The organism is Mariprofundus aestuarium, from assembly GCF_002795805.1.
Lineage (GTDB): Bacteria > Pseudomonadota > Zetaproteobacteria > Mariprofundales > Mariprofundaceae > Mariprofundus > Mariprofundus aestuarium.
Map to the genome: position 1 here is coordinate 365,001 of NZ_CP018799.1, position 461,373 is coordinate 826,373.

The window sequence follows — 461,373 nt, forward strand, 5'->3', positions numbered from 1 at the left end:
ACCAAACCTAACCAAACTCCGAATACCGAGGAGTGCAATCATGGGAGACAGACAGCGAATGCTAACGTCCGTTGTCAAGAGGGATACAACCCAGACCGTCAGCTAAGGTCCCCAAGTGTATGTTAAGTGGAAAACGAAGTGGAAAGGCAAAAACAGCCAGGAGGTTAGCTTAGAAGCAGCTATCCTTTAAAGAAAGCGTAATAGCTCACTGGTCGAGTCGGTCTGCGCGGAAGATATAACGGGGCTAAACATACCACCGAAGCTACGGGTGCAGATTTATCTGCGCGGTAGGAGAGCGTTCTGTAAGCCTGCGAAGCCATACTGTAAGGAGTGGTGGAGGTATCAGAAGTGAGAATGTTGGCATAAGTAGCGATAAAACGGGTGAAAAACCCGTTCACCGAAAACCCAAGGATTCCTGCACCATGCTAATCAGGGCAGGGTTAGTCGGCCCCTAAGGCGAGGCAGAAATGCGTAGTCGATGGGAAACAGGTTAATATTCCTGTACCGACTTTAGATGCGATGGGGGGACGGAGAAAGGTAGCTGATCCGGGCGTTTGGTTGTCCCGGTACAAGCATGTAGGCGGAGAGTTTTGGCAAATCCGGACTCTCTTTAACGCTGAGGTGTTATGTCGTGCTCTTACTTCGGTTTGAGCGAAGTCAGTGATCCTATGCTTCCAAGAAAATCCTCTAAGCTTCAGTCTAAAGTTGACCGTACCGTAAACCGACACAGGTGGGTGAGGCGAGAAGCCTAAGGTGCTTGAGATAACTCTGGTTAAGGAACTCGGCAAATTGGCCCCGTAACTTCGGGAGAAGGGGTGCCCTTTGTATGTGTAGCGATTCGCTCGTGAAGCAGAAGAGGGTTGCAGTGACCAGGGGGTAGCGACTGTTTACTAAAAACACAGCACTCTGCTAAGCCGTAAGGCGATGTATAGGGTGTGACGCCTGCCCGGTGCTGGAAGGTTAAGAGGTGGGGTTAGCCGCAAGGCGAAGCTCTGAATCGAAGCCCCAGTAAACGGCGGCCGTAACTATAACGGTCCTAAGGTAGCGAAATTCCTTGTCGGGTAAGTTCCGACCTGCACGAATGGCGTAACGACTTCCCCACTGTCTCAACCAGAGACTCAGCGAAATTGAATTTGCTGTGAAGATGCAGCATTCCCGCGGCTAGACGGAAAGACCCCGTGCACCTTTACTATAGCTTGACATTGGATCTAGGTATATTTTGTGCAGAATAGGTGGGAGGCTTTGAACCTGCGACGCCAGTCGTAGGGGAGCCATCTTTGAGATACCACCCTGAATATGCTTGGGTTCTAACCAAGGCCCGTTATCCGGGTCTGGGACATTGTCTGGTGGGTAGTTTGACTGGGGCGGTCGCCTCCTAAAGAGTAACGGAGGCGCGCGAAGTTACACTCAGGCTGGTCGGAAATCAGCCATTGAGCGCAAGAGTATAAGTGTGACTGACTGCGAGACTGACAAGTCGAGCAGGGTCGAAAGACGGTTCTAGTGATCCGGTGGTTTCGAGTGGAAGAGCCATCGCTCAACGGATAAAAGGTACGCCGGGGATAACAGGCTGATTCCCCCCAAGAGTTCATATCGACGGGGGAGTTTGGCACCTCGATGTCGGCTCATCACATCCTGGGGCTGGAGCAGGTCCCAAGGGTTCGGCTGTTCGCCGATTAAAGTGGTACGTGAGCTGGGTTTAGAACGTCGTGAGACAGTTCGGTCCCTATCTACCGTGGGCGTTGGAGAATTGAGAGGATCTGTCCTTAGTACGAGAGGACCGGGATGGACAAACCTCTGGTGTTCCTGTTGTTCTGCCAAGAGCATTGCAGGGTAGCTACGTTTGGAATGGATAACCGCTGAAGGCATCTAAGCGGGAAGCCAGCCTCGAGATAAATTCTCCCGGAGCTTTAAGCTCCCTAAAGGGCCGTGGAAGACTACCACGTTGATAGGCAGGGTGTGGAAGAGTGGCAACACTTGGAGCTGACCTGTACTAATTGCCCGTGTGGCTTGACCATGCAACGTTAAGACATTGGAATATTACAGATTATCACAAAGTACTTGTTATAGATTGGATCTTAACCGATTCAATCCACCAGTTTCCTGGTGTTTATAGCGAGGAGGAAACGCCTGATCCCATCCCGAACTCAGAAGCTAAGCTCCTTTGCGCCGATGGTACTGCAGCGTTCGTTGTGGGAGAGTAGGTCGATGCCAGGAATTTAATACAAAGCCCCACCGTTGAGCCAAAAGCTCCGGTGGGGCTTTTTTTGTTTGTCCTTAAATTTTTCTGTTTAACTTCTAAGTTGCTTTAACGGTTTTAGCCACTGGCTTAGACGGATCAGGGGTAGCCCTATCAGTGCTGTAGGATCATCCCCTTCCATGCGCTCAAACAGAGAAATACCCAGCCCTTCAGATTTGAAACTGCCAGCACAGTCGACTGGGTTTTCCAGCTCAACATAGGTTCTGATTTCATCACGGCTAAACTCCCTGAAATAGACACGAAAAGAGATGATTTCACTGCGCTTCTCCCTTTGGCTGAATAGGGCAAGCCCGGTCAGGAATGTCACGCTTTTACCTGAGAGCATGGCAAGCTGCTCGCACGCTTTTTCAGCAGAACCAGGTTTTCCCAGCACCATATCCTGACAAACAGCAAGCTGATCGGATGCAATTACTGTGGCTTGGGGGTATCGCGCCAGCACATTATCGGCCTTTCCTTTCGTGTTATGCAGAACCAGCTCAGCAGGAGGCATATAACCGGGTTCTGCTTCAATGAACTGGGGATCCACCTGCTGAAAAGGAAGGTGAAGTCGCTGGAGCAATACTCTTCGATAAGGAGATGTTGATGCAAGAATCAACTCTGCCATGTTATGAGTGAGCCATTGAAATAATGATGATCCAGCCGAAGATGGAGAGTGCTGCTATCGTGTCGCGAACACAGGCCACAGTGAGCCACCATGCATCTCCATTCAGCCAGAGCCTCAGCCCTGAACGGATCGCATGCAGGCTGAACATGGTTGCAAGAAGGTAGGAGCCAAGTTCCGAACGCAGAGCAAGTGAAACAGCCATGCTGGTTGCCAGTATCCATATGGCGGCAAAGAGCGGCCATTTTGAATCGACGGGCTGGTGATAGAGAATTGTGTCGGCAGTGACGGCGCAGAGTAGCAGAGCGCTGGCAGTGATCAGCCAGTCAGTCTCAAAAGCAAGCGAATGGGCACCATCATTCAGGCCTTGAAGTGGCCAGACAAGTACGGGAAGAAGAAGCGCAACGCTTATTGCTGAATAGCTTAATAGCGGTGGGATGAGCCGGGTGTCCGAATCAGCCATAACCCTCAGGTTCATCCGGAATTAGCGCGGGATCTCCCGCGATTCGGTAATCACCCGTAGCCCAGCGTCCGAGATCAATTATACGGCAGCGGTCACAGCAGAAGGGGAAGTTTTCGCTATCACGAGAGACTGCCTTTTTGCAGTTCGGGCAGCGAAAAGAAGGGGTTGATGCACTTTCCACAGTCTTCAGCCTCCAATGGGGATCAGCATCATCGCATAGGGCTGATCCTCTTTATAATCTTTCGTTGGCTCACCAGGTAACCACTGCTGAAAACGAATCCTGATTGCCAGTCGGTTGCCAGAGATGTCCGGGATAATGCCACTTGCTACAGCCTCTTCAGGAAGTGAAACGACTAGCAGGCCATAGGCGACTTTTCTGTCAGGGGTGATATGCCCACTGCCGCCAACAGCAACCTCCTGTTTCCAGGCAACAAAATCGTTGAGCATGCTATCAAGAAAACTCACGGCCTCGTGGAGCGGGGTCAGGGCATGGTGCAGCGGCATGGTCCGTAGATCTGAATGCTTCCAGATTGCCTTTAAGCTCTGTTGCAGGCAGAGCTTATGGCCCAGCCAGTCATGTTTTTTCTGTGCATTGAGGTAGGCAGAAAGCAGTGCGTCACCACTGAGGATTCGCGCAGCATCTGGCACACCCGTTGCCAGTTGATGCATGTGATGTTCGATTTCAAAGCAGGCCTTTTGAATATGCTCCTGGTAGTGCGGGGCATCCTTGCAAAGATCTTCCAGATAGGTCTCTACATCCTGAAGCAGGCCAATAACTTCCGGGACAACTGGCTTGCGTCCATGGTCACCCAGCAGTGATGTGCTAAGATCACAGGCGGCATGAAGCCATGCCGGACCATTATGTGAGAGATGGGCGGATTCAAGGCAGGCGAGGGCATCCCGCAGTTCGATAAATGAACGCATGCGAGAACTTAACGAGAAAGAGAATTGAACCATGTTACTCATACCTGCCCTCCCTGTGCGGCAGATCCTCTGCAGCGGTAACCCGCCAGGATTGCGTAGCTACCGGTTGCCAATCATGCCAGCGATTACAGGCAACGACTACGGTTGTACTGGATCGATGCACCCACGCTGCAATATCATCGCGAAGGGCGATTGCATCAGGTTCAGGCAGGGCATCCGTAGGGTTATCAAGAAGCGCGACTGAAGGCCTGGCCAGTGCCATGGAAGCAAGGTTTAAGCGAGCCGTCTGAAGCCGGTTGAGTGATGTTAATTCGCAGCCAGGGTCAAGTGTACTCAAGCGCCAGTCGGCAAGCAGTTCAGATAACCTTTCCGGGTCAGGTCTATCTTTCAGGCCGAATGATAACTCTTCGACCACGCTCTGGCCGAGCCAGAGCGGAGGTTGCTGGTCAAACAGCATCCTTACTGTGCCGATCACTTTGCCTGGCTCTTGTCCATTGATGCTGGCCGAAGTATGGGATGGTAACGCAACCAGCCCTGCCAGCCGTTTCAACCACAGGCTTTTGCCGCTTCCAACCTCACCGGTAAGCAGAATGATTTCTCCGGGTGCGGCTTTAACTGCTTGCTCGGCATCGCTAAGGATCAGGGTGGGATTCTCGGGTAATGGGGTGGATTTCATGCTTGTGCGCAGATTGTCATAAAAGATGGAGCGGGTGAAGGGAATCGAACCCTCGTATGCAGCTTGGGAAGCTGCCGTTCTACCATTGAACTACACCCGCAGTCGTGTTGTGTGAAACTTTAATCAGGCCAGTTCCGGATGATGCCAGATGGTCTGTCCGTCGCTCTCCTTGTGGATGCGTTTCATCATCGAAATGTGCGCTTCATGCTCATGGTCGGCAATAGGCAGTGAATTGCGTTTCATGATATTCGCTGTTTCAGCCTTCTCATCGCGGCCTCTGGACTGTTCAGGGAGCTGTACAAAACTTGAAGCGGGCAGGCTCGGAATATCCATGCCGAGCGAGAACTGGCGACCACCAGTCATGCCAAGATAGACCTCGGCCAGTAGCTCCGAGTCGAGCAGTGCGCCGTGCAGATCGCGATGTCCGCGTTCTATGTTGTAACGGTCACAAAGGGCATCAAGATTATTTCGCTGATTCGGGTGTTTCTTGCGAGCAAAAGCCAGCGTATCGATCACCAGGGTGTTTTCAATGTTATGAAATCCATTCAGGCGCAATTCGTTCATAATGAAGCCAAGGTCAAACGAGGCATTATGGATAACCAGCGTGGCCCCTTCGATGAAATCGAGGAAGTCCTGTGCAATCTCTTTGAAGGTAGGCTTGTTTTTCACCTTGGCATTGTCGATGCCGTGAATGCGTACTACCTCAGCAGGGATATTACGCTCTGGATTGATGTAGTGATGAAAAACGTGCTTATCGCCGGAAAGAACTTTGCGATTGAGTACTTCGATTGCACCGATCTCGACCATGCGGTCGCCATTGAGAGGCGATAGCCCCGTGGTTTCGGTGTCGAGCATGATCAATCGCATGGCGGCAGTATAGCCCTCTTTCTATTTCTGCCAATGCGTAACTGCAGCTGTGCTGAAAGAAGGGCAAACCTCAGGCGTTAGGTGTTAATCCACGCTCCCAACCTCATCATTTACATCTTCGATCAGGCAGCGGATCTCTTCAATAGCACCGGTGTTCCCTGATTCAATCAGGCCGATGATGAAGTTCTCGATGGTGCGCGGCAGCAGGGTGGGCTCATCCACCGGACCTCGGGAGTAGAGGATGAAGCCGTTGAGGAATCCTTCAAACTGCTCATCAGTGAGCTTTTCGAAGTTCTTGTTTTGAGACCCGGCCATGAAAGCCTTGATCTGGCTGCTGCTGAATTCAAAGTCGCCCAGCTCAAAAATCTCTTTGATCTCGAAATGCTTAAGATTGTTGGCGATTGCTATTTTTTTAAGAATATTGTTTTTGGTCATGGGCGTAGCGTAACCACCTACCTTCCAGTAAGGCCAGCAATATTATGAAAAGAAGTTCAGCGACACGATTACTCGTGCAATCATTGTAGGTGCCTCATGCTGAGCTTAATTCTTTGAAAGCATCTGGTTCATTATCTGGCTTAACCCTTCAAAAGAATAGGGTTTGGTCAGAATTTCACAGTTCGCAATAACTGCGTTGCCCGATGTGACAAGTTCCCTGTCATAGCCGGTTGCAAGAATAATCGGAACATTGCTTCCCATCTTGCGAATCTCTTTGGCCAAGTCTACACCTCCGATTCCAGGCATGACAATATCGGACAGAATCAGATCAATCTGATCCTGATGCTGCAAAAAGAGGGATAGTGCCTGCTCTCCATCACTGGCCTCGATAACCTGGTAACCAAGACCCTGCAATACCTCTGATGTGGTTAAGCGCAAACTCTCTTCATCATCGGCCAGTAGGATCGTTTCCTGATTGCCCTGAACGGATGAATCATCAGCAATTGTCGCATCAATGATAGGGGCCTCGACAAGGGGAAGGTAGATGTGAAATGCAGTGCCTTCTCCAGGTTGGCTTTCCACTTCGAGAATACCACCGTGGCGCTCTATAGAGCCGAAGACCATGGCAAGCCCCAGCCCAGTGCCTTTACCCGTCTCCTTGGTGGTGAAGAAAGGGTCGAAGATTGCATTCAGGTGGACACTCTTAATGCCACAGCCATTATCCTTCACTGAAATTCTGGCAAACTCACCTGTCTCTGCCTCTGGGTGTTCTTTCTTGAATGAATCAGAGGCCTGATATTTCTGCACGCTCCATTCGATCTTGGGGTGGTCGGTGCCATCAAGGGCATCCCGTGCATTGTTCGACAGGTTGATCAGTACCTGCTGAAGCTGGGTGATATCGGCATTTACCCTCAGCGGTTCATCGCAGATCTCCAGGTGACGGTCGATGTTTTCCGGAATTGTACTTCGGGCAAGTTTGAAGGCGTCGCTTATCAGAGTGTTCAGGTCAAGCGGCTCAATATCTACAATATCCTTTTTGGCAAAGGTGAGCAGCTGTTTTACGACGCCGCTGGCATTGGTTGCCAGTTTATGGATGGTTTGCAGTTTAATCTTGACCGTTTCCGGTTCTTTAAGATTCCTGATGGCTAGGAATACATTGCCCTGAAGCGCTGCCAGCATGTTGTTGAAGTCGTGCGCAATACCGCCGACCAGAGTGCCCATTGACTCCATCTTCTGAGCTTGCAGCAGTTGATTCTCCATCCTTTTCTGCTCGGTGACATCCTTCATGATGGAGACATAGTGCGTGATTGTACCATCGCCATCCAAGATGGGGGCAATGGAGAGGAGAGCTGGAAAGAAGCTTCCATCCTTGCGTCGTTCTATGAGGCTTCCCTCCCATATATTGCCACTGGAGATAGTTTGCCAAAGGTCTCGATACACCTCCGGGTCCTGTGCTTCGCTCTTGAGCAGCGAGGTATTATGGCCAATGATATCTTCAGCAGTGTAACCGGTGATGCCTGTAAAAGAACGGTTTATGTATTCAATACTCGCATCGCGGGAGGTGATCATAATTCCTTCGCCTGCCTGCTGCAGGGCCAGTGAAAGCTTCGAGAGCTCTTTCTGCTGCTTTGCTATCTCCTGCTGAGCAAGCCTTCTCTCGCTGATGTCGACAGCGAAAACCATGAATGTGCCGCCATTGAAGGGATAGAATGTGGTGACAATCTCTACTGGCCAGATCTCACCACTCTTGGTTCGGTGCCATGTCTCAAAGCGGTCATGCCCTTCGCGGATTATTTTCTCAATATGGGCTCTGGTCTCTTCGGTTGTTTCAGATGCTTCGATGTCAGGGATACGCATGCTCAGAAGTTCTTCGCGGCTGTAGCCGGAGCGTTTCGCATAGGCTTCATTGACCTCGATGATGTGCCCCTGCGAGTCAGACACCCAGAAACCATCCGCAGATGTTTCTACGAGAGCATTGTACTTGCGCTCCTTCTCCTTCAACTCAACATACAAACGCTTGCGTTCAGAGATGTCGCGAACGAACCCTAGCCACTTGCCATCATCAATGATTCTGGCGCTGATCTCAACGGAAATAGGGCTCCCATCCTTCTTTTTCAAGGTCCATTCGGAGACCTCGGATTCACCCTTCAGAAGGTATTTTTTATGAGAAGGGAGGCGGTCAAGATCCTTCGGAGCAAGAAGGTCGATAATGCTTTTTCCGATAAGTTCATCGCGCTCGTAGCCCAGCATTTTACAGCCGGTGCTGTTCACATCTTTATAGCACCCTTCAAGGTCGGCAATGAAGATGCCTTCTGAAGCGTGCTGGAAGAGAGACTGCCACTGCTGCTCTTTTTCCAGGATCAAGTTCTCACTCTGCTTTCGTTCGGAGATGTCGCGCACTATGGCAAAGATATATGTTTCACCACCAACATTTAGAAAACGTGCATTAAGCTCAACGGGCATAATGGAGCCATCTTTGCGGCAGTGGGCTGTTTCAAACACGGCGGAACCATGTTCAAGGATTTGCTGAATGCGAGCGGGAACCTTGGCTGCAAATTCAGGGGTGTCGAGTTCGACCACGGATTTTTCCACCACTTCATCTTTGGCATAGCCAAGTCGGCGATGGAAGGAGGGATTGCAGTCAAAAATCTTTCCCTGATGGTTGACGATCAATACACCGTCATCCATCACATCAAACAGAAGGGTGTTAAATTCGGAAATTGAATCAAGTTCTACATGGCTTCTATGTTCTTGCATCCCTTCTCTCCGCGAGTCCATTCAGTTTAGTTTGGGAAATAGTCAACCCTGTATGGCTAGCAATATTGGTGCCGCATGAATAGCCCCTTTATGGCTGTCCTCATATATTTCATGGTATCTTAACGTAGTTAAAGGCATTCTTCGCGATCGGTAATTTCCGCAGGTATATAATTAATGACTACAAATGAAAACATTCAGCCTACCTTTAGTGAGCTGAACCTACACCCAGACGTGCTTAAAGGCGTTCAAGATGTGGGTTATGAAACACCATCCCCAATTCAGGCACAGACGATTCCACTGTTATTAGAGGGCAGGGATCTCGTGGGCCAGGCGCAGACAGGTACGGGTAAAACCGGAGCCTTTGCTCTGCCGCTGCTCTCCCATATTGATTTGAACAAAAGCTCACCGCAGCTGCTGGTGCTGGCACCAACGCGCGAACTGGCTATTCAGGTTGCTGAGGCATTCCAGATCTATGCGAAGCATATGCGGGGCTTCCATGTGCTGCCGATCTACGGCGGCCAGAGCTATGAAATTCAGTTGCGCGCCCTTAAACGTGGCGTGCATGTTGTGGTAGGGACTCCGGGTCGTGTAATGGACCACATGCGCCGTGGCACACTCAAGCTCGACGGCCTTCGCGCACTTGTACTGGATGAAGCTGACGAAATGCTACGTATGGGCTTTATCGACGATGTGAAGTGGGTGCTTGAGCAGACCCCTTCTAAGCGTCAGATTGCACTCTTCTCGGCGACCATGCCGCCAGTCATCCGCAAGATTGCAGAGGAGCACCTCAATAATCCTGCGCATATTACAGTGAAGGTGAAGACCTCTACTGCCGAAACTATCCGCCAGCGTTTTCTGATGGTCAGTGGTCGCGAAAAGCTGGAAGCGCTGACCCGCATTCTTGAGGCAGAAACGTTCGATGGCATGATCGTCTTTGTGCGCACCAAATCGGCGACCGAAGAGATCGCAACCAAACTGGAGGCGCGCGGATTTTCCGCAGCAGCCCTGAACGGTGATATCACCCAGAAAATGCGTGAGTCGACGGTTAACCGCCTGAAGAGTGGCACGATTGATATCGTTGTAGCTACTGATGTGGCAGCACGCGGGCTGGATGTAGACCGAATTTCGCATGTGATCAACTACGACATTCCTAACGATACTGAACCCTATGTTCACCGCATCGGCCGCACCGGCAGGGCGGGACGTAAAGGTGATGCTATTCTCTTTGTAGCACCACGCGAGAAACGCATGCTTTACAGTATTGAGCAAGCGACGAAGCAGAGGATCGAGCAGTATGAAATGCCGACCACTGAAAGCATTAACAATAAACGCATTGGCGAGTTCAAGCAGCGCATTTCTGATACGCTGGCATCAGATGAAGACATGACGCTGTTTGCCCAGATTGTTGAGCAGTACCGGGTCGAACATGATGTTTCTGATGCTCAGATCGCTGCAGCACTGGCCCGCATGGCTCAGGGTGATAAATCACTTCTGCTTAAGGATCAGCCACGACGTACGCGCCCTGAGTCTCGTGATGGTTCAGATCGCAATCCACGATTCGAAGCTGATGATAAACGCAGGAGCATGAGCAGAAGCCGCAGCGAGACATCGGATTCATCTGATCGCGCACCTCGCAGAGAGAGGTCTGCAGCTACGTTTAGCGGCCCCAGGCCTGAGAGGGGCATGGCGCGCTACCGTATTGAGGTCGGTGAAACGCACGATGTGAAACCGGGCAATATCGTTGGGGCTATTGCCAACGAGATGGGTCTGGATTCCGAATTTATCGGTAATATCCAGATTATGGATGATCACAGCACTGTCGACCTGCCGGAAGGCATGCCCAATGAGCTGTTCAAGCAGTTTCGTGAAATTCGGGTTGCCGGGCGTACGCTTGATGCCACCTGCCTGAGTGACTCCGGGGATTCCAGGCCTGCGCCTACGAAAAAACGGAGTGTTGGACCGGCCGGACCAAGGGGTGGCAAGCGTCCACCGCGTCAGGGCAATGGACCAAGAGGCGGGAGCAAGCCACCCCGCAGGAAGTAAATCGACCTGCTCACCGGTAAAAGACAAAAGCCGCTCCTCCTTGGGGCGGCTTTTTTTTATGCATGAGCCAAAATAATCGACCTCCTCAATAGATGAAACGTGTTGTTTTCCAAAGTGATTGTCAGCTAGTCTAAGTCGCTGGGATAGGAGCTTTGCATATGGGATTTCTAAATAACTTAAAAATTCGCGAAAAATTACTGCTTGGATTTGCAGTGGTCGTTTTGCTTTTCGCGCTCTCTTCGGCATTTACTTTGATCCAGGTCTCCGAGATTAACAAGGTCACTCGTTCTATGGCTGAAAGGGACGCGCCGGCCTGGGATGCGATTATGGAAGCTAAGGTCGAAGTGCTACAGGGACACCTCTGGCTTGAAGAGACCTCCTTAGGAAAGAGAGCGGAAGAGAAAGAGAAGATTTTTGCTCACTTTGAAGAGGCTCGCTGGCTCGGGGGCGCACTTCTTAATGGCGGTGAAAATAGCGAAGTAAAGGTTATCGCAATCGAGGACTCTGTTGTGCGAGCTTCAGTAAGCAAGTTCATGAATGACTTGTCGGCTTTTGTGGCTCTGGCTGAACAGCGCTATGGAGATGTTGGAGAAAGCGCCGCCGACATGGTGTCTGATAAACGCCTGGATTCGGTGTTTAATGAGAAATTTGCAGTTCTTCTGGATGATTTGAGTAAAGCTGAGGATGAACTCGCAAAAACCATCGCTGCAAATAATAAGGTGTCACAGGATTTGATCGAGCAGGAGATCCGCTCCATTATTATTGAACTTATTATCTTGTTGATTGTCAGTATCTTCATCGCCGTATTTATCAGCCAGCGTGTTGTGGCCCAGCCACTGAAGCAGATCTCTGACATGGTTCAGCGTGTTGCTGATGGAGACCTGACTGCGGTCTCTAGCATTAATACCAAGGATGAACTTGGCTTACTCTCTGAAGCGGTAAACACGATGGTCAGCAAGCTCTCCATGCTGGTATCCCGGGTGCAGAAGTCCGGGATACAGGTGGCCAGCTCCGTGACTGAAATTGCTGCATCCACCAAAGAGCAGGAGGCGACCGCCACTGAACATGCAGCAACCACCAGTCAGGTCGCTGCCTCAGTCAATGAAATTTCGGCCACATCCAAGCAGCTGGGGCAAGCGACCGAAGAGGTGACCCACCTCGCACTGGGGACAGCAGAATCGGCCAGTGAAGGGCAGGAGATCCTGGCTAGCCTGGATGCCACCATGAATCACATGGCCAAGGCTTCCGGTTCAATTGCAGACAAGCTGGCGGACCTGAATGAGAAGGCGAGCAATATTGGCAACATGGTTCTGACGATTAACAAGGTGGCAGATCAAACCAACCTTCTCTCTCTTAATGCGGCAATCGAAGCTGAAAAAGCGGGTGAATATGGAAGAGGTTTCGCTGTCGTGGCCACTGAAATCAGGCGCCTTGCGGATCAGACGGCTGTGGCCACCTATGACATAGAACAGATGGTTGGCGAGGTGCGCTCAGCTATTTCTGCGGGTGTTATGAGCATGGATAAGTTTGCAGAAGAGATTCATAGCAGTGTGAGCGAAGCAAAAAATGCAGGCGTGCAGTTGGAGAAGATTATCGATCAGGCACAGGCTCTGGCACCACATATTGAATCTGTGAACGAAGGTCTGCAGGCGCAGGTTGAAGGGGCTGAGCAGATTAGTGAGGCCATGAGTGCCCTGAGAGAGGCAGCACAGCAAACCGCAGAGTTTGTCCGCCATTCGAATGACGCGATTGGTGAGCTCAATGAGGCCGCCCGCGGTATGCAGGAGGGCGCGGCGATATTCAAGGTGAAAGCGTGAAGCTCCGGTCAGGCAACGGATAATACGAAAATCATGCTTCTACTCTGCTTCTCTATGGATGATGAACGTTATGCGCTGGAGGTATCAAAGGTGCACAAGGTCATTCCCCGGGTCAGTATGAAAAAAATACCCAAGGCACCTGATTGGGTTGCCGGGGTGATGCATTACCAGGGCAGCAGTGTGCCAGTTATCGACCTGTGTGCCTTGAGCCTGGCAAGGAAGTGCCGGCAGAGGCTGAGTAGCCGAATTATTCTGGTGAATTACAGAGCCGGTAACAATGAGGAGCATCTGCTTGGACTTCTGGCCGAGCAGGTTAACGAAACCATGCGGCGGCAAGAGGAAGATTTCAGCGCTACAGGTCTGGACTCTCCAAAAGCCCCCTATCTGGGTGGTGTTGCCCGCGAGCAGGATGGTTTGATTCAATGGATTGAAATAGACAAGCTCCTACCCGGTAAAGTGCAGGAGCTTCTTTTTCAAAGTCATTTGGGAGAAGAGCATTGAGCGCGGATAGAATCGCATCGATGTTACAGGAGGCGATGGGGCTGGATCAGGCCAGTGTCGGCTCCGGGGTCATCCTCAATGCTATCCGTAAGCGAATGCGTGAAACAGGTGTGAGCGATGAAAAGCGGTTTCTGGCCCTGTTGAATGATTCACCAGATGAGATGAAAGCCATGATTGAGGAAGTCGTTGTACCGGAAACATGGTTCTTTCGTAACGATGCTGCCTTTCAGCTTATGGTGAAACACCTCTCTGGAAAGTGGAAACGTGCACACCCAAGCAGAACCCCCCGCCTGCTTAGCATACCCTGCTCCACTGGAGAGGAGCCCTATTCGATGGCCATGGCACTGCTTGATGCCGGTTATAAAACCGATGAATTTCACATCGATGCGATAGATATCAGTAGCCAAAACCTGAATAAAGCCCAGAAGGCCGTGTACGGAAAGGGTTCATTCCGTGGAGAACATCTGGATTTCCGCCAGCACCATTTCAATAAGATAAAAACAGGTTATGCGCTTGAATCTCAGGTTCGCCGGGCAGTCAACTTCCACCAGGCCAATATCCTGGATCATAGCCAGGTCAACAGATTCGGTTCCTACGATATTATTTTTTGCCGCAATCTTTTAATTTACTTTAATCAGCCTGACCGTGATAGGACCGCCAGAATTCTGTCTGCCATGCTAAATCAAGATGGGTTTCTGTTTGTCGGTCATGCTGAAACAGGCCTTATGTGGAAAGAGCGCTTCGCTGCTGTCCCTCACTCTATGGCCTTTGCTTATCGCCCTCTGGGTAGTGACGAGGCTGCTCGCACCTCCCGCCCTAAATTGCGAGCCCTGTCCCGGGTGCCCGTAATTCCCAAACCTAAGAAGCCTGATTCACTCCACAGGCCCGCAAAGAAAAAACCAACCCGGCCTTTGTCTGCTGTTTCAGACCGGAAAATCGAAAGCATGAAAGTAAAGCAAGAAAAGGGAGCCATGCTTGAAGAGGCCTCCAGGCTGGCGGATAAGGGGTTGCTTGAGGAGGCGCTCCAGCAATGCGAAGACTTTCTTAAGGAGAAGGGCAACTCGGCCCAGGCATGGTTTCTTATGGGCCTTATTCTCGATACGCAGGGGGATAAAGAGCGGGCCAAGGAGGGGTTTCGTAAAGCTTTATACCTGGACCCGAATCATTATGAGGCGCTTGTACACCTTGCACTGTTACTCGATCAGCTTGGTGAGCTCAAGGCTGCGCAGCAGTTGCGCAGCCGAATTCAACGTCTGCAAGGCCACCTGAGGTCTAACCCATGACCTCGCCAAAAATCAAACCTGAGTTTGAAATAGACGATTGCTGGAAAAGGATCGGGGTATGGGGAGACAAACAGTGTCCCGAACTGATCAGCTGCCACCACTGCCGTAATTGTGAGGTCTACTCCCGAGCCGGCCGTCAGCTGCTGGATAGAAGGCCTCCTGCAGGTTATATGCAGGCTTGGACAAAACAGCTAGCAGAGCCGCAGCAAGAGTCGATGCCAGGGCAGGTTTCGCTATTTATCTTCCGTATAGGACCGGAGTGGTTTGCCATTCCCACCCGGCAGCTGGCCGAGGTGCTGGAATTACGCAATGTGCACAGTATTCCCCATCGCAGTAATCCAATCCTTCTGGGGCTGGTTAATGTTCGTGGAGAGATGCAGTTATGCGTCTCAGTTGGAAAATTACTCGGCGTAGATAAAGATTTTACAAAAGAAGAATCGGATGACAGCAAGGCAATTGGTCGCTTGCTTCTCATTTCCTTGGAGGGGGAGAGGTTGGCCTTTTATGTGAGTGAAGCGTGTGGTATTCACTCCTACCATCCAAGTGAACTGCGAGAGTTGCCTTCAACACTGCCTGAGGAGACAAGCGTCAACAGCAAGGGGCTGTTACGCTGGAATGGGCACCATGTCGCAGTGCTGGATGAGAAAATCCTGTTTGAGAAGCTGCTGAGGAGTATTCAGTGAACGATGATCTGAGCGGCTTCTCCATGATGGAGCTCTTCCGTGTTGAAACGGAGAACCAGGCTGCAGTACTGAGTGAAGGACTGCTGGAGCTGGAGCGTGATCCACTGGCAGCAGATACCCTCGAAGCTCTGATGCGAGCAGCCCACTCCATCAAGGGGGCAGCACGAATCATCAGTCTTGATGGTGCGGTACGCATTGCGCATCAGATGGAGGACTGTTTTGTTGCTGCCCAGGGAGGCCTGATCGTACTTGGCGCAACAGCCGTTGATGTCCTGCTCTCTGGCGTGGACATGCTTTCGCAGATATCAAACCTGCAGGAGAGCGAAGCAAATTCATGGTTCGAAGGCCATGATGTGGAGATCAATGCGCTTGTTGCGGGCATGGCTGCGATTCTGGATGCGGAACCGGAAGAAGCTGAAGAGCAGGGCTCTAATAGCAAACGAGTGCAACAGAGCACTGCAGAAAATGATGTGGATTCAGCTGCTAAAGTTAAAACGCCAGTTGTAGAGGATAGGCCGGAAGATGTTGGCCGGGATGAATCCAAGGATCGGGTGCTGCGCCTGAGCTCAGAACATCTTGATCGCATGCTTGCCCTGGCAAGTGAGATGCAGGTGGAGTGGCAGTGGCTCAGGCCATTCTCCGACTCCATGTTGCAGCTTAAACGCCGCCTCTCTGAACTGGAGAAAATGTTGAGTGGCCTGGAGCCCTCTGTCTCTGAGGTGGATTCATCTACAGGTAGTGCCAGATTGAAAAGTGTCCAACGCAAAGCAGAGCAGTGCCGGCTATTGCTTGCAGAGCAGCAGGAGGACCTTGAAATGCATAGCCGCTATGTCTCCAGCCTGTCGCATCGTCTCTATCATCAGACGGTTGCCAGTCGTATGCGCCCTTTTGGTGATGGCGTGCCTGGATTCAGGCGGATGGTGCGGGATCTGGCAAGAGACCTGGGTAAAAAGGTGCGTTTGGAGATCACAGGGCTCGAGACTTCAGTAGATCGGGACATTCTTGAGAAAATTGAATCGCCACTGAATCACCTGATTCGCAATGCCATTGATCACGGGCTCGAAATACCCGAAGAACGCCGAAGTCAGGGTAAACCCGAAGAGGGGGTGATTCAGCTCGAAGCGATACATCAATCTGGTATGTTGCGTATTTCAGTAAGTGATGATGGGCGAGGAGTGGATCTCGATGCATTAAGGGAGAAAGTGATCCGTAATGGTCATGCGACCAAAGAGATGGTGGATCGAATGACTGAATCCGAGTTGATGTCATTCCTATTTCTTCCCAAATTCACCATGAAGGAGAAGGTGACTGAAATTTCCGGTCGTGGCGTGGGCCTGGATATTGTTGCCAGTATGATCCGGGATGTGCGCGGCACATTGCATAGCAGCGCCCGAAATGGGGCGGGCATGCGCTTTGAACTGCTGCTGCCCATCACGCTTTCGGTTGTTCGCGCATTGTTGGTGGATATTGGCGGGGAGCCATACGCCTTCCCTCTCGTCCATATCAATCGGACACTGAAGTGCAGGATTGATGAGATTGAGCGCATTGAAGGACGCCAGTATATCACTCTGGGATCTCAGCAGATTGGACTTGTTTCGGCCAGAGAAGTTCTGGGGCTGCCGCCGGAGGCAGGCAGCAGCGACAGCTATTCAATTGTTGTTGTAGGCACAATGGAGTCACTCTATGGCCTGATTGTAGACGATTTTCTCGGCGAGAGAGATCTGGTCGAGAAGGTGCTGAACCCTAGGTTGGGTAAGGTGAAGGATATCAGTGCCGCTGCAGTGACGGCTGATGGATCCCCAATCCTGATCTTTGATGTTAATGACCTGCTTCGCTCGATCGCCAAGCTTATTGGCGATGGGAAGCTTGGTCGCGTCAGTCAGGGTGGTGGTTCCAGCGGCAAGGCTGTTGCCAAGCGTATTCTGGTGGTTGACGACTCGCTTACCGTTCGGGAGGTGGAGCGCAAGCTTCTGGTTTCTCGTGGATATGAAGTTGAAGTCGCAGTGGACGGTATGGATGGACTGAACACGGTTCGCTCAGGTGGATTTGATCTGGTGATCAGTGATGTGGACATGCCACGTATGGATGGCATCGAATTCGTCAGCCTGATTAAGAGTGATGTCAGGCTCAGGGATACGCCGGTGATTATTGTCTCCTACAAGGAGAGTGATGAGGATCGTATGCGTGGTCTTGATGCGGGCGCTGACTCCTACCTGACAAAAAGCAGTTTTCATGATGAAACCCTGCTGGAGACAGTGGTGGATCTGATTGGCAAGGCAAGCTAGGAAAGGCGATGTTTTGCAGGATTAAATGCCTGAAGCGTGAGGGAAGCCTATGAGAATTGGCATCGTAAATGATATGCCCATGGCCTTGGAGCTGTTACGGCGAATCATATCCAAAATGCCCGAGCATGAGGTTGCCTGGTTCGCTTTGGACGGCGAAGCGGCGATATTGAAATGCAGCAAGGACAGGCCGGACCTGATATTGATGGATTTGATCATGCCCGGCATCAACGGCGTGGAAACAACGCGTCGAATCATGCAGGAAACCCCATGTGCAATCATGGTGGTCACAGCATCGGTTGAAGCTAACCAGGCGCTGGCCTTTGAGGCGCTCTCTGCAGGTGCTATTGATGTGGTCAAAACGCCGGTAGCCTCTATAGAGGAGGAGTTCGCTCCTTTTCAGAAAAAAATATACAACATCAGTCGAATTGTTGGTAATGGTGAGACGGCTGCTGAGAGCAATATTAACAGTAGAGAATCGGCTGTCAGCAACAAGGCTGAAGAGGTATCGGAGGCGCTATTAATTGGTATCGGTGCCTCAACGGGGGGGCCGGCTGCCGTGGTTGAAGTGCTCAAGTCTTTGCCGGCATCATTTCCGGCGGCTCTGGTTGTCGTCGTTCATGTGGATGAAGAGTTTGCTCCCGGCATGGCTGAATGGATGAATAGTCAGATCAACCTGCCAGTCCATCTGGTGCGGGAAGGGGAGCGTCCCAAGGCTGGGGAGGTCTTGTTTGCTGCGACCAATGAGCACCTAGTGTTGAATCATTATCAAAAGTTGCACTACACTCCTGAGCCAGTGAGCTGCCACTATCGGCCATCTGTGGATGCCTTCTTTTCCAGCCTTACCCGGAACTGGAGGGGCGGTGCGATAGGCGTTTTGTTGACCGGTATGGGGCGCGATGGGGCGCAAGGCTTGAAAAGTATGCGTGAGAATGGCTGGCAGACCATTGCTCAGGATGAGGGAAGTTCCGCTATTTATGGCATGCCCAAGGCTGCCGCTATGATTGGTGCAGCCAGCAAAATTCTCTCATTAGAGAATATTGGCCCTGAGCTGATTCGCATGACCAAGAAGCTATGAACAGGAAGTTGCGCGGCTATGGCTGCATATTTGGAGAGAGCTATGACCTACAGTAATATCGAAAAAACTGGAGCTGATAGAACGTTTGCGCCGCACTCTATTATGGTGTTGCTGGTTGATGATCAACCAATGATTGCCGAGACCATTCGTCGCATGCTTGATGGTGAGGATGATATCGATTTTCATTACTGTTTAGATGCCGAAGAGGCGTTGAATATGGTTGCCGCAATTCATCCGACGCTAATTCTTCAGGATTTGATCATGCCGCAGGTGGATGGGCTTGATTTGGTGAGCCAGTACCGCAGTCATCCTGAATGCAAAGAGATCCCAATTGTTGTGCTTTCTGCCAGAGAGGACCCCAATGTCAAAGCAGAGGCTTTTGCTCGGGGCGCTAATGATTATGTGGTTAAGCTTCCGGATAGAGTTGAGCTGCTCGCCCGGATTCGCTATCACTCACAATGGTATATTCACAAACGCCAGCGGGATGAGGCATACCGCTCTCTTCAGGAAAGCCAGAGGCAGATGGAGAGCATGAACCTGAAGCTGATGCATCTCTCCACACATGACAGCCTGACCAATATTCCCAATCGCTATCATTTTGATCAGATGTTCAGTGGTGAATGGAGTCGCTCTGGGCGCGACAAAACACCTGTTTCCATTATCATGATAGATATTGACGAGTTCAAAAAATATAACGATGCGCTGGGTCATCCAGCTGGAGATAAGTGCCTTGCGGCAGTGGCAAATGTGTTGTCTAATATTTTGAAGCGACCTGCCGATCTTGTTGCCCGCTACGGGGGAGAGGAGTTTGTGGTTCTTCTGCCGGGCACGGGTGCCGAAGGGGCAAAAAGCATTGCTGAGAAGATGGCGTCCGAGGTGGAGGCGTTGAGGGTGCCGCATCCCGGTTCATCTGTATCAGACCATATCACCATCAGCCTTGGGGTTGCCACCTCTGTCGCAGACAAGTCAGGGCGACCGGATCGTCTGTTACATGACGCAGATGAGGCGCTGTATGTTGCCAAGAAAGGTGGCCGCAATCAGATCAGGATGGCGAAATAGTGGCAGACCAGAAGATAAATGCGGGTATAGGTGTGCCAGCCAAGGCACCTTTCCGGGTGCTGCTGGTGGATGATCAGGCCATTATATTTGAAGCCGTACGTCGCATGCTCTCAGCTGCCAATGATATTGAGTTGCACTATTGTGGAGAAGGTGCAAAAGCCTTGCAGATGGCGAGTGAGGTCAAACCTGATGTCATCCTGCAGGATCTAATCATGCCTGATGTGGATGGCCTGATGCTTGTGAAATTCTACCGTGCCAATGCGGCGACAACCGAGATTCCGGTTGTCGTGCTCTCCTCCAAGGAGGAGGCCAAAACCAAAGCTGAAGCCTTTCATTGTGGCGCCAACGATTATCTGGTTAAGCTGCCGGACCAGATCGAAATGCTGGCCCGCCTGCGTTACCATGCCAAAACCCATAAAACGCTGTTGGAACGAAATGCTGCTGTAGAGGAGTTAAAGCGAATCTCGCTTACTGATGGGCTCACTAAGATTAACAACCGCCGCCATTTCGACATGACGCTGCTCGGAGAATTCAAGCGTGCCAGGCGTGAAAAGTCGTCACTCGCAGTGGTGATGCTGGATGTGGATCACTTTAAGCAGTTTAACGATAATTACGGCCATCAGGCTGGCGATGAGTGCCTGGTACAGGTGGCTGAGGCTCTGCAGTCTTCAATCAGTCGGCCTGCAGATATGGTTGCCCGATATGGCGGTGAAGAGTTTGTCGCGATCCTGCCGGATACCAGTCGCGAAGGTATGCTTCATGTTGCTGAAAAAATCCGCCAAGCTGTCTTTAATCTGCAGATACCGCATGAGTATTCATCTGTGGAGAGTGTCGTTACGGTAAGTCTTGGTGTTGCCCAGATGATGCCGGCTCCTGAAGCAGAAGATTCGCAGGTGGAATTACTGATCAAGCTCGCCGATCAGGGGCTTTATGAGGCCAAAGAGTCAGGTCGCAACCGTATAGCTGGGGTGAATTAAGGGGGGGGGTGGCTTGGCAATGACTATGGTGACCGTGGAGTAAACAATCTGGAGTGAAGGCTTGGCCCGCATGTGTTGTAATGGCTTTCTAATCACTCCATGTTAGCTGTCACAGCAGGGGTGATCGTCGTCAACCAGTGCAATCAGTGTGTCGACCACGAGTTCATCGTAAAGCAGGTTTTTGTTCTGTTTTAGCTCTTCAAGCGCCTTTTCCACGCCTTTAGCGGGCCTGTATGGGCGATGGGATGACATCGCCTCAAAAACATCGGCGACGGAAATTATTTTTGCTTCCAGGCTGATCTGGCTCGCTATCAATCCATCCGGATAGCCCGAACCGTCCATGCGCTCATGATGGTGGTGGATGATATCCAGAATTGTCTCCGGCACCTTCGACTTGCTCAATATCTCGTAGCCCACCTGGGAGTGGCACTGGATCAGGGCAAACTCCTGTTCAGTGAGCCTGGTGGGTTTGTTGAGTATCTCTGCTGGCGTCTGGATTTTTCCAATGTCGTGAATCATTGCTCCAAGCCGGATATTCCTGATCTGCTCATCTTCCAGCCCCATGGATTCAGCGATGGCGACACTGATGTCGGCTACCCGGCGCTGGTGGCCTGCCGTATAGGGGTCGCGGGCCTCCACGGCTTTAGAGATCGCCACGACTGTGTCTTCGAGAAGCACTGCCTGTTTGACAAGCGAATCCTCAAGCTGCTTCTGCTTGCGGTCCCGGTCTTGTATGCCATAGAGGATCGGTGCTGTGTGATCGGCAATGCTCTGTAGCATTTCAATGTGGCTTTCCCGGTAGTCGCCCTCTTTGTTGGCGACCTGTATCAGACCGATCACCTTCTCCTGGTAGACAATCGGCATGGTGGCGTGTCGGCTGATGGGGAACACCCCTTCCGCCTCTTTGCTGGAGGGGTTGTTGCTGAAGCTCTCCTTCTTCTCCCTGATGGCGGCTGCCCAGGCGTGATTACGCCACTCCTCTTTTGGGAATACGTGGGTGTTGCCGCGCAGTTGATATCCCACCCAGAGTCCGTGAGTCATGCTGGGGACGACAAGATCCCCAGCTTCGTCGATATAACCGAATGCGCCAGATTTACTGTTCATCATACGCAGGATAACAACCAGTACCTTGTCGTAGATGTCTGCACCACGGTATTTCAGGAATGCCTCGGTGATCTCTTTGTTGGCCCTAAGTAGCTGCTCCTGCCTTTTTTTCTCGGTGATATCCGAGAAGGTAATAACCGATCCGGTCAGTCGCTTCTCCCTGCTGTAGATCGGGGTGCTGGTGTAGCGAACAGGGAACCCTGTACTGTCATGTCTCCAGAAATAGTCCTCGCCCCGATGAGGTCGCGCACTCTGCTGGCCCTGATAGAACGGGCAGTCACGTTCATCATAGTGGGAGCCATCCGGATGTGAGTGGTGCCAGGTGATATGGCTATCGCGGCCGATCAGTTCGTCACCAGAGTAGCCGAGCATTTCCGTTGCAGCAGGATTTACAAAGGTGTGCCTGCCTTTGAGGTCGATGCCGAATACCCCTTCAGCGGTAGAGTTGAGGATCAACTCTTCGCGATGGTTGCGCCACTGTTTGACGCCCATCGCCCGCCTCAGTCGGGCGATGGTGCGCTGGCCGTAGTAGGCGAATATGCCGATTAGGAAGAGCGTGGAGAGGCGCATGAGCAGGCTGTCGAGATCTGAGGGGAGGAGTGCTTCCTGCCACGTATCCTGTTGAATATATCGGTGAATGAGGGTTTCGGCTCCCCAGTAAGCCGAGGTGACGATGACAATGGCTTTGTAGAAACCCAGTCGGTCTAATGTTCGAAATGGCCTCATTATTCTCCTCTGTTCCTGAGCTCTGCTCACGCATTTGCAGCAAAGCATGGCAGCATCTGGGCGGAGTGCCGTATCGTTATTATAGCAGGTTAAACTTATGACCGTGCTGCCAGCAAAAGAGAGCTATAGTTGTCCGGTCTGTTGAGAGGGAATGAATGGAAAAAGGGCGATATCAAGCCATCAAAAAAGTGAAGGATGAGGTATAAGGTGTGCATCGGTGTCTGCACTGTCCTGCTCCTCTGTTCAGGACCAGAGGAGCAGGTTTTACCGTTTTGCAGGGCCTCTTCTTTGATGGCGTCGAGGGCTTGAGGGCGATTTTCTCCCGTGGCCCGGCCTGCCCATTGATGAGTCAGGAATCAGTTGATCCGGGCCGTTGCCGATCAGGTCGCTGCGGCCCATCTTCTTAAGAGTGTCGCGAAGCAGCGGCCAGTTGACCGGGTCGTGATACCTGAGGAATGCCTTATGTAGGTCGCGCTGTTTTTTCCGCCTGGGGCTGAATACCCGTTCTGATCCCCTGCCGATCTTACGCAGCGGGTTACGGCCGGAATGATACATTGCACTTGCCGTAGACATTGGCGATGGCAGGAAGGCCTGTACCTGGTCGGGCCTGAAGCTGTTGCGCTTCAGCCATAGAGCCAGGTTGAGCATGTCCTCATCGGTTGTTCCGGGATGGGCTGCAATAAAGTAGGGGATGAGGAACTGCTTTTTGCCCGCCTTCTTCGAGTAGCGCTCAAATAATTTTTGGAAGCGATCAAAGCTACCGATACCGGGTTTCATCATTTTATTTAGAGGGCCATCTTCGGTGTGCTCGGGCGCGATTTTTAGATAGCCGCCGACATGGTGGGTTACCAGTTCCTCGATATATTCCGGTGACTCCACCGCCAGGTCATAGCGCAGTCCTGAAGCGATAAAGATGCGTTTGATGCCGTGAAGCGAGCGCGCCTTGCGATACAGCTTAATCAATGGCGCATGGTCGGTGTTCAGGTTTTTACAGATGCCGGGAAATACGCACGATGGTTTGCGGCAGGCAGCTTCAATCTCGCGAGAGCTGCAGGCCAGTCTGTACATGTTCGCAGTAGGTCCTCCGAGGTCGGATATCGTGCCTGCAAATCCCGGTGTTTTATCGCGGATATTTTCGATCTCTCTGAGAATTGAGCCCTCCGAGCGACTCTGGATGATACGACCTTCATGTTCGGTAATGGAGCAGAAGGTGCAGCCGCCAAAACAGCCACGCATGATGTTCACCGAGTACTTGATCATCTCATTGGCCGGGATATGTGCATTACCGTAAGATGGGTGTGGCAGGCGTGAATAGGGAAGGTCGAATACGGAGTCGATCTCATCTGTTGCCAGCGGGATGGGAGGAGGATTGATCCAGACATCGCGCTCGCCATGCCGCTGTACCAGTGCCCTTGCATTGCCGGGGTTGGTCTCCAGGTGCATCAGGCGTGAAGCGTGGGCATAGAGGACGGGATCGCCTTTTACCGCCTCATAGGAGGGGAGTCGAATGACAGTTTTCGCTCTGTTCAATCTGATATGGGAAAGGGGGATGGTGGTTTCAGTCTTCTTCTCGCCCGCTGTTGTCGCACACGTCGATGTGTCCTGAGCGCCTTTCATTGCATATGGGTCAGGGTGTTCGATCAGAGCGCCCGGGGTATCCACTTCGGTTGAGTCAAGCTCCGTCCAGCCTGATGGGATTTCGCGGCACATAGTTGCCGTTCCGCGGATGTCGGAGAGTTCCCTGATTGACTCACCAGCAGCCACTCTGTGGGCGATCTCAATAATCTGGCGCTCTCCATTACCGTAAACCAGCAGGTCAGCTTTGGAGTCGGGAAGTACCGAACGGCGTACTGTATCGGACCAGTAGTCGTAGTGGGCAATACGCCGCAGTGATGCTTCGATGCTACCGATAATTACCGGTACCCCTTTAAATGCCTCGCGACATCGTTGTGCATAAACCGTAACTGCGCGGTCCGGGCGTTTGCCTGCAATGCCGCCTGGCGTATAGGCATCATCGGATCGGATGCGCCGTTCGGAGGTGTAGTGGTTGACCATCGAGTCCATATTTCCTGCGGTAACACCAAAAAAGAGATTGGGTTTTCCGAGGGTTCGGAAAGCGTCCGCAGACTTCCAGTCGGGTTGTGAGATAATGCCAACCCGGAATCCCTGCGCTTCGAGCACGCGGCCAATGACAGCCATGCCGAAGCTGGGGTGGTCGATATAGGCGTCACCAGTAACAATAATGATATCGCAGCTATCCCAGCCAAGCTGTTCCAACTCAGCCATTGTCATTGGCAGATGCGAGGGGGGAGATAGATCAGGGCGGCATTTCGGCCAGCTGCTCAGGGGGCGAGGTTTGGGGGCGGTGAGGTGTACCATGGGCGCAGCCTAACAGCCAAACGGGATTGATGCTTATATCGGAAATGTGAGGGTATGGCAGAAGTGTGTCGTTAAGGTCTGCCGCAGCAGCGCTTGGTTTTCACTCCGCTGCCGCAGGGGCAGGAGCTATTGCGGCCGGCTTCGCTGACATCACAATCCCCGTCGAGGTAACGCCAGTTGCCGTCAACCTGTTCGAAACGGCTGGTTTCGTGCAGCACCATGACCTTCGAGTCTTCGCGGAACCCGGCGATGAACTCAACAGTGCTGGAGGTGGTTTTAACGATAGTAAGCCCCAGCCAGTCGGTGCTGGTTGGTGAAACGCGCGATGGACGTGTCTTTGGATGCCAGCTCTCATGCAGGTAGTCCCAGTAGCCCAGCACATAGGCCGAGTAGCGCGAGCGCATCAATGCTTCGGGGGTCACTGCAACTGCCCCTAGAATGGTCGGCTCGCAGCAGCTGGCGAACGACCTTCCGCTGCCGCAGGGGCAGGTTTTATCTGTCCCCATCAGTGTCATCCGGATCGATAATGTGGCGCACAATATCTTCCTCAGTGAAGTTTTCGCCGTTTACAGTTTTCTTCTGCAGTGAAATTCCAGCCTTGTGTACGGAGTCCTTGCTGTCTGAAATCAGGGGGTGCCAGTCGAATAGCGGTTTACCTTCATGAAGCCGGCGATAGGCACAGCTCTCAGGCAACCATGCATACTGTGCGTCTGAGAGTTTGCGGATATCCATGCAGTCGGGGACGATAGCTGTGCGTTGCGGGTAGTCAGTGCAGCGACAGGTTGCATCATTAAACAGGTGGCAGCGGATGTCGGTGTAGAGGATTTCTCCGCTATCTTCATCCTCAAATTTCCACACACAGCAGCGGCCACAGCCGTCGCAGAGACTTTCCCACTCATCATCAGACATCTCTGCCAGTGCTTTTTCTTTCCAGAACATCACGCTTCCACCTTTTGGTGCCAACACTACCCACATTCTCCCACTGATAAACACTCCTTATGTTCATTGGGGAAACAGCAGTGATGGCTGTGCCGCAATGATTCACTGTCCATTCATTCTGCTTTGGAGGGGGTTGACAAGGGTGGAATGGTGGCCAAGATTGGCATTTGGTGGGGATTTGTGGGTAAAGGTTGATTTCAAGGGTAAGGGCGAGGAACGAAACGTATGTTTCAGGGCGAGTTCAGCAACAATATGGACGACAAAGGGCGCGTAAGCATCCCTGCCGCTTTCCGTGATGCGCTGAAGAGCTGTCATGCCGAAGAGTCGATTATCATTACCCGTACGCCGCACTCACGCTGCCTGGTCGCATATCCGATACGTGAGTGGAAGCGACTTCAGACCCGTATCAACGCCACTCCTTCTAGCGAAGCACTGCGCGCCTATAAGCGCATCGTAATCAGTTCCGCACAGGAGTTTTCTCCAGACCGTCAGGGGCGCGTGCTTCTTTCTGCGGCCCTGCGTGAATATGCCTCTCTTGACCGTGCTGTTCAGTTTGCGGGTGCGGGTGAGACTTTCGAAATTTGGGACAAGGGCAGCTGGGACAGACAGCTTGAAGCTGATTTGGCGCTCGCCCAGAATTTCGAGCTCGGCCTCTGATGTGGGCGGCGATAAAAGCTATGCCGAACACATTCCTGTCCTGCGCGACGCCTTCATTGATGCGCTGTTCACCGACCCCGACGGGTATTATGTGGACTGCACCTTCGGGCGCGGAGGGCACAGTCGCGAGTTGCTTGCGAAGCTTTCCGAAAATGGGCGGCTGCTTGCCATCGATCGCGACCCTGAAGCTATTGCCGAGGGGGAGAGACTTGCTGAAGAAGATGGCCGCTTCTCAATTGTGCACGCAGATTTTGCCCGCCTTGGCGAAGCCCTTGACGAAAAGGGGTGGCATCAGGTGACAGGCGTTGGCTTCGATCTCGGCGTCTCATCGCCGCAGGTGGACAATGCTGAGCGCGGGTTTTCATTTCAAAAGAATGGTCCGCTGGATATGCGCATGGATTCATCCTCAGGACAGCCATTGTCGCAAATGCTGGAGCGTGTTTCCGAACGCGAACTGGCCGACATCATTTATCGTTTCGGTGATGAGCGTTACTCCCGCCGCATTGCCAAATCCATCCTTAATGCAAAACATGAGGGGAAGTTGAATTCAACCTCCGATCTGGAGAATGCCTGCTTCCACGCCACGCCAAAACAGGCGCGTCATGGCGGCGCACACCCTGCTACGCGCACCTTTCAGGCGCTGCGCATCTGGGTGAATGAAGAGATGGATCAGATCGATGTCGGCGTAAACGCGGCCATGGAGCACCTGAAGCCCGGCGGAAGACTGGCAGTGATCTCATTTCACTCCGGCGAAGACCGCCGCATTCGCGACCTGATTGAGGCGCAGGTACACCCGTGCAAATGTCCGCCACAGATGCCTATGTGCGTATGTGGCAAGATCCCTTCCATGCGCTGGTTGCAGAAGAAGCCTGTTCGTCCCAGTGATGCGGAGGTTGCCATTAACCCGCGCAGCCGCTCATCGCTGATGCGTATTGCCGAGCGCATATCCGAGGCCGAAGGTAGAAAGCTGGCAGGCTACAGTGGAGGTTCCCTCTAATGGCCTCCTTTCTGAAACCGTGGTTGCTGGTGCCGGTCCTGGCTGGGCTACTGGCCGCTGGCCAGATATGGCTCTCCCATCTGCGTTATGAATTGTCGCTGGAGACGCAGGCGTTGAGTGCCGAGAAGCAGATTGTACAGGGCGAGTCCAGCAAGCTCAGGCTTGAACTTGCCAGCATGACCCGTCCTGAGCGCTTGCGTAAGCTGGCGCAACAGAAGCTGGGCATGGCGCCGCCCCGCCCTGAACAGGTGGTGCATCCGTGAGCGACAAGCAACAGGTGTTCGTTCGCCGCCGCATCGAAGCGGTTGCAGGCCTGCTGGCTCTGGGGCTGGTGATGCTGCTGGTTCGTGCTGTCGATCTGCAGTGGCTGCAGGCTGATTACCTGACCTCTCTGGCAGAGAAGCAGCGTTATCGCCAGTTCACGGCTGTTGCACCGCGTGGGCCGATCTTGGATAGCAAAGGGCGCACGCTTGCCGAGAGTGTTGAGATTCCATCTATTGCGGCCATGGCCGATGAGGTGCCGGCAGGGCGCGTAAATGAGCTGGCCAGAGCACTGGGTCTTCCTTCTGAGAAAGTAGACCGTAAGCTGAACAAACGTCATGGATTTGTCTGGTTGGCGCGCCAGGTTCCACCCTCTATCGCCAGGAAGGTTATGGCACTGAATATCCCTGGCGTGCGTATGGAGACGGAGTGGCGGCGTTATCATCCGATGGGTCCGGAGACCGGCCATCTGCTCGGTTTTGTCGGCATTGATGGCAAAGGTCTGGAGGGCGTTGAGCGCAGCTGGAATGCAGCGCTGACAGGCGAGGCCGGCATTCGCCAGGTGCGCCGCGATGCGCGTGGCCACTCGCTGCCGGATGGTGTCTGGTTGCGTGAGGCAACAGCGGGAAAATCGATCAAGCTGACTACCGATGCTTCGATTCAGAGTATTGCCTATGCAGCACTGGCTGAAGGGGTGCGCAGCCAGAAGGCAAAGGGTGGGTCCGTCGTTGTGATGAGACCCAAAGACGGGGCGATTCTGGCGATGGTCAACTGGCCAGGTTATAACCCGAACAATTACCGTCAATATAAACCTGGGCAGTGGCGTAACCGTGCGGTTACTGATGTCTTTGAACCGGGCTCGACAATGAAACCATTTTCAGTGGCGGCAGCACTGGCTTCAGGAAAATGGCAGCCCGACTCGATTGTTTACTGCGAGAAAGGGGCGATGCAGGTTGCTGACTACACCATTCACGACGACCATCCCGAGGGGTGGCTGGATGTTACCGGCATCTTGGTCAAATCAAGTAATATCGGAGTGGCCAAAATGGCGCTCGATATAGGCGCTGATCCACTCCACGATATGTTAACAAAAGCGGGATTTGGGCAGCGAAGTCATATGGGGCTGGGCGGGGAATCGCCTGGCATTGTGCTCTCCCCAGATCGGTGGGGGCCTGTTGAAACGGCCAACATCGCCTTTGGACAAGGTATCGCTGTCACGCCGTTGCAACTTGCAGCGGCCTTTTCCGTTTTAGCGAATGAGGGTCTGTATGTCGCGCCAATGCTGGTTGAAGGCGGCATAGATGCACCTCAAAACGCAGGCCGCAGGGTGATGGATGCATCGATTGCCCGCCAGGTCATGAGCATGCTGGAATATGCGACCAGTGAAGATGGTACAGGCTCTAAAGCAGTGCCGGTAGGTTATCGCGTGGCTGGTAAAACAGGCACGGCACAGAAGCCGGACGCCAGAGGGCGCTACAGCAAGGGGAAATATACGGCTGTGTTTGCAGGTGTGGCACCAGTGGACGACCCGCAGCTGGTGATTGTTGTGGTGATCGATGAGCCGCAGAAGAGCATGTACGGTGGGCAGGTTGCTGCACCTGTATTCCGCCATATTGCAGAGAGCGCACTGCCTTATCTCGGCGTTCCTGCGCAGATTACAAATCAGGGGCAGTGGCAGGCGATGGAGATTGCCACCGAGGCGCCTGTCTTTGCTGCCGATAGCACTTACGGCATGTCGATGCGTGAGGTGCGCCGCTTTGCTGCATCACGCGGACTTCGCCTGCATGTGCGTGGCTCAGGCTGGGTGACCCGCCAGAAGCCAGCGAACGTGGCTTCCCTGAATAGCGGTGAGGAGCTTGAGGTGTGGCTGAATGAGTAGCCACCTGCAAGCGCATGCCGCCGAACTGGCGCACGGATTCTCTCTTTGCGAGCTTGCCGAGGGGCTTGGTCACCTTGATATGGATGGGGCCGATGATGTGCTCATCATGGGCATCTGTGACGACTCGCGCCATGCCAAGCCGGGTTATGCCATGCTCTGCCTGCCGCGTGCGGAGGGCCGGGCCAGCGAATTTGCAGAGAGTGCGAGAGAGCTCGGGGCGACTGCGATCATCAGTGTTGGCATACCAGTCGACACACAACTTCCTAGCCTTCATCTCGACTCCATGGGTCAGGCGGGAACATTGCTTCGCCGTATGTTCAAAACCGAGCAGGCAGGCGCACACCTTTATGGCATCACCGGAACCGATGGTAAAACCAGCGTGACCTGGATGCTGCGTGAGGCACTTTCCCGCTATCAGCAGCAGCCGGTGTGGAGCACAGGCACGCTGGGCCTGATGCGCAGTTCCGATGATATTCGTGACATCGGCAATACCACGCCATCGCTATTGACGATGCATGCAATGCTCGCTGAAGCCTGTCGGGAACATGTGCATTCAGTTGTGAGTGAAATCTCATCCCACGGCATCGCACAGTCACGTATTGCAGGTCTCGATTTCAGGACCGCAATCTGGACCAGCATGGGGCACGACCACCTGCAGGATCACGGTGGTTATGGACCCTATCTGGCAATCAAGGCTGGATTTGTTTGTGACTGTGGCAGCCATGGCGGTAATGTGATTGCCAATGCCGACCATGCCGATATCCGTGAAAGGGCCCCTGCCTCTTCACGTTGGTATGGGCATGGACTCTCCCGTGATGATGTGGATATGGGCTGGGAACAGGAGTTGCCAGGCATGCTGCGGTTGCGCAGTCGTGGAGAAGAGGTGGTGATCGAAGACATCCCGCTCGGTGATTTCCATGCTGAGAATGTTGCTTGCGTTGCACTGATATTGATGGTGTCACAGGACATCGGACTGCAAGAGCTGCCTGAACTTCTCTCAGGCATAACCGCACCTCCAGGACGCATGCAGGATGTGCTGGCCGGTTATGGCCAGGTGTTTATCGATTATGCTCATACCCCTGAGGCACTGGAGCGCTGTCTGAGGGCGGCCCGTAAGCTGGCCCGCAATCGGCTGATTGTCGCATTCGGATGCGGCGGTGAACGCGACCGCGAAAAGCGACCGCAAATGGGTGAGATCGCAGTCGAGTTTGCCGATGCGGTGTGGATTACATCCGACAATCCGCGCGGAGAGCTGCCTGCCGTTATCGCATCGGAGATCGAGTTTGGCATGCAGAAGCCCTATCGGGCTGAGGTGCACCTGCAGCTGGACCGCGACAAGGCGATTGGCGAGGCGGTCGCTGCGCTTGCGGAAGGAGATATCCTGGTGATTGCCGGTAAAGGGCATGAGGCCTACATGGAGGTGTGCGGCAGGCGCATGCCATGGAGCGATGCCGAGGCAGCCGAGAAATATCTGCGCAGAAAAAACAGTGGAACGGGCTTGGTTTCCGAAGGTGAAGATATATGCGCATGAGCGGAGCCGATATCATGAATGCTACCGGTGGCAGCTGGCACGGTGCTACTCCCGAAGTTATTACCGCCATCGCAACGGATACGCGCGACTTCAAGACGGGTCAGGTATTCCTTGCCCTGCGCGGCCCGAATTTCGATGGCCACACCTTTGCTGCACCAGTGGCTGACCGGGCGCTGGCGTTGATCGGCGACCGGGAAGGGGTGTCGCTCTGGTCCGGCATTGATACCAGCAAGCTTGAGGTGGATGATACCCTGCAGGCGCTCGGTGATATCGCGCACGCCTGGCGGATGCGCCTTGAGCATACAACAGTCATCGCAATCACCGGTTCATATGGTAAAACCAGCCTGCGTACAATTCTGGAAACAGGTTTCGCCGCTTTGGGACTTAATGTCTCTGCGACTCGTGCCAACCTGAACAACCTGATCGGTGTACCCCAGACATTACTGGCCGTGCCTGAGGATGCTGAGATTGCCGTGATTGAATGTGGTATCAGCGAGACAGGAGAGATGGCACGTCTGGCTGCCATGGTGCAGCCGGATATAGCTATCCTTACAGGTATGACTGCCGCGCACGCGGAAGGGCTCGGCGGCCTGGCCGGGGTGGTCAGGGAGAAGGCACTGCTTCTCGAGCATCTGAGCGGAAATGGCTGGAGCGGGCTGGGCGAAGGCGTAGCGGATCTTTTGCGTGCAAATCATATTTCTCTGCCTGAGCAGGCACTAACTCTCGATGCTGATGAAGAGAAGGATTCGGTCAGCTGGCAACTCGTAGGGCGAGAGTTGCTGATGCGGTGGAGAGAAGAGGAAGCCTCAATGGCGCTGGCGCTGCCTGCCGCTCACTGGGCTGCCAACATCGCCTTTGCCGCATCGATTATACTGCGTTATCTCAATGGTCGTGACAGGAAGGCAGGTCTTACTGAAGTAGTGGCTGCCATCTCCAGTTGGCAGCCGCCAGCGGGGCGGATGCAGCAGTGTGAAGGTTTGAATGGCTGCCTTGTACTGGACGATTGCTACAACGCCAATCCTGTTTCAATGCAGGCTGCAATCGATACGCTGCGCGCACTTGATGGCGGCAGGATTGCGATTCTGGGTGACATGGGCGAACTGGGTGAAGGCTCCGAGAAGGCGCATGGCAGCATCGACATTCAGGGGCTTGATCGCGTTTACCTGATTGGCAAGCGCATGCAGGCGCTGGCGGCAAGATATCCTGAGGTTCGCTGGTTCGCTTCGACGGATGAGGCAGTTGCCGGATTATCGGATGAGTCGTTTGAAGCCGGTGATACCGTGCTGGTCAAGGCATCACGCTCAATGGCACTGGAATCGATTGTACGCCTGCTCTGCAGAGAGGAGATGGCCCATGCTTTATAATCTGCTCTACCCATTGGCCGATCAGGTATCCCTGTTCAACCTCTTCCAGTATATCACCTTCCGGACTGTCTACGCGCTGGTGACCTCGCTGGTGCTCTGCTGGATTATCGGGCCGTGGTTTATCAATCGACTGAGGGTGAAGCAGGGTCAGGGGCAGCCGATTCGCAGTGATGGACCGCAGACTCATCTGGTTAAGCAGGGGACGCCGACCATGGGCGGCCTTCTCATCCTTCTGGTTATGACGATTGCCACTCTGTTGTGGGCTGACCTTACCAATGGCTTCATCTGGCTGGCGCTGCTGGTGACACTCGGTTATGGACTGATTGGCTGGCTGGATGACTATCTGAAGATTATGCGCCGCAACCCGAAAGGACTTGCCGGGCGCTGGAAGCTGTTGCTGCAGTGTCTGTTCGGCGGCATCGCAGCTGGCGGCTTGATGATCATGACCGACCCTATTGTCGATATCCCCTTCTTTAACATGCAGTGGGATATGGGCTGGTTCTATGTTATTTTTGTACTGTTCGTGCTCGTAGGCACCTCCAATGCGGTGAATCTCACTGATGGGCTGGATGGGCTAGCTGTGGCGCCGACCTTTATGGTGGCTAGTTCCCTGGCTGTTGTGGTCTATCTGGCTGGTCATGCCAAGTTTGCTGCCTACCTGATGATCCCCTTTGTTCCGGGCTCCGGTGAGTTGGCGGTATTCTGCGGTGCCCTGGTCGGGGCATGCCTCGGATTCCTCTGGTTCAACACCTACCCTGCACAGGTGTTTATGGGTGACGTTGGAGCGCTTGCACTGGGCGGTGCGCTCGGCTTTGTGGCTTGTGCGGTGCACCAGCAGTTTTTGCTGGCGATTGCGGGTGGGCTGTTCGTCTTGGAGGCAGTATCAGTAATGGTACAGGTGGCCAGCTTCAAGTTGACTGGGAAACGTGTCTTCCGAATGGCGCCGATCCACCATCACTATGAGCTGAAAGGCTGGCCTGAACCCAAGGTGATTGTCCGCTTCTGGATTATTTCGATTCTATTGGCACTGGTGGCGCTATCCACCTTGAAGATCCGATGAGTACAACGGAACCACATATGAGCGAACAGCTGACAGCGATTATCGGCATGGGTAAGACCGGACAGGCGGCAGCTAGGTTCTTGCTACGCGAGGGAATGGCATGCGAAGCATTCGATGAGAAGAAGGTTGTGTTGCCAGAGGCAATCGATGTGCCACTGCATATCGGTAAGCTGAAAGCAGCCAGCCTGAAGCGCTTCTCACGAATTATTGTCAGCCCAGGCATTAACTGGGATCACCCTGCTCTGGTTGAGGTGCGTGCCAGCGGCATTCCGACTTACGGGGACCTTGAGCTGTTCGGTGAGCACTACCATGGAGACACCATCGCGATTACCGGCACTAACGGCAAAACAACGACTGTGTCACTGATCAGTACAATGCTGGATACGTTGCCTGGAGGTATTGAAGCGGGCGGCAATATAGGCACTCCGATGCTCGACCTGCTGGGCGATGAGCAGCCATCCCGCATCGTGCTTGAGCTCTCCAGCTTCCAGTTGGAGCGCGCCAGCCAGATACGTCCACGCTGGGCGGCACTGTTGAATATTCAGCCGGATCATGCAGACATGCATGCCGATGCAGCCGCATACAGGGCTGCAAAGTTGCGCCTGTTTGCTAAGCAGGGTGAAGGCGATAAGGCGATGCTGCCAGCAGATAGCGAGTGGAATGCGCTGGCCGATGAATTGAGGGGGCGTGGTGTATATGTGCGCCGCTTCGGCATCGGAGCCGCAGAGGAGTTGGATTCCGGTGTGCAGCTGTTGCCGGATGGATCGTGGCAGCTTTTCTGGCATCACTTCCATATTCCTGAGTTTATCTCCTCCGACGATTTGCCATCCAAAGGAATACACCAGCATCAGAATCTTGCAGTGGCGGCTCAGGCAGCTACTGACTACGGCGTGTCGGCCAGTGTGGTGCATCAGGCACTGACCTCATTCCGAGGGCTGCCTCATCGACTGCAATCACTGGGTTTTGTGGCTGGGCGTGAGTGGTACAACGATTCCAAGGCGACCAATCCGGATGCTGCAATTGCAGCCCTGAAGTCCTTTCATCAGGTGATCTGGATCTGTGGAGGCCTACGCAAGGGGCTGGATGTCTCGGTGATGAAGGAGGCCGTGGCCAGCCATGTCGAGCATGTCTACATCATCGGCAAGGATCCTGGGGAATTTGTAAAATTGGCGGATGCAGCAGGTGTGCCATCAAGCTTTGTTAAAAATATGGATCAGGCGGTCAGGCAGGCATCGATGTCTCAGGATGGATTGCCGGTGCTGCTCTCGCCTGCTGCCGCCAGTCAGGATCAGTTTTCCGATTATGCCGAACGTGGGCGCGTCTTTGTCGATGCGGTTAAAGCGCTGGAGAAGAAATCATGAGCGCGAAAGCTGCAAAGCAGCTGATGCCGGCTGATCCGATCCTGACAGGCTGCGTACTGGCACTGCTCAGTTTCAGCGTGTTGATGGTCTACAGCACCAGCATCAGCGTGGCAGAGGTTCGCTATAACGATCCATTTCGTATTATTGGCCACTGGCTGGTCTACATTCCTGTTGGCCTGATGATCATGTGGTTACTATCACGTGTTGAGGCTATCTGGTGGCGCGCCATTGCGCTGCCGATTCTAGCGGTTGCCGTAGTGTTAATGATCGCCGTACTGGTGCCGGGGGTTGGCCGCGAGATCAACGGAGCACAGCGTTGGATTTCGCTATTCGGTTTGACATTGCAGCCGGTCGAACTGCTCAAGCCAGCCGTGATCATCTACATGGCCTATTATATGGGCACATTTCCGGATCGCCTGCACAACTTTGCCAGCGGACTGGCACCCATGTTGGTGGTGTTGATGGTGTCGCTGGCGCTACTGTTGCTTCAACCCGATTTTGGCAGTGCAGCACTACTCGCCTCTGTCTGTTTTGCCATGTGGTTTGTCGGAGGTGTGCCGATCCGGCACTTACTGAGCATGCTGGCGGGATTCATCCCTTTGGCCATTATCGTGCTGGTCGCGGCTCCATACCGCGTACAGCGTCTGCTTAGCTTCCTTGATCCATGGGACGACCGCTTTGGTACCGACTATCAGCTGATCCAGTCAATGCTAGCCTTTGGAAGTGGCGGTATTGCCGGTACCGGCGTAGGTCAGGGTGTTCAGAAGCTCTTTTATCTGCCAGAGGTCTTTACGGACTTTATATCTGCCAGTATTGGCGAAGAGCTCGGGCTGGTCGGCATTGTGGCGCTGATTCTGCTGTTCGCCCTGCTGCTCGGTCGCGGCATCTGGTTGGCCATCCATTGCGAAGATATGTTCTCCCGCCTACTGACTATGGGCTGCATTATGATCCTCGGCGTTGCCTTCATTATTAATATGGGAGCAGCTATGGGGATACTTCCAACCAAGGGCATGCCAATGCCATTCGTATCCTACGGAGGCAGTGCCTTGATCGGCGAATGTGTGCTGGTTGGATTGATCCTCTCCATTCAGCGCCACAGGCCAGGCAACTTGCGTCTGGCAAAACGTGCAGCTGGTGGAAATAAATCAGCAATAAAGGGTAAAGCCCGGAAAACCAACGCAATGGAGGGAGTGGTGTGAGTAGTGTGCCACTTCTCTGTGTCGCCGGCGGTGGAACCGGGGGGCATGTTATGCCTGCACTGGCACTGGCTGATGCTGCCCGTGAGCGCTGGCCGGAGTTGCGCGTGAACTTTATCGGCGCTGAACGTGGGCTGGAGGCGAAGCTTCTGCCGGAGCGCGGTGAGAACGTGTTGCTGCTGACCATGCATGGCGTGAAGGGTGCGGGTATTGTGCAGCGTTTGCGCGTTCTGCTCTGGGAGCTTCCCAAGGCGGTGGTGCAGATTCGGAAATCGTGGGAAAAGCAGAAGCCCGACCTACTGGTTGGCGTAGGTGGATACGCGAGTGTCTCCGGTGTCATCGCGGCCCTGATGAGCCGGGTTCCGGTTGTGCTCTACGAACAGAATGCGATGCCGGGCCTGGTAAATAGAACGCTGGCCCGCCTCTGTAGTCGAATCATGCTGGGGTTTGCCGAAGCATCACACCACTTGGGTGCAAGCGTGAACCGTGCATTCACCGGAAACATTGTCCGCGATGTGATTGCAGGGGTTCAGTGGAGCACGCATACACCTCCACGCCTGCTTGTGTTGGGTGGGTCTCAGGGAGCACTGGTGCTTAACCGTACCGTACCCCAGGCGTGCGCCCAGCTGGCTAGGGAAGGGCGCGAATTCAGCGTATGCCATGTGGCGGGAAAGGATGAAACAGCGCGCATGCAGGTAGAGAGCATCTATGCGGGTGCGGGAATTAAGGCCGAGGTGCTGGGCTTTTGTGACGACATGGCCGGCTTCTATGCCAAAGGTGACCTGATGATTGCACGTGCCGGTGCAATGACGGTAACCGAGGCTGCCATATGTGGTATGCCAAGCCTGTTTGTACCGTTGCCGCATGCGGCTGACGATCACCAGCGCTTTAATGCGGAGAGCGTCGCCGTTGCTGCTGGTGCGCGCGTACTGGACCAGAAAACGATGACGCAGGAGACACTGGCTGCAGAGCTGGACGGGTTGATGTTCGACAACGGGAAACTTAGCCGGATGTCCGAGGCAGCCAGAGCATGGGCGCCATTTGAAGCCAGAGAAAGGCAACTTGATGTGTTGGCAGAGTTTTTACCGGTAAGCGGAGTGAAACAATGAAGATGCGCGTGCAGCATATCCATCTGATCGGCATCGGCGGCATCGGCATGAGCGGCATTGCCGAACTGCTGTTCAATCAGGGGTTCAGTGTTCAGGGCAGCGATGTTGCCGAGAGTAATAATGTTAAACGCATGCGCAGCCTTGGCATCCATGTCGCGATTGGACATGCGGCGGAGAATCTGGGTAAAGCCCAGGTGGTTGTGGTCTCATCAGCCATCGATAAAACCAACCCGGAAATCGCGGCTGCACAGCTGCAGGGAATTCCGGTGATTCCGCGGGCAGAGATGCTGGCTGAGTTGATGCGCATGAAGCAGGGGGTGGCCGTAGCAGGAAGCCACGGTAAAACCACTATGACCTCGCTGATTGCGCACGGTATGGAGGCTGCGGGCCTGGACCCGACCTACATCATTGGCGGTCGCCTTACGGCAACCGGCAGTAACGCACGCTTGGGAGCAAGTCCATGGCTGATAGCTGAGGCCGATGAGAGCGATGGCTCATTCCTGCGCCTCTCCCCGACAATTGCCGTGGTTAGTAATATTGACCCTGAACACCTCGATCACTATGGCGATTTTGAGACACTGATGGAGGCTTTCCGCACCTTCGTTTCACTGGTTCCATTTTACGGCCGTGTTGTGCTGCACCATGAACACCCGAATGTTGCTGCCCTGCGTGAGAACCTGCATAAGCCAGTCACCACCTACGGCAGCAGTCCACAGGCCGACCTTCATCTGCTGGAGAGTCGGGCAGATAGCGAAGGGCAGATTTTCCGGGCGGCCAGTCGCGAACTGGGCGAGTTGGGCGAGTTCAGGCTGCCGATGCCTGGGCGCCACAATGCCGAGAATGCGCTGGCAGCGATTGCAGTACAGCTCCATCTCGGTATCGACATTGAGACCATTCGCACATCCATTGCCTCATTTGAGGGTATTCAGCGCCGTTTCCAGCGCACTCAGGTCGGTGAAGGCGTTCTGGTCGACGATTATGCACATCACCCGAAAGAGGTGATGGCAACACTGTCAGCTGCCCGCGACTGCTGGCCTGAACGGCACATGACCGTGGTCTTCCAGCCGCACCGGTTTAGCCGTACCCGTGATTTGATGGATGATTTTATGGGTGCATTTGATGCCGCTAACGAGGTCGCACTGTTGCCGATCTATGCTGCCAGTGAGACAGAGATCGAGGGAATCAGCAGCGACTGCATGGCTGAAGGCATGATGGTTCGTGGTCATCGTGGCGTATCTCTGGTGGCCGGGCTTGAGGATGCACACAAGCTGGTCCGCTCTGCGCTTGAAAGGGGTGATGTCGTACTGTTGATGGGAGCTGGCTCGATCGGATCTCTGGCACAGCAGATACGTGAGGAGGTCGCTGCATGAACGGTTCTCTGATGAATGCCGACATCCTACCCGGAACAGAGTCCGATATGGATCAGGGTGCCAATGACGAAACATGGTTTATCCCTCTGGCAGGGCTTGGCTCTTTGCGTGAAAACGAGCCGATGGCGAGGCACACGACACTCGGCGTCGGAGGTCCGGCACGCTGGTTTTTCCGACCCGAAGATCGAGCAGCTCTTGCAAGTGCGGTGGCTCTCTGCCCTGAAAGTATTTCGATTCTGCCGCTGGGGCGTGGCAGTAATATGCTGGTTCCAGATATCGGCATCTATGCATTGGTCATTGATCTTAGTGAGCTTAATGCCTTCCATATTGAGGGCTGCCTGGTGCACGCGGAGGCTGGTGTTCGCATGAGTCGCTTTGCCCGCCAGTGTGCCGAGCACGGCCTCTCAGGCTGTGAGTTTATGGCAACCGTACCCGGAGATGTTGGTGGAGGTGTAGCGATGAATGCGGGCTGCTTCTCTCAGCAGGTCTCCGATTCACTCAGCCATATCGAGGTGATGTTGCGCAGTGGTGAGGTGGTTGAGATCGACGCCAAATCACTTGAAATGAGCTATCGCCATACAGAGCTGCCGGAACAGGGGGTAGTGGTCAGTGCCTGTTTTGAGTTGCGTCCTGATCATCCTGACCAGATTCGTGAGCGTATGCGCACCATGCGCAGCCGTCGCAGTTCAACGCAGCCGTTAAGCCAGCCTAATTGCGGGTCGGTATTCAAGAATCCGGAGAATGACCATGCAGCGCGTTTGATTGAGGCGGCCGGGCTGAAAGGTTACTCCATCGGAGGTGCCCGCATCTCCGATCAGCATGCCAATTTCATCGTCAACGAGGGTGAGGCGAGCAGCGCCGACATTGTTGAGCTGATTCAACGGGCACAGCGGGTTGTGAAGGAAAAATTTGAAATCGAACTGGAGCCGGAAGTGCGCATGGTGGGAGAGTGGATGTGAATAAGTCTCGATTCGGTCGCGTCGGCGTGCTGATGGGCGGCACCTCTGCAGAACGCGAAATCTCTCTTCGTTCGGGCAGTGCTGTATTGAAGGCGCTACAGAACTCCGGTGTCGATGCTGTGGCGGTTGAGCTCAATAACGACTGGAGCGGCCAGATTGCTAAAGCCGGCATCCAAAGCGCATTCAATGTTTTGCATGGCACGCTCGGTGAAGATGGCTGCGTACAGGGAATGCTAGAGGTGATGGGGATTCCCTATACCGGTTCGGGCGTAATGGCCTCAGCGCTCTGCATGAACAAAAAGCTCTGCAAACAGATTCTTACCCATGCTGGTTTGAAGGTTCCTTTGGATATCACGATTGCTGCAGATGGCCCGATTCGCTATCCGGTGTTCATAAAACCGGTATCAGAAGGATCCAGTATTGGCCTGCATCATCTCACCTCAAAGGCGGAGTGGCAGGCACTGGCGATCCACAATTCAGAAAACTGGATGGCTGAAATGCCGGTGAAGGGAGTTGAAATTGCCGTGGCAGTACTGGATGGCAAGGCGCTGCCGCCGGTCGAGGTGGTGCCAAAATCGGGCGTCTATGACTTCGCCTCCAAATATACTAGTGGTGCTACCGAATACTTCTGCCCGGCGCGGCTGCCTGCCGAAACATTGCGTTACTGCATGCAACGGGCGGAAGCGGCCGTGGCTGCGCTGCACTGCAGTGGAGCACCGCGCGTGGATATGATCGTGGATAGTGGTGGTGAGCCGCTTGTGCTGGAGATCAATACCTTGCCGGGCATGACCGAGACCAGCCTTTTGCCCAAGTCAGCTGCCACAGCAGGCATCAGTTTTGAGGAGCTCTGCCTCTCAATCCTGGCGACAGCTTCACTGGAGAATGGCGAGATGATGCAATCTGGGGGTGCATTATGAGCAATCAGCGCCGCATCGACCCGGAAGTGGTAAAGGCCAGCCGCATGCGACTGCTGGCAAGGATCGGCAAGGCATTCATGCTGGCAGGCATGATTGGAGGCACGTTGTTCACAGGCTGGTGGCTGAACGGGGTGATGACGGTTGAAAACTGGAAGATAGAGGGCGACACCCAACTGAAGCAGGCAATTGCAGAACAACTCGAAGCGATGGATAAACGGGACTTTATAAGTACGCGCCCCGATCTACTCAGAGAAGAGTGGATGAAGAGGCAGCCGGACTTGGCTTCGGTGCAGATCACGCGCGTATTGCCAGACAGCCTGCATATCCGTGCCGTGGCGCGGGTGCCTGCAGCACTCTGGCAGGATGAGGAAAACGAACTGCAGCTCTTTGATGACAAGGGCAATGCTTATCGCACCCTGCGTCGTGGCGAATCGCCTGATCTGCCACTGTTGCGCGTCTCCAGAGAGCAGCTTAAGCCTGCGCACCAGCTGCTGGAGCTTTTGCGCAGCCAGAATTCGGATGCCATTCCGGCCTTGAGCGAGATCAGGGCGGGAAACCGTTATTGGCAGATCTATTTTTCGAAGGGTGTGACATGGAAGCTGCCATTCGGCGATGAGCGGGAATCCATTGCACAGCTTTCAACTTTAATAAAACAACCGCGTTGGTCTAATCGCAACTGGAAAATCGATGCGCGCCAGCAGGCACGCTGGTTTATCCGACCGGCCAAGTATGGGGGAGTGATCTAATGTTGAAGCACGATCAGCTACTGGTAGGCCTCGATATCGGCACAAGCAAGATTGCCTGTATCGTGGCAGAGGCATCACCGGATGGAAAAGTCGATGTTATCGGTATCGGTACACACCCGTCCCGCGGATTGAAAAAGGGTGTTGTTGTTAATATCGAAAGCACGGTTGAGTCGATCAGGCTGGCAGTAGAAGAGGCAGAGCTGATGGCTGGCGTTGATATTCAGTCAGTTTTTACCGGTATCGCCGGAAGTCACATCCGCGGTTACAACAGCCACGGCGTGGTGGCGACGAAAAATGGCGAGGTGACACAGGAGGATGTGGATCGCGTGGTGGATGCTGCGCGAGCGATGAATATCCCTGCCGATCAGAAGGTTCTGCATATCCTGCCGCAGGAATACATCATCGACTCTCAGGATGGAATCCGCGAACCGATAGGCATGAGTGGCGTGCGACTGGAGGCGAAGGTGCATGTGGTGACCGGTGCGGTCTCATCGGCTCAGAATATCGTTAAATGCTGTAATCGCTGCGATCTGGATGTCTCCGACATGGTTCTGGAGCAGGTGGCCTCAGCTGAGGCGGTGCTGATGCAGGATGAGAAGGATATCGGCGTGGTGCTGGTTGATATCGGCGGCGGAACCACCGATATCGCGATCTTCCTGAATGGGTCAATTCGTCATACGCATGTGATTCCGATCGGTGGTGATCATCTGACCAACGATCTGGTGATCGGGCTGCGTACCTCGGCACGCGAGGCCGATCAGCTTAAACGGAAGTACGGCGCCTGCATGACCACCATCGTGCCGCCGGAAGATCAGATTGAGATACCAAGCGTTGGCGGGCGCGCACCGCGCCCGATGCCAAGGCAGGTGATGGCACAAATTCTCGAACCGCGTGTTGAAGAGCTGTTCGAGATGATCAGAGATGAGCTGCAGCGCTCCGGTTTTCAGGAACTGGTCGCCGCAGGCATGGTGCTGACGGGCGGTTCTTCCTTGCTCGAAGGCATGGTGGAGCTGGCAGAAGATGTGTTCGATATCCCCGTGCGGTTGGGACGGCCGCAGGGAGTCGGGGGGCTGGTGGATGTGGTTTCCAGTCCGATGTACGCCACAGGTGTTGGATTGATCCTGTACGGGCATCGCTATCGTCAGGGTTCACAGAAAGTCAGATCGACTGACAGGAATATGTTCGCACGCGTATGGAGACACATGCGAAGCTGGTTTGGTGATACGGCGTAACAACAGGGAAAAAGAAATAAAAAAAGAGATAAACAAACACAAACGGGAAAATAAAAAAAGGGAACGTGAGGAGGACCAGAAACATGGCAACTTTATTTACATTTGAGGATACAGCGGCCCAATCGGCCAAGATCAAGGTGATTGGCGTCGGTGGTGGCGGCGGCAACGCATTGAATAATATGATCACCCAGAAATTGCGCGGCGTGGAATTCATCGTCGCAAATACCGATGCGCAGGCCATCGAGCGCAACGACGCTGAGGTCAAGCTTCAGCTTGGTGCGGATATCACCCGTGGACTTGGTGCGGGCGCTAACCCGCAGATTGGTCGCGAAGCAGCTTCAGCGGAAAAGGATCGACTGCGTGAGTTCATGCAGGGCACCGATATGGTGTTCATTACTGCAGGCATGGGTGGCGGCACCGGTACCGGTGCGGCACCTGTCATTGCAGAGGTTGCCAAAGAGATGGGTGTGCTGACTGTGGCGGTAGTCACCAAGCCGTTCAACTTTGAGGGCAAGCGCCGTATGCGTCAGGCCGATGCGGGCATCGCAGAACTGCGCAAGTATGTTGATACATTGATCACCATTCCAAACCAGAAGCTGATCGGCGCGGTGGGTAAAAACACCAGTATGCTGGAAGCCTTCCGCAAGGCGGACGATGTGTTGCTGCAGGCAGTGCGTGGTATTGCTGAACTGATCACACACACCGGCTACATGAATGTCGACTTTGCTGATGTGAAAGCCGTGATGAGTGAAACCCGCGGCGTAGCGATGATGGGCTCTGGATCTGCAACTGGCGAAAGCCGTGCCATTGAGGCTGCAGAGCGCGCGATCTCTTCACCACTGCTTGAGGATATCGATATTCACGGTGCACAGGGTATTCTGGTCAATGTAACCGGTAACGAAGATATGACGCTGGCCGAGTACGATGAAGCGGTCTCCATTATCCACAACATGGCCGATGAGGATGCCAATATCATTTGCGGCATGGTTTACGACCAGGATGCAGGTGAAGAGGTTCGTGTTACTGTGGTGGCAACAGGTCTTTCCGGTGATGTCTCTGTTAACCTCTCCTCCTTTGAAGGCAAGCCTGAGGTGGTGGTGCTTCCGCGTATTCCAACAGCCCAGATCGGCGCTGTTCAGGGTGCTCCGGTCGCTGCTGCTAACGTTAGTCCGCAGGCGCCTCAAGTGGGTCAGGGACCGCAGGTGCAGCCAAAACCATTCGGCAATCTCGACTTCAACGATGATGAGTTTGCGGTGCCAACCTTCCTGCGCAGGCAGGCCGACTGATCGCCGGAGAGGGTAGAATATTTGGCTTTTACGGTTTTTATGGCAGGGTTGTGCGTTTGATAATGGGGTCAAAGTTTGCGGATGCTGGATTTGTGGGATAAATCACATTGAATTTCAGCGCTTTACGTAGAGTTGCCCCGATGATGTTCGTACCATTGGCGTCATGCAAATGCTATGCCCTATACGAAAGGAGGCATAAATGATTGTTCAGAGAACACTGGATCATACGATTCGCTGTAGTGGAATCGGCCTGCATTCAGGGCGCAAAATTCAACTGGTTTTGCATCCGGCAGCCGAGAACACCGGCATTACGTTCGTTCGTTCCGATCTCGGTGTTGAGATTCCGGCCAAGGCCGAATTTGTTACTGATACCCGTCTCTGCACAACCATTGGCCATGACGGTGCTCATATTTCTACTATTGAGCATCTGCTTTCCGCCTTTGCAGGCCTGGGCGTGGATAACGCCCGCATTGAAGTCAGTGGTCCAGAAGTCCCCATTATGGATGGATCATCCGCCCCGTTTGTGTTTCTGATTCAATGTGCCGGTATTCGCGAACAGTCCAAGGCAAAGAAGGTCCTTCGTGTTCTTAAGCGTGTAGAAGTTCAGGAGGGTGACAAACGTTGCGCTCTCTACCCTGCAGGTGGATTCAGGATCAGCTATCTGCTCGACTACGATCATCCGCTGCTGCGGAAACGCAAGGTGGCCATTAACTTCGCCCATCAGGCGTATACCCGTGAAATTTCCCGCGCCCGCACCTTTGGCTTCCTGCATGAAGTTGAAGCGCTGCAAAAGGCGGGACTTGCTCTCGGTGGTTCGCTGGAAAATGCCATCGTACTCGATACGCACCGTGTCGTGAACGAGGGTGGTCTGCGTTATGAAGATGAATGTGTTCGTCACAAGATTCTTGATACGCTGGGCGATCTGTTTCTTTCAGGGTATCCGATTGTCGGTGCCTTTGAGGGTGAACTGACAGGTCACGACATGAACCACAAACTTGTTACCACGCTGCTTGCAGATCCTTCGAGCTACCGTATCGAAGAGTTGATGGCAGAAGAGGTAGCAGTCGAAGAGGGTGAAGGCGCAGCACAACACGCTTAACTCTCCCAACGTTCCATTTTATTTTCTCTTTTTGACAGGCCGGGCTTCCCTCCCGGCCTGTTTTTTTGCCCGCCGCACGTAACAGCCAAGCAGGACGTCTGCTATACTCTGAGTGTATGGATCTTCTTACGCGACAGGACCGGTTCTTTGTGGCCAAGATAATGGGCGCCATAATCAGTATGGCCAGCGTCATTGTTCTGCTGGGTTGGATGTCTGAAATTTTTAATATCTACCTGTATGGGGGCATTTTGCCGCAAAGAATAGGCATGAAGTTTACTTCGGCGCTGTCGTTTCTTTTAAGTGGCCTGTTGCTTCTCTCTATTGCCAATGCCTATGAGAAAAATTCAACTTCATCCGGCACTCTCCACCAGGTCGCAAGCATGGTGATTATGTTGATCGTGATTATCATGTTGATCTCCAGCCTGGAGGGTACAAAGGCGGGAATTGAACACTGGTTTGTTGGGGGTGCAGCCTATGCAATCAAAGGAGATATGGCAGGCTCAATATCTTTCGGAACCATGGTCGCCTTTGTCGTTATTTCCCTCGTCGGCATATTCACCATGATCAATCCTCCAAAAGCTTCCCTGCTTCTTCTGGCCGGAATCATAGAGTGCGCTGTTGGTGGACTCTCATTTTCCGGGCACCTGCTGAACATTCCAATTCTCTACTTCGGTATTGAGGGGGCTACTGCTGGTGTTGGACTGCCTGCAGCGGTCTTGATTTTTATGATGGGAATGGGGTTGCTTGTACTCGGGACGACCAAGGGGAATCCGAACGGATAAGTAATCAGACGACATTCGAATATTAAGAAAATGCGCCGCCCGAGCCGGACAGATCCGCAACGCGCCTCGTCCTGCTGCCGCTGCTTCCTTCCGGACCTGACGGGGTTCACAGGGGTCCGCCGTGCGGGGCCCGACCCGGGCGACACCTGGGTTCCACGGGTGTGGAAATCGGTATCGAGACAGGGTCTCGTAAATTCGATTTAGAGAGCATATTCCGAGAGGGATTATGTCTGGCATCCATGCCGGCCACCCTTCGGGCCGCTGCTTTGCAGCGTTCGGATTTGCTATCCTGCAAATCCGTCGAACCCACGAGGGTTCTCAGCACTCTATCTCGAATTTATTTTATTGGATGGCGGAAGCCATCCATTAAAATAAACTGGCGGAGAGAGAGGGATTCGAACCCTCGGTACGCTTACACGTACACACGCTTTCCAGGCGTGCTCCTTCAACCACTCAGACATCTCTCCAGCTTTCCCATGCGATTGTCAGATATGACCCATCACAAGGGCGGCGGATATTAGGGATTTAGGCCGGCATCCGCAAGGTCTTAGGTGAGTAGGTTTCAGCGGTGAGTTTTAAGATTGTCAGTCAGCTGAAAAGGTGCTGGTGATCCACTTGCCGATATGCCTGATCTCTTCAGCGCAAACACTGTGCTGCATTGGGTAGCTGTGCCATTCGACAGGACAGCCTGCATCGACAAGTTTTCTCCGAGTCTTGTCACCGAGCGCATAGGGCACAACTGGATCATTGATGCCATGAGCCATGAATATCGGCGTGTTAAGTGCGGCCGGTTTGAACTGGGCCATCTGATCGGGCAGCAACAGGTAGCCTGAGAGGCTCATAATGCCCGCAAGCGCACTCTCCTGACGCAAACCGATGTGTAGGCTCATGGCCGCTCCCTGCGAGAAGCCAGCAAGAATGATGCGGTTGGCTTTGATGCCACGCATCTGCTCCTTCTCGATCAGTAACTGGATGTCACTGGCTGAGGCCTTAATGCCGCTTTTATCGTGCTCAATGCCGAGATCGGTCTGTTTGATGTCGTACCAGGCGGGCATGATGTACCCGCCATTCAGTGTCACAGGCATGGATGGGGCGTGGGGGAAGATAAAGCGGACTGCGAGGTCGGCTGGCAGTCCAAGCTGCGGCACGATCGGTTCGAAGTCATGACCGTCAGCACCAAGCCCGTGCAGCCAGATGATGGTAGCTGTTGGCTTGGGACCAGTTTCGACCGTGATATGTGGCAAGGTATGCAGAATCATGCGGCAATCATGGACGATTTTAATTTAAATGTCTTTTTGATTTAACTTGTTGGGCTACATCCCTATGATTCAATTCCTATGACAAGCAGACACATTCATATTCTAGGCGTATGCGGCACGGCAATGGCTGCGATTGCAGCGCTGGCCAAATCCGGTGGCTACCGGGTGACGGGCTCCGATGCCGGCGTCTATCCACCAATGTCCGATTATCTGGCCGAACTGGGGGTTGATATTGCGCCGTTTTCTGCGGCAAACCTGGACCCTGTTCCCGACCTCTGTGTGATCGGCAATGCGATGGGGCGAGGTAATGTCGAGGTGGAGTTGATCCTGAATCGTGGACTGGCCTACTGTTCAGGGCCCGAGTTTGTCGGCAACCATATCCTGCCTGGTCGCCATGCTGTGGTCGTGGCAGGGACCCATGGTAAGACGACTACGGCATCTATTATGGCGCATGTGCTGGAAGTGGCGGGAAAACAGCCGGGGTTTCTCATTGGTGGCGTGCCGGAGAACTTTGGTGGTGGGGCAAGACGTGGAGAGGGTGAACCCTTTGTTCTGGAAGGGGATGAGTACGACACAGCCTTTTTCGATAAGCGCAGCAAGTTCCTGCATTACCATGCGCGTACGCTGATTCTGAATAATCTTGAATATGATCATGCTGATATCTTTCCGAACCTTGAGGCAATCAAAATACAGTTCCACCATCTGGTGCGCACAGTGCCTGCCTGTGGCACGATCATCGCTAACGCTGATGAGGAGCATGTCGCGGACGTGCTGGAGCGTGGTTGCTGGACGCCGGTGACTACCTTTGCTCGTTACCCGCACCCCTCAGCCCAGTGGCAGTGGGAGCCGTTAAGTGAGGATGGTGCACTGTTTCGCATCTACCGAAATGGCAAACTATGGCTCGAGTCCGAATGGGAGATGATTGGTGTGCACAATGCGGCCAATGCCTGTGCAGTGGCTGCCGCGGCATCTTCAATGGGTGTTGAGTGTGCCGATATCGCCAGGGCATTTGAGAGCTTTTCCGGAATTCGCCGCCGCATGACGCTGGTCGGTGAAGCAGGGGGGGTGAAGGTGTTCGATGATTTTGCCCATCACCCTACCGCAATTACCAATATGGTTACGGCAGCCAAGGCTGCGATGAGGCGTGGCGGCAGTGGGGGACGGCTATGGGTCATTGTAGAGCCGCGCTCCAACACCATGCGTACCAAGGTGCACCAGGATAGGTTGCCGCTCTGCTTTGATGCGGCTGATTTCGTGGTCTTTGCAGAGCCCTCCGAGCGCAACCTGAAACAGGGAGAGGTGCTCGATGCCACGGCGATCTGCAGGGCGATCGGGAAGCACGCATCCATGATTGCTACTGTGGAGGCTATTGTTTCCCATGTTGGAAAAAAAGCTGAGTCCGGTGACCATCTTCTGGTTCTCTCTAATGGTGGTTTCGAGGGGATTCACGGAAAGCTGCTCAAGACGCTCGCCTGATATCACTGCTGCTTTGGGGTTTTGTAATTGTACCTTTGTTTGGATAGTATGAGCGCGCTTTATATCTATGCAGCCCTGTTTTCAGGGAGGCTTTAAAGCCTAGATCGGGAGGGGATATGCCAACGACAATGAACAATATTGCCAAACAGGGAGCCAATGGCTCTGCGATGATGCCGATTATTCAGGGTGTCGGACGTGCTGCGATTGAAATTGCAGCGGTTCTTCGCGGCGCTGTTTTCCGGGGCGCACTGGGCGGTGCCGGCAGCGAGAATGTACAGGGTGAGCAGCAGCAGGTGCTGGATGTGCTCTCCGATGAGATTTTTCTCGATGAGATGCGCTCCACAGGTTTTGTATGTGCGGTAGGCTCCGAAGAGCAGGAAGAGCTGCTGGTGATTGAAGAGTATAGCCACGCCGATTACCTGGTGCTGGTAGATCCGCTGGATGGTTCATCCAACCTTGATGTCGATGGGCCTGTCGGCACCATCTTCTCGGTTGTGAAGCGTAAAACGTCTAACGCTGAGCGTCCGCACGTATCTGATACGCTGCAGTCCGGTCAGGAGGTGATTGCAGCAGGTTATGTGCTCTACGGCCCATCCCTGATGCTGGTCTGTTCTGTGGGTGATGGCGTAAACGGTTACACCTTTAATCCGAACAATGCGCGCTTCGAACTTAGCCATGGAGATATCCGTATCCCTGAAACCGGTGGTTACTACTCTGTGAATGAGTCCAACAAGGACAAATGGCTGGACGGCATGGGCGCTAAGCTCGATAACATGAAATCCGAAACGGGGCTTGGCATGCGTTATGTTGGCGCCATGGTTGCCGATATGCACCGCACCCTGCTTAAAGGCGGCGTATTCCTCTATCCTGCTGATGACAAGAACACGACCGGTAAGCTGCGTCTTCTCTATGAAGCAATCCCTATGGGGTTTGTGATGGAGCAGGCTGGTGGTAAAGCGATGAGTTGCGGCATAAAGGTTCTCGATATTGAGCCTGAAGCACTGCATCAGCGTGTACCTGTCTATCTTGGTTCAAACACCAACGTCGACGCTTTACTCGGCTGATTTTAAGGGGTTTTCCGGCTTTGCCTGAAAACGAGAAGTTTCTAACAACGTATTTGAGGGAAATCGGTGTGCAGACACCGGTTTCCCTTTTTGCATCCGGGCCGGCGATTTCGGCACCGGAGGTGGCTGTTGAAGAAAAGACGGCTCTACCAGCGACTGAGGTTCACGCGCCTGCTGTAGATTCTTCAGTTATAGAAATATCTTCGGTTGAGGTTTCTACATCCGGAGGCTTATCTTCTTTGGAGGCAAAGGCGGCTACGTGTCGTCTTTGTTCGCTGGCTGAAACGCGTACGCAGGTGGTGTTTGGGACAGGCAATCCGAGTGCTGATATTGTCTTTATTGGTGAGGCGCCAGGGCGTGATGAGGATCTGAAGGGCGAGCCATTTGTCGGTCGTGCGGGTCAGTTGCTTGATCGCATGCTCTCGGCAATCGGGATGGACCGGAATCAGGTCTATATTATGAATACAATCAAATGCAGGCCGCCGAACAATCGCGATCCAAAGATTGATGAGGTGCAGGCCTGTAATCTCTGGTTTGAACAGCAGCTTGCGTTGCTGCAGCCAAAGGTGATTTGCCTGCTGGGGCGTGTGGCTGCGCAGACCGTGCTGGAAACCGATGCGCCTCTGGGTTCATTGCGCGGGCACTGGCACAACTATCAGGGGATGCCGGTCTGGGTGACCTATCATCCTGCTTACCTGTTGCGTTCGCCGACGCAGAAACAGAAGAGCTGGCAGGACCTGCAGCAGCTTGTTTCGCGCTATCGGGAAATAAAAGGCTGAAGCAGCCTTAAAGGTTTGCGGCTCTATATCAGGATGCTGCCAATATAAAAGCCAGTCAGCGTAATCAGTGAAATGGTAATATCGAACTCTAACATGGTAACCCCTCCCAGAGTATTGATGCGGAGAAGTATCTGTCGAATCGAGGATGTGACAGTGTTATGTGTCACACAAGTTGCCGAACCTCTTTAGATGGAAGCGGCAACGAAAAAGCAGGCCAGTGTCAGCGCAGTGTATGCGATGTCGATCTTGATCATTTTCTACTCCTTTATACAGTGGGGCGCGGCACCCTCTGCGGAAAAAGCAGTGTGGATGTGACCTGGATCACAACAGTGAGAGGGGTTTAAGGTTTAGGAGTCTTGCTGGGTGAATCGGAGGCCATGCCTCTGGATTGCCTAGGGCGGCGGTCATGTGCATGCTGTGGCTTATTGTTCGAGGAGTTCTGTCTATATGAAGCTATTTATAAAGAGCCTTATGGTTGCGGCCCTGCTTGCATTTTCAGCAGGCCTTGCAAGTGCCGAGGATATCAAGCGCCATGTCGAAATTCAGACTACAAAGGGCAACATTGAAATCGAGCTATATGCGGACAGAGCACCTGAAACCGTGAAAAACTTTATCAGGTATGTGCTGGCATCTGCATATGACGGCACCATTTTTCACAGGGTGATTCCCGGTTTTATGATTCAGGGTGGAGGCTTCGAAGCCAGCTTCAGGGAGAGGCCTACTGCCGCTCCCATCAGGAACGAAGCTGAGAATAGCCTGAAAAACCTTCGCGGCACCCTGGCCATGGCGCGCACTGGCGACCCACATTCGGCCACTTCGCAGTTTTTTATCAACCTGAAAGATAACGGTTTTCTTGATTTTCGTTCCCGCAACTCTGGTGGTTGGGGGTATGCCGTGTTCGGCAAGGTGACTGCAGGTATGGATGTGGTTGATGCGATTGCTATGGTGCAGACCACTTCAGTTAGGCAATACGATAATGTTCCTGTCGTGCCTGTGATCATTAAAAGCGTTATCGTTCGATAGCGGTTTCCGGAAAGCTGGAGCCGATGAGCGGATTCGAACCGCTGGCCTGCTCATTACGAATGAGCTGCTCTACCAACTGAGCTACATCGGCCTGTAGTGGCGCCTCATATTTTAACCGGCTGTGCCAAAATTAGAATGTATTAATTAACTGTCGATCAGCGATTGAATGGCGGCAAGGAGTGCCGGAGCAGCGGTTTCGGTGCGCATAATGCGTGGGCCGAAAGTAAGATTCTTAAATCCCTGGGCTGTGAGTGTTTCGATGTCTTGATGGCTCCATCCACCTTCAGGGCCAACGGTCAGGGTGATATCACTGGCAGAAAGGAGTCTCAACTTTTCACCGGCCCAGCTGGTGGCGGCCTCCGGATGAAGGGTGTAGCAGAGCCCCTCTGCATGGATATTGGTGAGTCTGTCTTGCCATGAAAGCGTGGGCAGGGCTGTCCGTTCACTCTGTTCGGCCGCTTCAATGATGATTTTCTGCCAGCGCTCCATGCGTTTGTTTAATCGTGCCCCGTCCAGTTTCAGTGATGAGCGTTCGCTGCGTACGATATGGAAGCTTGCAGCCCCCAGTTCGGTACCCTTCTGTAGGATGGAGTCGATTTTTTCACTGCGGCAAGCCGCTTGCACAATATGCACCCGGCACGCCATTTCACGGTTAATATCAGAAAATGACTCCACATGGATGCTGGAGCTCTGCTTGGTGAGAGTGTCGATGCAGCCGTAGTATTCGCCGCCTGAACCATTAAACAGGATTACCGGATCGCCCAGTGCATGGCGCATGACGCTGCGCAGGTAATACCCTTGATCTGCAGGCAGTTCAATGCTGTGGCCGGGGCATAAGTCGTGTTCGATATAGAGGCGACATGTCATGGGTGGAATTCGGCCTGATTTATCCGGTAAGCGCAAGTCATGTGCTTGGAGTTGTTTTGTGTGATTCATCTTGACCCGGTGGCTGCTTGCCACAGGATGCGGACATGTTCTTCGGTCCCCTTGAAACACAAAACTGGCAGTCAGTGCGCTACTGGAAGGCGGATGAATCAGGTCTCGGCCGCGATGCGGCCGCAGTGCTGACCACAGCTGGTTCCCTGACCCGTTTCCTTGAGCGCCATTTTGGCATTAAGCTGGAGGTGCGCCTACACGATCAGTTTGTTGATATAGCTCACCCTGAAGAGGCGGCTTTGCTCCGTTGTGATGACGGTGCCGCATCACTGCGGCGTCAGGTTTCGCTGATGCATCGGGGTTCAGTGTTGTTCGATGCTGAGTCTGTACTGCCGCTTGCAGATCTTCCCGCCGATCTGATGAATGATCTTGAGGAGGGTAAGCGCCCGCTGGGTAACCTGCTTCTGGATCGCGGACTGTCGCTCTCCCGTTCAGATCTCAGTGTTACGCAGATTTCGAGTGGTGCTGCTATTAACGGCTGCTGGGCGCGCCGTTCAGTGCTGCGTTCCCCATCGGGAACCCGCGCGCTGGTGGTCGAGGTCTTTCATTCTGAGATGTGGAAGCGACTGGAGTCCTCTGCTCGCCGTTACAACGTCCGCGAGAGTTGATTGTGCAATTCACGCCTGTTGGTTCGGTTTCTGACTGGTACAGGCTGCTGCGTATTGATCGACCGGTCGGTTACTGGCTGCTGCTCTGGCCAACCATGTGGGGTCTGTTTGCTGCAGCCAATGGTCTGCCATCCCTGAAAAATATGACTGTTTTCGTTGCCGGTGTGTTCCTTATGCGCTCGGCTGGTTGTGTCATTAACGATTTTGCGGACCGCGATTTTGATCCACATGTTGAGCGCACCAAGTTGCGGCCGATTGCCGCTGGGAAGGTTGCGCCCGGAGCTGCATTTGTCGGATTTGTATTGATGATGCTGGGGGCGTTGTTGCTGGTAGTAATGACATCACCCTATGTGATTGCGCTTGCCGTGGTGGGTGCTGTGCTGGCGGGGCTCTACCCGTTTTTGAAGCGTTACACCCATTTTCCACAGGCGTGGCTTGGCATGGCTTTCGGTTGGGGGGCGGTGATGGCGTGGGCTGCTGAAACAGGTTCGGTGTTCGATTCACCGGTGCCATGGTTACTTTTTTGTGCCAATGTCTGCTGGTCGCTCTCTTATGACACAGCTTACGCATTCGGGGACCGGGCCGATGACCTGAAGGTTGGCGTAAAATCAACGGCAATCTGGTTTGGCGATCGAGCCGTGGTGGCCGTGGTTGCACTGGGGCTGGCAACGATGCTGTTGCTGGTTGTAGCGGCATCAATGGTTGGAGGTTTCTGGGTGGCGGCAGGCTGGGGCGCGGCCATGGCGCTGCAGGTTATGCTTTGTGCGCGATTGATGCGCGAGGGCGAGGCCTGGGGGTTTTCCTTTTTCCTTAAGTCTCACTGGGTCGGCGCACTGTTTACGCTTGGCCTGATGCAACAAGGGTTGTTCGGCTGACGTTGTCGGCATAAGATTGGCCATTCGCACGGGGGCGACTTGGTATCGACGGAGATACTGAACCTTGTGGGGCATGTCGGGATGGCACTCTCGTTAAAAAGGCTACTTGCAATAATTGCAAACGACGACGTAGAACTAGCTTACGCTGCGTAAGTTACCCCGCTCTTGAGGTGTCCATCCATTGGGAATCCGGGGTCATTTAGATGGAATCGCCACTGCAGAACGGAGACTCGTGGTCTGTAGGGTTAAATAGCTACGAATCGACCCTTTGGGCATTTTGTCCGTTTGGTTCTCAAGGGGTGCTGTTCGAACGGACTAAACATGTAGAACCACAGGCTGATGGTTTTCGGACGCGGGTTCGAGTCCCGCCGCCTCCACCATTAAATAAAAAGGGCGCCCAAAAGGGCGCCCTTTTTATTTAATGTGAGCGCATCAGATGAGTGCTCTTGGTTCGACAGCCTGCTACGACAGGCAGGTTGGACGCGTAAAACGCGCCCGAAGGGTGAGGGACAGGATGCCCCGGATCACAAAAAGGCAGGATGGCTAATTGAAGCGGCCTCAGGCCGATCCGAAAGGTGAGGGCCATGGATGCCCCGAGTCAGTCCCGCCTCCACACAGGAGTAAAGCCTCCACCTTATAACTCAGTTAGTGTGCAGCCATGAAGCACCATACCTATCTGGCCAGAGCGATGCGAATATTCGAGATCACGCGCCGTGCCCGATTCCGCAAGAGCGATCTGATTGAATTGATGGAGGGCGACCGCGATTACTCCGGTATGGATGCAATTATCGAGCAATACGGAATAAAGCCTCCGGCCAGCCAATACAGTAGAAAGGCAATAAAAAGAGCCTATGATCGGGCGTTACTGCGTGCGGGAGAGGCCGGACTTATAGATTCTTCTGCAGGGGAGTAGTTGGTGGCTGATTGCGCATGGCGGATGGTCTGAGAGTTTTCTGTGCGCAGCAATGTTTCAGCGGTTGCTGGTGAAAATTCCAAGTAGGGATATGGAGCTGCATGGGTGGTCTTGCGGTGAGGGTGTTTGCGTTTCAATCGCCTGTGTTTCCAAGGAAAAACGCGCATGTCTGTCATTTTTTTTCGCTTGTTTCTCCGTAGTTTTCATAAGGTTAAGTTCCGTTAATAAACTTGACCAGATGCCAGACGGATGGTAGCAAGCACACCCTGCTTTCGAGGGTAGAAGCAGGGGCTCAGTTTAGAGAGGAGGGGGTTCCATGGGCGCGGCTTATCTCGCGAACGAATACGCACCAATCTTTATCTTTATTATCATTGCTTTTGCCATGGGTGCAGCTCCGCTTGTGCTTACCCTGTTTCTGGCAGAGCAGAAGCCTAATGCCGAAAAGCTTTCGGCATATGAGTGTGGCTTCGAAGCATTTGAGGATGCGCGACTTCAGTTTGATGTCCGATTCTATCTGCTAGCAATTCTTTTTGTTGTCTTCGACCTTGAAAGTGCATTCCTGTTTCCGTGGGCGATCGTACTGGATCAGATCGGCCTGTTTGGTTTCGTTGAAATGGTGCTGTTCCTCCTGATTCTTCTGGTCGGGTACATTTATGCGTGGAAGAAAGGAGCCTTGCAATGGGAATAGAAGGTATTCTTGAAAAGGGCTTTATCACCACGACGGCTGATAAGCTCATTAATGGTGCCCGCTGCGGTTCTCTGTGGCCTATGACTTTTGGCCTGGCCTGCTGTGCGGTTGAGATGATGCATGCCGGTGCCTCCCGTTACGATCTTGACCGCTTTGGTATCGTGTTCCGTCCGTCTCCACGTCAGTCTGACGTGATGGTGGTGGCGGGTACGCTCTGTAATAAAATGGCACCTGCACTGCGCAAGGTTTATGATCAGATGTCTGAGCCGCGCTGGGTGATCTCCATGGGAAGCTGTGCCAATGGTGGCGGTTACTATCATTACTCCTACTCGGTAACACGCGGTTGTGACCGTATTGTGCCGGTGGATATTTATGTGCCGGGCTGTCCTCCGACGGCTGAGGCGCTTCTCTACGGCTTTATCCAGTTGCAAGAGAAGATCAAACGTACCAACACGATTGCGCGGTAGGTTAAGATGACAGACGAGAAATTACAGGATGATATCGGGGTGGCTGTGACCACTGATGTTTCGCCAGAGGTTAAAGGTCTGCGCGATAAGTTTGGCGATCAGCTTCTAAGTGTTGTAATGGGCCTTGATTGCGAAGTGGTGACGCTGGCGCGCGAGTCAATTGCCGATGCTTGTCACTTCCTGAAGAATGAGCAGGGATATGAGCAGATGATGGATCTCTGCGGCGTGGATAACAGTGAGCTTCCGGGCTGGAGTGATGCAAGCCCTCGATTTGAGGTGGTTTATAACCTGCTCTCTATTTCCCGCAACAAGCGCATCCGCATCAAAGTAGGTGCGAACGAGCGTGACCTGGTGGACTCGGTAACTGAAGTGTGGCCGACTGCCAACTGGTTTGAGCGCGAAGCGTTTGATATGTACGGCATTATCTTTAACAACCATCCGGATCTGCGTCGACTACTGACCGACTACGGTTTCGAGGGGTATCCGCTGCGTAAAGATTTCCCAATGATGGGTCGTGTTGAGATGTTCTTTGACGAGGCGCAGTGGCGTTGTGTTTATCGCCCGAACAAGCTTGAGGAACGCATTCTGATTGAGCGGACGTGGCCGGGGGTCGATCGTGGCTGAGATTAAAAACTATACCCTTAACTTTGGTCCCCAGCATCCTGCTGCGCATGGTGTGCTGCGTCTGGTTCTTGAGCTTGATGGTGAGGTTGTCGAGAAGGCCGATCCGCATATTGGCCTTCTGCATCGTGGTACCGAGAAGCTGTTCGAGTACAAAACCTACTTGCAGAATGTTCCCTATTTCGACCGTTTTGATTATGTCTCAATGATGGCCAACGAGCATGCTTATGCACTGGCTGTTGAGAAGATGCTTGGCATCGAGGCGCCTGAGCGCGCTCAGTATATCCGTGTGATGTATGCCGAGATTACCCGTATTCTTAACCACTGCATGTGGCTGGGCGCTGTTGCACTGGATATCGGTGCGATGACCGTATTTCTCTACTGCTTCCGTGAGCGCGAAGACCTTTTTGATTATTACGAAGAGGTGAGTGGCGCACGTATGCATGCGGCCTACTTCCGTCCCGGCGGCGTTTCCAAAGACCTTCCTGATGGGCTACTGGAGAAGATTAAAGGCTTCACCGAGCGCTTTCCAACCTATGTCGACGAGTATGAGACACTGCTGACTGAAAACCGTATCTGGAAGCAGCGTAACGTTGATATTGCAGTTGTTGATAAAGATACCGCTCTGGATATGGGTTTCTCCGGCCCGATGATTCGCGGTTCCGGCATTGAATGGGATCTGCGCAAGACCCAGCCGTATGATGCTTACGATAAGGTTGAATTCGATATTCCGGTGGGCGCTACCGGCGACTGTTATGATCGTTATCTGGTGCGTGTCGAGGAGATGCGCGAGTCCAACCGTATCATGGCTCAGTGTGTTGAATGGCTGGCTAACAATCCGGGCCCTGTAAAGGTCGAGGATTATAAGCTGACCAATCCGAAGCGTGCTGAGATGAAAAGCGATATGGAAGCGCTGATCCATCACTTTAAATATTTCCAGGAAGGTTTCCATGTGCCTGCCGGTGATGTCTATCAGGCCGTTGAGCATCCAAAGGGTGAGTTCGGTGTTTATATCGTCTCTGATGGCTCCAATAAGCCGTACAGGATGAAGGTTCGTGCGCCGGGCTTTGCCCATCTTGAAGCGCTGGATTACATGTGTCGAGGCCACATGATTGCCGATGTCGTGGCGATCCTTGGAACACAGGATATTGTATTTGGGGAGGTTGACCGATGAGTGCGGATACAGTTCGCTTCAGTGACGATCGTCTGGCCGAAATCGCCGAGTTGGTGAAACGTTACCCGGGCCCGCAGTCTGCCCTGATGCCTGTGCTGTATATGGCGCAGGAAGATTTCGGTTATATCTCCATGGACGCGCAGAAGATGATCGCGGATGTACTGGGCCTGCGCCTGATGCAGGTGCGTGAAGTGGTGACCTTTTATACCATGTTCAAAGAGCAGCCTACCGGTAAATACCTGCTTGAGGTATGCACCAATGCCGGCTGCATGCTTAATGGTGCATATGAGTTGGCTGATCACATGTGTGAAAGTCTCGGTATTAAAATGGGTGGGACTACAGCAGACGGGCTGTTCACTATCGCGGAGGTAGAGTGTGCCGGAGCTTGTGGCGGTGCCCCTGTAGTGCAGGTGAACAACATCTATCATGAGAAGGCAACAGCTGAATCGATGGACGCACTGATTACCCAGATACGTGCAGATGGGGGTGAGGCATGACCATCTCCTCCGACCCTAAACAGGTCACGCAGATCTGCTTTGACCGCATTAATATCCCGAACCAGAACAAACTTTCAGTAGCGCGTGAAAATGGCGCTTATGAGCTCCTGCCAACCGTGCTTGAAGAGTTCGATTCGGCAAAAATCATTGGTGAAGTAAAAACCTCAGGCCTGCGTGGTCGTGGTGGTGCTGGCTTCCCAACCGGGCTGAAGTGGTCGTTTGTGCCGCGCAACACCGGCAAGCCAACCTACCTGTTGTGCAATGCTGATGAGGGCGAACCTGGCACCTTTAAAGATCGCGATATTATGCGCTTTGATCCACACCTGCTTATTGAGGGCATGATCATGGCTGGCTTTGCACTCGATGTGCGCGATGCCTATATTTATATCCGTGGCGAATTCCTGCATGAGGCAAACGTGCTGAATGAAGCGATTGCCGAGGCGTATGCCGCTAACCTGCTGGGTGAGAACATCCTCGGAAGCGGTTACAGCATGAATCTGACCGTGCATCGCGGTGCGGGCGCTTATGTTTGTGGTGAAGAGACTGCGTTGATTGAGTCGCTCGAAGGGAAACCAGGCCGTCCGCGCTTTAAACCACCTTTCCCCGCTGTTGAGGGTTTCTACCGCTGCCCGACCGTGGTTAATAATGTTGAAACACTGGCAACGATTCCTGCCATCCTGAAGTTTGGCGGTGAGTGGCACGCATCAATCGGTATTCCTAATAATACCGGATGCAAGATCTTTTCGGTCTCCGGCCATGTAAATAAGCCTGGCAACTATGAGGTGCCTATGGGCACCTCGCTGAAGACGCTGATTGAAGAGTATTGTGGTGGTCTGCAGCACGGTAGCGTGCCTAAGGTGATTATTCCGGGCGGTTCATCCACGCCGTGGCTGACTGGTGAGCATTACGACACCCCGTTGACCTATGATGACCTGATGAAGGCTGGTTCCTTCCTGGGTTCCGGAGCAATTATTGTCATGGATGAGACAGCTGATCTTGTTGCGCTGACACACCGGCTGACCCATTTCTATGCGCACGAATCCTGCGGTCAGTGCACACCGTGCCGTGAAGGTACAGGCTGGCTTGAGCGTGTGATGGGCCGTGTAGAGAATGGTAAGGGCTGTGCAGCTGATGTGACTGTGCTGAAGGATGCTTCCGAGCATATGGCTGGCAGAACCATCTGTGCACTGGCAGAAGGTGCTGCTGCACCTGTTCTCTCCCTGCTCAAATACTTCCCTGAAGATGTGCAAACCCGTCTGGCGGAGAATGCAGAATGACCTCGCTATTTATTAACGACCAAGAAGTCGAAGTAACCCCGGGAACCAGTATTCTGGAGGCCTGCCGCCAGAATGAGGTTGATGTTCCATACTTCTGTTACCATCCGGAGCTTTCTGTGGCTGCGAACTGCCGCATGTGTCTGGTTGAGGTTGAGGGTTGGGGTAAGCCTGCCGCATCCTGCTGTACACCTGTTTCCGAAGGCATGAAGGTGAAAACCCAGACTGAAACGCTGGCTAAAGACCGTGAGATGATGATGGAGTATCTGTTGATTCACCATCCGCTTGATTGTCCTGTCTGTGATCAGGGTGGTAGCTGTAAACTTCAGGACTATACCGTTGAACATGGCGCTTCCAAGGGGCGTTACTCCGAGCCTAAGCGCGCAGTGATCAATTATGAGCTGGGCCCGTTCGTGAATACATGCATGACCCGTTGCATTCACTGCACCCGCTGTGTTCGTTTTGCCGATGAAGTCGCTGGTACGGGTGATATTGGCATTTTGAACCGCTCGGACCACATGACCATTGCCGGGATTGTTGAAGAGGCACTCTCATCTGAGCTCTCCGGTAACCTTCCGGACATCTGTCCTGTTGGCGCACTGCTCGATAAACCATCGCATGATGTTTCCCGCCCATGGGAGATGAACCGCCACGACAGCACCTGTACAGAATGCCCGAATGGTTGCGCTATCTCGATTGAGTCGCGTGGCGATGAGGTGATGCGTATACTTCCAGTGGATGGCAGTCCTGAACCATGGATCTGTGATCGCGGTCGTTATGTGTATGATGCATTCCGCTCTGATAGTCGTATTCTCGAACCAAAGGTCCGCACTGATGGCGAGTTGCAGTCAGCTGATTGGGGTGATGCGTTTGATCGCACCATCGACCTGTTAAAAGATAAGAAGGTGGGGATCGTTTTCTCATCGCAGTGGAGTGTTGAGGGGCAATTGGCGATTAGCCTGATGCGCGATGCACTTTTCCCTGATGCCAAGGTCGCTTTTGACCTGCATCGTCGTGATATGCGTCCATTTGCATTCGAAGAGGGCCTAGCCATGACAACCAGCCAGATCGAAGCTGCTGATCAGGTTGTAATCCTTGGATCAGATCTGCGTCAACGGCTGCCACTGCTGATGCAGCGACTGCGCAAACGTGGTCGTGCCGGTAAACCTGTATCCCGTATTGGTGCCATGAACTACCGCACCAATATGGAGATCAGTAGCGAAGCACTGATTCGCCCACGTGACTGGGCCGCTGTGATTGCACGTGCCATGGAGCAGGTCTCCGAGTTGGGTAAAACAGCAGCTGGATTTGATGCATGGCTAGGGTCTGTTTCCGAACGTCATGAAGCAGGCAAAATTCTTGCTGATGCGCTGATCTCGGATAGTTGTGCACTGCTTGTTGGTGAAGAGATTCGTTCGCATGAAGATGCTGCCGCCCTGATTCATGGGCTTGACCTTCTGATGCGTGCCTGTGGTCATGCCGAAGCTGGTAATGATGGTCGTAACCTTATTCCTGAGGGAATGAATGCTCAGGCATTGTCTGCTGTGTTTGCCGATGGACGTGTCAGTGCCGGTGAGATTTTTGCTGCAGCAACTGCGGGTGAACTGGATGCATTGATTCTGGTCGGTAGTGATCCGATTGGTGATGGCCTGTTTCCGTCGGCCGCCAAGGAAGCTTTGCAGAAGGTGCCTCTGGTTCAGATCGGTTCGATCTCAGGTGAGATGGGCGAATATGCAGAAGTTCAGCTTCCGGCAGCTGCTTATTCCGAAATTGAAGGTACGTTTGTAAATATGGAAGGCCGCGTTCGTGTGGCAACCAACCCAATTAAGTCACTTGGTCAGGAGCGTCCACTCTGGAAGGTGATGATGCGCCTTATTCAGGTGATGGGTGGTGAGGTTCCTGTTGTGAGTCTGGATGAGTTGCGCAGTGAGGTTTGTAAGCGCATGTCATCACTCTCTGATGCATGGTGCGCCACTGGCCAGGAAAGTGCCTTGATTGCTCCAGTGCGTAATCGTGACGCAGCAGCACTACCTAAAGCCAGGACAGACAGTTTTGAGCTGGACGTAGTGAGTCGCTACTCCATGTATCGTGAAGGTATGTGGGCGCGTGCTTCTGCACTGCTGTCAGAAGCGGGAAGGATCAATGCACTGGATGATGTGCTGGTTCACCCGGAAACATTGGCTGCCAAGGGGTTGAGTGCTGGCGAACTTCAAGTCACCTCATTCCTTGGTAAACAGAGTTATAACATCGGCGTGCGTGAGGATGTGGCTCCAGGTGTACTATTCGTCGCTAAACGTGGCGTAGCCGGTGATCTCTCCGATGTTGCTGCGGCTACTGTCGATGGAGGTGCGGTATGACAATTTTGCAGGATGGCAAAATTGCACGCGCAAACGCGCGCCTGCAAGGTACTGCGCATGGAGGTGCAGTATGACACCTATTGATATGGCTATTCAGGCCGGTATCTGGGCGTTGGAAATTCTGGCAATTGCTGCTCCTGTGGCGCTCTCTGTTGCCTATATTACCTATTTCGAACGCCGTATTATCGGTTGGGTACAGGTTCGTCAGGGCTGTAACCGTGTTGGTCCTGCAGGTCTTCTGCAGCCGCTTGCTGATGGTCTGAAGCTGTTCCTGAAAGAGACCATTATTCCTGCTCGTGCCAATAAGCTGCTGTTTGTCGGCGCGCCGCTTATGTCACTGGTTCCAGCTCTGATTGCGTTTGCTGTTGTTCCATTTGGTGAAACTTCATTGTTTGGTATCTGGGACACCCCTCATGTGATGGCGATTTCCAATCTAAACATGGGCCTGCTCTATGTGATGGCGATCTCTTCACTCTCGATCTACGGCGTGCTGATGGCAGGCTGGGCATCGAACTCAAAATATCCGATTATCGGATCGATCCGTTCTACCTGTCAGATGATCTCTTATGAGATATCCATGGGCTTTGGCCTTGTAACTGTGATGATGCTGGCCGGTTCACTTAATCTTTCCGATATCGTGCATGCTCAGGCTGGGGGCATTCTGCACTGGTACATGATCCCACTGTTTCCAATGCTGATTGTTTACTTTATCTCCGGTTGTGCGGAAGTAGGGCGTACCCCCTTCGATCTGACTGAAACTGAAGAGTTGGTATCAGGTTATCACACTGAGTATTCGGGCATGTGGTTTGCCACCTTCTCGTTGGCTGAGTATGGCGCCATGATCCTGATCAGTCTGATGACCTCGATTATGTTTCTGGGTGGCTGGTATGCGCCAATTCCTGCTCTGGACGTTATCCCGGGCACCTTCTGGTTGCTGGGTAAAACCGCATTCCTGATCTTTGTATTCATCTGGTTCCGGGCCACGTTCCCGCGTTACCGTTACGATCAGATGATGAGGCTGGGTTGGAAGATCTTCCTGCCGTGGACACTGGGCTGGATTTTTGTAATGGGTCTGTGCATCTATACACCGGGTCTGGATAACATTATCGACTTCTGGCTGGCGTGGAGGTAATGGCATGCTGAAACGAGCGTTTAAAACCTGGTTTCTGTGGGAGCTGCTGATTGGTTTGTCAGTGACTGGCCGCTACCTGTTCAAGAAGAAGATCACGATTCAGTATCCTGAAGAGAGGACGCCGCTTTCACCGCGTTTCCGTGGTCTGCATGCGTTGCGTCGATACGAGTCAGGTGAAGAGCGTTGCATCGCATGTAAGCTTTGCGAAGTGGTCTGCCCTGCAACGGCAATTTGGATTGAGTCAGAAGAGCGAGAGGACGGTTCGCGCCGCACCACCCGCTATGACATTGATTTTTCCAAGTGCATTTACTGTGGCTTCTGCCAGGAGGCATGCCCGGTTGATGCCATCGTTGAGACGCAGGAGTTTGAGTATTCATGCGAAACGCGTGATGGCCTCTACTACAACAAAGAGATGCTACTGGCCAACGGTGACCGTAATGAGAAACAGATCGCAGCGAACCTCGCTGCTGATGCGCGCTACAGTTAAGCGCGGAAATTAGGAGGGAAGATGCTCGAAACCGCGTTTTTTTACATGTTCGGAGGCCTCGCTGTACTCTCCGGCATGGGTGTGGTGCTGGCGCGCAATACCATGCACTCGGTGATGTTTCTTATTTTCTGTTTCTTCAATGCATCAGGCCTGTTCTTCCTGCTTGATGCGGAGTTCCTCGGTATCATCCTGATTCTGATCTATGTCGGTGCTGTCATGGTGCTGTTCATGTTTGTGATCATGATGCTGGAAGTGAATGTGGCGAAACTGCGTGAAGGGTTTCTACAGTATCTGCCGCTGGGCGGCATGATTGCCGCGATTCTGATGATTGAGTTTATTGCTGCAGCCAGCTCTGGTGTGTTTGCCGAGGGTGCGATGGCGACTGCCGCGCATATTGGCCAAGAAGTGAACAACACCAAGGAGATAGGCAAGGTGCTCTATACCAAGTATCTGCTCGGCTTCGAGATTGCTGCAATTATCCTGCTGGTTGCACTGATTGGTGCGGTTGTGCTGACCATTCGTGAGCGAAAGGATGCCAAATACCAGAATATGTCTGCGCAGGTGAAAGTGCGCAGGGAAGATCGTGTTCGCAAGGTGAGTATGTGATGGTTGGACTCTCTCAATATCTAATCGTCGGTGCAGCCCTGTTTTCGCTGGGGATCATCGGCCTGTTTTTGAATCGTAAAAACGTGATAACAATTTTGATGTGCATCGAGCTGATGTTGTTGGCTGTGAATATCAACTTTGTCGCATTTTCACACTATTTGAATGACCTGTCCGGTCAGATATTTGTCTTTTTCGTATTGACGGTAGCCGCATGTGAAGTTGCGGTGGGCCTTGCGATTCTTGTTTCATTCTATCGACTGCGTCGATCGATCGATATCGAAGATATCAATACGTTGCAGGGATAAGGGGGAGTTCCAGTGCAAGAGACCGCATTAACACTGAGTATGACCGAACTGCTCGCCATTCCCGCGCTGCCGTTGATTGGCGCGTTGGTTGTCGGCCTGTTCGGCTGGGCCATGAAAGAGAGAGTCGCCCACACGATCACCTCCGCTTGTGTGATTCTCGCTGCACTGCTGTCGATTCATGTGTTTACACAGGTGCTGGCAGGGGCTTCATTTCACGGCAACCTCTGGACCTGGATGATTGCTGGTGATTTCGTTGTGCCGGTGGGGCTGCTGATTGACCGACTGACCACCATCATGATGATCACGGTGACTATCGTTTCAGCCTGTGTGCATATCTATACCATTGGATATATGCATGGTGATCCGGGTTATCCGCGTTTCTTTGCATACATCTCAGCATTTACCTTCTCGATGCTGGTGCTGGTGATGGGTAACAATTTCTTCACCCTCTTCTTCGGTTGGGAGGCTGTAGGTCTCTTCTCCTACCTGCTGATCGGCTTCTGGTTCAAGCGTGAGAGTGCCAATTATGCTTCGATGAAGGCATTTATTGTGAACCGTATCGGCGATTTTGGTTTTGCAGTAGGTATCCTGGCGGTTTGGTACTTCTACGGTTCGGTTGAATACAAGACAGTTTTTGCCATGACACCTGATTTCGTGGCACAGAATATCACCCTCGGTTTCATGGGCTGGGAAATTGCGGCAATCACCTTTATCTGTCTGGCACTGTTTGTCGGTGCGATGGGTAAATCCGGTCAGGTTCCGCTGCATGTATGGCTGCCTGACTCCATGGAAGGCCCAACTCCGATCTCCGCACTGATCCATGCTGCAACGATGGTAACAGCGGGTGTGTTCATGGTGGCGCGTCTCTCGCCGATGTTTGAGTTCTCAGAAACTGCGCTGGTTGTAGTGACACTGGTCGGTGCGATAACCGCCTGGATGTGCGCCACCATCGGTCTGGTGCAGAACGATATTAAACGCGTTATTGCATACTCCACCTGTTCACAGCTTGGTTACATGTTTGTCGGCCTGGGTGTCTCTGCCTACTCGGCCAGTATCTTCCACCTGATGACACACGCTTACTTTAAGGCGCTCCTATTCTTGGCAGCCGGCTCTGTTATTCATGCTGTGATGGCTGAGCAGGATATTCGCAAGATGGGGCAGCTGCGCAAGTATATGCCGGTTACCTACATCACCATGTTCCTCGCTGCACTTGCACTGGCTGGTGTGCCGCCATTTGCAGGTTTCTTCTCCAAGGACCTGATCATTGAAGCGACGATGATACGCGAATTCACCGAATATGGGTGGGTTGGCAGCTTCGCAACCTTTGCGGTGCTGACAGGCGTATTTATGACCGCCTTCTACACCTTCCGTATGTTCTTCCTCACCTTCCATAACTCGGATCGTGTTGATTCACATACCAAGTCACATCTGCACGAGTCACCTAAGGTGATCACCATTCCACTGATGATTCTTGCCGTTGGCGCAGTTGGATCCGGTCTCTGGGGTGTGTCAGTTCTGGACATTGCCAATCCTGAAGTCATCAATGGTTACTTCGGTGACGCCATCTTTGTACTTGATGCGCATAATCCGCTGATGGCCTTGGCTGCAGAGGGAGGCGCTCACGGTGCTTTGGGTATGATGCTGCATGCACCATTCACTCTTCCATTCTGGCTGGCACTGGGCGGAATCGGACTTGCCTACTTCATGTATTTCAAAGAGACCAAGATGCCAGCGAAGATTGCTGCAGCATCCGGCCCTGTTTACACCTTCCTGCTTAACAAATGGTACTGGGACGAGCTCTACGAGAAGATTTTTATTACTCCGGCTCGTGCGCTCGGTACCTTCCTGTGGCAGAAGGGTGACCTTGACATGATCGACAAGGGTGCGATCCACAAGGGTATTATTGATAATATCATAGCCGGTGCTGCGCGTATGCGTGCGATGCAAACCGGTTTTGTATACCACTATGCATTTGCGATGGTGACGGGTGTCTTCGGATTCCTTACCTATCTACTGCTGAAGGCTTAAGGGGAGAGAAATGGAGTTGCATAACGTTCTGGACTTTCCGATTCTCTCGCTGAGCATCTTCCTGCCGCTGGCAGGTGCTCTAGTGATCTGGCTGTTCGTTAAAGGTGATGATGCAGTACGCTGGGCTAGCCTTGCTGTGTCTGTCGCCGCATTTATCGTCACACTGCCGCTGGCGTTGATGTTTGATAAGACAACGGCGCATATGCAGTTTGAAGAGTTCGCGCCGTGGATATCTACATTTAACATTAATTATCAGCTCGGTGTTGACGGTATCTCGATGCCGTTCATCATATTAACCAGCTTCCTGACTGTGGTCTGTATAGTTTCGGCCTGGCGCTGCATTCAGAATCGTGTCAAAGAGTACATGATCGCATTTCTCGTGCTTGAAACCACGCTGATTGGCGTGTTCAGTTCACTCGATGCAGTACTGTTCTACTTCTTCTGGGAAGCGCTACTGATTCCAATGTATCTGATTATCGGTATATGGGGTGGTAAGAACCGTGTGTATGCCACACTGAAATTCTTCCTCTATACACTGGCTGGTTCTGTGTTGATGCTGATTGCGCTGCTGGCCATGTATTTCGAGGCAGGTAAGACATTCAGCATGCTGGCCTTCATGGATTACCCGTTTAATCTTGAGTGGCAGATCTGGATCTTTATCGCCTTCTTCATTGCCTTTGCTGTGAAGGTGCCGATGTGGCCAGTACATACCTGGCTTCCTGATGCGCATACAGAGGCTCCGACTGCAGGCTCTGTTATCCTGGCCGGTATCCTGCTGAAGATGGGCGCCTATGGCTTCCTGCGCTTCTCTCTGCCGATGGTGCCAGACGCTTCCCAGTATTTTGTTCCATTCATGGTTGCGCTCTCACTGGTGGCTATCGTTTACATCTCATTTGTGGCGATGATGCAGACGGATATGAAGCGTCTAATCGCCTACTCATCAATTGCCCACATGGGCTTTGTAACACTGGGTACATTCATGTTTACTCAGGCTGCTGTTGAGGGTGCGGTCATCGGTATGATTTCGCATGGCTTTGTCGCTGCTGCGCTCTTCCTCTGTGTTGGTGTGATGTACGATCGCCTGCATACACGAGAGATTGGTGATTACGGCGGGGTTGTGAATGTGATGCCGGTCTTTGCAGCTGTGATGCTCTTCTTCTGTATGGCCAATATCGCTCTTCCAGGTGCCTCGGCATTCGTGGGCGAGATCATGGTTCTGATTGGTACTTTTGAAGCCAACCCAGTATACATGGATGTTTCGACCAAGTGGGTTGCAATTGCAGCGACCTCCAGCGTGGTACTTTCAGCCTGTTATACACTCTGGATGTACAAGCGGGTGGTGATGGGTGATCTGGTTAAGGATTCGGTTAAATCGATGAAGGATATGACAGCACGTGAGTTCGGCTTCTTTGTGCCGCTGATGCTGCTGACCCTGTGGATGGGGTTCTATCCTTTGCCATTCCTGGATATTTTACATGTGTCAGTTGAGCATCTGATTGCTCAGGCCACAACAAGCAAGCTGGATGCAGCTGCAGTACTGGTTCAGGCGATGCCTGTACTTGATGCTGTGCATCATTGAGGAATATAAAACATGGCTAATGTGACTTTCCCATTCCCGTTCCCTGATCACCTGATCACGCTGCTGCCTGAGATGATCGTTGCGATCATGGCAATGGCACTGCTGCTCATCGATGTGTTTATCACCAAGGGCAGCAAGGTGACTGCTTACCTGGCAATCCTGACAACGATTGTCGCTGGCTTTGCTACATATGCACTGCAGGGGCCAGAGCCTCTGGTGGCTTTCTACGGTTTCTTCGTATTCGATGCGTTTGCAGTCTTTAGCAAGATACTCATCTTTGCTGCAACCGGCATGGCGATGATACTGTCGCTGGAGTATATGAAGGATGAGAAACATATCGGCGAATATTATGTGCTGATGCTGTTTGCTATGCTCGGTATGATGCTGATGGTTTCATCCAACAACTTTATCACCATGTACTTGGGTCTGGAGTTGATGGCGCTTTCTGTCTACGTATTGGTTGCCTACCAGCGTGATGTTCTGCGTTCCAATGAGGCGGCACTGAAGTATTTCATTCTTGGAGCCCTCTCTTCCGGCATGCTTCTTTACGGTATCACTTTCCTTTACGGCGTCTCCGGCAGCTTTGAATTCGCAGTGATGGGTGAAAAGCTTGCACATGCAGAGGGCAATGCAGCTACTGCCGTAATGCTTGGTCTTGTTTTCCTGATCGCTGGTCTTGGATTCAAGGTTTCAATGGCTCCGTTCCATATGTGGACCCCGGATGCCTATGAAGGTGCACCAACTCCGATTACCGCCTTCATGTCAGTGGCTCCCAAGGTGGCTGGATTTGTGATCTTCATGCGTATCATTGTTGATCTTCTGCCATCGCTGCAGCACGAATATCAGACGATCCTGACAGGCATTGCGGTTCTGACGATCGCTATCGGTAACCTGGCTGCAATCGCCCAGCGTAACATCAAACGTATGCTGGCTTATTCTACTGTCGGCCATGTCGGTTTTATCATGATGGGCCTTCTTGCAGGGACCCCGGAAGGCTTCTCAGGTATTCTCGTATATCTGTCGATCTACCTGGTGATGACCATGGGTGTGTTTGCTGTCATTATCCTGATGCGTCGCGAAGGTATTCAGGGCGAGCTTCTGGATGATTTTGCTGGACTTTCAAAGGTGCGTCCCGGTTATGCTCTGGCGATGGGGCTGTTCATGTTCTCTATGGCCGGCATTCCTTTTCTTGGTGGATTCTGGGCCAAGTATGTTGTCTTTATGGCCGCTGTAGAGGCGGGTCACCTTTATCTGGTTCTCTATGCTCTTTTGTTCTCCGCCGTGGGTGCGTTCTACTACCTGCGCGTCGTCAAATATATTTACTTTGATGAAGAGCGCGTGGCATTCAACTTTATTGAAAGCAAGCCTATGCAGGCGACTGTATTTGTGACGGCTGTAACGATCGTGTTCCTGGGGTTGTTCCCGGAAGCACTATTTGAGGTCTGCAGGCAGGCACTTGGTGGATTGGTTTAAGTAATTATAGTGCTGCAGTAGCAGGTTATGTTTACTCTCCATTGCTATGGTCGGATTAAGCTTCATAACTATGCTTGTGCAGGATTATTTGCTTGATCAGGTGGGGCTGTTTAGCTACAATGCGCCACCGCACGAATCGAGGGAGAGGGTTTGCACTGTCTCTATAGCTCGGCTGATCAAATGAGGCGTAAATGTCTTTGTTAAAAGAATCTGCAGTTGGCCTGATGGTGCGCTTGCAGATACTGGTCGGAGCAGTTGGTTTTATCGGCTTGATGCTGTATGATCAATCCAACGCTGCGTTGTCACTGCTGTATGGTGTAACCATGATGGTTGTGAATTCACTCTGGCTTTCCAGGCGACTGGATAAGACTCGAGGGATGGATGTTAGCGGCAGTAAGCGCTCGCTCTATGTTGGGGCCGTGCTTAGGTTTGTGGCGCTGATTGCCGGCTTGATGCTGGCGCATCTGGCGGGGCTTCACTTGCTGGTGGTGGCTGCTGGAGTTTTTGTTGCGCAGGCTGTAGTTTTTGTGTCTGCGCTGATAGGTTTTAGAAAAGAGTACAAAGGAGGGGGACTTGGCTGATCAGAGTCACGGTGACGGCGGAATTGCCGGCCATCTGCAGTATTGGACGCTAAAGATTGATGAATCCAATCCGTTCATGCAGATCCATTTAGATACTATGCTTGTTTCACTTGTAGTTGCCGGACTTATGTTTGGTTTTGCACTGTGGTTGAAAGGCAGGCTTGTGAGTGGTGCGCCAAGTGGTGCCCAGAATGCTGTTGAGTCTGTTGTCGGGTTTGTTGACCAGACCGTGAGAGACAACTTCCCTGTACATAACCCGTTAATTGCGCCTCTGGCATTTACCGTTTTTGTGTTTATTGCACTGATTAATACAATCGATATCCTGCCGGCGTTCCTGCTTGGAAATGTTGCTCATCTGTTCGGTGTAGAGCACTTCCGTCCTGTTCCAACCAATGACCTTAACCTTCCTGCTGCAATGGCTGTCTCTGTCTTCGTGCTGGTTCTGTACTACGAATTCAAGCTCAAGCCTGTGCATTTCTGCAAAGAACTGCTTATGGAGCCGTTCACTAACTTGGTTCCTGGATTCCTGAAGCCAGTTGTGATGCCGATTAATCTTATTTTGAAACTCGTTGAAGAGGTGGCTAAGCCATTGTCACTCTCCTTCCGACTCTTTGGTAACATGTTTGCCGGAGAGGTTATCTTCCTGCTGATCGCATTCCTGCTGCTGGGTGGCGGCACTGTCGGCATGGCTGCGGGTTTCTTTGTTGGTCTGGGATGGACGATATTCCATCTGTTTATCGGTCTTCTTCAGGCATTTATCTTCATGATTCTTACGGTGGTGTATCTGTCAATTGCGCACCAACCGGTAGAGCACTAATTATTTATAACGATAGGAGTATATAAATATGGACGCAACAACAATCATTACAGCTGCAACCGCAATTTCGGTCGGCATTATCTTGGCTGCTGCAGGCATGGGTTCTGCAATTGGCTGGGGTCTTATCTGCTCGAAGGCTCTCGAAGGTATCTCTCGTCAGCCAGAAATGCGCCCACAGTTGATGTTTAACATGTTCATCTTTGCAGGTTTGATGGAGTCTTTCCCATTCATCGTCATGGCTTTCGCTCTGTGGTTCCTGTTCGCAAACCCATTCCTGGGTTAATAGAAAGAACATTGGAATTTAAAGAGGAGGTCGTATGAGTTTAGACCTGACATTTATCGGTCAGATCGTAATTTTCCTGACGCTGGTAATCCTGATGAGGAAATACCTGTATGGACCAATGATCGATCTGATGGAAGCTCGCTCCCAGAAGATTGCTGACGGTCTTGCTGCAGCGGATGCTGGCAATGAAGCCAAGGCTCTGGCTGAAGCGGAAATTGCAGATCAGTTGAAAGAGGCTCGCAACAAGGCTGTTGAGATCATTGCCTCTGCTGAGAAGCGTTCAGCAGAGATCAATGAGGAAGCTGTTGTTAAGGCTCGTGACGAGGCTCAGTTGATCGTTGATGCTGCTCGTGATGAGGTTAACGCCGAGTTGAGTCGTGCCCGACAGACGCTGCGTGCTGAGGTTGCTGGTATTGCGATGCTGGCAGCTGAGCGTGTTGTTGAATCCGAGCTGGATGCAAGTCGCCACGCCAAGTTGGTTGAGGGTATTGTTAGCACTGGGTTTGGTAACGCATGAGCACGTCACAGATATCCCGTCGATACGCACGCGCTCTGTTCGACCTGATTCAGGAAGGCACAGATTTACGTGAAGACCTGGCATCAGTTGCATCAGCTGCTTCTGAAGCCCAGGTGGCTGCGCTTTTAGACTCTCCGGAATATCCGGCAGCTCTGAAACAGACTGTAATCATTAAGTCTGCCGGCGGTGAGATATCTGCAGAAGTAGTCCGACTGGTTGGCATGCTTGCTGAGCGTAACAAAGCTGTGCTGCTTCCTGAGATTGCGACGCTGGTTGAAGAGATGATTCACGAGGCAGAGAGCGAGCTGGAAGCAGAGGTTACAGTCGCAGCACCAATTGATGAAGCCATGCAGGGCAAGCTGTCCAAGGCACTGGAGACATCAACTGGCAAAAAGGTGCGTCTATCCATATCAGAGGATAAAACAATCCTTGGTGGCATGGTGGTTCGCATTGGCGACCGCAAAATTGATTATTCGTTGCGTACGAAGTTGACCGGCCTGGGCCGTGCTCTGGCTTCTTAAGCAAACAGATTGAGTATTAGAGGAATATACGTATGAAGCTCGATACCGCAGAAATTAGTTCGATTATTAAAGAACAGATCAAAGGTTTTGAAGCAGCCGCTGCTGATGCCAATGTTGGTCAGATTATCTCCGTTGGTGATGGTGTTGCACTGATTCATGGTCTCTCCGGAGCCATGGCTGGTGAAATGCTGGAATTCCCGGGTGGAATCATGGGCATGGTACTCAACCTTGAAGAGGCTAGCGTCGGTGCTGTGATCTTCGGTGAGTTCACTACCCTTGGTGAAGGCGACGAAGTCAAATGTACTGGTAAGATCTTTGAGGTTCCGGTTGGTCCTGAGCTGAAGGGTCGCGTTGTTAACGCACTTGGCCAGCCTATTGACGGTAAAGGCCCGATCAATCCAACTGGCTATGATGCCGTTGAGAAGATCGCACCTGGCGTTATCGAACGTAAATCTGTGGATCAGCCGCTCCAGACCGGTATCAAAGCAATTGACTCCATGGTTCCTGTAGGTCGCGGCCAGCGTGAGCTGATCATTGGTGACCGCCAGACTGGTAAGACTGCTATCGCAATTGACACCATCATCAATCAGAAAGACGCTGGTGTTACATGTGTGTACGTAGCAATTGGCCAGAAAGCCTCTACAGTAGCTTCGGTTGTTCGTACTCTTAAAGAGCATGGCGCTCTAGATAATACCATCATTGTTGCAGCATCGGCTTCCGAGTCTGCTGCACTTCAGTTTATTGCTCCTTACTCTGGCTGCACCATGGGCGAGTACTTCCGTGATCGCGGTGAAGATGCACTGATCGTATATGATGATCTGACCAAGCAAGCTTGGGCGTACCGTCAGGTTTCACTGATTCTTCGTCGTCCTCCAGGTCGTGAAGCATATCCTGGTGATGTATTCTACCTGCACTCTCGTCTGTTGGAGCGTGCATCCCGTGTTGATGCAACATACGTTGAGAAATTCACCAACGGTGAAGTGACTGGCAAGACTGGTTCGTTGACTGCACTGCCAATCATCGAAACTCAGGAAGGCGATGTGTCCGCATTCATTCCTACCAACGTAATCTCTATTACTGACGGTCAGATCTTCCTTGAAACCAGCCTGTTTAATGCGGGTCAGCGTCCGGCGATCAACGCAGGTCTCTCTGTATCACGTGTTGGTGGTGCTGCTCAGACTAAGGCGATGAAGAAGGTTGGTGGCGGTCTGCGTCTGGATCTGGCTCAGTATCGTGAGCTGGCTGCATTCGCTCAGTTCGCATCTGATCTTGACGAAGCTACACGTATGCAGATCGAACGTGGTAAGCGTGGCATGGAGATCCTCAAGCAGGATGAAAATAACCCACAATCCGTAGCAGAAATGACTGCAGTATTGTATGCGCTTAACAATGGCGATCTGGACGATGTTGAAGTAACCAAGGTTGTTGCATTCCAGAAAGCATACCTGGCTCACTTGAACTCTCAGTGCACATCTCTGGTCGAAGGACTGAATGAGACACCTGCACTGAATGAACAGGTTGAAGAGGGACTACAGAAAGCTGTCGCTGACTTTAAGTCAACCGGCACATACTGATAGGAGACGACTGTGGCTTCAGCTAAGGAAATTCGGACTCAGATTGGTGCAATCCAGAACACTGGTAAAATCACCAAGGCTATGGAGATGGTTGCCGCATCCAAGATGCGCAAGGCACAGGATCGCGTAGTTGCTGCTCGTTCTTACGCTGAAGGCATCAAGCGTGTTGTTGGTAACATGATGCACGCGCATGCTGAATACCAGCATCCATTTCTTGTCGAACGTGAACAGATCAAGAAGGTTGGTGTCATTGTTGTCACTACCGATAAGGGTCTCTGTGGCGGTCTTAATACCAACGCATTGAAAGCTGCCCTTGGCCTGATGAAGGCGCAGGAAGCTGAGGTTGAGGTGTTTACTATCGGTAAACGCGCTGGCCTGTTTATGAAGCGTATTGGCGTCAAGATTAATGGTGTTGCTGAAAACATTTCAGATACGCCTGAACTCTCGGACATTCTTGGTGTAGTTACACTTGCTATGGATAAGTATATCTCTGGTGAGCTTGATGAGGTTCATCTGGTATTCAGTGAGTTCGTTAACACAATGACTCAGAGCCCGATTACAATGCGTCTGATGCCGTGCCCTGTGCCGGAATCAGAATCAACAGGTTACTGGGACTACCTTTATGAACCTGAGGCTAAAGATGTTCTCGAGGGCGTTCTGCGTCGCTACGTAGAATCTCTGGTTTATCACGCAGTACTGGAAAACAAAGCATGTGAACAGTCTGCACGAATGGTGGCAATGAAAGCTGCAACAGATAATTCAAAAGACATTGTTAGTGATCTTAAAATCACATACAACAAGGCCCGTCAGGCCGCCATTACGCAGGAACTGGCAGAGATTTGTGCTGGTGCGGCTGCGGCTGGTTAACAGTTTAGATTTTTAGGAGAGGTCAGAAAATGAGTACAGGAACTATTGTCCAGGTGATCGGTCCGGTAGTGGACATCCGCTTTAACGCTGGTGAGCTACCAAAAATTTATAACGCTCTGAAGATGTCAGATCCAAAACTGACACTGGAAGTTCAGCAGCATCTCGGTGATAACACCGTACGTACCATTGCTCTGGGAACTACAGATGGCCTTAAACGCGGCATGACTGCAGATGACACCGGCGCAGCGATTAAGGTTCCTGTTGGTAAGGCAACTCTCGGTCGTATCATGAACGTGCTCGGCGAAGGCATCGACTTTGAAGGCGAAGAGGTTAATTCCGAAGATCGCTGGGAAATCCATCGCGCTGCTCCTACATTTGAAGAACTCTCCCCGGCTCAGGAAATTCTTGAAACCGGCATTAAGGTAATTGACCTGATGGCTCCTATCGCCAAGGGCGGTAAGGTTGGCCTGTTCGGCGGTGCCGGCGTTGGTAAGACCGTTAACATGATGGAGCTGATCAATAACATCGCGAAAGCACACGGTGGTTTCTCCGTATTCGCAGGTGTTGGTGAGCGTACTCGTGAAGGAAACGACTTCTACTACGAGATGAAAGAGTCCAACGTTCTTGACAAGGTTGCACTTGTTTATGGTCAGATGAATGAGCCTCCAGGTAACCGTCTTCGCGTTGCACTGACTGGCCTGACTATGGCTGAGTACTTCCGTGACCAGGGTCTCGACGTACTGATCTTCATCGACAACATCTACCGTTACTCACTGGCTGGTGTTGAGGTTTCTGCACTGCTCGGTCGTATGCCGTCTGCTGTGGGTTATCAGCCTAACCTGGCTGAAGAGATGGGTCGTCTGCAGGAGCGTATTGCTTCTACCAAGACTGGTTCTATCACATCTGTTCAGGCCGTTTACGTACCTGCGGATGACTTGACCGATCCGGCACCTGCTACCACCTTTGCGCATCTGGACTCTACAATCGTACTGTCCCGTCAGATCGCTGAGCTCGGTATCTACCCTGCTGTTGATCCACTTGACTCTACTTCCCGTCAGCTTGATCCTAAGATTATTGGTATCGAACACTATGACGTGGCCCAGGGCGTTCAGAAGACCCTGCAGCGTTATAAAGAGCTTCAGGACATCATCGCGATTCTGGGTATGGATGAGCTTTCAGACGAAGATAAGATGGCAGTTAACCGCGCACGTAAGATTCAGCGTTTCCTCTCTCAGCCATTCCATGTTGCTGAAGTATTTACTGGTTCTCCAGGTGTATACGCCAAGAAAGATGAGGCTATCAAAGGCTTCAAGGGCATCCTGGCTGGTGAGTATGATCACCTTCCAGAGCAGGCTTTCTACATGGTTGGTGGCATCGAAGAGGCTGTTGCTAAAGCTGAGAAGATGGCGGCTAAAGGCTAATGGCTTCTACCATGCAAGTGCTGGTCGCTACTGCTGAACGCGAGGTTTATCGCGGCGAAGCTGAGTTCCTGGTTGCACCTGGTGCGGCTGGTGAACTCGGTATTATGCCGAAGCATACCCCTCTGCTCAGTGCACTGACCACCGGTGAACTCCGCATTACCAATGGCGAAACTGTTGATGAGGTGTTCGTTTCAGGCGGCTACATGGAAGTGCAGCCTGATATGATTACTATTCTCTCTGACTCTGCAGAGCGTGCTGCTGATATTGATGAAGCCTCTGCTATTGAAGCAGAACGCAAAGCTAAAGAGGTCCTTGATTCGAAACATGAGGATATCGATTATGCTGCAGCTGAAGCTGAACTCTCCATGATGACTGCGCGTCTGATCTGGCTGAGAAAGAAGAAAAGGTAATAATAGAATCGTTTGGTTTAAAAGGGCTGCACTCTGTGCGGCCCTTTTTTTGTCAAAGTCACTGCATTCCAATTATTTTGATCTATAATAGCTGCTGTTCTATCTTAACGCCCACTATTCCATCGGAGGAAATCTATGAGCAAACTCCATTATCCGGATTTGCAGGTTTGTGTATTAGCTGCAGGCAAAGGCAAACGGATGTGTTCCAATCTCCCCAAGGTTCTGCACAAGGTGCTTGGCAGGGCTATGATTGATCATGTTCTTCATACAGTAGAAGCCCTGCGGCCGAAATCCATTGCTCTGGTGACTGGCCACGCCTCTGAGATGGTTCGCGAGCATGTAGGGCAACCAGCCAACCTTGATTGGGTAATTCAGGATAAACAGCTGGGGACCGGCCATGCTGTTCAGCAGTGTGAAAGGGTGATTCGTGATGTTCGTGATGTTCTGATTGTTTGTGGTGATACACCTCTACTAACTGTTGATACATTGGCTCACCTGGTTGATGAACACAGGCGTGCAGGGACAGATGTCACAGTGTTAACTGCCAAACCAGTGAATCCATTCGGTTACGGCAGAATTGTTCGTGATGAGTCAGGGAATGTTACCAGCATTGTAGAGCAGAAGGATGCTACCGATGAACAGCGTCTGATTGGTGAGGTCAGCAGTGGTATCTACTGTGTACGGCATGAGGTTCTGTTTGACCTGCTGCATCTTATTGAAAACCGGAATGCCCAGGAGGAGTATTACCTTCCCGATATCGTGCCGCTGGCACTAAAGGCAGGCCAGTCTGTTGCAGCAGTCGCAATGAACGACTCTGATGAGATGGTTGGGGTGAATGACCGTGTAGATCTCGCTCATGTCGAAGGTCTCATGCAGAAGCATATTATTCAGGACTGGCAGCGCAGAGGCGTTACTATTGAAAAGCCGGACACTGTACGAATTGAGGCCGGGGTTAAGATTGGAATTGATACGGTCATTCAGGCTGGCTGCTATCTCATCGGCACCACCAATGTCGGTGATGAGTGTCGTGTTGGCCCCAATGCAGTGCTGGTAAATGCATGGCTTGATGATCGGGTGAATGTTTATGCGTTCAGCCATATCCATGGTGCAAGTGTTGGTTCCGATACGCTTGTTGGTCCATACGCCCGTCTTCGTCCTGGTGCACAACTGGATGAGGAAGTACATATAGGCAATTTCGTAGAGGTTAAAAAGTCAGTTGTTGGACGGGGAAGCAAGATTAATCACCTCTCCTATATCGGCGACGCTGTAATTGGCAGCTCATGTAATATCGGGGCGGGCACGATTACCTGCAACTACGATGGCGCTAATAAGTTTGTTACTGAAATCGGCGACAATGTGTTTGTTGGCTCTGATACGCAACTGGTGGCACCGGTGAAAGTCGGCAGTGATTCCACCATTGGTGCGGGCAGCACAATCACCCGTAACGTTACTGAGGGTGGCCTGACGCTCTCTGAGCGCAATGCTGAGCGTTATATTTCTGGCTGGAAACGACCGCAGAAGGACAACGGCTGATGTGCGGCATAGTTGGTGCGATAGCTGACAGAAATGTCCTTCCCATCCTCTTGGAGGGGCTGCAGAGGTTGGAGTATCGCGGTTATGACTCTGCCGGTGTGGCCGTCAGGGATGCGAAAGGGGGGCTGAAGAGATTCAGGGCACTCGGCAAGGTTGCTGTTCTTAAAGAGCTAGTTGATCAATCAGATGTCACAGGTGATCTCGGCATTGCTCACACCCGTTGGGCAACACATGGTGCTCCTGCAGAACGCAATGCTCACCCACATATGAGCGGCGTCAAGGTGGCTGTGGTCCATAACGGTATTATTGAAAACCACAATGAGTTGCGTGATCGTCTTACAGGTCACGGGTACGTTTTCACCTCCGAAACGGACACTGAGGTGATTGCTCACTTGATGGCTGATAAGTTGGAGGCGGGTAAAAGCCTACTTGCAGCTGTTGTTGATGTGGCTGCAGAGTTGGAAGGCGCCTATGCACTCGCAGCATCCAGTCCAGAAGATCACGATCGTATTGTAGTGACACGTGAAGGCAGCCCACTGGTGATCGGGCTGGGTGAAGGTGAGAACTTCATAGCATCCGACGTTATGGCCCTGCTGTCGGTCACGCGCAGGTTTATCTTTCTTGAAGAGGGTGATGTTGCCGAAGTTCGGCGTGATGGAGTCACCATCTATAATGCAGCTGGTGAAGAGGTTACGCGTGAGATCAAAGAGTCTGCGCTCTCCAATGCCAATATCGATAAAGGGCCATATGCGCATTATATGCTCAAGGAGATCTATGAGCAGCCGGGCGTGATATCGGAAACGCTGGAGGGGCGCATTCACAAGGGGCGTCTGCTCGAGGCAAGTTTTGGCCATGAGACAACAGCACTGTTGGACAAGACCAAGCATGTACAGATTGTCGCTTGTGGCACCAGCTATCACGCAGGACTTGTTGCGAAATACTGGCTTGAAGAGGTCGGTGTTGGCTGCAGTGTCGAGGTGGCGAGCGAGTATCGCTACCGTAAGGTGGTTGTTCCCGAAGGTTCCCTGCTAATCACAATCTCCCAGTCAGGTGAAACGGCCGATACGCTTGCGGCCCTGCGTGACAGTTGTTCAAAGGGGTACATTGGCAGTCTTACCGTCTGCAATGTTCCTGAAAGCTCCCTGGTACGCGAGTCGGATGTCTGCTTCATGACCCGTGCCGGTACTGAGATCGGTGTTGCTTCCACTAAAGCGTTTACCACTCAGCTGGTGGCACTGCGTCTGTTGATGATCGCTCTCGCACGGCGAAAGGGGCTAACCCCCGAAGAAGAAGAGACGATGGTCAACGAGCTTCATTCGCTTCCGCGTCAGGTTGAGGTCGTGCTGGAACTGGCTGATAAGATTCAGATCATGGCTGAGGACTTTTCGGACAAGCACAATGCGCTGTTTCTTGGTCGTGGTGCCTTCTACCCGGTGGCTATGGAAGGTGCTCTCAAGCTCAAGGAGATCTCCTACATTCATGCCGAGGCTTATCCTGCTGGCGAGTTGAAACACGGCCCCTTGGCGCTGGTAGATGAAACCATGCCTGTGGTCTGTGCACTGCCTGATGATCCACTGCTCGAGAAGGTGCTCTCAAATCTTCAGGAGGTTCGTGCCCGTGGTGGAGAGCTTTTCCTGTTTTCTGACCATAAGGTCAATATCGGTCTCGATCGATACCAGAGCCTGACATTGGCGGATATCTACCCGGGTACTGCGCCAATCGTCTACAGCATTCCGCTGCAGCTATTGGCCTATCATGTTGCCCTGCTCAAAGGTACCGATGTTGATCAGCCACGCAATCTCGCCAAGTCGGTGACGGTTGAATAACTTATAACGAAGCTGGTATTATGATTCATCTTCTAGATTGGGTTGTGGCCACAGTAACTATAGGAAAGGGCGGTTCATTGAGCCGCCCTTTCTTTCTATTGGGTCATCGGGTTTTATAGAAAGGCGGATGTTTTTCCCTCTTTTAGCTCCCTGACCTCTTTTTGCAGCTGAACTACGCTCTCTTCAAGGCGGGCAATACGCTCGAGGGTTTCACCTGAAAGTGATGGTGCTGCTGGAGCGGCAGTTCTTACAGGTTGGGTTTTAATGTCCGGGGTGCCGCAGAGCAGGTGGCTGTAGCGATCCTCGCGCTGGCCGTGGGCTCTGGGGATCTGGATTACCAGCGGTTCATCCCTGTCGGTTAAATCCTGAAGTATCTTTTGAATCTCATCATTATCAGCGAACTCGACCATGCGACTGGTATTTACCTTGATCTCATTCAAGGTGTGCGAGCCACGCAATAACATCACGCAGATAATGGCACGCTCTTTCGCTGAGAGGTGCAACTTGCGCGCAAGAAACTGCTCAAAACGGTCAGCACGGGCGAGGGTGTTGGCGGTGACCAGCCCTTCATGGCGGAGTTCGCTGATCACACTGGCAACCTGCTGTGGAGTCAGGTTCATCACCGGGTTGCGGCTCGACTTCTGGTTGCAGGCGGCAACGAGCGCATTGAGGGTGAGCGGATAGTAATCGGGCGTGGTCATCTGTTTTTCCATCAGGCTACCAAGCACCCGTGCCTGCAACTGACTCAACATCGCTTCTGTGCTCTCCTCAAATTCACTCATGTCTTCACTCCTGCTTCCCTGGCATCAGGCTAGCGAATCGGAAGAGGCAGCGAAATATGTTTCATTTTCACGGAATAGATATATAACCTTGCATAATGAACATGTGATTTAAGCAAGAGAGTGATCAGGATGATTTCTATGGGTGGCATGAAGCCGTGAATGCAGACATGAAACTTGACCGTAGCACTGCTGATTCTCAGGAGATGCTACTCTCCGAGCGGGTGAGGATTGCCTACGGGAGCATGGCTAGTTCGCTTGCCGGAAATATCATTAACAGCTCTATTCTGGTCGCCCTTCTCTGGTCTGTTGCTGACCAAGCTATACTTGTCGGTTGGTGGTTATATATTTTCACCATCAGTGTATGGCGTGGATTTGACGGCTGGCGGTTCAAAAAAAGAGGTGATGGCTCCCGAGGTGTTTCCTACTGGGCCAGACGATTCTCCATTGCTGCTTACCTTGGCGCCATGGGCTGGTCAGCAGCCGTACTCCTGCTTTTTCAGTCGGATTCTGTAACCTATCAGGCACTGCTGGCTTTCGTTGTTGCAGGCATGACAGCGGGCGCAACCGTGGTGCTTTCCACCTTCTGGCTACCCGGGCTGGCCTACCTTCTGTTGCCTCTTGTTCCTCTGGCTGTTCAGTTTTTCCGACTTGATGGTGAGATCGCATTAGGTATGGGTGTGATGATCTCCCTCTACCTGGTCGTTATGGTTTCTGTAGCTCGAAAAATCCATGATAATACAATACAGAATATTCGCCTGCGGATCGAAAGTGGCCTGCATGAAGAGGAGTTAAGCAAGTCTGAAGAGAAGTTTCGTCTTCTTTTTGAGTCGGTTGATGATGCCATCTTCATTTCGAACGCAAAGGGGCAGTTCATTGATGTGAATCCCGTGGCTCACCAGCGGCTCGGTTATACAAAAGATGAGATGCTCAACATGTATGCCTCCGATCTCAACTCCCCGAAACATGAAGCCACTGTTCCCGTGCGAATGGAGAAGCTCAAAAAATATGGCAGGGCCCGTTTTGAGGTCGGGCATCTCCACAAGGACGGAACGACAATGCCTGTGGAGGTCAATTGCCGTATTGTCGATTTTCAGGGGGAGCGGGTGCAGTTCAGTGTGGTTCGTGATTTAACCGAGCGCATACAGGCCGAGCAGGAGCTGAAGCAGAGTGAGGAGCGCTTCCGTGATATCTCGATGAGCATGGCTGACTGGATATGGGAGGTGAATAGCGACGGGGTCTACACCTTTGTTTCCGGCAAGGTGAAGGAGCTGCTTGGTTACGAGCCAGATGAAGTACTTGGCAAAACGCCACTCGATCTGATGAGCAAGGATGAAGCGAGCCGCGTAGGTCGCATATTTCAGGATGTTGCGGCTAACAAGCAGGCAATTGTTGACCTTGAAAACTGGCTCCTGACCAAGGATGGCCAGAGTGTTTGCATGCTCACCAGCGGTGTTCCGATTCTGGGTGGGCAGGGCGAACTTTTGGGTTATCGCGGGGTGGATCAGGATATTACTGAGCGCCGACGGGTAGAGGATGAGCTGCGCAAGCTTTCAAGGGCAGTTGAGTATGCCGGCGAATCTATTGTGATTACCGCTGCGGATGGCGTTATCGAATACATCAACCCCGCTTTTACCCGCCTGACAGGTTTTAGCGCAGAGGATGCCGTCGGGAAAACCCCCGCCATTTTGAAAAGTGGTGAGCAGGATGATGCTTTCTACCGTGCGTTCTGGAGCACCATCTCCAGTGGTAAGGTATGGCAGGGGCCGTTGGTGGATCGCCGTAAAGATGGTTCTGTGTACAGTGCGATGATGACAGTTGCTCCGATTACCGATGATCATGGCGAGATCACTCACTATGTGGCCATGCAGATGGATATGAGCGAATACGAAGAGCTTGAAGCGCGTTTCCAGCAGGCACAGAAAATGGAGGCAATCGGTACGCTGGTTGGGGGCATTGCCCATGATTTCAATAACATGCTGGCAGCGCTGCTCGGCAACGTTTATCTGGCTAAGAGTTCAGCGAAAGATAATCCAGCGATGGTCGAGCGGCTGGATCGCATTGAAACGGTCAGCCAGAGGGCGGCCGATATGATAGGGCAGCTCTTGACCTTTGCGCGCAAGGGGACTGTGGCGATGCGTCCCTTGTCATTGGCACCATTTCTTAAGGAGATATTCAAGCTGGCCCGACCGTCCATTCCTGAAAGTATTGAAATGAAATTACAAATCTCTGATAAAGATCTGATTTCGACAGGTGATGTGACCCAGTTGCAGCAGGTTCTGCTTAACCTGATTACCAATGCCTCTCATGCACTGGAGGGGGTGAATGATCCTGAGATTGTTGTCGGACTGAAACGTTTTGAACCGGACAGTCGCTTTTATCAGATACATGAGGAAATCAAGGCCGATCAGATGGCGTTGCTCTATGTGCGCGATAATGGTTGTGGTATTGAGGATAATGATCTAGATAAGGTGTTTGAACCCTTTTTTACCACCAAAGAGGCAGGTAAAGGTTCAGGGCTGGGTCTTTCGATGGTGCATGGGGCAATCAAAACCCATCACGGCGCAGTTGAGATATTCTCGGAGCCGGATGCTGGAACCTCGGTGCACCTCTATCTTCCTCTTGAGGGAGACGGTGAATCATTACCTGAAAAAGCCGGCAAGCTGGAGGCTGAAAAGGGGGGCGGTGAAGGAATTTTACTGATTGATGACGAAGTGCTGGTGCGTGAAGTGAATGCCGAGGTTCTGGAGAATCTGGGCTATCGGGTGTTTGTAGCAGAAAATGGAGTGCATGCTCAGGCGGTGTACCTGAGACATGCGGCGGAGATCGGGCTGGCCTTGGTCGACATGGTGATGCCAAAGATGGGTGGTCTGGAATTTGTGTCATGGCTGCGCGACAAGAGTGCAACGCTGCCGGTAATTATGATGACTGGATATGATCGGGATCATGCGCTGGCTGCGCAGGAGATGCCGGAGCACAGCGTTCTATTGAACAAGCCAATAGAGGTGCCGGAGCTCAGCAGTATGGTACGTGTTATGATTGAAAGAGAGCGGGATAAATAAGCTGCCTGTTGCGCGATAATCTGACCTTTATGGTGCTCTCTTTGTTTACCATTGAAGGTTGAATTTACTTTTGAAAAGGAAATCCTCTCCTGTTAACGGGTCGGTGAAGGCAAGCTTCCTGGCAAGCAGTTGCAGTGGATTGTCGTAGCTGGGTGGGTCAGAAGGTGGCTGGAAGTCGGGGTAGAGGCGATCACCTACGATAATAGAGCCGATGAGCCCAAGGTGCAGGCGCAGTTGGTGGGTTTTACCGGTGATCGGTTCCAGCTTAAAACGTGCAAGCCCATCACGTGTTTCAAGCAGGTGGATGTGTGAACGGGCGTTGATCTCACCCTCCACATTCCTGAATCGCACCCATGGCTCGCCGCGTTCAATGCGACTTTCGACCAGCCATTTCCCCTGTTCCGGCTGATCCGGAATGGTCGCAATAGCCTCGTAAAACTTCTTGATGCCTCCATGTCGGAAAAGATCGAAATAGGGGGCGCGATGCTTCTCCCCGACGGTAAAGAGAACGAGACCTGCTGTTTCACGATCCAGTCTGTGCACAGGAACCAGGTGTTCAAGACCGGTGCTTCGCTTGAGGCGGTGAAGCAGGCATTCGTTGACGTATGATCCTCCCGGGGTGACCGGCAGGAAGTGCGGCTTGTCAGCTATCAGGAAGTTGTTATTGCAAAACAGTACAGACTCTCGGAACGGAATCGGATGTTCATGCGTCACTTCGCGGAAATAGCTTAGCCGTGCATTGACCCGGTAAGGTGTGCTTTCGTTAATGATTTTCCCCTTCTCGTTGCTGATTTTTCCGCTCTGCAGTCGGTGCAGCCAGACCTCGCGTCCCACATGGGGGAATCGGTGGTCAAAAAAATCGAGCAGAGATGGGTAAGGGGGGGGTGTGTTTGGCAGCGTGATAAACGACGGGCTGGGCGCGGTGCTCTGTGGGTCGATAGCTGTCATAATCCCGAAGCATGCTAAATCACTGTAGTATTCACCAGAAGAAAGGTTCCCTTTGACACTTTCCTTCACTGTTTCTAAGCTGACGGAGCATGGAAATCAACGGATCGACAAAGCTTTACGGCATCATTGGCTGGCCAGTGAAACACTCACTTTCACCTGTTTTTCAGGCATCTTTCCTGGAGCAGCTTCAGATCAATGCGGCCTATCTCCCCTTTGCAGTGGCACCTGATCTGCTTAATCAGGCCCTGGAGGGGTTGTTTGCTCTTGGTGTCGAAGGATTTAATGTGACTGTTCCACATAAGGAATCGGTGTTTCAGCGGGTGTCGGCGGATGATGATGCCCGGCTAATTGGTGCGGTAAACACTGTTCGCCGTGGAGTGAATGGATGGGACGCGACCAATACAGACTGGCGTGGATTCAAAGCGGTGGTTGAAGGGCTTGAGACCCCTGTGCGGGGGAAGAGGGCGCTGTTGTTCGGAGCCGGTGGCACTGCACGCGCTGTGCTGCATGCGCTGGCTGCACTTGGTCTCGATACCGTTTATATCTGCAATCGCAATTCTGAACGATTGGCTGGCTTTGTTGAATTCGCCCACACCAATTATCCACAACTTGTTTGTGAGCCCGTTAGTTGGGAGCAGAAGAGTGTCACAGCTGCCTGTGCAGATGCTGTTCTGTTGGTGAATACCACGACGATTGGTCTGGCACCTGAGCAACAATTTCCATTTGCACTCTCTGGAGCAGGAGCGGCTATTGATGCTGTTTACAAGCCCGATGGTGATACGGCCTTTTGCCGGGCAGCGGAAGGGTCAAGGAGTGCTGTCGACGGACTGCCTATGCTGATCGCACAGGGAGCGGAGTCTTTTGCATGGTGGCACGGGTGCACTCGCCCGAATTGCATCAGCGCGTTGAGCAGTATCGAGAAACATCTTGGCAGAACTCCCGTGAAGCTGCCGGGTTGGCAGGCTAACTGATGAGTCGATCTCGTTTGGGAGATATTCTGCTACGGCAGCAGCGCATTACGCGTGAGCAACTTGATCAGGTTGTGCGTGAGTCTAAACTCAATGGCGATACGCTTACTTCGCAGCTGGTGAAGCAGGATATCTTTACCGAAGAGCAGCTGGTTGCTTTTGTTGCCCGTTCGTTCGGCTGTCCCGTGGTCGATCTGGACAAGGTTGAGGTAGATCCTGAGGCCTCCAAGGTTCCTTTTGATATCCTGCGAAAGAATGTGATCCTGCCACTCCGGCAGGAAGGAAACATGCTTAAGCTGGCTGTTGCCGACCCCTACGATATCAATGCCCTGGATGAGATCGCCTTTATCAGCGGCAAACAGATTGACCTTGTGATTGCAGCTGAAAGCGACCTGATTAAAAAGCTCGATGCCTTGAGCGGAACCGAGTCGCACCTGCAGGATGTGATGGCCGATCTCGGGGCGATGGATGTTCATGTTGTTGAGGAGATTGAAGAGGACGTCGATGAGCTCTCACTCTCCGCCAAGACTGAGGCAGCACCCGTTGTCCGGCTGATTAACCTGATACTGCTTGATGCAATCAAGCGTGGTGCATCCGATATTCATCTGGAACCCTATGAGAAGGTGCTGCGTGTGCGTTACCGCATTGACGGGGTGCTGCATGAGATTATGCGTCCGCGTATGAACATGCGCGATGCGATGATTTCACGTCTAAAAATTCTTGCTCGACTCGATATTTCAGAGCGCCGCATTCCACAGGATGGGCGCATCAAGTTGAGGCTTTCGCGGGCTAAAACGGTGGATTTTCGTGTCTCGGTGTTACCGACCCTGTTTGGTGAGAAGGTGGTGTTGCGCTTGCTCGATCCATCCAGTCTGCAACTGGATATGACCAAGCTGGGTTATTCGCCACAGGCACTGGGCTGGCTGAAGGAGACTATCAGCCGCCCCTACGGCATGGTACTTGTGACCGGGCCGACAGGTTCGGGTAAAACCGTGAGCCTCTATTCAGCTGTTGCCGAGTTGAACCAGCCAGGCGTGAATATCTGCACGGCTGAGGATCCTGTAGAGTTTAACTTTATGGGTATCAATCAGGTTAATGTGAAGCCCGATATCGGCCTCGACTTCCCTGCCTCCCTGCGTTCATTCTTGCGTCAGGATCCCGATATTATCCTTATCGGTGAGATCCGCGATTACGACACAGCCGCCATCGGTATCAAGGCTGCACTGACAGGCCATCTGGTGCTGGCTACGCTGCATACCAACGATGCTCCATCCACGATGACACGCCTGGTCAATATGGGGGTTGAGTCATTTCTGGTGGGCTCTGCCGTGAATCTGGTCTCCGCCCAGCGTCTGGCCCGTCGCATTTGTGCTGATTGTAAAACGGAGATGGAAATTCCAGCTTCAGCCTTGCTGGAGGCGGGTGTTCCCGAGGGTGAAGTTGCATCCTATCGTCCAATGCATGGAACAGGCTGCCCTACCTGCAGTGGTACAGGCTATAAGGGGCGGACCGGCATCTATCAGGTCATGCCCGTTTTTGATGAAATTCGCGAGGCGGTATATACAGGTGAAAATTCAGACAGGATTAACGAAATCGCAGTGCGCATGGGCGTAAAGACGTTGCGCATGGAGGCTCTGGAGAAAGTGAAGGCTGGTGAGATAACCCTGGAAGAGTGCCTCAGAGTGACGGTGGCAGGCTGATGGCAATATTTGTTTGGCAGGGAAAAAATAGGCAGGGCGGCCCCCAGAGCGGAGAAATGGAGGCGAAGAATCGTGAAATCGTATTGGCCACCCTTCGCCGCCAGGGATTGACCGAAACCAAGGTTAAGAAAAAGCCGATCGAGATTCATCTCTTCCCGGAAAAGGTTGATGAAAAGGATATCTCCGTTTTCTTTCGCCAGCTCTCAACCATGATTAATGCCGGACTGCCGCTGGTGCAGTGTTTTGAGATGGCAGAGAGGGGATCGGAGAAAAAAGCATTGAACAAATTGCTTAAAGATGTGCGCCAGAGCCTTGAGAGCGGCAACCCGCTGGGTGAAACGATGCGCAAATTCCCCAAGGAGTTCGACAGGTTGACCTGTGCGCTGGTCGAGGCGGGCGAGCAGGGCGGCATTCTCGACTCGATCCTGCTCAGGCTCTGCACCTACAAGGAAAAGGCGCTCAGCCTGAAGCGAAAAATCAAATCGGCGATGGTTTATCCTGCAGCTATTCTGGCGGTCTCCTTTATTGTGACAGCGATTCTGATGATCTTTGTGATTCCGATATTCGGTGAGATGTTTGCCGACTTCGGGGCCGACCTTCCTGCGCCGACCCAAATTACGATGATGGTTTCGGATCTCTTTGTCGAGTACTGGTACTTAGTGGTCGGTGCGCCGATCGCGCTGGTGTTTGCCATCAAGTCGATCTATAAAACGCCCAAGGGACGCTACCAGCTCGATAAACTGTTATTGGCGCTGCCTGTTATGGGCGAGGTGCTGCGTAAAGCATCCGTAGCCCGTTTCTGCCGCACATTCTCGACGCTGGCGGCAGCGGGTGTGCCGATTCTCGAGGCGCTGGATACGGTGGCCGAGACTGCAGGTAATGTGGTGATTGAAGAGGTGATTCTCTCATCCAAGGTTTCAATCGCGCAGGGCCAGACGCTTAGCGCGCCACTTGAAGAGAGTGGAATATTTCCAGTCATGGTGACGCAGATGATTTCGATCGGGGAACAGACAGGAAGCCTTGAAGAGATGCTCTCCAAGATCGCCGATTTTTATGAGGAGGAGGTCGATGTCGCGGTGGATAATATGCAGCAGCTGATGGAGCCTCTGATTATGGCCTTTCTCGGTGTGGTGATTGGTGGACTGGTGATCTCTATGTATCTGCCGATCTTCCAGATGGCTTCGATCGTCTGATCTTCCAAACCAACATTGGCACAATCAACCCATTCTTACAGAGCTTTCTGCGCATGAAAGCCGGTCATTAAGCAGCAGATGTCAATAATCTACTACAGAGCGATGGCTGGCGGTGTCATATCCCTGATTATCGCGACCTGGTTTTATAATGCTGCCGGAGGTTTTCAGCCGCTGCTGATTCTGGCTGGGCTGCTGTTTCTTTCCCTGCTGGTGCTTGAGTTCATTCTTTCCTACAGCGAGGTAAGCCTGCGTAACCAGTACCTGATTGGCTATGGTGGCGATGCATTGATTGCAGGGCTGCTGATCTTTGCAACCGGTGGCGTAGCCAGTCCATTCTCATTTCTTTCGGGGCTGATCATTGTTGCCTCGGGCCTGCATGCCATGCGGATGCTGCCGCAGCTGGTGGCGATCATTGCCTGTTTCGGGTATCTGGCGGCGGCATACGGGGATGAATGGATAGCTTATCATGCACCGCTTGATTTTCAGCAGGCACTCAACGCCCTGCTGCAGGTATCCGCCCTGCTGCTGGTAGGCGGCGTGATGGCATATATTTCAAACCGGCATGCTACGCTGAGTGCTAGCAGCGACCGTATGGTTCGCAAACATCGCCAGCTCAAGGATCTCTACGATCGGGTGATGCAGTCGATGCATGAGGGCATGGTTGTACTGGATGAGAGCCTGCAACTTTCCGATATGAATGATGCGGCTGGCAAACTTCTCGGTTCACTGCAGTTGGAGGTGCTGCTCTCCAGTCCTGCATTGAAGAGATACCTTGAGCAGCCGCAATCAGTCTCATTTCAGTGTGATTACGAGCATGAGGGTAAGATGTTGCTGGTGCGGGTGACACGTCTGTCGGCGGGGCATGATGCGACCTGGTTATTAACACTGGTTGATATCAGTGAGGTCAGGAAGCTGGAGCGGGAGCTCATCCAGCAGGAGAAAATGGCTGCACTTGGTCAAATGGCGGCCATGCTGGCGCATGAGATTCGCAATCCGATTCAGACCATGACGCAGGGGCTGGAGTTTGTCGGTGTTGATGCTAGTCGGGATGTGAGCATCAAACATATCATGCACGATGAGATGATGCGTCTGAACAGGTTAGCCTCAACGATGCTGGATTACGCGAAGCCATTGAACCCTTCTCCGGTTCCTGTTGCGGTTCCTGAACTGATCATATCCGCAGTTGCCCAGTTTGAGATGAGCGGGGCAGGCCATGTACACTGGGAGTGCGATGTGAGCCGATTGCAGCTGGATCCCGACCACTTTCGACTGGTGCTGGATAACCTGCTTTCCAACGCATTGGCTAACAGGAGTGGCGATGGTGAGGTTCGGATAGAGATGCATGCAGTCGGTGAAACATGGAGTTTTTCGGTCTGTAATCCGGGCCAGGTTCCGGATGATTTGAAAAACAGGATATTTGAACCGTTTGTCAGCGGTCGTTCCCGAGGAGTCGGACTTGGGCTGGCGACTGTTCAGCAGGTTTGCCGTGCCAACGGCTGGCAAGTCGACCTGATGAGTAAAGAGGCATCCACCTGCTTTACAGTGACCGGTGCAATCAATACGGAAAGCAGTGAAGATAGAACGCGAGAAACAGTGGAGGGAAATCATGGCTGATATTCTGCTCGTTGAAGATGAAGCGAATGCCAGACAGATTTTGTCTCTGGGGCTGAACATGCAGGGGCATCAGGTCAGGGGCTGTGAATCAGCGGCAGAGGCGGAAAAGCTGATGCGCGCCTACGATTTTGATGTCGTGCTGACCGACCTGCGCATGGATGGGCGCGATGCAGGATTGGATGTAATTCGTGCAGGGAAAAACCTGCAACCCGGCGCCAGAATCCTTCTTCTTACCGCCTATGCCAGTGCTGAAACTGCTGTGGCAGCGATGAAAGAGGGTGCATTTGATTACCTGACCAAGCCGGTATCAGCAGAGGAGCTAGCTGCTGCTGTAGAGCGGGCGCTTGCGGATAGTGCCACGGCTGATGCGGCTCACGGCGATCATGCTGGTGAAGATTCCGCCGCGAAAAATGAGATGCTGATCGGAGAGTCTGAGCCAATGAGGCGGGTGCGATCCCGCCTTCAACGCGCAGCGCAATCAGATTTCACGGTACTCATCAGCGGGGAGTCAGGGACAGGCAAGGAGCTTGCCGCCATATCTGTGCACGCCGCATCAAACCGCGCCAAAGGACCGTTCGTGCCAGTTCATTGTGGTGCTATTCCCGAGGGGCTGTTTGAATCGGAGCTGTTCGGCCACCGTAAGGGGGCGTTTACCGGTGCTGATTACAATCGAGCAGGTCTGATTGAATCTGCGAATGGCGGAACGCTATTCTTGGACGAGATTGGCGAGATGCCTATTGCCGTTCAGGTCAAGCTGCTGCGTGCCCTTCAGGAGCGGCGCATCCGCCGTGTTGGTGATGACAGGGAACATGATGTCGATGTGCGTATCATTGCAGCTACGAACCGGGATCTGGAAGCTGAGGTGCGCAAAGGCACATTCCGAGAGGATCTTTTCTTCCGTTTGAATGTAGTGCCGGTGCATATGCCGCCGCTTCGCCAGCGGCGGGAGGATATTCCTGAGCTGGCAAAGGCGCTTGTCCAGCAGTGGAATGATGGGCGAGCCAGACTGAATGATGACTGTCTGGCGCGCCTGTCTGAGCTTCCTTTTATGGGCAATGTGCGTGAACTGGAAAACCTGTTGCAACGGATGCTGGCCCTATCTGAGGGTGGAGATCTTGATCTTGCCCTGCTCAATGAACTCTATTCCGTGTCGCAACCGGAGCCCGAGGTGTCGCTGTCTCACCTGCAGAAGCAGGAGCAGGATCTGGACAGCTGGCTGGAGAAAATCGAGCGGCAACTGATTGATGAAGCCCTAGCTAAAACCGGAGGTAATATCACGCGTGCCGCGGAGGAGCTGGGTGTCAGTTTCCGCTCGTTACGCTATCGACTGAAAAAGCTGGGCGTCGCCGGGGAGGATGAGTGAGTCTGTTCATTCTTGCAGCAGGTTTGCTGGGACTTCTCTTCGGCAGCTTTGCCAATGTATGTGTACACAGGATTCCGCGCCGGGAGTCGATAGCCTTTCCGGCCAGTCATTGCCCTGCCTGCCATCATCCGATTGCCATAAGTGATAATATCCCGCTCATCTCATGGCTATTGCTGAAAGGGCGCTGCCGGCACTGCTCTGCCCCGATATCATGGCGTTATCCGTTTCTGGAAGTGGTCATGGGTCTGAGCTTTGCTGGCCTGACATGGTTCTATGGGCCCAGCCCGATACTGTTGGTCGCAATCGTACTTTTTTTCCTGCTCTGGATACTGACGCTGATCGACCTTGAAACAGGCCTGCTGCCTAATGCCCTGACCTTCCCCGGCATTGCGCTGGGGTTGGCATTCTCATGGTGGTTTGGTTACTGGCAGGATGCGCTGATCGGTGCAATCGCGGGTTACTGGATCTTCTGGCTGGTGGCACGACTGTTCCTGTTGATCACCGGTCGAGAAGGGATGGGGTACGGAGATTTCAAGCTTCTGGCTATGCTGGGGGCTTTTATGGGTTGGCAGGCACTGCCGTTTATTATTCTAACCTCATCGGTAACCGGTGTTGTAATCGGCACGATCTTCCTGCTGCTTTCACGGCGTGGTATCCGGGCGGAGATCCCCTTTGGTCCTTACCTGGCGCTGGCGGGCATGATCTGGTTTGTCACAGGCAGTGATATTCTTAACTGGTATACGGGCCTGCTCGGAGTGAGCGGGTGAATGCTCCGCTTCGAATAGGACTTACCGGCGGCATTGGGAGTGGAAAAAGTGCAGTGGCCTCCATGTTTGAACAACAGGCTGTTCCAGTGCTTGATCTTGACAAGAAGGGGCATGAGATCGTTTCTCCCGGTTCGTCTGGGCTGATAAAACTTGTCGAAGTCTTTGGTGATTCATTCCTCAATAGTGATGATTCACTGAATCGCGCAGCGCTGGCTACCCACTGCTTTAGTGATGCCGATGAAACGGCCAAATTAAATGCCATCATGCACCCGATGATCTGGCAAGCTGAGGAGCAGTGGCTGCAGTCGCAGCAGGCACCCTATGTGGTTATCGAGGCCTCGGTGCTCCTTGAATCCGGTGGTGCAGGCCGTATGGATGCGGTGATTGCAGTGCTGGCGAACGAGGAGCGTCGTCTGAAGCGGGTGCTCGCTCGCGGTGATCGTGATGAAAAGAGCTTTCGTGCGATTGTGGCCCGCCAATGCAGTGATGATCTGCGCAGATCCAAGGCGACCTATCTCATAGAGAATAACGGCTCCCTGCAGGAGCTTCAGGAGCAGGTGAATACAATTCATCGGCAGATTATAGAGAGAATTAGCCCTATTTCTGTTGAATAGGGCTGTTGTTGGCCGTGGCGATGAGGTAGGTTCTCAGGGTTGACATGGGGAGCACGCACAACAACAATGCATCCGTTGCCGGTTCTCTCCGGCGTTCCGGTTATCCGCAAGTACTCTGGTTATCCGAAATTATTTGTCACCAATCTTAGTAATTCAATGAAGACGCATCAGGCTTTATCTACACGACCCGTCTTTCCATTTGGAGAATTCAATGTCTAACGAAATCGAAGCACCGCAGGAAGTGAAGACTTCTGAGGTAAAACCTTCTGAAGAGGCACCGCGCCGTCGAGGCCGGCCGCGTAAAGTTGTGGTTGATGATGCTGCTGAGACGAAAGCTACTGAATCCAAGCCTGTAAAACCTAAGGCTAAGCGAACCAAGGCTGAAGTGACACCTGCTAAAGTCGAACCTAAGACAGCCAAAGCAGAAGCTGCCCCTGCTGAGGCAGAGTCAGGTGCTGAAGAGAAACCACGTCGCCGTGGCCGGCCGAGCAAGGGTGAAGTGAAGGCCGAAGAGGTTGAAGTGAAGGCGGAGACTAAGCCAGCCAACGTTGAGGCTAAGATTGAGCAAGAGCCATCCAGTAACAACGAAGAGATGAACGCGGCAGATAACCAGGAGCAGGGTAAGCGCAGCCGCTGGCGCAATAAACCCGAGCGCAACAACGGCCCTGATCGCAATAATAGTAATAGGCCCGATCGCGGTAATAAACCCGAACGCGGCAACAAGCCTGATCGCAACCCTAAACGTGCTCGCCGGGATGATTCTGAAGAGAAGATTTCCGATGAGATGGAAGGAGTCACGCTGAATCTGAAAGAGATTTCGGCCAAATCACCAACTGAGCTGCTGGAGCTGGCCGATCAGTATGATATTGATAACGCCGCTGGCATGCGCAAACAGGAGCAGGTTTCTGCGATTCTGCGCGCTCATGGTCTGCGTAGTGGAACCATCTACAGTGAGGGTGTTCTGGAGATCCTGCCGGACGGATTCGGTTTCCTACGCTCCCCTGATGCCAACTACCTTTCGGGTCCGGACGATGTGTATGTTTCAACCCATCAGATTCGCCGCTATTTCCTGCGAAAGGGTGATACCGTAGCCGGTGAAATTCGTTCCCCTCGCCGTGGCGAGAAATATTTTGCCCTGAAAACAGTCGATACCACCAATGGTCAGTCGCCTGAGCAGGCACGAACCAAGGTTCTCTTTGATAACCTTACCCCTCTTTACCCGGATGAACGCCTTCATATGGAGATCGAGGATCCGACGAACAAGGATATTACCGGTCGTATTATCGATATAGTATCTCCGATCGGTAAAGGGCAGCGCGCCCTGCTGGTAGCACCGCCACGTACCGGTAAAACAGTGATGATGCAGTCGATTGCTCACTCTATTGCCGCTAATCATCCGGAAGTTGAACTGATCGTCCTGCTGATTGATGAGCGTCCTGAAGAGGTGACCGATATGAAGCGCTCGGTGAAGGGTGAGGTTGTATCCTCCACCTTCGATGAGCCGGCTCAGCGTCATGTTCAGGTTTCCGAGATGGTCATTGAGAAGGCCAAACGTCTGGTTGAAACAGGCAAGGATGTGGTGATCCTGCTCGATTCTATTACCCGTCTGGCGCGTGCTTATAACACGGTGGTTCCCTCCTCAGGTAAGATTCTTACCGGTGGTGTGGATGCCAATGCACTGCACAGGCCAAAACGTTTCTTTGGCGCTGCCCGAAATATTGAGGGTGGCGGTTCCCTGACCATTATTGCCACTGCCCTGGTTGAGACCGGCTCCAAGATGGATGAGGTGATCTTTGAGGAGTTCAAAGGCACCGGCAACATGGAGATCAAGCTGGAACGTAAATTGACCGATAAGCGCATTTTCCCATCGATTGATATTGCACCATCAGGCACCCGTAAAGAGGAGCTTCTTACACCTCGCGAAGATCTTCAGAAGGTTTGGATTCTGCGCAAGATCCTCTCCCCTATGGGGTCAATTGATGCGATGGAGTTCCTGCTGGATAAACTCGGCACAACCAAGAGCAATGCTGAGTTCTTCAGTCGAATGAATCAGTAGAAATAATTCGTAGTAGTAATAAAAAAAGGCCGGGTTAAACCCCGGCCTTTTTTATCGCTTCAGTGCTTCCGGAAGTTGATGGAAGCGGGGGATATGATAGTCCCAGTAACCCTCATCTTCATGGGTAATCCAGACGGTTTTACAGCCCAGCTCGCGGGCGACCTTGAGGTTGTCCGCCATATCATCAACCACCAGCGTTCGCTCCGGCGTGCAGCCTTCAGCTTTAATCAGCATGGATAGCGTCTCTTTGTTTGGCTTGGGAATATAATTGTTAAAGCGGATATCATAGATCGCATCGAAGTGGTGGGCGATACCAAGGGCTGCCAGAATGCGCTCTGCATGTTCACGGATGCCGTTGGTGTGGATCACCTTGCGTCCAGTCAGTCTGGACAGCGCAGCATCCAGTTCATCATCGGGTTTGAGTATTTCATGGGCATCAATATCGTGAACATCGTGCAGAAAGGCCTCAGCCTCCATGCCGTGGTGCAGCATCATGCCGCGCAGGGTGGTGCCGTACTCTTTCCAGTATTTCACCCGCAACCGGTCGGCCTCTTCTGGGTCCACATCCAACTCTTTGGCGACAAATGCAGTCATGCGCTTGTCCATGCGCGCAAACACCCCCGAATCGGCGGCGTACAATGTGTTGTCGAGATCAATAACTGCTAAATCAAATGGCATGTCAGGGCACTATCCGTTACGAGGTTTATTTATCTGACAGAAATCAGGATTCGGGGTCCTGGTTTTCGTCTTTCTGCGCTGCGTAGGGATTAATCATTCTGAGGGCTGGCCTGGCCAAGATCTCTATGTAGAACGATTCCAGCTGCTGTGCTTCGGCGGCATCAATCTGTTTGCCGATCTCAGCCATGTGAACATTCTCGGCAGTTTCAGCAGTAGGGCCGAACTTGCAGTCGAAATCCCAGAAATCGGCACCTTCCGGCAGCTCTCTCCTGCGTTCCCTCTGGATGTATTTTTTGACATCACGCCTTACTGAATCCACCAGTCTGGCATATTTCTTTTTCGGGTGGGTCAATTTAAATACTTTTTTCATGCTTCCTCGCGATGACTGTAAAACAAATGCTTTTCTAGTCTGCAATCCTGACTGTTAATAGTACTGGGTGGGAAGTTAATTCTTAAGCGGCTGTAAGCCTGCCGGTCAGGGATGTCGTGAACACATCCAGCGTCCTGCTTTTAAACAGTGCGACAAGCAGCCATAGCATGGCAAGGGGTAGCAGCAGAACCTGCACAACGAAAATGGCCAGATAGGCGGTCATCAGGTTCAGTAGTGAGCTGATGATATTTTCGGCGTTCTCTACCATGTTCAGAAATGCTGCTCTTGTTTTCGCCACTTTGTTGGTCGCACCCGCTGTCATGGAGGAGAAAAAACCTTCGTTCTCTTCCGAGGTCATATTGCTCATTGCATCATAGCTGTTCGAAACGATCGTGAGTTTCTCTACGGAGTCTTCAATGCCTGGCTGCAACCAGTTGCTGTAAAGCGAATCGCTGATCAGTGCAGAAGTGGGTAGCATGAAGCGCAACAGCAGCAGAATCAGGCAGAGTTTGATGGCCGGGTGAAGCAGGGTGGTGAGCGTCGGGGAATTCAGCCAGATCAGCGGAATGGCCAGCAATAGTATAACGGCAATGGCTTTGAATGAGACCGCTTCACCGATCTCAAAGCCGAGTTTCTGGATGCCGATTGAGGCGATGGCTGCCACCAGTATCGAAGAGAGTCGCTCGGTCATGTCATCAATCGGATCTAGAATCTGCCCTGCGGCTATGGTCACGCCGACCCCTGCAGGGGCGAGCTCCAGGTGCGACTCCTTAGCCACGGAGACCACAGCATTCACGCCACGGGTGGTGGCATAAGCGATGGAGGCCGCTTTGATTGATTCACTGAAATAGTCATCGGCAAGCCGGTCAACGCCCGGAAGCTTCACGAAGGAAGCGCCGTAAAAAAGTGCGCTGAGCAGAAGCAACAGCAGGACAGATCTCAGCCTATGGCTTGAATCGCTCATGCTGTGGAGCCCCGAAGGCCAAAGGTCGAAATGATTACCCCTTCTGGTTTGTGGCGACGAGCCAGACAGCGTGCAGGACACCAGGCAGGAAGCCAAGCAGGGTCAGTACGATATTGATGAAGAAATGCTTGCTAGCTCCAACCTGAAGGAAGGCCCCGATTGGTGGCAGAATAATGGCAAGAATCAGATTTAATATATTCATGTTTCAGCCTCGGTTTGAAGAGTTGATAGGGGCACACTATCTTTGTTGCTACGGAGCTGTCGACACTGGTTGTTACCGGTGAAGCAGCTTGCCTCTTTCAGCTCTTCTTTTCGATAGCTGCCCGTGTCCGCATCACTTCCTGTCGGGTCTGCTGGTAAAGCGCGCTGTTGCCATCGAGCCGGACAGCCTGCTCGACTGCCTGCATGGCTTCATCGAAATGCCCCTGTTCCATTTGAACCTGGGCCAGGTTATTAAGCGGCTCTGCAGCACTGGTGTGTGCTTCGGCAGCACGAACAAAGGCCTCGGCAGCACCATTCAGATCAGCCAGTGCATAGCGGATATTACCTAAACCCATCCATGCCGAAAGACTTTCCGGCCACCGGGTTACTGCGGCTTCATAGGATTTAAGCGCTGCTTCAGTGAAGCCTGCCTGTTCGAGATTTACAGCTGCGCGCAGGTAGGAGCTCTCTTCTGCACCTGCCGGAAAGCTGCCCGCAGGTTGTACGACCATGGCCCAGGAACCGGCTCTTACCCATGTGTGCTCAAATGTGGAGAGGGGTATCCGGTAGTCCGGGGTGTCGCCGGAGTGAAGGGTGATACTCTCCTCTGCAAGATCGAAACCTGTTACGACAGCATAGTGCCACTGCGGCGCAAGACTCAGGCCGAGGTTCTGGAATACGATTACCGGATGTCCGGCCTCGATCTCACGCAGAATGTCGCTCAGGTGTGGTGCCAGTAGATAGGCCAGTTGTCCGTATCCTCGCGGTAATGCCATCATCTCCACCTGCAGGCTTCCCTGCTTACCGGGGATAAACAGTTTGCCTCTCAGTTCATCAGGCGAAACGCTGGTTCCAGCGTGAGAGAGGGCCATGGCAAGGGATGCCGGGCCACACTGGTAGTCCAGCTGCGGAAAAAACGGGACATCACTCACGCTGGCTGAAGTGCTTATACCTGCTGGTTTCTCGTGCATCAGTGCAGCACTCTGTTTGGCTGCGCAGCCGCTGAAAAGCAGGGTGATAAGGCAAATGCCCGCCAGTAGGCGGGCATTTGCCACTATTTTAGTGACCATGATGATGTACAAACGGGTAGACGTCGGTAAGTCCGAGCACATCGGTAATCAGCAGTACTAGAAAGATGAACACGGCGGCACCGATGACTTCGCCGATCAAACCACCGGCAGGCAGCGCATCAATCTTTCCGGCCAGCATCTGAACCTCTGCATCACTGAGTTGGGCTACGCGCATCTTAGCCGCTTCGGATGAGACGCCCTGTTGCTGCAACTCCTGCTGTACCTCGGCGCGATTAAGGAACGCAACGACCTTTTCACGTTCCTGATCCATCTGCTGCTGCGTAATCATCTGTTCTGTTGGGACCATGGCTGCATGAGCGAGCGGTACCTGCACGTTCAGCCCGAGCATTACGAGGATGAGTAGCGATACCATTCCCTTTTTGATAAATCTGTTCATGTGGTTACTCCTATATGCCCTAATTCGCGTTATGCTGCGGCAGGCAAGGCTGAACACTAGAGTGGTGTAGCAACCTGATTATGTGATCTGGTCGACATTTTTTCGCAGGCTTGGCAGAAAACGGAAAAATGGATCCTCCCGGTTTCCGTTCCCTCTGCTTTGGGGCTATACTCTTTATATGACATCCAATAAGCCTCGTGAAGAGATAGAGTCGATTTCACCTCAAGGGGAGACCTCTATCTGGAAAGGTTTTGTCTTTAATATCAGTGCTGTCATCCTGCTCTTTATTCTTGGGATATTTCTCGGTGTACAGTTGAATAATGAAACACTGATCAATAATGAACTTCTCACTAGGGCCAAGTCAGACTTTGAAAATATTATTGCAACTCGAAAGTGGAATACGCAGCACAGTGGGGTATATGTAGAAAAAGTTTCTGGCGTGGAATCAAATCCCTACCTGACAGATCCAGATATCACAGCAACCAATGGCAAAGTCTACACGAAAAAGAACCCAGCCCTGATGACTAGAGAAATATCAGAACTGCTAAGCGAGAGCCTTGGTCATTCGTTCCGTATTACTAGCTTGAACCCTCTCAATCCAAGCAACAGGCCTGACGAGTTTGAAGCCGATGCATTGCGCTCATTTGAGAAGGGCGAGAAAGAACTTGTTACGGTTGAACAAAGTGATGGTAAGTCATTATATCGTTATATGGCTCCGCTTTTTGTCGAGAATTCCTGCCTTTCATGCCATGCCAAGCAAGGCTATAGGGTCGGAGATGTGCGCGGTGGTATAAGCGTTCAATTTGATATCAGTGATGTTGTAAAGCGGCTGAAGAGGAACAGGTACACTGTATGGGCACTATCACTGGCAATCTCGATTCTACTGATCGTGATTATATATACATTTGTCCGAAGGATTAGGCGGTCACTTGAAGCAGCAAATGCCACGATTAGGAAGTTGGCGATAACCGATGAACTTACAATGTTGAATAACCGCCGTTACTTTATGAAACGGCTCGGTGAGGAGTTTTCAAGGGCTAAACGCTACGGGCGTCCAATATCCTGTATAATGCTCGATATTGATTTTTTCAAACAGGTCAATGATGAACATGGCCATTTGGAGGGTGACCATGTGCTCCGATCTATTGCCCGCCTGATGGAGGCTCAGGAGCGAAACACCGACGTGGTGGCTCGTTACGGAGGTGAGGAGTTTGTATTTATGCTTCCCGAGACTGAATTAAATGAGGCCCTTCAGGTTGCTGAAAGACTGCGAAAGAGCATTGAGGCTTCCTCAGTTTCCTTGTCCGATGGCACAGTGCTGAATCTTACTGTTAGTTTAGGTGTCTGTAGCTGGGGTAGTGAACAGATGGCTGCCACTGATGATTTCCACGCTTTGATAAAAGAGGCTGACGAAGCCCTCTACCGCGCCAAGGAGAACGGACGCAACCGGGTAGAGGCAACCGGGGCTGCGTGACTCAGTCGATTGATAGCTTACTGATTTTCGGTTGCGGTTACGTCGGTGAAAGGCTGGCCAAGGCATGCATTGCTGAGGGCATCCGGGGAGTTGCAACAACGCGCAGCGAAAATCGTGCAAATGAGCTTGAGGCTCTCGGTGTCGAAGCGGTGGTGGTTTCTTCTCCTGCCGATCTATCTGATCGACTGCTGGCATCTGTACATGCTGTTCTGGATTCAATTCCATTAACCCGCAGCGAACAGGGTATGCACGCTTCACAGGTTGAGTGGCTGCCATTGATAGCCGCGAAGATGAGAAGCCTGAAATGGGCTGGTTATCTCTCTACAACCGGTGTTTACGGCGATGCGAATGGTGCATGGGTGGATGAGGCGTATGCCTGTCACCCGTCAAGTGCACGGGGTACGGAGCGGCTGATTGCTGAAACGAGCTGGCTGGAGTCCGGTATGCCTTCTGAGGTGTTCAGGCTTGCCGGCATCTACGGGCCAGAGCGCAATATTCTCGCACGTTTGCAGGCCGGTGGTTACAAGGCTGTGCAGTGGCAGCCGCCGCACTGGTCCAATCGTATCCATGTTGATGATATCGTGGCGGCAGTAATGTCAGCGATGCAAAACCCCAGCCCTGGCCGCATTGTAAACCTGGCGGATGATGAGCCGCTGCCGCATGCCGATTATGTGACTGAGCTTGCCCGGCTGGCTGGTGCGCCTGAACCCGTGTTGTTAAGTGAACAGGCGGGAGAAAAAGAGCTTTCACCCATGGCACTGGAATTCTTTCGCGATAACAAGCGCATATCGAACCGCCTTCTGCATCACGAACTTCTGGCTGAGCTGAAGTACCCATCATTCAGGGATGCTGTTGCTGACCTGAAAGGGTCAGAGGCATGAAGAAAGGAAGCAGGCCTAGGGAGCTTCCACACTATCCTGAGTCCGCAGGTGTGACGGCTGACCCTGCAACACCTGCGTGGCCGGTTTTCTGCTAGGATAACTGTATGGATGCGCAACTGTTTCAAAGCACTGCCGAACGTTTGCTCGATGAGCTGCCTCTCAGGTTTCGCAAGGTTCTGGAGAATGTGGTGATTGTGATCGAGGATTTTGCTTCTGAAGAGGTTCTTGTGTCGATGCGGGCAACCTCACCGTATGAGCTTCTCGGTCTTTATGAGGGGTGGCCGATCACTGAGCGGGAGGCAGTTGATTCCGGCAATTTACCTGACATGATCCATCTCTACCGCAAGCCGATACTGGCAATGTGGCAGGCATCGGGCGAAAGCATCGAATCCTGCATTCAGGATGTCCTAATTCATGAAATCGGCCACCATTTTGGCTTCTCCGATGCCCAGATGGATGCGATTGAAGTCGAATATGATAGGGAGGCGCTAACGTGAACAACGATCATGAAAAGATAACGACTCTTCACCACCAGTTATCTTCAGTGCTGGCCGGAAAGGAGGGGGCCATCCGGCAACTGCTGGTCACATTGCTCTCAGGCGGCCACCTGTTGATTGAAGATGTGCCCGGGGTAGGTAAAACCACGCTGGCCCATGCACTGGCCAACAGTCTCGACAGTGATTTCGGCCGTATCCAGTTCACTGCTGACCTTCTGCCTGCCGACATCGTCGGTGTGGAGATATTCGACCCAGCCAAGCAGCGTTTTGATTTTCACCCCGGGGCTGTGTTTAACCACATCGTGCTGGCCGATGAGATCAATCGTGCCACGCCCAAAGCGCAATCCGCACTACTGGAGGCGATGGCCGAAGGGCAGGTGACGATCGAGCGTAAAACCCGTCAGCTGCCGCAACCCTTTTTCGTGATTGCCACGCAGAATCCCAATGAGCATATGGGTACATTCCCGTTGCCGGAGTCACAGCTTGACCGCTTCTTCATGCGCACCTCCATTGGCTATCCCGATAGGGAAGCCGAGCGCAAGGTGTTGCTTGGTGAAGCGGGGCAGGTAAGGTTACCCGAGCTGCAACCTGTTGCCGGCTGGAGCGATATTCTGGCGGCGCGTCATGCCATTACCACGCTCAATGTTTCTGATCTGCTGCTCGACTATCTATTGAAACTGCTGCAGGAGAGTCGTAACGGTGAATGGCTAAAGCAGGGGATCAGTCCACGGGCGGGACGCGACCTGATTAATGCGGCCCGTGCAGAGGCGTGGCTGGCGGGGCAGTCCTATGTTACGGCTGCCGATGTGCAGACGGTATGGCTACCGTGCCTTGCTCACCGCGTGCTGGCAGGTGGTGATAGTGAAGCAGCACTGACAGCACTTCTTGAAAGTGTTCCTGTCCCTGCCTGAATGAACTGAGCGGGAAATTCCGTGGCATACGATCCGGCTGACCTGAAACTTCCGCGCTGGCTGCTACGTTCACTTGATACCCTGGTTGCCATTCACATACCGCTCGGTTTTGGCTGGCGGGTCGGGTTTACAAGGCCGGGGTTTATCTTTTTTGCTGCCCTTCTCGGTGTTTGGGCGGCAGCCTTCTATTCGGGTAATAACCTGCTCTATCTCTGCGGTGCGATGATGACTGCCATGACCGCGGCTGCAATCACTCAGGCGACGCGTCTGTTGAATCGTTTTCCTGATATGGGGCCATTGCTGCCTCTGCTGCAGGCAAACAGCGTAACGGTGCTGCGAAAATATACCGGCCTGCAGGAGCCCGCCTCGGCTGTCGTGGGTGTTGAGTGGCACTGTATTGAAGGGTGTTTCTCCCTGCTTGGGCGCTGTGAAGGTGACAGGGTGCGGCTTGAGGGGAAGATGAAACCACAGAGTCGGGGAGTCTACCGCTGCAATAAGCTCCTCCTGTCGAGCGATGCTCCACTCGGGCTGTTCCTGCTTTCTCTGGAGCGTAGAGGCAGTGGGGATGTGGTTGTTATGCCGGAGCCAGTGGCATGGCAACCTGACGGGCACAACGGCAATACCCTTTCCGGGGGGCAGCTGAACGGTGGTGATGAGTGGCTTGATCTGCGCGGTTATGTGCCGGGGGATCCACTTTCAAGGGTGCACTGGCGCAAGGCATCAGGTGATATCAGGGAGTGGAAGGTGAAGCGCTTTGCATCTGAGATAGAGCGCTCGCACGAGAAGTTACTGCGTGTGGATCTGCGTATGCCTGCCGGGGCAAGCGAAGCGGCATTCGAACGGTTGCTGGCTCGTGTCTGGTTCTGGGTTCTGGAGCAGGGAAGTTCCGGACAATTGATTCTCGGGCAGGACTCCTTTGATCTTGGAGACAGTGCGCAATCAGCTGCTCTGCAGAGGGCAGTAGCGGCCGCTCATCCTGAATCACTACCGGCTTCCGGGGAGGGGGGCTTGCAGCTGACGGTGTCTGATGACTCCTAGTCTTCTACGAGCTGAGCGTATGACGCTGGCCGTGCTGATGTGCGGGGTGGCTGCACTTGCACTTTCTGACTTCGTAAGCCCTTTTTACTGGCTGCTGTCGACAGTGGCGACACTATTTCGCCTCTGGCGGGGGCCATCGCTGCAGTTGAGTGAAATGCAGGCCAGCTTGGTCGGCTGGTTCGGATTCGTATGGGTGATTTTCGAACTGTTCCTCGGCAGGGCCCTGGTTGTCGCCTTTACCGATTTCCTGCTGATTCTGGCCTTTGCCATCGTGGTTGAAGCTGCCACACCCCGTAACCACCTGCACCGAATGCTGGTTGGCCTGTTTCTACTGCTGGCCGGAGCCGTGCTGACCGATTCGGTTCTCTATGCCGTGCCACTGTTTGCGATGATGTGGTTTTTGTGGCGGGCGGCTGCATGCCTCTATGGGATGAATTTGTCCGGTGGTGATCTTCCCGCCATGCCGCTGCGACATGAGGTACGCTGGATGTTTTTGATGCTGGTGAGCACTGCTGTGTTGTTTGTAGCCCTGCCGCGTTTTGAGTTTCATTCGCTGCTCAAGCCAGCTCAACCACGCATGGAAACCAGTGGTTTTTCCGATCTGGTGCAGCTGGGTGATTTCGCCCGTTCTCTTGATGCTCGCGTGGCAATGCGGGTAGAGCCGCTGAATCTGACAGCTGCGGAGATCAATAACTTTCGTAAATGGACGCAGGGGCGTTACTGGCGTGGAGCGGTACTCTCCCGGTTTACCGGCAGCGGTTGGCAGAAGGTGGCAGCACCCCGACAGTTTCATCTGGGTGCAGGCGAAGACCTGATGTTTGCAGATGGGGAGGCTATGGCCGTAGCGCTCTACCGTGAAGCAAGCGATCACAGCTATATCCAGATTCCACAGGGGATTCTTCGCATTCGTGATCTGCCGCAGGGTATTCAGACTGATGAAACAGCAACCGTTCAGTTTACCCGTGCTCCATCACGTAGGTTGCGCCTGCTGATGGATGTTGCATGGGCCAACACGCCTGAAGCTGTGCAGGGGCCGCAACGATGGGAGCTTGAGCAGGCGCATATCCCCGATGCACTGCGTAATTGGGTGAAGCCGTATGCGATGAATAGCGCTGATCAGGTTCAGGTCCTTGCCAGTATTGCTGCTGAATTACGGGGCTGGACGTATGACCTGAATGCACCGATTGATAGCGAAAGTCCCATCAGCTCCTTTTTGAAGCTGCAACGCGGCCACTGTGAACTATATGCCACAACGATGGCACTGGCGGCGCGCACATTGGGCATTCCCTCAAGGGTTGTGAATGGATACCTCGGCGGTGACTGGAATGAGGTCGGTGACTTCCTGCAGATAAGGCACCTGCATGCTCATAGCTGGGTGGAGGTGTGGGTAAATGGGAGATGGCAGCGCATGGATGCAACGCCGGCTACGCGCAGCGGACTGCTGAATCTCAGGTTCCCGAGGTTTGATCAGCTTTGGGAGTCGGCGAAGCTCGGCTGGTATCGCTATGTGCTGGAGTTCCAGAATTCCGATCGTGTCAACGTGATCAAGGCGCTCTGGCAGAGTATAAGGGTATACGGAGAGTGGCTTCTTTCGGCACTTATGGCCACAGCTGTTGTTATGTTGTTATGGCGTTATGGTAGGGTGATACTACGTCATTTTACCCGCTATGACAAAACGCTGTGGTCTGTTCTTGATCGCTGGTTGAGCAGACGAGGCGTCGTTAGGGCGCAGTATCAGCCGTTAAGGGATACGGCTATTCCCGAAGGGGTCTCACATGAAGCTTGGGAAAGATTTGTATGCAAATGGGAGGCACAGAGCTATGGAGAGGAATCTCTGTGGAAGAAACGCGATTTGAAGCGCCATTTGCGTGCGCTTTTGAAAACAACTGATACTATTTCGGCCAATGTTTTGAGATAAGGAGTCATGCGTGGGTATTCTTGAAGGTAAAAAAGGGCTGATTCTTGGCGTTGCAAACAACAAATCGATTGCATGGGGCGTAGCTCAGGCAGCTAAGCGCGAAGGGGCTATCCTGGGATTTAACTATCTTGGCGAAATGATGGAGAAGCGCGTACGTCCATTGGCAGAGAGTCTTGATGCCGAAATTATTGCACCGATGAACGTTTCCGAAGAAGCCAGTATCGACGCCTTTTTCGCTCAGGTGAAAGAGCAGTGGGGCGAGATCGATTTTATTGTGCATTCGATTGCTTTTGCCAATAAGGATGCGCTGCAGAACGGCTTCTCACAAACCTCGCGTGAGGACTTTCATCTTGCACTGGATGTTTCTGCATACTCGTTTGTTGCCTGCGCGCAGCGCGCTGCACCGATGATGAAAGAGGGCGGCAGCATGGTTACTATGTCCTACCTGGGCGCTGAGCGTGCTGTTCCAGGTTATGGAGTGATGGGTGTTGCCAAGGCGGCACTTGAGGCATCAACACGTTATCTTGCACAGGATCTGGGTGAGAGTGGCATTCGAGTTAACTCGGTTTCTGCAGGCCCTATTCGCACACTGGCAGCATCGGCAGTTGGAGATTTCCGTAAGCTAATGGAAAAGAGTGCCCGCGGTGCCATGCTCAAGCGTAATGTAACGCAGGATGAGGTGGGTAATACCACGGTTTACCTGCTTTCCGATTTGGCATCAGGTGTGACTGGGGAACTGCATTATGTCGATGCCGGATTCCATATCGGTGCCGGTGATACAGGCGCGGAATAAAAAGTGTCAGGCTCTTCCACCGGCCAGATATTCCGGGTTACTACTGCAGGTGAATCACATGGGGCGGCACTGGTTGCCATTGTCGAGGGGTGCCCGGCAGGCATTGGCCTCTCCGAGGCCGATATCCAGCCCGATCTTGACCGTCGCAAGCCGGGGCAGTCCAAATACACAACCCAGCGTCGTGAAGACGATGAGGTAGAGATTCTCTCTGGCGTGTTTGAAGGCAAAACCACAGGTTGTCCGATTGCTCTGCTGATTCGTAATACTGACCAGCGCAGCAAGGATTACTCGGAGATCATGGATAAATTCCGTCCGGGTCACGCTGATTTCACCTATTTTGAAAAATATGGAAGGCGCGACTATCGCGGTGGCGGCCGTTCCTCCGCACGCGAGACCGCGGTACGCGTAGCAGCCGGTGCAGTTGCCAAGAAGCTGCTGGCTGAATCAGGCATTTCGGTTCTCGGCTGGGTTGATCAGATAGGCCCAGTGAAAGCGGATGCTGCAAAGTTTGATCGTGATGAGATCATCAACAACCCCTTTTTCTGCCCAGATGCTGAAGCTGCGGAGAAGATGGCTGCCTTTATGGATGCGCTGCGCAAGGAGGGCGACTCCATTGGCGCAGGTGTTACTGTTGAGGCGCATGGGATGATCCCAGGGCTTGGTGAGCCGGTATTCGACAGGCTTGACGCTGATATTGCCAAGGCGCTGATGAATATCCCGGCCGTGAAAGCTGTCGAGATTGGTGATGGCTTAAGCTGTATCGAAGCGAAAGGCTCCGAATTCGGTGATGCGATTCGCATGAGTGGATTCCAGAGTAACCATGCCGGAGGCGTTCTCGGTGGTATCTCCAATGGTGATACGGTGCGGGCGCGCATGGCACTCAAGCCGACCTCATCGATCCTTAAATCACGTCCGACGATCGACATTCATGGCAATGAAACAGATATTGTTACCAAGGGTCGTCATGACCCATGTGTGGGAATCCGTGCCGTACCTGTTGCCGAAGCGATGCTTGCGCTGGTGCTGGCTGATCATCTACTGCGTCATCGTGCCAGCAGGATCTGATTCTTATTAGGGTTTAACGGGCTCCAACCAGGCGCCAGAAAGCCCTGACCTGGCCTTCATCTCAGCCAGCGTTCTGTTTGCATCCACTCCGCCGACAGAGTCGCTGATGTAGAGGCGCTGCCAGATTGCATCATTTACTGTCACTTCTTTGATGCTGGTTCTGATGTTCGCTGTTGAAAGTTGCTCTTGTGCCGCGATTGCATTCGCCTCTGTTTCGAATGATGCGAGATTGATGATAAACGCCTGATCGCCAGGAGTTCTGCTGGCAGTTTTAGTGCCGGACCTGCCTGCAGGCGCTGCTGCGGATTCATCTAACTCGGCTGCAGGTGAGGCAGGCGTATCGTCTTGCATATCGGGTGCTGGCTCCGGCTCTTTATCGAACTCATCTTCTTCAAAGCCGTTCTCCTCGCTCCCCCAGTTATCCTCTTCCCAGCCATCACCACTGCTTTTTTCAGGTTTGGGGGGGGTGCCATCATAGATCAGGTACTGCCTGTTTTGACGCCACGCTTCTCGCGTGAAAACGTAAGGGTCGAGTGCCAGCTCATCGCGCATATCAGAGGCTTCCAGCAATTGCGCCCGCTGGTCCACATATTTCAGCACAGCCACCGGAATGGTGACCGCAGGTGCGAGGGTGAATGAGAGCCAGAAGAGTGGGTCGGTGGCAGTTGCGGTGATAAAATCGGGTGTGTTGCGCACCGAGTTTGGCCCCAGTAGCGGGTAAACAATATAGGCGCCCTGGCCGGAGCCCCACACTGCCAGCGTTTGACCGAAATCTTCGTCGTGTCGCTCAAGCCCCATGGATGAGGCGACATCCACGAGGCCGCCGGCACCGAGCGTGGTGTTAATCAGGAAGCGGAACAGGTCACTGAATCCCTGCTTGCCTTTGCCCTGCAGGAAATCGTTCAACACGGTGTTGAGGTAGGTGGCGTTGTCATAGAAGTTGGATACGGCTGTACGCATGGGCTTGGGAACGGCAGCCGTATAACCACGGGCCACCGGCTTGAGTGTTACCCGGTCAATGCCGTCATTCACCTTATCGGTTACCCGGTTGACCGGTTCGATGGGGTCGTGGTTGTTTTCAGTGGTGGCACATGCGGAGAGCAGAACTGCCAGCAGCAGCGTAAGGATCAGGTTGAAGGGGCGCCGATTCATGGGGATGGAATTATGCCGTCAGTCGCAGTAAATGCACGAAAATGGAGATGGCACGGTGAGGGGTTGCATTGGCATCACGGGCAGGGATTCGGGTATTGAAGAAAAACTGATTCAATGTCGGCAATACATTCATCGGAAAGGGTCACCTCATGGCTTTCAATGTTCTCGGACAGCTGCTGCATGGTTGTCGCTCCTATGATTGTAGCAGAAACAAACGGTTGTTGCCGAATAAATGCCAAAGCCATCTGCGCAGGTTTCAGGTGATGTTTTTCGGCTACCCCGACGTAAGCAGCTGTGGCCATCTTTCCAAACTCATTGGAGTAGCGGGTATAGTGACCGAACATGCTCAGACGCCCCTGCTGTGTGGGGTGATCGTTGTTCAGGTATTTTCCAGAGAGAACACCGAAGGCGAGCGGTGAATAAGCAAGCAGCCCCGTCTTTTCCCGACAGGCTATCTCGGCAAGACCTATTTCGAAGGCGCGGTTGAGCAGGTTGTACGGGTTCTGGATCGATACGATGCGTGAAAGCCCCATGGATTCGGCACAGTGCAGGTACTGCATGGCGCCCCACGGCGTTTCATTGGAAATCCCGATGTGGCGCACCTTGCCTGCTTTCACAAGCCCTGAGAGCGCCTCCAGCGTTTCGGCAATCGGGGTGAACGACTCCTCTTCGTTATGGTTGTAGTTCAGCTTTCCAAAATAGTTGGTGCTGCGCTCAGGCCAGTGGGTCTGGTAGAGATCAATATGATCGGTCTGCAGGCGGCGCAGCGAAGCCTCGCATGCTGCAACAATATTGTTGTGATCAAGTTTCGCTTCTCCACCCCTGATGTGCGGACACAAGGCTGTCGGCCCGCACACCTTGGAGGCGAGAACCACCTCATTGCGCCGGCCGGTTTTGTGAAGCCATTCACCGATGATTGATTCTGTAGCGCCGTAGGTTTCGGCCTTGGGTGGAATGGCATATAGCTCGGCAGTATCGAAAAAATTGATGCTGTAATCGCGGGCATAATCCATCTGGGCAAAGGCATCGCTTTTACTATTCTGTTCGCCCCATGTCATGGTGCCGAGGCAGATCTCACTGATCTGAATATCTGTCTGTCCGAGCCTGTTCAGCTTCATGTCTTCATCTCCAGCATGTCGCCCAGTGTCTGTTCGAGGTGTTCAACGGAGTAGGGTTTATTGATTACTGCAATCCCCTGCAGGCCACTGTCACGCTCAATTTCTTGACGTTTATCGTAGCCGGTTGCAAAAACGATCGGAATTCCGGGGTTCAGTACGCGAACCGTCCTGGCCAGTTCAACCCCGCCCATTTTCGGCATCACAACATCTGTAAGGATCAGGTCGATAGCGTTACTGTTATACAACTCCAGCGCCTGCTCTCCGTTTTCAGCCGTTAATACCCGGTAGCCGATGTTTTCCAGTACTTCAGCGATAATGGCAAGGACCCCTGTCTCGTCATCAACGAACAGAATGGTTTCACCGTTTGCCGCTCTTGAGGCAGCCTGTGTCTCTTCTTTGTTTTCCAATTCCGTGGTGATAAGGGGCAGGTAAATGTGGAAGGTGGTGCCTTTGCCAACCTTGCTTCTCACATCGATGATGCCGTTATGGGATTGAACCGCTCCAAATACCATCGACAGCCCCAGACCAGTTCCTTTGCCGACCGATTTGGTGGTAAAGAAGGGTTCGAAGATGTTGTCCAGATCCTCTTCGGGGATGCCGTACCCGTTATCCTTGATGGTGAGGTGGGCATAGGGAGCGTTTTTTGCCGATTCATGGCTGGATAGAAAACCGGGGTCGGGCTGGAATTTCTCCAGACGAATGCGGATAACGGGCTGCTTCACATCCTCGACGGCATCGCGTGCATTGTTCAAAAGGTTGAGCAGAACCTGTTGAAGCTGTGTGATGTCGGCTGATACCTTCATGTTGGCCTCGATTTCGAGGCTGAAGTCGATATCCTCTGGGACGGATACCCTGTGAAGTTTGAATGTCTCTTTAATAAAAGGGGTAAGGAGAATTGTTCGTTTCTCGACAACGTCTTTTTTGGCGAAGGTGAGAAGCTGCTTGATCATATCGGCAGCCCTGTTGCTGAGGCCCTGGATGTTTTCGAGTTTCGTGGTGATCTTTGGCTGGCCTTCCGCAAGTCGCTTGGCCAGATAGATGTTGCCTGTGATGCCGGCCAGCATGTTGTTGAAGTCATGGGCGATGCCGCCAACCAGCGTACCGATGGACTCCATTTTTTGCGCCTGATAAAACTGTTCCTCCAGTTTCTGAATCTTGGAGATGTCCTCATGTACCCCGACAAAGTGGGTGATGGTTCCATCGTCACTGCGAATAGGTGAAATCGTAAGCATGGCGGGATAGGTGGAGCCATCCTTTCTCTTTTCGATAATTTTCCCCTGCCATGTATTACCCAGCCGAATGACTTCTCGCATCTCAATCGCCAGTTTCTGGTACTCGTCTGATCGGAACAGTTGCGGTGTTTTGCCCATCGCCTCGTCACTGCTGAAGCCGGTTATTCGCGTAAATGCTGGGTTCACATATTCGATCTCACCATTGCTGTTGGTGATGGTTACCACTTCACTGGCCTGTTCAACGGCGCTGGAGAGTTTCTGCATTTTCTCGATATAGAGGCTGCGTTCAATGGCGATAGCTGAAAGCTTAGCGGCATTGGTGATCTCGGCGATTTCCTCGTTATCGGGGAGTGCCGGATGGTCGTAATACATGGCAAAGGTGCCGAGAACATGACCGTCGGAATCCAGAATCGGTTCGGACCAGCAGGCTTGCAGCCCCAGTAGAAGCGCAAGCTCTTTGTAGGGGGACCAGCGCTCATCGGTGGAGATATCCTCGACGATCACGCGCTTCCTGCTATAGGCAGCAGTACCACACGAGCCGACCATTGGACCAATCTCAATGCCTTCGAGCGCACGGTTATATTCATCGGGAAGATTGGGGGCGGCCCCCTTATAAAGTCTTCCTTCCTTTAACAGCAGAATGGATGCCTTCATCTCCGGATGGCGCTTCTCGTGGACCCGTACGATCTCTTCAAGGATATGGGGCAGGTTCCTATCACTGGCGATCATCTCCAGAATCATGGAGGTGGACTTCACCTGGGATTCGGTTTGTTTCTGCTCCGAAATATCAAAAATATTACCTTCTAGACAGACCACCTTTTCGGCCGCATCAAAAACAGCCTGTCCTCTCTCATGCACCCAGCGGACCTGACCATTACGACAGATGAGGCGATACTCAAGGGTATATGGCTCCTTGTGCTTAACAGCTTTTATCATATCCTTGATGATCTGCTTTGTGTCATCCGGATGAATAATGCTGGCAAAAGAACGAATCTGGTTCGCGTAAAAGTCGGATGCGGGATAACCGCTGACCGTCTCCACTGCATCGCTGATGTAATCCATAGTCCGATTTTCATCGTAAGCACAGCGGTAGGTAATACCGGGGACGTTGTCGACAAGCTTGTGGAACCGCGCCTCACTTGTTTCAAGCTCTGCGGTACGGTTTTTAACCATACGACGCAGCAACAGGGTTTGCAGGGCGAAGATGGCTAGCAGTGAGAGTAGCCCGAATACCAGCAGTTGCCACAGGTATTGGCCAAGTATCTCTTCCAGCTCCAGAGCTGGTTCGTAAACCAGCCCGTTGACCTCGAAGTCGGCGGAAATCAGGTCGATATCCTGATAGGTCTGCGCAATCTTTTGCCAGCGGGCCAGACTCATGTATCCGGGGTTCACTACATTTTTAAGAATCATCTCGCCTGTTTTTACGGCTTCGAAATAGAGCTGACTTTTGGACAGGTGCTGGCTGTTATATTGTTTCTGGATCAGTTCGACGGTCTCATCCAGGTTGTCCAAGGCATATTGCCACCCCTTCATGCTCGCTCTGATCATGGCGTTGGCCCGCTCTGGATGGTTAGCCACTTCATCATCGGATGTGATCAGAAGGTCTCCGTAGAAGTCGATACCGTAGTCATTGGGATGGAGGATGTGATAGGGGATGCCGAGATCTTCCAACTGGTGTGGCTGGTCGGTGGTGTAGATGCTGAAGGCATCGGTTTTCCTGTTGATCAGATCATCAAGGTTGAAGCTGGTATTCTGGCGTATGAAGTCACCCTGATTCAGGCCAGATTTTTTCATTGCGGCGAGAATGACAGCATCCATATGGCCGGACTGCATCATCGCCTTTCTGCCTTTCAGGTCGCTAAATTTGCGGATGCCTGAATCAGCTCGCACCGCCAGCGCCAGAGGTGAGTGCTGGAAGATCGCTGCCAGTGTTTTTACCGGCTTGCCGTCGGCGCGCGCCAGAATTACACCGGTATCGGTGATGCCGTAACGCCCCTCCTCCATCAGGATATATTCGATAGGGTTTTTGCTGGGGCCACCCTCAATCAGTTTAACATTCAGCCCTTCATCCCTGTAGTACCCTTTTTCGACAGCCATGTAAAAGCCGGCAAACTGGAATGCATGCTTCCACTTCAGTTGCAGGGAGATGGCATCGTCAGCACCTGCCAGAACCGGATTGAACAGCAGAAGCAGCGCAAGCAGCGCCGTGCTACATGGGGCGGTTATCTTAAGCAGTGATTGCTTTACCAGATCCATTTCATCATCCCCTGCACAACACTGCTGTTCAGGTTGCGATTATGATGATAATCCCACTCAATGCCGACTAACAGGTTGTCAAAGTCCTGATCGGCCAGATTACCAAGATTAAGCAGCAGCTGTGGCTGCGTGCTTATTTCCGTGCCGTTATTATCAGAGCCATATATGTCGATGAAACCTTCAAACGATAACCATGTGCCCAGAGGAACGCTCCATACACCGGTGGTCTGCCAGGTCTGGCTGTTAAAGTTATCCTTGCGCAGGTAAAGATTGATGCTGAGCAGGTTAAAGCCGGGAATGGTGAGGTCGGCACCCAGGCCGATCAGTTCGGCATGGAAGCCCTCTCCATCACGATTAAGCTGCCCTGCGAGAAAGAGATCCTTGAATATACCGGCGGATAGATTCTGGCCAGAAAGTGCAGAAAAACTCAGGCGGGGAGCCCATTCGGAATAGATGCGTGACCGGCTGCCGGTAGGGGCTCCGGCAAAATCGAGGAAGTTTCCTGAGAGAAAGTCGACAAAGAAATAGTTGTCACCATAAGACCAGGTGCTGAAATGCTCCAGCGTGAGGGTGGTCATTTTCCCATTAGAGGTGTTGTTGCCGTAATAGTTGTCATGAAAGTTGGTGCCGTAGAGCAGCTGTAGATTCGTGGTGGAGAAGTTTTCCGCATGTGATGTGGCCGGAGCGAAAGAGAGCAGCGTAAAGCAGAGCAGTAGCGTGCTGAGCGGGTGCTTAAGATTGGCGGGCATTATAGATTTTCCTGTTAAGCTCTGCATAACTCTTAAGTACGGCAGCGGCTTCATCTCGACAGATATCGGCTTCAACCGTAATGCCACGCTCATTAAGCGCCTCCTTCCAGTCAGGGAGCTTAGGTCCCTCGTCAAAGCCGATAGCACGTGCATCCTCATCGCGTGCGCCGCAACTCAGGTGGCGGATACCGGACCATGGGATGGCCCCGAAACACATCGCACACGGTTCGGTGCTGGTGACCAGTTCAAAGTGGGGTAGCCCCTCTGCACCCAGATCAAAGGTGCCCAGCTTCTTCTGGGCAATAGAGATGGCGATCATCTCGGCATGTGCCATGGAGCAGTTTGAAGGGACGACAAGATTGATGCCTGCGGCAAGCAAGGTATGGCAATCCATGTCGAAGATTGCCGCGCCGAATGGCCCGCCACTGCCATGTTCTATATTCAGGCGGGCAAGATGGATGGCAAGCTGCATGCGCGACTCGCTGTCCGCATATACCCTGTCATCCCCTGCCATGAACTCGGAGAGCCACTGCGGCAGCTGGATGGTGATGTTGGAAACGAACGCAGTCATGCAAAGAAAATAGCAGGAACAGCAGTAACTATCAAAAAATAGTTCTCAGCGTATTTCCATACATTTTCCTGATTTCTTCAGTGTACCAGTAGGAGTTCAACCTCGAAAATCAGGGTTTCTCTCGGGCCGATGGCATCGCCCGCACCGCGAGCGCCGTAGGCCAGTTGCTCGGGGATAAAGAGCTGCCATTTTGCGCCCACCTTCATCAGTTGCAGTGCTTCGGTCCAACCGGGGATCACCTTGTTGGTCTGAAAGATCATCGGTTTGCCACGAGCATAAGAGCTGTCGAACTCGCGCCCTTCGATTGTAGTGCCGCGGTAGTCCACGGTAACGTAATCTTTCAGTGCAGGTGATTTACCCGTTCCTGCTCGCAGAATCTTGTACTGCAGGCCACTGGCCAGAGCTACAACGCCTTCCTGTGTAGCATTGTGCTGCAGAAATGCGGCTCCTTTTGCGGCGTTGTCAGCAGCAAGCTGGTGGTTGTAGGCCTTCGGCGGTTCCGACGAGCAGCCAATAAGAAGCAGGGTCAATAATAGTGCGAATAACTTTTTCATGTTTAATCCTAGTTTAATCCCGGACAACAGCCACCGGAGCCACAGGCGGGAGCCGGTGAGCAGGGGGCAGTTCCGCAGGCTGTATCGGGCGAGCCTTTGGTGACGGAGTGGGCCGAGATCAGCTTTTTTAAGTTTGTGCTGCTGCAGTGTTTGCAGGTCACGGTTTCGGAGCTGTTGCGTACCAGTGTTTCAAATTGCAGCTGACAATCACCACATCGAAATTCGTAAATAGGCATGGGTCTCTCCTTGGGGGGTAATCCTACATGCTTGAAGGAATGAGTGAAGCGTATACCCGCAAGAGAGTATGCCGCTTGTGTTGCAGTTGCTTGCTGGAGTGCTGAAAGGAGGCTAGAAAGCAGAGATGAACGTTGTGATGGAGAGAGGGGGTTTGTCGATATTTGATGATCGACGAAAAGTCCTGGCATTAGTACATCTGGTAACCGGCTGCACGCTGGTGTTCTTCATCGCCGTTCATCTCTTCGAACAGTGCTGTTATAGCCTCTCTCTGGTTCAAGCAGGGGCGGCTATACTGATGCTGGTTAACTGGGTCCGGATTCGCAATGATGCAGATCTCTCCGTCATCGAAAATAGTCTGATGCTTGGCGCTCTAATTGTTTTCTCCGCCCTGTTTGCCTTTGAGAGCCTTGAGGATACGGGCATCTACTGGGTCGCGGGTTACCCGTTTGTCGCCTACTTCGTGCATCCGGCAACAAAAGCCAGGTACTGGGTTGGCGCTTATGTGGCTGTGCTGATTGCTGTTGATGGGCTTGTGGCTGCAGGACTGTTTGAGCTGTCATATTCAACCACCCAGATTCTCTGCCTTATCTCCGTAGTGTTTGTTTTCGGGGCGCTGGCCCATATCTACAAATCGCAGCTCGAACTTCGCCAGCAACAGCTGGCTGAGGCCAACATACGACTGGAGCAGCAACAGAAGCATATGCAGACAATTCTCGATCATTCACCGGTCGGTATCTGGATGGTGGACTCCAATCGCCGGTTCCTGTTCGTAAACAGGGTCTGGTCTGAATGGTTTGGCTTTTCGGAGAAGCAGGCCCGGCAGGTGGAAGACTACACCCTGCTAATCCCCGAAGCGTTGGCAGCGAAATGGCAGGCATCTGATCAGGCGTGTTTGGCTTCGGATGAGCCCTATCTTCTCAGGGATGAGGTCTCCTGTACTGACGGCGTGGTAAGAACCTTTGATGCGATCAAAGTAAAGGTATCGGGAAGCAGTGGCGAGGTACTTGGCATTGTCGGCTTTGCTATCGATGTCAGTGATAAATTAAGAGCAGAAGAGGAGCAGCGGGATCTGGAGAGGCAAGTGCAGCATTCGCAGCGACTGGAGTCGCTTGGCGTGATGGCCGGTGGCGTGGCGCATGATTTCAATAATCTGCTGACGGCCATTCAGGGCAGTCTCGAACTGGCAAAGCTGGAGGAGGGTGTAAGCGAATCGATGCAGGAGTCACTTTCATGTATTGATTCAGCGGCGCATGCAGCTACCGAACTTTGCCGTCAGATGCTTACCTACTCCGGTAAGGGGGTGTTGAAAACTGAGCCCATCAATCTCCGAGACCTGATTGAGGATATGCACTCACTGTTCGAAATCTCAGTCGGTAAGCAGATCACTCTGGATTATAATTTTGATCAGACTCCCAGTGTGGTTCAAGGTGATAGAAGCCAGATCAGCCAGGTGCTGCTGAACCTAGTGATCAATGCCGCTGAAGCCATAGGTAGTGATGAAAAGCAGGGTAAGATATCGATGTCGCTCACCCATCGTGACCTGGATGCGGGAAATCAGAAACTTGCGTCAGGTTTTGAACTTCAATCCGGCTGTTATGTTGTGATGACAGTAGAAGATAATGGTGCCGGCATGGATGGTGACATCATCGAACATATGTTCGATCCTTTCTTTACAACCAAGTTTACAGGACGTGGGCTGGGTTTAAGTGCCATCATGGGAATATTACGTACGCATCAAGCTGGAATCGAGGTGCAGAGCACGCCCGGTGTTGGCACCTCGATGACTATCTGGATTCCCTGCCATCGCGATGAAACGCTTGTTTCTGAGGATGAGAAGGCGCCCAAGGGTGCGCCGGTGAAGGGTGCCAAGGTTCTGGTAGTCGACGATGAAGTGGCTGTGGCGGCAGTAGCTAAAAGAATGCTGGAGAAGTTGGGCCAGCAAGTTGTCTTGGCCTCAAATGGCCGCGAGGCAGTAGAGATCTTTTCGCATGAGGAAGATTTCGACTGGGTATTGCTGGATGTGACCATGCCTGAGATGGATGGAGTGGAGTGCCTGAAGGCCTTGCGTAAAGTTGATCCCGCTGTCTATGTCACGATGTCATCCGGTTACGATGCGGAAAATGCATTGAATGGATCCGGTGATTGCCATCCGAATGGTTTCCTTAGTAAACCCTACAGCTTTGCTGCCTTGCGAGCAGTGGTTGAAAATGCAGAGGCAGCTCGAAGCGATTAATCGCTGCTAAAACCAACTGCAGCATGGCTGCCATCGCAGTAGGGTTTGTTTTTCGAGGAACCACATCTGCACAGCGCACTTTTTCCGCACACCCTTGCCGTGTTCCCTCCTGCATCACAAATCGCATGCGGGCCGACCAGGTAGAGCGGTCCATCCTTTAGTGTTTTGATATCCAGAGTGCCTGACTCCGGATTCTCATCCGGATTAAATGGTTGCACATGACCAGCATCGCTGAACCCTCCATCGGTATGAGAGCCGTCACACCAGGGCTTGGTTTTGGATGCGCCGCATCTGCACAGGGTGGCGCGCGGGGAGGCCTGCGCTTCGCCGTTGATTGTAAAATCGGCATGGACGGATAACGGGCCATCGGCCTCAGCAGTTACCCTGTTCACAGCAGGAACCGTTTCGTTAGCTCCAAGTTTCTTTTCATAACGAAGGGCGCCGGAAGGGCAGGTCTCGATCAGGCTGGCCAGAGTATCGGCATTGCATGCATCAGGGTTGATCCACGGCCCCTTTATATTCGCCCTGAAGACGTCGGGCAGGCCGTGCACACATTTTCCTGAGTGAATACAGCGAATTGCATCAAAATAGACAGTTATTTCCTTGCCTTCGTATTTCTGAACGTTATTACTCATGTCAAACTCCTTAAGTCTAGTCGACAAATGGGCCGTGCTGGTGGATCGGCTCACGGTGCGCTCTGCCAAAGCACCACATCAGTCTTGCACCCTGTTCACTCTTCAATTCAAGCCGTTGCTCATCCTCTGCAAATGCAGCCTGGCCGGTTACAAGCTGGGTGTTATTTGCTGTGAGCTTGCCTGCCACAGCATAGATGAAGCCGCGCAAATCGGAAGGGATGTTATGCCTGAGCAGGCTTCCCGGCTGCAGCTGGATATCGAGATACTCCATCTCGGTGTGTAGATGTAACGGTGATCCCTCTCCAACGATGGTGCGCACCTTGACGCCATCTATGCAGCGTTCGTGAATCTCCTTGCCCTGCAACTGCTGGTAGCCTGGATCAATTGACTTCAGCTGCCTGGGAAGGTTGATCCATAATTGGATGCCGTGGGCGCGACCATCCGGAAATTCGGAGTGCACCAGCCCGCGCCCGGCAGTGAATCGTTGGGCCCCACCACCATGAATGGTGCCGCTGTTTCCTAGGTTGTCGGTATGTTTCATGCCGCCGTCAAAGAGGTAGGTGATCGCCTCGAAACCGCGATGCGGGTGGTCGGGAAAACCGCCGCCGCTGATATCGAAGTGGTCCCAGAGCACGAAAGGATCAAAGTTACGCAGCCCCGCCAGTGGCATCAGCCTTTTGACGGTAACGCCATCACCTTCAGGTACGCTGGTGGATTGAACAATGGTTATGCTCATGATGAAAACCTCGCTCTGTCATGTGGGAGACCGAAATCAAGCGCTGGCCCTTTGGGAACAATGCGGGTTGGGTTAATGCTTTCGTGACTGTAGTAGTAGTGCTCTTTGATGTGTTCGAAATCCACTGTCTCAGCGATGCCCGGCTGCTGGTAGAGATCGCGCAGGTAACCCGTGAGATTGGGCATGTCGGCGATACGGTTGCGATTGCATTTGAAATGGCCGACATAGACGGCATCAAAGCGAATCAGCGTGGTGAAGAGTCGCCAGTCAGCTTCGGTGATGCGGTTTCCCACTAGATAGCGCTGCTCTGAAAGCATCCCTTCGACCTTGTCGAGTGCAGCGAAGAGGTTGTCGAATGCCTCCTCATACGCCTGCTGTAGCGTGGCGAAGCCGCATTTATAGACGCCATTGTTGATGCCGGGATATACAAAGGCATTGATCAGATCAATCTCTGAATGCAGTGCTTCAGGGTAGTAGTCATCGCTATTGCCGGTCAGCCCATTAAAGGCGGAGTTGAAGATGCGGATAATCTCTGCTGACTCATTACAGACGATGCGCTCCTCTTTTTTGTCCCAGAGAATCGGCACGGTCACACGCCCTGTATAATGAGGGTCGGCTTTGCCATAGAGCTGATGGGCATGGGTAAAACCGTAGAGCGGTTCTGGTTCTGAAAACTGCCAGCCCTGATCCAGCATATGTGGTTGTACGACAGTGACCGGAATGATCTCCTCCAAGCCTTTGAGTTTACGGAATATAAGCGCTCTATGCGCCCACGGGCAGGCCAGTGAGACATAGAGGTGATATCGGTCTGCCTCTACCTTTAGTTCATATTTGCCAGTTTCATTGGAGGTTGAGGGGCAGTGAAATTTCGAAGGTGCACGATGAAACTTACCATCCTTTGCTGCCCATTTGCCGTCATCAGTTTCCCAGACGCCATGAATCATCATGCCCATCAGGTGATCTCTAACATTGGATAATCGGTGTAGCCGTGCTCATCTCCTCCGTAAAAGGTGGACTGATCCGCTTGATTCAGAGGTGCACTGCGACGAAATCGTTCAGGCAGGTCCGGGTTGGCCAGGAAGGGGATGCCGAAGGCTACCAAATCAGCAGCTCCGGAGGTGACCTTCTGTTCAGCACGGGCGTGGTCATAACCGCCATTGGCAATATAGATGCCATCATAGCGCTCGCGTAGTTGGCCGGTGTCGAAGTCAGAGCTGGCTTCACCTGTCATGCTTACCTCTACAACATGCAGAAAGGCTAGTCCTAAACTGCTGAGTTTTGCGCTTACGTAATTGAAGGTGGCCTGAGGATCTGAATCTGACATATCGTTGAACGCATTAATTGGAGAGATGCGAACACCAACCCTGTGATGGCCAATTTCGTTGCCAACGGCTGCCACAACCTCCAGTAGTAGTCGGGCACGGTTTTCCAGTGAACCTCCGTAACGATCCGTGCGCTGGTTGCTGCCATCGCGGATGAACTGATCGATCAGGTAGCCGTTTGCGGCATGGATCTCAACACCATCAAACCCGGCTTCTTTGGCGCAGGCCGCAGCATGGCGATAACTCTCGACGATGTCGGGAATCTCGGAGGTCTCCAGAGCCCGTGGCTCGACAAAGGCTTTCATGCCTTCATAGGTGATTGCCTCACCCGCAGGCCTGATAGCCGAGGGGGCAACAGGCAACTCACCACCATGGAAATCGGGATGGGAGATGCGGCCGCAGTGCCAGAGCTGCACGAAGATGTGGCCGCCTTTGGCATGTACGGCTTCGGTAACCTGCTTCCAGCCGGTGACCTGCTCAGCGTTAAAGATGCCCGGTGTGGCCGGGTAACCCACTGCCTGTTCGGAAATTTGCGCGCCCTCAGTGACAATCAGCCCGGCTCCGGCGCGTTGGGCGTAATATTCGGCCATCATGGTATTGGCTACGGTGTCTGGAGCTCTGTTTCGGGTCATAGGCGCCATCACCATGCGGTTGCTCAGTCTCTGGCCACCCAGTTCTATGCTGGAAAATAGTTCGTTGCTCATTCTTTCTCCTTTATGTCTACCAAGATTCATTCCACGAGGTGAATGCAATCTCAGGGCATAGGTTTTCTTTTACGATCCGCTGTTTCAAAGGCGTGGGGGCTCCAGTGCCCGGAGATAATGGCATGAATATCCGTCTCAATGTTAGCTCGATATTGACTCATGGAATCTCCTGAAAACTGGATGTATAATGACCGCTTGCACGCCGGGAGGAGAGGGGATCAAGGAGTTCTCCCGGCGTGCATTCTTTGGTCGCTTTACTGGCGAACACCTTCAATAGAAAAGAACAGCTCTACGTTTTCAGCAACCGGGCCGAGCATGCCGGCTTTGGTCATGTTGTAGTCGGAGAGGTGCAGCGTGGTGGTGCCTTCAAAGCCGCGACGGAAACCGCCCCATGGGTCTTTACCGGCACCGATCTGTTTCACATCAAATGCGATCGCTTTGGTGATGCCGCGCAGGGTGAAGTTGCCTTTCAATACAGCTGTGCCGTTTCCTTTGTTTTCAAAGCTTGTGCTGGTGAAGCTGGCTTTCGGGAATTTGGCGACATCAAAAAAGTCAGCACTGCGCAGATGTTTATCACGCTCAGCGTGGTTGGAATCGATACTTGCCACGTCGATATCGACCGTGACGCTGTTATTGGCCGGTTTAGCCTCATCATAGCTGTATGAGCCGTTGAATGTGTTGAAGTTGCCGATCAGCCAGCTGTAACCCAGATGTTTAACCTTAAACTGGATAAAGGCGTGCTGTCCTTTGATATCAAAGGCGTAGTTTTCAGTGGCCTGTGCAGAGGTGGTAATACCAAGTGCCAGAATCAGTGATGTTAACAGGTGTTTCATTTTCATTAGTTATTCTCCTTTTAGTTTTTCTTGTTGATGCCAAGCATGCGTAACAGGGTGTTATCTTTGTCAATAAAGTGGTGTTTCAGGGCAGCGCCTGCATGGGCTGCAGCGAGTCCAATTACAGCCCAGGTGATGTACAGGTGAATCAGACCGATCAGATCAGCCTGCTCTTTGGTGAACGAGAAGCTGGCTGGCACAGTGAACCATCCGAATACGCTAATGCCTACACCTTCTGCAGTAGGGATCAGGTAGCCGGTGATGGTGATGGCAAACAGCAGCAGATAGTGGCTACGGTGTACCAGCAGAGCTACGAACCGCTCCCATGCTTCACCCATCAGATTCGGACGTTTGTTGCTTAATCGCCAGATGAATCGGAAGATGAGCAGGAAGAGTAGCAGCATGCCCACTGCTTTGTGGATATAGGGTGCATCGTGATACCAGCTGTCATAATAGTTCAGCTCCACCATCCACAGTCCGAGTCCGAACATGGCGAAGATGGCAATAGCCATAGACCAGTGCATAAGGATGGCAATTAGGCCGTATGATGTGGATGAGTTGCGTAACACGGTTTATTGACCTCCTTCGTTGTTTTGACAGGGGGAATTATTGCGAGCCACATGATTTAAAAAAAGCATAATAAATTGATAGACTTGATTGTATTATCGAATCATTATGCCAGTATGACACTGGATCAGTTGCGCGCCTTGTGCGCTGTCGTGGAGAAGGGGGGCTTTCATGCCGCCTCTCAATCACTCTTTCGTAGCCAGTCGGCGATCAGTATTGCCATCAAGAATCTGGAGCAGGAGCTCGGCATCTCTCTGTTTGACCGCAAAGATTATCGACCTGCATTGACCCCGGAAGGGCAGGTTCTCTACGGTAAAGCCAAAAGCATACTCTCCCGAAGTGAAGAGCTCTCCAGCATCGCCAAGCATTTTGCCCAAGGTGAGGAGACAGAGGTTTCTATTGCCCTTGGTGCCATCGCGCCTGTTGAGGAGGTGTTATCTGTGATTCGACAGGTTTCTGAATCAGCTCCTGCCACGCGCATGAGCTTGCAGATCGAGAATATGGGTGGCACGCTGGAGCGGCTGTTGGAGAAAGATGTGGATTTCGCTATTGCTGAACGCTTTATGCCGGTTCCGCACACCGAAGAGGTGCGCCTGACCTCGACGGAGATGGTTAGTGTCATCGGTGCCGATTTCCCTTTGGCGACTCACTGTCCTGCCATTACCGTTGCCGACTTGGAGCAGTGTGTTCAGGTGGTGGTTCGCGATACCAGTCGCAATCAGCCTAAGCAGACGGCAGGTGTACTGGAAGGTGCCAACCAGTGGCTGGTCAATGATTTCGATATGAAGAAGCGCATGATTCTCTCCGGTGCAGGCTGGGGGCGCATGCCACGCCACCGCGTTTTCGAAGAGTTGGCTGACGGTCGCCTGCTTGCTCTAGCCGGCAAAGGGCTCGACCCGCTACGGATTGATATCTACCTCTTTCGTCGTGCTAATGAGCCGATGGGCCCCATCGGCGAACGCCTCTGGCAGCTACTCCAGAAGTGTGAATATTAACCTCGCTGCTGAATGGCAGTTTTCGGTTATTCGCGGGTACGTAATCAAACAAGGCGCTTTCATTAATGTACGCGAGATCGCAGGTCGTCGGTTCTTTGCATCATGGATGAAGCAATTCCCTTTGCCTGTTCGGAAGCAGCCTCGGTTTCACCTGATAATCGCGACATATCGGATACGACGGCCTGCATGTTCTGCATGCATGAGTTTGCCTGCTGAGCACTCACAGAAATCTCACGTGTAGCACAGGCCTGCTCATCCATAGCTCCTGCCACTTGCTGGCTATGTTCATTCATTTTAGTGATGATTTGGCTAATGCTCACAATGGCTTGAGCAGCGTTTTCACTGTCGGACTGTATGGCCTTTATCTGCTCACTGATCTCATCCGTGGCACTGTGAGTCTGATGGGCCAATTCCTTTACTTCATTAGCAACTACTGCGAAACCTCGACCGGCTTCTCCTGCCCTAGATGCCTCGATCGTAGCATTCAGTGCCAGAAGATTGGTCTGTCGGGCAATTGTATTAATGGTATCAACCACCGAGCTGATATCTGTGATAGCTGTGGCCAGCTTTCCCACTAGGGCATTGGAGCTGTCTGCTTCTTTTACAGCTTGTTCGGAGACTCTCAGCGTTGCTTCGGTTTGGACAGACACTTCCTTAATAGATGCGTTCATCTCTTCTATCGCTGCTGCTGTGCTCTGAACATGTTCCGTGCCTTCATTGACACCGCTGGATATATTCTGCGTCGCCTCCGTCAGGCTGTGAGCCACACTCATCAGGCTTTCAGAAGAGTCATTCATCTCCACTGACTCTCTGGAGATATTATCAACCAATCCGCCGACCTCAAAGGCCTCAAACTGAAGGCGCGACTGGAGCGTTTTGATGCGATCCATGATGAGGCCAAGCTCATCATCCCGCTCTTTAGTCACATTCATATCGTAGTTACTTTCAATGATACCGAGTAATCCTTCATCAATACGTCGTAAGGCAGTTGCACTCGAGCGCACAGTGAATATAGACGCCAGGATTGCCGTTATTAACAGCCCCGCTGTTGCTCCCTGTACCCATGCATACTCGGCAAAAGGCAAGCCGAGCAAGGCAAGAAAACAGGCGCCACCTATAAATGACTGCCGATGGGTCAATTTAATGCGTTTGCGCCAGGGGAAGTGCAATGAGGAAGGGAGGGTTACCTCGCCCTTCCATACTTTCTTGTAAATATCGCCAAGGGTCTCGATCTCACTCCGGGTTGGTTCCGTCCGGATCGAGATATAACCGGAAATTTCACCATCCTTGTATTCCGGTGAGGCATCGGCCTTTACCCAGTAATAGTCTCCATTTTTAGCCCTGTTCTTCACAAAACCTGTCCATGGCCTTCCTGCTTGGATTGTCTCCCAGAGGTCGGCAAACGCAGATGGAGGCATATCCGGGTGGCGCACCAGATTGTGCGCTTGACCGATCAGCTCTTCGCGGGAGTAACCACTGATATCAACAAAGGCCTGATTTACATATGTGATCCGGCCCTTGAGATCAGTCTTGGATGCCACAATCCTGCTATCCAATGAGATTTCATGGTCCGTAACCGGCAGGTTCTTTTTCATCGAGACTCACTCCTTGTTGAGTTAAAACCTCTGGGTCTGCCTGTAGGTCAATGCACAAGCAGGGATGTTACAATGGGTGGCGGTATTATGGAGATCTTATACGTGATTCTCACGGCACTCTGGTGCCGTAAATATCAGGACAATTCCTTTGCTCTGAATCCATATCAAGAGACAGATCAACGACCATCATCCATGGTCTCCTTTACAAGCAACCGTATTTATTCATCATCAGAGTCCCTCTTCCCCAGAGATAGCCTATTTATCGGCGAGATATATAAATACTTTAACGAAAATAATGACGATTTATGGGTGTCCGGAAAAATAACTTTAACAGCCCAATTTCTAGGCGTTACTGAAGGCTGTTTTATTCATAGAGAACCTCCTTTAAACACTCTGGTAGACGCCTGAGTGGTGGTCTTACAGTTTGCGCTATCCTTGATCCTGCAAGCTCAAGACCTCGCCAAGAATATTGTGCAGGAATCAGAATCTGTGCCGTTACCGCTTCGAAGCGATTTGTGTTAAACTATGAGTGAGGAATAGATATGCCCAAGCTGAAACATGAAGAGCAGCATCACGGCCATCAGTGGGGGTTACGGGTGGGCACGGAGATTGTCGCTTCGACGATGATCGGACTCGGTATTGGTTTCTTTTTAGATCGCTGGCTTGATACACGCCCGGTATTCCTTATTGTGTTTGCTATCTTTGGTTTGGCCGCAGGCTTCCTCAATCTCTACCAATTGATGGTCGTTGATCTGCAGAAGAAAAAAGAGCCTGACAAATCATGAGTTTGGATATGAGCGGGCCACTGGAGCATTTCAAGGTGATCATCTATCACGATCTTCACCTTGGCCCTCTTGATGTCTCAATCTCCAATACCGCCCTGTTTATGTGGCTTGCCGTTATCCTGATTATTGTGGCGCTGCATCTGATGCTGCTGCGCCCGAAAATTGTGCCTGGAGTGGGGCAGTTACTGGTTGAGATGCTTTACGGGTTTGTTGCCCGACAGACGCGGTTGAATATCCACGGAGAGGGTGAGAAATATGTTCCGCTGATGTTTACCCTTTTCACTTTTATTCTCAGCTGCAACCTTGTTGGACTTATTCCCGGGGCATTTACCCCAACCTCACAACTGGCGGTTACCGGGACACTTGCTGTCGGTATCTTCCTGTTTGCTGTTGGGCTTCGTTTTTACAGGCATGGCTGGGGGTTCTTCCATGCCTTTGCACCTCAAGGTGTGCCGAAAATCATGTTGCCGTTGATGGTTCCGATTGAACTTCTCTCATTTCTTGCCCGGCCTGTCACGCTGGCTCTGCGACTGTTTGCAAACATGACGGCTGGGCATATGGCACTTGGTGTACTTGCCGTTTTAGGGCTTGCCGCCCCCTGGTTTTTACAATGGCTTCCATTGGGTTTTACTGTGGTGCAAATTGCACTGGAGATGATTATTGCCTTTATTCAGGCCTATATTTTTGTAGTGTTATCATGTGTTTATATTGATGATGCTTTAGTCGATCACTAAGGAGAGACGTATGGATGCAGCAGCAATGATTCCAATTGGTATGGGTTTAGCAGCACTCGGCATGGCGGGTGCTGCAGTTGGTATCGGCATGATCTTCAGTAAAATGATTGAGGCGGTTGCTCGGCAGCCTGAGGCTGAGCCGACACTCGCCAAGTATGCATGGATCGGTTTTGCACTGGTTGAGACGATTGCGCTCTATGCTCTTGTCATCGCATTCATTATCATGGGGCAAGGATAGGAACTTAGGAGAAGGACACCTTCATGCCACAATTTGATACTACATTTTTCTCATCACAGATATTCTGGACGATTATTTCATTTGTCCTGCTGTATGTTGTGCTTGGTCGCTGGCTTTTGCCACGTATTGCCACGATTCTGCAGCAGCGTACAAACCTGATTAAAGCAGAGATCGAAGAGGCGCGTCAGCAGCGTGAAGAGGTTGAGGAGATTAAGCTCGATTATGCAGAGAAGCTCTCCAATATCGACAGTGAGGCGAAAAAACTGTTCGATGAGTCAGAGAAGCGGATTGTTGAGCGCCGTAGCCAGCTGATGGGTGAATGGAAGGATGAAATGGAGCGCAAAAAACAGGATTTTCGAGAAGAGGCCGAGGTGGCGCGCCAGCAGGCGATTCGTGATATCCGCGCCCAGTCATCCGATCTGATTGTGGCGGCTGCCGAAAAGGTTATTCACCAGCGGCTCGACAAGTCTCAGGCTCAGCAGGTTCTGGAAGAGGCCATTGAGGACCTTGAGAAGCACCCTATAAAAAAGGATTAACCCTCCAGATACATCGATTTACCATCCAAAAGAGACAGCCAGCCTTTGGCTATACGGTAGATGACCCACACGGCAGTGCCCATGAGAATGAAGTAGCCCACCCCTAGGATAAAGGTGATGACGCCAATGAAGCACCAGAGCAGGCCAAACCAGAAGGTTCTGATCTGCCAGCGGAAGTGTGATGCCACCCATGTGCCCGCGACATCATCTTTTTTGACATAATTAACGATTACAGCAGCGATAAATGTAACAGCCAGAAGGAATGATGCGGCCTGCAGGGCGTAGACAATGGTGGCGGCTTTCTTTGCCGATTCGATTGATGGATCCGGCACGAGTTCAGGCTGATTATCCATCCTGCTTCTCCTCCTCATCCATCTGCTGCACTTCCAGCACCAGTTTTCCGCTCATTCCTCCGGCTTCAATTCTGCGATGTGCCTCAGCGGCTTGCTCAAGCGGCAGGATATCTGATACGAATATGGAGAGCTTCTGCTGGTCAAAAAACTGCCCACACTGCTCGAGAATATCGCCATGATGTTCTGCCGCCTCATCCATGCCGAGCAACATCGGTGTGAGCATCAACTCCTGTGAGATACGGATATTGCGCAGGCGTATGTTTTTCCAGTCAGCATCGGTTGGGACCTGAAGGATTGTGACGATATCGCCGTAGACCTTGGTGGCTGCTACGAGTTGATTGAAGGCATCGCCGCCAACGGTATCAAATGCTGTATCCACTCCTTGATTGTCACTCCACTCAAGCAGGGCTTCTGTGACATTCTGGGTGCGGTAGTTGATTACCAGGTCTGCTCCCAGTTGTTTAACCAGATCAGCCTTCTCATCGGAGCTGACACTGGTTGCGACCTCGCAACCGGCAAGCTTGGCTAGCTGGATGGCTACATGGCCAACGCCACCTGCACCGGCGTGGATGAATACCTTGTTTCCTGATCCGGTTCGGGCGCGGTCGAAAAGTGCCTCCCACGCGGTGATCAGTACCAACGGGGCTGCTGCCGCATCAATGAAATCGAGGCAGTCGGGTTTCATCGCCGCATAGGCTTCGGGAACGGCAATATATTCTGCGTAGTTGCCGGCCTTCTGGCCAAGGCCTCCATAGCAGTAGTAGACCGGATCCCCCGGTTCAAAGCGTGTGATATCTGCACCAACTGCCTCGACAATGCCTGCACCGTCGCAGCCGAGAATGGCGGGAAAGCCATCGGCAATAAAGAGGCCATTCGCACGCACTTTGGTATCGACCGGATTAATGCCAGCTGCAACCACCTGAACCAGAATTTCACCGGCTCCACATGCCGGTTTGTCCGCTTCCCCGATACTCAATAGATCAGGATTTCCTGGTTGTTGCATCAAAACTGCCCGCATGACTTTTCTCCTGCTATTCATAAATATCGAAGGGCAGATTTCAGCACAGTTCGATGATCATTGAAAGCCACTGACATTTGATCACTCTAGGTCTAAAATTGCGTGTCCCTCCATTGAAGGTAAAGGCTCTACTCATGAAAGCTTCTCAGCAGGTTGAACTTTTCGACACCACACTCCGCGACGGTGCCCAGACAGCGGGTATCTCATTTTCTATTGAAGATAAGATGCGCATTGCAAATCGCCTTGCCGATTTCGGTATCGATTGGATTGAAGGTGGTTGGCCGGGAGCAAGCCCCAAGGACGATCTTTTCTTTGAACAGGTGCGGCATCGCCAGTGGCCGAACAGCAGCCTTGTGGCGTTTGGTTCGACTGCTCGACCCGGTCATGCGGTGGAGAAGGATCGCGGCCTCAATAATCTTGCCGAATCGGGCGCTGACGCGGCCTGTATCTTCGGAAAAAGCTGGGATATCCATGTCACCAAGGCGCTGGGTATTACACTGGATGAGAACCTGGAATTGGTTTCGGGCTCTGTTGCCTACCTGAAGCAAAATCTTGGAACGGTGATGTTCGATGCCGAACATTTTTTCGATGGCTATCAGGCTAATCCGGATTATGCATTGCAGGTGTTGCAGGCTGCGGCCAATGGCGGCGCGGATGTTCTGGTTCTCTGTGACACCAATGGCGGCTCGATACCATCGAGAGTATTTGATGTGGTCAGGGAGGTGGTGGCACGATTCCCGGATATCATCATCGGTATCCATGCCCATAACGACAGTGAGCTTGCGGTTTCCAATAGTGTAGCTGCGGTGCAGGCGGGAGCCCGGCAGGTGCAGGGAACGATTAATGGCATAGGCGAGCGCTGCGGCAATGCCAATCTGGTCTCTGTGATCCCGATTCTTAAATTGAAATTGAAAATCGACTGCGATGTGTCAGGCGATGAGCTGAAACAGCTTTCATCGCTCTCCAGTTTTGTCAATGAGATGGCCAATCGGCTGCCATGGAAACATCAGCCGTTTATCGGCCAGAACGCCTTTGCGCACAAAGGGGGCATCCATGTCTCGGCGATCCGCAAGCAGAGTAGCCTCTATGAACATGTTGATCCGGCGCTGGTTGGTAATGAACAGCGCATACTGGTCTCTGATCAGGCTGGACGCAGTAATATCCTGAGCAAGATGCAGCTGCTTGAGCCAGAGGCAGGGCTTGCAGCTGATGACCCTGGGGTGGCCGAAGCGGTGAAACGTATCAAGGAGCTGGAGTCGGCTGGCTATGCTTTTGAGGGTGCTGATGCTTCATTCCAGTTGCTGCTGCGCCGGGCTATGGGGCGATTTAAACGCCATTTCGAACTGGTGCGTTTCCGTGTCTATGATGAGAAGCGTGGGCATGATGATAAACCTGAGGCTGAGGCTACGGTGCAGGTACGCGTGGGAGGCAAACTGAAGCACTCTGCCGCTCTTGGTAATGGACCTGTGAATGCGATGGATAAGGCGCTCAGGGCAGCGCTTGTCGATGCCTATCCGAACTTAAGTTCGATGCAGCTGAGTGATTTTAAGGTGCGCGTTCTCTCGACCAGGCAGGCTACCGAGGCGATGGTGCGTGTGCTCATCGAGTCCAGTGATGGGCATCGCAAGTGGAGTACCGTGGGTGTTTCTACAGATGTTCTTGAGGCAACATACCGGGCGCTCAATGATGCGATCGAGTATAAGCTGGTTATCGATCAGGTGCCGCCGCCAGATGAGTTGCTCGATTGAAAAGCATATGTGTTCTCAGCTTCTCTCCATGCCCCCTAGAGAGCTACCTCTTGCATAGAGGTAACGCGCCTTGTCTGCTATAATCTGTTGAGGATGCAGGAGGTGGTTGATGAATCCTGACCAGTTGAAAGATAGAAGATGCAAGCCGTGCCAGGGTGGCGTTGCCCCGATGGGGCCTGAGGAGGCCCAGCGGCTGCTGGTTGCTACTCCTGGTTGGGATCTTTGCGAAGATGCCCGGCAATTGCGGCGCAGCTTCACATTTAACAGCTTTGTCGATGCCCAGTTGTTTGCTGTCGCGGTGGGCGAGGTGTCAGAGGAAGAGGGCCATCATCCGGACATTACCTATGGCTGGGGCTACTGCACCGTCACATTTTATACGCACAAAATTGGTGGTCTGCATGAGAATGATTATATTATGGCAGCCAAAGTGAACCAGCTGGAGCGTTAGGCTCTGGGAGCATCTGCTCCCATATCCTACAAGCCCAGTTCGAAGAAACCTGCATCCTCTTTCGGTTGCTGGTCTAGCCGCCTTTCCAGGGCAGGAGTCTCTTCAGTCGGCGCGGTGCCGCTTCGGAACGCTTCAAGGAACACCTCTTCAGTGTCTGGACCGGGCAGCAAACCGGTTTTTTGATCAATGACTACCCATTCGACGCCTTCGGGAGGTGTGAAGTCCTTCACTGGCCGATCTTCATGAAAGGCCTGCATTGCCTCCAGCCATGCAGGCAGGGCTGCGCGAGCACCGGTTTCACTGCGTCCCATCGGGGTGGGGGTGTCACGACCTGTCCAGACTCCGGTCATGACCTGTGGCGTGTAACCCATGAACCAGGCATCAACCTGTTTGTTGGTGGTGCCGGTTTTTCCTGCTGCCGGGCGGTTCAGGGCAAGTGCTCGCTGGCCTGTTCCGCGCTGGATAACACCCCTCATCATGTTGGTGATAAGAAAGCTATCTACGGGATTAAGCGCCTGCTCGGCCGGGCGCATCGTATCGCTGGCCGACATTACTGGGTTCACATGACAGACCTGACAGCGGTTGCCCGAAACGGAGCGGTGAAGCGTGTTGCCGGTGCGGTCCTGCACCTGCTGGATGGAAACAGGAGTCCACTTCTGCCCCTGGTTCGCCATGATGGTGTAGGAGTTGGTGAGGGCCTCAAGCGAGACCTCGGTTGCACCGAGAGATATGGCCAGCTGCTGAGGGAACTCGCGCTCCAGAGGGAAGGTTTTAAGGTCGCCCAAGAAACGCCTGATACCGATGTTCTGTAACACCTTGATCGAGGCGAGATTGCGTGAGTGCTCCAGTGCATTGCGCAGTGGCACGGGGCCCGCAAAATTGTCTTTATAGTTCTCCGGACGCCAGAAATCATCGCTCTGATCGCTATCGAAAATCACTGGAGTGTCCATGACAATCGTGGCCGGTGTTGAACCGTTTATCAGCGCAGAGGTGTAGAGGAACGGTTTAAAGGCACTGCCTGGCTGGCGCATTGCCTGATGTACGCGGTCGAAGCCTGAGGTCTGGTGTTGGTAGCCGCCAACGCGTGCAAGCACGGTGCCTCGCTCCATATCAATGGCGTAGAGTGCCGACTCGATAGAAGGCTCCTGTGCCAGTCGTACACCTTGATTTTCTGTGCCCTGAAGGCGAATTTCATCCCCCTTTATCCAGGTGCGCGGACGCTTATTCAGTTCGGCTAACTTCTCTGCGGAAGCTCCGTCTTTTTTATAATCTGAAAGCGATTTCCATGTCCACTTAGGCTTGCTTAATTTCCACTGTCTGATGCCGTCATCAACGGTCAGGTCACCATTGGAATGCGTTTTGATGACCAGTGCATGAACCAATTCATCTGTTCTGATTAATGGCGCAGGGATTGCTTCGTTTGTTGCCGAAATATCAGGTCGGGGTTCACGGGCCTTCTTCCATGTCTCAAGCAGCTCTGGCCAGCTCTCAGGGGCATGGTTTGTTGGATAGCGGTAGTACTGGCGCTGTTCTATATCCAGTACGCCATGGCGAACCGCACTGATGGCTGCTTCCTGTGCTTTCGGATCGAACGGAACTGTGATGGTCAGCCCCTGCCTGCGTAGGGTTTTCAGCCCGAATCGGTCGGTCAGCTGGCGCAGCACAAGATCAGCGTAGGCATCGTTAAGTTTGGGTGCATCCAGTTCCGCAACCTGCATCGGTTCGCTCAGAGCAGCCTTAACCTCATGTTCACTGGCGTAGCCACTTCCCTGCATCAGGCGCAGCACAGTATTACGCCGCTGTGTAGCCTTTTCCGGATTGATATGCGGTGCATATTTGCCCGGCGATTTTGGCATGCCTGCAATGGTGGCGCACTCTGCAAGGGTCAGCTCACCCAGGGGCTTGTGGAAATAGCGCCATGCCGCCGAAGCGACGCCATATGATCCCCGCCCAAGATAAATATGGTTCAGGTAGAGATAGAGGATGTCATTCTTGGAGAGTGCCTCTTCAATTCGGTAGGCAAGAATCGCTTCGCGAATCTTACGGGTGTAGGAGCGCTCAGAGGTGAGAAGGAAGTTCTTTGCCACCTGCTGGGTGATGGTCGAGCCACCCTGTACAGTGTGGCCAGCGCGTAGGTTGGCCAGAGCAGCCGAGAGGATACGGGCAGGGTTGATGCCCGGATGTTCGTAAAACTGCTGGTCTTCTGCTGCCAGGAAGGCCATTCTAAGTTTTTCTGGAATCTGCTCGAACGGCACAAGGATACGGTGTTCATCTGCATACTCGGCAATCAGTTCGCCTTCCGTGTTGTAAACACGTGATGCCAGTGGCGGTTGATAATCGGAGAGCGCGGTGAGCTTGGGCAGGTTGCTGGAGAAGATAAGATACCCTATTGTAATGCCCATCACTGCAAGCAGGCTTAAGGAGAGTAAGATTTTCGCGATAATGGATAGGATGCGCATTAACCCGAATTCAAGCGGAACCATGGAACTCAGGCAAGCTGTAGTTTCTGGTGATGAAAAGGATATTCCAACCCAGCGAGGTTTCACTCTGGTGGAGGTGCTGATTGTTGTTGTCATTATCGGCGTAATGAGCGCGATCGCACTCCCCTCTTTTTCCAGCTGGCGTGAGAAACAGGCTGTTCGCGGTGCCGCGCAAACGCTGCTCTCTCACCTGAAGCAGGCGCGTGTATTGGCTATTGCGGAAAACCGGAGTGTGAGCATTACTTTTACATCGACCAGTTATACCTATGATGCCGATCTATCGGGAAGTTGTGGGGCGTGCCGTTCGCAGGTGATCAGCTATGATGAGTTTTCCAGCAACCTCTCTATTTCGCCTACCACAACCCGTACATTCACCAGTCGGGGCACGTCCAATTCTGGAACTATGACATTAACTGTGGGCGGCACTAGCCGGTCGATTACCCAGAATGTAATTGGAAGGTCATATCTTCAATGAAAACGCAACGAGTTGAATCTTCTGCTGGATTTACCCTTATCGAGATACTGGTTGCGTTTGTAGTTATCTCCGTGGGCGCGCTTGCACTGGGAAGCTTTGGCCTCACTACGATGAGTAGCGGTCAGACGTCTCGCGAGCGGTTAACTGCGGTACACCTGGCCGAGCAGGTGTTGGAGCACTGGCAGCAGGATGCAAATGATTATGCACCGACGATTGCAGCCGACTGCACCATGAGCGCGGCCTCTGCAGCTCCTTCATATCCCACCAGTGACACCTGTAATCCTGCTACAGGTGTCGGAATCGCATTTACTATTGCGGCCAATACAACCAATGCGACTGGGCCTCTCGCATCAAATCTGACCGGCATGCAGAACTTCACCCAGCCTACGGGCTACCTGAATACGCCAATGACAAAGCTTGTGACGGTTTCATGGACCCGCAGGGGGAAGAGCCGCACAGTCTACCTTACCCACTTGTCGAAGGTGTACTGATGCTTTTCTCTGGCTTTCAAGGTGTATATTGTGAGGGTAACCCTGGGGAGAAGGGTTTTACCCTGATCGAGATGTTGATCGGCATGACCATTGGGTTGATTCTTCTTGCCGGCCTGACAGCGCTGTTTGTCTCTTTTAACGATGCTGGCAGGTCCGTGGCCTCTCGAACCGAGCGCATGGCAGATCTCTATCTCGCATCTCATTTGATGCAAGCGGAGCTTCGTCAGTCACTCAGTGCGCCTCTGGCAACCAAAAGTGTGCTGACAGATTTGAGCGGGCGGGGTGTCAGTAATCCCACAAACTACCCTACCAATGACGCCGACTTTGCCGTTCTGCCGTTCTGGCATGCAGCGAGCAAAACGCTCACTTATCAGGATCTGGAGGGTAATGTCGGAATTGTTCAGTATCAGAAGACGAGCAATGACAGAATCTACTGGTTGCGGCCTGAAGCTACGGCTTCGACCTTTCAGGAGCTGATGCGGGATCTTGATACGACAAGCGGCATGGTGGTGACTACAGCTGGCGGGGTGGCGACAGTGACTTTGAGCTCCAGTTATATCAATGAAAACAAAGAGACGAAAACATTGAGCCTGACGTTCAAAACATGGCCGAGGAATTGAGATGATGGCGAACTGTTCAGGATGCGCTGACCGGGAAAAAGGTTTTGTGCTGGTAACGGCAGTGATTATGCTCGGTCTGCTGACGATGCTATCTCTGGCGATGTTCTTCTCTTCAAGAACTGCAACGCAGACCAGCACCTCTGCCCAGACCTCGACTGAGGCCTATTATTATGCCGAAACCGCGATCAACTATATTGCATGGGCATTGGCCAACGATGCCGAGTTCGATTCATATGCGAGTTACCCCGGCTCCTATGATCATGCCGGGTTTGCTGAGCCTCCGCTTCCTACAGGGTTTACTACGGGCTACTACGCTACAGTTGGAGATTACAATGAGTGGGGGGCGTATCGATACCACCCCGGCCCCACGGCCATCAGTGATTCAGGCGCTGGTGTCACTGGGCAGGTGATGTATTTCGATAATACGCCGATGGGTAACCGGACGATCTGCTTTGAAGACGATGCCATCTTTTCAAACTGTATCGATGTTGCAACCGATCCAGCATCACGCGTCGCACCAACCATGTATCATATTAGTGTGAATCTGCCGCGTTACATCAAGCTGAATATTGCATCCGACGGTACGATTACGCCATCCATGCCGCAGTTACCGCATCAAAATCCACCGGTGGTAGGAGAAGATATCCCCGAAAATGGCGCTGTTGTCTGGATTACTGCGGGTGATTCGAACAACCTTGAGAGAGACATCGAGATTTTTCCACTGGACCCGGATTTGTCGGCAATCTATTCGGGTGATGGAATACTTGCGCCTTCAACCTGTAGCGGAGGCCTTGCACCTGCTGCATGCCCCTGTACTGCACCTATGCCTGCTACTGCGGCAGCATGTGAGACTCATGCCAATGGTGATGCTACTGCCAGTGCAAACATGGGGGCATGGATTACAAGCTACAGGATTGTGGCTTATGCTGTCGGTTATGTGAACGGAAGAGCATCCCACCTGATTCGGGCGGTCGTACGATAATAGTCACGGGCACTGGCTCATTTTCTAGTTGTCGTGGGTAAGTGTGATTCCAGTCACTTCCTAGCATGAACACACCGCATACAATTGCCATGTTAAAGGTGTTTTAATTTTAGTGGCCGGAGTCCTCTTAAGGGTACATCGGAACTGGTTGATTATGTAGATGGGTTTTTTCCGATCCATGATGGAACCGTAACAGGAGAAAAGATGAAGAAAAATATATTGATGATGGCCGTGTTCGCAGCCTTCCTTTCATTCTCTGTCGTTAAGATTGGCGATGGCGTAACAGTGGCTGTTCCAGCTGTGGAAGCTAAAGCTGAAGCCAAGGTGACGATTTGTCATATACCACCAGGCAATCCGTCAAACACTCAAACCCTTTCGGTTGGAGAGTCGGCTGTCGCTGCGCATCTGGCGGAGCATGGAGATTACCTGGGGGCGTGCGGTTCTGCTGTGACGAATGACAACGACAACGCGTCGAACAGCAATGACAACGCGTCGAACAACAACGACAACGAGTCCAAAGACAACGACAACGAGTCCAAAGACAACGACAGCGAGTCCAAAGACAACGACAACGAGTCCAAAGACAACGACAACGAGTCCAGCGGTGGCGGATCTTTATCTTCATGTGACTGCCCTCCGGGTATACCATCATGTGTCTGCCCTGATGGGGCAGCAGGCAACCCGATTACTGCAACTCCATTGTCAAATGCCAATGTGCAATCACTGCGCTCGATTCACGGCGAGTAATTGGGGCTGTGCTGGCGCTGAAATAGTGCTAGCGTTTTCCAATGGATTGCTCAATTGGAGTGGTCCTTTGGAGGTAGTGTGATGAGAAATATGTTGTTGCTGGCCGCTTTTGCAGTCTTGTTTTCATTCTCTGTCGTTCATGTTGGCGATGGTCTATCAGTGGCTGTCCCAGCTGCAGAGGCAAAAAAAGCGCATAAAGTGGATGTCTGTCATATCCCGCCGGGAAACCCGTCCAATGCACATACGATCAATATTGATCAGTCGGCTGTCGATGCGCATCTGGCTCACGGAGATTATCTGGGGGAGTGTGGCGCTGTAGTTGTTGAAGACAACAGCAATGACAACGAGTCAAATAGCAATGACAACGAGTCAAATAGCAATGACAACGAGTCAAATAGCAATGACAATGAGTCAAATAGCAATGACAATGAGTCAAATAGCAATGACAATGAGTCCAAGGACAATGACAATGAGTCACAGGATAAGGTGACCGTTTGCCATGTGAGCAAAGGTGGCGGCAGCGACAACGAGTCCAAGGACAACAGCAGTGACAACGAGTCCAAGGACAACAGCAGCGACAACGAGTCCAAGGACAACAGCAACGACAACGAGTCCAAGGATAGCGGTAGCAGTCAAACGACTTCAGTCCAGGCCCTTGAGATAAGCGCGTCGGCGCTGGATGCACATCTGGCTCACGGTGATATTGAAGGTGCTTGCCCAACAACACCAACCTGTTTCTTGTGCGGTACCGGTGGCCCTGGTGATGGAACATGCATATGTCCAGATGGTAAGCCTGGTTCATTTGTTTCCGGTCCTGTTTCTGGTCCTGCAGCAACGCCGGAGAGGATTCGTTCGATCCAGGGTGAATGATTAATCTGAACCATTGATGACTCTGGTTCATGGAGTAGGAGGTAAGTTATGAAAAACATTCGAATGATGATCTATGCCACGTTGGTTGTGTTTGGCATGCCTGCCTCAGTGGCTTTTGCTGATGCAGTTGGATTCTGTGATTGCAGTGCTGTCGATACCGGGGATAAGGTGGTGATTTGCCATGTTCCAAAGGGCAATCCAGATAATGCTCATACCATATCGGTTGCTGAATCCGCGGTGAAAGCCCATGTTAAACAGCATGGTGATACGATGGGGCCATGTCCGACTTATGTGGCTAACGACAATGAGTCCAGCGATGGTAAGGACAATGTGGCTAACGACAATGCAGCCAACATGTCCAATGAGTATGGCGACGATAAGGATAATGTGTCCAATGTGTCCAATGAGAATGAGGCGGAGGCTGGGGCTCCTTGCGTCTGTTCCGATGGTTCGGTTGGAGAGTGGATGCACGGTGAGGTGAAAGGGCCTCAATCCACCCGAGAGGTTCATGGAAAGTAGCTGTTAAATAAAAGCTATGAGAAAAGCCACTTTCTAAGAAAGTGGCTTTTTTTTGCCCGGTCTCCGGCGGTGTTTCCATGAGAAGCTGTTTGAACAATAGTGGCATTCTTTTTCTTTTATCGGTACCGGTGGTCATGGTGATTGGAGCTGTACATGTCTGAATGGTACTAAAGGTTATTCCTGAGAGTCCGTTCGAGTGAGGGTGGTGGAAACTGATTGGGAGGACTATACTGATAGTATTCAGCTCAATCGAATAGGAGGTGAAGCATGAGAAAGTTTCGAGTTCTGATCTATGCTGTATTAATTGCATTTAGTGTGCCTGCTTCTGCGGCTTTTGCGGATGTTTCCGGTTTTTGTGACTGTAGTGCTGCTGAAGAAAATGGGGGCAAAGTAAAAATATGCCACTTCCCTCCAGGTAACCAGGAGAATGCTCATACCATTGAGGTAGGTGCGCCGGCAGTAAAAGCTCACCTGAAACATGGCGATCTCTTGGGTGAATGTGAGGGTGATGAGGTGGTCGTTCCACTGGAGACTGGAACACCTTGTATTTGTGCCGATGGCTCGGTTGGTGTCTGGGTTCATGGGGAAGTGAAAGGGCCAGCCTCTATGCGCGAGGTTCATGGAAAGTAGACGCTAAATAACAGCTGGAAAAGGGCTGCTTCCACGGGAAGCGGCCTTTTTTGTTCGGTTGCTTCTATGGTGCTATTTGCCTTACTATATATGGATATGCGCACGCTTCTGATTAAATACTGGGAAATGGCTGTTGCCTTTCTTGTGGCGATGACCGTTGTCGGCTTCATCCTGTTTTCCAGCCCCGGTATGGCTGGCAATGACGGATATTATCATATCTCTATTGCTTCAATCATTTGGGAGCAGGGGCTTATCTTTGAGTTTCCTTATCTCGAATTTACGTTGCTGGATTCTGAGCATTATGTCGATATGCATATGCTGTTTCATCTGCTGCAGTCACCGTTCACTGCCTGGCTGGATCTTGAATCGGCGGCAAAGCTTGCATCGGCTACATTTATAGCCCTGACATTTGTGCTGTTTGTATGGTTGCTGAAACAATATAAAATTCGATACCCTCTGTTCTGGGTCTTTATTCTTTTGATCCTGTCTGAGTCGTTTCTTTATCGTATGATGATGCCTCGCCCGCCAATTTTTGCTCTGGCCTATACCTGGTTGGCTTTTCATTTTCTGCTGCAGAAGCGTTTTGTTGCACTTACAGTGGTGGCCTGCCTGTTTGCATGGACCTACAAGGTTTTCCCCATTTTATTGCCGATGGCCGTTATTGCTATGGCTGTTTATTATCTGTGTGAGCAAAAGGTCACTGTCAAACCACTATTTGCTGTATTGGCGGGGATTGCAGCGGGCATGATCATCACCCCCTATTTTCCTGACAATGTCGAATTTTTATATCATGCAATTCAGGCGAAAATCCTTTCGGATGGTTATGTCGCAGGGGTAGGTAATGAGTGGTATCCACTTAAAACACTGGCTTTGCTTAAGGATGCGTATATCCCGCTTGGTTTATACCTTGCCGGCATTCTTATGACTAACCGGGAAGAGTGGAGGTCTGATCCTGCAAGGCTGTTCTGGTTCTTGCTCGCCAGTATGTGGCTGGTGATGTTGTTTAAGTCACGGCGCTTTATTGAGTTCTTTCCACCTGCAGCACTTTTCTTTTTTCTGTTCTCAATCAGGTCGCATCTGGACCGCTTTTCAGTGACAAGTGTCTTAACGACGATGCGAGGCAGGTTTGCAGCATTTGCTCTTGTTTCTGCAGTGATATTATCCGGTGTTACGATGCTTTCAGGCACCTATGAGTGGCTGCAGCGGAGGATGCCGGTTGAGGCCTATCATGGTGGCAGTCAGTGGCTGGCGGAAAACACACCTGAAGGCAGCACCATTTTTCATACAGACTGGGATGATTTCCCCAGGATGTTTTTTCATAATCGACATAACCGTTATATTGTCGGCCTAGATCCCGATTATATGCGCTTGAAAGATGCGGATATGTATAGTGACTGGCGAAAAATAAGCAGGGGTAAAATCAATCACCCGGAAGATATGATCCTCAACAAATTTGGCGCTGAGTATGTGTTTACAGACACGCGCCACAAGCGCTTCATCAAGGCTGCAGATAATAATATGCGAATGAAACGGATGTTTTTTGATAAATATACAGTCGTTTACAGGGTGCTTCCGTCTCCTGATTTGCCGTCACTGTAATACAAGCTGTAAGCTCGTATAGTGCAGGCATGAAGCGTAATGTTTTTTCCATGCTTATGCTGGCATCCGGGCTGGCGGGCATCTCTTACGAGATTCTCTACGGCAGGATTCTCGGAAACCTGATAGGCGATCAGTTTGCGGTTTCTGCGGCAATTCTTATCACCTTCCTCCTAGGTATCGGAATTGGCTCCCGTTATGCGTGGAGACTGTGGCCATGGTTGTGGTTGATTGAAGCTGCTATCGGCATTTGCGGTGCTGCCTTTGCGCTCGGCACAGATGCCCTTGATCGCTTGCTTTATGTGGGGCTTCCTGTTTTTCAGTCTCAACTGGGTGGAACTGTCCTGATAGCGATGCTGTTGCTGATTTTACCCGCATTTCTAATAGGCTGCAGTGTGCCGCTGTTTGCAGGTTATATGAGCCGGATGTTCCCGGGGGCTGCCTTCTCCGGAGTCTATGCGGTCTACAATTTAGGCGCTGCATTGACAGCACTGCTCATCGAGTACCTGCTGATTCGGTGGTTTGGAATTCAGGGGGCGACGCTTGGCTTTGTCGTGCTGAATTTACTGATTGCCATCATTCTTAAAGGTTGGTTTTCGGATATTTCTCACCCCGTGGAACCGTCTGGTAAGCGTGCATTTAAAATATCGTCGCGTCGCTGGCTTGCGCTGATTCCAGTCAGCATGGCTTCTGCAGCATTTCAACTATTTATGATCAAATTGGCCGAAATGCTGTTGGGGCCATTTCGCGAATCATTCGCGCTGGTGCTCTCAATTATTCTACTTGGCATTGCTGTTGGCTCGATGCTGGTGCGTTTTTATGCCATACGTTTCCAGATTCTGGTGTTGGCAGGCATGGCTGGATTGGTGTTGCTTATGGCATCAATTGAACCGGTGGCATATCTCTATGCCATGCTATACGGGGTGGCATCAGAGCATTATATAACATCGGTACTGCTGAAGTGGACAGTGTTGGCCCTGCTGATGGGGATTCCGGCTATCGCTTTCGGAGCAACGATTCCGGCACTGCTGGGAAAGAGGTGCGGTGATGTGAGTCGCGAATCCGGTCAGCTTCTCTATGTTGCCTCACTTGCCAATGTGGGTGGATTTCTGCTGATGGTATTGCTGTTGCATCGGTATCTGGATTATGGCGTGCAGCTTGTGGTGATATGTGCTCTGGCCTCGCTATCCTGGTTGATCTATGCCGGGAGAACCGTGCGAGCATCAATGGTTGTCCTGCTATTCCTCATGCCCATGGTGGCGATTGAGCAGGGTCAATGGGATGAGGATCTACTCTACGTCAGTTACACCAAATTTCGCGATGCCGAAAAGCTGGGGCGGGCCCGCAAAGCGTTCGATTTCCCGGAAAAGTACAAAGGTTATCAGGATGTGTTCTCAATCAACTGGATCAATGGAACGCCATACTTTTTTATTAATGGCTACACCAGTATTCCACTGAACAGTCCATCGGAAAAGGTGGTAGGTGCACTGTCATCGATTCATGCACCAGCGTTGGATCGCGCGCTGGTCCTGGGTCTTGGGAGTGGTGCAACGGCATCGGTGGTCGGGGAGATGTTTGATTCAACCGATGTGGTCGAGATCAATCCAGTGGTTCGTGAAAACCTGTTCCGGATGCGGAAGTGGAATCTTGATATCGAGTCGAATCCAAAGGTTAATATTATTGTCGATGACGCGATTCATTACAGTAAGGTGTCTGACAAATCGTATGATCTGATTCTCAATACTGTAACCACACCGCTCTATTTCAGTTCTGCCAAGCTCTACACGCAGGATTTTTTTGAGGTGATGAAAAAGAGGCTGCAGCCGGATGGTGTTTATGTGACCTGGATGGACGGGCGAGTGGGAGATCGGGGGGTCGATATCATCCTCAATACGATTGCGGCCAGCTTTCAGTATTGTGCTATCTTCTATATCAAGTCTTCCTATTTTATGCTGATCTGCTCGGATCGACCGGTCTTGCCTGCCCAGATAGAGAAGGTTGCCTCCCATGAGAAGTTGCGCGGCCATTTTTTAAGTGAGTATGGCCTGCTTGTTGAATGGATGCCTTACCAGCAGTTAAACAGTCGTGCCTTTGATCTGATTGCTGATACTGAGCTGCCTCTGAACCGGGCCGATTTTCCTGCGCTTGAATTTGAGATGGCCAAGCTCAGCGGTCGCGGTATTGGATTGTTTAAATCGAGGCTGCTGGATGAGATGGGGTTTCACCATTTTGATGGTTCAGTTCTCGGAGGGGCGAAGCTATTGCCTGCAGCAGTGGTCAAAAATGCCTCTGTCATGCTTGGGGAATCCTCAATTACGCGAAGGTGGAGAGCAATTACTGAAGGTGGGGTGGGGGATTTACTACAGCAGGATATGAATGCCCATCACTATTATGTGCAGGCGCTTGTGGAGGCGGGCAATGTAAATGCGCTGCATAAATATGGATCTAAACTGATGCGGCAGAAGCGCTATGGCTTGGCACTGCAGGTGTTTCATCAGGCTATATTTATGGATGGAAGGCATAATAACACCCATTTCAATATGGGGGCATGCTATGAGTACCTTGGTAACTATCCGGTTGCTCTGAAGTATTATGAGAAAGAGATCGAGGTGGACCCGACAGATATTGACGCATTTTATCGCATTGGTCGGGTATATGTGAAGATGAAGCGTTATACTGAAGCGGTCGGCCAGTTGCAGGCGGTGTTAAAGCTTGAGGGTGGCACCTCTAAAGGGCAGGTTTATCGTTACCTTGGGCGGGCATTCGAGGGTTTGGGGCTAACTGAAGATGCAAAAAAAGCCTTTCGGCAGGCGAAGGCATTTAAGGAGAACAATGGCTGATACCTTGGCGCGATGTTTGCTTCAAACGCCAGTAGATAAAGTTGGCTCACTTTGATGTTAGTGAACTTGACTTTATTGCTTATAATAAGGTACTTTGCACAAGGATATGCCAGTAAAGCTTAAGCTGCGGAGGGTGAGTGTCTTTTTTTTCAAACAGGTCTGAAGGGGTTGTTGGTGTAGATATTAGTTCGACCGGAATCAAGCTGGTTGAATTATCGCACTCCGGTTCAGGATATGAGCTTACCTCCCTGGCAACAGTTCCATTGCCGCGAGATGCTATTGTGGAAAATACGATCATTGACTCCACTGCTGTTTCGCAAGCGCTTATCGAGGCGGTAAATACAGCTAAGCCGTCCACTAAAAATGTGGCGTTGGCTGTGTCCGGGAATGCTGTGATTATCAAAACAATTGCCATTCCAACAGTCAGTGAGTTTGAACTTGAAGCTCAGATCCAGTTTGAGGCTGATGAACATATTCCTTACGATATCGACGATGTGTTTCTGGATTTTTCTATTCAGGGCATGACAGCGGATAACCCTGAGTTGATGGATGTGGTGCTTGTAGCCTGTAAGCGTGAGGTTGTGGAAGACTATCAAATGGTTCTTGCTGAGGCGGGATTGACCGCAAAGTGTGTTGATTGTGCTGTGTTTGCGCTGGAAAATGCAGCTGAGGAAACGGGTGGCTATGCTGCTTCCAAGGGTGGAGCCCAGCTGCTGGAAGACGAAGATGCGGATGTTCATGCATTGATTAATATCGGCGCCAATATGATGAACATCAATGTACTTATTAACGGGCAGATGGCATTTGTTCGAGACCAGTATTATGGCGGCCAGAACCTGACTGAAGAGATTCAAAAAGAGCATGGCATCAGCCATCATGCAGCAGAACAGTTGAAAACAGATGATTTCGACAGTATCCATCCCGAGGCTTTGGAGCGCTTTTACGTGGGGCTTACTTCCGAATTGGTGCGCTCTCTCGATTTCTACTCTGCCAGCAAAGCTGAGTTTCCTGTGCGTAAGCTTTTGCTATCCGGTGGTTGTGCGTTGATTCCGAATATCGCGACAGAGCTTGAGCAGCGTCTGGGAATCGATACTGCGGTTCTCAATCCACTGGATAATATTAAGATTTCAACACGAAAATTTGATGAGCAGCATTTGCGGAGGATCGGACCGATGTTGATGGTGCCAATAGGTCTTGCGATGCGGAGCTTTGACTCATGATTCGTATTAACCTGATTCCCTACCGTAATGCCAGGCGTCAGCAGAAGATTATGCAGCACGTGGGTATATTCTTCGCGGTAATTGTAGTTGCTTTGTTACTTACCCTAGGAGTCCATTCAACCATCTCAATGCAGCTTTACGACCTCAAAGAGGAGACGCTTAGCCTGCAGCAACAGAACGCTGAGTTGAAGAAGAAAATCGGCAAAATCAAGGATTTAGCCAGCCTTCGCGCAGATGTTGAGCGCAAACTTGCTATCATCGACAGGTTGCAGGCAGGACGTTTCCGCTCTCTGAACACACTGCATGAGATTGCTAAGGTCATACCCGACAATGTGTGGATCAAGTCGATCAAAGATCGTGGAGAAAACATTGAACTTTCAGGCCTTGGCGAAAGTAATAAAGCGGTTGCCAACTTCATGCGAAAGTTGGATAGCTCCCCTCTGTTCTCCAATATACAGTTGCTTGTGATCAGCCGGGTTGCGGTAGATGGTCGTGCAGTCAGGGAGTTCAGTCTGAATTTGAGTCGTACCGAGGAGTTATCTGAGAGCAGCAATGCTGAAGCGGCTGCCAACAAGGGAGGGAGGGGCTGATGTTTGATTCTCTGAAAGCTTCTCTGAGCGAGGCTCTGCGCCCCATACTTCCGCTGCCAATGTGGCAGAAGATGGTTGTGCTGGCTTCTACATTTTTCGTGATTGTTGCCGCCTACCTCTATATGGGGTTTATGCCGATTCAGGATGAGATTGCGCAGCAGGAGTCGCAAGTAAAACTGGAGAAGGTTCTGCTGGCTAAAAATCAGAAGTTGGCGCAAGACATTCCGCGCAAGCAGAAAGAGTATGCCAAGCTGGAAAAGCAGTTGAAAGTGGCATTGAATATGCTGCCGAAGAAATCTCAAATTCCGGACCTTCTGGAAAATGTTTCATGGGCGGGTAAAGACTCCGGCCTTGAGTTCAGTGTTTTTAAGCCGGAAAGGGAAGTGGCTAAACAGATTTATGCTGAGGTTCCTGTGGCACTCGATGTTACTGGTAGTTTTCGCCAGCTGCTGACATTTTTGAAGCGGGTCGGAGAGATGCCGCGTATTGTTGATATCAAAAATTTAACGCTGTCACAGGCGAGTAACAATGCGTTGATTGTGAAAGGTCAGGCAGTTACATACAGGTTTGTTGAAGAGGTTCCCAAAAGCACGCGCACGACGGGCCGGGTAAGATAGGCATGCGCATTTCAACCGGGAGACAGATGATGGGGTATATCATGAAACATTGGAATGAATGCAGACTGATGCGTTTGCCCGGAAAATTATTGGGCATGATTGCTCTGCTGGGACTGCTGAGTGCAAACATAACTCAGGTTGAGGCAGCCACAATTAATGGATTACACCTGCTTTCAGACAGGGATGGCCAGCGTTTGAATATTGCCATGGATGAAGCGTCCGAGTATCAGGTGTTCAATCTTGAGGGGCCGGCCAGACTGGTGCTGAGTTTTCCCAATGCTTCCATGGTTGATGGTGTTGCCGAGGTTGCAGGTGATGGTGCCGTAGAGCGCGTTATCCCTTCACAGGATAGTAACGGGGTTCGTATTGAAGTCGCTTTGGCGAAGGGAGCCAAATATAATATTTCTGAAAAAGGGAATGACCTGCTGATCAATTTCACCGAAGAAGGCAAAAATGTGGATAGCCAGCTTGAAGGGGCGGTGCTACAGGATATTTCAGTTAAGGATAAAGGCAAAACCACCGAGTTGACTCTTCGTGGTTTGCGCATGGACTCAAATCACAATGCTCTAATTACCAACGATGGTAAAACAATGGTGCTCGATTTCTGGGGCGGTAGTTCGAAGCTCCCGAAGGAGCATTATACATATTCGGCATTGCGCCTGAACGATGTGACAGTCGGTTCTGCCGAGGGTCGTCTGCGACTGGTGGTATCGTTGCGTCCCGGCGCAGGCTCCAACCACCAAATCGATGCTGATGCTAACAGCATGGTATTGCGGTTTGGCCAGATTGAGTCGAAAAAGAGAATCAGCGGCCTTACTGTCGAAGCGGTCGATTTTCAGCCAGATGACAGAATTGCACGCCTGGTTGTCCGTACGAATGAGGCCAATCCGATCATCAACATTAAGGAAGATGACGGCAAAGTGACGCTTGATCTTAAAAATGCGACCCTAGCTTCAGGTCAGGAGCGTTCGCAAGATCTGAGTGCCTTCTCAGGGCCTGTCAAACAGGTGGACAGCTATGGGGTGAGCAAGGATGTTCGGATAGTAGCGCGCCTGCGTCAGAAAGCGGTGGTCTCCTCCTATCAGAGTGGCAATGTGCTTACCTTGACAATGATGCCGCAGGATATGGTTGCTGTTTCAGCAGCAGACCAGGCTTTGGCAAGGAATGAAAAACTCTATACCGGCCAGAAGGTGACCTTCAACTACAAGGATATTGATATTCGCAATGCCCTTCAGCTGATCGCCGAGATGAGTGATTTCAATATTATTATGTCGGACGATGTTTCCGGGGTGCTGACTATGCGCCTTGTTGATGTTCCATGGGATCAGGCGTTGGATCTGATTCTGCAGGCGCGAGGGCTTGGCAAGGAGCAGAGCGGTAATGTGGTTCGTATTGCACCGCTTGGCGTGCTTAAGAGTGACGCTGATGCTCGAAAGGATGCAAAGGCCAGTGCCGAAGAGGTCGCGCCGCTGGAGACCGAATTTATTACGCTCGGTTATGCTTCGGTAAATGATGTCCAAACCATTTTACAGGGGGGGTCAGTCAAGGCCGACACGCCTGCCGGAAATGCTTCTGGGAGTCAGAATGCTTCAGATACAGGGGGCAGCGGTGAATTGAAACTTCTCTCCAGCCGAGGTTCCATCCTGCTGGATGAACGTAGTAATACGATGATTATTACCGATACGCGTGAGCGCTTGAACAATATCAAACGGCTGGTGGCTGTGATTGATAAGCCTACCAAGCAGGTGTTAATTGAGGCTCGGATTGTGGAGGCGACGGACACCTTTTCACGTGATCTGGGCTTAAAGTGGGGTGGAACTGCCATAAGAAACACAACCAATTATACCCAGACACTCACTGGTGCGGCCGCTGGCACTAATGTCGTTGATTTAGGTGCTGCCGTGGGTGCAGGAGCCGGAGGTGCAATCGGTTATACGCTTGCTAAGCTGGGTGGAAACTTGAATTTAAACTTGGAGCTCTCTGCTGCCGAACAGGTAGGTGATATCAAGGTGGTTTCAAGTCCGCGCGTGTTCACCAGTAATCTGCAGGAGGCACTGATTGAACAGGATAAGCAGATCCCGTTTCTTGTTACTACAGTAAGTGCAGGAGGAACAACAACTGCCTCTGAAATGAAAAGTTCCCTTCTGTCGCTGAAAGTGACGCCACAGATCACAGCTGATGGGCGGATTATTATGATTCTAGAGGTGAACAAGGATACGCCGATTGCGGATGCGGCAGGTGGCCCTCCGTCGATCGACAAGAAAAAAGTACTGACCAAGCTGCTGGTGAAAAATGGAGAAACTGTGGTTTTGGGTGGTATCTATTCTCAAACTGAATCCGAGACAGTTAATGGTGTGCCCGGCCTGATGAATATTCCACTTTTAGGCAATCTGTTCAAACGTAAGCAGAAAGTAAGTGATCGTAACGAGCTGCTGATATTTATTACGCCGACGATTGTTGGCGATGAAGTCTCCATCCAGTAATCGGTAAGGGTGTTAAAGAAACAACAACAGGCGACCTTATAAGGTCGCCTGTTTTATTTACAGGACAGACTCTGAGATGGAATCGGCCAGAGTAATGCCACTATCAGTCAAAAACAGTGCCGTGTCGGAAACTTCTAGCATCTTCTCTTTGTGCCATGGGTTTAGCTGTGTAGAGAAGTGCTCCCAGGCATCGAAACCAAATCGGTTAAGGAAAGCCTTCCTGTCTATGCCATGTGCCCGGCGAAGTGCAAGCCAGACAGCCTCTCCGGCCGCCTGCTGGATGCTTAGTGACTCCTGACTGTTGATTGCAACTGTACACTCAGCCACAGCATTGATGTAGGCCTCCGGTCTGCGGATGTTGCTGTAGCGCGTGATACCGTCAAAACTGTCTGAGCTCCGTTCATCCCACTTGCCTGCAGCACCAGCACCAATACCGATATAATCGTGATACTTCCAGTAGCCGTCATTATGGCGGCATTTGAATCCAGATTTTGCAAAGTTAGAGATCTCATATGCTTCGTATCCAGCCAACCGCAATCGATGTCGTGTTTCTGTGAACATGGAAATAGCCAGCTCATCATCCGGTACATTGATAGGATTTACCGCATGGGTTGTGGCCAGTTTTGTGTGCGGTTCGATTGTGAGCTGGTAGCAGGAGAGGTGTTCCGAACCAAGGGCGATGGCCGTTTGAAGAGAGCTAAGCCATTGATCCAGTGACTGATTCGGAAGCCCGTAGATCAGGTCCAGGTTGATATTGTCGAATCCTGCTTTTCTGGCAGTTTCGAAGGCTGCGAGCGCCTGTTTACTGTCATGAATACGTTCCAGCCAGCGCAACTCCTTATCATCCAGGCTCTGAACCCCCATGGAGAGGCGATTGACCCCAGCCTGTCGATAGGCGGAAAAGTGATCGGCATCCACGGTTCCCGGATTGGCCTCTATGCTGATCTCAATGTTATCTTCAAATCCAAGTAGTTTTTCTGCGCCCTGAAGTACACTGTCGATCAGTTCTGGCGGAGCCAGTGAAGGCGTACCGCCGCCTATAAATATCGATGAGAGTTTTCTGCCAGAAAATACCGAGTTACCTGCCCAATGCTTTAGTTCTGTGGTTAGTGCCTGCTGATAACTGCTCCAGTCGGGATTGGATCGCTCGTGAGAATTAAAGTCACAGTAGTGGCATTTATGAACACAGAAAGGAATATGCACATAGAGCAACAGCGGCGAACGAAAGGGTTCAGTCATGGGGCACAGATTACTGCAGGATGACTTCGTAATGGTCCGGCTCAAACTGCTCGTTACTCTCCAGCGTAATCTCTTTGCCGAGGAATTTTTCAAGCTGTTCAACGCCCTTGTTTTCCTCACCTAGCATCAGATCGATAATCTTCGGGTGTGCGATCACCATCAGTTTTTCACAAGGATAAGCGCGGCCCTCTGCAACAACCTCACGGAAGAGCTGGTAGCAGATCGTGGTAGGGCTTTTGACGCTTCCAACACCGTGACAGCCATGGCACTCATTCAACAGGATACGGCCAAGCGACTCCCTTGTGCGTTTGCGGGTCATCTCGACAAGCCCCAGTTCTGAAAGCTGGACAACGTGAGTTTTAGCCACGTCGCGCTTGAGTGCTTCATTCAGCACTTCCATCAAGCGCTGCTTGTTCTCATCCTCTTCCATGTCAATAAAATCAACGACAATGATGCCGCCCAGGTTACGCAGCCTTAGCTGATGGACGATCTCATGCACTGCCTCAAGGTTGGTCTTAAAGCCAGTCTCCTCCATATTGCGGGAACCGACAAAAGAACCTGAGTTGACGTCGATGGCGATCAACGCCTCAGTCTGGTCGATAATGATATGACCACCGGATTTAAGTGGTACGCGACGTTTAAGAGCGCGTTCAATCGCTTCTTCTACCCCGTACACATCGAAGATCGGACGTTGACCAGGGTAGTAATAGAGCTTCTTGGCAACCTCGGGCATAAAGCGCCGAGCAAACTTTTTCATGCTCTCATACGCTTCTTTGGAGTCGATGTGGATCTTCTCGACATCGCTGTCGACATAATCACGCATGACCCGCAGGTAGAGGTTAAGCTCTTTATGGATGATTGACCCCAGGTTAGAACTTTTTGAGCGCTTCTCAATATCGGCCCAGAGGCGCAGCAGGAATTCAAGATCCTGACGCATCTCCGTTTCACCCCGTCCCTCCGCGACTGTGCGGATAATTAGGCCACCTTGCTTTGGGCTGAGGGATTTGCCGATTGCAAGCAGGCGGTCACGTTCTTTCGGGTCTTCAAGCCGGCGTGCGATACCGATATGGTCGAGATGCGGCAGATAGACAAGGTAGCGCCCTGCAAGGCCGATCTGGGTCGTTAGACGAGGGCCTTTGGATGCAATCGGCTCTCGGGAAACCTGCACCATCAACTCCTGCCCATCTTTGATCAGGCTGTCTATTGGAGGGGCGTTGCGGCGTGAATAGTTTGACTCGGGTGTTTCATTGCTGCTCTCAGAGTCATCGCCACTTTCGATCTCATCTGGAATAGCATCGACATCCTGTTTGGCGGTAGCAATGTCACCAGCATAGAGGAATCCCGCTTTCTCCATGCCGATATCTACGAACGCTGCCTGAATGCCGGGCAGAACCCGCTGCACGCGGCCTTTGTAGATATTGCCTTTCAGACCGCGATCACTTTCGCGCTCAATATAGACCTCTTCAGCAAGGTTGTTCTCGATTCTGGCGATCCGTGTTTCAAACGGGGCCACGTTGACCAATAGCTCGATACTCATTGCGCTTCCTTCATTTGAGCAATCATATGCAGGGTTGTAGCAACCGGCAAACCGATTACATTATCCAGCGGCCCCTCAATCGCTTCGATAAAGGAGGCTGCACCTCCCTGAATGGCATAACTGCCAGCTTTATCCAGTATTTCATTATGGAGCAGGTAGGTGTCAATCTCATCACTGCTGATATGACGAAACTTCACACGGGTCTTAACACAGTCACTGAGTATCTGTTCTCCCAGGCGTACACATACCGCTGTTAACACCTGATGCTCATGCCCCGAGAGTTGCAATAACATCTCTTTTGCATGCGCCAGATCGCGTGGTTGCCCCAGCGCTTTGCCGTGAATAGCAACCAGTGTATCTGCGGCAATTACGGGGATATCAGCTGCTGCCTTGCAGGCCATGGCCTTTTCCCGACATAACCGTTGAACAGTATCGGATACACTTTCTTTCGGTAGTGGCGTTTCATCGATATGCGAAGGGCGCACTTCAACGGCAAGGCCTGCCGCCTGCAGCAGAAAGAGGCGACGGGGAGAGCGGGAGGCGAGTATAATTTCCATTTGCGCATCATAGCTTGCCTGAGGCTTGACGGCACGAACATCGCGCTTACGATGCACAGCCCGTGAGTGATGCAATGATTTCTCCACTGGAGCGTGCAACGGATCTATGCAGGGTGGATATGGAGCGGGTGGATGCCTGTATCCATGAGAACCTGCAATCCGATATCATGATGATTCCAGCTATCGGCCACTATATTGTAAATAGTGGCGGTAAGCGCCTGCGCCCGCTTCTCTCTCTTCTGATTGCACGCCTCTTCGATTACAAAGGCGATCGCCATATCCCGCTCTCGGTTGTTGTAGAGTTTATTCATACTGCATCTCTGCTGCACGATGATGTCGTTGACTCATCCGACCAGCGCCGCGGTTCTCCTTCCGCAAATGGAGTATGGGGGAATCAGGCCAGTGTGCTTGTGGGGGACTACCTCTTCTCAAGGGCCTTTCAGATGATGGTGGCCGATGGCGACATGACGATGTTAAAGCTGATGAGTGATGTTACCAATGCACTGGCAGAGGGGGAGGTTTTGCAACTTTCTCGTACCTTCCATCTGGAGATGGTCGAAGCCGAGTGCCTTGAGGTGATTGAGCGTAAGACCGCTGTATTGTTCAAGGCTGCCAGTGAAGTGGGGGCCCATGTTTCCGGCCAGCCTGCGGATGTTGTTGCTAATCTTGCTGATTACGGCATGTGTCTTGGTGTTGCTTTTCAGCTGATGGATGATGCACTCGACTACCTTGCCGAGGCGGAAGAGGCGGGTAAACCGGTAGGTCATGACCTGGAAGAGGGTAAAATCACCCTACCGCTGATTCATGCGATGCAGTGCGATGCCGAACTGACGAAACGGGTCGAAGAGATTTCCGAACGCGGCTGCTATCAGAGCGGGGATCGCGAATGGGTGCGTGAACGCGTGCTGGCACAGAATGGTGCTGATTATGCGATGCAACGCGCTAGGGATTATGCAGAGCGGGCAAAAAAACGGCTTCCTGAAAATACAAATGATGAAATCAGGGCATTGCTGGCCGAGTTGGCTGATTTCTCCGCCCATAGGCCGTTTTAAGAAAAAAATCGGTAAGGTTTTCTTAACCTGTCTCAGCACCCTTGATGCGCTTATTTCAGCACTTTAAAATGCACCCTCTTCAAATAGGCGGGGTGTGGCGCAGCCTGGTAGCGCGTACCGTTCGGGACGGTAAGGCCGGAGGTTCGAATCCTCTCACCCCGACCATTTCTTTTATATTATCAATAGTTATAGCCCTCAAGTCGCCATGGTTAGCATCCATACGAACTTTTTTTTGCGATTCAGGTCACAGATTCAAAGAGCACTATCTTTAAGCATTGCGGTAATCTAGGAGCAATGTTGGAGGTTCATGATGAGTGCAGTGAGAAAGACGCAGGCAAACAAGAACGAGGTAAAGGTTCTCTCTATCCCGAAAACCTCTGCCAGCCGGAAACGGGCTGACAGGGATAGTGCTGTCGATCTGGTTGTCTCCTCAGGTGATTTGGCTGTCGTACCTCAACTGGTCGCTTCACGCCCCGCCAGTCGAGTCGATGCCAAGCCTCTGGATCTTGATGAGATTATCGAAGAGGTGGCACGGGCGATCGCGACCACTCAGGATCATTACAAGTGTATTATGTTTACAGACTTGGAGAGTTCGACTGAGTACAAGCGCTCTATGGGCCACACCAAGGGGTACATGCGCAACCGCCTGTTCTGCGATATATGCGAGCGTGCGGTAGAGCGTTATGACGGCCATGTCGTGAAAAGGCTGGGTGATGGCGTCATGGTCGTATTCGAGCGTGCAATTGATGCGGTGATGGCATCACTGATGATCAAAAACAGTATTTCCGACGGCCGTAAAAAGTTGAAGAAAATTGTAGGTCCGATGAATTACCGGATAGGCATTACCTGCGGATATGTGAAAGAGATTCCGGGTGAAGCGAAGGATTATATTGGCCATGCCATGGATAAGGGTGCGCGTATCCAGAGTAGTGCGCTGCGTAATCAGATTCTGATCGATGAGATCGTTTACGGTCTGATTCACACCAAGATTCGCGACTATTCAGGGGATATCCTGATCGGTTCGCCGAAGAATATGACACTCAAGGGTGTTGGCGTAAGTACACTCTACGAGGTTTCACCGAAGAAGATGGGTCTTGAGTCCAGTATCGGTACCCGCATGAAGAACATGTTGCGCTAAGCAGCGCTTCTACCTTTGAGATTAGCCTCTGCAGTTTAAATTTTGCGGGGGCTTTTTTCTGCATTAATGACCGGAGTCACATTCTCTTGTTCACCAGCGACTTAAGCTGGCTGGAAAAGGGAAAGCAAAGGAGCCCACCATGAAGTCCATCATTTTACTGGTATCATCGCTGTTGCTGCTATCGGGGTCTGCTATAGCCCAGGATTATGCGGCGACGCGCGGGGCATCCAAAGCTGGCCCCACTTTTTCGGAACGCAGCAAGGTTGTCGAAGTCACTATGAGAGACAATAGTCGATCAAGTTATAAACAATCAGCTGCATACTATTCTCACCAAAATAAATTTGACGATGACGCATATCTGCGCCGCATCTCTTACAGACCCTAATCTGAATCCGCTAAGATAAGTTCCAGCAGCGCCTCTGGGGTGACGACTTTGTAACTTCCTGCAGCGAGGCTGCATGCATCCAAAGAGAGTGCGCCTATATGGGTTCGGGTAAGTCCGCTTACGTGATTACCTACGGCTGCAAACATACGGCGTACCTGATGGTAGCGCCCCTCATGCAGTACAAGTACGGCCTCTTTTTCGCCCTGTACTGTAAGTTCTGCCGGCAGGCATGGTTTCTCATCCCCCTCCAGCAGCAGTTTTCCTTCGGCAAAGATCTCAGCCTCATTGCCTGCAAGCGGTCGATCCAGTGTAACCGCATAGGTTTTGGAGATATGTTTTTTCGGGCTGGTCAGCTGGTGATTCAGCTGTCCATCATCGGTCACGATCAACAACCCGGATGTCTCTTTATCCAGTCTTCCAACACCAGAGAGTGGCGGCTTTCGGTCGATCCATCGTTCCGGGAAGTCGGCATAGATCAGGCGCCCTGCCTCCTTGCGTGAGCAAACCGTTCCGAGCGGCTTATGATAGATCACGGTTAAGCCATTTGGGTGATCCAGCGGTTTTCCATCAAGAAGTACCAGGTCAGCCAGCACCTTCTGGGCAGGGGAGGTGGCCGGTTTTCCATCTACCGTTATCCACCCCTCCTTAATCCAGTAGCGGACATCATTTCTGGCACCGTAGCCGAGATTGGAGAGTAGTTTGTCCAGCCTTTCAGCTTTCTGATTGTTCATCGAATTCCTCTTATCACCTTGAAGCCTTCAGCTTCAATCAGTGTTTGGGATGTTTTCAGGCCCGATTGCAGTACAGCCTCGTACGGCAGCTTACGGTTGGCTACCAGGTAAAGCAGACCGCCCGGTTTCAGGGCGCGACAGGCGTTGATAATGATCTGCTGGCCAAGATCAATATCGCGATCCTGACCGGTATGAAAGGGCGGGTTGCAGGCGATCCACGCCATATTTTCGGGCAACGGTTGGCTGGCAGCATCCAGCCAGTGGTATTCTGTTTTATCTGACCAGGCTGTGCAGTTCATCGCGGCGCAATCGAGTGCCAGATGGTCTGCCTCAACCAGATGCAGACGATCAACCTGTTTGGAAGAGCGAAGGATCTTCTCGCTCAGCAGTCCGTAGCCACAGCATAGATCCACACCGGTGCCGGAAAGTTCGGGTAGTTGTTCCAGCAGTAGCAGTGAGCCCCGGTCCGGCCGATCCCAGCTGAACAGGCCTGGCTGTGAAATCAGCCCGTGTGACTCGACGCGCTGTTGCTTGCCAGCATTCAACCACTGTGTGGCCAGGTGACCATCTAATGCAGCTGTTTTTCGGGCGGAAAAAATACGACACTTGGACTTGGAGGATGAGCTTATTTTTCCTGCCAGCTTTTTCAGGGCATCCTCATAACTTTTTGCGCCATGATTATTGGCGCAGGCAACCAGTAGCCGCCCTTGATCAGTAAGCTGCTGCATCGCTGTCGCCATCCATGCAAGTGTCTGCTGTTTGTTTTTTGCAGGTAACAGCAGGATCAAATCGTATGGAGTGCCAGCAGAAGGCAATGCGGGAGAGACAGCCATACCCATGCCTTTAAGGGCATCATATCCGGGTTTGAACTGCTGCCAGAGTTCAAGTTGGGCCTGTTCATTCAACGCTGTTAATAGCTCATGGGCCTGCGCGTTGATGATCAGGGTGCGTGTCGCGGGAGTCCCGAGTGCGGCACGATATAAAAGTTCAATGGCTGACATGGTTTGAGACTGTATGAAGTGAGCCAACTGCTGTCCAATGGTTGAGTAGATATAAACAAAAAAAAGGAGCTGCGATTTCTCGCAACTCCTTTTCATGTGGTGGGCAGGGAGGGAATCGAACCCCCGACACGTGGATTTTCAGTCCACTGCTCTACCGACTGAGCTACCTGCCCAAGTGCCCCTTTCGGAACGGGGCGGATTATGGTTCAAAAGTGATCAGATGCAAGTCCAAATTATCAGCCAGTTGAGCAAATCAGTGTGTGATCGGGTTTGTGCGCTCGCTTCAGTAAAGGAAAAGCAAATAACTTAAGGCCATCATAATCCAGATCAGCATAATAGTTCCCGACCTGTTGTTTGCTTACAGTAAAAATAGGCCTTCGAAAGTTTGTGATACAGGACCTTCCAATTTGATGTTTTTCGGGCAGCCGGAAACAGTGACCGTGCCGCCGGGCATCTCAATGGTCAGCGGGCGAACCTCACCTTCAGTAGACCAAATCGCAGCGGCAGTGGCACAGGCACCACTCCCGCATGCAAGTGTGTGACCTGCACCTCGCTCAATAATGTCGATATAGACATGGCTGGCAATCTGGCCGGTAACAATCTCAACATTACGGTCAGTAGGGAACGCTTCAATGGCTTCAAAGAAAACGCGATGTTTATTGCCGATATTGATATCGACATGTGACTCTGTGGAATCGGTAACGGTAGCCGCTCCCATGTCTACGCAGATGCCATTAATGGTAGTTTCTGCATAAGCATTGCGGTCAGCTAGAGCAATGGAGACATACTCTTTTCCTAGCTGCTTCATGAGCAGGTGACCCACGCAACGCAGGCCATTGCCGCAGTTGGCAGCTTCGCTTCCATCACTGTTGAAGATGCGCATGGCGGCATCAGCAGTCTCAGATTTTTCAAGCACCAGCAGCTGATCACAGCCAATGCCGTAGCGGCGCTCGGTAATGCGGCGTACAAACTCTGTGGTCAGGGTTGGGATCTCTGTGGTCAGGCCGTTAAGCACGATAAAGTCGTTGCCCTGTGCCTGCATCTTGGTGAAGGGGAGGCTGCTCACTTGCGGTGCTCGACTTCAACCGTGGTGTAAACACCTCCGCGTACGTTGAATATGGCCTGAACCTTGATGTAACGCGGGTCGAGCAGTTCAATCAGGTCATTGGCGATCATGTTGGTCACCTTCTCATGGAAGTGGCCCTCATCCCGGAAGCTCCAGTAGTAGAACTTCAACGATTTCAGCTCCACGCAGGACTGATCTGGAATGTAATCAAGCTTGATCTCAGCGAAGTCTGGCTGGCCGGTTTTAGGACAGAGACAGGTGAACTCAGGTGAATCGATGCGGACATGGTAGTCGCGCTCCGGATTTGGGTTTTCAAATGTTTCCAGATACCGGGTCGGCTTGTTGATTACGGTGCCAAGTTTCTCAGTCATGTTTAAACCTCAAAATTTTCAATAATATCGGTGTAGATCGCAGTCAGCGTTGCCAGTTCACGCACGGCGACACATTCACCCACCTGATGGATGGTGCTGTTAGTCGTACCAAGCTCCACTACAGGTACACCCGCTGCAGCAAGGAAACGGCCATCGGAGGTGCCGCCACCTGTGTCGCGCACCGTTTTGATGCCGGTTATGCTTTTAATGCTGTTGCAGACCAGCTCCAGAAAGGGGCCGTCGGCTGTCGAAAAGGCAGTGGCAGAGTGGTCGAACTCCAGTGTTACATCGCACCCCGCGCAGGCGGCCTCTAGCGCACTCTTGATGCCGTCAAAATTGTTTCCTGGGTTATAACGGATATCGATCAGTGCTTCGCAGTGTCCGGGGATCACGTTGGTAGCACCTGTGCCACCGTTCACATTGGTGATCTGGCAACTGGTCGGCGGGAATCCCTCTGTCGGTTCACCCCAGTTGATCTCTGCAATCCTGGCCAGTGCGGGAGCCGCATGATGAATGGCATTATCGGCATCCTGTGGGTAGGCTGAATGCCCCTGCTTGCCGTGGAATGTGACTTTGACCTGTACCACGCCGCGACGACCGCGCCGGATTGTGTCACCGACATGTTTAAAGCTGGATGGCTCACCGACGATTGCGGCATCGGGGAGTGTTCCGTTTGCCTGCATATGCTCGATAATGCGGATGGTTCCGTCGATCGAGTCACCCTCCTCATCGGAGGTGATCAACAGCTGAATGGTTGGCAGCGGGGTGTATTCACTGCAGAGCTTGCCGACTGCTGCAATCCAGCAGGCGATACCGCCCTTCATATCCTGCGCGCCGCGCCCGTGCAAAATGCCATCGATAATCTCACCGGAGAATGGAGCATGTGCCCACTTCTCAACAGGGCCGGTTGGCACCACGTCGGTATGCCCAGCAAATGCCAGCGTACCTTTCAGCTCTCCCTGGCGGGAGTAGATGCTGTTGGTGATGCCTCCGGCATCTACAGCGGTACGGACGAAACCGAGTGGAGCCAGCAGCGTTTTAATGTAGTTCTGGCAACCGCCATCATCCGGCGTAATAGATTCACGTTGAATCAGTTTTACAGCAATATTTGTAGCGATTTCAGACATTCGGCAACCCTAATCAAAAGGTACTGCTGGTGGTACTGCGAATTATTCGAATAGCTAGGGTTGCTTGCGGCTCAGAGTTTATCGACTCTCTGGAAGCTTTCGCAGCGGCGTTCGATATTAGCAAATAGTGGGTTTCCGGAAGCCAGCCTTTCGATGCGTTTGATCGTGGCGCTAGTCACATCACTATAGGTTTCCATGAACGTGGTTTGTTCATTCCCCTTGCGTACAAATAGGTTGCCTCGTACGCCGGCATGTTCTTCGGCCTCGTCAAGCCACTCTATTAACTTAGGCTCCAGTTTTTCGTCAGCGTGGTACCAGATGAAGGCATCAGGCATGGCACGCCTCCAGAATTGTTACGGTAACGTCATTTTCCAGTGAAAGGGGGGCGCCTGCTTCGGCAACCTCGATTGGCAGGAGAGCGATGCCGAAGCAGCAATTCTCATGATCAATGGCTGCGGATTTCAGTTCGCCAATCTTTACTGTTGATTGAATCGGGCAGGGGAACGAATCTGGTCGGCCGTCGATAGATACACGATAGAGCTTCTTCTTGATGCCACCACGCCAGTTCATGCGGGCGGTGACCTCCTGACCGACATAACACCCTTTTTCAAAGGATACGCCATTGAATTCAATTAGGTTGGCATTCAGCGGGTGCATGCTTTCATCCCATTCGGTGCCGAAATCGGGAAAGCCACGGATAATGCGCATCGCTTCAAACTCATCTTCATTTACCGGTTCGTAACTGCCGAGAGCCTTATCTATTTTCTCTCTGCTACTGATGATCCAGAAGCCACGCGGGCTCTCAGGCATCACCAGCGCAAAGGTGTCTTCGGAACTCTTGCGGCTGCATGCTAGCCACCCATTTTCCGGTTCCGGCAGATCGAAATCATTTATTGTTGCTGCGGCATTAGCACCCTGTATCGAGCATATGGCGAGGTCATCGACCACGCCGATGCGAATTTCGTGGCCGAGCGCGAACTGGCGCAGGCGAGAGACAGTAGCGACAGCATGCGAGCCAGGGGTAAGAAGTATTAGTTCGTCACGGTTGCCTTCTAATATATATAGCTCAGAGGCCGCTTTACCCTGCGGGGTGAGCAGGCAGGCGTGGATGCCCTGACCTGGCGTAAGCTTCTCTAAATCCTGTGTGACCTGCCCCTGCAGGTAATCGCGCACGGTAGGGCCCGAAGCTTTCAAAACTGCCCAGCGACTGCGCGGAGCAACCACGGATGATTGTAGCAGTCGCTCTGCAGTGGCTGCGGATAAGCGGGGAAGGGTTGTTGTCATGGGGCTATTCTAGCAGTTATCCGGAAAAGTCCATCCTCACTCCTGCAATGGTTTTCAGTATAGTGGCTATGCCCTACGATGCGAGTCCGTTATAGTTCCGCCCCGCGGAATGTTACCGCGGTTCTGGAGGAATGAATGACACAGCAGGCAAACAGCACGGATATCGTGGAGAACAGCTATGATGCAGAGCAGCCGTTTCCGAATTCCCGCAAGGTTTATATCGAGGGCTCCAGGCCTGATATCCGCGTGCCGATGCGTGAGGTTACACTCTCTCCAACTCAAACCAGTGAAGGCATTGAAGAGAACCATCCGATCCTGATTTATGATACATCCGGCCCCTACACTGATCCTGAGGTTGAAATTGATCTGAAGAAGGGTATTCCTGCAATCCGTGCGGCATGGATTGCCGAACGTGACGATACCGAAGAGTTGAGCGGTCTCAGTTCTGATTATGGTCGCGAGCGCCGCGACAATGAGAAGCTCGATAGCCTGCGTTTTACCCACCTGCGTAAACCACGCTGTGCCAAAGCAGGCAAGAATGTCTCCCAGATGTTTTATGCGCGTCAGGGCATTATTACGCCTGAAATGGAGTATGTGGCGATTCGTGAGAACCAGCGCCGCGAACGCCTGCGTGAGATTACCAAGCAGCATCCAGGTCAAAGTTGGGGCGCTTCGATTCCGCAGGTGATTACAGCTGAATTCGTGCGTGATGAGATTGCCCGCGGACGGGCCATTATTCCTGCCAACATCAACCATCCGGAACTGGAACCGATGATTATTGGCCGCAACTTCCTGGTGAAGATTAACGGTAACATCGGCAACTCAGCTTTGAGCTCCTCGATAGAAGAAGAGGTAGAGAAGATGACCTGGGCGACCCGCTGGGGCTCGGACACCATCATGGATCTCTCCACCGGAAAAAACATTCACGAGACACGCGAGTGGATCATCCGCAACGCCGCCGTGCCGATCGGTACCGTGCCGATCTATCAGGCGCTGGAGAAGGTTGATGGCATTGCCGAAAACCTGACCTGGGAGATTTTCCGCGATACCCTGATTGAGCAGGCGGAGCAGGGCGTGGATTACTTCACCATCCATTCCGGCGTACTGCTGCGCTATGTACCACTGACTGCCAAACGCCTGGCCGGCATCGTGTCGCGTGGCGGGTCAATCATGGCCAAGTGGTGCCTTGCGCATCACAAAGAGAACTTCCTCTACACCCATTTCGAAGATATCTGCGAAATCATGAAAAAGTATGATGTCTCCTTCTCACTCGGTGACGGCCTGCGCCCAGGCGCGATTGCCGATGCCAATGATGAAGCGCAGTTCAGTGAGCTCAGGACGCTTGGTGAGCTGACCAAAATAGCCTGGAAACATGATGTGCAGGTGATGATCGAAGGCCCCGGCCATGTGCCCATGCACATGATCAAAGAGAATATGGATGAGCAGCTCAAGCATTGTGATGAAGCGCCATTCTATACGCTCGGCCCCCTGACTACCGATATTGCACCGGGTTATGATCATATCACCTCCGGTATCGGAGCCGCCCAGATCGGCTGGTATGGCTGTGCCATGCTCTGCTATGTTACACCGAAAGAGCACCTTGGCTTGCCTGATCGTGATGATGTGAAGGCTGGCGTGATTACCTATAAAATTGCAGCCCATGCAGCAGATCTGGCGAAAGGGCACCCTGGCGCACAGCAGCGTGATGATGCGCTCTCCAAGTCGCGCTTTGAGTTCCGCTGGGAGGATCAGTTTAACCTCTCGCTCGATCCCGATACTGCGCGTGCCTATCATGATGAAACCATGCCCAAGGAGAGTGGCAAGGTTGCTCACTTCTGCTCGATGTGCGGTCCGAAATTCTGCTCGATGAAAATTACGCAGGATGTGCGCGACTATGCCAAGAAGCACGGTATGGAAACGCGTGAGGCGATTGAGTCTGGCATGCACGAGCAGTCCGAGGAGTTCGTGAAAACAGGCTCAGAAATCTACCACAAAGCCTAAGGAGGGTGCACCCAAATGGAGCTGGCGTGGTTTGTCGTGTGCTTCATTGTTGTTTTGGTTTTCAAGCTGATTTTTCTTAAAGCAAGGCGCGCCTTGGGTGTGCCTGCTTAGGACGCAAATCCATTATCATTGAAATATTCTGATTCGCCATTGCACCATTTGGAGCAGCACCCGTTGCTCCAAATGGCTTGCCCTTGCCGGGTTCAGAAGATAAATATCGCTTTATAAGCCGTACTGCAGTTTAATCATGGCACGATCCGGTCTATAATAAGGCTATCAGGAGAATGCCATGCCTAATTCGAAAGTTCTTGCTCGCGATATCATGAATGCCAATCCCCCTTATTGTCAGTTGGACAGTTCTATAGATGAGATAGCCAGGCGTTTTGCCGAGGAAGATCTGAGCGGCATGCTGGTTGTCGATGATGACAAGCGGTTGCTCGGTGTGATTACAGAAAGTGACCTGATTGATCAGCAGAAAAACCTGCATCTGCCGACCGCTGTAGCCCTGTTCGACATGGTGATCCCAATGGGGGAGTCACAGTTTGAGGAGGAGCTTTCCCGCATGCAGGCTATGACAGCCGAGGATCTGGTGAATGCCGATGTAACGACCGTGGCTGTCGATACCGACCTGAATAGGGTTGCCTCACTTATGGCAGATCAGCAGATACATCACCTGCCTGTGCTGGATGGAGAATCGGTAGTCGGGATGATCTGTAAACACGATGTCATCAAGGCGCTTGTCAGCGCCAGGTAATACGCTTGAAAATCGCCTGTAACAGTGAAGCGGAAACCGTTGCGGTTGCGCAACGGTTTGCCGCCACCCTCAAACCGGGAGATGTGGTGGCGCTTTTCGGGGATCTTGGTGCGGGTAAAAGTTTTTTCTCACGTGCGGTGATGCGTGCGCTGGGCGTAACAGATGCAGCACTACCGAGCCCCACCTTTGCCATTATCCAGGAGTATGAGGCAGCCAGCTGCCGGGTCGCACATATGGATTGGTACCGACTTGAAGATGCCGATGAGATCGAGATGTTGGGTGTACGCGATTATTTCCAGCCGCCATGGGTCACCCTGATCGAATGGCCTGAACGGGCGAAACATGCACTGCCGAATGAGGTGGTTCGGGTATCGTTCAGAACGACAGGTATCGAATCAAGGGAGGTTGAGTTTGGAAACAGTACCTTCGACTAATACAGATAACGCTCTGCCTGAACCCAAAATAAGAAGAGTCCGGCGCAGGTTTATTGTCCTTTATCTGTTGGTAGCGCTGGTCTCAGTGCTACTGACGATGTTGCCACTGATCGTACATCAGGTCGCAACCTCCTGGTTGGAAGATCACGGTGTAAAAGAGGCGCGCATCGAGAATATCGACATCAATGTTTTTGTCGGAGCCATTGTGATCGAGGGGCTGCGTGCAGGAGAGGGTTTAAAAGTTGATCGACTGGGGCTCGTGATCGACTGGTGGCCACTGACGAGAAACCATCTGCATGTTGCCGACCTGAATATTACTGGCTCTACCATTCACCTGCAGCAGAATGAGATTGGCGCATGGCAGCTGGGTGAGCTCAGTATTCCTGCCGCTGCACCGGAGGAGCCGGCTGCCAAGAGCACTGCGACTGAGCCCTGGTATGCAGTTATCGATAAACTAACGCTCGAAGATGTGACAGTGAAGGTTAACGGCAAACAGTTCGCACTGACCCTGCCGGTCAAACAGTTAGAGCTGCACCTCTCTGCTCCAGAGAAGGGGAAGGAAGATCAGGTGTTAGCCAAGAGCCTGCAGGCTGGCAATGTGTACTTCTCCGGTTTCGGTTACAAAGCAGGATTACAGGCGATCGATTTTTCAGGCGAACTCTCTTTTGCTGCAACAGCTGATGACATCATTGAATCACTGGTAGTGAGCCATGGCGCGCTTGGGCTCAGAGGTATTGGGCTGACGGATGAGAAGGGCAAACAGCTTCTCTCACTCTCTGATTTTAACCTTAGCGGCTTTAGTGCCGAGCAGCTGAAAAAGTTGGTGATTTCAGGCATATCGCTGGAGCAACTCGCTGTTGAGCCTGCGCTCACCGGAACTGCCCGTTTGTCCCTGGGGGCTATGCATGCAGGTGGGATTTCAGCCACGCTTGAAGCAGACAGAACGCCCGCAACGATCACGCTTGGAGATTTGAAACTGAGAAGGTTCGATGTTGTGCAGGAGCCGGGCTCGACTGCTGCAGAGCAGATCTCATTTGGCTCACTGCATACAAGTGGGCTGGTCACGAAATTCGGTGCCACCTCAGCGCCGGAATCAGTCAAGCTGGCCTTGATGGAGCTTCGGGAGTTGGCCATCCGCCAGCAGAAAGGGGCAGAACCTCTCGGGGCGATTGATCTGATTGCGTTAAAACAGTTTGCCATGCAAGGCAGCGATCGTGGCGCGTTTGAGTCGCTGAAGCTGCAGCAGGTCTCGCTGCCCTCAACGGGTAAGCGGGCGCTCGGTTCGATCGGTTCAATGACGGCCTCGAAAGCTGAATTTGATGGCGAGAATGGATATCGATTGCAGTTACTTGAGTTTGATCGGATGCAGATCGACCTGTTGAAACGGAAAAACGGGAAAATGGCCGTGCTGGATGAGCTGGAAAGTAAACCATCTGCGGTGAAACCAGCGGCTGCCAAACAAGCAGCTAAAGCAGGAGCTGCGAAAAAGGATCCGGTGGTGATCATTGAACGGGTGCAGGTGAATGCCGGAAGTTATATCAATTTCAGGGATGAGTCTGTTTCGCCTGCGATGGATACACGCCTGACTGTCAGCCGGTTAACTTTTTCACCGCTGGACCTCTCAGGGAAACGCAGTGGCAGGCTTGATCTAAGAACCAGAGTTGGTAAAGCGGGTCGCCTGAATGTGGGCGGAAAAATTAACCCCTCCGAACGCAGGTTTCAAACAGATTTGAAGGTTTCGCTGAAAAGCTTCGATATGCCTCGCCTGACTGGTTATCTAGAAGGTGATTTCGGCAAGACCATCGATACTGGCCAGCTCTCGATTGAGAGTGAAATAGGCATTAATAAGAGTAAAATTGATGCAAAGAACAAGCTGATGATACGAAAGCTTACGCTGGGCAACTCCGACAAGAAGGGTGAAATGGCGGAGGGGATGGGTATGCCGGTTGATATGGCGCTGGATATGCTGCGTGATGACCGCGGTGATATCGAGATGGATGTGCCGATAACTGGTGACTTAAATGACCCCAATATCAATATAAATGATGCGATTAACAAGGCACTTGCTTCTGCGCTCTCTGCCGGCGCGATGACCTATGCGACGATGCTTCTGCAGCCCTACGGAGCCATTATTATGGCTGCCAATATGGCCGGTGATGCGATGACGAGCGCATCCAGGCCAAAGCTCACACCGATCTATTTCGTGCCGATGGAGATATCCCTGAGTGCAGAGATGAACGACTATGTTGGCAAGATCGGCGAGCTGTTGAAGAGTAAGAATTTGCGTTTGCAGCTCTGCGGTTTTGCAACGCGTTCCGAGGGTGCACAGATTGCTGAAAAGCGCAAAGCACTGTCTGCTGATGATATTAATGCCAAGCTCCTTGAAATGGCTGAGGCACGTTCAGATTTGGTGATGAACATGCTGTTGGGCAAGGGGATTGATTCGGAGCGGTTGTTCAACTGCCGGGCACAGATTGATGATAAAGTGAAACAAGCGCAGCCCCGGGTTGATCTGCTTCTCGATTAACAGCGGCCTATGGAATTAGATAGATAGTTCGATCCCGTCGTCATCATCTCTGGAGCCCTTCTGTAAAATCTCATCGACGCCTGCTTTTCCACCATCACCCTTGGAGTCGTCAATATTTTTCATTTTCATTTTCAGGCGCAGGTTATTGGCTGAGTCGGCGTTTCTGAGCGCCTCGATCTCGGAAATGGTGCCATCCTGCCAGAGTTGAAACAGTGCCTGGTCAAAGGTGTGCATGCCGTGCTGCTCGCCGCCCTCCATCGCCTCTTTGATGGTGCTGATATCTCCCTTGAGGATCAGGTCGGCAATGCGCGGGGTATTGATCAGAACCTCAATGGCTGCAACACGACTACCGCCGGCGGTTTTAACCAGTCGTTGCGAAAGAATGGCACGCAGGTTCATGGCAAGGTTCATGTAGACCTGTTGATGCTGCTCCTCAGGGAAGAAGTTAATGATGCGCTCCAGTGCCTGATTGGAGTTATTGGCATGCAGTGTAGCCATGGCGAGGTGACCGGTCTCGGCAAAGGCGATGGCGTGCTCCATGGTGTCACGTTCGCGAATTTCACCGAGCAGAATGACGTCGGGCGCCTGTCGCAGGGTGTTTTTCAGGGCGGCCTGAAATGAGACGGTATCGGAGCCGACCTCGCGCTGGGTGACGAAGCACTTTTTATGTTGATGCATGAACTCGACCGGATCCTCAATGGTGATGATATGGCCTGCCTGATTCGTGTTGCGCCAGTCCACCATGGCAGCTAGCGAGGTTGACTTACCTGAACCTGTGGCTCCAACCATCAGAACCAGTCCGCGCTTGGTCATGGAGATATCCTTGAATACATCGGGAAGATTGAGTTCATCGATGGTGGGAATGTCGGTGGTAATCTGGCGGATCACCATGCCCACTGTGCCACGTTGGCGATAGATATTGACGCGGAACCGCCCTAGTCCCGGATAGGCAGAGGAGAGGTTCATCTCCATGTTTGAGGAGAAGTCCGCCTTCTGTTTCTCGCTCATCAGTTCACCTGCGAGACGCTCAACGGTAACCGGGTCAAGTTGCATTTCACCGAGCCTGTGGATTGTGCCGTTAATGCGATAACCCGGAGGGGTTCCTGCCATCAGGTAGAGGTCGGAGGCGCTTTTATCCACCATGACCTTTAACAGCTGGCGAATCGAGATATTTTCGGTCATGTTGTCTTCCCCGGTAGAAAGGTTTCAACCCAATTATAGAGGTAAATCGCCTCTCATCAAACTGCATGATATCCTGTCGCAGGATTATTGAATCTGATATATGATTTTGCGCGAGTATGATGGTGTTTAAAAGGAAGGGGAATGGTCAAATTAATCGATAAACAGTCGCATATATATCCGATTCTTATCGGTCTGATGGGGTCTGGGAAAACCAGTATCGGAAAGCTCCTCTCCAAAGAACTTGGCGTGCCATTTGTCGATCTGGATCACTATATCGTTGATAAGGCGGGTAAAACCATCCCTGAAATCTTTGCTGAACAGGGCGAGGAGGGGTTTCGCGAGATTGAGCGTGAAGCACTGCGCGAGGTGATCGGCAAACCCGTGGTCTTATCAACCGGTGGCGGAGCTGTCATGCGTGAGGAGAACAGAGTTCTGTTAGAGGCTCACGCTCCGGTCATCTGGTTGAAGTCATCCCTTGAATTTCTCGCTGGTCGCATCGATGGCGACCCAAACCGCCCCATGATTGCCGGCCGCGATACATTGAAAACCCTGCAGGAGCTGGCAGAGATTCGCTATCCCTATTACACACAGTGCGCCGACTATATTTTACATCGCGGAAAGATGAATAAAGCTGCATCGCTACAGGCGGTTCTTGAGTATCTGAGACAGTGGCAGCATGAGCATGCATATGATTGATTGCCTCTCAGGTGATGAGACTTTTAGCGTAGCCTTATAACATCATCCTGACTTCAGGGTGTGCATGCACTGCCCTGTAGATTTCATCAATCTGGGCCTTGCTCTGGGCAGAGAATGTGATTGTGACCGAAAGGTACTTCCCTGTTTTGCTTGGTCTGGATTTGACCGCGGCCTCTCCGAGCTGAGGAATATGGCGGCGGACAATCATGACAATCTCATTTTCAAAGTTAGCGCTGTTATTTCCCATTACCTTGATCGGGAACTGGCAGGGGAACTCCAGAAGGGTATCTTCATTCATGGTGCCGGACTCTAGCGCTCATCTGTTGATTGTGTAGCGCCGGGGGGCGCCGCCCTTGATGCCATCAAACATAATGATGATGTTGTAAAACAGATCTGTTGCGCCTTCCACGGCAATTGCCTCTGCTCTACCGCCAGCAGGCGGCCTGATCCCTGAGATCAATTTCAACGTCCCATTACGGCTTCCGGGCAAGGTGTCGAGACCATTCCAGTGGTAGAGGCGATACTCATTCGGTAGTTCTACAACAGGGCCTGCAAGCAGGATGAAGCCGTCAGGGACACTCACCATACCCCGAATGCCAAGCCCTCCAAGATTGAGGTAGAGCAGTCGATAGCTCTTTTCGGGGTTGTCGAAATCCAGCTGCATAACCGCTACGAAGCCGCCTCGAAGCACAGGGCCCCGGAAACCGAGGTAGAGCTGTCCGTTTTTTGCTGCGATAGCTTCGATATCGACGCCGTTCTCCTTGGATGGGATGGCGGAAAAAGGGGCGAGAATGGGGTCGTTGCTTATGATCTTGGCGAGAGAGATCTGTTTGCGTTCGGTCACGTTGTTCATGCTATCCAGTGTTAATCGAAAGAGTTGCTTGCGCCCCGGTTCCATTTTAATCGTAGCCAGCCGATTCAGGTTCTTTTTGTACTCTGTTTCAGGCTTGATTTGTTTTCTGGCCAGTGCGTGTGAGCCGTTTACGTAGATGCGGTTTTCCTCGACAGCAAGTCCCTCGATATCGAGTTCGCGCCCATGTTCCTTGTCACCCCTGTAGACGAGTATGTTGCTGCTGACGCGGTAGTTGTCACCTTCGCGCTTAAGCAGCTGGATGTAATTTTCATTTTTGTCATGACCAACAGCTTCATCGGCACCGATCACAAGAATATCGCCCAGAAAAGCGGCTGCACTGATATCGTGCTCAGCATGAATTGCGCCGTGCAGGTTGATCTCATCAAATGCCATGGCCGGGGGGGCGAACAGCAACAGGGATAAAAGGTAGGATGCGACTCTCATTGGTAACAGCCTAGTTGCCCCGTTCAGGCAGGCAAGAAAAACGGGCCGCCGATCCTGCTATCAATCACAGACGGAAGGGCGACCCGTGGGTTTAACAAACGCGCCTATTTCTTGTCGGAGAACTTGCACTCTTTCTTTTTGCCATAACGTGCCTGTTTTGCGGCGGCATACTCCTCTTTGCTCAGTGTACCATCTTTATTGGTGTCTGCTGCTGTAAATGAGTCGTCTATGCGTTTGGCTTTGCGCAGATCACTGTCCGCATCGGTCAGGAAACCATCACCGTTGGCATCAAGGTACTCAAACTTCTTCTTCATGCGGTCATTGTGTGCAGCGGTGAACTCTTTCAGAGAGACCTTGCCGTCTTTGTTGCTGTCCAGGTTAGCCGTGCCTTTGCCACAATCATGCTTGCCGAGAGGGCAGTTTTTGTGGTTTTCGCAATCCTTGTGGCCAAGCGGACAGGCAGCTTTGCTGTCACATTTATGGGCGCCCAGCGGGCAGTCGGCATGAGGACCACCTTGCCCGTGATGACCATGGCCGGCCAGTGCTGCGGTGGGCAGCGATAGAGCTGCTACAGCAAAAATTGACAATAGAATGCGCTTCATAATTCCTCCAGATGGTGTTGTGAAATAATCAGGTGCGACGATAGAAGAGAGAAGGTTAATGTTCAATGAAGCATGCAATGCCTCTTAATATTGCTCCCTGAACATAGAATCCTTCCCAAGTTTGGTGATTAACCGGGCTTAAATGACTCGAATTCGGTAAAAGTGTGGGTTTTATGCGGTGTACGCAGATGGCGCATCCCCCTATACTCCCGCGCCTATGACTGAAATTGCACTGATTCTGCTCTCGGCTGTACTGGTGAATAACTATGTGCTGACCAAGTTCCTTGGTATCTGCCCGTTTCTTGGCACCTCAGGTAAGGTGGAGACTGCCGTAGGCATGTCCTTTGCCGTGATGTTCGTGATGACGCTGGCATCGACCGCCTCATGGCTGGTGCAGAAGTATGTGCTGGTCCCACTTGATCTCGAATACCTGCAGACCATCTTCTTTATCCTGATCATCGCCTCGCTGGTGCAGTTTATTGAGATGATGATCCACAAAACCAGCCCGGTTCTCTATCAGGGTCTGGGCATCTTCCTGCCGTTGATTACCACCAACTGTGCAGTGCTCGGTGTGGCGATCCTTAATGTTCAGCAGGAGCAGACCTTTCTGACCTCCGCGCTCTATGGCTTTGGTGCAGCCCTTGGCTTTGCACTGGTGCTGATCCTCTTTTCCGGCATTCGCGAGCGTATCGAGATTGCGCCGGTTCCCAAGCTGTTCAAAGGTTCACCGCTGGCGCTGATTACCGCCGGCATGATGAGCCTGGCATTTATGGGCTTCTCTGGCCTCGTGAAGATTTAAGTTTCGATGACACAGCTATTGTATGCACTGCTCAGTCTGGGCGCGTTTGCTCTGCTGGCCGGAATTGTTCTGGCCGTGGCGCAGAAAGTTTTCCATGTCGAGGGCGATCCGATGGTCGACAAGGTCGATGCGCTACTGCCGCAGACCCAGTGTGGTCAGTGCGGTTATCCCGGCTGCAAACCCTATGCTGAGGCAGTGTCCAGCGGTGCGGCTGATGTGAACCACTGTGTTCCCGGTGGTGAGCGTACCATGCTGGCCATCGCCGACCTGATGGGCGTGGAGCCCAAGGATCTCGAGCAGGAGGCGAGCGCGCCAATGACCGCTTTTGTACGCGAGGATGAGTGCATAGGTTGCACACTCTGCATCAAGGCCTGTCCAGTTGATGCGATTGTCGGTGCGCCGAAGCAGTATCACACCGTGATTTCCGATCACTGCACCGGCTGCACACTCTGTATTGAGCCCTGCCCGGTGGATTGCATTGATATGTTGATGAAACCTGAGTTGATTGAACACTGGTCCTGGCCGCTGCCGGACACCACCCGTGCACAACTGGGTCACGAAAGGCGGGACACCCATGCCGGCCATGCTTAGAAAACTTGCCCAGAGACTCGGTATGCTGCAGCACAGCTTTGCTGGTGGTGTGCATCCCGAGATGTTTAAGGTGACAGCCGGCTTGCCGATTGAGGTGGCTCCGATTGCGCCTGTTCATATTCTGCCGATGAAACAGCATATCGGCGAGGCCTGCTCGCCACTGGTGAAGGTTGGAGACCGGGTGCTGCGTGGCCAGAAGATCGCCAAATCAGAAGGCTATCTCTCCGTACCGGTACATGCGCCGACCTCAGGGCGCGTGGTGAGGATCGAAGAGCATGCAATTCCGCACCCATCGGGTATGGGACTGCCATGTATTTTTGTTGAATCTGATGGTCTGGATGAGGTGGATGAGAGCCTTGAGCCAATGGCCGACTGGCGTGAAATTAACCCCGCCATTCTGCGGGAGAGAGTCCGTATGTGTGGCCTTGCCGGCCTTGGCGGTGCGGTATTCCCGACCTTTATCAAGCTGATTCAGGATAAGCGCTTTCCTATTGAAACACTGGTTCTCAATGGTATCGAGTGTGAGCCCTGGCTGACCAACGATCATCGAATGATGCTCGAGAACCCCGATGATATTTTAAGTGGCATGGCGATTGTCATGCATATGGTGGGTGCAAAATCCGGCATCATCGCGATTGAGGACAACAAACCTGATGCAGCTACTGCTATGCGCGAGGCTCTCTCCAGAGCCTCGGACATGGAGAACGTGCGAGTTGTTGTGCTGCCGACCCGTTATCCGCAGGGCAGTGAAAAGCAGCTGATCTATTCGCTGACCGGCAAAGAGGTGGCGGCTGGGCGGCTGCCGATGCATATCGGCGTTGTCTGTCAGAACGTGGGTACCAGCAAGGCTGTTCACGATGCTGTGATGCTGGGGCGCACACTTACCGAGAGGCTTGTTACCGTCAGTGGTGATGCCTGTGACAACCCGGCCACCATGTCAGTACGCCTGGGTATGCCGGTACGCACACTTTTTGCCCAGCGTGGGCTGGATGACCTCAGTGGTCTGCACCTGCTGCATGGTGGCCCGATGATGGGTGAACGGTTGAAGAACGTTGATGTGCCGGTGATTAAATCGACCACCGGACTCCTGGCGATGTCGAATGCAACGATGCAGCAGGCGCATACCGAAGAGCAGCCCTGTATTCGCTGCGGCCACTGCAGTGAGGCGTGCCCGGTTCATCTGGTGCCAAACCTGCTGGCTGATGCCTGTCGCAGTGATCAGTTCGACAAGGCTGAAAACTACCATCTTTTTGACTGTATTGAGTGCGGCAGCTGCTCTTATGTCTGCCCATCCAATATTCCGCTGGTTCACTATTTCCGCTACGGCAAAGGGCAGATCGCCCAGACCCGACGCGAACAGATCTTCGCTGAGGCATCGCGCAAACGTTCGGAGGCGCGTGATGCGCGTATCGAGGCGGAAAAGGCTGAGAAGGCTGCGCGTCGATCAAGGGTGCGGCAGGAACATGCACCTGTGAAAACAGGTGAAACAGTGGAACCAGAAGCAAAAGATGCAACACAGGAGAAGAGCTGATGCCGGTGATGCTTAGTCCGCCGCATGCCCATGGCGGCGATTCAATCCGCATGACCATGCTGACGGTCATCCTGGCGCTGCTTCCTGCGACGGCGATCAGTGTCTACCTGTTCGGCTGGCTGGCGGTTCTGCTGATTGTTACATGCATGGGTACGGCACTGTTAACCGAAGCGCTCTGTCTGAAATGGATGAAGCGCCCACTCTCTACGTTGCTTGATAATTCAGCCGCGCTTACCGGCCTCTTCCTGGCACTTACGCTGCCTGCAGCGGTACCGTGGTGGATGGCGGTGCTCGCCTCTGTCTTTGCTATTGTGCTTGGCAAGCAGATCTATGGTGGCCTGGGCTATAACATCTTCAATCCGGCACTCTCGGCACGCATTATCCTGCTGATCTCATTTCCGCTGCATATGACAACGTGGATTATGCCGATGTCAGCTGTAGAGCCTGCGCTGAACCTCTACGACTTCTCGCTCTGCCTCAGCTTTTTCCTAGTAGGTCCCGATGCGCTGAAGGTTGGCTTTGATGCCATATCAATGGCCTCTCCGCTGGGTTATGTGAAGACCGAAGCGACTCTCGGCGTTCCTGTGAGTGAGGCGCTTAATGCTTACAACTACAGTTACCTGAACGCTTTCCTCGGGTTTGAGGCAGGAAGTATCGGTGAAACCAGTGCACTGGCGCTGTTGATTGGCGGCATCTTTCTGCTCGCACGCCACACCATCACCTGGCATATCCCATTCTCCTATATTGCCACAGTACTGCTTTTGGCGGGGCTGTTTAATGCGCTTTATCCCGAGCAGTTTACGCCGCCGCTGTTTCATCTATTCGCTGGTGGCCTGATTCTCTGTGCCTTTTTCATGGCTACCGATCCGGTCTCTTCGCCTGTGACGCCGCTCGGCCAGATTGTTTTCGGTATCGGTTGCGGTGTGCTGACCTGGAGCATTCGCAGCTTTGGTGGCTATCCGGAAGGTGCGATGTTTGCCGTGCTGCTGATGAACTGCGCCGTGCCACTGATCGACCACTACTTCAGGCCACGCGTTTACGGTTACAAAAGTGGGGGCAGATCATGATGTTTGATCGTGATCAGGGGCGCATGGTGCTGGCGATTTTTGTCGTGGCTCTGCTGGCTGCGGCGATTGTGGGGCTGACAGATATCTTCACCCGCGAACCGATCGCCAGAGCTCAAAAAGAGGCGCTGCACAAGGCGCTGGTGCAGGTGCTTCCCAAGCATGCCAATGATGCGCAGGCTGATCTTCTTATGATTGGTGATGCGACCATCTATCCCGGCAAGGATGCACTTGGCAATGTGCGTGGTTTTGCTTGGGAGGTCATCGCGCCCGATGGCTATTCAGGTTCAATCCGTACCCTGGTTGGTGTGCGGCCGGATGGGGAGATCCATGCGGTTCGTGTCACCAATCATCTTGAAACCCCCGGTCTGGGTGATGGCATTGTTAGGAATCACGCCTGGTTACAGAGTTTTGCAGGGCGAATGCTGGAGGGAACCCGCTGGAAGGTGAAAAAAGATGGCGGTGACTTCGATCAGTTCACCGGTGCTACGATTACGCCGCGGGCGGTTGTGAAGGCGGTTAAGGGTGCGCTGGAGTTTTACAACAGCCATCGACAGGCTATTCTAGATGCAGTGGATGAGCAGAATGCCAAACCACGCGGAGCTGAAGTGTCGGGGCATGGGATGAAGCTGGAGACGAAGATTGACTAAATCGGAAGTATTTTACGACGGGTTCTGGCACAACAATACCATCTTTGCCCAGTTGCTCGGCATGTGTCCGCTACTCGGTGTGACCACGTCGGCGGAGAACGGTTTCTGGATGGGGGCAGCCACGCTGCTGGTGCTGCTGGGCTCCAATCTGGTGGTATCTCTGGTGCGCGACATGATCCCGAAGAATGTGCGTATCCCCGCCTATATTACGATCATCGCAGCCTTTGTGACGGTGGTGGGGATGGCGATGAATGCCTGGATGCACGAGATGTATCTGATACTTGGCCTGTTTATCCCGTTGATTGTGGTGAACTGTGCGATTCTTGGGCGCGCCGAGGCATTTGCCAGCAAGAATTCAGTCTCCGATTCGGTTGTGGATGCGCTGGCTGTCAGTGCAGGTTTTACCTTTGCGCTGGTTGTGCTCGGTGGTGTGCGTGAACTGTTAGGGCAGGGCGAGCTGTTTGGCTTTGTTATCTTCGGCGACTCGTATCCGGATGTGCTGATGTTTATCCTGCCACCGGGAGCGTTTATCGCACTGGGCTTTATCCTGGCTGGTGTAAACCTTATCAATCACAAGCTTAAACAGCGGGCAGAAGCGTCGGTGGCAGTGGCTACTGCAGAAACTGCGGAGGCAAAATGAGCGGATTAACCTTTTGGCTGATTGTACTGGCGGTCGGCATTTTTCTCTGGTGGCTTGCCTATGTTGCAACAGCCCAGATGCGCGTGGGCAAGAACCTGGAGCGCGAAGAACAGGCACGCAGGAACCTTGAGATGCATGCCAAAAAGCTGGCTGAAGAGGCTGCCGAAAAAGAGGAGAGCTGATGCCCTATCTTCATATTCATACCAATGTGACAGTTGAAAACCCTGCTGGTTTTCTGGCTCACTTCTCCCACGCTATTGCGGTAACGCTGGAGAAGCCGGAGTCCTATGTGATGGTTGAGCTCTCCGACCGGCGTTTGATGTCCTTTGCCGGTTCAGATTTGCCGCTGGCTTTTATTGAGCTTAAAAGCATTGGCCTTTCGCCCGCTGACACAGCGCACGTATCGGCCAAGCTTTCAAAGCTGATTCATCAGCAACTGGATATCGATATGTCGCGCATCTACATTGAGTTCGAGTCGCCGGATCGTGATATGTTCGGCTGGAAAGGTGGTACATTTTAAGTGGCTGTTCGAGAAATCCTGATCCATCCCGATGATCGTCTGCGTGAGATTGCCGAGCCAGTCGAATTTCCACTCACTGATGAGGTGAAGCAGGTTATCCGGGATATGGCCGAAACCATGTACGACGCCCCAGGCGTCGGCCTTGCCGCCACACAGGTTGGCGTGGCATTAAAAATAGCTGTTACCGATACCGTCTGGCGCAAGGAAGAGGTGCATCACGATAGTGATGAGCCGGGTGGCAGACGGGAGCTGAATGTGTGGATCAATCCCGAGTTCACATGGAAGTCTGATGAGATGGCTTCATGGGAAGAGGGGTGCCTCTCCGTTCCGGAGGTCTATGGTGATGTATCACGCCCAGCTGCCGTAACCCTGCGCTGGCAGGATATGGACGGGACGACGCATGAGAAAGATTTCGAAGGCTTTGAAGCTGTGGCACTGCAGCACGAGTTCGATCACCTGATAGGTAAACTCTTTATCGATTACCTCTCCCCACTCAAGCGTACGATGATCACCAAGAAGATGAAAAAGCTGTATAAGCAAGGAAATTAAAGCAATGGGTATTGCTTTAATTTCCGCGATAGTCAAAACGAACAAATTAATGGCTGTTAGTTCAATTTCCGCGATAGTGAAAAAGGACAATAGGTTTATCTGATGCGCGTAGTGTTTGCCGGAACCCCCGGCTTTTCTGTTCCCTGTCTTCAGGCATTGATCGAGGCCGAAGGCATCGAGGTGGTTGGCGTGGTATCGCAGCCGGATCGCAAGGCAGGGCGTGGCATGAAGCTAACCCCGTCGCCTGTGAAGCAGGCGGCACTGGATGCCGGGATCGACGTCATTACCCCTGAGCGATTGCGCAATAATGATGAAGTACTTCTCTGGCTGCATGATAAAGCGCCCGACCTACTGGTCGTGGTCGCTTTCGGCATGATTCTTCCCAAATCGTGGCTCGATGCTGCGTCTATTGCTCCGATCAATGTGCACGCCTCGCTTCTGCCTCGCTGGCGCGGGGCAGCACCGATCGAGCGCAGCCTTCTGGCTGGCGATAGTGAAACAGGTGTTTGCATCATGCAGATGGAGGAGGGGCTTGATACCGGTGGTATCTATGCCTGTAAAACCCTGCCAATCACCGACAATACGACCGGTTCAGACCTTTGGTTTGCACTCTCCCCACTTGGGGCGGAACTGTTGATCGATACACTCCCGAAGATTGCGGCAGGGCTGACGCCTGAACCGCAGCCCGAAGCTGGTATTACCTACGCCCAGAAGATCAGCAATGAAGAGCGCATCCTCGACTGGTCGCTCACTGCTGCTTCCATCGACAGGCTGGTACGCTGTTTCTCACCGCGCCCTGGCGTGCGCACACAGGTAACAGGCAAGTGGCTGAAGGTTATTGCCGGTAGTGTCACTGCGGGATCGCACAAGCTTGAACCCGGCCAGATTGTTGCTACGGCTGGTGGCCTTGATGTCGCCTGTGGCGAGGGTTCGATCTATCGCATTTCAGAGCTGCAGCCGGAAGGTAAAAAAGCGATGCCGGCAGCCGACTTCCTGCGCGGCGCACAACTGCAAACAGGTGATTCCCTCTCCTGATCAGCGTCGGGGCGGATACCAAAGCCCCCCGTTTGCGCTATGCTTGATCCATGTTTGTTCTCAAACGAGCGTTTCTGATAATGCTCCTCAGCTTTGCAGGGGCATCGGGCTATATGGCGCTGTTTGAAGATAACTATATCTATTTCCCCGCCCGGGAGGTCAGCAGCACACCTGCTTATTTTGGCATGCAGTTTGAAGAGCTGCATGTTACTACGACCGACGGCATTACTTTGCATGGCTGGTATATGCCGGTTCCCTCCTCCCGATTCACCGTCCTCCACTTGCATGGCAATGCGGGCAATATCAGCCACAGGTTATCGCTTTACAGGCAGTGGCAGGCAATGGGCCTTTCTGTCTATGCCATCGATTACCGCGGCTATGGAAAGAGTGAGGGTGAACCGGGTGAGGCAGGTCTCTATGCGGATGCTCGCGCTGCCTGGCGCGATGCAACGACTCGCCTGGGGTTGAAGCCGGAATCGGTGATCATCGCAGGGCGAAGCCTTGGCGCTGCCGTGGCAGCAAAGCTTGCCCGTGAAGTAAAGGCAGCAGGTCTTGCGCTGGAGACGCCGTTTTCCAATATCCCCGACATGGCATCGTTTCACTACCCGTGGCTGCCACTGCGCTGGCTGGCAAAAAGCCGCTTTGATGCGATGGAGTCGGTGAAGGATGTATATCTTCCGCTGCTACTGATTGCTGCGCGTGATGATTCGATTGCGCCAGCGTGGATGGCTGAGAAGGTTTTTGCTGCAGCGAATGAGCCGAAGAAAAAGGTGGAACTTGCCGGCGGCCATAATGATTTCGATCACTACTCCTTCATGGCATATGCCGTGGCGTGGCGTGAATGGATTGGAACTCTCGGTACGGGTGGGGCTGGGGATATTCCGCGTCTCTGAAGCGGGCTAGGCCTGCCATTGCAATACTTTGGCAATTATACTGGCGAAACGTCAGGCTTGGCTAGAAGAGTTCCTGTCCTTCTGCATGGCTCTGCGCAGTACCCACTTCTCGATCTCAACCAGAAACAGCACACTGCTGGCCACGGCAACGATCCTGATCCATGCATCCAGACCGATATCTGCGGTTCCGAACATCAATTGCATCGGGCCGGCATAGGTGAAGGCGATCTGAAACAGCAGCAACAGTCCGATGGCATAGAATATATACCTGTTGCCACCGATTCCCTCTCTGGTCAGTGAGGGGGCATGCATATAGCGGGCATTGAAGAGATAGAAGATTTCGAACATCACCAGTGTGTTAACCGCTATGCTGCGTGCGACGGCTAGATCTGCACCCTGAGTTCGCTCCCATAGAAATAGACCGAATGTACCTGTCACGATTATCAGGGAGACAAAAAGGATTCGCCAGATCAAAAAGCTTGAAAGGATAGGTTCCGTCGGCTTGCGCGGTGGTCTACGCATAACATCGCTCTCCGGCGGTTCGAAGGCCAGCGTCAGGGCCAGTGTGACTGCCGTGATCATGTTCACCCAGAGAATCTGTGCAGCAGTTATGGGCAGTGCTTTGCCCATGAAAATGGCTGCAACAATGATAAAGGCTTCGCCGCCATTAGTCGGCAGGATAAACATGATCGATTTCTTCAGGTTGTCATAAACCGTGCGACCCTCTTCGACAGCTTTGGCGATGGAGGCGAAGTTATCATCGGCTAGCACCATTTCTGATGCCTCTTTTGCTACTTCCGTGCCGTTGATTCCCATCGCGACACCGACATCGGCACGTTTAAGGGCGGGGGCGTCGTTCACGCCGTCCCCGGTCATCGACACGACCTCGCCGTTCGCCTGCAGGGCAGTTACCAGTAGCAGTTTCTGTTCAGGTGACACGCGGGCAAAAATATCGTGCTGGTAGGCCACTTTCTGCAATTCGGTGTTATTAAGCTCACGCATATCCACACCGTTGATGACAGACCTGCCACAGCCAATACCCATCTGTTCCCCGATGGCGGCAGCGGTAATGCTATGGTCGCCGGTAATCATTTTTACTCGGATACCGGCCTGCTGACAGGCCTGTACCGATGCGGTCGCCTCGCTGCGAGGCGGGTCGATAATGCCGACAATGCCAAGTAGCGTAAGTCCCGATTGCACATCATCGAAAGTGAGCATCTGCTGTTCACTGGGAGTGGCTCGAAATGCGATGGCAAGAAGACGCTCTCCCCGACTGGCCATCTGGTGCATCTCCTCCTCCCAGTATTGGCGATTCAGTGGTGCATCCTCACCGAACCGGCGTTGCATATGACACATCTCAAGTACTGATTCGGGAGCACCTTTCAGGTAGATAAACCCATGCCCTGTATGATCATGGTGCAGGGTGGCCATAAAGCGGTGTTCCGATTCGAATGGAATGGCATCGATTCGCGGAAACTGTCTCTGCATCAGCTCCTGATTCAGGCCGGCTTTCAGGGCCAGTGTTACAAGCGCCCCCTCGGTAGGATCTCCGTGCATCTGCCAAGTGCCATTCTTCTCTTTCAGGCTTGCATCGTTGCAGAGCAGAGAAGCCTGTGCCAACTCTCGCAACTGGGGGTGCTGCTCAAGGCTGATCTCTTCACCATTCTTGATAAAGGTGCCGTGCGGGTCGTATCCGCTGCCGCCTACTTCGACTACGCCGGTGGCTGTGATGACGCTTTTCACGGTCATCTCGTTACGGGTCAGCGTGCCGGTTTTATCCGAGCAGATGACCGTAACCGAACCCAGTGTTTCGACCGCCGGCAGACGGCGAATGATGGCATTGTTTCTGGCCATGCGCTGTACGCCGATAGCCAGCGTGATGGTCATAATGGCCGGCAATCCCTCCGGTATACCTGCTACGGCAAGGCCCACAGCGGCCAGAAACATGTCACTGGCTGTATAGTTCCGGAAGAGAACGCCGAATGCGAAGGTAAGCATGGCCAGCACGCCGATGCCAATGGAGAGCCATCGGCCAAACTGATCCATCTGTTTGAGCAGAGGCGTGGTCAGTGTTTGTACCGTTTGCAACAGCCCGCTAATGCGCCCGATTTCAGTGGCATCACCTGTTGCAACCACAATGCCAAGTCCCTGACCATAGGTAACAAGCGTACTGGAGTAGGCCAGACTCTTTCTATCGCCGATGGCGGCGTTTTCGACGACCTTACCGGTCATCTTCTCTGCCGGAATCGATTCGCCTGTGAGCATCGCCTCCTCAATACGCAGTTCGCGTACTTTGAACAGGCGCAGGTCTGCCGGCACCTTGTCGCCCGATTGAAGCGATACCACATCGCCCGGCACCAGTTGTTCAGCAGGCAAATTAATAAAGTGGCCGTCTCGTTTTACCATCGCATGCTGAGAGAGCATGTTACGGATGGCATCCAGTGCCTTTTCCGCCTTGCCCTCCTGAATGTGGCCGATAATGGCATTGATGATCACCACGCCGAAGATCACCCCGCTGTCCACCCAGTGGCCCAGCAGACTGGTGATGATGCCTGCGCCGAGCAGCACGTAGATCAGCACATTGTGGAACTGCATCAGGAAGCGCATGAACGGACTCTGTTTCGGCGGCGGCTTGAGCCGGTTGGCCCCGAAGCGGGTTAAACGCTCGGCAGCAGCTTCGGAGCTCAGCCCATCGATGCTGGAAGCCATGGCAAGAAATGCAACATCGGCATCGACTGAATGCCATGAAAGATGCTGTTCGATCTCAGGTACGTTCACACTGTTGTCTCATCAAAAATTTCAGGCATAGCTTGATCCTTTATCCTATTTGAGTATCGCATTGGCATTCCGGTTTGTCCAATCATGTCGGGGTGGCGTAACCTCTGGCTAGACTTGGCAATATTGAAATGAAGCCTTTAGTCTGTTATAACGTAGGGTGATACGCTCTGTTTCGTAGGAGTGCTGAAGGAGGCATGAATATGCACCTGAAAACGAAGGGCCTTCTGATTACCTTTGTGGGAACGCTGACATTTGCCATTTTAATCTCAGCTGTTGCCATCTACGCCTTCACAACTTCATCAGAAACAGGCTTGAAGCTGCAGAGCCAGATGGCTTCTGAACTGATCCGCATGACCATCACCCATGAAATGAGTGAGGGAAGCCCGGATCATATGCGCCCCTAAATGAGGAATCTGGCCAATGTGCCGGGCCTCAAACATGCTCATGTCGTACCGGCAGACTCGGTGATGAAGCAGTTTCAGCTTGACCCCAAAGCTTACGATCCCGTCGAAGCGCTTGAGAAAAAGGTGTTTGCCACAGGCAAGGGTGCGCAGGAGTTGATTGAGGGCGACACGCCGCTTTTCCACTATGCGCTTCCCTACATTGCCAGAGACAATCAGAACTGCCTGAAATGCCATGAAGGAACAGATGGCGACGTGCTCGGCGTGGTCAGTATTGAGATCGATATGAGCAAGCAGCGTCACGCCATGATGCTCTCCGTTGCCGGCATGTTGCTGCTGTTTATGCTCTTTGGTGCGGTGATGAGCTATCTGCTGAGTCGTCTGCTGAAGCCGATGGTTGGCACTACAAAAGAGCTGCGACGTGCGGTTGAGAAGGCCGAGGGGGGTGACTTCTCCGCTCGCCTGAGCAGGCAGAGCGATGATGAGATCGGCGAGATCGCCGATCAGACCAACCACTTTATGCAGACGCTTGAAAGCACATTTGGCGGTATTTCGCAAAAAATTGAGACCCTGACCGGCACCTACCAGAGCGATGAGAGGAATCTTCTCACCCGCACGGGTGAGGTGGTGAACAATCTGGTCGGAGCTGCACACTTCAAGCAGTCAATCGAAAATGACCGTGACCTGGAAGAGGTCTATGGGCGCTTGGTCAAAGTGCTCAAGCGGCAGTTCGGTTTCAAGCGCTTCTCCCTCTATGAGGCCGTGGCGGCAAAGAACAAGATGCAGCTGATCTCTGCAGAAGGGCTACCTGAAGAAGAGCTCTGGTGCGACCGGGAGATCACTGTGAATTGCGATGCCTGCCGTGCCAAACGAACAGGGCAAACGGTCTCATCTGTCGATGAAGAGGATATCTGCAACTCCTATCGCGGCAATCATGTTCAGGATAGTGAACAGCTCTTGCATACATGTATCCCGTTTATGCTCTCGGGAAGTGTCGGTGGCGTGGTTCAGATTCTATTCACCAGAAAAGAGGAGAAGAAGGTAAGCGGACAGATCTCGATGCTGCGCACCTACCTTGCTGAGGCAGCACCCGTGATCGAAACCAAGCGCTTGATGCTTAGCCTTAAGGAACAGTCGATGCGCGATCCGATGACCAACCTCTACAATCGCCGCTTCCTTGAGGATTACCTCGATACGCTGCTTGCCTCTGCTGCAAGGCAGAAGGCTGGTGTCGGCATATTGATGTGTGATGTAGATTTCTTTAAGCAGGTCAATGACACCCTCGGCCATGAGGTCGGTGATGAGGTGCTGGTCACGGTATCGAAGATTTTGACCCAAGCGATCCGGGGTTCCGATCTTGCTATCCGTTTTGGTGGCGAGGAGTTTGTCGCCCTGCTGGTTGGTGCCGATGAGAATAAGGCGATGGAAGTGGCCGAGCGAATCCGCAAGGCGATGGAGGATTATACCTTCAAGACTGCCAACGGGCCGCTGAAGAAAACGATCTCTGTCGGCGTGGCAGAGTTCCCGCAGGATAGCGATGCATTTTGGGAGTGTCTGAAATTTGCTGATGTGGCGATGTACGAGGCCAAGGAGACAGGGCGCAACAAGGTACTGCGTTTCACCAAGGATATGTGGAAGGATGGTGAGAGCTACTGAGTTCCCTTGCTATCGCGAACTGAAATAAAAAAAAAGGCCCCGCTGATGCGGGGCCTTTTTCAATACTGCTGCTGAATCAGTCTCTATTAATCTTCCAGTTCGGCGTTGTGGTAAACCTTCTGTACATCGTCACAATCATTCAGCGCATCAAGTAACTGCTCAAAGGTTTCAGCATCGTCACCACTGAGGCTGACAGTGGTTTGAGGTTCATAAGAGATATCATCCACTTCAAATTCAATCCCCGGCATCGCTTCGTTCAGGGCTGTTTTGATCTTGAAAAACTCGGTGTGGGGAGCCAGCACGGTGATCATGCCATCTTCAGACTCGATATCGGTGACATCAACATCAGCCATCATCAGTGTTTCCAGAACTGCATCTTCATCATCACCCTTGAACACGAACACAGCCTGATGATCAAACATGTGAGCCACTGTTCCTGGGCCGCCAAGCTTGGAACCATTCTTATTGAAGCAGACGCGCACATCATTGTATGTGCGGGTTCCATTGTCGGTTAGGCAATCGACAATCACCATGCAGCCGGCAGGGCCAAAACCTTCATAACGGGCTGTGGCATAATCTTCGCCACCACCACCACGCGCTTTTTCGAGCGCGCGTTCAATCACATGGCTTGGAACCTGGTCTTTCTTGGCATTATCCATCAAGCGACGCAGTGAGAGGTTACCATTGGGATCATCACCACCATTTTTGGCGCAGACATAGATCTCCCTGCCATATTTGGAATAGACCTTGGTTTTGGCTCCGGCGGTCTTGGCCATGGATTCTTTGCGGTTCTGATACGCTCTTCCCATTAGTTCACTCTCACTTCAATGCTATTAACTTTTCAACCGTAGGGGGGGGGTGGATACCCGACTCCACGGATTAGGCGCGATATGTTAATCGGGAATGGACCAGGATGGTACCGAAGAGATTGATGCCCTCACTCTGTGGCAGAGCAAAGGATTTCCCAAAGCGTTAACAGGGTTGCCGGGCCCGATTGATGTCATCTGGTCGCGTTGGTCAGGGGGCGTGCATGTGAAATCTCTCCAGCTGGTCTATAATAATTAAGTGATCTCTTCCCATGTATCCGACTTCAGCATTCCTGATAGCCAGGTTGCCAGATGGCAGCGCACTGCCGATTTGCTGGCCAAGAGTTCCGAGGTTCCTGCCGCCTTGATCATGCGAGCTGATTCTCAGGAGATAGAGGTGTTTATATCCAGTGACTCGGAAGGCAACCCGTACAGGCGGGGGGAACGTGCAAAACTGGATACCGGACTCTACTGCGAAATGGTGATGGCGAGCCGGGAGCCGCTGCTGGTTTCGGATGCAACGCAGTACCCCGAATGGGATCACAACCCCGATATCAAGCTCGGCATGATCTACTACCTTGGTTTCCCGCTTCTCTGGCCCGATGGCCAAGTCTTTGGAACCCTCTGCCTTCTGGATAGAAAGGATAACCCCGAAGCCACTGCCAAACGCGAGCTTATGGCACTTCTCAAGGAGGTGATCGAGAGCGACCTTAAAGCGCTGTTTGAGAGCCAGAAGGCCACTGATGCGATGATGGAAAGCGAAATGCAGTATCGCCAGCTGGCTGGAAATCTGAATGCGGGCCTTGTGGTGTATGCTTCGGACAGCACCATCATCTTCCATAATAAAAAGGCATCGGAGCTGCTGGGGTTAACTCATAAGCAGTTGCTAGGCAAAAGGGCGACCGACCCGGTATGGCAGTTTCTACGTGAGGACGGGAGCCCAATGCCGGTCGATGAGCACCCTGTTATCATGGTACTTTCCGGCAGGGAACCGCTGAATGACTATGTGGTAGGGATCGATCGCCCTGACAAAGAGGAGCCAGCCTGGGTGCTCTGCAATGGATTCCTCTCATCCGGCTACGGCGGTATCGAGGAAGCAGTTGTCACCTTTGTCGACATTTCCGATATGAAACGCGTTCAACACGAATTGCTTTGGAAGACCAGGGTGTTCGAACATGCCATCACAGCCAACAGCATCTCTGGCGTTGATGGCACCATCACCTTCGCCAACGACACCTTTCGCAAGATCTGGGGCTATCAGCATGTGGATGAGGTGGTCGGCAGGACGATCTCGGATTTTATTAAGTTTGAACATGAGGCAAAAGATATTGTCGATGCCCTGAATAAAACCGGTCAATGGGAAGGGGAGTACACTGCCCTGAAAAAGGATGGCAGCACATTTGATGCCTATGGGTTGGCTACGGACATTAAGGATGCAGCAGGTAACACTATCGGTTACCAGTCTTCAGTAGTGGATATCAGTGAGAAGAAACTGGCGGAAATACGGCTGATTGAAAACGAGTTTTTCTACAGATCGATTATCCAGACCGCAATGGATGGCTACTGGCGAATTGATACGCAGGGGCAGCTGCAGGAGGTCAACGACGCCTATTGCAGGATGAGTGGCTACTCCATGGGTGAACTGCTCTTGATGAATGTGTCCGACCTGGAGTCAAACGATACGCCTGATGAAGTCGCAGAGCACATCAATACAATTTCAGAGCGTGGGGAAGCGCGCTTTGAAACGAAACACCGCCGCAAGGGTGGTGCGTATATAGATGTCGAAATAAGTGCCAAGAGAATAGGAGATAACAGTGGCGTCGCTTTTATTCACGACATTACTGAGCGTAAGCAGCTTGAACTTGAGAGGGAGCAGCTGATCCATGACATGGGTGAGCGGATCAAGGAGAGCGGGCTGCTCTATCAGGTCTCCAAATTGTGTCAGTCAGGGCAAGGGGTGGAGGAGCTGCTGCAGCAGGTTGCGGAATTGATCCCATCCGGTTGGCAATACCCTAAATACACCTGCTGTGTGATCAGCTTCAGCGGGGAAAAGTACCTCTCTGAGGGTTTTCGAGAATCACCCTGGCAACTTGAAAGCCGGATCGATATCAAGGGCATACCTCTTGGCTCGATTACGGTATTTTATACCGGCAAGCACCCGGATGAGAGCCCTTTCCTTAAGGAGGAGCTCAACCTTATTGATGCGATTGCCCGTACCCTGGCTGGCGCAATCGGTCATAAAATATCCGAAGAGCAGGTTTGGGAGCGCGAGAGGGATATCCGGCTACTGCTCGACTCAACTGCAGAAGGAATCTACGGCCTGGATTTGCAGGGCAACTGCACGAGGGCTAATGCTGCCTGCCTGAAGATGCTCGGCTATGATGATGAATCCGAGCTGATCGGCCAGAATATGCATGAGTTGGTCCGTTACGCCCTTGCCGATGGTATGCCGAACCCCCAAAAAGAGAGCCCTGCCATTCAGGCCGCCCGCAACAGTGAGACCATTCACAATGATGAGGAGGTGTTCTGGCGCAAAGATGGCTCGCACTTCCCTGTCGCCTACTGGTCCTACCCGATGATAAGGGAGGGTCAGGTTGAGGGGGAGGTGGTCACCTTTATGGATATCAGTGAGCAGCTCCAGGCACGGGATGCCTTGCAGGAGAGTCATGAGCAGCTGCAGCAGTCACTGGAAGGAACGGTTACAGCCGTTGCCAAAGCGGTTGAGGCAAGGGATCCCTATACGGCCGGTCATCAACGGCGTGTGGCAGATCTGGCTGCGGCCATTGCCGCTGAACTGGGGCTGGATGAGGAGCGGGTCAAAGGGATTCGTCTGGGCGCCACCATCCACGATATCGGCAAGATCCAGCTGCCTGCGGAGATATTGAGTAAGCCGGGAAGATTAAGCAGTATCGAGTTCCAACTCATTCAGAGCCATCCGCAAGCCAGTTACGAGATATTGAAGGATATTAGCTTCCCATGGCCTGTGGCTGAGGTTGCCCACCAGCATCATGAGCGCATTGATGGCTCCGGTTATCCGCAGGGACTGAAGGGTGAAGATATTTGTCTGGAGGCACGGATTGTTGCTGTCGCCGATGTGGTCGAAGCGATGAACAGCCACAGGCCGTATCGACCGGGGTTGGGTATAGATAGCGCCCTTGAAGAGATTCGAGAAGGTAGGGGTAGCCGTTATGATGAAGCGGTGGTGGATGCTTGCCTGAAGCTGTTTGCCGGGAAGGGGTTTGAATTCTCCTGATTCAGTTTAATCAAGCTAAAGAACCCTGAAGTTACTATTTGTTTTGAACAGAGTTCGCACATCCACAGGCGCCTCATTGGCGAGTTTGACAGCCTCTGTCTGCCTTTGCTTCTGGAGCAATCCGAGCGGTTATGCTGAACTGTAGAGATGATCCTATGCCCCAGACACCAATGCAAGCCAGTGTGAGATGCCCTGAGTCTTGAGAAGTTTACGCGTGAACAGTGTCGCAGCATTGAGGTTGGCTGATGCCGCTTCACTCAGGGATTCACCCAGTTCGAACTGGTAGCCGCGGATGCGCAGCAGGAAGGCTGGCGGGGCATCCACGCCGAACACCTGTTTATAAGCATGCAAAACGGCATGCGGGGTCATGGCATGGGAGGTGTAGCTGTCATCCTTCTCTGCTGAAATCCGGGAGAAGTGGAAGGGGGGATCGCATGAGGCATCGGCATCGATGAAGAGGATCAGTTCGCGGTTCACAAGATCGGTGACATACTCCACCTGCAGCTGCATATCATGCTGGCACTCGATATCGGAAAAGCCGTCCTTTTGGACAGACTCAACCAGTTCCGGCCCCAGCGCGTCATCGCCGCGGCCGGGGTTACCGTAACCTAGGATCAGTAGTTTAGGCATGCTCAAACTGTGCGTTTGATAGCACCACTTGATGCTTTTTCAATGTGATCGACAGTTTCACCATCGGCACTGATCAGCTCCACCTCAAGTGGCATCTTGCCAAGCGCATGTGTTGCACATGAGAGGCATGGATCGTAGGCGCGGATTGCCACCTCAAGGTGATTGAGAAGCCCCTCGGTGATCTCGTTGCCGTCGAGATACTCGTTGGCTACCGAGCGCACCGATTCATTCATAGCCTGATTGTTGCTCGTGGTTGATACGATCAGGTTGGCCTTCTTGATCGTGCCATCCTCATTGACCTTGTAGTGGTGGAAGAGTGTGCCGCGCGGTGCTTCGATCACGCCGATGCCCTCCTCACGTTTTTCACCCTTCACGACCAGATCGCTGCCAAGGATCTCCGGATCAAGCAGCAGGTCTCGGATCGCTTCAGCAGAGTGAAGCACCTCGATCATGCGCGCCCAGTGATAGGCAAGCGTATCGTGAACGTAACCGCCATTACCGAATGCCTTGAAGCGCTGGCGCGCACTTTCTGCCATCGGTGTAGAGATGAAGTCGCAGCTGTTAATGCGTGCAAGCGGACCAACACGGTACCAGCCATCATCACGACCGAGTTCCGTCAGGTAGGGGAACTTCATGTAGCTCCACGAACGAACCTCTTCGCGAATGATGTTGTAGTAACCGCGATAATCGAACTGGTCGAATATCTTGCTGCCATCTGGACGGCTGGCGCGCAGGCCACCGTGATAGAGCTCCAGTTCGCCTTTGCCGCCAACCATGCTCAGGTAGTTGCTGTTGAGGCGGCCAAAGCCGTGATTCTCAGGATGTTCGGTATGAATCTTCTCATTGAGGTCAACGGCATCCTGGGACCAGGCCAGAACATCGTTGATATCGCCCAGCAGGCGGTCTCGTTCAGCAATGGTAAGTCCCTTGTTCACGCCACCGGGAACCGTGGCAGCGCCATGCACGCGTTTGCCGGAGATCACCTCGATCACCTGCTGACCATACTTGCGCAGCCTTACACCTTTCAGCGCCAGATCCGGGTAGTCCTCAATCACACCAACGATATTGCGGTGCTCAAGATTGGAGCCGAAACCGAACAGCAGGTCGGGTGAGGAGAGGTGGAAGAAGTGCAGTGCATGAGACTGCATGGTCTGTCCGAAGTGAAGCAGCTTGCGCAGCTTGGTTGCCGTTGGCGTCAGTTCATCCACACCAACCAGTTGGTCAACCGCCTTGGCCGCAGCTAGGTGGTGGGAGACCGGGCAGATACCGCAGAGGCGCTGCACGAAGTAGGGCACCTCCCAGTAGGGACGGCCCTGAATGAACTTCTCAAAGCCGCGAAATTCGACGATATGAAAACGCGCTTCACGCACGTGGTTCGCATCATCCAGCAGCAGTGTGATTTTGCCATGTCCTTCAACGCGGGTAACCGGATCGACAGCGACGCGGCGCAGGTTTGCTCTGTTCTGTTCCATGTTCGTCTCCATCAATCGTAGTGCAGCATTTCTTTCGGCAGGCTTGGTTCTTTGCCCTCAAGCAGATCGGTCAGGATCTTCAAAAAGGCATCAGCCGAGGGCGGACATCCGGGCAGGTAGTAATCAACCTTTACCACCTCATGGATCGGATGCACCTTGGAGAGTAGTAGTGGAATCTCAACATCATTGGGGATATGCGGGTTATCAACACCGATCTCATCAAGGAACGCCTCTTCAAGGCACTCCTGCAGGGTGAAGTGGTTGCGCATCGCAGGCACGCCGCCATTGATGGCGCAGGCGCCAACGGCGATCACGATCTTGCAGTTCTCACGGAACTCCTTGAGCACATGCACGTTATCGGCATTGCAGAGGGCACCTTCGATAAGACCGATATCGCACGGTTCGCAATGTTTGATGTCGTTTATCGGTGAACGGCTGAACTCGACATGCTCCAGCAGGCCGACAATGCGCTCATCCATATCGAGAAATGACATGTGGCAGCCGAAGCATCCGGCTAGGGAGGTGGTAGCAACTCTAACTTTAGACACCGTATACGCCTCCCTCTTTTTCACCGGAGTCATCACCTTCATCGTGGTGCCTCGCTTTAGTCAAAATCACCTCGTCGAGATCGGTTTCGGCGACAGAGTGTAGATCGAAGGTGCGCCGGCCAATCGGCACCTCATAACCATGATCCTTGATCAGGATGGCGCCGACCGGACAGATGTGGGCGGCTAGATCATCCAGTTCGATATCGGAATCGGCCAATCTGCCGGTAGGGGAGTTGACGATCAGGTGACGCTTTGTACCGCGCCCGCTGATGGCAAACACATTCTTGCCATCACACTCACGGCTGGCACGAACGCAGAGCTCGCACATGATGCAGCGGTCACGATCCAGTACCAGTGTCGGATGCGAGGCATCAACCTCGCGACGCGGGTAGAACTGGGGAAAGTGGCCATCAAGCATGCCGAGGTGGTAGCCGATCGCCTGCAGCGTACAGTCGCCGGTCTTTTCGCATGACGGGCAGAGATGATTGCCTTCAATAAACAGCATCTGGGTGATGGTTTTGCGTACTTCGTTGAGCGCCGGAGTATCGTTCTCGATCTCCTGTCCTTCAGCCGCAGGCATGGTGCAGGAGGAGGCAGCGCGCCCATTCACATCCACGGTGCAGAGCTTACAGCTGCCGTGCGGGCTTAACCCCGGTTTATGACAGAGATGCGGAATATAGATATCGGCGGCAAGCGCGGCATCCATAATGGTCTGTCCCTCTTTAAATGGAATCTCTACGCCATCAATTTTAATTGTCTTGTTCATAGATGCGCCTCCGCATCATCACGGTGTGTGAGTTGTCGAGCCTCTTCCAGAGATGCGTCCAGATTGAATTCTGGTTCCATCTCCTGATGCAGTAGCCGCGCTTCAAAGAGCTCAGGGAAATGTTTCAGGCCGTCGCGAATCGGATTGGGTGCTGTTACGCCAAGTCCGCAGTGAGAGCGCCGCGATACCAGTGCAGCAGTAGCTTTCAGTTCATCAAGATCATGAGCCGTGCCGTGGCCGCTACAGACCTTATCCATGCCGTTCTTCAGCAGTGTCGTACCAACCCTGCAGGGGGTGCAGAAACCGCAGCTTTCGTGGGCAAAGAAGTTGGTGAAATTGTGGATGATCTCCAACAGGTCACGCGAGCTATCAAAGATCATGAAGGAGCCGCCGGTGGCGAGATCCTCAAAGGCGATGTGGTGATCAAACTTGCTTGGCCCGATCAGTGAGCCGGATGGGCCGCCGATCTGAACGGCTTGCGTATTCTCTGCACCGCACTGGTTGAGGATATCCTGGATGGTGATGCCAAACGGATATTCATAGATGCCCGGTTTCGCACAGTCGCCAGAGACCGAGAGGATCTTGGTGCCGCGGGACTGCCAGGTGCCGGCGCCGCGGAACCAGCGCTCGCCATGGATAACGATGCCTGCCGCAGCAGCCAGCGTTTCCACATTGTTAACCACGGTAGGTTTGCCCATATATCCGCTGGTCACAGGGAATGGCGGACGGATACGCGGATTGCCGCACTTCTCTTCCAGTGATTCGATCAGCGCCGACTCTTCACCGCAGATATATGCTCCCGCGCCGACGACAATGGCGATATCGAAATCAAAACCATCAATACCGAGGATGGAGGAGCCGAGCAGGCCGACTTCTCGTCGCGTTGCAAGTGCAGCTTCAAGCGACTCGAGCAGGTAACGGTATTCGCCGCGCAGGTAAATATAACCCTGTTTTGCATTGATGATGCGGGCGCAGAGGGCCATGCCCTCGAAAACCGCATCGGCATAAGAGGTCAGAAGCACCCGATCCTTGAATGTGCCCGGTTCGCCTTCATCTGCATTGCAGATCACATAGCGGCTCTCACCCTCTGCCTCGCGGCAGAATTGCCACTTCTGGGCCGTGCTGAAACCTGCACCGCCACGACCCCTGAGGTCGGAGAAGCGGATCTTCTCAAGTGCGGCATCGGCACCTTCCGCCTCAACTACCCTGAGTGCAGCACCGGACTCAAGCGGCTCTTGCAGCAGCAGGTCAGCCCGGTGGATATGATCATCGATTTTGAACCATTCGGCAGGCCATGCTTCCAGTGCGGTTTCTGCCTCTATGAGTTCGGCGATTTTGCCAATGCGCTCGCTATCGAGCGAATGCAGCGGCAGGCCGTTGATCAGCAGCGAGGCGCCGTGGTCACACATGCCGATACAGGATGCCTCGCCGATGCTGACTAACCCGTCACCGCGGGTCTCTCCGGCGTTGATGCCCAGCTTTTCACAGAGCGCCTGCTGCAGGGAGAGGTCTCCGCAACTGGTACAGGTGCTGAAGAGGAGGTCAAAGCGGCCGCGCGGGTTGCGGTGGAAGAAGGAGTAGAACTCCGTCACCGCCTCCACTTGTGCTCTCGGCAGGTTCAGGCGCGAGGCGATATCGCAGATCGCCTGGTCTGAGACAAAGCGATGCTGTTGCTGATGCGCATGCAGCGCGTGCAGCAGGTGTTCGGAAGGTTTTGGGTTCATAGTCATAGGATTCTATTATAGCGGATTAGACGGTGTTTTGCCTGAAGGGCATTGTACTCCTCTGTAAATGTGGTGTGAAGAGATAAACGACATGTTTTTGTGCAGAAGTCACACACTGTTGGCAATTCCATACATGATACTGATGCCGAGCAGGGCTGTTACGGAGCCGATACCCAGTTGAAGATATTGATGAAGTCCGGCAAAGCGGTTGGCGGAGTGGCGCAGCGGTAACATGATGATCATCGACAACAGCGCCATGCCGGCAATCGAGCCAATACCAAACAGGCTTATATAGATTAAACCCATGGCGAAGGAGTGAACCGACTGCAGGGTTAATACAATAAGCGCTGCCGAACCGGCCATGCCATGCATGATACCGATAAGCAGGGCGCGCAGTGGAAAGTGTTCCGGGTGAACATGCTCATGGATGCTGTGGCTGGATGATGCCTCTTCGGCCTCATGGGTATGGGCATGCCAATGCAGGGTACCATCTGCATGGCGGTGAAAGTGGAAATGCAGAGAGTCACGCATAAAGCGCCGGACAACATCGATGCCCAGAACAACCAGCATGATGCCGACGATGAACTCCAGTGTCAGTGCGATCTGTTCTGGAATCATCTTATCCACCAGCAAAACAGCCGAACCGAAGATAAACAGTGTGAGGGTATGGCCCAGTCCCCACACTGAACCCAGTCGAACCGATTCGCGCGTCGATGGTGATCTGCTCACCAGCGAGGCCACGGCTGCGACATGGTCCGACTCCATGGCATGGCGGATACCCAGCAGGAAGCCTATAAGCAGTGTTTCAATCATATCGTTCTTGCCTTCTGTGCCAAAGCTACGGTTGCCTGGCCGAGGCAGATGCCTGCATCATTGGCCGGAACCCGGCGGTGTTGCAGCACTGTCAGGCCTGCCCGCTGCAGTTCCAGCGGCAGGTGGGTGCTGATCAACTGGTTCTGGAATACACCACCGGAAAGGGCAACCGAATTCACCCCGTGTTTGTTGCAGAGGGAGATAGCTGTTTCGCTCAGGGCATGAATCAGGGTGCGGTGGAAGCGTGCCGCAATGGTTTCTGTTTCAGCACCTTTCTGGATATCAGACAGCAATGCCAGCCACATCGGATGCCACTCCAACTGCAAGCAGCTGTTCGCTTCACTTATGCCGTAGTCGTAGCGGCTCGTTTCCTGTTCAAAACATGCGCTTGCAGCCTGCTCCAGCGCAATGGCTGCCTGTGCCTCAAAGGCGACCTTCTCACGGTGAAATCCCAGAGCAGCAGCTACGCCATCAAAAAGGCGACCGCAGGATGAGGCCAGTGGTGAATTTAAACCTGATGTCACCATGGCGTGCATCGTGGCTACCGGTTTTTTTTCCAGAAAGTCTACGATATCAGTGTCGCTGAATGTTGTGTTTACCTCATCCCAGATAGGCAGAAGCTGGGCCAGTGTATTGCGCCACGGCTCATGTATCGCAGCGGCTCCGCCTATCATGGCAATTGGTTTAAAATGGCTAAGCCTTTGAAAACCCTGATAATCGGCCAGCAGCATCTCGCCGCCCCAGATCGTGCCATCCTCACCAAAGCCGAGGCCATCAAGTGCGAGCCCGAGCACGGGTTTTGAGTCCAACGGCAGGCCATTGTCGGCCATGACTGAGGCGATATGGGCGTAGTGATGCTGAACCTGTAGAAGCGGCAGGCCCAGTTCGGCGGCAAGTTTCTGGCCATATTGCGATGAGAGGTAATCGGGGTGTTTATCAATGACGACCTGTTCCGGCTTGCAGTAAGGATCGGCCAACAGGCTCTCCACGGAAGCAGAGAAGTGGCGGTAGACGTCCTCCTGTTCAAGATCGCCAATCGGTCTGCTCAGATGAGCAGTGCCATCACGGATCAGGCAGATGCTGCTTTTCAGCTCTCCGCCCAGCGCCAGAGTTTGTGGTGCAGTCTTAAAGCTTTCGGGAAGATTGATGCTGATTGTTAAAGGCGACTCGGACATATCAGCAGATGCGTGGCAGCTGCTCACCAGCCAGCCAGTCAACCACACGACTGCCGCCAAAGGCAGTTTTCATCACCACCATCTGTTGTGCATCCTCGCAAACGTTGCCGATGATGGCAGCGTTTTGTCCCAATGGATGTTTATGCATGGCGGCCAGCAGCTGCCCTGCATCTTCGGCCGGCACGATGCAGACCAGCTTGCCTTCGTTGGCAATATAGAGTGGATCAAGTCCCAGTAGTTCACAGGCTCCCTTGACCTCGGCTTTGATCGGGATGGATGTCTCCTGAATAGAGATGCCCACATTGGACTGGCGTGCCAGCTCATTGAGTGTTGTGGCAAGGCCGCCACGGGTGGGGTCGCGCAGGCAACGGATAGCCGGTGCGATGGCAATCATTTCTGCCACCAGCGTGTGCAGGGCGGCGGAGTCCGATTCAATGGTGGTGCCGAACTGGAGTCCTTCGCGGCTGGAGAGGATGGCAATGCCGTGATCGCCAATCGAACCGCTGACAATGATTGCATCGCCCGGCTTAGCCAAATCCCCTGAAATGTTGATGCCATCAGGTACGATGCCGACGCCGGTAGTGGTGATAAAAACACCGTCACCCTTACCACGTTCAACCACCTTGGTGTCCCCCGTAACAACCGGTACCCCTGCATCTATGCTCGCCTTTGCCATGCTGATTACGATGCGCTCCAGATCTGCGAGCGGAAATCCCTCTTCAAGAATAAATGAGGCGGAGAGGTAGAGAGGTGTTGCACCGGACATGGCGACATCATTCACGGTGCCGTGTATCGAGAGCGAACCGATATCACCACCGGGAAAGAAGAGGGGGGTAATCACATGGCCGTCGGTGCTGATCACCATACGTCCTGCCGGGATACTGAAGAGAGCCTGATCGTTGCCCTGGTTCAGAAGTTCATTGTCGAAATGGCGGACAAAGATCTCTTCGATCAGTGTGGCTGAAGCCCTGCCGCCGCTGCCGTGGCCCATCTCAATCAGGCCGTTTTTGATATCGAGTTTACTCATGCCTTTGACTCGGCAGCGCGATATCTGCCGTAACTGTAATATGCTGCGCATGCCCCCTCTGATGACACCATGCAGGCACCTTTCGGATCTTCCGGGGTGCAGGCTGTGCCGAAGAGTTTGCACTCGTCCGGATTGTTCATGCCGCGCAGTACGGCGGGGCAGATGCACCCCTTGATATCGGCTGTTGCGATCGCTTGCATTCCGAACCGCTTCTCGGCATCGAAGTCGGCAAATTCACTTCTGATCTGAACTGCACTCTCCGGTAAAACGCCCAGTCCGCGCCACTCAAACAGGGGCCGCTGCTCAAACACCTCAGCCATCAGGCTCTGTGCTTTTTTGTTGCCACCCTTGCTTACAGCCCGCGTGTACTGGTTCTCTACCGAGGCTTCTCCTGCATTGATCTGGCGCACCAGCATTAGTACCGACTGGATTACATCCAGTGGTTCAAAACCAGCAATCACCAGCGGTACCCGGTATTTGTCGCAGCAATCAGCATAAGCCTGACTTCCGATAATCGTGCTGACATGTGAGGGGCCGAGAATGCCGTCGATCTTCGCTTCACCCGCACTCAGGATATGCATCATCGCAGGTGGTGTTTCGACGTGGTTGCAGAAGACGCTGAAGTTGGTCAACTGCATGGCGTTGGCGATTTTCAGTACGGCGGCGGTTGGCGGTGTGGTGGTTTCAAAACCGATGGCGAAAAAGACTACCTGTTTTTCACGATTGGCCTGTGCAATAGCCAGCGCATCGGTAGCCGAGTAGACCATGCGGATATCACCGCCGCGCGCCTTGGCTTTCTGCAGGGAGTCGCGCTTGCCTGCCGGCACCCGCATCAAGTCCGCATAGGTGCAGAGGATGACATCGTTCTCTTCAACCAGCTTGATGGCCGCCTCAATTCGGCCAGCCGGCAATACGCAGACCGGGCAGCCGGGGCCGTGGATGAAGCGGACATTGTCGGGCATCAGGTCAACGATACCGAAACGGAAGATCGCATGGGTATGACCGCCGCAGAACTCCATCAGCCGGTAATTGCGATCAGGTTTGGCCTCCTGCCGGATCAGTCTGGCAAGCAGTTGGGCGACGTCGCCGTCGCGATATTCATCAACGAATTTCATGCCTCTGCATCCATGGCCTTTAGCTCATCGAAGAGCTTCAGTGTTTTTGCGGCTTCAACCGGATCGATGCGCTCGAGTGCGAAACCGACATGTATCAGCACATAATCACCAACGGCGATCTCATCGAGTAAGACGGTTGATGTCTCTTTGCGAATGCCATCAAGATCGACGACGGCACTATCACCATTGAGTTCAACAACGAGGGCAGGTACAGCAAGGCACATAAGTTAGTCCATCCCGATCAGTGACAGCTCACGTGTGGCCCTGAGCCAGGCAAACCAGTTTTCCATGCCTTCGCCACTGCTGGCAGAGAGCTGCAGGATCTTGATGCCGGGATTTACCCGGCGTGCATATGCGATGCAGCTCTTCAGGTCAAAATCGAGGTAAGGAAGCAGGTCGACTTTATTCAGGATCATCAGGTCTGCGGCGTGGAACATGTCCGGGTATTTCAATGGTTTATCCTCACCCTCAGTTACCGAAAGGATCACCACCTTGTGCGCCTCGCCGAGATCAAAGGCGGCGGGGCATACCAGATTGCCGACATTCTCAATGAACAGCAGGCTCTTATCTTCCGGAGTCAGGTCGCCAATGGCGTGACCGACCATGTGGCCATCGAGATGGCAGCCTTTGCCTGTATTGATCTGTACGGCTTTCACTCCCGTAGCGCGGATGCGTTCGGCATCGTTGGCTGTCTGTTGGTCGCCCTCGATTACCGAGATCGGGAAAGCGCTGTTCAGTGCTTCAATGGTTTTCGTCAGCAGCGTGGTTTTACCGGCACCGGGGCTGGAGACAAGATTCAGCGCCAGGATGCCGCGCTCGGCAAAGTGGCGGCGGTTGGCGGCTGCATAACCGTTGTTTTTGGCAAGAATATTCTGCTCAATACTGATCAGGCGCGCTTGAGAGAGGCCTGCAACATGTACGCCTGCTTCACCTTTGCTGTAGTCGTGGTCATGGCTATGTGCATGACTGTGATTATTATGCTTATGGTCGTGATGATGGTCGTGGTCATGAGGATGCCCATGATCATGTTTATCCTCTTCACCGCATCCGCATACAGTACACATTATTCGACCTCCATATCTTTGATGCGCATGGCATCACCGGCTCTGATCTCCAGTGGGTAGTGTTCACACAGGGGGCAGGCATCGTATCGCTGTCCGATCTCTACCTCTTTTTGGCACGCTACGCACCAGCCGCTACCGGGGATATGGTCAATCTCCAGCCTTGCGCCATCGGCAATGGTTCCTTTGCTGGCCGCATCAAAGGCGAAGCGCATCGCTTCAGGCTCAACACACGAGAGCCTGCCGATCTCCAGCCGGATGCTTTTCACCTTGTTGTAATTCTGAATAGAGGCTTGTTCTTCGGCTATTTCGATGATGCCTTCACACAGTGACATCTCATGCATGGGTAACTCCAGAGGGGCAGGCATTCTAAACTATCCAGAATGCTCTGCAAGGCGTGATAGTCATGGCGAAGAAATGAGCAATGGGTGTGGCTCTTGGATAAGGGGGCAGGCCTCTTTTTTTGCTTACCGGCCGTTTTTCGACCATCGAGGTTCGGCCAACTTCAGACATTCAGTTTAGTTCAGCCTAAAAATATTTGCATAGCCATGAGGCATCAGTAATCGCAACTAATTCAAGCCATTATGGCTACTTATTATTGGGACACGACCATTTATTGAGATTGAATAAAATTCTGTCATCATGAATTCTACCTTCAGCATTATCCAAGCCACAATTCTTATCACATTGAAGAAACAAGCATATATGGTGTTTTAATGAATCAGGATTAAATGGTTTACATAAATACATACAGGCTAAATTTTTATACTTATGTTCAATCTCAGGTGACCCAGTAACAACCACGAATTTCTGGAATGGATTAAGCTGGCGGACTTGATGCATGAAATCATATCCATTCATTTCAGGCATACGTACATCACTAATAATAGCAAGCGGAGAGGAGTAGTCCGGCTCATTCATATATCCAAGATAATGCGTTGGGCTACTAAACAGCAAAGTCCGACATCCAAAATCATGGATAATCTCAGAAAATATTTCCATTATCACTTCATCATCATCGACAATGTGGACCACACTTCTTTCAAGGTTAACCATTGGACATCCCTCCCAATGGACGTCCATTTCCAAAATTATTCTTCCGTGAAGGTGAAAACACATCATACGCGCAAACTGCCAGTCAAACAATTAACACAAATGGAAGAGGTTCTTTTGCGTTGATAGGTTTTGCAGTAAATACATATTCTTATTTGAATGTCCGAAGTTGGCGGTGATCTCAACTGCCTCACCATTATTTGGAACGTTATCTTAACCCTTGCCAGAGCGTTTCCAGTTTTTTCAGGGATACGGGAACGCTGGTTTTCAGCTCCTGTGCGAAGAGGGATACGCGCAGCTCTTCCAGCAGCCAGCGGAACTCATCGATGGCTTCGGTGCTCTCCTTCAGCTTTTGCAACACCTCGCGACGGGCTGCGTATTGTATCCAGAGTCGCTCTAGGGTTGCGGTGTGCTGGCTGTCCTGTTTGAGGTTACGGCCAGCCTTGCCCAAGCGCATTTTCGCGGCTTCGATAAAGCGGGGGTAGTGGGCAAGCCATCGGGCAGGCGTAGTTGCAACAAAACCGGGATAAATCAGCCTGCTTATCTGCTGCCTGATATCATCGCTGACAGGTTTGAGCTGCGCTGCACGAATGGCATCAAGGGCAGTGATCAGCTCCGTGTGGGCGGTGAGTGCGGCGGTGATATGATCAGCCAGCGTGGATGCCTGCGCAACGATGCGCACACGCCCCTGATCAAGACGCTGGGTAAATGCAGCCTGACTCCTCGGTAGCGGCTCGGCCATGAATACCTCATCAAAGGCCGCCTGGATCAGTTCATCCTTGAGAGTGGCCGGATCCCCAATCAGGGCATAACGCAGTGTCAGCTTCTGCAGTTGCGGGGTATTTTTTTTGAGCAGCTCCACCTGCTGGTGCAAATGTAGCATAAACAGCCTTCTTAAGCCCATACGCATCACCTGCGCCGCCTCGTGGCAGCTCTCAAAGATGCGGATGGCAACACTCTGACCGTCATCCTGAAGGGCTGGAAAGAGCTGCAGCTGCAGCCGTTGCCGGGTGGTGGTAACCGACTCGGGAAGATCGCTGAACTCCTCCCAGCGGGTAATGCCGATTCGCTCCAGTTTCTGTACCGTATCAATAGCCTTCAGGCTTTCGCGGCTGCTTGTCGCGTGTTTGGCCTGAAGCTCCCTGAGATCACTGCCACTATCCAGCGTTTTTCCGCTTTCACCGGTAACCCTGAATTTCATGCTCAGGTGGGAGGGAATGGATTCACCATTCCAGTCGTCACGATGCGGTTTGACACCGGTCATGCGCTCAAGCTGGCGCGAAAAAGAGTCCAGCAGCTCGCCTTTGCCGAACGCCATGCTCTCCATGGCTGCCTGAGCAAACTGCGGTGCGGGCACGAAGTTGCGCCGCATCGCCTTGGGCAGGCTTTTGATCAGCAGGATCAGCTTCTCGGCCAGCATGCCTGGTACCAGCCACTCAAAACGGGTCGCATCAAGCTGGCCCAGTACTGGCAATGGCACGATCAGTGTCACGCCATCGGCCTTGTGCATTGGATCAAAGTGATAGCTGAATTTCAGTTTGAGTTTGCCTTCCTGGTAAAAATCGGGAAAGGCATCGTTGTTGATGGCTTTGGCATCACTATGCAGCAGATACTTTCTATCGAGATAGAGCAATCTCGGGTTCTTCTGTTCGACCTCTTTGCGCCACTGCTCAAAAAGTTTGCCGCTATAAACGCCCTCGGGAATGATGTCATCGTAGAAATCGAAGGCGACCTGCTCTTCAGCCAGCAGATCACGTCGCCGTGACTTGGCTTCCAGCTTCTCAAGTTCGTTGATCAGGCGCTGGTTATGGCTGAAAAACTTGCCATGGGTGCGATACTCGAACTGCACCAGTGCATGGCGGATAAACAGTTCACGGGAAACCACAGGATCAACCGGCCCATAGTGGATAAGGCGCCTGCCGATGATGGGTAGACCATAGAGGCTGACCTTCTCATAGGCGGCGACCTGGGCGCGTTTGAGTGACCAGTGCGGTTCGCTGTAACTCTTTTTGATCAGATGAGGTGCAAGCTCCTCCAGCCATGCCGGATTGATGGCTGCAGCTGAGCGGCCATAGAGGCGGGTGGTTTCAACAAGCTCGCCGCATAGCACCCATTTCGGCGGCTTCTTAAACAGGGATGAGCCGGGGAAGATAGAGAACCTGAGGTTGCGTGAACCCATGTAGTTGCGCTTCTCATCATCATAGAGCCCGACATGACTTAAAAGGCCGGCCAGCAGGGCGCGGTGAATCGCATCGGGTTTGGCAGCCTCGCTGTTCGGCTTCATCTTCATCTCACGCACGATGGCCAGCAGTTGCCCGTGCAGGTCATGCCATTCGCGCAGGCGTATATAGGAGAGGAAACGATCATGGCAGAGCTTGCGCAGCTTTGAACGCGAGAGGTGCCGCGCCTGTTCGTGGTACCAGCTCCACAGCTTCAACCAGCTCAGCAGATCGGATGTGGGGTCGGAAAACAGGCGGTGTTTCTCATCGGCCTGCTGCTGCATATCCATAGGTCTGGTACGCGGGTCCTGCACCGAGAGGGCAGCGGCGATAATCAGCAGCTCATGCAGCGAGCGCTCGGCATCAGCCTGCAGCAGCATGCGGCCAATGCGCGGATCGACAGGCAGGCGCACAAGCCTTTTGCCGATGGGGGTAAGCTTCTTCTGGCTATCAACCGCCTGAAGCTCATCCAGCAGCAGGTAACCGTCAGCAATCGCCTTCCTCTCCGGCGCATCCATGAACGGATAACTGCTCAGCTCACCCAGGTTAAGGTTGCTCATCTGCAGGATTACGCTGGCTAGGTTGGTACGGCGAATCTCAGGGTCGGTCTGGGCGGGGCGATTGTTAAAACTCTCCTCCGAGTAGAGGCGAATACAGATGCCTGCGGCAATGCGGCCACAGCGCCCGGCACGCTGGTTGGCGGAGGCCTGTGAAATGGGCTCAATCGGCAGTCGCTGCACCTTGGTGCGGGCGCTATACCGGCTGATGCGGGCAAGCCCTGAATCGATCACAAAGCGGATGCCGGGCACAGTCAGCGAGGTTTCGGCTACATTGGTCGCCAGTACGATGCGGCGTCCTTTGTGGGATTGAAAAACCTTGTCCTGCTCAGCCGGTGAGAGGCGGGAGAGAAGAGGGACTACCTCGGTGTTGTTCATCGCATGCTGATGCAGCGCTTCAGTGGCCTCGCGTATCTCACGTTCACCCGGAAGGAAGACAAGGATGTCTCCAAGGGGATCGATGGTTGCCGCCTCATCGACGGAATCAACGATCGCCTGCGGCAGGTCACGATCTTGGTCATCCTCATCCCCTCCAATGGGATGGTATTGAATGTCGACTGGGTAACTGCGTCCGGAAACCTCGATGATCGGCGCCTTGTTAAAAAATTCGGAGAAGCGTTCGGTATTGATCGTGGCCGAGGTGACGATCACCTTCAGATCACGGCGTTTGGGTAACAACTGCTGAAGAAAACCGAGCAGGAAATCAATATTCAGGCTGCGTTCGTGCGCTTCATCAATGATGATGGTGTCATAGGCCAAAAGCAGCGGATCGCTCTGGATCTCGGCCAGCAGGATGCCGTCGGTCATCAGTTTGATGTAGCCACTCTTCTTGGTCTGATCGGAGAAGCGCACCTTGTAGCCGACATACTCACCGACCTTGCTGCCCAGCTCCTGGGCAATGCGGGTGGCGACTGAGCGGGCGGCGATACGGCGCGGCTGGGTATGGCCGACCTGGCCTGCAATGCCGCGCCCCAGTTCAAGGCATATCTTCGGAATCTGAGTGGTTTTTCCCGAACCGGTTTCACCGGCAATGATCACCACCTGATGCGCTACAATGGCCGCACTGATCTCCGAACGCCTTGCCGATACCGGCAGCTCTTCCGGATAAGTGATGGAGGGAAGGGCATCGGCGCGCTGCTTGAAAGCCAGCGCCGATGCTGCAATCTCTTCGGTCAGCTTTGCCAGCGCGCGGTCAATTGGCTTTCCCTGTTTCAAGCGGTGGCGTAGCCCGTGCAGCCGTTTGGAGAGGCTGCGGCGATCCACAAGCATGCAGAATTCAAGCTTGCCGAACAGTTCGTTGATGGTTTGAGAATCGCTGCCCATAGGAGTGGGGCAGTATATCCGATTGTGTTTCGAGCGCACCCTGCGGTTATGGAGGTCTAACCCCTGTCAGGTGATGGCTTGTCCTTCTATTGCGTCAGCGTGCTGCTTTCGCGCAGTTCCCTGTCCCGCGCAGCCAGTTTATCCGCAAGTGCGGGCTCCTCTTCCAGGAGTTCTTGCAGGCTTTCACGGCTGATAATGTGGACAATGCACGGGATGACGGCCTCCACCCCGACTGTTGATGAGCTGTCCATCTCAGAGCTGTGGCCCATCAGCGCTTTTTCACCGAAGAATTCGCCGGCCACCAGGGTGCCTTCATGGGTTTTGCCGTTCGTATCGAAGGTGATGCGTAGAACGCCACGCACGATAATGATGAGTATTTCGCTCAGTACCCCTTTCTGCACAATGAATTCATGCTCTAGCAGGCTTTTCCTCTGGACTAGCTCTGAGAGCAGCCCAAGTTCACGACTGTCCAGTTCGGAGAAGAGAGGTACGCGTCGAATCATGCTGAGCGGGTCGTCGTGGATTGGTTCCATCTCCTGGCCGCGCAGCGCACTCAGTCGTTTGGCAAGTGCCGCTTCGATGTTTTTGGCGACACCCTCGGGAAGGACGCCCTGTTCGGCTTTTTCCTCCGTGGTTTCGAGTTCGGCCAGTAGAAGCATGCGCTGGCCCATCCGGTTCTGCATTGAGGTAACAAACTCCGGATACTGCTCGCTGACCTGATAGAGCTGGTGGGTGGCGATCTCGTGCCAGGAACGGTACTTATTGATCACCTCTTCAGCTTCTGCCTCACTCATCAGATCCATTTTCGCCAGCTTTCCAAGTGATTTAATGACGTGGCTGCTGCCGAGGAAGTGGGCCCATATCTGTTCATAATCGAGAATAATACGTGACATGCGCATCCTCTCGGCAATCGGCATTAGCCATGAGGCCACGGTGGTCAGGCGGAAAAATGACTGTTCCAGTGCGCGTTTGATGCGGTGGGAGTGCACATGTTCGAATGCGCCATTGTAGCGCAGGGCATCGATCTGCATATTTAGCACCAGAGACAATTCGCGGGCAGCGCCCTCGCTGATGTGGCCATGATTGTACATTTCGGTGTAAAAGGATTTCTCCTCGGTCAGTGCCCGCAGGTAGAGCAGGTTTAACTCATTACCCCGATCCATCTCCGTGGCACGCAGGTGGTCGATCTTTTTCAAAGCGTTGCTGATGGCGTGGTCACACTCAACGGTCAGGTTATGGGCGATACGGCTGGAGAAAAAACCGCTGCCCTTAAGTCTTGGCAGCTGTTTCATGGCTCGCCGTTTGGATGCGAGATCGAGCTCGATAATGGCGAATCGGTCGGCAAGCGGCGGGATATCGAGCCCGAACTTTTTCATCACCGATTCGATCGAGAGCCCCTGCACCAGCAAGGTGAACAGTACGGCCCCCATCACCATGGCGACGAAGAGCTCAGAGTATTCGAAGTGGGGCAGACTGAGCACAATGGCCAGAGCAATCGCGCCGCGCAGGCCACCCCAGAACATAATGAACTGGTAAGGGAAGCTGATCGGTCGGGAGCCGGGCAGACGCCCGATCAGTGGCATCAGGCAGAATACGACAATAGCGCGTGCCACCAGCATGGCAAATACCACCCAGGCAAGCTTATCGAGCGTCTGCCAAAGCGCATTAAGATCCACCTTCATGCCAACCAGCAGGAAAAGCAGTGCATTGGCGATAAAGGCGAGCAGTTCCCAGAAGTGTTCCAGATAGATGCGTACCGATGTGGAGATGCGGATGCGGCCCCAGCTGCCCAGTGTCAGGCCGGCACCGACCGTGGCCATAACACCACTGACATGGAATATCTCTTCAGCCAGCAGGAATGAGAGGTAGGCCAGTGCCGTGGTCAGGCCGATCTCGATAAAGGATTCCGACTCGATCCAGCCAATGATTTTACCGGTGAGGTAACCCAGGGTGATACCGACTACAAGGCCGCCGAGAAAAAGAATGAAGAAGCTGGCGATGCCGCTGCCGATTGAGACCTCGCCACTCTGTTCAATCACCATGCCGACCAGGATGCCTGCCACCACGATCGAGGTGGCGTCGTTGAAGAGGCTCTCTCCCTCGATCAGTGTATTAAGTCGATCTGGTGCACCGATCTGGCGGAAGATAGAGACAACAGCAACCGGATCGGTGGCGCTGAGTATAGCGCCAAGAAGCAGTGCGATGGTGAATGGCATGGCCGTTGCCCACCAGAGGACGGTGCCGATCACAAAGGTGGAGATCAGTAGCCCCGGCACAGCCAGTGTCATGACCGGGCCGATATTGTGAATCAGCCGCCGGGCATCAAGGTTGTAGCTGGACTCAAATATCAGGGCGGGCAAAAAGATATAGAGGATGATATCGGGCGAAATCTTCAGCGCCTGGAAAAGCCCGAAGCCGGGATAGAGGTCGTGCAGTGAATTCAGCCCGATGCCGACCAGTACCAGCAGGATTGTGAAGGGAAGCCTGATGCGCTGAGCCAGAAACTGAATGAAGAGTGCTACAAGTAGCAGGCTGAAGATGCTCCAGACGACCGCGCTGACAAGGGAGGTGTGTTCCATGTTTCTATCTTAGACTATGGAGCGCCAATATTTAAGCTGGAACCCACTTTTTTTTCGATCACTCGATTCATTGATGAGATTAACAGGCCGGTTTTTACCTGATCAGGGGACGTTTGCAGGAAAACGTGATGTGGCTTACCCCATTTGGGAAAATCTTTGCTATACTGACCACAGTCGCCTGCCTGAAAAGTTCAATGGGCAGGCAGGCGGCTTCCTTTATTTCATATCCGAACGCACATTGCGCTAACTGGGCCGAAGGGATTGCGTCATGGCGTTTGCCAATCAAGAGTACCATCCTTGATATTGAGCCAACGGGAGGGTGACATGAAGGTGATCTATCTGCACGGTTTTGCCAGTTCAGGAAACAGCAGTAAAAGCGACTGGCTGCGGCAACAGTTTGCCGGCAGCGGGATTGACTTTATCTCGCCCGATCTTCCAAACAAACCACGCGCCGCCGCCCTGTTTCTCGATGACTACCTTGCCGGTTTTGCAAATGAACCGGTCTGCCTGATAGGCACCTCCCTTGGTGGTTTCTTCTCTGCATTTTATGCGGGCAGATATGACTGGCCTGCAGTGCTGATTAATCCGCTTGCTGACATGCAGGATCTGATCGGCTCAGCCATGGGCCAGAATGAGAACTATGCCACCGGCGAGAGCTTCACCGTGGATCGGGCTGATGCCGATCAGTTGATTCGCATGAGTGAGTCGATGCAGGTGTCTGAGGCGCCAACACTACTGTTGCTCGACAGGGGTGATGAACTGCTCGATTACAACAAAGCCCTGGCGCGCTTCGGCGAGCAAGCAAACGTTCACGCGTTTGAAGGTGGCTCGCACCGTTTCGATCATCTCCCTGAGTCCATGCCGGAAATTCTGACGCTGTTGAATAAATAACTGTTTCGATTGCAGCCTGAGTTATTAGGTTGTCCCGACTTTAGTTCTGGGATGGTGTTCATGAAACAGCCGCAAACCGTATATCTGAAAGATTATCAGCCCCCTGAATTTCTGGTTGATCACCTGTCGCTGCTATTTACGTTGCACCCATCATGCACGGAGGTGGTATCAACGGCGCGATACCGCCGCAATCCGCTGGCAGCAGCCGGGGGTGATCTTGAGCTGGATGGCCATGGTATGGAGCTGGTCAGCATCAAGCTGGATGGCCTTCTGCTGGAGAAGGAGGATTATCGGCTAAATGAGGCTGCTCTTGGCATCGCAGCTCTTCCGGATGAGTTTGAACTGGAGGTTACCACCCGCATCAACCCCGAGGCCAACACAGCACTGGAGGGGTTGTACCGTTCCGGTGGCAACTACTGCACCCAGTGCGAGGCACAGGGTTTTCGCCGCATCACCTATTACCAGGATCGCCCCGATGTGATGGCGCCATTCGATGTCCGTATCGTGGCGGAGAAACAGAGCAATCCGGTGCTGCTCTCCAATGGTAACCCGACTGGAAGTGGTGAGCTGGGCGATGGTCAACACTGGGCCGAGTGGTCTGATCCTTTTGCCAAGCCCTGTTACCTGTTTGCACTGGTAGCGGGTGACCTGGCCTGCGTGGAGGACAGCTATAACACAAGCTCAGGTCGCGATGTCACGCTGCGCATCTATACCGAGGTTCATCATGTCGATCACTGCGGCCATGCCATGGGCTCCCTTAAACGTGCCATGGCATGGGATGAGCAGCGCTTTGGGCTGGAGTACGACCTCGATCTGTTCATGATCGTTGCCGTGGATGATTTCAATATGGGGGCGATGGAGAACAAGGGGCTGAACATCTTCAACTCACGACTGGTGTTTGCCAGTCCGGAAACGGCTACTGATGACGATTATATCGCCATTGAAGCGGTGATTGGTCATGAGTACTTCCACAACTGGACCGGCAACCGGGTGACCTGTCGTGACTGGTTCCAGCTCAGCCTGAAGGAGGGGCTGACGGTATTCCGTGATCAGGAGTTTACCGCCGATACCCACTCACGTGCTGTAAAACGCATCGAGGATGTGCGCCTGCTACGCACCCATCAGTTTGCTGAGGATGCCAGCCCGATGGCGCATCCGATCCGACCCTCCTCTTATATGGAGATCAACAATTTCTACACCGTGACTGTGTATGAGAAGGGAGCCGAGGTGGTGCGTCTTTACCAGAGCCTGCTTGGCGTAGATGGCTTCCGTCGCGGCATGGATCTCTATTTCCAGCGCCATGATGGGCAGGCGGTGAGGACCGAAGATTTTCTCGCAGCGATGGCCGATGCCAACGCTGTTGACCTATCAGGAATGCAGCGCTGGTACGATCAGGCCGGCACACCCCAGCTTAGCGTGCGCATGGAATACAATGAACAGGAGAAGCGCTGCACGCTGCACTGTTCGCAATGCAGCCCTGCCACGCCTGAATCAGCAGAGAAAAAGCCACTTCCGATCCCTCTCACGCTGGGGCTGTTGCTGCCCGACGGCTCATCGACACCGCTGCAGCTTGAGGGTGAGAGCCAGCCGCAGGGGTTAAGCCGAACACTGCTGGTCAGTGAGCAAAATCAGTTGTTTACCTTTATCAATGTGGTGGAGAAGCCACTGCCATCACTGTTGCGCGGCTTCTCAGCGCCCGTTGAGCTCGATTACCCCTATTCCCGTGATGATGATGCTTTTCTGATGCGCTTTGACAGCGATGCTTTTAACCGCTGGGCGGCGGCACAGCGGCTTGCCATGCAGACCTTGCTCGCCATGCTTGTCGACAATAATGAACCCGATGGTGCTGTCGGAGAAGCCTTCGGTCACCTGCTCAGGGATGCTTCACTTGATGCCGCACTGAAGGCGGAGGCCCTAGCCTTGCCGTCGGAGGCTGATATTGCCGAGTCCGTTGTAACAAAAACAGCGCTGCCGGCCGACCCCGCTCGTATTCATATGCTACGTGAGCAGTTGCGCCGTAAAATTGCTGAGGCACTTCGCGATGACCTTGAGGCTTGTTACCACAGCCTGTCACAGGGTGAAGGGCTGGATGATGCCGCCATGCAGCAGCGTCAGCTCAAGAATGCTTGTCTCTCCCTTATGGTTTCTCTCAGGGACAATGCAGCGGTTACACTGGCTTACAGGCAGTTTGAGAAGGCAGCTAACATGACTGATCAGTATGCCGCGCTGGCACTACTGGCTGACTGCGATTGTGATGAAAGGTTGAAGGCACTGGAAGCCTTTGAGAAACAGTGGTGGCACGATGCAAATGTTATGGATAAGTGGTTTTCCGTACAGGCTGCGTCAACGCTTCCCGATACGCTGGAGCGGGTGAAGGCACTGATGGGGCATGAGAAGTTTGATCTGCGTAATCCCAATAAGGTGCGGGCACTTATCGGTACCTTGGCCATGCGTAATCCCGCGACTTTTCATGCCGAAGACGGCAGCGGCTATGCGTTCATCGCCGATCAGGTACTCACACTGGACAGTTTGAACCCTCAGGTTGCCTCGCGCATGCTGCGTGCATTGATGAACTGGAAACGGATAGAGCCAAAACGCAGCACATTGATGCGTTCTGAGCTGCAGCGTATTGCCAATAGCGAAGGGATTTCCGGTGATGTTTTCGAGATCCTCAGTAAAAGCCTCTGCTGATCAGGGGAGCCTCAGAACGGAATTAAAGAAGAGAATACCTCAGGTAAAAGCTGGCAGGGAATATAGCTTTTTGGCTTTTTATGCAGTTTGCTTTTTTTGCTCTATAATAGTTTTTCAAGAATCAAAAAATTGGTTCTTGAGCCATGGAGGGGATTTTGGGGGCCGAAAAACGTAAAGAGAAACGCCTTATAACGCGTGATTTGTTGAAGGGGGAGCTGTATCACCCCGCGACATGTCAGTATTTTATAGTAGAGAAGGTGCGCGACGTTTCATCCATGGGTATTGGTTTAAACATCAATGGCTATTTGCGACAGGGCGAGCAGATACGCCTGGGCTTCAAACATGGCAGGTCACACCTTCAGATGTACGGATATGTCGCCTGGTGCTCCTCTTCAGCGGTTGAGTCATCCGATGATAAAACCTCCGCTTCATTCATGATGGGGATTTCCCTCTGAACAGGGTCTGTGCACGCCAGAAAACGTAAAGGGTAAAAGTAGACCCGGCACATGAAACATGCAGCCTGAGCCGCGATGAAAATTGATAAGTCTGAAATCCTGGCATTAATGATAGAACAACTTCGCGCCGACCTCGCCACACTAGAGCAGGCGGTCGCGATTGCGCGTGATACTGCGACCCATTCGGATTGTCTGGGTTCAAGCAAGTATGAAACGATGGGCTTGGAAGCCTCATATCTGGCGCAGGGGCAGGGCACCCGCCTGCTGGAGGTCGAGCGCTCGCTCGAATATTTCAAGCGATTAACGCTTGTCGAACCCTCCTCCCCCGTGATTAGCCTCTCTTCACTGGTGCTCCTCAATAATGTAGAGGGGGAGTGTCAGTTGCTCTGGCTTGCCCCCGAAGCTGGTGGCTTAAAGATCCAATATGGTGAATTGATTATCACAGTTATTACCCCCAGATCCCCGCTTGGCCGTGCCCTGATTGGCAAGGCTGAAGGGGATGGTTTCGAAATCACCATCGCCGGAAAAGATCGAAGCTACGAAGTTTCAGCTGTGTGTTAAGGGGATGCAGGATCAATCGAGTCTGAACGCATTGATCAGAACCCTGATTGTTATTCAACAATGAGAAAGAGTCCTCCGGCTTCAAGACTCAAATTCTCTGCTATAATCCAATTGTTCAGGGAAGAAGGAAGTAGCGACATGATATTAATGGTTCCATTTTCAAGGCCGGCCTCAGGCGCTCCTTGATCAATCTCAGTGTCAGAAGCAGGGGGGGTAAATTATGCCGAAGAATATCGTTGTGTTTTCTGATGGAACAGGACAGGAAGGTGGAAAAGGCAATAACACCAATGTTTATCGTCTATTCAATATGGTCGAGGACCGGACACCTAATCAAGTAGCCTTTTATGACCGTGGACTGGGGACGGGTTGGAGAAAAGTCACTGGAAGTGGTGCTGGTTTGGGGATCTCTAAAAACATCATGGAGTGCTATGAGTTTATTTTTGATCATTACCAAGCCGGGGACAGGATCTACCTGTTTGGTTTCAGTCGGGGGGCCTATACTGTTCGAAGCCTGTCCGGGTTTATCAATCTTTTTGGGATACTGCCCAAATCAAGGCCTGAATTAATCGAAGAAGCCTATAAAATCTACAAAACCAAAGAGTGTGAAGAGCAGAAAAAGAAGGCCGAGAAGTTTCTGTCTAAACATCACAATCAGTACTGTGAAATAGAATTTATCGGGGTGTGGGATACTGTTGGGGCACTTGGTGTTCCAATCAAGGCTGTTGATATGGCTGTTGACTGGATTCCTGGCTTGGGGCACTCATTTCACAATACGGCATTAAGCGATAATGTTAAATATGGTTGTCATGCCCTCTCCATTGATGATGAGCGTCTTACTTTTCATCCAACCTTCTGGGACGAAAGGGCGCTGAAAGGACATCAGAAAATCGAACAGGTGTGGTTTCCGGGTGTTCATACAGATGTTGGTGGCGGTTACGAACACGATGGCCTTTCAGGAATCACTCTGGAATGGATGGTTAAGAAGGCTACAGCGCAAGGGCTGTTAATTTATCCCAAACATAAAGTGGTGATCAAACCGGATTCAACGGATTGGGCTCATAATTCACGAGCCGGAATGGCATCACTTTTCCGCAAGAAGCAGCGTGATTTTGGAATAAATGGCGAAATCATAAAACCTGTGATCCACCAATCTGTTTTGGACCGCAAACTGAATCGGGTATTCGGCCAGGGAGGCGACCCGGAGGCGTATGAACCGTGGATACTTCAACATGATTATGATGTTGAGCCTTGGGATGGTTGAGTGTTATCCCCTCGAAACTGTCTCAGGCAGCAAGGGGGTCCAGAATGAAGTCACAGCGTCTAATTTGATTGAGTGAAGTGGGTTGTGTTGTTGCCGGCTTGACCGAGGGGAGAGGCATCAATACTCTTCGCCGCCCTTGTTAGAGGGATACCCAGTACAGGCTCGTAGCTCAGGGGTAGAGCACCACCTTGACATGGTGGGGGTCGGCGGTTCGAAACCGCCCGAGCCTACCATTTATATAATGATAGATTTAAAAGGGTCGGACTGATTTCAGTCTGACCCTTTTTTATTAGAGTCTTGGCGATAGGATGCAGCGCTCATTGGAGGCGTTAGCTAGTCTCCTGAAGATTGGAGGAACACCATCGCCATGAATATTCAACTACCTGACGGTTCATCTCGCACCCTGAATGAGGGCGCAACCGCTTATGATCTCGCTGCCGATATCGGTGCAGGTCTAGCGCGTGCAACGATTGCAGCAACCGTGAACGGTAAAGCGGTGGATGTTTCCCACGTTTTAAGCGATGGCGATACGGTCTCCCTGATTACTGAGAAGTCCGACGAGGGACTGGAGATTATCCGCCACTCGATGTCCCACCTGATGGCCATGGCCGTGCAGGAGGTGTTCCCCGGAGCACAGGTGACCATCGGTCCGGTGATCGAGGATGGCTTCTACTATGATTTTGCCTATGAGCGCGCCTTTACCCCTGAGGATCTGAAAAAGATCGAAGAGAAGATGCGTCAACTCTCCAACCAGAAAATGGAAATCAGCCGTGAAGAGTGGGATCGTGATGATGCGATTGCCCATTTCGAGAGTATCGGGGAAACCTATAAGGCCAAGCTGATCGGCCGCATTCCGGCTGGAGAGACTGTTAGCCTCTATAAGCAGGGTGAGTGGTCTGACCTCTGCCGTGGTCCGCATGTGCCGAATACCGGCATCCTCAAACATTTCAAGCTGATGAAGGTCTCAGGCGCTTACTGGGAGGGCAACTCTGACAATGAGCAGTTGCACCGCATCTACGGTACGGCATGGGCTTCCAAGGGAGACCTGAAAGATTACCTGGTTCGCCTGGAAGAGGCGGAGAAGCGCGACCATCGCAAGATTGCCAAGGCTCTGAACCTGTTCCATCTGCAGGAGGAGGCACCGGGCATGGTCTTCTGGCATCCGAAAGGGTGGACCATCTGGCAGGTTGTTGAGAATGAAATTCGTGGCGTAATGCGCGACAACGGTTACTTGGAGATTAAGACACCGCAGGTTGTGGATCGCAAGTTGTGGGAGAAGTCCGGTCACTGGGACAAGTTCCGTGATGATATGTTTACCACCAGCACCGATAACCGCGAATATGCCATCAAGCCGATGAACTGCCCGTGCCATATTCAGGTGTTTAACCAGAATCTGCACTCCTACCGTGACCTGCCATTACGTCTGGCTGAGTTCGGCTCCTGCCACCGTAATGAGCCATCCGGTACACTGCATGGGTTGATGCGTCTGCGTAACTTTGTACAGGATGATGCACACATCTTCTGTACCGAGGGACAGATTCAGGATGAGGTATGTAACTTCATCGACCTGACCTACAAGGTTTACAAGAGTTTCGGCTTTGAGGAGGTGATCATCTTCCTCTCTGACCGTCCTGAGAAGCGTGTGGGCACAGATGAGCAGTGGGATAAGGCGGAGTCCTCGCTACATCAGGCGCTGCAGTCCAAGGGTATCGAGTACGGTGAGAATAAGGGTGAGGGTGCTTTTTACGGACCTAAGATCGAGTTTTCGCTGAAAGATTGCCTTGGCCGTGTATGGCAGTGCGGAACGATTCAGGTCGACTTCTCCATGCCTGGGCGCCTGGATGCCGAATATATAGATGAGGACTCATCACGTCAGACTCCTGTGATGCTGCATCGTGCCATTCTCGGTTCGATGGAGCGATTCATCGGAATTCTGATTGAACACCACGAAGGTAAATTTCCATTCTGGCTGGCGCCGGTGCAGGCGATGGTCTGTAATATCACCGATTCACAGGCAGAATATGTGTCTGAAGTGACAAAAAAAATGGCCAATGCAGGATTTCGTGTAGATATGGACTTGCGAAACGAAAAGGTCGGCTATAAAGTGCGCGCCCACACTTTGGAGCGGGTACCGTTCATTATTGTTGCCGGAGATCGGGAGCGTGATGAGGGAACCATAAGTGTACGTGACCGTAGCGGCGCTAATCTTGGCACTTTCAGTGTCGATGAGTGGATCGCTAAAATGCATCAGATGCATGCCGATCACGAGTAGAGTGTGGGGAAGTATGACGTTTTTTGAGTTTCAAGGAGACTTGTATTAAAAAAGAATTGCCAATCAACCTGAATATCGAAGCCAGAGAGGTTCGAGTGGTTGACGATACAACAGGTGAACAGCTGGGTGTGTTATCACTCAACGAAGCCGTAGCCAGAGCTTCAGCAAAGGGTTTAGATCTTGTGCTGATGGCAGCTAAAAGTAATCCGCCGGTCTGCAAGATCATGGATTACGGCAAATACAAGTACGAGCAGAGCAAGAAAGCCAACCTTGCCAAGAAGCGTCAGCATGTGATGCAGATTAAGGAAGTGAAGGTGGGTGCCAACACCGACGCGCATGACATGGAAGTGAAGATGAAGGCAGCGAAGAAGTTCCTGTCTCAGGGCAACAAGGTTAAGGTAAGTTTACGTTTTCGTGGTCGTGAAATGGCTCATACCAGCCGCGGTCTCGATCAGATGAAGTATGTAGCTGGACAGGTGGAAGAGTTTGGTAAACCTGAAAAGATGCCGAACATGGAAGGGCGGCAGATGATTATGATCATCGCACCTAACAAGACTAAATAAAGAAGAGTTACTCTCCGTGGTGTACGAAAGCCCCGGCGGGGCTTTTTTATGTTATAAGAGAAGGAAGATAGAATCATGCCTAAGATGAAATCAAATAGTGGCGCTGCCAAACGTTTCACCAAAACCGGAAGCGGTAAATGGAAGCGTAACAAGGCTTTTTCAAGTCACATTCTGACCAAGAAGTCACCAAAGCGTAAGCGCAATATGCGCGGTACTGAGCTTGTGTCAGGAGCAGATTCAAAAGCGCTGGAACGTTTGGTTCCAGGTCGCGGTTAAGTAGTTTTAGGTTAGGAGAGAGATATGCCTCGCGTTAAATCCGGAGTACAGGCCCACGCCCGCCATAAGAGCGTCATCAAAGCAGCTAAAGGTTACCGCGGTCGCCGCAAGAGCTGTTTCCGCGTAGCTACCCAGGCTGTTGATAAGGCACGTCAGTATGCCTATCGCGACCGTAAGGTTAAGAAACGTGAGTTCCGCAGCCTGTGGATCGTCCGCATCAATGCGGCTGCCAAGCAGAATGGCCTGAACTACTCAGGTTTCATGCATGGTCTGTCACTGGCTGGTATCGAGCTGGATCGTAAGGTTCTGGCTGACATCGCAGTACGTGATGCTGAAGGTTTTGCGAAGCTGGCAGAAACAGCTCGCGCGCAGATCCAGTAAAAATATTTTCCGGATTCGTCCGGAATATGAATAATGGAATGGCAGAGCTGTTGAGGCTCTGCCATTTTTTTTGATACGGTTTAGGGTTTAAACCACAAGACACGACGGTATAAAGTGAATGGCGAAGTCAGTGAAGATGCTCTGAAGTAGAAAGGGCAACTGCCGCACGGCGTGAGAGTGCCGCTGCTTTTCGTGGTGTAAAAAGGGGTAAGGGATCATGAGCGAAATTGATGCGTTGAAAGCTCAACTTGAATCACTGCAATCAGAAGCGCTGAATTCGTTTTCTGCTGCTGAGAGTGTGAGTGATCTGCAGCAACTACGTGTTCAATATCTGGGTAAAAAAGGTGCTTTGACAGAAGTGCTCAAGGGCGTGGGCAAACTGCCACCCGAAGAGCGCCCGGTGATCGGTCAGCATGTGAATAAAACAAAGTCAGCGCTGGCTGAGGCACTGGATAGCTGCGAGGCAGAATTGGCGTTGAATGCCAAAGTGGCTCGTATTGAAGCCGAGCGCATTGATGTGACGTTGCCTGGCTGTGGCTCTGGCCGTGGTGCGCTGCATCCGGTCCAGCAGGGACTTGATGAGATGGCCGAAATCTTCTCGCAGATGGGATTCCAGATTGCAGAGGGGCCTGAGGTTGAGGATGAGTTTCACAACTTTGATGCTTTGAATATTCCTCCAGAGCATCCTGCGCGCGCCATGCATGATACCTTCTTTCTCAAGGATGCAGGCGATCAGCCGCTGCTTCTTCGCACCCATACCTCACCCGTACAGATCCGTACTATGAAGCGTTTCGTCGATGAGGGTGGTCAGCCGCCATTGGCGGTGGTGGCTCCGGGCCGCGTTTACCGTTGTGATTACGATGTAACCCATTCGCCGATGTTTCATCAGGTTGAGGTGTTCATGGTTGATCGCGATGTATCCATGGGCCACCTGAAAGGGGTGCTAAAACACTTCCTCTCTACCTATTTCGGTAAAGAGGTCTCAATTCGACTGCGTCCGCACTATTTCCCGTTCACTGAACCTTCTGCCGAAGTGGATATCGGCTGTGTGTTCTGTTCAGGCAAGGGTTGCCGTATCTGCAAAAACAGCGGTTGGATCGAGGTGCTTGGTAGCGGCATGATTCATCCGCATGTGCTGAAATCGGTGGGGATTAACTCCGACGAATATTCCGGGTTCGCCTTTGGCCTCGGCGTGGAGCGACTGGTGATGCTCAAGAAGGGCATTCCGGATTTGAGGCTGTTTTTCGAGAATGATGTGCGATTCCTGCGCAGAATGGGAGCGAACTAAGATGAAGATTCCATTTTCCTGGTTGAAAGAGCATGTGGCGCTGACCAAGTCAGCTGCCGAGATTGCTGATGACCTGGTACGCCTTGGCCATGAGGTTGAAGGTGTTGAAGAGCCACGTGCTGCTGTTAAAGGCGTGCTGGTCGGCCATATTCTTTCCAAAGAAGCACATCCCGATGCTGATAAGCTGAGCCTGTTGAAAGTAGATGTGGCCGGTGATGCTCCGCTCGATATTGTCTGCGGTGCAGCGAACATGGATGCTGGTGACAAGGTGCCTGTGGCTACGATTGGTACAACTTTGCCAAATGGACTGACAATTAAGAAGGGTGCGATTCGCGGCCAGACCAGCTTTGGCATGTGCTGTTCAGAAGTCGAGTTGGGTCTTGCTGATGAGTCTGCAGGGCTGCTGATTCTACCCAAGGATGCGCCAGTCGGGGCTCAAGTAGGTGAATATCTGGGGCTTGAAGAGGCGGTGTTCGATCTTTCAATTACCCCAAACCGCGGTGACTGTATGAATGCGCGTGGTATCGCCCGTGATCTGGCTGCCGATTATGGTCTTAAGCTTGCCGATATCCCCGGGTTCACACCGCAACTGGATGCTTCTGTTTCTGTACCATCTATCAGTGTTGAGAATGAAGTGGATTGCCCGCTCTATCTGGGTCGTCGCATCGAGGGGATCAAGCTCAAGGAGTCACCTGCATGGATGCAGGCGGGACTGATTATGGCTGGCATGCGTCCGATCAACGGCATTGTTGATGTGCTTAATTATGTGATGCTCTATTTTGGTCAGCCGATGCATGCCTTTGATGCCGATAAGCTGAGCGGACAGATTTCTGTTCGCTCCGCAGACAAAGGTGAAGCCTTTGCGGCGCTCGATGGGCGTTCACTTAAACTTCATGACGGTGATCTGGTGGTAGCTGATGCGACAGGAGTTGTAGCACTGGCCGGTGTTATGGGTTCCGAACCAACGGGTGTGACTGAATCAACGATCAATATCATGCTGGAATCGGCTTTTTTCCGCCCTGCTCGGGTCAGTGAAACGCGGCGGTCCAATGCCATGGTTTCCGAGGCTTCGATGCGCTTTGAGCGCGGCGTTGATCCGCAGATGGTGGTCTCAGCGATGCAGCAGGCAACCAGAATCATTGTCGAACTCTTCGGTGGCAAGGCCAGTGATCTCTCAGTTGCGGGTAGTGCCGATAGTATTAATTCGGCTAAACAGGTGCACTGCAGTGTATCAAGGCTTGAATCGCGGCTGGGTGTGGATATCCCGGAATCTGTTGATGAAGTGCTGCGCCGCATGGGTTTCAACATTGTGCGCAATAGCGACAGGCTGGAAGTGTTGGTGCCGCAGTTCAGGCATGATGTTTCAATCCCTGAAGATATGTCAGAGGAGTATGCCCGGGTCATCGGCTTTGATGCTATTCCGGAGATCCTTCCTGCACTGGCGACAACGGCGCCTGTTAAAAAAGACCGTTCGATACACGAGGCGGTAGCTGGTGGTTTCCTACAGGTGGTGACCTATGCCTTTATCTCAGCTGAAGAGCAGCGCCTGTTTGTGGCTGATGATGGTGCAGATATCGAGCTGGAGAACCCGATTTCCGATGCTATGAGTGTCATGCGACGTAGTGGCTGGCCGGGGCTTTTGAATACGGCCAAATACAACCTGAATCGTCAGCAATCGGGTGTGGCACTGGCTGAGCAGGGACGTATCTACATGCGTACGCCCAAAGGCAACAGTGAATACAATGTGCTGACTTGGTTGATGACTGGCGAGGTGGAGTCTGATCAGTGGTTCGGCAGTGCGCGCATTGCCAACTTCTTTGACCTTAAGGGGGCGGTGGAATCGTGGCTTGCAGGCCGTGGGCTCACCGGTCGCTTTATCGCTGACGACTCCATTCAGGGCTTGCAGGCAGGGCAGAGTGCTAAGATTCTGATTGGTCGCAACGAAGCTGGCCGTATAGGCAAGGTGGATGGCGATATCGCTGGCCAATTCGATATTGATGCGCCGGTCTTTGTGGCCGAGATCAACCTCGATCTTCTGCATGACGGTAAACAGGCCAAGTTTATGCCGCTGCCCGAGTTTCCCGGCGTGGAGCGTGACCTTGTGTTCCTGATGGATCGCAAAGCATTTGTCCGCAACAGTGGTTCAGATGCCATCCTGCAGCAGGTTCGAAAATCAGGTGGAAAGCTACTCATCGATACTCGCATCTTCGACCTTTACGAAGGCAAGGGCGTTCCAGAGGGGATGATTAGTGTTGGTGTCCGTTTTGCACTGCAGGATCCGACACGTACGCTGACTCAGCAGGATTCTGATGCTGCATCCAAGGCAATTATTGAAGGTATGGAGCAGAAGTTCGGCGCTACATTGAGAGGCTAAAGTGCTGGCTGGGGTTGATGAAGTAGGGCGCGGGCCGCTTGCAGGGCCAGTGGTTACTGCGGCGGTAATTCTTTCGCCGGATGATCCATATCTGGGACAGTATCGCGACTCCAAGAGGGTGGCCGAAAAGAAGCGATTGAAGCTTTATCACCATATTCGCAAACATGCAGTGGCCTATTCAGTGACACTGGCTTCGATCGAGGAGATCGATGAACTTAATATCCTGCATGCAACGATGCTCTCAATGCGCCGTTCGGTTGACGCTCTCTCCGTTGTCCCCTCAAGGGTGCTGGTTGACGGTAACCGCGTACCAGATTTGGCTGTGCCTGCAGAGGCCATTGTCGGTGGTGATGATCTGGTTCAGGAGATTGCAGCGGCCTCGATTATCGCCAAGGTGGTTCGGGATCGTTTGATGCAGCGGCTGGATAGCCGGTTCCCCGGCTACGACTTCTCGAGACACAAAGGGTATGGCACCAAGGTGCATATGGATGCACTCAGTTTGCTTGGCCCCTCTCCGGCACATCGCAAATCCTTCGCCCCAATCGCCAAGCTTTTATAATCTTGGCTATTTGCATTTCAGGGTTGAATCGCAGTTTTGACTCTGCGTTTGAATCCCGCCCGAATGCGGGTCTACCTCAGCATCGAAGTGCTTTCTGAAGTACGGGTTTAACCGTAACACTTCGACCTGTTCGGCGGTGCCAGCCAAGACACCGTTGCGCCGTTGAATGAACTCGGTGGCGAGTCTTCCAATGACGGCTTTTCTGTGCGCTTAAAGCCACCATTTCGGCCACGAACGTCGTGTGAGAATGTTGGAGGCCGCATTTGTGTCGGCACAATCTGTATGGGCGCACCAGCGACACTTGAACGTGTCCCTTGTGCCCCGGTTCTTCAGATCAACGTAACCACACTGGCTACATGTCTGGCTTGAGTAAGCCGCGTTGACCTCTATGTGTTCGATCCCGAACTCCTGCTCCAGCGCGTTGAGCTTGCGCTCAACGGCTGCCCGGCCGCAGTTGCGGATCAGTCGGTTCATACGCCGACTGAGATCGGGGTGCATGAAATTCAATCGCTCCACTACGATCATGGACGGGCGCTCTGTTTTCACCACAGCGTTCAAGGCTTCGTTGATCGACCGATCGATGGTCGTCCGCATCCGGTGGATCATATCACGATACCGCTTCGAACGAGACAGCCTGAACTTTCGCTTCTGGCATTGGGTCTGAATGTGTTGAATGCGCTTGTCGAGCTTGACCATGTAATCGATCAGATCGACGCCGTATCTGTTACCAGAATCTGAGACAAACACATTCCGAAGCCCGAAATCGAGTGCTACGGTTTTATCCAGTGCATCACAGGCTTTTGTGTACGCATCGACCGAATCGCCGTAATTAATCGCCTTGATAAAGTCGACTTCCAGCCTGTGCTTGTGTTGATTGAATCGGATACGGTAGAGCCCCTTGGTTTTGCCATCGTGCCGGTCTGCATACGAGTTTGTTTCAACCGGCATGGATACACCCTTTCCGCGATGGCTAACGCGTAACCATGTCTCGAACTCACGCGATGTGCCGGCCTGTTGAACCTTGCAGTTGCGCTGGTCTAGGCATATCACATTTTCCCGAAATTCTGGAATGCATCTCCTGCGACAGTGGTGCCAGAACCGATCCTCGAGCCATGCGGCATGCTCTGCCGGCAACCCTTCAGAGCTGAGCCACTTGCGGCTCTTGTTAATGTAGTAGAGTTGCTTCAGCAGGTCGGCATCCGGTGGGTTATCACCAGCCCGGATGGCGTTGATCTCGATCCTGATGTCGTTGACCACGTTGCCAACCTTGGATACTGAAGCCGGGTAGACGCTGTTCGCATACGCTTGCTGGGTCACAGTGGTGGTTACCAGGTCTTTGAGATCAGGATGAACCGATGACATCAGTGGCATCGGCCTGTCACCTTTATCCTGCGATGAGAAGAACCTCAACCACTGGGCATCAAGATCAGGAGCAAGCGCATTAGCTACTGCCGCATAATCATGAAACAGACCACTGCGAAGCCACTCAGACTTCCCTTTATTCGCCGGCAGCATGTGCCGGTAGCTCCGCATTACGCCACCTTTAGACATGGTGTACGAGCGCACACCTTTAACCTTGGAATGCAAATAGCCATAATCTTTTACCTAAGAATCGCGTAACGCCCCTGGGTTCATCCATGGGGATATAAGCGATTGCATTGGCTTTATTTAGGTGTTCGCCCCTACACCATGCGTATCCACAAGGGCTATAAATTCAGGCTAGAGCCAAGCTCCGAGCAGCAATCTGAGATGATTCGTTTCGCGGGACATAACCGTGCGGTCTGGAACCAATCCCTGCGTATAATCAAAAGTCGGCTGGAGCAAAGACTTCCGATCATGTGGTTCCATGAATTAAACTGGAGCATGGTCAACCTGTGGGAAAAATCGGACGAAATGCTGTGGTTGAATGAAGCGCCGAGCCAGTCTTTGATTCAAACGCTGAAGCATCTGGATCGCGCTATGCGTGATTGTTTCGACAAGAATCAACCCAACAAACGTATGCCTCGTTTCAAAAAAGAAAGGCGAGCATGATTCATTCATCTTTCCGCAAGGATTTGATGTGGCCGGCAACCGAATCAAGCTTCCAAAACTTGGCTGGATGAAGTTTCGCATGTCTCGGGAACTGGTTGGTACCATGAAATCAGCAACGGTTTCTCGGAATGGAAAACACTGGTACGTCTCGATCCTTTGCGAGCAGGAAATAGTTGCTCCGGTCCACGCATCTTCAACTGCAGTCGGCATCGATCGCGGTGTTCATATCATGGCTGCCTGCTCGGACGGCAAGGATTATGTGGGTGAAAAGCCTTACCGGAGGCATGAAAAGCGATTGGCCAGAGCGCAACGTCTGCTTGCCCGCAAAATAAAGCTTTCAAATAACTGGCACAAACAGAAGGAGAAGGTTCAAGCCATCCACTCAAAGATCGCTAACATTCGTAAAGATGCGCTGCACAAAGCCACCACTGAAATCAGCAACAACCACGCTATGATTATCATGGAAAAGCTTGGCACATCCCGAATGTCGAAATCTGCGAAAGGAACGATTGAGAAAACGGCGTAAACGTCAAAGCAAAGTCAGGATTGAACAAGTCCATCCTGGATTCTGGCTGGTCGATGTTTGCGGCGATGCTGGAGTACAAACAGCTCTGGAAAGGCGGTTTTGTTGAGTATGTGTCAGCCGCCTACACCAGCTAGCGTTGTAGTCAGTGCAACCATGCGGCCAAAGAAAACCGTGTTTCTCAAAGCAAGTTCTGCTGCCAGTCCTGCGGCCATACGGCCAACGCAGACCGAACGCAGCATATAATATTTTAGCGGCAGGATATGCCGCCTTCGTCTGTGGAGAGGCCGGGTTGCCGACTCCAATGAAGCAGAAACCTGTGGTTGCAGCGATGTAGCCTCGCCTTTTGGCTTTTGCCTGAAAGGAATCCTCTGAATTTATTCATGGGGAGGATATCAAAGAATATAGCGGGAGAGGTCTTCGTCAGCGCTGATTTCACCTACCTCTTTGAGTACATAGGCTGCATCGATTTCGATCGTGTCACCACTTCTATCCGATGCCTCGAAACTGATATTCTCAAGCACCCGTTCCAGTAGGGTATGCAGGCGACGGGCTCCGATATTTTCAGTTTTATCATTCACCTGTACAGCAATACGGGCAATTTCGGAGATGCCATCGTCAGCGAAGCGGATGCTGACATTTTCGGAGTGAAGAAGAGCGGCGTACTGGCGGGTTAGCGACGCTTCTGGCTCGACCAGAATGCGGCGGAATTCCTCCTCACCCAGCGCACTGAGGTTCACACGGATAGGGAAGCGTCCCTGCAGCTCAGGGATCAGGTCGGATGGTTTGGCCAGATGAAAGGCACCTGATGCGATGAAGAGGATATGATCGGTACTAATATGGCCGTAGCGGGTATTGACCGTGGTTCCCTCAACTAGTGGCAACAGGTCGCGCTGCACCCCTTCGCGGGAGACTTCACCACCTGATGCAGTACCGCTGCGCTGGGTGATCTTGTCCATCTCGTCGAGAAACACGATGCCGTCATTTTCGGCACGGGTGATCGCCTCCTCCTTGATGGTCTCCATATCAAGCAGACGGTCAGCTTCCTGCTGTTGAATTACCTTCAGTGCATCGGCCACATTCATGCGTTTGCTTTTTTTCTGGCCGCCCATCATGCCGCCGAGCATCTCTTTGAGGTCCATGGCCTCGGTGCCCTGTCCTGAGAAGAGCTGCATCATCGGCGCTTCCTGTTGCGACTCCACATCGATCTCAACTTGTCGTTTGTCCAATTCGCCAAGACGCAGCTTGTGGCGCATCTTTTCACGGGATTCACTGCTTGCGTTGTTTGGTTCGCTGCTGTGCGGGCCTTGAGGTGCGACGGGGTGTGGAATCAGGATATCAAGCAGGCGATCTTCGGCCATTTTTTCAGCCTTGGTCTGTACCCGCACCAGGTGTTCTTCGCGTACTATCTTGATAGAGGTATCAACCAGATCGCGAATGATGGTTTCGACATCCCGGCCGACATAACCCACCTCAGTGAACTTGGTTGCCTCAACCTTGATGAAAGGGGCGTTGGCGAGCCGTGCCAGCCGACGGGCAATTTCGGTTTTTCCAACGCCTGTGGGACCAATCATGAGGATGTTCTTCGGCGTAATCTCCTCGCGCATAGGGGAGGGGACCTGCTGGCGGCGCCAGCGGTTACGCAGTGCAATGGCAACTGCACGTTTGGCATCGTCCTGGCCGACAATATAGCGGTCGAGCTCGGAAATAATTTCACGTGGGGTCATGGCATGGCTCATGATTAGACTTCCTTGTCGATAGATTCGATAGTGATATTGGTGTTCGTATAGATACAGATACTGGCGGCAATCAGCATTGTCTCACGCATGGCATCCTTTGCAGAAAGATTGCTGTGATTGACCAGCGCAGTTGCAGCAGCCTTGGCATATGCACCGCCTGAGCCGATAGCTGCGACACCGTCATCCGGCTCCAGCACATCGCCATTACCGGAGATCAGCAGGGTATTATCCCGATCTGCCACAATCATCATCGCTTCAAGCTGACGCAGGTATTTATCAGTGCGCCACTCTTTGGCCAGTGATACCGCAGCACGCATCAGTGAGCCGGCATGTTCATCCAGCTTGGCTTCGAAACGTTCAAATAGGTTCATGGCATCGGCGGTGGAGCCGGCAAAGCCGGTCAGGATAGCGCCGTCGCGAATGGTTCGAACCTTGCGTCCCCCATGTTTTACAACGGTATCGCCCAGGGTTACCTGGCCATCGCCACCAATGGCTACTTCACCATTTTTTCGGATACAGCAGATCGTAGTTCCACGCATTTTTATGCTGCTCATGGCACACCTCACTTGGTACTGAAATACAATAGCTACTCTAGCTGGGATCAGAAGTGTAGTCAGCTGCGATTAGGTGCAATTCAGGTATTGACGAATGCTTTCGAGATACCTATTGTCCGCCGCCTTCGAGCAAGAGGATTTATTCGGGATATAGCGCAGCCTGGTAGCGCATCTGCTTTGGGAGCAGAGGGTCGAGTGTTCGAATCACTCTATCCCGACCATCCTCTTACGAAGATTTTTCAAGCGAATGACGCGACTGGCGAGCGCCTGTAGCTCAACAGGATAGAGCAACAGCCTTCTAAGCTGTAGGTTGCAGGTTCGAGCCCTGCCAGGCGCGCCACCTACAAAATGCATGGTGGACGTAGCTCAATGGTAGAGCCCCGGCTTGTGATGCCGGTGGTTGGGGGTTCGAGTCCCCTCGTCCACCCCATTTTGCTTGAATTAGGTATGGGCCGTTAGCTCAGTTGGTAGAGCAGCTGACTCTTAATCAGCGGGCCGCTGGTTCGAGCCCAGCACGGCCCACCATATCAACCTTTGAAATATAAGGGGAAAAACACAAAGGAGTCCTTCGGGGCTCCTTTTTTTTGCAGTAATCGATCTTCTTTCGTCCATCAGAATGGATTCAAACTACATATAGAGCATAAATAGTCAGAAGCAACAGCGCTACGGCCATCGCGTAGGGTAAAATGCGCATGATTGTTGGTAAAAATAGAAGGGCAATCATCGCCAGGACGAAGGATCCAACAATATCAAACACAAGCGGGTCGGAAATGAGCTGCTCTAAAGACATATAGATATTGTATGTTACCAATTCAGGAAATGACAAAGTTTATTGCACTTGTTCATCAAGAGAAAAGCTGGAGATGCACAAGGCAGAGGTTTAGGCGGCTTTACTGCAAGCCATCAAAGGTCACACGGGTCATTTTATTTTTTCTGAGCGGCTGGGGAGCGAAGTGTTGTCACCCATCCAAGGTATTACAGGTAAGCGGTGATGAAGCCCAGCGCTCCGATAAGTGCTGTTACCATGGCAATAGTAAGGAGCTGCTCATGTTTGTCTGCTGCTTGCTGCTTGATCATCTCACGCTCCTTATGTTCATCATATGGGCGCTTTCTATAATCAGCTTCGTGAGGCTGATGTGACTTGTATCACAAGAGAGGAACTGGGGATGAATGTGTGATTTGTCTGTGCTGTTTAAGCTGTTTCAAAAAAACTGGGGGTCTTATGTTGCAGGTGCATTTTTTTAGAGCCCGTATACACTTTCCGTCATGGAAGCTGTAGATAACGGTATCATCGAGAAAATCTCTATTTTAGCAGAGCAGTTGCCGCAAGTGCACCGCAAGCAGCTACTTGACCTGATGGCTACTTGGCAAACCGATATAAGATATGCCCCGCGTGAACCCTACCCCGAAAAAATCCGCTTCTCAGTAGGTGGAGGGAACCACTTTGGTCATGCCAGAGATGTCAGTGCAACGGGGTTGTTTATCGAGGCTGCCGGAGATTTTGAGCTTGGTGACAAGGTTCGAATGATTCTCACTTTTATTTCGGCACCCAACCCATTGCGTCTGAGCGGTACGGTTGTTCGCAAAGAAAAAGGTGGTATTGGTGTCCGCTTTGATCAGAGAAGCCAATCGCAGGTGAAGGAGTTGGGCTCTATTATCGCCAAACAGGCGCTTATCTTCCACAGAAAATAGGTTTTTTTGAACGAGGGTCTCTCCTCATGTGTTATTAGATGGTTGCCTCGGTTTTTATGGCTGTTCCGGGTTGGAAAATCACTAGAAGTTATCCTTTCTTTTTCTGATGTCTGTAAAGACAAGGGTGGCATTCAAAGCAAAACCTGCATGCTTGGCATAGTGAGAGCAGAATGTTCTGTTTAATGGCCTGAGAAACGGGTTGGTGGCAACCTCCAGTGCAATGGTGGAGGGGATGGTTGGTTGCCCATCCATGCGAGCTTGGCTGTCATGATTGATGCGTTCGATCAGTGCTTTATTGTCTGGGTCAACCGTGAGAGCAAAGCGCAGGTTGGGTAGGGTATATTCATGGGCACAGTAGACCTTTGTTGACCCGACAAGCTGCGCGAGTTGATTCAAGCTGCTCCACATTTGGGCCGGCGTACCTTCAAATATTCTGCCGCAACCGCCTCCGAAGAGTACATCGCCACAGAAGAGTGCATCGTCAATTAGGTAGGCAATATGACCACTGGTATGCCCTGGTAGCTCAAGCACCTTGATGTTCAGCCCTGCTATTTCGGGGGGGGCATGCTCTGATACCGGGATATCTAATTCAGGAATGCGATGGGCATCATCTGCTGCTCCGATGACCAGACAGTCAAATTTCTGTTTTAGCGCCTTGTTGCCATCGGTGTGATCCCAGTGATGGTGTGTGTTGATGATATGGGTGAGCTTGACCCCCATTTCGTTGCAATAATGAGATACGCTCACCGCTTCTGCCGGGTCGACTGCGATCAGGGTCTCCGAATTGTGCACATCAATCAGATAGATATAGTTATCCTTCAGTGCAGGAAACTGATGTACGGTAAAGTTCTGGTGCCGGTAAGACCACATGTGCAGTAGCTTAGCGTGATTCAGGTCAGTAGGGGAGGCTCCATGTCGAGCGGTTCAACAAAAGCAGTATTAACGGCAATTGCTGGCAACAGCATGGTGACGGTTGCCAAGTTTATCGGTTTCGCATTTTCCGGATCCAGTGCATTGCTGGCCGAGGCGGTGCATTCACTGGCCGATACTGCCAATCAGGGTATGTTATACCTTGGCCTTCGCCGGTCACAGCGCGAAGCCGATCTCAATCACCATTTCGGCTATGGGCAGGAGCGCTACTTCTGGAACCTGGTTTCTGCCGTTACAATCTTTTTTCTCGGTTGCGTGTATACGATTATGCATGCAGTCGAGCAGTTGCGTCACGATCACACCCCTGAACTCTCCTGGATACCATTTCTGATTATCGGGTTTGCCTTTGTTGTTGAAGGTTACTCCTTCTTCGTGGCGCTTGTCGAATTCCGTCGCCAGGCGGAAGAGGCGGGGAAGTCGTTCCGAACCTACTTCGTCGAAACGCGTGATCCGACTACGTTGGCCGTGTTGATTGAAGATGCCGTTGCCGTATGTGGTCTGGTTCTGGCGCTGGTTGGCATGGGGCTGGCTGCCTGGACCGGCTCTGCTATATTTGATGGCATTGCTGCGATCTGCATTGGCCTGTTGATGGGTGGTTTAGCCTGGTTTCTGGCTGCAACCAATCGCAAATTCCTGCTTAATCGAAGCAATGATGAGGTGAACGATATTGCCACCAAGCTCTGGCAGGCGGATAAACAGGTGCAGCATGTCCAACGGGTAAACAGCATTGTACTCTCCCCTGATGATACCCTGCTGATGGCTGAGATTGAATTGCGTGAGGAGACGATCTTCTCCAGCATGAGTCAGGAGGAGATCAAACAGGCGGTTCGCTTTATGGGCAAGCTTGATGAAATCCGAAGAGCCCTGGAGGATGATGTCAGTCGCATTGCACCGGAAACCCAGCATATCTTTATCGAGTTCACGATCCCCAAGAAGCAAGCCGGTTAAAGCAATGGGTGCTGCTTTAATCGGCGCGATAGCATCAACGATGGGCATTACCTTTCCCTAAAACGAGTAGGGTGGTGCGGGGCTGGCAAATTGACTAACCTTGCAGCCTAAGCTTTAATATTAATTCTAATACTTCCTGGAGGAATGCATAATGAGTGTACTGGTTGGCCAGCAGGCCCCTGAATTTACCGCCGCTGCCGTGATGGCAGATGGTTCGATTAATGAGAGTTTTTCCCTCTCCGACTATGAAGGCAAGTACGTTGTTCTTTTCTTCTATCCACTGGACTTTACCTTTGTCTGCCCATCTGAGTTGATCGCATTCGATCATCGCATCAAGGAGTTCGAGGCTCGTGGCGTACAGGTTATCGGCTGTTCCGTTGATTCCCACTTCTCCCATGCTGCATGGCGTAACACAGCAGTCGCAGATGGTGGTATCGGCCCTGTAGCTTATCCGCTGGTGGCTGACCTGACCAAGACCATTGCTGCTGACTACGATGTGCTGATGGAGAACGAAGCGGTACTGGACGAAGATGGCGACATGATTCACCTGCTCGGTGGTACCATTGCACTGCGTGGCTCATTCCTGATCGACAAGGCCGGTGTTGTACAGCATCAGGTGGTTAATAACCTGCCACTGGGCCGTAATGTAGATGAGATGCTGCGCATGATTGATGCACTGCAGTTCACTGAAGAGCACGGCGAAGTATGTCCTGCCGGCTGGAACAAGGGCGACAAAGGCATGGTTCCTGATGCTGATGGTGTTGCGTCTTACCTGGCTTCCGAAGCAGACAAGCTCTAATTCAAACGAAGCGAGAAAAAAAGGCGGCTCAAATGAGCCGCCTTTTTTTTATTTTCAGAAGTTTTAATTCAACGGTTAGACGTGTTGGGAAACCAGATTCAGCCAGTAGCGGGTGAGTGTTTTACTGTAATCCGCCGCCCCTGCTGCTTCCAGTGCAACCAGTAGTTCATCCACATACTCTTCCGGAATATGGTAGATTGCTCCTGATGTTTCCCATGCATCATCCGACTGCATCAAGCGAAGGCCAACAATATCGTCAACATCAAACATTTGGCTGGATGATGAGTCATTGATGGTGATGGCTTCGGAGCCGTTGTCCGGATGGCGCTGCACGGTGAAGCTCTCATTCATTTTTACATCGCTGATCCGGTAGAGGTGCAACGGACGTTCCGCGAGTTGGCTTAGATAGCTGCGCTGCTCATCATCAAGGCCGATATCGGCATCAAGGATGAGTTGTAGGGGTCTGTTTTCGCCATCAAGACCATCAAGTTGTCCTTCGGCAACAAGGTCTTCGAGAAGGTTCACATCATGGATGCTGCGGATTCCGGGGTGCGCTGAGGCAATCCCTTTGCGCTGTTCCTCGCTCATGCTCTCCAGCCATACGTCGCCAACCCAGTTGTCGATCTCGTTCTTGTAGCTGCTATTCACCCAGCCAAGTGCAATCTGTATGCCGCGACGGCGGTTGGCGCGGCCAGCCCCCAGGCTTTTCTCTTTTGCCAGACAGCACTGTTTATATTTCTTTCCGCTGCCGCAGGGGCAAGGTTCATTTCGTTGGACTTTGCGAGCCACATTGTCTCCTGTTCATCTACCTGTATGGATTAATGCAGACACTCTAGAACATAAATAGGGTAGCTGTTAAGTGCGGGCATGCGTCCAAGGGTATAATTCGGCATGTCGTTTACTATTTATTTTCATTTGCAATTGGCATTGCCATCTCAAAACTCCATGCTATCTTTCCGGCCTGAAATTCCGGGGCTAGAAAAGTCCGGTTCATAACAACGGAAGGGTGACAGAGCTGGCCGAATGTACCGGTCTTGAAAACCGGCGTAGGGAAACCTACCGTGGGTTCGAATCCCACCCCTTCCGCCAGTTATTGCTGTGGCGTGCAACAAGTACGTTACATCGATGAGGAAAACAAAATGACCCAACGGAGAGATGGCTGAGTGGCCGAAAGCGCGCCCCTGCTAAGGGTGTATAGGCTTAAACCTATCGAGGGTTCGAATCCCTCTCTCTCCGCCATTTTGTTTGAGGCGGTTTAAATTGCATCGTACGGCTTTTTCACTGCTGCTTGTTTCCTGCGTGGCCCTGCTTCTTGCAGGCTGTGAGCAGGAGAAGGCGACTCAGATTGAGTGGCAAATGCCACTGGAGAAGCCGGAAGATCCGCACGCTGGCCAGAATAGTGAGGCTCTGCCTGAATGGGCTGTGTCGCAAACTGGTCAGGCGGAGTTGATCTGGCTTGAGAAGGCTACAACGCGTCGCTACTCCACAATTGTGGAAATGGGCGGCACTACAGAGCTTAATGGCTGGGGTATACAGCTGCTGGGTCTGGCCTCGGGATTGAGAGTTCAAAATAGGACTTTCCTGAACGATGAAAATGTGGATAATCCCGCCGCCTTCGTAGAGGTCAGTCGGGATGGTGAAGTTTACTACCGCGGTTGGCTTTATCAGAAATTTCCGGAGTTGTTCGGTATGGACGATCCGGCATGGAAAGTTTGGTTGAAAGGTATTACTCTTCGCCCGCTTTCGGAAACGAAGGATACAATTGGCTCCCTTAGCTCAGCTGGATAGAGCATCTGACTACGAATCAGAAGGCCGGGCGTTCGAATCGCTCAGGGAGCGCCATCTTAAAGGGCTCGCAGGAAACTGCGGGTCCTTTTTCTTTGCGGTTTGAGCGATTCTGTGGGCGGGTAGAATCAGAACTTATCTGTGTGTATTTGAGTCATTCCGACTAGCTAGAGTGCATTTGTTGAAATATTGTCTATAATGAATGTTCAGATGTTCATATTAAGGGGGATACAATGAAATATTTATTAATGATGTTTGTTGCTTTGGGTCTGACACTAGTCGGATGTTCTAGCGAAAAAGCGGAAGCACCTGCTCCGGCACCACAGGCTGAAGCACCTGTGGTTGATGAAACAGTGGTCTCTGAAGAGATCACCAAAGCTGTTGAAGATGCTTCAGCAGCAGTTGAAGAGGTTGCTGCTGATGCCGTCGATGCAGCTGCAGAAGTTGCGGCTGATGCAACTGCAGCAGGGGAGGCAATGATGGATGAAGCTGCAGCACCAGCGGCTCCAGCAGCGGCTCCTGAAGTACCAGCAGTGCCAGCCATGTGATTAAGCGGAGGCCGGGCGGTTTGAAGTGTCCATAGGCTTCCAGGTTCAATGAGTCCGCATGAAAGTGCGGGCTCATTTTTTTTACCCTGTTCATTTCTAAACCAGAAACTTGGTCTATAATAATAATTCAGGTACTCAATCAAGGGGGAATCAATGAAATATTTTCTGATCATGTGTATGGCTCTGGGTTTAACGATGACCGGATGCAAGGGCGAAAAAGAGAAGGCTCCCACGCCTGCGCCTGTCGTTCAGACCGAGGCAGAGGTTGATGCGGTTATTGTAGAAGATGAGGTCACGGTTGTTGAAGAGGTGGTTGTAGATGATTCTGTTACCACAGCGGAGGTTGTCTCATCCTTAGAGGCAGTAGTCGATGAGCCCGTTGTCGAAGCGGACTCAATGACAGGTGAGGTTGATGCAGCAGCGGATAAGGCAGCAGCGGATAAGGCAGCAGCGGATAAGGCAGCAGCGGATAAGGCAGCAGTGGATAAGGCAGCAGCGGATAAGGCAGCAGCGGATAAGGCAGCAGCGGATAAGGCAGCAGCAGATAAGGCAGCAGCAGATAAGGCAGCAGCAGATAAGGCAGCAGCAGATATGGCAGCAGCAGATAAGGCAGCAGCAGATAAGGCAGCAGCAGATAAGGCAGCAGCAGATAAGGCAGCAGCAGATAAGGCAGCAGCAGATAAGGCAGCAGCAGATAAGGCAGCAGCAGATAAGGCAGCAGCAAGCGCTGGAAATGCCACTGCGGGTGCAGGAAAAATTGGTAAGTGCAAGGCGTGCCACAGTTTTGATGCCGGCGGAAGTCATAAGGTTGGCCCTAACCTGTTTGCTGTTTATGGCAAAAAAGCAGGCAAGGCAGCCGGCTATAATTATGGAAGTGATCTCAAAGGCGCATCATTTATCTGGGATGAAAAGGCTCTGAGTTTATGGGTCTGTGACTCAAAATCCGCGATCAAAAGCCTGACTGGCAATAGTGGTGCGAAAACCAAGATGACTAAACAGAGTAAATGTGGTGTCGATGCACAGGATATTGCAGCCTATTTAAAAACCTTAAAGTAATAGCTATACACGATGAATGAAAAAGGGCTCCGTAAAGGGGCCCTTTTTATTATATCAAAATGATGAACTGTTATTCGGCGGGTTGGACTTTGTTGAGGCGAACACGCTGAATCCAGTCGCCACGCAGACTGAGAACCTCAACCTGAACATCGGCGATAATAAGGCAGAGTCTGCCTTCAGGGATATCACCAAGGATCTGAACAATCAGACCTCCAATGGTAATTGCACCATCTTCAGGAAGGTCGGTGTCCATGGCCTGATTGATGTCATGCAAGGCAACCGTTGCTGCAGTCACCATAGCCCCGTCCGGCTGCGGCCACATATCCAGTTGTGGCGGAACATCCGATTCGTCATGGATTTCACCGACAATCTCTTCAATGATATCTTCGAGCGTTACCAGCCCTTCAATGTCTCCGAACTCATCAACGACAACGGCCATATGCTGATGGTTGGTCTGAAAGTCGAATAGCTGGGCGAGAGCATTCTTGCTTGCCGGAATGTAGGAGGGGGTTTTCCAGATGAGTGAGTCGGAAAGCTTCTTGGTGTGGTCTTTGAGCTTCAGTAGATCGCGCAGGTGAACAATGCCGATCAGATTGTCCTGGTCGTTGAGGAAGACGGGATAACGGGAGTGAGGTGCGTTGGCGACTTTGCGCAGGGTTTTGCTGACGCTTAAGGAGCCATCCAGCAGATGGATGTTCGGACGCGGTGTCATCAATGCTTTTACCGCCACCTCATGAAGGGTGAGGCTATTGTTGAGCATCTGCTCCCGTGTCTGATCAAGCACGCCGGATTCGGCACTAATTCCGATCAGGCTGGCCAGCTCTTTGTGTGTCAGTGGGCTGTTCTCTTTTGCGGGCACCCGAAGGAGGCGTTTCAGCAAGACAATGATCGCATTCAGTACCTTAACCAGCGGCCCCAGAATCGTCTGGGTCAGGCTCATCAGTCCGGCAACCCGGCAGGCAATGGCTTCGGCATGAGCTACAGCGATGGTTTTGGGGAGGATTTCAGCGAATATCAATACAATTACGGTCATAACAACCGTGGCGTAGAGAATTCCAGCTTCACCGAATTCGGCAACAAAGAGTGCAGTGGCAAGTGCGGAAGCGGCAATATTAACGAAGTTATTGCCAAGCAAAATGGTGGAGAGCATGCGTTCCGGATGGTCAAGCAGTGCTTCAGCCTTTTTTGCTCCCTCATCACCCTGTTCCTGGCGCACGCGTAGTTTCGCCCGCCTGGCGCGGGTCAGTGCGGTTTCAGAACCGGAAAAGAATGCCGAGAGAAGCAGCAGGAAGACCAGAATTCCAACTGCAAACGAAAGTGATATGTCTGCGATAGCCATTATTGAGAGATCAGTTAATCCAGGAGTTGATCAGTTTGACGCCGAAATAGGCCAGGATAAACAGTACATACGCAGTTAAAACTGCGCGGCTGGCAATCCTTGTTGGCCAACTGGCCTGATTGCGCTTGATCAGCAGGATGATAAGGACGGCCAGGGTGAAAACAGCGAGAAGAACCTTGTGGCTGAACAGCGCAAAATGCTGGTACTGCACCCACTGCCAGAGCAGCCCGGTTATGATGCTGACAGCGATCAAGCCAGTTGCCACCTTGACCTGTGCAATCATGTGGCGTTCGATCTCAACCAGTGAGGGTAGTGCCTGAATCAGTTTGAAAGAGTGTTTTTTCTTCAGTGCCCGATCGAGCAGGATCTGCATTAGCGCATGGATGGCTGCCAGTGTCAGCACGGCATAAGAGATCAATGCGAGAAGCAGGTGACCTGTTTGCAATAGTGATGAGGTGTGTACCCAATTCGGAGCATGGGCCTCTGGAAGGATGGGGGTGAGAAGAAGCGGGATGGCGGTCAGCGGCAGAAGAAACAGCCCAAGCCCCTGAATGCCATGACGAAGAATGCCGAACGTATAAACCACCTGTACAATAAGTGTGAATACAGCCGTACTGGTGGCCAATGTGAAGTTAATACCTTCAGTTGTAACCGACTCAAGCAGGTGAATGGCCCAGACATTTGTTCCAATGGCAACGGCCATGAGGCTGGCAATTGTGCTCGCAATATTTGTATTTTTATGGTCATGGGGTTGTTTTGCATCACGCCAGAGCAAAGCAGCACCGATCAGAGTGATCAGGGCTGCGGCAAAAAACAGAATCGATGACGTCATTTCATTTCCTTAAAACGGGCACTTACGCATTTGAAATATGGATAAACCAGATGATAGCAGGGTTATATCCGATGAGTGGTGGCTGTGCAATGGGATTAACATCGGGGGGATGCTAACCAAGTTGACCGTGCCAGTAAAAGAGGGACAATCGGGAGAATGAAAGTTGGCCTGTTATTACTGGCTGCCGGCAGCGGTAGCCGATTTGGTGGTGAAGTTCCCAAGCAGTATGTTGAGGTGCTGGGTAAGCCGCTGCTTCTATATACGCTAGAGCATCTGGCGGCTGATGCCCGGATTGTGGTGGTACAGCCTGTTGTCTCTGAAGGTGACACCCGTTTTGAACAGCTGGTGAAGGGGCAGGATTATCCTTTCAGGTTGCTGGAGCCCGTAACCGGAGGTGCCGAGCGCTCGTTGTCAATGCAGCAGGGGTTAAAGGCACTTCCCGATGATGTTGAACTTGTGGCAGTGCACGATGCTGCCAGACCCTTGCCCAGTCCTGAGCTTCTGGCAGAGGTGCTCAGTGTGGCCGAACAATATGGTGCTGCTGTACCAGGGGTGGCGCTGACCGATACGGTGAAGCGGGTGGATGTCGATGGCCTGGTGCTCGAAACGCCGGATCGCAGCTTCTTGAGGGCAGTTCAGACACCGCAGGTGGCACGCAAAGCATGGTTTGAGAAAGCGCTGGAGATAGAGGCGGGTAGGCTTCATCTGCATACCGACGATGCCTCGCTGCTGGAAGCTGCCGGTTTTGAGGTTCATATCAGCCGGGGTGATATAAGGAACAGGAAAATCACCACGCCGGAAGATATGCACTGGCTGGAGTCGCAGCTGCTGGCGAGGGGGCTTTAACAGTGAAACTGAATATTCGAATTGGCCACGGATTTGATGTACATGCCTTTGCAGAAAATCGCCGTTTGGTGCTTGGTGGTGTGGATATCCCACATACGATGGGATTGCTCGGCCACTCCGATGCGGATGTGTTGATCCATGCTCTCTGTGATGCTTTGCTTGGAGCTGCCGGCATGGGAGATATTGGGCGCCACTTTCCAGACAGCGATGTACAATACAAGGATGCGGACAGCGCACTTCTTCTGGCGCATGTTGTAAAGCTGTTGGAAGCTGCAGGGTGGGGTATCGGTAATGTTGATATCACTGTGATGGCTCAGGTTCCCAAATTGGCACCTTTTGTTGCAGATATGAGAGTACGATTGGCCGAGCTTCTTCTGGTTGACCAGGGTGAGGTCAATATCAAGGCGACTACGACTGAGAAGCTGGGGTTTGTAGGGCGTAAAGAGGGTATTGCTTGTGAGGCGGTTGCCCTGATCTCCCGGTTATAAGGGGCTCTTAAAGCGGTTGAGAAAATACGCCTGTAGCCTATATGAATACTACGACTTAATCAGAGGTGCCTTAGCGTATTCGCGGAGTGAGCGTAATATCGCCTACGCCTGCAGCCACTGCTTCATTTATAATAACAAATTCAGTGCTGCTGTGACCAGCAGCGCTCTTCATAGGCTCTGGTAGAGCGAGTGGAGCATGGGCGAAGTTTTTGGCGTCGGTTTTTTCGGTGAGCGGAAAAGATCTGCTTTCCAGCACCAGGTCGGGCTGAAGGCTTGAATAGAAGGTAACCTCAATATCGGGATAGGGCATTCTGCTTGCCAGCAGGTTATTAATAGTGCCTGAAATCAGCATTACCCTGCTGTTGTCATCGCGAGTGATCCACTCAATGCGAACGCTTTTCGGGACAATCAGCCAGTCTTTCGCTCTGTTCTCCAGCGGCAGGTTGAAGCCAAGCAGTATGCCTCGCATCCAGCGGTTATCGAGCCATGCATCTCTCTGAGTCCAGATTCCGGCCGAAGTGATAAGGATGAGCAGAGTGAAAAGCCATGGCCAGATAGATGCTGTTTTTCGTGGCGGCGGACTGAATTCAGGCTGCTCCAATACCTCTATGCCGTCGGGCTGACTGGGTGCCTCTGATGTTTTTTCCTCTACAGCGTCAGGAGAAAACTCGGATCCGCACTGACTGCAGGTAACGCTCTCAAGTTTTATCTGAGCTTCAATGTTGTATGTCTTATGGCATTGCGGGCAAGATATTTGCATGCGCATATCTTGAGTACTAGGACTCTGTTTGTCAGCAACATGAAGAGAAGTAAGTGAAATCCGGGCAGCAAGATGAGTCTTCAATCAGGCAGGGTGACAGGGGGGCTGCGGCAAGCTACCGTTTCCACATGTCGCACGACCAACCCTTGATTCAGATGCAGCAACTCATGTTACGTTACCCTACGGGTAAGGTGGCCCTTTCAGGGCTCACTCTGGATATTGAACAGGGGCAGTTTGTCTACCTGATCGGAGAGAGTGGGGCGGGAAAATCCTCGCTGATGAAGATGCTTTATGGTGGAGTGCGCCCAAGCTCAGGCAAGTTGGCTGTGCAGCAGATAGATATGCGCGAAGCCAGCGAGGCAAAAATACGTAATATTCGGCAGCGTACCGGCATTATCTTTCAGGATCATAAGCTTCTTTTTGCGCGTACAGTATTTGAAAACGTGGCTCTTCCTCTTCGAGTTCAGGGCTGGAAAACCGAGCGCCTGATTCCGCGTGTACGTAAAGTGCTCGAATATGTTGGGCTGGAGGATCGCCTCTGGTCCTATCCGGAGGCGCTTTCAGGTGGTGAGCAGCAGCGCGTGGCTATTGCCCGCGCAATGACAGCCAACCCATCTATTATTCTTGCGGATGAACCGACAGGTAACCTCGATGTCGACACTGCAAGCAGGGTGCTCGACTATCTGATGGATCTGAACCGGCAGGGAACGACTGTTATCATGGCTACTCATGACCTACATCTTCTTGAGTCGCATCCTGGAAGGGTGATTCAGCTGCATGCTGGATCGCTGGCTGGGGGTGACATATGAAAAAGGGTGTTGCCACTGAAGTGATTCCTGAGAAGGTGAATCCGAGGCTTCCTGGAGGGTTTAACCTGCCTCCATTTGGCATTCATCAGACGTTGGCAGTGGTCATTGTCTGTATTGCTCTCTGGGCTGTAGGTGCTATCTGGCTGGGTGTGCAGGCGGCGAGCCAGTGGGTGGGTGGTTGGCAGGATGATATCCATATCCATGTTTACCTCGATGCTACCAAATCCAAGCAGGAAGCTGATTTAAAGGCGGCACTTGAAGGGATTCCACAGATATCCTCACTGCGTAAAATTTCGGCTGAGGAGGCTGCACGCTGGATGCAGGAGTGGCTGAATAATGCGGGCCTGAGCCAGAAGGAGTTGGTGGATCGGTTGCCGATCACATTTGAACTGTCCCTCAACGATGAGCAGGCTGAATTTCTCTTTGCTGATATTCGTGATGCCGCATCCCGCTATGGTGGAGAGGTAAACGAGGATGAAGTGAATATGGCACAGGCACATCAGTGGATTTCTCAGGCTGAATACCTTGCCTGGTTTGCCTCACTGATTTTGGCCATGGCCATGGCGCTAATCATCTCCAATACCCTGCGTATGATGCTGCTGGCACGTACTGATGAGATTCACCTGATGCGGTTAATGGGGGCCAAGGAGTGGTTTGTCCGTATGCCCTTTATTCTCGAAGGGGTGTTGCTTGGAGGCGTGGCTGGTCTGGCGGCCTGGATTCTGCTCTGGCCATTGGTGCTGGGTGCAGGGGAATGGCTGGAGATGTTGCAGGTTGATCTAAACAGCTGGTTGCTGTTGTTGCCTCTGCTGTTTGGTGGAGCACTGGTTGGTGCTTTTGGTGCAGTGGTAGCAACCACCCGGGTGGTTTCTAACGAGCAGGCGGGATAGAAATTTCGGAATTGACGAACCGCATTTATCGCATTATTGTGCGCGCCCATCGTCATTGGGGGATCGTCTAATGGTAGGACAGCGGTCTCTGACACCGTCAATCGTGGTTCGAGTCCACGTCCCCCAGCCAAACATAAAAAGGGTCCCTTGAGGGCCCTTTTTTTTGTTTACTCAGGAATCAAGAAAAGCTCCTTCCGGAGCTACTTAGAGCGAACCATTTCCACCAATAATAACGGCTCGTGCATGTATTTATGCTGTGCACTTTTAAGGCACATGAAGGCATGGCGTTTACCTTGCGACGATAGGGTCGTAGCCTTTGGGGATATGGAATCTCCTAACTGTCTAACTGGATATGGTGAGTCGATCTGTTTCGACTGCATATCAGTGAAGCTTCACAATCCAAGGTGCCAATCTATTCGACAAATCATCGAGGTGATTTTCAGTGTCTGAGACAATGGTTCTGGTCATCAACACAGGCAGCTCATCTATCAAGATGGCACTGGTGGATATGCCATCGGAGACGTTGCTGGCCGAGGGTGTGGCGCAACGGTTAGGTGAGTCGGGAGCGGAACTGACTTGGAAGATTTCGGGCGAAACAAGCCACTGTGATCTTGGTGGTGCAGAACACGACGCCGCCATGCAGCAGATGCTCAATGCGCTTTTTTGTAGAATAGATAAAGAGGGTGTCGCTGCTGTCGGGCACAGGGTTGTGCATGGCGGCGAACGATTTATTAAGCCGACCTTGCTGGATGGTTCAGTTATTACAGAGATTGAATCCTTGTCTCATCTTGCTCCGTTGCATAATCCGGCGAACCTTCTGGGTATCCGGGCGCTGATGAGCCGTTTGCCGGATCTTCCTCATATTGCTGTCTTTGATACAGCCTTTCATCATGCTATGCCGCTGCATGCTAGTCTCTATGCCGTGCCTTATAAGTGGTATAGCGAATATGGTGTGCGACGTTACGGCTTTCATGGCACCAGTCACCACTACGTTGGTCAGCAAGCTGCGGTGGTTCTTGGCCGTGAATTTGATAATTGTAATTTAATTACAGTGCACCTGGGTAATGGGTGCAGTGCCACGGCGATTGCGGGTGGGATCAGCATTGATACCACGATGGGTATGACGCCACTGGAAGGGTTGGTGATGGGCACCCGAAGCGGCAATGTGGATCCTGGATTGCACGAATTCATAGCCAGACAGAGCGGTGAATCGCTGGCTGCTATTACTCAAACGCTGAATCGAGAGTCGGGTCTTTTGGGTCTTTCCGGACGCAGTAATGATATGCGTACGCTGTTGGATGCAGCAGAAGCGGGGGATGAACGAGCCTCACTGGCTGTTGATATCTTCTGCTACCGCCTAGCAAAATCAATAGCGGGGCTTGCTGTCGCACTTGGTCATATTGATGCCATCGCTTTTACCGGGGGCATTGGTGAGCATGCAGCTGTTATTCGAGCCAGGACGGTGGCGCAGCTGGCTATTCTGGGCGGCGCACTTGATGCGGAAAGAAACAGACAGCATGGCAAGCTCTCTCAATGTTTTATCAGCAACTCTGAAGCTGCTCTCCCTGTTCTGGTTATTGCGACCAATGAGGAAAAAATGATCGCACGTTATGTATGCGAAGTTCTTAATCAAGAGGAAAAGATCACATGAGCCATGCATTTTTGCTTGTTTCTACCGGTGCTGGGGCAGGGCTTACAACTGTCAGTCTGGGCATGGTTCGTGCATTGGATCGGCTTGGTATTCGCGCAGGGTTTTGCAAGCCCGTAGCCCAGCTGCACGATAGTGATCATGGCCCCGAACGCTCTACTCAATTGTTTGAGCACATGACAAATATTAAAGCGCCTCAACCTATCAGTCTCAGGCGGGCAACCTCCTTGCTGGGGTCGGGCAGGGAAGGGTTGCTGATGGAAGAGGTCATCGCACTTTTTCAGCAGTGTGCCCGCCATACTGACGTGGTTATTGTCGAGGGTTTGGTGGCTGATGCGCATGCCGGCTATGCCACGCGCCTCAATACTGCGATAGCCCGTGCGCTGGATGCTGAGGTTATTCTGGTCGGCAAGCCGGAGCCAGACCTGGAAGAGTATATTGATATTGCGGCCAATGCGTTTAGCGGCGCCAATGGCACCGCATTGATCGCTACCATTCTTAATAAGGTGGGGGCACCCAGTGATGGGCAACCCACGCTGCAGGCAGATGTGTTGCAGACAAGCTCAGGCAATAGCGACGGCCTGGATATTTCGGATGCAATGTGCCAAAAGATGACCGGCAAACCATTTCATGTCGTCGGTTGTATTCCCTGGCAAAGCCAGCTGATTGCACCGCGCATGTGTGATATAGCTGCTTATCTTGATGCAAAAATACTACACGCGGGTTATTTGCAACAGCGCCGGGTGCAGCGCATGGAGCTGTGTGCCCGCACGCTGGCTAATACACTCAGTGTATATCAACCTCATACGCTGTTGGTGTTCCCGGGCGACCGGGAAGATGTTTTTGTTGCGGCATGTATGGCTGCTATGAATGGTGTGCGACTTGCGGGCATTCTTCTGACCGGTGGGTTGAGGCCCAGTTTCGGGGTAATGAACCTGTGCGAGCAAGCTATTCAGACCGGCATCCCCGTGCTACTGGTGGAGAGTAGCTCCTTTCAGACTGCAGCGAAGCTGTCACATATGCCTGCAGAGGTGGCGGTTGACGATTTTGACCTGATTGATCAGGCGGTGGACCATGTAGCCAACCACCTCGATGCGAATTGGCTTAAGGCACGCTGTGCGACTGAGCGCAAACCACGCCTGTCACCGGCGGCATTCCGTTATCAGCTGATTCAGAAGGCCTGTCAGGCAAGCCGTCGTATAGTGCTGCCCGAAGGTGAAGAGCCGCGCACGATTATGGCGGCATATCAATGTCAGCAGCGGCATATCGCCCAGTGTGTTTTGCTCGGTGATCCGGAAAAAATCCACCAGATCGCTTCTTCCCAAGGTATTAAGTTGAATGAAGAGATCATCATCATTGATCCAGTAACAGTGCGGCAGCGCTACATCGAACCGATGGTGGCACTGCGACAGCATAAGGGACTGACCAGTGAGATTGCCGAAGATCAGTTGCAGTCTCGCGTGGTGCTGGGGACGATGATGCTGGCTCTGGATGAGGTGGATGGGCTGGTTTCAGGTGCTCTGCATACGACAGCCAACACAGTACGACCAGCCTTTCAGCTGATTGGCACAAGCGAATCAGCCAAACTGGTTTCATCGATATTTTTCATGTGCCTTCCCGATCAGGTAGTGGTCTATGGTGATTGCGCCATTAACCCGGATCCGAACGCAGAAGAGTTGGCCGATATTGCCATTCAGAGCGCGGACTCGGCGAAACGCTTTGGGTTGGAGCCTAGAGTAGCGATGCTCAGTTACAGTACTGGCGAATCAGGGGCGGGGCTTGATGTCGAGAAGGTGCGGCAGGCCACCCAAATGGTTCGGCAGCGCAGGCCGGATCTGCTGGTTGACGGGCCGCTGCAATATGATGCGGCAGCTATTATTTCGGTCGGCAAGAGTAAGGCGCCTGCAAGTCAGGTTGCAGGCAAAGCCAATGTGTTCGTATTCCCCGACCTTAATACCGGCAACACCACCTATAAGGCAGTACAGCGCAGCGCTCATGTAGTCAGTGTCGGTCCGATGTTGCAGGGCCTTCGTAAGCCTGTAAATGACCTGTCTCGCGGTGCTTCTGTTGAAGATATTGTTTATACCATAGCCCTGACTGCTATTCAGGGCGGGGAAGGGCAGGTTTCTGGGTGATCTTTTTTCCGTTGTTCGGGGCTGTGAGGATGCATTTTCACTTGCTTTTTTTGGATGAGAGATGTATATTGTATTCGGAAGTTGTACTGGCGTTGTGGCTTATATGCTTGAGCCGATACGCAATGAACGGGAGCTTACCTATTCCGGCTGTGTGAATGCCTTTACAGGCGTACCTGATGTCGGGGTGCTGCGCCCACCTGAGCAAAAAGGGATCAGTCCATATAGGTCACAACGCCAGTGCAGTTGTTGAGAACTCCTCCAGGACCCGCTATTGGCGGGTCCTGTTTTTTTGTTCAGTAGAACAGAAGGGTTTCGTTTTAATGTGAACGATTTTTAATAAGCGGTTAACCGGTTCCTCAGGCTGATGGTGATATTTTTCATCCTGTCTGGCGCTACTCCTCCCTCCCCTCCCTAGTGTTTCGCGTCAGATATCAGGCCCCGACAACTGTCGGGGCCTTTTTCTTTTCTGAGGTATGATGTTTTCCTGCTTTCAGAAGATGACGATTCTCAGTCACTACCATCGATTCAGAGTTAATTATGAGGCAAGCCAGAAAAATACCTTGTGCGTTGCTGGGGGTCTGAGAATGCGGGTTTTTTGCCGTTGTTACTCATGTGAGTGATCTGTGGGTGCAGTCGTGGGGTGTAGTCCAGAAGTTTCGGGTGCATTCCATTGCAGTGGACTGGCTAATTTCCCGGTTGCAGGAAGTGGGTGATCAGGATCTATCAGCTTGATAGTACAGAAGATTTTTAACATCGAATAAGCAGCTATCTGCTGCTACACTCCCGCCAGATGATGTGTGTTCGGCGATGTGGATGGATGAATGTGATCCCGATTCTGGCGGTTGTTTTTTTTGCTGCCTGCAGTTCTGCATATGCAGAGGGCGCGAATGAACTGAAGGTTCTTGTTGATGATAAGGTTATCTATTGCGCCGCCAGCTTGAAAAATAGCGATGATGTTTTCTCCCATGCTTTGAATGATGGTATTTCAGTTGCCACGGTGTGGGATGTCCAGGTGGACAGGGCTCGCGATTACTGGTTGAACAAGAGTATAGCTGAAGTCACTGTGACACATCGGGTTGTACCCGATCTGTTGTCGCGAAGCTGGCTACTTGAGGATCAGGCCAGCGGCATCTCTCTTAGGGTATATTCAGTTTCAGAGGCGGTTCGCTTCCTTTCCAGTCTTGAGTATTTTCCAGTGCTTGATCGTAGCCTACTTGTTTCAGCCGCTCCGTACGTTATGCATGCATCGGTGGTGTTGTATATTGGTGAAGTGAATGAGACATGGTGGGGTAATCTTCTGAAGTCGGAACAGGCATCTATGCAGCAGGAGTTTACCCTGCCGTGAGGCAAATAGGCATGCTGCGGTTGATACCTTTGATTCTGGCGTTGGCGCTGTTGACGATTACCGTCATGTTATGGCCTGCCTCAGATGAAGAGGCGGTACTGCTTGCATGGGTCAATGTAGGGTTGATGCTGGCTCTGTCGCTGCTGCTGATTCAATATGGTATCAAGCTGGTCAGGGAGCGAAGAGAGCCTCCGCCAGGCTCTCGCTTGCGAGCCAAGCTTGTCATTGCTCTGGTCGGTATGCTTCTGATTCCATCGATGATGATTCAAATGGCTGCGAATCAGATGGTCGAACGAGGCATGGCTGTCTGGTTTGATGTGCGCGTAGATACGCTGCTGGATCGCGCCTTGAACCTGGCGCAGGGATTTTATGAGCGTGTTGAGAAGGACATGAAACGCAGCATGCTCAACTATATCAGTGATGCCACTTTAATCGCTGCTGCTTCCGGAAAGTTGGACCACCGTGTGGTTTCCACTTACTTGAGTGAGATCAGAGAGCTGGAGGGTTGGCAGAAGGCGGAGCTGTTCGACACCAATGAACTGCTGATCGGTGGCGTTCAATTGGGTGAGTTAAGTGCCCTGCAGGCTGAGCCTTTGAGTGATGTGGCAAAGCTGTCGATGCGGCTGGGCAGAGTGACAACTGAGCTGTTGACCCGTGATGGCGGAGAGGTAGCAGTTGGCTATGCTCCGATTGTGGGCTCTACAACTATAATTGGGCTGTTACGTGTGGAGATTCGTTTGCCCGCCGGCATGATCAAGAATGCCCGTGCAGTGGAGTCGGACTATCGCAGCTACCGGCAGCTTGAGCATAACCGTCAGAGTATTCGCGAGACATTTACCCATGTGATGCTGTTTGTAACCTTGCTGGTTGTTCTCGTGGCTGGCTTGGTGGGGCTGCTGTTTGCCCGCAGGTTAACGTCTCCGGTCGGAGATCTTGCTGACGCACTCAGGCGTGTGACGGAAGGTGACCTGAATGTTGTGATTTCTGAAACGTCCCGCGATGAACTTGGCTCTCTTGCTCACTCGTTTAATACCATGGTTAACCGCCTGAAAATGAATGTGGAGGCCATTGAGCAGGCACAGCAGGATCTAACCAAGGCTCTTGATAACAGCAGACAGCGCCAGTATGTGCTTGAGTCCCTGCTGGCGAACCTTCATACGGGCGTACTTCTTGTGGACGCTAACGGCCGGGTTAGGCTTCTCAATCAGGCAGTAAGGGAAATATTACAACTTCCGGATAACTGGATGCCCAGCGTTGATATTCTACAGGCCAGTAAAGGGAGCCTGCACGATATTGGCGAGTTTTATGCCGAACTCAGTCATCAGCAGGAGGACCATCTGCAGCGGGAGTTTGATATCGAACTATCCGAAGGCAGGAGTCTGCAGGTGTTGGCACGAGGGGCCCGACTGAGTGAAACCGGGTCAAGCGGGTTTTCGGGATATCTTCTGGTAATTGACGATATTTCAGAGCTTGCTGAGGCGCAGCGTAACAAGGCTTGGGCTGAGGTGGCGCGCCGTCTGGCTCATGAGATCAAGAACCCGTTAACTCCGATCAAACTCTCCGCAGAACGGTTGCAGCGGCGTTTCCGCACTCAGGTGGATGATGAGAAGGTCTTCGATGTCTGTACCCATGCGATTGTCACCCAGGTGGAGCGGCTGCAGCGTTTGATTGCCGACTTTTCAACACTGGCGAGAATGCCGCAGCCAAAAATACGTGAGGTGTCGGTTTGTTCGCTGTTGCAGGAGATGGATGAGCTGTTTAACAGTTACCATCGCCTTGATGTGACTCCATGTGATGCCGGATGGGTATGCTGCTGTGACCCCGATCAGGTGCGGCAGGTTTTGATTAACCTGGTGGATAACGCACTCACGGCAACGGAAGGGCGGGAGGGCAAGGTGGTTCGCCTCTATGCCCAGGTGTCTGAGCAGTGCGTAGAGTGGCATGTGGAAGATGATGGTGATGGAGTTGAAGCCTCATCGGCATCGCAGCTTTTTGAAGCTTACTACTCTACCAAGGCAAGTGGATCTGGACTGGGTCTGGCCATTGCCAGACGAATTGCCGAGGATCATGGTGGAAGCTTGAAGCTGGTTTCTGAGGCCACACCGACACGCTTTTGCCTGTGCCTGCCAAAATGCCGAGAACAGATGGAGGAGTCATGACCGCAAGAATCATGATTGTGGATGATGAGCAACCTATTCGCGATTCGCTTCAGGGGCTGTTTGAAGATGAAGATTATCTGGTGGTCTCCGCCGCCTCCGGTGAGGAGGCGATAGCCAGATTGCGAAAGCAAAGTGTTGATTGTGTGCTGCTTGATATCTGGATGCCGGGTATTGATGGGCTGGAGACGCTCAGCCGTATCCAGCAGGTCGATGCCAGCCTGCCGGTGATTATGATGAGCGGCCATGCCACCATTGATACGGCAGTTCGCGCCACCCGTTTGGGCGCATTTGATTTTGTTGAAAAGCCTCTCTCGTTTGATCGCCTGCTTATTCTCTCCCGCAATGCAATACAGAAGCGTCGCCTTGAGCAGGAGAACAGTGATCTAAAGCTGCAGGGTAAGGGGAACGGTCATCAAAGCCGCAGGCAACTGATTGGCAAAAGCGCAGCCATTACTGAGGTGAAAGCGTTGATCAAGAGGGTGGCCCTGTCGGACACGCCTGTTCTGATTTTGGGGGAGCATGGCACAGGCAAAGCAGTGGCGGCATCGCTTTTGCATGAGGCATCCAAGCGCAAGGATGGCCCATTTATTGAGGTAAACACGGCCAGTGTAGTGGCCAACCGCATGGATTCAGAGTTGTTTGGCCATGAGAAGGGCGCATTTGCCGGCGCGCTGCATTCACAACGTGGCCGCTTCGAGGCAGCCCACGGGGGGACGCTCTTTTTCGATGAGGTGGCGGAACTTAGTCTGAGTGCACAGGCTAAGATCTTACGTGTAATGCAGGACCGGGTGGTTCAACGGTTGGGAAACCCGACGCCGATGCCTGCCAATGTGCGTCTTCTTGCTGCCAGCTCCCGTGATCTGGAGCAGATACTTAAAGATGAACAGCTGCGGGAGGATTTTTACTATCGTCTGAACGTGGTTTCGATCCGCATACCATCTCTCAGGGAGCGAATCGAGGACATGCCGCTGCTTGTCGAAACGCTGGCAACTGAGCAGGCTAACGAATTGGGTGGAAAATCGGTGCGTTTTAGTTCAGCTGTTCTCAGTGAGCTAATGGCATACCATTGGCCCGGAAATGTTCGTGAATTACGCAATTATATCGAACGTTGTCATATACTGATGCCGGGAGAGGAGATGACCAGAGAGAATATGTTGCCACCGGATCAGTCAATTGCGCAGATATCCCATAAGGCTGCTTCGGCAAGAATATCTGTTGTCTTGCCCGGTGGTGATGCAGACAATTTTCATGAGGCACGAGAGCTCTTTGAGCGCACCTTCCTGTTGCAGAAGCTTGAGAAGCACGACTGGAATATCAGCCGAACTGCAACCGATATTGGCATGGAACGAAGCCAGTTGCATCGCAAGATCAAGTCGTTTGGATTGATGCCTCCAGAGAAGGAGCAGTTATGAATGTCATAATTCTTGGTGCTGGTGAGGTGGGATATCACATTGCCCACAGGCTGGCTACTGAGGGCAATAACGTTGCTGTTGTTGATCAGGATGAGGTTCGCCTGCAGGTGATTGCTGATGCAATGGATGTGAAAACGATCTGCGGTAAGGCTTCGCATCCGCGCATCCTTGAGGCGGCTGGAGCTGCAGATGCCGACCTGCTGATTGCTGTAACCACCAATGATGAGGTCAATATGCTGGCCTGCCAGGTGGCTCATTCGCTTTTTAAGGTCCCCACCAAACTAGCGCGTGTGCGCGAAGCAGATTATGCCCTGCATCGGGATCAACTGATTGGCAGGGATGACCTTCCTATTGATGTCATTATCTCACCAGAGGGAGAGGCAGCAAAGGTGGTCATGGGAAGTCTGAATGTCTCCAGTGCACTGGATGCCCGGGAATTTTTCGGTGGCTCAATTCAGTTGGTTGAGTTTGTGGTTAGGCCCAAGAGTCTTCTGGCCGGGCTGTCGCTAAAGGAGTTTCCTGAGGTGATGGGGGGGCTCGGCGTTTATGTTGTGGCTCACGAGCACAATGAAGGCTGGAGTGTGCCTAAGGGTGATACTGTGCTGCTGGCTGGCGACAGTATTTATGTGGCGGTTTCCCGCAAACAGCTTGATAAGCTGATGGAAACGCTCGATATGGCCTGCCACTCGCCTCTCGGGCGTAATATCATGATTGTTGGCGGTGGGCATATCGGCTTTATAGTGGCATCGGAGCTGGAAAAAGCAGGCGCGCTGGTTAAGTTGATCGAATACAATGCAGATCGGGCCGAGTGGCTTTCTGATCAGTTCAATAATGTCATAGTTATTCAGGGAGATGCGCTGGATCAGAAGCTTCTAGAGGAAGAGAATATCGATAAGATGGACGACTTCCTAGCCGTGACCAACGACGATGAAACCAATATTCTCAGCAGCCTAATTTCCAAGCGGTATGGGGTGCCGCATGTAGTAACATTGGTGAACCGCTCGATCTATACGCAACTTGTACGTCAGATCGGTCTCGATGTTACCGTTTCGCCCCGCCTCTCCACCGTGGCTTCAATTCTCAGTTTTGTGCGCAAGGGGCGTATTCACGGCATGGCCTCGATTGCCGATGGCAATCTGGAGGTCCTGGAAGCTGAAGCGCTGGAGACCAGTGCAATTCTTCATACGCCGCTCAAGGATCTGGCATTGCCGGATGATACCGTGATAGGGGCTATTCTTCGCGATGGTCAGATTATCGTTCCTAACGGCACTGTAGAGGTGGAGCCCCACGACCACGTTTTGATTGTGACAACGAGCACTTCCATACCAGCGGTCGAGAAATTGTTCGAAGTTCATCTCGAATTCTTTTAAGGCTGAACTATGCATCCTAAAGGAGTGATCTGGACGATAGGTATTCTTGTTGCCCTCTACGGCGGCAGTATGATGGTACCTGCACTGGTTGCCCTCTATTACGGGGCTGGTCATGCAGCTGAGTTTCTGGAGGCGGGTTCCATCGTGATACTTTTCGGGGCCTCCATGGTTCGTTACGGTGGCAGTGCACCCAAAAAGTTAAGTCATCGCGACGGTTTTCTGATTGTTGCACTGGCATGGTTGATTCTTTCCCTGCTGGGGGCGGTGCCGTTCTGGACGACCGGCACACTGCCATCAGTGGTCGATGCTATGTTTGAGTCGGCTTCCGGCCTGACAACGACCGGTGCGACTGTACTTAGCGGTTTGGATGACCTTCCGCGCTCCATTCTGTTCTGGCGCTCCATGCAGGAGTGGCTGGGCGGTATGGGTATCATCGTTCTGGCCGTGGCCGTAATGCCGCTGCTGGGCGTGGGTGGCATGCAGCTGTTCAAGGCAGAAACTCCGGGGCCGGTGAAGGATAAGTTGACGGCACGGGTGACTGAAACAGCCAAACTTCTCTGGTATCTCTACCTTGGCCTGACCATCGTATGTGCTCTCTCCTACTGGCTGGCCGGTATGACACCGTTTGATGCAATCAATCATGCCATGTGTACTGTGGCGATCGGTGGCTTCTCAACCCATGATGCAAGCTTTGGTTTCTATCACGGTATACCACTGCAGCTAGTCGCGGTCTTTTTTATGATTTTTGCTGGTATCAACTTCACACTGCATTTTGCTGCCGCTCTGCATGGATTTTCTTTGCGCACCTACCTGCAGGATGAGGAGTTCAAGACCTACATCCTCTGGATTACTGTCATGCTGATCATCATTGGCGGTATGATCGGCTGGACAGGGCAGGATGAGGCAATCCATGTGGTCTTCAATGTCGTTTCCATTGCTACAACGACTGGTTTTGCAGTGAGTGATTACAGCCTCTGGCCACCGGGTGCAATTATGCTGCTGACGATGACAATGTTTGTCGGTGCCTGTGCCGGTTCTACCGGTGGTGGCATGAAGGTTGTGCGTATCCTGCTGCTGTTTCGTCAGGGTATGCGTGAAATTCGACGCCTGGTGCACCCGCACGGCGTGATTCACGTTAAGATGGGTAACCATCGCATCTCTTCCAAGGTGACTGAGGCGCTGTGGGGCTTTGCCGTGCTGTTTATCGTCTGTTACATCATTATTGCCACACTGCTTGCCTTTACAGGTGTGGATATTGTCACCTCCTTTACTGCTGCGGCTGCCTGTATTACCAATACCGGGCCGGGCTTTGGTGAGGTGGGGCCTGCCAGTACCTATGCAGACCTTCCCGAAATGGCCAAGGGCGTTCTTATTTTCGGCATGATTCTCGGGCGTCTGGAGATTTATACGTTCTTCGTGATGCTGGTACCTGAGTTCTGGCGCGATTAGTTGCAGGGCCTGAACGTTTCCAAATTTAGTTGATAGAGGTTGTTATGATTGAGATTTCAGTAAAGGCAGGGCATGCACACAAACAGCGTGATGATGCTGTGATTATTCCTCTTCTTGAGGGACGTAAGCTGACTGAATCGGGGAAAACCCTGCAACAGGAAACAGGTAAGACGCTGCCATCATTCCTGCGTAAGTTTGATCTTAGTGGAAAGTTCGGGGAACTGGCTACGCTGTATGATGTCGAAGGCACCTTTAGCCAGCGTGTTGTGCTGTTGGGGGTAGGTGATGAGAAGAAGCTGAGCCTGCAGAAGCTCAGGGCACTGGCAGCCAAGGTGGCGCGTGAGCTCGATAAAAGCGGGGCGCGTGATGTCTCCTTTTATCTGCCTGAACTGATGGTGCGTGGAACCGTTATTGCAGAGCGCGTGCAGGCCATTGCAGAGGGGATATGGCTTGGTCTATACAGCTTTGAGAAGTACAAGAGCAAAAAAGAGGAGGACAAACGGGCGCTGCGCTCGGTAACCATTATGGTGGCCTCTCGCAGGGATCTGGATGATGCAGGTGCTGCAGTATCACGGGCGCGGGCTGTTGCTGTTGGAACAAATTTTGCCCGTGACCTTGCCAATGAGCCGGGCAATGTCTGCACACCTGAATTTCTCGGTGATCAGGCGGCAGCACTGAGCCACAAGAAACTGAAAGTGACGGTGATGGACAAGGCCGCGATAGAGGTGGCGGGGTTCACTGCGCTGCTGGCAGTCAATCAGGGCTCTGCAAAAGAGCCACGTTTTATCGTGCTGGAATACAACGGTGGCAAAAAATCGGAAGCGCCTGTCGCATTGGTTGGCAAGGGACTCACATTTGATGCGGGCGGCATCTCGATTAAGCCCGGAGCACAGATGGATGAGATGAAGTTCGATATGTGTGGTTCAGCTACTGTATTGGGCATCTTCAGGTCGATAACGGAGCTGGACCTGCCGATCAACCTTCTTGGAGTAATTCCTGCCACAGAGAACCTGCTGGGTGCGGCAGCTTATAAACCGGGCGATATCATTACCAGTTACAAAGGAATTACCATCGAAGTACTGAATACCGATGCTGAAGGCCGTATCATTCTTTCCGATGCACTTGCCTATGCCGCTGAGAGAAAGCCTGCCGAAATTATCGATTTTGCCACACTCACAGGTGCCTGTGTCATTGCGCTGGGAGGGCAGGCGTCGGGATTGCTGGGGACCGGTGAGAAGCTGAAAAAATCCCTCATGTTATCGGGCGACTATACCTACGACAGGGTGTGGGAGCTGCCGATGTTTGAGGAGTACCAAGAGCAGATCAAGTCTGAAATCGCCGATATCAAGAATATCGGAGGTCGCGAGGCGGGCACGATCACGGCTGCCTGCTTTCTCTCCCGTTTTGTCGATGATATCCCGTGGGCACATCTCGATATTGCAGGTACGGCCTGGAACATGAAGGGGACCGATATTTCCGCTAAGGGCGCGACCGGAGCAGGCGTGCGGCTTGTGGTTGATTATCTATCTAGGAAGCCTTGTTAAGGCATCATTTGTCCCATATTTGTAGAAAACCTTGCCATTGATGTGGAACTTTTCCTATAAGGCTGCTGTGCTCCTTTCGAACATGATGAAATAAAAGGCCCCTGTCTTTCAGTTTGTTGCTGTTTCAGCTAAAGCAACGAAGGGTCGAACTATGATGCGCTAGTTCACAGGTTTTGGAGTGGTCGGCTGGCACAGAGGGGTGAACTTTGTCATCAACCAGTAAAGGCATTAGGTGAACATCGGTGACTTTAGGAGAGTCTCCATTTTTTTGGTTAATTCGAAGGGCAGGCCAGAAGTCAGGAAGTGGAGTCGAACAGCTGATTTTACAAATGTTTCACAGTAAGAATCTGGTGTGTATAGTCGCTTTGGGATTGTGGAACGCAGGCGTAGTGAATATGGTCATAATGTATGACTGTGTAGCTTGTTGGAAGGGAGTGGCTAGTGAACACGAATAAACTGAAAGGCCGTTATCTTGAAGTAACTGTCAAGCTAATGAACGGGGAGGGCCTTGATGGCTACCTGCTCGGGTTTTCTCCAATCATGAAGAAACTCCTTTTCTTTCTAGAGGCGGGAAAAGCTGAAGAGGGACGTAAGCTCAATGCAAAGGATATTGTCTATATTGGTTTCAAGAGCGCCAAGACCGGCATAGCTGATCGTCCATCAAAGTTGCTGCATATGGATGAGTTAAAGGTAGTTACCATGACTTCGGAGTCATTCAGTGTGCTTGCGCAAGCACCAGCAACGCATGCACCGGGCTTTTTTGCTATTGGCAAGGATAACGACTTTCCCTTTGAACGTATTTTCTTCTATTCCCATGGAGTTCGCCTGCAGGAGAGTCCCGAGCGACTGGGCGACCTTCTCGTTGATCAGGATATTATCTCAGCAAAAGATATTGAGGTGGCACTGGAACTTCAGACACAGGCGCTGCTGCCTCTGGGGACCATTCTGAAAGGGCATGGTAAGCTCAAGGATGAGGATATGGACCAGTTTCTGTCCGAGCAGCGTAGTCGTGACATGAGGCTTGGGGATCTGCTGGTTGATCAGGATCTGGTAACGACTGAGGATATTGATCAGGCGCTGGAAGAGCAGGCCGAGAGCCAAAAGGATAGCAAGGTGGAGGTGCCGCTTGGCCACATCCTGTTGAACAAGGGCAAGGTGAAAGATGTCGACATTGATTCGGCGCTTCTGATCCAGAGTCGCCGTAGAATGCGGCTGGGAGAACTGCTGATCGAGGCCAAGCTGATCACAGAACAGGATCTTCAGTATGCGCTTGAGGAGCAGAAGGTTCGCGGCCAACGTATTGGTGAGGTTTTGCTCAGTACGGAGATCATTACCGAAGATCAACTTCTCGAGGCGCTTGCCAAGAAATTCCGTCTGCCAACGCTCAATCTGGATGAATACGAGATCAACCCTATGGCGAGTGTCGAAGTTGGCCGTGCAACCATTGAGAAGTACAGGATTGTGCCAATCGATACGGACAAGCGATCACTGACTATTGCGCTTGCAGATCCGATGGGGCTGGAGGCATTTGACGGCATCAGCTTCACGACTGGAAAGAAGGTGCATGAGGTGCTGGTTAAAACCTCGCAGTTGAACTCCCATCTTGAGAAGCTTTTGCAGGAAGAGATCATGGAGGATGATCTTGCCTGCGAGTTCCTGCATCACGAGGACCTTGAAGAAGAGGAGCCATTCAATGAGATGCAGATTGCACAGTCGGCTGAGGATGCGCCGATTGTCCGGCTGGTGAACCGAATTATCCGCAACGGTCTGAGTAAGAAGGTGTCCGATATCCATATTTTGCCACAGGCTAAGAAGATTACGGTGGCTTATCGCAAGAACGGCGAGCTGATTGCCGAAAATGCCCTGGACAAGAGCCTGCACCGCCAGATTTCTGCGCGTATCAAGATACTTTCCGATATGGACATCTCAGAGCAGCGACTGCCGCAGGATGGGCGCCTGCTTCTCAGGGAGGGCAAGCATACCTACGAGTTCCGCGTCTCCTGTATCCCCAATACCTTCGGGGAGTCGCTGGTACTGCGTGTCCTGAGCAAAGATGTGGCGGTTGATCTCGATACACTGGGCCTGCGTGAGCCGGACATGAAGCAGCTCTCGCTGATGTCGCGTAAACCATTCGGCCTAATTCTGGTGACCGGTCCAACGGGTTCCGGTAAGTCGACCACGCTGTTTGCTGTTTTAAAGTCGATTTCCCATCTTCCTGCTCATATTCTCACCATTGAGGATCCGGTGGAGTCGGAAATTCCCGGTGCTAACCAGATTCAGGTGCACCAGAAGATCGGCATGACCTTTGCGCGCATTCTGCGCAATGTGCTGCGTCACGATCCCGACATCATCATGATTGGTGAGATGCGCGATACGGAAACGGCTGAAATCGGTATCGAAGCAGCCCTGACCGGTCACCTGATGTTCTCCACGCTGCATACCAATTCGGCTGTGGACACCATTATCCGCCTCAATGATCTAGGTATTCCCAACTATCTTATTGCTCCTGCTCTTCTGGGTATTATCAGCCAGAACCTGCTAAAGAAGCTCTGCCCTGACTGCCGGCGCCCGATTGATAAGAGTGATCCATCCTTCACGATGATTCGTGACCTCGGGCTGGAGGTGCCGGAAAACCTCTATGAGAAGGTGGGTTGCGATAAGTGCGAGCAGAGCGGTTATGTCGGCAGGGTGATGCTCTACGAGTTTCTCGTGGTCAACGATAAGATTCGCCAGGCTATTCACACGGGGAAAAGCGGAGGTGAACTACAGGAGATTGCCGTTGCGAATGGTCTGCAGCCAAAATCTCTACATGCCTTGAAAATGGCGGCTGATGGTGAGATCGACCATCACGACTTCATCTACTCGTTGATGTAAACGCTGTTTTGCTCCAGATATGTAGAATCCGCAACAGCAGATGAGTAGTGTCGCTCCCATGCAGGCTGTGACCGACTCCCATACCCTTTTTCGACTGATCAACGATGCTCATTCTCCCGTGGGTGACCTCTTTTTCGGCATTGTAAGTGGACTCGGGGATGGATTGGTGATCGCGCTGCTTGCCTCGCTTTTGATGCTGTTTCGCCTGCGTCTTGGCATGGTCGCCCTGATTGGCTATCTCGCATCCGGGCTGATTGCCCAGATCTTCAAACGCCTTTTTGATATGCCGCGTCCTCCTGCAGTGCTGGAGAATGTACATGTGCTGGGGTCCGCATTCACCTCTCACAGCTTTCCCTCCGGGCACGCCACCTCTGATGGCGTGCTTGTACTGATTCCTTTCCTTTTATGGTCACTTAAAGACTGGCGCAGCTGGTCTGTTGCAGGACTGTTCGTGCTTGCTGCCATCGGTCGCGTTTACGGTGGCGTTCATTTTCCGATCGATGTGGTGGCGGGGCTAACTATTGGCATCACAACAACCTGGCTGCTCTGGCTCTGGTCGGAGAAGTGGCCGGTTGAGCAGTGGCTGAAGTCGGCATGGTCGTGGAAGATTCCGGCTATGATTGTAATCGGCGAAGCGGCGGCATTGGGGCTGGGTTATAAGATGCAGCCCTCAACTGCGCAATCGCTGGCGCTGGTGCTGCCAGTGGCTGCACTGATTATTTTGATGCGCAGCTGGAAGGAGCGCTCATGAGTGTTGATATGCAGGTGCATTTCGAACTGCTGGAGAAGCCCGACCGGGTCGAGGGGATCGCTCGCCTGCTGCTTCGGCGCGGACGACTTACGCCGCATATGCTCGTGCTCTGCCCCGATGCTGGTTTTGCTGCCCAACTGCATGAGCGGCTGTGGACGGTGCATCCCGAATCATTTCTGGCCAACGGTATTGCCGGTGCCGATAGCCAGGCCAATGCGATGCAGCCTATCCTTCTATCCACCGATATCGTACGTGATAACAGCCCTGAAGTGCTGATTAATGGTGGCCTTGAGATTCCAACCGACATCTCAGGGTTTGCCCATCTGGTTGATTTTGTCGATGGCTGGGATGAGTCTCTGAAACAGGCGGCACGGGAGCGATTCCGTACCTACCGGCAGATGGGACTGGATCCAAAATATCTGGGGGTGAAGTCATGAGTGAATCAGAGCACGATACTGAACGCAGGGAATACCATCGCCATCCGGTGGATGTGCCGATTCAGATATTTCCCCAGAAAGAGCCGGTCGAACGCGTGCCATTGCATGACCTGAGTGAGGGCGGTCTTGCCTTTCATACCAATGTTTATATTGAGAAGGATGCAGTGCTTAAGGTTAGGATTCCCTTTATTAAGCCCCGGCTCGAAGCGCTCTGCGTTGTCTGCTGGCGTCGGGTATCCAAGGGTGCCGGCTTGTTTGAAGTCGGTGTGAAGTTTCTCAGCGAGGAGGCCTCATTCCGGGTCAAGATGGTAGAGCAGGTCTGCAGTATCAAGAACTACCAGCTACAGCAGGCGCAGAAGGGGCGTAACCTCACATTCGAGGAGGCTGCAATCGAGTGGGTTGACCGTTTTGCCGAGGGTTTTGGAAGCTCCTGAATGAGTCATTTTTCTGCTGCCACATTCTCTTTTCTCGAAGCGTTGGCTGAGAACAACAATCGCGACTGGTTTGCCGACAATAAACAGCAGTACGAAGACCTGGTACGTACTCCGGCTCTCGAATTTATCGAAGCGGTAGGGGAGCGGTTGCCAGAGATTTCCCCCAATTTTAGAGCCGATGCCCGCAAGATGGGTGGCTCGCTGATGCGTGTTTATCGTGACAGCCGCTTCTCCAAAGACAAAACACCCTACAAAACCAACATCGGCATCCAGTTTCGCCATGAAGCGGGCAAGGATGTACACGCGCCGGGTTATTATCTTCATATCAGCGCTGCTGATTGTTTTATCGGCGTTGGCACATGGCATCCGCCAGCCGATGCCCTGTTCAAAATCCGTGATTTGATGGCCAATGATCCCGATCTCTGGCTGGCAGCACGAGATGATGCCCAGTTCAGCCGCTGGTTCCGGCTGGCCGGTGATAGCCTCAAAACTGCACCGCGCGGTTTTGATAAGACCCATCCGGTGATCGAAGATATTAAACGCAAGGATTTCATCGGCCTTAGCGATATTGCTCCGGCCCTGATCGAGCAGGAAGAACTCGCTGAAATCGCCTGCGACTATTTTGCAGCAGGCCGCTCATTGATGCGGTTCCTATGCAAAGCCCAGCGCGTTCCATTTTAGGGCGGACATTCACAGGTTGCCCGATGGGTGGCAGGACGTAGGATGGCGAGCCAATCTGTAACCAGCACCGAGGATTTTCCCCATGAGCCAGCACGAGCTTGCTAAAATTTATGACCCGCAGGCAGTTGAACCTGCCATTAACGAACAGTGGCTGAGTTCGGATGCATTCCGTCCGAAAGCTGATGGCGACGATGCATACTGCATCGTGATTCCTCCACCGAATGTGACCGGCAGTCTGCACATGGGCCATGCATTCACCTTTACTATTCAGGATATGCTGATTCGCTGGCAGCGGATGAAAGGTAAATCAGTACTTTGGCAGCCGGGTACCGACCATGCCGGCATTGCAACGCAGATGGTGGTTGAGCGTATTCTTGATAAAGAGGGGGTTCATCGCCGGGATTTGGGCCGTGAGCGTTTTCTTGATCGTGTTTGGGAGTGGAAAGAGGAGTCAGGCGGCACAATTGTCTCACAGCTTAAACGCCTTGGTGCTTCGTGTGACTGGAGCCGTGAGCGTTTCACCCTTGATGAAGGGCTCTCTGATGCCGTTCGTGAAGTCTTTGTCCGTCTCTATGAAGAGGGATTGATCTATCGCGGTAAACGTCTGGTTAACTGGGACCCGGTACTTGAGACCGCCGTTTCCGATCTTGAGGTTGAACACGAAGAGGAGCAGGGCCATTTCTGGCATATCCAGTATCCGCATGCCGATGACCCATCCAAACATGTGATTGTTGCTACCACACGCCCTGAAACCATGCTGGGCGATGGTGCGGTTGCGGTTCACCCTTCTGATGAGCGTTATAAGGATCTGATTGGTAAGCAGCTCATCCTGCCACTCTGCAATCGTACGATTCCGGTGATTGCCGATGAGTATGTTGATCCCGAATTTGGCACAGGCTGTGTGAAAATTACACCTGCACACGATTTTAACGATTACGATGTCGGTAAGCGCCATAACCTTCCACTGCTGAATATCTTCACCAACCGTGCCCATATTGCTGAGGAAGATTTCATCCCTGAACAGTATCACGGCCTGGATCGATATGAGGCGCGTGAGCGTATGGTCGCCGATCTGGAAGCTGAAGGGCTGCTTTATAAGATCGAAGATCATCAGCATAAAGTGGGTCGCGGTGACCGTTCACATGCAGTGATCGAGCCTTACCTGACCGATCAGTGGTATGTGGACATCAAACCACTGGCTGAGCCTGCCATTAAGGCAGTGGAAGATGGCGATATCAAGTTTGTGCCGCAGCATTGGGAAAAAACCTATTTTGAATGGATGCGAAATATTCAGGACTGGTGCATCTCCCGTCAGCTCTGGTGGGGTCATCGTATTCCTGCCTGGTACTGCAGTGATTGCGACCATATCTCGGTAAGCCGTGAAACCGTGGAGTGCTGTGGCGGATGTGGCTCCAAAAACATCCGTCAGGATGAGGATGTGCTCGACACATGGTTCTCTTCAGGTCTGTGGCCATTCTCAACCCTTGGCTGGCCTGAGAAGACCAAAGAGATGGAAGATTTCTACTCCACCAACGTACTGGTCACCGGTTTTGATATCATCTTCTTCTGGGTTGCCCGCATGATCATGATGGGCATGAAATTCACCGGTAAGGTTCCCTTTAAAGATATCTATATTCATGCGCTGATTCGTGATGCGCAGGGGCAGAAGATGTCCAAGTCCAAGGGCAATGTGATTGACCCTTTGGCTATTATTGCTGATTTCGGTGCCGATGCCCTGCGCTTTACTCTGGCGCATATGGCGACACCGGGTCGCGATGTGAAACTGGATATCAAGCGCATCGAATCCAACCGTAACTTCATGAACAAGATCTGGAATGCGGCGCGTTTTGTCTTTATGAACCGAGGCGACGCCAAACCGGATGCTTCGATTGAGCCGACACTGGATGTGAACCGCTGGATTCTCAGTGAGTTGGATGCTTGTGCAGTTGATGTTGAGAAGGCACTGACTGACTACCGCTTTAATGAGGCGGCTGGCACTCTGTACAACTTCATCTGGGGCAGCTACTGCGACTGGTATGTGGAAGCGGCCAAGGTGGCACTCTACGGGGATGATGAGGCTGCAAAAGCTGAAACCCAAGTCGTTATGCTGACAGCACTTGATGGCTGGTTGCGTCTGCTGCATCCAATCTGCCCATTCATCACTGAAACCCTGTTCCAGGAGCTGCATGGTGCTGATGCGAGATTGGTGACAGATGATTGGACTCAGAGTTATGCGACTGATGCACAGGCCGTATCACGCATCAATCGTGTGATGGATGTGGTCTCTGCGATTCGTTCGGTACGCGGTGAGATGAATGTAGCTCCGGGTAAACGCATTGATGCAATCATTGCCTGTGGTCCTGAGGTTCAGGCGGATCTACTCGCCGAGAAGAAGCTGCTTATGAGTCTGGCCAGACTTGAGTCAGTTGCATGGCAGGATGCTGATACAGAGGTGGATGGTGCTGCCGTGGCTCCATTGGTTGGTGCCAAGGTCTATCTGCCGCTGGCAGGCCTAATCAATGTTGATGAGGAGACCGCACGCCTTAACAAGAACATCGCCAGGCTCAATAAGGATATTACGATGAACGAAGGCAAACTTGCCAATCCGAAGTTCTGCGGCAGTGCACCGGAGGCCGTTGTGGCCAAGGTTCGCAGCGACCTTGAAGAGGCCAAAGCCAAACGTGAAGAGATGTCGGCTGCGATCAAACGTTTGAGTACGCTCTGACAACAGACTGAAAGTTGTTAATATTTAAAGAGGAGGCTTTGGCCTCCTCTTTTTTTTTGTCTGAGAATAGCAGCTTGGAAGTAGGGCTGATTACTTATCGATAGAATCAAGTCTGGCACGAGTTATGCGATATATAAGAGTAAGAAAACGGGAGGATAAAAATATAGCATAACAGGAGTTGCACATGGATGGCATTCGGGCAAAAAAAATTGCAGATCGATTTTCAGGGAATCAGAATTTTATCGTAAATACATTTTCTGAAGGTCTATTGGTTCACCATCATCGACATACACACTATTTTGTGCGTGAGTCATGTTTCTGGGCCTATGTTTACAAACAGGCGGGCCTGCCTGTTGGACACTGTTGATTTCCCTGCACTCACTGATCCAAACACGGCAGCGCGATGGTGATGATCAGTCCGCTCTCTTTGTGGTTGGCTGCACTTATGTCGCCATCGTGGAGTTCAATGGCATCTCTGGCGATGGCCAGTCCAAGCCCATAACCTGAGCTTCCAGAGTGCCGTTCACGCGCCTCTGAGCCACGCACAAATGGCTCGAACAGTTTCGCCAGTATCGCCTCATCCGCACCGCTGCCAAAATCTCGAACCTCAATCTTTATCTGTTCACCGGACCTAGTTAGAGAGACCTCGACACCACTGCCGACAGGCGTATGCCTGATCGCATTGCGGATGACATTGTCCAGCGCGCGAGAGATCCATAAATGATCGCCTGAAATCCGGCAGGCCACTTGTTCAGTTATTCTAATGGTTTTGTCTTGCGCTTCGGCTTCGAATGCCGCATCTGCAACAATCTCATCCACGATTTCGTCCAGCTGCAGTGGCTGGCGCTGAATCTCAACCGCGCCCTGTTCGATTCGGGCCAGCGTCAACACCTCGCTAATCAGTTCATTGAGCAGGTTTGCCTCTTTTTCAATGCGGTTAAGCTCTTCCTGAGCACTCTTTCCAGCGGCACTCCTCGCCAGTTCAAGCCCTACATGCAGTCGCGCTAGGGGTGAACGTAGCTCATGGGAGATATCGCGCAGCAGCTGTTTGTGGCTACTGATCAGGGATTCCAGCTGCACGGCCATTTTATCGATGCTGCATGCCAACGCACCCAGCTCATCTTTGCGGGATGCCACGTATGGGTCTGTTCGTGCATTTAGCGAGCCCGCACCGAGCTGTTCGGTGGTTTTCTGAAGTATGCGGATCGGGCGGGTAAACATGCGTGTCAGCAGCCAGCTGATCAGCGCGATGGCAAGCAGCGCAACGGTAAGTCGCACAACAAGGGATTGCCTGACGCTGTGTTGTATGCTTTCAGGTTGCAGGCGCGTGAACGCAGCCCAGTAATAGGTTTCTCCCTGATAGCTCACAGGCAGTGCAACGGCCAACAGAGGCGGGTTTACCACTTCGATTTTCCCCTGCTGCTTGATGACCTGTTGGGAAAGTTCCTGCAGTTCGGGAGGCAGCGATCGCATATGGAGGTTGTTACCCTGTTTATCAAGCAGACGCCCATGAATGTGCTGGTCTCTTCTCAAGGTATGGCGTTGCCACTGACGGTAGGCTTCGAGGCCTCCATCGCGGTAGAGGGCTGCAGCCGTTTCAGCTGGCGCTGCCAGTGCTGCCATCTGCAGTTCGATTGAACGGTTCTCCTCCAGCCATTTCTGGCTTAGCCAGCCGGAAATGGCAGCTGTCAAAACCAATGTTGCCAACAGCAACAGGAATACCTTCCAGAACAGACGCATGTTTTAGCTCCTATTCAACGGGGACAAACAGCCAGCCGACACCACGTACGGTTTTGATGCGTGGTTCGTCATTGGCCAGTGGTGAAAGCTTTTTACGAAGATGGCCGATATGAACATCGAGCGTGCGGTCGAATGGTCCATAGTGCTTACTCAGGGCTATCTTGCTCAGCTCCTGTTTCGAGACCACTTCACCGGCCTTCTCCATCAGTGCCACGAGGATGTTGTACTCGGTGGCGGTCAGGTCCAGTGCGACACCGGACTCTGAAAGGGTGCGGGATTGCGGTTGCCATTCGATATTGCCGAAACGGCTGGTTGTATGGCTCCTCTGTTCGGGCTGCTGTTCGGTTCTGCGCAATATGGCCCGTATTCTGGCTGCCAGTTCACGCGGATTGCATGGTTTGGGAAGGTAGTCGTCCGCTCCGAGTTCTAGGCCGATGATGCGATCCACCTCCTCGCCCCGGCCGGTCAGCATGATTACCGGGACCTGGCTGAAGCCGCGCAGTTCGCGCAGCACATCCATGCCATTTTTACCCGGCATCATGATATCTAGAATCAGCAGTTCAAAATCGTTTGCTCTGACCTGTTCAAGGCCGCTGTTGCCATCGTGGGCGCAGGCCAGTTCAAATCCCTCACCGGCAAGGAACCGTTGCATCAGTTCGCACAGTTCGACATCGTCATCAACCATCAGAATAGCCATATCGCTATATTGCCATGAAAAGCATCTTCGGGAAGCTGCTTTTACGCTTCCTTTACATTTATTTGCATCTCCTTTGCAGAGCCCATGCCCAACGTTGCACTAAAAGGCTCATCATTCGACCTGCGCCGGAGAGCGTAGTTGAGAACCCAAGGAGTTAATGATGAATGAGCAGAAAGTAATCAAAAGAGAGAGTGGCCTGAAAACTGTTGTGTTCTTCGTGATTGCATCGGCCCTGTTTATTACCGGTGCCAATATGGCTTATGCATTCGGTGGTCATGGCAGTGAAAAAAACATGGAGCGCCATTCACAACGAATCGCTGAAAAACTGAACCTTAGCGATAGCCAGCGTGATCAGTTCAAACAGATTCACGAGCAGGGACGTGCCGAAGCCAAGGGTATTCACGAAGCAATGCAGAAAAATCGTGAGGCACTGCAAAACCTTGACCCATCTGCCAAGAATTATGTCAAACAGGTGGCCGTACTAGCCAATGAAAAGGCGGAGCTGGTTAAGCAGATGGTGACCCACAAGAGTGAGATTCGTGCCGAAGTGCATGCGATGCTGACACCTGAACAGCGCGAAAAAACCAAAGCGATGAAGATGGAGCGCAAGGGTAAAGGAAAACGCTCCGGTGATGGCCCGAGAGGCAAAGGCGACTGTAAGAACCGTTAACTGACCAAAGGCTCAGCCCAGTGAAGAGGCGCCCTGCAAATGCAGGGCGTTTTTTTATGCGTTCACGGTTATGATGCGCCCATGCCAATCATGACCCTCAACCATCTTGATAAAGCCTTCGGATCACAGGTGCTGTTAGATGACATCAGCCTGAGTATCGGGCGCGGTGTGCGCATCGGGCTGATCGGCCGCAATGGTGAGGGTAAATCGACCCTGCTCAAGATTATGGCGGGCCTCATCGAGCCGGATCACGGTGACGTGACGTGCCGATCGGGCACAAGAGTTGCCTATCTGCCGCAGGCGCCCCATTTTGATGCTGGATTCAGTGTGTTCCATGTTGTGGCCGAGGGACTTGGTGATGTGGCACGAACGCTTGAGTTGTATCACGAGACGTTGAAGCTGCTTGAGAGTGATAGCTCGGAAGTCCTGCTGCGTAAGGTGGATAAGCTTCAGGGCGAGTTGGAGAGAACCGGAGCCTGGCAGTTGCATAACCGAATCGAGACGGCGATATCTAAGCTGAAGCTGGATGCCGATCGCGATGTGGGCGAACTCTCCGGTGGCTGGCTGCGTCGTGTGGCATTGGCGCGTGCAGTGGTCTCTGAGCCGGATGTGCTGCTGCTCGATGAGCCGACCAACCATCTCGATATTGCATCGATCGAATGGTTGGAAGATTTTGTCGCCTCCTTTCCGGGATCTGTTCTGTTTATTACCCATGATCGTTATTTCCTCGACGCTGTAGCAGAGGAGATTATTGAACTTGATCGTGGGCACCTGACTCATTTCCCCTGCTCCTATGCTGAATATCTGGAGAAGAAATCAGAGTTGTTATCTCAGGAGGAGAGCACTCATCGTAAGTTCGACAAGTTGCTGGCTGGTGAAGAGCGCTGGATCCGGCAGGGAATTCCAGCCCGGCGCACGAGAAATGAGGGGCGGGCACGGGCCCTGGAGGATCTGAGAAAGCAGCGGGCAAGCCGACGCATGCGCGGAGGTGATGTCGATCTGCGTGTATCTTCCGGCATTAAGCCCGGCAAGATGTTGATGGAGGCGGTTGAGGTCTCGCATGCCTTCGGTGAGACACTGATATGTGAGAAATTTAGTCACAAGATTATGGCGGGTGACCGGGTGGGTTTGATTGGCCCCAACGGTGTTGGTAAAACGACCCTGCTCAGGATTCTTCTCGGCGAGATGAATGCCGATGCTGGCCGGGTACGCCACGGCGTGCGGTTGGCTCCTGCCTTCTTGACCCAGATGCGCGAACTGAATCCGGAAACCAGAATTAAGGATGTACTGCTTCCGCAGGGTGGCAACTATGTGCATATCGGTGGCCACGAGCCCCGCCACATTGTCAGCTATATGCAGGACTTTCTGTTTGATAAAGAGAGGTTGAATTCGCGTGTAGCTGCGCTTTCCGGTGGTGAGCGTGGACGATTGATGCTGGCGAAACTACTACTGGAACCCGCCAATCTTCTGGTGCTTGATGAGCCGACCAATGATCTCGATATAGGCACACTTAGCGTACTGGAGCAGGCGTTAGCCCGTTATGACGGCACCGTGATTTTGGTTTCCCATGATCGTGCTTTTATGGATCGCGTTGCTTCGCGTGTGCTGGCCTTTGAAGGTGATGGCATCATCATTCCGATTGAGGGTGGTTATTCCGATTATCAGGCCTGGAAAACGCGGCAGCTGGAGAAGGCACAGCAGCAGGCAGAGGAAGAGAAGAAGCGGACGCCGGTGCAAACTGCTCCGAAAACAGCGAAAAAATTAAATAAGCTCTCCTACAAAGAGCAGCGTGAACTGGATGGGCTGCCGCTGGAGATTGAGGTTATGGAAAAAGAGAAGGGTGAGATTGAGGTCCGTTTCTGTGAGCCTGACTATTTCAGCAGCAACCCTGAAGGTTTCCAGAATGACCAGGCACGTTTGAATGAACTGGAGTCTAAGCTTGAGCTGGCTTACGCACGCTGGGAAGAGCTCGAAGCCAAACAGGAAGAGCTAGCCGGATAACCCCGTTTAATTAATCCAGCAGTATCCGGATTGATTTACTCAACTCCTGAATCTTGAACGGTTTGGATAGAACAGGGATTGATTCAATGCCTTTAAACGACAGCAGCGAGTCAGCTTTATCGTAACCTGTTGCGAAAATGATCTTTGCCATAGGGTTTTTTTCCAGTATCTCCCGGGCAGCCTCAGGGCCACCAACTTCAGGCATCACTACATCCAGAAGAACTACATCAACTGCAATGGATTGGCAGATTTCGACAGCCTCTCTTCCGTTTTCTGCCATCATAGTTTTATAGCCTAGGGTTTCCAGTGCTTCGGCTGCTGTGTGGCGCAGGTTGCTGTCATCATCAACGACCAGAATGATTTCGCCGTTACCCTCCACGGCAACAGACGGTACTTCGATATTTTTCAGGTCCTCTTTTTCATCGGCAAGCGGTAGGTAGACATGGAACTCTGTTCCAAGCCCGGGTTCGCTTTTTACCTCGATAAAGCCGTGGTGGGATTTCACAATGGTCATCGACATTGAGAGCCCGAGACCGGTACCTTTGCCGACCTCCTTGGTCGTAAAGAAGGGGTCAAAGATTCGCTCAAGGTGTGCTTCTTCAATGCCCTGACCATTATCATGTAGCATCAGGTGAGCGTAGTTGTCAGATTTCGCACCGATGTGTTTTGTACAGAAGCTCTGATCGGCATAAAACTGTGCAGTACGGAAGGTGATGGCCGGATTTTTTGTCTTCTTTACAGCATCCACGGCATTGCCGAAGAGATTCAGAATCATCTGCTGCAACTGGGTTGGGTTACCCATAATGATTAATTTATGAGAGTCGATCTGTTTATCCAACTTGATGTTTTCAGGAATGACAATCTGATGCAGCCTGAATGCCTCCTTGATGAAGGTGGTGAGTGACAGGGGATGCATCTTCACCTCTTCACTGCGGGCAAAGACCATCATCTGCTTGATCATGTCGGCAGCCTGAAAACCTACCTTTTCAACCCGTTCTATTTTCTCAGTCAGCTCAGGCATGCCATGCATTTTCTTTTTGACCATGAAAAGATTGCCGATCATGCCTGCCAGCATGTTGTTGAAGTCGTGGGCGATGCCGCCGACCAGTGTACCAAGCGCCTCCATCTTCTGTGCCTGGCGGAACTGTGCCTCCAGCGTTTTGTGTTCGCTGAGGTCTTCATGGATGCCGACGAAATGTGTGATCTCGCCATCGCTGGCACGAATAGGAGAGATGGTGAGCATGGCGGGATAGAAGCTGCCATTCTTGCGTTTTTCAATGATCTCGCCCTGCCATACCTCACCGGATTTTATCGTTTTCCACATCTTTTCGTAAAATGCTACATCCTGATTTCCACTGTTAAGCAGGGATGGGTTCTGGCCTATTGCCTCCTCTTCGCTATAACCCGAATTGGAGCAGAATGCCTGATTGACGTATTCGATGACACCATTGAAGTCGGTGATCAGAACAGCCTCACCAGCCTGATCGATTGCCTTGAATATCTTGTCCGCCTGACTCTCCAGCTGCTTGTTCTGGATGATGTTGGCAACAGCATCAGCAACTGCTGTAAGGAATGTGGACTCTTCATCGTTCTGCTGGTGACCATGCTGAACATAAAGATTAATGATGCCGAGTAACCCTCCGGGAGCGAGAATCGGGATGCAGTAATGACCGTGGTTCGTTACCCCATCTGGACGAGTCACGTGATCGTTGTCCAGACACGCTTTGAAAAGCAACTTTTTGTTTTGGGCAGCAATACCGCAGAGACAGCGGTCGTACTCTACGGTCGAGCAGAGGCTGCGAAGTTCTTCACCAAGGTTTCTTTCCACAACCATCGTCAGTTCCGACTTTTTATCATCGGCAAGGAAGATGCTCCCTTTTTTATCCAGGGCCAGCCACTTGATATCCAGTATGACATCCAGAACCTTACTGAGAGTTTCAGAGAGGGTGCGAGACTCAAGTGCAAGCGATAAGATTTCGGAGAGTGATTGATTGATATCCGCACGTTGCTTCAGCGCTTTAGCTGCACTCTTTGAGGTTGAGTAGGCCTCATCGAAAAGAGCGACAATAATAATGCCACCCTGAATCAGGAAAGCGACAATGAGGATAAAAATTGCCATGATCAGTGGTTCGATGACCGCCTCGAAATGAAGTTTCGTTGTGGTTTCAAAGAAACTCATGCCTTCCATGGCGGTATAGTGCATGGCTGAAACAGCGACCCCCATGACGATGGCGGCCAGGGTTTTTGTGGGTAACTGACTGAAGATATGCGTATCACGTAGTTTGTTTGCGATCAGCAAGGCGGTAGTCGAGGCGATGATAGCGATGGCAACGGCAATCATGACGATGACAGCATCGTGATGCATGGTCGCATTCATTCTCATGGCAGCCATGCCGGAGTAGTGCATGCCTGCAATGCCGAGTCCCATGATCGTTCCTATGAAATATGTTCTAAGGGAGGAGGGTTTTAGACCCCCGCTGAAACGAAGCGGGTAGATGGCAATGGAGCTGACTGCGACTGCCAACAGCAGTGAAATTGCAGTAAGTGAAATATCAAACTGCACAGGAATTGGCATCTTCAGTGCCAGAATCGCAATAAAGTGCATGGTCCAGATGCCTGCGCCCAGGCTCAGGCCAAATGCTGCTACCCACGCCAGAGAGCGCCTGTCAGAACTGGAGGAGTAAATTCGGGGAACGGTTGAGAGAGTGACAAAGGATGCTCCAACCGCCGCCATTACTGAGATGGCAACCAGAATCCAGTTGTATGTACCTGTAATTTCCACCAGGGCTCCTTGTCACTTTAAGGCCATTTGCTGCATTTAATGGGTGATTCTAACGCCTCTCATCAAATCACTGCAACTTCGTTGATCAGAGGTTAGATTGCCGCGCTATGCCAAAACTATTATTTCATCTCGGAGAGCTATCTCTCAAGGGTAAGAACCGTTCCGTATTCGAGCGCCGTATGGCACAGAACATTAAACGTGTCATTCTCCCTGTTATTAAACCCGGTGGTATTCATCGTGAGCATGGCCGCATGACAGCTGATGTAGAATCAGTTTCGGATGAGCTGATCAACCTGCTCTCGCTGATCCCCGGCATTCGAAATTTCTCAGTGGCGGAATCTTGTGAGCTTGATCTTGCTGCGATGCAGGAGGCTGCAAAGGCTGCTGTGCTTGCCGATTTCGGCCCTGATGTGGAGGGCAAACGCTTCCGCGTCACCGCCAAGCGTAGCGATAAACGTTTTCCGATTAAAACGCCGGAGTTGAATTTCGAGATCGGTGGTTTTCTGAAAAACCAATTGAATTTGCTTGTGAATCTTAATAATCCCGAAATTGATGTGCGTATTGAGATCGGCTTGAAAGAGGCCTATATCTATACCCGAAAGATAGCGGGTATTGGTGGCCTGCCTGTCGGTTCATCCGGCCGTGGTGTTGTGCTTTTTTCCGGAGGTATTGATTCTCCGGTAGCAGCTTACACGATGATTAAACGCGGCATGGAAGTGGTGCTGGTTCACCTTTATAACAGTACGATCAATCGAGACTTTGTTAAAATCAGGGATCTGGCACGCCAGCTTTCACTCTATCAGGGTAGGGTGAAGCTTTACCTTATCGATCTTGAAGAGTTTCAGCGCCATGCCATCGCCAATGTGTCGGCTGAGTACCGCATGATCATCTACAAGCGCCAGATGATTCGCTCAGCCGCCAAAATTGCACATCTGGAAAAAGCGCAGGCACTGGTGACCGGGGATTCGCTTGGCCAGGTGGCAAGCCAGACGCTGGCAAATATCCACGCAATTTACGACGCCTCTGACCTGCCACTGTTGCCGCCGTTGATCGGTATGGATAAAGAGGAGATTATCGCTCTTGGGCGCCGTATTGGCACCTATGAGATCTCTATCGAGGAGTACTGCGATATCTGTTCATTCCTGATTGCCAAGCACCCGGAAACACACGGTAGCCGTGATCGCGTGGCAGAGCTTGAAAGCCTGCTGCCGCTGGAAGGACTGGAGTATCCAACCCGGACGATCTGGTTTAATGGCGGCCATGAGCAGGGCGATGAGCGGGAGCAGGTGCCCCCTGCATGAGTGAAAGGTTGAGTCTCACCAAAAGGAGTCTCGGCCTTCTTCTTTTCTGGTCTTCGTGGCTATTATGGGGGGTGGTGCTTATCGTGCCTTTCATGCTCGATAGCGATGCAGCGACAATTGCGGTCATCGTAACCTCGCTGCTGGTCGCGGCGGAGGTTTGTTTTGCGGCAAGCCTGCTGTTACTCGGGCGGCCCTTTTGTCATGCAGTTAAGGCGAAGCTGAAGCCGCTGTGGCAGAGAATCAGCGACAACAACGCTTCTGGATAAAGCTATTTAGGATTACCTTTTTCAATTTCGGATGGAGTATTTTTACTATCCTTCAGCCTGCGCGAAATGTTCTTTTCACTGCTGCTGAAAGTGAACCTTCCCGATAACGTACACCCTTTCATGCCGGGGTCGCATGCTTTGCCCGGCACCCTGCGGCACATACCATCTACCTCATGCGGGCAACCCCAGCCGCTACTCAATCGGCACTTTCCTGTTTGCGGCTGCGAACGAACTTCAACACCAGCAGGATACATGGCAGCAGATGCCAGAAGAGGTCGAAGATATCTATCGGTTTGGTCAGGGTTCCATCTGCAAGCATCTTAAGCTTCTCGCTCAAGTGCGGCTCCGGTTCAAATGGCAGCATGGCCATCAGTACCGCAATAGCGATCAGGGCAAACCAGGGTAATTCATCCAGCCATTTCATATATCTGCTCCTTGCTGTTTCAACTCTTGATGAAGGTGAGGAAATCTTCTCTCAGCGTTTCAACGGCAAGCTGATAGAAGCGCTCACCATCTGCAACCGTGGCCAGTTGCGGGCTGGAGCCGATACGTCCATCAGGGAATTTACGCCTGAAGTCAGCGGCATCGTAAAACTCGCCTGTAGCTGCAACTGCCGGATTCATCGCTGCCTGCTTCACCGCCTCGGGATGGGCGTAATAGCTTAAAGCCACTTCGCTGACCGTGGCATGATGCCCCTCGGCATCACCGTATAACGCTTTAGCCAGTTTGGCGATCGCGGCATCGCGCCACCAGTTGGCAAGTCGGCAGCGGGGAGCCTGCTTTCCATCGTTCGTGAAATCGGCATAGATCTCTGAGAAGGCTGAGGTCACTGGTGCAATATTGCCGCCATGGCCGTTGAGGAAATAGAGGTGGGTGAAACCATGTTTTTCGAGTGAGCCCACGATATCAATGATCAGCTGTATCAGGGTGGAGGGTCTGAGTGTTACCGATCCTGCAAAACCCATGTGATGCTGAGACATGCCATAGCTGATCGTTGGCGCAATCAGAACATCCTCTTTCTCTGCAATTCCTGCTGCAATGGTTGTTGGGCAGATGCTATCTGTGCCTATCAGGCCGTTGGGTCCGTGCTGCTCGGTTGAGCCGATCGGGATGATAATCGCTGTCGAGCGTTGCAAATATCGTTCGACCTCCGGCCATGTGCTCAACGCAAGTTGCATGCTTACCTCCGCTTCATTTGTCAGGGAGAGGCTAGTCGCATGCGATTTATTTTTCGAGTCCGCTACGCATTCAGCTGAAAATGGGCTACAATAAAAGTGTAGTCGGGAGTGCAAGATGCCAGATATCCGTATACTGAAGGCAGATATTACCACCCTTCATGTCGACGCTGTCGTCAATGCTGCGAACAACAGTTTGCTTGGCGGTGGCGGTGTGGATGGAGCAATCCATCGTGCGGCTGGCCCCGAATTGCTGCAGGAGTGCAGGAAACTGGGTGGCTGCATCACCGGCGATGTAAGGGTGACCCGAGGTTATGAGCTGCCAGCCAAATGGGTGATCCATACGGTAGGGCCTGTATGGAAGGGCGGCATTTACGGTGAGCCGGAGCTTCTTGCCAGCTGCTATCGCAATGCGCTTGCAGTCGCGCTGCATAAGGGCGTTGAATCGGTCGCCTTCCCTGCTATATCTACCGGTGCATTCGGTTATCCGGCCCAGAAAGCAGCCAAGGTGGCTGTCCGTGAAATCCTTGATTTTCAGGATTTTCACAACGGGCCGGAGCTGATTGTTTTCGCCTGCTATGATGCTCCCATGGCTGATCTCTACCGGGGACTTCTTATCTAAAACTCATCCTCTTTCTGAATAGCTTTGCGGCCGGTAACCATCGCACGCGGCAGGTTCTCACCGTGCAGTAGGCTGGAGACAAAAACGCCTGCGATATGCACGAAGATCAGTAGCAGCATCAGGCTTACGGAGAATTCGTGCAGCTCCTCCCAGAACTCCTCGCCACCTCGTTGCCAGTTGCCATGGTCGTCATCCGCATGGGCGGCAGTGATTTCAAGCGATACATTTGCCAGCGGCCCCTTGCCTTCGGCTGCATAGGTCTCAAGCCCGGTCCAGGTAGCCAGTGCAAGTGTCAGGAGCATAACTACCACCATCAAACCGCCAGCCGGGTTATGCCCGAGGTAGTGTTTGGGGTGCCTAGTCATCAGGCTCTGAAGATAGGCCTTGATCTCGGAAGGGCTGCAGATGAAGCTGGAGAAGCGAGCATATTTTGTGCCGATCACTCCCCAGATCAGCCGGAGGCCGATCAGTCCAGCAATGAGATACCCGATCAATGCATGAATTGCTTCCAGATCGCCTTCGCCGGTGAGATAGGCGAGAGTGAAGAATATCACCAGTGACCAGTGAAACAGGCGCACGAAAATATCCCATACCTTAATTGATTGTTGCATCTGCATTCTCCCTGGAAGCGAATTGGGCGAATCGTAATGCGTGATCCTTAACTCAGTATGAACAGATGCCCGTGGTATGTATGTCTGCAACGGGGTGTTTCCACTGGGTGTGGTTTTTGCTTAGAGTGCGCCCATGAATAATGCAATTGGACTTTTTCTCGTATTCGGCATTCTTGTTGCCGTGGTTGTTGCAACCAACTGGCAGAACAAAACAGGCAGAAAGCTTACTGAGTTCGCATGGTATCGTTATGGAAAAATGGTAGTTCTCGGCCTGCTTATCCTGGGGGCTGGAAGTATCGTGCTTCTTTCGATTTATGGAGCAACCCTGAGCTAACTCCACCTGCAGCGCTGATGACCGGGGAAGAGTGAAACCTTCAAAGAATATCGAAGTCGTAGCTGTAATGATCCTTCTGCTATTATAGATTTATGCAGCGATTTCTGTGCGATGAGATGGTGGTGCGACTGGGAAAATGGCTCAGGGCAGCTGGCTACGATACGCGTATCGCCAGCCCCGGCACAGAAGATCGCGATCTTCTCAATTGCGCTATCCGCGAGGAAAGAATCCTGCTGACGCGTGATCGCAAATTTCTCGAAAGGAGGGGCGCAACGGGTGTCGTCTTTCTGCTTGCAGGGAACGATATCCGGAACTGGATAGCCCAGTTGTCGCAAGGCTTCGATATCGACTGGCTCTACGCCCCATTTTCCCGCTGTCTTATCTGTAATGGTGAACTCAAGCCGGGTGTGGGGCCGCATGCGCAAGCCATGCCTGACTATGTGGTTAGGGAAAACATTCCCTGTTTTTACTGTTCCAACTGCGCCAAAACCTATTGGAAGGGTGGTCATGTCGAGCGAATGTCTCGCAAGCTCAAGCTATATCAATCGATGAATCAGGCTTAAATAGGTCAGTGGGGCAGTCCGATAGTTTTCAGTATGACGAAGCCGAGAATCAGGCAGGAGGCGATTAAAAACCATATCGCCCAAGCAGGTGGGGTGATAAACACTGCGGTCATGCAGAGCGGCGCCAGTGGTCCGGGGTGCTTGAACATAAACACCTCCTTAATCACTATTATATCAGAAAAAACCGGATCTGCTTTAACTTGGCAAGCCGACTGGCTAGTTTGCCGTAATGAAACCCAGTCCGAACTTCGATTTGCTGAATGCTAATGGCCTGAATATGCAGGCCGTATTTAACCTTTCCGACCTGCCGGAAACGATCCGAACGGGGCTCTTGGAGCAGACCGAAATTGTTTCCAGTTTCAGGCAGCTTATTCTGATTGGTCATGGTGGAAGAGGGATGTGGGAGGCGGTCCAGGCTTCCGAGTTCAGGGAAAATTCTGATCCGATCGACAGCTTTTCGATCGATAGGGTAGAGCGCTGGTTTGCAGGGCAGGTCCCTGCAGCCGACTACGAGATCATCTATCCAGCTTCAAAATGTATCGTGCCGCTGCAGTCACTGGGTCGGCTTGCCGGATGGCATCACACCTCACCGTTTCGCATCGGTATTAATCAAGCATGGGGATCGTGGTTTGCCTACCGCGTGGCGGCCCTGGCTGACACTGATTTCGCACCGACAGATAGAATGCAGCTTGCCTCCCCCTGCGACAGCTGTGTTGATAAACCATGTGTCAGCGCATGCCCTGCCGGTTTACTTGCGTGTGGAGACTTCTCGCTGAAAGGCTGTATCGACTATCGCCTGGTGAGCGAATCGAGCTGCAAAGCCCGGTGTCTTGCGCGCCTTGCCTGCCCGGTGGCATCGGAACATCGGTACAGCACGGAGCAGATCAACTATCATTATGGCCGCTCGATGAAGACGATAGAGGAATATTACAGATGACGAATAACGATATAATGCGCCGTATCCGCTACGCCTTCGACTTTGACGATTCGAAAATGATTGCACTGTTTGACCTGGCTGATTTGAAGGTGACGCGGCAACAGATCAGTGCTTGGTTGAAAAAGGATGATGATCCTGCATTTGTGGAGTGCAGTGAACGTGAATTGGCAATCTTCCTCAATGGCCTGATTAACGACAGGCGCGGCAAAAAAGAGGGGTCACAGCCTGTAGATGACTTGCGGCTGAATAATAATATTATTTTCAGGAAACTGCGGATCGCACTGAACTTGAAAGATGACGATCTTTTAGCGCTGTTGAAGCTGGCGGGTTTCCCCATTAGTAAACCTGAGTTAAGTGCGCTTTTTCGAAAGCCTGACAACAGGCACTTTCGTGTCTGTAAAGATCAGATTTTACGCAACTTTATCAAGGGCGTGCAGCTTAAATACCGTCCCGATAAGGCTGCAAAAAAGGATTTGGAAACAGATCAGCCAGTGGCAGAAGGTTTTAAGTGGCCGAAATAGCAGCTATTGCAGTGAGTGCTGCAGGGCTGTTTTTTTTAATTCACTGACAATAATAAATAACAGCCGCTATAGTTCGCGGCTGGACTGATTTAGTCTAAGACACTGACAGTCATATTGTACCCAGCACTGGTCAACACAGGATAATCATTTTGAGCGACACACCTTTTTCAATTCTAAAGATGCATGCCGACCTGCTGCAGAACCTCTCTTCTCTTGGGTTTCAGAGCATGACGCCCATTCAGGCAGAGAGCCTTCCTGCTATCCTGGATGGTAAAGATGTGATTGCTCAGGGCAAAACCGGCTCGGGGAAAACTGCTGCGTTCGGTCTTGGCCTGCTGGATAAGCTGGATGTGTCACGCTTGCATGTGCAGTCACTGGTGTTGTGTCCTACACGCGAACTTGCCGATCAGGTCTCTAAAGAGATCCGCAGGCTGGCTCGTAGCATATCCAACATTAAGGTGCTAACCCTCTGTGGTGGCATGCCGTTCGGCCCACAGATTGGTTCGCTGGAGTATGGGGCGCACATTATTGTCGGCACCCCCGGCCGCATTGAAGACCACCTGGGGCGCGGCACGCTGAAGCTGGATCGTGTGAGCACACTGGTGCTCGATGAAGCCGATCGTATGCTGGAGATGGGCTTTCAGGCCTCAATGGATGCCATCGTTGCTCAGCTACCCCAACAGCGTCAGACGCTACTGTTCAGCGCAACCTTCCCTGATCAGATCAAAGCGATATCCAAACGCATCATGATTAAACCGGTGATGGTGCAGGTGGAGTCCACACACGATAGCAGCACGATTTCGCAGCACTTTTATCAGGTAGGTGATTTTAAACAGTCTATGACCGCGTTGCGTCTGCTGCTGCTTCAGCACAACCCAGAATCCACGGTGGTATTCTGTAACACCAAACGGGAGACCCAGGAGATTGCTGACGAGCTTGTTTCTCATGGCTTCAGTGCGCTGGCGCTTAATGGTGATCTTGAGCAACGGGATCGTGATCAGACGATGGTACGCTTTGCCAACCGCAGCACCTCCATTCTTGTAGCCACCGATGTGGCGGCGCGAGGACTTGATATCGATGCTCTGGATGCCGTGATCAACTTCCAGCTTCCGCATGAGCCTGAAACCTATGTCCACCGTATCGGACGCACGGGTCGAGCAGGCAGCAAAGGGGTGGCCTTCACGTTGCATAATGGCAATGACTATAAGTTGACCATGCTCGGTGACTACATCAACCGCACCATTACCAGTGAGTCGCTGCCACCGCTGACCGTACTAGACAAAAAACCAATGAAACCGGCCATGGCAACCCTGCAGATCGGCGGCGGCAAAAAGCAGAAGGTTCGCCCCGGTGATATTCTTGGTGCCTTAACCGGTGAAGGCGGCATCGCCGGAAAACAGGTCGGCAAGATCCACATCCTCGAAAACTGGGCCTATGTGGCGGTCAGCCGGGATGTCGCTAAAGTAGCCCTCAAAAAGTTGGCCGATGGTCAGCTCAAGGGGCGTTCGTTCCGCGTCCGTTTGATGTTTGACTGGCCCGTTTGATCTCTCTGGCGGGTTGCCCTTCGTTTACCTGTTTGTGAGACGGTAAATATAGATCGGTGTGTTGTAGAGGTCTTTGAGCCGGATGGTCTCTACGGGGCTGCTCTCGGGTAGGGCAAAGGTGCTACTGATCAGCAGGCTATTAACGCCTTGCCTGTTTGATGAGAGTTTCTTCTGCAGATCAATCATGCCCTTTGGGTGAAGATAACAGACAAGCAGGGATGCTTCAGGCAGCTCGGTAGTTAAAAAGTTCAAACGGCAGAGCTTGAGGTTTTGAAGCTGCAATATGCTTTTACAGAGCTTTGACCATGCCCAGGGCAACCATGAAACTTCATATCCAATAACCTGACGATCGGGATACTTTCGTGCCAATGCAAATGCCATTCCTCCCCAGCCGCAACCGAGATCAATGATTGTGCCTTCTGAAGCCTGTTCACTGGCCTTTAGTATGCAACGGCAGACTTTCCCCGAACTGGGCATCGGCGAGATGCCTGTTTTGAGCGTAAACCACAAAATCGAGAGGCAGCAAAGCGTGATGACTGCAATCACTACAATTTCAAGCATGCGATAAGCCTCTCCCTTCTGACAACTGCTGATTTGTAGGGGGGTAGCGCTGCTGCGTCAACTGATGGCTGGAGTTATCTTTTCTGCATATACACAGAGATTGACAGTCGAGGCCTTCTTCCCACTATTGGCACTCCCTTTTGGAGAGTGCCAGAAAAATGCACTTGGGGGGTTGAAACGATTTCAGCCGAGCCCCATAAAGGGACTTGAATCGGCTACAACCGATTCTTATATACCAGTTTCCATATTATATATCGAAAGGAGAAACATCGATGGCAACAACAGTCCGTCCTTTGCATGATCGCGTAATCGTTCGCCGCCTGAACGAGGTAGAGAAGTCCGCAGGTGGTATCATCATCCCGGATTCCGCCAAGGAAAAACCGGTTGAAGGTGAAGTGATTTCCGCAGGTAAAGGTAAAATCATGGAGAACGGTGATATCCGCCCGCTGGATGTTAAAGCAGGCGACAAGGTTATCTTCTCCAAATATGCCGGCACCGAGATCAAACTCGACGGCGAAGAGTTCCTGATGATGCGTGAAGACGACATCCTGGGCGTAATCGAAGGCTGATCCTTTTCAGTCAAGCAAAGATTAAAGATTTACCGCTTTTCGTAGGCGGGAATCACAGAATATTAGAATTAGATTTAATGGATAATAGGAGATTGAAGAATGGCTAAAGACATTCGTTTCGGTGAAGACGCACGCGCTCAGATGATGATCGGCGTGAACAAACTCGCTGACGCAGTAAAAGTAACCCTCGGCCCCAAAGGCCGTAACGTAGTTCTCGATAAAGCATGGGGTGCACCAACCATCACTAAAGATGGCGTTTCTGTTGCCAAAGAGATCGAGCTGGAAGACAAGTTTGAGAACATGGGCGCACAAATGGTTAAGGAAGTGGCTTCCAAAACTGCGGATATCGCAGGTGACGGTACCACTACTGCAACTGTACTGGCTCAGTCGATTGCTAAAGAGGGCGTGAAAGCAGTTGCTGCAGGCATGAATCCTATGGATCTGAAACGCGGCATCGACAAGGCTGTATCAGCTGTTGTTGCAGAGCTGGCGAACCTCTCCAACGAAGTACAGAATCAGGAAGAGATTGCTCAGGTAGGTACCATCTCCGCCAATGGCGATTCTGAAATCGGCCAGATCATCGCTGATGCGATGGAGAAGGTTGGTAAAGAGGGCGTGATCACTGTTGAAGAGGCCAAGGGTCTTGAAACAGAGCTGGACGTTGTTGAAGGCATGCAGTTCGACCGCGGTTACCTCTCACCTTACTTTGTCACTGATACAGAGCGCATGGAAGCATCTCTGGATCACCCATACATCCTGCTGTTCGAGAAGAAGATCTCTAACATGCGTGACCTGCTGCCAGTTCTGGAAGCGGTTGCTCGTACCGGTAAACCTCTGCTGATCATCGCTGAAGATATCGAAGGCGAAGCGCTGGCTACTCTGGTAGTGAACAAGGTTCGTGGTGTTGTGAACGTTGCAGCGGTTAAAGCACCTGGCTTCGGTGATCGTCGTAAGGCGATGATGGAAGACATGGCTATCCTGACCGGTGGTAAAGTGATCTCTGAAGACCTCGGTCTGAAGCTGGAGAATGTAACTCTGGAAGATCTGGGTACTGCAGGCAATGTGAAGATCAGCAAGGACGCTACTGTCATCGTAGACGGTGCTGGCGAAAAGAGTGCTATCGAAGGCCGCGTTGCGATGATCCGCAAGCAGGTTGAAGACACCACTTCTGATTACGACAAAGAGAAGATGCTTGAGCGTCTGGCCAAACTGGCTGGCGGTGTTGCAGTGATCAAAGTCGGGGCTGCTACTGAAGTAGCGATGAAAGAGAAGAAAGACCGCGTTGACGATGCACTGCACGCAACCCGTGCTGCTGTTGAAGAGGGTATCGTGGCCGGTGGCGGCGTTGCACTGATTCGTGCACGCAAAGCACTGGATAATGTATCGGGCATCAACCATGACGAAGATACCGGTGTGAAGATCATCCGTCGTGCGATTGAAGAGCCTCTGCGTCAGATCGTTACCAACGGTGGCGGCGAAGCTTCTGTTGTTGTTAACGAAGTATCTAACGGTACTGGCCACTTCGGTTATAACGCACAGACTGAAGAGTATGGCGACCTGGTGAAGATGGGTGTTATCGATCCAACCAAGGTAACCCGTTCTGCTCTGCAGTATGCAGCTTCAATTGCTGGTCTGCTGATCACTACTGAAGCAATGATTGCTGATATCCCTGCACCAGCAGCAGGTGGCGCACCTGACATGGGCGGCATGGGTGGTATGGGCGGCATGGGTATGTAAGACCACTCATCTGAGTTGGTTTTATATCAGTCGCTTTAATGCTGATGATTGAGAAGGGCGGTTCCGAAAGGGCCGCCCTTTTTTTTGTTGGCCATTGCACATTGCTCTGATTCGTTATGACTATCGCGTAATTTAGAGCAACCCCATTGCTCTGGTTGATTTGTACTGTCGCGCTTTTTAAAGCAACACCCATTGCTCTAAAAAGCTTGCTTCGGTAGCGTCCCGAATCCTTATTTTTACAGGGGAACAATAGTTTTTGCTGGTTGTTGTTTCTTCTAACTTTTGAACCGGGGTTTATCATGCTCGAATCGATGCGTAATCACGCGCAAGGCTGGATAGCTAAAGTCATACTCGGCGGTATCGCTCTGTCGTTTGTACTCTGGGGTGTTGGCGACTACTTCACAGGTGGCCAGAATGAGCCTGTTGCGACTGTGAACGACAAGCCGATCGGACAAAACGAATTCCATATTGCCTATAATCGCCAGGTTGAAGCCTATCGCCGCATGCTGGGCAAGCAGTTCTCAAAAGAGCTGGCCGACTCACTGAACCTGAAAGAGACAACAATCCAGACCATGATCAATCGCAGGATTATGATCGATGCCGCTGGCAAGCTCGGACTTGCCGCTCCGGCCGCGATTGTACTGGCAACCATTCAGACCGATCCTTCATTCCAGTCTGCTGGAAGTTTCGATCCGCAACGCTACCAGATTCTTACGCGTAACATGGGCTTTGGCTCCGCTCAGGATTATGAAAATGAAATGCGGATCAACATCATGATTGATGCGTTGCAGAGGGCAGTTTCCGATTCGGCTCAGGTATCGGAGTCCGATATTCGCGATGCCTTTAACAGCCAGAACGAGCAGCGTGTGCTCTCCGCCATTGTTGTTGATCCCGACAGCCTGCTGAAATCTGTGAAGGTGGAAGAGCCTGCTGCCAAGGCATGGTACGAAGCGCATAAAGAGCGCTACATGTCGCCTGTGCGTATCAAGCTCAATGCTGTGGAGATTAATCCGACTGAGGTGGCTGCTGACATTACAGTGGACGATGCGGATCTTCAGAAAGCCTATGATGAGCGCAAAGAGAGCTACACCGAGCCGGAGAACCGCAAGGCACATCACATTCTGGCAAAGGTGGCTGCTGATGCCTCAGAAGCAGTGCGTTTAGCAGCTCGTGAGAAGATTGAGAAGGCACTGGCACGCATCAAGGCTGGCGAGGCGTTTACCGCTGTGGCAGAGGATGTCTCTGATGACGTAACCGCGAAAAAGGGCGGTGACCTAGGCTGGTTCAAACAGGGCGTCATGATTGCACCATTTGAAGAGTCTGTATTTTCGCTTAATAAAGGTGATGTCAGCGAGATCGTGGAGAGTGAACTTGGCTATCACCTGATCCAGCTGGACGATGTACGTCCTGCTTCCACTAGGGCCTTTGATGAAGTGAAAGAGACACTGCGTTTCGAGCTGATTCAGGCGCGTGTGATGGATGAGACCTACAAACTCTCCCAGGACCTCGACAATGCACTGGGTATGGAAGATTCACTTAAGGCTGCTGCTGATTCGCTGAACCTAAAGGTGACGACCATTGAACCGGTGAGCATGGATGAGGCGCTTGCCCAGCCACTGCTCTACGACTCCGAACTGCGCGCCAAGGTGTTTTCATCCATGCCGGGCCAGGCAGTTGAGATTCACGATGCCGGTAAGGGACGATATGTTGCATTTGAGGTGCTGGAACGCATTGAACCTGAGGTGCGGGACTTTGCCGAGGTGGCTGCCAGCGCTTATGAAGATGCCCGACGTGATGAGGCCCGCAAGCAGGCTGTTACAATGGCAGATGAGATCCGTAGCCATAGCGACAAATCACTGGATGATCTGGCGCAGCAGTATGGCCAGGCTAAGTTTATCTCCAAGCCTGTTCGCAGTAATGGTGAAGGCGATGAAGCAGGCTGGCTGACCGGTGAGGTGGTAGGGCAGGCATTCCGTGTGAGCTCCGGCGACTGGGTGGCGCGGAGCATGAGTGTACCTCAGGGCATGGCCGTGGTGCGTGTGGATAAGGTGATTGCACCGGATGAGAAGGACCTTGAGGCACAGCGTGAAGCCATTTCCAAGGCTGTGAAGCAGGCTAAGGGTCAGGCGCGTTTCTCTCGCTGGATGGCATCGCTTCGCGACCGCTACGAGATCGCCGTGGATGAGAAGGTGCTTGAGCGTTATTAAGCTTCCCTGAAAATGAGCATAAAAAAAACCGCCCTTGTGGCGGTTTTTTTATGGCCTGATTTTAAGGTTCTTGAGTATCGCTTTAATGAGGCCGGGCGGGCCAATTCCTTCTAACTTCAACAGCCAGAGCGGTCTCCCTTTAGGCCAGTTCGGTGCAAGTTTGACGGCATCTTTGCCGGTCACTGCAACATTCGGTTGATGCAGCATTGCATCAACCTCCTGCTGGCTGAAACAGTGATGATCCGGAAACGATTTTGTTCCAGAGAGTTCAAATCCACTTGTCGTGAGGCTGTCGAAAAAACGCTGCGGCCGTGCTATCGCTGTGACCGCATAAACTGATGAGGGAAGCTCGGCACCGCTGTTCATCAGATCAATCAATTCCGTGGCTTTACTCTGCCAGTGCCATTCGCCTCCTGTGCTCAGCGGAGACGGTTGCTCCAGTTCCGCTGCATCTCCTGTGCGTATGACAATATCGGCCCGCACAAGTGCCTCGATCGGCTCGCGTAGCGGCCCTGCTGGGATCAGGTGACCATTGCCAACGCCTTCGCCGGGCACAAGAACAATGTCACAGCTGCGCTTGAGATGGCGATACTGGAAACCATCGTCGAGTATAATGATATCACCCATGCCTTTAGCCATCTGGCTGCCTGCAATGCGATCTTTTGCTGCGATCACAGGGCATCCGGATAGATCGGCAAGCAGGCGTGCCTCATCGCCGACCACGGCTGGGTCAGCCTGCTTGTCGATGAGTGTTGGCATAGCATTTTTTCCACCATCGCCGCGACAGAGAATGACCGGCGAATAACCTTCAGCTTTCAGGGCATGCGCCAGCCAGATCACAAATGGCGTTTTACCGCTGCCGCCAGCTGTAATATTACCGACTGAAATCAGTGGCAGTGGCGGCTCGACAGTTTGTCTGGCGCGGCGATTGAGGTTACGGCTGCTGATGCAGTGATAGAGTGGCTCAAGGAGCCGAAGCAGCAGAGGTGGTTCAGACCTTGACCACCAGATGCCCTCTATACGGCTGTGTAGCCCGCTCATGCGCTTGTTTTCACGGTGCTGGACAGCCAGGGCTTGATCTCATGCATCATGCGCTCCAGGACCGCCCCCTTATCCCGGATAAAGAGTACTGCGCTGGCATTGAGCTGTTGTAACTCATCCGGATGGGCCAGCAGGCGTGAGATGGCCTGCTCAAGCTCTCGCTCATCAGCAGCCACGATGGCTGCGTGTTCAGACTGCATCTCCTCCATGATTTCACGAAAGTTCTGGACATAGGGGCCGGTGACCGCTCCGCGGCCGCAGATGGCCGCCTCCAATGGATTATGGCCACCGATATTGGCAAGGCTGCCGGCAATGATTACCAGATCGGCAACCGTATAGAGCTTGCCCAGAACACCCATGGCATCAATCAGTACAACATCAGGTTGGGTACTGCTCTGCAGTGCTGACCAACGGGTTAGTTTGAGTCCGCGCCCGCTGATCATGGTAGCCACCTGCTCAAAACGTTGCGGATGGCGTGGCACAATCACGGTCAGAAGATCAGGGCAACAGGCGTGCCAGACGGGCCACATATCGAGGATCTTTTCATCCTCTTTTTCATGTGTGCTGGCGACCAGCAGAATCGGGCGACTGCCGCTGGGATCGAGTTGCTCGCGAAGCGCGGATGCATCGACCTCCGGAGGAGTGATGGCGTACTTAAGGTTGCCTGCAACGCGAACCTTGTCGCTGGCCACACCCATCGCAATCAGCCGAGATGCGTCGACCTCACTCTGGGCCAGAAAGAGGGATACGGGTTTAAGAACGCGCTTCCAGATAGCCCGACTGGCATGGTAACGGGGGAACGAGCGGTCAGATATGCGTGTGTTGATGCCGACCACGGGCACACCCTGTTTGCGACAGGCGGCGAACATGCCGGGCCAGAATTCGGTTTCGGCCAGCAGCAGAAGGGCAGGTTTCAATGTGCGGACAAAGCGGGAGAAGATGGTCGGAACATCCCACGGAAGGTAGGAGATAGTAATGCGCTCCCCAAGCAGCCGGTGGGCATGGGCGAAACCTGTGGCGGTTACCACCGTCAGGTGGACCTCATCTCCGTGGTCGAGAATGGCCTTGATCAGCGGCGCAACCGAACCTACCTCGCCGACTGAACAGGCGTGCACCCAGATACAGCCTGCGCGGGCCGCAGGGGGCTGCAGCATCAAATGCTGCTTCCACTTAATGATGGCGCCCGAATCTCCTGATGATGCACTCATAGGCGTATTCGAACAGGAACGCGTCGCCTAAGCACGCTTTTTACTCTGACTATTCGCAGATAAGAAGCCGTAGAGGAAAAAATGGGTAGGGTGGTCTGGTTTTCAGACCGGTTCATGTTAAGAATGCCGTGAAAAATCAGATTGTTTTGAGCAGAAACCAGAGGGACCCGAATATGATTATTACCGTACTATCGATCGCCGCCATTCTCTATCTTGCGCTGCAGCTGGAGGACAAGGTGGGTGTTCCCTCTCCGGTCGGATTGATTGCACTGAGTTTCGGCTTCCATCTCGCATTCGGTGACCTCTTTATGCTGACCGGTGATCCAGAACATTTTGCGGCACTGGTGATTTTGCTGTTACCGATCCTGTTGATCGGCGATTCACTGGAGCTGAAGGTTTCTGACCTCAAAGAGCACGGTATAAGCCTTTTCTATCTGGCCGTGGTGGCCGTTACCCTTTCCGTTGTCACAGCACTGCTGATCGGCGATGCCTTGTTCGGGCAGTACAACCTTTCAGTTGCTGCGATCATCATGCTTTTTGCCATGGTTCTGGCGACCGACCCTGTTTCTGTGGTCAGTATCTTTTCCAACTTCGACCTGCCGCACCGGCTTAAAATCCTCTGTGAGGGCGAGAGCCTGTTTAACGATGCAACGGCCCTGATCGTATTTGTGTTTGTTGGCCTCTATGCGCTGGATGGTGGTGAGATCACCTTCGCCTATGTGGTGCAGACAAGCCTTGTCGTGGTACTTGGTTCGGCGCTGCTTGGCGTTCTGGTCGGATACATTGGCCTGATGGCAATGAAAACAACTGACAATCGCATTGCCGAACTACTGGTGTTGATCCTGACCGGTTACGGTGCATTCGAAATATCCGAACACTTTTATGTGATTCTCAACCTTTTCGGCGGCCATTCGCATATGCATCTCTCAGGTATTCTGGCTTGTATTATCGCTACAGTGACGGTGCACCACGTGCTCTCCAGAGCCGTGGTGGATGGCGAGAAGCGCCTTGAGAAGGAGGCGGCGGAGCTGGATCGTGAATCAGCAGCCCACTCCACCTCACGAAACATTATTCATGCACTGGTTGAGAAGATTAAAGCTACCGTCGAAGAACGCGACCGCCATCTGCGTACTAAAGAGGATGTCCAGTTGCTGGCCATTGTCGCCAATACCATGCTCTTTGTGGCGATGGCTGAGATTATCGATATGGAGCTGCTATGGAGGTTCAAGACTGAGATCATTGTAATGTTCCTGGCTACAACGCTGATTCGCGCAGCCATGATGGCCAAGTTTGCCTTCATCACCAACCGGACGGAGAAGATGGCCAATGTGAATTTCCGTTGGTGGGGCGTACTAACCTTTGCCGGTATCAAGGGGGGGCTATCCGTGGTCATGCTGATGATGATCCCCTCCACATTTGAACACCTTGAGATGTTCAAAGCGATTGTGGTCGGTGTGATCATGCTCTCCACCTTCATCTACTCATCTGTCCTGATCGCGATTATCGGTAAGAATAGGACGGTGTTTGCCCGTGAATTGGAAGAGGAGGGTGGTCACCACTAAGAAGATTCTACCTCTGCTTCCCATATCCTTGTTGAAACGAAAAAAGGCCCCGCTGCAGCGGGGCCTTTTCTATAAAGGGTGTCTGATGTCGGGGAGGGAGGGGAGGAGGGTGACACCAGACAGGCACGACTTTAGGAAAGTGCAATGAGGAGCCAGTGAATCCGGCATTAAAAAACATTTATAATACACAAGCAAAAAAGTCAGGTATTCCCTGTCTGTGGTCGCTCACTATCTCCGTGTATCAGTTAACAGTGACCCTTCTTCCCAGCAGTTTCTGCATTCTATGTTTGATATCCAGTGCAATACCCAGTGCTGCAGGTACAGAGAAGAGCGTGATCACGGTGGAGAACATCAATCCCCATGATAGAGCCAGTGCCATTGGGGCAACAAACGGATCATGACCTCCCCAGCCGTAAGCAGTGGGTAACAATCCAACAACGGTGGTGATGGCGGTCAGAAGAACGGCGCGAAGACGGCGTTTTCCACTCTCCAGGATTGCATCGCGCCATGGTACACCATCAATGATCTGACGCTGGATAAAGACAGCCATGACCAGCGATGAGTTGACCACCACGCCGGTGAGGGCAACAAAACCCATCATTGCCATGAATGAGAGGGGAGCGCCGTGCAGGAAGAAGCCGATGACAATACCGATAATGCCAAAGGGTATCGCCAGCATAACGAGGATGGGATAACCGACACGGTTAAACTGCACAGCCAGAATGGCGAAGATACCAAGCAGGGCGAATACAAAACTGAAGATCAGCCCGCGCACCGACTCCTGCGTTTTCTCCTCTTCACCACCAAGGTTCACTTTGACCATGTCGGCATCTTCACCCATCCATTCAGCCCTGCGCTGAGTGACAATGGTATTGAGCTCTTTAGAGGTCATATTCTTCTGATCAACCTCAGCTGATACGTTAATCACACGACGTGCATCTTTATGTCGGATGCTGCTGGTACCGGGTTTGCTCTCCAGATGGGCGATGTGGTGAAGTGGAATCAGGCCACCTCGCTGATTGGGGATCTCCAGATTCATCAGAGTATCGATATCTCGTTGTGCCTCTTCAGGATAGCGGATGGTGACATCGATCTCCTCTTTGCCACGTTTAATGGTAGAGACACGCAGACCATCGAATGCAGCACGGATGTGCGTGCCAGCTGTCGCCAGATTCACACCGGCATAGGCTGCCAGTTTACGATCCATGACAATGCGGATTTCAGGATCGCCCGGCTCCAGATCACTCTCCACGGCATAAACACCATGGATCGATTCAAGCATGCCAATCAAGCGTTCCGCCACACGGGTCATGGTGGGCTCATCACCACCGGTCAGTTCAACTTGCAGGGCACGGCCAACGGGTGGCCCCGGTTTTTGCATGGCAAAACTGATATCCATTTTCGGGAATAGCGGTGGAATCTCCTTCTCCAGCACAGACATGACATCGTAGGCTTTGACATCACGTTCGGTAAATGGAATCAGAATAATACGCTCAAAACCAAAGCGGTCGCCGATCTGCTTCAGAGCCTCGCGCTGATCCGCACTGTTCTCTCCGGCAATCATGGTGGTGGTTTCAAGCAGGGTTGGATCAATGCGTTTGCGCACTTCAACATCCAGCTTAATCAGCTCATCGCGCATCTCCTCCAGGGTTGTACCGGTAGGCATGGCGACACGCAGATAAAATGTTGTCTCTGCCCCGGACGGAAAGAGTTGAAATTTCATAGTGCTGGCCAGTGCGAAACTACCGAGCAGGCCGGCAATGGTCAGTAGAATGGTCAGGTAACGCAGCTTAACCGCTTTATGCAGCATCCAAGTATAAATGCGGGTGATCCAGATAAACAGAGGCCGCTCTTTCGGGTGTTTATTGGCGTTGGCAACATCGCGGATATGATTGGGAAGGATAAAGATCGCTTCAAACCATGAGAAGGCGAGCAGAATCACAACCACCAGAGGAATATTGGCAATAAACTTACCGATAATGCCATCCATAAACAGCAGTGGCATAAATGCCACGATGGTGGTCAATACCGTGGCGGTAACCGGTCCGATTAGCTCATAGGTGCCTTCAATGGCAGCCTGTTCAGGTGAGAGGCCACGCTCCATATGGTAGGTGGTATTTTCGCCAATGATGATCGCATCATCGACCATCAGGCCGAGCACCATAATAAAGCCGAACATCACCAGCAAGTTGAGGGTGATGCCCATAAAATAGAGTACGCCGATACCGGCAAAGAAGATGATCGGTAGTCCCCAGGCCGTAGTCAGTGCCACAGCAGGACGAAGGAAAAGCATCAGCATCGCCAGTACCAGTATCAGGCCGATCGTGCCGTTACTGGTCAGTACACCGAGCCTCAGGCGCGTGATGGTGGAGAAGTCATTGTAGGTGCTGACATGAACCTCTTCACCATACTTTTCCGGAACCGTGTCGAGGTAGGCGCGCACTTTATCGACAAGCGTGATGATATCGGCATCGCCTTTTTTGATCACGATCATGGTGATGGCCGGATCACCACGCGCAGCAACGTAACGGTAAGGGCGCTGCAGGGTTTGCGTTACTTCAGCGACATCCTTCAGATATAGCGCCTGCCCACGTTCATTGGCACGCAGTACCAGATTGCCAGCATCTTCAGCAGATACAAATTCACCCGTAATGCGGATGATGCTCTGACCATCTGTGGCTTTCAGGCGTCCACCAGGTGCATTGATATTCCATCCTTTGACCAGCGCAATAATGTCGTTAATGGAGATTCGGCTATCGCGCATCTTCTCTGGATGAGGAACGATGCGAATCTCCTCCTTGCGGTCACCCTGTACAAAAACATTGGCAACGCCGTTGATATCACGCACATCATCTTCGATTTGGCCACTCAGATGTTTGAGTTCCAGCTCCTTGAAGTTACCGAAGATGGAGAAGGTAAGCACTGGTGTCTGCTCCGATTTTACCTCCATAATGATCGGGTCGGCAGGCAGATCGACAGGCAGATCGGCGCGATTAATCGCCTGCTGAATATCAGAGACCAGTCTTGCGCGGTCTTCAAAATTGGGGTCCACCTCAATGGTAATCTGCATGGTTCCTGAATAGGCCGTGGAGCGGATCACATTGATGCCATCAATGCCTTTTAACTCCTGCTCAATCGGAGCCACCATGAGTCGTTCCACTTCACGCGGAGCAGCTCCGGGATAAGCACCGGATACAGCTATCACATCAAAGTTGATGCTCGGGAATGCCTCGCGCTGCATCTGTGTGGCAGCATAGATGCCTCCCAGCAGCAGGATCGTGGAGATGAGGTTGACTACTACTCCGCGTTTAACGAAATAGGCGATGAGGCTTTTCATGAGTTATTGTCCATGGCTGTTTGCGATGTCGATATGCAGTGATTCGAGAAGATTGCCTTGCGCCCAGAGTAGCTGTCTGGATGCTAGTTGCAGTGTGAGTGCCTGCAGATCGGCATTGAGCTCAGCTCTTGCCAGCTCACCTTCGAACTGTACCAGCGTGGCCGTATCGGAGCGGCCCTCGCGATATCGTTTCATTTCAGCTCTAAATTTTCTCTTTTCCGCTTCAGACTGCTTGCGAGCCGCCAACAGTGTGGGTTTGCCATTGCGCAGTGCAGTGATGGCCGTGGCAAGGTCACTTCTTATCTGCTCCATTGTGCTTCTGAGCTGGGCATTCACGCGCTGACGCTGCAGCTCTGCCTTTGCCATGGTTGCCCGTGCTGAGTTGCGCCCCAGAACCTCACTGAGCTCAACTGAGAGTGAGGCGTAGTGATCGTTAGCGCTTAAGCCTCCAGCTGCAGCGCCTGCGGCACTGGTATCAAGTGCCCTAGTCCCTACTTCAGCAACCAGATTAAGTTTCATATTATCACCGTCACGGGCGATCATGAGCTGCGCCTCGGCAGCATCCATCTGGGCTTTCAGAAGCTTCAACTCTGCCCGCTTCTGCTCGGCAATCGCCATTGCCGTGTGCATTTCAGGGGCAGTACGCTCATCAGTGGCTTCGATACGAATATCAATTGCTGATTCCGGTGCGCGCCGCATCAGCATATTCAGGTTGTTCAGGCTTGAAGCCCTGCGTGCCCTGGCGCGCTGCAGGTCGGTTTTGCGTCCTGCAAGAAGCGCTTCGGCCTGCAAGCGGTCGGCAGTTTCAATCAACCCGAACTTTTCCCGCACCTGTTGGTAATTAAGCAGCTCGTTTGCCCGTTGCACGGCCTGATCGGCAATACGGATATTGATGTCATCTGATGCCAGCTGGAACCAGGCGTTAGTCGCCTTAAGTGCCAGTATGCGTGCGGTCACCAGCTGCTGCATATTAGCAGCACGCACACCTGCCTCGCTGGCAATCAGCGACTGGCTGTAATCGGGGCGATCACTGCCTTTGAGTAAGGGATGGCGATAGTTCAGGTTGATCTGATTGCGATAGGCGGGATTGAAGCTTGAAAGCTGGGCAGCCAGTGGCGAGGGGGGGTAGGCCTGACTGGTGCGAATGTAATTGAAGTTGGCGCCAAGGGTTCCACCGCTGGCTAACGGTTTGGCGATACTGGCGGATAACTGACCGAGCCTTGTTTCAGAGGGCTGAAAACTACTGGAGGTTGGTACGGTCTCTTCACTGGCTCCGATGCGGGCAGTGACTACCGGATCTAGCATGCCTTCAACACGTCGGCTGTCAGTCTGGGCGATTTGCCGGTCAATAAGGCTAACGTCCAGATCAGGGTGGCTGCTAATGACTCTTTCAATGGCCGTTTTCAGATCCATCTCTTCCGCAGCTGCAGGCATGGCCCATGCGGAAAGCAGTAGAGTGGTGACGATAATACGGTTGAACGATGGATTCATGGGGCTCCTTCCGCAAACAAAAATCGCACCTAACGCGTGAAAGATGAATGATTCGCATAATATTGACGATGTCAATTATTGGCAACATCAACCTTTTTTGTTTATGGTTCAGCCATGAGTACTGTCATGCCAAAACGATTTGAGGATGGACTGGGTTATCTGGTGCATCACCTGATGTACGCCTTGCGCCAGACGCTGGCTGAGCAGTGTGCCAGCAGCGGGTATCCTATTACAGCAGATGAGCTCGGTGTGGTGATGATGGTGCATCAGTCCGGCAGCGAGATGGGCCTCACCCAGAAGCAGCTGGCTGATATGCTGGCTAAGGATAAGGCGGTTATTACCCGTTTGCTCAATAGCCTGAGCAGTAAAGATCTGGTTGTGCGCTCTGTCGATGAGAAAGACCGCCGCGTCGTGCGCGTCTGCCTGACAGGGAGGGGCATGCAGGCAGCTGAAAAACTATATCCAAAGCTTGTCGAGGTTCTCAGTCAGGCCTATAGCGACATCAGTGAGGAGGAGTTTCTACTCACCCATGATGTGTTAACGCGCATGCTTAATAACGTCAGGGGTATTTCACCCGAATAAAAAAAACGCGACCCTGTGCAGGGCCGCGTTTTAATGATGCGTTGAATCGATCGCTCAGGCGCGTTCGACGTATTCACCGTTTTCAGTATTCACTTTCACGCGTGTACCTGATTCCAGATAGGGCGGAACCATAATCGCAGCACCTGTCTCCAGACGGCCCGGCTTGTAGGAGCTGGTTGCGGTCTGACCCTTGATCGAGGCGTCACACTCCACTACTTCCAGTATCACAGTCTGAGGTAGCTTTACGTTCAGTGGACGTTCTTCATGGAACTCAACCTGAACCATCATCTCGGGCAGCAGGTAGGGAAGTGCATTCTCCAGCATCTCCGCACTCAGTGTGATCTGCTCGTAGGTTTCCATGTCCATGAAGTGGTAATCATCGGCATCGGCATAGAGGTACTGCATATCGCGCTGGGAGAGGACAACACGCTCTACGCGTTCGGTAGAGTTGAAACGTTTGTTGGTTTTATTGCCTGTTTCGATGTTGCGCATCTCCAGCTGCATGCAGGCCACACCTTTACCTGGTGTAACATGATTCGTTTTTATGACGCGCCACAGGCCGCCGTCGACCTCGAGAATATTTCCGACGCGTACGCTGGTTACATTGATTTGCATGGGTTGTTCCTCGCTATTCATCGGCTGCAAATAGAACAGCCAGAGTGAAACTCTCTTCTGAAATGGCCCGGGACGATAGCTATTTGTATCATTTCGGGCAACAATTCGACTTCGGCCGCTTCCGGCCAACTCAGGGAGCAATCATGTTTTTCTGCCAAAATATCCGTCAAAACCTCTGCCTGAATCTCCTTTTATGGGGGAGTGCATGAGTTCCAGCTATAAACTTCAGGAAGCGATGGATGATTTTATCCAGAGCAGCACAGCAAGCTTCTCTTCAGAATCTTCCGTGAACTCGTCCGAGGAGCAGTGTATGGAGATGCTGGCACAGTATCTTATCCACTACTCCGACCTGTTTCAGGATATGGAGCTGGCTGATGAGGGCGATTTTGCCGAATGGGAGGACGGGCTGGAGCAGCATATGTCCGACCTTTTGGAGGGCGATGTTGAGCCATCCGGTGATCTTGGCCCCTTGCCCGTGGATGCGCTTGATCCCGAGCATCTGCGCGATTTCCTTGGCTGGTTCGCGGTGCGCGAGTCCAGCAATGCCGAACTGATTCAGGCTTATGCCGATGTCCTGCTGGCATGGGTCAACTTTGTGCATGATCGGGGCTGGCTCAAGGATGAGGAGTATATGGGTTTTGTCGAGATCCTGGCCGAGGTGACGCCGGATGCTGTGCGGGTGGCGCGCCTTTCACGGGTACTGTTCCACTTTGTCCGTTGCGGCGGCGGTATTTCGCCGCGTCTGCGCGGCAAACGGTTTTCCCGTTTTGTAGAGGGACATGGTCGCGTTGTTACCATCGATAGTCATTCGATTCTATTTGATTTTGACAATATGCAGGAGAAGATTGGTCCGGTTGCGCTGCCGCAGGTGATTCTCGATATGATTGAAGAGGGTGATGTCTTCGATATCGAGTTGGGAAAACGTGGCGATGATTGGGTGATTGTTGATATTGGTCCGGTTTATCCGGGCTCTGTCTATGTTGAGGTAGAGGAGTATCAGGGGCTGGATAAACGCTCCTAGGGGGGGCACTCAGTCTACAGATAAGCCACCTGAGCAAAAAAGTTTAATCATGCTTAATATGAGACTCATTCGTATGGTGTGAATATATCTCCTTTCTCCAACAGATGGAGCGGTTATAGTTCAGGCAGATTCAGATGACATCTGCCAAAGGTGCGCAGCGCGTTCTTTAAGGTGTCATATTTCGGAGGCAGGCATGTTCCATGGTACGATGACCGCACTGGTCACACCATTCTCGAACGGAAAGATTGATGAAGAGGCTTTTCGTAAGCATCTGGAGCGGCAGGTCGAATCCGGCATTAACGGTGTGATTCCGGTGGGTACCACCGGAGAGGCAGCAACTCTCTCCTTTGAAGAGCACAAGCAGGTCATCCGTATTGCCGTAGATCAGGTGGCTGGCCGTGTGCCGGTGATCGCAGGGACAGGAAGTAATAATACCGCTGAATCGATTGAGCTTACGGCAGATGCCAAGGCGATCGGTGCAGATGCAGCATTGTTGATTTCACCCTATTACAACAAGCCGACGCAGGAGGGCATCTATCGCCACTACAAGGCGGTTGCCGATGCTGTGCACCTGCCACAAGTGATCTACAATGTACCTGGGCGTACCAACTCCAATATCGAGCCTGAGACGGTGGGTAGGCTCTCCCATGTTACTAATATCATTGGCATCAAGGATGCCACGGCAAACATGGAACAGTTGGCCCACACCATGGCCGCCTGTGATGGACGTATTGAATTTTACTCAGGTGATGATGCTTCGGTGCTACCGTTTATGGCGATGGGTGGACAGGGCGTCATTTCCGTGGTTTCCAATATCGTGCCGAAAACCATGCTGGCGCTGACCGGTGCAATGCGCCGCGGTGATCTTGAAAATGCTCACCGGGCACAGTTTGCCATGCGCGAGTTGAACAGGATGCTCTTTGTTCAGTCCAATCCGATTCCGGTGAAGGCTGCATGTGCTGCCCTTGGCTGGATGAGCAATGAACTGCGTTTGCCGTTGTTGCCACTGGATGGTGAGTTGCTGAATGGCTTGCGCCAAACCATGGATTCCTTTGAATTCGAAGGCGAACGGTTGGAGCTTGCAGAAAGCTGAGGCCTCAATGTCACGTCTGCGCCTGATCTTCAGCTTCAGGCGGCTGGTGCACTCATTCGCCTATTTTGGTGCCACACTAGCGGCGATTGCTGTCTTCGTGCTGGTGCTGATGCTGGCAGAGTCTGCCGTTTATCTGCTTACGGGGCAGCCGGTATCGGTCTGGGCGATGGTGATTGCAGCTGTCTCCGCCGCCTTCGGCTTTGCGCCATTGGTGCAGTCGATGCAGCGCGCCCTTGATCACCTCTTTTTCCGCCATCAACTCGATACGCTGGCTGCCATTCGCCAGCTGGGGGCAGGGGATCTTGCGCAGATGCCGCTTCAGGATATTGAAACAGCGCTGCTGGAGCGAATCTGCAAGGTGAGCCACCGCCGCTATGTGGCACTCGATGAGCGCAATAGGCCGGATGGTGAGTGGTACGCTTTTCCCGCCAATGCACCGATGATTGATGCATATCCTGACGAGGGTGTGCATGAGGCATATGACCTCTGTCTGGAACTGCCAGATGCCACGGGCGATGCCTATCTCTGGCTCGGGCCGAGGCTGGATAGCTGGCCGATGGACAGTGAAGAGCGAGCCAGCCTTAAGAGTCTGGCGAGGTTTGCAGCCATGAGCCTGGAGCATGCACGCCTGACCCATCAGCAGGCGGAGGCGGCAAGGCTCGATTCGCTCTCGCGCGTTACCAAACAGCTGCACTCCCATGATCTGAAGAACCGTCTGCACGATCTCTCATTCCTAGCCCATCATCTGGGATCGGGCAAACTGGATGAGGAGGATGTGGTGCGGATGTTGACTGCGATCCGCAAGGTGACAGGGAGGATGCAGACGCTGATGCAACGCATGAATGATCCCAATGCGCCGGTTGAGCTGACCATAAAACCGGTTGATCTTGTTGAGATGCTTAAGCGGAGTGTTCGCGATCGCCTCTGGCCCGAATCAATCACGATTTCAGATGACTATCAGATACTGCCTGCAGTGGCAGGTGACAGCGATCAGCTGCAGGGGGTGTTTGAGAACCTCTATGATAACGCTGTGCAGTCGATGCAGCGACAGGGTGAAATCCACATTGAGACCAGGGTTGTGAAAAACAGCGCCAATGAAGAGGTAGCTGAGGTGCGGGTGAGCGATCAGGGCTGCGGTATGACGCCGGAGTTCCTGAAAAACCGTTTGTTCAGGCTCTTTGCCACCAGTAAGAGCAACGGACTGGGTGTTGGGCTCTATCTCTCACGCAGGATCGTAACAGCCCATGGCGGAAACATTACGGCACAAAGCGAAGGGCCGGGCAAAGGTTCCACCTTCATCGTACAGCTGCCGCTGTGGCAGAGTCAGCTTGTGGAATGAGTAAAAGAGTCAGGTGACAAGGGAGCGACAGATATGAAGCAAACGGTACTGGTAGTTGATGATAACGATATCAATCGTCTGAATCTGAAGCTGCTGCTGAAAGAGTCCTACCAGATTCTGGAGGCAGGTGACCTAGAAAGAGCGGATGAGATGCTCTCTGGCCACAGGGTAGACCTGGTGGTGCTCGATCTGGCGTTACCCCCTGAGCCGGACAACCCGGAAATCGGCATGGGCTATCTCAAACGCTTAAGGGCTGAAAGCCCGGATACGCCGGTGGTGGTGATTACCGGCCATGATGAACGTGCATTTGCAGTGCGGGCGCAGGAGATGGGAGCTTTAGACTTTTTCGGCAAGCCATTTGATCCGGATGAAGTGAAAAACACCATTGATCGAAGTATGGAGACAAGCTGGAAGGTCATGCGCGAGCAGGAGATGGAACGCGCACTTCAGAGTCAGGTGAATACGGAGATATTAGGTCAATCCGAAGTGATGTGCCAGTTAAGGCAGCTGATTGATCAGGTGGCATCCGCTCCATCCACGGTTCTGGTTCGTGGTGAAACGGGCACGGGAAAGGAGCTGGTCGCCCGTAAATTGCATGCTGCAAGCAATCGTTCAGAACAACCGTTTATCGCGATTAACTGTGCGGCAATGAGCGCGGAGATGCTGGAGTCTGAGCTGTTTGGCTATGAGATGGGGGCATTTTCTGGGGCGGGCAAGCGTAAGCTGGGCTGGTTTGAGAGAGCCAGTGGCGGCACGCTGTTTCTTGATGAGGTCGCAGGCCTGCCGCTGCCGGTGCAGGCTAAACTGCTTCGCGTGCTGGAGTCGGGTGAGTTTTCGCGTCTTGGCGGTGAGGCTATTCTACGGTCTGATGTGCGCCTGATCTGCTCTACACGCGAGGATTTGGAGGGGAATGTTGCGGACGGTTCGTTTCGCGATGACCTCTACTACCGCATCCATGTGGTGGAGGTCGTGGTGCCGCCTCTTCGGGATCATATCGATGATCTGCCTGAGCTGTCCGATGCGATCCTGTTGCGCAAGGCGGCGATGTGCGGCAAGCGCATGGATGGTTTTTCCGATGATGTACTTGAGCAGATGTCCCGCTACAGCTGGCCGGGCAATGTTCGGGAGCTGGAAAACGTGATCGAGCGTGCCGTGGTTCTGGCAGAGGGAGATCTGGTTGAATCGATACCCTCACTTGTCGGTCCGCAGTTTGTTCCCGGGGATGTTGATCCGTTGCAACTCTGGTTTCAGCAGCTGCCGGAGACAGGCATTCGTGCTGAGAAAGCCGTGGCTGAATTTGAACGCCAGCTTGTTGAGGCGGCACTGGAGCGAAACCATCACATTAAAGCTAGGGCAGGACGCTGGCTCGGCTTTGGTGATCGCGCCAAGGACAAAATGCGTTACCTTTGCGATAAGTATGACATCGAGGTTCAGGAGGGTTTATGAGGAAGCTGTTTGGCCTGCTGGTGATAGGAATTGGACTGTCAGTGTTCGGGCAGGCCAGTGCCATCGACGCGGCTGAAGCAGACTATCTCTATTATCGTGATGCCAATGTGCCGCCATTCCAGAAATCGCGCGAATTTTTCGATATGCCGAACCGTCCCGGACTTTATGAGGTGACGATGGTTTCCGATGCTGTTGGTCCCCTGACCTTCCGGATTGTCAGGGTACATGAGGATAAAGAGGAGACGATGCACCAGCAGCGTAGCTACAAGGTTGGCGGTCATGAGTTTCAGGCCCGTTTCAATAATCCCGGTGGTAGCGATGATCTGATTGTTGAAATTGCCAACTCTAATCCGGCGGCTGTTGCCAAGGTTGCCGTCTTTGTCGTGGAACTTCCCAAGCATTAAACAGGTTTGAAATCCGGGCAGTTGTATTGCCGTTTGCCGTCGGCCTTCGCAGGCTTTAATCTGTTTGCCATGAGGCGATTTTTTACACTTTTTATTCTTTTGTTGATGCCGCTGGGGTGGGCGTTTTCTGTTTCTGCCCATGAGGATGACCTTGAGACTGTCGGGTTACACCTGAAATGGAAGCACCAGTTCCAGTTTGCCGGTTATTATGCGGCCATTGAGAAGGGCTATTATGCCGATGAAGGGCTGAGCGTTGAACTCATTGAGGGTGGCCCTGACAAGAATCCGGTCAGGGAATTGCTGGAAGGGCATGCTCAATATGCCGTCGGTAATGCCAGTGCCCTTCTAGACAGGGCTGAGGGCAATCCAGTCGTTGTTCTGGCCTCTGTTTTTCAACACACAGCGCAGGTGATCTATACGCGTCCTGATATCAACTCCCCTGAAGAGTTGCGGGGCAAGCGGATTGTTATGCTTCAAGACGGACGGCGTGAGCTTGAGGCTTTTGCACTACTGAAAAAGTTTGATATCAACAAAGCGGATTTTGTTCTCCGGCCAGATGGGACTCCTGAAGACCTTGTTTCCGGCAAGGTAGATGCATGGCCCGGTTATAGCAGTAATGAGGCTTATCAGTTTAAGCAGAACAGGGTGGGCTATCGAATGTTCAGGCCTCAGGACTATGGTCTAGATATTTACGGCGATACGCTGCTGACAACGGAAATGGAGCTGCAGGAGAACCCGCAGCGCGCAGATGCTTTCCATCGCGCAACGATCAAGGGATGGGAGTATGCCCTGAATCATGTCGATGAAATGATTGAACTGATCAAGACGAAATATGACAGCCAGCAGAAGTCGCGTGATTACCTGAAATTTGAGGCTGATGTCATTGGCGACCTGATGATTCCGAATGTCATCCCGATTGGCCTTTCAAATTTGAAACGCTGGCAGCGAATTGCCACTGAATTTGAAGCGTTGGGTTACCCCGTGGGTCAGGTGGAGTGGAAGATGTTTATCTACCAGCCCAAGCCAACATTGGCGCACCTTCTTGATCACCATGTCTACCCCTATCGTTATTGGATTGGTATGGCGCTACTTATCACCCTAGTTCTTACCCTCTATGCATTCAACCGGCAACTGCTCCGTGGTATTTCAAGTCGTACGGCGGAGCTGGAGGCGCTCTCAGTCGAGTACAGGGATATCCTCGATCAAATGCAGGATACCTACTATCGCGTCGACACCGAGGGTAAGTTGCTCTGGGTATCAGCCTCTGTTAAAAATCACTTGGGCTATGATCGGGAGTCGCTGGTTGGGAATTATTCTACGGGGCTTTATTTTGAAAAAGATGGACGTAAGAAGCACCTGCAGGCTATTGCCGAAAGTGGCGGAAAAGTCGAACACTATGAGCTCTGCCTGAGGCACAAGGATGGAACTCCCTTCTGGACAGAATCCAACTCCCAGTATGTGTTTGATGAGAACCGAAAAGTCATCGGCGTAGAGGGGAATCTTCGTGATATCAATGCGCGCAAGCAGGCACAACTGGAGAACGAGGAGCTGACGAGCCAGCTGCAGCAGGCGCAGAAGATGGAGAGTATCGGTGTGCTGGCCGGGGGGATTGCGCATGATTTTAACAACCTTTTGGCGGCAGTAATGGGTAATGCCGAGCTAGCCTTGCTGGATGCGCCCGAGCATGGCGAGATGCGCCATTTCCTAGCGCAGATATTCAAGGCTTCGAGGAAGGGCGCTGATTTGGTGCGTCAGTTGCTCGCCTATTCGGGGCAGGGGCGATTTGCGATGGGAGAGCAGAACCTCAACACATTGATTGCTGAGGTTTCAGATCTTCTCGGTACGGTGATCGGCAAAAAAATTCAATTGGAGATGGAACTGGAGGATGGGCTTGCAAACATCAACGGTGATAAGAATCAGCTTACCCAGATGCTTATGAACCTGATGACCAATGCCGCCGAATCCATGAGTGGTAGCCCCGGCACCATCAGTCTGCATACAGGTAGCGTGAACCTGACCCAGTCGGATTTCGCTCGTATGTATCTTAACGATGACCTGCAGGATGGGGCGTTTGTATTTATTGAAGTGCGGGATAGTGGCTGTGGAATGGACAGACACACGCAGAAGCGGATTTTTGACCCCTTCTTTACCACCAAGGAGACCGGAAGCGGCCTTGGGCTGGCCGCTCTACTCGGCATTGTCCGCAGCCATGGCGGTGCTCTGACGCTTGATAGTGAGCCGGGGCGTGGTTCCTGCTTTACAATTTACCTTCCAGCCCTTGAAAGCACTGTTTATAAACCTGCTGAAACAGCACTCATCCAGCCCGAATCCCTAAAGGGTTTATCCGGTGTTGTATTGCTGGTGGATGATGAGGCGCAGGTACGCGATGTAGCCACCCGTATTCTGGAGCGGGAAGGGATGTCTGTGATCAGTGCTGCTGATGGGAAGGAGGGGCTGGCCCTGTTCCGTAAGCATGCCGATGAGATTAGCTTGGTACTGCTTGATCTGACCATGCCGATCATGGATGGGGAGCAGGCATTTCGCCTGATGCATGCGTATCGACCGGAGATTCCGGTTCTTCTCAGTAGTGGCTTCTCGGAATCCCAGGCTGCTACAGACCTGAGCCAGCAGGGGCTGGCAGGCTTTGTAAGGAAACCCTATACCCGAAATACATTGTTACAGGCCGTTATCGAATCTGGCGAGATCTCAAAGGCTTCCTGAGGCTTGGATTTTCCACATTAAAACCCCATAGACCCATTGATAAGATCTGTTACGAGCAGGAGTTGATTCATGGATATGAACAGGATGACGCAAAAAGTAAGCGAGGCTATCGCATCAGCGCAGACACTGGCTACCCGCCTGTCGCACCAGGAGGTCGATGGTGAACACCTGCTGGCTGAGCTGCTGGCGCAAGCTGATGGCCTGGCCCCACGGTTGATCGAGAAGTGTGGCCTCTCCATTGATGTCATCAAAGCAAAGGTTGAGAAGTCGCTCTCAAAACGGCCAAAGGTGACGCTTGGTTCTACGCAGGCCAACACCCTCTATATCACCCCGCGTCTTCAGCAGCTCTTTATCCATGCCGAGAGTGAAGCGAAACAGCTTCAGGATGATTATATCTCGGTCGAACATCTGCTGCTCGCTTTTATCGCAGAGGGTGATGCAACAGATGCTGGCAAGGCATTTAGGGAGGTTGGCATTACCCGTGATGCTTTCATGCAGGCACTGGAGAAGGTGCGTGGCCATCAGCGGGTCACCAGCGATGCTCCTGAATCACAGTACGAAGCCCTGAAGAAATATGGTGTCGACTTAGTTGAGATGGCCAAGCGCGGCAAGCTTGATCCGGTGATCGGCCGTGATACGGAGATTCGTTCTGTGATCCGTATCCTTTCCCGCAAAACCAAAAATAACCCGGTACTGATCGGCGAACCCGGCGTCGGTAAAACTGCAATTGCCGAGGGGCTTGCTCAGCGTATCGTTTCCGGAGATGTGCCGGAAGGGCTGAAGGATCGCAACCTCTTCTCACTCGATATGGCCGCGCTGATGGCCGGTGCGAAATACCGTGGTGAGTTCGAGGAGCGCTTAAAGGCGGTACTCAAAGAGATCAAGGAGTCGGAAGGGCGTACGCTGCTCTTTATCGACGAGCTGCATACGATTGTTGGTGCAGGTAAAACCGAGGGTAGTTCTGATGCTGGCAATATGCTCAAGCCGATGCTGGCGCGCGGTGAGCTGCACTGTATAGGTGCGACCACACTGGATGAATACCGCCGCTATATTGAAAAGGATGCAGCCCTTGAGCGGCGTTTCCAGCCGATCATTGTCGATGCTCCCAATGTCGAGGATACCATCTCAATCCTGAGGGGGTTGCGCGAACGATTCGAACTTCATCACGGTGTACACATCGCGGATGCTTCACTGGTGGCGGCGGCCACCCTCTCCGATCGCTATATATCTGATCGTTTCCTGCCCGATAAGGCGATTGATCTGGTCGATGAGGCGTGCGCTTCGATTCGTACCGAGATGGACTCAATGCCGGCCGAGCTGGATGAGATCACCCGCAAGACAATGCGCCTAGAGATTGAGGAAACGGCACTCAAAAAAGAGAAGGATGCTTCAAGCCAGGAGCGATTGAAGAGCCTGCGCAAGGAGCTGGCCAATCTACAGGATAGGCGCGATGTGATGCGGTCGCAGTGGGAGAAGGAGAAGGGGGCGATCAGTCTGGTCCAGTCATTGCGTGAGAAGATCGAGAAAACCCGACTGGAGATCGAAGCTGCCGAGCGCAGGTATGAGCTGGAGAAGGTGGCTACACTGCGCTACGGCACCTTGCCTGACCTGGAGAAGGAGCTGGCAGAAGTGGAGCAGCAGGCCAGCGCTCATCGCAGTATACTGCGCGAGGAGGTGAGCGAGGAGGAGATTGCCGAAGTGGTGGCGCGCTGGACCGGCATTCCGGTAACGCGCCTGCTGGAAGGTGAACGCGAAAAACTTCTCAAGCTCGAGTCGGTTCTGCATGAGCGGGTGATCGGGCAGGACGAGGCGGTGAAGGCTGTAGCTGATGCAGTGCTGCGTGCACGCGCCGGCATCCGTGATCGCCATCGCCCGATTGGATCGTTTCTTTTCCTAGGCCCTACCGGTGTCGGTAAAACCGAGCTTGCGCGCACCCTTGCCCGCTCCCTGTTTGATGCCGAGGAGAATATGGTGCGTATCGACATGTCCGAATATATGGAGAAGCATACCGTCTCAAGGCTGGTCGGAGCGCCTCCGGGGTATGTCGGTTTTGAAGAGGGCGGGCAGCTGACCGAAGCGGTACGGCGCAAACCCTACTGCGTACTGCTACTCGATGAAGTGGAGAAGGCGCATCCGGATGTGTTCAACATCCTGTTGCAACTGCTTGATGACGGCCGACTGACCGACAGTCACGGGCGTACCGTCAATTTCCAGAATACAATTATTATTATGACCAGCAATATCGGGTCGGAATACCTGCTTGATGGTATTGATCTCCATGGTGTGATCAGTGATTCGGCCCGGGCGCAGGTGATGGCAGCACTGCGTGGCCACTTCCGCCCCGAGTTTCTTAACCGGGTGGATGATACGGTCCTCTTTCAGCCGCTTAGCGAAGCAGCGATTGCCGAGGTGGTGGCGCTGTTCCTTTCTGAACTGCAGGCACGCCTGCATGACCAGCAGATTACACTTGAGGTAACAAAAGCTGCTACAGCATGGCTGGTCAGTGAGGGTTATGATCCCGTCTACGGCGCACGGCCACTGAAACGCTTTATCCAGCAGCACCTGGAGACACCAGTGGCACGGCTGCTGATCGCGGGTGAGGTGCTGCCCGGCGGCAGCATCACGGTTGATGTGGATGGCGGCGTATTAACCGTGAAAAACAGGCCTTAGAACTAAAAAGTAAACCAGAGAAAAACGGGTTCCCCCCTAAGGGGGATTCTTTTCCACTGCCCTTCGTTCTTGTCAAGCTTAGGGTTGACACCATGAGGCGGCATGCGTAGCAAGTCATCTCCAAATTCGAGAGGAGGATTTATCATGAAAAAAGCACTAATGATCGCAGCTGCAGCTGCATTCGTAATGGGCGGCATGGCAGCTACTGCTGATGCAAGCGCTCTGGGCAAGTGTAAAGCTTGTCACAAACTGGATTCTGCTGACAAAAAAGTTGGCCCAGGCCTGAAAGGCATTGCTGGCAAGACTCAGGGTTCTTTGGAAGGCTTCAAGTATGGTTCATACCTGAAAGCCCAGAACGCTGCTGGCGCAGTATGGGACGACGCAGCTCTGGAAGCATGGGTATGTGGTTCTAAAGACGTTGCCAAGGCTGCACACGGCAAGTCCAAGATGCCTAACCAGAAAGTATGTGGTGATGATGCCAAGGCTGCTGTTGCTGAGCTGAAAGCTCTGTAAGAAGGTTTAAACCTGATTGAGGCGGTCCATGGAAACATGGGCCGCTTTTTTTGTGTCTGTTGATGAATCAAGCCGGGAATAAAAAAAGACCGGACGCCTTTCTGAGGGGGGAGGGGAGTGAAAGGCGCCCGGTCCGTGCTTCCGAAGGTATGGAGAAGCACTTCTTTCTGTAGTTTTTATCCAGCAAATCCTATGCCAATACGATTATAGACCAGTTCATGCCGAATGGATAGGTATAGGCCGAAACTGTGCCAAAATTACAGGCAGCAGCTATTTACGAATTGGGCTGTGGATTAATAGCTTTTCGGATTTGAGAGTGATTTAATGATCGGCTTTGCATAGCCCATCTTCCCCAACTCTTTGTGGGCAACCTCTTTTTCAATCGCATCAACAAAATTGATATCTGCGGCGAACAGTTTACAGATGCGGTGATACTTGATGTAGTAGGTTTGTCCTGCCTCGAACTCAAAAATCTCTTTTCCCTGGTCGAATTGCGTATAGCGGGTCAGCATATTCTTGACTTCGATGATATACAGGCCGGGTTTTGCAAGAACGGAGCTGTAGGCACCGTTACCGAGAATGACGACATCTTCGCCGTTCGCCAGGAAATAGAGTGGGTCGGTCAGGTTGCAGAGATCGGCTGGCCGGTAAATGACAACCAGTGCCTTGCTCTGATCAGTCAGCTCTACAGGTTGAAACTTCGCCCCGAGTGAGACGCAGCCTGCACTCAACAGGATGAGGCCGATGGTAATGGCTCTGGATATGGAGCGAACACCTTTCATATTACGCAATATCCTCCACGTTTCATGTTTATTCAAGCGATTCCATCATGATCTCGCGCATGCGGAACTTTTGCAGTTTACCTGTAATAGTTACCGGGAACGCATCCACAAAGCGGATATGGTGTGGCACCTTGAAGTGGGCGAGCCTCTCCCGGCAGAATTCGCGTAGCTCATTCTCATTCAATGTTTGACCATCATGCAGCTCGATCCAGGCGGCAATCTCTTCACCATAATAGTCATCAGGAATCCCGAACACTGCCACTTCAGCTACCTTCGGATGAGAATAGATGACATCCTCGATTTCGCGCGGATAGATGTTTTCACCTCCCCGTATAATCATCTCCTTCAGACGTCCGGTGATACGCAGGTAACCATCCGCATCCATGAGACCGAGATCACCGGAGTGCAGCCAGCCTGCAGCATCGATGGCTGCGGCGGTGGCTTCTTTATCGCCGAAATATCCCTTCATAATATGGTAACCACGAAAACAGATCTCCCCAACTGTATTGATCGGTTGCGTTGCACCGTTTTGAGTATCGATAACTTTCACCTCCTGATGTGGAAGATTGCTGCCCACCGTTTCGATGCGGCGCTCGAAGTTGTCCTCGCGCCGGGTTAGGTGGGTTAGCGGTGAAGCCTCGGTCTGTCCGTAACCGATCAGGATTTCACTGCAGTGCATCTCTTCGATCACCCGCCGCATCAGCACTGGCGGACAGGGGGCTCCGGCCATAATGCCTGTGCGAAGGCTGCTGAGGTTAAAGCTTTTGAATTGCGGGTGCTCCAGTTCAGCGATAAACATGGTTGGCACACCGTGCAGGGCTGTGCAGTGCTCTTGATCAATGGCTTTAAGAACCAGCCCTGCATCAAAGTGTTCACACGGAATCACGGCGCATGCGCCGACACTGAGGCAGAGAAGGTTAGCCAGTACCATGCCGAAGCAGTGGTAGAAGGGCACAGGAATAGCCAGACGATCGCATTCGGTGAAATGCATGGCAAGGGCTGAGCACCATGCGTTGTTGAGGATGTTGTGGTGGGTGAGGATCACCGCCTTTGGAAAGCCGGTCGTGCCTGAGGTGTACTGGATATTGATCGGGTCATCGATATCGAGTGTGGCAGTGATTGCATCAAGCTGCCCTGAGTTGATGGAGTCAGCTGCAGTGATCACCTCCTGCCAAGTGGTGAAACCGGAATAGGGGTGCCCAGTATTTTCAGGTGAACTGGGCTCATAGAGCACAACACGCTTGAGGTCTGGGAATTGGCTGCTGGTCAATCTGTTTGCGGGCATCGCTTTCAGCTCAGGAATGAGTTCAACCAGCATGGTCACGTAATCGCTCTTCCTGAAGGCCGGTATGGTGAAGATGGCAGAAAGGTCGGAGCGCTCAATAGCATAGGCGAGCTCTTTTGAACGGTAGGCCGGATTAATGTTAACCAGCACTGCCCCGATACGGGTAGTGGCAATCTGCAATAGCAGCCACTCAATATTGTTGGTCGCCCAGATGCCCACCCGATCGCCGCGTTTTATCCCGATACTGACCAGACCGCAGGCCAGACGGTCACTCTCCTCTTTTAGCCCTGCATAGCTCAAACGCCTGTTCTGGGGGAGTGATACCACTGCTTCACGGTCACCGAAGCGGGCGACGATGCTGGCAAAGTGTTCTGGGATCGTTACCCCGAGCAGTGGAACCTCTCCTCCGCGATGCAGGTAACTGTGTTTCATTCGACTTGTTCCCAGTAGCGGTCGATGCGCTGCTGGATCTCATTCAGGGTGCTCTCATGGCGTGAAGGGTTGAAGAGGTGGGCAAAGCGGCCCTGTCGTTTCAGGTACTCCTCTACCGGCAGCCGTTTACGTGGCACCTTCGTGTGTATCACCTTGCCGTCGACATACTCCTTTAGCGGCCAGACACCCGTTTTCACAGCCAGCTCGCCGATCTCCACACTCTCCTTTGGATCAAATCCCCAGCCGGTCGGGCAGGGTGAGAGGGCAGTGATCATCTTCGGCCCCTTAAACTGCATGGCCTTGTCGATTTTGCGCGCCAGATCCAGCGGCTCTGCCCCGATTACGGTGGCTGCATAGGCAGGGTGGCCAGCAATCCAGATATCGAAAATCGACTTCTTGTAACCCGGATAACCGCGAGGACCGGTGCTTGTGGAGGTTTTTGCCCCGTGCGGTGTGGCTTCTGAATATTGCTGGCCAGTATTGCCGTAACCCTCGTTATCGTAGCAGAGGTAGATAAAGTCGAGGCCACGCTCAATTGCGCCTGATGTGGCTGAAAGTCCCATGCCGTAGGCGCTGCCATCACCGGTCAGTACCACGGTCGTGAGATTTTCACTCGGTTCAATACGTCCCTGCTCCAGCAGGATATCGAGCGCATCACGCACCCCCTGAGCGCCGGCAGGGGCACTGGCCATGGCAGTGTAGAGCCATGAACCGCGAAATGGAGTGAAGGGGTAGATTGAGAGCAGTGTCATGCAGCCTGCCGCGTTGATGAATACCGTCTTCTCTCCGAGAACTTCGTAGAGTTGGTGGATCACCTCCAGCCCTCCGCAGCCGGCGCAGGCAGGGGTGCCACTGCCGAAGATGTGGGTGGAGGGAATATCCTTCAGATGGCGGAATCGTTGATCACTCACGCTCACCTCCCGTGCGTTCTACATGGGCGATCAACTGCAGCTTCTCGATCTGCTTCAACTCATCCTCGGTATAGAGCAGTCGTGGTGCAGGTGTTTCTCCAGAAACAATTGCTCTTTTCAGGGTTGTGGCGATCTCAAAAAACTCTTCCGTGCTGATATCGCGGCCGCCCAGACCGCCGATAAAGCTGGCAAGAATATGCGGCATATCCGGCTGGCCGTAGAGGGCGCTGGCAAGCTCGCTGTGCAGCACACCGCCAAAGCCCATTGAGAGGTTCTGGTCGATCACCGCCACCCCATGCTTGCCGCGCAGGATGGTGCGGATGGCCTCTGCAGGGTAAGGACGAATCAATCGCGGCCGCACCAGACCTATCTTCCAGCCCGCTTCGCGCAGTCGGTCAACCGCCACCTTCGCCTTGGTGGCGAAACAGCCGATCATGAAAAAGAGCATCTCAGCATCATCGCAACGATAGGTTTCAACTGCCGGATGATTGCGTCCAAATTTCTCTTCGAACTCGGAGGCAATGGTCTCGTAAGCGTCCAGTGCCTGCAGTGCGGCCAGATGGGTCTCGTAGCGAAAATAGGAGTAGGGGGAGCCACCGAGGACGGCCATCGCCTGGCTGGTGGGAGCACTGGCTCTGAAACGGATATCTTCAGCATCGAATGCGCCGACAAAGGCCGCTGCAGCTTTGAGATCCGGAATCTGCACAGGTTCGCGCGTGAATGAGAGATAGAAACCATCGAGATTGACGATGACCGGCAGCCGTACACTGCTCGCCTCGCTCAGTCTGTAGGCGATGAGAACCGAATCGAGTACCTCCTGGCAGGTGGCACAGTGAATTTGCAGGAAGCCACAATCCCTTGCCGCCAGAATGTCGTTGTGATCCGGCTCCAGCGTGATCGGTGAGGCAAGCCCGCGTGATACATTCACCAGTACGAACGGTGCTCGCCAGCCTGCCACTGTGTAGAGCATCTCCATGCCGTAGAGCAGTCCCTGGCTGGAGGTGGCGGAGAAGACCCGCACGCCTGTGGCTGCAGCAGCACCGGCAGCAGTGATCATCGAGTGCTCCGAATCGAGTGTAACCAGCCGTCCCGGCATCTCTCCGTTATCGATCCAGTCGGCGAGTGTTTCGATGATCTCAGTCTGCGGTGTGATCGGGAAGGCGGGCACATAATCGGCACATGCCAGCCTTGCGCCCCAGGCGGCAGCACCGTTTCCGGTCAGCAGGATGCGTTTCATGGTTTTGACTCATTCGGTTTCGATTTAGTTACCGATCCCGCAACCGATTCAGCTATCGCGGTAATGGCATGCGATGGGCACTGGCTCAGACAGACCAGACACCCCTTGCAGTGGTCGTAATCGATTTGTGGCTCTCCCTCCTCACTAACGTTAATGATTCCGTCGGGGCAGAAGCTGCTGCAAATCCACCAGCACCGCTTGCACTGCTCGGGATCGATTATGGGGCGCATCGTCCGCCACAGTCCGGTTTTGACCAGCACACTGGTGGCGCCGGCATGAATGGTAGGGGACGAGATACGTGCTGCTTCAAATGGCATATCAACCCATGACGGTGGTGCGTAACTTGAAAAAGAGAGCTCTTCACCTTCGGATATGATGCCTTTGTGCTCTGCCATGCTCTCATAGCTCTTGATTGCATTGTGGATGTTTTTTTCGATGGTTTCAGTGGCCATGCCGGCAAGCTCTTCTTTGATCGCTGCAATTAACCCCTCCTGCGGGATGAGGCCTGTCATCATCGCGGCTGCTGCTGCACAAATGGTACCGAGATAGGGCTGTGCACTTCGGTCAGCATCACTTTCACCTGCGGGGATCACAATAATGGTGCAGTTGAGGTTCAGGCGTTCTCGCCATGTTTCGGCACCGGTGGCACTGCTGATCAGCAGTACGGTGTGATCGTCGATTCCCTGCAAAACACCAGCGGCAGGCATTGCCACCAGCGAGTCATCAGCAACTGCGACGAGATCGGGGCGCAGGATAATGCCGCGCTCACAAATCGTCTTTTTATCGGCTCGCACATAGGCGAAGATCGGTGCGCCGCGACGTTCGGCACCGTAGCGGGGGGCATCCTGAACCTCAAAGCCTGCATCGAAGAGGGCTGTGCCGAGAATGCGGCTTGCCGTTTTCACGCCCTGACCACCTCTGCCATGGAAACGGATGCGATACATGTGGAGCCCTAGATAAAGCCCGGTGCAGTGGAAAAGGTGTTGAAGCGGCGGAAGCCCATCACCTTGTGAATGCGTTTGAGCGCCAGATCGACAGCAGCCTGCCTAGGTAGAATATTCTGTGTGCGGGATGCTTCCAGAACCTGTCCGGTATTGCGGCGGATCTTCTCTTCAATGGCTGCAAAGACAACCGATTCGCTTGCCCCCCGGTACTCCATGGCAGCACAGATTACACCGCCGGCATTGGCGATAAAGTCGGGTACGACCAGCACACCTTTCTCGTGCAGTCGGCGTTCGGCATCGGCAGTAACCGGGATATTGGCACCCTGCACCATCAGCTTTGTGTTCAGTCTGTCAACGTTGTCGGCATTGATGACATCGGGGCGGGCTGCGGGAATCCAGATATCGCACTCAACACCGATCACATCATCGCCGCAGATTGATTCACCGCCTAGGTATTCCGCAACCGAATGACCAGCTTTTTTCAGCTCAAGCAGGGCATCCAGATCCAGCCCGTGTTTGTTACAGACGGCACCATGTGAATCGGCCACGCCAACAATAATGGCCCCTTTTTCGGCGAGATAGCGGGCGGCATGTTTACCGACAGCGCCGAAGCCCTGAATCACCACGCGTGCGCCTTCGATACTGAAGTTGCAGTAGTTCAGGGCGATATCGGTCGCGTGACTGATGCCCCAGCCCGTTGCACCGATCTGGTCGAGCGGGATGCCGCCCAGCTCGCGCGGCAGGCCGACCACCCGCCCGATCTCATCGCGCACCCATGCCATGCACTCTTCATCAGTTCCCATGTCGGGTGCGAAGATATACTCCTCGACATTGCGCAGGGAGCTGGCCATGGCGCGCAGTAGTTTCTCTTTTCTCTTTCTGGGCATCTTGGGGTCACCCACCAGAACAGCCTTGCCGCCGCCGTGGGGGAGGCCGGCGGCGGCGTTTTTCAGTGTCATGGCCCGGGCAAGACGGGCACACTCTTCAACAGTGACATCCTTTGCCATGCGTACGCCGCCGATAGAGGGGCCAGCGGCGATATTATCGACCACCAGAATGCCCTTCAGACCGATTGACGGTTCATACACGTGGATGATTTTTGAGGGGCCCAGATCGTCACCCAGCTTGAACAGCTCTCTCATTGGTTTGCCTCTCTGCCGATGAAATGACTTAACAGCATGGCTTACATTATTAATAATAGCATATCTCCGCTCTCTTTGTGCGGAGTGAGGGGTATGTATGACGATTTCAATAGCGGATATCAGGCAGGCGGCGGAACTTATTCGGGATGTTACGATAGATACGCCCTGTACCCGTTCACTGCTGCTCTCACAGATAAGTGGAGCAGAGATCGTACTTAAGTTCGAGAACCATCAGTTTACCGCTTCATTCAAGGATCGCGGTGCATTGGTTAAGCTGTTATCACTCAGCGAAGAAGAGAAAGGGCAGGGCGTCATAGCCATGAGCGCAGGCAACCATGCACAAGCTGTCGCCTACCATGCCAGCAGGCTCGGAATTCCAGCCACGATTGTAATGCCTGCCCATACCCCCTACCTGAAAGTAAAGAACACCCGTGCGTTCGGTGCTGAGGTGATCCTCTTCGGCGACGGATTGAAAGAGGCCAGGCAGAGGGCTGAGGAGGTGGCATGTGAGAGAGGCCTCATCATGATCCACCCTTATGATGATGCGAAGATTATGGCTGGGCAGGGGACGGTTGCACTTGAGATGCTCGAGTCATTCCCCGACCTGGAGGTGCTGGTTGCACCTGTCGGTGGTGGCGGTTTGATATCAGGTGTTGCTGTTGCCGCTAAAGCGATCAATCCCGGTATCGATATCATCGGCGTACAGAGTGAACGCTTTCCAGCAATGAAACAGGCCCTTGCCGGCAACCCCAGAGAATGTGGCGATCGCACTATCGCAGAAGGTATTGCGGTGAAAACACCAGGCACTCTGACGCTCCCGGTTATCCGTGAATTGGTGGATGAGATTCTACTGGTTGATGAGGATCAGATTGAAGCGGCAGTCGAGATGCTGCTTGAAGTGGAGAAGAGTGTTGTTGAGGGAGCAGGGGCTGCAGGGCTGGCTGCTGTGCTGGCGCACAAAGATAAATTTCATGGCAGACGGGTCGGACTGATCCTCTCCGGCGGTAATATTGACATGTTTACGCTCTCATCGGTCATCCAGCGCGGGTTGGTGCGTACAGGGCAACTGGTACGTATTTCGATTGATATCCCCGATGAACCCGATGCACTGGCCAGGATCACCGCGCTGCTTGGCAGGCAGAATACCAATATCGTTCAGGTCTACCATCAGCGTGACTTCACACACCTTTCGATTCGTCAGGTGCGGGTGGAGTTTCTGCTGCAGGTGCTTGGCAAGGCGCATCTGGATGAATTGCTGGAGCAGCTTATTGCCAGCGGTTATGAGGCAACTGTTCACGCTTCCGAATGACCCGTATGCTGGAGTTATGGGACGGGGAGAAAACGTTTTTACTTTCGACGCAGCGCTGGAAATTTTCTGCTATACTATGAACGAAGGAGTGGGGCGTTCATTTTGAAGCTTTTTGCTGCAGGAGTATTGCCGTTATGTCCCATCTATTACCTTCGCTAAGGCACAACCACTCAACATCTGTCGAGAGACGGTCGCTTGAAGATCTACATGAGATGATTGAAGTGGCGGCTTACTTCCTGGCCGAGAAACGGGGGTTTGAGGGTGAGTGTCGACTACACGATTGGCTGGAGGCGGAAAAGATGATCTGCCGGACTTACGGAGAAGGCCAGTGTTGAATGGGTATGTGACTGTGGGCAAGGCTGCTGAGCATAGCTGATGGTTTCCACCTCACCATTTATGGAGGAGATGTGTGATGTTTAAAATGATGCCAACAACTTTAGTTTTTCTGGCGACCTGCTTGATAGCAGCATGTGCCCTCAAACCTGAACCTAAGGCGGATCTGAAGAATATGGGTGATGCCGATGTGCATGCTGTTTCCGATCAGGTGATCAGGACAGTGATGCAGAACATGAAGTCTAAAACCGTTGATAATGATGAAATCATATTTAAAAACGAAGAGGAAAAAGAGAAATATTTCCGTGAATCGGTTGATGTTGCCAATTCAGTTCAAGCCTCGGCAGATTTTATCACAGGCATTGGTGAGCGGCTGCAACTCACCCGCCAAGAACAGCTGGAATTCTCAAGGCTTGCCAGCACACTTAGCCAACAGGCCGGTGAAGTCAGGAAGCTTGCCGTTTCAGAGAAAGCCAATGCGGTGCGCAACAAGATGAATCAGATGATCGGCACCTGTAACAGCTGCCATGACCGATTCAGGGTAATGTCTGCTGAGTGAGTCTAACCTTGTGCGTTAGAAGTTAAGCCAAGAGACTTATTTCCTTAAAAGACAAAGGGCCCGCAGTGATGAACTGCGAGCCCTTTATGGGGGCAAGCTTTAGCTTAAACTTGCTTGCTTTAGCAAGATAATTCCCAGGCTGGAATTTCAATAAATACCTTATCAACCGGCAGGGTGAATTGGTTGTCAGCTTTGACAGCCGTGTGAAGTCTGAGAACTCTAAGCTGGAACCTGCTATTATAAGAGTACTGAAAAGGGGGGTAGACAGTATGGGTATAAAGCCGAAAGTAGTAGTTAGTCGCTGTCTGGGTTTTGAAGCTTGCCGATACAATGCACAATCGATTCAGGATGATTTCGTAAACAGAATAAAGCCGTTTGTTGAGCTGACAACGATCTGCCCTGAAGCAGATATAGGATTAGGAACGCCAAGGCAGCCGGTGCGACTTGTCCAAATACAAGGGCAAGTGAGAATGATTCAGCCAGCTACTGATAACGATGTGACTGATGCCATGCACGATTATATAAGCGAACAATTACCTAAGTTTAGCAATGTAGATGGGGTTATCATGAAGGGCAGGTCACCATCATGTGGGCCATCAGTGGTAAAGGTATATTGCGGCAGCCAAAAGGGTTCATCGGCGATAAAAGGTGTTGGTCTGGTTGCTCAGGCAGTGAACGAAAAACTCCCTTTTATTGCGATGGAAGATGAGGGCCGGTTAAAAAACTTCCATATTCGGGAAGCATTCCTGATGCGGCTCTATGCTCTGGCCCGATTGCGCGAACTTCTTGCCGCGCCTTCAATCAAAGCATTAACTGAATTCCACGCTAGACATAAATTGCTGCTGATGTGTTATCATCAGGAGAACATGCGACTTTGCGGTCGTATAGCAAGCAATGGGGATAAAGAGTCGTTATCAATAGTCATGCACAAATATGCTGAGAATTTTCGCAAAGCATTGCAGAGGGAGCCCAGCCAAAAAAATATTATCAACGCCCTTTACCATGGGTATGGCTGGATTTCTGATGAATTGAAAACGGAAGAAAAGAAAATGTTTATTGATGCTATCGAGGAGTATCGGGATGATCGCATCACGCTGGCTACATTGCAGCACCTTCTTAAGTCTTACGTTATTCGGTTTGAGCACGCTTACCTTGGCTCTCAATACTTTCTGGATCCTTACCCGAGAGAGTTGTGTGATCTTTCAAATTCCGGGCATTAAGGGATATCGTCTTATGAGATCCAACTGGCGGTTTTGATGAAGAAACGAATCATTTGGATAGTAGCAGTTTTGCTGTTGATTTCTTTCGCGCTTTGGGGGCCCATTGTGAGTAATGTCGAGCAAGCTAGATATACTGTGATTGAAACGTACGGAGAGATCGAAATCAGGGATTATGCTCCGATGATTGTGGCGGAAACCGAAGTGGCAGGTGAACGAAAAGATGCCATCGGCCAGGGGTTCAGAATTATCGCCGATTATATTTTCGGAAATAACAGACAGTCCAATAAGGTGGCGATGACTGCGCCGGTCATGCAGCAGCCCAGTGAGAAAATCGCCATGACCGCGCCGGTCATGCAGATGGCTGAAAACAGCGCATGGAAAATCCGATTTGTAATGCCGTCAAGTTATACTATGGCCACATTGCCAACTCCGAATAATGATAAAGTGAGGTTGCGGGAACTGCCTGGCAAACGTTTTGCGGTTATCAAGTTTTCTGGCACAGCAAGCCAATCAAACCTCAAAGAGAATAGTGAACTGCTGGCTGATTTTATAAACAGGAAAAACATGATTGTGTTGTCTGAGCCAGCGTTTTCATTTTTCAATCCACCTTGGACGCTCCCTTTTTTACGAAGAAATGAAGTGATGGTTGAGATTTCCAAGTAATTAAATTTGCGACGCTTGTAGCGAGGCACAAATCTGTCACAGGCAAAGAAAAAGGGCTCACGGTGATATGCCGTAAGCCCTTTGCATGTTTGGTTGCGGGGGCCGGATTTGAACCGACGACCTTCGGGTTATGAGTAGAACTAGCATCACCTTCTTTGCAAACCATTCAACACCCATTCAACACCCTATACTTTAATAGTGTTGATATATAACGAATTATGGCTACTGTTGGACACTCGTTAAGCGCCCGACCATCGGGCATTGATGCAAACCATTCTGCAAACCAACCGTTATTTTTCAGGTTTGCAAACCTGAATGCAAACCTGCAAGAGTGGACTTGAAGGTAACTAATGGAGTCTGAAATATATGGCAATTATCGAACGAAATGGCAACTTTCGTGTACAAGTAGGCAAAAGAATAAACGGCAAGTACACCATCCTATTTGATGCCACATATGATTCTAAAGAAGAGGCCACTGCTGTAGAGGGAGTAAAAAAATTAAAGCTCAAGGAAGGAGAGCTTGGAGATTACCGGTCAGCTAAAAAAGTGACACTTTCAGACCTGTTGCTACGTTATAAGAAAGAGATTGTTCCTCATGTAACTAACTACCCAAATCGAGAAAATTCAAAAATTGAAGGGATTAGAAAGCGGAAGTTTGCAAAAAATACTGTTGCTAAACTTAAGCCTATTCACTTTTCACAATACCGTGATGAACGAAGATTAGAGAAAGGCCGTGGTGGTGGTCTAATAAAGAAAAAAACCATTAAAGAAGAGCTGGCACTTATGGCGCGAGTTCTTGATTACGCGGCATCGGAGTGGGAGGTGAGTCTTCCCGCAGGCAATCCTGTAAATGTTCGAACACTATTAAAGTTACTCCCAAATGATTCCATAAAACGCAAACCTCTTCCTCGTGATGATAACGGTAAATCTTATGGTTCTGAACGTGAGTTGATTAAGGCCTGTGCTGCATATGCTGATGGGGAGCTTGCGCTGTATATGCGTTTTGCTATTGAAACCTCTTGTAGGCGTAGCGCTCTTGTTGACTTAAAATGGGAGAATATTTCCATTGATAAACGAATTGCAGTTGTCCGACAAAAAGGGCGTTCAAAAGACGAAACATATAAAGTCCCATTAACACGCCGAGCAATTGCCACATTGAATAGGCTCGGTGTTAAAAAAGCAGGAAAGGTGTTTAGCTGGACACACCCGGATTCAATCAACACGGCTTTGAATCGTGCTTGCGAAAGGGCAGGGATCGAGAAAATAACTCCTCATCAACTTAGGCATGAGGCGACTACTCGCGCTCAAGCAAGGCGTTGGACATCTGCAGAGGTTAAAGCACTTACTGGCCATAAAACCACTCAGATGCTTGATAATTATGGTCATCTTGGAGCAGAAGATATATTACCATTGATGAAGAATAAGTAAAAAGTATTGACTTTTACATGTTATGTAACATACTGATATAATTGAATTATTTTAATTTAGCCCCTTGACTTTTAGACTTGAGCACATTATGTTTGCGCTCGGCCATTTGGATTAGTGAGATGAATATATAGGTTCCCAGAATCTCAAAAAAGCGACCAAGTGTAATATGCGGCTACAGTCGAAAAGACTGTAGCAGGGAATAAGAGGGCAGGGAGAAATCCTGTCACGCCATCTTCAGACATAGGATTGCGACGGTCACTCAGAGAAAACCGTTTCCTTTGCGAGGGGTCGAAACCTACTAAATCCGTTTTACGGGTAAGGGTAGCTTTGGACTGCTGAGATGAAGGAATTAATAATATCAATTGAAGAGCTTGCTGACATTCGAGGGTGTTCTACTCGGACAATCAAAAACATCTTATGGAGTGATAAGAGTGTAACTTTACCGCCAGCTCATAAGCTTGGTCGTAAAGTATTTTTCTTGAAGTCGGAAGTTGAAGACTGGCTAAGAAATGCACCTGTTATTAATGCGCCTGCGCAGCCAGTTCGTCGAGGGCGTCCAAGAAAGAACGGGAAACTATAATGGGCAGTACTCCTACATGAATAAATATCTAAAAAGCACATGCGTCCCTAGTAATAGGAGCTGTTGCGGAACCAAACGGTCTAAAGGCATTATAAGTGGTGGCATGCGATGAGAATTGGTTTGGAAATAATAATCAATCAAATACCAATCATTGATGACAATGAGAAACAAAGACTTATCAGTGAAATTCCACTTGATTCACTCATTCAGTCTGATGTTCATGCTGCATTAGACCAAATGAGACAATACTTAAGTTCATTATCGACCATGATTGATGATGAAAAAGTAAAAGAAAATCTTCGTGACCTAATGAATAAAATTGAAAGTGCAGGCGTCATGTATGATCTGAATATCGAAACCTTTGAATGTAGCGAATGTGCGTTTAGGCGAATCGATTATGAACAAAATATTGAACATAATGATTTTGATGGCGAATATATTCTTGAATATGAAAATGCATGCCTAGAGTGTTTTGAATGTGGGAATGAATATCAGCAAGCATGGAACAGTACTTGTTCAGTTCTATTCTAATAATGATGCAGTGTAGATAAACTGAGTCGACTTTTTTTGGCATCCGAATGCCAACACATAATCTAGTGACAATAAAAAGTAGACTCCCTATCTATCGATTTGAGTTTCTTGCTTAGTTCAGATGAAGACAAATAGAAGGAACTAGCTATCAGTATAATCAGTCGACTTTTTGTTGTCGTGCCATGTCAAGAAAACGGTGAATGTCCCATTCGACTTTTTCTTGTCATACAATGACAATGATAAAGGTGACTCCTAAACAGCTTGGATCTGTTCGTTGTAGGCGGCAATCAATTCAGCAGGTCAGTGCAATCCAAGCCTGCACCCTATTGAACTATGGCTAATTGTGACATTTGGCGACCGGCTGGGTTCGGCCAATTGCAGCCGTTTTCTTGAGGATGTATGGGATTCCAGAACTTCTAACGCCTTGGTAAGCGGTGGATTGGAGCCTGGCAGCGTAAGGGCATCCGCTTGACCATCTTGTTACATGACTAAATTAAGTTCGGATTTAAGTAACTTTCGAGCTGCATCATATGCAGCCTTGTATTCATGAGGGGCTTTATTCTTAGGCTTTTTAATAAGCTCTTCTGACAAGAAAGCCCAGCCATTAGCTTTGGATAGTCTCGACCATTCTCTATTCATTTTATCTATTTGAAAATCTAATGGCCCGTTGTAGAACTTTTCAGACGGTTGCTTATATAGGTATTGCTCTAATATGAAAACGTCCTCTCCAAGGCTGTATAAATGAAATAAACCCAAATTTTTATTCTTAATGCAGCCCTCAACGTAAGACCTGTAGCTGTTTATTCTTTCAAGTCGATCTAGAATGTTAAGTTTTTTTAGTTCTCCATAGTTTATATCTTCAGCTTTGCATCCTAAATGAGTAACTCGTTCTCTATACGATTGTAAATATGCAGTGTCGCTGTAATTGTATTCATAATCGTATAATGACCGCGGTCTTAAAATGTCTTTTCCCGCCCAGTACGCTGATGTTATTTCTGCACTTGTTTTTGGTGAGATAACATCGTTAGAAAAATATTCATTTATTTCACTACCAACTTTATATACACCGCCAAAAGTTTCGATCAATGGAGAAGCCAGCGTATAAATGATACTGAAATAAACCAGCTTTCTTACCCAACTTTTATTACCTATCTTCAGCCAGAAATCTTTCTTTAACGAATCTTCGGTACTCAATGTTATTCCCCGTGTAACTTATTAATATACGCACATATCTTTTTGCTTGGTGATCATAATTATCCTACCCCTGATTGACTGAGTTCAAACATAGACCAGCATACTTAAGGCAGCAAATTTAGCGTACCGATATACTGAATTGCTTCTGAATTTCCAGACTGCCATGAGCGTTTGTTTATGGCGGTGATCTCAACTTATCAGGCTCAATCAGCATATTTCATTTGTGTCCAGTAAAGAAAAATGAACAAACAAAATTTATATGCTATAACTCTCCCTATGGCAAACCGTAACGAGAACGTATCAATCAGGAACTTCGTTTTTGGCGAAACATATAGCCGGACCGATGTCGCCGAGACTGGAAAAGTAACGCCGCCAGGAACCCCTAGGGCGTGGAATGGAATAGTCAGATTTAAAAACTGCATATTACTATTCGTAACTCTTGATAAAAAAGACTTCGATAAAAAATCTCGATACAACGACATCTTTGAAGATGCCGGCCAAACTTTTTACTGGGAGTCACAAAACAGAAACACCTCTAAATCTCCTATCATTAAAAGCATCCTGAGTGACAACAACACCTATTTATTCGCGCGAATCAAAGAGAAAGTGGCTGGAAGAACTGAACCATTCGCATTTGTTGGCAGATTAGAAGCCGAAGCTTCTGAAGGTGATAAGCCAGTCAAAGTGTTGTTTTCCGTTTGTGATTACATTCCAAGTCCGACAGATGCTCTATACAATCTCTATCATTGGAGGGAAGAAGCTCCACTGAGCCAAAAACCCGCCCTAACAGCCTGGCGGCCCACCAAACGACAAACAAAACAATCAGGCCAAGGACGCTTAGTCGACCCCGAAAAGAAGAAAGCCATTGAGAACCATGCTATGAGAATGGCTGCGAAGCACTATGCAAATTTAGGCTTTTCTGTTGATGATACATCAAGCAACTCTCCATATGACTACCTCTGCAAGATGAACGAGACCCAAAAGCGAGTTGAAGTAAAAGGGACCACAATGGGTCCAGGCACAGTTAACGTGACATTCAACGAGGTGGAATCCGCTAGATCGAATGGGTGTGAAACGGATTTATTTATAGCCCATGCAATTAACGTGGAGCGGAAAGGTGGTAAATTCATTACTAGTGGCGGCAAGAAAAAGATCATTAGTAACTGGACCCCTAAAGATGCGGACCTAACCCCTACTGCTTATACTTACAAAGTCCCAGCCCAGTAAGCTGAAGATTGTAATCCAAGCCATCACTATGCTGCACCGCAGTAGCAATTCCGGCCAGTCACGACAAGCTTAATTCGGCCAAAAATGGACATTCGGTTAGCAGTTAATGCAGACTGATGAGCAGGCCTGTCGTTTAAATGGAAAGACCACTCGGTGACTGCGAGGTTGAGAATCAACAGATCCCGGTTCGAATCCGGGTGGGCCTACCCCATCTATTTCTAAACGGCTGCTTTTGGCCGGATAGTGACCCCGTTGTCAGCGGCCACTTCCGTGACCATTCAAGCTTCAGTTTGCTCTGATATCTCTAATGCATCATCGACTTCAATTCCAAGGTATCTGACTGTACTTTCTAGCTTGGTGTGCCCCAAGAGGAGTTGAACAGCCCGAAGGTTCTTTGTTCGCTTATAAATCAAAGTTGCCTTGGTTCGTCGTAATGAGTGTGTTCCATACTCCATAGGGTCTAGGCCAATCAGTTCAGTCCACGATTTTACTATTCGTGCATATTGACGCGTAGAAAGATGAGGAGACTGACGTATTCTACTTGGGAAAAGGTAGTGACCCGCAAAAAGATGGGCTTTATTAATCCAGGCTTCTACTGCCTCTCTGGTTTGTTCGGTTAATTCAAACCGAACTGGCTGGCCGGTCTTTTGTTGCGTGACTGTGGCTCTCGACATAACTCGCCCATTATGAGCGATGTCGTGAACCTGAAGCTTAACGAGATCACATCCGCGAAGCTTGCTGTCGATTGCAAGGTCGAACAGAGCAAGATCTCTTGTTTGGTCTTGCAACTGGAGGCGGATTCTAATTGCCCATATCTCTTTCAGCTTGAAAGGAGGCTTCGGGCCAACCAATCGACTTATTCTTGTCAAAGCCTGCTGTGGGGTTGCTACCCGTGTGCTATTAGTATTGTCATTCATGCTATGTTTCCTCCTTGTTGGTGTGGAAACATAATTATGAGCCATGGCCACTAGTGGACGTTGAAAATTACACACTTATAGTGACATTTGAATTGGAGGAGCCTAAAGATTGGGGGATCTCCCTCACATCAACGAAAGGTGGCTGAATAAACATGGCATTCAATGAACTCGACTTTCAACGTATTAAAAAACATGTGGGCGGCTTATGTGAAAAACGATCACCAGTGCATCTTCGCAGTGAATTACGCCTGATTTATAACATTGAGAACCAAAGCGTTATAATTTTTGAGGAGCGTCCAGACTGGCGAAACTCAGATGTATTCACGCAAACAGAGATTGGAAAGATGACATTTGTCCGCAGCCAGAAAGTTTGGAAACTCTTTTGGATGAGAGGTAATTTGAAGTGGCACAGTTACGATCCACTTCCATCAGCCTCCAATCTAGAAAGTCTAGTTGCTGAAATTGATGAAGATCCTATGTGCTGCTTTTTTGGCTAATCATCAATTATGTTTTGCTGATTAGGCTAGGAGAGCAGACCATGCATATGGGGTTAAGGTGCAACTATCGGCCAAAAGTAGATATTCAACAATCCTGGGGACATAATAAGCCCATATCGATTTACTGGAGAGAGGGGAAAGGTTTGCATATCAAACTTAGCGAGGCCGTGGGTGCATACAACAAAGCGTTTTCTGATTTTTTCGTTCATCTAGAGAAATTCAAAAAAGGTGAGTCTGAGTTTGACTACGTTGAGTTGCGAAAATTTAAAGAGCTTGAGGATTATGCGACAGACCTTAGAAAAGGTGACAAGATAACAGAAAAAGTTGATCTATCTTGCTCACATCCAGAGCTAATAAAGATCATGGACCTCCCTAATGAGGATCATGACTATATATATACTTTTGAAGTAAAAAATGGCGAATCGAATAAAGATAAGGTGGAAATGATTCGCGATGCGTGTGCAGATATAAAGTTTCGTCAGAGGCATGAAGAATATAGAAAATTCAACTTACCCCAAGTCAATGATGAATCAGATACAAAATATATTTATGTTGGGAAGACTCAGAAAACCTGTCTAGGCATTAGAATCATGACACATTTAGGATTCGATAGTGATAGTGCGCGAGGACTCCATCTAAATAAATGGGTGGAGGATATGGATGTTGATTTTGTCCTCAATGTATATGGTTTTGAAAAAGACAAATACTCAAACTTGCTGAGTGAGATTGAACTCAAGTTGTGGGATCAACTCATGCCGATATTGGGGCAGAGGGGGTAAATGCTTTGTACCTTGATGAATCACCACTGATTCCTAGATGGTTCTGAGTGTCCGCTCCTGGCCGAACCCAGCCGGTCGCAAATTGCAGCAGGGTGCCGTTTTGGATAGCAATCACCTGCGGTTTCAATTGCAATGGGGTGACGGATTCGACTGCAATCTGCAGTTCGTCATGCTTGATCCATTTTTAGATATTGAGAGAACACCTCTTTAAGTTTTTGTTTGGCATAGTTGCAAATGCGGCCAGTGTACTCTTTAAGGGTGACGAATATGTGCTTACCATTCTGACCATGAGGCTTTTGGGACATGTTTTGAAACCCGGCAAGATGGAGGAGAGTACCAACATTCAGGTCGACATGCTCTTCATTAAGCATGCGAGAAAAAGCTTGTGACTTTTGAGCAGATAACCCTTCATCGGTAATCTTTAATACACCCTGCAGTGAGTTGGAATAAGCTTCGGATACAACCGCGAAAGTATATCCATCACGTTCCATCGCTCTCTTAGTTTCTGCTGTCATATTATCAATAATGACATAGTCGTGCATCCGGCTATGTGCCGTAACAAACACATTATAGCCATTTTTATGGTTTTTTACATTCAGCATGCGTACAACCTTGGGGTCCAAAAGCTCATCGTTAGAATAGCTGCATTCTCCTTCATCTATGCAATCACCTGACTTGCCTGCTGAACCTTCTTTGGTGAGCGTTACGTGGTACTCATCCGCATCTAAAGCAATAAGCTGCCTCTCTATTTCCTGGCTAATCGCATGCTCATGATGGGATAAACGTATGCCATTTTTAGCCTGCTCTCTAACAGCCCCTTCCAAGTCAGTCTTTGCAGCGGAATCCCCTGCATCAGCATAAAACTGTCGAATGGTATCCTGAGCTTCTTCACTGCTGAAAATATCGTTTAGATATACAATAGCATCATTGTATTGCATGTTTTCCGTGTCCATCAAGAAGTCGATAGCGTTTCGGTGTTTTTTTGGGTTGATCACACCTGTGTAGTTGCATGACTGGGCAACACGCTCAACTGGTATTTTGCGCAGTGTGCCGATCTGTTCTTTTGAAAGCAGGTCTTTCAGAAGTTTCACCTCGCTCTCAAGCACACGAATATTATCCCTTAGCTCTGAAATAACACGAGTAGCGGCTTTGGAGTTCTTCTCGTAAACCTTTCCCTTTTTTCCTTCGGCCTCTTTCTGCACCGCATAGGCAAGGGTGGATTTCACATATTGATGGGCCTTAGCAACTTCACGATCTGCCCATTGCTCGATTTCCTTTTTGCCAAGTATTCCTACATCAGGTTTTGGGTTTGGCCGAAAGGGCTTAGGCCGACCCGCTGCGGGGTCTACATCAGCAATCGCTCTCCATTCTGACGTTTTCTGATGAACAGCGAAGGCATTATAGGTGCCGCGCTCAAGACCGAGCGGGTTCATGGCTTCCGCATATTCAGACTGTAACCGTCCGGTTTTTGTGAGCTCTGAATTATTCTCTTTACGGGCTTTCGAAATGACCGCTGCCGTATCACCGAACACCTTATTGTAGGCAATGCGAGTAACCTTTTTCTCGCCATGTCTGAATCTCTTGGTGTACGTTGCTTTGGCTGCAATCACTACATGAAGATGGGGTGCCTTTTCGTCTAGGTGGAGGTCGCAAGAAACAAGCGCATCGCCATACTTCTTACGCAACCACCTAACATTACGCTCAACCCACTCTCTGAGTCTTTTTTCTTGTTCTTTTTGGGTGCCTTGCTCGAACCATTCATGGTGAGCCGTGAGGATCATCTCACAAGCAACATTTGTAGAGCGCTTGTCATTCATCCCATAACGGTCAATAACGGACTGCATGTCAGATTCAAGATCGCCAGTACCTGCGAATGACCTGTTAAGATGCGAGCGATCTGCATCAACGTGTTTTTCTATAAACTCGCGTTTATTATGAGTCTGAACTTTCTTCAGGTCTTTCATTTTTAGCGGCTGAATACGCATTGAGCATTGATATGCCATGATGCACTCCGGTACATATGCAACACCTGGAAGGTGTCTCATGCACAGCTCAATATTTTATTATTTTGAGCTAGCGAGTGCGGCATTTATATCCGCTAAATCGAGTTCCAGTTTTTAGAATCATGGTCGGATTCAAAGGCCCCGCAGGGCGAACGGTAGTTTAAAAAAGCGTAGCGGTTGCGGAGCAATTTTTAAACTGCGATAGTGAGTGTATCATAGTTTAAAAATAAACATGATGCGTGTTTCACGGCAGGAATCCTACTTCGCCTGATCAATAAAATCAATCTAACTTACTGATAAATAAGGAAGTATTGACTTTTGAAAGGCGGTTCGTATAATGATTATACTTCAGTCAGGCCTTAATGACCTTTGTTACCAATATCAGGTAACACTCTCCCGGAAGGGCGTTTATTGGGGTTTTGAAATGCCGAATTTCGGAAACTCAGTTGCCTGCATTCGGATGTTCAATTGTCGATATTAGGACACTGAGGTTCCGTATTTTGGATATCTGGATTCCCTGTGCCGCACTTCTCTCCCATAGGCCGCAGTAGACCTTTCTACCACTTAGTCAGTAGTACAATGAGTGTTCATCAATGGTGAGCGGAAGAGTTTCCGGGTTATTTAGAGGATCGATTTGGCTCACATGTTTTTTGCACCATTCAATCCAGTCAGCCAGTTCAAGGCTGATCTCAGGCAGTGACTCAACCTGCTGGATATAAGACCGAATGCGTTCAGCTTGATGCCAGTCATTGGCATCTGCCATCAGTTTTTCAGCTTTCCTTTTTTCGATTCGTTCCAGACGCTCGCGTTCCTCTCGGAGCTTCTTTTCCTCGGCCCATCTGATTTCATCAATCCGATGTTGTTCACGAGCTGACTTGATGCAGGAAGCGGTTTCTCGAAGGCTCTGAATGAATGGGCCTAGACAATTCTCAAGGTTTTGGCGTTTGCCATCAGACCATTTTTTACGAGGTGCCTGCCAGGTACGGATGTTCAGTGATAGGTTGCCGGTTGGATGATGCTCGTATCTGGGCAGCATCCAGGATCGTTCCTTGTACTTTTTCTTCTCCTCTGCTGTGGGCTTATAATCTGTTCGACGCACTCTTTCATCCAGACTGATCTCAATATGTTCATCATCGACTTCTACAATAGTTTTCAATGGCCGGTCGCCAATGGTGAGGATCTTGAATCCTCGGGACTCTATCTCTTTGATTAACGTATCCATGATCAGGCAAGCACGATCAAGGCAGTCCTGAGTTACATGAATGTCGAGGTAGACTTTGTTTCGAGAAAGAAGAATTTCCCGTTCATCAGTTTTGGCCTTGTTGAATGATGCAAATGTTTTCTTTGTTAGACGATGAGGGGCAACCAATTCATCCGGAAAAGGAATGGCTTCAGCTTTTCTGATAGTTTTCATGGATTGGCTTTCAGGTGGTGCTGGACGGATAGTCGCTTGTTGTTGTCCTTTGGAGCTCAGCTTTTTCAGCTTAGCTTTTCGAGGCACCCGTCCTCCAACTTCAACCTTTCGCCAATAACCCAGCGTCGGTTTTGGAATCTCCATGCGTTTGCATATTTTTCCAAGGCCAACATCGGATATACCAAACTCTTTGGCCAGCTTTGTTGCTGGCATTGACCAGATCAATTCGTACAACTCTTCCCGTGATAAAGTTCGCCCATTTTTCTCCATGCTTAACCTCTCTTTTTATCTAAAAGTTTCACCTCACTGTAAATTGTCTATAATGTTACAGATAGGTGTAGAGGGGGCGGGGTTTTGATTACTGGATATGAATACTTTCGATATCATTTGATTCGTCTCGTTTGCATATAATAATCAATGAAAATTATTGATAATGTAAACACGCTCTTTGGCGATGATCTTAAAGAATCCTTAAAGTCGGGTGGCAAACTGAAAGTTGCTGCTTCCTGTTTTTCAATTTATGCATATGAAGCATTAAAAACAGAGCTGGAAAAGCTTGATGAGCTTCAGTTTATTTTCACATCGCCGACATTTGTTACGGGTGAAGCAACAGACAAGGTTCGTAAAGAGCATCGTGAATTCCACATCCCAAAACTTGACCGTGAGCGCAGCCTTTATGGCAATGAATTCGAGATACAGCTTCGGAATAAGCTGACCCAAAGAGCGATTGCCAAAGAGTGTGCAGAGTGGTTGCGGCGTAAGGCCTGTTTCAGGTCTAATCGGTCTAAAGCACCTATGCAGCAATTTGCATGTGTTGATGGCAACCATGAAAGCGCTGCATACATGCCTCTGCATGGGTTTACTGCAGTTGATCTGGGTTATCAGCCGGGAAATGCAGTTTCCAATATCGTGAACAAGCTTGATGAGCAGAGCCATGCAGCCACCTATCTGGATTTGTTCGACCAAATCTGGAATGACACTTCCAAGGTTGAAGATGTGACCGAGCAGATTTGCGAGCATATAGCCTCGGTCTATCAGGAAAATTCACCGGAACGCATATACTTTCTGATGTTGTACAACATCTTTAGTGAATTTCTGGAAGATATTGATGAGGATGTTTTGCCGAACGATCGCACTGGCTACCAGGACACATTGGTGTGGCAGAAGCTTTTCAATTACCAGAAAGATGCTGCGACAGGTATTATCAATAAACTGGAAAAGTATAACGGCTGTATTCTGGCTGACAGCGTAGGCCTTGGAAAAACATTCACTGCACTGGCTGTCATCAAGTATTACGAACTTAGAAATAGGTCTGTACTGGTACTGTGTCCAAAGAAGCTTGCAGATAACTGGCTCAACTTTAACCGCAATCTGAGAACGAACCTTTTCATCAAAGATAGGTTTAACTATGAGGTCTTGTGCCATACTGACTTAAGCCGCACCAGCGGAGAGTCTTATGGTACCCCCTTAAACCGGATCAATTGGGGTAATTATGATCTGGTAGTCATTGATGAGTCGCATAACTTCCGCAACAACGATGCAGTCAAAGAGCGAGAGACTCGCTATCAGAAGTTGATGAATCAGGTCATACGCGATGGTGTTAAAACCAAGGTGCTGATGCTCTCTGCAACGCCGGTGAACAATCGCTTCAATGATCTTCGCAATCAGCTTGCTCTGGCCTATGAAGGTGAATCAGAAAACCTGACTAAGCATTTGCGTACAGGGAAATCAGTCGAAGAGATTTTCCGCAACGCACAAAAGGCTTTCAATTTCTGGTCCAAGCTACCTCCTGAAGAGCGTACAGCCAAAGCCATCCTGGATGCGCTCGACTTCGATTTCTTCGAGTTACTGGACAGCGTTACGATTGCCCGCTCCCGCAAGCATATTCAGAATTTCTACGATACCAGTGAGATAGGTAAGTTTCCAGAGCGGCTCAAGCCCTTGTCGTTCCACTGTCAACTGACAAACCGTCCAGATGTTATGGGATTTAATGAGATATTTGAGCAGCTTTCGATGTTAAAGCTCTCCGTCTATGCCCCTATTAGCTACATTCTGCCAAGCCGTTTGAGGAAATATGAGGAGATATACGATACACAGGTTGAAGGCGGCAAAGGTAAGCTGAGACAGGTGGACCGTGAGCGCAGCCTTCAGGCTCTGATGACCACGAACCTGCTTAAACGTTTGGAGAGTTCGGTTCAATCATTCCGGCTAACCCTGCAGACTCTTCACAATAATCACACCAATACGTTGGCCAAAATCGCATCGTTCAAACAATCAGGGCTTCTGGAAGATGTGAGTGACTGGTCGGAACGTCTCGAAGCACTGGATGCTGAAGAGGATGACTTCACCGATATCGGCGATGATGTCATTGGTGGCAAGGTAAAGATCAGTTTGGCTGATATGGATCTCCCCTCATGGGAATATGATCTCACCCTGGACCTGGAAATTATCGATGCATTACTGGCTTCCATGAAGAAGGTCTCTCCAGAGGATGATACCAAGCTGCAACATATCAAGGCACAGATTTTTAGTAAGATCAGTAACCCTATCAATCCAGGAAACAAAAAGGTGCTTGTCTTTACTGCCTTTGCAGATACGGCTGATTATCTTTATGCCAATCTGGCTCCTGAACTTCGGGACTCGCTGCAACTGCATTCAGCTAAGGTGACAGGCAAAGATGCTCCCAGGTCGACACTGAAAAAGGGCTATGACTTCCAGGAGCTGTTGACGCTCTTCTCGCCGCGTTCCAAAGAGAAGCAAGCTGTATTGCCTGATGAACCAGCAGAGCTTGATCTGTTGATTGGCACTGACTGTATCTCCGAAGGCCAAAACCTCCAGGATTGTGATTATCTGATCAATTACGATATTCACTGGAATCCGGTTCGTATTATTCAACGCTTTGGACGAATTGATCGAATTGGTTCCATTAATGACAGCATCCAGCTTGTGAACTATTGGCCTGATATCTCGCTGGATGAATACATCAACCTTAAAGAGCGAGTGGAAAGCCGAATGGTGATTGCAGACGTGACTGCAACCGGTGACGATAATGTGCTGAGTGCGAAAGCTAATGATGTGGCCTACCGAAAAGAGCAACTTCGCAGGCTTCAGGAAGAGGTCATTGAGTTAGAGGATTTGAAGACAGGTGTATCCATCACTGATCTTGGCTTGAATGATTTCCGCATGGACCTTCTCAATTATGTCAAAGTGAATGGTGAGCTGAATAACACCCCGAACGGTTTACATGCTGTTGTACAGGCCAAACCCGAAGTGGGCCTATTGCCAGGTGTGATTTTCACTCTGAGAAATCGTAATGAAGGCGTGAATGTCAACCAGCACAACCGGCTACATCCCTATTATCTGGTGTACATTGGCCACGATGGCGAGGTCATCACAGACCATACAGATGTGAAGCGCCTGCTCGATCTGGTTCGGGCAAGTTGCAAGGGGCAAAGTGCTCCATTGCTTGAGATCTGTCACAGGTTTAATCAGGAGACTGGCGATGGCCGCAAGATGCAGGCTTATTCAGAACTGCTCAATGCATCGATCCGCTCCATGATTGAGGTCAAAGAGGAGAAAGACCTGGATAGTCTGTTTACCACAGGTAAGACCACTGCGCTGGTAAATACTATTGCTGGCTTGAACGATTTTGAACTTATCACCTTCCTGGTGATTCAGGATATGGTGTGAGCGAAAACCTGTTTTCATGGCCTAAACAGGCGGCGTTTGGGCGGGTATTACCCAAAACCAAGATCTATGAACACGTTAAGCCGACGCAGGCGGTAAAAGAACTGTTTGTACGACAGGTCGAACAGATTGTCTGGCAGTATAAGCTTGCACCTGAAACGATCCATCTTTCAGCCACTAAAAGTGTGCCAGAGATCCAAGTGTTTTCTATAAAGCAGAAGACAGACACCTTGAGCAATGAAGTTCTCCGATGCATTGATCAGGCAGTACAGTTCCCGATTATTTTTGAATTGAAGTATGAAGATAAAATCAGCATGAAGGCGTGCTATAAACGTCCGAATGAGGCGGATCGTAATAAGTGGGTGCGTAGTGAATACTTCTCATCTGATTGGCTGAATACGGATTCTGATAGAGTGCCACTACCTATGTCACTGGACTTGGGTAGTCTTTACGGACATTTGTTGGAGGCATTGATCCCTGTTGATGCCAGACAAGGGGAATCTCTTTCCACGTTTACCGCCAGAATTGAACGCATGCATGCCAAACAACGTGAAATGGATAAATTGGCTGGTCGCCTTGCCAATGAAAAGCAGTTTAATCGAAAAGTGGAGATCAATGCCCAGTTGAGGGGATTAAGAAGTGAATTGGAAGAGTTAAAGGCTCACGAGGCTTAGGGGAGTACACATGGAGATAAAAGCCGATGTTCACAGTATATCAAAGCTGAAGGACTACTTTTTTTTGGTTCCTGACTATCAAAGGGAGTACGTCTGGAAAGTGGATGATCAAGTTGAACAGTTCTTGGTCGATATCGATAATGAATATGAAGAGGGCCAGATTGAGCAAAAGAGTTACTTCATCGGCTCTATCATTATTGTTGAGAACAAAGGTCGTTTTGATGTAATTGATGGCCAGCAGCGACTTACCACGATTGTTCTTACCCTATGTGCATTCCGGGACTTGTTCGCCACTCTGGAGCTGGATAAAAAACAGCAGAGCTATTTCAAAACAATCAATGAGTGGCTTTCTGATTTTGATATTGAAACCGATGAGACACAGATTCGGCTCGACCTTCAGTATCAAGAGAGCAAGGACTTCCTGAGTAAATTAATCCTTTCTTCGCCCTACACAGACGAACAGACCTCCTCTATTAAACGGATGCAGGAGGCGTATGAAACAATAAAAGAGCACATGCAAGGTTATCTGGATGTTGGAACTGATAATTTCACTTCGTTTGTCCGGTATTTTCTTTCAAAGATCGAGTTGGTTGTAATTAAATCTGAGAATCTCAGTAGTGCTTTGAAGATATTCGAGACGATTAACCAGCGTGGGGCCGGTTTGAATGCCATGGATTTGGTAAAGAATCTAATATTCAGCCAGTCCAAGGAAAATGACTTCCAAAAGATTAAGGAAAAATGGAAGAACATTGGCGCTAATCTGGCTGCTTGCGGAGAAGATCAGAATCAACTCCGTTTCCTTCGTTATTTTATTATGGCCCGTTATTACAACGGCATTATGCGTGAGGATGAGATTTACAAGTGGATCATCTCAACAGAGGGCAAGAAGGCAATAGCTTATGAAGCCAATCCGCTTGGGTTCGCTACAGAGCTTGAAAAGCTATCCAAGCGTTACAGTACGCTAGTTAATGCAACGATGTACCAGAAGGATGGAGGTGACTATCCGGCTGTAACTCGAATTGGCTTTATCAACAAATATAAGTCGCGGCAGCATCTGGTTTTACTGCTTGCCCTAAGAATCGATTGCTCCAAAGAGATGATCGAATTTTTAGCCAAGCAACTGGAGAGTCTCTTCTTTTATAGCTCGACACTTGGCATTCAGGCTAAGAACAATGAGCGCCTGTTTACCGACTGGGCGGTGAAACTACGCACCGCTTCTTCTGAGCTTGAACTATCTCTGGTTGTGAACGTCACAATCCTGCCATACCTCCGAAAGTTGATAGGAGAGTTTAAACAGACGTTCCTTACTCTGCGGCACTACCATTACAATCCTCTCTATAGGCAACGCTATGTGCTTGGCCAAATTGAGAACACACTGCGGCGAAAGGCTAACCTACCGGAACAGGGGCTAGAGTTTTTTAATAGCCTACAGATTGAGCATATACTTCCACAAACTCCAAAAGATGGGGTTATTCCAGAAGGCTTTGTGGATCAGGAAGAGTACGAGTCCACGTTGTACATGCTTGGAAATGTCACCCTTCTTGAAGGCACGATCAACCAGGCCATCAATAAATTCAATGATATGACACAAGGCTGGTTTGCCCAGAAACAAGGTGAATATACCAAGTCCAATGTTTTAACCACCGCCTTACTCAATCATGAATTCAGCATTGGTAAGAATACTCAGCTCAATAAATTCAAAGAAGAGTACCAATATCAATTCTCGGAATGGACTAAAGAACAGGTGTCCATGAGACAACGGTTTCTACTAAAACTTGTATTCGAAACATGGTTAATTAACGGAATGCGTATTGATGAGCAACAAGATTGAAGTTAATAAAAGGAACTATGAAATGGAAAAAATGAAAATGCATTCGCCGGATATGACCCAGGACAATATCGACCGCATCCGTGACCTTTTCCCCGGCTGTGTGACTGAGGCACGGGATGAATCTGGTCAGGTGAAGCTGGCGGTAGATTTCGATCAGTTGAAGCAGGAACTTTCTGATTCCATCGTGGAAGGTCCACAAGAGCGCTATCACCTCAACTGGCCAGGTAAACGGGAGGCCCTGCTTACTGCCAATGCCCCAATCGCTAAAACACTTCGTCCATGTCCAGAAGAAAGTGTCGACTTTGATTCTACCAAAAACCTTTTCATTGAAGGTGACAACCTGGATGCATTGAAACTCTTGCAGGAGGCCTACCTTAGTCAGGTCAAAATGATCTACATTGATCCACCTTACAACACAGGCAATGACTTTATCTATGATGATGACTTTGCTGAAAATACTGAAGGGTTTTTGAAACGATCCAATCAAAAAGATGAAGAAGGAAATCGTCTTGTAGCAAACAAGGAGTCAAATGGTCGATTTCACTCAGATTGGATGAGCATGATGTATTCTCGATTGAAATTGGCGCGGAATTGTCTTCGTGAGGATGGAGTCATTTTCATTAGCATTGATGATGCAGAGTTTGCTAATCTTAAAGAACTTTGTGGAGAAGTGTTTGGCGAGAATAACTTTATTGCCTCTTTAATTTGGGAAAAGGGGAGGAAGAATGATGCCAAGTTAGTATCAGTTGGGCATGAGTACATACTAGTGTTTGCCAAAAATAAAGCCTTCTTTCAGGAACGAAAAATCAAATGGAGAGAAGCAAAGGCGGGTGCGAAAGAAATTCTAGATGAGTATCTAAAGCTCAGAAAAGATTTTGGCAGCGATAATGAAGCTGTTGAAAAGGGGATCCGAGATTTTTATGCGAGTTTGCCAAAGAAACATCCTTCAAAGAAGCACTCGCGATATAATAAGGTTGACGATAAGGGCGTATGGCGAGATGACAATATGTCATGGCCTGGTGGTGATGGGCCAACATATGATGTTATACATCCTGAAACTAATGTCCCTTGTACAGTTCCAGAGGGAGGATGGCGTTACAGTACTATCGAAAAAATGAATGAGATGATTCGGCTCGGAAAAGTTGTGTTCCGAAAGGACCACATTGAACCACCAATTCGAAAAACATATCTCGTTGAGGTAGATGAGGGGCAAGAGTGCTCAGGTATGGACGAAGAAGAGTCTGATGATTTGCCAATTCAAGTGGCTGGCTCCTACTTTTACAGAAGTGCATTGCAGGCTAGTAATGAATTAAATCAGTTGTTTGGAGCGAAAGTTTTTAACAACCCTAAAGATAAAGAAGTTCTTGCCAGGTGGATTGAGTACATTGGTACTTCAGATGGTGACATTGTAATGGACTTTTTTGCAGGTTCCGGCACCACCGGGCATGCGGTGTTAGAATTAAATGCCAAAGAAAACAAGGCTATTCGTTATGTGTTGGTACAATTACCTGAGGTAATAAACCCAAAGGCGAAGGGTGCAAAGTCTGCAGTGGCATTTCTAGAAAAATTAAATCGCTCTTGCGTTGTTTCCGAGCTGACTAAAGAGCGCCTTCGTCGTGCTGGAAAGAAAATTCTAGAGGGTGAATATCACGATGCTTGGAATAAGGATGTTGGTTTTCGTGTGCTCAAAATCGACTCATCTAATATGGCCGATGTGTATTATACCCCGGACGTCATTGCGCAGGGTGATCTCTTGACCAGAGTTGATAACATCAAGCATGGTCGGACACCCGAGGATTTGCTATTCCAGGTATTGTTGGATTGGGGTGTGGATTTGTCATTGCCCATTCGCAGGGAAACCATCCAGGGGAAATCAGTGTTCTTTGTTGATGAGAATGCTTTGATTGCGTGTTTCGATCAAGGGGTCAGCGAAGAGCTGGTGAAAGATCTGGCCAAGTACAAACCCCTGCGTGTTGTCTTCCGGGACAATGGCTTTGCCTCGGATGCCGTCAAAATCAACGTCGAGCAAATCTTCCGGCAGATGTCTCCGGGCACCGAAGTGAAGGCGATTTGAGGTCCATGGCGTGAAACTCAAATTCAAAGTTCAGCCATACCAGACCAATGCCGTTGAAGCCGTCGTCGATTGCTTTGCCGGTCAGGTCAATACATCCGGCATCCAGTATCGGATCGATCCGGGGGCGATGAAACAGTCGAGCATGTACGAGGAGGTCGGGTTCAAGAATGCCGGCATCCAGCTAACTGACGAGCAATTACTAAAGAACGTTTATAATGTTCAGCATCGGCAGAACCTCCCCATATCGAATTCTCTCGATGACTTCTATATCAAAGACAGGCAAGGCAATAACCAACCAGCACCACCAGCGTATAAAAAATCAGCGCGAGATATATGCCGAGTTCATCTTGATGTGGAGATGGAGACAGGGACCGGCAAGACCTATTGCTATATCAAAACCATCTTCGAGATGAACAAGCTCTATGGTTGGAGCAAGTTCATCATTGTAGTGCCAAGCATTGCCATTCGCGAAGGCATTTATAAGTCGCTAGAAATCACAGCCGAGCACTTCACCGAGAGCTACGGCAAGAAGGCCCGCTTCTTTATCTATAATTCTCGACAGCTTCATCATCTTGAAAGCTTCTCTTCTGATGCTGGCATCAACGTCATGGTGATTAATATTCAGGCGTTTAATGCAACGGGCAAAGACAATCGCCGCATTTATGATGAGTTGGATGATTTTCAATCTCGTAGACCAATAGATGTTATCAGCAGCAATCGTCCCATCCTTATCCTTGATGAGCCGCAAAAGATGGAGGGGGCCAGGACATTAGGTGCACTGGCAAAATTCAATCCATTGATGATTCTACGCTATTCGGCAACCCATAAGACTACGCACAATAAGATTCATCGTCTTGATGCATTGGATGCTTATAACCAGAAACTGGTGAAAAAAATCGGTGTTCGCGGCATTTCTGTAAAGGGGCTTGCCGGCACCAATCCTTACCTCTATTTGGAATCCATTGAGGTTTCAAAAAAGGCTCCAATTGCTCGTATAGAATTTGAGATAAAACTTAAATCCGGGAAAATTCAAAGGAAACTCATGCGCCTTGAAAAGGGCAAGAATCTGTTCGATGCATCTGGAGAGCTGGACCAATACCGTGACTTTGTGATTTCACAGATCGATGCTAATAGTGATACGGTTGAATTCACTAATGGGCATTGCCTTGCCGCTGGTGAAGCGACCGGAGACGTCACTGAAGAGACGATAAGGCGGATTCAAATTCGCGAGACCATCAAGGCACATTTTGAGAAAGAGCAGAAGCTCTTTGCCCAGGGGATCAAGGTACTATCCCTCTTCTTTATCGATGAAGTGGTTAAATACCGCGACTACAGCCAGGCAGATGAACAAGGCCATTATGCACGCATATTTGAAGAGGAATACGAGCAACTGAAGTCGGACTACCTCAGCGAACTGGCACTGGATAATGAAGACTATCGGAGTTATCTGGCGGGCATTGACGTTGGCCGGACTCATAACGGTTATTTCTCAATCGATAAGAAGAACAAGATGGTTGATCCAGCAGTGAAGAAAAGAGGTGAGGATGCTGGCCTTACGGATGATGTCGATGCCTATGACTTGATTCTGAAAGATAAGGAGCGGCTATTGTCATTTGCAGAGCCGGTTCGCTTTATCTTCTCCCATTCAGCTCTCAGGGAAGGTTGGGATAATCCCAATGTTTTCGTAATGTGTATGCTTAAACACAGTGATAACACTATTTCCAGAAGACAGGAGGTAGGTCGTGGACTGCGTTTGTCTGTGAATCAACACGGAGACCGCATGGATCATCCGGCAACGGTACACGACATTAATGTACTTACCGTGGTTGCCAGCGAAAGCTATAAGGACTTTGTAGCCAGCCTGCAGCGTGAGATCAGCGATACACTTTCATCCAGACCCCGGAAAGCTGATGAAGAATATTTTATCGGCAAGACAATCACTACAGAAGCTGGCCCAATGGAAGTAACGCAGATCATGGCCAGGCAGATATATAAATATCTGCTCAAAAACGATTATACCGATGATGCTGATCGGGTTGCGGATATTTACCATGAAGCTAAAACTGAAGGCACTCTCGCTGCACTACCTCCTGAGCTTGCTCCTTATGCAGAACAGATTTTTGGACTCATTGATAGTGTGTTCAGTGAATCGCAGCTTCCGGACGTGGGTGATGACCGCAAGCCAAAGACAAATCCACTGAATGACAACTTCGACAAGAAAGAGTTCCAGGAGTTATGGAAGCGAATCAATCGCAAGGCTGTTTATCAAGTTGATTTCGATTCTGATGAGTTGGTTCAAAAATGTGTCAGCACACTGGATTCAGAGCTACGGGTAACTCCGTTACAATATACAATCCAGTCGGGTATTCAGAGCGACCAGGTTACCGATTCACAACTTAAACGTGGAGAGGGTTTCACTCTCAAGAACACAGAACAGGCAAAGGAGACAACTTCCGTTCATTCAATGGTCAAATATGATCTGTTAGGCAAGCTGGCAGAAAACACTCAGCTTACCCGCAAGACCATTGCCGATATCTTGTCGACAGTTCAGCCAGCAATATTTTCACAGTTCAAAATGAACCCTGAACACTTCATTACTGAAGCTTCGAGGTTGATCAATGAACAAAAAGCGACAGTCATTGTTGAGCGGCTGACTTATAATGAAACAGCCGATCAATACGACACCGACATCTTCACGGTCGGTCAGAGCAAACAGGATTTCACCAATGCAGGCTCTCCACTCAAACGTCATATTTACGACTATGTGATTACAGACTCGAAAGTTGAACGTGAATTTGTATCAGAGCTGGACACCAGCGCCGAAGTGGTTGTCTATGCCAAGCTACCCAGTGGCTTCCTGATTCCTACCCCTGTTGGTGATTACAACCCCGATTGGGCTATCTCCTTTAAAGAAGGAAGCGTCAGACACATCTACTTCGTAGCAGAAACCAAGGGGTCTATGTCTACGATGCAACTGCGTGGTGTAGAAGAGAAGAAAATCGAATGTGCCCGTAAGTTTTTCGACAAATTAAACTGCCAGGTTGCAGCCGACCAGGTGAAGTATGATGTGGTGACCGACTACGGGAAGTTGATGGATATAGTTGGAGCATCCAATTGATTGATCGCATAAAAGTGCAATCGCTATTCATGACAGCGCATGGGTTGATGTAATGCCACATAATCAAGTAATAGAAAAATTTGAGCTTTATATTGTATCTCTTTGGCTACTCTTTCTTCTTATTGTGGTTGTTACGGTTGATATTCCAATTTGCTTTGGCGATGGATGTACCTTTATAGGCTTTGGCGAACTGTTAAATAGAAATGTAGTGCCAGCAGTTGCAATAATTTTCATCGTTTTTGGTATGATCTATTTCTTGCGGTTTAATTATAAGATCGCTGGAAGCAAGTCGAACCCGGTTACCATTGAATCAGTTGAAGACATGAATTATGAGCACCTTACATTCCTAACAACATATATTATCCCTTTAATATGCTTTAATTTAACAAGCACCAGGTATTTAATCGCCCTCGGAGTTCTCCTGTTTGTTATTGGAATAATTTATGTCAAAACAGATAAGTTTTATGCAAATCCAACCTTGGCCATATTGGGGTTTCGTCTCTACTCTGCTGTGGTAACGAAGCGTACCGGAGAGAAGGTAAAAGTTGTTCTGATTACGAAAAGCCATCTCCAGGATGGTAAATATATTCAGTATTTAGAGTTGGATAGTAGAGTTTATTTTGCCAAGGAGAGATCATGAGTTTAGACAAGTTGCGATCTACAATATCTGGAGTCATTGAAGACAAAAAGTGCGATGCTGAATTCTTTTTTCTATTAGATTCTAATGGTGAAATAAGTATTAAGCGCGTTGATATGGATGAAGGTGCACATGAAGAGCTGACACAAAAATTCATCGCATCAATTGGCGAGGCCATTCTTCTTAATGATGAGATTTCACTTCTGGACATATCGGGTGCCGATGATCGCTCAAATGCAATTTATAAATATGATCTTCCAGAACTGCCTTTCCAACTTTCAAACTTAGAAACAGTTCTACAGTCAGATGATTTTCCTTCTTTTGATTTTAGTTCAGATGATCTTAAGCATCTTGAAGGAATATTGATTATTCTAGGCCATGGTCAAACTCAGATGGCTATATATAAACATCAATATCCTGTGGCTTTATTGAAGAGAGATGGGGGGTACTTCCACAGAGGAAGTCGATTGGTTCAACTCGATGAAGAAGTTCTCCGAATTAATTCAAAATTTGAGTTTATGCACATAGATGATGATTACTATATTGTTGACCTGAAAACTTTAGAGAGATTTTTTGGATTTCATGAAGCAATTAAAAATGTTGCTACTCAAGGTCTAACCAATATTCAAAACTCTGAATTGGTGGTTGATATAAGTCCTCTTGAGGGCCGTATTGATGATATATCTTTTGCAAGAAAGCTAGTGCGGGTTGCAAGAGCATCACCAGTACTCGGGGTTATACCGAATGAAGAAATTATTACTTTTGTAAGCACATATCCCGCTCTTCGTGGGAAGTTCAAGGTAAATGATGATGGCACTAAGCTTAGATTGGAAACTAAAGTATCTCAGAATCTATTTCTAAAGCTCCTGAATGATGACTTTCTCCAGTCCGAATTGACAAAACGTCATTATGACAGCTTGGCTAAAGACTCTTTGGAAGCGGTTGAAAATGAATCAACTACTGAGTCATGAGAAGGTCGAATATTTATAACGTAAATATCATCTATGTTGTTGAGATATTAAATCGGGCACAAATGAAAATCGGAAAGTTTTCGACACGCTTTATACGAAGCAAAAATCAATGAAGTGCTTTGAAGATAAGAAGCCTCAACTGCTCAAGAGTTGCGGAGCAAGTTGATATGTTTGGGTGGATTGAGAAGCTACTGAAAATCCCTGCTGCTGCCTCCTCTTCAAAGGAAGCAATACAAAGCGAAATAAATAAAGAACCAGTTCGCCGTTTTGTGCAGCTCTTCGAAGCTCATGGTGTTGCTCGAACCCAAATTCCACGCTTTCTGAAAAACCATGGAGTTGAAATATCATATGAAGACATCAATACAGACTCATCATTACTCAAGCGTCTTGATGAAGAGATGTTGGAGAAGTCATGTGAAATATTCGGAGTACGCCGAGAATGGTTAGATGGCGTAGATGATAGGATTTACCCCAGAGTAGGATTCTACAAAAATCTATCAGAATTTACTGAGTTGATGAGTCAACTACAAACGCAATCTGATGATATTGACCTCATTGCAATCAAGAGCCCAAAGAATAAGCTAGATAAGAACTCAGACAGCTTTAATAGCCCAATCGCCTTAGTCATTAAAATTGAAATTGGCTGGCTGGGAGACACACCAATATACCGATACATACCATGTGATGATGAATGGAACTGGGGATATTGTAAAGCACGTTTTGAGCTGAAAGGGTTGGCTCTATTTGCATGGCAGTTCCGTAACGTGGTGTTTGGTTGTCATATGCCTCAGAACACCATCAATAACATAATTCATGGCGTTACATTTCCTGGTCCAGAAATTGAAGCAGCAGGGCATAAGGGGCATTTCAGGCTCGATTATATGATCTTCACAGAGGATGAGAGCTGTGCCGCAGATGATCCGGAAGAGGCTCTCAAGGTAAGAGAATATCTTTCTGATACTGGGGACATAAAGAATTATGAATCTAAATACAAACCAATGTTTTTTAGCTAAAAGATATTTTTTGTTGCAAATACGCAACAAAAAAAGTCATGAGGATCTCTAATAATCAAAGCCCACGTAGGAATTGTTGCATATACACAACAATTCCTCAGAAAAATCAACTACTTATTGACAAATCGATAAGATTTGATATACTACTAAAGCTATCTGCAGAGCCATTCCTTTAAAAATCAGGCTTCTGTTACCGAGGTGGCAAACTCCATGATAAAGAAAATGTAATTCCAGTCAGGCTGTTGCCTGATCAAAACCATTTTGCTGTTTTTCCGCTGCGCTTATGCGCGGCATAGATGTCTATTGCCTATAAGGAGAATGAATGGACGAGAATTTAGACCTTTGTGCAGAACAACGATCAGAACACTTGATGTCTGATCATCCTCAAAATGTTCCTACAGTTGATCAGAAAGACGATAGCATCTTTGGTTGCGACCCATTCGGGCCAGTGACTGAAGATCAAATGGAGCGCATGAAAAAACGTTTCCAGGAAGCAAAGGATTTGCGCATGGCTGCCGCTGAAGAAGCGTCGGCTTATTCGCTAGAAATGTATGATAATGCTGAAGTGGTGCAGAGACTAACGAGTGTTGAACGGCAGAAGGACATGGAGCATTTACGCTCTATTTTACGAAAAATGCAGATTACTAAGTCTCGCCGCGAACTAACGCCGCAGCCTCGAAATTACGATGATCTAATGAACCGTCTATCTAAGCGTTACCCACATTTTGGTGATGTTATCGAGCTTCTTCGCGCAAGAATGAGAATGAATGCTTTGAAAAAGCATCCTACTGTAGATTTCGGGGGAAATCTTTTACTACTGGGTGCTCCGGGGTGTGGAAAAAGCTCCTTCTTATGTGATCTCGGAGAAGCATTAGGTACAAAATTCTCAGTCGTTTCCTGTGCTGCAGCTTCAACATCAGCGGAATTAACAGGGTTGTCATCTTGTTGGGGCAACGGCCACCCAGGCATTGTACATGAGCTTCTTGTTCAGCAGGGATGCGCCAATCCCATCTTTCTTCTCGACGAGGTAGAAAAATCTCAATCTGAGGGTCAGCAGCCGTTTATGCATGCTCTATACGGATTACTCGAAAAAAGTTTCGCTCGAAATTTCAAGGATGAATTTGTAAACGTGACTATCAACGCAAGTAAAATTAACTGGTTTGCGAGTGCAAATGACGTCAATTCATTAGATCCACCTATCCGCGATAGGTTCGAAGTGATTCATGTTAATGTACCTAGCCGTAGTGACTTAGAGTTGATCGTTCCTCAAATATACAAGCGACAGGTAGATGATCATGGGCTACAGCATATCTATGCGCCTAGCTTGTCGGATGACATCTTATCCTTGTTGCTGAAAATGAAGATTTCCTCAATTCGCCGAATCAAAGTGTTGATCGAGCGAGCATTGGCCAATGCCGCAATTCGTGCAAATCAAGATGGTGATTTGGTCCACTTGGTATGTGAAGACTTTCCAGATATGCGGTCTGAGCAAGAGAGTCTGCCCAGAATTGGTTTTATTTAGTCATGAAGGTACAAGTATTGTCTGACCTTCATCTTGAGTGTGCGCCCTTTGAGCCAAGGCTCACTGATGCTGATGTCATTATCCTTGCTGGAGATGTCGGGGATGGGTGTGCTGGCATTTTGTGGGCGCAGAAGGTGTTCTCAGTCCACGTAATTTATGTGTGCGGTAATCACGAATTTCATAATTCCGACTATTCTATGAAAGAACACATCGCTGAAATGAAAAATATTGCTGATGGTTCAAACGTACATCTGTTGGATAATGACTCTATTGTCATCAGCGGAGTGCGATTTCTTGGATCAACGATGTGGACAGATCTCAGGCATTTCGGCTCAGTACTTCATTGCGACTACGACCAGATTATTATGTCTCATGAGCCAGGATGCATCCCCAGCCATTTTAGCGTGGGTCACCAGCAGGCTCTGTTCGATACAAATAGAGAATGGTTAGCTAATGAATTGAGTCAGATTCACATAGGCAATACGGTGGTTATTTCACATCATGCACCCAGCCAGAAAAGTATTCACCCCAGATACGTCGGCCATCCTTGGAATTCCTGTTTTGTGACGAATTTAGAGGATTTAATGGATAATAGCGTTGATTTATGGATACACGGGCATACACATAGCAATTGCGATTATATGATTAACAATACCCGAGTAGTTTGCAATCCAAGAGGATACCCAATGGAGGTTGGTTGGGAGAATGCCGATTTTGATCCTGAATGCTTGGTTCGGCTCTAACAATGTGTGGTTAATAAATGGGATAAAGTATTGTGGTCAGTTGGAATCTACTACGCATGATTGAAATATGCTGTCCTGCGGAGCCAGGTGTCGCCTTCACCCCAGAGAGGTGATACCTGGATTTGCAGGATGGCAGATTATCTTTGCTGTTTTGTGGTGGGCGTGGAGCTCATGTGATATAAACTAAGACAGTCAAACATGTTTTGGTGAAATTAAATTGCTGGGTCAAACTACTCTGATTGATAACTCTTCTTCAATACTGGAACGTCACTATGAAAGCTTGGTTCAAATCAAACGATTTAAAGGTTATCCTGATGATCAAGAGTTATTTAAGCTGATGAGGTGATTGATTGAAGGAAGAAGCGAATGCTCGAATAGTTGATAAGCGTTGCTTGGACAGCGATGTATTGAAGGGTGAAACTAAGAAAAAACATGAAATGGAGGATATATGCATTTATCTGATGTGAAAGAAGTTGTTGAAACAAATAGCAAGGAGGCGGTTAACATGTATCTTGATGCTGGATGGACTCTCTTGGACACAGCGTCAGGGAAGACACCAGAATACGGCGAGTCTTATATTAAGTATTCATTAGGTTGGGATAAAGATGGTGTTCCAGTTGTTCCCGAGGGAGTTGTTGGTCGTGGGTGAAGGAAACAAAACTGAATGCATTGCAAACCATTTTGCAAACCAAATTCAAAATAATTAAACTCAAGGCAAAAGAAAAGCCTGTAAATCACTTGTTTTTACAAGGACTTACAGGCTTATGTTTGGTTGCGGGGGCCGGATTTGAACCGACGACCTTCGGGTTATGAGCCCGACGAGCTACCACTGCTCCACCCCGCGTTAAGGAGGCCGAACCATAGGGCGGACTGTCGTGGTGTCAACAAATAATCCGGCAAAGGCATGATTTATTTGAATAAACTCAAATGCAATATAAAGGGATCATTTTTTCATGCCATGCAGGTAGATGCATGCTGAATGCAGGCTAGTGCAGCTCAGAACAGATGAAGTGTCCCAAAATTGTCCCATTTTTGTCCCATCGACCGGTTGAGCCGACAGCCAACTCCGGTCATTCAGGGGGGGTACAGCAACAGCTTTTTGACGACTTTAGTGATAGTCTATGCTTCAATGCATATGGGGAGTTATTTATGCTATCAAATAGATTCCCATGCTCATTAATAAATAAGGTCACTTTTTGGGATAAAATATGCAATGTGAAATATGTAAAGTTGAAATGGTAGCAATTACTAAGAAGAATAGTGTTAGTGTGCTTGGAATTATCGGCGTGTTAATATTTCTTGTTGGGCTTGGATATGCTTTTGCTAATTTTTTGGTGGGAGTAATTATAATGGCACTTGGCATTTTTGTTGGCATGGCAATGAGAGGAGAAAAACTGACAATGACTTGTCCTAGTTGTGGTAATAAAACAAATCCTGTCTCTTTATAGGCTGAATTGTTTGTTATCTGAAGTAATCGTTAATTGATAGCTGAACGTCTGTTCATGGCCGTTATGTGCCGATCATGACGCGACCAAAAAAGACACTCACTTAATTAACCAAAGGTTTGAACTTAGCTTGCCATAATCATCGGATACATAAACCGAATCCTCTGCCCCGATATTTTTGAAACATGGGCGCCAGCGACTCTCAATGTACCACTCCCATATTTCTTATTAATGTCATCCATGGTGGTAAATATGGAGGCCTGTTTTGCATCACTTTTCATAACGCCAAACAAGTCAGGCATAGCATTTTCAGCGTTGGTAATGGATTCAGCAATAATGCCGCAAGCCCGATATAGCTCACTGGCCTGATAAAGCTCAGTCATCATGGCCTGAACAGAGTGGCTGAGTCTGAAGTAGTTGTTTGTCGGGTACTCAAAATCAACCTTGGCTGAAACCGAACTGAAGTCTTTAAGCCTCAAAAAAATACTAATGCGTTTGGTAAGTAAACGCTTTGTTACAAGCTCTGTGGCCAGCCGAGAAGTATGGCGAATCAAATGCGAGATAATGGTTTTCCTATTACCTGTAACTTCTCCCATGCTGGCAGTTCGGGCCATGGTTTTTGGCAGTTGCGCGTGCAGCTCTAGACCTATTGCAGAGGCTCCTCTCATCTCCAGCCAAAGATCAGTTCCGGCCTTCCCGAGAAGTCGTTTGATTACCTCTATGTCAGTATTAATAAAATCCATCGGAGTATGAATGCTAACCTTGTTCAAGGTTGCGAGCCTGTTGCGTCCAATGCCGCATACATCAGACAGTTTAACCCGTTCAAGAAAGAGTTGAATCATACTGGTGGGCACAATGGTTACGCCATTGGGTTTATTATATTCCGATGCCATCTTCGCCAGGATACGTGTAACGGATACACCGACCGATACGGTGATGCCAACCTCACGATGAACTGTGCGCCGGATGTCATGAGCAATCCCTTTGTAGTCCTTCTTCCAGAGCATCATCGTACCATTCAAGTCGAGGAAACCTTCATCGATGGAGTAGACCTCCATATCAGGTGAATAACGTCTTAGAATTGAAAACATCTTCTCAGAGATCAGGCCATAGAACCGGAAGTCCGCTGACAGGTAGGTGGCATGGGGCAAAAGCTTCTTCGCTTCCCATATCGGCATTCCAGTTGTAATGCCCACAGCCTTCGCATCATACGTTTTGGCTACCACGCATGCATCCTGGCTGGAAAGAATGCACACAGGTGATCCTCTGAGCTCTGGGCGGCGTACCAACTCACATGAAGCGAAGAAGCAATCCGCATCGATATGGGCAATGGCATTTGGCCAATTCTGGTCTGGGGGAGTCGTCATTTGCGAATCATGGTGTACGCTCGTACACTTGTGAAGTTTTATGCACCCTTCAATATGGTAAAGTTATTTTTGGTAGCACTTCGATGTTGTCGACCGTCTCAAGACGGCCAACAACGGACACACGACTGAGTCGCGCTTTCATCAAAATATACAGTAAGAATAAATTATGGCAGCTGTGCCTGCAGGTGTTCAAGACTTCGTTTGAGTTCGGCCACCTCAAAAACCCCTTCTAGGTCGCTCTCGATGATCTTTGCTAATAGTGCCATAAGTTCACCATTACTGGTTGCCTTCTGGTTATTTTCCCTGTCCAGCACACAGACAGTCCCAAAAGTTTCACCATTCGGCCACCTAAGCGGAAATCCGAGGTAATATACCATGCCAAGCTCTATATCCGGGTTGTGATTCCATTCTGGGTCACTCAATGCATCTGGGACCAGTAAAGGCTCCCCTGTGCTCATAACTGTTTCGCAATAAAGGCCACTGTTTAATTGAGCCCGCTCATTTTGTTTATAAGGGTTGCCTGCAGAATGACTTGAGATGAACACCTCTATCTCTGAAGGGTGGACTCTCATGATCAGGGCCGCTGGAACGCCAGAGCTACTGGCTAATAGGTCAGCAATTCGCTGCCATGTACTCAACTTCCTATCCGGAATATCGAGGGTTAATGGGGCAGAAGGTGACACCACTACACCACCTGATCCGAGATGAATTTTTCTCTTTCAATCATATGTCTATTATAGCAAATAAATGAATGTCTGCTTTAGTGTCACCTTCACTATCTACTCTGGTTAAGGAACCAGCCTCCTTAATCGCTTGGGATCAAGCAGGGCGAAGTAACCCTGCTATAATGAGGTCAGAAGCGTTGGGGAATGACCTTTAATGGCCTTCTAAGACGGTCAGAATACAATGGCGAGAGTCTCAACTTCTTTAGTGCGACAATTTGCCGCACTCCTTTGACATTGTAATTTCAGCATGTATTTGTTTGATTGTTTTTTATGCACATGCTTAGTAAGTACGATTGTTTCAAACTGATAGAAATGTCGCCTATCGGCATGGCTTTGTGCGGAACAGATAGGGTTCCAGTCTATATAAACAATGAGTTTACGAGAATCCTCGGTTATTCACCCGAAGAGCTAAAAAACATGTGCTGTACAGAGTTGACTCCAGCTGAGTATGTATCGCAAGAAATACAATTGTTTGAACAGTTGGCTACAGATAAAACTTTAGGGCCGTATGACAAGGAATACATAAAAAAAGATGGTTCCCGAATTAATGTTCGCATTAAAGGTATTTCTGTTGAACTGGATGGAGAACAGTATATCTGGTCAAGTGTGGTAGAGATCGAAGATCTAAAAAATGCAGAAAAAGCTACACGGATAAGTGAAGAGCGATTTGCACTTGCTATGGAAGGTGCGAATGACGGCTTGTGGGACTGGGACCTTAAGACAGATGAAGTCTACTACTCTCCTCGCTGGAAAGAGATTCTTGGTTATCAAGAGGACGAACTAGAACCTACATTCTCGACCGGGATTGATTTTGTTCATCCAGATGATCGAGCAACGGTAATAGATAAAGTTGAGCAGTATATAAGTGGCACTACAGACTCATATAACATGGAATTTCGAATGCGCCATAAGCTGGGGCATTGGGTAGACATTCTTTCTAAAGCCACCTTAGTAGCTGACAAGGTTTCTAATAAGCCGATTCGTTTAGTTGGAACACACCAAGATATTACTGAGAAAAAGCAAGCAGAGAAATGCTTATATGAGGCTAATGAGCGCCATAGAGATCTTGCTGAAAGCATGTCTGACTGGATATGGGAGGTGAATGCAGACGGTGTTTATACATACTGCTCTGCCAAAGTCAGCTCAATCCTGGGGTATCAACAGGATGAGATCATTGGCAAAAGGCCATTTGATTTTATGCTTCCAGATGAGGCAGGTCGAGTTGGCACGATTTTCAGTGAAATAGTCCAAGCCCAGAGGCCCTTCCGAAACCTTGAAAACTGGAATCTAACCAAAGAAGGGCAATTGATATGCCTACTGACGAGTGGGGTGCCAATTATAGGAGGTGATGGCGAACTGTTGGGTTATAGAGGCGTAGACGCCGATATCACCGATCAAAAAAAAGCCGAAGAGGAGTTAAGAAAGCAGTCTCAGGCCATCAAATATGGTGGCGAAGGCGTGATGATCACAGGCACCGATGGCTCCATTGAATACATCAATCCTGCCTTTACTGAAATCACGGGGTATTTACCTGATGAGATTCTAGGAAAAAACCCCAGGATATTAAAGAGTTCAGCCCAAGATCCTTCCTACTATAAAGCATTATGGGACACAATCAGCAGCGGAAGTGTTTGGCGAGGAACCTTGATCGATAAGAGAAAGGATGGCTCTTTCTATCCAGCCATGATGACCGTTTCACCAATTAAAGATTTAAATGAAAAAACCACACATTATGTATCCACACATAGAGATATGACCGAGCATCAACAGCTTGAGGAGCAGGCTCGGCAGTCTCAAAAACTGGAGTCGATTGGAACCTTGGTGGGGGGGATCGCTCACGACTTTAACAATATGCTTGCTGCCATCGAAGGGAGCCTATATCTAGCCAGAACGCAGCTAGATGACCACGTTTATGTGGAAAACATATTAAATGACATTAATAAATTAACTTCTCGCTCAGCAGATATGGTGAAGCAACTGCTTACCTATGCACGCAAAGGCAAGGTATCCATGAGGCCATTAATTCTTAATGCACTCATGGAAGATGCTTTCAAACTGGCAAACAAGATGATTCCAGAGAATATCGAGCATATTTGTGACACATGCAATGAGCATCTTATCATCAATGCTGATGCCACCCAGATTCAACAGGTATTGATGAATCTGGCAGCTAACGCACTCCATGCAGTGGCAGGAGTTGAGAATCCTAAAATTACATGCGGCACCAGCTATTTCAAAGCGAATGAGAATTTTATGCAGAAACACTCTCATTCGCAGTCAGGCGAGTTCGCCCGAATCTCAGTCCGTGACAATGGTTGTGGAATCAAGAAAGATCACATGGATAAAATCACTGAACCGTTTTTTACCACAAAAGGAGTCGGTGAAGGAACAGGCTTAGGGCTTTCTATGGTATATGGTGTAGTAAAAATGCATAACGGCACCTTGGAAGTTGAGAGTGAAAAGGGAAAAGGAACTGTGTTCCATATCTATATTCCATTGAGTAAAAGCCTGGAGATGAGAGAATCAGAAACGTCGGAGGCAAATGTTCCCATTGCTGGCAACAAGGAAACCATTCTCTTGGTCGATGACGAGAATGATTTACTTATTACATCTGCTCAAGTTCTTGAAAGTCTCAATTATCGAGTATTACAAGCCACCAATGGTGAGGAAGCGCTACAAATCTTTGAGGATGAACAAGATTCAATATCTCTAGTCTTTACTGATATCATTATGCCAAAAATTAGCGGTTTTGATTTAATGGAGCAGATATGGTTGAAAAGTAAGAATACCCCTGCTCTTTTTGCCTCTGGTTACGATGCAATGGGACACGAAATCCCAAAAGAGAAAGAGCAACAAGCTATCATTATTAGCAAACCATATTCGCCTTTAGAAGTTAGCTTCCACATAAGAGATCTTTTGAATTAACGCTTCCGGCAGTGGCCTCTAAACAGGACTAAACTAAAGGCTCTTCGAACGTCCGGTTTTGGCCGTTCTAAGACGGTCAGAATGCAAGAGCGACAGTGTCAATCCAGTGGTGCCCAGATTTGTTCGGACTGGGGAGCCGCATAGGACTCGAACAAATGATGGGCCATAGTCCCAAAAGTGCCCCATAAGAGAACAGTGGTATTACATTGTGGGGGGATGTGAGTTTAGTGTCCCAAAATTGTCCCAAATAAAGAAAAAGGGCCCGCAGTGATTAGCTGCGAGCCCTTTGTATGTTTGGTTGCGGGGGCCGGATTTGAACCGACGACCTTCGGGTTATGAGCCCGACGAGCTACCACTGCTCCACCCCGCGTTAAGGAGGCCGAACTATAGGGTTGGCTTTCATCGTGTCAACCGCCTTTGTTCATGTCGGGTGTGTGGTTGACCGGCAGAGCGGGTGGTCTAAAATCGGGTCGCACTACAAGGGCTGCATTAATAATCGTTTGCCAAGGATGACACGCCATTACCTCCCGACCTTCTCTAATACTTTTCGATTGCGACGGAACATTGACTGATTCTCATGGCGCCATTGTCGAGGCGATGCAGCAGGCATTCCAAAATTCCGGACTGGATGCACCCGATGCCGGTGCGGTGAACGGTGTGATCGGCCTGTCGCTGCACGAGGCGGTGCGCAGGCTGTTGACTGATCCTGAACAGAAAGCGTTGATGGAGTCGATCATGCAGGGCTATCGTGAGTGTTACCGCGTTGCCGAGCAGCATATAACCCTCTATCCCGGAGTGCATGAGGTGTTGGGCGAGTTGCGCAAACGCGGCTATTGGCTCGGGGTGGTGACCGGAAAATCACTCCCTGGAGTAAAACGGGTACTCGAAACATTTTCACTGTCTGATTACTTCTATGTGATACGCAGCGCAGACTGCACCCATTCCAAGCCGCATCCTGCGATGGTGAGCGAGTGTATGGCAGAACTAGGAATAGATGTAGAGCGGACCGTTGTGGTCGGTGATGCTCTGTTTGATGTGCAGATGGCAGTGGCTGCAGGCGTGCCCTGTATCGGTGTCTCCTTCGGCGTAGGAGAGCGTGATGAGCTTCTTGAGGCGGGGGCAGAAGTCGTCATCGATGAGTTTTCCACCCTGCTGAATTACTTTCCACCCCTTGTGTGAACCATGCTCTTTGACCTACGATGCCTGCCTGTCGAATCCATGCTAGACTACGGTTAAATAGGTTGCATAAGTCTTTTCATAAAAGGAGTTTGCCATGAAACCAGCCATTGCTAAAACAGTTCGATATTCTCTGATTATTCTGGGGCTGTTGATTGTCGGGTTGCTTGTCGCTCCCTTCTTTATCGATGTGAACAGCTACAAAACACAAATCGAACAGACAGTAGAGGATGCGACCGGGCGCAAGCTCACCATTGGTAACATCAATGCGTCGCTTTTTCCGTGGATCGGCGTTGAACTCGATGATGTGCATCTTGCTAACCGCGAAGGCTTTGCCGAGCGTGACTTTGCCAGTGTGCAGAAGCTGAATGTAAAGCTGGCACTTCTGCCGCTTCTGAGTAAAAACATTGAGATCAAACATTTCGAAGTAACCTCGCCCATCATCTATCTTGAGCGTCATGAGGATGGCCAGAGCAACTGGGATGACCTAGTGGCTTCTGATGATGCAGGCAAAGGCGGTGTAGCAGTGGATACGCCTGCCACACAACAACCCGCAGATGCGGCTGCATCTCCGGCATTGGCTGCACTGCAGGCGGAATCGTTAACGCTAAGCGGTGGTGAGCTGACTTGGGCCGATGCCGGGTCTGAGCCTGTGGTTCTCTCAGAATTGAATGTGGCGCTGAATGATGTGCAGCTTGAACGCCCGGTTGGGGTAACACTTTCCGGCAAGCTTTCGGGCAATGCCTTTGATGTTGATGCCACTGTCGGTCCACTGGGGGATCTGAGTAAAATTGATCCGGTCCAGCTGCCCGTGCAGGGGCATATTAAGGCAGAGAAGGTGGAACTGAAGGCTTTTAAAGGGTTCATCAGCGGCTGGCCCGAACAGCTGGGAAGTATCGATAACGCCTCGGTAGGACTCTCTGCCAATATTGAACAGCATCCCGATGGTCTGCGTCTCGCCGAAGGGGAGTTGATTCTCAATTCGTTGATTAATGTCAAAGTCGGCTGGAAGGTCGATATGGCCAAGGCTGATGTTCTTGAGGTGCGTCGAGCCACGCTGGCTATCAACGGTAAGGATGTCTTCGAAGCGCGGGGAAGCGTAAATCAGTTGAATACTTCACCGGCATTTCAGCTGCGCCTGGACGGGCAGCCACTGCAGCGCAGCTGGCTGGCCGCATTTGCCCCCGAGCTGAGCACACTGTATGCCGGCCATCCGGCACCCTGGAAACAGGTGAAGTTCAGTACACTTCTAGCCGGTGATGCCAAGCAGGTCGAGATTCGTGATATGCAACTTATGCTTGATGAGGAGCTGGTGCAGATCTCCGGTGCTGTGGTTTATGCCGTACCTGATATTCGCCTGCGTATTGCCACGCGCGAACTGCATATGGATCCGTGGCTTCCGCAGCCTAAAGAAGAACCAGTTACCGCTGGTGCAGTACCTGCTGGCAAAACGGCCACAGCCGGTGGCAGAGCTGCCTCCGAGGAGCCTGCTGTGGAGCCCGACCTTCGTTTTCTCAAACCATGGCGTGTTACCGCCAAAATGCAGGCCGGCACGCTTCACCTGCGCGGACTGCAGATGGGTAACTTCAACGTAAATATCAACGGCTCGGGTGGGAATTTCGATCTGAATCCACTCAGGTTCAATCTTGCCGGTGGCACTGTGACCGAAAAGGCGAGCCTAGATGCGGCTGCTTATCCGGCCAGGTGGAAAGAGTCGGTTCATATTACCGATGTGCAGGTAGGTCCACTTCTCAAGACATTGGCTGACATGGATATGCTCGAAGGCAGCCTCTCCATGGATTCGAGCCTTAAGGCAACAGGTCTGACACAGGCGGCGGTGAAAACTCTGAACGGGCGCGGCAATGTGCTGATGAGCAACGGCAAGATCAAAGGCTTCGACATCGCCGGAGCGATTCGTAAATTCACCAATCCAATGGCAACGATGGGTGCCAAAGAGACTGATTTCTCGCAGCTCTCAGGTAGTTTTACTGTGACAAATGGCGTGGCAGATAACCGGGATCTCTTTATGGCTTCGCCGCTACTGCGTGTGACCGGCATGGGAAGTGTTGATCTGGTGCAAAAAACGCTGGATTATCATGTGAAACCGCGCGTGGTCGGCACACTGGTCGGGCAGGGCGATACATCACCGGTACGCAGCGGCCTAACCGTACCGTTGCATATCACCGGCCCGTTTGCTGCCCCCAGCGTGAAGCCTGAAATCAGCGCATCGACGATTATCGAAAATGCGCCAGCACTTCTGAACAAGGGGAAAGTGGGTGGAACCCTTGGCAAAATTCTTGGCGGTGGTAATAAACCTGCAAACCAGCCTGCGCCGGCGGACCAGCCTGCACCACAATCACCTGAGAAGAAGTTACTCAAGGGGCTTGGCGGAGCGTTCGGTTTTTAGGAGCATATAGGCTTTGAAGGGAGGGTCGCCCCAGGGGTGACCGAAGGGAGAGAGGGAATATGCATCTGTTTGAACATCTCCGGTTGCATCCGGAGCGCCCCCAGATTCGCCAGATCAGGCGTGCTGCGGAATTGCTGCGCAAGGGGCTGTTTGTCGCCATGCCTACCGAGACGACCTATGTGCTGGTCTGCCTGCCGGAATCGGTAAAGGCTATCGCGGACATCACCAAACTCAGGCAACTGGATAGCTCGCACCTCTGGTCGCTGGTTTGCGATGACCTGTCACAGGCGGCGACCTGTGTACGTATGGATAACAATGCACACCGTATCCTTAAACGCTGCCTTCCTGGCGCCTTCACCTTTATTCTCCCCGCCAGTTCATCACTGCCACGGCGCATTTTTGGAAAACGAAAGGATGTCGGTATCCGGATTCCGGCGCACCCAATTTGCCAGGCGCTGCTTGAGGAGGTGGGGGAAGTGCTGTTAGCAACAACCCTGCAACTACCGGGAGAGGCTGAACCTGAATACGATCCGGATGAGTTTGTACCGCGCTTGAAACACCTCTCATGCGCGATCATGGATGCAGGCTGGGGAAGCTTGGTGCCGACGACAGTAGTCGACCTCTGCGGTGATGAGCCGGAGCTGCGCAGACAGGGTGCAGGCGAGTGGCCTGCCTGAATTACCAACAGCAATACAACAAATAAGCTGCATGCAGACGATCTACCGAAAAAAGTCTAAAATCGGCAAAATTTTTCCAGAATGGAGTATGGAATGAAAATATTTTTTGAAAAACTTCTTTGGAGTTCGCGCTATATGACGCTTCTGGCCGTATGGTCCTGTATCGTCGGTATGGCGCTGCTATTTACCCTCTCTGCCATCGATATGGGTAAGCTGCTCTTAGAATTCATTGATGTTTATATCTTCGGTCACGACGTTCCCAACTTCCACACTGTGGTGGTCAGCCATGTTATTACTGCAGTGGACGACTTCCTGCTTGCCATCGTACTGCTGATTTTTGCACTTGGTGTCTATGAACTGCATATCGATAAGCTCGATTTCATCCGCGATAATGAAGCTGCAGGCAAGCTTTTGCAGATCGAGAGCCTTGACGATCTGAAAGACCGTTTGGGTAAAGTCATCCTGATGATTCTGATCGTAACCTTCTTCAAGAATGTACTGAGCGTTAAATTCGATGATCCGCTTAATATCCTCTACATGGGTGGCGGTATCTTTCTGGTAGCACTGGCCAGTTACTTCGGTCATAAGGGTGGCGACAGTCACAAGTAGGTAGCGCTGGTGACCCGTAGGCTTCTTATTCAGCGTTTTCTCGATGTCGGTCTGTTTACGGCGACTATCGCAGCTGTAGCTCTCTCCTTTATCGAGGATCTGCCTGATTGGGGCATCATGGTGGTACTTATACTCTTTGTGGTGATGTTCTTCTCCCGCTGGTGGGCTGCTGAGAATCGCAGGGCATGGATGAAATCCAACTGGTTCGATCTGGCTCTGGTGGTACTGCTTTCATCCCCGATTCTGCGTATGCTGATGGCACTTCGTCTCGCGCATCTGCTTCCGGCACTTAGATTGGGCGTATTGATTCGCGCCAACAGGGAGCGACTTCTGCGCCTTCTGGTGTTATCAGGGGAGAGCCTTCCTGCGGCAATGGCGACGATGTTCGGTCTGGTCTTCGTATTTGGTGCAGCCACATTCACACTCGAGAGCGGCCATAACCCACAATTTGGCGAGCTCTCTGATGCGCTTTGGTGGGCTTTTGTGACGATAACGACCGTTGGTTATGGCGATATTGTGCCGATAACCTCAGGTGGGCGAGTGGTGGCAGTGATGACAATGATCTTCGGTATTGTCATCTACTCGCTTCTGGTGGCTAACCTGACTGTATTCCTGAGCGAGTACGGTAGAAGAAGTGCAAATCCTGCTGCCATTGCGGTAAGCAGTGACGAATCGAGCAGAGAAACTCCCGAAAAATAGACGCTGTGCAATTCAGCTCAATAACAGTGTGGCACTAATCACGTGCGATATTTCCCCTGAATGGTTGACATAGTCCACTTTATTGGGAAATCGATCTCCTTCAGACTCTCCTCACAGCCAATGACAAGGAGGCGAAAATGAAGAAATTATTTATAGCCATGTTAGTTGTATCATTCACATCGGCAGCTGCTTATGCAGGGCCACAGGAGCGCGGTATGGTTACCGGAGCCGCTGTCGGTGCCACAGCCGGCGCTGTGATCGGTTCGCAGACCAATGAGACTGCCCAAGGAGCGATTGTAGGCGCGATGTTCGGTGCTATTGCCGGCGCCATCCTTTCTGATGTGCACGCCACTCCGGTTCACTACTCAAATCACAGGCCTGTGCATGTGCAGAAGAGACAGTATCAGCATGTGCGTGAGCGCAGGCATGGACACTACCGTGATAACCACGCCTACCGAAATGGAAAGAGGTATGGGCGTCACGATGTGAGGCATGCAAACTATCGCGGTAATGATCGCTACCAGAGAGGTCACGATGGCCATGAGCGTCACGAGTACCGTGAACAGCAGCGCCAGAGTGACAGGCACGTCCAGAATTCACGCCTCCGTTCAAATGATCGCCAGATGTTCACGCGTCACAGCCTGATTCGTCCGGGAAGCAGAGTGGATCACTACGCCTACGCGGGTAGGTAACCAGCGCGATCACTAGAGCACAAAAAAAGGCCGCTGAAAAGCGGCCTTTTTTAATTGATGCGAGAAAGTTTTAAGCCAGCGTTGCTGCTGCCTTGGCAATACGATCAACGGCATCCTGCAATGTATCCTGACTGACAGCATAGGAGAAACGCAGATGACCGGGGGAGCCGAATTCAGTGCCCGGAACAAGCGCAACACCAGCCTCCTCCAGCAACCATTCGCAAACCTTCACATCATCACTGAGTGTAATGCCGCTAGGCGTGGTTTTGCCGATCCATCCTTCTACAGAGGGGAATACGTAGAATGCGCCATCCGGCATGATTGCATGCATACCGGGAATGGCATTGATTGCATTCACTAGCCAGGTACGACGGGCCTCATAAGTGCGAACCATCTCATCAAGTTCATCGGTCGGCCCTGTCAAGGCAGCCAGTGCCGCTTTCTGGGCGATCGAGTTGGGATTGGAGGTACTCTGTCCCTGAATTTTACCCATTGCCTTGATGATGGTTGAGGGGCCTGCACAGTAGCCAATACGCCAGCCGGTCATGCAGTAGGCTTTGGAGACACCGTTCAAAGTCACCGTCTGCTCTTTCAGGCCAGGGTTAACCTGCGCAAAGGTGGCGAAGGTTTTGCCATCGAAGAGAATTTTTTCATACATGTCGTCGGTGGCGACAATTAGATCCGGGTATTTGCGAACCACTTCGCCAATGGAAGCCAGCTCTTCAGCCGAATAGGCCATGCCGGTCGGATTGGAAGGGGAGTTGAGGAAGAGTACTTTGCAGTTATCGCAGAGTGCCTCTTCAAGCTGCTCGGCAGTGATCTTGAAATTGTTTTCGGCCATTGTATTCACAATCACCGGCGTCCCTTCGGCCAGCTTGACCATATCAGGATAGGAAACCCAGTAGGGGGCGGGGATAACCGCACGTTGGCCTGGATCCATCACCGCCATCAGCAGGTTGAAGATGCACTGTTTACCGCCGGTGGAGACAAGAATGTCATTGGGGGAATAGTCGAGGTCGTTATCCCGCTTGAACTTTTCCGCAATCGCCTTGCGTAGCTCAGGGATTCCGGCTACAGCAGTGTAGCGGGTGAAACCGTCATTGATCGCCGCAATACCCGCATCACGGGCGGCTTTCGGCGTTTCGAAATCTGGTTCGCCGACGGAGAGTGAAATGACACTTCTTCCTGCGGCCCTCATTTCTGCTGCCTTGGCGGTGATGGCTAATGTAGCTGATGGTTTAACCTGTTGTACGCGATTGGATAGTCTTCTCATAGTACCCTTAATGATGCCATGAAAATGGGAATGCTCAAGAGACTCTGCTTACTACCCTTTTTTACTGGAGCAGTTTCCATGAGGGTTTTGGCCATGTACCACCAAGGGAGTAGAGTGATTTCCTGTCTGTACTTTCCACTGTCCCCTGAATAGCTCCATCAGCAGCAACCTCCGCTTTTCCGCGTAGCTGGACGCCATTGTAGTTGAGGTTGACCTGGTCGAAGTCGACCTGTTGTTCACGCAGACGGAAGCGGAACCCCAGTTGATTAAATGCATGCGAGATCTGTTCCGGTTTTTTAATGCCAAGGTGTTCAGTCAGGGTGTCGGCTTTGCTCTCTCTGCTCCATTCACCGTTGTAGATCAGGATGTCTCCATTGCTCTGTTGCCAGCTGTCAGCCTGCAGGCTGGGAAAGCTTCCTTGTAGCTCGATATTGGCGTGAAGCCTGCCTTTAAGCTCAGCCTGCAAAATTGGCGTCAACCCCTTGATCTGTTCGCTACGGATATTTTTCAGGCGCATTTTTCCGCTAACAGCATATTTGTCAGCCGCAGGCGTGATAACCAGTTTCGTGGAAAACAGCTGCCCATCGGCAATTGAGCCCTGAATATTCTCAAGGTCCAGTTGGCCCCTGTGCATCCTGTAGTAGCCGTGAATATCCTGTAGTTCATTCTCAAGCATTGTCAGCTGGGCGTGATGAATACGTCCACGAATGTTTTTTCCCTCCAGAAAAGCGGGTGGATCGGGGTAGCTGCTGAAGTCGAGCTTTGCTTCAAGAATGTCTACATCGCCGGTACCTGTGGCAAAGCTAACTTCCCCCTGTAGTTCCGCCTGACCCTGCGGCCCATGCAGCATAAGATGCGATGATTCAAGTTGTCCCTTAATTGCCTTGACTGCTCCGCTGGCATGCCATTGTGGATCACCAAAGTTCTGCAGGTGCCATGACCCACTCATGTGAGTAGCCCAGCCAAAATTATTTTTGCCGCCATCTTCCCAAGCTGTTTTTCCATCTCCCTCCAGGTCTCCACGCAATGTACTCAACCCATCGGGAAGTAATACAGCATGGTTATGCAGTTGGTCAAAATGAACACTGAGCTTCTTTATCTCCAGTTGATGCTGGCTGGTGTGCATCCAGCGGGCGAGCTGCAGCGAGGAGTTATCCAGATGACACTCTCTCAGTGTTACCACATCCGGAGTGGTCGCTGTCTTTGGCCACCTGATTTCCACATTGCATGCAGCTTCGATATTCTCCGGTTTTTTAAAAAGTGAAGGGTAGGAGAGAGCTGCCGTTTTGCCGTCAAGCTCCAGCCTGAGGATTTTTCCGCTGATATGCTGGTGCAAGCCAATCGTTCCGTTCATTAACCCGGTCGCCTCAAGCTGAGGGTCGATCTCCAGTGAGCTGAGCAGAAGATTGGCAAGTGGTTGCCAGAGTGGTGCATCCACATCGCTGGCATTGATTTGCATCTCCTTGATGCCTGACTTTTTCTGCACGCTCTCGATCACCAGTTCGCCTTTTGCGTCAGGGGAAGTCAGGGCTGCTTTGACGAGCCAGCTCTTGTTGTCGCCCTGCAACTCCGCTGTTTGCAATAGTATTTCGGGCAGTTGGTGTCCTGTCTCTTTATATCGATATGAAGCATCCTTCAGCCTGAATGCAGCGCTACTGTCCCAGCCCTGATCATCCCACTGAACAACAGCATTAATATCTGTCAGGCCGTTGATCTGCTTGTGGAATGAGACCGTCTTTGGAATAAGTGGAAACCAGGTTTTCAGTTCGATATTTGTTGCATCCAGTGCTGTTTCACACTGCTCATTCCTGCATTCGCCATCAATGGCAATCACTGCATCTTCATTAAAATGGATAAAGCTGTCGTGCCAGATCAGGACACCGGTTTCAGGATGCTCCAGTTTGCCCCGTAACCTCAATGGTGGCTCTTCCGTGGCACCATTGAGGCTCAGTTCTCCAAATACTGCCCAGCTCTGATTGCGGGTGATGTCGAGTGTCAGCGAGCCGCTGATTTTGCCTTGTGACTGATCAAACCATGAGAAAATTGATTCGGGGGTTACGGCGCGAAGCGGAGCCACCGGCACGTGATCAAACTTGAGTTTTCCGAATCCCGAGGAGATTTCACCATTGTAGAAGTTCAAAAGGCCGTGGCCGCTGATGGAGTGACCATCCTGTTTTGCCTGTAGCTCCCATAGCGTCTCACGGTTAGCGCCGATATTCCTCAGCTCCAGATGCAAATTATTCAGCAGTTCGGAACCGTCAAATGTCCTGATCTGGCTGCGTACAAGTTTGATGCGTTCAAAGGGTAGCGATGAGATGGCCGTTGAGGTGGGTTGAAGCGCCTCTGGCCGCACCATGATGACCGCATCGTGGATATCCAGCGTATCAACTTCAACCTTGCCGAGCAGCAGTGGCAGCAGGCGGATGCCGATATTCATATGCCCGGCATCCACCCGGTAGTGCTCCTGCTTTAGTATTACCTCATCCAGCCTTACGCCAATACCATGCAAAAATGAGAGCGAGCTTTTTTTGGCTTCCAGTCCACTTTCGGTAAAACCCTGCACCTCCTGACGGATATAGCTGTTCAGGCTCTCGATATCGATCCGCATGACCAGCGTCACGCCAAGAGCAAGCAGTAGTGCGCCGGCTATAGCTATCCTGCGCACTTTAACTCTCATGGTGAAGGAATCAGCCTTTGAGCAGTTCGTTCAGGCGTTGATTAACCATACCCGGATTGGCCTTACCGCGCGAAGCTTTCATCACCTGACCGACAAAGAAGCCCATCAGTTTATCTTTACCAGCGCGGTAACCAGCCACCTGATCGGGATTGGCTGCCATCACCTCATGGATGATGGCATCAATGGCTCCACTATCAGAGACCTGTTTCAGCCCCTTGGCTTCGATAATGGTATCGGCATCATCGCCTGATTCCATCATTGCCTCGAATACATCCTTGGCCATTTTGCCGGAGATGGTGTTATCTGCGATACGATCCAGAAGACCTGCAAGGTGAGCTGCTGAAACGGGAGATTCCGATAGCTCCTTGCCTGCCTCTTTCAGTCGACCAAGCAGGTCATTGGCCATCCAGTTGGCACAGCGCTTGGGATCAGCCGGATGAGCGGCTACCAGTGATTCGTACCATGCAGCAGACTCAAGAGTCTGGGTGAGAACATCAGCATCGTAAGAGGATAGTCCATATTCTATTTCAAAACGTTTGCGCAGCTGTCCAGGTAGCTCAGGCATGCCTGCCCTGATGGCATCTACCTCCTGCTGTGAAACGCGCAGTGGTGGTAGGTCCGGTTCCGGAAAGTAGCGGTAATCATGCGCTTCCTCTTTACTGCGCATGGAGCGTGATTCACATTTTACCGAATCCCACAGCCGCGACTCCTGTACTACTTCACCGCCATCCTCAATGATTTCGATCTGGCGCAGTACTTCAAACTCAATCGCCTGCTTGATAAAGCGGAATGAGTTCATGTTTTTCATTTCAGTGCGTGTGCCGAATGGTTCGCCGGGACGGCGCACGGAAACATTGGCATCGCAACGGAACTGCCCCTTCTCCATATCGGCACCGGAAACTCCGAGGAAGCGTATCAGCTGGTGCAGCTGCTTCAGGTAGGCGATGGCCTCATCAGCAGAACGCATGTCCGGCTCGGAAACGATCTCCATCAAGGGTACGCCTGAACGATTCAGGTCGATGTGTGATACCGCATCCAGCCCCTCATGCATCGACTTTCCGGCATCCTCTTCCATGTGAATGCGGGTAACGCCGAGGCGTTTTTCACCACCATCCTTGGTGGGGATGTCAATATAACCACCTTCAACAATCGGAACGGCAAACTGGGAAATCTGGTAGCCCTTTGGCAGATCCGGGTAGAAGTAGTTTTTACGGTCGAATTTTGATTCCAGATTGATGTGGGCGTTGATCGCCAGACCTGTCAGAATGGTTTTATCGACAGCAACAGTGTTGAGTACAGGCAGCTGGCCTGGCATGCCGAGGCATACCGGACAGGTCTGGGTGTTTGGTTCTGCGCCAAACTCGGTGGAGCAGCCGCAGAAGGCTTTGGTGTCGGTATTGAGCTGACAGTGTACTTCCAGTCCGATTACAACTTCCCAACTCATGATTCACCCCCAAATGCTGCAGGAGATCTGGTAGCCCAGTCTGTGGCTCCTTCATAGGCAGCTGCTGCTGAAAGTACCGTATCTTCACGCCATGCAGGGCCTATCCACTGCAGGCCTACAGGCAGATTATTGGCAAAACCGCACGGTTGTGACAAGCCAGGCAGCCCGGCCAGATTAACCGCGATGGTGAAGATGTCTGACAAATACATGGTCAGCGGATCATCTGTTTTCTCGCCGAGTCTGAAGGCAGGAATTGGCGATGTTGGTGTGGCAATGATATCGACCTGCTCAAAGGCTTGAATGAAATCTTGCTGAATCAGTGTGCGTACCTGCTGGGCTTTTAGGTAATAGGCATCGTAATAGCCCGATGAGAGAGCAAAAGCACCGGTCAGAATACGGCGTTTTACCTCTGAGCCGAAACCTTCATCACGGGAGCGGGTGTACATATCAAGTAGGTCTTCCGGGTTCTCACAGCGGTGTCCGAAACGTACCCCATCATAGCGCGACAAATTGGCTGATGCCTCAGACGGTGCAATAACATAATAAGCTGCAACTGCATGCTCTGTGTTTGGCAGACTGATATCAATGATCTCAGCTCCCAGCTCTTCACATTTCTTCAGTGCTGCCTCTACGGATGCGCGAACCTCTGCATCCATACCATCGACAAAATACTCTTTCGGCTTGCCGATTTTCAGCCCTTTCATATCGCGTGATTCACAGGCTGCAAGCCAGTCGACGGCGGGAGCGTCGGCAACGGATGTTGCATCGCGGGGGTCATGGCCTGAAATAGCGGCGGTAATCATGGCGCTGTCTTTTACAGTGCGCGTCATCGGCCCTGCCTGATCAAGGGAGGAGGCGAATGCGATGATGCCGCGACGTGATACACGACCATAGGTTGGTTTCAGGCCGGTAATGCCGGTGAGAGCCGCAGGCTGGCGAATAGAGCCGCCGGTATCTGTGCCAAGGGCTGCAGGCGTAAGTGCTGCTGCTACTGCAGCTGCAGAGCCGCCGGATGAACCACCGGGGATACAATTGGTATCCCACGGGTTGCGGCAGACGCCAAAAGCTGATGTTTCAGTAGATGAACCCATGGCGAACTCATCCATGTTGGTTTTACCCACCAGTACAGCACCGGCTTCTTTCAGTTTTGTAATCACCTCTGCGTCATAGGGTGCATGGAAATCTTTAAGGATATTTGAGCAGCACTGGGTTGGACCGTCCTGTGTGCAGAAAATATCTTTGACTGCAATCGGCAACCCTTCCAGTGGGCGAGCATCATGTTTGGCACGGTATTTGTCGGATGCTTCGGCCTGTGCCAATACGTGGGCCGGGTCGATATGAACAAAAGCATTCAGTGTGTCGTTAAATGCAGCAATGCGGTCAAGGTAGAGCTGGGCCACTTTAACGGCAGTGGTTTCGCCGCTGTTTAAGCGGCTCTGGATGTCTGATAACGAAGAGTATGGCATGGTTTATTCGATCACCTTCGGCACAACGTAGAGGCCGGATTCTGTTTTTGGCGCTGGAGCCTGCAGCTCATCGCGACGGTTGCTGTTGGTAACAATATTGGCGCGCAACGGCATGGCAGCATCATGAGGGTGTGCAGTTGGTGCCACACCGTCGGTATCGACCTTGCTCAGCTGTTCAACATAACCAAGAATGCTGGAAAGCTGGGGGCCAAGCTCTGCGGCCTCGTCATCGGTCAGGCGAATGCGGGAGAGCATTGCCACTTTTCTTACATCAATTTCCATTGTCTAGCCTCTCACCAACGCGCACGGGATTTTTCCATTTCGCGATATGAAACAGACAATCACGGGATGGAAAAAGCCCATGCGCGTTATTATTCTGTTTCAAATTCAAATCGCTGCGAAGCATAGCCAGAATCTGCTTTCGACTCCACCGGCAGCTTAGCAGAAAAATATGCTAGGGTGGCGCAACGCCATCAGCAGTAGAAGGGGATATTTCGTATTGAAGACTGTGTTGCGGCTCTTTTGCCTGTTTCTGATTTTATGTGCAGCCGGATGTGCTGCACACCAGCCTCTTTCAGCTGACCGGGAGCAGCAGAAGATCGATGCGTTAACCCGTGATCTTCTTTCGCTGCACAGCTCGATCGACAGGGGTTCTGCACGCATGGTTGCGCGAACTGCCGTGTTATATTCAAGAGAACTGGCGGATAGATACGGGGTTACCGGTTCGCCGCGTTTTCATAACCTGCTGGTAAACGTAGGCCTGAAAGAGAGGGGGTTGTGCTACCAGTGGACAGATGACCTGTTGGTAAGGTTAAAGAGCCTTGGTGTCAGGCTGTTTGATTTTCACTCTGCTGTAGCGCATCGGGACAGTGACCTGCGCGAGCACTCTTCTGTGGTGGTCACCCCTCATGGCACCGCTTTCGAAACCGGTATCATGCTGGATGGTTGGCGCTACTCCGGCGATCTCTACTGGTCGGCTGTACAAGACGACAGCTACGAGTGGTCGCAGCGCTATCCGAATCTTCAACAGCAAACAGGTTCGCTTTAACGCGGCGGGTATTGGTGATTACAACCTGGCACATGTCACACTATAATAATGGTAACTGAGAAGATTTGTCCTGAACGTGGCTGCGAGGTGATGAAGGATGGTCAGAAAATTACGCTTGAAAGTGCATCCGGCAGAAGTAGAGAAGGTTCCACCTGTAGAAGGGTCAACACCTCTTGCTGAGGGTGAGGATGTTATCGAAGAAACCTCTGCCGGAGGAGAACACGAGGATGAGTTCGGGGTCTATAATATCAGCGAGTTGAATGTCGCCGATTCGACAGGCAAAGAGTCCTCCTCCTACAAGGTCAGGCAAACAGTGATCGGGCTTGCTATCGCACTGCTTCTGATCTGGCTGGTGTGGCCAGCTGGAGAAGAGACTCCAGCTCCTGCAAAATCTGTGGTCGAGGAGGAGGAAGGTAGAGCTGTTGCTGAAGCTTCGGGAGAACGGCTGACCGTAATGCTTTCGATCGGCAATGTCAGGAGTAAGCCAAGTGCGGGGGCAGATGTGCTGTTCCAATTGGAAAAAGATGCAGTGGTCACCAAGCTGGATACAAAATGGGGTTGGCACCAGATTCGCTTGGATGACGGGAGAACCGGATGGGCCTACCAGAGTTTGTTTATGGAACCGGAACCCGCTCCGGCAGACCCAGAGGCTAAGGCGGCCCCTGACGGTGCGGCGGCAAACGAAGAAGGTGCGGGTGATTCAGAGCCAATCAAGCAGCCAGAAGATCCGGGGGCAGCACAGCAATAACCATGTTTCTGGTGTTCTCTGTAAACGCTGATCTCATGGAAGGAGCAGACGAATGAGCTTTCTAACCCAACGACCTCTACTGCTGCCGCTGTGTATCCTCCTTCTCTGCTGCTCTTCACAAACAGAACTTCCTAGATTGACACCAGAAGCCGTGATTCTTGCTTTCGGTGATAGCCTGACCTACGGCTCAGGCGCAAGGGCGGAGCAGGCCTATCCTGCAGTGCTTAAGAGGTTAACCGGCCACAAAGTGGTGAATGCCGGTGTTCCTGGTGAAGAGACAGAAGACGGACTTAAACGGTTACCTGATGTGCTCGATGAGCTGCAGCCGGAACTGCTGATTCTCTGCCATGGCGGCAATGACCTGATCAGGAAAAGGGGAGAGGAGCAGGCGGCAGCCAACCTGCGGAGCATGATTGTGGCGGCACGGAAGCGCGGTATTGCGGTGCTGCTGATTGCTGTGCCCAAACCGGGTGTTCTGTTTTCAGTTCCTGAGTTTTATAAGTCGATCTCTGCAGAGATGCATATTCCAATTGAGCAGAAGGTGCTGGCCGATGTGCTATCCAGAAGATCACTGAAATCCGATGCGATTCATCCCAATGCTGAGGGGTACCGGCTTATGGCCGAAGCGGTGTACCGGCAACTGGTGGAAGCCGGAGCTCTGTAGCGGGCTGGGGTGCATGCTGCTATAATGATTCTGTTACCGGATTGCTGGATCCGGAGCAGGAGGTCATCATGAATCCATTGTCTTTTGTTTTTCTGAGTGCGTTGATGTTGTCCTCATACCCTGCACTGGCTGCACATCCCGATGCTCCCTCAAAAAAAGTCGGAACGTTGACCTGTAAAATACTGCCCCATGCTGGCATCAACCTGCTGATTCATTCAACTAGGGATATCCGCTGTGAATTCGAGATGCTTGAGGATGGGGTGATAGAGCGATACAAGGGCGAAACGGGTATCGGCTTTGGTCTTGATGTTGCTTTCGCGAGGGGTTCGGTATTGATCTATTCGGTTCTTGCAGATCATTTCAAACAGAATACCAACCAGTTGGCAGGAAAGTACTCCGGAGCCAGAGGCAATGTCACTACGCTTGGCGCAACGGTTGGTGATTCCGCGCCGATTGAGAAGGATGACGGTACGATTTCCCTGCAACCGATGAGTGTCCAAAACAAGGGTGTCGGGGCCACACTCGGCTTTAGCTATATCTATCTGGAACCAGACAGTCAGTAAGTGGCGGAATTAACTTCCTGAGTCTGTCACCGACTCAAATATCTCGAGCTTCGAGGGGGCGATAAACCACTCTTTCGGTGTCTGTCCCGCCTTTTCATGTGCTTTGCGGAAGGAGTCCGATTTCGTCCATGCTTCAAATGCGCTGCGTGACTCCCACGTGGTCATCACCACATGCTGATTTGATGTGGCAGATTCAGGCCTTAATACGGCGTTGCGGATAAACCCCGGTTCACCATCAACCAATCCGGCGCGCTGCCTGAAGCGCTCCTCGAAATCTTCCCAGTGATCAGGGTCAATGGTAAAACGGTTCATGGTAACAAACATACTTTCTCCTCAGTGCTGTAAAATCCACTCGCCAATATCCCGATAGACGGGCAGTACATCAAAGCGAATCCGGGTTCGCAAGGGGTTAAACCAGAAGTCGCGACGAATAAGTTCAAAGTGGTCGCAGGGCAGGGTGGCAATATGATCGCCCCACCGGCCTGAGGCTACGGAGACCTGGCTGTCGTTGTCGCCCTCTATTTTCTGGATGCATCGCCCATAACGGCGGACGATCCAAGGCTGCTCATCTACGGGACGTTTTGCGGTATAGCTGCGGTAAATGATATGCGATTGATCGGGGGTGATTTTATTGAAACGCTGCAACTGATTCATTGTCAGGGAGTGGATGCCAGCAAACAGCCTGAAAGGGGAGATATGGCAGCAGACATGATCAGCGGCAGAAGAGCCCCGGTGCGGTGTGGCTAGCGTTGTCAGGCTGGCTACCTTCGCGGCTCCGTTGAGATGGTTGATCCAGTAACGGGCATCGACTCCGCCCATTGAGTGGGCAACCAGGTGCAGTGGCCCCTCTTCATCCTGCAGTTGGTGGGAAAGGGCGTTGGCACGTTGCTCCAGAGATCCTGCCCATGGCAGGCTGGGAACAACAACCCGAAGACCCATTGCCTCGTGCAGCTGACGCACATCCTGGAAATACTCCAGCCACAACAGCTTTCTAAAACCGAACAGGCCGTGGATCAGAACGACCGTCGGTTGTACGTTCACTGCTTCTTGTTAAGGATCTTCAGCAGGGATAGTTGAGGTGAGCGTGGGCCTTCAATGGCAACCGGATAGTCGCCTGAGAAGCAGGCGTCACAGTGCATATCGCGAGGTTTACCAACCGCACGGTACATGCCATCGAAACTGACAAAGGCCAGCGAGTCAGCACCGATTGCTTTGCGCATCTCTTCCAGATCCATTTTGTTGGCCATCAGCTCATCGGCATCGGGTGTGTCTACCCCGTAAAAACAGGAAAATTTGGTTGGCGGGCTGGAGATGCGCATGTGAATCTCTGCTGCACCTGCTGCACGCACCATTTCGACAATCTTGCGACTGGTGGTGCCACGTACGATTGAGTCATCTACCAGCACCACGCGCTTGCCCCTGATCAGTTCCCGGTTGGGGTTAAGCTTCAGTTTTACGCCGAAGTTGCGGATCGACTGTTTGGGTTCGATAAAGGTGCGTCCGACATAGTGGTTACGGATCAAACCCATCTGGAACGGGATGCCTGATGCCTCGGCATAGCCCATGGCGGGCGGTACGCCGGAATCCGGTACGGGAATTACCAGGTCGGCCTCTGCTGGGGACTCCTTGGCCAGTTCCACGCCAATCTGATAGCGCGCCTTGTAGACGTTGACACCCTCAAGGGTGGAGTCGGGGCGTGCAAAATAGACATATTCAAAGACGCAGAAGTGAGGTTTGCAATCATTGCCCAGTGGTTTGTAGCTGGTCAGGCCGGTCTCTTCGATGACAACCATCTCACCCGGTTCGACATCACGTACATACTTGGCGCCGATCAGATCGAAGGCGCAGGTCTCCGATGCCAGTACCCATGATTCATCCAGTTTTCCGAGTACCAGCGGACGGATGCCATCGCGGTCACGGACACCGACAAGCCTCTTCTCCACCAGCACGAGCAGCGAGAAGCCGCCTGCCAACTGCCTGACTGCCTCGGTTAGGCGCTCAGTCATGGTTGCGGCCTTGCTGCGGGCTACCAGGTGGATAAGCACCTCGGTATCGGATGTGGACTGGAAGATCGAGCCCTCTTTCTCAAGCTGTTTACGCAGCTCTGGTGCATTGACGATATTGCCGTTGTGGCACATGGCGATGCCGCCATGGGCATATTCAAACGAAAATGGCTGGCAGTTACGCAAGCCTGAGTCACCGGATGTGGAGTAACGCACATGGCCAATACCGTGCCTTCCCTGGAGTTCCTTGATTTCCGATTTATGGAAAATATCAGCAACAAGACCCATGCCGCGATGGCTGTGAAAGCTGTGACCATCGGTGCATACAATACCGGCAGACTCCTGGCCGCGATGTTGTTGTGCATAGAGGCCGAGATAGGTCAGGTTGGCAGCTTCCGGGTTATCAAATACGCCGAATACCCCGCACTCGTCGTGGAAATGATCGTTCTTGTCGCTTTCAAGACTCATGGATGCCTCATTGTGTACTGTTTTCCAGGATTGCTTTCAATGCTTCCTGATCTTTGACCGGGATTGTCATGTTTTTCAGGTGGGTGTTGCTGCTCTGTGGGGAGGCCTGTTTTGCTGCCCCCTGTCGTGAGAATGGGTAACCTTCGGGGATTACACCGCCGAGCATTTCGCCCAGTTCAATGGCATAGGGGGTGAGCATACTCTTTTTCAGCCATGGAGAATCGGGTTTGGCATAGGAGGTGTAAACGAGAAAGGTGAGCGCAATCAGCAGCATGCCACGGGCTGCGCCAAAAAAGATACCCAGTGTACGATCGGTTGCGGTAAGGGCTGCCAGGTCAACCAGCCGGCGGATAAGGGCACCAATCAGGCCAACCAGAATCATAACGACAATGAATACAAGGGCGAATCCGGCGATATCAGCTATGGTTGCATTGGTGATCCAATCTCCGAGGAAATCACCGGCGCGTCCGGAGAGGCGGCTGGCAGCCAGGAAAGCGAGGACAAGGCCAATTAGGGAGATCACCTCGCGCACAAATCCGCGCCAGAGAGAAAGAACCATCGAGAGCCCGACAATTGCAATCAGAATATAATCAACAAAATTCAATGTTGTTGCCCTCTATTTTATCCGTACCCGAAATCATATTCAGGCTAATAGTTTCTGTACTGCATCAGACAGGTGTCTGACTTCTGACATTTGCAATGTGGAACCGGTTTCGTCGCGAATCTTAGCAATGATATTTGCCTTCTGCACCCTCCGGTAATTTTCTCCCGGAAGCAGTACATGCGTGAAGCCTAGATTTGCCGCTTCTCTGGTCCGCGATTCCGGTTGCCCGACTGGCCGAACCTCACCAGTCAGGCCTACTTCGCCGAATAGAGCCACTTCAGCTGCAACAGGTTTTTCCTGAAAGGCCGAGACCATAGCCAGCAGTACTGCTAGGTCGGCGGCGGGCTCAGCAATGCGGGCACCACCAGCAATATTGATATAAACATCGTGCTGTGAGAGTGGCAGTCCAATGCGACGCTCCAGTACGGCAGTGAGCATGGCGACACGGCCTGCATCAAGGCCGACAGCCGACCGTTTTGGCGTGGAGTAGACGGTAGGTGCGACCAGCGCCTGCACCTCCACCAGTAGCGGGCGCGTCCCCTCCATGCAGGCCAGAACCACGGAGCCCGGTGTATCGAGGCTGCGTTCGGCCAGGAAGAGGCGGGAAGCATCCCGGATGCCGATCAATCCCCGATCCGTCATCTCGAAAACGCCGATCTCACCAGCTGGACCGAAACGGTTTTTCACCGCCCGTAAGATGCGGTGCTCGTGGCCGTTCTCACCTTCGAAATAGATCACCGCATCAACCATATGTTCAAGTACGCGCGGGCCAGCGAGGGCGCCATCCTTGGTGACATGGCCAACCAGAATCAGGGCATGGCCAATGCGTTTGGCGTTCTGGATAAGGGCCGCAGCACAATCGCGTACCTGCGACACCGTTCCCGGAGCGCTGGTCAAACGATTGCTGACGGTCGTCTGGATTGAATCGACGATCACGACCTCCGGTTTAATCTGATCAATCGTAGCCAGCATCGATTCCAGCTCACATGCCGATACAAGCAGCAGGTTCTCGTGGATCGAATCGATGCGTTCGCCACGCAGATGTACCTGTTGAATGGACTCTTCACCGGTAATATAGAGTACCGGCCTTTTGCTGTGAGCAGCCAGCCTGGCAGCTGCCTGCAGCAGCAGCGTTGATTTGCCGATGCCGGGGTTGCCGCCGATCAGTACGGCTGAACCCGGAACAATGCCGCCGCCGAGCACCCGGTCGAGCTCCTGGATATGGGAGGAGCGACGCGGGCTTGTCAGGCTGCTTATCTTGGTGATCGGTGAGGTGGCCAGCGCCTTGCCTTTACTGCCTATGCGGTGCGCGGTGGCTTCAAGGAGCTGCTCGCTGATGCAGTTCCAGTCACCGCAATCGGGACACTGGCCGATCCACTTCCTGTGTTCTGCACCGCAGGACTGACAGACAAAGATTGATTTGGCCATGCTTTTACAGTTTTCCAGCTTGAAAAAAGTGATGTTCGGCGAGCAGATGGAGCCCTGCAAGGGTGAGGTGGGGCTCATGATGGCTGATCTGCGGAAGCTCTTCCCGCAACAGGGAGATCAGGCCACCTGTGGCCACAACCGGAGCATTCTCATAACCGGGTTCTTCGCGCAGCCTTCTGATAAGGCCGGCATAACTCTCTACCGCACCCCAATAACTTCCTGCCTGCATGCTGCTGGCCGTATCACGGGCAATCAGGGAGGTGTTGCGACCGACTGATACCTCGGGAAGTTTGGCAGCCCGTTTGCAGAGCGCTTTGAGTGAAATCTCGATGCCGGGAAGGATCAGGCCTCCGGCATAGTGGCCGTCGGGCGATACAATATCGAAGGTGGTGGCTGTGCCACAGTCAAGTACGATGACTGGCGAGCCGAACTGCTCTCTGGCGGCAACGGCATTAACGATTCGGTCGGCACCCACTTCGCGTGGATTTTTGTAGTCGACAGCCATGCCTGTTTTGACCTCGGGCGAGCCGACAAAAGCGGGTGTGATGCCGCAAGTGCGTTCGCAGGCGGCTGCAAGCGGGGCATCAAGATGGGGAACTACGCTGGAAACCAGAATACCATCAATGTTGTCAGCTTTCTGTCCCGACTGCTCAAACATGCCGTGCAGCTGCCAGGCAAGCTCATCAGGTGTGAGCTGGCGTTCGCTGGAGAGGCGCCAATGGGTGAGTAGTTCATGATCCTCGTAGAGGCCGAACACCATCTGCGTATTGCCGATGTCGGCAACAAGAAGACGTTTTCGCATCGGTTTCGTTGTAATCATCTTAGCTCCAAGTCGCCTGCAATGATGCGTTGTGTGCCACGGCTTGTCTCTAACAGCAGGGCACCATCCTCATCCAGAGCCGTGGCGATGCCATCAATATAGTTGCGACCATCAAACACGCGCACCTGCTGGCCGGAGGCTGCATGTGCCCGCCACCAGGCGGCATGGATCGGGCCGAAACCCTTTTCGAGATAGATGTCATACCAGTAGTCCAGCGCATTGAGTACCGAGGCGGCCACATCAAGCCGAGAGGGTTTGCGACTGGATATGGAAAAAAGATCGGTCACTTTCTGGGTGATGTCAGAGGGCCAGCCGTCAATAGGGGCACTCAGGTTAATGCCAAAGCCGAGCACCACAGCATGAACGCGTCCCGGCTCAGCCCGCATCTCGGTGAGAATGCCGGCAAGTTTGGCGCCTCTGCAGAGGATGTCGTTAGGCCATTTGATACGGATGTCGGGTGAAAAGCTGCTCAGCGCATCATGCAGGGCGACTGCAGTGAGCAGGGAGAGTTGTGGCACCTGCTCCGGCGGCAGGTCAGGGCGCAGCAGTACGCTACAGGCCAGTGAATCGGTAACGGTATGCCAGCGTCGGCCCAGGCGCCCTTTGCCGGCACACTGCCTGTGGGCAAAGATGGCCAAACCTTCATTCGCCCCCTTGTCGGCTTCAGACATGGCATCGCGATTGGTCGAATCGGTTTCATCCAGAATCATGATTCTGCTGCCGATCCGCGTACCGTTGCAGCGTGCAGCCAGTGGCCCGCTGCTGAACACCTCAGATTCTAGCGAATAGCCCTGTCCCGAACTGGCTACGATGTCTGCGCCGCTTTTGCGCAGGTGCTCGATATGTTTCCAGATTCCGGTGCGAGAGAGCCCCAGTTCCTGCGCTAGCAGGTCGCCGGAAACCGGCTCCGAGCTTGCCTCGAGCCGGGTCAGGATTTTTTCACGGATCTCACTCACTGCTGTTTGGAGACGATGCGCATCGACAGATCCAGAGATGGAGCGGAGTGGGTGATGGCTCCGATAGCGATACGGTCGATACCGGTTTCAGCATAGTCACGTGCATTGGCCAGCGTGATGTTGCCGGAGGCCTCAAGTAGAATTGAAGTTGGTACGAGTTCGCGTGCCAGTACAACAGTTTCCGGCCCCATATTGTCCAGCAGAATGATGTCGGGAGAGGCGTTTATGGCTTCATGTACCTCAGCCATCGTTTCACACTCCACCTCGACCCATATATCATGACTTTGACTTCTGCAGGCTTGAATTGCATCACTGATCGATCCGCACGCCTCGATATGGTTCTCCTTGATCAGCATGCCACTCTCAAGGTTGATACGGTGGTTGATGCCGCCGCCGTGGATCACCGCCTGCTTCTCAAGTCTGCGCAGGCCAGGGGTGGTTTTACGCGTATCGGCAACACTGCAGCCGGTTCCCTCAAGTTTTTCAACAAAGCTATGGGTGGCTGTTGCGATGCCTGAGAGGTGCTGCAGGAAATTCAGCGCGGTGCGCTCGGCTGCCAAGAGGGCGCGTAAAGGCCCGGTGAGTTCGCAGACAGTGTCGCCAGTTGCAACCTGATCACCATCTTTGACCAGCCAGTTGCGGGCGATGCCCGAATCAACTTTCGCAAATACCTCATCGGCTACTGTCAGGCCGGAAAGCACACCAGCAGCTTTGGCGCTGATGCGTGCGCATCCGGTTGCATCGGCGGCGATGGTGGCCTGCCCGGTCAAGTCATTAAAAGCGGCATCTTCATCAAGTGCGATCTGAATAAGCTGGCTATGTATTGTCTGCATCCTGCCAACTCTATGAACCTGTGAATAAATGTCATTAGAGATGATCTGAATAAGTGTCACGGTTGCCGATTTGTGTCATATTGCCGCCATGAGCGGCCATTCAGATAGCAGTGATGCAGCATCGATGAGGGAGCATGAGAAGGCAACCATTCTGGTTGTCGACGATACCCCTGAAAATATTGATGTGCTGCGCGGTGTATTGAAGTCGGAATATAAGGTGAAGGTGGCAATCAACGGTGAGCAGGCGCTCAAGCTCTGCTTGTCGGGTACTCCCCCAGATCTGATTCTTCTGGATATTATGATGCCGGGCATGGATGGCTACGAGGTGTGCAGGCGCCTGAAGGCAGAGTCTAGCACCGAGGGCATTCCCGTGATTTTTGTGACGGCGATGAATGAGACTCATGATGAGGTGCGCGGCTTTGAAGTAGGGGCCGTCGATTATATCAACAAGCCGATTACCCCTGCGATTGTGCATGCGCGGGTGCAGACCCATCTCAAGCTCCGCTCCGCCTACCGTTTTATTCGCGACACATTCGGCCGTTACCTCTCCGAGGAGATTGTCGATAGCCTGATTGATTCGCCGCATGGGTTAACACTTGGCGGTGAGAAGCGAGAGGTGACCGTGCTGATGTCAGACCTCAGGGGGTTTACCTCCATCGGAGAGCGACTGCCAGCCGAAGCTGTGGTTGATATGATCAATATCTACCTTGGAGAGATGACCGAGGTGATCCAGAAGTATATGGGCACCATCGATGAGTTTATCGGTGATGCCATCTTGGCGATCTTCGGGGCACCGATTCAGCGCGAGGATGATGCTCTGCGTGCGCTGCGTTGTGCGGTGGAGATGCAGCTGACGATGGAGAGGGTGAACCGGCGATACATGGAGCTTGGTTACCCTGCACTGCAAATGGGCATCGGTATCAATACCGGGGCTGCCATTGTTGGAAATATTGGTTCAAAGAAGCGCAGCAAATATGCAGTTGTCGGCCGGGTGGTGAATACCACATCTAGGATTGAATCCTATACCGTCGGCGGCCAGATCCTGATCTCTGAAGAGACGCGCGATGCCTGTGCTACCGACCTGCGAATTGATGACCAGCTGAAGGTGATGCCGAAGGGTATCAGCGAAGAGATGACCATCTTCGATATTGGAGGCATTTACGGCGATGATCCACTGCTGCTGCCGGAGAAGATAGATGAACCTTTGACCAAGCTGGCCAATCCTTTGGCTGTAAAGGTTTGCCGGCTTGAGGGTAAGTTTGCGCTCGAGCCTTTTAGTGGAGAAATCCTCAGCCTGAATCGTTCAATGTTCGAGATGTGGCTGGAGAAGGAGGGCACGCCTCTTACCAGCCTGAAAGTGGTGCTGCCGGATGGTGGGGCCGAACTTTACGTCAAAGTAATGCGTTCCCGTTCGGATGATCCACGCAGGGTGCTTGCCCGGGTGAGCTATATGCCAGATGAGGCGGAAGCTTTTGTAGGTGGGATCCTGAGTGAGGCAAGAGAGTGAGTCTTCTGCTGCATATCTCCGATTCCCATCTTTATGAGGATCCTGCAGGCGAGTTGAAAGGGGTGCGTCCGCGCGACAGTTATGAGACCGTGTTAAAGGCAGCACACACGCGCTTTCCTGAGCCCGATGTGGTCGTGCTTGGCGGCGACATGGCGCAGGATGAGGCGGCACCCACCTATCGTAAGGTGGCGGAGATGTTGCCTTGGTGTGCGCCGGTGATGATCTCGCCCGGCAATCATGCCCACCTCCCTTCACTGCAGGGAGCGCTGATTCCGGCACTGAAAGCCTGTGCCTCCTATAGCGATCACCTGCAACTTGAACACTGGCAGGTGATCACACTGAATACACACCGTGAAGATACGATCTCCGGTTACCTTTCAGCGAGTGAGCTGGGGCGCCTTAAGCAGTTGCTGGAAGCATCCTCTGAAAAACATACAGTGATTGCACTGCACCATCCTCCACTTGATGTGGGCAGCCGCTGGCTTGATGCAATCGGGCTTGAGAACAGGGGTGAGCTTTGGAGGCTGATTGCCGGATTTCCGCAGGTTAAGGTGTTGCTCTCCGGCCATATCCACCAAGCCTTCGATACGTTTCATAACGGGGTTCGCGTGCTCGGCACACCATCCACATGTATCCAGTTTAAGCGCAGAAGTGATAATTTCGGCATGGATGATATTTCCCCCGGCTATCGCTGGATCAGGCTGCTGGAGGGTGGGCGAATCCAGACTGCAGTTGAGCGCATCAAAGGGTTCATTCCACCAGATCTGAACAATATTACCCCGTACTAATAACCCACCTTGGCCGAGTAACGAATGCCTGATTCGAGTCCAGCTCGGGGATGCAGTAGGGGCTCGAAAAAATATGTACGAGTGGCGGTTTCCAGCCCAAAACCGGCCGTTCGAAGAGCCTTTAGTTTAGTCCTGTTTAGAGGCCACTGCCGGAAGCGTTAATTCAAAAGATCTCTTATGTGGAAGCTAACTTCTAAAGGCGAATATGGTTTGCTAATAATGATAGCTTGTTGCTCTTTCTCTTTTGGGATTTCGTGTCCCATTGCATCGTAACCAGAGGCAAAAAGAGCAGGGGTATTCTTACTTTTCAACCATATCTGCTCCATTAAATCAAAACCGCTAATTTTTGGCATAATGATATCAGTAAAGACTAGAGATATTGAATCTTGTTCATCCTCAAAGATTTGTAGCGCTTCCTCACCATTGGTGGCTTGTAATACTCGATAATTTAAAGTATTGAATAGAAATCACAGCCTCTTACGTTGAGAGGCCTGTCCACATTAATAAAAATCAATACATAAATAATGAAATTATAATTCTATAATATATACAGTTCTGGAGCGTCAAGATAATGCAGCGGAAGGAGAATTATTGTGGCCAAACCAAAAAGCACATACAAGAATATGTACGGGTATCTTATAGATCCTATTCATTTCACTCATGAAAGGTTACAAAATATCGTTGAGGTAAGTAATACCAATATTTTAACATCTCTTATGGCAGCGGTGGGAATATGGAGCATAGCCAGCCTTGTAATTTGACAGAAACCCTATTTCATGATTTGAATGACCTCTTTTGGCGGACTCCTGCCTTTGGTGACCTGCGTATCGAGCCCAAATGCGAAGTGACTATAATATTTTGCGTCGGTATGCTTTGATGAAATATCTACTTAGGAGGTGAATTATGGCCAAGGGATTAATGGACTTTGCTGCTGAAGCAAGAACAAAGGTCGAAGAGATATCGACTGATGAAGTGGTTGCTCTAACAAGAGGCGGGAATGTGTTATTGCTCGATGTGCGTGAACCGGGCGAAGTACGTGAGGGCCATTTGTCTGGAGCTGTTAATGTCCCCCGTGGGCTGCTTGAGGCAAAGGCTGATTTGTCTTACCCGCATCGTGAACCGTGTTTGGAAAACCGCGAGCAATGTTTGGTTGTGTATTGCGCGAGTGGTGTGCGCAGTCTATTGGCTGCTGCCACCCTTCAGGAAATGGGGTTTGCAGATGTAAAGTCGATGGCCGGTGGATTTACGGCTTGGCAGACAGAAGGCAAGGACGTTACTTCTGAGTCATGGTGATATTTTAATTCTGCGAAGGACCGATGCTTTTGGCCGGAAGCAGACATTCATCTGATTTATTACCTAGGGCATGCTTCAGATAGAAAAAGAGCTTCAGACCCCCCATTGTATAGCCCAGAGCTCTAACTTTTATAACCAATGACTGCTTTCGGCCCAGGCTGTGTGAAAACATGAAATATTTCAGATAGCCGAGAATTTATCCCCAAAATCATGTGCTGTTGCATCACTTCTAGGCAGCAAAACCCACTTTTTCACATTATTTCGGGAGTACCAGGGGTCATTTACCACTTTCAAAAATAATCTTTAGTTTTCACACAGCCTGGGTCACAAGCGGACACTCGAGTTTTGAATGATGTGCGCCCAATAAACGTTTCTTCTTTGCTATACTTATAATATGCAAAATCCATTTTATTTTGGGGAATGACATGTCAGCAAAGACGGTTAATGAAGAGGCAGCTCAAACAGTATCCCCTCGCCAGTGGATCAGATTAGTTGTGGCGTATCTCCTAATCCCGCTGATTTTGTTTATATGCGGTGGGGACCTCGGCTGGTGGCAGGCGTGGCTATATTCCATGCTGATCTTGGCCGCTGGTATTGGTGGGCGCATGTGGGCAGAACAGCGACATCCCGGATTAACAGCCGAAAGACAAAATATTGAAAGTATCCAAAATGCAAAAGCCTGGGACAAAGTGCTTGCTCCACTGATGGCGGTGAGTCTCGTGTTTCCTATGGTCATAGTAGCAGGGCTGGACCACCGCTATAGCTGGTCACCCGAATTTCCGCTATGGCTCATCGTGATTGGCTTCATTTTGATTTCGCTCGGATACGCTTTCGCTGCATGGGCATTGGCAGAGAACCGCTTTTTCTCCAGCTTGGTGCGCATTCAGACGGATCGAGGGCATGTGGTGTGTGACAGTGGTCCGTACCGGTTTGTACGGCATCCGGGTTACGCCGGAAATATTCTTCCACTGTTCGGTATTGTTCTTGCCCTGGGCTCGGCATGGACACTGATTCCTGCGGCGGTGGCATTAATCATCACGGTGATTAGAACCGGACTTGAAGACCGGACGCTACAGGAAGAGTTGCCGGGCTATTGGGACTATGCACAACGCGTGCGTTATCGGTTGTTTCCCGGGATATACTGAGAGACCTGAAATTTATGTTGAGTGACTGCTTTTTGGCCGACTGCTGCCGATCACGACAGGCGACTCACGGCCAGCAACGGGCACTCGACCTCACCCGCACAAAGGTGTATTTGCCATTTTCAATTTCCCAACTATGTTAAAGCAACTACGGAAGGGATATGAGGATTTTTCGACCTCGCCAGCTTCACCAAGTCAGAATAGTCACCAAAAATGGTGTCTAATATATGTTATATTCCAAAACAATAAGAGCAGAAATCTTGAAGGGTAAGGCATGATTCATCGAATCTTGGACAAATCAAAACAAAAAGAGGTAGAAGAGCTATTCACTTCTGTATTCACCTCATCAGAGGGCGAAAAGGAAGGAAAATTGATTGGCAGCCTTTCTTTACAGTTGGCATCAAACATCGACAATAAAGAAATAATCTGTATCGGCGCATACGAAGATGAAACACTCATCGGTTGTATTTTTTTCACTCGCCTTCATTTTAGTAAGCCTATTCTGGTTTACATGCTCGCCCCAGTTGCAGTGAGCGCTGAACATCAGGGAAAAGGAATCGGTCAGGCTTTAATCAATTATGGGCTTGATGAACTGAAAAGGCGCGCTGCTAATGTTGCTGTTACATATGGAGATCCATCCTTTTATTCAAAGGTAGGGTTTCAGGCGCTTTCAGAAAATGTAATTAAGGCCCCGCTAAAGCTCTCAATGCCTTTTGGCTGGCTTGGGCAGTCTTTAACGGGAGAGCCAATTCCTACTATCAGTGAACGTCCCCTGTGCGTTAAGGAATTCATTGACCCCGTCTATTGGTAACCAAAAGAACATAATAATCACATGCACCCGGACAGAAAAAGCGCCGCGCGTTCCCCGCTCTGCTTTTTTGCGGCTGGTGATGTGAAGCGTTATACCTGATAATCGAATGACCGGATCTGGCCGAACCTCGTCGTTGGCGACTGACGTAAAACGGCCAACTTCAGACATTCATACGGTGATACGAGCTTCTCTTCTTTTGTACGAAAGCCCTATTTTGACTGCCAAAACGCTCAACCAAGTGTCTTTTAGGGAGCTAAAAAAAACTTGCGATTTTTTATTAATAAGCGTATCCTGTTATTACTCTGAGAGGGGAGAGCCTCAAGGAGGTAAAAGCCATGAAAAAATTACTAAAGGAACATCTATGGGATGACGCGTTTATCCTTGTCATTGCGATTTGTATGGCCGCTTGGTTTGCTGGGATTGTGTTATACTCAGCATCATAGTGTTTAGTTGTCGCTCACGGCGGGAGAGCCTCGATTTGGTCGGGGCTTTCCATGTCTGGGGATCAGATGGGAAGAGTGCTTTGGCTAGCCCTTGACGCTGATCAAGGGCTAGCCAAAGCATACGAAAGGGGAGTTGTAGCATGAGTAACCATCCCATTTTCACCTTCCAGCATGGTGGTCAGTATATCACTGTTATGGGAACTGCTCATATCTCCAGAGCCAGTGCAGACAAAGTTCGTGAGCTACTCTCATCCGGTGAATATGATGCAGTTGCGGTTGAACTCTGTACGGGCCGCCATGAAAAAATAACTAACCCCAACATGTTCGCAGACCTTGATCTCTTTACAGCCATCAAGAAGGGGCAAGGGCCGATGATATGGGCTAACCTAGTCATTGGTGCATTCCAGCAGCGCCTGGCTGAACAGGTGGATATTGAGCCAGGCGCGGAATTGAAGGCGGCACTCGAAGAGGCCGATAGAGCTGGATACCCAGTTTCACTGATCGACCGTGACATCAGTATTACCATGAGGCGCGTTTACCGAAACATTCCTTTTAAACGGCGCGTGGAGCTTGTTGGTCAGTTCATAAAGGGTTTCCTTACCCGGGAAAGCATCAGCGAAGAGGATGTCGAAAGCCTTAAAGATGGTGATATCCTCAATTCAGCCTTTGCTCAATTTGCGAAAAAAGACAGCAAACTATACAAACCGCTGATTGATGAGAGAGACCAGTACATGGCACTACGCCTGATTCAGGAGGCAAACCGTACTGTGCATCACCACATTATTGCCGTTGTTGGAGCAGGTCACTTTAATGGCATTAGCAGTTATATGAGCCAATACTGTGACTTATCCGAGAGTGAGCTTGATGCAGCATTGCAAGAGCTGAAAGTGATTCCGGAGAAGAAAAATATCGGCAGGTATTTTCCCTGGCTTATCAGTTTTCTGGTTCTCTTAGGCTTTGCCAGCGGCTTTGCTAAGAACTCCTCGCTTGGCTGGGAGTTGGTACTGTACTGGGTAGTGATCAATGGCGGGCTTACATCCATTGGTGCACTGATGGCAAAGGCACATCCACTGACCATTCTTGGGGCCTTTGTCGCTGCCCCCATTACTTCTCTGAACCCGATGATTGGTGCAGGTGTGGTTACTTCTGCACTGGAGATATGGCTACGAAAGCCAAGAATGAAAGACTTTGACAGTTTGCGCCACGATACAGTTCATTTAGCTGGCTGGTGGAAAAATAGAATTTCACGCACCATGCTGGTTTTTATTTTCTCATCACTTGCCTCCGCTATTGGAACCTATATCGCAGGCTTTATTATCTTTGATCGTTTGACTTGATTGGTTTGCTTATTTTGGAGCAGGCTCATTGAAAATAAAGGGCTCTTCGCATCTCTTTAGCATTATTACTTGGACAAAACGATAACCACGGCAATCAGGATGCCTGCACCCAAGGCAAACAGACTGTACTTGCGGTGTTCTTTCTCTGCCTGAGGTAATAGATGGGTGGCACCTACATAAACAAGTGCGCCTGCCGACAGCGACAGCATGGCCCCCAATGATGGTTTATCGATCTGGCTAATGAAGGGGTAGGACACCAGCATGCCTAACGGTGTGGACAAGGAAGCGGCGAGTAGAGCCAGAATCAATGATTTCTTTGCGCTGAAGCCTCCGTGCAAAAGTAGTAAATAGGTAATGATCCCCTCGGGGAATTCATGCAGTACCATGCCGGATGCGGCCAAAACTCCGGTGAAAGCACTAACGGAAAATGTGATGGCGTAAATAAACCCGTCAATAAACGAGTGAAAGCCGATACCGAGCATGGGTACCAGCCCTAGGCCATACAGTGAGTCAGGCCCCCTCTCGCAGACGAAGGCAGTGATAAAGCGATTGAATATATGCAACAGAACAAAACCGGAGAGTAGATAGGCCGGAGCATTTTCGTTCATCTCAAAAGATTTCGGGATGATGTGTAAAAACGATACGGAAATCAGCACGCCAGCAGCGAAACAAACGAAGTAGGTGCTATACTTTCTACCCCAAATATCAAAGTGGCGAATGGTATAGATGCCAGTTGCTGTCACCAATGCTGCCAGTGAGCTCGCAGCCAACGCCGTCCAGAATGTGTTTTCCATATGTTCTCTCCATGAGGGATATAAAATGAACGAGAAGGGGGGCATTTAACCTACTTGTCTGCCAAACTCGGAAAGAGCTAACACGACAGGTAATTAGGGTGGTAGTCGTGCAGAGTTAATTTGTCGTTCCGGAGTGATCCTTCCAGAGTGACCTGTATATTTTGTGATCAACCCCTCATTGGTCACTTACTCACTATGCAGCTTGTCTTTCACATGCCGAGGGTGGGGGCGTGCTAGTCTGAGCATTATTTCCTGCGATTTTCATCCTGCTTTTGTTTAAACAGTTGATAGTGATCAGAGTCTTCCCTTAGTAGCTTAGTTCCACAGCTATGGCAAAGTTCTTTCTGGCAAGGAACACCCTTGTGATGCGGTGTTTTTTCACCACATTTGGGACATACGCAGTATCCACCAGAGCCCATATTATGTTTACGATCCCTTGTCATGATTTCATCTCCCTCCATGGCTAATGCGTGAAAATCGATCGGCCTTTTCATTCACAAACTAATTCCTTCCAGCCGGACATGATAATCCTGACTAGTTCTAATCATCATATTAATAAGCCCGGAGTGACGCTATGAATATCATTGAAGGGCAGGCTCGGCGGCCTTTTGTTTATTTAATGTGAACATGAAAATAGACCCGACATAGGACCACCTCGCCTATATATTATAGTCATAATACCCTGAGTACGGAAGGTCTTAATGACAGAATATTGATTGGTTCAATTGGAATAATGCCGGGGATAGCCGTCAACCATTTAAGCAAATTCACTTAATCCTCAGTTTCATGCTAAATTATCGTTTGGTTAAAAAATTTAACTAAGGGTGGCATGCCTTAACCACCACGAAGGCTCCCTGACCGTGACCAGTGCGTAAGCATGCCTCCTCACAGGTCTTGGGCCAGTGTCTTCGAGAGGTTTTTTGTGCCCATACCGACTCGGTGGAGCCTGAAATTGGATGTTGCGGCCAATAATTTAGACTTGTAGATCGCCGTATGGCGCACGAACCAAACGTTATGGCGCCGGTGGTGGGCTTCGAAAGACGTCTTTTTCGGCACGGTTAGAGCAACTCTCGCAATGCCTGAACGAAACGCGCGTTGCCTTCCGGCAGCGCAGTGGTTACTCGCATGAAGCCGGAACCGAGGGTTGGATTGCCTAATGGCTTGATGAAGACCCCTTGTTTCTGGAGACCGGCGGCCAACTCAATTGCGTCGTGAGGAGTGAAGTCTGCGAGGAAGAAGTAGGTTTTGGTTGGATAAGTACGCACGCCAAGTGCGCGCAGCTCCGCCGCCAGCTGTTCCGTCCAAGCATGCAGCCTGATTCCCCTCTCGAGGATCTTGTCTTCATGCTGCAAGGTGGCGAGTGCTGCAGCTTGGCTGGGGCGAGAGAGCGGATAGGCATCATTATGGGTGTTGAGATCGTCCGCCAACGCCTCGGGAAGAATAGCATAGCCTACGCGGAAACCCGCCAAGCTGTGGGCCTTGGACAGTGTTCGAGTGACCAGCAGGTTCGGGTATTTGGGTACCAAGTGGGCGACGCTTTGACCAGCAAGGCCGATGAAGGCTTCGTCCACCAGAAAGCGCGTGTCGGGATATCTGTCGAGAAGGTTCGGCATAGGCGCCATGTCGAAGGTGCCGCCGTTGGGGTTGTTGGGATTGACGATTACGGCGAGCGTAGTGCCATCTGGGATTTCCAAATCTGCTAGATCAAAGGCAAAGTCATTTTCCGGAAGCAGCCGGGTCTCGGTGTAGCATTTGGCGATCTCGGGGAAAAGGGGATAGGTGGGCGTGAGCAAATGTACGCGTTGGCCCAAGCGGTCAAAGAGCTGCCTAAGGATTAACTCCGAGCCCGCATTGATGTGCACCAATCGTCGCGGGATACCGATACTATCGGCGATGGACTGGAGTAACGGCTCCGAGAAAGGTTCAGTATAGTAATTACTCTGCGGCACTTCGGCCTGAGCTGCAGCGATTGCTTCGTCGATGGGCGGCAGAGGATTTTCACACAATAGTAGTTTGATACCTTTGAATGTACCACCACCCTTTTCAAGCATTGATGACATATAAGCCCTTCCTGTCTCCATAAAGCATGTATCTTGCAATTTCTTCCATGTGAAGTTGACTGCCGTCAAAACAGTAGAAGAATGAAGGACCATACAAGCATTCAATGTGCTTGAATTATCCCAAACTAATTCCTTCTAACCGTACACGATAGCCTTGTTCCGTTTTAATCATCATATTAATAAGTCCAGAATGGCGAGCTTGTAACATGCAGTAACGGGGCAGAAAGTTGTAACGGCGACCAAACTCAATTTTGTTTTGGCTTTGTATAACCATACCTTCATAGGCCAGAATATGATAAAATCCAATCTCACGCCCATTCTCTCTGGCACCCATAGGGCCGGTAATGCACCAAACCAGAGCACCGTTAAAATAGTCTGGCTCCTCCATGACAACGCCACAATGTGTTACGGGACAACCTACACTCATGGCCGGCCTCCCAAAGAGCATATCACCCTTTTTTATCTTCAATTTTTCCATATTAGCAGGATTTCCCAACAGGATGTGCTCACGTGGCCCTGGCTCATCGTCGAACTGATCCAAAATGAAATCATATTCCCGATCAAGAATGTCTTTCCAGGTTGGTGCCTCCATCCTCCGTATCGGCTGCACTAGTTTAATTTCATGTTCTATCAAATGGATGCAGCGTTTAATGATTTGTGGGTCACTGAGCGCATGTGCAGCCAAGTCTTCGCAACTTTTAAAGCCACACATGCCACAGTTTTTACCAGGAAGAAGTCGGGACAACTCCTTGGCATCAGTCACCTCACCACGCTCTAGGAGATCGAGTAATTCAATGAGAACAGCCATAGATCACTCCCCTTGATAAAAGGGGTCGGACTCCAACGTGCGGACTACACCGAAATGGTTTTCCCAACCAATTTCCTTTTTACCAGCACAGATTGTGCAGACGGCCAAAGGAGGGTTTCCCCTCAAAATCATGGGTTGTTTGATCTCCGGTGACTTCTCGACTTCGCGAACGATGCGATCAATATTGATGCCATGCAGGGCATCAGTTTCAATAACAGGAAGTGGAGCCACTTCAGTAAGATTCATGCGAAAGACTTCTCTCTCCGCTTGCGATACCAGATCAATTTTAGTTACCACAGCGATATCTGCCAGTGTCAACATCGGCCCGATTTTTCGTGGTAGGTTCATACCACTGGTCACTTCCAGTACGCATATAGCGAGTCCACCTTCAACATATGGGGCACAGCGCAGACATAATCCGGCAGTCTCAACGATAAAGATATCCGCCTGATTTTTCTCTGCCCATTCAACAGCCTCCTTTAGAATCAATACGTGACAGTGATCAGGACAGATTTCACCGGAATAAGCTGCCCTACTTGGAATGCCGAACTCTTCGCTGAACATCGTTGCTTCTTCGGCAAATTGCACATCTTCTTTCAAGTAAGCGACTCTTCGGCCTTGTGCGAGAAGCTTATTCGTAACCTGTTTTAAAACTGTGGTCTTGCCACAGGTCGGGGGGCCGGCGCAGATAATGAGCTTCATGACGATGTCTCCTTGCTGCTTGAGAGTAACGCACTCAAATCACTGTCCAGATTTTTTTCGCTAAGACGCTCCCCCTCCCACAGCCGCTTTCTAAAACGTAACATGAGATCATCCAGCTTGCCGATCCTATCAATAATAATAGCCTCTTCCTCATCGGGATAAATAATCTTTTCCATAGCCCCCCGCGACATCACGATTCTAAAATCGGATAGCAACGCAATGCGTGGATCGTGGGTCACGAAGACAAAAATCTTCTGATAGTTCCTCAGCAACTCCAAAGCCCGACCTCGATGAATTCCCGCGTTTTCGATCTCATCCAGCAATAAAATAGGCGAATTTCCAATAATTACAGCATCGGCAATCAATAGCGCACGAGTTTGACCGCCAGAGAGTTCGGTCATTGAGTTTCCCTGAATAATAGGTTCACCTGTTAGCTGGTTAGCAAAATCCAGAGTCTCCTCAACAATGGTTTCATGTTCATCTGCCCGTCTTATTTTTGCATGCATACGCAAAAAAACATCTACAGGCAGATCCGAGAGGAAATTAGTGTGCTGCGTAATCAAAGCAATTGGATTTTTGGAGGGATCATCCATAAGTTCTTCTGGAGGCGTAGCACCATTGATAAGCATTCGTCGGCCGGTGGGGGTGTTGGAATTGGCGAATAGTTCGATGTCATTAATCAGGGCCGTTTTACCAGAACCAGTAGGTCCGACAATGCTCACTACGTTGCCCATTTCGAGCTTAACCTCAGTCACCGTTTCTTTCTGTCCAACCTTTCCATGCCCACCCAGAAGAGTGACACTATGGACATCATCGAGGGTTAGACTCGGCTGCTCTTTATTATGTGAGTGGGAAAAAAAAACTGACATAAGCTCACCTTCTATATTTAGTATAGCCTAAATATTTCGGATTAGAAAAGCGTAGCCAAAAGTAGTGATTTACAGCTCAACAGCTTTGACCTACTCTAAATATTAACATAAAGGTCTGCCTAGGTGGCTATATGAGACGCACCAATATTAACTTTATCATCGATGTTATCGCATTCATCGGATTTGTCGTGATGACGATAACCGGTGTGCTTATGCGATATGTCCTACCTCCTGGTAGTGGTCACTATTCAACCATCTGGAGCCTTGATCGGCACGAATGGGGGAGCATCCACTTCTGGATGTCAGTTGTCTTCTTTTCCCTGCTTACACTTCATTTAGTACTGCATTGGCGCTGGGTCATGAGTGTCGTTACTGGTCGACCTAGCGAAGGTTCAGGGTTTCGGGCCGGACTGGGAATCGTTGGGCTCTTAACTGTAATTGCACTCGCCTTATCCCTATTGTTAACTCCAGTAAAAATAGATTTAAACAACAATGGGGCATCATTCAGCTCTAGCCATAAATATGAAGACACACAAATACGCGGCTCAATGACTTTAAAGGAAATAGAAGCAACAACCGGCGTGTCAGCTACTTATATTATCAAGTCATTGAAATTACCTGAATCAACATCAAAAGACGAACAGCTAGGTTCTTTAAAAAGAAAACATAAGTTTGAACTAATTGATGTCAGAGAAATTATAAAAAAATACAATAGCAAAAAAGAAAGGTAAGTAGCCCAGTGATTTATTGATCCATACTCAATGTCCGCTCCTTTAATCGGGCCATTCAGTCAAGCACCTAAAATATGCCGAGTTCGCCTCGGTTTTGTCTATCGTGGTGGGTCACGCTCCTTTCCGCAGTCGAGCTAATAGATCTAGCCCGCTGCACGCATAAGTCAGACAGAGTGGAGAGCCAGGCTTTTGGTCGCGCTTGGTTGGCGCAGCAGACATTTACGGCTTCATCCAGACATTCGTCCACACGAGGGACGTTTCTGTTATAGAGCTACGAAGTCAGTTCATGTTGTCACCTCCGTAGAGCCATAACGGAAATCGGTCTCATCAATCCATATCCTGTGCAGGATGACAGCAAGCTTTCGTGCCACGGCAATCACAGCTCGCCTGTGCCCTTTAGTTTTAGAGAGGCGCAAACCCCAAGCCTTCAGATATGTCCATTTATCAGAGCGAATCACCAGCGAGTGCGCCGCCACATAAAGGGCAGAGCGAACATCGGCATCGCCAGCTCTGGAGATATGCCCCGGATTATCCAGCTCACCGGATTGAAAACGCCTCGGTGTTAAGCCGAAGTGTGCAGCAACAGTGCGTGACCGCTTGAATCGTGATGGATCATCCACGCCAGCCTTGTAGGTCAATGCTGTGATTGCTCCAACGCCTGGCACTGTCATCAATCGCTGGCAGATCTCATCCTTCCGTGCCAAGGCAAGAACTTGTCCATCCAGTTTGAGATAGGTTTTATAGAGTATTGACCGTGCATCAAGTAGTGGGATGAGGGAATTGGTCATCAGGCCATGCTCTTCGACTATCGGGCGTACAACATCATCAAAAGCACCATGCTTAACCGAACAGGGAAGCTTGATGCCAAGCAGCCTGATCAGTCCGCGAATCTCGTTCTCCAGATCCACACACTTCTTCAAAACCGCTTTCCTGTCTGACAGCAAGGCACGGATCAGGTGACTCTCCATGCTTTTAACATGGACGCGGCTGTACCAGCCACTACGCAGGATTTGCGCGATACCTCGCGCATCATTCTTATCTGTCTTGTTACGCATGGCTGAAAGCGCTGCGCTGACTTGCCTTGCTTCCATGCAGATCACTTCAAACCCTGCGGCCTGCAATCCATAGCTGAGATATTGAGTTAATGTTCCTGCTTCAAAGCCAATAGATTTGATCTCAGGGCTGAACCGCTTCAGACAGGAAACAATCTCATCAACCTCTGAAACCACCTTATCTTCGAAGCAAACCACTCCGTTATCATCAATAATACAGATGGAAACCGAACGTAGAGATACATCCAATGCAGTGTAATAAGCCATGATAAACCTTCTTGCTGCTCGCTATGCGAGCTACTAGGAGCTTAGACGATAATCGCCAGCCCGATTACCGATGCTTCTGGCCGACTATCGCCTGTGGCGCGACCGGCTAGGTGCGGCCAACTTCGGCCATTCGAATATGTCTGTTATTGATATCACTATGGTAAATGGTCATGGCAAATAAAAGGGGGCCAAAGGCCCCCTTGCATGGGTTTTATTTTGATATGGAACTGCTCAGGAGTATCACTCTCAGATTCTGTCAACAACTTCCTTAACAAGATGCTTTTTCTTTTCTTGATATTCTTTTTCAGTTATTAGCCCACGCTCTTTTAGTGAAACGAGTTTTTTTAGCCTGTCTTCCAGATCACTGAATTCGTTGCGTTGTGAGTTAACTTTACTGCGTGAAGGCTTGTAAAATTTACCCACAGTACATGCTGAACGATCCAAGAAGTCTGGAACGTACATTTCCAAATACTTAGCGAGGGTTTTAGGATGTGTTGCGTTTATGGAGTTGAATTGTTTGCTGGTCATTAAAATCAAACAGCGGTCGGGGTTTTTAAGATTCTTATTGACCCTAGAGTCTGAAGCTGACTTCGCATAATTTTCAATTACTTGCCTGCGATCCGAGCCATCTGTGTAAGAGATTAAAACTTCGGCTATAGTCTCGGCGGAAACTATAGGTGTCTGCCCTATAAAAATTATTGTTCCAGTGAGGGCAGTTAGTGCCATTTTACTAATTTTCATTACCAAACCTCCTCTTTAGTATTCACTATTCTTGGCACAATCCTAACAAATAATTGTGACATTCACATGACAAGAAAACGTCCAGTTTTGGCCGAACCTCGTCGTTGGCAACTGGCGTAAACCGGCCAAACCCGGACACTAACTAGACAGACCTTCTAGTTCGAGTCCTGCTCGGGGAGCCGTGTGGGACTTGAACGGGAGGTGTGGTGAACTTCCTGTTCTAGTCGGGTTCAGTCAGGCGCAAAAGAAAGCGGGCGCACTAGGTACGCCCGCTTAATATCATGGCATGCTCTCGTTGCTCGCCAGAGTGATTATAATGCTACTGGAAGGCTACTTGGCTTTCTTAAGAGGTGCCTCTGATGTGACTGCTGGCGCTGAGCTCTGGGTTGGTGAGTCTTTATAGACCGACTTCGAAGGGATAAAGAAGAAAGCCAGAATATAAAGAATAATGAAGACAAAAGGAGCCACCTTGATGAAGAGCGGCAGTTTGTCCGCCTTCTCTTTGAGGCCGCGCAGCAGCGGCGCAAGGGTAACGCGCTGTGACATGATCACACTGGTCTGGCGCTCCATGATGGCGGTTAAAATGGAGTAGGCCAGCTCGTGATGGTTTTTCATCAATTCAGTGAAATCTTCCTGTTTAAGGGAGTAGACCACGCAATTCTCAAGTGCACTTACATCGGCGGTCTTACGCTTGTTGTTCAAAAAACTGAGTTCGCCGAAAATAGTTCCAGGCTCGAGCTCGGCAAGAACGACGCGGCCTTCATAGCGGTTGTTGTCCTCAACCTTGGCCTTGCCTGAGCGCAAGATTTCAAGCGTACCACCAGCCTGCCCTTCGGTAATGATTTTTTCACCGGTGGAGAAGTTGGAAATGGTGAGGCAGTTAAGGGCACTGCGCTCAGCGGCTGTGAGCTCCCTTTTCAGGATGTTCTGTTCCATCCATGAAGTGTCAATTGCCATTTGTTTCTCCTGTTTTTCCAATCGTTATACACATTGCTTGTAACGGCTAACGACATTCTGCATTTTTTTGTTGCTGCGAACACTATAAATGGTTTCGCAGCTGTTCCGTGAGATTAGTCACCAATACCATGGGTAATTGTTGTAGCTATTATAAGAGCTCAGAACTGTTTACAGGAGCCACATCACAGCACCTGTGGTGGCCATGGCGGCAGGGATGTTCCAGTGGCCGGGAATAACAGCGCGGGCAGCTGACGCAGTCATGGCGGCAATCAGGGTGGCAATAAAGAGGATGCGCCAGTCAGTTCCGTGGTAAACATGGAGGCCCCAGCAGAGCAGTAACGTGCATGCTGCGATCAGGATGAGGTGGCCGGCGAGCGTCTGGTTGGGATGGGCGGGAAAGCCCAGTCGACGAAATTTGAACTTCAGACTGCTAAGACGGTCGACCTGGTTGGCCGCAGGAAAGGCAAGGCAGAAACAGAGGGCCAGGCCAAATCCGAATTCAGGGATTGTCTGGAACCAGAGGGTCGCAATGAAGATGGCAGCAATGCTGTGGGTGAGTGGTGGCAGGTTGGGGCGATAATAGATGTCGATGTCGATGTCGGTGTCATCTACCTTCGGGCTCCATGCACCTTTTAAGTGTTGCCAGAAGGGCGCTTTCAGGCTGATAGCAGCCAGACTTAGCAGGATCAGTGCCGTGACGCCGAGCCACAACCAGCGGCTATCATTATAAACCGGCCACATGAGTACCCAGATTGATAGCAGTGGGGGAATGGCGTGCTGAATCGTCTCAGGTGGGGCACCGCGACGCAGTAGCATGACTGAAAACCATGCCAGTTGCAGGATGCCTAGCAGCACCAGTACATTAAGGACGATGTCGGTCATGGTTATGGTTTCTAGCATGGCGGCAGGTTAGGGGCTGATGGCACTTACGGCAAATACAGTGTGAGGGTGTCTGCCTTTGCCGAAAGCCGGCAAAACCGTTAGATTGCTGTTCAAGTTTTGATGAGGAGGGATGGATGACCCAGGACGAAATGAAGAAGGCAGTGGCTGAAGCTGCGTTGGAATATGTGAAAAGCGGCACAATTGTCGGAGTAGGAACCGGTTCGACTGCAAATATGTTTATCGATGCGCTGGCCGGCATGAAGGATGATATCCTTGGAACAGTTGCCAGTTCGGAAGCAACCGCATCCAGACTTGAAGGTCATGGGGTTCCGGTTCTGAGCCTGAACGATGCGCTAAAACAGGTAGACTCCCTCTCTGTCTATATTGATGGTGCAGACGAGTTTGACGCTGGCAGAAACCTGACCAAGGGCGGCGGTGGCGCATTGACTCGTGAGAAGATTGTAGCGGCTGCCTCTGATCAGTTTATCTGTATTGTTGATCAGACCAAGCAGGTGAAGCATCTGGGGGCGTATCCTCTTCCTGTTGAAGTGATTCCGATGGCAGAGGAACTGCTCATGATTGAGGCCAAAAAGCTGGGTGGTAGTCCGATTCTTCGCGAGGGGTTCACGACCGATAACGGCAACATAATTATCGATGTGCATGGCCTGGTCATTACCGATCCGCGCGGGCTCGAGGATCACCTCAACAGCATTCCGGGCGTAGTGACCAACGGCATCTTCTCTCATCAGGGGGCGGATATCGTGTTGATGGCAACACCTGAAGGTGTGGTTACCCTTTAACAGAGGATTGAAGGCACACTTTTGATATAGCTATGAGTAACACTGCTATTGACCACGGATGGGGGAGAAAATATGGGAGATGGTTGGGTAGATCGAGGAGCGATCGCCGGTTCTGACCAGAGTGTTGCGGATGCCGAAGCGTGGAGGGGAAGCGGTACGATACTGATTATCGATGATGAGGTGATCATCCGCGAGGTGGCTGCGTGCATTCTCGAGGATATGGGCTTCGAGACCATGACTGCTGAAAACGGATGGGAAGGCGTTCAGCACTATCTGGGGAGTCGGGATCAGATTGTCGGGGTGCTGCTGGATATGACGATGCCAAAGATGGATGGTATTGAGTGTTTCAGTCAGTTGCGTGGCATCAATCCCAAGGTAAAGGTTGTGCTGTCGACTGGTTATAACGAGAGGGTCGCATCCGGCGGTTTTGCCGGCAAGGGGCTGGCCGGTTATATACAGAAACCGTATGAGCCCAAAGCGTTGCGAGAGAAAATGCGCTCCATGCTTGAGGGTGACAGTTTATAGCGGAGAGGTATAGAAAGCAGTATGGACGCTGTTCTGATGGAAAATCCGGACTAGAGTCCGCCCCTATGCAAGTAAGTGATTTTGACTTCGAACTTCCAGAACATCTTATAGCCAAAAAGCCTTTGCAGCAGCGCGATGCTTCGCGCCTGCTCTGTCTGGCATCATCCGATGACGCCATTGTGGATGCGATGATCCGCGACCTTCCCGCTCTGGTGAAGCCCGGTGACCTGTGGGTGCTTAATGACACTCGGGTTATTCCCGCCCGACTGGTGGGTGTTAAACCCAGCGGTGGCAAGGTTGAGGTTCTGCTGCTGGAGCCGGCAGGGGAGAACCATATCTGGCTGGCGTGGGGGAAATCGAACAAACCACTTAAGCCGGGTACTGTTGTTAATTTTTCCGATGAGTTCAGCGCCGAGGTGTTGAGCCGCGACGGAAAAAACATTGAGGTGCTGCTTCGTGCTGATGATGTGGCTGCCGCGATTGAAGTACATGGGCATATGCCGCTGCCTCCCTATATCGACCGCCCCGACAGTGAAGAGGATAAAGAGCGTTATCAGACCGTATTTGCCAGGCATGCCGGCGCGGTAGCTGCGCCCACGGCGGGCCTTCACCTGACGGCTGAGCTGATGGCTGCGATGCAGGATGCCGGTGCCAGTTTTGCCCATGTCACACTGCATGTTGGCCCCGGCACCTTTCAGCCGGTACAGGTGGACGATGTAGATAGCCATGTGATGCACGAGGAGGCCTATATTGTGCCGGCGGAAACAGCTGCGCAGGTGAACCTTGCCAAGGCTGAGGGGCGGCGTGTGGTTGCTGTCGGCACTACCTCGCTGCGCACATTGGAAGCTGCCTCTGCCGGGGGCGAACTGAAAGCCGGTGCCGGCAGGACTTCCATCTTTATCTATCCCGGCTACCATTTCCAGATTGTGGATGCGCTGCTGACCAATTTCCATTTGCCGAAATCGACCCTGATTATGCTGGTGGCCGCGCTTGCCGGCCGTGACCGGGTGCTGGCTGCCTATGCGCATGCCAGAGAGGAAGAGTACCGTTTCTACTCTTACGGTGATGCGATGTTTGTTCCCCGGAGGTGTGAATCGTGAAGGTTTATATTGCCCAGATTGCACCGCGCGTTGGTGATCTGGATGGCAATGTCCGCTTGATTCATGAGGTGCTGGCCAAAGCGGAAGCCGGTGGCTGTGATCTGGCTGTTTTTCCGGAACTTACTGTAACCGGTTACCCGCCGGAAGACCTGCTTAAGCGGCCCGCTTTTATGGATGCAGTTGAGAAAGCTGTCGGACGGGTGGTCGAAAGCACGGGTTCTGTCTGCGCCGTATTCGGTGCACCGCGCCGTGAAGGTTCACAGCTGCGCAACAGTGTATTGCTGACACAAAATGGTAAACTGATCGGTGTTTATGATAAGCAGCGGCTGCCTAATTACGGCGTATTCGATGAGCAGCGCTATTTCAGTGCCGGCGACGGAAGTTGTTCGCTGATGGAGGTGAACGGCTACCGGGTCGGCGTCGGAATCTGCGAAGACCTCTGGCATGACGACCTGGCAAAGGTACAGGCGGAGATGGATTGCGACCTATGGCTGAACCTCAATGCCTCTCCATTCCATCTTGGTAAGCAGTTGCAGCGCGAGGCGCTGGTAGCAAGGCGTGCCATACAGTTCACTGTGCCCGTGGTGTATGTGAATCCGGTCGGTGGACAGGATGAGGTTGTCTTTGACGGTGGTTCGCATGTGGCCGACAGTCAGGGGAAACTGCTGTTTCGGGCCCCGATGTTTGAACCATGGTGCGGGATTGTGAATCTCGGTTCAGTCAGGCGCGAACCGCTGACACCGTTGCCGGAAGATTTGGAGCAGGTGTACAAAGCGCTGGTGCTGGGCGTGGCTGATTACGTGCATCGCAATGGTTGCAAGCAGGTGGTGATTGGCCTCTCCGGCGGCATCGATTCAGCACTCACAGCGGCAATCGCGGTAGAGGCTCTTGGTGCGGAGAATGTGCTTGGCGTGCTGCTGCCATCGCACTACTCCAGCGACCATTCACTCATCGATGCAGAGGCGCTGGTCAGTAACCTGAGCATGGAGTCGATTACGCTGCCCATCGCCAATGGTGTTGATGTGATTGAACAGATATTAAGTGACACCTTTGCCTCCTGGGGTAAATCCGAACCGGATCTGACAGAGGAGAATGTTCAGGCGCGCATTCGCGGTGTTCTGTTGATGGCGATTTCAAACAAAACAGGGCGCATGGTGCTGACTACAGGCAACAAATCAGAGATGGCAGTTGGTTACGCCACGCTTTACGGTGATATGGCTGGCGGTTTTGCAGTGCTCAAGGATGTGTATAAAACACAGGTGTTCGCACTTTCGCGCTGGATAAACCGGGATGTTGAGCGCATTCCGGAAAACACCATTACCAAGCCGCCTTCGGCTGAACTCAGGCCTGATCAGAAGGATTCGGATTCACTGCCCGATTATGAGGTTCTTGATGCAATCTTGGCAGCCCACATCGAGGAGCGCCTGGGCGTGGAAGAAATTGCTGCGCGCGGTTATGATGTTGCCGAGGTCAAGCGTGTGGTGCGTATGCTGCAGCTTGCAGAGTATAAACGACGGCAGTCGCCACCGGGTGTGAAAATCACTGAACGTGCGTTTGGCCGGGATCGGCGCTATCCGATCACCCACGGTTTCTGGGAGTAGTTGAATAGCTACATGCGATCCAATGGTTGCTCCACGACTGTGAATGAAGCAACTATCCCGCCCATGGAAGGGCGGCGGGCGTAGCCCGTAAGCGCAGCAAAACCACGCTTTTGTGGAGCAATTAAAGGTCGAGGGCAGGATGCTCCGGCAATAAGGCAGGACTGCCGTTTGGTCAGCCATAGGCTGCCCGAAGGGTGAAGGTCATGGATGACCTGAATCAGACGTAGGAGAATAAAGTGAAGAAAATTGAAGCAATCATCAAACCGTTCAAAGTCGATGACGTCAAAGATGCACTGGGTGAACTGGGTATCGATGGCATGACAATCACCGAGGTAAAAGGCCATGGCCGCCAGAAAGGACATACCGAGCTCTATCGTGGTGCCGAATATGTGGTTGATTTTGTACCCAAGGTGAAAGTGGAAGTGGTGGTTGGCGATGATCGCGTTGAAGAGGCGCTTGAATCGATCTGCAGTGCTGCTTCCAGTGGTAAGGTTGGCGATGGAAAGATTTTCGTTTCCCCTGTTGAGCAGGTGATTCGTATTCGTACTGGCGAGCGCGACCACGAGGCACTGTAGTACGTTCTTCAGATTGCCTTTATATCCATATTATGACACAGTCACGCCTCTCATTTTAGCGGGTGGGACTTTCTTTATTAGACACAGGAGAATTAGTTGTGAGTGACGCAATCAAAAAAGTCTTCGACATGATCGAAGAGAACGAGTGCGAGTTTGTTGACGTACGTTTCACCGATACACGCGGCAAATGGCAGCACGTTACCTATCCAATCCATCAGTTGAGCGAAGATTCTTTCGAAGACGGCTTTGCCTTCGATGGCTCGTCTGTGGCCGGTTGGTGTGATATTAACAATTCAGATATGGCTCTGATCCCTGATCCGACAAGTGCCAATATCGACCCATTCTTCGAAGCTTCTACACTGGTGCTGGTTGCTCAGGTTATTGATCCGATTACTGGTCAGGATTATAACCGCTGCCCACGTCAGGTAGCGCAGCGTGCATTGAGCTATATCCGCTCTGCAGGCATTGCTGATACTGCGTACTTCGGGCCTGAACTGGAGTTCTTCATCTTTGACGGTGTGCGCTTCAATAACGAAATGGGCAGCTGCGGCTACCAGATCGAGTCTGAGGAAGCGGCCTGGAACTCCGACAAGAACTTTGCTGACGCTTCTGAAGGCATGATGCGTAACTCAGGTCATCGTCCGCGTGTGAAGGGTGGTTACTTCCCGGTTCCTCCGGTTGACTCCCTGCACGAGATTCGCAGCGACATGTCACTTGTCCTGACTGATCTGGGCATTGAAGTTGAAGCACATCATCACGAAGTGGCGACTGCCGGTCAGTGTGAGCTGGCGATGAAATTCGCTGAGTTGATCCAGAAGGCGGATGAGGTTCAGTGGTACAAGTATGTGATTCACAACGTGGCCCATGCACACGGTAAAACTGCAACCTTCATGCCTAAGCCAATCTACGGCGACAACGGTACTGCGATGCATGTGCATCAGTCACTGTGGCTTAACGGCAAGAACCTTTTTGCAGGCGACAAATATGCCAACCTCTCACAGGAAGCGCTGTGGTACATCGGTGGTATCATCAAGCATGCCAAGGCCCTGAATGCGATCACCAACGCCTCTACCAACTCCTACAAGCGCCTGGTTCCGGGCTTTGAAGCGCCGGTTATGCTGGCTTACTCCAACCGTAACCGCTCTGCCTCTATCCGTATCCCGGTTGTTAACTCCGATCCGGCTCGCCGTATCGAAGTTCGCTTCCCTGACTGCACGGCCAACCCATACCTGGCATTTACTGCCATGATGCTGGCCGGTCTGGACGGTGTTGCGAACAAGATCGATCCGGGCGAAGCTGCAGATAAGAATCTGTACGACCTGCCACCGGAAGAGGGCAAGTTGATTCCTACTGTTTGTGGTTCTCTTGAAGAGGCGCTTAATGCACTGGATGCAGATCGTGACTTCCTGAAGGTCGGCGGTGTGATGGATGACGATATGATCGATGCCTACATTGAGCTGAAGATGGAAGAGCTTAATGAAGTTCGTATGCGTCCGCATCCGAAAGAGTTCGAGCTCTACTACTCCTGCTAATCGTTCGTGATGGCACGGAAACAGGAAAGGCCGCCCATGGGGCGGCCTTTTTTTTGATCAATTATAGCGGCTCAATGGCTGCTTTGAATCAAGAAGTTCTGGTCTGCCCTGAGATTAACCCAGCGCTGGAAGTGATCCCGTTCTATCAGCATCCAAGGGCCGGTCTGGGTGGAAAAGAGAACATGATCGGTGACTTTTCGTACGTTCCACGGATTTCCCATCTTCCTTGTCCACTCTCTGCCGAAATTAGAGATGCCGGTTATTTTAACAGATTTCTGGTGCATAACTGGGCCTCCTGTTTTTGTTGGATCAATGTGTGTGTGGCTACCTGTCTGATCCTTATATTTCTATCTATCGGCCCAAATCGAAACTAATTAAAGAAGTGTGCTTGAGCATATTGAAGGTTTTCACTCTGTGTGCTGCACAGGTATAGTTATGCAATGAGTGAACAGATTGATTTCATCCTTCAACATAGCCCTGAAAATTTACATGCTGATGTGCGGCGTGTGTATGAGGTGTCGCAGCAGTTTGCGACGCTGATGCGTAGCGTTGATGAGGAGGGCTGCAAAGCCCTGTTCAGGCCTGTTGATGAAGCTCTCCTGCCTGATGGCAGTGAAAGCTGGGTGCCAACCTGTGACAGTAGCGACTTTGTTACCTGCATGTCCCATCTGCGCCAATGCAAACATCGCGGACACCGCCACCTGATCTGGTGGGAGCTGGGGCTTGGTGGTGACATGGATGCCTCATGCCGTGCCATTGCCGATCTGGCATCAGGACTGATGGACGAGTCGCTGAAGATGGCTGAGCGCCTGGTTGCACCGCGTTACGGGTGTATTGAAGGCGGTTCGTTCTGTGTGATCGGGCTTGGCAAGCTCGGCGGGCGGGAACTGAATCTGGGCTCGGATGTCGATCCACTGTTTCTCTGGCAGGGAGAGGGTAGTTCGGTTGACGGGCGCCAGTCGATTCCTGCTCCTGAATATTATATGCACCTTTCGCGCATGCTGATACGACTGATGGGTGAGCGTACTGTGGATGGTATTGTCTGGCCGGTGGATATGCGTCTGCGTCCCGGCGGCGATGGCGCCGCCATTGCCCTGCATCTGGAAGCGACTTTAAGTCACTATCTTGAATATGGGCAGACCTGGGAGCGGGCAATGTTGATCAAGGCTCGCCCGGTAGCCGGAGATCTGGCACTCGGGCAGGCCTTCGTTGAGGGAATCTCACCATTTATTTTCAGGCGTTACCTTGATTATACCACGGTAGCAGCATTGGCCGATATGAAGCGGCGTATTGATGGGCAGGCAGGGCTTGGCGGCATATCACCGGGTTATGATGTGAAGCGGGGTAGGGGCGGTATCCGCGAAATTGAGTTTATTATTCAGTCGATGCAGCTGCTGCATGGTGGACGCAACAGCGAACTGAGGGTTCAACCGAGCATGCTGGCCATAGACCGCCTGATGGATGCGGGTGTGATCGGGGAAGAAGATGTGATCGAGTTGAAGTCGGCCTACCGGTTCTGGCGGCGCATTGAGCATGCGATTCAGGCACGGCGCGGTGAACAGACCCACAAGCTGCCGGAGGATTATGCCGGTTATCTCACCGCTGCGACCGGTATCGCAGGTGTCGAACAGCAGATGGTTCATCACGCCGCTATTGTCGAGGATGCATTCAGGAAGTTTGTCAAACCGGTCGGCGAGGAGGAAGTGGAGGAGAAAAACTGGCTCTCTGGTTCACGCGACGGGCTGGAAAGTTTGGGCGAGGAGGATTGTGAGCGCATGCTGCTGGCGCTGAAGCGGGTTGATGCGTGGCTCTCACGCGGACTTCTACCTGAGCGCAGTCGCATGCAGGTGGGCCGTATTCTTGAGCAGGCCATGCCGAAGTGGCTTGATGACGAGAATGGGGTCTCCGCACTAGAGGCCTTTGCCGACCTGATCCACTCCATTTCAGGTCGTGCCACCTGGGTTGACCTTCTGGCTACACATCAGGGAGCGCTGGACTGGCTGATTGGTGTGCTCTCCGCCAGCCGATATCTGGCTGATCATATTGCCAGGGATCCATCGTGGCTGGAGTGGCCATTGATGACAGAGCACAGTGAAGCGGATATCCGAAATATTTGTGCAGAACTGGATGCATTGGATAATCTTGATGATGTCGAACAAACACTGGCTGATATTGGTCGCTGGGTAGATCGGGCACGCCTGTTATCTGCGCTGGCCGTTGATGCGCATACGGGCGATGTAATGACCATTGGTGGCTGGATGGCCGATATTGCCGATGCCGCTACGGCTGCAGTGATCCGTCTCTGCCTGTTTCAGATGGATCTGCCCAAGGCGTTTCCGTTTGTGGCGCTGGCTATGGGTAAACACGGTTCGCATGAGATGGGGCTGGTTTCTGACCTTGATATGGTTTTTATTATTGTACACGACAATCCGAGTGAGATGCTGGGCAAGAGAAGCATGAGTGAACATGCCCAGCGAATCGGGCGCCGGGCTATCCAGTATCTGACCGCAGTGCCGCCATTCGGGGCGGGCTTCGAGTTTGATGCACGTCTGCGTCCATCGGGCAGTAGTGGCGTGCTGGTAACCAGCCTGACCGGCTTTCACGATTATCAGTTGAATGATGCGCAGACCTGGGAGCATCAGGCGTTGTGCAGGGCACGGCCTGCGGCGGGGCCTGATGATGCAAAAATAGCGGTTGAGGCCGTGGTGACAGAGATTCTAGATCAGCAAAGGGATCGTGGGGCGTTGGCCTCTGATGTCGTGGAAATGCGGAGGAAAATGATCGACCATCTGGCCAGTAAGTCGGATGCTGTGACCAATCTCAAGCATGATGCGGGTGGTCTGGTTGATATTGAATTTCTTGCCCAGTATGCGCGACTGGCGTTTGGCGGTGCGGGACGCAGAACTATTGATGTGCTGAATAACCTTCCGGACTCAGCACCTGAAGCGTGGCGTGAGGCTGGCAACTGGTTGGCCGAGACCTACCTCGATTATCGCCAGATGGAGAATGCCCTGCGTGTTGAGTTGTGGCGTTCGATAGGCAAGCTGCCGAATAATGCGCAAGCGACCGAGTGGAAAACCATGTGCCGCCATGCAGCCATTCACTCTCCTGATGCGCTGACAGCACGTATGCAGCGGGTGCATGAAACATTCAATCGACTTTTAACTAACTGAGGAGTTTAAGGGGAGAGGTTGGAGGCAGGGGCGAGAATCGAACTCGCGAATAAAGGATTTGCAGTCCTCCGCCGTAGCCACTGAGCCACCCTGCCGTTAACAACCACTTGAAATAAAAAGGGAGGAGAACTCCTCCCTTTTTAATCTGGAGCGGGTAACCGGGCTCGAACCGGTGACCTCGACCTTGGCAAGGTCGCGCTCTACCAACTGAGCTATACCCGCTAACGGGGCGAATAATGCCGTCTGTTTTTTCATTGTCAAAGGTAACGATGTCATAAAATTGAAAAAGGAATCATTCTGTCGCGCCAAACTTGATACTTACGGGCAGGGGATGGGTGGTACATATGGGCATGTGCATTGGTTGGAGGCAGGGGCGAGAATCGAACTCGCGAATAAAGGATTTGCAGTCCTCCGCCGTAGCCACTGAGCCACCCTGCCATTTGAACCGGAACAAATAAAAAAAAGGGTCCTTTCGGACCCTTAATATGGAGCGGGTAACCGGGCTCGAACCGGTGACCTCGACCTTGGCAAGGTCGCGCTCTACCAACTGAGCTATACCCGCGGACGGCGCGAATAATGGCGATTGATCGGGGAGTGTCAAGCATTGACTTTTGGGTGGTAAATGCGTCAGATTATATCTCATGATCTGGTTACATTGAGATATATTCAAGACAAAGCTTCAGCTTCATATGGCATGACTCATATCTATTTTCAGGGAGACGAAACTTGAACGATACCGAGAATCGCAAGATCTATATTTTAGATACAAATGTGCTGGTCCATGATCCGAATGCATTGCAACGCTTTGATGAGCACGATGTTGTAATCCCGATTGTAGTGCTTGAAGAGATGGATAAGATCAAGAAGGGGCTGGATGAACTGGCCCGCAACGTGCGCGATGCCTCGCGCCAGCTTGATGAGCTCAGTGCAGAGTGCGAAGACCTCTCCAAGGGCTGTCTGCTGCCCGGCGGTGGCAGGCTCTATTTCGAAATGTCGACGATCGAATCGCTGAAACTTTTGCCGGATTCGCTGGCCAGAAGCGGTGGTGATAATCGCATTATAGCGGTAAGCCTCGCCATGCAGAAGCAGTATCCGGACCGCCATGTCATTCTGGTTTCCAAGGATATCAACCTGCGTATCAAATCGCGTGCACTGGGTCTTCGAACCGAAGATTACCGCTCCGATCGTGTGATTTCTGACCTCTCCATATTGCCCAGTGGCAAGCTGCGATTGGAGGAAGCGGACTGGACAGCGATGGCCGAGGATATGGAGGTAGGTGAGCACGACCACGGTAACCTCTATATCGTCACCTGGCCAGATGAGATGGATCTGCCGTTCATCAACAGCTTCGTGGTGCTGCCCGGCGATCGTGAGGTGGCGGTGCAGTGCACGCAAATTGATGAGGGGCGCAGGGTGCATCTCTGTGATATTACATCGTATCGCAGCGAACGCCACGCAATCTGGGGGATCAAGGCCAAGAACCTCGAACAGAATATGGCTATGAACCTGTTGATGAATGCGGATCTTGACCTAGTGGCAATGCTGGGACTCGCAGGTTCCGGAAAAACGTTGCTCGCGCTTGCCTGTGGCCTGCATCAGACGCTGGACATGGGGCTGTATGAGAAGATTCTCGTGACCCGTGCGACCGTACCTATGGGGCAGGATATCGGCTTCCTTCCCGGCACTGAGCGCGAGAAGCTGGAACCGTGGATGGGGGCGATTACCGATAACCTTTCCATCCTGCTTGGGGATGAGGCACAAAATATTGGCGATATCCTGGGGCAGCACAAGATCGAGATTGCCGCACTCTCATTTGCCCGCGGGCGCACCTTCACCAAAACATGGTTGATTGTGGATGAAGCGCAGAACCTGACGCCGCACCAGATGAAAACGATTGTTACCCGAATGGGCGAGGATTCGAAGATTCTCCTGCTTGGTAACAATGCCCAGATCGATACACCTTACCTGACAGCTCACACCAATGGCCTTACACAGGCGACGATGGCTTTCGCAGGCTGGGAACATGCCGGTCATATCGCACTGAAAGCGAGTGAGCGCTCAAGGCTTGCTGCCAGAGCAGTTGAAGTGCTTTAGGTGAGGTGATGAAATAGAGTGTTAATCAGCTGTTGTTGGTGTCATCTGTATGGGTGAGCCAGTCAAGCGCCTCGGTCCTTTTTTTGAATGCTTTCAGCTCTTTATTGCTGTTTGGTAGTAGATTCCGATAGCTGATGTACATTTCTGAAAGGCCAAAAGAGAGGGCTGAGTTAACAACGATGGCAACTTTTGTCTGAACATCCGGCCGGTCCGACTGTTGAGCAATCTTGCCGATCTCTTTTATCCCTTTCGTGGTCAGATCGAATTTTGTGGTATGACTGAAATCCAGCAGCTCGTTATATAACTGATAATCCCTGATGCATCTGATCTCTTGCTGGTATCTGGTCATTGCGGCAATAAGTTCATTGTCCGAAGCCTCTCCTCTCCAGATTGTGAGGATCAGTTTTTTTGCGTTATCGATATCATGCTTTGCGGGCATATGCTCCACCGGCGTTAAGTGAATAGAGTTGCTTGGTATAACGCTCCTATAAATTGTTTTTATATTATAGGCGAAGAAAATTAAACCGCTATGAGCTGTTATTCAGGTTAATCCATATGGTGTGTTGGTGATGAAAACCATCAAGTAAAGAACAGTGGCTATCACCATAGGGTTTTTAATCAGATTAGCGGGGTTTATTGAAATTTCTTCTCTATACATAACTACCTCCACAGTTGTTGTTGGAGAAATGATATCGCCACCTTATTTCGGGAATGTAAGTTTAATCACAAATTAAAGGGCCCTGGGTTTCGAGCAGGATCATTAGCCGAACACGGTCAGCGAGTAGCTCAGTTGCTTCCGCTGGTTAGACACCACTCCATTGTCTATACTGATATACATGATTGTGCGGATAACATTCACATTATTACTGGTTGCCTCCCTGTCAGCAGGGTTTGCTCAAGCTGCAGTTGGCAGGCAAACAGACCAGTATCGAGACTTGATCGATCAATTCAAAAAAGCCCCGCGTGGACCTTTTCAAGGTGTGCAGTGGTTTTGCAAAGATGGGTCCGTTTGGCCTCCAAAAGAGAATGCGTGCCGTAAGCACGGGGGTGGACATCAGCATGGGGATTTGAGCGACCGTGCGTATGCACTGCGCGCAAATGGTTATCTTATTGCCAATGTAATTTCCGGGCTTGAGCCTGAAGATTTTGTTGGCCCAGATGCCAGACTGGATGATTACAGGCAAATTCTGCTCGAACGGTTTCTCATTCGGGTCGATGATGGCTGGGTATTTCGCAGGGCCCGCTATTACCGGGGTGCCTTGCAGGTCGAGGATGAGCAGGTGGCTGCCAAAAATATTATGGCGGCACTGCTGGCAGATGCAGCATGGATGACTCCCGAGCGTTACCTGTTGTTACGTGAATCGACGCTGTTGCTTCCTCTCGCTGTGGAGCCCCAACTGGGGGCAAAGATACGGCAGGCTGCCAGTGACATTTCGGAGGCCGATGAAGGTTTTTATGAGCTGCGTGTCAAGGTGCACAGCATGCCTGATGCAGGTGACTCGGAAAGGGTTCGAGCCTATGCCCGAGAGTCAGGCCTGGATGATTTGCAGGAAGCGTATGAATCACTAGCTGTTGATATGGATGCGCTGTATGCCATGCATACAACACCCAGCCAGCTCAAGCTGTTGGCTGAAGAGTCATGGAACAGGAAGTTTAAAAAGGAGATGCTGGATACTATAAATGCTCTCAATTCTGCAAAGGGGCTTGCAGAGGCTATTGCAGTTACGGCATCCAGAGCACAGAGATTTCGCAAGATACTGTTGCAGGAGAACAGTTATACGGTACACAACCGGTTACGGTTTTTACGCGCCTCGCTGATTCTGGAGCAGGAGGCCTACGCCTTGGGCAATCAGTTGCTGGAAACATCCGGTCAGGCAAGTCGGGGTGCCCGGCTCAGCTGGTTGCGACACCTTGGTGCGGCAGTGCATGCAACTGGAATGTTGTCTGATCGCCAGTGGCAGGAAATTCAGTCTGAGTTATTCAGGCTCGGCGAAAATGGATCTCTCAGTGTTGCAGAGTATTACGCTGGATTGCGTTATCTGGCGCGCATCACACAGTGGTCCCAGCGTTCGCTGGAGTTTCATTTTGGAGCTACCGTCGAACGGTGGCATGTGTTGACCGACCTGGCTCAGAACTTTATTCCTGACCGCGTACGTAGCAGCCCTCTACTGCCGTTTACCGGAATTCTGGATTCGCTGATTGCTGATGCCAGCCAGCTCAGTGGAATGAAACACAGGGTTTTCGGGCAAGAGGTTGCTACAGGTGTGCGTGGACTTAACCCTGGCCTTCAGCGCGGGATACTGCTTCTCTCTCCTGAGCGTGGCACTGAGATGCGTACTGATGGCATCTATATCCTGCAATCCACCAGGCAGGAGTTAACGCCAGTGGCGGGCATTATTACCCGCGGAGAAGGGAGCTCCCTTTCACACATGCAGCTGTTGGCCCGCAACCTTGGTATCCCTAATCTGGTTGTCGATGAGGCTCTCTACCCAAGGATAAAGTCACATGTCGGTGAGCGGGTTGTCGTAGCTATAAGCCATCAGGGTGTAGTTTCCATTGAACGCGATAGCCCTGAGTGGGATGTTATTTTCGGCGGGGAGACTCTTGCCGAGGAGATCACCATCAAAGCGGACCTGAATAAGCTGGATCTGGATGATAGGACGCTGAAGCCTCTGAGTCGTGTTCGCAGTCGTGACTCAGGGCGCACTATCGGACCCAAAGCTGCCAATCTTGGCGAGTTGTTTCATTTTTATCCGGACATGGTCAATCCTGGTCTTGTGATCCCTTTTGGAGCTTTCCGGCAGTATCTGGATCAGCCGCTTTATGATGGTGCCCCCAGTGCGTTTGAATGGATGAAATCCCAATACGACCGGCTGGATAGCATCAAAGACGCTACGCAGCGAAACCGTGAAACACGACTATTCCTGAATCTTTTACATGAATGGATTGAGAACAGTGATCCCGGTGAGGATTTCAAAAACAGCCTCCGACAGGCGCTTGGAAATGTCTTTGGGGAAGAGGGTAGTTATGGTCTGTTTGTGCGAAGTGATACGAATATCGAGGATCTACCGGGCTTCAGTGGTGCTGGTCTGAACCTGACAGTGCCGAATGTGGTGGGTTTCGATGCAATTGTTAAAGCCATATTGCGTGTCTGGGCCTCACCATTTAGTGAACGATCGTACGCCTGGCGTCAGTCACTCATGGTTATGCCGGAGCATGTCTACCCAGCTGTGTTGCTTATGAAGAGTTTTGCCTCTGAAAAGTCAGGCGTTCTGGTCACTTCTGATGTCGACAGTGGTGATCGTAGCTGGATATCTATTGCTGCCAATGAAGGTGTTGGCGGTGCTGTAGATGGGCAGGCTGCCGAGGAGATCAGGGTGCAGCGGGTTAGTGGTGACGTGAAGCTTCTGGCTCAGGCATCTGCCCCCCTGCAAAAGCTCCTGAATCCGAAGGGGGGCATTGAGAAGAAACCAGCCAGTGGAAGCCAGCATGTGTTGAGCCATGGTGAAATTGAGCAGTTACGAAGCCTGGTTGCTGATGTTGAACGGCGCTTTCCTCTGCCACGAGACCTGAGTGGATTGCCGGTAGTGGCTGATATCGAATTCGGATTTCAACAGGGCAGGATGGCGCTGTTTCAGATTCGTCCTTTTGTTGAAAGCCGACGGGCACGAAGTAGCCAGACATTGGTTGATATGGATCGCGATGCGTCCGGGAAACACGCTGGCAGGGTTAGATTGGATCAGCCGCCGCTCGTGTCGGGGGCATTGTGAAGAAAACCTTTTTATTCTTTGCCGTTTCATTGCTTTCACTGCCATGCACGCTGTTTGCCTATCCTCTTGATGGAGCTCAGGAAACCGGCATAGAGCGTCTGGAGGGTTATCGGCTTGCCCAGCAAGGGCTGGTTCCAGGCAATCGACTGCACAGTGGGGCGCAGCTTAAGATGGAACAGGTGCAGCTAAGGCTTCAGGGGAAACTCGATAGCGGGTTACCGGCTGTTGACCCATGGCTCTCGAAGCAGGTGAAAAAGCTGCTCGGAGAGGATGCGGAGGGCTACAGCATTTCCCTCCTTGATATCACCGATCCAGATCGCCCCCTCTATGCGGAACACGATGCTAATATGCTACGGAACCCCGCCAGTGTCGGCAAATTGATCGTGCTACTTGCGGTGTTCCAGGCACTTGCAGACATCTATCCGCACGATGTGGAGGCTCGTCAGCGTGTATTGCGCGATAGTCAGATTACTGCCGATGAGTTCATCCATTCGGATCATCATAAGGTGCCGTTCTGGGTTCCGGAGCAGATGCGCCTGATCAAGCGGCCTGTATCAGTTGGGGATACCGGAAACTTCTGGACCTACCTGGACTGGAGTGTCTCTGCCAGCTCCAATGCAGCTACCAGTATGGTGATGAAACATCTGCTGCTTCTACGCCACTTTGGCCGACAATATCCGGTTGCCAGAAGTAAGGAGGATGCCTATTTCAAACAGCGTTCGAGAAAGCAGTTGGGCGATGACCTTTTGCAAGCCCTACTTGGTCCTGTTCTGCGCAATGGCATGGATACCGACCTGTTGCGGCAGGGAAGTTTTTTTTCCAAAGTGGGCAAGCGACATGTGGCCGGTACGACCAGTGTCTGCACAACTCAGGAGCTGATGAATTATCTGTTGCGTATGGAGCAGGGCCGGCTTGTCGATGCCTGGTCCAGCCTGCAGATCAAGAGGCTGTTATATATAACACAGTTCCGCATTCGCTACGCCTACTCACCTGCATTGAAGGATGCTGCGGTCTATTTCAAATCCGGATCGTTTTACAAGTGCAAGCCGGAAGAGGGGTATAAGTGCGGTGCATACAAAGGTAACAAGCTGAATCTGATGAATTCTGTCGCTGTTATCGAAGCACCAGCGGGAGCACCGAGACTCAATTATATTGTAACGATTACATCAAATGTTTTGAGGAAGAACTCCGCGGATGAGCAGCAGAGGCTAGCGACTCGGCTGCATCGGCTTTTGCAAAAACTGCATCCGGTTCATGCAGGGCAACAATGATCTCATCCATTTCATGGATAAGCTTTTTCATCCATTGCCCACCTTTCGGGTCTTTGGCCAGAGCAACGGCAATATAACGGCGGCCATCATGCTCGATCAGAGCGCTGTCTGCATGATAGGTGCGCCAGGTTCCTGATTTGCGGTACATCTGCAGATCACCGTGATGATTCTCTTCCAGCCCTTTGACAAATTTGTGGCTGATGCCCGGTTTGGAAAGAATGTTTTTCATCTCATGTGAATGCTTCGGAGAGACCAGCTGCCCTGTCTCCAGCAGGTAATAGTAGCGAGCTGCCTGCATTGCTGTTGCCCCGTGGGAGAGTTGATGAAGGGGGTCGCGGTTGAAGGCCCGACCACCGGCATACTCCTTGCCAACCCACAGACCACCATTGTGGTTTGGGTCATAGAGTTTGTATTTTGGGGATGCGAGAATCTTATTGATATAGTCGCCACCTACCTTCCTGATCATTTCAGTGGCAGCCGTATTGGATGAGTGGCGGATCATGCTGGTCATCGTTTTTCGTAAATCATCATCCAGTGTTAGCTTTCCTTCGGCAATGCGTTCAAAGGCGGCCAGAAGAATAGCAATCTTGGGTAGGCTGGCGGCATACATCATTTCGTCACCATTTACCTGTGCCATGCTTGGAGAAGAGGGGTCGGTAATGTCTATCAAGGTAACAGCAAGACGTTTGTCCCGGACTGCTCTGCTCAGGTGTAGGGATGCAATACGCTGCTCCAGCATCTGCTGCATTAGCGGATTGGCCTGTTCGCGAACAGTGGGGTGAGTTTTCTTCATCGTCGTGGTTTTATGGCCACGCGGCTGATGTGAAGAGTGATCGACGGCGACAGATTTGTGGGGGACCAGCGTAAAGAAAAGTAGGCCGGTCATTAAACGGAACCAGGATTTCATGGCCAAACGTGACTTGCGTGCCATATAAACGCTCCCGCCGAAACGCCAGTCTCAGCTGTACAAGCTACTAAAGTATAGGCCATAATCGTTTATCATGTCAAAGTATCACTATCGGCCACTGCTTCGCTGCGCCCTGTTGTTTACGAACTTTTTCCTGATCATTGCAGCACTTTACCACCTGAAGCCGGTCAGTCGTTCAATCTTTCTGGAGGCAGTGGGCAGTGAATATCTACCCTACGTCTGGATGGCTACGGCTCTGGTTCTTGGCCTTATTGTCTCTTTCTACTACCGCCTAGTTGCACGCTTTTCACGATTGCATGTGGTCATTAGCACTGTGCTTATTATTACAGTGTTGCTGGTTTTCTTTCGCCTACTGCTGATTCAACCTGCACAGATCACAGCTTTCGCATTCTTTATCTTTGTCGATATTCTCAGTGTGGTTCTGGTGGAGCAGTTCTGGAGCATTACCAACACCGTCTACTCGGAAGAAGAGGGGAAGCGCTGGTACGCTTATATTGCAACCGGCGGGCTTGTCGGGGGTGTTGCCGGAGGGTTGGCTACAGGTGCCTTCATCAGGCACACCAGTTTGCAGAGCGTTGATCTTTTACTGGTTGCTGCGGCCATTCTGCTGGGGCTCATCGCACTTACGCTGGTGATGTATCGTACCGGCCTCTACAGATCGGAGCGTGGAGAGGGGGATGAAAGGCGTGTCGAGGAAGGCAGTTGGCGTGCAATCCTTGCCCACCGATACCTTAAACTGATTGCAGTGATTGTGCTTCTGGCACAGGTGGTTGAGCCGTTGGTGGAGTATCAATTCATGACAGTCATTGAAGCGGCTATTTCCGGCCGGGAAGAGCGGACTGCCTATCTCGGCGATTTTTTTAGCCTGTTAGGGGTGGTTGCTATCGCCATCAATCTACTTCTCGTGCCGCTGGTACATCGATGGATGGGCGTGATTGCGGGTCTGACAGCGCAACCGCTTGCAGTAGCCATCAGTTCACTGTTCTACCTCTCTTCTTCTGGCCTTGCAGCCGGAGCCGCACTCAAGATTGCCGATCGCGGACTCTCTTATTCCATTAACCGTGCCTCAAAAGAGCTCCTCTATGCCTCTGTTAATCCACAGCTTATTTTTCAAGCCAAAGCCTGGATCGACATGTTTGGATACCGGTTATTCAGGATATTGGGCTCACTTCTGATTCTGATCTTAACGCAGTGGCTTCCCAGCTCGGACCTGAGTTGGCTGGTTCTGCTGGTTTGTGTGATCTGGGGCGTGGCACTGGTGATGTTACGCAGGGAACATGCAGAGAGAGTGTTGAAGAGGGACTGAAAACAGTCCGGCAGCTTCTCAAGCTTTCGATAAAATTATAGCAGTGGCTACATTAACCGTTTGTGGGTATCTGCAGCCGCGATCTGCGGTGCAGCAGCATCAGCTGATGCAAAGCCGGCATGTTTAAAAATAATGTCGTCCATTTCGTGGATCAAGCGAGCCATCCATTCGCCACCTTTCGGATCATTGGCCAGTGCAACTGCGATATAACGGCGTCCATTATGTTCGATCAGGGCACTGTCGGCATGGTAGTTGCGCCAGCTTCCTGATTTTCTGTACATCTCTACCTCAGGATAATCCGTCATCAGCCCTTTCACGAATTTATGATTGATGCCCGGCTTGGACATGATGGTTTTCATTTCCTGTGAAGAGTCGGGTGAAACGAGGCGGCCGGTTTCCAGCATATAATAGAACCTTGCGACTTGCAGAGCTGTTGCACCGTGGGAAAGATTGTGTAGCGGATCACGATGGAAGGCTTTGCTACCAGCATACTCCTTACCGACCCAGAGGCCGCCATTGTGTTGTTTGTCATAAAGACGGTATTTGGGAGATGACAGAACCTGATTGATATAATCCTTGCCCACTGCCCTAATCATGGTTGTGGCTGCCGCGTTGGAGGAGTGGCGGATCATATTTGTCATTGTCTGGCGCGTATCATCATTGAGCGCCATCTTGCCCTCGGCAATACGTTCGAAAGCTGCTAGCAGGATGGCAATTTTTGGCAGGCTGGCGGCATACATCATTTCATCGCCATTGATCTGCGCCATGACTGGTGCAGATGGATCAGTAACATCCACAAGTGTGACAGACAGGCGTTTTTGTCGGGTGGCTTTACTCAGGTGGAGCTGTTTGATGCGCTGTTCGAGCCTCTGCTGCAGATCAGGGCTGGCTTGCTGGCGAATCAGAGGGGTTGAGAGATCAGCAGCGGCGGCAGAGCAGGGCATCGCAATCATCAGGCTACAGCATAAACTGAGCAGAATTTTCGATGTCATTGCTTGCCTCCTTTAAACTTAAGCGCCTGCATAATATTTGTGCATTGTGATTTGGCAATAACTAATAGCACAGCAAGAATAGGGCCTTTTTCACAAAGTGTGCCTATTTGACGCACACTCTCACACGTCTCCAAACTTAAAGAAGTGATCGCGCTTACGATTTTGAAACCTTGCAGAGAGGCAAAGTTTAAACAGCTGTTCAGAGAATAGCTGTCCGAATTCCTAGTTTGATAGAAGCTAATTTAATAGGCGAATCTCTTTTTTTTAACTGCGCTGTAACTTCAAGAAGTGTTGTGTTCTGGCCAGCTGCTGTTTGAGGACAGGAACTGAATCCAGGGTTCTTCAGGTCGACGGTATTCGGCCAGTTGCAGCTCCAGAACACGCAGATCTGCATCGGAGATGTCGTTTGCGGCGCTCTCACGTTGGCTGATCCTTTCCCTAAGTATCGATTCATCGATATCGAGCCAGAAAAAGTGGAGTGGGGTGTGGCAGCTATCTGCCACTGCTTTGAGCTGGCTGCGGGAGTCAGGGTGGATGAAGGTGGCATCAAGGATTACTGAGAAGCCTGCACTGAGGGCTACCCTGGCGGCATCGAACACGGCTTTGTATGTGTTGGTATGCATCTCGCGGCCATACAGCTCCAGCTCAGGGTATGAAAGGGCGATGCGCTTGCGGGTAGCATCACTGCGGATAACCACTGCAGACTCGATACCACACCCCAGCAGGGCCAGATGACTTTTTCCACTGCCGGAGAGTCCGCCAATAGCAAACAGACAGTTGCTGCGTTTTTTGCTGTAGCTGAGAGCCAGGTCAAAATACTTGCCCGCTTCTAAAAGCTGTAGCTCGCACTCTTTCCCTTCCAGTTCATCGGCCAGAAGACAGGCCACCTTGCCACGTACCGATGCACGGTAGAAGAGGTAAAGTGGCAGAAGTCTCAAGCCATTGTAGTCACCCGAAAACTCAAGGTAGCGAGAGAGAAAACGCATGCCGAGTTCAGGCCGGAGGTGCGCATCACAATCCATGATCAGAAAAGCGACATCGTTCATCGTATCGATGGTGCTGAAGTCGTCATTGAATTCGATGCAGTCAAAGAGGTGCGGGTGGCCATCAATCAGGGTGATGTTCTTCAGGTGCAGGTCGCCGTGACAGTGGCGAATGTGTCCCATCTGCTGCCGCTCTTCAAGAAGTGGGCGCAGTCGCGGAAGTTCGGCTGCTGCAAACTCAGACAGGGCTATAATTGTTTGTCGGTTCAAGCCGCTGCTCGCATGCTTTGATGCAACCTCAAGGTTGGTCTCGATATGGCCCTTCAGGAGAGAGATATGGTTGATCTCCCGGTTGGGTTCTGAACTTTTATGGAATCTGGCACAATCGGCAGCCAGGCTATCCATCCATGAGTCATCGAAATTGCAGGCTTTCAGTCTGCGATCGAGAAGGTTGGACTGTGAAAAGCGGTGCATTTTAAGACAGTAATCAACGATATTACCACTGCCGCCAAGGGCGAAGGTTGTGCCACTTGCACACACAGGAAGAACCCCCAGATAGATCTCTGGCGAAGTTCTCTGGTTGAGTTCCAGTTCGCGTTCGCAGAAGTGTTTTCGCTTGGCAAGCGTGGTGAAGTCGAGAAAACCGAAATCAACCGGCTTTTTGAGTTTGTAAGCGTAATCGCCAGCCAGAAATACCCATGAGATATGGGTCTGGATCATCTCTATCCTTTCTGCCGGGTGCGGGTAGGTCTCAGGGTCGAAAAAGGATCGGATATGTGCAGGAAGTGATGCCATGCTTAACAGTGCTCTTCAAAGAAAACAGGCCCCGGTATTAACCGGAGCCTGAAAACTTGCCAGCAGCAATGGTTCAACCGTTCTGGATGAACATGCCACGATTGATGTCGCCGATGCTGATCATGCCGACCAGTTCGCCGTCATCGACTACAGGAATACGGCGCAGGTTCTTCAATCCCATAAAGGACGCTGCTTTCAGAACCGGGGTGTCTGAGGCGACGGTCATCGGATCAGGCGTCATTACATCCCTGATTTTCATGCACATTACACGTTTGTAGTTTTCTTCCATGTCTTCGAAGTCGCGTCCGGTTTTCGCATCGTGGATATATTCACCGAAATTCGGATAGAGCGGCAACATTGTGTCGCGGATAGTGACAATGCCGATCAGTTTGTTCGCATCATCGACAACAGGCAATGAGCCACAGCGGCGCATTACCATTTTACGCGTTGCATCATGCAGTGTGTCGTCTGCCTGGCATGTCAGGCATCCATGTGACATTACATCTGAAACTTTCATGATTCCCCCTAAACAAATCAAAACTTAGATAATGCGAGTGCATTACAGTGCCGAGCATAGACCTAATTATATTTTTGTGCACCCGCTTTATCTGTCAGGAATCTGTTGACAGGCCAATGTGAATCGTTATCGTTCCGCGCCCATATCAATGGCAGTTGAGAGGCTGCAAGGAGCAAGAAAACGTGGCAAACCATGCATCAGCACTCAAACGTGCACGTCAGGATCAGAAAAAACGTCTGCAGAACCGCACGCAGAAATCTACTATGCGCACTGTTATCAAACAGGTGTTGGCCGCTGTAGAAGCCGGTGACAAAGAGACTGCATCAGCAGCGCTGCGTCAGGCTACCTCACTACTCGATCGTGCCGGTCGTAAGAATCAGATTCACGCAAGCCAGGCTTCCCGTCGCGTTTCACGTTTGAATGCACGTGTAAAGTCGATCGCCTGATTTAATTTTCCGATTTTTAAAAGCCCGTCTGACTTTGGTCCGGCGGGCTTTTTTTTGTGCTTAAATATGTAGGATGCGAGTGATTGGAATCCGGTCTGGAGGGGGAGTGATGAATATCCTGATTATCGGCGCATCGCGTGGTATCGGTTTGGAGCTGGTCAAGCAGGCAATTGATGCAGGTCACCATGTTACAGCACTCATGCGCGACAAGTCCGTTTTTGATGGCCATCCGCACAAAAGACTTAAAGTTCGTCAGGGTGATATCATGAACCGAAATATCGTGGAGGGGGCATGCGTCGGTCAGGATGCGGTCTGCATTACGGTTGGCATGGTCCCGACAAGCAAGCCGATCAAGCTCTTCTCTGATGGGACCAGAAACGTTCTGGGCGGCATGGAGAAAGCTGGTGTCAAACGACTACTGGCCGTCACAGGTATCGGGGCAGGGGACAGTGAAGGTCACGGCGGCTTCTTTTACGACAAAGTGACCAGACCTGTACTGCTTAAATATGTTTACGACGATAAAAATCGTCAGGAGGAGCTGATAAGATTGAGCGACCGTGACTGGACTATTATACGGCCAGCGCTTCTGACCCGAACAGTCTCTACAGGAAAATACCGGGTATTAACTGACCTGACGGGTATTAAAGCGGGCAAGATTTCCCGTGCCGATGTCGCTCACTTTATGCTGGCTGAGCTTGAAGATCCGCAATATATCCATCAGACACCATTGCTGACCTACTAGCCTTTGACGACGTAGGTGATGGTTGGTATTCGCTATTGAAGTGGTATCATGTCCCGTGAATGAAAAGACGATAAGGGAAGAAGGAAATGAGTGAAGCAAAGAAGAAGAGTGAAGTGAAGAAAATGTCCAATGCCGAATATGAAAAGGCGCTGGCTGATATCTATGTCAAGCTGGTGAAGTGGCAGTACTGGATCAAAGAGAAGGGGTTGCGCGTTATCATCATCTTTGAGGGGCGCGATGCGGCCGGTAAGGGTGGTACGATCAAGCGCCTGCTTGAGCCTTTGAATCCACGTGGCTGTAATGTGGTGGCACTTCCGGCCCCCTCTGACCGTGAAAAAACACAGTGGTATTTTCAGCGTTATGTACAGCATTTCCCTGCTGCCGGCGAAATAGCGGTTTTTGACCGTAGTTGGTACAACCGTGCCGGTGTAGAGCGTGTTATGGATTTTTGCACGGATTCCGAATACCGGGAATTCATGCGCACCTGCCCGGAGTTTGAGCGCATGATTGTTCGCTCGGGTATTGTACTGCTGAAATACTGGTTTTCGGTCAGCGATGAGGAGCAGGAGCGCCGTTTCCAGAGGCGGGCAACTCATGCCACCAAACACTGGAAGCTTAGTCCGATGGATCTAGAGTCACGCAACCGCTGGGTGGAGTACTCCAAGGCCAAGGATGAGATGTTTTTCTATACCGATATTCCCGAAGCACCGTGGTCTGTGGTGGATGCCGATGTTAAGAAGCGCGCTCGCCTGAACTGCTTAACCCATATTCTGGATTCGATTCCTTATAAGGATATTATGCCGGCACCGGTGGCACTGCCGCCGCGCAAACAGCAGGGTGACTACAAGCGCCCGGCTATCGATTCACAGACATTTGTTCCAGAGAAGTTTTAACGCCTGACTGATAAAGGGGGCTGTATACCGGCTTGTGTGATCGATGCCGATATCAGCCCCTGGTTTGTCTTTACAGCGTTGCTTTGTGCCGCTGTCAGATTCAATCAATCCTCTTTTTGACCGCGAACAATATCGGGATTGGCTGCACGGAAGCCAAAGAAGAGGCCGATTACTACGAGCGGAATGGTAACTGCCCAGCGCACGTTTGAATTCACTTCAGCCCTGTACTCGAACAGCAACAGAGCTATGAACAGGCAGGTTCCGAAAATTATAATATCCATGACACGGGTGTTTTTTTCCATATCTAAGTCTCCAGAGAAGTGTATGTGCGCTATGTTAGCGGCCTCTGTTGTTAATGAACACCCGGCCAAAGGCGGGGCATAATCAACGACGAAGGTTGTAACAAGCACGCTGTTATTGTGAATTAAGGTTTTATTCATCTCTTATGATCATTATGCTGCGTGCGCATCGCAGCGAACGCCGAAAACATGGAGATCTGTTTGTCCGAGAATATCCGCGAGATACCTTACAACTACACCTCATATTCAGACCGGGAAATTGTTATTCGCTTTTTGGGCGAAGATGCTTGGGATGATATGAATGTACTGCGCACCCAGCGTCGTACCGGTCGTTCAGCGCGTATGCTGTTTGAGATTCTCGGTGATCTTTGGGTGGTTGAGCGCAATGTATTTCTCCGCAATGACCTGCTTCATAACCAGAAGCGACGCCAGCAGATGTTTCGCCGTCACTACGATCGCCTGGCCCGTATTACCGAAGGCGCATCGGATAACCCGCGCGCCCAGAAAATGGCAGCCTGTACCAGCCGTATGCTGGAAGATTTTTATGGCTGGTTTGATAACGAACCGGCCCGTCGTAAAAAGGCACGCAAGGCATTTGCAAAGCATACGCATCCCAACAATGTCCATTTTGATGCCTATACACTGGCCCATCATGCGACCGATGCGACCGACTGGCGCCATCATGCACCATTCTGTGTTGTAACCCCGAATTCCGCTGAGGAGCTGCCGGGGCTGATTCGCGCCACTGCCGAGCTTGAACTGGTCGTGATTCCGCGTGGTGGCGGCACCGGTCTGTGTGGCGGTTCTGTACCGCTTTCCAATAATGCCGTGATCATCAACGTTGAAAAACTGGATCAGATCAGCCCGATTTCAACAGCAGATATCGGCAATAAAGGCGAGGTTGCCACGATTACTGCCGGCGCAGGTGCTGTGACGGGCAAGGTGATGGAGGCCAGTCAGCCACATGTGTTTGCGACCGATCCAACCAGCCTGTGGGCCTGCACCATTGGAGGCAATGTCGCATCCAATGCCGGTGGTAAACATGCAGTGATCTGGGGTACCTGTGTCGACAACCTGCTTAGCTGGAAAATGGTAACACCTCAGGGTAACTGGCTTGAGGTTGAACGCATCAATCACAACATGGGCAAGGTGCACGACGAGGCGAGTGTGGAGTTCCGTCTCACCCATACCGATTCGATCTCCGGCCATAAAATCAGTGAAGAGAAGCTGGTTATTGCAGGCAACATGTTCCGTAAAGAGGGATTGGGTAAGGATGTGACCCGCAAGGCGATGGGGGGGCTTCCAGGTGTGCAGAAAGAGGGCACCGATGGATTTGTCGTGGAAGCGACCTTTGTGCTGCACCGTGCTTTTGATGTGACCCGTACTGTATGCTGCGAATTTTTTGGCCAGGAACTCTCTGATGCCACCAAGGCGATGGTGAAGATCAAGCATCATGTCGATGCGCTGGAAGGTGCACATCTTGAGGGGCTGGAGCATTTTGACGAGAAATATGTCAAAGCGATCGAATATATCTCCAAATCACCCCGTCGTGAGGCGCCACGCGTCGTACTGTTGATCGATGTTTCAGGCGATGATGAGCATGCGGTAGGCAAGGCCTGTGCAGATATCTGTCGCATTACCTCCCATGGTAATGGCGAAGGATTTGTGGCCACCTCCGAGGCCGATCGCAAACGTTTCTGGGGTGATCGTGGCCGCATGGCTGCCATTGCCAAGCATACCCGCGCCTTCAAAATGAATGAGGATGTGGTGATACCGCTGGATCGACTGTCGGAGTACAACGATTACGTTGAACATCTGAATATCGATAACTCTATTCTCAACAAGAAGGATGCGATTGAGGCGATCTCAGCCTATCTCGCTGATGCGCGCACGCGTATCAGTGGAAATCGTTTGGAAACCAGCGACCTTAACCTTGAAGACGATCCCTACCTGACTGAAAAACTTGATCACTGCATCACGCTGCTCTCGGAGACCCGGGAGAAGTGGTGCCGCCTGCTCAAAGGCATGGATGAGCCAGCCTGGGAAGTTGCTCATTTCCTTGAGGGTATTAAGTACAAACGTTCTGAACCGCTGTTCAGGGTGATTCAGCGCTCCGCATTGCGTATCTCCTATCGCGAGGAGGTGGAGAAGCCGCTGTGTGATATGTTGCGTGGCCATGACCTTCTGATTGAGGGTGTGAAAAAGGCGCACAAAAAGGCGCTTTCCAGCCGTATTGTCGTAGCAACCCATATGCATGCCGGTGATGGCAATGTTCACACCAATATTCCGGTCAACTCGAACGACTACTCCATGATGAAAAAGGCACACCGGGTGGTTGAGAAGGTGATGGCCAAGGCGGTGGAGCTAGGCGGTGTAATCTCCGGTGAACATGGTATCGGTATCACTAAGCTGGAGTACATGGACAAGGGGCTGTTGCAGGAGACTGCCGACTATCTGAAACGTGTGGATCCCGATCACCTGTTCAATCGTGGCAAGCTGATGCCGGATACCGACCTGAGCCTGAGCTACACCCCGAGTTTCAATTTGCTAGAAATGGAGTCGATGATACTGGAGGCGGCTGACCTCTCCGATCTCTCCGAAGCGATTTCACCATGCCTGCGCTGCGGCAAGTGCAAACCGGTATGTAATACCCACTTTCCGCGTGCAAATATGCTCTATAGCCCGCGCAACAAGATCCAGGCTTCCGGTGCGATGATCGAGGCGTTTCTGTATGAGTCACAGACCGGTTCAGGTATCTCCTTTGAGCAGTTCGAAGGCATGCAGGATATCGCTGATCACTGCACCATCTGCCACAAGTGTGAAAGCCCATGCCCTGTGAATATCGATTTCGGTGAAGTGACTGAAAAGATGCGCGCACTGCTCAAGGATAAGGGACAGGCACGCTTTAACCTTGGTTCGAAATTGTCGCTGCTGTTCCTGACGCTGCAGAATCCCAATGCTGTCCGTTTTATGCGTGAGGCTGTGATTCGCTGGGGTTATGCCGGTCACCGTATGCTTAACCGCCTGGGTAAAATGGGGGGGCTGGTGAAGGCGGAGCCTGCTGCCAGTCGCAATCTCGAAGGTGTGCAGGCACAGGTGATTAATTTCATTGAGCGCCCGCTGCCTGCCTTGAAGGCGGGAACGGCGCGCCAGAAGCTGGGTATTGAGTCCAGTGATAAGAACATGATTCCTGTGTTGCGCGATCCTAACAAGTCCAATGGCCGCGCAGTCTTCTATTTCCCCGGCTGTGGTTCAGAGCGCCTCTTTTCAGAGGTGGGGCTTGCGACACAGGCGATGCTGTTTGATCTTGGCGTGAATGTGGTGCTGCCACCCTCCTATCTCTGCTGTGGCTATCCATCCACTGCCAGTGGTGATCATGAGCGGGGTGATCAAATCTCCTATGATAACAGGGTACTGTTTCACCGTATCAGGAATGCACTTTCCTATCTCGATTTTGAGGCGGTGATTGTTTCCTGCGGTACCTGCTACGATCAGTTGACCAAGTATGAGCTGGAGCAGGTTTTCCCTGATGCGCCACTGATTGATATCCATGAATACCTGATGGAGCAGGGCGTGAAAAGCGAATCTGTTACTGGTGCGGAATACATGTATCACGTGCCGTGCCACTCCCCACTCAAGCGGCACGGAACCAAGGCGGCTATCGAAATGCTGTTGGGAGAGGATGCTGTGAAGTCTGAAGATTGCTGTGGTGAGGCGGGTACACTGGCTGTCGCACAGCCTGCTATTGCCGGCAAGATTCGCATGCGCAAGGAAGAGCAGATGCAGCTTGCCAAGGCACAGCTGCCCGGTGAAGGCGAACAGAAGATTCTTACATCATGTCCATCATGCCTGCAGGGGCTCTCTCGCCTGGAAGGGGTGACCGGGGTGGAAGCCGATTACATCGTTGTGGAGCTGGTCAAACATCTGCACGGCGAGGAGTGGCAGAAAGAGTTCATTCAGAAGGTCAAAAATGGTGGCATCGAAAGGGTGTTGATGTAATCATGACAGTAGCAAGGCTGTTGCTGATTGCATGCCTGTTTTCATTGGCAGCCTGCGCCAGCGGCCCACCGAAGAATGTCGACAACGCCTGTGCAATCTTCAAAGAGAAGGATGACTGGTACGAACACGCTTACGACTCATTCAAGAAATGGGGCGTGCCGGTGCATGTGCAGATGGCGATCATGTGGCAGGAGTCGCGTTTTCGTGCCGAAGCCAAAGCCCCCAAGGACTATCTTCTCGGCTTCATTCCCTTCGGTCGTAAGTCCGATGCCTACGGTTATGCGCAGGTAAAAACCGCCACCTGGGACTGGTACATTGATCAGGCTGGCAGCTGGGGTGCGGACCGTGATGATTTCGAGGATGCCACCGACTTTATCGGCTGGTACGGTAACTACAGTTACAAGACACTCGGTATCTCCAAATGGGATGCCTACAACCAGTATCTCGCCTATCACGAAGGTCATGGCGGCTGGAAGCGTAAAACCTACAACAAAAAACCGTGGCTGATTGGCGTGGCCAAAAAGGTGAAGCGTAAAGCGGCGATCTACAGTGCACAGATGAAACAGTGCGCGGGAGATCTGGATGATGGCAGCTGGTTCTGATTCGGGTCATCCATGACCCTCACAAATCTGACTTAAGCCGTGATAGCCTTGAAAAACGCTGTATTTAACGAGATATCTTGCTTGCGAAAATAGATGCCCACTGATGATTCTTGGCTTTCTGATTCAGCTATCGAATTCCATGCTACTGTTCCAAAAACTTCGATATTGGATGTGCCATGAATGTACCGAAGGCCGACCTCAAGGCCGTTGTTCACATGACCATCAACCAGAAGGGCCATACCAAATGGTGAGATATTCTGCACCTCCAGAATAGAGGTGGGATGTCCATCAATAGTCAGGGAAAGTTCCCCTTTCGGCTGCAGTTCAGAGCTATGTCTGAGGCAATTGCGGCGTTCTTTCTCCAAGGCAGACCTCCTATGCGATACCTGAGATGCATGTTTTATCTGTGTACGTATCTCTTGCCGATCCTTTAGTTACAGACTATCCAATCTTCAGATATGGATCAGTGAGTCTTTTGAAGAGGGCCACATTCAAGGCTGTTTTATCCTTATGAAAGTAAACGCCTATCCTGAAGCCTCCTCCCTCTTCTTTACTGTTCTCCGCCTCACTCCAGGCCACTGTCCCAAAGGTCTTGACCTCATCGTCACCATAGCGATAGCGAAGCGTCACCTTGCTCCCGGTGGTGATGGGTTCACCAATGGAGAGGCCGGTTCCAAACGGTGAAATATTCACCAACTTCCAGACCTCAAATATTTGCTCGCCAAATAAAAGGGTAAGCTCACCTTTCGGCTGTAGATCAAGGTTAAAACAGTACCTGTCAGCACTCCGTCGCTCACTATTCAAAACAGATCTCCCATCAATGACCGAAACACCAACGCATTTTTTCATATAACTACAGTAAACAGAAACATGCATATGCATTCCAAGAGCATAATCTACTTGGAACCTTTATCGATTATGTGACGGGGCTTTCATATTTTAATTAATATTGAGTGTACGCGATTGGCTGGAACCGCTCATTTTAAGAATTGAAATTAGCGGCTGAAAACCTTCTGCAGGATTTCGGTGGTACGCTTGGCTGGGTTTTTGCGGATCGCAGCCTCCTCTACAGCCATGTAGTGAAAGATACCCTGTAGTCCTAAGTCGAGCACATGCTGGGTGAGGTTGGCCTTTACATCCGGTACGAATGGCATGGTGGCGTATTCCCCCATAACAGAGTCGTAGGCCTGTACTGCGCCAGCCTCATTCAACGCCTGCTGCACGATGGGGCGCATCTCATCCGACAGTGGGCTGCTCATCTTGCCTTTGAAATATTGCGTGGCGGCATCGTTGGGACCGTTAAGGATGTTTTTAGCATCGGTGATGGTCATCGCCTTGATCGAGTCGCCGAAGATGCGCTTGGCTTTGGGGGTGGCGAGCTCTGCCGCCCGGTTCAGCTTTAATTCCAGATCTTCCATCATATAACCCATGCCGACTGCGTTGAGGGCTGACTTCACGGTTTGCATGTTCTCAGGCAGTGGGATATGAATCTTCGGATCACCATTAAAACCGTCGGTTCTGCTCAGTTGCCCGACCACCTGTTCGGAGCCGACACGCAGCGCGTCCTTAAGCCCTGCAACCATATCCGTGTTGGTCAGTGGGTTTGCTATCGCCGTTGTAGCGTCGCTGTCTTGAGTACTATTGTTGACCTCACCCAGAATGCCGCCGAGCTGATCCATCCAGCCGGCAGTGGCTGTTGTGGCGAACAGTAGTGTCGTGGCAAACAGGCCGGATTGAAGCATACGAAGTGGTGTCATGAAGTCCTCCTGATAGGAAGGTTTAAGCGTAGCGGATCAGTCAGTGCGCAGCCATAGCCACAGAAGCAGTGCGAGTAGCAGCCAGAGCAGAACCACGACGGCTGCAGCGGTTCTGTTTTTCGGCATGGTGAATGGATCTTTGAGCGCCTTCTCCCGGCAGGCCTGCCAGACGGGATCTGGGATCAGGTGAATGGCAAGCCAGATGCCTGTAGGAACGATCAGCAGGTCATCGAGGTAACCGATGACGGGAATGAAATCGGGAATCAGGTCGATGGGACTGAGCGCATAGGCGACAACGGCTACAGCAATAGCAGCGGCAAGCCACGGTGTCTCGGGATGCTTGGCTGCAAGGTAGAGGGCCTGCAGGTTGGTTTTCAGCGTGGCTGCCCACTGCCGAAGGCGATCTTTGACGTTACTCACCGCCATCTTCAATAATGGTGCAGACAATGGAGCGGGAGGAGCGCGGTCCATCGAACTCACAGAAGAAGATATTCTGCCAGCGGGAGAGGCCGAGCAAACCGTCAATCAGAGGGATGGTTTCCGATGGACCGACGAGCCCGGATTTCAGGTGCGAATCGCCATTGCCATCCTGCTTGTCGTGTTGCCATACTCCCTTTGGGATAAGCCTCTGCAGCAGGTGGACCACATCGGTTTGCACACTCTGATCCCAGTTCTCCTGAATCATGATGGCGCATGTTGCCCCCTGTGCATAGACGCTAACAATGCCGTTGCGGATGCCGGACTCATGCACGATGCGATTAATCTCATGGGTGATATCAACCAGCTCTTCACGGCTGCCGGTGGAAATTTGAATCGTCTGACGCATGGCGATGAGCTTACGGGGCAACAATCAGCAAGGCAAAGTAGGGGACGATGCTGAATACGAAGATGCAGACTTTGTAGAAAGCCATGCCTGTATAGTGTATCGCATCGAAACGCTCATCCGAGAGTTTGAACCAGCGGGTATGCATGGAGTAGATGAAGCTGCGGGCGAAGATGAAGAAGGCAACCCACCAGAGCAGCAACCCCATATGGATAACTGCGGACCAGAAAAGGAGATCACGAAGCATTTCAACTGTCATGGGAGCACCTCCGTTGTGAACAACCTTCTTTATTATTATAGTCTATCATTCTATGTCTGTTTTATTCTCTCCAGTAACTGCCCGGACGGGCCTGCTATCATGACAGTGTTGTCCCTGTTTCCGACCGGAGGGGAGGAGCGACCCCTTGAAGGCCTCTATCTCGGACTGAATCTGCATCGACAGGCTGAGGACGGTGACCTGCTGATCTACTCGAACTACATCAGTAGTTTAGACGGACGCATCTCACTGACCCTTGATCATTCGGGTGAGTCCCAGGTGCCAGAAGCTATTATCAACGGGCGCGACTGGCGGCTCTATCAGGAGTTGGCGGCACAAAGTGATGTGATGATCACCTCGGCTCGCTACTTCAGGCAGCTTGCTAAAGGCCAGGCTCAGGATCTGTTGCCGGTGGGGCAGGAGCCGGCATATGCAGACCTGAACGGCTGGCGAGAGTCAGAGGGGCTTAAGGCGCAGCCCGATGTGGTTATCATCTCCAACAGTCTCGATATTCCTGTGGGCTCACTAGCAGTGCTCAAGGGGCGGCGAATCCTTATTTTCACTGGAAAACATGCTGAGGCTTCGAAGGTGGACCGGCTTGAGGCTGCCGGGGCTGAACTGTTTGTGATGGATGGCCCCGAGGTATCCGGCGCGGCACTGAAAGCAGTTTTGATCGCTTTGGGCTACCGCAGCGCCTACATGATAGCCGGCCCCCTGGTGCATCGCACCCTGATTGCCGACCGGGTACTTAACCTTCTGTTTCTCACAACCCGTTTAAGGTTGATTGGCGGCGCAGGTTTTGACACCATTCTTGGTGGGGATATCGGGGGGGCTGTGGAGATGCATCTGCGCTCACTCTATCTGGATCGGAATGCCTCAAATGCACAGTTTTTTGCGCAGTATGCATTGCAACAGGGGTAACAGAGGTTCATATTGCCAAAACCGGGCCATGGAAGGCCCGTTCAGCCTGTCGACTGGCAGGCCTGGCTTGGAGGGTTGATGCTGCAACGGATAGGCTTTAGTGGGTTGGGGATTCTTATGGCGGTGCTGTTCTGGCCCGCTGAGGCACTGCTCCATGTTTTTCTGTTCGGCGATGAAAGTTTTCTCGATAACCTGCTTAGTGCTGATCCGGATGAAATATGGATGAGGGTTCTGATTTCCGCAGTACTGATCGGGTTCGGTTTCTTTGCACAGCGCGGTTTTGTTCAGGAGCATCGACTGCGGGAGGAGTTGCAGAAAAAGGGTGAGCGCCTGCAGGAGATTATCGATCGCAGTTACGATGCCTATGTCAGTGCAGATGCAAACGGAACCATTATTGAGTGGAACCGCAGTGCCGAAATCCTGTTCGGCTGGCCAAGACACAAGGTCATTGGTGAGCCGCTCGACACGATCGTTCCTGAACGGCTGCGCGAGGATCATCACCGTGGATTTCAGCACTACAAAGCTACCAATATTGGCCCAATCCTTTACAAACCAATGCGGACTATGGGGCTGCATCGCGACGGTTTTGAGTTCGCTATCGAGATGGTGATTACCCCGCTCAATACGGAGGGTGCACTGGAGTTTTTCGCATTCATCCGCGAACAGAGTGACTGATTCCTCCATAGCCTCGTTGTTTTATTCTTCTCAGGAGCATGCAGATGTGTGATCTCTACGGCATACCCAATTGCGACACCATGAAAAAGGCACGCCGGTGGCTGGATGCACATGCTGTGGCCTACAGGTTTCATGATTATAAAAAAGAGGGTATTGATGCCGAGCTGCTTGCAGTGTGGGTTGAAATGGTTGGCTGGGAGGTGCTGCTCAACAGGCGAGGCCTGACCTGGAGAAAATTGCCGGATGAGGATAAGTTGGATATTGATCAAGCGCGAGCCATCGAACTGATGACAGTTAACCCCTCAATGATCAAACGCCCGGTTCTGATGACAGGCGGGCGCGTCGAGGTGGGTTTCTCTGAGCAGGCTTACGCCGAACTGTTCGCTTGAGTCAGCATCAGAAGGTCACTATTCCGGGGCCTGCAGGGGGACTGCAGGGACTCTATCATGCCGGTGAGGAAGAGAAGCCTGCGGTGGTAATCTGCCATCCGCATCCGCAATTCGGCGGCACGATGCGCAACAAGGTGGTCTACTGGATGGGGCGTGCTTTTGAGGAGAAGGGATGCTCTGTGCTGCGTTTCAACTATCGCGGTGTGGACGAATCTGAAGGGCAGTGGGATGAGGGCAGGGGTGAGGCCGATGATGCAAGGGCGGTGCTGGAGTGGATGCACCAGATGCACCCATATGATCCGCTATGGCTGGCCGGGTTCTCGTTCGGTTGTTATGCAGGGCTGCAGGCAGCCAGAACGGATAGCCGGGTATCACACATGTTTGCCGTGGCCCCAGCTGTGAACCTCTGGCCCTTTGCATTCATGCGCGGCGAAACAAGGCCGATAACGGTTATCTCCGGAACCGAGGACGAGATTGTTCCATTTACCAGGGTACGATCCAGCGTGAAAGAGAAGCCGCATATCCATTTCCATGCCATTGAAGGGGCAGGCCACTTCTTTCCCAATCACATGGAGCAGATGGCCAGCGCGTTGCTGAAGGATGTTTTTGGCAGCCAGTAGTTCGCGGCTTATTTTACGTTTTTGATTAATGTGCCGGGCGCAGGCTTTTCATCGATGCCCATGCCATTAAGCGCAGCCAGCCTGTTGGCGGTAAATCGGCCAAGAATATTGTTTCTTTGCGCAGCCAGTTTTTGCCATGAGTCTCCTGCCTGCCATTTGTACAGCGTGATGCGCGGAATATCACCGTCCCGGACTTTGTCATAGCTACGGAAGCTGTTGGCAATCTGGCTGAACTGGCTGACATATTTGTTGAACTGATCACGATGGCTCCACATGGTGAGCATGTAAGCCTTTCTACCATCAAGAAAGACATGGGCGTCGATCATGGCTTCACTGACATTGGGGGCAGACTGCCTGACCTGACCATGCGCATAAGGCATGCCACTGCGCACACCACTCTCCAGCTTGAGAATGTGCCTGTCGGTAAACATCTTTTTAACAACTTCTTCGGCACTCATCCGTTTCTGCATTTCGTTCATGGTGAGCATAAAATAGACCTTCTGCTGTCTGACGCGTGCCGTCAGTGCCTGCGGTGAGTTGGTAATCACCCACTCTTTCGGAAAGGCAAGCTGAATGCCCAGCTCAGGATGCAGGAACCGGCGACCGACAACGGCGCCCTGTTCAGCACTGTCACCATAAGCATAGCCATCAATTGCTGCCAGTAAGGCTTCCCTGTTGACCATGCCTGAGCGTCTCTGGAGTGCTGTAGCCTTGGCAATAGCTTCTTCGATTCGCTTGGATGTTTCCGGGTGAGAGGCGAAAGCACCGTGGTATTTCTCGACCTTCTCACCGGCGTCTATCCTCTCTTTCGTGTCAATATCATCCAGTCGCTTCAATGTTTTCAGAATGCCGATGGTTGCGCTGGGGTCATAGCCAGCCTGTGTCAGATAGCGGATGGAGAGCTCATCTGATTGCAGTTCCGCATCGCGACCGTAACCCTTCAAAATAGCTGTGGCCATGACATCGCCGAGCATGCCTGCAGCCTGTGGGATGGGTATAAAGATCGAGGTGATAGCCATGCCTGTCTGATAGGCGCGGGCCTTGGATATCTGCTGTACGGAATGGCGTGCTGTGACGTGGCCCGCCTCGTGGCCGAGTACAGCGGCCAGCTCCGCTTCATTGTTCATGTGGTTGACCAGGCCACGATGTATACAGATATAACCGCCGGGCAGAGCGAATGCATTGATGGTGTCGTCATCAACGACATAGAAACGGAAAAAGAGATCCTTGCGATCGGCCGTGGCTGCAACCCTCTGTCCGACTGAGTCGACATAGCGTGCCAGTGGATCATCCTCGGGCAGCAGGACGATGCTCTTGCTCATCTCGGCAAACACCTGTTTGCCGATCGCCAGCTCCTCCTCCTCCGAGATCATGACGAAATCCTGCTTGCCTGTGGCAGGGTTTGTGGCGCAGCCGGAGAGCAGGATTATTAGAGAAATCAGAACTATATAAGGAAATTTCACGCATGAACCTCCGGTTTCGAGAAAGCCTGTAAAGAGCAGGACAGGCGCCAGTTTATTCCAGATCGTATGGCGAGTGCAATGCGAGAAAAAGCCCTCCCTTTGTGGATGTCCTGATTCGGCCGCGCACAACCACGCTTTGACCATGCTGAGGAAGTTGCGATGCATGGAACCACTTCCGGGCGCTGCGCGGGATGGTCACGGTCAGTTTTCCCAGCTGGAATCGCCATGGCCCATCTGCCTTGATCTCTCCACGAACCAGCCGGAACTGGCCGATATGCCGGGCTGTGACACTGCCGGCTTCCAGTACCCGGAAGGGTTCGGCATTCCAGATGCCGCGTCTGGCCATGCGGGCTTCTGCCTCGGCTATTAAAAGCCTGTTTGCCCACTGGAAGTTCGGGGCAAAGGTGTAAGCCAGTGCCAGCCCCTCTTGTACCAGCTGCTCATTGATCCAGCTGCCATCCCTTAAATAGAGCTGTGCGAGGGTGCGTCCGTAATCATCTTTGTTGTCCCGGTCCAGCTGCAGGCGGATCATTTTTCCCGCTATCAGTTGTTCAAGCCTTCTTTTTGCTTCTGTACCAAAGGGTTGTCCCGGCTCTTTGTCATGCGCCACCTCCGGCGTGTTGATGCCGAGCAGGCGCACCTTTTCACCTGCAGTGGTGCGGAAGGTGTCACCGTCAAATACCTTGCCTGCATGTACCCAGCGGGAGTGACCAACAACGGATAGGGTTCCAGCCTGCGCCCCGCTGACTGTAAGCAGCAGCAGGGCGGCTAGTGCGAGATTAACCGTTTTTCGTGACAAGGGTACCGACGAGCTCCGAATAGGAGCTCAGTTCATGGCGCTTGAGGTAATCGGAGAGGCCATCGAGAAGTTTGCCGCACATCAGTGGATCATAGAACAGCCCTGTACCGATACCGATGGCATCGGAGCCGACAACGGCAAATTCAATGGCATCTTTGGCATTGGTGATACCGCCCTGGCCGAGAATCGGAACATTGTGTCTGGCTGCAATGGCCCGCGTCTGGTGAATCTTCCACAGTGCCACCGGTTTGATACATGGCCCTGAAAGACCCCCTGATATGTTATCGATGATTGGTGTGCGACGTTCGATATCAACAGCCATGCCGACCAGTGTATTGATCACAGAGAGGCCATCACTGCCCGCCTCGATAACCAGTCGTGCTGTTTCAGCAATATCCGCGCTGTTGGGGGATAGCTTTGTAATCAGCGGCTTTTTCGTCATTGGGCGCATCGCCTCAACTACGCGGGCCGCCATGCGGGGATCGTTGCCGAAATGAACGCCTCCAGCCTTCACATTGGGGCAGGAGATATTGATCTCGATTGCCGTGACCGGAGAGTCATCAAAGATGCGAGCCACCTCGGCATACTCCTCAGGGGAGGTGCCGTTGGCGTTGGCCCAGAACTGGGTCTCATCATGCGGAAGGTCAGGCAGGATGTTCTCCACCACGTAGCGGGCACCCGGGTTCTGCAGGCCGATTGCATTGAGCATCCCGGAAGGTGTTTCATAAACGCGGTGCGGGTTGTTGCCCATGCGTGGCTCAACCGTTGTACCCTTGAGGATGACAGCACCGATGTTGCGGTTGTCCCACCCCTCAACACGAGTGTACTCATCGCCGAAGCCCACGCAGCCGGAGAGCAGGACAAGCGGGGTTTGAAGTGTAAGGCCGGCAAATGAAGCGGAAAGATCAGGTGAATTCGACATAGGGCAATGATAACCGGATCGTCCGTTTGCGCCTACACCGTTTTTATGCTTGGCTTGTTTGTGATGCTTCCCATAGAATTGTTATAGACAGGTGATAATGATACGCATCTAATTTGTCGGATAGAAATGCGGCTATAAAGGGTTATCAATGAATGAAGCAGAGTTGGTGAGTAAGCCTTCGATTCGAAAGGGGATCCGCTGGAAGTTGATGGTGGCGATGGTCGGCATGATTGTGGCGATCGTAACCCTTTTGACGGTGTTGCAGGTAACCAGCCAGAAGGCAGCCCTGAAAAAGAATCTCAATGCCCACAGCGCTTTCCTCAAAGAACAGATGACCAAAAAGGCAGACCGGGCATCTGAGCAGATGTCCAGTCACCTGCAGAACCTTGTGTCTACCCACCGACTGTCACTGGCCAACCAGTATGTCCGCGAGGTGGTCCGCGATATCGACGACCTTAAATATGTAATTCTGATGCAGGGGGATCAGCCGCGCATCGCTTACGGTACCAACCTAAGCAGTGAATTGAGAAGAGAGATTCTTCGTGGCCATATTTCCGAGTTTGCAGTCAGTCAGCAGCAGAGGTTCAAACATGATTTTAAGGTGGAGGATCTGGCTTTTATGGAGTCGGTTGTTCCGATTCAGGTGGATGAGCAGCAGTGGGGTGTGTTGCGACTTGGCTTCTCTCTGGGTGAGTTGAATCTGGCGCTGGAGCAGTCGGAAGCTTATGTGGCGGAGGAGATGAACCACATGCTGTTGCAGGCAACACTGACGGCACTTCTGTTCCTGGTTGTCGGAGGCATTGTGGTCTATTTTCTGGCGGGCATGTGGACACGACCGATTCAGGAGCTGGTTCGCTTCTCGCATGCGCTCGCAGAAGGTGATTTCAGAGCTACCCCGCATGTCAGTATTCGCACAGAGGATGAGATCGGTGTGCTTGTAGCATCGCTTGAAGATATGGCGGCAGGTCTGCGCGACTCCTACGCACAGCTTGAAGATCACAGCCATACGCTGGAAGAGCAGGTGGAGAACCGAACCCGTGAACTGGCCGAGGCGCGTGACAGGGCGATCGCTGCCATGCAGGCGAAGAGTGAGTTTCTGGCCAACATGAGTCATGAGATACGCACACCGATGAATGCTGTGATTGGCCTGACCCACCTGACACTGGATCGTGAGACCGACAAACAGCAACGCAATTACCTGACCAAGACGCTAGAAGCATCCGGGGTTCTGCTATCGATTATCAACGACATTCTCGATTTCTCCAAGATTGAAGCGCATAAAATGGAGTTGGACCGGATCGATTTCGAGATGGATGAGGTGATGCACAATCTCGCCAGTATCGGTGGTGTGCGGGCCAGTGAAAAAGGACTCGATTTTCTGATCGACTTCCCACCCAATATGCCGCGTTTAAATGGTGACCCACACCGACTTGGACAGGTGCTTCTGAACCTGGTCAACAACGCGGTCAAATTTACTGAAGAGGGGCAGGTTATTGTAAGTGCCCGGGTGCAGGTTCCCTATGACGACGGTCACCTGATCCGCTTCACGGTAACTGATACTGGTATCGGCCTGAGCGAGGAGCAGAAGTTACGCCTGTTTCAGGCATTTACTCAGGCCGATAGCTCAATCACCCGACGCTATGGTGGAACAGGTCTTGGCCTCGCCATCAGCAAGCAGCTGGTTGAGATGATGCATGGTGAAATCGGCCTAGACAGTGTCGAAGGAAAGGGCAGTTGTTTCTATTTTACGGCGCGTTTTGAGGCGGCGACAGAGAGTGTTTCTCAAGCTGTTGTGATTCCTGAGTCACTGAACAGGATGCGTATTCTGATTGTCGATGATAATCCGACCTCCAAGATTATTCTGGCCCGTTTTATCGAAAGCTTCGGCATGAGATCGGAACAGGTTTCGACGGTAAAAGAGGCAGCGAAGTCTTTGAAGCTGGCCTCGGCTGATCCGTACGGCCTGTTGATCGTGGACTGGACCCTGGCTGAGATGAAGGGCCTTGATAGCCTGGCCCTGATCCGCAAGGCGGCAAAGCTAGCTGTTCTTCCGCCTGCCATTTTGACCGCCAATTACGGGCAGAGCATCTCCGATGATGATGCAGAAGGGGCAGGGTTTGCTGCAACGCTGCTTAAACCTGTGACAGCTTCGTCAATGCTTGAATCGATCGTCGGTGTGTTTGGTCATGGTGGCGAGAGTGATCATGAGCTGGCGCGAGGAAAAGCAGAGATGGCCGGTCAAGTGGCCCACCTTCAGGGGGCTAGGCTGCTGTTGGTAGAGGATAATCCGATCAATCAGATGGTGGCCGAAGGACTTCTGGGTCGGGTCGGGATTAGTCTGGTTGTCGCGCATAATGGCCAGGAAGCGGTTGATGCTGTGCGCTCTGACAGCTTTGATGGCGTGTTGATGGATATGCAGATGCCGGTGATGGATGGTCTGGAGGCGACCCGAATCATTCGCAGCGACCCGGCTTTCGCCTCGCTGCCGATCATCGCGATGACCGCGAATGTGTTACCAGCTGATGTGCGTGACTGTTTCGAGGCGGGTATGAATGACCACATCGCCAAGCCGATAGACCCGCAGGATCTCTACGCCAAACTGGAGAAGTGGGTCAATAGTTTCCGCCTTGGTGAAACAGAGATTGCTCCAGCTATTGAGATTGATACATTGCCGCAACTTAAGGGGATCGATGTCGCTGATGGAATCAGGCGTGTTGGCGGTGACCCGAACCATTATCGAAATATTCTCAGCAAGTTTGTTGAGAGTCAGGTGGATGTGATCGCGCAGGCGCACCAGGCCATGGCAAATGGCGGCACCAAAATGGCTGAGAGGTTATTGCATTCACTTAAAAGTGTAGCCGGAAACATTGGCGCCAAAGGGCTGCATGATGAGGCATCCAGATTGGAGCAGCTTGTGCGCGATGGCGTTGAAATTAAAGCGGATGATGAAAAGGCGGCTGAAAGCAGGCTTTCTGAGGTGATTGCCTCTATTCGCGGCTGGATTGAAGAGAAGCAAGAGGTCGTTGCGGAAGAGGTTGTGGTTGAGCCCAGTGGTGAGTTTGACCGCGAGCATGCAGCAGAGGTGGCTGGACGCATGCGTCTGCTGCTGGAGGACTATAACGGTGATGCGGTTGATCTTTTGGATGAACTTGAGGCAGCGCTCGCCGGTTCATCCATTGCAGCGAAACTTCCCCGTATCAAGAAATATCTGGACGCCTATGACTTTGATGCGGCTCTATTGCTGCTGGAAGGTATCGAACAGGCGATCAGAGCCGCCTGACCTGAGCTCTCCTCCGCCTGTCAAGACCTACTGTTTTGTTTCGAGCAGGTCGCGGGCGTGCAGGGTCTGGCCACGAACATCTTTGGAATCATCTGACAAAAGGTAGAGGTAAGCGGGAGTCACACTGCTTGCTGTTGGCACCATCTCCGGGTGCTCGCCACCGTAGGTGCGCTTGAACAGTTTGGTGCGCACACGACCGGGATTAAGGGTATTGAAACGGTACGGTTTCTCAGGATGTTCCATCTGCCACATGGAAGCGGCATAGGCGAGCGCCCGCTTGGCCATGCCATAGGCGTGCCAGTTGGCCTTGTCCTCATCAACCATATCGCAGGTGGTGAAGATCACAGAGGCCGATTCAGCGCGCTTGAGCAGTGGGAACATGATCTGGGTCAACAGGTTCGGTGCAGTGAGATGGATATCGAGCATTTTGCGGAAATCTTTGGGTTTTACATACTGCAGCGGTGAACAGCGTTCGATCTCACCGGCGCAGTGGACCAGTCCGTCGAGATGCGGCACCTGATCCTTCAGGGCCAGAAATAGTTTTCCGTAGTTATCAAAATCGTTCAGGTTGAACGGGATACAGAGACAGCGTCCGCCAAGCTCTTCAATGCGCTCCTGCGTCTGCTGTAGCGCATCTTCATTGCGCCCCAGTGCAATAACGCTGGCACCAGCTTCGCCAAGAGCTGCTGCAACCTGCTGGCCGATACCATCGGATGCGCCGGTGACCATAATGATGCGATCTTTGAACTCTCCACTCATACCCATTCCCCCTGCGAGGCGGCGATGTTAACTACAAAGTGCGTGAAGGGAAGGGGATATCAGGTGAATTTCGCACGGCGAAAGAGAGCACCCCCTGAGGGGGCAGGTGAATTTCGGCAAGGTGAATGGCGGCAAACACGAATCACCTTGTTGCGCAACTGGAGCGCGGATCTAAACCTCCTTGAGGGAAGAAGGGTGTTGAATCGTTCTGCTTTCCCCATATCCTGCGCAGACTATTTCACCCGGAGATTCATAATGGCCGATTATCAGTATATCTATTCCATGCAGGGCGTTGGCAAGGTTGTTGCCAATAAGAAGGAGATCCTCAAGGACATCTACCTCTCCTTTCTGCCCGGTGCCAAAATCGGTGTACTGGGTCTCAATGGTTCCGGTAAATCGACACTGCTGAAAATCATGGCGGGTCTGGATACCGAAATCCTCGGTGAAGCACGTCCGGCTCCCGGCATTCGTATCGGTTACCTCTCCCAGGAACCTGAACTTGATCCGGCCAAGGATGTGCGCGGTAACGTCGAGGAGGCAGTGCAGCCGATGAAGGATGCGCTGGCCGAGCTTGATGCTGTTTATGCTGCTTATGCCGATCCCGATGCCGATTTTGATGCCATTGCAGCCAAGCAGGCGAAGCTGGAGGCCTTTATCGAGGCCGGTGACGGGCATAACCTTGATCGCAAGCTTGATGTCGCTGCTGATGCCCTGCGTCTGCCTGAGTGGGATGCGGATGTGACCAAGCTCTCCGGTGGTGAGCGTCGCCGTGTCGCACTCTGCAAGCTGCTGCTCTCCAATCCCGATATGCTGCTGCTCGATGAGCCGACCAACCATCTTGATGCAGAATCTGTGGCGTGGCTGGAGCGCTTCCTGCACGACTATCCTGGTACTGTTGTAGCGGTCACCCATGACCGTTACTTCCTCGATAATGTGGCCGGCTGGATTCTGGAACTGGATCGCGGTCGCGGTATTCCGTTTGAGGGTAACTACTCAGGATGGCTGGAGCAGAAAGAGAAGCGTCTGGCGGTAGAGGAGAAGCAGGAGTCATCACGCCAGAAGGCGATGAAGCATGAGCTGGAGTGGGTGCGTGCCGGCACCAAGGGTCGCCATGCCAAGTCCAAGGCGCGTCTGAAAGCTTTTGATGATCTCTCAAGTCGTGAAACTCAGGAACGCAACGCCACCAAGCAGATCTTTATTCCATCGGGTGAGCGACTGGGTGATATCGTGTTCAAGGCCGTAAATGTCAGTAAAGGTTTCGGAGATCGCCTACTGGTGGAAAACCTGAACTTTGACCTGCCACGCGGTGGTATTGTGGGCATCATCGGTGCCAATGGCGCCGGTAAAACAACCCTGTTTCGCATGCTTACAGGTCAGGAGAACCCCGATTCCGGTGAGCTGATTGTTGGTGAAACCGTTAAAGCCTCCTATGTCGATCAGTCGCGTGATTCGCTTGATGACAGCAAAACCGTTTGGGAAGAGATCTCCGGCGGCACTGATTCGATGTATCTGGGCAGGGTTGAGGTTTCGAGTCGCGCCTATTGTGGTCGCTTTAACTTCAAGGGCGGCGATCAGCAGAAGAAGATCGGTCTGCTCTCCGGTGGTGAGCGCAATCGCGTCCATCTGGCCAAGATGCTCAAAGAGGGCGGCAATGTGTTGATGCTCGATGAGCCGACCAATGACCTTGATGTTGAAACCCTGCGTGCGCTAGAAGAGGCGCTGCTCGATTTCGCAGGTTGCGCCATTGTCATCTCGCATGACCGCTGGTTCCTCGACCGTGTCGCCACCCACATGCTCGCCTTTGAGGGCGAAGGCCATGTTGAGTGGTTTGAGGGCAACTTCGAAGAGTATGAGGCGGATAAGAAGAAGCGGCTCGGTGAAGATGCAACTCAGCCGCACCGTATGAAATATAAGAAGCTGGTCTAAGGAGCATCCCATGGATAAACCTGTCGTAGTCATCGGAATCGGCGAGATCGGATCGGTCTTTGCACGTGGATTTATGAAGCTCGGTTATCCGGTTGTGCCGGTGACGCGCGAGATGGATATGGCGCTTGTATCAGCCGACTTTCCAGAGCCTGAAATGGTCGTGGTCGCAGTGGCCGAGAAGGATCTGCATGCTACACTGAAGCAGATTCCCGATAGCTGGTGCGACAAGCTTGTGCTGCTGCAGAATGAGCTGCTGCCGCGTGACTGGAAAGAGCATGGACTGGAGAACCCTACGGTGATCTCTGTCTGGTTTGAGAAGAAGAAAGGCATGGACTCTAAGGTGGTGATTACCTCACCGGCCTATGGGCAATTTGCAGGGTTGCTCAAAGAGGCGCTTGGCTCGCTCGACATCCCGGTTGCTGTGCTGGAGGGTGAAGATGCGCTGCTCTTTGAGCTGGTGCTGAAGAACCTCTATATCCTCACTACCAATATCGCAGGCCTTGAAGCTGGCGGCAATGTGCGCGAACTGTGGCTGAACCACAATGAATTGGCCTGCAGTGTGGCCGGTGATGTGCTCGATATTCAGGAGCACCTGACCGGAGAGGTGCTCAATCGCAGAACCTTGATCGAGGGTATGCTCAAAGCCTTTGATGGCGATCCCGAACACGGCTGCATGGGGCGTTCAGCCCCGGCAAGGCTGGCACGTGCACTGACTATTGCTGATGAGTCGGGGCTGGATGTGCCGATCCTGCGCAGGATTGCAAAAGCAAGGTTGTAACAGTGAGATGAAGGGGGGCATGCAATGGGAAAATATTTGATCAGCAAACCGATGCGTTTCTTTTTTCTGATAGCGGCCTCGATCCTCTGGGCCGGTATCTGGCTTACTGGCTTTGCCGCGGTGCACTGGCTGCTCTATATCCCGGCGGTATTCTTCATCTTTGCCTCACTGACCGGCATCTGCCCCGGCATGATCATCTCGAACATGCTCTTCGGCGAAAAGAAAGGGGAGTAGGGGCATTTCAGTCCCATGTTCGAAAGAACGAAAAAGGCCCGGCAATCGCCGGGCCTTTTGATTCAGGATGCTTCAGCTATTCAGCCGATCTCCATCAGGCACTCATCCGGATTGACGTTGTCACCCTCTGCCACATAGATCGCCTTGATGATACCGGAGACCGGTGCAAGCACCTGATTCTCCATCTTCATCGCTTCAACGGTCATGACGGTGTCACCTGCCGCAATCTGGTCACCCACGGCAACAGTGACGGTAACAACGCGGCCCGGCATCGGCGTGGTGACGTCGCTGTCGTTTCGCGCCTTCGGACGGCGAGAACCTTTGGACGCCTTTCTGGTGTCGATGTTTCCATCGTGCGTGGGTACCACCTCGGTGAGTGATTCGACCATCACCTCTTCGAGCATATTATCCACCTTCACGTAGAACGGACGCACATCCTCGCTCTTATGTCCGGAGCCCTCGATCTTGATGTGGTAATTTTCACCATGGATGGTGATGTTGAATTCGGTTGGAGCCAACGCTGGCGCTGGCGTCGATTCAGCTGATTCAGCAACGTCGGCTGAAGTCGCAAGCGATTCCGGTTTGAAGTGACCTGTCTCGCGCTCTTCGAAGAACTCCAGGGCAATGGTCGGGAACATCGCATAGGAGAGCACATCCTCGACCGATTTTGCCTTGTCACCGACTTCGCGAGTCAGTGCATCCATCTCGTTGCCCAAAAGATCGGCCGGTCGAACGTTAATGGTCGCCTCATCGCCGATCGCCAACTTGCGTACATCCTCATTGATCTCACCCAGCGCTTTGCCATACATGCCTTTGAGGTAGGACTTGGTTTCGTTGGTGATTACCTTGTACTTCTTGCCTGAAATGACATTCAGCACGGCCTGCGTACCGACAATCTGGCTGGTCGGGGTGACCAGTGGCGGGTAACCGAAATCCTTGCGCACGCGAGGGATCTCATCGAGCACCTCGTCCATCTTGTCCTCTGCGCCCTGTTCTTTCAGCTGGTTGGCAAGATTGGAGATCATGCCGCCGGGAATCTGGTTGATGAATACACGGGTATCCATGCGCGTGGAGTCGGACTCAAAACGCGCGTATTTTTTGCGTACGTCGCGGAAGTGAGCGGCAATCTCCTGCAGTAACACAAGATCCAGACCGGTGTCATATTCGGTTCCAGCAAAGGCTGCTACCATCGATTCAGTTGCCGGATGCGAGGTGCCGCCAGCCAGTGGTGAGATGGCGGTATCGATGATGTCGCAGCCGGCATGTGCCGCTTCCCACTGCACCATCTCGGCAACGCCGGCTGTGGCGTGGGAGTGCAGGTGCAGAGGAATGGAGACCTCTTTTTTCAGTGCCGTGATCAGTTCTCGGGTACTGACCGGGGTAAGCAGTCCTGCCATGTCCTTGATTGCCAGTGTGTCGCAGCCCATATCTTCAAGGCTCTTACCGAGATCGATAAGATACTCCAGTGTATGCACGGGGCTTGTGGTATAGCAGATCGTGCCTTCGGCATGTTTGTCATTGGCCTTGACCTGCTGGATGGCAGTGCGCACGTTGCGCAGATCGTTCATCGCATCGAAGACACGAAATACATCCACACCGTTGGCTGCAGCCATGTCGACAAACTTTCTTACCACATCATCGGCATAATGGCGGTAACCGAGCAGGTTCTGGCCGCGCAGCAGCATCTGGATCGGGGTGTTCGGCAGCGCCTTGTTCAGCTCGCGCAGGCGTACCCACGGCCCCTCTTTGAGGTAACGCAGGCAGGTGTCAAAGGTGGCACCACCCCAGGCCTCAATCGACCAGTAGCCGATTTTGTCCAGCTTGTCGCAGATCGGCAGCATGTCATCCAGGCGCATGCGGGTGGCCAGCAGTGACTGGTGGCCGTCACGCAGGGCCAGTTCGGTAATCGCCAGTTTTCTCTTCATCTCAGTCATCTTGAGTTTCCTTATAATCCGCAATGTGCCGCGATGGCAACGGCAACAGCTGCAGCTATATCTTCACGGGGTTTTCTCGGTTTGTAATCAAGCAGTTCAGGATATTTGTCCATGAACCCGGTATCAAATTCGCCTTTCATAAACACCTCTGATCCGGCAATTGAGATGTAGAGCGGCAGCGTGGTGCGAACACCGCGAATATCATATTCAGCCAGCGCACGCTTGGCGCGTTGCACCGTGCTTTTCCAGTCCGGCGCAAACACAGTCAACTTGGCGCACATCGAATCGTAGTAGGAGGGGATCTCATAGCCTGCATAGACACAGCCATCAACGCGGATGCCCGGGCCACCAGGTGAGTTGTAGCGGGTGATGCGACCCGGCGTCGGCATGAAGTCGTTTTTCGGGTCCTCCGCGTTGATGCGGAACTCGATCGCAAAACCGTTGAAGGATAACTCATCCTGAGTGAAAGGCAGGGCTTTCCCCTCGGCAATGGCAATCTGCTGGGCCACGATGTCAACACCGGTAATAGTTTCGGTAATGGTGTGCTCTACCTGCAGGCGGGTATTCATCTCCATGAACCAGAAGTTGTGGTCCCGATCGACGAGGAATTCGACTGTGCCTGCATTGACATAATCGACTGCCCTAGCTGCTTTAACGGCCACGGCACCCATCTGTTCACGCAGTTCAGGGGTCAGGAAGTTGCTTGGGGCAATCTCGATCAGTTTCTGGTTGCGGCGCTGGATTGAGCAGTCGCGCTCGAACAGGTGAACAACATTACCGTGTGTGTCAGCCAACACCTGAAACTCAATATGGTGCGGCTCGACAATGCACTTTTCCATAAACAGTTCGTCGTTGCCGAATGCTGCCGCTGCCTCACGTTTGGTCATCGGGTAGTTTTCGCGCAGTTCGGCGTCACTGTCGCAGCGACGGATACCGCGGCCACCACCACCGGCAGCAGCCTTCAGCATTACCGGATAACCCATCTCATGGGCCAGTTGCAGTGCTTCATCAATACTTGCAAGTTCGCTTTCCGAGCCTGGGATCACCGGTATGCCGGCGGCAATCATCGATTCGCGCGCTTTGGTTTTACTGCCCATATCGCGGATCGCATCGGGTGACGGGCCGATGTAGGCTATTCCCGCTTCGGTGACAGCACGGGCAAAGTCGGCGTTTTCAGAGAGGAAGCCGAAACCGGGATGTACGGCATCACAGCCTGTCTCCAGAGCAATGGTCACGATGCGGTGAATATTGAGATAGCTTTTAACCGGATCAGGCCCGATCATCACTGCAAAATCGGCTTTTTTTACATGTAGCGCATTGGCATCGGCTTCAGAAAAGATGGCTACAGATTTAATGCCCAGTTCGCAGCACGAACGAATAATGCGAATGGCACATTCGCCGCGGTTGGCTATGAGAATGCGTTTGAACAAAGTTGCGCTCCTCCCTGTTTAGAGCGAACGATGGTAACGTTTGGCCGCATGATCCGTAAACCGGTTTGTTATATGTATCCAGCATCAGGTTGGCAAAGAGAAAGCCGGTGTCCCGATCAGGGCATGTGAACCTCTTCTAAAGTGCCAGAAATGAGGCGATCTGGTCTGGAAAAGCGCGCGTATCGACAGGTTTTGCGATGTAACCGGAGAAGCCACCCTCGAGGATTCTCTCCTTATCACCGCTCATGGCGTGTGCGGTCAAGGCAACAACGGGTGTGTTGCCGATAGCAGGAATTGCTCGCAGCATCTCCAATACACGGTACCCGTCCATCTCCGGCATCTGGATATCGAGTAGAATCAGGTCCGGCGATATCGCCGCTACCTGCTCAAGAAACTCCCTGCCGCTTCCAGCAGTGACTACCTCGGCGTGATGCGCCTCCAGCAGGGCTGTGAAAAGCATCAGTATGCTGGCGGTGTCATCCACGACGGCTATTTTTTTGCCTGAAAAGTTATTCATAGAATCATGACTTCCCCATGCTGGTGATAAGTGAGGCTGTTACCGCCCTCAGCTTTAGCTGTTTGAATCAGGCTGTGGCAGTTCTGCATCAGTTTCTCAGCCGTATCACCATCGCCCGGGAAGAGTGAGATGGCTGCACAGGCGGTTAAACCATGCCCCCCTAGCGCCTCTTCACCGGGGAAAGGGTAGGCCTCGATCAGGTTTTTCAACCGCTTGACTACCAGCAGTGCCCCCTCAAGCTCGGTTTGGGTAAGGATCATGGCGAACTCATCCACACGGTGACGGGTGGCAATATCGGAACCTCTCAGGTTTTTAAGGAAGAAGTTTCCAACCTTGCGTAGTGCTGCGTGCACATAAGCTTCACTGGCTATTTCACTGAAGCGGGCAAAGCCGTCCAGATCAATTAAAACACAGGCGAGATTCTGGCCGTTACGTGCGGAGCGGGAGAGCTCCTGACCAAGGCGGATCTGGAAATAGCGATGGTTGAGAAGCCCGGAAATCGGATCTTTTAGCCCCGCCTGTTGTGGGTAGAGGGTTTCAAACTGCTGGATCTCCTGCAGCAGGCGCTCTTTGGTGAAGGTCTCTTTGCTGACACAATCTTCGATATGGCCCACCAGGCGTATCCGCTCAGCTACGGTCAGATCCTTGGCGCTGACCACAATGATCGGAATATCCTCTGTTCTTGGCTGCCGTTTCAGCTGCTCAGCCACCTCGAAGCCATCCATGCCAGGCATCATGAGATCCAGAATAATGATGTCCGGCTCAACTGTTTCGGCAATGCTCAGCCCTTCGGGGCCGTTGGCTGCAGTGTGAACCCGATAACCCTGGGCTGTGAGTGTTGCGGTATAGAGTTCGAGAATCTTCTCATCATCATCAATGGCCAGCACATGCAGCGTGTTATGTCTGCGATGCAGCCCTTTGCTGAGCATTGTCAGCTTGGAGGACAGCAGGTCCCGGTCAATTGGTTTGGCCAGATAATCTGTGGCACCAAGCGCGATGCCCAGTTCCTCATTTTCGGAAACAGTGCACATGATGACTGAGATGTCGGAGGTTTCGGCATCGAGCTTCAGCTCCTGCAGTACCTCCCAGCCATCTTTGCCTGGCATCATGACATCCAGAAGGATCAGGAAGGGGCGCTTCTTGCGGGCGACATCCAGCGCATCCTCTCCATTCATGGCGTGGCAGACCCGGTAACCTGCCTCAGTGAGATAGAGGGTGATGATCTCCAGTGAATGAGCATCGTCATCGACCACCAGAATCAGCGGCGCATCGGCAGCAACACTGTCGGGTTTATTGTACTGCTGGTTGATGAATTCATGCTCACTGGATGAAGCCTTCGTAACATCATTTGATGAATGCATTACGGTTTCTACCGGCAGGGTAAAAGTAAAGCAGCTGCCTTCTCCCAATGCGCTCTCCACATCAATGGCGCCACCATGCATTTCAACCAGGTGTTTGGTAAGTGTCAGTCCCAGCCCGGTGCCTTCGAAATGGCGTGAGTGGGAGCCATCGGCCTGTTCGAACGGATTAAAGATGATTGCCTGATCCTCAGGGGTGATACCAATGCCCTCATCGGATACAGCAATGGATAGTGTGGCGTAATCCTCTTCATTGCCGCTGATAAAGGAGGCTTTATCGTAATTGACAGTAACCTTGACCTCACTGCCTTCAGGACTGAATTTTATCGCATTGGAGCTGAGGTTGTAGAGAATCTGTTTGAACTTTGTGCGGTCAATAAATATGCCGGGAATCGGTGTTTCACACTCAAGCTTCAGTTGGACGTTCTCTTTGTTGGCATAGCCTTCAAGCACCAGCATGATTTCATCAAGCAGTGCTGAGATATCAACCTTTTCAAGTTTGAGGCTCATCTTCCCCGCCTCAATCTTGGAGAGGTCGAGGATGCCGTTAATCAGCTCCAGAAGATGTTTACCCGAAACATTGATGTTATTCAGGTACTTGGTCTGGGCCTCATTAAGCGGCCCGACAAAACCGTCGATGAGGAATTCGGAAAAGCCGTTGATCGAGGTGAGTGGGGTGCGTAACTCATGCGACATGTTGCTGAGAAACTGTGATTTGGCCTGGTTGGAGCGAATCAGCTCCTCATTGGCCTTGGTCAGGTCGCTTGTGCGCTCGATGATGCGTGTTTCCAGATGTTCGTTTAACGATTTCAGTTCAGCTTTTTCCTCTTCAATGGCCTGAAAGAGACGGGCTTTCTGGATCGCATGTGCCGCCTGGTTGGCGAGCAGGTCCAGAATGCAGACCTGATTCTCATCATAGTCACGCGGCTCGAAATCATTCACATAAAGAATGCCTACGATTTCGTCGCCGAGTGCCAGAGGCACGGCAACCAGTGCTTTCACCCCTTCGTCAACAAGGATGGTGTTAAGGGAAAAATCCTGAGATTCGGACACATTGGGAACTACGAAAGGTTTGCGTTCATTGAGGATGCGCTCAGTCAGTCCACCCTGCCTGACAATCCAGGTTCCCTGCTGCCCAAAACCTTCGGAGAAGCCGGATGAGCTGTGCAGAGAGAGGGCGCGAGTTGATCTGTCATAGAGCGAAATGGTTCCAGCTTCGGAGCCGGTGACCTGCATCGCCTCACGCAGCACCAGCTTGAGCATAAGAGTCAGGTTGCCGCTGTTGTTGAGTTGGCGGCCGACGCGATTGAGTTTTTCGAACTCTGTGAGCATGCGCTCAACCTGCTCTTTCTCTTTTTTGCGTTTTCCTACCTGGTCGTAGAAGAAGTGTGCGGACTTGCCTTCCATGATCTCTACATCGGAAGAGAAGTAGTGACGCAGCCGTTTGGAGACTTCATCGGAGCCGGTGACGTTAATGGCCATGTCGCAGGCTGGAAGCTCTTCAATGGCAGGGTAAATCGGGATTGAAAGTGATTCTGCCAGTGCCAGTGCCGGTGCGTCGGGCCGGGAGTCGGAGATGGCAACCACCTCGATATTGTTATCATCCTGCAATACCTGCAGCAGTGCCTCTCCACCACGGCCAGCTCCGATGATTGCCAGCCTGAAGGTGTGAGGGCTCATGCAGTTACTGTGTCGTTCAGGAACTTATTCACACAACGCAGAACCGAGGGAATATCGAAAGGCTTGCTCATATAGTCCGTTGCGCCTTTGGCCAGAGCAATGTCTCGTTCCTCATCTTCTGGCAGGGCACTGACCATGACGATTGGTAGCGCATTGCCATACAGTTCGCGCAACCTGTCCAGTACCTGGTAACCGGTCATGCCGGGCATGGTAATGTCCATCAGGACAAGGGAGGGGCGTTGCTCTGCGGCAAGTGCAAGAGCCGTATTGCCATCGGCGGCCTGTCGCACCGAGTAATTGGAGGATTCAAGGACAGCAACCTGCATTTCGCGAATTGCATCATTGTCGTCAACAATCAGTATCATGCCCACCCCCTCTCAATGGAAATAATTTGACGCATGTCTAACCGCTTGTTTTTTTAATGACAAGAACAAAGTTTTGGCCCCATCAGTCATTTATTTGACGAAAACAGCAGGAAATATGTTATAGGGCAGATAGGGCTTGAATATAACGCCAATAATATGACGATAATAAGGGTGGGTTAAACTTGTGGGGCAGTCGCTGCACTGCTTGCCGATATTGTGAAATCGCGTAATGTCCGCAATCATTTTTGCTGATAGTCTCAGCTGTTTCCTAAGGCTGTTTTGAGGGGTAATGCAATGTTTGGACTTGGAACAACAGAACTGATTTTGATCCTGATTATTGTCGTGGTGCTGTTTGGTGCCAAGCGGCTGCCGCTGGTGGGCGCAGGTCTGGCCAAGGGTATTAAGAGTTTCCGCACCAATATTGCTGATGATGACAAGAAAAGCGAATCCGCTGACGAAGAACCTGTCGATAAAAAGTAACAGGCCCTCTGGGGAATAAACTGTCATGCCTGATATTGGATTTCTGGAGCTGTTGCTTGTCGGGGTCATCGCGTTTCTGGTGCTGGGTCCGGAGCGGATGCCGGAGCTGTTTGCTCAGGTTGGGCGTGTAGTCCGCAAGGGGCGCGTCTGGATTGGTGATGTGAAGCGTCAGATTGATAAAGAGACTGCGCCACTCTCCACACCTGTTACCGAGATTAAGGATGCCCTGAACATGGGCGACATCAGCAGCTTTAACGACGAGCTCATGAAAAAGCATGGTGAGGTGATTGACCCGACTATTGCGCAAGGTTCCAGTGCTGTTGCCGAAGCAGGAGTCGAAAAGATCAACGAAGGTGAAGTGAAAGCGGATGAGGCTTCGAAGTGAGCCAGAGTGATGGCGACCTGAATGATGCTGACATAGAGCTGAAGGGTGGTGCCGGCAGCATCCTTGCCCATCTCGGTGAACTGCGCCGCCGTTTCAGTATCGCCATAGTCGTTTACATCATCGGTGTGATGGTGCTGATGAATTTTTCCGAGCCGGTATTTGATTATATCTCAATGCCTATGCGTGATGCTCTGCCACCGGATACGCCGCTGGTCTTCCTCAATGCCCCAGATGTCTTTTTTACCTACCTGAAGATCGCACTGGTATTGAGCCTGTTTGCGACGGCGCCGGTAACGCTCTACCAGTTCTGGGCTTTTGTTGCCCCCGGCCTTTACCATCATGAACGGGAAGCCTTTGTCTCCTACTTCTTTGGCTCTCTCGGCTTGCTGATGGCAGGAGCCGCGTTTGCCTTTTATGTCGTATTCCCGCTTATTTTTGAATTTTTCCTGAGCTTCTCCACCGAGAATATTCAGGCGATGCCTGCGGTGAAGGAGTACCTTTCACTGGTGCTGAAGCTGCTCTTCGCCTTCGGGGTCAGCTTCCAGATTCCGATTGCCATCATGCTCCTGGTGCGCCTGAATATTGTTGATACCGAATCACTGGCCGATAAACGCCGTTACGTGATTGTCTGGGCCTTCATCTTTGCCGCTATTCTCACTCCGCCGGACATTATCTCGCAGGTGCTGCTCGGCATTCCGATGATGCTGCTCTATGAGGTCGGCCTTTTTCTGGCCAGGATGAAGAAAGAAAAAGCGGAAGAGGGCGCTGAAAGCAGCTGAGCTGTCTTCAAGACTTGTAGGGCTATATCCGGAAATCTCTTACTGCTGAATAAATGCTGCTGGCCGGAAGCTGACATGTGATTCAAAGCAGCCATTCAGAGTAAAACAAGCACCAAATACCCTCTAAAATATAATACTCAGAAAAAAATAATGGTTGATGTATCGAGGAGCATTCGATTATTGTTCGAACATTATTCGTTTTTATGGCGAGGTGAGTATGCAACGGCGAGAGAAGCGTGAACTGCGCGAAAAAGAGATTGTTGAGAAAACGATCAGGTTGTTGTCACAGCGCGGCTTTCTCGACCTGCGCATGGCCGATATAGCCAAAGAAACGAAATATTCGATGGGCACCATCTACTCTCACTTTGAGAGCAAAGAGGATCTTCTAGTCGCCTGTGCGCATGCACTTATTGTCGAGCACAAGGTGCTGTTTAACGCCATCGCCAGTCAGCCCATCTCTGCCATTGAGAAGATCATCACTACCGCCCAGTGCAGCTGGCAGATCTCTATGCGCCACCCCGATCTGATCGAAATTGATAATCTCTCACTGATGCCTTCAGTCTGGCGCAGGGCTACGCAACAGAGGGCCAATGAGCTGAATCAACTGCATGTTGAGCTGGCGCAGCTGTTTCTCGGTCTCGTGCTTGAGGCGATTGAGAAGAGCCTGAATGGTTATGAAGAGCTGGATCAGCCCCAGATTGAGCAGCTGGCGCATTACCTTACCCACGGCATGTGGGGTTTATGCGTGGGCCTATCCAGTACCGCCCAGTCAGGTTATGCCAGCACTCTCTGCCCGGATAGCGGTGATGAGAGTGACACCTACTTCGCCACCAACTATAGCAATTTCCTCAAGGGCTATGGCTGGCAGGAGGAGAATCCAGACGTAGTCTTTGAGCAGTGCAAAAACATAGCTCAACAGTGCATGGATCAGACCATCTGGTTCTCAAACAGCAGCAGGGAGCAGCAGTCGTGAGGGCGATGCCGCGTAATGTATTCACCCCCGTCGTTCTCTCTTTAATGATAAGCGGCTGCGCAGTCGGGCCTGATTTTTCATCCCCGGAAGCACCTAAGGTGACGGCTTATTCCAATGAGTATCCCGAAGGAGAACCGGCTGGCACATCAGCCCAACCAAAACTGAAAGAGGCCGAGTCGATTCCAGCACTCTGGTGGCAGCTGTTTGAATCAGAAGAGCTAGAGCAGCTGGTTGCGCTTGGCCTGCAGCAGAGTCCGACCCTTGCTGCTGCAAAAGCCCGGCTGAAAGCTACAGAGGAGACATTCAGTGCGGATCAATCCTCGATTCTCTTCCCGGCTGTTGATGCGAGTCTGAATAGCTCACGCCAGAAGATATCCGGCGCAACCTTTGGTAATGTCGGCAACGGCAGTCTGTTTACCGTGCACAATGCTTCTGTGGGTGTCAGTTATTCGCTTGATCTGTTTGGTGGCGGACAACGGTATCTGGAGTATGGATTGGCTCAGGTAGAGTTTGAGCGGTTTCAGATGCAGGCTGCTCGCATCACACTGGCTTCCAATATTGTCACGACCGCGATTAACGAGGCATCACTGCGGCAGCAGATCATAGCGCTGCAGGAGATCATCACTGCAGAGGAAGAGCAGCTTAAAGTGGCCGAGCTGCAGTTTGAGATCGGTGTGATGGCCAAAGCGGATCTGTTAAGTCAGCGCACCGCCATGGCTCAGGCTCGTACCCAGCTACCAGCCCTGCAGAAGGCACTGGCGCAGAGCCGCCATCAATTGGCGACATTGACCGGAAGATTGCCGGGAGAGGTGACACTTCCTCAGTTCAAGCTTGGTGCATTGACCATGCCGCAAGAGATTCCGCTGACACTACCTTCCAAATTGACCCGTCAGCGTCCGGATGTGCGCGCTGCAGAAGCGGCACTGCATCAGGCTAGTGCTCAGGTAGGTATAGCTACGGCCAACCTCTATCCCAACATCAATCTCTCCGGAAGTTATGGTACAGAAGCTGTGAAGTTCGGTGGCCTGTTCACTGCCGGAACCACAATCTGGGGGTTGGGAGCTGGTGTTCTTCAACCACTGTTCAGAGGCGGGGAACTACATGCCAGAAAACGGGCTGCGGTTGCGAAATTTGAACAGGCCGCTGCCGAGTACCGCGCCAGTGTGCTCGGTGCATTTCAGGATGTGGCAGATGCACTGTTAGCACTGGAGATGGATGGCAGGCAGCTGGAGCTGCAGAAGCAGTCGGAGCAGATGGCATCAGAGACACTGAAACTGGTGAATCTGCAGCATGAGCAGGGGGCAGTAAGTTTCCTCACCCTGCTCAATGCCCAGCAGCAGTATCAGCAGTCACGCATCAGCCTGATTCAGGCGCGTGCAACCCTCTACGCAGACACAGCAGCACTGATGCATGCACTCGGAGGCGGCTGGTGGAACCCACAGGGTGATCACTCCGCCCAGACAGATAAGAACAATTCGGAGAAACAGCTATGAAAAAACGCATGATTTGGATGGTGGCTATCGTCGGTTTCGTATTTGCAGCGATTATCGGCTATCAGATGTTTGTTGCCAGCATGATGAAACAGTTTCTGGCCTCCAATGCCCAGCCGCCAGCAACAGTGACCGCTACGCAGGTGAAAGCTGAAGAGTGGCAGCCACAGTTGGCGTCGGTGGGCACATTGCGAGCGATTCAGGGGGTGGAGATCAGTGCCGAGATTGCAGGTCTGGTCAAAAAAGTTCATTTCAAATCGGGTGATGAGGTGAAAAAGGGCGATCTTCTGCTCGAGATGAACAGTGATGAAGAGGCTGCACAGCTGCTGGCACTGAAGGCCAACCGAAAACTGGCTGAGATCAACCTCAAACGTGATGAACAGCAGTTCAAGGTACATGCCATCAGCAACTCCAAGCTGGATGCATCCAGAGCAGAGCTGAGCAGTAGGCGTGCAGCGGAGCAGCAGCAGCAGGCGATCATTGATAAAAAACGGATTCGTGCCCCCTTTGATGGACGCCTCGGAATTACTCAGATCAATGAGGGCCAGTATCTGAATCCTGCAGAGCACATTGTTACGTTGCAGGACGGCCGGGCCCTCTATATCGACTTCAGTATGCCACAGAAATATGTGACGCAATTGCAGAAGGGGCAGACCATAAGCGTTGCTACAGGCAACGGTGCGCAGGCGATCAGCGGAACGATTTCCACCATTAACAGCGTCGTGGATAACAGTACGCGTAATGTACAGGTCGAAGGGTTGATTGATAACAGTGACGGCAAGCTGCTGCCCGGCATGTTTGTGAATGTGAACATTGATGTTGGAGCACCGCAAAACCTGCTGACCCTGCCGCAGACCGCAATCAGCTTTAACGCTTACGGCTCTACCCTTTTTGTGGCCAGAGATGAGCAGGGCGCTGAAGAGGGTAAAACCCAACTGGTGGCGCAGCAGCTGTTTGTCAAAACCGGTGACAAACGCGGTGATCAGGTGGCAATTCTTGAGGGGCTGAAAGAGGGCGATACAGTGGTCACCTCCGGTCAGCTGAAGCTGAAGAATGGTACGCCACTGATTATTAATAATGCGGTGTTGCCCGCCAATGAGTCGGCACCAACACCGCAGGAGAAGTAGGGTGCGCTATACCGATATCTTTATCCGCAAACCGGTGCTGGCGACCACCATCAGCCTGTTGCTGCTGGTGCTGGGTATGCAGGCGATCATGAACATGTCGATTCGCCAGTATCCTGAAACGCAGAATGCCGTGGTGACAGTGAGCACGGTCTATTACGGTGCTGATGCAGAGACCATTTCAGGTTTTATTACCCAGCCGTTGGAGACTGCCATTGCGCAGGCTGAAGGGATCGATTATCTCTCATCAGTCAGTGTCAGTGGTGCCTCAACGATCAGTGCCACGCTGCGCCTGAATCACGACTCCAATCGCGCTCTAACCGATATCAATGCCAAGGTGAATGCTGTGCTTAATCAGCTACCTGCCGAGGCGCAGCAGCCGGTACTCACCGTGCAGGTGGGTGAAACGATTGATTCGATGTACATGGGTTTCTTCAGTGATGTATTGCCTAATAACAATGTCACCGACTACCTGTTGCGGGTGGTTAAACCACAACTGGATGGTATTGAGGGTGTGCAGCGTGCCGAAATTATCGGTGCGCGCCAGTTTGCCCTGCGCGCCTGGCTGGATCCGGCGCGTATGGCCGCCTACGGCATCTCAGCTACTGAGGTTTATGGGGCACTGGCTGCCAACAACTATCTGGCAGCTCTTGGCAGCAGTAAGGGGCAGATGGTCAGTGTTGATCTGAATGCCGCGACCAGCCTGCACTCGGTGGAGGAGTTCAAGCGACTGGCGATACGAGAGAAGAATGGCGCGATTGTACGGCTGGAGGATATCGCCAATGTCGTGTTGGGAGCCGAAGACTATAATTTGGCTACAGCCTTTGATGGCGACAAATCTGTATTTGTTGGCATCAAGGTGGCGCCGGATGCCAATGTGCTGGAAGTGGTTCAGCGTGTACGTGATGCATTCCCGGCTATTCAGGGGCAGATGCCCAACGGATTGAGCGGCAAGATTGTTTATGACGGCACTAAATTTATTGAGAGCTCGATTGATGAGGTGATCAAAACCCTGTTTGAGGCACTACTGATTGTAGCACTGGTGGTGTTTATCTTTCTGGGTAACTGGCGGGCCGTGGTAGTACCGCTGGTGGCTATTCCACTCTCACTGATTGGTGCATTTTTTATGATGCAGATGCTGGGTTACACCATCAATCTGCTTACCCTGCTCTCACTGGTACTGGCCATCGGGTTAGTGGTGGATGATGCCATTATTATTGTCGAGAACGTTGATCGACATATGCATGATGAGGGTAAAAGCCCGTTTGAAGCGGCGATTATGGCGGCGCGTGAGCTGGGTGGTCCGATTATCGCCATGACCGTCGTGCTCATTGCTGCCTATGTACCGATTGGTTTTCAGGGTGGTTTGACCGGCGCACTGTTTACCGAGTTCGCCTTCACCCTGGCCGGTGCGGTGACCATTTCAGGTATCGTGGCTTTGACACTCTCTCCGATGATGACCTCCAAACTGTTCAGGCCCAATCAACAGGAGTCCGGACTGGTGGAATTTATCAACCGTCAGTTCTCACGCCTGCATGCTGCTTATCAGCGTCGCCTGACCGGTACGCTGGAGACCTGGCCGGTGATGGTCGTGATGGGCGGGCTACTGCTGGTTGGTGTGGTCTATCTCTTTGCCACCTCCAAGGCTGAGCTGGCACCGGAAGAGGATCAGGGTATTGTCATGGCGCATGTGGTGGGTGCACCCAATGCCACTGCGCAGCAGATGGGCGTCTATGCCGATCAGGCCTATAAACTGGCGCGTGATCTGCCCGAATATGATCAGATGTTCCAGCTTACCGGTATTCCAACAACGAATCAGGGTATGGGTGGTGTGCTGTTTAAACCGTGGGATGAGCGGGATCGCAGTGCAGCTGAACTACAGCAGGTGCTGCAGCAGCGCTGGAGCACGATTGCTGGTGCGCGAGTGGCGGCCTTCCAGTTCCCCGCGCTACCCGGTTCAGGAGGTCTGCCGCTGCAGTTTGTGATCAAAACGACTGAGTCCTTTGAGAACCTGAATGAGATTGTCGGCAAGGTGCTGGCCAAAGCGCAGGCCAGTGGCATGTTCTTCTTTATCGATTCTGATCTGAAAATCGATAAACCGCAGAGCACGCTGGTGGTGGATCGTGATATGGCAACCGATCTGGGGTTGACCCAGCAGGATATCGGTGCCGCCCTTGGTGCTGCCCTTGGTGGTGGATATGTGAACTACTTCGCCATCGGTGGCCGCTCTTACCGGGTGATGCCGCAAGTGGCACAGGAGCACAGGCTGAATCCCGAGCAGGTGCTGGATTACCATATTCGCATCCCATCCGGTGAGATGATCGCCGCCTCTACATTTGCCTCGATCACCCATGAGGTGGTGCCGGAATCGATCAACCGTTTTCAGCAGCTCAATTCAGCTACCATTTCCGGTGTCTATGCGCCAGGTGTCTCACAGCAGCAGGTGCTCTCGTTTATGCAGCAGGCGCTTAATGAGGCTGCACCGGCCGGCTATAACCCCGATTATGCAGGCCCGTCACGCCAGTATATGCAGGAGTCCGGCGGATTTGTTTTCACCATGCTGTTTGCTATTGTGATTGTCTTTCTAGCCCTCTCTATCCAGTTCAACAGTTTCCGTGATCCACTGGTGATTCTGGTCTCTGTACCGCTGGCACTGCTCGGTGCTCTGCTGTTTATCAATGTCGGCCTTGCTTCGATCAATATCTATACGCAGGTGGGGCTGGTGACGCTGATGGGATTGATCAGTAAACACGGCATTCTGATGGTGCAGTTCGCCAATGAGTTGCAGCTGCAGGGGCGCTCGAAACTTGATGCCATTATTGAGGCTTCATCTGTGCGTCTGCGTCCGATCCTGATGACTACCGCAGCCATGGTGCTGGGTGTGTTGCCACTGGTCATGGCCAGTGGTGCCGGTGCGGCAGGTCGCTACTCGATGGGGCTGGTGATCTTTACCGGCCTCTCTATCGGGACCCTGTTTACCCTGTTTGTGGTGCCTGCGGTCTACGTGCTGCTGGCCAAAGATCGCACGGCTGAGGTGGTGAGCAGTGAAGAGGAGTTAAATCTTGCGGAGAAACTGGCATGAGCCATATCTATTCGGAGAGTGACCAAAAGCGTATTGAAGTCGCGGAGAGGGAGACGATTCTAGCCTCATCGCTGAAATCGGGCATCAAACATACACACGCCTGTGGTGGCAATGCGCGCTGCTCTACCTGCAGGGTGCATGTGGTTGAAGGGCTGGAGCATTGTGAGCCGCGAAACAGTGCCGAAGAGAAGATGAAAGATCTGCTGCGCTTTCCTGATGATATCCGGCTTGCCTGTCAGACCAGAATCAGTGGCGATATTAAAATCCGTCGCCTGGTCGTTGATGATCTGGATGCTCAAATTATCAACGATCAGCTGGCCAGCCATGATGAGAACTCACTGGGTCGGGAAAAAGATATTGCTGTGCTGTTTACCGATCTGGCCAACTACACCGAATTTGCCGAATCACTTCCTGCTTATGATGTGGTGCATGTGCTCAATCGCTACTACATGACGATGAACGAAATCGTGACCAGACATGGCGGCGTGATCAGTGATGTGGCCGGCGATGGTATGTTGATTCTGTTTGGTGCCTGCAAGAAAGAGGATGGCCTGGTGATCGATGCGATCCGTACCGTGCAGGCGATGCGTAAGGAGTTGAAGCATTTTAACGAATATCTGGAGAGTATGTACGGCCGTTCATTCGGTTTGCGGGCGGGTATCCATTATGGATCGGCCATTATTGGTCATTTTAGCACAGGCTCGATGAGTAAAGTCGCGGCAATTGGTGATACAGTTAATTTGGCTAGCAGGATCGAACAGGCGAACAAACAGTTTGGCTCCCAGCTTCTGATTTCAGAATCAGCATATGAACATGTAAGCAAACATGTAAAAACATCTGGATCACATAGTTGTCAACTCAAAGGGAAGAGTGGCATTTATACCTTATATGAAGTTGAAGTATAGCCGGCTCCTTTCGTTATACGTGAATGGCCCTAATGGCCAGAAGCATTAGTAATCTGGCTGGCGAATGTATCAATGCTGAAGCGATTTAGTACTGAGGGATAGGGGTATTGGAAAGCCCTGACTGCCTTCAGTTCTCTATTCGGACAGGTTCTCCGACAGCGACATGCTCAAATAGCTCCAGCATATCCTCGTTTTTCATGCGGATGCAGCCGTGAGAGGCGGGGGAGCCGATCTTATCCTCTTCATGGGTGCCGTGAATGTAGATGTAACGGCGATATGTATCAACCTTGCCACGGCGGTTCTTGCCTGTTTCACAGCCTGTCAACCAGAGGATGCGGGTGAGAATCCAATCTTTCTTCGGGTCATCGTGTTCAGGGTCATAAATGCAGAACGGTTCGCGTGCCCTGAAGGCAGTCATTAGCGGAAGGTGATCCCCGATCTTTTCTGCAATCCGATGTTTGCCCAGTGGTGTCTGGAAGCTACCTGAAAGGTTGCCCACACCGTTGCTCGCTGTTGAAACAGGATAGGCGTACCAGACGCCGGTTTTGTGGCGGTGATATAACATCTGTTCTGATACGGAAACGATGATCATGGCGTGAGTGTAACGTGATTGTATGGAGAGTTCACTGCCACTATTGGATTGTCACTGGCAGTCGCTTCGCTAGAGTGCCAGACCTCAATGACTTCTATGGCACTTACATACCGATGAAAGACAGACACGAACATATACTTGGTGAAGTGGTGCGAGCCTATCTCAACACGGGGCAGCCTGTCGGATCACGCACCCTCTCCGAGCAGGGGGAACTTGGGTTAAGCCCGGCATCAATCCGCAATGTGATGGCGGAGCTTGAACGGCAGGGGCTGCTTGCTTCTCCGCATACATCTGCCGGGCGCGTGCCGACTGATATCGGGCTGCGCTATTTCGTTGATTCACTGATGGCAGTCGACCCTGAAGTGAACAAGCAGCTTGAAAACTCAGTGGCTGGCCACCTCTCCAGTACGCCTGAACGTAACATCCTGTTGAAAAGAGCCACCGACGAATTGGCAAACCTCACCCATTTTGCAGGCATGGTGTGGGTTCGAGAGCAGGGATTTAACCGTATCAACAGGATTGAGCTGGTGCCTGTCTCATCAGAAAAGCTGCTGGCAGTGATTGTCACCGATTCGGGTGAGGTGCAGAACCGCCTGATCGCACGCCCCAGGAATTTCAGTGACGTGGCTTTGCACGAAATCTCGGTGCGGCTGAATGAACTTCTGTCCGGCTGTAACCTGGAAGAGGTAAGGCTACGGCTGCAGCGGGAGATGGAATCAGACCGGCTCAGGGTGCGTCATCTGCTTGGGGACTTGAAACGCTGGGCGGATGCCCCTACAGAGGGACAGACGGACATGTTTGTCAGTGGTCAGCGCCAGCTTCTTGAGATGCCGGAGTTTGCCGTGGTGGACACGATTCGCTCGTTGATGAGTGCGATCGAAGACCGGCAGCAGCTTCTTCACCTAGTTGAGCAGGTTGAGCGTGAGGAGAGCGGTGTAAAGGTGTTTATCGGCAGCGAACACGCGCTGGTGAATATGGAGCAGGTTTCGGTGGTGCTGTCGCGCTACGAGGGGCCAGCCAATATAGTCGGTACCCTCGGTGTGATTGGGCCAAGGCGCATGCATTATGAGCGGGTGATGCCGATCGTGGATTGTACGGCCAAGTGGGTGAGCAGAATGCTCTCCGGTGGTTTGTACGCTAAATAGTTAATAACAGCTGGATAGAAGGAGCTTACAGTGATTGGAAAGAAGAAAAAGAAGGCTGAAGAGAAGGCCCCGCAGGAAGAGATCATTCAGCTGGATGAGAATGGCGATGAAGTAATCATTGAGCCTGAGGTTGATCCACTGGAAGCAGCGCAGGCGGAGATCGCCGAGCTGAAAGACAAAGTGCTTCGCACCCATGCCGAGATGGAGAACCTGCGTAAGCGTACGCAGCGTGAAATCGCCGATGCACACAAGTTCGGCGTTGAGAAGTTTGCCACATCTCTTCTGGATGTGATGGATAACCTGGAACGTGCACTGGCCGTGGAAGAGGGCAATGAAGCGGCATTTCGCGAGGGTGTTAAGCTGACACTCAACAGCTGGCACGAGATGATGGGCCGCTTTGAAGTCAAACGTATTGATGCCGTCGGTGAAGCATTTGATCCGCACTTTCATGAGGCGCTCTCGCAGATGCCGAGCGAAGAGCCTGCTGGCATGGTGATTGCCCAGCATGTGGCCGGCTATACGCTTCATGGGCGCCTTATTCGCCCGGCCAAGGTGCTGGTCTCCAGTGGCCCGGCTTAAGCCAGTAATATTTACCATCGAAGTTTACGAAGAATAAGAGAGTGTGACTTTTCTTCGTGCTCCTCGTGCGCGCGGCAGAAAAAAAATCAACTTGAGGGGTTGAAAGTGAAAATGTCACCCCCCATAAACAGCTCAAGAGAGTTTTTAACATCAGTTTTTAACGTATAATCAGGAGCAGGAAAACATGGCAAAAGTAATTGGAATTGACCTCGGTACCACCAACTCGTGTGTAGCCGTTATGGAAGGCGATAAAGCCAAGGTAATTGCTAACAGTGAAGGTGATAACACCACCCCATCTGTTGTGGCATTTGCCAACGATGAGCGTCTGGTTGGCGCATCGGCCAAGCGTCAGATGGTTACCAATCCGGATAAAACATTCTATGCGGTAAAACGTCTAATCGGTCGTAAATTCGATTCGAAAGAGGCGAAACATCACCACGACCTGGTCTCCTACCCGCTGGTGGCCGCCGATAACGGCGATGCATGGCTGGAAGTTGATGGCAAGAAGATGAGCCCGCAGGAGATCTCTGCGATCACGCTGCAGAAGATGAAGAAGACAGCGGAAGACTATCTGGGTGAGTCCGTGACAGATGCGGTAATCACCGTTCCTGCTTACTTCAATGATTCCCAGCGTCAGGCTACCAAAGACGCCGGCGCAATTGCCGGGCTGAACGTACTGCGTATCGTCAATGAGCCAACTGCAGCAGCACTGGCCTACGGCCTGGATAAAACCGAAGAGAATCACCTGATCGCCGTATACGACCTGGGTGGCGGCACCTTCGATATCTCGATCCTTGAGATAGGCGATGGCGTATTTGAAGTGAAGGCAACCAACGGTGATACCTTCCTCGGTGGTGAAGATTTCGATCAGGTGCTGATCAAGTATCTGGCGGCTGAGTTCAAGAAAGAGCATGGCGTTGATCTGATGACTGACAAGCTGGCTCTGCAGCGTCTGAAAGAGGCGGCTGAGAAGGCGAAGATCGAACTCTCCTCCAGCACTCAGACTGAGGTGAACCTGCCGTTCATTACCGCTGATGCATCCGGTCCTAAACATCTTCTGATCAAGCTCTCCCGTGCCAAGTTCGAAAGCCTGGTTGGCGATTTGGTCGCTAGTTCAATCGAGCCTTGTAAGCAGGCGCTGAAGGATGCCGGTGTGAAGGCCGGTGATGTTCACGAAGTAGTGTTGGTCGGCGGTATGACGCGTATGCCACTGGTACAGCAGAAGGTTCAGGAGTTCTTTGGTCGCGAGCCACACAAGGGTGTGAATCCTGATGAAGTGGTAGCCATTGGTGCAGCGATCCAGGGTGCGGTACTGACCGGTGAAGTGACCGACGTACTGTTGCTGGACGTAACCCCGCTCTCACTCGGTATTGAAGTGGAAGGCGGCCTGTTCAACAAGATCATCGAGAAGAACACCACTATCCCGACCAAGAAGAGCCAGACCTACACCACCGCTGCCGATAACCAGACAGCAGTGACCATCAAGGTGGCGCAGGGCGAGCGTGACCTCTTCTCTGCCAACAAGCAGCTGGGCCTGTTTAATCTGGAAGGCATTGCTCCGGCACCGCGCGGTATGCCGCAGATCGAAGTGGCCTTCGATATCGATGCCAATGGTATTATGCATGTGCATGCCAAGGATAAAGGTACCGGTAAAGAGACCTCGATCCGTATCGAGTCTGGTTCCGGCCTTTCCGAGGAAGAGATCGAGCGCATGAAGAAGGATGCTGAGGCCAATGCCGATTCAGACAAGAAACTGAAAGAGCAGATCGAAGCAAAGAACCGTGCCGATGCGCTGGTCTACTCTACTGAGAAGTCACTAAAAGAGCATGGTGACAAGGTAGATGAAGCCACACGCAAAGAGATCGAAGGTGCACTCGAGGAGCTGAAGAAGGCTATCGAGGGTGGCGATACCGACACCATCACAGCTGCCGAAACCAAGCTTGCCGAGAAGGCGCAGAAGCTGGGTGAAGCGATCTACCAGGATATGCAGAAGGAGCAGGCAGAGGCAGAAGCTGGCGAGTCAGGTGAAGCCGGTGGTGCTAAAGGCGATGATGTGATGGATGCTGAAGTTGTCGATGCTGAAGTTGTGGATGAAAAAGATAAGAAATAACACAGCAGCTTAAAGCTGGTGGGGAGCGGGGCGCTCAGGCGCCTTGCTCCTTTTGTGTTTTGAATCAGGGGCTGAAAGCAGCCCCGCTTAACGTTGAAGTGATTAGGTTTCACAAGCTGAAGTCTAGTTTTAACTGTTTAAACGAACCAAGGGAGTGACAGTGTCCAACCGCGATTATTATGAAGTACTGGGTGTAGCTAAGGATGCGGATGAGAACAGCATCAAGCGGGCCTATCGTAAGCTGGCAATGAAATATCATCCGGATCGCAACCCGGATGATGCTAAGGCAGCGGAAAATTTCCGTGAGGTGACCGAGGCCTACGAAGTACTGACCGATGAAGGCAAACGCAGCCGCTATGATCAATATGGTCATGCAGGTGTGGATGAACAGATGCAGGACTTCTGGGGTCGTGGTGGTGCTCAGGATTCACATGCATTCCGCGATTTTGGCGATATGTTCGGCGATGTCTTTGGTGACATGTTCGGCGGTCGTGGTGGTGGGCGCGCAGCACGCGGTGCAGACCTGCGTTATAACCTGACCATTACCCTTGAAGAGGCGGCCAGTGGTCGTGAAGTCGAGCTGAATATCCCCAGGCACGAAAGTTGTAACACCTGCCATGGAAGCGGTGCGCGTCCAGGCTCAAATCCGGTGCCATGTAACACCTGTGGCGGTCATGGCCAGGTGCAGATGCAACAGGGTTTCTTTGCTGTGCGCCGTACATGCCCAACCTGTCACGGTGCTGGAAAGCGCATCGATTCCCCTTGTCTGAGTTGCGGCGGTGCAGGCCGAACCAAGGTAAACAAGAAGCTGAAGGTGAAGGTGCCTGTCGGTGTTTACGAGGGTGCCCAGGTGCGCGTGGTTGGTGAAGGCGAGGCGGGAGAGCACGGAACACCTTCTGGCGATCTCTACATTGTCATCTCATTGAAGCCGCACAAGATATTCGAACGCGATGGTGCGGACCTCTACTGCACGATGCCGGTTACATTTCCGCAGGCGGCACTGGGTGCGGAGGTTGATGCACCGACGCTGGACGGCAAGATCAAGATCAAGATTCCGGCTGGAACCGAGGGTGCACGCGTATTCCGTTTGCGTGGCCATGGCGTGCCGGATGTGCGCACCGGTGGTCAGAAGGGTGATCTTTATGTGCGTGTTCATATTGCCGTGCCGAAGAAGATGAGCGCCAGGCAGCAGCAGCTATTGCGTGAATTTGCCGATGAGGCGGGAGACGAAATCTATCCTGAGCGTTCCTCATTTCTGGGCAAGGTGAAGGATTTCTGGGAAGATCTCTCTCGAGAGGGTAAATGATGGCTGATATGCGGGTAATTGTAGTGGGCGCTTCCGGGCGCATGGGGCGGATGCTGGTCTCTGCGATCAGTGATGCCAAAGGTGCGGTTCTTGCCGGAGCGACCGAACGCACGGGATCTGCATTTGTCGGCCGTGATGCCGGAGAGTTGGCTGGTATCGAAACACTGGGTGTGAATATCGTTGATGATATTAACAGCTGTTCTGAAGCAGATGTGATTATCGATTTTACCGCACCTGCAGCGACACTAAGCCATGCGGCCTTTGCGGCAAGCCATGACATGGGCATGGTCATCGGCACCACAGGTTTTGAAGCGGCACAGATGGATGAGTTACGGGATATTCTCTCAGGATCACCTGTCGTGATGGCAGCCAATTACTCTGTGGGGGTGAACCTAGCCCTGAGTTTGATTGAGAGAGCGGCTGAAGTGCTGGGCGATGATTACGATGCCGAGATTTTCGAGGCACATCACAGGCACAAGGTGGATGCACCGAGCGGCACAGCGCTGGCGATGGGTCGTGCGCTGGCTGTAGGGCGTTGTGTCTCTTTGGACGATACGGCTGTTTACTCCCGCGAAGGCATTACTGGCGCAAGAAAGCCCGGCTCAATCGGCTTCTCTGTCGTGCGCGGTGGCAATATTGTCGGCGAGCATCAGGCGATGTTTATTGCCGATGAAGAGCGCATTGAGATCAATCATGTGGCATCTGATCGCATGGTTTTTGCCAAGGGTGCGGTGCGTGCAGGCTCATGGCTGATGGCCAAGGATGCCGGCTGGTATGATATGCAGGATGTTCTGAATCTCCGCGATTAGCGGTAAATATTGATAGAGAGCCTGCGACATTTTGCCATATTTCAGTGCTTTAATGTAGGGATTAGGCTTCGCATGTACCAACTCGTATTGCGATGTTTTCTCTCCAAAGACTTCCATCGTTTCAAGCCCGGTCCTGCTCAGGCCGGGCTTTCTTTTTTTTGCGCGACAATTTGTCACACTCCGATATTTTGCAATTCATATAACTTTCGCGGCCAAAATAACAGAGAGAACCGGCTTGTTTGATCACCTTTAAGGCCCTAGCTTAAGTTCTCATGCGAATCGAAGAGGGAACGATGTTTATTCAAGGCTCCGTTGAGGAGATGGTGGGCACCTATAACCTGAAACGGTTATTCGTGTTCAGAAGTGCCGTAATCGCAAGCGAACTGGCGGCGGTTGGTCTGGCTGTTTATGGGATGGCTGTAGAGCTGCCTCTCCACTATATGCTTTCAGTGATTGCACTCTATTCGCTGTTTAACGCTTACGTCTGGTTGCGGTTGCGTAAAACTCCAACGGTTAGCGCCAATGAATTTTTCCTGCATCTGGTTGTGGATGTACTGGCCCTGGCCGCACTCCTCTATTTTGCCGGTGGCTCCAGCAACCCCTTTGTCTCGCTATTTCTGCTGCCGCTGGTGATTGTGGCGGCCACACTGCCCAAACGTTATGTCTGGGGTATGGCAGCCGTCACGCTTGGCTGCTACAGCCTGCTGATGCTGATCAATGTGCCACTGACCCAGGAGATGGCCGGTCATGGTCATGGTGGTCATGCCGGTCACACAGCAGCAACGAGTAATTTCAGTCTGCATGTGCTGGGTATGTGGTTCAGTTTTTTGCTTGCAGTGGGTCTGATTCTCTTTTTCGTGGTCTCGATGGCTGAGGCGTTGCGTCAGCGCGATCAGAAGCTGGCTGAGGCACGTGAGAAAAATCTGCGCGATGAGCACATGGTCTCTCTCGGCACATTGGCCGCAGGTGCTGCACATGAACTGGGTACACCGCTGGCGACCATGGCCGTGCTGACCAAAGAGATGGAGCAGGAGTATCGGGAGCAACCCGAATTGCTGGAAAACATCATCATTCTGCGTTCACAGGTGGATCGCTGTAAGGCCACGCTGGGGCAGATCAGTGCCAGTGCCGGACAGATGAAGGCTGAGAGTGGCCATAGTGAAGATGTGAAGAGCTGCCTGAACCACTGCATATCGCGCTGGCAGGAACTGCATCCGGCAACCTCGATAGCGGTCGCCCTGAAAGGGTTTGAACCGGCCCCGACCATTGTTGTGGATGAGACCCTGAACCAGGCAGTGATCAACGTGTTAAATAATGCTGCCGATGCTTCACCGGATAGCATTGAGCTTAGTGCTGACTGGTCTGCCGCAGAGCTCAATCTTGGTATTCGCGATTTTGGAGAAGGATTAAGTCCTGCTGCGCTGCAGGCTCTGGGTAAACCGTTTTTCACCACCAAAAAGGATGGTCATGGTCTTGGCTTCTATCTGGCCAGTGAGGTGGTGCGCCGACTTGGTGGTGAGATGAATATCAGTAATCACGCTAAAGGCGGGGCACTTGTAAAGATTCGTCTGCCTCTGCAGAGATTGAAAACGGAGTAGCTATGGAAGCAAACAGAGATCTGCCGAACCTGCTGCTGGTTGATGATGATGAGCTCTTCTGCCGCATCCTCTCCTCTGCGCTGAAGAAACGCGGATTTACCGTACAGGTGTCGCACAATGTGGCCGATTCGATCGAGTTGATTGGTGATGCTGCGCCTGAATATGCCGTGGTCGATCTGAGCATGCCGGGTGATTCCGGTCTGGTGCTGGTCGAGAAGCTGCATCAGTTGGATGAACATACGCGCATCGTTGTGCTTACCGGTTATGCCTCCATTGCCACAGCGGTAGAGGCGATCAAGCTTGGTGCCACGCATTACCTCGCCAAACCCGCCGATGCTGATGAAGTGGTAGCAGCACTGGGACGTGAATCCGGTGATACCGCTGCCCAGATAACAGGTCAGCCGATGTCGACCAGACGGCTGGAGTGGGAACATATCCAGAAGATACTGATGGAGTGCGACGGTAATATCTCCGAAACTGCCCGGCGACTTGGTATGCACCGACGAACCCTGCAACGAAAACTAGCCAAGCGCCCATCCAAAGCCTAACTGATCTCAGGTGCAGGAAAATCCCACATTTCGGACTTTTGTTTTAATGCATGTTTATCCAAGTTCTTTATACCGTTCCAGTACTCCACCTCCTTATTCTAGATTAAGTGTTGCGTCGATCAGTTGAGATCGCCTCCATAGGCGGCGGGTATTCAGAGCGTTTGTAAGGGTGCGACAATTTGTCCCATCTTAAAATTTTCTCCCGTCAGTATGTTTCGCCCCGCTTACGTTTGCGATATGCCTTTCGAATAGCAGGGGGAGATTCATCATGATTCACACACATTACCGGCAGGTTTTCCTAGCCGCTCTGATTGCTACATGTACTTATGGTGTTGCTTTGGCCGAAGATGCTGCGGGTCCGGTGATTGATGTCACAGGCTCGGCCTTAACCGATACCCAGGCACCGCATTGCGACATCGTTAGTCAGCAAGAGCTGAAGTCCATGGCACCAGCGACCAGCGACAGTGCCAGCCTATTGCAAAATACCCCGGGGCTTAACCTTCAGGGCGGCGGTGGAGTTTCCAGTTTGCCGGTGCTTCACGGTCTTGCTGATGATCGGCTGCGCATCAAAGTTGATGGCATGGATCTGGTGTCCGCCTGTGCCAACCATATGAACCCACCACTCTCTTACATCGACCCGAGCAATGTAGGAAGTGCAGCGGTTTTTGCCGGCATTTCACCTGTGAGTGTGGGGGGAGACAGTATCGGTGGAACAATTTTGGTCGAATCTGAAAGTCCTGAATTTGCCAAGCCCGGTGAAGGCTCGCTCATAAAGGGTCAAATCGGCACATTTTATCGTAGCAACGGCAATGTCCTGGGAGGCAATGTCTCCGCAACGGCTGCTACCGAAACAGCCAGCATTAGATATAACGGCTCCACTGTGAAGGCAAGTAAAAATTACAAGGCTGGTGGCGACTTCAAAGCGGCGGGTCTTGCAGCGGTTGATCGAGGATGGTTGGCTGCCGATGAGGTTGGCTCGAGCAGGTATGAATCGACCAACCATGCTCTTGCCATCGGTGTATTGAAGAGCAATCACTTGATCGATCTGAAACTCGGTCTTCAGGACATCCCTAATCAGGGCTGGACAAATCAACGTATGGATATGACCGGCAACAAAAGTACACAGGCCAATCTGGGCGTAACCAGTGAATTTGATTGGGGGAACCTTGAATCGCGCGTCTACTTTGAAAATACCCGCCACTCCATGCAGTTCGGTGAAGACAAACAGTATCAATACGGGACTGTAATGATGCCTGTAAACGGCATGCCGATGGATACAGAGGGCAAAAATATAGGCGCTTCGCTGAAGGCAAATGTTGCCCTCTCGTCAGCTGATCAATTGCGGGTCGGTGCGGAGTATCAGCAGTACCGACTGGATGACTGGTGGAACCCTTCCGGTGGAATGATGATGGCACCGAATGTCTTCTTGAATATCAATGGAGGTAAGCGAGATCGCATGGCCGTTTATGGCGAATGGGAGTCACAGATTTCTTCCTCGTTGCTGACCCAGTTGGGGCTGCGATTTGAGCGCGTTGACATGAACACAGACGTTGTTCAGGGATATAATACGATGATGGCCTTCCAGGGTGCAGAAGCCGCTGCTTTTAATGCCGCAAACCGCAAGAAGGTCGACAACAATGTTGATGCAACGGCACTGGCACGTTTCACCCCTGATGAAAATAAAACCATTGAGTTCGGTTACGGCATGAAGACCCGCTCTCCGAACCTGTATGAACGCTACACATGGTCCACCGCCGGTATGATGATGCGCATGGTTAACCTGGCCGGTGATGGCAACGGTTATGTTGGTAATCTGAATCTGAATCCTGAAACATCCCATACCATCAGTGCCACGGTTGATCTTCATGATGCAGACGAAAGAAAGTGGGGCTTTAAGATGACCCCATACTACACCTACGTTAATGACTACGTTGATGCAGCGCGTTGTAGCTCTGCCAATATGAACTGCGGTATGATGAACCAGACAGCAACGAATGCTTTTGTCTACCTGCAGTTCGTTAACCAGAAGGCCGAAATGTACGGTGTTGATGTTTCCGGAGATTTTATCGTTAGCGAAGGCAGTTACGGAAGTGTCACTGCCAAGGGCCTGATGAACTACGTTCGTGGTAAGAACAAGACAACCGGTGACAACCTCTACAACATCATGCCAATGAATGGCCATGTGGCGCTTGAGCACAACCTCGGTGGCTGGACCGGCACTGTTGATGTGGAGATGGTGGCCGCCAAGAAAAAAGTCTCTCAGACCAGAAACGAGATGACGACTGCCGGCTACGCTCTGGTGAACCTGCATGGTGCCTACAAATGGAATCAGGTTCGCTTTGATTTAGGTGTCAGCAATCTGCTTGACCGCTTCTATAACCATCCGCTAGGTGGTGCTTACCTCGGCCAAGGGATGACGATGGGTACAGCTGTGCCTTGGGGTGTTCCGGTTCCAGGTATGGGCCGTTCGATTTATGTTGGTATGACAGTCAACCTGTAAGTAGTAGGTACCCTTGATGCTCCATCATGTGCACAGTGATGTCATGATGGAGTGTCGAGGTTTATCCGATGGTAATTTTTTTATCTGTTTAAGCTGATTGCCATTGAGTTTTACCGTAATGAGGCTCGGCCATCGTTACCCAGCACAACAACTAAACCTGACTGCGACAATTTGACACGCCATATGCCAATCCTAGTTGATATAAGCTTCGCTCCGGATTCTTGCTGAAGGGAGTTGTTATGGAAATTGCTTCGCTGATTGATAAAGGTGGCCCGGTCATGTGGGTGCTGCTGGGTTACTCTGTTGTGGCCGTGGCGATTGTCATGGAGCGACTGGTTCAACTGAACCTGTTGCCCAAAGTCAGTGGGGATATTGACTCTCTTTATCACGCAGAAGGCAAGCGTATCGCGCCTGAAGCGGCAATCGCTATCGGTGTTCGAGAGGCCGCAGAAGAGGGCGTGAAGGATCTGGTGAGAGTGGCATCGCGCATTGGCTCCGATCAACTGGCTCGTATGGAGTCCGGTCTGCGCACGTTGGCATGGCTGGGCAACACTGCTCCGCTACTGGGGCTGTTTGGCACCATCACCGGCATGATCAAGGCTTTTCAGGTTATTGAAGCAGCAGGTGGGAAGGTGGATGCCACAGTGCTGGCTGGTGGAATCTGGGAAGCGATGGTAACTACCGGAGCGGGATTGGCTGTTGCCATTCCTGTGCTTTTTCTACTGCATTTTCTGGAGGGACTGGTGGATAAGCGCGCCAAGTCCATGCAGCGGGTTGCATCGTTGGTGATCGAGAACTTGCCTCACACACCGGATAATAATCTCGCAGACCAGGTTAATCACAGGGACTCTCTGGCTCATGCAATTTGAGGGAACACGCAGGAGCGGTCAGGCCCCGAACCTGACACCTCTGATCGATATTGTTTTTCTGCTGCTGGTCTTCTTTATGCTCACCGCCCATTTCGTGAAGGATCAGGGGCTTCCGATTGAGCTGCCTGAAGCAGAAAGCGCGCTATCACTTGAAGATCAGGCACCGCTTGAAATCAAACTGGCTGGCACAGGCCAGATCATGGTCGCGGATCAGCAGGTCGGTATTGAGGCTCTACAGGAGTACTTGCGACCGCTGCTTGCCGAAAGGCTAGAGAAGCGCGTAATTATTCGTGGGGACAGAGATGCCGGTTTTGGTGACTCGGTAAAGGTGATTGATGCAGCACGCCTGGCCGGTGCAGCCGGTGTCGATATTGTCACTGAGCAGCCGGATCGGGATTAAGATGAATCATGCGGTCATGACCTCTTCCAGCAGAGCTGTTCGCTACGGCGCAATCGGCCTCTCACTGCTGCTGCACGGGGCTCTGTTTGCCAGTTTTGGCGGCGCACCGGCAGGGGTGGTGCAGCCACTGAACCCGTCGATTACACGTCTGAGTTTCCTGACTCCGGCTGTTGAGTCTGTTGTTACACCGGAAGTTGTTCCCGAGACCAAACCAGAGAAGAAGATTGTGAAAGCGACACCGGAGCCGGTGAAGCAAGTAGTGAAAAAAAAGGTTCGTAAAAAGGTTGCTGAACCGGTGCAAGAGGTGGTTCAGCAGCAGGTCAGTGAACCGGTAGCAGTTGCACAGCCAATGGCTGTCGCTGCGGTAGCAACACCTCAAATTGATGAGGGACTGATCAAGCGCGAAACCCAACGCTATCTCTCCGAGGTAATGGCGCATATCGAGCAGCATAAATGGTATCCGAAAGCAGCTCGCAGGCGTGGAATCGAGGGTGAAGTGCATATCAGTTTCAAGCTACTTCCAGATGGTTCAACGCATCAACTGGTGGTTGAAGATGGTCCAACTATGCTGGTTGCAGCAGCTAGAAAAGCTGTAGAGAAGTCGATGCCGATGCCTACACCCCCTGCAATGATCGATTGTCCGCTCGAGTGTGAGTTTCGCATGCGTTTTAACCTGAAGTCATCCTGATTTACAATCAGTCTGCCCATGCTTTTTTGTCCCCGTCATAGTAAGTAAAATCGTTAAATAAGAGTGCGACAATCTGCCGCGCGACAATTTGCCTAATTCCTACATTTTTCCTGCCACATAACCTTCGCTCGGATTTTTGGAAAGGGGGGGAGTCATGAAGACTTCTTCGCTGATTTTTATTTTACATAAGCAAGGGAGAAGTGATGAACCTGAAAACAAGAAGTCAGGTGGCGGGAGCAGCGTCGTTACTGACTATGTTGTTGATGCCATGCATAGCCGGAGCAGCAGACATGGGATTAATGAGCGTGGATTCCACTACCATTGATGATCGTTTTGAGTCTAAGCGTGGTGAGCCATCCAATATATCGGTGATATCCGGTGATAAGGTGGAGAAGGCGCATGCAGAGAACATCAAGCAGATCCTTGATGCGATTCCGGGTGTTACCGCGGAACTGCAGAGCCAGGATTCGCTCAAGATTCATATCCGTGGTGTGGAGAATCAGCGTTTCATGGGCGAGAAGCCTGGCGTAGCTGTGGTAATTGACGGTGTGCCTGTGTTTGAACGCACGGGACGTGTTAATATCAATATGGATGACATCGCGTCGATCAAGGTGATCAAGGGTGGAGCCTCCTATCTCTTCGGTGACGATGCGCTGGCAGGTGCCGTGATTATCACGACCAAGCGTGGCGCGAAAATGGCCGGTGGAAGTGTCTCTGCCGAGGCTGGTAGCTTTGGATATAAGCGCGGTATGGCACGGGCAGGTTTTGCTGCCGATAAGGTGTCAGGTCATGTGCAGGTCAGTCGTCGCGATGCAGACAGCTACTATTTCCAGGGGAAATACAAGGCGGATTATCTCAACGGTAAACTGCAGGGGTACCTCTCCGATACGAGTGATCTCACCTTTGGCTGGGAGGTGGCCAAGCGCTTCAAGGACAGCCACGGCACGGTTACCGGTGTAACTCAGGCAGCCGTTGATCCGACCAGCGTTGACGGCCGCGATTTTGCCCGTAACTACAATGTTGATTTGGGTAAATTTTATCTCACCTATGCCAACGATATCTCCGAAACAAGCAACCTAATGTTCAATGCCTACCAGTTCGGTGACCACACCAAATACTGGAGCAGCCCAGTTCGCTACGACCTTGCCTTTCAGCCGGTGATAGACGTCAATGCCTATGCCAACGATAACGACTACAAGCAGATCCAGCGTGGTATCAAGAGCGAGTGGCGCGGCAGTAGTGAAAGTTTCGGGTTGATGGGAGGTGTCGATCTGCGCGACAACAGCTACAATAACAGGGTGACAATCCTGCAGGACCACCGCACTAGTCCGAGTCCATTTAGTCCAGTTATGACAGCTGGTACGGTGATCACCCATGACAAGACTAGGGAGCGCATGGCTGCCGGCTATGGCGAGCTGAAATTTCGCCTTGCAGATCCACTCACAGTTACAATGAACGGACGCTATGACCAGATTAAGCTGAGCTACGAGGATTACCTGCCTGGTGCTGCAGCACCGAACCTGTCAAAGAAATTTAATGTCGGATCATGGCGTGGTGGTCTGAATTACGATTTTAGTGATTCAGTTTCACTCTACTCCAACGTATCGACAGGATTTCGTGCGCCGACGATCCAGCAGCTCTTTGCGGGTACGATATCATTGACCGGTAACGTGGCTGCCAACCCGAATCTCACGCCTGAACAGGCCACCAACTACGAAATTGGCCTGCGCGGACGTGCAGATATTGGAGCAGGTGACGTTGAGTGGGATATTGCCTTTTTCCAGATTGACCGGAAGGACTTTATCCTCAATGTGGCTGGCCAGTATGCTACGCCAAACGCTGGTGTGATAGATCAGTACCAGAACATCGGAGGCATGCGCAATCGTGGTATTGAAGTGGCTCTGAAGAGTGATCAGGAGCAGCTCTTTTCAATGGATGTGGCCTACACCTTCCTCGATGCGAAATTCACCCGCTACGACAACTACAACCTGCTGCTGGGTAACCGCTTTAGTCCGGCTCCGGGAGCCAATACCAGAGTTGCTTATAACAACAGTGGCAACGTGGTGCCACGTGCACCGAAGCACAAAGTCTTTGTGGCGGCACGCATTAAGCCGTTCAAAGGCTTTACCCTTGCCACTGAGATGAATGCGCAGGCCAGCTACTATGCTGACGAGATCAACCAGGAGAAGATCGGAGGCCATGCGATATTCGACCTGATCGCCAACTATGATTTTGCAACCGGCAGCAAAAACCAGGTGAAGTGGTCACTGTTTGGTCGAGTTGATAATGCATTTGACCGCACCTACTACAACACCGCGAGAGGCTATTACGATAGTAATGGCGACTTCGCCTACAACGCTGAGGATCTCTCCATCGTGGTTAATCCGGGCCGTCGCTGGACTGCCGGTGTTACGGCAACCTTTTAATCATTCAAAATCGAGGGAGATATAGATGAAAAAACAACTGAAACATCTGATGGTTGCAGCAGCTGCTGTGATGCTTTTTTCAGCTCAGGCACTGGCTTGCGGTGGCAAGCAGTGTGCATCCGAAAGCTGTGACTTTAAGGGCGCAAAAGCAGAAAACTGTGCGAAAGGTTATGCCAAAGGATCGGGTTATAAGAAGTCAGCCCACCATAAAATCCCGGGCAACAGCCCTGCCTATATTCGCAAGATTCTCAAGAAAGCCGATGCCATTGGTTTGACGGATAAGCAGCGCAAGCAGGTGGGGGAGCTGCTGGTTGCAGCAGAGACAGGTGCTGCCAAGGCGCATGCTGAGGCTCAGATCGAAGTGGCTGAATTTCGCGGTAAACTGCATGGCGGCAGTTTGAATGATAGCGATATCAAAGCTTATGCCAAACGCATGGGTGAGCTGCGTGCCGCCAAATACGAAGCCAACCTGATGGCCTCGGTCAAAGCTTCACGCCTGCTGAACGATGAGCAGAAGTCCAAGCTCTATGCAGGCAAAAAAACAATGGGTGCTAACAAGTGAAGATCAAAGCATTGATGGGGGCCACGCTTGTCGTGGTCCTCTTCAGTTTTAACGCTCAGGCAGCTATGTACTGGTCACCGGCTCCTATGAAACATGGGCACAGTGGACATGATCGCCATGCAGGAAAGCCCTTCTTGTTACATGCTGGCGAGGGTGCAGAGGCTCAACTGATGAGCCCGAGCAAGGCGGTTAAACCATTAACGCTGGAGTATGGCAGGGTCAGTGTGAAAGCGATGGGCACAGGCAATTATCATGCACTGGTAGCTAAGCGTAGTGTGGATGATCTGCATGAGTCAGCTGTTCGTTATATCTACATGCATGGTAAACCATCAGGTGTATCACCATCACTATTGATAGGGCACGAGAAGTCGGCATTGGAGATAGAGCCTGCACCATTGGCACGAGAGCATTGGCGTTATTATTCCAACACTAATGCACAGTTCATCGTTCGTTTTCAGGGGCAGCCGCTTGCTGGCGCTAAACTGAGCATGTTAACCGGTAATGGCAGTAGCGCTGAATTCACAACAGATGCCGAAGGTCTGGTGGTTATCCCTCTGCCTGAGGACTTTGTGTATGAGAAGCCCGGCCGCATGGCTAATCCAGCATCTGAATTTGTATTAACAGCTGAGCATAGCGTTGGTAGCCAGAAATACATTACCACCTTTTCATATAGCTATCACATTAACCCTGAGCACTGGCAGTCCACTGAGCTTGGACTGGCTGTGATTGGTGGCGGTATGTTGATCGGTGGTTTTGTTACCTTGAGAAAGCGTCGTCGCAGGGAGAAAAAGTAATGCCTTTCTGGAAAAATTTATCGGTCATCCGCAAATTTGTACAGCTCCTAGCCTTTCTGTTTCTTGTATATGGTTCGGTTTTTGTAGGCTTCTACTCTGCCGACAAGTTATCAGGTGCATTTCCGGTTCTCTCCTGTGCTTATGATGCTAAAACAGCTGACTACTGTGTCCTGATTCCACTACAGCACC

Annotated in this window: 419 protein-coding genes, 21 tRNA genes, 2 rRNA genes, 2 other RNA genes and 2 pseudogenes (2 of these 446 running past the window's edge); 285 read left to right on the forward strand and 161 right to left on the reverse strand. The window is 51.7% G+C overall.

All coding sequences use genetic code 11. From position 1 onward, the window contains the following. A 23S ribosomal RNA gene (locus Ga0123461_RS01905) occupies positions 1-2,015 on the forward strand; it begins 938 nt to the left of the window's first position. A gap of 84 nt (positions 2,016-2,099) precedes the next feature. Beyond that, positions 2,100-2,214: ribosomal RNA gene (rrf, locus tag Ga0123461_RS01910) — 5S ribosomal RNA — on the forward strand. Between the two features lie 74 nt (positions 2,215-2,288). Here rrf and Ga0123461_RS01915 read toward each other — a convergent pair. The 9 genes from Ga0123461_RS01915 to Ga0123461_RS01955 all read right to left on the reverse strand — a co-directional run bounded on the left by Ga0123461_RS01915 (position 2,289) and on the right by Ga0123461_RS01955 (position 8,980). Then, entirely contained in the window at positions 2,289-2,861 is a 573-nt protein-coding gene (locus tag Ga0123461_RS01915; protein ID WP_100276793.1) for a Maf family protein, read from the reverse strand. A gap of 1 nt (position 2,862) precedes the next feature. Beyond that, positions 2,863-3,321: a hypothetical protein gene (locus tag Ga0123461_RS01920; protein ID WP_100276794.1), complete on the reverse strand. Its 459-nt coding sequence runs from the start codon at positions 3,319-3,321 to the stop codon at positions 2,863-2,865. Further along, positions 3,314-3,502 carry a DNA gyrase inhibitor YacG gene (locus Ga0123461_RS01925; protein WP_100276795.1) on the reverse strand — a complete coding sequence of 63 codons (189 nt, stop codon included), beginning with the start codon at positions 3,500-3,502 and terminating at the stop codon, positions 3,314-3,316. The genes Ga0123461_RS01920 and Ga0123461_RS01925 overlap by 8 nt, the downstream gene beginning before the upstream one ends. Before the next feature lie 5 nt (positions 3,503-3,507). Further along, entirely contained in the window at positions 3,508-4,287 is a 780-nt protein-coding gene (locus tag Ga0123461_RS01930) for a hypothetical protein (protein ID WP_100276796.1), read from the reverse strand. After that, on the reverse strand, positions 4,280-4,921 hold the full coding sequence (locus Ga0123461_RS01935; protein WP_100276797.1) for an ATP-binding cassette domain-containing protein: 642 nt from the start codon (positions 4,919-4,921) through the stop codon (positions 4,280-4,282). Before Ga0123461_RS01935 ends, Ga0123461_RS01930 begins: the two co-directional genes overlap by 8 nt. Before the next feature lie 26 nt (positions 4,922-4,947). Beyond that, a tRNA-Gly gene (locus Ga0123461_RS01940) sits at positions 4,948-5,021 on the reverse strand. 23 nt (positions 5,022-5,044) lie between these two features. Beyond that, positions 5,045-5,788, reverse strand: coding sequence for a DNA polymerase III subunit epsilon (dnaQ, locus tag Ga0123461_RS01945; protein WP_100276798.1), 744 nt, complete (start codon positions 5,786-5,788; stop codon positions 5,045-5,047). An 84-nt stretch (positions 5,789-5,872) separates the two neighbouring features. Next, positions 5,873-6,223, reverse strand: a complete 351-nt coding sequence (locus Ga0123461_RS01950) for a DUF1456 family protein (protein WP_100276799.1) — start codon at positions 6,221-6,223, stop codon at positions 5,873-5,875. A gap of 105 nt (positions 6,224-6,328) precedes the next feature. Further along, the gene (locus Ga0123461_RS01955) at positions 6,329-8,980 is read right to left on the reverse strand and encodes a hybrid sensor histidine kinase/response regulator (protein ID WP_198507091.1); all 2,652 of its coding nucleotides are present in this window, start codon (positions 8,978-8,980) and stop codon (positions 6,329-6,331) included. A 174-nt stretch (positions 8,981-9,154) separates the two neighbouring features. On the opposite strand from Ga0123461_RS01955, the gene Ga0123461_RS01960 reads away from it, so the two are divergent. From Ga0123461_RS01960 to Ga0123461_RS02000, 9 genes are all read left to right on the forward strand, one after another. After that, complete coding sequence (locus tag Ga0123461_RS01960) at positions 9,155-11,023, forward strand: DEAD/DEAH box helicase (protein ID WP_100276800.1); 1,869 nt, start codon at positions 9,155-9,157, stop codon at positions 11,021-11,023. A gap of 158 nt (positions 11,024-11,181) precedes the next feature. Then, a complete protein-coding gene (locus Ga0123461_RS01965) occupies positions 11,182-12,840 on the forward strand; it encodes a methyl-accepting chemotaxis protein (protein WP_100276801.1) in 1,659 nt (552 codons plus the stop codon). A 33-nt stretch (positions 12,841-12,873) separates the two neighbouring features. Beyond that, a complete protein-coding gene (locus tag Ga0123461_RS01970) occupies positions 12,874-13,341 on the forward strand; it encodes a chemotaxis protein CheW (RefSeq protein WP_100276802.1) in 468 nt (155 codons plus the stop codon). Next, the gene (locus Ga0123461_RS01975; protein ID WP_157819195.1) at positions 13,338-14,624 is read left to right on the forward strand and encodes a CheR family methyltransferase; all 1,287 of its coding nucleotides are present in this window, start codon (positions 13,338-13,340) and stop codon (positions 14,622-14,624) included. The genes Ga0123461_RS01970 and Ga0123461_RS01975 overlap by 4 nt, the downstream gene beginning before the upstream one ends. After that, complete coding sequence (locus Ga0123461_RS01980; protein WP_100276804.1) at positions 14,621-15,307, forward strand: chemotaxis protein CheW; 687 nt, start codon at positions 14,621-14,623, stop codon at positions 15,305-15,307. Before Ga0123461_RS01975 ends, Ga0123461_RS01980 begins: the two co-directional genes overlap by 4 nt. Continuing rightward, positions 15,304-17,592 carry a hybrid sensor histidine kinase/response regulator gene (locus Ga0123461_RS01985; protein WP_198507092.1) on the forward strand — a complete coding sequence of 763 codons (2,289 nt, stop codon included), beginning with the start codon at positions 15,304-15,306 and terminating at the stop codon, positions 17,590-17,592. The genes Ga0123461_RS01980 and Ga0123461_RS01985 overlap by 4 nt, the downstream gene beginning before the upstream one ends. Positions 17,593-17,641: 49 nt before the next feature. Then, complete coding sequence (cheB, locus tag Ga0123461_RS01990; protein ID WP_100276805.1) at positions 17,642-18,667, forward strand: chemotaxis response regulator protein-glutamate methylesterase; 1,026 nt, start codon at positions 17,642-17,644, stop codon at positions 18,665-18,667. A gap of 42 nt (positions 18,668-18,709) precedes the next feature. After that, on the forward strand, positions 18,710-19,726 hold the full coding sequence (locus Ga0123461_RS01995; protein ID WP_198507093.1) for a GGDEF domain-containing response regulator: 1,017 nt from the start codon (positions 18,710-18,712) through the stop codon (positions 19,724-19,726). After that, entirely contained in the window at positions 19,726-20,703 is a 978-nt protein-coding gene (locus Ga0123461_RS02000; protein ID WP_232710287.1) for a diguanylate cyclase, read from the forward strand. The genes Ga0123461_RS01995 and Ga0123461_RS02000 overlap by 1 nt, the downstream gene beginning before the upstream one ends. 102 nt (positions 20,704-20,805) lie before the next feature. Here the strand turns inward: Ga0123461_RS02000 and Ga0123461_RS02005 are convergent, their stop codons facing one another. The 4 genes from Ga0123461_RS02005 to Ga0123461_RS02020 form a co-directional block, all read right to left on the reverse strand. Beyond that, a complete protein-coding gene (locus tag Ga0123461_RS02005; protein ID WP_198507094.1) occupies positions 20,806-22,533 on the reverse strand; it encodes an HD domain-containing phosphohydrolase in 1,728 nt (575 codons plus the stop codon). A 264-nt stretch (positions 22,534-22,797) separates the two neighbouring features. Next, positions 22,798-24,825 (reverse strand): YgiQ family radical SAM protein, encoded by a 2,028-nt coding sequence (locus Ga0123461_RS02010; RefSeq protein WP_418288953.1) that lies wholly within the window; start codon positions 24,823-24,825, stop codon positions 22,798-22,800. A gap of 158 nt (positions 24,826-24,983) precedes the next feature. After that, positions 24,984-25,418: a YchJ family protein gene (locus Ga0123461_RS02015; protein ID WP_100276809.1), complete on the reverse strand. Its 435-nt coding sequence runs from the start codon at positions 25,416-25,418 to the stop codon at positions 24,984-24,986. Beyond that, the gene (locus tag Ga0123461_RS02020; protein ID WP_100278633.1) at positions 25,405-25,851 is read right to left on the reverse strand and encodes a YcgN family cysteine cluster protein; all 447 of its coding nucleotides are present in this window, start codon (positions 25,849-25,851) and stop codon (positions 25,405-25,407) included. The genes Ga0123461_RS02015 and Ga0123461_RS02020 overlap by 14 nt, the downstream gene beginning before the upstream one ends. Before the next feature lie 225 nt (positions 25,852-26,076). Between Ga0123461_RS02020 and mraZ the strand changes: the two genes are divergently transcribed. The 18 genes from mraZ to Ga0123461_RS02110 all read left to right on the forward strand — a co-directional run bounded on the left by mraZ (position 26,077) and on the right by Ga0123461_RS02110 (position 45,657). Continuing rightward, complete coding sequence (mraZ, locus tag Ga0123461_RS02025) at positions 26,077-26,508, forward strand: division/cell wall cluster transcriptional repressor MraZ (RefSeq protein WP_100276810.1); 432 nt, start codon at positions 26,077-26,079, stop codon at positions 26,506-26,508. Continuing rightward, on the forward strand, positions 26,462-27,505 hold the full coding sequence (rsmH, locus tag Ga0123461_RS02030) for a 16S rRNA (cytosine(1402)-N(4))-methyltransferase RsmH (RefSeq protein ID WP_232710291.1): 1,044 nt from the start codon (positions 26,462-26,464) through the stop codon (positions 27,503-27,505). Before mraZ ends, rsmH begins: the two co-directional genes overlap by 47 nt. Beyond that, the gene (gene ftsL / locus Ga0123461_RS02035) at positions 27,505-27,768 is read left to right on the forward strand and encodes a cell division protein FtsL (RefSeq protein ID WP_100276812.1); all 264 of its coding nucleotides are present in this window, start codon (positions 27,505-27,507) and stop codon (positions 27,766-27,768) included. Before rsmH ends, ftsL begins: the two co-directional genes overlap by 1 nt. After that, positions 27,765-29,645 (forward strand): penicillin-binding transpeptidase domain-containing protein, encoded by a 1,881-nt coding sequence (locus Ga0123461_RS02040; protein ID WP_100276813.1) that lies wholly within the window; start codon positions 27,765-27,767, stop codon positions 29,643-29,645. The genes ftsL and Ga0123461_RS02040 overlap by 4 nt, the downstream gene beginning before the upstream one ends. Then, positions 29,638-31,176: a Mur ligase family protein gene (locus Ga0123461_RS02045; protein WP_100276814.1), complete on the forward strand. Its 1,539-nt coding sequence runs from the start codon at positions 29,638-29,640 to the stop codon at positions 31,174-31,176. Before Ga0123461_RS02040 ends, Ga0123461_RS02045 begins: the two co-directional genes overlap by 8 nt. Then, positions 31,167-32,540, forward strand: coding sequence for a UDP-N-acetylmuramoyl-tripeptide--D-alanyl-D-alanine ligase (locus Ga0123461_RS02050; protein ID WP_100276815.1), 1,374 nt, complete (start codon positions 31,167-31,169; stop codon positions 32,538-32,540). The genes Ga0123461_RS02045 and Ga0123461_RS02050 overlap by 10 nt, the downstream gene beginning before the upstream one ends. Beyond that, entirely contained in the window at positions 32,530-33,600 is a 1,071-nt protein-coding gene (gene mraY, locus Ga0123461_RS02055; RefSeq protein ID WP_100276816.1) for a phospho-N-acetylmuramoyl-pentapeptide-transferase, read from the forward strand. The genes Ga0123461_RS02050 and mraY overlap by 11 nt, the downstream gene beginning before the upstream one ends. Before the next feature lie 17 nt (positions 33,601-33,617). After that, positions 33,618-34,961 (forward strand): UDP-N-acetylmuramoyl-L-alanine--D-glutamate ligase, encoded by a 1,344-nt coding sequence (gene murD / locus Ga0123461_RS02060; protein ID WP_232710293.1) that lies wholly within the window; start codon positions 33,618-33,620, stop codon positions 34,959-34,961. Beyond that, positions 34,958-36,160, forward strand: coding sequence for a putative lipid II flippase FtsW (gene ftsW, locus Ga0123461_RS02065; RefSeq protein WP_100276818.1), 1,203 nt, complete (start codon positions 34,958-34,960; stop codon positions 36,158-36,160). Before murD ends, ftsW begins: the two co-directional genes overlap by 4 nt. Beyond that, the gene (gene murG / locus Ga0123461_RS02070) at positions 36,157-37,266 is read left to right on the forward strand and encodes an undecaprenyldiphospho-muramoylpentapeptide beta-N-acetylglucosaminyltransferase (RefSeq protein WP_100276819.1); all 1,110 of its coding nucleotides are present in this window, start codon (positions 36,157-36,159) and stop codon (positions 37,264-37,266) included. The genes ftsW and murG overlap by 4 nt, the downstream gene beginning before the upstream one ends. Then, on the forward strand, positions 37,263-38,636 hold the full coding sequence (gene murC, locus Ga0123461_RS02075; RefSeq protein ID WP_100276820.1) for a UDP-N-acetylmuramate--L-alanine ligase: 1,374 nt from the start codon (positions 37,263-37,265) through the stop codon (positions 38,634-38,636). The genes murG and murC overlap by 4 nt, the downstream gene beginning before the upstream one ends. Further along, positions 38,633-39,595: a UDP-N-acetylmuramate dehydrogenase gene (murB, locus tag Ga0123461_RS02080; RefSeq protein WP_232710295.1), complete on the forward strand. Its 963-nt coding sequence runs from the start codon at positions 38,633-38,635 to the stop codon at positions 39,593-39,595. Before murC ends, murB begins: the two co-directional genes overlap by 4 nt. A 32-nt stretch (positions 39,596-39,627) precedes the next feature. Further along, entirely contained in the window at positions 39,628-40,512 is an 885-nt protein-coding gene (locus Ga0123461_RS02085; RefSeq protein WP_100278635.1) for a D-alanine--D-alanine ligase, read from the forward strand. Further along, a complete protein-coding gene (locus Ga0123461_RS02090) occupies positions 40,509-41,258 on the forward strand; it encodes a cell division protein FtsQ/DivIB (RefSeq protein ID WP_100276821.1) in 750 nt (249 codons plus the stop codon). Before Ga0123461_RS02085 ends, Ga0123461_RS02090 begins: the two co-directional genes overlap by 4 nt. Next, on the forward strand, positions 41,258-42,490 hold the full coding sequence (gene ftsA / locus Ga0123461_RS02095) for a cell division protein FtsA (protein ID WP_100276822.1): 1,233 nt from the start codon (positions 41,258-41,260) through the stop codon (positions 42,488-42,490). The genes Ga0123461_RS02090 and ftsA overlap by 1 nt, the downstream gene beginning before the upstream one ends. An 83-nt stretch (positions 42,491-42,573) precedes the next feature. Continuing rightward, positions 42,574-43,776 carry a cell division protein FtsZ gene (gene ftsZ, locus Ga0123461_RS02100; protein WP_100276823.1) on the forward strand — a complete coding sequence of 401 codons (1,203 nt, stop codon included), beginning with the start codon at positions 42,574-42,576 and terminating at the stop codon, positions 43,774-43,776. A gap of 199 nt (positions 43,777-43,975) precedes the next feature. After that, positions 43,976-44,875, forward strand: a complete 900-nt coding sequence (gene lpxC / locus Ga0123461_RS02105; RefSeq protein ID WP_100276824.1) for a UDP-3-O-acyl-N-acetylglucosamine deacetylase — start codon at positions 43,976-43,978, stop codon at positions 44,873-44,875. Between the two features lie 116 nt (positions 44,876-44,991). Next, positions 44,992-45,657, forward strand: coding sequence for a hypothetical protein (locus tag Ga0123461_RS02110; RefSeq protein WP_100276825.1), 666 nt, complete (start codon positions 44,992-44,994; stop codon positions 45,655-45,657). A 39-nt stretch (positions 45,658-45,696) separates the two neighbouring features. Here the strand turns inward: Ga0123461_RS02110 and ffs are convergent. From ffs to Ga0123461_RS02125, 3 genes are all read right to left on the reverse strand, one after another. Beyond that, positions 45,697-45,793: signal recognition particle sRNA small type (gene ffs / locus Ga0123461_RS02115), an RNA gene on the reverse strand. Between the two features lie 241 nt (positions 45,794-46,034). Then, a tRNA-Ser gene (locus Ga0123461_RS02120) sits at positions 46,035-46,124 on the reverse strand. Positions 46,125-46,241: 117 nt separating this feature from the next. Further along, positions 46,242-46,916, reverse strand: a complete 675-nt coding sequence (locus tag Ga0123461_RS02125; RefSeq protein WP_100276826.1) for an alpha/beta hydrolase — start codon at positions 46,914-46,916, stop codon at positions 46,242-46,244. 78 nt (positions 46,917-46,994) lie between these two features. Between Ga0123461_RS02125 and mpl the strand changes: the two genes are divergently transcribed. From mpl to Ga0123461_RS02145, 4 genes are all read left to right on the forward strand, one after another. Beyond that, the gene (gene mpl, locus Ga0123461_RS02130; RefSeq protein ID WP_100276827.1) at positions 46,995-48,392 is read left to right on the forward strand and encodes a UDP-N-acetylmuramate:L-alanyl-gamma-D-glutamyl-meso-diaminopimelate ligase; all 1,398 of its coding nucleotides are present in this window, start codon (positions 46,995-46,997) and stop codon (positions 48,390-48,392) included. 116 nt (positions 48,393-48,508) lie between these two features. Continuing rightward, the gene (locus Ga0123461_RS02135) at positions 48,509-49,456 is read left to right on the forward strand and encodes a class 1 fructose-bisphosphatase (RefSeq protein WP_100276828.1); all 948 of its coding nucleotides are present in this window, start codon (positions 48,509-48,511) and stop codon (positions 49,454-49,456) included. Between the two features lie 20 nt (positions 49,457-49,476). After that, positions 49,477-50,235: a uracil-DNA glycosylase gene (locus Ga0123461_RS02140; RefSeq protein ID WP_100276829.1), complete on the forward strand. Its 759-nt coding sequence runs from the start codon at positions 49,477-49,479 to the stop codon at positions 50,233-50,235. Between the two features lie 447 nt (positions 50,236-50,682). Then, complete coding sequence (locus tag Ga0123461_RS02145; RefSeq protein ID WP_100276830.1) at positions 50,683-51,258, forward strand: peptidylprolyl isomerase; 576 nt, start codon at positions 50,683-50,685, stop codon at positions 51,256-51,258. 15 nt (positions 51,259-51,273) lie between these two features. On the opposite strand, the gene Ga0123461_RS02150 is transcribed toward Ga0123461_RS02145, so the two are convergent. Then, positions 51,274-51,349 (reverse strand) — tRNA-Thr (locus Ga0123461_RS02150). Between the two features lie 53 nt (positions 51,350-51,402). Continuing rightward, positions 51,403-52,125: a 16S rRNA (uracil(1498)-N(3))-methyltransferase gene (locus Ga0123461_RS02155; protein ID WP_100276831.1), complete on the reverse strand. Its 723-nt coding sequence runs from the start codon at positions 52,123-52,125 to the stop codon at positions 51,403-51,405. A 104-nt stretch (positions 52,126-52,229) separates the two neighbouring features. Here Ga0123461_RS02155 and Ga0123461_RS02160 point away from each other — a divergent pair, with 104 nt between their 5' ends. The 29 genes from Ga0123461_RS02160 to glmS all read left to right on the forward strand — a co-directional run bounded on the left by Ga0123461_RS02160 (position 52,230) and on the right by glmS (position 79,628). Continuing rightward, positions 52,230-52,802 carry a chorismate--pyruvate lyase family protein gene (locus tag Ga0123461_RS02160; RefSeq protein WP_100276832.1) on the forward strand — a complete coding sequence of 191 codons (573 nt, stop codon included), beginning with the start codon at positions 52,230-52,232 and terminating at the stop codon, positions 52,800-52,802. A gap of 2 nt (positions 52,803-52,804) precedes the next feature. After that, a complete protein-coding gene (locus Ga0123461_RS02165) occupies positions 52,805-53,677 on the forward strand; it encodes a 4-hydroxybenzoate octaprenyltransferase (protein ID WP_100278636.1) in 873 nt (290 codons plus the stop codon). A gap of 30 nt (positions 53,678-53,707) precedes the next feature. Further along, positions 53,708-54,057, forward strand: a transfer-messenger RNA (tmRNA) gene (ssrA, locus tag Ga0123461_RS02170). 278 nt (positions 54,058-54,335) lie between these two features. Further along, positions 54,336-54,590, forward strand: coding sequence for a hypothetical protein (locus Ga0123461_RS02175; RefSeq protein ID WP_100276833.1), 255 nt, complete (start codon positions 54,336-54,338; stop codon positions 54,588-54,590). A gap of 316 nt (positions 54,591-54,906) precedes the next feature. After that, the gene (gene ndhC, locus Ga0123461_RS02180) at positions 54,907-55,278 is read left to right on the forward strand and encodes an NADH-quinone oxidoreductase subunit A (protein ID WP_100276834.1); all 372 of its coding nucleotides are present in this window, start codon (positions 54,907-54,909) and stop codon (positions 55,276-55,278) included. Further along, complete coding sequence (locus Ga0123461_RS02185; protein ID WP_100265992.1) at positions 55,269-55,745, forward strand: NuoB/complex I 20 kDa subunit family protein; 477 nt, start codon at positions 55,269-55,271, stop codon at positions 55,743-55,745. Before ndhC ends, Ga0123461_RS02185 begins: the two co-directional genes overlap by 10 nt. 6 nt (positions 55,746-55,751) lie before the next feature. Beyond that, entirely contained in the window at positions 55,752-56,369 is a 618-nt protein-coding gene (locus Ga0123461_RS02190; protein ID WP_100276835.1) for a complex I 30 kDa subunit family protein, read from the forward strand. Further along, entirely contained in the window at positions 56,362-57,540 is a 1,179-nt protein-coding gene (locus Ga0123461_RS02195) for an NADH-quinone oxidoreductase subunit D (protein WP_100276836.1), read from the forward strand. Before Ga0123461_RS02190 ends, Ga0123461_RS02195 begins: the two co-directional genes overlap by 8 nt. After that, the gene (locus tag Ga0123461_RS02200) at positions 57,537-58,037 is read left to right on the forward strand and encodes an NADH-quinone oxidoreductase subunit NuoE family protein (protein ID WP_100276837.1); all 501 of its coding nucleotides are present in this window, start codon (positions 57,537-57,539) and stop codon (positions 58,035-58,037) included. Before Ga0123461_RS02195 ends, Ga0123461_RS02200 begins: the two co-directional genes overlap by 4 nt. Continuing rightward, entirely contained in the window at positions 58,034-59,314 is a 1,281-nt protein-coding gene (nuoF, locus tag Ga0123461_RS02205; RefSeq protein ID WP_100276838.1) for an NADH-quinone oxidoreductase subunit NuoF, read from the forward strand. The genes Ga0123461_RS02200 and nuoF overlap by 4 nt, the downstream gene beginning before the upstream one ends. Further along, on the forward strand, positions 59,311-61,668 hold the full coding sequence (gene nuoG / locus Ga0123461_RS02210; protein WP_100276839.1) for an NADH-quinone oxidoreductase subunit NuoG: 2,358 nt from the start codon (positions 59,311-59,313) through the stop codon (positions 61,666-61,668). Before nuoF ends, nuoG begins: the two co-directional genes overlap by 4 nt. Before the next feature lie 70 nt (positions 61,669-61,738). After that, positions 61,739-62,800: an NADH-quinone oxidoreductase subunit NuoH gene (gene nuoH / locus Ga0123461_RS02215; RefSeq protein ID WP_100276840.1), complete on the forward strand. Its 1,062-nt coding sequence runs from the start codon at positions 61,739-61,741 to the stop codon at positions 62,798-62,800. 4 nt (positions 62,801-62,804) lie between these two features. Continuing rightward, complete coding sequence (gene nuoI / locus Ga0123461_RS02220; protein WP_100276841.1) at positions 62,805-63,287, forward strand: NADH-quinone oxidoreductase subunit NuoI; 483 nt, start codon at positions 62,805-62,807, stop codon at positions 63,285-63,287. A gap of 21 nt (positions 63,288-63,308) precedes the next feature. Continuing rightward, complete coding sequence (locus Ga0123461_RS02225) at positions 63,309-63,893, forward strand: NADH-quinone oxidoreductase subunit J (protein WP_100276842.1); 585 nt, start codon at positions 63,309-63,311, stop codon at positions 63,891-63,893. Continuing rightward, positions 63,893-64,198 (forward strand): NADH-quinone oxidoreductase subunit NuoK, encoded by a 306-nt coding sequence (gene nuoK, locus Ga0123461_RS02230; protein ID WP_100276843.1) that lies wholly within the window; start codon positions 63,893-63,895, stop codon positions 64,196-64,198. The genes Ga0123461_RS02225 and nuoK overlap by 1 nt, the downstream gene beginning before the upstream one ends. A 39-nt stretch (positions 64,199-64,237) precedes the next feature. Then, on the forward strand, positions 64,238-66,226 hold the full coding sequence (nuoL, locus tag Ga0123461_RS02235) for an NADH-quinone oxidoreductase subunit L (protein WP_100276844.1): 1,989 nt from the start codon (positions 64,238-64,240) through the stop codon (positions 66,224-66,226). 10 nt (positions 66,227-66,236) lie between these two features. Beyond that, positions 66,237-67,805, forward strand: coding sequence for an NADH-quinone oxidoreductase subunit M (locus Ga0123461_RS02240; protein ID WP_100276845.1), 1,569 nt, complete (start codon positions 66,237-66,239; stop codon positions 67,803-67,805). 12 nt (positions 67,806-67,817) lie between these two features. After that, positions 67,818-69,278 carry an NADH-quinone oxidoreductase subunit N gene (locus tag Ga0123461_RS02245; protein ID WP_100276846.1) on the forward strand — a complete coding sequence of 487 codons (1,461 nt, stop codon included), beginning with the start codon at positions 67,818-67,820 and terminating at the stop codon, positions 69,276-69,278. Between the two features lie 191 nt (positions 69,279-69,469). After that, complete coding sequence (locus Ga0123461_RS02250; RefSeq protein WP_100276847.1) at positions 69,470-69,859, forward strand: ATP synthase subunit I; 390 nt, start codon at positions 69,470-69,472, stop codon at positions 69,857-69,859. Then, positions 69,852-70,676, forward strand: a complete 825-nt coding sequence (atpB, locus tag Ga0123461_RS02255; protein WP_100276848.1) for a F0F1 ATP synthase subunit A — start codon at positions 69,852-69,854, stop codon at positions 70,674-70,676. Before Ga0123461_RS02250 ends, atpB begins: the two co-directional genes overlap by 8 nt. A gap of 28 nt (positions 70,677-70,704) precedes the next feature. Next, positions 70,705-70,959, forward strand: a complete 255-nt coding sequence (gene atpE, locus Ga0123461_RS02260) for a F0F1 ATP synthase subunit C (RefSeq protein WP_100276849.1) — start codon at positions 70,705-70,707, stop codon at positions 70,957-70,959. 34 nt (positions 70,960-70,993) lie between these two features. After that, a complete protein-coding gene (locus Ga0123461_RS02265) occupies positions 70,994-71,476 on the forward strand; it encodes a F0F1 ATP synthase subunit B (protein WP_100276850.1) in 483 nt (160 codons plus the stop codon). Then, on the forward strand, positions 71,473-71,997 hold the full coding sequence (locus tag Ga0123461_RS02270) for a F0F1 ATP synthase subunit delta (protein WP_100276851.1): 525 nt from the start codon (positions 71,473-71,475) through the stop codon (positions 71,995-71,997). Before Ga0123461_RS02265 ends, Ga0123461_RS02270 begins: the two co-directional genes overlap by 4 nt. Positions 71,998-72,029: 32 nt before the next feature. Next, positions 72,030-73,571 (forward strand): F0F1 ATP synthase subunit alpha, encoded by a 1,542-nt coding sequence (gene atpA / locus Ga0123461_RS02275; RefSeq protein ID WP_100276852.1) that lies wholly within the window; start codon positions 72,030-72,032, stop codon positions 73,569-73,571. A gap of 12 nt (positions 73,572-73,583) precedes the next feature. Next, the gene (atpG, locus tag Ga0123461_RS02280; protein WP_100276853.1) at positions 73,584-74,438 is read left to right on the forward strand and encodes a F0F1 ATP synthase subunit gamma; all 855 of its coding nucleotides are present in this window, start codon (positions 73,584-73,586) and stop codon (positions 74,436-74,438) included. 29 nt (positions 74,439-74,467) lie between these two features. After that, entirely contained in the window at positions 74,468-75,859 is a 1,392-nt protein-coding gene (gene atpD, locus Ga0123461_RS02285; protein WP_100276854.1) for a F0F1 ATP synthase subunit beta, read from the forward strand. After that, positions 75,859-76,269, forward strand: coding sequence for a F0F1 ATP synthase subunit epsilon (locus Ga0123461_RS02290; RefSeq protein WP_100276855.1), 411 nt, complete (start codon positions 75,859-75,861; stop codon positions 76,267-76,269). The genes atpD and Ga0123461_RS02290 overlap by 1 nt, the downstream gene beginning before the upstream one ends. Positions 76,270-76,404: 135 nt before the next feature. Beyond that, positions 76,405-77,802 (forward strand): bifunctional UDP-N-acetylglucosamine diphosphorylase/glucosamine-1-phosphate N-acetyltransferase GlmU, encoded by a 1,398-nt coding sequence (glmU, locus tag Ga0123461_RS02295; protein WP_100276856.1) that lies wholly within the window; start codon positions 76,405-76,407, stop codon positions 77,800-77,802. Further along, positions 77,802-79,628 (forward strand): glutamine--fructose-6-phosphate transaminase (isomerizing), encoded by a 1,827-nt coding sequence (gene glmS / locus Ga0123461_RS02300; protein WP_100276857.1) that lies wholly within the window; start codon positions 77,802-77,804, stop codon positions 79,626-79,628. The genes glmU and glmS overlap by 1 nt, the downstream gene beginning before the upstream one ends. A gap of 113 nt (positions 79,629-79,741) precedes the next feature. Here glmS and Ga0123461_RS02305 read toward each other — a convergent pair whose 3' ends face one another. After that, positions 79,742-80,410, reverse strand: a complete 669-nt coding sequence (locus tag Ga0123461_RS02305) for a YceH family protein (protein WP_232710300.1) — start codon at positions 80,408-80,410, stop codon at positions 79,742-79,744. A 167-nt stretch (positions 80,411-80,577) separates the two neighbouring features. Here Ga0123461_RS02305 and Ga0123461_RS02310 point away from each other — a divergent pair, with 167 nt between their 5' ends. After that, on the forward strand, positions 80,578-83,469 hold the full coding sequence (locus tag Ga0123461_RS02310) for a hybrid sensor histidine kinase/response regulator (RefSeq protein WP_100276858.1): 2,892 nt from the start codon (positions 80,578-80,580) through the stop codon (positions 83,467-83,469). Between the two features lie 45 nt (positions 83,470-83,514). Here the strand turns inward: Ga0123461_RS02310 and Ga0123461_RS02315 are convergent, their stop codons facing one another. Then, positions 83,515-84,417, reverse strand: coding sequence for a pseudouridine synthase (locus Ga0123461_RS02315; protein ID WP_100276859.1), 903 nt, complete (start codon positions 84,415-84,417; stop codon positions 83,515-83,517). A gap of 89 nt (positions 84,418-84,506) precedes the next feature. On the opposite strand from Ga0123461_RS02315, the gene Ga0123461_RS02320 reads away from it, so the two are divergent. The 8 genes from Ga0123461_RS02320 to rho all read left to right on the forward strand — a co-directional run bounded on the left by Ga0123461_RS02320 (position 84,507) and on the right by rho (position 94,692). Next, a complete protein-coding gene (locus Ga0123461_RS02320) occupies positions 84,507-85,388 on the forward strand; it encodes a shikimate dehydrogenase family protein (protein ID WP_100276860.1) in 882 nt (293 codons plus the stop codon). After that, entirely contained in the window at positions 85,388-87,085 is a 1,698-nt protein-coding gene (pilB, locus tag Ga0123461_RS02325; RefSeq protein ID WP_100276861.1) for a type IV-A pilus assembly ATPase PilB, read from the forward strand. Before Ga0123461_RS02320 ends, pilB begins: the two co-directional genes overlap by 1 nt. Continuing rightward, a complete protein-coding gene (locus Ga0123461_RS02330) occupies positions 87,085-88,278 on the forward strand; it encodes a type II secretion system F family protein (protein WP_100278638.1) in 1,194 nt (397 codons plus the stop codon). Before pilB ends, Ga0123461_RS02330 begins: the two co-directional genes overlap by 1 nt. Positions 88,279-88,356: 78 nt before the next feature. After that, positions 88,357-89,892 carry a sensor histidine kinase gene (locus Ga0123461_RS02335; RefSeq protein WP_100276862.1) on the forward strand — a complete coding sequence of 512 codons (1,536 nt, stop codon included), beginning with the start codon at positions 88,357-88,359 and terminating at the stop codon, positions 89,890-89,892. Further along, positions 89,885-91,255, forward strand: a complete 1,371-nt coding sequence (locus Ga0123461_RS02340) for a sigma-54-dependent transcriptional regulator (RefSeq protein ID WP_100276863.1) — start codon at positions 89,885-89,887, stop codon at positions 91,253-91,255. Before Ga0123461_RS02335 ends, Ga0123461_RS02340 begins: the two co-directional genes overlap by 8 nt. Beyond that, the gene (locus tag Ga0123461_RS02345) at positions 91,252-92,022 is read left to right on the forward strand and encodes a prepilin peptidase (protein WP_100276864.1); all 771 of its coding nucleotides are present in this window, start codon (positions 91,252-91,254) and stop codon (positions 92,020-92,022) included. The genes Ga0123461_RS02340 and Ga0123461_RS02345 overlap by 4 nt, the downstream gene beginning before the upstream one ends. Then, on the forward strand, positions 92,019-92,636 hold the full coding sequence (gene coaE / locus Ga0123461_RS02350; RefSeq protein WP_100276865.1) for a dephospho-CoA kinase: 618 nt from the start codon (positions 92,019-92,021) through the stop codon (positions 92,634-92,636). Before Ga0123461_RS02345 ends, coaE begins: the two co-directional genes overlap by 4 nt. 784 nt (positions 92,637-93,420) lie before the next feature. Then, positions 93,421-94,692 carry a transcription termination factor Rho gene (rho, locus tag Ga0123461_RS02355; RefSeq protein ID WP_232710412.1) on the forward strand — a complete coding sequence of 424 codons (1,272 nt, stop codon included), beginning with the start codon at positions 93,421-93,423 and terminating at the stop codon, positions 94,690-94,692. A gap of 51 nt (positions 94,693-94,743) precedes the next feature. On the opposite strand, the gene Ga0123461_RS02360 is transcribed toward rho, so the two are convergent. From Ga0123461_RS02360 to Ga0123461_RS02385, 6 genes are all read right to left on the reverse strand, one after another. Then, positions 94,744-95,370, reverse strand: coding sequence for a pyrimidine 5'-nucleotidase (locus Ga0123461_RS02360; protein WP_100276867.1), 627 nt, complete (start codon positions 95,368-95,370; stop codon positions 94,744-94,746). A gap of 43 nt (positions 95,371-95,413) precedes the next feature. Next, positions 95,414-95,740 (reverse strand): DUF6172 family protein, encoded by a 327-nt coding sequence (locus tag Ga0123461_RS02365; RefSeq protein ID WP_100276868.1) that lies wholly within the window; start codon positions 95,738-95,740, stop codon positions 95,414-95,416. Positions 95,741-95,822: 82 nt separating this feature from the next. Beyond that, entirely contained in the window at positions 95,823-96,704 is an 882-nt protein-coding gene (locus Ga0123461_RS02370; protein ID WP_100276869.1) for a hypothetical protein, read from the reverse strand. Between the two features lie 34 nt (positions 96,705-96,738). Then, positions 96,739-96,906, reverse strand: a complete 168-nt coding sequence (locus tag Ga0123461_RS02375; protein WP_100276870.1) for a YqaE/Pmp3 family membrane protein — start codon at positions 96,904-96,906, stop codon at positions 96,739-96,741. Positions 96,907-97,003: 97 nt separating this feature from the next. After that, entirely contained in the window at positions 97,004-97,975 is a 972-nt protein-coding gene (locus Ga0123461_RS02380; protein ID WP_232710302.1) for a PA2778 family cysteine peptidase, read from the reverse strand. After that, entirely contained in the window at positions 97,965-98,372 is a 408-nt protein-coding gene (locus Ga0123461_RS02385) for a PA2779 family protein (protein WP_100276871.1), read from the reverse strand. The genes Ga0123461_RS02380 and Ga0123461_RS02385 overlap by 11 nt, the downstream gene beginning before the upstream one ends. Before the next feature lie 178 nt (positions 98,373-98,550). On the opposite strand from Ga0123461_RS02385, the gene Ga0123461_RS02390 reads away from it, so the two are divergent. The 8 genes from Ga0123461_RS02390 to aroC all read left to right on the forward strand — a co-directional run bounded on the left by Ga0123461_RS02390 (position 98,551) and on the right by aroC (position 106,949). Continuing rightward, complete coding sequence (locus tag Ga0123461_RS02390) at positions 98,551-99,846, forward strand: diguanylate cyclase (RefSeq protein ID WP_100276872.1); 1,296 nt, start codon at positions 98,551-98,553, stop codon at positions 99,844-99,846. After that, entirely contained in the window at positions 99,843-100,727 is an 885-nt protein-coding gene (locus tag Ga0123461_RS02395) for an SDR family oxidoreductase (protein WP_100276873.1), read from the forward strand. Before Ga0123461_RS02390 ends, Ga0123461_RS02395 begins: the two co-directional genes overlap by 4 nt. A 104-nt stretch (positions 100,728-100,831) precedes the next feature. Beyond that, a complete protein-coding gene (locus Ga0123461_RS02400) occupies positions 100,832-101,224 on the forward strand; it encodes a metallopeptidase family protein (RefSeq protein ID WP_100276874.1) in 393 nt (130 codons plus the stop codon). Further along, on the forward strand, positions 101,221-102,135 hold the full coding sequence (locus Ga0123461_RS02405) for an AAA family ATPase (RefSeq protein ID WP_100276875.1): 915 nt from the start codon (positions 101,221-101,223) through the stop codon (positions 102,133-102,135). Before Ga0123461_RS02400 ends, Ga0123461_RS02405 begins: the two co-directional genes overlap by 4 nt. 21 nt (positions 102,136-102,156) lie before the next feature. Continuing rightward, the gene (locus Ga0123461_RS02410; protein WP_100276876.1) at positions 102,157-103,173 is read left to right on the forward strand and encodes a DUF58 domain-containing protein; all 1,017 of its coding nucleotides are present in this window, start codon (positions 102,157-102,159) and stop codon (positions 103,171-103,173) included. Continuing rightward, a complete protein-coding gene (locus tag Ga0123461_RS02415; RefSeq protein ID WP_100276877.1) occupies positions 103,163-105,091 on the forward strand; it encodes a transglutaminase TgpA family protein in 1,929 nt (642 codons plus the stop codon). Before Ga0123461_RS02410 ends, Ga0123461_RS02415 begins: the two co-directional genes overlap by 11 nt. A 10-nt stretch (positions 105,092-105,101) precedes the next feature. After that, entirely contained in the window at positions 105,102-105,884 is a 783-nt protein-coding gene (locus tag Ga0123461_RS02420) for an enoyl-ACP reductase FabI (RefSeq protein WP_100276878.1), read from the forward strand. A gap of 3 nt (positions 105,885-105,887) precedes the next feature. Further along, positions 105,888-106,949, forward strand: a complete 1,062-nt coding sequence (gene aroC / locus Ga0123461_RS02425; RefSeq protein WP_100276879.1) for a chorismate synthase — start codon at positions 105,888-105,890, stop codon at positions 106,947-106,949. 6 nt (positions 106,950-106,955) lie between these two features. On the opposite strand, the gene Ga0123461_RS02430 is transcribed toward aroC, so the two are convergent. From Ga0123461_RS02430 to Ga0123461_RS12755, 7 genes are all read right to left on the reverse strand, one after another. Continuing rightward, positions 106,956-108,101 (reverse strand): MlaA family lipoprotein, encoded by a 1,146-nt coding sequence (locus tag Ga0123461_RS02430; RefSeq protein ID WP_100276880.1) that lies wholly within the window; start codon positions 108,099-108,101, stop codon positions 106,956-106,958. A gap of 74 nt (positions 108,102-108,175) precedes the next feature. Continuing rightward, positions 108,176-109,219: an NADP(H)-dependent aldo-keto reductase gene (locus Ga0123461_RS02435; protein ID WP_100276881.1), complete on the reverse strand. Its 1,044-nt coding sequence runs from the start codon at positions 109,217-109,219 to the stop codon at positions 108,176-108,178. Then, positions 109,216-112,707 carry an ABC transporter substrate-binding protein gene (locus tag Ga0123461_RS02440; protein WP_100276882.1) on the reverse strand — a complete coding sequence of 1,164 codons (3,492 nt, stop codon included), beginning with the start codon at positions 112,705-112,707 and terminating at the stop codon, positions 109,216-109,218. Before Ga0123461_RS02440 ends, Ga0123461_RS02435 begins: the two co-directional genes overlap by 4 nt. Continuing rightward, positions 112,695-113,456: a DUF5020 family protein gene (locus Ga0123461_RS02445; RefSeq protein WP_157819196.1), complete on the reverse strand. Its 762-nt coding sequence runs from the start codon at positions 113,454-113,456 to the stop codon at positions 112,695-112,697. The genes Ga0123461_RS02440 and Ga0123461_RS02445 overlap by 13 nt, the downstream gene beginning before the upstream one ends. Next, a complete protein-coding gene (locus Ga0123461_RS02450; RefSeq protein ID WP_100276884.1) occupies positions 113,440-114,027 on the reverse strand; it encodes a nucleoside deaminase in 588 nt (195 codons plus the stop codon). Before Ga0123461_RS02450 ends, Ga0123461_RS02445 begins: the two co-directional genes overlap by 17 nt. Before the next feature lie 77 nt (positions 114,028-114,104). Further along, positions 114,105-114,581 (reverse strand): FKBP-type peptidyl-prolyl cis-trans isomerase, encoded by a 477-nt coding sequence (locus Ga0123461_RS02455; protein ID WP_100276885.1) that lies wholly within the window; start codon positions 114,579-114,581, stop codon positions 114,105-114,107. 8 nt (positions 114,582-114,589) lie between these two features. After that, the gene (locus tag Ga0123461_RS12755; protein ID WP_335645318.1) at positions 114,590-115,006 is read right to left on the reverse strand and encodes an FmdB family zinc ribbon protein; all 417 of its coding nucleotides are present in this window, start codon (positions 115,004-115,006) and stop codon (positions 114,590-114,592) included. Between Ga0123461_RS12755 and Ga0123461_RS02465 the strand changes: the two genes are divergently transcribed. Further along, a complete protein-coding gene (locus Ga0123461_RS02465; protein ID WP_100276887.1) occupies positions 114,943-117,051 on the forward strand; it encodes a hybrid sensor histidine kinase/response regulator in 2,109 nt (702 codons plus the stop codon). The genes Ga0123461_RS12755 and Ga0123461_RS02465 overlap by 64 nt on opposite strands. Here the strand turns inward: Ga0123461_RS02465 and Ga0123461_RS02470 are convergent. The 6 genes from Ga0123461_RS02470 to Ga0123461_RS02495 all read right to left on the reverse strand — a co-directional run bounded on the left by Ga0123461_RS02470 (position 117,048) and on the right by Ga0123461_RS02495 (position 121,850). Further along, entirely contained in the window at positions 117,048-117,686 is a 639-nt protein-coding gene (locus tag Ga0123461_RS02470) for a CDGSH iron-sulfur domain-containing protein (protein WP_100276888.1), read from the reverse strand. The genes Ga0123461_RS02465 and Ga0123461_RS02470 overlap by 4 nt on opposite strands. Before the next feature lie 16 nt (positions 117,687-117,702). Continuing rightward, a complete protein-coding gene (locus tag Ga0123461_RS02475; protein ID WP_100276889.1) occupies positions 117,703-118,422 on the reverse strand; it encodes a pirin family protein in 720 nt (239 codons plus the stop codon). Next, entirely contained in the window at positions 118,419-119,375 is a 957-nt protein-coding gene (locus Ga0123461_RS02480; RefSeq protein WP_100276890.1) for a glutathione S-transferase family protein, read from the reverse strand. The genes Ga0123461_RS02475 and Ga0123461_RS02480 overlap by 4 nt, the downstream gene beginning before the upstream one ends. After that, the gene (locus Ga0123461_RS02485) at positions 119,375-120,448 is read right to left on the reverse strand and encodes an alkene reductase (RefSeq protein ID WP_100276891.1); all 1,074 of its coding nucleotides are present in this window, start codon (positions 120,446-120,448) and stop codon (positions 119,375-119,377) included. Before Ga0123461_RS02485 ends, Ga0123461_RS02480 begins: the two co-directional genes overlap by 1 nt. 254 nt (positions 120,449-120,702) lie before the next feature. Further along, entirely contained in the window at positions 120,703-121,287 is a 585-nt protein-coding gene (locus Ga0123461_RS02490; protein ID WP_100276892.1) for a YceI family protein, read from the reverse strand. 14 nt (positions 121,288-121,301) lie between these two features. Next, positions 121,302-121,850, reverse strand: coding sequence for a cytochrome b (locus tag Ga0123461_RS02495; RefSeq protein WP_100276893.1), 549 nt, complete (start codon positions 121,848-121,850; stop codon positions 121,302-121,304). A 114-nt stretch (positions 121,851-121,964) separates the two neighbouring features. Here Ga0123461_RS02495 and Ga0123461_RS02500 point away from each other — a divergent pair, with 114 nt between their 5' ends. After that, entirely contained in the window at positions 121,965-122,843 is an 879-nt protein-coding gene (locus Ga0123461_RS02500; protein WP_100276894.1) for a LysR family transcriptional regulator, read from the forward strand. 62 nt (positions 122,844-122,905) lie between these two features. On the opposite strand, the gene Ga0123461_RS02505 is transcribed toward Ga0123461_RS02500, so the two are convergent. Beyond that, positions 122,906-124,438, reverse strand: a complete 1,533-nt coding sequence (locus Ga0123461_RS02505; protein WP_100276895.1) for a methyl-accepting chemotaxis protein — start codon at positions 124,436-124,438, stop codon at positions 122,906-122,908. Positions 124,439-124,510: 72 nt separating this feature from the next. On the opposite strand from Ga0123461_RS02505, the gene Ga0123461_RS02510 reads away from it, so the two are divergent. The 5 genes from Ga0123461_RS02510 to atpF all read left to right on the forward strand — a co-directional run bounded on the left by Ga0123461_RS02510 (position 124,511) and on the right by atpF (position 126,731). After that, the gene (locus Ga0123461_RS02510; protein WP_100276896.1) at positions 124,511-124,846 is read left to right on the forward strand and encodes a hypothetical protein; all 336 of its coding nucleotides are present in this window, start codon (positions 124,511-124,513) and stop codon (positions 124,844-124,846) included. A 134-nt stretch (positions 124,847-124,980) separates the two neighbouring features. Continuing rightward, the gene (locus Ga0123461_RS02515) at positions 124,981-125,223 is read left to right on the forward strand and encodes an AtpZ/AtpI family protein (protein ID WP_100276897.1); all 243 of its coding nucleotides are present in this window, start codon (positions 124,981-124,983) and stop codon (positions 125,221-125,223) included. Beyond that, on the forward strand, positions 125,220-125,957 hold the full coding sequence (locus tag Ga0123461_RS02520) for a F0F1 ATP synthase subunit A (protein ID WP_100276898.1): 738 nt from the start codon (positions 125,220-125,222) through the stop codon (positions 125,955-125,957). Before Ga0123461_RS02515 ends, Ga0123461_RS02520 begins: the two co-directional genes overlap by 4 nt. A 10-nt stretch (positions 125,958-125,967) precedes the next feature. After that, on the forward strand, positions 125,968-126,195 hold the full coding sequence (gene atpE, locus Ga0123461_RS02525; protein ID WP_100276899.1) for an ATP synthase F0 subunit C: 228 nt from the start codon (positions 125,968-125,970) through the stop codon (positions 126,193-126,195). Between the two features lie 23 nt (positions 126,196-126,218). Next, complete coding sequence (atpF, locus tag Ga0123461_RS02530) at positions 126,219-126,731, forward strand: F0F1 ATP synthase subunit B (RefSeq protein WP_100276900.1); 513 nt, start codon at positions 126,219-126,221, stop codon at positions 126,729-126,731. Here the strand turns inward: atpF and Ga0123461_RS02535 are convergent. Together Ga0123461_RS02535 and Ga0123461_RS02540 are read right to left on the reverse strand one after the other, a co-directional pair. Further along, entirely contained in the window at positions 126,728-127,084 is a 357-nt protein-coding gene (locus Ga0123461_RS02535) for a DUF4870 family protein (protein WP_198507096.1), read from the reverse strand. The genes atpF and Ga0123461_RS02535 overlap by 4 nt on opposite strands. Beyond that, positions 127,077-128,102: a zinc-dependent alcohol dehydrogenase family protein gene (locus tag Ga0123461_RS02540; protein WP_100276902.1), complete on the reverse strand. Its 1,026-nt coding sequence runs from the start codon at positions 128,100-128,102 to the stop codon at positions 127,077-127,079. Before Ga0123461_RS02540 ends, Ga0123461_RS02535 begins: the two co-directional genes overlap by 8 nt. A gap of 134 nt (positions 128,103-128,236) precedes the next feature. Between Ga0123461_RS02540 and cimA the strand changes: the two genes are divergently transcribed. Both cimA and Ga0123461_RS02550 read left to right on the forward strand, forming a co-directional pair. Continuing rightward, positions 128,237-129,850, forward strand: coding sequence for a citramalate synthase (gene cimA, locus Ga0123461_RS02545; RefSeq protein ID WP_100276903.1), 1,614 nt, complete (start codon positions 128,237-128,239; stop codon positions 129,848-129,850). Positions 129,851-129,959: 109 nt separating this feature from the next. Further along, a complete protein-coding gene (locus tag Ga0123461_RS02550; protein ID WP_232710304.1) occupies positions 129,960-130,298 on the forward strand; it encodes a 4a-hydroxytetrahydrobiopterin dehydratase in 339 nt (112 codons plus the stop codon). A 26-nt stretch (positions 130,299-130,324) separates the two neighbouring features. Here Ga0123461_RS02550 and Ga0123461_RS02555 read toward each other — a convergent pair whose 3' ends face one another. Further along, positions 130,325-132,781 carry a penicillin-binding protein 1A gene (locus Ga0123461_RS02555; RefSeq protein ID WP_232710306.1) on the reverse strand — a complete coding sequence of 819 codons (2,457 nt, stop codon included), beginning with the start codon at positions 132,779-132,781 and terminating at the stop codon, positions 130,325-130,327. Here Ga0123461_RS02555 and Ga0123461_RS02560 point away from each other — a divergent pair. The 14 genes from Ga0123461_RS02560 to pilQ all read left to right on the forward strand — a co-directional run bounded on the left by Ga0123461_RS02560 (position 132,780) and on the right by pilQ (position 147,458). Next, the gene (locus Ga0123461_RS02560; protein WP_100278641.1) at positions 132,780-133,253 is read left to right on the forward strand and encodes a GspH/FimT family pseudopilin; all 474 of its coding nucleotides are present in this window, start codon (positions 132,780-132,782) and stop codon (positions 133,251-133,253) included. The two genes, Ga0123461_RS02555 and Ga0123461_RS02560, sit on opposite strands and share 2 nt — an antisense overlap. Next, positions 133,250-133,744 (forward strand): type IV pilus modification PilV family protein, encoded by a 495-nt coding sequence (locus Ga0123461_RS02565; RefSeq protein WP_100276905.1) that lies wholly within the window; start codon positions 133,250-133,252, stop codon positions 133,742-133,744. Before Ga0123461_RS02560 ends, Ga0123461_RS02565 begins: the two co-directional genes overlap by 4 nt. Beyond that, positions 133,744-134,364: a PulJ/GspJ family protein gene (locus Ga0123461_RS02570; protein WP_100276906.1), complete on the forward strand. Its 621-nt coding sequence runs from the start codon at positions 133,744-133,746 to the stop codon at positions 134,362-134,364. Before Ga0123461_RS02565 ends, Ga0123461_RS02570 begins: the two co-directional genes overlap by 1 nt. A gap of 1 nt (position 134,365) precedes the next feature. Next, complete coding sequence (locus tag Ga0123461_RS02575; protein ID WP_232710308.1) at positions 134,366-135,346, forward strand: pilus assembly PilX family protein; 981 nt, start codon at positions 134,366-134,368, stop codon at positions 135,344-135,346. Positions 135,347-135,550: 204 nt separating this feature from the next. Continuing rightward, a complete protein-coding gene (locus Ga0123461_RS02580; RefSeq protein ID WP_100276907.1) occupies positions 135,551-136,093 on the forward strand; it encodes a hypothetical protein in 543 nt (180 codons plus the stop codon). An 81-nt stretch (positions 136,094-136,174) separates the two neighbouring features. Beyond that, positions 136,175-136,963 carry a hypothetical protein gene (locus Ga0123461_RS02585; protein ID WP_100276908.1) on the forward strand — a complete coding sequence of 263 codons (789 nt, stop codon included), beginning with the start codon at positions 136,175-136,177 and terminating at the stop codon, positions 136,961-136,963. 48 nt (positions 136,964-137,011) lie between these two features. Further along, positions 137,012-137,482, forward strand: a complete 471-nt coding sequence (locus Ga0123461_RS02590) for a hypothetical protein (RefSeq protein ID WP_100276909.1) — start codon at positions 137,012-137,014, stop codon at positions 137,480-137,482. A gap of 267 nt (positions 137,483-137,749) precedes the next feature. Further along, entirely contained in the window at positions 137,750-138,112 is a 363-nt protein-coding gene (locus tag Ga0123461_RS02595) for a hypothetical protein (protein ID WP_100276910.1), read from the forward strand. A 96-nt stretch (positions 138,113-138,208) separates the two neighbouring features. Next, positions 138,209-139,711, forward strand: a complete 1,503-nt coding sequence (locus Ga0123461_RS02600; RefSeq protein WP_157819197.1) for a hypothetical protein — start codon at positions 138,209-138,211, stop codon at positions 139,709-139,711. A 29-nt stretch (positions 139,712-139,740) separates the two neighbouring features. Further along, entirely contained in the window at positions 139,741-142,548 is a 2,808-nt protein-coding gene (locus Ga0123461_RS02605; protein WP_100276912.1) for a tetratricopeptide repeat protein, read from the forward strand. Positions 142,549-142,685: 137 nt separating this feature from the next. Further along, a complete protein-coding gene (gene pilM, locus Ga0123461_RS02610; protein WP_100276913.1) occupies positions 142,686-143,768 on the forward strand; it encodes a type IV pilus biogenesis protein PilM in 1,083 nt (360 codons plus the stop codon). Then, entirely contained in the window at positions 143,765-144,358 is a 594-nt protein-coding gene (locus tag Ga0123461_RS02615) for a PilN domain-containing protein (protein WP_100276914.1), read from the forward strand. Before pilM ends, Ga0123461_RS02615 begins: the two co-directional genes overlap by 4 nt. After that, positions 144,358-144,975: a type IV pilus inner membrane component PilO gene (locus Ga0123461_RS02620; protein WP_100276915.1), complete on the forward strand. Its 618-nt coding sequence runs from the start codon at positions 144,358-144,360 to the stop codon at positions 144,973-144,975. Before Ga0123461_RS02615 ends, Ga0123461_RS02620 begins: the two co-directional genes overlap by 1 nt. A 41-nt stretch (positions 144,976-145,016) precedes the next feature. Next, positions 145,017-147,458, forward strand: coding sequence for a type IV pilus secretin PilQ (gene pilQ / locus Ga0123461_RS02625; RefSeq protein ID WP_232710309.1), 2,442 nt, complete (start codon positions 145,017-145,019; stop codon positions 147,456-147,458). 57 nt (positions 147,459-147,515) lie between these two features. On the opposite strand, the gene hemW is transcribed toward pilQ, so the two are convergent. The 3 genes from hemW to Ga0123461_RS02640 are packed head-to-tail and all read right to left on the reverse strand — an operon-like array spanning position 147,516 to position 150,791. Then, positions 147,516-148,697 (reverse strand): radical SAM family heme chaperone HemW, encoded by a 1,182-nt coding sequence (gene hemW / locus Ga0123461_RS02630; RefSeq protein WP_100276916.1) that lies wholly within the window; start codon positions 148,695-148,697, stop codon positions 147,516-147,518. 10 nt (positions 148,698-148,707) lie between these two features. Continuing rightward, positions 148,708-150,234, reverse strand: a complete 1,527-nt coding sequence (locus tag Ga0123461_RS02635; protein WP_100276917.1) for an Rne/Rng family ribonuclease — start codon at positions 150,232-150,234, stop codon at positions 148,708-148,710. Further along, a complete protein-coding gene (locus Ga0123461_RS02640) occupies positions 150,231-150,791 on the reverse strand; it encodes a Maf family protein (RefSeq protein WP_100278644.1) in 561 nt (186 codons plus the stop codon). Before Ga0123461_RS02640 ends, Ga0123461_RS02635 begins: the two co-directional genes overlap by 4 nt. A gap of 62 nt (positions 150,792-150,853) precedes the next feature. On the opposite strand from Ga0123461_RS02640, the gene Ga0123461_RS02645 reads away from it, so the two are divergent. The 4 genes from Ga0123461_RS02645 (at position 150,854) to Ga0123461_RS02660 (ending at position 153,366) form a co-directional block, all read left to right on the forward strand. After that, the gene (locus Ga0123461_RS02645) at positions 150,854-151,843 is read left to right on the forward strand and encodes a polyprenyl synthetase family protein (RefSeq protein WP_232710311.1); all 990 of its coding nucleotides are present in this window, start codon (positions 150,854-150,856) and stop codon (positions 151,841-151,843) included. An 88-nt stretch (positions 151,844-151,931) separates the two neighbouring features. Continuing rightward, positions 151,932-152,008, forward strand: a tRNA-Pro gene (locus tag Ga0123461_RS02650). Positions 152,009-152,153: 145 nt separating this feature from the next. Beyond that, entirely contained in the window at positions 152,154-152,981 is an 828-nt protein-coding gene (locus Ga0123461_RS02655; RefSeq protein ID WP_100276919.1) for an adenylate/guanylate cyclase domain-containing protein, read from the forward strand. A 139-nt stretch (positions 152,982-153,120) separates the two neighbouring features. Then, on the forward strand, positions 153,121-153,366 hold the full coding sequence (locus Ga0123461_RS02660; protein WP_100276920.1) for a hypothetical protein: 246 nt from the start codon (positions 153,121-153,123) through the stop codon (positions 153,364-153,366). Here the strand turns inward: Ga0123461_RS02660 and Ga0123461_RS02665 are convergent. From Ga0123461_RS02665 to ygfZ, 8 genes are all read right to left on the reverse strand, one after another. Further along, complete coding sequence (locus tag Ga0123461_RS02665; protein WP_100276921.1) at positions 153,363-154,097, reverse strand: pseudouridine synthase; 735 nt, start codon at positions 154,095-154,097, stop codon at positions 153,363-153,365. The genes Ga0123461_RS02660 and Ga0123461_RS02665 overlap by 4 nt on opposite strands. Continuing rightward, positions 154,094-155,098, reverse strand: a complete 1,005-nt coding sequence (locus Ga0123461_RS02670; protein ID WP_198507097.1) for a class I SAM-dependent methyltransferase — start codon at positions 155,096-155,098, stop codon at positions 154,094-154,096. Before Ga0123461_RS02670 ends, Ga0123461_RS02665 begins: the two co-directional genes overlap by 4 nt. 97 nt (positions 155,099-155,195) lie before the next feature. Next, positions 155,196-155,271, reverse strand: a tRNA-Phe gene (locus tag Ga0123461_RS02675). 185 nt (positions 155,272-155,456) lie between these two features. Further along, positions 155,457-156,140 (reverse strand): diaminopimelate epimerase, encoded by a 684-nt coding sequence (gene dapF, locus Ga0123461_RS02680; protein WP_232710313.1) that lies wholly within the window; start codon positions 156,138-156,140, stop codon positions 155,457-155,459. A gap of 20 nt (positions 156,141-156,160) precedes the next feature. Further along, positions 156,161-156,535, reverse strand: a complete 375-nt coding sequence (gene queF / locus Ga0123461_RS02685) for a preQ(1) synthase (protein WP_100276924.1) — start codon at positions 156,533-156,535, stop codon at positions 156,161-156,163. A 2-nt stretch (positions 156,536-156,537) separates the two neighbouring features. Further along, positions 156,538-157,662: a succinyl-diaminopimelate desuccinylase gene (gene dapE / locus Ga0123461_RS02690; RefSeq protein WP_100276925.1), complete on the reverse strand. Its 1,125-nt coding sequence runs from the start codon at positions 157,660-157,662 to the stop codon at positions 156,538-156,540. Positions 157,663-157,733: 71 nt separating this feature from the next. Beyond that, a complete protein-coding gene (locus Ga0123461_RS02695; protein WP_100276926.1) occupies positions 157,734-157,997 on the reverse strand; it encodes a hypothetical protein in 264 nt (87 codons plus the stop codon). Next, entirely contained in the window at positions 157,990-158,946 is a 957-nt protein-coding gene (gene ygfZ, locus Ga0123461_RS02700) for a CAF17-like 4Fe-4S cluster assembly/insertion protein YgfZ (protein ID WP_100276927.1), read from the reverse strand. The genes Ga0123461_RS02695 and ygfZ overlap by 8 nt, the downstream gene beginning before the upstream one ends. A 135-nt stretch (positions 158,947-159,081) precedes the next feature. Between ygfZ and thiC the strand changes: the two genes are divergently transcribed. The 4 genes from thiC to Ga0123461_RS02720 all read left to right on the forward strand — a co-directional run bounded on the left by thiC (position 159,082) and on the right by Ga0123461_RS02720 (position 164,662). Next, a complete protein-coding gene (thiC, locus tag Ga0123461_RS02705; RefSeq protein WP_100276928.1) occupies positions 159,082-160,947 on the forward strand; it encodes a phosphomethylpyrimidine synthase ThiC in 1,866 nt (621 codons plus the stop codon). Positions 160,948-161,236: 289 nt separating this feature from the next. Further along, complete coding sequence (locus tag Ga0123461_RS02710; RefSeq protein WP_100276929.1) at positions 161,237-161,701, forward strand: CBS domain-containing protein; 465 nt, start codon at positions 161,237-161,239, stop codon at positions 161,699-161,701. A 5-nt stretch (positions 161,702-161,706) separates the two neighbouring features. Beyond that, positions 161,707-162,135: a tRNA (adenosine(37)-N6)-threonylcarbamoyltransferase complex ATPase subunit type 1 TsaE gene (gene tsaE / locus Ga0123461_RS02715; RefSeq protein ID WP_100276930.1), complete on the forward strand. Its 429-nt coding sequence runs from the start codon at positions 161,707-161,709 to the stop codon at positions 162,133-162,135. Further along, complete coding sequence (locus Ga0123461_RS02720; RefSeq protein WP_157819198.1) at positions 162,113-164,662, forward strand: DUF748 domain-containing protein; 2,550 nt, start codon at positions 162,113-162,115, stop codon at positions 164,660-164,662. The genes tsaE and Ga0123461_RS02720 overlap by 23 nt, the downstream gene beginning before the upstream one ends. 15 nt (positions 164,663-164,677) lie before the next feature. On the opposite strand, the gene Ga0123461_RS02725 is transcribed toward Ga0123461_RS02720, so the two are convergent. After that, the gene (locus tag Ga0123461_RS02725) at positions 164,678-165,844 is read right to left on the reverse strand and encodes a PilT/PilU family type 4a pilus ATPase (RefSeq protein ID WP_100276932.1); all 1,167 of its coding nucleotides are present in this window, start codon (positions 165,842-165,844) and stop codon (positions 164,678-164,680) included. 141 nt (positions 165,845-165,985) lie between these two features. On the opposite strand from Ga0123461_RS02725, the gene Ga0123461_RS02730 reads away from it, so the two are divergent. After that, entirely contained in the window at positions 165,986-166,540 is a 555-nt protein-coding gene (locus Ga0123461_RS02730) for a shikimate kinase (RefSeq protein ID WP_100276933.1), read from the forward strand. Positions 166,541-166,574: 34 nt separating this feature from the next. Here Ga0123461_RS02730 and Ga0123461_RS02735 read toward each other — a convergent pair whose 3' ends face one another. From Ga0123461_RS02735 to Ga0123461_RS02745, 3 genes are all read right to left on the reverse strand, one after another. Beyond that, positions 166,575-166,838 carry an HP0495 family protein gene (locus tag Ga0123461_RS02735; RefSeq protein WP_100276934.1) on the reverse strand — a complete coding sequence of 88 codons (264 nt, stop codon included), beginning with the start codon at positions 166,836-166,838 and terminating at the stop codon, positions 166,575-166,577. 18 nt (positions 166,839-166,856) lie between these two features. Next, positions 166,857-167,837, reverse strand: a complete 981-nt coding sequence (locus Ga0123461_RS02740) for a DUF3616 domain-containing protein (RefSeq protein WP_100276935.1) — start codon at positions 167,835-167,837, stop codon at positions 166,857-166,859. Positions 167,838-167,941: 104 nt separating this feature from the next. Further along, positions 167,942-168,439, reverse strand: coding sequence for an EF-hand domain-containing protein (locus Ga0123461_RS02745; RefSeq protein ID WP_100276936.1), 498 nt, complete (start codon positions 168,437-168,439; stop codon positions 167,942-167,944). A gap of 217 nt (positions 168,440-168,656) precedes the next feature. On the opposite strand from Ga0123461_RS02745, the gene rsxA reads away from it, so the two are divergent. The 11 genes from rsxA to Ga0123461_RS02800 all read left to right on the forward strand — a co-directional run bounded on the left by rsxA (position 168,657) and on the right by Ga0123461_RS02800 (position 176,711). After that, positions 168,657-169,238, forward strand: a complete 582-nt coding sequence (gene rsxA, locus Ga0123461_RS02750; RefSeq protein ID WP_100276937.1) for an electron transport complex subunit RsxA — start codon at positions 168,657-168,659, stop codon at positions 169,236-169,238. A gap of 6 nt (positions 169,239-169,244) precedes the next feature. After that, entirely contained in the window at positions 169,245-169,829 is a 585-nt protein-coding gene (gene rsxB, locus Ga0123461_RS02755; RefSeq protein ID WP_100276938.1) for an electron transport complex subunit RsxB, read from the forward strand. After that, complete coding sequence (gene rsxC, locus Ga0123461_RS02760) at positions 169,813-171,360, forward strand: electron transport complex subunit RsxC (protein WP_100276939.1); 1,548 nt, start codon at positions 169,813-169,815, stop codon at positions 171,358-171,360. The genes rsxB and rsxC overlap by 17 nt, the downstream gene beginning before the upstream one ends. Further along, entirely contained in the window at positions 171,360-172,427 is a 1,068-nt protein-coding gene (locus tag Ga0123461_RS02765; RefSeq protein WP_100276940.1) for an RnfABCDGE type electron transport complex subunit D, read from the forward strand. The genes rsxC and Ga0123461_RS02765 overlap by 1 nt, the downstream gene beginning before the upstream one ends. Beyond that, complete coding sequence (locus tag Ga0123461_RS02770; RefSeq protein ID WP_100276941.1) at positions 172,424-173,074, forward strand: RnfABCDGE type electron transport complex subunit G; 651 nt, start codon at positions 172,424-172,426, stop codon at positions 173,072-173,074. The genes Ga0123461_RS02765 and Ga0123461_RS02770 overlap by 4 nt, the downstream gene beginning before the upstream one ends. After that, positions 173,067-173,714, forward strand: a complete 648-nt coding sequence (gene rsxE, locus Ga0123461_RS02775) for an electron transport complex subunit RsxE (RefSeq protein ID WP_100276942.1) — start codon at positions 173,067-173,069, stop codon at positions 173,712-173,714. The genes Ga0123461_RS02770 and rsxE overlap by 8 nt, the downstream gene beginning before the upstream one ends. Next, positions 173,711-173,896, forward strand: coding sequence for a hypothetical protein (locus tag Ga0123461_RS02780; protein WP_100276943.1), 186 nt, complete (start codon positions 173,711-173,713; stop codon positions 173,894-173,896). The genes rsxE and Ga0123461_RS02780 overlap by 4 nt, the downstream gene beginning before the upstream one ends. After that, complete coding sequence (locus Ga0123461_RS02785; protein ID WP_100276944.1) at positions 173,896-174,234, forward strand: phenylpyruvate tautomerase MIF-related protein; 339 nt, start codon at positions 173,896-173,898, stop codon at positions 174,232-174,234. Before Ga0123461_RS02780 ends, Ga0123461_RS02785 begins: the two co-directional genes overlap by 1 nt. Then, the gene (def, locus tag Ga0123461_RS02790) at positions 174,235-174,783 is read left to right on the forward strand and encodes a peptide deformylase (RefSeq protein WP_100276945.1); all 549 of its coding nucleotides are present in this window, start codon (positions 174,235-174,237) and stop codon (positions 174,781-174,783) included. It begins immediately after the preceding gene. Between the two features lie 102 nt (positions 174,784-174,885). Continuing rightward, the gene (gene fmt / locus Ga0123461_RS02795) at positions 174,886-175,818 is read left to right on the forward strand and encodes a methionyl-tRNA formyltransferase (RefSeq protein WP_100276946.1); all 933 of its coding nucleotides are present in this window, start codon (positions 174,886-174,888) and stop codon (positions 175,816-175,818) included. A gap of 50 nt (positions 175,819-175,868) precedes the next feature. Beyond that, the gene (locus Ga0123461_RS02800) at positions 175,869-176,711 is read left to right on the forward strand and encodes an alpha/beta hydrolase (protein ID WP_100276947.1); all 843 of its coding nucleotides are present in this window, start codon (positions 175,869-175,871) and stop codon (positions 176,709-176,711) included. A gap of 51 nt (positions 176,712-176,762) precedes the next feature. Here the strand turns inward: Ga0123461_RS02800 and Ga0123461_RS02805 are convergent, their stop codons facing one another. Then, positions 176,763-179,489 carry a cation-transporting P-type ATPase gene (locus Ga0123461_RS02805; protein ID WP_198507098.1) on the reverse strand — a complete coding sequence of 909 codons (2,727 nt, stop codon included), beginning with the start codon at positions 179,487-179,489 and terminating at the stop codon, positions 176,763-176,765. Between the two features lie 200 nt (positions 179,490-179,689). On the opposite strand from Ga0123461_RS02805, the gene Ga0123461_RS02810 reads away from it, so the two are divergent. Next, positions 179,690-179,893, forward strand: coding sequence for a hypothetical protein (locus Ga0123461_RS02810; RefSeq protein WP_100276948.1), 204 nt, complete (start codon positions 179,690-179,692; stop codon positions 179,891-179,893). Continuing rightward, on the forward strand, positions 179,894-181,546 hold the full coding sequence (locus Ga0123461_RS02815; protein ID WP_100276949.1) for a GGDEF domain-containing protein: 1,653 nt from the start codon (positions 179,894-179,896) through the stop codon (positions 181,544-181,546). Positions 181,547-181,632: 86 nt separating this feature from the next. Here the strand turns inward: Ga0123461_RS02815 and Ga0123461_RS02820 are convergent, their stop codons facing one another. After that, a complete protein-coding gene (locus Ga0123461_RS02820) occupies positions 181,633-182,355 on the reverse strand; it encodes a YebC/PmpR family DNA-binding transcriptional regulator (protein WP_100276950.1) in 723 nt (240 codons plus the stop codon). Positions 182,356-182,449: 94 nt separating this feature from the next. Here Ga0123461_RS02820 and Ga0123461_RS12275 point away from each other — a divergent pair, with 94 nt between their 5' ends. After that, entirely contained in the window at positions 182,450-182,611 is a 162-nt protein-coding gene (locus tag Ga0123461_RS12275) for a hypothetical protein (protein ID WP_157819199.1), read from the forward strand. Further along, positions 182,612-185,605, forward strand: coding sequence for a PAS domain S-box protein (locus tag Ga0123461_RS02825; protein ID WP_100276951.1), 2,994 nt, complete (start codon positions 182,612-182,614; stop codon positions 185,603-185,605). A 153-nt stretch (positions 185,606-185,758) separates the two neighbouring features. On the opposite strand, the gene Ga0123461_RS02830 is transcribed toward Ga0123461_RS02825, so the two are convergent. The 15 genes from Ga0123461_RS02830 to Ga0123461_RS02900 form a co-directional block, all read right to left on the reverse strand. Then, positions 185,759-186,235, reverse strand: coding sequence for a hydrogenase maturation protease (locus tag Ga0123461_RS02830; RefSeq protein ID WP_100276952.1), 477 nt, complete (start codon positions 186,233-186,235; stop codon positions 185,759-185,761). Between the two features lie 2 nt (positions 186,236-186,237). Beyond that, entirely contained in the window at positions 186,238-187,707 is a 1,470-nt protein-coding gene (locus Ga0123461_RS02835) for a Ni/Fe hydrogenase subunit alpha (protein ID WP_198507099.1), read from the reverse strand. An 11-nt stretch (positions 187,708-187,718) separates the two neighbouring features. Beyond that, the gene (locus Ga0123461_RS02840) at positions 187,719-188,255 is read right to left on the reverse strand and encodes an NADH-quinone oxidoreductase subunit B family protein (RefSeq protein WP_232710315.1); all 537 of its coding nucleotides are present in this window, start codon (positions 188,253-188,255) and stop codon (positions 187,719-187,721) included. Further along, entirely contained in the window at positions 188,248-189,021 is a 774-nt protein-coding gene (locus tag Ga0123461_RS02845; protein WP_100276955.1) for a 2Fe-2S iron-sulfur cluster-binding protein, read from the reverse strand. The genes Ga0123461_RS02840 and Ga0123461_RS02845 overlap by 8 nt, the downstream gene beginning before the upstream one ends. Further along, positions 189,018-190,745, reverse strand: a complete 1,728-nt coding sequence (locus tag Ga0123461_RS02850; protein WP_232710317.1) for an NADH-ubiquinone oxidoreductase-F iron-sulfur binding region domain-containing protein — start codon at positions 190,743-190,745, stop codon at positions 189,018-189,020. Before Ga0123461_RS02850 ends, Ga0123461_RS02845 begins: the two co-directional genes overlap by 4 nt. Positions 190,746-190,853: 108 nt before the next feature. Next, entirely contained in the window at positions 190,854-191,558 is a 705-nt protein-coding gene (locus tag Ga0123461_RS02855) for an urease accessory protein (RefSeq protein ID WP_100276957.1), read from the reverse strand. After that, positions 191,555-192,781, reverse strand: a complete 1,227-nt coding sequence (locus tag Ga0123461_RS02860; protein WP_198507100.1) for a carbamoyltransferase HypF — start codon at positions 192,779-192,781, stop codon at positions 191,555-191,557. The genes Ga0123461_RS02855 and Ga0123461_RS02860 overlap by 4 nt, the downstream gene beginning before the upstream one ends. Next, complete coding sequence (gene hypE, locus Ga0123461_RS02865) at positions 192,735-193,760, reverse strand: hydrogenase expression/formation protein HypE (protein ID WP_100276959.1); 1,026 nt, start codon at positions 193,758-193,760, stop codon at positions 192,735-192,737. Before hypE ends, Ga0123461_RS02860 begins: the two co-directional genes overlap by 47 nt. Continuing rightward, complete coding sequence (gene hypD, locus Ga0123461_RS02870; RefSeq protein ID WP_100276960.1) at positions 193,757-194,875, reverse strand: hydrogenase formation protein HypD; 1,119 nt, start codon at positions 194,873-194,875, stop codon at positions 193,757-193,759. The genes hypE and hypD overlap by 4 nt, the downstream gene beginning before the upstream one ends. Continuing rightward, positions 194,872-195,099 carry a HypC/HybG/HupF family hydrogenase formation chaperone gene (locus Ga0123461_RS02875; protein WP_100276961.1) on the reverse strand — a complete coding sequence of 76 codons (228 nt, stop codon included), beginning with the start codon at positions 195,097-195,099 and terminating at the stop codon, positions 194,872-194,874. The genes hypD and Ga0123461_RS02875 overlap by 4 nt, the downstream gene beginning before the upstream one ends. A 3-nt stretch (positions 195,100-195,102) precedes the next feature. Beyond that, complete coding sequence (gene hypB, locus Ga0123461_RS02880) at positions 195,103-195,939, reverse strand: hydrogenase nickel incorporation protein HypB (RefSeq protein WP_100276962.1); 837 nt, start codon at positions 195,937-195,939, stop codon at positions 195,103-195,105. Continuing rightward, entirely contained in the window at positions 195,939-196,280 is a 342-nt protein-coding gene (hypA, locus tag Ga0123461_RS02885; protein WP_100276963.1) for a hydrogenase maturation nickel metallochaperone HypA, read from the reverse strand. Before hypA ends, hypB begins: the two co-directional genes overlap by 1 nt. A gap of 244 nt (positions 196,281-196,524) precedes the next feature. Next, positions 196,525-196,992, reverse strand: coding sequence for a response regulator (locus Ga0123461_RS02890; RefSeq protein ID WP_157819201.1), 468 nt, complete (start codon positions 196,990-196,992; stop codon positions 196,525-196,527). Between the two features lie 205 nt (positions 196,993-197,197). Further along, the gene (gene hrpA, locus Ga0123461_RS02895) at positions 197,198-201,088 is read right to left on the reverse strand and encodes an ATP-dependent RNA helicase HrpA (protein WP_198507101.1); all 3,891 of its coding nucleotides are present in this window, start codon (positions 201,086-201,088) and stop codon (positions 197,198-197,200) included. An 86-nt stretch (positions 201,089-201,174) separates the two neighbouring features. Further along, complete coding sequence (locus tag Ga0123461_RS02900) at positions 201,175-203,667, reverse strand: cation:proton antiporter (protein WP_100276965.1); 2,493 nt, start codon at positions 203,665-203,667, stop codon at positions 201,175-201,177. A 324-nt stretch (positions 203,668-203,991) separates the two neighbouring features. Here Ga0123461_RS02900 and Ga0123461_RS02910 point away from each other — a divergent pair, with 324 nt between their 5' ends. The 13 genes from Ga0123461_RS02910 (at position 203,992) to rnhB (ending at position 217,239) form a co-directional block, all read left to right on the forward strand. Further along, positions 203,992-204,558 carry a YqiA/YcfP family alpha/beta fold hydrolase gene (locus Ga0123461_RS02910; protein ID WP_100276967.1) on the forward strand — a complete coding sequence of 189 codons (567 nt, stop codon included), beginning with the start codon at positions 203,992-203,994 and terminating at the stop codon, positions 204,556-204,558. A gap of 60 nt (positions 204,559-204,618) precedes the next feature. Then, positions 204,619-207,249 carry an aminopeptidase N gene (pepN, locus tag Ga0123461_RS02915; protein WP_100276968.1) on the forward strand — a complete coding sequence of 877 codons (2,631 nt, stop codon included), beginning with the start codon at positions 204,619-204,621 and terminating at the stop codon, positions 207,247-207,249. A 155-nt stretch (positions 207,250-207,404) separates the two neighbouring features. Next, the gene (locus Ga0123461_RS02920) at positions 207,405-207,704 is read left to right on the forward strand and encodes a hypothetical protein (protein ID WP_100276969.1); all 300 of its coding nucleotides are present in this window, start codon (positions 207,405-207,407) and stop codon (positions 207,702-207,704) included. 75 nt (positions 207,705-207,779) lie between these two features. Continuing rightward, entirely contained in the window at positions 207,780-208,265 is a 486-nt protein-coding gene (locus Ga0123461_RS02925) for a GreA/GreB family elongation factor (RefSeq protein ID WP_100276970.1), read from the forward strand. Between the two features lie 220 nt (positions 208,266-208,485). Then, positions 208,486-209,526 carry a DUF2235 domain-containing protein gene (locus Ga0123461_RS02930; protein WP_100276971.1) on the forward strand — a complete coding sequence of 347 codons (1,041 nt, stop codon included), beginning with the start codon at positions 208,486-208,488 and terminating at the stop codon, positions 209,524-209,526. Between the two features lie 158 nt (positions 209,527-209,684). Beyond that, positions 209,685-209,759: transfer RNA gene (locus Ga0123461_RS02935), tRNA-Val, on the forward strand. Between the two features lie 134 nt (positions 209,760-209,893). Beyond that, the gene (gene thrS, locus Ga0123461_RS02940) at positions 209,894-211,798 is read left to right on the forward strand and encodes a threonine--tRNA ligase (RefSeq protein WP_100276972.1); all 1,905 of its coding nucleotides are present in this window, start codon (positions 209,894-209,896) and stop codon (positions 211,796-211,798) included. Between the two features lie 56 nt (positions 211,799-211,854). Beyond that, positions 211,855-212,361, forward strand: a complete 507-nt coding sequence (gene infC, locus Ga0123461_RS02945; protein ID WP_232710318.1) for a translation initiation factor IF-3 — start codon at positions 211,855-211,857, stop codon at positions 212,359-212,361. 75 nt (positions 212,362-212,436) lie between these two features. After that, on the forward strand, positions 212,437-212,637 hold the full coding sequence (rpmI, locus tag Ga0123461_RS02950) for a 50S ribosomal protein L35 (RefSeq protein WP_100276974.1): 201 nt from the start codon (positions 212,437-212,439) through the stop codon (positions 212,635-212,637). 24 nt (positions 212,638-212,661) lie between these two features. After that, positions 212,662-213,018 carry a 50S ribosomal protein L20 gene (rplT, locus tag Ga0123461_RS02955; RefSeq protein WP_100276975.1) on the forward strand — a complete coding sequence of 119 codons (357 nt, stop codon included), beginning with the start codon at positions 212,662-212,664 and terminating at the stop codon, positions 213,016-213,018. Between the two features lie 217 nt (positions 213,019-213,235). Then, positions 213,236-214,306, forward strand: coding sequence for a phenylalanine--tRNA ligase subunit alpha (gene pheS, locus Ga0123461_RS02960; protein WP_100276976.1), 1,071 nt, complete (start codon positions 213,236-213,238; stop codon positions 214,304-214,306). Position 214,307: 1 nt separating this feature from the next. Then, positions 214,308-216,680 (forward strand): phenylalanine--tRNA ligase subunit beta, encoded by a 2,373-nt coding sequence (gene pheT, locus Ga0123461_RS02965; RefSeq protein ID WP_100276977.1) that lies wholly within the window; start codon positions 214,308-214,310, stop codon positions 216,678-216,680. Between the two features lies 1 nt (position 216,681). Further along, positions 216,682-217,239, forward strand: a complete 558-nt coding sequence (gene rnhB, locus Ga0123461_RS02970) for a ribonuclease HII (RefSeq protein WP_100276978.1) — start codon at positions 216,682-216,684, stop codon at positions 217,237-217,239. A 210-nt stretch (positions 217,240-217,449) separates the two neighbouring features. Here rnhB and Ga0123461_RS02975 read toward each other — a convergent pair whose 3' ends face one another. Further along, positions 217,450-218,790 carry a zinc ribbon domain-containing protein gene (locus Ga0123461_RS02975; protein ID WP_100276979.1) on the reverse strand — a complete coding sequence of 447 codons (1,341 nt, stop codon included), beginning with the start codon at positions 218,788-218,790 and terminating at the stop codon, positions 217,450-217,452. A gap of 138 nt (positions 218,791-218,928) precedes the next feature. On the opposite strand from Ga0123461_RS02975, the pseudogene Ga0123461_RS12760 reads away from it, so the two are divergent. Next, a pseudogene (locus Ga0123461_RS12760) lies at positions 218,929-220,130 on the forward strand (RNA-guided endonuclease InsQ/TnpB family protein). A gap of 58 nt (positions 220,131-220,188) precedes the next feature. Here the strand turns inward: Ga0123461_RS12760 and hslU are convergent. Both hslU and hslV read right to left on the reverse strand, forming a co-directional pair. Continuing rightward, complete coding sequence (gene hslU, locus Ga0123461_RS02995) at positions 220,189-221,532, reverse strand: ATP-dependent protease ATPase subunit HslU (RefSeq protein ID WP_232710319.1); 1,344 nt, start codon at positions 221,530-221,532, stop codon at positions 220,189-220,191. A gap of 2 nt (positions 221,533-221,534) precedes the next feature. Then, a complete protein-coding gene (gene hslV, locus Ga0123461_RS03000) occupies positions 221,535-222,086 on the reverse strand; it encodes an ATP-dependent protease subunit HslV (protein ID WP_157819202.1) in 552 nt (183 codons plus the stop codon). A 144-nt stretch (positions 222,087-222,230) separates the two neighbouring features. Here hslV and Ga0123461_RS03005 point away from each other — a divergent pair. The 4 genes from Ga0123461_RS03005 to Ga0123461_RS03020 all read left to right on the forward strand — a co-directional run bounded on the left by Ga0123461_RS03005 (position 222,231) and on the right by Ga0123461_RS03020 (position 222,611). Next, positions 222,231-222,307 (forward strand) — tRNA-Pro (locus Ga0123461_RS03005). A gap of 42 nt (positions 222,308-222,349) precedes the next feature. Next, positions 222,350-222,426: transfer RNA gene (locus tag Ga0123461_RS03010), tRNA-Arg, on the forward strand. A gap of 15 nt (positions 222,427-222,441) precedes the next feature. Beyond that, positions 222,442-222,516, forward strand: a tRNA-His gene (locus tag Ga0123461_RS03015). Between the two features lie 19 nt (positions 222,517-222,535). Further along, positions 222,536-222,611 (forward strand) — tRNA-Lys (locus tag Ga0123461_RS03020). Positions 222,612-222,708: 97 nt separating this feature from the next. Here Ga0123461_RS03020 and Ga0123461_RS12285 read toward each other — a convergent pair. Further along, the gene (locus tag Ga0123461_RS12285) at positions 222,709-222,876 is read right to left on the reverse strand and encodes a hypothetical protein (RefSeq protein ID WP_157819203.1); all 168 of its coding nucleotides are present in this window, start codon (positions 222,874-222,876) and stop codon (positions 222,709-222,711) included. 476 nt (positions 222,877-223,352) lie between these two features. On the opposite strand from Ga0123461_RS12285, the gene Ga0123461_RS03025 reads away from it, so the two are divergent. Beyond that, positions 223,353-223,778, forward strand: a complete 426-nt coding sequence (locus tag Ga0123461_RS03025; RefSeq protein WP_100276983.1) for a PilZ domain-containing protein — start codon at positions 223,353-223,355, stop codon at positions 223,776-223,778. An 81-nt stretch (positions 223,779-223,859) separates the two neighbouring features. Here Ga0123461_RS03025 and gloB read toward each other — a convergent pair whose 3' ends face one another. Beyond that, positions 223,860-224,648: a hydroxyacylglutathione hydrolase gene (gene gloB / locus Ga0123461_RS03030; protein ID WP_100276984.1), complete on the reverse strand. Its 789-nt coding sequence runs from the start codon at positions 224,646-224,648 to the stop codon at positions 223,860-223,862. A 42-nt stretch (positions 224,649-224,690) separates the two neighbouring features. Between gloB and Ga0123461_RS03035 the strand changes: the two genes are divergently transcribed. Then, positions 224,691-225,656: a cation diffusion facilitator family transporter gene (locus tag Ga0123461_RS03035; RefSeq protein ID WP_100276985.1), complete on the forward strand. Its 966-nt coding sequence runs from the start codon at positions 224,691-224,693 to the stop codon at positions 225,654-225,656. 151 nt (positions 225,657-225,807) lie between these two features. Further along, positions 225,808-226,455: a peroxiredoxin gene (locus Ga0123461_RS03040; RefSeq protein WP_100276986.1), complete on the forward strand. Its 648-nt coding sequence runs from the start codon at positions 225,808-225,810 to the stop codon at positions 226,453-226,455. 75 nt (positions 226,456-226,530) lie between these two features. Here Ga0123461_RS03040 and Ga0123461_RS03045 read toward each other — a convergent pair whose 3' ends face one another. Then, positions 226,531-227,244 (reverse strand): YecA family protein, encoded by a 714-nt coding sequence (locus tag Ga0123461_RS03045; RefSeq protein ID WP_100276987.1) that lies wholly within the window; start codon positions 227,242-227,244, stop codon positions 226,531-226,533. 211 nt (positions 227,245-227,455) lie between these two features. On the opposite strand from Ga0123461_RS03045, the gene Ga0123461_RS03050 reads away from it, so the two are divergent. From Ga0123461_RS03050 to Ga0123461_RS12450, 6 genes are all read left to right on the forward strand, one after another. Next, positions 227,456-227,544, forward strand: a tRNA-Ser gene (locus Ga0123461_RS03050). A 60-nt stretch (positions 227,545-227,604) separates the two neighbouring features. Beyond that, a tRNA-Ser gene (locus tag Ga0123461_RS03055) sits at positions 227,605-227,694 on the forward strand. A 21-nt stretch (positions 227,695-227,715) separates the two neighbouring features. After that, positions 227,716-228,243 (forward strand): DUF2155 domain-containing protein, encoded by a 528-nt coding sequence (locus Ga0123461_RS03060; protein ID WP_232710320.1) that lies wholly within the window; start codon positions 227,716-227,718, stop codon positions 228,241-228,243. Beyond that, positions 228,221-228,297, forward strand: a tRNA-Arg gene (locus Ga0123461_RS03065). Before Ga0123461_RS03060 ends, Ga0123461_RS03065 begins: the two co-directional genes overlap by 23 nt. A 176-nt stretch (positions 228,298-228,473) precedes the next feature. Next, the gene (locus tag Ga0123461_RS03070) at positions 228,474-228,788 is read left to right on the forward strand and encodes a hypothetical protein (RefSeq protein ID WP_198507102.1); all 315 of its coding nucleotides are present in this window, start codon (positions 228,474-228,476) and stop codon (positions 228,786-228,788) included. A 153-nt stretch (positions 228,789-228,941) separates the two neighbouring features. After that, positions 228,942-229,844, forward strand: coding sequence for a c-type cytochrome (locus Ga0123461_RS12450; RefSeq protein ID WP_198507103.1), 903 nt, complete (start codon positions 228,942-228,944; stop codon positions 229,842-229,844). Positions 229,845-229,914: 70 nt separating this feature from the next. Here Ga0123461_RS12450 and Ga0123461_RS03080 read toward each other — a convergent pair whose 3' ends face one another. Both Ga0123461_RS03080 and Ga0123461_RS03085 read right to left on the reverse strand, forming a co-directional pair. Next, on the reverse strand, positions 229,915-231,183 hold the full coding sequence (locus Ga0123461_RS03080; RefSeq protein WP_100276989.1) for an HlyC/CorC family transporter: 1,269 nt from the start codon (positions 231,181-231,183) through the stop codon (positions 229,915-229,917). Between the two features lie 10 nt (positions 231,184-231,193). Beyond that, entirely contained in the window at positions 231,194-232,015 is an 822-nt protein-coding gene (locus Ga0123461_RS03085; RefSeq protein ID WP_100276990.1) for a cytochrome C assembly family protein, read from the reverse strand. A 156-nt stretch (positions 232,016-232,171) separates the two neighbouring features. Between Ga0123461_RS03085 and ispD the strand changes: the two genes are divergently transcribed. Both ispD and ispF read left to right on the forward strand, forming a co-directional pair. Next, entirely contained in the window at positions 232,172-232,861 is a 690-nt protein-coding gene (gene ispD, locus Ga0123461_RS03090) for a 2-C-methyl-D-erythritol 4-phosphate cytidylyltransferase (RefSeq protein WP_100276991.1), read from the forward strand. Between the two features lie 8 nt (positions 232,862-232,869). After that, the gene (gene ispF, locus Ga0123461_RS03095; RefSeq protein ID WP_250645094.1) at positions 232,870-233,349 is read left to right on the forward strand and encodes a 2-C-methyl-D-erythritol 2,4-cyclodiphosphate synthase; all 480 of its coding nucleotides are present in this window, start codon (positions 232,870-232,872) and stop codon (positions 233,347-233,349) included. A 70-nt stretch (positions 233,350-233,419) separates the two neighbouring features. Here the strand turns inward: ispF and Ga0123461_RS03100 are convergent, their stop codons facing one another. Continuing rightward, positions 233,420-234,109, reverse strand: a complete 690-nt coding sequence (locus Ga0123461_RS03100) for a zinc ribbon domain-containing protein (RefSeq protein WP_157819204.1) — start codon at positions 234,107-234,109, stop codon at positions 233,420-233,422. A 53-nt stretch (positions 234,110-234,162) separates the two neighbouring features. On the opposite strand from Ga0123461_RS03100, the gene Ga0123461_RS03105 reads away from it, so the two are divergent. The 17 genes from Ga0123461_RS03105 (at position 234,163) to Ga0123461_RS03185 (ending at position 256,772) form a co-directional block, all read left to right on the forward strand. Further along, entirely contained in the window at positions 234,163-234,918 is a 756-nt protein-coding gene (locus Ga0123461_RS03105; protein WP_232710321.1) for a cell division ATP-binding protein FtsE, read from the forward strand. Then, positions 234,915-235,808 carry a cell division protein FtsX gene (locus tag Ga0123461_RS03110; protein ID WP_100276993.1) on the forward strand — a complete coding sequence of 298 codons (894 nt, stop codon included), beginning with the start codon at positions 234,915-234,917 and terminating at the stop codon, positions 235,806-235,808. Before Ga0123461_RS03105 ends, Ga0123461_RS03110 begins: the two co-directional genes overlap by 4 nt. Positions 235,809-235,864: 56 nt before the next feature. Then, positions 235,865-235,938 (forward strand) — tRNA-Gln (locus Ga0123461_RS03115). A gap of 324 nt (positions 235,939-236,262) precedes the next feature. Then, the gene (locus Ga0123461_RS03120) at positions 236,263-237,459 is read left to right on the forward strand and encodes an acetate/propionate family kinase (protein WP_100276994.1); all 1,197 of its coding nucleotides are present in this window, start codon (positions 236,263-236,265) and stop codon (positions 237,457-237,459) included. Further along, positions 237,456-239,591, forward strand: coding sequence for a phosphate acetyltransferase (pta, locus tag Ga0123461_RS03125; protein ID WP_100276995.1), 2,136 nt, complete (start codon positions 237,456-237,458; stop codon positions 239,589-239,591). Before Ga0123461_RS03120 ends, pta begins: the two co-directional genes overlap by 4 nt. An 817-nt stretch (positions 239,592-240,408) precedes the next feature. Beyond that, positions 240,409-240,936 (forward strand): DUF4390 domain-containing protein, encoded by a 528-nt coding sequence (locus Ga0123461_RS03130; RefSeq protein WP_198507104.1) that lies wholly within the window; start codon positions 240,409-240,411, stop codon positions 240,934-240,936. After that, the gene (locus Ga0123461_RS03135) at positions 240,933-243,095 is read left to right on the forward strand and encodes a sensor histidine kinase (RefSeq protein ID WP_232710324.1); all 2,163 of its coding nucleotides are present in this window, start codon (positions 240,933-240,935) and stop codon (positions 243,093-243,095) included. The genes Ga0123461_RS03130 and Ga0123461_RS03135 overlap by 4 nt, the downstream gene beginning before the upstream one ends. Next, positions 243,092-244,507 carry a sigma-54-dependent transcriptional regulator gene (locus Ga0123461_RS03140; protein WP_100276996.1) on the forward strand — a complete coding sequence of 472 codons (1,416 nt, stop codon included), beginning with the start codon at positions 243,092-243,094 and terminating at the stop codon, positions 244,505-244,507. Before Ga0123461_RS03135 ends, Ga0123461_RS03140 begins: the two co-directional genes overlap by 4 nt. After that, entirely contained in the window at positions 244,504-245,877 is a 1,374-nt protein-coding gene (trkA, locus tag Ga0123461_RS03145; protein ID WP_100276997.1) for a Trk system potassium transporter TrkA, read from the forward strand. The genes Ga0123461_RS03140 and trkA overlap by 4 nt, the downstream gene beginning before the upstream one ends. 9 nt (positions 245,878-245,886) lie before the next feature. Continuing rightward, positions 245,887-247,326 (forward strand): TrkH family potassium uptake protein, encoded by a 1,440-nt coding sequence (locus Ga0123461_RS03150; RefSeq protein WP_198507105.1) that lies wholly within the window; start codon positions 245,887-245,889, stop codon positions 247,324-247,326. A 44-nt stretch (positions 247,327-247,370) separates the two neighbouring features. Then, positions 247,371-248,870: a leucyl aminopeptidase gene (locus Ga0123461_RS03155; protein WP_100276998.1), complete on the forward strand. Its 1,500-nt coding sequence runs from the start codon at positions 247,371-247,373 to the stop codon at positions 248,868-248,870. Between the two features lie 441 nt (positions 248,871-249,311). After that, complete coding sequence (locus Ga0123461_RS03160) at positions 249,312-251,744, forward strand: GspE/PulE family protein (protein ID WP_232710326.1); 2,433 nt, start codon at positions 249,312-249,314, stop codon at positions 251,742-251,744. Positions 251,745-251,784: 40 nt separating this feature from the next. Then, positions 251,785-252,495, forward strand: a complete 711-nt coding sequence (locus tag Ga0123461_RS03165; RefSeq protein ID WP_232710327.1) for a phosphatase PAP2 family protein — start codon at positions 251,785-251,787, stop codon at positions 252,493-252,495. After that, positions 252,492-252,932, forward strand: coding sequence for a DNA polymerase III subunit chi (locus Ga0123461_RS03170; RefSeq protein ID WP_100277000.1), 441 nt, complete (start codon positions 252,492-252,494; stop codon positions 252,930-252,932). The genes Ga0123461_RS03165 and Ga0123461_RS03170 overlap by 4 nt, the downstream gene beginning before the upstream one ends. Continuing rightward, complete coding sequence (locus tag Ga0123461_RS03175; protein ID WP_100277001.1) at positions 252,929-253,366, forward strand: PilZ domain-containing protein; 438 nt, start codon at positions 252,929-252,931, stop codon at positions 253,364-253,366. The genes Ga0123461_RS03170 and Ga0123461_RS03175 overlap by 4 nt, the downstream gene beginning before the upstream one ends. Further along, positions 253,367-254,047, forward strand: a complete 681-nt coding sequence (locus Ga0123461_RS03180) for a DUF2461 domain-containing protein (RefSeq protein WP_100277002.1) — start codon at positions 253,367-253,369, stop codon at positions 254,045-254,047. It begins immediately after the preceding gene. 82 nt (positions 254,048-254,129) lie between these two features. Continuing rightward, entirely contained in the window at positions 254,130-256,772 is a 2,643-nt protein-coding gene (locus Ga0123461_RS03185) for a valine--tRNA ligase (RefSeq protein WP_100277003.1), read from the forward strand. 378 nt (positions 256,773-257,150) lie between these two features. On the opposite strand, the gene Ga0123461_RS03195 is transcribed toward Ga0123461_RS03185, so the two are convergent. After that, entirely contained in the window at positions 257,151-258,512 is a 1,362-nt protein-coding gene (locus Ga0123461_RS03195; RefSeq protein ID WP_100277005.1) for a sensor histidine kinase, read from the reverse strand. A gap of 10 nt (positions 258,513-258,522) precedes the next feature. Next, entirely contained in the window at positions 258,523-259,209 is a 687-nt protein-coding gene (locus tag Ga0123461_RS03200; RefSeq protein ID WP_100277006.1) for a response regulator transcription factor, read from the reverse strand. A 160-nt stretch (positions 259,210-259,369) separates the two neighbouring features. On the opposite strand from Ga0123461_RS03200, the gene Ga0123461_RS03205 reads away from it, so the two are divergent. Together Ga0123461_RS03205 and Ga0123461_RS03210 are read left to right on the forward strand one after the other, a co-directional pair. Next, the gene (locus Ga0123461_RS03205; RefSeq protein WP_157819205.1) at positions 259,370-259,879 is read left to right on the forward strand and encodes a Spy/CpxP family protein refolding chaperone; all 510 of its coding nucleotides are present in this window, start codon (positions 259,370-259,372) and stop codon (positions 259,877-259,879) included. A gap of 90 nt (positions 259,880-259,969) precedes the next feature. Beyond that, positions 259,970-261,880, forward strand: a complete 1,911-nt coding sequence (locus tag Ga0123461_RS03210; RefSeq protein WP_100278655.1) for an ATP-binding cassette domain-containing protein — start codon at positions 259,970-259,972, stop codon at positions 261,878-261,880. A gap of 10 nt (positions 261,881-261,890) precedes the next feature. Here Ga0123461_RS03210 and Ga0123461_RS03215 read toward each other — a convergent pair whose 3' ends face one another. Next, positions 261,891-264,662 carry an MHYT domain-containing protein gene (locus Ga0123461_RS03215; RefSeq protein WP_100277008.1) on the reverse strand — a complete coding sequence of 924 codons (2,772 nt, stop codon included), beginning with the start codon at positions 264,660-264,662 and terminating at the stop codon, positions 261,891-261,893. 107 nt (positions 264,663-264,769) lie between these two features. Between Ga0123461_RS03215 and thiI the strand changes: the two genes are divergently transcribed. Further along, a complete protein-coding gene (gene thiI, locus Ga0123461_RS03220; protein WP_100277009.1) occupies positions 264,770-265,963 on the forward strand; it encodes a tRNA uracil 4-sulfurtransferase ThiI in 1,194 nt (397 codons plus the stop codon). Next, complete coding sequence (locus Ga0123461_RS03225; RefSeq protein ID WP_100277010.1) at positions 265,960-266,229, forward strand: transporter suffix domain-containing protein; 270 nt, start codon at positions 265,960-265,962, stop codon at positions 266,227-266,229. Before thiI ends, Ga0123461_RS03225 begins: the two co-directional genes overlap by 4 nt. Positions 266,230-266,425: 196 nt before the next feature. Here Ga0123461_RS03225 and Ga0123461_RS03235 read toward each other — a convergent pair whose 3' ends face one another. Beyond that, complete coding sequence (locus Ga0123461_RS03235; RefSeq protein ID WP_100277012.1) at positions 266,426-266,653, reverse strand: hypothetical protein; 228 nt, start codon at positions 266,651-266,653, stop codon at positions 266,426-266,428. Positions 266,654-266,672: 19 nt separating this feature from the next. Next, positions 266,673-267,407: a creatininase family protein gene (locus tag Ga0123461_RS03240; protein ID WP_100277013.1), complete on the reverse strand. Its 735-nt coding sequence runs from the start codon at positions 267,405-267,407 to the stop codon at positions 266,673-266,675. A gap of 115 nt (positions 267,408-267,522) precedes the next feature. Between Ga0123461_RS03240 and Ga0123461_RS03245 the strand changes: the two genes are divergently transcribed. Continuing rightward, entirely contained in the window at positions 267,523-268,026 is a 504-nt protein-coding gene (locus tag Ga0123461_RS03245; protein ID WP_100277014.1) for an O-acetyl-ADP-ribose deacetylase, read from the forward strand. Here the strand turns inward: Ga0123461_RS03245 and Ga0123461_RS03250 are convergent. After that, positions 268,023-268,637, reverse strand: coding sequence for a cytochrome b/b6 domain-containing protein (locus tag Ga0123461_RS03250; RefSeq protein ID WP_232710331.1), 615 nt, complete (start codon positions 268,635-268,637; stop codon positions 268,023-268,025). The two genes, Ga0123461_RS03245 and Ga0123461_RS03250, sit on opposite strands and share 4 nt — an antisense overlap. Positions 268,638-268,770: 133 nt before the next feature. Between Ga0123461_RS03250 and Ga0123461_RS03255 the strand changes: the two genes are divergently transcribed. Both Ga0123461_RS03255 and Ga0123461_RS03260 read left to right on the forward strand, forming a co-directional pair. Continuing rightward, positions 268,771-268,971: a hypothetical protein gene (locus Ga0123461_RS03255; RefSeq protein ID WP_100277016.1), complete on the forward strand. Its 201-nt coding sequence runs from the start codon at positions 268,771-268,773 to the stop codon at positions 268,969-268,971. Between the two features lie 92 nt (positions 268,972-269,063). After that, positions 269,064-269,534, forward strand: coding sequence for a DUF5615 family PIN-like protein (locus Ga0123461_RS03260; protein ID WP_100277017.1), 471 nt, complete (start codon positions 269,064-269,066; stop codon positions 269,532-269,534). 5 nt (positions 269,535-269,539) lie between these two features. On the opposite strand, the gene Ga0123461_RS12295 is transcribed toward Ga0123461_RS03260, so the two are convergent. Then, positions 269,540-269,683: a hypothetical protein gene (locus Ga0123461_RS12295; protein ID WP_157819206.1), complete on the reverse strand. Its 144-nt coding sequence runs from the start codon at positions 269,681-269,683 to the stop codon at positions 269,540-269,542. 80 nt (positions 269,684-269,763) lie between these two features. Here Ga0123461_RS12295 and Ga0123461_RS03265 point away from each other — a divergent pair, with 80 nt between their 5' ends. From Ga0123461_RS03265 to dbpA, 3 genes are all read left to right on the forward strand, one after another. After that, positions 269,764-270,471, forward strand: a complete 708-nt coding sequence (locus Ga0123461_RS03265) for a hypothetical protein (protein ID WP_100277018.1) — start codon at positions 269,764-269,766, stop codon at positions 270,469-270,471. Next, positions 270,468-270,992, forward strand: a complete 525-nt coding sequence (locus Ga0123461_RS03270; protein ID WP_100277019.1) for a YehS family protein — start codon at positions 270,468-270,470, stop codon at positions 270,990-270,992. Before Ga0123461_RS03265 ends, Ga0123461_RS03270 begins: the two co-directional genes overlap by 4 nt. A gap of 149 nt (positions 270,993-271,141) precedes the next feature. Continuing rightward, entirely contained in the window at positions 271,142-272,536 is a 1,395-nt protein-coding gene (gene dbpA / locus Ga0123461_RS03275) for an ATP-dependent RNA helicase DbpA (protein ID WP_100277020.1), read from the forward strand. A gap of 24 nt (positions 272,537-272,560) precedes the next feature. Here dbpA and Ga0123461_RS03280 read toward each other — a convergent pair whose 3' ends face one another. After that, positions 272,561-273,097, reverse strand: coding sequence for a methyltransferase (locus Ga0123461_RS03280; RefSeq protein WP_100277021.1), 537 nt, complete (start codon positions 273,095-273,097; stop codon positions 272,561-272,563). 272 nt (positions 273,098-273,369) lie between these two features. Here Ga0123461_RS03280 and groES point away from each other — a divergent pair, with 272 nt between their 5' ends. The 3 genes from groES to Ga0123461_RS03295 all read left to right on the forward strand — a co-directional run bounded on the left by groES (position 273,370) and on the right by Ga0123461_RS03295 (position 277,610). Continuing rightward, on the forward strand, positions 273,370-273,666 hold the full coding sequence (gene groES / locus Ga0123461_RS03285) for a co-chaperone GroES (protein ID WP_100277022.1): 297 nt from the start codon (positions 273,370-273,372) through the stop codon (positions 273,664-273,666). A gap of 99 nt (positions 273,667-273,765) precedes the next feature. After that, positions 273,766-275,403 (forward strand): chaperonin GroEL, encoded by a 1,638-nt coding sequence (gene groL / locus Ga0123461_RS03290; protein ID WP_100277023.1) that lies wholly within the window; start codon positions 273,766-273,768, stop codon positions 275,401-275,403. A gap of 299 nt (positions 275,404-275,702) precedes the next feature. Then, the gene (locus tag Ga0123461_RS03295) at positions 275,703-277,610 is read left to right on the forward strand and encodes a SurA N-terminal domain-containing protein (protein WP_100277024.1); all 1,908 of its coding nucleotides are present in this window, start codon (positions 275,703-275,705) and stop codon (positions 277,608-277,610) included. Positions 277,611-277,658: 48 nt separating this feature from the next. Here Ga0123461_RS03295 and lpxK read toward each other — a convergent pair whose 3' ends face one another. Continuing rightward, a complete protein-coding gene (gene lpxK, locus Ga0123461_RS03300; RefSeq protein ID WP_100277025.1) occupies positions 277,659-278,651 on the reverse strand; it encodes a tetraacyldisaccharide 4'-kinase in 993 nt (330 codons plus the stop codon). Continuing rightward, a complete protein-coding gene (locus Ga0123461_RS03305) occupies positions 278,648-279,859 on the reverse strand; it encodes a 3-deoxy-D-manno-octulosonic acid transferase (RefSeq protein WP_232710332.1) in 1,212 nt (403 codons plus the stop codon). The genes lpxK and Ga0123461_RS03305 overlap by 4 nt, the downstream gene beginning before the upstream one ends. A gap of 173 nt (positions 279,860-280,032) precedes the next feature. Here Ga0123461_RS03305 and Ga0123461_RS03310 point away from each other — a divergent pair, with 173 nt between their 5' ends. After that, positions 280,033-281,421, forward strand: a complete 1,389-nt coding sequence (locus Ga0123461_RS03310) for a cation:proton antiporter (RefSeq protein ID WP_100277026.1) — start codon at positions 280,033-280,035, stop codon at positions 281,419-281,421. A gap of 241 nt (positions 281,422-281,662) precedes the next feature. Here the strand turns inward: Ga0123461_RS03310 and Ga0123461_RS03315 are convergent, their stop codons facing one another. Then, the gene (locus Ga0123461_RS03315; protein WP_100277027.1) at positions 281,663-284,758 is read right to left on the reverse strand and encodes an efflux RND transporter permease subunit; all 3,096 of its coding nucleotides are present in this window, start codon (positions 284,756-284,758) and stop codon (positions 281,663-281,665) included. Positions 284,759-284,761: 3 nt separating this feature from the next. Further along, positions 284,762-286,249, reverse strand: coding sequence for a TolC family protein (locus Ga0123461_RS03320; RefSeq protein ID WP_100277028.1), 1,488 nt, complete (start codon positions 286,247-286,249; stop codon positions 284,762-284,764). 114 nt (positions 286,250-286,363) lie between these two features. On the opposite strand from Ga0123461_RS03320, the gene Ga0123461_RS03325 reads away from it, so the two are divergent. After that, entirely contained in the window at positions 286,364-286,831 is a 468-nt protein-coding gene (locus Ga0123461_RS03325) for a MarR family winged helix-turn-helix transcriptional regulator (protein WP_157819207.1), read from the forward strand. Between the two features lie 54 nt (positions 286,832-286,885). Here Ga0123461_RS03325 and efp read toward each other — a convergent pair whose 3' ends face one another. Beyond that, the gene (gene efp / locus Ga0123461_RS03330; RefSeq protein ID WP_100278657.1) at positions 286,886-287,446 is read right to left on the reverse strand and encodes an elongation factor P; all 561 of its coding nucleotides are present in this window, start codon (positions 287,444-287,446) and stop codon (positions 286,886-286,888) included. A gap of 205 nt (positions 287,447-287,651) precedes the next feature. On the opposite strand from efp, the gene Ga0123461_RS03335 reads away from it, so the two are divergent. The 8 genes from Ga0123461_RS03335 to Ga0123461_RS03370 all read left to right on the forward strand — a co-directional run bounded on the left by Ga0123461_RS03335 (position 287,652) and on the right by Ga0123461_RS03370 (position 298,653). Then, positions 287,652-288,467 (forward strand): hypothetical protein, encoded by an 816-nt coding sequence (locus Ga0123461_RS03335; RefSeq protein WP_100277030.1) that lies wholly within the window; start codon positions 287,652-287,654, stop codon positions 288,465-288,467. 193 nt (positions 288,468-288,660) lie between these two features. Next, positions 288,661-289,560, forward strand: a complete 900-nt coding sequence (dapA, locus tag Ga0123461_RS03340; protein WP_100277031.1) for a 4-hydroxy-tetrahydrodipicolinate synthase — start codon at positions 288,661-288,663, stop codon at positions 289,558-289,560. Continuing rightward, on the forward strand, positions 289,547-290,899 hold the full coding sequence (locus tag Ga0123461_RS03345; protein WP_232710334.1) for an ATP-binding protein: 1,353 nt from the start codon (positions 289,547-289,549) through the stop codon (positions 290,897-290,899). Before dapA ends, Ga0123461_RS03345 begins: the two co-directional genes overlap by 14 nt. Positions 290,900-290,932: 33 nt before the next feature. Next, positions 290,933-292,345, forward strand: coding sequence for a sigma-54-dependent transcriptional regulator (locus tag Ga0123461_RS03350; protein WP_100277033.1), 1,413 nt, complete (start codon positions 290,933-290,935; stop codon positions 292,343-292,345). Continuing rightward, a complete protein-coding gene (locus Ga0123461_RS03355) occupies positions 292,342-292,749 on the forward strand; it encodes a hypothetical protein (RefSeq protein ID WP_100277034.1) in 408 nt (135 codons plus the stop codon). The genes Ga0123461_RS03350 and Ga0123461_RS03355 overlap by 4 nt, the downstream gene beginning before the upstream one ends. A 69-nt stretch (positions 292,750-292,818) precedes the next feature. After that, positions 292,819-295,470, forward strand: a complete 2,652-nt coding sequence (locus Ga0123461_RS03360; RefSeq protein ID WP_100277035.1) for an ABC transporter substrate-binding protein — start codon at positions 292,819-292,821, stop codon at positions 295,468-295,470. Between the two features lie 69 nt (positions 295,471-295,539). Next, positions 295,540-298,140 carry an ATP-dependent chaperone ClpB gene (gene clpB / locus Ga0123461_RS03365; protein ID WP_100277036.1) on the forward strand — a complete coding sequence of 867 codons (2,601 nt, stop codon included), beginning with the start codon at positions 295,540-295,542 and terminating at the stop codon, positions 298,138-298,140. Positions 298,141-298,284: 144 nt separating this feature from the next. Further along, positions 298,285-298,653: a c-type cytochrome gene (locus Ga0123461_RS03370; protein WP_100277037.1), complete on the forward strand. Its 369-nt coding sequence runs from the start codon at positions 298,285-298,287 to the stop codon at positions 298,651-298,653. Between the two features lie 293 nt (positions 298,654-298,946). Here Ga0123461_RS03370 and Ga0123461_RS03375 read toward each other — a convergent pair whose 3' ends face one another. The 6 genes from Ga0123461_RS03375 to Ga0123461_RS03400 are packed head-to-tail and all read right to left on the reverse strand — an operon-like array spanning position 298,947 to position 305,386. Continuing rightward, positions 298,947-299,435: a DUF2846 domain-containing protein gene (locus Ga0123461_RS03375; RefSeq protein ID WP_100277038.1), complete on the reverse strand. Its 489-nt coding sequence runs from the start codon at positions 299,433-299,435 to the stop codon at positions 298,947-298,949. A gap of 28 nt (positions 299,436-299,463) precedes the next feature. Then, positions 299,464-301,152: a fatty acid CoA ligase family protein gene (locus Ga0123461_RS03380; protein WP_100277039.1), complete on the reverse strand. Its 1,689-nt coding sequence runs from the start codon at positions 301,150-301,152 to the stop codon at positions 299,464-299,466. Next, positions 301,149-302,063 carry a thiamine pyrophosphate-dependent enzyme gene (locus Ga0123461_RS03385; protein WP_100277040.1) on the reverse strand — a complete coding sequence of 305 codons (915 nt, stop codon included), beginning with the start codon at positions 302,061-302,063 and terminating at the stop codon, positions 301,149-301,151. Before Ga0123461_RS03385 ends, Ga0123461_RS03380 begins: the two co-directional genes overlap by 4 nt. After that, positions 302,056-303,300 (reverse strand): pyruvate synthase, encoded by a 1,245-nt coding sequence (locus Ga0123461_RS03390; protein WP_100277041.1) that lies wholly within the window; start codon positions 303,298-303,300, stop codon positions 302,056-302,058. Before Ga0123461_RS03390 ends, Ga0123461_RS03385 begins: the two co-directional genes overlap by 8 nt. Further along, on the reverse strand, positions 303,297-304,244 hold the full coding sequence (locus tag Ga0123461_RS03395; protein WP_100277042.1) for a 2-oxoacid:acceptor oxidoreductase family protein: 948 nt from the start codon (positions 304,242-304,244) through the stop codon (positions 303,297-303,299). Before Ga0123461_RS03395 ends, Ga0123461_RS03390 begins: the two co-directional genes overlap by 4 nt. Before the next feature lie 8 nt (positions 304,245-304,252). Continuing rightward, positions 304,253-305,386 carry a Glu/Leu/Phe/Val family dehydrogenase gene (locus tag Ga0123461_RS03400; RefSeq protein WP_198507107.1) on the reverse strand — a complete coding sequence of 378 codons (1,134 nt, stop codon included), beginning with the start codon at positions 305,384-305,386 and terminating at the stop codon, positions 304,253-304,255. A 97-nt stretch (positions 305,387-305,483) separates the two neighbouring features. Here Ga0123461_RS03400 and Ga0123461_RS03405 point away from each other — a divergent pair, with 97 nt between their 5' ends. From Ga0123461_RS03405 to Ga0123461_RS03440, 8 genes are all read left to right on the forward strand, one after another. Continuing rightward, positions 305,484-306,695 carry a threonine ammonia-lyase gene (locus tag Ga0123461_RS03405; RefSeq protein ID WP_100277043.1) on the forward strand — a complete coding sequence of 404 codons (1,212 nt, stop codon included), beginning with the start codon at positions 305,484-305,486 and terminating at the stop codon, positions 306,693-306,695. Positions 306,696-306,829: 134 nt separating this feature from the next. After that, complete coding sequence (locus Ga0123461_RS03410; RefSeq protein WP_100277044.1) at positions 306,830-307,030, forward strand: DUF2934 domain-containing protein; 201 nt, start codon at positions 306,830-306,832, stop codon at positions 307,028-307,030. 77 nt (positions 307,031-307,107) lie between these two features. After that, positions 307,108-307,587, forward strand: coding sequence for a cytochrome c (locus Ga0123461_RS03415; protein WP_100277045.1), 480 nt, complete (start codon positions 307,108-307,110; stop codon positions 307,585-307,587). A 269-nt stretch (positions 307,588-307,856) separates the two neighbouring features. Continuing rightward, a complete protein-coding gene (locus Ga0123461_RS03420; protein WP_157819208.1) occupies positions 307,857-308,807 on the forward strand; it encodes a YbgA family protein in 951 nt (316 codons plus the stop codon). 36 nt (positions 308,808-308,843) lie between these two features. Beyond that, a complete protein-coding gene (locus Ga0123461_RS03425; RefSeq protein ID WP_100277047.1) occupies positions 308,844-309,470 on the forward strand; it encodes an SOUL family heme-binding protein in 627 nt (208 codons plus the stop codon). A 366-nt stretch (positions 309,471-309,836) separates the two neighbouring features. Beyond that, on the forward strand, positions 309,837-310,898 hold the full coding sequence (locus tag Ga0123461_RS03430; RefSeq protein WP_100277048.1) for a site-specific integrase: 1,062 nt from the start codon (positions 309,837-309,839) through the stop codon (positions 310,896-310,898). Positions 310,899-311,238: 340 nt separating this feature from the next. Continuing rightward, on the forward strand, positions 311,239-311,478 hold the full coding sequence (locus tag Ga0123461_RS12765; protein ID WP_100277049.1) for a helix-turn-helix transcriptional regulator: 240 nt from the start codon (positions 311,239-311,241) through the stop codon (positions 311,476-311,478). A gap of 108 nt (positions 311,479-311,586) precedes the next feature. Further along, positions 311,587-312,009: a hypothetical protein gene (locus Ga0123461_RS03440; protein WP_157819209.1), complete on the forward strand. Its 423-nt coding sequence runs from the start codon at positions 311,587-311,589 to the stop codon at positions 312,007-312,009. A gap of 480 nt (positions 312,010-312,489) precedes the next feature. On the opposite strand, the gene Ga0123461_RS03445 is transcribed toward Ga0123461_RS03440, so the two are convergent. Beyond that, positions 312,490-313,203 (reverse strand): hypothetical protein, encoded by a 714-nt coding sequence (locus Ga0123461_RS03445; RefSeq protein ID WP_100277051.1) that lies wholly within the window; start codon positions 313,201-313,203, stop codon positions 312,490-312,492. A 276-nt stretch (positions 313,204-313,479) separates the two neighbouring features. Here Ga0123461_RS03445 and Ga0123461_RS03450 point away from each other — a divergent pair, with 276 nt between their 5' ends. Both Ga0123461_RS03450 and Ga0123461_RS12300 read left to right on the forward strand, forming a co-directional pair. Continuing rightward, positions 313,480-314,430 (forward strand): DUF3427 domain-containing protein, encoded by a 951-nt coding sequence (locus tag Ga0123461_RS03450; RefSeq protein ID WP_198507108.1) that lies wholly within the window; start codon positions 313,480-313,482, stop codon positions 314,428-314,430. A gap of 122 nt (positions 314,431-314,552) precedes the next feature. Further along, positions 314,553-314,636 (forward strand) — tRNA-Arg (locus Ga0123461_RS12300). A gap of 72 nt (positions 314,637-314,708) precedes the next feature. On the opposite strand, the gene Ga0123461_RS03455 is transcribed toward Ga0123461_RS12300, so the two are convergent. After that, positions 314,709-315,347: a tyrosine-type recombinase/integrase gene (locus tag Ga0123461_RS03455; RefSeq protein ID WP_100277053.1), complete on the reverse strand. Its 639-nt coding sequence runs from the start codon at positions 315,345-315,347 to the stop codon at positions 314,709-314,711. A 152-nt stretch (positions 315,348-315,499) separates the two neighbouring features. Here Ga0123461_RS03455 and Ga0123461_RS03460 point away from each other — a divergent pair, with 152 nt between their 5' ends. Together Ga0123461_RS03460 and Ga0123461_RS03465 are read left to right on the forward strand one after the other, a co-directional pair. Continuing rightward, positions 315,500-315,844 carry a DUF3024 domain-containing protein gene (locus Ga0123461_RS03460; protein ID WP_100277054.1) on the forward strand — a complete coding sequence of 115 codons (345 nt, stop codon included), beginning with the start codon at positions 315,500-315,502 and terminating at the stop codon, positions 315,842-315,844. 41 nt (positions 315,845-315,885) lie between these two features. Next, positions 315,886-316,623: a hypothetical protein gene (locus Ga0123461_RS03465; protein ID WP_100277055.1), complete on the forward strand. Its 738-nt coding sequence runs from the start codon at positions 315,886-315,888 to the stop codon at positions 316,621-316,623. Positions 316,624-316,790: 167 nt separating this feature from the next. Here Ga0123461_RS03465 and mobV read toward each other — a convergent pair whose 3' ends face one another. Beyond that, on the reverse strand, positions 316,791-318,668 hold the full coding sequence (gene mobV / locus Ga0123461_RS03470) for a MobV family relaxase (RefSeq protein WP_100277056.1): 1,878 nt from the start codon (positions 318,666-318,668) through the stop codon (positions 316,791-316,793). A 526-nt stretch (positions 318,669-319,194) separates the two neighbouring features. Then, positions 319,195-320,310: a hypothetical protein gene (locus tag Ga0123461_RS03475; protein ID WP_100277057.1), complete on the reverse strand. Its 1,116-nt coding sequence runs from the start codon at positions 320,308-320,310 to the stop codon at positions 319,195-319,197. Positions 320,311-320,457: 147 nt separating this feature from the next. Between Ga0123461_RS03475 and Ga0123461_RS03480 the strand changes: the two genes are divergently transcribed. The 12 genes from Ga0123461_RS03480 to Ga0123461_RS03530 all read left to right on the forward strand — a co-directional run bounded on the left by Ga0123461_RS03480 (position 320,458) and on the right by Ga0123461_RS03530 (position 336,959). Next, positions 320,458-323,730, forward strand: a complete 3,273-nt coding sequence (locus Ga0123461_RS03480; protein WP_100277058.1) for an SNF2-related protein — start codon at positions 320,458-320,460, stop codon at positions 323,728-323,730. Then, positions 323,727-324,401: a DUF4391 domain-containing protein gene (locus Ga0123461_RS03485; RefSeq protein ID WP_100277059.1), complete on the forward strand. Its 675-nt coding sequence runs from the start codon at positions 323,727-323,729 to the stop codon at positions 324,399-324,401. Before Ga0123461_RS03480 ends, Ga0123461_RS03485 begins: the two co-directional genes overlap by 4 nt. Before the next feature lie 10 nt (positions 324,402-324,411). Then, positions 324,412-326,232: a DUF262 domain-containing protein gene (locus Ga0123461_RS03490; protein WP_100277060.1), complete on the forward strand. Its 1,821-nt coding sequence runs from the start codon at positions 324,412-324,414 to the stop codon at positions 326,230-326,232. A 22-nt stretch (positions 326,233-326,254) separates the two neighbouring features. Further along, on the forward strand, positions 326,255-328,306 hold the full coding sequence (locus Ga0123461_RS03495; protein ID WP_100278659.1) for a site-specific DNA-methyltransferase: 2,052 nt from the start codon (positions 326,255-326,257) through the stop codon (positions 328,304-328,306). A 10-nt stretch (positions 328,307-328,316) separates the two neighbouring features. Then, positions 328,317-331,424: a type III restriction-modification system endonuclease gene (locus Ga0123461_RS03500; protein ID WP_100277061.1), complete on the forward strand. Its 3,108-nt coding sequence runs from the start codon at positions 328,317-328,319 to the stop codon at positions 331,422-331,424. 52 nt (positions 331,425-331,476) lie between these two features. Further along, entirely contained in the window at positions 331,477-332,064 is a 588-nt protein-coding gene (gene kwaA, locus Ga0123461_RS03505) for an anti-phage protein KwaA (protein ID WP_100277062.1), read from the forward strand. Then, the gene (gene kwaB, locus Ga0123461_RS03510) at positions 332,061-333,032 is read left to right on the forward strand and encodes an anti-phage protein KwaB (protein ID WP_100277063.1); all 972 of its coding nucleotides are present in this window, start codon (positions 332,061-332,063) and stop codon (positions 333,030-333,032) included. The genes kwaA and kwaB overlap by 4 nt, the downstream gene beginning before the upstream one ends. Before the next feature lie 167 nt (positions 333,033-333,199). Continuing rightward, positions 333,200-334,045, forward strand: a complete 846-nt coding sequence (locus Ga0123461_RS03515; RefSeq protein ID WP_100277064.1) for a hypothetical protein — start codon at positions 333,200-333,202, stop codon at positions 334,043-334,045. 322 nt (positions 334,046-334,367) lie between these two features. Continuing rightward, positions 334,368-335,567 carry an AAA family ATPase gene (locus Ga0123461_RS03520; protein ID WP_100277065.1) on the forward strand — a complete coding sequence of 400 codons (1,200 nt, stop codon included), beginning with the start codon at positions 334,368-334,370 and terminating at the stop codon, positions 335,565-335,567. Positions 335,568-335,569: 2 nt separating this feature from the next. Beyond that, positions 335,570-336,310 (forward strand): metallophosphoesterase, encoded by a 741-nt coding sequence (locus Ga0123461_RS03525; RefSeq protein WP_100277066.1) that lies wholly within the window; start codon positions 335,570-335,572, stop codon positions 336,308-336,310. Between the two features lie 217 nt (positions 336,311-336,527). Further along, the gene (locus Ga0123461_RS12770; RefSeq protein ID WP_418289018.1) at positions 336,528-336,656 is read left to right on the forward strand and encodes an NIF family HAD-type phosphatase; all 129 of its coding nucleotides are present in this window, start codon (positions 336,528-336,530) and stop codon (positions 336,654-336,656) included. 102 nt (positions 336,657-336,758) lie between these two features. Continuing rightward, positions 336,759-336,959 carry a hypothetical protein gene (locus Ga0123461_RS03530; RefSeq protein WP_100277067.1) on the forward strand — a complete coding sequence of 67 codons (201 nt, stop codon included), beginning with the start codon at positions 336,759-336,761 and terminating at the stop codon, positions 336,957-336,959. A 120-nt stretch (positions 336,960-337,079) separates the two neighbouring features. On the opposite strand, the gene Ga0123461_RS03535 is transcribed toward Ga0123461_RS03530, so the two are convergent. Then, positions 337,080-337,154, reverse strand: a tRNA-Met gene (locus Ga0123461_RS03535). A gap of 364 nt (positions 337,155-337,518) precedes the next feature. Here Ga0123461_RS03535 and Ga0123461_RS03540 point away from each other — a divergent pair. Next, entirely contained in the window at positions 337,519-337,758 is a 240-nt protein-coding gene (locus Ga0123461_RS03540) for a hypothetical protein (protein ID WP_100277068.1), read from the forward strand. 122 nt (positions 337,759-337,880) lie between these two features. Here the strand turns inward: Ga0123461_RS03540 and Ga0123461_RS03545 are convergent, their stop codons facing one another. Both Ga0123461_RS03545 and Ga0123461_RS03550 read right to left on the reverse strand, forming a co-directional pair. Beyond that, the gene (locus Ga0123461_RS03545; protein WP_100277069.1) at positions 337,881-339,122 is read right to left on the reverse strand and encodes a DNA polymerase Y family protein; all 1,242 of its coding nucleotides are present in this window, start codon (positions 339,120-339,122) and stop codon (positions 337,881-337,883) included. A gap of 164 nt (positions 339,123-339,286) precedes the next feature. Then, positions 339,287-339,808, reverse strand: coding sequence for a GAF domain-containing protein (locus tag Ga0123461_RS03550; RefSeq protein WP_335645319.1), 522 nt, complete (start codon positions 339,806-339,808; stop codon positions 339,287-339,289). A gap of 351 nt (positions 339,809-340,159) precedes the next feature. Between Ga0123461_RS03550 and Ga0123461_RS03555 the strand changes: the two genes are divergently transcribed. Then, positions 340,160-342,772, forward strand: coding sequence for a hybrid sensor histidine kinase/response regulator (locus Ga0123461_RS03555; RefSeq protein ID WP_232710335.1), 2,613 nt, complete (start codon positions 340,160-340,162; stop codon positions 342,770-342,772). Between the two features lie 295 nt (positions 342,773-343,067). On the opposite strand, the gene Ga0123461_RS03560 is transcribed toward Ga0123461_RS03555, so the two are convergent. Next, a tRNA-Met gene (locus tag Ga0123461_RS03560) sits at positions 343,068-343,142 on the reverse strand. A gap of 170 nt (positions 343,143-343,312) precedes the next feature. On the opposite strand from Ga0123461_RS03560, the gene Ga0123461_RS03565 reads away from it, so the two are divergent. From Ga0123461_RS03565 to Ga0123461_RS03590, 6 genes are all read left to right on the forward strand, one after another. Then, positions 343,313-343,951 carry an HAD-IIIA family hydrolase gene (locus Ga0123461_RS03565; protein WP_257790598.1) on the forward strand — a complete coding sequence of 213 codons (639 nt, stop codon included), beginning with the start codon at positions 343,313-343,315 and terminating at the stop codon, positions 343,949-343,951. Positions 343,952-344,045: 94 nt separating this feature from the next. Continuing rightward, positions 344,046-346,355 (forward strand): AsmA family protein, encoded by a 2,310-nt coding sequence (locus tag Ga0123461_RS03570; protein ID WP_100277073.1) that lies wholly within the window; start codon positions 344,046-344,048, stop codon positions 346,353-346,355. Positions 346,356-346,414: 59 nt separating this feature from the next. Continuing rightward, the gene (locus Ga0123461_RS03575) at positions 346,415-347,032 is read left to right on the forward strand and encodes an L-threonylcarbamoyladenylate synthase (protein WP_100277074.1); all 618 of its coding nucleotides are present in this window, start codon (positions 346,415-346,417) and stop codon (positions 347,030-347,032) included. A 93-nt stretch (positions 347,033-347,125) separates the two neighbouring features. Continuing rightward, the gene (locus Ga0123461_RS03580) at positions 347,126-347,641 is read left to right on the forward strand and encodes a YqhA family protein (RefSeq protein ID WP_100277075.1); all 516 of its coding nucleotides are present in this window, start codon (positions 347,126-347,128) and stop codon (positions 347,639-347,641) included. 9 nt (positions 347,642-347,650) lie between these two features. Beyond that, positions 347,651-348,340: a potassium channel family protein gene (locus Ga0123461_RS03585; RefSeq protein ID WP_100277076.1), complete on the forward strand. Its 690-nt coding sequence runs from the start codon at positions 347,651-347,653 to the stop codon at positions 348,338-348,340. Between the two features lie 137 nt (positions 348,341-348,477). Continuing rightward, entirely contained in the window at positions 348,478-349,032 is a 555-nt protein-coding gene (locus Ga0123461_RS03590; RefSeq protein ID WP_100277077.1) for a YMGG-like glycine zipper-containing protein, read from the forward strand. A 70-nt stretch (positions 349,033-349,102) separates the two neighbouring features. On the opposite strand, the gene Ga0123461_RS03595 is transcribed toward Ga0123461_RS03590, so the two are convergent. From Ga0123461_RS03595 to gatC, 5 genes are all read right to left on the reverse strand, one after another. Further along, a complete protein-coding gene (locus Ga0123461_RS03595; RefSeq protein ID WP_100277078.1) occupies positions 349,103-350,305 on the reverse strand; it encodes a pyridoxal phosphate-dependent aminotransferase in 1,203 nt (400 codons plus the stop codon). A gap of 61 nt (positions 350,306-350,366) precedes the next feature. Further along, positions 350,367-352,982 carry an AsmA family protein gene (locus Ga0123461_RS03600; protein ID WP_157819210.1) on the reverse strand — a complete coding sequence of 872 codons (2,616 nt, stop codon included), beginning with the start codon at positions 352,980-352,982 and terminating at the stop codon, positions 350,367-350,369. Positions 352,983-352,992: 10 nt separating this feature from the next. Next, positions 352,993-354,426, reverse strand: coding sequence for an Asp-tRNA(Asn)/Glu-tRNA(Gln) amidotransferase subunit GatB (gene gatB, locus Ga0123461_RS03605; protein ID WP_100277080.1), 1,434 nt, complete (start codon positions 354,424-354,426; stop codon positions 352,993-352,995). Continuing rightward, positions 354,423-355,892, reverse strand: a complete 1,470-nt coding sequence (gene gatA, locus Ga0123461_RS03610) for an Asp-tRNA(Asn)/Glu-tRNA(Gln) amidotransferase subunit GatA (RefSeq protein ID WP_100277081.1) — start codon at positions 355,890-355,892, stop codon at positions 354,423-354,425. The genes gatB and gatA overlap by 4 nt, the downstream gene beginning before the upstream one ends. A 3-nt stretch (positions 355,893-355,895) precedes the next feature. After that, complete coding sequence (gene gatC, locus Ga0123461_RS03615; RefSeq protein ID WP_100277082.1) at positions 355,896-356,174, reverse strand: Asp-tRNA(Asn)/Glu-tRNA(Gln) amidotransferase subunit GatC; 279 nt, start codon at positions 356,172-356,174, stop codon at positions 355,896-355,898. Positions 356,175-356,343: 169 nt separating this feature from the next. Here gatC and Ga0123461_RS03620 point away from each other — a divergent pair, with 169 nt between their 5' ends. The 4 genes from Ga0123461_RS03620 (at position 356,344) to Ga0123461_RS03635 (ending at position 358,915) form a co-directional block, all read left to right on the forward strand. Then, on the forward strand, positions 356,344-356,940 hold the full coding sequence (locus tag Ga0123461_RS03620; RefSeq protein ID WP_100277083.1) for a hypothetical protein: 597 nt from the start codon (positions 356,344-356,346) through the stop codon (positions 356,938-356,940). A 97-nt stretch (positions 356,941-357,037) separates the two neighbouring features. Then, positions 357,038-357,688, forward strand: coding sequence for an SH3 domain-containing protein (locus Ga0123461_RS03625; protein WP_100277084.1), 651 nt, complete (start codon positions 357,038-357,040; stop codon positions 357,686-357,688). Between the two features lie 52 nt (positions 357,689-357,740). Further along, the gene (locus Ga0123461_RS03630) at positions 357,741-358,352 is read left to right on the forward strand and encodes a GDSL-type esterase/lipase family protein (RefSeq protein WP_100277085.1); all 612 of its coding nucleotides are present in this window, start codon (positions 357,741-357,743) and stop codon (positions 358,350-358,352) included. Positions 358,353-358,420: 68 nt separating this feature from the next. Next, entirely contained in the window at positions 358,421-358,915 is a 495-nt protein-coding gene (locus Ga0123461_RS03635; protein ID WP_100277086.1) for a DUF992 domain-containing protein, read from the forward strand. 9 nt (positions 358,916-358,924) lie between these two features. On the opposite strand, the gene Ga0123461_RS03640 is transcribed toward Ga0123461_RS03635, so the two are convergent. The 8 genes from Ga0123461_RS03640 to nadC are packed head-to-tail and all read right to left on the reverse strand — an operon-like array spanning position 358,925 to position 366,027. Then, positions 358,925-359,239 (reverse strand): antibiotic biosynthesis monooxygenase family protein, encoded by a 315-nt coding sequence (locus Ga0123461_RS03640; protein ID WP_100277087.1) that lies wholly within the window; start codon positions 359,237-359,239, stop codon positions 358,925-358,927. A 9-nt stretch (positions 359,240-359,248) separates the two neighbouring features. Then, positions 359,249-359,956, reverse strand: a complete 708-nt coding sequence (locus Ga0123461_RS03645) for an esterase/lipase family protein (protein ID WP_100277088.1) — start codon at positions 359,954-359,956, stop codon at positions 359,249-359,251. After that, positions 359,953-361,386, reverse strand: a complete 1,434-nt coding sequence (purF, locus tag Ga0123461_RS03650) for an amidophosphoribosyltransferase (protein ID WP_100277089.1) — start codon at positions 361,384-361,386, stop codon at positions 359,953-359,955. Before purF ends, Ga0123461_RS03645 begins: the two co-directional genes overlap by 4 nt. A gap of 7 nt (positions 361,387-361,393) precedes the next feature. Then, on the reverse strand, positions 361,394-361,990 hold the full coding sequence (locus Ga0123461_RS03655) for a CvpA family protein (protein ID WP_100277090.1): 597 nt from the start codon (positions 361,988-361,990) through the stop codon (positions 361,394-361,396). A 39-nt stretch (positions 361,991-362,029) separates the two neighbouring features. Further along, on the reverse strand, positions 362,030-363,418 hold the full coding sequence (gene radA / locus Ga0123461_RS03660) for a DNA repair protein RadA (RefSeq protein ID WP_100277091.1): 1,389 nt from the start codon (positions 363,416-363,418) through the stop codon (positions 362,030-362,032). 4 nt (positions 363,419-363,422) lie between these two features. Then, on the reverse strand, positions 363,423-364,238 hold the full coding sequence (locus Ga0123461_RS03665; protein ID WP_198507113.1) for a type III pantothenate kinase: 816 nt from the start codon (positions 364,236-364,238) through the stop codon (positions 363,423-363,425). After that, a complete protein-coding gene (locus Ga0123461_RS03670) occupies positions 364,235-365,194 on the reverse strand; it encodes a biotin--[acetyl-CoA-carboxylase] ligase (RefSeq protein WP_100277092.1) in 960 nt (319 codons plus the stop codon). Before Ga0123461_RS03670 ends, Ga0123461_RS03665 begins: the two co-directional genes overlap by 4 nt. Beyond that, on the reverse strand, positions 365,191-366,027 hold the full coding sequence (nadC, locus tag Ga0123461_RS03675; RefSeq protein WP_100278661.1) for a carboxylating nicotinate-nucleotide diphosphorylase: 837 nt from the start codon (positions 366,025-366,027) through the stop codon (positions 365,191-365,193). The genes Ga0123461_RS03670 and nadC overlap by 4 nt, the downstream gene beginning before the upstream one ends. An 88-nt stretch (positions 366,028-366,115) precedes the next feature. Between nadC and Ga0123461_RS03680 the strand changes: the two genes are divergently transcribed. Beyond that, positions 366,116-367,534, forward strand: coding sequence for a response regulator (locus tag Ga0123461_RS03680; RefSeq protein ID WP_232710339.1), 1,419 nt, complete (start codon positions 366,116-366,118; stop codon positions 367,532-367,534). Then, entirely contained in the window at positions 367,531-368,322 is a 792-nt protein-coding gene (locus Ga0123461_RS03685; RefSeq protein ID WP_100277093.1) for a metallophosphoesterase, read from the forward strand. Before Ga0123461_RS03680 ends, Ga0123461_RS03685 begins: the two co-directional genes overlap by 4 nt. 158 nt (positions 368,323-368,480) lie before the next feature. On the opposite strand, the pseudogene Ga0123461_RS12305 reads toward Ga0123461_RS03685, so the two are convergent. Then, positions 368,481-368,771: pseudogene (locus Ga0123461_RS12305) on the reverse strand (response regulator); the annotation flags it as partial. A 454-nt stretch (positions 368,772-369,225) separates the two neighbouring features. Here Ga0123461_RS12305 and Ga0123461_RS03695 point away from each other — a divergent pair. The 4 genes from Ga0123461_RS03695 to Ga0123461_RS03710 all read left to right on the forward strand — a co-directional run bounded on the left by Ga0123461_RS03695 (position 369,226) and on the right by Ga0123461_RS03710 (position 373,348). Then, positions 369,226-369,615 (forward strand): rhodanese-like domain-containing protein, encoded by a 390-nt coding sequence (locus Ga0123461_RS03695; protein ID WP_100277095.1) that lies wholly within the window; start codon positions 369,226-369,228, stop codon positions 369,613-369,615. 425 nt (positions 369,616-370,040) lie between these two features. After that, a complete protein-coding gene (locus Ga0123461_RS03700) occupies positions 370,041-370,760 on the forward strand; it encodes a methyltransferase family protein (RefSeq protein ID WP_100277096.1) in 720 nt (239 codons plus the stop codon). 271 nt (positions 370,761-371,031) lie between these two features. Next, positions 371,032-371,568, forward strand: coding sequence for a GNAT family N-acetyltransferase (locus tag Ga0123461_RS03705; RefSeq protein WP_100277097.1), 537 nt, complete (start codon positions 371,032-371,034; stop codon positions 371,566-371,568). Positions 371,569-372,151: 583 nt separating this feature from the next. Continuing rightward, complete coding sequence (locus Ga0123461_RS03710) at positions 372,152-373,348, forward strand: TraB/GumN family protein (RefSeq protein ID WP_100277098.1); 1,197 nt, start codon at positions 372,152-372,154, stop codon at positions 373,346-373,348. A 65-nt stretch (positions 373,349-373,413) separates the two neighbouring features. On the opposite strand, the gene Ga0123461_RS03715 is transcribed toward Ga0123461_RS03710, so the two are convergent. From Ga0123461_RS03715 to Ga0123461_RS03740, 5 genes are all read right to left on the reverse strand, one after another. Next, positions 373,414-374,142, reverse strand: coding sequence for a ZIP family metal transporter (locus tag Ga0123461_RS03715; protein WP_100277099.1), 729 nt, complete (start codon positions 374,140-374,142; stop codon positions 373,414-373,416). Between the two features lie 1,058 nt (positions 374,143-375,200). After that, positions 375,201-376,295 (reverse strand): pyridoxal phosphate-dependent aminotransferase, encoded by a 1,095-nt coding sequence (locus Ga0123461_RS03725; protein WP_198507114.1) that lies wholly within the window; start codon positions 376,293-376,295, stop codon positions 375,201-375,203. Between the two features lie 22 nt (positions 376,296-376,317). After that, positions 376,318-377,010 (reverse strand): (Fe-S)-binding protein, encoded by a 693-nt coding sequence (locus Ga0123461_RS03730; protein WP_100277101.1) that lies wholly within the window; start codon positions 377,008-377,010, stop codon positions 376,318-376,320. 3 nt (positions 377,011-377,013) lie between these two features. Then, positions 377,014-377,712 carry a GTP-binding protein gene (locus Ga0123461_RS03735; protein WP_100277102.1) on the reverse strand — a complete coding sequence of 233 codons (699 nt, stop codon included), beginning with the start codon at positions 377,710-377,712 and terminating at the stop codon, positions 377,014-377,016. Further along, on the reverse strand, positions 377,709-378,581 hold the full coding sequence (locus Ga0123461_RS03740; protein WP_100277103.1) for an ATP-binding cassette domain-containing protein: 873 nt from the start codon (positions 378,579-378,581) through the stop codon (positions 377,709-377,711). Before Ga0123461_RS03740 ends, Ga0123461_RS03735 begins: the two co-directional genes overlap by 4 nt. Before the next feature lie 131 nt (positions 378,582-378,712). On the opposite strand from Ga0123461_RS03740, the gene Ga0123461_RS03745 reads away from it, so the two are divergent. Further along, positions 378,713-379,312, forward strand: a complete 600-nt coding sequence (locus Ga0123461_RS03745) for a DUF4405 domain-containing protein (protein WP_100277104.1) — start codon at positions 378,713-378,715, stop codon at positions 379,310-379,312. A gap of 284 nt (positions 379,313-379,596) precedes the next feature. On the opposite strand, the gene Ga0123461_RS03750 is transcribed toward Ga0123461_RS03745, so the two are convergent. The 4 genes from Ga0123461_RS03750 to Ga0123461_RS03765 form a co-directional block, all read right to left on the reverse strand. Next, on the reverse strand, positions 379,597-380,631 hold the full coding sequence (locus Ga0123461_RS03750) for an IS110 family RNA-guided transposase (RefSeq protein WP_100277105.1): 1,035 nt from the start codon (positions 380,629-380,631) through the stop codon (positions 379,597-379,599). Positions 380,632-380,877: 246 nt separating this feature from the next. Further along, on the reverse strand, positions 380,878-381,372 hold the full coding sequence (locus Ga0123461_RS03755) for an SHOCT domain-containing protein (protein ID WP_100277106.1): 495 nt from the start codon (positions 381,370-381,372) through the stop codon (positions 380,878-380,880). A 330-nt stretch (positions 381,373-381,702) separates the two neighbouring features. Beyond that, complete coding sequence (locus Ga0123461_RS03760) at positions 381,703-382,329, reverse strand: Crp/Fnr family transcriptional regulator (RefSeq protein ID WP_100277107.1); 627 nt, start codon at positions 382,327-382,329, stop codon at positions 381,703-381,705. Positions 382,330-382,497: 168 nt separating this feature from the next. After that, positions 382,498-383,229 carry a hypothetical protein gene (locus tag Ga0123461_RS03765; protein ID WP_100277108.1) on the reverse strand — a complete coding sequence of 244 codons (732 nt, stop codon included), beginning with the start codon at positions 383,227-383,229 and terminating at the stop codon, positions 382,498-382,500. 116 nt (positions 383,230-383,345) lie between these two features. Here Ga0123461_RS03765 and rpiA point away from each other — a divergent pair, with 116 nt between their 5' ends. From rpiA to glnA, 6 genes are all read left to right on the forward strand, one after another. Next, positions 383,346-384,011, forward strand: coding sequence for a ribose-5-phosphate isomerase RpiA (gene rpiA / locus Ga0123461_RS03770; RefSeq protein WP_100277109.1), 666 nt, complete (start codon positions 383,346-383,348; stop codon positions 384,009-384,011). Positions 384,012-384,083: 72 nt separating this feature from the next. Next, the gene (locus Ga0123461_RS03775; protein ID WP_100277110.1) at positions 384,084-384,536 is read left to right on the forward strand and encodes a response regulator; all 453 of its coding nucleotides are present in this window, start codon (positions 384,084-384,086) and stop codon (positions 384,534-384,536) included. 65 nt (positions 384,537-384,601) lie between these two features. Next, a complete protein-coding gene (gene queA / locus Ga0123461_RS03780) occupies positions 384,602-385,636 on the forward strand; it encodes a tRNA preQ1(34) S-adenosylmethionine ribosyltransferase-isomerase QueA (protein WP_100277111.1) in 1,035 nt (344 codons plus the stop codon). Then, complete coding sequence (locus Ga0123461_RS03785) at positions 385,633-387,237, forward strand: NAD+ synthase (protein WP_100277112.1); 1,605 nt, start codon at positions 385,633-385,635, stop codon at positions 387,235-387,237. Before queA ends, Ga0123461_RS03785 begins: the two co-directional genes overlap by 4 nt. Before the next feature lie 236 nt (positions 387,238-387,473). Continuing rightward, a complete protein-coding gene (locus tag Ga0123461_RS03790) occupies positions 387,474-387,812 on the forward strand; it encodes a P-II family nitrogen regulator (RefSeq protein WP_100277113.1) in 339 nt (112 codons plus the stop codon). 98 nt (positions 387,813-387,910) lie between these two features. After that, entirely contained in the window at positions 387,911-389,344 is a 1,434-nt protein-coding gene (gene glnA / locus Ga0123461_RS03795) for a type I glutamate--ammonia ligase (protein WP_198507115.1), read from the forward strand. Between the two features lie 71 nt (positions 389,345-389,415). Here glnA and Ga0123461_RS03800 read toward each other — a convergent pair whose 3' ends face one another. After that, positions 389,416-389,628 (reverse strand): hypothetical protein, encoded by a 213-nt coding sequence (locus Ga0123461_RS03800; protein ID WP_100277114.1) that lies wholly within the window; start codon positions 389,626-389,628, stop codon positions 389,416-389,418. 156 nt (positions 389,629-389,784) lie between these two features. Here Ga0123461_RS03800 and glnE point away from each other — a divergent pair, with 156 nt between their 5' ends. Further along, positions 389,785-392,517 (forward strand): bifunctional [glutamate--ammonia ligase]-adenylyl-L-tyrosine phosphorylase/[glutamate--ammonia-ligase] adenylyltransferase, encoded by a 2,733-nt coding sequence (gene glnE / locus Ga0123461_RS03805; RefSeq protein WP_100277115.1) that lies wholly within the window; start codon positions 389,785-389,787, stop codon positions 392,515-392,517. 19 nt (positions 392,518-392,536) lie between these two features. Here the strand turns inward: glnE and Ga0123461_RS03810 are convergent. From Ga0123461_RS03810 to Ga0123461_RS03825, 4 genes are all read right to left on the reverse strand, one after another. Then, positions 392,537-392,612, reverse strand: a tRNA-Cys gene (locus Ga0123461_RS03810). A 51-nt stretch (positions 392,613-392,663) separates the two neighbouring features. Continuing rightward, positions 392,664-392,739 (reverse strand) — tRNA-Gly (locus Ga0123461_RS03815). Positions 392,740-392,879: 140 nt separating this feature from the next. Further along, positions 392,880-392,955 (reverse strand) — tRNA-Cys (locus Ga0123461_RS03820). Between the two features lie 48 nt (positions 392,956-393,003). Then, a tRNA-Gly gene (locus Ga0123461_RS03825) sits at positions 393,004-393,079 on the reverse strand. Positions 393,080-393,243: 164 nt separating this feature from the next. Here Ga0123461_RS03825 and Ga0123461_RS03830 point away from each other — a divergent pair. After that, positions 393,244-394,611 (forward strand): PhoH family protein, encoded by a 1,368-nt coding sequence (locus tag Ga0123461_RS03830; RefSeq protein WP_100277116.1) that lies wholly within the window; start codon positions 393,244-393,246, stop codon positions 394,609-394,611. A 25-nt stretch (positions 394,612-394,636) separates the two neighbouring features. Here Ga0123461_RS03830 and Ga0123461_RS03835 read toward each other — a convergent pair whose 3' ends face one another. Continuing rightward, positions 394,637-395,050, reverse strand: coding sequence for an STAS/SEC14 domain-containing protein (locus Ga0123461_RS03835; RefSeq protein ID WP_157819211.1), 414 nt, complete (start codon positions 395,048-395,050; stop codon positions 394,637-394,639). A gap of 628 nt (positions 395,051-395,678) precedes the next feature. Here Ga0123461_RS03835 and Ga0123461_RS03840 point away from each other — a divergent pair. Together Ga0123461_RS03840 and Ga0123461_RS03845 are read left to right on the forward strand one after the other, a co-directional pair. Then, positions 395,679-398,381 (forward strand): PEP/pyruvate-binding domain-containing protein, encoded by a 2,703-nt coding sequence (locus tag Ga0123461_RS03840; RefSeq protein ID WP_157819212.1) that lies wholly within the window; start codon positions 395,679-395,681, stop codon positions 398,379-398,381. Further along, positions 398,378-399,652, forward strand: coding sequence for a serine hydrolase (locus Ga0123461_RS03845; RefSeq protein WP_232710341.1), 1,275 nt, complete (start codon positions 398,378-398,380; stop codon positions 399,650-399,652). Before Ga0123461_RS03840 ends, Ga0123461_RS03845 begins: the two co-directional genes overlap by 4 nt. On the opposite strand, the gene Ga0123461_RS03850 is transcribed toward Ga0123461_RS03845, so the two are convergent. Beyond that, on the reverse strand, positions 399,543-400,583 hold the full coding sequence (locus tag Ga0123461_RS03850; protein WP_198507116.1) for a serine hydrolase: 1,041 nt from the start codon (positions 400,581-400,583) through the stop codon (positions 399,543-399,545). The genes Ga0123461_RS03845 and Ga0123461_RS03850 overlap by 110 nt on opposite strands. A 70-nt stretch (positions 400,584-400,653) precedes the next feature. Here Ga0123461_RS03850 and Ga0123461_RS03855 point away from each other — a divergent pair, with 70 nt between their 5' ends. Continuing rightward, positions 400,654-401,886 carry an Npt1/Npt2 family nucleotide transporter gene (locus Ga0123461_RS03855; protein ID WP_100277119.1) on the forward strand — a complete coding sequence of 411 codons (1,233 nt, stop codon included), beginning with the start codon at positions 400,654-400,656 and terminating at the stop codon, positions 401,884-401,886. 47 nt (positions 401,887-401,933) lie between these two features. On the opposite strand, the gene Ga0123461_RS03860 is transcribed toward Ga0123461_RS03855, so the two are convergent. From Ga0123461_RS03860 to Ga0123461_RS03870, 3 genes are all read right to left on the reverse strand, one after another. Then, entirely contained in the window at positions 401,934-402,878 is a 945-nt protein-coding gene (locus tag Ga0123461_RS03860; RefSeq protein ID WP_100277120.1) for a serine hydrolase, read from the reverse strand. Between the two features lie 281 nt (positions 402,879-403,159). Further along, positions 403,160-404,656 carry a bifunctional aminoglycoside phosphotransferase/ATP-binding protein gene (locus Ga0123461_RS03865; protein WP_100277121.1) on the reverse strand — a complete coding sequence of 499 codons (1,497 nt, stop codon included), beginning with the start codon at positions 404,654-404,656 and terminating at the stop codon, positions 403,160-403,162. Positions 404,657-404,729: 73 nt separating this feature from the next. After that, positions 404,730-405,173, reverse strand: coding sequence for a CBS domain-containing protein (locus tag Ga0123461_RS03870; protein ID WP_100277122.1), 444 nt, complete (start codon positions 405,171-405,173; stop codon positions 404,730-404,732). A 182-nt stretch (positions 405,174-405,355) separates the two neighbouring features. On the opposite strand from Ga0123461_RS03870, the gene rpsT reads away from it, so the two are divergent. The 3 genes from rpsT to ppk2 all read left to right on the forward strand — a co-directional run bounded on the left by rpsT (position 405,356) and on the right by ppk2 (position 407,254). Beyond that, the gene (rpsT, locus tag Ga0123461_RS03875) at positions 405,356-405,619 is read left to right on the forward strand and encodes a 30S ribosomal protein S20 (RefSeq protein ID WP_100277123.1); all 264 of its coding nucleotides are present in this window, start codon (positions 405,356-405,358) and stop codon (positions 405,617-405,619) included. Between the two features lie 109 nt (positions 405,620-405,728). Then, a complete protein-coding gene (locus Ga0123461_RS03880; protein WP_100277124.1) occupies positions 405,729-406,361 on the forward strand; it encodes an NAD(P)-dependent oxidoreductase in 633 nt (210 codons plus the stop codon). Positions 406,362-406,447: 86 nt separating this feature from the next. Then, entirely contained in the window at positions 406,448-407,254 is an 807-nt protein-coding gene (gene ppk2 / locus Ga0123461_RS03885) for a polyphosphate kinase 2 (protein ID WP_100277125.1), read from the forward strand. 104 nt (positions 407,255-407,358) lie between these two features. Here ppk2 and Ga0123461_RS03890 read toward each other — a convergent pair whose 3' ends face one another. Further along, positions 407,359-407,556, reverse strand: a complete 198-nt coding sequence (locus tag Ga0123461_RS03890; protein WP_100277126.1) for a hypothetical protein — start codon at positions 407,554-407,556, stop codon at positions 407,359-407,361. Between the two features lie 186 nt (positions 407,557-407,742). Here Ga0123461_RS03890 and Ga0123461_RS03895 point away from each other — a divergent pair, with 186 nt between their 5' ends. Further along, positions 407,743-411,552, forward strand: a complete 3,810-nt coding sequence (locus Ga0123461_RS03895) for a DUF3683 domain-containing protein (RefSeq protein ID WP_100278667.1) — start codon at positions 407,743-407,745, stop codon at positions 411,550-411,552. 2 nt (positions 411,553-411,554) lie between these two features. Then, complete coding sequence (locus Ga0123461_RS03900; RefSeq protein ID WP_100277127.1) at positions 411,555-412,154, forward strand: transglycosylase SLT domain-containing protein; 600 nt, start codon at positions 411,555-411,557, stop codon at positions 412,152-412,154. Positions 412,155-412,186: 32 nt separating this feature from the next. Here Ga0123461_RS03900 and Ga0123461_RS03905 read toward each other — a convergent pair whose 3' ends face one another. The 6 genes from Ga0123461_RS03905 to Ga0123461_RS03930 all read right to left on the reverse strand — a co-directional run bounded on the left by Ga0123461_RS03905 (position 412,187) and on the right by Ga0123461_RS03930 (position 414,993). Further along, positions 412,187-412,519 carry a hypothetical protein gene (locus Ga0123461_RS03905; RefSeq protein WP_100277128.1) on the reverse strand — a complete coding sequence of 111 codons (333 nt, stop codon included), beginning with the start codon at positions 412,517-412,519 and terminating at the stop codon, positions 412,187-412,189. 76 nt (positions 412,520-412,595) lie between these two features. Continuing rightward, positions 412,596-412,958, reverse strand: coding sequence for a PilZ domain-containing protein (locus Ga0123461_RS03910; protein ID WP_100277129.1), 363 nt, complete (start codon positions 412,956-412,958; stop codon positions 412,596-412,598). Between the two features lie 191 nt (positions 412,959-413,149). Next, positions 413,150-413,911 carry a DUF4197 domain-containing protein gene (locus Ga0123461_RS03915; protein ID WP_232710345.1) on the reverse strand — a complete coding sequence of 254 codons (762 nt, stop codon included), beginning with the start codon at positions 413,909-413,911 and terminating at the stop codon, positions 413,150-413,152. Positions 413,912-413,947: 36 nt separating this feature from the next. After that, positions 413,948-414,337 (reverse strand): YkvA family protein, encoded by a 390-nt coding sequence (locus Ga0123461_RS03920; protein ID WP_100277130.1) that lies wholly within the window; start codon positions 414,335-414,337, stop codon positions 413,948-413,950. Beyond that, positions 414,324-414,737, reverse strand: coding sequence for a secondary thiamine-phosphate synthase enzyme YjbQ (locus tag Ga0123461_RS03925; RefSeq protein WP_100278669.1), 414 nt, complete (start codon positions 414,735-414,737; stop codon positions 414,324-414,326). The genes Ga0123461_RS03920 and Ga0123461_RS03925 overlap by 14 nt, the downstream gene beginning before the upstream one ends. Positions 414,738-414,747: 10 nt before the next feature. After that, entirely contained in the window at positions 414,748-414,993 is a 246-nt protein-coding gene (locus tag Ga0123461_RS03930) for a DUF6868 family protein (protein ID WP_100277131.1), read from the reverse strand. 15 nt (positions 414,994-415,008) lie between these two features. Here Ga0123461_RS03930 and Ga0123461_RS03935 point away from each other — a divergent pair, with 15 nt between their 5' ends. From Ga0123461_RS03935 to Ga0123461_RS03950, 4 genes are read left to right on the forward strand one after another with little or no spacing between them, the layout of a single operon-like run. Continuing rightward, a complete protein-coding gene (locus Ga0123461_RS03935; RefSeq protein WP_232710349.1) occupies positions 415,009-415,911 on the forward strand; it encodes a RibD family protein in 903 nt (300 codons plus the stop codon). A gap of 12 nt (positions 415,912-415,923) precedes the next feature. Continuing rightward, a complete protein-coding gene (locus Ga0123461_RS03940) occupies positions 415,924-416,586 on the forward strand; it encodes a PAS domain S-box protein (protein WP_157819214.1) in 663 nt (220 codons plus the stop codon). A 44-nt stretch (positions 416,587-416,630) separates the two neighbouring features. Then, positions 416,631-416,975, forward strand: a complete 345-nt coding sequence (locus Ga0123461_RS03945; RefSeq protein WP_232710351.1) for an ArsC family reductase — start codon at positions 416,631-416,633, stop codon at positions 416,973-416,975. Beyond that, a complete protein-coding gene (locus Ga0123461_RS03950; RefSeq protein ID WP_100277134.1) occupies positions 416,972-417,595 on the forward strand; it encodes an alpha/beta hydrolase in 624 nt (207 codons plus the stop codon). Before Ga0123461_RS03945 ends, Ga0123461_RS03950 begins: the two co-directional genes overlap by 4 nt. A gap of 8 nt (positions 417,596-417,603) precedes the next feature. Here Ga0123461_RS03950 and Ga0123461_RS03955 read toward each other — a convergent pair whose 3' ends face one another. From Ga0123461_RS03955 to Ga0123461_RS03965, 3 genes are read right to left on the reverse strand one after another with little or no spacing between them, the layout of a single operon-like run. Further along, positions 417,604-419,058 (reverse strand): M48 family metalloprotease, encoded by a 1,455-nt coding sequence (locus tag Ga0123461_RS03955; RefSeq protein ID WP_232710353.1) that lies wholly within the window; start codon positions 419,056-419,058, stop codon positions 417,604-417,606. Positions 419,059-419,110: 52 nt separating this feature from the next. Then, the gene (locus tag Ga0123461_RS03960) at positions 419,111-419,857 is read right to left on the reverse strand and encodes a thermonuclease family protein (protein ID WP_100277136.1); all 747 of its coding nucleotides are present in this window, start codon (positions 419,855-419,857) and stop codon (positions 419,111-419,113) included. Then, on the reverse strand, positions 419,838-420,779 hold the full coding sequence (locus Ga0123461_RS03965) for a dihydroorotate dehydrogenase (protein WP_100277137.1): 942 nt from the start codon (positions 420,777-420,779) through the stop codon (positions 419,838-419,840). The genes Ga0123461_RS03960 and Ga0123461_RS03965 overlap by 20 nt, the downstream gene beginning before the upstream one ends. 148 nt (positions 420,780-420,927) lie before the next feature. On the opposite strand from Ga0123461_RS03965, the gene Ga0123461_RS03970 reads away from it, so the two are divergent. Further along, on the forward strand, positions 420,928-424,059 hold the full coding sequence (locus Ga0123461_RS03970; RefSeq protein ID WP_100277138.1) for a response regulator: 3,132 nt from the start codon (positions 420,928-420,930) through the stop codon (positions 424,057-424,059). Between the two features lie 27 nt (positions 424,060-424,086). Here Ga0123461_RS03970 and Ga0123461_RS03975 read toward each other — a convergent pair whose 3' ends face one another. Further along, positions 424,087-424,818 carry an SDR family NAD(P)-dependent oxidoreductase gene (locus Ga0123461_RS03975; protein ID WP_100278671.1) on the reverse strand — a complete coding sequence of 244 codons (732 nt, stop codon included), beginning with the start codon at positions 424,816-424,818 and terminating at the stop codon, positions 424,087-424,089. Between the two features lie 255 nt (positions 424,819-425,073). Between Ga0123461_RS03975 and ettA the strand changes: the two genes are divergently transcribed. The 3 genes from ettA to Ga0123461_RS03990 are packed head-to-tail and all read left to right on the forward strand — an operon-like array spanning position 425,074 to position 427,756. Beyond that, on the forward strand, positions 425,074-426,744 hold the full coding sequence (gene ettA, locus Ga0123461_RS03980; protein ID WP_100277139.1) for an energy-dependent translational throttle protein EttA: 1,671 nt from the start codon (positions 425,074-425,076) through the stop codon (positions 426,742-426,744). Positions 426,745-426,754: 10 nt separating this feature from the next. Further along, on the forward strand, positions 426,755-427,522 hold the full coding sequence (locus Ga0123461_RS03985; RefSeq protein WP_100277140.1) for a hypothetical protein: 768 nt from the start codon (positions 426,755-426,757) through the stop codon (positions 427,520-427,522). A 24-nt stretch (positions 427,523-427,546) separates the two neighbouring features. Next, complete coding sequence (locus tag Ga0123461_RS03990) at positions 427,547-427,756, forward strand: hypothetical protein (protein ID WP_100277141.1); 210 nt, start codon at positions 427,547-427,549, stop codon at positions 427,754-427,756. Between the two features lie 80 nt (positions 427,757-427,836). Here Ga0123461_RS03990 and oadA read toward each other — a convergent pair whose 3' ends face one another. The 5 genes from oadA to Ga0123461_RS04015 form a co-directional block, all read right to left on the reverse strand. Further along, positions 427,837-429,690 carry a sodium-extruding oxaloacetate decarboxylase subunit alpha gene (gene oadA / locus Ga0123461_RS03995; protein ID WP_100277142.1) on the reverse strand — a complete coding sequence of 618 codons (1,854 nt, stop codon included), beginning with the start codon at positions 429,688-429,690 and terminating at the stop codon, positions 427,837-427,839. A gap of 11 nt (positions 429,691-429,701) precedes the next feature. Continuing rightward, positions 429,702-431,120, reverse strand: a complete 1,419-nt coding sequence (gene accC / locus Ga0123461_RS04000) for an acetyl-CoA carboxylase biotin carboxylase subunit (protein WP_100277143.1) — start codon at positions 431,118-431,120, stop codon at positions 429,702-429,704. A gap of 136 nt (positions 431,121-431,256) precedes the next feature. Next, complete coding sequence (locus Ga0123461_RS04005) at positions 431,257-431,637, reverse strand: response regulator (RefSeq protein ID WP_100277144.1); 381 nt, start codon at positions 431,635-431,637, stop codon at positions 431,257-431,259. Continuing rightward, complete coding sequence (locus tag Ga0123461_RS04010; protein ID WP_100277145.1) at positions 431,634-434,675, reverse strand: response regulator; 3,042 nt, start codon at positions 434,673-434,675, stop codon at positions 431,634-431,636. Before Ga0123461_RS04010 ends, Ga0123461_RS04005 begins: the two co-directional genes overlap by 4 nt. Then, positions 434,672-435,040, reverse strand: a complete 369-nt coding sequence (locus Ga0123461_RS04015; RefSeq protein ID WP_100277146.1) for a response regulator — start codon at positions 435,038-435,040, stop codon at positions 434,672-434,674. Before Ga0123461_RS04015 ends, Ga0123461_RS04010 begins: the two co-directional genes overlap by 4 nt. 294 nt (positions 435,041-435,334) lie before the next feature. On the opposite strand from Ga0123461_RS04015, the gene tatA reads away from it, so the two are divergent. The 8 genes from tatA to Ga0123461_RS04055 all read left to right on the forward strand — a co-directional run bounded on the left by tatA (position 435,335) and on the right by Ga0123461_RS04055 (position 444,258). Next, positions 435,335-435,520 (forward strand): twin-arginine translocase TatA/TatE family subunit, encoded by a 186-nt coding sequence (tatA, locus tag Ga0123461_RS04020; protein ID WP_100277147.1) that lies wholly within the window; start codon positions 435,335-435,337, stop codon positions 435,518-435,520. A gap of 25 nt (positions 435,521-435,545) precedes the next feature. Further along, positions 435,546-435,905: a twin-arginine translocase TatA/TatE family subunit gene (locus Ga0123461_RS04025; protein WP_100277148.1), complete on the forward strand. Its 360-nt coding sequence runs from the start codon at positions 435,546-435,548 to the stop codon at positions 435,903-435,905. Beyond that, positions 435,902-436,684: a twin-arginine translocase subunit TatC gene (gene tatC / locus Ga0123461_RS04030; protein ID WP_100277149.1), complete on the forward strand. Its 783-nt coding sequence runs from the start codon at positions 435,902-435,904 to the stop codon at positions 436,682-436,684. The genes Ga0123461_RS04025 and tatC overlap by 4 nt, the downstream gene beginning before the upstream one ends. 217 nt (positions 436,685-436,901) lie before the next feature. Beyond that, positions 436,902-437,657 carry a TetR/AcrR family transcriptional regulator gene (locus tag Ga0123461_RS04035; protein WP_232710417.1) on the forward strand — a complete coding sequence of 252 codons (756 nt, stop codon included), beginning with the start codon at positions 436,902-436,904 and terminating at the stop codon, positions 437,655-437,657. Next, positions 437,582-439,150: an efflux transporter outer membrane subunit gene (locus tag Ga0123461_RS04040; protein WP_198507117.1), complete on the forward strand. Its 1,569-nt coding sequence runs from the start codon at positions 437,582-437,584 to the stop codon at positions 439,148-439,150. The genes Ga0123461_RS04035 and Ga0123461_RS04040 overlap by 76 nt, the downstream gene beginning before the upstream one ends. Next, entirely contained in the window at positions 439,147-440,274 is a 1,128-nt protein-coding gene (locus tag Ga0123461_RS04045) for an efflux RND transporter periplasmic adaptor subunit (RefSeq protein ID WP_198507118.1), read from the forward strand. The genes Ga0123461_RS04040 and Ga0123461_RS04045 overlap by 4 nt, the downstream gene beginning before the upstream one ends. A gap of 1 nt (position 440,275) precedes the next feature. Then, positions 440,276-443,353, forward strand: a complete 3,078-nt coding sequence (locus Ga0123461_RS04050; protein WP_100277152.1) for an efflux RND transporter permease subunit — start codon at positions 440,276-440,278, stop codon at positions 443,351-443,353. After that, positions 443,350-444,258 carry an adenylate/guanylate cyclase domain-containing protein gene (locus tag Ga0123461_RS04055; protein WP_100277153.1) on the forward strand — a complete coding sequence of 303 codons (909 nt, stop codon included), beginning with the start codon at positions 443,350-443,352 and terminating at the stop codon, positions 444,256-444,258. The genes Ga0123461_RS04050 and Ga0123461_RS04055 overlap by 4 nt, the downstream gene beginning before the upstream one ends. A gap of 127 nt (positions 444,259-444,385) precedes the next feature. Here Ga0123461_RS04055 and Ga0123461_RS04060 read toward each other — a convergent pair whose 3' ends face one another. After that, the gene (locus Ga0123461_RS04060) at positions 444,386-444,850 is read right to left on the reverse strand and encodes a L,D-transpeptidase (protein WP_100277154.1); all 465 of its coding nucleotides are present in this window, start codon (positions 444,848-444,850) and stop codon (positions 444,386-444,388) included. 113 nt (positions 444,851-444,963) lie between these two features. Here Ga0123461_RS04060 and hrcA point away from each other — a divergent pair, with 113 nt between their 5' ends. From hrcA to Ga0123461_RS04135, 15 genes are all read left to right on the forward strand, one after another. After that, positions 444,964-445,995 carry a heat-inducible transcriptional repressor HrcA gene (gene hrcA, locus Ga0123461_RS04065; RefSeq protein WP_157819216.1) on the forward strand — a complete coding sequence of 344 codons (1,032 nt, stop codon included), beginning with the start codon at positions 444,964-444,966 and terminating at the stop codon, positions 445,993-445,995. A gap of 30 nt (positions 445,996-446,025) precedes the next feature. Then, positions 446,026-446,574: a nucleotide exchange factor GrpE gene (locus Ga0123461_RS04070; RefSeq protein ID WP_100277156.1), complete on the forward strand. Its 549-nt coding sequence runs from the start codon at positions 446,026-446,028 to the stop codon at positions 446,572-446,574. Positions 446,575-446,758: 184 nt separating this feature from the next. Then, positions 446,759-448,684 (forward strand): molecular chaperone DnaK, encoded by a 1,926-nt coding sequence (dnaK, locus tag Ga0123461_RS04075; RefSeq protein WP_100277157.1) that lies wholly within the window; start codon positions 446,759-446,761, stop codon positions 448,682-448,684. Positions 448,685-448,844: 160 nt separating this feature from the next. Further along, positions 448,845-449,990 carry a molecular chaperone DnaJ gene (gene dnaJ / locus Ga0123461_RS04080; protein ID WP_100277158.1) on the forward strand — a complete coding sequence of 382 codons (1,146 nt, stop codon included), beginning with the start codon at positions 448,845-448,847 and terminating at the stop codon, positions 449,988-449,990. Then, complete coding sequence (dapB, locus tag Ga0123461_RS04085; RefSeq protein ID WP_100278673.1) at positions 449,990-450,799, forward strand: 4-hydroxy-tetrahydrodipicolinate reductase; 810 nt, start codon at positions 449,990-449,992, stop codon at positions 450,797-450,799. The genes dnaJ and dapB overlap by 1 nt, the downstream gene beginning before the upstream one ends. Before the next feature lie 293 nt (positions 450,800-451,092). Beyond that, positions 451,093-452,397, forward strand: a complete 1,305-nt coding sequence (locus tag Ga0123461_RS04090; RefSeq protein ID WP_232710355.1) for an ATP-binding protein — start codon at positions 451,093-451,095, stop codon at positions 452,395-452,397. Positions 452,398-452,399: 2 nt separating this feature from the next. After that, the gene (locus Ga0123461_RS04095; RefSeq protein WP_100277160.1) at positions 452,400-452,945 is read left to right on the forward strand and encodes a response regulator transcription factor; all 546 of its coding nucleotides are present in this window, start codon (positions 452,400-452,402) and stop codon (positions 452,943-452,945) included. A 268-nt stretch (positions 452,946-453,213) separates the two neighbouring features. After that, positions 453,214-455,445, forward strand: coding sequence for a TonB-dependent receptor plug domain-containing protein (locus Ga0123461_RS04100; RefSeq protein ID WP_100277161.1), 2,232 nt, complete (start codon positions 453,214-453,216; stop codon positions 455,443-455,445). A gap of 239 nt (positions 455,446-455,684) precedes the next feature. Further along, complete coding sequence (locus Ga0123461_RS04105; protein ID WP_100277162.1) at positions 455,685-456,314, forward strand: MotA/TolQ/ExbB proton channel family protein; 630 nt, start codon at positions 455,685-455,687, stop codon at positions 456,312-456,314. Then, positions 456,304-456,714, forward strand: a complete 411-nt coding sequence (locus tag Ga0123461_RS04110) for an ExbD/TolR family protein (RefSeq protein WP_100277163.1) — start codon at positions 456,304-456,306, stop codon at positions 456,712-456,714. The genes Ga0123461_RS04105 and Ga0123461_RS04110 overlap by 11 nt, the downstream gene beginning before the upstream one ends. 16 nt (positions 456,715-456,730) lie before the next feature. Beyond that, complete coding sequence (locus Ga0123461_RS04115; protein WP_157819217.1) at positions 456,731-457,402, forward strand: energy transducer TonB; 672 nt, start codon at positions 456,731-456,733, stop codon at positions 457,400-457,402. A 203-nt stretch (positions 457,403-457,605) separates the two neighbouring features. Next, positions 457,606-459,828: a TonB-dependent receptor gene (locus Ga0123461_RS04120; RefSeq protein WP_100277165.1), complete on the forward strand. Its 2,223-nt coding sequence runs from the start codon at positions 457,606-457,608 to the stop codon at positions 459,826-459,828. Positions 459,829-459,853: 25 nt separating this feature from the next. Further along, positions 459,854-460,390: a Spy/CpxP family protein refolding chaperone gene (locus Ga0123461_RS04125; RefSeq protein ID WP_100277166.1), complete on the forward strand. Its 537-nt coding sequence runs from the start codon at positions 459,854-459,856 to the stop codon at positions 460,388-460,390. Beyond that, positions 460,387-461,184: a hypothetical protein gene (locus tag Ga0123461_RS04130; RefSeq protein WP_100277167.1), complete on the forward strand. Its 798-nt coding sequence runs from the start codon at positions 460,387-460,389 to the stop codon at positions 461,182-461,184. Before Ga0123461_RS04125 ends, Ga0123461_RS04130 begins: the two co-directional genes overlap by 4 nt. Then, positions 461,184-461,373: the 5' end (the start) of a 4Fe-4S binding protein gene (locus Ga0123461_RS04135; protein WP_100277168.1), read on the forward strand. It continues 842 nt past the right edge of the window; the window shows 190 of its 1,032 coding nt (coding positions 1-190); its start codon is at positions 461,184-461,186; its stop codon lies off the right edge, out of view. Before Ga0123461_RS04130 ends, Ga0123461_RS04135 begins: the two co-directional genes overlap by 1 nt.

Coding starts and splice junctions, on each gene's coding strand:
- Ga0123461_RS03775 (WP_100277110.1), top strand. CDS start 384,084: ATGGGAGATGGTTGGGTAGATCGAGGAGCGATCGCCGGTTCTGACCAG.
- Ga0123461_RS03260 (WP_100277017.1), top strand. CDS start 269,064: ATGCAGCGATTTCTGTGCGATGAGATGGTGGTGCGACTGGGAAAATGG.
- Ga0123461_RS03335 (WP_100277030.1), top strand. CDS start 287,652: ATGAGTTCCAGCTATAAACTTCAGGAAGCGATGGATGATTTTATCCAG.
- Ga0123461_RS03715 (WP_100277099.1), bottom strand. CDS start 374,142: ATGGAAAACACATTCTGGACGGCGTTGGCTGCGAGCTCACTGGCAGCA.
- Ga0123461_RS03705 (WP_100277097.1), top strand. CDS start 371,032: ATGATTCATCGAATCTTGGACAAATCAAAACAAAAAGAGGTAGAAGAG.
- mpl (WP_100276827.1), top strand. CDS start 46,995: ATGACAAGCAGACACATTCATATTCTAGGCGTATGCGGCACGGCAATG.
- Ga0123461_RS02400 (WP_100276874.1), top strand. CDS start 100,832: ATGGATGCGCAACTGTTTCAAAGCACTGCCGAACGTTTGCTCGATGAG.
- Ga0123461_RS12295 (WP_157819206.1), bottom strand. CDS start 269,683: ATGTTCAAGCACCCCGGACCACTGGCGCCGCTCTGCATGACCGCAGTG.
- atpF (WP_100276900.1), top strand. CDS start 126,219: ATGCCACAATTTGATACTACATTTTTCTCATCACAGATATTCTGGACG.
- Ga0123461_RS04005 (WP_100277144.1), bottom strand. CDS start 431,637: ATGAATAACTTTTCAGGCAAAAAAATAGCCGTCGTGGATGACACCGCC.
- Ga0123461_RS02370 (WP_100276869.1), bottom strand. CDS start 96,704: ATGAGCGATTCAAGCCATAGGCTGAGATCTGTCCTGCTGTTGCTTCTG.
- fmt (WP_100276946.1), top strand. CDS start 174,886: ATGCGCGTAGTGTTTGCCGGAACCCCCGGCTTTTCTGTTCCCTGTCTT.
- ygfZ (WP_100276927.1), bottom strand. CDS start 158,946: ATGACAACAACCCTTCCCCGCTTATCCGCAGCCACTGCAGAGCGACTG.
- Ga0123461_RS02270 (WP_100276851.1), top strand. CDS start 71,473: ATGAGCACGTCACAGATATCCCGTCGATACGCACGCGCTCTGTTCGAC.
- Ga0123461_RS02015 (WP_100276809.1), bottom strand. CDS start 25,418: ATGGGGACAGATAAAACCTGCCCCTGCGGCAGCGGAAGGTCGTTCGCC.
- Ga0123461_RS03455 (WP_100277053.1), bottom strand. CDS start 315,347: ATGAATGACAATACTAATAGCACACGGGTAGCAACCCCACAGCAGGCT.
- ppk2 (WP_100277125.1), top strand. CDS start 406,448: ATGAGTGAAGCAAAGAAGAAGAGTGAAGTGAAGAAAATGTCCAATGCC.
- Ga0123461_RS03195 (WP_100277005.1), bottom strand. CDS start 258,512: ATGCGTCTGTTCTGGAAGGTATTCCTGTTGCTGTTGGCAACATTGGTT.
- Ga0123461_RS01935 (WP_100276797.1), bottom strand. CDS start 4,921: ATGAAATCCACCCCATTACCCGAGAATCCCACCCTGATCCTTAGCGAT.
- Ga0123461_RS02315 (WP_100276859.1), bottom strand. CDS start 84,417: ATGACAGCTATCGACCCACAGAGCACCGCGCCCAGCCCGTCGTTTATC.
- Ga0123461_RS03525 (WP_100277066.1), top strand. CDS start 335,570: ATGAAGGTACAAGTATTGTCTGACCTTCATCTTGAGTGTGCGCCCTTT.
- Ga0123461_RS03375 (WP_100277038.1), bottom strand. CDS start 299,435: ATGAAAGGTGTTCGCTCCATATCCAGAGCCATTACCATCGGCCTCATC.
- efp (WP_100278657.1), bottom strand. CDS start 287,446: ATGCAAATCAATGTAACCAGCGTACGCGTCGGAAATATTCTCGAGGTC.
- Ga0123461_RS02975 (WP_100276979.1), bottom strand. CDS start 218,790: ATGTCTAAAGGTGGCGTAATGCGGAGCTACCGGCACATGCTGCCGGCG.
- Ga0123461_RS03355 (WP_100277034.1), top strand. CDS start 292,342: ATGAGGAAGCTGTTTGGCCTGCTGGTGATAGGAATTGGACTGTCAGTG.
- kwaB (WP_100277063.1), top strand. CDS start 332,061: ATGAGTTTAGACAAGTTGCGATCTACAATATCTGGAGTCATTGAAGAC.
- Ga0123461_RS03265 (WP_100277018.1), top strand. CDS start 269,764: ATGAAACCCAGTCCGAACTTCGATTTGCTGAATGCTAATGGCCTGAAT.
- Ga0123461_RS03040 (WP_100276986.1), top strand. CDS start 225,808: ATGAGTGTACTGGTTGGCCAGCAGGCCCCTGAATTTACCGCCGCTGCC.
- kwaA (WP_100277062.1), top strand. CDS start 331,477: ATGCCACATAATCAAGTAATAGAAAAATTTGAGCTTTATATTGTATCT.
- Ga0123461_RS12450 (WP_198507103.1), top strand. CDS start 228,942: ATGAAATATTTTCTGATCATGTGTATGGCTCTGGGTTTAACGATGACC.
- Ga0123461_RS03410 (WP_100277044.1), top strand. CDS start 306,830: ATGTCCCATCTATTACCTTCGCTAAGGCACAACCACTCAACATCTGTC.
- Ga0123461_RS02730 (WP_100276933.1), top strand. CDS start 165,986: ATGGTCAAATTAATCGATAAACAGTCGCATATATATCCGATTCTTATC.
- Ga0123461_RS03835 (WP_157819211.1), bottom strand. CDS start 395,050: ATGCCCGCAAAGCATGATATCGATAACGCAAAAAAACTGATCCTCACA.
- Ga0123461_RS03625 (WP_100277084.1), top strand. CDS start 357,038: ATGGTCAGAAAATTACGCTTGAAAGTGCATCCGGCAGAAGTAGAGAAG.
- Ga0123461_RS02110 (WP_100276825.1), top strand. CDS start 44,992: ATGGATCTTCTTACGCGACAGGACCGGTTCTTTGTGGCCAAGATAATG.
- rsxB (WP_100276938.1), top strand. CDS start 169,245: ATGACACAGCTATTGTATGCACTGCTCAGTCTGGGCGCGTTTGCTCTG.
- mraY (WP_100276816.1), top strand. CDS start 32,530: ATGCTTTATAATCTGCTCTACCCATTGGCCGATCAGGTATCCCTGTTC.
- Ga0123461_RS02360 (WP_100276867.1), bottom strand. CDS start 95,370: ATGCCATTTGATTTAGCAGTTATTGATCTCGACAACACATTGTACGCC.
- Ga0123461_RS03710 (WP_100277098.1), top strand. CDS start 372,152: ATGAGTAACCATCCCATTTTCACCTTCCAGCATGGTGGTCAGTATATC.
- Ga0123461_RS03440 (WP_157819209.1), top strand. CDS start 311,587: ATGAGAATTGGTTTGGAAATAATAATCAATCAAATACCAATCATTGAT.
- atpE (WP_100276899.1), top strand. CDS start 125,968: ATGGATGCAGCAGCAATGATTCCAATTGGTATGGGTTTAGCAGCACTC.
- Ga0123461_RS03860 (WP_100277120.1), bottom strand. CDS start 402,878: ATGACATCGAAAATTCTGCTCAGTTTATGCTGTAGCCTGATGATTGCG.
- Ga0123461_RS03800 (WP_100277114.1), bottom strand. CDS start 389,628: ATGCACCAGAAATCTGTTAAAATAACCGGCATCTCTAATTTCGGCAGA.
- Ga0123461_RS03320 (WP_100277028.1), bottom strand. CDS start 286,249: ATGAATCCATCGTTCAACCGTATTATCGTCACCACTCTACTGCTTTCC.
- Ga0123461_RS02245 (WP_100276846.1), top strand. CDS start 67,818: ATGGCTAATGTGACTTTCCCATTCCCGTTCCCTGATCACCTGATCACG.
- Ga0123461_RS03280 (WP_100277021.1), bottom strand. CDS start 273,097: ATGCTTGAAATTGTAGTGATTGCAGTCATCACGCTTTGCTGCCTCTCG.
- Ga0123461_RS03295 (WP_100277024.1), top strand. CDS start 275,703: ATGCTCGAATCGATGCGTAATCACGCGCAAGGCTGGATAGCTAAAGTC.
- thrS (WP_100276972.1), top strand. CDS start 209,894: ATGAATATTCAACTACCTGACGGTTCATCTCGCACCCTGAATGAGGGC.
- dapA (WP_100277031.1), top strand. CDS start 288,661: ATGTTCCATGGTACGATGACCGCACTGGTCACACCATTCTCGAACGGA.
- Ga0123461_RS03570 (WP_100277073.1), top strand. CDS start 344,046: ATGAAACCAGCCATTGCTAAAACAGTTCGATATTCTCTGATTATTCTG.
- Ga0123461_RS02570 (WP_100276906.1), top strand. CDS start 133,744: ATGCTTTTCTCTGGCTTTCAAGGTGTATATTGTGAGGGTAACCCTGGG.
- Ga0123461_RS03325 (WP_157819207.1), top strand. CDS start 286,364: ATGAGTACTGTCATGCCAAAACGATTTGAGGATGGACTGGGTTATCTG.
- Ga0123461_RS12275 (WP_157819199.1), top strand. CDS start 182,450: ATGGACCAGGATGGTACCGAAGAGATTGATGCCCTCACTCTGTGGCAG.
- Ga0123461_RS04110 (WP_100277163.1), top strand. CDS start 456,304: ATGCAATTTGAGGGAACACGCAGGAGCGGTCAGGCCCCGAACCTGACA.
- Ga0123461_RS03150 (WP_198507105.1), top strand. CDS start 245,887: ATGCATCCTAAAGGAGTGATCTGGACGATAGGTATTCTTGTTGCCCTC.
- rplT (WP_100276975.1), top strand. CDS start 212,662: ATGCCTCGCGTTAAATCCGGAGTACAGGCCCACGCCCGCCATAAGAGC.
- Ga0123461_RS02575 (WP_232710308.1), top strand. CDS start 134,366: ATGATGGCGAACTGTTCAGGATGCGCTGACCGGGAAAAAGGTTTTGTG.
- Ga0123461_RS02375 (WP_100276870.1), bottom strand. CDS start 96,906: ATGAATATATTAAATCTGATTCTTGCCATTATTCTGCCACCAATCGGG.
- Ga0123461_RS01930 (WP_100276796.1), bottom strand. CDS start 4,287: ATGAGTAACATGGTTCAATTCTCTTTCTCGTTAAGTTCTCGCATGCGT.
- rsxC (WP_100276939.1), top strand. CDS start 169,813: ATGCCGGCCATGCTTAGAAAACTTGCCCAGAGACTCGGTATGCTGCAG.
- Ga0123461_RS02735 (WP_100276934.1), bottom strand. CDS start 166,838: ATGAATGAAGATACCCTTCTGGAGTTCCCCTGCCAGTTCCCGATCAAG.
- atpD (WP_100276854.1), top strand. CDS start 74,468: ATGAGTACAGGAACTATTGTCCAGGTGATCGGTCCGGTAGTGGACATC.
- Ga0123461_RS02225 (WP_100276842.1), top strand. CDS start 63,309: ATGCTCGAAACCGCGTTTTTTTACATGTTCGGAGGCCTCGCTGTACTC.
- Ga0123461_RS03175 (WP_100277001.1), top strand. CDS start 252,929: ATGAGTGAATCAGAGCACGATACTGAACGCAGGGAATACCATCGCCAT.
- Ga0123461_RS03680 (WP_232710339.1), top strand. CDS start 366,116: ATGAGCGGCCATTCAGATAGCAGTGATGCAGCATCGATGAGGGAGCAT.
- Ga0123461_RS01955 (WP_198507091.1), bottom strand. CDS start 8,980: ATGCAAGAACATAGAAGCCATGTAGAACTTGATTCAATTTCCGAATTT.
- Ga0123461_RS02740 (WP_100276935.1), bottom strand. CDS start 167,837: ATGAGAGTCGCATCCTACCTTTTATCCCTGTTGCTGTTCGCCCCCCCG.
- Ga0123461_RS02635 (WP_100276917.1), bottom strand. CDS start 150,234: ATGAGTATCGAGCTATTGGTCAACGTGGCCCCGTTTGAAACACGGATC.
- nuoF (WP_100276838.1), top strand. CDS start 58,034: ATGACCATCTCCTCCGACCCTAAACAGGTCACGCAGATCTGCTTTGAC.
- Ga0123461_RS02480 (WP_100276890.1), bottom strand. CDS start 119,375: ATGGGCATGATGATTCATGGCGTCTGGGAAACTGATGACGGCAAATGG.
- Ga0123461_RS02340 (WP_100276863.1), top strand. CDS start 89,885: ATGGCTGATATTCTGCTCGTTGAAGATGAAGCGAATGCCAGACAGATT.
- Ga0123461_RS02925 (WP_100276970.1), top strand. CDS start 207,780: ATGAAAATTGATAAGTCTGAAATCCTGGCATTAATGATAGAACAACTT.
- Ga0123461_RS02050 (WP_100276815.1), top strand. CDS start 31,167: ATGCGCATGAGCGGAGCCGATATCATGAATGCTACCGGTGGCAGCTGG.
- Ga0123461_RS03855 (WP_100277119.1), top strand. CDS start 400,654: ATGTCAAAGTATCACTATCGGCCACTGCTTCGCTGCGCCCTGTTGTTT.
- Ga0123461_RS03580 (WP_100277075.1), top strand. CDS start 347,126: ATGAAAATATTTTTTGAAAAACTTCTTTGGAGTTCGCGCTATATGACG.
- Ga0123461_RS02540 (WP_100276902.1), bottom strand. CDS start 128,102: ATGCGGGCAGTTTTGATGCAACAACCAGGAAATCCTGATCTATTGAGT.
- Ga0123461_RS03890 (WP_100277126.1), bottom strand. CDS start 407,556: ATGGAAAAAAACACCCGTGTCATGGATATTATAATTTTCGGAACCTGC.
- Ga0123461_RS02585 (WP_100276908.1), top strand. CDS start 136,175: ATGAGAAATATGTTGTTGCTGGCCGCTTTTGCAGTCTTGTTTTCATTC.
- Ga0123461_RS03635 (WP_100277086.1), top strand. CDS start 358,421: ATGAATCCATTGTCTTTTGTTTTTCTGAGTGCGTTGATGTTGTCCTCA.
- nuoL (WP_100276844.1), top strand. CDS start 64,238: ATGACCGAACTGCTCGCCATTCCCGCGCTGCCGTTGATTGGCGCGTTG.
- murD (WP_232710293.1), top strand. CDS start 33,618: ATGAGCGAACAGCTGACAGCGATTATCGGCATGGGTAAGACCGGACAG.
- Ga0123461_RS02820 (WP_100276950.1), bottom strand. CDS start 182,355: ATGGGAAGAGCGTATCAGAACCGCAAAGAATCCATGGCCAAGACCGCC.
- Ga0123461_RS03390 (WP_100277041.1), bottom strand. CDS start 303,300: ATGAAACGCATCCTGCTGACCGGAAACGGTGCTGCCGCCTGGGGCGCA.
- Ga0123461_RS03140 (WP_100276996.1), top strand. CDS start 243,092: ATGACCGCAAGAATCATGATTGTGGATGATGAGCAACCTATTCGCGAT.
- Ga0123461_RS03080 (WP_100276989.1), bottom strand. CDS start 231,183: ATGGCTATCGCAGACATATCACTTTCGTTTGCAGTTGGAATTCTGGTC.
- Ga0123461_RS02085 (WP_100278635.1), top strand. CDS start 39,628: ATGGGCGGCACCTCTGCAGAACGCGAAATCTCTCTTCGTTCGGGCAGT.
- Ga0123461_RS02900 (WP_100276965.1), bottom strand. CDS start 203,667: ATGGAACACACCTCCCTTGTCAGCGCGGTCGTCTGGAGCATCTTCAGC.
- Ga0123461_RS02615 (WP_100276914.1), top strand. CDS start 143,765: ATGATTCGTATTAACCTGATTCCCTACCGTAATGCCAGGCGTCAGCAG.
- tatA (WP_100277147.1), top strand. CDS start 435,335: ATGTTTGGACTTGGAACAACAGAACTGATTTTGATCCTGATTATTGTC.
- hrcA (WP_157819216.1), top strand. CDS start 444,964: ATGAAAGACAGACACGAACATATACTTGGTGAAGTGGTGCGAGCCTAT.
- Ga0123461_RS03915 (WP_232710345.1), bottom strand. CDS start 413,911: ATGACACCACTTCGTATGCTTCAATCCGGCCTGTTTGCCACGACACTA.
- purF (WP_100277089.1), bottom strand. CDS start 361,386: ATGAGTCTTGAAAGCGACAAGAACGATCATTTCCACGACGAGTGCGGG.
- ftsZ (WP_100276823.1), top strand. CDS start 42,574: ATGGCAACTTTATTTACATTTGAGGATACAGCGGCCCAATCGGCCAAG.
- Ga0123461_RS02390 (WP_100276872.1), top strand. CDS start 98,551: ATGACATCCAATAAGCCTCGTGAAGAGATAGAGTCGATTTCACCTCAA.
- Ga0123461_RS03895 (WP_100278667.1), top strand. CDS start 407,743: ATGGAGATCTGTTTGTCCGAGAATATCCGCGAGATACCTTACAACTAC.
- Ga0123461_RS03630 (WP_100277085.1), top strand. CDS start 357,741: ATGAGCTTTCTAACCCAACGACCTCTACTGCTGCCGCTGTGTATCCTC.
- nuoK (WP_100276843.1), top strand. CDS start 63,893: ATGGTTGGACTCTCTCAATATCTAATCGTCGGTGCAGCCCTGTTTTCG.
- Ga0123461_RS02815 (WP_100276949.1), top strand. CDS start 179,894: ATGAGGAATCTGGCCAATGTGCCGGGCCTCAAACATGCTCATGTCGTA.
- Ga0123461_RS03400 (WP_198507107.1), bottom strand. CDS start 305,386: ATGAGAGAGCTGTTCAAGCTGGGTGACGATCTGGGCCCCTCAAAAATC.
- Ga0123461_RS03465 (WP_100277055.1), top strand. CDS start 315,886: ATGCATATGGGGTTAAGGTGCAACTATCGGCCAAAAGTAGATATTCAA.
- Ga0123461_RS02660 (WP_100276920.1), top strand. CDS start 153,121: ATGAAGTCCATCATTTTACTGGTATCATCGCTGTTGCTGCTATCGGGG.
- hypE (WP_100276959.1), bottom strand. CDS start 193,760: ATGAGTAAACTCGATATCAAAAACGGCCTGATTGAGATGGGCCACGGC.
- Ga0123461_RS12285 (WP_157819203.1), bottom strand. CDS start 222,876: ATGTCTTTAGAGCAGCTCATTTCCGACCCGCTTGTGTTTGATATTGTT.
- Ga0123461_RS03740 (WP_100277103.1), bottom strand. CDS start 378,581: ATGTCAGTTTTTTTTTCCCACTCACATAATAAAGAGCAGCCGAGTCTA.
- Ga0123461_RS03725 (WP_198507114.1), bottom strand. CDS start 376,295: ATGGTCCTTCATTCTTCTACTGTTTTGACGGCAGTCAACTTCACATGG.
- Ga0123461_RS04015 (WP_100277146.1), bottom strand. CDS start 435,040: ATGATACTGATTGTTGACGACAATGATGCAATTCGCGAAATGCAGGTT.
- radA (WP_100277091.1), bottom strand. CDS start 363,418: ATGGCCAAATCAATCTTTGTCTGTCAGTCCTGCGGTGCAGAACACAGG.
- Ga0123461_RS01965 (WP_100276801.1), top strand. CDS start 11,182: ATGGGATTTCTAAATAACTTAAAAATTCGCGAAAAATTACTGCTTGGA.
- rpiA (WP_100277109.1), top strand. CDS start 383,346: ATGACCCAGGACGAAATGAAGAAGGCAGTGGCTGAAGCTGCGTTGGAA.
- Ga0123461_RS03310 (WP_100277026.1), top strand. CDS start 280,033: ATGATTATTACCGTACTATCGATCGCCGCCATTCTCTATCTTGCGCTG.
- pilB (WP_100276861.1), top strand. CDS start 85,388: ATGAGTCGATCTCGTTTGGGAGATATTCTGCTACGGCAGCAGCGCATT.
- Ga0123461_RS02465 (WP_100276887.1), top strand. CDS start 114,943: ATGAACGTTGTGATGGAGAGAGGGGGTTTGTCGATATTTGATGATCGA.
- Ga0123461_RS03750 (WP_100277105.1), bottom strand. CDS start 380,631: ATGGCTTATTACACTGCATTGGATGTATCTCTACGTTCGGTTTCCATC.
- thiC (WP_100276928.1), top strand. CDS start 159,082: ATGACACAGCAGGCAAACAGCACGGATATCGTGGAGAACAGCTATGAT.
- Ga0123461_RS03200 (WP_100277006.1), bottom strand. CDS start 259,209: ATGGCTATTCTGATGGTTGATGACGATGTCGAACTGTGCGAACTGATG.
- Ga0123461_RS03130 (WP_198507104.1), top strand. CDS start 240,409: ATGAATGTGATCCCGATTCTGGCGGTTGTTTTTTTTGCTGCCTGCAGT.
- Ga0123461_RS02305 (WP_232710300.1), bottom strand. CDS start 80,410: ATGAGTGAATTTGAGGAGAGCACAGAAGCGATGTTGAGTCAGTTGCAG.
- Ga0123461_RS02875 (WP_100276961.1), bottom strand. CDS start 195,099: ATGTGCCTTGCTGTACCTGCCCTCGTTGTTGAACTCAATGGTGATAGT.
- Ga0123461_RS04055 (WP_100277153.1), top strand. CDS start 443,350: ATGAGCCATATCTATTCGGAGAGTGACCAAAAGCGTATTGAAGTCGCG.
- Ga0123461_RS02845 (WP_100276955.1), bottom strand. CDS start 189,021: ATGAACAAGACAATTAAAATTGATGGCGTAGAGATTCCATTTAAAGAG.
- Ga0123461_RS03255 (WP_100277016.1), top strand. CDS start 268,771: ATGAATAATGCAATTGGACTTTTTCTCGTATTCGGCATTCTTGTTGCC.
- Ga0123461_RS02930 (WP_100276971.1), top strand. CDS start 208,486: ATGCCGAAGAATATCGTTGTGTTTTCTGATGGAACAGGACAGGAAGGT.
- Ga0123461_RS03870 (WP_100277122.1), bottom strand. CDS start 405,173: ATGAAAGTTTCAGATGTAATGTCACATGGATGCCTGACATGCCAGGCA.
- Ga0123461_RS03100 (WP_157819204.1), bottom strand. CDS start 234,109: ATGCAAATATCTTGCCCGCAATGCCATAAGACATACAACATTGAAGCT.
- gatC (WP_100277082.1), bottom strand. CDS start 356,174: ATGGAAATTGATGTAAGAAAAGTGGCAATGCTCTCCCGCATTCGCCTG.
- hypB (WP_100276962.1), bottom strand. CDS start 195,939: ATGTGTACTGTATGCGGATGCGGTGAAGAGGATAAACATGATCATGGG.
- Ga0123461_RS02190 (WP_100276835.1), top strand. CDS start 55,752: ATGACAGACGAGAAATTACAGGATGATATCGGGGTGGCTGTGACCACT.
- Ga0123461_RS02045 (WP_100276814.1), top strand. CDS start 29,638: ATGAGTAGCCACCTGCAAGCGCATGCCGCCGAACTGGCGCACGGATTC.
- Ga0123461_RS03640 (WP_100277087.1), bottom strand. CDS start 359,239: ATGTTTGTTACCATGAACCGTTTTACCATTGACCCTGATCACTGGGAA.
- Ga0123461_RS02620 (WP_100276915.1), top strand. CDS start 144,358: ATGTTTGATTCTCTGAAAGCTTCTCTGAGCGAGGCTCTGCGCCCCATA.
- Ga0123461_RS03530 (WP_100277067.1), top strand. CDS start 336,759: ATGCATTTATCTGATGTGAAAGAAGTTGTTGAAACAAATAGCAAGGAG.
- groL (WP_100277023.1), top strand. CDS start 273,766: ATGGCTAAAGACATTCGTTTCGGTGAAGACGCACGCGCTCAGATGATG.
- Ga0123461_RS03250 (WP_232710331.1), bottom strand. CDS start 268,637: ATGCAACAATCAATTAAGGTATGGGATATTTTCGTGCGCCTGTTTCAC.
- gloB (WP_100276984.1), bottom strand. CDS start 224,648: ATGTGGTCTTACCGGCACCAGAACTTTACCGTACATCAGTTTCCTGCA.
- Ga0123461_RS02310 (WP_100276858.1), top strand. CDS start 80,578: ATGAAACTTGACCGTAGCACTGCTGATTCTCAGGAGATGCTACTCTCC.
- Ga0123461_RS03985 (WP_100277140.1), top strand. CDS start 426,755: ATGGATAAACCTGTCGTAGTCATCGGAATCGGCGAGATCGGATCGGTC.
- Ga0123461_RS03480 (WP_100277058.1), top strand. CDS start 320,458: ATGAAAATTATTGATAATGTAAACACGCTCTTTGGCGATGATCTTAAA.
- hrpA (WP_198507101.1), bottom strand. CDS start 201,088: ATGGGCAGCGATTCTCAAACCATCAACGAACTGTTCGGCAAGCTTGAA.
- Ga0123461_RS01915 (WP_100276793.1), bottom strand. CDS start 2,861: ATGGCAGAGTTGATTCTTGCATCAACATCTCCTTATCGAAGAGTATTG.
- Ga0123461_RS02580 (WP_100276907.1), top strand. CDS start 135,551: ATGAAGAAAAATATATTGATGATGGCCGTGTTCGCAGCCTTCCTTTCA.
- Ga0123461_RS02385 (WP_100276871.1), bottom strand. CDS start 98,372: ATGAACAGATTTATCAAAAAGGGAATGGTATCGCTACTCATCCTCGTA.
- Ga0123461_RS03155 (WP_100276998.1), top strand. CDS start 247,371: ATGATTGAGATTTCAGTAAAGGCAGGGCATGCACACAAACAGCGTGAT.
- Ga0123461_RS03225 (WP_100277010.1), top strand. CDS start 265,960: ATGAGTGAAAGGTTGAGTCTCACCAAAAGGAGTCTCGGCCTTCTTCTT.
- Ga0123461_RS02505 (WP_100276895.1), bottom strand. CDS start 124,438: ATGAAAAAGAACCTGCCGGTTACGGACCATGAAATCTCATTGGATAGC.
- Ga0123461_RS03695 (WP_100277095.1), top strand. CDS start 369,226: ATGGCCAAGGGATTAATGGACTTTGCTGCTGAAGCAAGAACAAAGGTC.
- Ga0123461_RS02600 (WP_157819197.1), top strand. CDS start 138,209: ATGCGCACGCTTCTGATTAAATACTGGGAAATGGCTGTTGCCTTTCTT.
- hslV (WP_157819202.1), bottom strand. CDS start 222,086: ATGAGCAGCATAAAAATGCGTGGAACTACGATCTGCTGTATCCGAAAA.
- dapB (WP_100278673.1), top strand. CDS start 449,990: ATGGCTGATATGCGGGTAATTGTAGTGGGCGCTTCCGGGCGCATGGGG.
- Ga0123461_RS02835 (WP_198507099.1), bottom strand. CDS start 187,707: ATGGAACAGAACAGAGCAAACCTGCGCCGCGTCGCTGTCGATCCGGTT.
- Ga0123461_RS02670 (WP_198507097.1), bottom strand. CDS start 155,098: ATGTCAGCCATTGAACTTTTATATCGTGCCGCACTCGGGACTCCCGCG.
- Ga0123461_RS04100 (WP_100277161.1), top strand. CDS start 453,214: ATGATTCACACACATTACCGGCAGGTTTTCCTAGCCGCTCTGATTGCT.
- Ga0123461_RS03545 (WP_100277069.1), bottom strand. CDS start 339,122: ATGACGACTCCCCCAGACCAGAATTGGCCAAATGCCATTGCCCATATC.
- Ga0123461_RS03360 (WP_100277035.1), top strand. CDS start 292,819: ATGAGGCGATTTTTTACACTTTTTATTCTTTTGTTGATGCCGCTGGGG.
- Ga0123461_RS03315 (WP_100277027.1), bottom strand. CDS start 284,758: ATGAAAAGCCTCATCGCCTATTTCGTTAAACGCGGAGTAGTAGTCAAC.
- Ga0123461_RS02520 (WP_100276898.1), top strand. CDS start 125,220: ATGAGTTTGGATATGAGCGGGCCACTGGAGCATTTCAAGGTGATCATC.
- Ga0123461_RS02330 (WP_100278638.1), top strand. CDS start 87,085: ATGGCAATATTTGTTTGGCAGGGAAAAAATAGGCAGGGCGGCCCCCAG.
- Ga0123461_RS03555 (WP_232710335.1), top strand. CDS start 340,160: ATGTCGCCTATCGGCATGGCTTTGTGCGGAACAGATAGGGTTCCAGTC.
- Ga0123461_RS03620 (WP_100277083.1), top strand. CDS start 356,344: ATGCTAGGGTGGCGCAACGCCATCAGCAGTAGAAGGGGATATTTCGTA.
- Ga0123461_RS03865 (WP_100277121.1), bottom strand. CDS start 404,656: ATGGCATCACTTCCTGCACATATCCGATCCTTTTTCGACCCTGAGACC.
- Ga0123461_RS03395 (WP_100277042.1), bottom strand. CDS start 304,244: ATGTATCGCATCCGTTTCCATGGCAGAGGTGGTCAGGGCGTGAAAACG.
- Ga0123461_RS03590 (WP_100277077.1), top strand. CDS start 348,478: ATGAAGAAATTATTTATAGCCATGTTAGTTGTATCATTCACATCGGCA.
- Ga0123461_RS03970 (WP_100277138.1), top strand. CDS start 420,928: ATGAATGAAGCAGAGTTGGTGAGTAAGCCTTCGATTCGAAAGGGGATC.
- cheB (WP_100276805.1), top strand. CDS start 17,642: ATGAGAATTGGCATCGTAAATGATATGCCCATGGCCTTGGAGCTGTTA.
- Ga0123461_RS01970 (WP_100276802.1), top strand. CDS start 12,874: ATGCTTCTACTCTGCTTCTCTATGGATGATGAACGTTATGCGCTGGAG.
- Ga0123461_RS02435 (WP_100276881.1), bottom strand. CDS start 109,219: ATGAAGCTGAACAGGCTCGGACAGACAGATATTCAGATCAGTGAGATC.
- nuoG (WP_100276839.1), top strand. CDS start 59,311: ATGACCTCGCTATTTATTAACGACCAAGAAGTCGAAGTAACCCCGGGA.
- Ga0123461_RS02605 (WP_100276912.1), top strand. CDS start 139,741: ATGAAGCGTAATGTTTTTTCCATGCTTATGCTGGCATCCGGGCTGGCG.
- Ga0123461_RS02595 (WP_100276910.1), top strand. CDS start 137,750: ATGAGAAAGTTTCGAGTTCTGATCTATGCTGTATTAATTGCATTTAGT.
- Ga0123461_RS04045 (WP_198507118.1), top strand. CDS start 439,147: ATGAAAAAACGCATGATTTGGATGGTGGCTATCGTCGGTTTCGTATTT.
- rpmI (WP_100276974.1), top strand. CDS start 212,437: ATGCCTAAGATGAAATCAAATAGTGGCGCTGCCAAACGTTTCACCAAA.
- Ga0123461_RS04120 (WP_100277165.1), top strand. CDS start 457,606: ATGAACCTGAAAACAAGAAGTCAGGTGGCGGGAGCAGCGTCGTTACTG.
- Ga0123461_RS02745 (WP_100276936.1), bottom strand. CDS start 168,439: ATGAAGCGCATTCTATTGTCAATTTTTGCTGTAGCAGCTCTATCGCTG.
- Ga0123461_RS03495 (WP_100278659.1), top strand. CDS start 326,255: ATGGAAAAAATGAAAATGCATTCGCCGGATATGACCCAGGACAATATC.
- Ga0123461_RS02890 (WP_157819201.1), bottom strand. CDS start 196,992: ATGGTTAACCTTGAAAGAAGTGTGGTCCACATTGTCGATGATGATGAA.
- Ga0123461_RS03490 (WP_100277060.1), top strand. CDS start 324,412: ATGGAGATAAAAGCCGATGTTCACAGTATATCAAAGCTGAAGGACTAC.
- groES (WP_100277022.1), top strand. CDS start 273,370: ATGGCAACAACAGTCCGTCCTTTGCATGATCGCGTAATCGTTCGCCGC.
- Ga0123461_RS01920 (WP_100276794.1), bottom strand. CDS start 3,321: ATGGCTGATTCGGACACCCGGCTCATCCCACCGCTATTAAGCTATTCA.
- Ga0123461_RS03595 (WP_100277078.1), bottom strand. CDS start 350,305: ATGAGAAGACTATCCAATCGCGTACAACAGGTTAAACCATCAGCTACA.
- Ga0123461_RS02455 (WP_100276885.1), bottom strand. CDS start 114,581: ATGAAAAAGTTATTCGCACTATTATTGACCCTGCTTCTTATTGGCTGC.
- Ga0123461_RS03930 (WP_100277131.1), bottom strand. CDS start 414,993: ATGACAGTTGAAATGCTTCGTGATCTCCTTTTCTGGTCCGCAGTTATC.
- oadA (WP_100277142.1), bottom strand. CDS start 429,690: ATGACTGAGATGAAGAGAAAACTGGCGATTACCGAACTGGCCCTGCGT.
- Ga0123461_RS02475 (WP_100276889.1), bottom strand. CDS start 118,422: ATGAGCATAACCATTGTTCAATCCACCAGCGTACCTGAAGGTGATGGC.
- Ga0123461_RS02020 (WP_100278633.1), bottom strand. CDS start 25,851: ATGTTCTGGAAAGAAAAAGCACTGGCAGAGATGTCTGATGATGAGTGG.
- Ga0123461_RS02725 (WP_100276932.1), bottom strand. CDS start 165,844: ATGACCGAAAATATCTCGATTCGCCAGCTGTTAAAGGTCATGGTGGAT.
- Ga0123461_RS02515 (WP_100276897.1), top strand. CDS start 124,981: ATGCCCAAGCTGAAACATGAAGAGCAGCATCACGGCCATCAGTGGGGG.
- Ga0123461_RS02765 (WP_100276940.1), top strand. CDS start 171,360: ATGCCGGTGATGCTTAGTCCGCCGCATGCCCATGGCGGCGATTCAATC.
- Ga0123461_RS02010 (WP_418288953.1), bottom strand. CDS start 24,825: ATGACAATGGCTGAGTTGGAACAGCTTGGCTGGGATAGCTGCGATATC.
- atpE (WP_100276849.1), top strand. CDS start 70,705: ATGGACGCAACAACAATCATTACAGCTGCAACCGCAATTTCGGTCGGC.
- gatB (WP_100277080.1), bottom strand. CDS start 354,426: ATGAGTTGGGAAGTTGTAATCGGACTGGAAGTACACTGTCAGCTCAAT.
- ftsA (WP_100276822.1), top strand. CDS start 41,258: ATGTTGAAGCACGATCAGCTACTGGTAGGCCTCGATATCGGCACAAGC.
- ettA (WP_100277139.1), top strand. CDS start 425,074: ATGGCCGATTATCAGTATATCTATTCCATGCAGGGCGTTGGCAAGGTT.
- dapE (WP_100276925.1), bottom strand. CDS start 157,662: ATGTCTGAAATCGCTACAAATATTGCTGTAAAACTGATTCAACGTGAA.
- glmS (WP_100276857.1), top strand. CDS start 77,802: ATGTGCGGCATAGTTGGTGCGATAGCTGACAGAAATGTCCTTCCCATC.
- dapF (WP_232710313.1), bottom strand. CDS start 156,140: ATGCAGGCACAGGGCAACGACTTTATCGTGCTTAACGGCCTGACCACA.
- Ga0123461_RS03515 (WP_100277064.1), top strand. CDS start 333,200: ATGTTTGGGTGGATTGAGAAGCTACTGAAAATCCCTGCTGCTGCCTCC.
- Ga0123461_RS02695 (WP_100276926.1), bottom strand. CDS start 157,997: ATGCCTGATGCCTTCATCTGGTACCACGCTGACGAAAAACTGGAGCCT.
- atpA (WP_100276852.1), top strand. CDS start 72,030: ATGAAGCTCGATACCGCAGAAATTAGTTCGATTATTAAAGAACAGATC.
- ftsW (WP_100276818.1), top strand. CDS start 34,958: ATGAGCGCGAAAGCTGCAAAGCAGCTGATGCCGGCTGATCCGATCCTG.
- Ga0123461_RS02290 (WP_100276855.1), top strand. CDS start 75,859: ATGGCTTCTACCATGCAAGTGCTGGTCGCTACTGCTGAACGCGAGGTT.
- ispD (WP_100276991.1), top strand. CDS start 232,172: ATGAAAGTTGGCCTGTTATTACTGGCTGCCGGCAGCGGTAGCCGATTT.
- Ga0123461_RS02485 (WP_100276891.1), bottom strand. CDS start 120,448: ATGAGCAACGAACTATTTTCCAGCATAGAACTGGGTGGCCAGAGACTG.
- Ga0123461_RS04060 (WP_100277154.1), bottom strand. CDS start 444,850: ATGATCATCGTTTCCGTATCAGAACAGATGTTATATCACCGCCACAAA.
- Ga0123461_RS02155 (WP_100276831.1), bottom strand. CDS start 52,125: ATGACATGTCGCCTCTATATCGAACACGACTTATGCCCCGGCCACAGC.
- Ga0123461_RS03270 (WP_100277019.1), top strand. CDS start 270,468: ATGACGAATAACGATATAATGCGCCGTATCCGCTACGCCTTCGACTTT.
- Ga0123461_RS02185 (WP_100265992.1), top strand. CDS start 55,269: ATGGGAATAGAAGGTATTCTTGAAAAGGGCTTTATCACCACGACGGCT.
- Ga0123461_RS02250 (WP_100276847.1), top strand. CDS start 69,470: ATGTCTTTGTTAAAAGAATCTGCAGTTGGCCTGATGGTGCGCTTGCAG.
- Ga0123461_RS04090 (WP_232710355.1), top strand. CDS start 451,093: ATGTTTATTCAAGGCTCCGTTGAGGAGATGGTGGGCACCTATAACCTG.
- Ga0123461_RS02470 (WP_100276888.1), bottom strand. CDS start 117,686: ATGAGTAATAACGTTCAGAAATACGAAGGCAAGGAAATAACTGTCTAT.
- Ga0123461_RS02445 (WP_157819196.1), bottom strand. CDS start 113,456: ATGCCCGCCAATCTTAAGCACCCGCTCAGCACGCTACTGCTCTGCTTT.
- Ga0123461_RS03730 (WP_100277101.1), bottom strand. CDS start 377,010: ATGGCTGTTCTCATTGAATTACTCGATCTCCTAGAGCGTGGTGAGGTG.
- Ga0123461_RS03420 (WP_157819208.1), top strand. CDS start 307,857: ATGGGTATAAAGCCGAAAGTAGTAGTTAGTCGCTGTCTGGGTTTTGAA.
- Ga0123461_RS03120 (WP_100276994.1), top strand. CDS start 236,263: ATGGTTCTGGTCATCAACACAGGCAGCTCATCTATCAAGATGGCACTG.
- Ga0123461_RS02335 (WP_100276862.1), top strand. CDS start 88,357: ATGTCAATAATCTACTACAGAGCGATGGCTGGCGGTGTCATATCCCTG.
- Ga0123461_RS02500 (WP_100276894.1), top strand. CDS start 121,965: ATGACACTGGATCAGTTGCGCGCCTTGTGCGCTGTCGTGGAGAAGGGG.
- Ga0123461_RS03900 (WP_100277127.1), top strand. CDS start 411,555: ATGACAGTAGCAAGGCTGTTGCTGATTGCATGCCTGTTTTCATTGGCA.
- murC (WP_100276820.1), top strand. CDS start 37,263: ATGAAGATGCGCGTGCAGCATATCCATCTGATCGGCATCGGCGGCATC.
- Ga0123461_RS02555 (WP_232710306.1), bottom strand. CDS start 132,781: ATGGTTCCGCTTGAATTCGGGTTAATGCGCATCCTATCCATTATCGCG.
- Ga0123461_RS04025 (WP_100277148.1), top strand. CDS start 435,546: ATGCCTGATATTGGATTTCTGGAGCTGTTGCTTGTCGGGGTCATCGCG.
- Ga0123461_RS02450 (WP_100276884.1), bottom strand. CDS start 114,027: ATGACTGCGTTCGTTTCCAACATCACCATCCAGCTGCCGCAGTGGCTC.
- Ga0123461_RS02590 (WP_100276909.1), top strand. CDS start 137,012: ATGAAAAACATTCGAATGATGATCTATGCCACGTTGGTTGTGTTTGGC.
- pheS (WP_100276976.1), top strand. CDS start 213,236: ATGAGCGAAATTGATGCGTTGAAAGCTCAACTTGAATCACTGCAATCA.
- Ga0123461_RS03070 (WP_198507102.1), top strand. CDS start 228,474: ATGAAATATTTATTAATGATGTTTGTTGCTTTGGGTCTGACACTAGTC.
- Ga0123461_RS02830 (WP_100276952.1), bottom strand. CDS start 186,235: ATGCCTAAACTACTGATCCTAGGTTACGGTAACCCCGGCCGCGGCGAT.
- Ga0123461_RS02855 (WP_100276957.1), bottom strand. CDS start 191,558: ATGATTGAAACACTGCTTATAGGCTTCCTGCTGGGTATCCGCCATGCC.
- Ga0123461_RS04010 (WP_100277145.1), bottom strand. CDS start 434,675: ATGAGCCCTCACACCTTCAGGCTGGCAATCATCGGAGCTGGCCGTGGT.
- lpxC (WP_100276824.1), top strand. CDS start 43,976: ATGATTGTTCAGAGAACACTGGATCATACGATTCGCTGTAGTGGAATC.
- pilQ (WP_232710309.1), top strand. CDS start 145,017: ATGAAACATTGGAATGAATGCAGACTGATGCGTTTGCCCGGAAAATTA.
- pheT (WP_100276977.1), top strand. CDS start 214,308: ATGAAGATTCCATTTTCCTGGTTGAAAGAGCATGTGGCGCTGACCAAG.
- Ga0123461_RS03460 (WP_100277054.1), top strand. CDS start 315,500: ATGGCATTCAATGAACTCGACTTTCAACGTATTAAAAAACATGTGGGC.
- rho (WP_232710412.1), top strand. CDS start 93,421: ATGGAAGGAGTCACGCTGAATCTGAAAGAGATTTCGGCCAAATCACCA.
- Ga0123461_RS02850 (WP_232710317.1), bottom strand. CDS start 190,745: ATGAACCCAAAACCTTCCGAACACCTGCTGCACGCGCTGCATGCGCAT.
- ndhC (WP_100276834.1), top strand. CDS start 54,907: ATGGGCGCGGCTTATCTCGCGAACGAATACGCACCAATCTTTATCTTT.
- Ga0123461_RS02005 (WP_198507094.1), bottom strand. CDS start 22,533: ATGAGGCCATTTCGAACATTAGACCGACTGGGTTTCTACAAAGCCATT.
- Ga0123461_RS04115 (WP_157819217.1), top strand. CDS start 456,731: ATGACCTCTTCCAGCAGAGCTGTTCGCTACGGCGCAATCGGCCTCTCA.
- Ga0123461_RS03370 (WP_100277037.1), top strand. CDS start 298,285: ATGAAAAAAGCACTAATGATCGCAGCTGCAGCTGCATTCGTAATGGGC.
- trkA (WP_100276997.1), top strand. CDS start 244,504: ATGAATGTCATAATTCTTGGTGCTGGTGAGGTGGGATATCACATTGCC.
- dnaQ (WP_100276798.1), bottom strand. CDS start 5,788: ATGCGATTGATCATGCTCGACACCGAAACCACGGGGCTATCGCCTCTC.
- Ga0123461_RS02770 (WP_100276941.1), top strand. CDS start 172,424: ATGATGTTTGATCGTGATCAGGGGCGCATGGTGCTGGCGATTTTTGTC.
- murB (WP_232710295.1), top strand. CDS start 38,633: ATGAACGGTTCTCTGATGAATGCCGACATCCTACCCGGAACAGAGTCC.
- Ga0123461_RS02175 (WP_100276833.1), top strand. CDS start 54,336: ATGAAGCACCATACCTATCTGGCCAGAGCGATGCGAATATTCGAGATC.
- Ga0123461_RS03920 (WP_100277130.1), bottom strand. CDS start 414,337: ATGGCGGTGAGTAACGTCAAAGATCGCCTTCGGCAGTGGGCAGCCACG.
- rsxA (WP_100276937.1), top strand. CDS start 168,657: ATGACTGAAATTGCACTGATTCTGCTCTCGGCTGTACTGGTGAATAAC.
- Ga0123461_RS03665 (WP_198507113.1), bottom strand. CDS start 364,238: ATGATTACAACGAAACCGATGCGAAAACGTCTTCTTGTTGCCGACATC.
- Ga0123461_RS02135 (WP_100276828.1), top strand. CDS start 48,509: ATGCCAACGACAATGAACAATATTGCCAAACAGGGAGCCAATGGCTCT.
- Ga0123461_RS03430 (WP_100277048.1), top strand. CDS start 309,837: ATGGCAATTATCGAACGAAATGGCAACTTTCGTGTACAAGTAGGCAAA.
- Ga0123461_RS02380 (WP_232710302.1), bottom strand. CDS start 97,975: ATGGTCACTAAAATAGTGGCAAATGCCCGCCTACTGGCGGGCATTTGC.
- mraZ (WP_100276810.1), top strand. CDS start 26,077: ATGTTTCAGGGCGAGTTCAGCAACAATATGGACGACAAAGGGCGCGTA.
- Ga0123461_RS02510 (WP_100276896.1), top strand. CDS start 124,511: ATGGGTGGCGGTATTATGGAGATCTTATACGTGATTCTCACGGCACTC.
- queF (WP_100276924.1), bottom strand. CDS start 156,535: ATGACTGAGAAACTTGGCACCGTAATCAACAAGCCGACCCGGTATCTG.
- gatA (WP_100277081.1), bottom strand. CDS start 355,892: ATGCCATACTCTTCGTTATCAGACATCCAGAGCCGCTTAAACAGCGGC.
- Ga0123461_RS03520 (WP_100277065.1), top strand. CDS start 334,368: ATGGACGAGAATTTAGACCTTTGTGCAGAACAACGATCAGAACACTTG.
- Ga0123461_RS03945 (WP_232710351.1), top strand. CDS start 416,631: ATGTGTGATCTCTACGGCATACCCAATTGCGACACCATGAAAAAGGCA.
- Ga0123461_RS03205 (WP_157819205.1), top strand. CDS start 259,370: ATGAATGAGCAGAAAGTAATCAAAAGAGAGAGTGGCCTGAAAACTGTT.
- Ga0123461_RS04095 (WP_100277160.1), top strand. CDS start 452,400: ATGGAAGCAAACAGAGATCTGCCGAACCTGCTGCTGGTTGATGATGAT.
- Ga0123461_RS03240 (WP_100277013.1), bottom strand. CDS start 267,407: ATGCAACTTGCGTTGAGCACATGGCCGGAGGTCGAACGATATTTGCAA.
- Ga0123461_RS03085 (WP_100276990.1), bottom strand. CDS start 232,015: ATGACGTCATCGATTCTGTTTTTTGCCGCAGCCCTGATCACTCTGATC.
- Ga0123461_RS03475 (WP_100277057.1), bottom strand. CDS start 320,310: ATGGAGAAAAATGGGCGAACTTTATCACGGGAAGAGTTGTACGAATTG.
- Ga0123461_RS03235 (WP_100277012.1), bottom strand. CDS start 266,653: ATGAAATGGCTGGATGAATTACCCTGGTTTGCCCTGATCGCTATTGCG.
- Ga0123461_RS12755 (WP_335645318.1), bottom strand. CDS start 115,006: ATGCCAGGACTTTTCGTCGATCATCAAATATCGACAAACCCCCTCTCT.
- Ga0123461_RS03380 (WP_100277039.1), bottom strand. CDS start 301,152: ATGAAACACAGTTACCTGCATCGCGGAGGAGAGGTTCCACTGCTCGGG.
- Ga0123461_RS03760 (WP_100277107.1), bottom strand. CDS start 382,329: ATGGCAATTGACACTTCATGGATGGAACAGAACATCCTGAAAAGGGAG.
- Ga0123461_RS02440 (WP_100276882.1), bottom strand. CDS start 112,707: ATGGATCTGGTAAAGCAATCACTGCTTAAGATAACCGCCCCATGTAGC.
- ftsL (WP_100276812.1), top strand. CDS start 27,505: ATGGCCTCCTTTCTGAAACCGTGGTTGCTGGTGCCGGTCCTGGCTGGG.
- Ga0123461_RS01980 (WP_100276804.1), top strand. CDS start 14,621: ATGACCTCGCCAAAAATCAAACCTGAGTTTGAAATAGACGATTGCTGG.
- Ga0123461_RS03405 (WP_100277043.1), top strand. CDS start 305,484: ATGACGATTTCAATAGCGGATATCAGGCAGGCGGCGGAACTTATTCGG.
- Ga0123461_RS02810 (WP_100276948.1), top strand. CDS start 179,690: ATGCACCTGAAAACGAAGGGCCTTCTGATTACCTTTGTGGGAACGCTG.
- glnE (WP_100277115.1), top strand. CDS start 389,785: ATGAGTGAACAGATTGATTTCATCCTTCAACATAGCCCTGAAAATTTA.
- Ga0123461_RS03755 (WP_100277106.1), bottom strand. CDS start 381,372: ATGAAAATTAGTAAAATGGCACTAACTGCCCTCACTGGAACAATAATT.
- Ga0123461_RS04125 (WP_100277166.1), top strand. CDS start 459,854: ATGAAAAAACAACTGAAACATCTGATGGTTGCAGCAGCTGCTGTGATG.
- hypA (WP_100276963.1), bottom strand. CDS start 196,280: ATGCATGAGATGTCACTGTGTGAAGGCATCATCGAAATAGCCGAAGAA.
- Ga0123461_RS02655 (WP_100276919.1), top strand. CDS start 152,154: ATGAGTGCAGTGAGAAAGACGCAGGCAAACAAGAACGAGGTAAAGGTT.
- Ga0123461_RS03305 (WP_232710332.1), bottom strand. CDS start 279,859: ATGAGTGCATCATCAGGAGATTCGGGCGCCATCATTAAGTGGAAGCAG.
- Ga0123461_RS03210 (WP_100278655.1), top strand. CDS start 259,970: ATGACCCTCAACCATCTTGATAAAGCCTTCGGATCACAGGTGCTGTTA.
- Ga0123461_RS02240 (WP_100276845.1), top strand. CDS start 66,237: ATGGAGTTGCATAACGTTCTGGACTTTCCGATTCTCTCGCTGAGCATC.
- Ga0123461_RS02200 (WP_100276837.1), top strand. CDS start 57,537: ATGAGTGCGGATACAGTTCGCTTCAGTGACGATCGTCTGGCCGAAATC.
- nadC (WP_100278661.1), bottom strand. CDS start 366,027: ATGCAGACAATACATAGCCAGCTTATTCAGATCGCACTTGATGAAGAT.
- mobV (WP_100277056.1), bottom strand. CDS start 318,668: ATGAGACACCTTCCAGGTGTTGCATATGTACCGGAGTGCATCATGGCA.
- Ga0123461_RS03975 (WP_100278671.1), bottom strand. CDS start 424,818: ATGAGTGGAGAGTTCAAAGATCGCATCATTATGGTCACCGGCGCATCC.
- Ga0123461_RS02640 (WP_100278644.1), bottom strand. CDS start 150,791: ATGGAAATTATACTCGCCTCCCGCTCTCCCCGTCGCCTCTTTCTGCTG.
- Ga0123461_RS03035 (WP_100276985.1), top strand. CDS start 224,691: ATGTCGAGCGGTTCAACAAAAGCAGTATTAACGGCAATTGCTGGCAAC.
- thiI (WP_100277009.1), top strand. CDS start 264,770: ATGCCAAAACTATTATTTCATCTCGGAGAGCTATCTCTCAAGGGTAAG.
- nuoH (WP_100276840.1), top strand. CDS start 61,739: ATGACACCTATTGATATGGCTATTCAGGCCGGTATCTGGGCGTTGGAA.
- Ga0123461_RS02780 (WP_100276943.1), top strand. CDS start 173,711: ATGAGCGGATTAACCTTTTGGCTGATTGTACTGGCGGTCGGCATTTTT.
- glmU (WP_100276856.1), top strand. CDS start 76,405: ATGAGCAAACTCCATTATCCGGATTTGCAGGTTTGTGTATTAGCTGCA.
- Ga0123461_RS03850 (WP_198507116.1), bottom strand. CDS start 400,583: ATGGCACGCAAGTCACGTTTGGCCATGAAATCCTGGTTCCGTTTAATG.
- Ga0123461_RS02090 (WP_100276821.1), top strand. CDS start 40,509: ATGAGCAATCAGCGCCGCATCGACCCGGAAGTGGTAAAGGCCAGCCGC.
- Ga0123461_RS02320 (WP_100276860.1), top strand. CDS start 84,507: ATGGAAATCAACGGATCGACAAAGCTTTACGGCATCATTGGCTGGCCA.
- Ga0123461_RS03540 (WP_100277068.1), top strand. CDS start 337,519: ATGCAATGTGAAATATGTAAAGTTGAAATGGTAGCAATTACTAAGAAG.
- Ga0123461_RS03990 (WP_100277141.1), top strand. CDS start 427,547: ATGGGAAAATATTTGATCAGCAAACCGATGCGTTTCTTTTTTCTGATA.
- Ga0123461_RS03350 (WP_100277033.1), top strand. CDS start 290,933: ATGAAGCAAACGGTACTGGTAGTTGATGATAACGATATCAATCGTCTG.
- Ga0123461_RS03765 (WP_100277108.1), bottom strand. CDS start 383,229: ATGCTAGAAACCATAACCATGACCGACATCGTCCTTAATGTACTGGTG.
- Ga0123461_RS03245 (WP_100277014.1), top strand. CDS start 267,523: ATGCCAGATATCCGTATACTGAAGGCAGATATTACCACCCTTCATGTC.
- Ga0123461_RS03575 (WP_100277074.1), top strand. CDS start 346,415: ATGCATCTGTTTGAACATCTCCGGTTGCATCCGGAGCGCCCCCAGATT.
- pta (WP_100276995.1), top strand. CDS start 237,456: ATGAGCCATGCATTTTTGCTTGTTTCTACCGGTGCTGGGGCAGGGCTT.
- hemW (WP_100276916.1), bottom strand. CDS start 148,697: ATGACTGAACCCTTTCGTTCGCCGCTGTTGCTCTATGTGCATATTCCT.
- Ga0123461_RS02365 (WP_100276868.1), bottom strand. CDS start 95,740: ATGAAAAAAGTATTTAAATTGACCCACCCGAAAAAGAAATATGCCAGA.
- Ga0123461_RS02550 (WP_232710304.1), top strand. CDS start 129,960: ATGAATCCTGACCAGTTGAAAGATAGAAGATGCAAGCCGTGCCAGGGT.
- Ga0123461_RS03170 (WP_100277000.1), top strand. CDS start 252,492: ATGAGTGTTGATATGCAGGTGCATTTCGAACTGCTGGAGAAGCCCGAC.
- Ga0123461_RS03745 (WP_100277104.1), top strand. CDS start 378,713: ATGAGACGCACCAATATTAACTTTATCATCGATGTTATCGCATTCATC.
- Ga0123461_RS03700 (WP_100277096.1), top strand. CDS start 370,041: ATGTCAGCAAAGACGGTTAATGAAGAGGCAGCTCAAACAGTATCCCCT.
- Ga0123461_RS02430 (WP_100276880.1), bottom strand. CDS start 108,101: ATGAATCGGCGCCCCTTCAACCTGATCCTTACGCTGCTGCTGGCAGTT.
- Ga0123461_RS02560 (WP_100278641.1), top strand. CDS start 132,780: ATGGAACTCAGGCAAGCTGTAGTTTCTGGTGATGAAAAGGATATTCCA.
- Ga0123461_RS02910 (WP_100276967.1), top strand. CDS start 203,992: ATGAAGGTGATCTATCTGCACGGTTTTGCCAGTTCAGGAAACAGCAGT.
- clpB (WP_100277036.1), top strand. CDS start 295,540: ATGGATATGAACAGGATGACGCAAAAAGTAAGCGAGGCTATCGCATCA.
- Ga0123461_RS02415 (WP_100276877.1), top strand. CDS start 103,163: ATGACTCCTAGTCTTCTACGAGCTGAGCGTATGACGCTGGCCGTGCTG.
- Ga0123461_RS03110 (WP_100276993.1), top strand. CDS start 234,915: ATGAAAAAGGGTGTTGCCACTGAAGTGATTCCTGAGAAGGTGAATCCG.
- cimA (WP_100276903.1), top strand. CDS start 128,237: ATGAAAGCTTCTCAGCAGGTTGAACTTTTCGACACCACACTCCGCGAC.
- Ga0123461_RS03025 (WP_100276983.1), top strand. CDS start 223,353: ATGGAAGCTGTAGATAACGGTATCATCGAGAAAATCTCTATTTTAGCA.
- Ga0123461_RS02800 (WP_100276947.1), top strand. CDS start 175,869: ATGTTTGTTCTCAAACGAGCGTTTCTGATAATGCTCCTCAGCTTTGCA.
- Ga0123461_RS04105 (WP_100277162.1), top strand. CDS start 455,685: ATGGAAATTGCTTCGCTGATTGATAAAGGTGGCCCGGTCATGTGGGTG.
- Ga0123461_RS02160 (WP_100276832.1), top strand. CDS start 52,230: ATGTTCTTCGGTCCCCTTGAAACACAAAACTGGCAGTCAGTGCGCTAC.
- Ga0123461_RS03925 (WP_100278669.1), bottom strand. CDS start 414,737: ATGCGTCAGACGATTCAAATTTCCACCGGCAGCCGTGAAGAGCTGGTT.
- Ga0123461_RS02490 (WP_100276892.1), bottom strand. CDS start 121,287: ATGAAAATGAAACACCTGTTAACATCACTGATTCTGGCACTTGGTATT.
- Ga0123461_RS12765 (WP_100277049.1), top strand. CDS start 311,239: ATGAAGGAATTAATAATATCAATTGAAGAGCTTGCTGACATTCGAGGG.
- nuoI (WP_100276841.1), top strand. CDS start 62,805: ATGCTGAAACGAGCGTTTAAAACCTGGTTTCTGTGGGAGCTGCTGATT.
- Ga0123461_RS03735 (WP_100277102.1), bottom strand. CDS start 377,712: ATGAAGCTCATTATCTGCGCCGGCCCCCCGACCTGTGGCAAGACCACA.
- Ga0123461_RS01960 (WP_100276800.1), top strand. CDS start 9,155: ATGACTACAAATGAAAACATTCAGCCTACCTTTAGTGAGCTGAACCTA.
- pepN (WP_100276968.1), top strand. CDS start 204,619: ATGAAACAGCCGCAAACCGTATATCTGAAAGATTATCAGCCCCCTGAA.
- Ga0123461_RS02665 (WP_100276921.1), bottom strand. CDS start 154,097: ATGAACAATCAGAAAGCTGAAAGGCTGGACAAACTACTCTCCAATCTC.
- Ga0123461_RS03415 (WP_100277045.1), top strand. CDS start 307,108: ATGTTTAAAATGATGCCAACAACTTTAGTTTTTCTGGCGACCTGCTTG.
- Ga0123461_RS02565 (WP_100276905.1), top strand. CDS start 133,250: ATGAAAACGCAACGAGTTGAATCTTCTGCTGGATTTACCCTTATCGAG.
- Ga0123461_RS01950 (WP_100276799.1), bottom strand. CDS start 6,223: ATGACCAAAAACAATATTCTTAAAAAAATAGCAATCGCCAACAATCTT.
- Ga0123461_RS02145 (WP_100276830.1), top strand. CDS start 50,683: ATGAAGCTATTTATAAAGAGCCTTATGGTTGCGGCCCTGCTTGCATTT.
- Ga0123461_RS03965 (WP_100277137.1), bottom strand. CDS start 420,779: ATGTCGAATTCACCTGATCTTTCCGCTTCATTTGCCGGCCTTACACTT.
- Ga0123461_RS03450 (WP_198507108.1), top strand. CDS start 313,480: ATGGCAAACCGTAACGAGAACGTATCAATCAGGAACTTCGTTTTTGGC.
- Ga0123461_RS03880 (WP_100277124.1), top strand. CDS start 405,729: ATGAATATCCTGATTATCGGCGCATCGCGTGGTATCGGTTTGGAGCTG.
- Ga0123461_RS02535 (WP_198507096.1), bottom strand. CDS start 127,084: ATGGATAATCAGCCTGAACTCGTGCCGGATCCATCAATCGAATCGGCA.
- hypD (WP_100276960.1), bottom strand. CDS start 194,875: ATGAAATTCGTTGATGAATATCGCGACGGCGACGTCGCCCAACTGCTT.
- lpxK (WP_100277025.1), bottom strand. CDS start 278,651: ATGAGCGGGCTACACAGCCGTATAGAGGGCATCTGGTGGTCAAGGTCT.
- hslU (WP_232710319.1), bottom strand. CDS start 221,532: ATGAGCCATGCCATGACCCCACGTGAAATTATTTCCGAGCTCGACCGC.
- Ga0123461_RS01995 (WP_198507093.1), top strand. CDS start 18,710: ATGACCTACAGTAATATCGAAAAAACTGGAGCTGATAGAACGTTTGCG.
- Ga0123461_RS03165 (WP_232710327.1), top strand. CDS start 251,785: ATGAGTAGTGTCGCTCCCATGCAGGCTGTGACCGACTCCCATACCCTT.
- queA (WP_100277111.1), top strand. CDS start 384,602: ATGCAAGTAAGTGATTTTGACTTCGAACTTCCAGAACATCTTATAGCC.
- Ga0123461_RS04035 (WP_232710417.1), top strand. CDS start 436,902: ATGCAACGGCGAGAGAAGCGTGAACTGCGCGAAAAAGAGATTGTTGAG.
- Ga0123461_RS02125 (WP_100276826.1), bottom strand. CDS start 46,916: ATGATTCTGCATACCTTGCCACATATCACGGTCGAAACTGGTCCCAAG.
- Ga0123461_RS02710 (WP_100276929.1), top strand. CDS start 161,237: ATGCCTAATTCGAAAGTTCTTGCTCGCGATATCATGAATGCCAATCCC.
- Ga0123461_RS03600 (WP_157819210.1), bottom strand. CDS start 352,982: ATGAGAGTTAAAGTGCGCAGGATAGCTATAGCCGGCGCACTACTGCTT.
- Ga0123461_RS03425 (WP_100277047.1), top strand. CDS start 308,844: ATGAAGAAACGAATCATTTGGATAGTAGCAGTTTTGCTGTTGATTTCT.
- Ga0123461_RS02785 (WP_100276944.1), top strand. CDS start 173,896: ATGCCCTATCTTCATATTCATACCAATGTGACAGTTGAAAACCCTGCT.
- Ga0123461_RS03185 (WP_100277003.1), top strand. CDS start 254,130: ATGAGCCAGCACGAGCTTGCTAAAATTTATGACCCGCAGGCAGTTGAA.
- dnaK (WP_100277157.1), top strand. CDS start 446,759: ATGGCAAAAGTAATTGGAATTGACCTCGGTACCACCAACTCGTGTGTA.
- Ga0123461_RS03180 (WP_100277002.1), top strand. CDS start 253,367: ATGAGTCATTTTTCTGCTGCCACATTCTCTTTTCTCGAAGCGTTGGCT.
- Ga0123461_RS02265 (WP_100276850.1), top strand. CDS start 70,994: ATGAGTTTAGACCTGACATTTATCGGTCAGATCGTAATTTTCCTGACG.